This is a genomic window from Dietzia lutea (assembly GCF_003096075.1).
Lineage (GTDB): Bacteria > Actinomycetota > Actinomycetes > Mycobacteriales > Mycobacteriaceae > Dietzia > Dietzia lutea.
Genome location: NZ_CP015449.1, coordinates 799,932 through 1,261,304, shown reverse-complemented (window position 1 = coordinate 1,261,304; position 461,373 = coordinate 799,932). Strand labels below are relative to the sequence as shown.

The 461,373-nt window shown below is 71.2% G+C and carries 402 protein-coding genes, 15 tRNA genes, 6 rRNA genes, 1 other RNA gene, 2 pseudogenes and 2 riboswitches (2 of these 428 running past the window's edge); of the genes and pseudogenes, 165 read left to right on the top strand and 261 right to left on the bottom strand.

Annotation, left to right across the window (positions count from 1 at the left end; translation table 11 throughout):
* The 6 genes and pseudogenes from benB to A6035_RS05670 all read left to right on the top strand — a co-directional run.
* Positions 1-380: the 3' portion of a benzoate 1,2-dioxygenase small subunit gene (gene benB, locus A6035_RS05695; RefSeq protein WP_108846971.1), read on the top strand. Its footprint begins 130 nt before the window's first position; only the last 380 of its 510 coding nucleotides appear in the window; its start codon lies off the left edge, out of view; the stop codon is at positions 378-380.
* 92 nt (positions 381-472) lie between these two features.
* Positions 473-2,596: a benzoate 1,2-dioxygenase electron transfer component BenC gene (gene benC / locus A6035_RS19150; RefSeq protein WP_108846970.1), complete on the top strand. Its 2,124-nt coding sequence runs from the start codon at positions 473-475 to the stop codon at positions 2,594-2,596.
* On the top strand, positions 2,593-3,426 hold the full coding sequence (locus A6035_RS05685; protein WP_167400711.1) for a 1,6-dihydroxycyclohexa-2,4-diene-1-carboxylate dehydrogenase: 834 nt from the start codon (positions 2,593-2,595) through the stop codon (positions 3,424-3,426). Before benC ends, A6035_RS05685 begins: the two co-directional genes overlap by 4 nt.
* Positions 3,427-3,582: 156 nt before the next feature.
* A complete protein-coding gene (locus A6035_RS05680) occupies positions 3,583-5,079 on the top strand; it encodes an MFS transporter (protein ID WP_244192586.1) in 1,497 nt (498 codons plus the stop codon).
* A 4-nt stretch (positions 5,080-5,083) separates the two neighbouring features.
* Positions 5,084-7,888 (top strand): helix-turn-helix transcriptional regulator, encoded by a 2,805-nt coding sequence (locus A6035_RS05675; protein WP_108846969.1) that lies wholly within the window; start codon positions 5,084-5,086, stop codon positions 7,886-7,888.
* Positions 7,885-9,119 (top strand): annotated as a pseudogene (locus A6035_RS05670) (benzoate/H(+) symporter BenE family transporter). The gene A6035_RS05675 and the pseudogene A6035_RS05670 overlap by 4 nt, the downstream one beginning before the upstream one ends.
* Positions 9,120-9,245: 126 nt before the next feature.
* Here the strand turns inward: A6035_RS05670 and clpX are convergent.
* The 5 genes from clpX to A6035_RS05645 all read right to left on the bottom strand — a co-directional run bounded on the left by clpX (position 9,246) and on the right by A6035_RS05645 (position 13,770).
* Complete coding sequence (clpX, locus tag A6035_RS05665) at positions 9,246-10,514, bottom strand: ATP-dependent Clp protease ATP-binding subunit ClpX (protein WP_007626667.1); 1,269 nt, start codon at positions 10,512-10,514, stop codon at positions 9,246-9,248.
* A gap of 146 nt (positions 10,515-10,660) precedes the next feature.
* Entirely contained in the window at positions 10,661-11,284 is a 624-nt protein-coding gene (locus A6035_RS05660; protein ID WP_108846968.1) for an ATP-dependent Clp protease proteolytic subunit, read from the bottom strand.
* Between the two features lie 68 nt (positions 11,285-11,352).
* The gene (locus tag A6035_RS05655; protein ID WP_108846967.1) at positions 11,353-11,994 is read right to left on the bottom strand and encodes an ATP-dependent Clp protease proteolytic subunit; all 642 of its coding nucleotides are present in this window, start codon (positions 11,992-11,994) and stop codon (positions 11,353-11,355) included.
* Between the two features lie 251 nt (positions 11,995-12,245).
* Positions 12,246-13,643: a trigger factor gene (tig, locus tag A6035_RS05650; protein WP_108846966.1), complete on the bottom strand. Its 1,398-nt coding sequence runs from the start codon at positions 13,641-13,643 to the stop codon at positions 12,246-12,248.
* A gap of 50 nt (positions 13,644-13,693) precedes the next feature.
* Positions 13,694-13,770, bottom strand: a tRNA-Pro gene (locus tag A6035_RS05645).
* A 202-nt stretch (positions 13,771-13,972) separates the two neighbouring features.
* Between A6035_RS05645 and A6035_RS05640 the strand changes: the two genes are divergently transcribed.
* Positions 13,973-14,046 (top strand) — tRNA-Gly (locus tag A6035_RS05640).
* Between the two features lie 199 nt (positions 14,047-14,245).
* On the opposite strand, the gene A6035_RS05635 is transcribed toward A6035_RS05640, so the two are convergent.
* The 3 genes from A6035_RS05635 to A6035_RS05625 all read right to left on the bottom strand — a co-directional run bounded on the left by A6035_RS05635 (position 14,246) and on the right by A6035_RS05625 (position 16,316).
* Positions 14,246-15,082, bottom strand: coding sequence for an Fpg/Nei family DNA glycosylase (locus A6035_RS05635; RefSeq protein WP_108846965.1), 837 nt, complete (start codon positions 15,080-15,082; stop codon positions 14,246-14,248).
* Between the two features lie 70 nt (positions 15,083-15,152).
* Entirely contained in the window at positions 15,153-15,626 is a 474-nt protein-coding gene (locus A6035_RS05630; RefSeq protein ID WP_108846964.1) for a ribose-5-phosphate isomerase, read from the bottom strand.
* A 63-nt stretch (positions 15,627-15,689) separates the two neighbouring features.
* Positions 15,690-16,316: a mycothiol-dependent nitroreductase Rv2466c family protein gene (locus tag A6035_RS05625; protein WP_108846963.1), complete on the bottom strand. Its 627-nt coding sequence runs from the start codon at positions 16,314-16,316 to the stop codon at positions 15,690-15,692.
* A 109-nt stretch (positions 16,317-16,425) separates the two neighbouring features.
* Here A6035_RS05625 and pepN point away from each other — a divergent pair, with 109 nt between their 5' ends.
* On the top strand, positions 16,426-19,035 hold the full coding sequence (gene pepN / locus A6035_RS05620; protein WP_108846962.1) for an aminopeptidase N: 2,610 nt from the start codon (positions 16,426-16,428) through the stop codon (positions 19,033-19,035).
* 59 nt (positions 19,036-19,094) lie between these two features.
* Here pepN and A6035_RS05615 read toward each other — a convergent pair whose 3' ends face one another.
* Complete coding sequence (locus A6035_RS05615; RefSeq protein WP_108846961.1) at positions 19,095-19,706, bottom strand: HNH endonuclease; 612 nt, start codon at positions 19,704-19,706, stop codon at positions 19,095-19,097.
* Between the two features lie 471 nt (positions 19,707-20,177).
* Between A6035_RS05615 and A6035_RS05610 the strand changes: the two genes are divergently transcribed.
* The 3 genes from A6035_RS05610 to A6035_RS05600 are packed head-to-tail and all read left to right on the top strand — an operon-like array spanning position 20,178 to position 22,924.
* The gene (locus A6035_RS05610; protein WP_108849104.1) at positions 20,178-20,573 is read left to right on the top strand and encodes a globin; all 396 of its coding nucleotides are present in this window, start codon (positions 20,178-20,180) and stop codon (positions 20,571-20,573) included.
* Positions 20,570-22,162, top strand: a complete 1,593-nt coding sequence (locus tag A6035_RS05605; protein WP_108846960.1) for a glycoside hydrolase family 13 protein — start codon at positions 20,570-20,572, stop codon at positions 22,160-22,162. The genes A6035_RS05610 and A6035_RS05605 overlap by 4 nt, the downstream gene beginning before the upstream one ends.
* Before the next feature lie 18 nt (positions 22,163-22,180).
* Positions 22,181-22,924: an SDR family NAD(P)-dependent oxidoreductase gene (locus tag A6035_RS05600; protein ID WP_108846959.1), complete on the top strand. Its 744-nt coding sequence runs from the start codon at positions 22,181-22,183 to the stop codon at positions 22,922-22,924.
* A gap of 49 nt (positions 22,925-22,973) precedes the next feature.
* Here the strand turns inward: A6035_RS05600 and A6035_RS05595 are convergent, their stop codons facing one another.
* The 8 genes from A6035_RS05595 to A6035_RS05560 form a co-directional block, all read right to left on the bottom strand.
* Positions 22,974-24,158, bottom strand: coding sequence for a site-specific DNA-methyltransferase (locus A6035_RS05595; RefSeq protein WP_108846958.1), 1,185 nt, complete (start codon positions 24,156-24,158; stop codon positions 22,974-22,976).
* On the bottom strand, positions 24,155-24,808 hold the full coding sequence (locus tag A6035_RS05590) for a DUF8185 domain-containing protein (RefSeq protein ID WP_235026563.1): 654 nt from the start codon (positions 24,806-24,808) through the stop codon (positions 24,155-24,157). The genes A6035_RS05595 and A6035_RS05590 overlap by 4 nt, the downstream gene beginning before the upstream one ends.
* 35 nt (positions 24,809-24,843) lie before the next feature.
* Positions 24,844-25,329 carry an acyl-CoA thioesterase gene (locus tag A6035_RS05585; RefSeq protein WP_108846956.1) on the bottom strand — a complete coding sequence of 162 codons (486 nt, stop codon included), beginning with the start codon at positions 25,327-25,329 and terminating at the stop codon, positions 24,844-24,846.
* A complete protein-coding gene (locus A6035_RS05580; protein WP_007626689.1) occupies positions 25,326-25,784 on the bottom strand; it encodes an acyl-CoA thioesterase in 459 nt (152 codons plus the stop codon). Before A6035_RS05580 ends, A6035_RS05585 begins: the two co-directional genes overlap by 4 nt.
* Entirely contained in the window at positions 25,781-26,257 is a 477-nt protein-coding gene (locus A6035_RS05575; protein ID WP_108846955.1) for an acyl-CoA thioesterase, read from the bottom strand. The genes A6035_RS05580 and A6035_RS05575 overlap by 4 nt, the downstream gene beginning before the upstream one ends.
* 5 nt (positions 26,258-26,262) lie before the next feature.
* Positions 26,263-27,936, bottom strand: coding sequence for an energy-dependent translational throttle protein EttA (gene ettA / locus A6035_RS05570; RefSeq protein ID WP_108846954.1), 1,674 nt, complete (start codon positions 27,934-27,936; stop codon positions 26,263-26,265).
* 126 nt (positions 27,937-28,062) lie between these two features.
* Complete coding sequence (locus tag A6035_RS05565) at positions 28,063-28,581, bottom strand: single-stranded DNA-binding protein (protein WP_108846953.1); 519 nt, start codon at positions 28,579-28,581, stop codon at positions 28,063-28,065.
* A gap of 165 nt (positions 28,582-28,746) precedes the next feature.
* The gene (locus tag A6035_RS05560; protein ID WP_108846952.1) at positions 28,747-30,777 is read right to left on the bottom strand and encodes a bifunctional copper resistance protein CopD/cytochrome c oxidase assembly protein; all 2,031 of its coding nucleotides are present in this window, start codon (positions 30,775-30,777) and stop codon (positions 28,747-28,749) included.
* Between the two features lie 108 nt (positions 30,778-30,885).
* On the opposite strand from A6035_RS05560, the gene A6035_RS05555 reads away from it, so the two are divergent.
* Positions 30,886-30,958: transfer RNA gene (locus A6035_RS05555), tRNA-Arg, on the top strand.
* Between the two features lie 161 nt (positions 30,959-31,119).
* Here the strand turns inward: A6035_RS05555 and A6035_RS05550 are convergent.
* Positions 31,120-32,109, bottom strand: a complete 990-nt coding sequence (locus tag A6035_RS05550) for a TIGR03557 family F420-dependent LLM class oxidoreductase (RefSeq protein ID WP_108849103.1) — start codon at positions 32,107-32,109, stop codon at positions 31,120-31,122.
* A gap of 139 nt (positions 32,110-32,248) precedes the next feature.
* On the opposite strand from A6035_RS05550, the gene A6035_RS05545 reads away from it, so the two are divergent.
* Positions 32,249-32,917 (top strand): HAD family hydrolase, encoded by a 669-nt coding sequence (locus A6035_RS05545; RefSeq protein ID WP_167400710.1) that lies wholly within the window; start codon positions 32,249-32,251, stop codon positions 32,915-32,917.
* A gap of 91 nt (positions 32,918-33,008) precedes the next feature.
* On the opposite strand, the gene A6035_RS05540 is transcribed toward A6035_RS05545, so the two are convergent.
* A complete protein-coding gene (locus A6035_RS05540) occupies positions 33,009-34,424 on the bottom strand; it encodes an MFS transporter (RefSeq protein ID WP_327511606.1) in 1,416 nt (471 codons plus the stop codon).
* A 97-nt stretch (positions 34,425-34,521) separates the two neighbouring features.
* Here A6035_RS05540 and cmrA point away from each other — a divergent pair, with 97 nt between their 5' ends.
* The 3 genes from cmrA to A6035_RS05525 all read left to right on the top strand — a co-directional run bounded on the left by cmrA (position 34,522) and on the right by A6035_RS05525 (position 36,204).
* Positions 34,522-35,343, top strand: coding sequence for a mycolate reductase (cmrA, locus tag A6035_RS05535; protein ID WP_108846949.1), 822 nt, complete (start codon positions 34,522-34,524; stop codon positions 35,341-35,343).
* A 45-nt stretch (positions 35,344-35,388) separates the two neighbouring features.
* Entirely contained in the window at positions 35,389-36,057 is a 669-nt protein-coding gene (gene orn / locus A6035_RS05530) for an oligoribonuclease (protein ID WP_108846948.1), read from the top strand.
* A gap of 74 nt (positions 36,058-36,131) precedes the next feature.
* Positions 36,132-36,204, top strand: a tRNA-His gene (locus A6035_RS05525).
* A gap of 98 nt (positions 36,205-36,302) precedes the next feature.
* Here A6035_RS05525 and A6035_RS05520 read toward each other — a convergent pair.
* Complete coding sequence (locus A6035_RS05520) at positions 36,303-37,292, bottom strand: DUF2804 domain-containing protein (protein WP_108846947.1); 990 nt, start codon at positions 37,290-37,292, stop codon at positions 36,303-36,305.
* A 143-nt stretch (positions 37,293-37,435) separates the two neighbouring features.
* Here A6035_RS05520 and A6035_RS05515 point away from each other — a divergent pair, with 143 nt between their 5' ends.
* Positions 37,436-38,719 carry a cation:proton antiporter domain-containing protein gene (locus A6035_RS05515; RefSeq protein ID WP_108846946.1) on the top strand — a complete coding sequence of 428 codons (1,284 nt, stop codon included), beginning with the start codon at positions 37,436-37,438 and terminating at the stop codon, positions 38,717-38,719.
* Here A6035_RS05515 and A6035_RS05510 read toward each other — a convergent pair.
* Both A6035_RS05510 and A6035_RS05505 read right to left on the bottom strand, forming a co-directional pair.
* Positions 38,716-38,997, bottom strand: coding sequence for a hypothetical protein (locus A6035_RS05510; protein ID WP_108846945.1), 282 nt, complete (start codon positions 38,995-38,997; stop codon positions 38,716-38,718). The two genes, A6035_RS05515 and A6035_RS05510, sit on opposite strands and share 4 nt — an antisense overlap.
* A 3-nt stretch (positions 38,998-39,000) precedes the next feature.
* Positions 39,001-40,251, bottom strand: coding sequence for a L,D-transpeptidase (locus A6035_RS05505; RefSeq protein ID WP_108846944.1), 1,251 nt, complete (start codon positions 40,249-40,251; stop codon positions 39,001-39,003).
* 235 nt (positions 40,252-40,486) lie between these two features.
* Here A6035_RS05505 and A6035_RS05500 point away from each other — a divergent pair.
* Positions 40,487-40,559, top strand: a tRNA-Lys gene (locus tag A6035_RS05500).
* Positions 40,560-40,770: 211 nt separating this feature from the next.
* On the opposite strand, the gene A6035_RS05495 is transcribed toward A6035_RS05500, so the two are convergent.
* Entirely contained in the window at positions 40,771-41,046 is a 276-nt protein-coding gene (locus tag A6035_RS05495; protein ID WP_108846943.1) for a DUF3618 domain-containing protein, read from the bottom strand.
* A 148-nt stretch (positions 41,047-41,194) separates the two neighbouring features.
* Here A6035_RS05495 and A6035_RS05490 point away from each other — a divergent pair, with 148 nt between their 5' ends.
* On the top strand, positions 41,195-41,701 hold the full coding sequence (locus A6035_RS05490; protein ID WP_108846942.1) for a peroxiredoxin: 507 nt from the start codon (positions 41,195-41,197) through the stop codon (positions 41,699-41,701).
* Positions 41,702-41,708: 7 nt separating this feature from the next.
* Positions 41,709-42,455, top strand: coding sequence for a TetR/AcrR family transcriptional regulator (locus A6035_RS05485; protein ID WP_108846941.1), 747 nt, complete (start codon positions 41,709-41,711; stop codon positions 42,453-42,455).
* 61 nt (positions 42,456-42,516) lie between these two features.
* Here the strand turns inward: A6035_RS05485 and A6035_RS05480 are convergent, their stop codons facing one another.
* From A6035_RS05480 to A6035_RS05470, 3 genes are all read right to left on the bottom strand, one after another.
* Entirely contained in the window at positions 42,517-43,062 is a 546-nt protein-coding gene (locus tag A6035_RS05480; protein WP_108846940.1) for a holo-ACP synthase, read from the bottom strand.
* On the bottom strand, positions 43,059-52,493 hold the full coding sequence (locus tag A6035_RS05475) for a type I polyketide synthase (RefSeq protein WP_244192547.1): 9,435 nt from the start codon (positions 52,491-52,493) through the stop codon (positions 43,059-43,061). The genes A6035_RS05480 and A6035_RS05475 overlap by 4 nt, the downstream gene beginning before the upstream one ends.
* A gap of 327 nt (positions 52,494-52,820) precedes the next feature.
* Positions 52,821-53,384: a hypothetical protein gene (locus tag A6035_RS05470; RefSeq protein ID WP_108846938.1), complete on the bottom strand. Its 564-nt coding sequence runs from the start codon at positions 53,382-53,384 to the stop codon at positions 52,821-52,823.
* Positions 53,385-53,533: 149 nt separating this feature from the next.
* On the opposite strand from A6035_RS05470, the gene A6035_RS05465 reads away from it, so the two are divergent.
* Together A6035_RS05465 and A6035_RS05460 are read left to right on the top strand one after the other, a co-directional pair.
* Positions 53,534-55,180, top strand: coding sequence for a sodium-dependent transporter (locus A6035_RS05465; RefSeq protein WP_108846937.1), 1,647 nt, complete (start codon positions 53,534-53,536; stop codon positions 55,178-55,180).
* A gap of 3 nt (positions 55,181-55,183) precedes the next feature.
* Positions 55,184-55,324: a methionine/alanine import family NSS transporter small subunit gene (locus A6035_RS05460; protein WP_108846936.1), complete on the top strand. Its 141-nt coding sequence runs from the start codon at positions 55,184-55,186 to the stop codon at positions 55,322-55,324.
* Positions 55,325-55,399: 75 nt separating this feature from the next.
* On the opposite strand, the gene A6035_RS05455 is transcribed toward A6035_RS05460, so the two are convergent.
* Complete coding sequence (locus A6035_RS05455; RefSeq protein WP_108846935.1) at positions 55,400-56,806, bottom strand: glucose-6-phosphate dehydrogenase; 1,407 nt, start codon at positions 56,804-56,806, stop codon at positions 55,400-55,402.
* 122 nt (positions 56,807-56,928) lie between these two features.
* On the opposite strand from A6035_RS05455, the gene A6035_RS05450 reads away from it, so the two are divergent.
* Both A6035_RS05450 and A6035_RS05445 read left to right on the top strand, forming a co-directional pair.
* Positions 56,929-57,768 (top strand): maleylpyruvate isomerase family mycothiol-dependent enzyme, encoded by an 840-nt coding sequence (locus A6035_RS05450; RefSeq protein ID WP_108846934.1) that lies wholly within the window; start codon positions 56,929-56,931, stop codon positions 57,766-57,768.
* A gap of 11 nt (positions 57,769-57,779) precedes the next feature.
* Positions 57,780-58,352 carry a gluconokinase gene (locus A6035_RS05445; RefSeq protein ID WP_167400709.1) on the top strand — a complete coding sequence of 191 codons (573 nt, stop codon included), beginning with the start codon at positions 57,780-57,782 and terminating at the stop codon, positions 58,350-58,352.
* Positions 58,353-58,380: 28 nt separating this feature from the next.
* On the opposite strand, the gene A6035_RS05440 is transcribed toward A6035_RS05445, so the two are convergent.
* The 3 genes from A6035_RS05440 to A6035_RS05430 form a co-directional block, all read right to left on the bottom strand.
* A complete protein-coding gene (locus A6035_RS05440) occupies positions 58,381-58,905 on the bottom strand; it encodes a DUF421 domain-containing protein (protein ID WP_108846933.1) in 525 nt (174 codons plus the stop codon).
* Between the two features lie 54 nt (positions 58,906-58,959).
* Positions 58,960-59,514 (bottom strand): CAP domain-containing protein, encoded by a 555-nt coding sequence (locus A6035_RS05435; protein ID WP_159149570.1) that lies wholly within the window; start codon positions 59,512-59,514, stop codon positions 58,960-58,962.
* A 47-nt stretch (positions 59,515-59,561) separates the two neighbouring features.
* Positions 59,562-59,643: transfer RNA gene (locus tag A6035_RS05430), tRNA-Leu, on the bottom strand.
* Positions 59,644-59,702: 59 nt separating this feature from the next.
* On the opposite strand from A6035_RS05430, the gene A6035_RS05425 reads away from it, so the two are divergent.
* Together A6035_RS05425 and A6035_RS05420 are read left to right on the top strand one after the other, a co-directional pair.
* A complete protein-coding gene (locus tag A6035_RS05425; protein ID WP_108846931.1) occupies positions 59,703-60,287 on the top strand; it encodes a hypothetical protein in 585 nt (194 codons plus the stop codon).
* On the top strand, positions 60,284-60,658 hold the full coding sequence (locus tag A6035_RS05420; RefSeq protein ID WP_108846930.1) for a DUF3817 domain-containing protein: 375 nt from the start codon (positions 60,284-60,286) through the stop codon (positions 60,656-60,658). Before A6035_RS05425 ends, A6035_RS05420 begins: the two co-directional genes overlap by 4 nt.
* A 31-nt stretch (positions 60,659-60,689) precedes the next feature.
* Here the strand turns inward: A6035_RS05420 and A6035_RS05415 are convergent, their stop codons facing one another.
* The 7 genes from A6035_RS05415 to clpS all read right to left on the bottom strand — a co-directional run bounded on the left by A6035_RS05415 (position 60,690) and on the right by clpS (position 65,483).
* Positions 60,690-61,370, bottom strand: coding sequence for a non-canonical purine NTP pyrophosphatase (locus A6035_RS05415; RefSeq protein WP_108846929.1), 681 nt, complete (start codon positions 61,368-61,370; stop codon positions 60,690-60,692).
* A gap of 2 nt (positions 61,371-61,372) precedes the next feature.
* Positions 61,373-62,158: a ribonuclease PH gene (rph, locus tag A6035_RS05410; RefSeq protein ID WP_108846928.1), complete on the bottom strand. Its 786-nt coding sequence runs from the start codon at positions 62,156-62,158 to the stop codon at positions 61,373-61,375.
* 26 nt (positions 62,159-62,184) lie between these two features.
* Complete coding sequence (locus A6035_RS05405; RefSeq protein ID WP_108849101.1) at positions 62,185-62,964, bottom strand: MBL fold metallo-hydrolase; 780 nt, start codon at positions 62,962-62,964, stop codon at positions 62,185-62,187.
* Positions 62,965-63,037: 73 nt separating this feature from the next.
* The gene (gene murI / locus A6035_RS05400) at positions 63,038-63,853 is read right to left on the bottom strand and encodes a glutamate racemase (protein ID WP_108846927.1); all 816 of its coding nucleotides are present in this window, start codon (positions 63,851-63,853) and stop codon (positions 63,038-63,040) included.
* Complete coding sequence (locus tag A6035_RS05395; RefSeq protein WP_108846926.1) at positions 63,850-64,539, bottom strand: rhomboid family intramembrane serine protease; 690 nt, start codon at positions 64,537-64,539, stop codon at positions 63,850-63,852. Before A6035_RS05395 ends, murI begins: the two co-directional genes overlap by 4 nt.
* Positions 64,540-64,564: 25 nt before the next feature.
* The gene (locus A6035_RS05390) at positions 64,565-65,185 is read right to left on the bottom strand and encodes a DUF2017 domain-containing protein (RefSeq protein ID WP_108846925.1); all 621 of its coding nucleotides are present in this window, start codon (positions 65,183-65,185) and stop codon (positions 64,565-64,567) included.
* A gap of 4 nt (positions 65,186-65,189) precedes the next feature.
* Entirely contained in the window at positions 65,190-65,483 is a 294-nt protein-coding gene (gene clpS / locus A6035_RS05385; protein WP_007627772.1) for an ATP-dependent Clp protease adapter ClpS, read from the bottom strand.
* 104 nt (positions 65,484-65,587) lie between these two features.
* On the opposite strand from clpS, the gene A6035_RS05380 reads away from it, so the two are divergent.
* Together A6035_RS05380 and A6035_RS05375 are read left to right on the top strand one after the other, a co-directional pair.
* Entirely contained in the window at positions 65,588-66,946 is a 1,359-nt protein-coding gene (locus tag A6035_RS05380) for a nicotinate phosphoribosyltransferase (RefSeq protein WP_108846924.1), read from the top strand.
* Between the two features lie 33 nt (positions 66,947-66,979).
* Entirely contained in the window at positions 66,980-69,088 is a 2,109-nt protein-coding gene (locus tag A6035_RS05375) for an ATP-dependent DNA helicase (RefSeq protein ID WP_108846923.1), read from the top strand.
* A 52-nt stretch (positions 69,089-69,140) separates the two neighbouring features.
* Here A6035_RS05375 and A6035_RS05370 read toward each other — a convergent pair whose 3' ends face one another.
* From A6035_RS05370 to ctaD, 3 genes are all read right to left on the bottom strand, one after another.
* Positions 69,141-69,950 carry an aminoacyl-tRNA hydrolase gene (locus A6035_RS05370; RefSeq protein WP_167400708.1) on the bottom strand — a complete coding sequence of 270 codons (810 nt, stop codon included), beginning with the start codon at positions 69,948-69,950 and terminating at the stop codon, positions 69,141-69,143.
* Complete coding sequence (serB, locus tag A6035_RS05365) at positions 69,947-71,176, bottom strand: phosphoserine phosphatase SerB (RefSeq protein ID WP_108846922.1); 1,230 nt, start codon at positions 71,174-71,176, stop codon at positions 69,947-69,949. The genes A6035_RS05370 and serB overlap by 4 nt, the downstream gene beginning before the upstream one ends.
* Positions 71,177-71,312: 136 nt before the next feature.
* A complete protein-coding gene (gene ctaD, locus A6035_RS05360) occupies positions 71,313-73,076 on the bottom strand; it encodes an aa3-type cytochrome oxidase subunit I (protein WP_108846921.1) in 1,764 nt (587 codons plus the stop codon).
* A 264-nt stretch (positions 73,077-73,340) separates the two neighbouring features.
* Here ctaD and A6035_RS05355 point away from each other — a divergent pair, with 264 nt between their 5' ends.
* Entirely contained in the window at positions 73,341-74,477 is a 1,137-nt protein-coding gene (locus tag A6035_RS05355) for an ABC transporter substrate-binding protein (RefSeq protein ID WP_235026756.1), read from the top strand.
* A 174-nt stretch (positions 74,478-74,651) separates the two neighbouring features.
* Here A6035_RS05355 and nrdF read toward each other — a convergent pair whose 3' ends face one another.
* From nrdF to ykgO, 5 genes are all read right to left on the bottom strand, one after another.
* Positions 74,652-75,668 (bottom strand): class 1b ribonucleoside-diphosphate reductase subunit beta, encoded by a 1,017-nt coding sequence (gene nrdF, locus A6035_RS05350; protein WP_108846919.1) that lies wholly within the window; start codon positions 75,666-75,668, stop codon positions 74,652-74,654.
* A 55-nt stretch (positions 75,669-75,723) separates the two neighbouring features.
* Positions 75,724-77,805, bottom strand: coding sequence for a class 1b ribonucleoside-diphosphate reductase subunit alpha (nrdE, locus tag A6035_RS05345; RefSeq protein ID WP_235026757.1), 2,082 nt, complete (start codon positions 77,803-77,805; stop codon positions 75,724-75,726).
* A gap of 68 nt (positions 77,806-77,873) precedes the next feature.
* Positions 77,874-78,320 (bottom strand): class Ib ribonucleoside-diphosphate reductase assembly flavoprotein NrdI, encoded by a 447-nt coding sequence (gene nrdI / locus A6035_RS05340; protein WP_108846917.1) that lies wholly within the window; start codon positions 78,318-78,320, stop codon positions 77,874-77,876.
* 50 nt (positions 78,321-78,370) lie between these two features.
* Complete coding sequence (gene nrdH / locus A6035_RS05335; protein ID WP_007627786.1) at positions 78,371-78,601, bottom strand: glutaredoxin-like protein NrdH; 231 nt, start codon at positions 78,599-78,601, stop codon at positions 78,371-78,373.
* A gap of 776 nt (positions 78,602-79,377) precedes the next feature.
* Complete coding sequence (gene ykgO / locus A6035_RS05330) at positions 79,378-79,500, bottom strand: type B 50S ribosomal protein L36 (RefSeq protein WP_007626209.1); 123 nt, start codon at positions 79,498-79,500, stop codon at positions 79,378-79,380.
* Between the two features lie 214 nt (positions 79,501-79,714).
* On the opposite strand from ykgO, the gene nadE reads away from it, so the two are divergent.
* Complete coding sequence (gene nadE, locus A6035_RS05325) at positions 79,715-80,581, top strand: ammonia-dependent NAD(+) synthetase (protein ID WP_108846916.1); 867 nt, start codon at positions 79,715-79,717, stop codon at positions 80,579-80,581.
* Between the two features lie 22 nt (positions 80,582-80,603).
* Here nadE and A6035_RS05320 read toward each other — a convergent pair whose 3' ends face one another.
* The 3 genes from A6035_RS05320 to A6035_RS05310 form a co-directional block, all read right to left on the bottom strand.
* Positions 80,604-81,698 (bottom strand): serine hydrolase domain-containing protein, encoded by a 1,095-nt coding sequence (locus tag A6035_RS05320; protein ID WP_108846915.1) that lies wholly within the window; start codon positions 81,696-81,698, stop codon positions 80,604-80,606.
* Positions 81,699-81,793: 95 nt separating this feature from the next.
* Positions 81,794-81,866: transfer RNA gene (locus A6035_RS05315), tRNA-Ala, on the bottom strand.
* Positions 81,867-82,019: 153 nt separating this feature from the next.
* The gene (locus A6035_RS05310; RefSeq protein WP_108846914.1) at positions 82,020-82,757 is read right to left on the bottom strand and encodes a DsbA family protein; all 738 of its coding nucleotides are present in this window, start codon (positions 82,755-82,757) and stop codon (positions 82,020-82,022) included.
* A 225-nt stretch (positions 82,758-82,982) separates the two neighbouring features.
* On the opposite strand from A6035_RS05310, the gene A6035_RS05305 reads away from it, so the two are divergent.
* Positions 82,983-84,818, top strand: a complete 1,836-nt coding sequence (locus A6035_RS05305; protein ID WP_244192546.1) for an HNH endonuclease — start codon at positions 82,983-82,985, stop codon at positions 84,816-84,818.
* Positions 84,819-84,927: 109 nt separating this feature from the next.
* On the opposite strand, the gene ssrA is transcribed toward A6035_RS05305, so the two are convergent.
* The 8 genes from ssrA to prfB all read right to left on the bottom strand — a co-directional run bounded on the left by ssrA (position 84,928) and on the right by prfB (position 91,292).
* Positions 84,928-85,301, bottom strand: a transfer-messenger RNA (tmRNA) gene (gene ssrA, locus A6035_RS05300).
* An 82-nt stretch (positions 85,302-85,383) separates the two neighbouring features.
* Positions 85,384-86,232 (bottom strand): DMT family transporter, encoded by an 849-nt coding sequence (locus tag A6035_RS05295; RefSeq protein ID WP_108846912.1) that lies wholly within the window; start codon positions 86,230-86,232, stop codon positions 85,384-85,386.
* On the bottom strand, positions 86,232-86,741 hold the full coding sequence (gene smpB / locus A6035_RS05290) for an SsrA-binding protein SmpB (RefSeq protein WP_007633865.1): 510 nt from the start codon (positions 86,739-86,741) through the stop codon (positions 86,232-86,234). The genes A6035_RS05295 and smpB overlap by 1 nt, the downstream gene beginning before the upstream one ends.
* Positions 86,742-86,810: 69 nt before the next feature.
* Entirely contained in the window at positions 86,811-87,713 is a 903-nt protein-coding gene (gene ftsX / locus A6035_RS05285; protein ID WP_108846911.1) for a permease-like cell division protein FtsX, read from the bottom strand.
* Entirely contained in the window at positions 87,713-88,402 is a 690-nt protein-coding gene (gene ftsE / locus A6035_RS05280; protein ID WP_108846910.1) for a cell division ATP-binding protein FtsE, read from the bottom strand. The genes ftsX and ftsE overlap by 1 nt, the downstream gene beginning before the upstream one ends.
* Positions 88,403-88,507: 105 nt before the next feature.
* Positions 88,508-89,290 carry a hypothetical protein gene (locus tag A6035_RS05275; RefSeq protein WP_108846909.1) on the bottom strand — a complete coding sequence of 261 codons (783 nt, stop codon included), beginning with the start codon at positions 89,288-89,290 and terminating at the stop codon, positions 88,508-88,510.
* A complete protein-coding gene (locus A6035_RS05270) occupies positions 89,290-90,186 on the bottom strand; it encodes a mechanosensitive ion channel family protein (protein WP_108846908.1) in 897 nt (298 codons plus the stop codon). Before A6035_RS05270 ends, A6035_RS05275 begins: the two co-directional genes overlap by 1 nt.
* On the bottom strand, positions 90,186-91,292 hold the full coding sequence (gene prfB, locus A6035_RS05265; protein WP_108846907.1) for a peptide chain release factor 2: 1,107 nt from the start codon (positions 91,290-91,292) through the stop codon (positions 90,186-90,188). Before prfB ends, A6035_RS05270 begins: the two co-directional genes overlap by 1 nt.
* Before the next feature lie 164 nt (positions 91,293-91,456).
* Between prfB and A6035_RS05260 the strand changes: the two genes are divergently transcribed.
* The 3 genes from A6035_RS05260 (at position 91,457) to A6035_RS05250 (ending at position 95,049) form a co-directional block, all read left to right on the top strand.
* Positions 91,457-92,266 (top strand): inositol monophosphatase family protein, encoded by an 810-nt coding sequence (locus tag A6035_RS05260; RefSeq protein WP_108846906.1) that lies wholly within the window; start codon positions 91,457-91,459, stop codon positions 92,264-92,266.
* A 121-nt stretch (positions 92,267-92,387) separates the two neighbouring features.
* Positions 92,388-93,794, top strand: a complete 1,407-nt coding sequence (locus tag A6035_RS05255; protein ID WP_108849098.1) for an acyl-CoA dehydrogenase family protein — start codon at positions 92,388-92,390, stop codon at positions 93,792-93,794.
* Positions 93,795-93,843: 49 nt separating this feature from the next.
* Complete coding sequence (locus A6035_RS05250; RefSeq protein WP_108846905.1) at positions 93,844-95,049, top strand: acyl-CoA dehydrogenase family protein; 1,206 nt, start codon at positions 93,844-93,846, stop codon at positions 95,047-95,049.
* 166 nt (positions 95,050-95,215) lie between these two features.
* Here A6035_RS05250 and A6035_RS05245 read toward each other — a convergent pair whose 3' ends face one another.
* Positions 95,216-95,926 (bottom strand): chymotrypsin family serine protease, encoded by a 711-nt coding sequence (locus tag A6035_RS05245; RefSeq protein WP_108846904.1) that lies wholly within the window; start codon positions 95,924-95,926, stop codon positions 95,216-95,218.
* 151 nt (positions 95,927-96,077) lie between these two features.
* Positions 96,078-96,722 carry a TetR/AcrR family transcriptional regulator gene (locus A6035_RS05240; RefSeq protein ID WP_108846903.1) on the bottom strand — a complete coding sequence of 215 codons (645 nt, stop codon included), beginning with the start codon at positions 96,720-96,722 and terminating at the stop codon, positions 96,078-96,080.
* Positions 96,723-96,858: 136 nt separating this feature from the next.
* Here A6035_RS05240 and A6035_RS05235 point away from each other — a divergent pair, with 136 nt between their 5' ends.
* On the top strand, positions 96,859-98,019 hold the full coding sequence (locus tag A6035_RS05235; protein ID WP_108849097.1) for an acyl-CoA dehydrogenase family protein: 1,161 nt from the start codon (positions 96,859-96,861) through the stop codon (positions 98,017-98,019).
* Here A6035_RS05235 and A6035_RS05230 read toward each other — a convergent pair.
* From A6035_RS05230 to A6035_RS05195, 8 genes are all read right to left on the bottom strand, one after another.
* Complete coding sequence (locus A6035_RS05230) at positions 98,016-99,158, bottom strand: FAD-dependent oxidoreductase (RefSeq protein WP_235026525.1); 1,143 nt, start codon at positions 99,156-99,158, stop codon at positions 98,016-98,018. The two genes, A6035_RS05235 and A6035_RS05230, sit on opposite strands and share 4 nt — an antisense overlap.
* A 102-nt stretch (positions 99,159-99,260) precedes the next feature.
* Positions 99,261-100,043, bottom strand: a complete 783-nt coding sequence (locus A6035_RS05225) for an enoyl-CoA hydratase/isomerase family protein (protein WP_108849096.1) — start codon at positions 100,041-100,043, stop codon at positions 99,261-99,263.
* Between the two features lie 87 nt (positions 100,044-100,130).
* The gene (locus A6035_RS05220) at positions 100,131-101,600 is read right to left on the bottom strand and encodes an aldehyde dehydrogenase (protein ID WP_108846901.1); all 1,470 of its coding nucleotides are present in this window, start codon (positions 101,598-101,600) and stop codon (positions 100,131-100,133) included.
* Between the two features lie 168 nt (positions 101,601-101,768).
* A complete protein-coding gene (locus A6035_RS05215; protein WP_108849095.1) occupies positions 101,769-102,866 on the bottom strand; it encodes an NAD(P)-dependent alcohol dehydrogenase in 1,098 nt (365 codons plus the stop codon).
* A gap of 165 nt (positions 102,867-103,031) precedes the next feature.
* A tRNA-Met gene (locus A6035_RS05210) sits at positions 103,032-103,108 on the bottom strand.
* A 222-nt stretch (positions 103,109-103,330) separates the two neighbouring features.
* Positions 103,331-103,407, bottom strand: a tRNA-Met gene (locus A6035_RS05205).
* Positions 103,408-103,613: 206 nt separating this feature from the next.
* Positions 103,614-106,688 (bottom strand): UPF0182 family protein, encoded by a 3,075-nt coding sequence (locus tag A6035_RS05200; RefSeq protein ID WP_208635563.1) that lies wholly within the window; start codon positions 106,686-106,688, stop codon positions 103,614-103,616.
* 66 nt (positions 106,689-106,754) lie between these two features.
* Entirely contained in the window at positions 106,755-107,816 is a 1,062-nt protein-coding gene (locus tag A6035_RS05195; protein WP_108846900.1) for a YlbL family protein, read from the bottom strand.
* A 79-nt stretch (positions 107,817-107,895) separates the two neighbouring features.
* Here A6035_RS05195 and A6035_RS05190 point away from each other — a divergent pair, with 79 nt between their 5' ends.
* Positions 107,896-109,293: a zinc-dependent metalloprotease gene (locus tag A6035_RS05190; protein WP_108846899.1), complete on the top strand. Its 1,398-nt coding sequence runs from the start codon at positions 107,896-107,898 to the stop codon at positions 109,291-109,293.
* A 29-nt stretch (positions 109,294-109,322) separates the two neighbouring features.
* Here the strand turns inward: A6035_RS05190 and A6035_RS05185 are convergent, their stop codons facing one another.
* Positions 109,323-110,030 (bottom strand): M48 metallopeptidase family protein, encoded by a 708-nt coding sequence (locus A6035_RS05185; protein WP_244192545.1) that lies wholly within the window; start codon positions 110,028-110,030, stop codon positions 109,323-109,325.
* Positions 110,031-110,164: 134 nt separating this feature from the next.
* Here A6035_RS05185 and A6035_RS05180 point away from each other — a divergent pair, with 134 nt between their 5' ends.
* Both A6035_RS05180 and A6035_RS05175 read left to right on the top strand, forming a co-directional pair.
* Positions 110,165-111,259, top strand: a complete 1,095-nt coding sequence (locus A6035_RS05180) for a hypothetical protein (RefSeq protein ID WP_244192544.1) — start codon at positions 110,165-110,167, stop codon at positions 111,257-111,259.
* Positions 111,260-111,266: 7 nt separating this feature from the next.
* Positions 111,267-112,583, top strand: a complete 1,317-nt coding sequence (locus tag A6035_RS05175; protein WP_108846897.1) for an ABC1 kinase family protein — start codon at positions 111,267-111,269, stop codon at positions 112,581-112,583.
* 17 nt (positions 112,584-112,600) lie between these two features.
* On the opposite strand, the gene A6035_RS05170 is transcribed toward A6035_RS05175, so the two are convergent.
* Positions 112,601-114,688, bottom strand: a complete 2,088-nt coding sequence (locus A6035_RS05170; protein ID WP_108849092.1) for an ATP-dependent DNA helicase UvrD2 — start codon at positions 114,686-114,688, stop codon at positions 112,601-112,603.
* 170 nt (positions 114,689-114,858) lie between these two features.
* Here A6035_RS05170 and A6035_RS05165 point away from each other — a divergent pair, with 170 nt between their 5' ends.
* Positions 114,859-115,128 carry a mycoredoxin gene (locus A6035_RS05165; protein WP_043567235.1) on the top strand — a complete coding sequence of 90 codons (270 nt, stop codon included), beginning with the start codon at positions 114,859-114,861 and terminating at the stop codon, positions 115,126-115,128.
* A gap of 65 nt (positions 115,129-115,193) precedes the next feature.
* Here the strand turns inward: A6035_RS05165 and nudC are convergent, their stop codons facing one another.
* The 8 genes from nudC to A6035_RS05125 all read right to left on the bottom strand — a co-directional run bounded on the left by nudC (position 115,194) and on the right by A6035_RS05125 (position 128,452).
* Positions 115,194-116,120 (bottom strand): NAD(+) diphosphatase, encoded by a 927-nt coding sequence (gene nudC / locus A6035_RS05160; RefSeq protein ID WP_108846896.1) that lies wholly within the window; start codon positions 116,118-116,120, stop codon positions 115,194-115,196.
* Between the two features lie 82 nt (positions 116,121-116,202).
* The gene (locus tag A6035_RS05155) at positions 116,203-117,282 is read right to left on the bottom strand and encodes a potassium channel family protein (RefSeq protein WP_108846895.1); all 1,080 of its coding nucleotides are present in this window, start codon (positions 117,280-117,282) and stop codon (positions 116,203-116,205) included.
* Between the two features lie 61 nt (positions 117,283-117,343).
* Positions 117,344-120,670: an ATP-dependent helicase gene (locus A6035_RS05150; protein WP_108846894.1), complete on the bottom strand. Its 3,327-nt coding sequence runs from the start codon at positions 120,668-120,670 to the stop codon at positions 117,344-117,346.
* A complete protein-coding gene (locus tag A6035_RS05145) occupies positions 120,667-123,945 on the bottom strand; it encodes a UrvD/REP family ATP-dependent DNA helicase (RefSeq protein ID WP_244192543.1) in 3,279 nt (1,092 codons plus the stop codon). Before A6035_RS05145 ends, A6035_RS05150 begins: the two co-directional genes overlap by 4 nt.
* A 73-nt stretch (positions 123,946-124,018) precedes the next feature.
* A complete protein-coding gene (locus A6035_RS05140) occupies positions 124,019-125,287 on the bottom strand; it encodes an MFS transporter (protein WP_108846893.1) in 1,269 nt (422 codons plus the stop codon).
* Positions 125,284-126,174: a TIGR02569 family protein gene (locus tag A6035_RS05135; RefSeq protein ID WP_244192542.1), complete on the bottom strand. Its 891-nt coding sequence runs from the start codon at positions 126,172-126,174 to the stop codon at positions 125,284-125,286. The genes A6035_RS05140 and A6035_RS05135 overlap by 4 nt, the downstream gene beginning before the upstream one ends.
* 26 nt (positions 126,175-126,200) lie before the next feature.
* Positions 126,201-127,445 carry a ThiF family adenylyltransferase gene (locus A6035_RS05130; RefSeq protein ID WP_108849089.1) on the bottom strand — a complete coding sequence of 415 codons (1,245 nt, stop codon included), beginning with the start codon at positions 127,443-127,445 and terminating at the stop codon, positions 126,201-126,203.
* A complete protein-coding gene (locus tag A6035_RS05125; protein ID WP_108846892.1) occupies positions 127,442-128,452 on the bottom strand; it encodes a DUF3152 domain-containing protein in 1,011 nt (336 codons plus the stop codon). The genes A6035_RS05130 and A6035_RS05125 overlap by 4 nt, the downstream gene beginning before the upstream one ends.
* A gap of 161 nt (positions 128,453-128,613) precedes the next feature.
* Between A6035_RS05125 and A6035_RS05120 the strand changes: the two genes are divergently transcribed.
* On the top strand, positions 128,614-129,273 hold the full coding sequence (locus A6035_RS05120) for a TetR/AcrR family transcriptional regulator (protein ID WP_108846891.1): 660 nt from the start codon (positions 128,614-128,616) through the stop codon (positions 129,271-129,273).
* A 66-nt stretch (positions 129,274-129,339) separates the two neighbouring features.
* On the opposite strand, the gene A6035_RS05115 is transcribed toward A6035_RS05120, so the two are convergent.
* Entirely contained in the window at positions 129,340-129,567 is a 228-nt protein-coding gene (locus A6035_RS05115; protein WP_108846890.1) for a DUF3107 domain-containing protein, read from the bottom strand.
* A 286-nt stretch (positions 129,568-129,853) separates the two neighbouring features.
* Here A6035_RS05115 and A6035_RS05110 point away from each other — a divergent pair, with 286 nt between their 5' ends.
* Both A6035_RS05110 and A6035_RS05105 read left to right on the top strand, forming a co-directional pair.
* Positions 129,854-131,398 carry a DEAD/DEAH box helicase gene (locus A6035_RS05110; RefSeq protein WP_108846889.1) on the top strand — a complete coding sequence of 515 codons (1,545 nt, stop codon included), beginning with the start codon at positions 129,854-129,856 and terminating at the stop codon, positions 131,396-131,398.
* A 28-nt stretch (positions 131,399-131,426) separates the two neighbouring features.
* The gene (locus A6035_RS05105; RefSeq protein ID WP_244192541.1) at positions 131,427-132,770 is read left to right on the top strand and encodes an Rv3212 family protein; all 1,344 of its coding nucleotides are present in this window, start codon (positions 131,427-131,429) and stop codon (positions 132,768-132,770) included.
* A gap of 25 nt (positions 132,771-132,795) precedes the next feature.
* Here the strand turns inward: A6035_RS05105 and A6035_RS05100 are convergent, their stop codons facing one another.
* Positions 132,796-133,224, bottom strand: coding sequence for a hypothetical protein (locus tag A6035_RS05100; RefSeq protein ID WP_108846888.1), 429 nt, complete (start codon positions 133,222-133,224; stop codon positions 132,796-132,798).
* A 388-nt stretch (positions 133,225-133,612) separates the two neighbouring features.
* Here A6035_RS05100 and A6035_RS05095 point away from each other — a divergent pair, with 388 nt between their 5' ends.
* Positions 133,613-133,861 carry a WhiB family transcriptional regulator gene (locus A6035_RS05095; protein WP_007630625.1) on the top strand — a complete coding sequence of 83 codons (249 nt, stop codon included), beginning with the start codon at positions 133,613-133,615 and terminating at the stop codon, positions 133,859-133,861.
* Positions 133,862-133,938: 77 nt separating this feature from the next.
* Here the strand turns inward: A6035_RS05095 and A6035_RS05090 are convergent, their stop codons facing one another.
* Positions 133,939-134,154, bottom strand: a complete 216-nt coding sequence (locus A6035_RS05090; RefSeq protein ID WP_108846887.1) for a biotin/lipoyl-binding carrier protein — start codon at positions 134,152-134,154, stop codon at positions 133,939-133,941.
* Positions 134,155-134,259: 105 nt separating this feature from the next.
* Between A6035_RS05090 and A6035_RS19425 the strand changes: the two genes are divergently transcribed.
* On the top strand, positions 134,260-134,334 hold the full coding sequence (locus A6035_RS19425; protein ID WP_370650909.1) for a 50S ribosomal protein bL37: 75 nt from the start codon (positions 134,260-134,262) through the stop codon (positions 134,332-134,334).
* A 96-nt stretch (positions 134,335-134,430) separates the two neighbouring features.
* Here the strand turns inward: A6035_RS19425 and A6035_RS05085 are convergent, their stop codons facing one another.
* Both A6035_RS05085 and A6035_RS05080 read right to left on the bottom strand, forming a co-directional pair.
* Positions 134,431-134,757 carry a zf-HC2 domain-containing protein gene (locus A6035_RS05085; RefSeq protein ID WP_108846886.1) on the bottom strand — a complete coding sequence of 109 codons (327 nt, stop codon included), beginning with the start codon at positions 134,755-134,757 and terminating at the stop codon, positions 134,431-134,433.
* The gene (locus A6035_RS05080; RefSeq protein WP_108846885.1) at positions 134,757-135,434 is read right to left on the bottom strand and encodes a sigma-70 family RNA polymerase sigma factor; all 678 of its coding nucleotides are present in this window, start codon (positions 135,432-135,434) and stop codon (positions 134,757-134,759) included. The genes A6035_RS05085 and A6035_RS05080 overlap by 1 nt, the downstream gene beginning before the upstream one ends.
* Before the next feature lie 105 nt (positions 135,435-135,539).
* Between A6035_RS05080 and A6035_RS05075 the strand changes: the two genes are divergently transcribed.
* The gene (locus tag A6035_RS05075) at positions 135,540-136,097 is read left to right on the top strand and encodes an aminoacyl-tRNA deacylase (protein WP_108846884.1); all 558 of its coding nucleotides are present in this window, start codon (positions 135,540-135,542) and stop codon (positions 136,095-136,097) included.
* Here A6035_RS05075 and A6035_RS05070 read toward each other — a convergent pair.
* Positions 136,094-136,897, bottom strand: a complete 804-nt coding sequence (locus A6035_RS05070; protein ID WP_108846883.1) for an SOS response-associated peptidase — start codon at positions 136,895-136,897, stop codon at positions 136,094-136,096. The two genes, A6035_RS05075 and A6035_RS05070, sit on opposite strands and share 4 nt — an antisense overlap.
* A 40-nt stretch (positions 136,898-136,937) precedes the next feature.
* Here A6035_RS05070 and aroA point away from each other — a divergent pair, with 40 nt between their 5' ends.
* Both aroA and rsgA read left to right on the top strand, forming a co-directional pair.
* Positions 136,938-138,257 (top strand): 3-phosphoshikimate 1-carboxyvinyltransferase, encoded by a 1,320-nt coding sequence (aroA, locus tag A6035_RS05065; protein WP_108846882.1) that lies wholly within the window; start codon positions 136,938-136,940, stop codon positions 138,255-138,257.
* A gap of 9 nt (positions 138,258-138,266) precedes the next feature.
* Entirely contained in the window at positions 138,267-139,316 is a 1,050-nt protein-coding gene (gene rsgA, locus A6035_RS05060) for a ribosome small subunit-dependent GTPase A (RefSeq protein ID WP_108846881.1), read from the top strand.
* Between the two features lie 46 nt (positions 139,317-139,362).
* Here rsgA and A6035_RS05055 read toward each other — a convergent pair whose 3' ends face one another.
* The 4 genes from A6035_RS05055 to A6035_RS05040 all read right to left on the bottom strand — a co-directional run bounded on the left by A6035_RS05055 (position 139,363) and on the right by A6035_RS05040 (position 142,985).
* Positions 139,363-140,481, bottom strand: a complete 1,119-nt coding sequence (locus A6035_RS05055; protein WP_007630253.1) for a ferredoxin reductase — start codon at positions 140,479-140,481, stop codon at positions 139,363-139,365.
* Positions 140,482-140,589: 108 nt separating this feature from the next.
* Positions 140,590-141,111: a DUF6912 family protein gene (locus tag A6035_RS05050; RefSeq protein ID WP_108846880.1), complete on the bottom strand. Its 522-nt coding sequence runs from the start codon at positions 141,109-141,111 to the stop codon at positions 140,590-140,592.
* Positions 141,112-141,172: 61 nt separating this feature from the next.
* Positions 141,173-142,570, bottom strand: a complete 1,398-nt coding sequence (locus A6035_RS05045; protein ID WP_108846879.1) for a wax ester/triacylglycerol synthase family O-acyltransferase — start codon at positions 142,568-142,570, stop codon at positions 141,173-141,175.
* A gap of 4 nt (positions 142,571-142,574) precedes the next feature.
* Positions 142,575-142,985 carry an HAD family hydrolase gene (locus A6035_RS05040; protein WP_108846878.1) on the bottom strand — a complete coding sequence of 137 codons (411 nt, stop codon included), beginning with the start codon at positions 142,983-142,985 and terminating at the stop codon, positions 142,575-142,577.
* A 129-nt stretch (positions 142,986-143,114) separates the two neighbouring features.
* Here A6035_RS05040 and A6035_RS05035 point away from each other — a divergent pair, with 129 nt between their 5' ends.
* Positions 143,115-143,675, top strand: coding sequence for a hypothetical protein (locus tag A6035_RS05035; RefSeq protein ID WP_244192540.1), 561 nt, complete (start codon positions 143,115-143,117; stop codon positions 143,673-143,675).
* A gap of 31 nt (positions 143,676-143,706) precedes the next feature.
* Here A6035_RS05035 and secA read toward each other — a convergent pair whose 3' ends face one another.
* From secA to A6035_RS04975, 12 genes are all read right to left on the bottom strand, one after another.
* A complete protein-coding gene (secA, locus tag A6035_RS05030) occupies positions 143,707-146,484 on the bottom strand; it encodes a preprotein translocase subunit SecA (RefSeq protein WP_108846877.1) in 2,778 nt (925 codons plus the stop codon).
* 165 nt (positions 146,485-146,649) lie between these two features.
* A complete protein-coding gene (gene hpf / locus A6035_RS05025) occupies positions 146,650-147,351 on the bottom strand; it encodes a ribosome hibernation-promoting factor, HPF/YfiA family (protein ID WP_108846876.1) in 702 nt (233 codons plus the stop codon).
* 239 nt (positions 147,352-147,590) lie between these two features.
* Positions 147,591-148,379 carry a ComF family protein gene (locus A6035_RS05020; RefSeq protein ID WP_208635561.1) on the bottom strand — a complete coding sequence of 263 codons (789 nt, stop codon included), beginning with the start codon at positions 148,377-148,379 and terminating at the stop codon, positions 147,591-147,593.
* 4 nt (positions 148,380-148,383) lie between these two features.
* A complete protein-coding gene (locus A6035_RS05015) occupies positions 148,384-150,120 on the bottom strand; it encodes an LpqB family beta-propeller domain-containing protein (protein ID WP_108846875.1) in 1,737 nt (578 codons plus the stop codon).
* Complete coding sequence (mtrB, locus tag A6035_RS05010) at positions 150,117-151,844, bottom strand: MtrAB system histidine kinase MtrB (protein WP_108846874.1); 1,728 nt, start codon at positions 151,842-151,844, stop codon at positions 150,117-150,119. Before mtrB ends, A6035_RS05015 begins: the two co-directional genes overlap by 4 nt.
* Positions 151,841-152,521 carry an MtrAB system response regulator MtrA gene (gene mtrA, locus A6035_RS05005; protein ID WP_061228099.1) on the bottom strand — a complete coding sequence of 227 codons (681 nt, stop codon included), beginning with the start codon at positions 152,519-152,521 and terminating at the stop codon, positions 151,841-151,843. The genes mtrB and mtrA overlap by 4 nt, the downstream gene beginning before the upstream one ends.
* A gap of 91 nt (positions 152,522-152,612) precedes the next feature.
* Positions 152,613-153,311 carry a dTMP kinase gene (locus A6035_RS05000; RefSeq protein WP_108846873.1) on the bottom strand — a complete coding sequence of 233 codons (699 nt, stop codon included), beginning with the start codon at positions 153,309-153,311 and terminating at the stop codon, positions 152,613-152,615.
* An 11-nt stretch (positions 153,312-153,322) separates the two neighbouring features.
* A complete protein-coding gene (ahcY, locus tag A6035_RS04995) occupies positions 153,323-154,789 on the bottom strand; it encodes an adenosylhomocysteinase (RefSeq protein WP_108846872.1) in 1,467 nt (488 codons plus the stop codon).
* A gap of 81 nt (positions 154,790-154,870) precedes the next feature.
* Positions 154,871-156,088, bottom strand: a complete 1,218-nt coding sequence (manA, locus tag A6035_RS04990) for a mannose-6-phosphate isomerase, class I (protein ID WP_108846871.1) — start codon at positions 156,086-156,088, stop codon at positions 154,871-154,873.
* Positions 156,089-156,092: 4 nt separating this feature from the next.
* The gene (locus A6035_RS04985; RefSeq protein WP_108846870.1) at positions 156,093-157,187 is read right to left on the bottom strand and encodes a hypothetical protein; all 1,095 of its coding nucleotides are present in this window, start codon (positions 157,185-157,187) and stop codon (positions 156,093-156,095) included.
* Positions 157,180-158,556: a phosphomannomutase/phosphoglucomutase gene (locus tag A6035_RS04980; protein ID WP_108849085.1), complete on the bottom strand. Its 1,377-nt coding sequence runs from the start codon at positions 158,554-158,556 to the stop codon at positions 157,180-157,182. The genes A6035_RS04985 and A6035_RS04980 overlap by 8 nt, the downstream gene beginning before the upstream one ends.
* Before the next feature lie 93 nt (positions 158,557-158,649).
* A complete protein-coding gene (locus A6035_RS04975) occupies positions 158,650-159,156 on the bottom strand; it encodes a DUF3499 domain-containing protein (RefSeq protein ID WP_108846869.1) in 507 nt (168 codons plus the stop codon).
* Positions 159,157-159,341: 185 nt separating this feature from the next.
* Here A6035_RS04975 and A6035_RS04970 point away from each other — a divergent pair, with 185 nt between their 5' ends.
* A complete protein-coding gene (locus tag A6035_RS04970; protein ID WP_108849084.1) occupies positions 159,342-159,845 on the top strand; it encodes a metallopeptidase family protein in 504 nt (167 codons plus the stop codon).
* Positions 159,846-160,200: 355 nt separating this feature from the next.
* Here the strand turns inward: A6035_RS04970 and A6035_RS04965 are convergent, their stop codons facing one another.
* Entirely contained in the window at positions 160,201-160,512 is a 312-nt protein-coding gene (locus A6035_RS04965) for a WhiB family transcriptional regulator (protein WP_108846868.1), read from the bottom strand.
* Between the two features lie 364 nt (positions 160,513-160,876).
* Here A6035_RS04965 and cofD point away from each other — a divergent pair, with 364 nt between their 5' ends.
* Together cofD and A6035_RS04955 are read left to right on the top strand one after the other, a co-directional pair.
* Positions 160,877-161,938, top strand: a complete 1,062-nt coding sequence (gene cofD, locus A6035_RS04960; RefSeq protein ID WP_108846867.1) for a 2-phospho-L-lactate transferase — start codon at positions 160,877-160,879, stop codon at positions 161,936-161,938.
* Positions 161,935-163,359, top strand: a complete 1,425-nt coding sequence (locus A6035_RS04955) for a coenzyme F420-0:L-glutamate ligase (protein WP_108846866.1) — start codon at positions 161,935-161,937, stop codon at positions 163,357-163,359. Before cofD ends, A6035_RS04955 begins: the two co-directional genes overlap by 4 nt.
* Here A6035_RS04955 and manB read toward each other — a convergent pair.
* Both manB and A6035_RS04945 read right to left on the bottom strand, forming a co-directional pair.
* Complete coding sequence (manB, locus tag A6035_RS04950; protein WP_244192539.1) at positions 163,341-164,456, bottom strand: mannose-1-phosphate guanylyltransferase; 1,116 nt, start codon at positions 164,454-164,456, stop codon at positions 163,341-163,343. The two genes, A6035_RS04955 and manB, sit on opposite strands and share 19 nt — an antisense overlap.
* Before the next feature lie 99 nt (positions 164,457-164,555).
* Positions 164,556-165,455: a glycosyltransferase family 2 protein gene (locus tag A6035_RS04945; protein WP_108846865.1), complete on the bottom strand. Its 900-nt coding sequence runs from the start codon at positions 165,453-165,455 to the stop codon at positions 164,556-164,558.
* A 113-nt stretch (positions 165,456-165,568) separates the two neighbouring features.
* Between A6035_RS04945 and A6035_RS04940 the strand changes: the two genes are divergently transcribed.
* Both A6035_RS04940 and A6035_RS04935 read left to right on the top strand, forming a co-directional pair.
* Positions 165,569-167,140, top strand: coding sequence for an LCP family protein (locus tag A6035_RS04940; protein ID WP_108846864.1), 1,572 nt, complete (start codon positions 165,569-165,571; stop codon positions 167,138-167,140).
* A gap of 68 nt (positions 167,141-167,208) precedes the next feature.
* Entirely contained in the window at positions 167,209-167,895 is a 687-nt protein-coding gene (locus A6035_RS04935) for a TIGR03089 family protein (protein ID WP_108846863.1), read from the top strand.
* Between the two features lie 173 nt (positions 167,896-168,068).
* Here A6035_RS04935 and A6035_RS04930 read toward each other — a convergent pair whose 3' ends face one another.
* From A6035_RS04930 to A6035_RS04910, 5 genes are all read right to left on the bottom strand, one after another.
* The gene (locus A6035_RS04930; protein WP_108846862.1) at positions 168,069-169,238 is read right to left on the bottom strand and encodes an acyl-CoA dehydrogenase family protein; all 1,170 of its coding nucleotides are present in this window, start codon (positions 169,236-169,238) and stop codon (positions 168,069-168,071) included.
* A 217-nt stretch (positions 169,239-169,455) separates the two neighbouring features.
* Complete coding sequence (gene purE / locus A6035_RS04925) at positions 169,456-169,968, bottom strand: 5-(carboxyamino)imidazole ribonucleotide mutase (protein WP_108846861.1); 513 nt, start codon at positions 169,966-169,968, stop codon at positions 169,456-169,458.
* Between the two features lie 99 nt (positions 169,969-170,067).
* Complete coding sequence (locus A6035_RS04920) at positions 170,068-171,354, bottom strand: 5-(carboxyamino)imidazole ribonucleotide synthase (protein WP_108846860.1); 1,287 nt, start codon at positions 171,352-171,354, stop codon at positions 170,068-170,070.
* A gap of 20 nt (positions 171,355-171,374) precedes the next feature.
* The gene (locus A6035_RS04915) at positions 171,375-171,938 is read right to left on the bottom strand and encodes a PH domain-containing protein (protein ID WP_108846859.1); all 564 of its coding nucleotides are present in this window, start codon (positions 171,936-171,938) and stop codon (positions 171,375-171,377) included.
* Positions 171,939-171,941: 3 nt separating this feature from the next.
* Positions 171,942-172,820 carry a biotin--[acetyl-CoA-carboxylase] ligase gene (locus A6035_RS04910; protein WP_108846858.1) on the bottom strand — a complete coding sequence of 293 codons (879 nt, stop codon included), beginning with the start codon at positions 172,818-172,820 and terminating at the stop codon, positions 171,942-171,944.
* 108 nt (positions 172,821-172,928) lie between these two features.
* Between A6035_RS04910 and A6035_RS04905 the strand changes: the two genes are divergently transcribed.
* The 5 genes from A6035_RS04905 to A6035_RS04885 all read left to right on the top strand — a co-directional run bounded on the left by A6035_RS04905 (position 172,929) and on the right by A6035_RS04885 (position 178,026).
* Positions 172,929-174,578 carry an acyl-CoA carboxylase subunit beta gene (locus A6035_RS04905; RefSeq protein ID WP_108846857.1) on the top strand — a complete coding sequence of 550 codons (1,650 nt, stop codon included), beginning with the start codon at positions 172,929-172,931 and terminating at the stop codon, positions 174,576-174,578.
* Positions 174,575-174,820, top strand: a complete 246-nt coding sequence (locus tag A6035_RS04900) for an acyl-CoA carboxylase subunit epsilon (protein WP_108846856.1) — start codon at positions 174,575-174,577, stop codon at positions 174,818-174,820. The genes A6035_RS04905 and A6035_RS04900 overlap by 4 nt, the downstream gene beginning before the upstream one ends.
* A gap of 165 nt (positions 174,821-174,985) precedes the next feature.
* Positions 174,986-175,321: a cupin domain-containing protein gene (locus A6035_RS04895; protein ID WP_235026694.1), complete on the top strand. Its 336-nt coding sequence runs from the start codon at positions 174,986-174,988 to the stop codon at positions 175,319-175,321.
* A 51-nt stretch (positions 175,322-175,372) separates the two neighbouring features.
* Positions 175,373-176,053, top strand: a complete 681-nt coding sequence (locus tag A6035_RS04890; RefSeq protein ID WP_108846855.1) for a Maf family protein — start codon at positions 175,373-175,375, stop codon at positions 176,051-176,053.
* Between the two features lie 185 nt (positions 176,054-176,238).
* Positions 176,239-178,026, top strand: a complete 1,788-nt coding sequence (locus A6035_RS04885) for an acetyl/propionyl/methylcrotonyl-CoA carboxylase subunit alpha (RefSeq protein ID WP_108846854.1) — start codon at positions 176,239-176,241, stop codon at positions 178,024-178,026.
* Positions 178,027-178,113: 87 nt separating this feature from the next.
* Here the strand turns inward: A6035_RS04885 and A6035_RS04880 are convergent, their stop codons facing one another.
* Complete coding sequence (locus A6035_RS04880; RefSeq protein WP_108846853.1) at positions 178,114-179,898, bottom strand: glycerol-3-phosphate dehydrogenase/oxidase; 1,785 nt, start codon at positions 179,896-179,898, stop codon at positions 178,114-178,116.
* An 81-nt stretch (positions 179,899-179,979) separates the two neighbouring features.
* On the opposite strand from A6035_RS04880, the gene glpK reads away from it, so the two are divergent.
* The gene (glpK, locus tag A6035_RS04875; RefSeq protein ID WP_108846852.1) at positions 179,980-181,539 is read left to right on the top strand and encodes a glycerol kinase GlpK; all 1,560 of its coding nucleotides are present in this window, start codon (positions 179,980-179,982) and stop codon (positions 181,537-181,539) included.
* A 332-nt stretch (positions 181,540-181,871) separates the two neighbouring features.
* On the opposite strand, the gene A6035_RS04870 is transcribed toward glpK, so the two are convergent.
* The gene (locus tag A6035_RS04870; protein WP_108846851.1) at positions 181,872-183,278 is read right to left on the bottom strand and encodes an NAD(P)H-quinone dehydrogenase; all 1,407 of its coding nucleotides are present in this window, start codon (positions 183,276-183,278) and stop codon (positions 181,872-181,874) included.
* A gap of 150 nt (positions 183,279-183,428) precedes the next feature.
* Here A6035_RS04870 and A6035_RS04865 point away from each other — a divergent pair, with 150 nt between their 5' ends.
* From A6035_RS04865 to A6035_RS04855, 3 genes are read left to right on the top strand one after another with little or no spacing between them, the layout of a single operon-like run.
* The gene (locus A6035_RS04865) at positions 183,429-183,962 is read left to right on the top strand and encodes a gamma-glutamylcyclotransferase family protein (protein WP_108849082.1); all 534 of its coding nucleotides are present in this window, start codon (positions 183,429-183,431) and stop codon (positions 183,960-183,962) included.
* Positions 183,963-183,969: 7 nt separating this feature from the next.
* Positions 183,970-184,851, top strand: coding sequence for a purine-nucleoside phosphorylase (locus tag A6035_RS04860; protein WP_108846850.1), 882 nt, complete (start codon positions 183,970-183,972; stop codon positions 184,849-184,851).
* A 39-nt stretch (positions 184,852-184,890) separates the two neighbouring features.
* Positions 184,891-186,444 (top strand): phosphohexomutase domain-containing protein, encoded by a 1,554-nt coding sequence (locus A6035_RS04855; RefSeq protein WP_108846849.1) that lies wholly within the window; start codon positions 184,891-184,893, stop codon positions 186,442-186,444.
* Between the two features lie 57 nt (positions 186,445-186,501).
* On the opposite strand, the gene upp is transcribed toward A6035_RS04855, so the two are convergent.
* Positions 186,502-187,125, bottom strand: coding sequence for a uracil phosphoribosyltransferase (upp, locus tag A6035_RS04850; RefSeq protein ID WP_108846848.1), 624 nt, complete (start codon positions 187,123-187,125; stop codon positions 186,502-186,504).
* Between the two features lie 112 nt (positions 187,126-187,237).
* On the opposite strand from upp, the gene A6035_RS04845 reads away from it, so the two are divergent.
* From A6035_RS04845 to A6035_RS04825, 5 genes are read left to right on the top strand one after another with little or no spacing between them, the layout of a single operon-like run.
* Positions 187,238-187,591, top strand: a complete 354-nt coding sequence (locus A6035_RS04845; RefSeq protein ID WP_108846847.1) for a type VII secretion target — start codon at positions 187,238-187,240, stop codon at positions 187,589-187,591.
* A 4-nt stretch (positions 187,592-187,595) separates the two neighbouring features.
* On the top strand, positions 187,596-188,843 hold the full coding sequence (locus A6035_RS04840; RefSeq protein ID WP_108846846.1) for a C40 family peptidase: 1,248 nt from the start codon (positions 187,596-187,598) through the stop codon (positions 188,841-188,843).
* Between the two features lie 29 nt (positions 188,844-188,872).
* The gene (locus tag A6035_RS04835) at positions 188,873-189,109 is read left to right on the top strand and encodes a hypothetical protein (protein WP_244192538.1); all 237 of its coding nucleotides are present in this window, start codon (positions 188,873-188,875) and stop codon (positions 189,107-189,109) included.
* Entirely contained in the window at positions 189,106-189,486 is a 381-nt protein-coding gene (locus A6035_RS04830) for a YbaB/EbfC family nucleoid-associated protein (protein ID WP_108846844.1), read from the top strand. The genes A6035_RS04835 and A6035_RS04830 overlap by 4 nt, the downstream gene beginning before the upstream one ends.
* A 24-nt stretch (positions 189,487-189,510) precedes the next feature.
* Positions 189,511-190,731: a primosomal protein gene (locus A6035_RS04825; RefSeq protein WP_208635560.1), complete on the top strand. Its 1,221-nt coding sequence runs from the start codon at positions 189,511-189,513 to the stop codon at positions 190,729-190,731.
* A gap of 4 nt (positions 190,732-190,735) precedes the next feature.
* Here A6035_RS04825 and A6035_RS04820 read toward each other — a convergent pair whose 3' ends face one another.
* Both A6035_RS04820 and A6035_RS04815 read right to left on the bottom strand, forming a co-directional pair.
* Positions 190,736-192,052: a thymidine phosphorylase gene (locus tag A6035_RS04820; RefSeq protein ID WP_108846842.1), complete on the bottom strand. Its 1,317-nt coding sequence runs from the start codon at positions 192,050-192,052 to the stop codon at positions 190,736-190,738.
* Entirely contained in the window at positions 192,049-192,531 is a 483-nt protein-coding gene (locus A6035_RS04815; protein ID WP_108846841.1) for a cytidine deaminase, read from the bottom strand. Before A6035_RS04815 ends, A6035_RS04820 begins: the two co-directional genes overlap by 4 nt.
* A gap of 190 nt (positions 192,532-192,721) precedes the next feature.
* Here A6035_RS04815 and sdhC point away from each other — a divergent pair, with 190 nt between their 5' ends.
* The 5 genes from sdhC (at position 192,722) to A6035_RS04790 (ending at position 198,073) form a co-directional block, all read left to right on the top strand.
* Positions 192,722-193,129, top strand: a complete 408-nt coding sequence (sdhC, locus tag A6035_RS04810) for a succinate dehydrogenase, cytochrome b556 subunit (protein ID WP_108846840.1) — start codon at positions 192,722-192,724, stop codon at positions 193,127-193,129.
* Positions 193,130-193,143: 14 nt separating this feature from the next.
* A complete protein-coding gene (locus tag A6035_RS04805; RefSeq protein ID WP_108846839.1) occupies positions 193,144-193,575 on the top strand; it encodes a succinate dehydrogenase hydrophobic membrane anchor subunit in 432 nt (143 codons plus the stop codon).
* Between the two features lie 59 nt (positions 193,576-193,634).
* Positions 193,635-195,404 carry a succinate dehydrogenase flavoprotein subunit gene (gene sdhA, locus A6035_RS04800; protein WP_108846838.1) on the top strand — a complete coding sequence of 590 codons (1,770 nt, stop codon included), beginning with the start codon at positions 193,635-193,637 and terminating at the stop codon, positions 195,402-195,404.
* Positions 195,404-196,195: a succinate dehydrogenase iron-sulfur subunit gene (locus A6035_RS04795; RefSeq protein ID WP_108846837.1), complete on the top strand. Its 792-nt coding sequence runs from the start codon at positions 195,404-195,406 to the stop codon at positions 196,193-196,195. The genes sdhA and A6035_RS04795 overlap by 1 nt, the downstream gene beginning before the upstream one ends.
* A gap of 474 nt (positions 196,196-196,669) precedes the next feature.
* Complete coding sequence (locus A6035_RS04790; protein WP_108846836.1) at positions 196,670-198,073, top strand: D-alanyl-D-alanine carboxypeptidase family protein; 1,404 nt, start codon at positions 196,670-196,672, stop codon at positions 198,071-198,073.
* A gap of 46 nt (positions 198,074-198,119) precedes the next feature.
* On the opposite strand, the gene A6035_RS04785 is transcribed toward A6035_RS04790, so the two are convergent.
* Complete coding sequence (locus A6035_RS04785) at positions 198,120-198,716, bottom strand: TetR/AcrR family transcriptional regulator (RefSeq protein WP_108846835.1); 597 nt, start codon at positions 198,714-198,716, stop codon at positions 198,120-198,122.
* Positions 198,717-198,975: 259 nt separating this feature from the next.
* Here A6035_RS04785 and A6035_RS04780 point away from each other — a divergent pair, with 259 nt between their 5' ends.
* The 4 genes from A6035_RS04780 to A6035_RS04765 all read left to right on the top strand — a co-directional run bounded on the left by A6035_RS04780 (position 198,976) and on the right by A6035_RS04765 (position 203,065).
* The gene (locus A6035_RS04780; RefSeq protein WP_108846834.1) at positions 198,976-200,112 is read left to right on the top strand and encodes a flavin reductase family protein; all 1,137 of its coding nucleotides are present in this window, start codon (positions 198,976-198,978) and stop codon (positions 200,110-200,112) included.
* Between the two features lie 40 nt (positions 200,113-200,152).
* Positions 200,153-201,427: a fatty acid desaturase family protein gene (locus tag A6035_RS04775; RefSeq protein WP_108846833.1), complete on the top strand. Its 1,275-nt coding sequence runs from the start codon at positions 200,153-200,155 to the stop codon at positions 201,425-201,427.
* Positions 201,428-201,471: 44 nt separating this feature from the next.
* A complete protein-coding gene (locus A6035_RS04770; RefSeq protein ID WP_108846832.1) occupies positions 201,472-201,735 on the top strand; it encodes a hypothetical protein in 264 nt (87 codons plus the stop codon).
* 322 nt (positions 201,736-202,057) lie between these two features.
* Positions 202,058-203,065, top strand: coding sequence for an RNase H family protein (locus tag A6035_RS04765; RefSeq protein ID WP_108846831.1), 1,008 nt, complete (start codon positions 202,058-202,060; stop codon positions 203,063-203,065).
* 303 nt (positions 203,066-203,368) lie between these two features.
* Here the strand turns inward: A6035_RS04765 and trpS are convergent, their stop codons facing one another.
* From trpS to A6035_RS04735, 6 genes are read right to left on the bottom strand one after another with little or no spacing between them, the layout of a single operon-like run.
* Entirely contained in the window at positions 203,369-204,421 is a 1,053-nt protein-coding gene (trpS, locus tag A6035_RS04760; RefSeq protein WP_108849081.1) for a tryptophan--tRNA ligase, read from the bottom strand.
* A 23-nt stretch (positions 204,422-204,444) separates the two neighbouring features.
* Positions 204,445-205,386 (bottom strand): D-isomer specific 2-hydroxyacid dehydrogenase family protein, encoded by a 942-nt coding sequence (locus tag A6035_RS04755; protein WP_108846830.1) that lies wholly within the window; start codon positions 205,384-205,386, stop codon positions 204,445-204,447.
* Positions 205,387-205,437: 51 nt separating this feature from the next.
* Positions 205,438-206,784, bottom strand: a complete 1,347-nt coding sequence (locus A6035_RS04750; RefSeq protein WP_108846829.1) for an MFS transporter — start codon at positions 206,782-206,784, stop codon at positions 205,438-205,440.
* Positions 206,785-206,837: 53 nt separating this feature from the next.
* Positions 206,838-207,365 carry a 3-isopropylmalate dehydratase small subunit gene (locus tag A6035_RS04745; RefSeq protein WP_108846828.1) on the bottom strand — a complete coding sequence of 176 codons (528 nt, stop codon included), beginning with the start codon at positions 207,363-207,365 and terminating at the stop codon, positions 206,838-206,840.
* Positions 207,362-208,618 (bottom strand): 3-isopropylmalate dehydratase large subunit, encoded by a 1,257-nt coding sequence (locus A6035_RS04740; protein WP_108846827.1) that lies wholly within the window; start codon positions 208,616-208,618, stop codon positions 207,362-207,364. The genes A6035_RS04745 and A6035_RS04740 overlap by 4 nt, the downstream gene beginning before the upstream one ends.
* Before the next feature lie 3 nt (positions 208,619-208,621).
* A complete protein-coding gene (locus A6035_RS04735) occupies positions 208,622-209,488 on the bottom strand; it encodes an isocitrate lyase/PEP mutase family protein (RefSeq protein ID WP_108846826.1) in 867 nt (288 codons plus the stop codon).
* Positions 209,489-209,637: 149 nt separating this feature from the next.
* On the opposite strand from A6035_RS04735, the gene A6035_RS04730 reads away from it, so the two are divergent.
* Positions 209,638-210,429: an IclR family transcriptional regulator gene (locus A6035_RS04730; protein WP_108846825.1), complete on the top strand. Its 792-nt coding sequence runs from the start codon at positions 209,638-209,640 to the stop codon at positions 210,427-210,429.
* Positions 210,430-210,481: 52 nt separating this feature from the next.
* Here A6035_RS04730 and A6035_RS04725 read toward each other — a convergent pair whose 3' ends face one another.
* From A6035_RS04725 to A6035_RS04705, 5 genes are all read right to left on the bottom strand, one after another.
* Complete coding sequence (locus A6035_RS04725; RefSeq protein WP_108849080.1) at positions 210,482-210,934, bottom strand: PPOX class F420-dependent oxidoreductase; 453 nt, start codon at positions 210,932-210,934, stop codon at positions 210,482-210,484.
* Positions 210,935-211,121: 187 nt separating this feature from the next.
* The gene (locus tag A6035_RS04720; protein WP_108849079.1) at positions 211,122-211,976 is read right to left on the bottom strand and encodes an exodeoxyribonuclease III; all 855 of its coding nucleotides are present in this window, start codon (positions 211,974-211,976) and stop codon (positions 211,122-211,124) included.
* 35 nt (positions 211,977-212,011) lie between these two features.
* A complete protein-coding gene (locus A6035_RS04715) occupies positions 212,012-213,274 on the bottom strand; it encodes an MFS transporter (RefSeq protein WP_108846824.1) in 1,263 nt (420 codons plus the stop codon).
* A gap of 48 nt (positions 213,275-213,322) precedes the next feature.
* Positions 213,323-214,195, bottom strand: a complete 873-nt coding sequence (locus A6035_RS04710; protein ID WP_108846823.1) for a bile acid:sodium symporter family protein — start codon at positions 214,193-214,195, stop codon at positions 213,323-213,325.
* A 140-nt stretch (positions 214,196-214,335) separates the two neighbouring features.
* On the bottom strand, positions 214,336-215,559 hold the full coding sequence (locus A6035_RS04705; protein WP_108846822.1) for an NADP-dependent isocitrate dehydrogenase: 1,224 nt from the start codon (positions 215,557-215,559) through the stop codon (positions 214,336-214,338).
* Between the two features lie 157 nt (positions 215,560-215,716).
* A riboswitch (SAM riboswitch) is annotated at positions 215,717-215,832 on the top strand.
* A gap of 54 nt (positions 215,833-215,886) precedes the next feature.
* Between A6035_RS04705 and A6035_RS04700 the strand changes: the two genes are divergently transcribed.
* The 4 genes from A6035_RS04700 to A6035_RS18620 all read left to right on the top strand — a co-directional run bounded on the left by A6035_RS04700 (position 215,887) and on the right by A6035_RS18620 (position 220,124).
* Positions 215,887-217,221: an O-acetylhomoserine aminocarboxypropyltransferase/cysteine synthase family protein gene (locus A6035_RS04700; protein WP_108846821.1), complete on the top strand. Its 1,335-nt coding sequence runs from the start codon at positions 215,887-215,889 to the stop codon at positions 217,219-217,221.
* A gap of 9 nt (positions 217,222-217,230) precedes the next feature.
* Positions 217,231-218,400, top strand: coding sequence for a homoserine O-acetyltransferase MetX (gene metX / locus A6035_RS04695; RefSeq protein WP_108846820.1), 1,170 nt, complete (start codon positions 217,231-217,233; stop codon positions 218,398-218,400).
* The gene (locus A6035_RS04690) at positions 218,397-218,870 is read left to right on the top strand and encodes a hypothetical protein (protein WP_108846819.1); all 474 of its coding nucleotides are present in this window, start codon (positions 218,397-218,399) and stop codon (positions 218,868-218,870) included. The genes metX and A6035_RS04690 overlap by 4 nt, the downstream gene beginning before the upstream one ends.
* Positions 218,871-219,818: 948 nt before the next feature.
* Positions 219,819-220,124 carry a hypothetical protein gene (locus A6035_RS18620; RefSeq protein WP_235026566.1) on the top strand — a complete coding sequence of 102 codons (306 nt, stop codon included), beginning with the start codon at positions 219,819-219,821 and terminating at the stop codon, positions 220,122-220,124.
* A gap of 293 nt (positions 220,125-220,417) precedes the next feature.
* On the opposite strand, the gene A6035_RS04680 is transcribed toward A6035_RS18620, so the two are convergent.
* Together A6035_RS04680 and A6035_RS04675 are read right to left on the bottom strand one after the other, a co-directional pair.
* A complete protein-coding gene (locus A6035_RS04680; RefSeq protein WP_200836311.1) occupies positions 220,418-220,771 on the bottom strand; it encodes a DUF3017 domain-containing protein in 354 nt (117 codons plus the stop codon).
* A gap of 8 nt (positions 220,772-220,779) precedes the next feature.
* Positions 220,780-221,637 (bottom strand): bifunctional methylenetetrahydrofolate dehydrogenase/methenyltetrahydrofolate cyclohydrolase, encoded by an 858-nt coding sequence (locus tag A6035_RS04675; protein ID WP_108849078.1) that lies wholly within the window; start codon positions 221,635-221,637, stop codon positions 220,780-220,782.
* A 59-nt stretch (positions 221,638-221,696) separates the two neighbouring features.
* Here A6035_RS04675 and A6035_RS04670 point away from each other — a divergent pair, with 59 nt between their 5' ends.
* Genes A6035_RS04670 through A6035_RS04650 form a run of 5 tightly spaced genes read left to right on the top strand, consistent with a single transcriptional unit; the run spans position 221,697 to position 225,538 of the window.
* Entirely contained in the window at positions 221,697-222,188 is a 492-nt protein-coding gene (locus tag A6035_RS04670; RefSeq protein ID WP_108846817.1) for a tRNA (cytidine(34)-2'-O)-methyltransferase, read from the top strand.
* A gap of 14 nt (positions 222,189-222,202) precedes the next feature.
* Positions 222,203-223,174, top strand: a complete 972-nt coding sequence (locus A6035_RS04665) for a metal ABC transporter substrate-binding protein (protein ID WP_167400706.1) — start codon at positions 222,203-222,205, stop codon at positions 223,172-223,174.
* Positions 223,171-223,989 carry a metal ABC transporter ATP-binding protein gene (locus A6035_RS04660; protein ID WP_108846816.1) on the top strand — a complete coding sequence of 273 codons (819 nt, stop codon included), beginning with the start codon at positions 223,171-223,173 and terminating at the stop codon, positions 223,987-223,989. The genes A6035_RS04665 and A6035_RS04660 overlap by 4 nt, the downstream gene beginning before the upstream one ends.
* Positions 223,986-224,855: a metal ABC transporter permease gene (locus A6035_RS04655; RefSeq protein ID WP_108846815.1), complete on the top strand. Its 870-nt coding sequence runs from the start codon at positions 223,986-223,988 to the stop codon at positions 224,853-224,855. The genes A6035_RS04660 and A6035_RS04655 overlap by 4 nt, the downstream gene beginning before the upstream one ends.
* The gene (locus A6035_RS04650; RefSeq protein WP_108846814.1) at positions 224,852-225,538 is read left to right on the top strand and encodes a metal-dependent transcriptional regulator; all 687 of its coding nucleotides are present in this window, start codon (positions 224,852-224,854) and stop codon (positions 225,536-225,538) included. Before A6035_RS04655 ends, A6035_RS04650 begins: the two co-directional genes overlap by 4 nt.
* 177 nt (positions 225,539-225,715) lie before the next feature.
* Here the strand turns inward: A6035_RS04650 and A6035_RS04645 are convergent, their stop codons facing one another.
* Together A6035_RS04645 and A6035_RS04640 are read right to left on the bottom strand one after the other, a co-directional pair.
* The gene (locus A6035_RS04645; protein ID WP_108846813.1) at positions 225,716-226,162 is read right to left on the bottom strand and encodes a hypothetical protein; all 447 of its coding nucleotides are present in this window, start codon (positions 226,160-226,162) and stop codon (positions 225,716-225,718) included.
* Positions 226,163-226,246: 84 nt separating this feature from the next.
* On the bottom strand, positions 226,247-227,638 hold the full coding sequence (locus A6035_RS04640; protein ID WP_108846812.1) for an FAD-binding oxidoreductase: 1,392 nt from the start codon (positions 227,636-227,638) through the stop codon (positions 226,247-226,249).
* Between the two features lie 107 nt (positions 227,639-227,745).
* On the opposite strand from A6035_RS04640, the gene A6035_RS04635 reads away from it, so the two are divergent.
* On the top strand, positions 227,746-228,777 hold the full coding sequence (locus A6035_RS04635; protein ID WP_200836471.1) for an SLAC1 family transporter: 1,032 nt from the start codon (positions 227,746-227,748) through the stop codon (positions 228,775-228,777).
* Between the two features lie 110 nt (positions 228,778-228,887).
* On the opposite strand, the gene A6035_RS04630 is transcribed toward A6035_RS04635, so the two are convergent.
* On the bottom strand, positions 228,888-232,211 hold the full coding sequence (locus tag A6035_RS04630; RefSeq protein ID WP_208635559.1) for an error-prone DNA polymerase: 3,324 nt from the start codon (positions 232,209-232,211) through the stop codon (positions 228,888-228,890).
* A gap of 33 nt (positions 232,212-232,244) precedes the next feature.
* Entirely contained in the window at positions 232,245-233,168 is a 924-nt protein-coding gene (locus A6035_RS04625; protein WP_108846810.1) for a sucrase ferredoxin, read from the bottom strand.
* A gap of 86 nt (positions 233,169-233,254) precedes the next feature.
* Between A6035_RS04625 and A6035_RS04620 the strand changes: the two genes are divergently transcribed.
* Positions 233,255-233,896, top strand: coding sequence for an AMIN-like domain-containing (lipo)protein (locus A6035_RS04620; protein ID WP_108846809.1), 642 nt, complete (start codon positions 233,255-233,257; stop codon positions 233,894-233,896).
* Positions 233,897-233,946: 50 nt separating this feature from the next.
* Here A6035_RS04620 and A6035_RS04615 read toward each other — a convergent pair whose 3' ends face one another.
* Entirely contained in the window at positions 233,947-235,599 is a 1,653-nt protein-coding gene (locus tag A6035_RS04615) for a DNA polymerase Y family protein (RefSeq protein ID WP_108849074.1), read from the bottom strand.
* The gene (locus A6035_RS04610; RefSeq protein ID WP_244192537.1) at positions 235,596-236,456 is read right to left on the bottom strand and encodes a hypothetical protein; all 861 of its coding nucleotides are present in this window, start codon (positions 236,454-236,456) and stop codon (positions 235,596-235,598) included. The genes A6035_RS04615 and A6035_RS04610 overlap by 4 nt, the downstream gene beginning before the upstream one ends.
* A 195-nt stretch (positions 236,457-236,651) precedes the next feature.
* Between A6035_RS04610 and A6035_RS04605 the strand changes: the two genes are divergently transcribed.
* A complete protein-coding gene (locus A6035_RS04605) occupies positions 236,652-237,605 on the top strand; it encodes an L-lactate dehydrogenase (protein WP_108846808.1) in 954 nt (317 codons plus the stop codon).
* Between the two features lie 2 nt (positions 237,606-237,607).
* Here the strand turns inward: A6035_RS04605 and A6035_RS18425 are convergent, their stop codons facing one another.
* Entirely contained in the window at positions 237,608-237,754 is a 147-nt protein-coding gene (locus A6035_RS18425; protein ID WP_167400704.1) for a hypothetical protein, read from the bottom strand.
* A gap of 124 nt (positions 237,755-237,878) precedes the next feature.
* Between A6035_RS18425 and A6035_RS04600 the strand changes: the two genes are divergently transcribed.
* Complete coding sequence (locus tag A6035_RS04600) at positions 237,879-238,280, top strand: DUF6157 family protein (RefSeq protein WP_108849073.1); 402 nt, start codon at positions 237,879-237,881, stop codon at positions 238,278-238,280.
* Between the two features lie 55 nt (positions 238,281-238,335).
* Here A6035_RS04600 and A6035_RS04595 read toward each other — a convergent pair whose 3' ends face one another.
* Genes A6035_RS04595 through A6035_RS04585 form a run of 3 tightly spaced genes read right to left on the bottom strand, consistent with a single transcriptional unit; the run spans position 238,336 to position 241,054 of the window.
* On the bottom strand, positions 238,336-238,956 hold the full coding sequence (locus A6035_RS04595; RefSeq protein WP_108846807.1) for a GDSL-type esterase/lipase family protein: 621 nt from the start codon (positions 238,954-238,956) through the stop codon (positions 238,336-238,338).
* A gap of 53 nt (positions 238,957-239,009) precedes the next feature.
* Positions 239,010-239,711: a LuxR C-terminal-related transcriptional regulator gene (locus A6035_RS04590; protein WP_061229082.1), complete on the bottom strand. Its 702-nt coding sequence runs from the start codon at positions 239,709-239,711 to the stop codon at positions 239,010-239,012.
* Positions 239,708-241,054 carry an ATP-binding protein gene (locus A6035_RS04585; RefSeq protein WP_108846806.1) on the bottom strand — a complete coding sequence of 449 codons (1,347 nt, stop codon included), beginning with the start codon at positions 241,052-241,054 and terminating at the stop codon, positions 239,708-239,710. Before A6035_RS04585 ends, A6035_RS04590 begins: the two co-directional genes overlap by 4 nt.
* A gap of 122 nt (positions 241,055-241,176) precedes the next feature.
* Between A6035_RS04585 and A6035_RS04580 the strand changes: the two genes are divergently transcribed.
* The 3 genes from A6035_RS04580 to A6035_RS04570 all read left to right on the top strand — a co-directional run bounded on the left by A6035_RS04580 (position 241,177) and on the right by A6035_RS04570 (position 243,885).
* Positions 241,177-242,469, top strand: coding sequence for a PspC domain-containing protein (locus A6035_RS04580; protein WP_108846805.1), 1,293 nt, complete (start codon positions 241,177-241,179; stop codon positions 242,467-242,469).
* Positions 242,466-242,894 carry a hypothetical protein gene (locus tag A6035_RS04575; RefSeq protein ID WP_108846804.1) on the top strand — a complete coding sequence of 143 codons (429 nt, stop codon included), beginning with the start codon at positions 242,466-242,468 and terminating at the stop codon, positions 242,892-242,894. Before A6035_RS04580 ends, A6035_RS04575 begins: the two co-directional genes overlap by 4 nt.
* Before the next feature lie 130 nt (positions 242,895-243,024).
* Positions 243,025-243,885 carry a hypothetical protein gene (locus A6035_RS04570; RefSeq protein WP_235026634.1) on the top strand — a complete coding sequence of 287 codons (861 nt, stop codon included), beginning with the start codon at positions 243,025-243,027 and terminating at the stop codon, positions 243,883-243,885.
* Positions 243,886-244,220: 335 nt separating this feature from the next.
* Here the strand turns inward: A6035_RS04570 and guaA are convergent, their stop codons facing one another.
* Positions 244,221-245,825: a glutamine-hydrolyzing GMP synthase gene (guaA, locus tag A6035_RS04565; RefSeq protein WP_279629904.1), complete on the bottom strand. Its 1,605-nt coding sequence runs from the start codon at positions 245,823-245,825 to the stop codon at positions 244,221-244,223.
* A gap of 126 nt (positions 245,826-245,951) precedes the next feature.
* Between guaA and A6035_RS04560 the strand changes: the two genes are divergently transcribed.
* On the top strand, positions 245,952-247,427 hold the full coding sequence (locus A6035_RS04560; RefSeq protein ID WP_108846803.1) for a WS/DGAT/MGAT family O-acyltransferase: 1,476 nt from the start codon (positions 245,952-245,954) through the stop codon (positions 247,425-247,427).
* On the opposite strand, the gene A6035_RS04555 is transcribed toward A6035_RS04560, so the two are convergent.
* The 3 genes from A6035_RS04555 to guaB form a co-directional block, all read right to left on the bottom strand.
* Positions 247,399-249,186 carry a GMC family oxidoreductase gene (locus tag A6035_RS04555; protein WP_108846802.1) on the bottom strand — a complete coding sequence of 596 codons (1,788 nt, stop codon included), beginning with the start codon at positions 249,184-249,186 and terminating at the stop codon, positions 247,399-247,401. The two genes, A6035_RS04560 and A6035_RS04555, sit on opposite strands and share 29 nt — an antisense overlap.
* Positions 249,187-249,377: 191 nt before the next feature.
* Entirely contained in the window at positions 249,378-250,517 is a 1,140-nt protein-coding gene (locus A6035_RS04550; RefSeq protein WP_108846801.1) for a GuaB3 family IMP dehydrogenase-related protein, read from the bottom strand.
* Between the two features lie 4 nt (positions 250,518-250,521).
* On the bottom strand, positions 250,522-252,057 hold the full coding sequence (gene guaB / locus A6035_RS04545; RefSeq protein WP_108846800.1) for an IMP dehydrogenase: 1,536 nt from the start codon (positions 252,055-252,057) through the stop codon (positions 250,522-250,524).
* Between the two features lie 113 nt (positions 252,058-252,170).
* Here guaB and A6035_RS04540 point away from each other — a divergent pair, with 113 nt between their 5' ends.
* Positions 252,171-252,593 carry a DUF5319 domain-containing protein gene (locus tag A6035_RS04540; RefSeq protein WP_412523616.1) on the top strand — a complete coding sequence of 141 codons (423 nt, stop codon included), beginning with the start codon at positions 252,171-252,173 and terminating at the stop codon, positions 252,591-252,593.
* Between the two features lie 115 nt (positions 252,594-252,708).
* Here A6035_RS04540 and A6035_RS04535 read toward each other — a convergent pair whose 3' ends face one another.
* The 4 genes from A6035_RS04535 to groES form a co-directional block, all read right to left on the bottom strand.
* Positions 252,709-253,734 carry a hypothetical protein gene (locus A6035_RS04535; protein WP_235026633.1) on the bottom strand — a complete coding sequence of 342 codons (1,026 nt, stop codon included), beginning with the start codon at positions 253,732-253,734 and terminating at the stop codon, positions 252,709-252,711.
* Positions 253,731-254,312 (bottom strand): sigma-70 family RNA polymerase sigma factor, encoded by a 582-nt coding sequence (locus tag A6035_RS04530; RefSeq protein WP_043568407.1) that lies wholly within the window; start codon positions 254,310-254,312, stop codon positions 253,731-253,733. Before A6035_RS04530 ends, A6035_RS04535 begins: the two co-directional genes overlap by 4 nt.
* Before the next feature lie 274 nt (positions 254,313-254,586).
* Positions 254,587-256,209 (bottom strand): chaperonin GroEL, encoded by a 1,623-nt coding sequence (gene groL / locus A6035_RS04525; RefSeq protein WP_108846797.1) that lies wholly within the window; start codon positions 256,207-256,209, stop codon positions 254,587-254,589.
* A 123-nt stretch (positions 256,210-256,332) separates the two neighbouring features.
* On the bottom strand, positions 256,333-256,626 hold the full coding sequence (gene groES, locus A6035_RS04520; RefSeq protein ID WP_188065060.1) for a co-chaperone GroES: 294 nt from the start codon (positions 256,624-256,626) through the stop codon (positions 256,333-256,335).
* Positions 256,627-256,938: 312 nt separating this feature from the next.
* Here groES and A6035_RS04515 point away from each other — a divergent pair, with 312 nt between their 5' ends.
* Both A6035_RS04515 and A6035_RS04510 read left to right on the top strand, forming a co-directional pair.
* Positions 256,939-257,754: a formate/nitrite transporter family protein gene (locus tag A6035_RS04515; RefSeq protein WP_108846795.1), complete on the top strand. Its 816-nt coding sequence runs from the start codon at positions 256,939-256,941 to the stop codon at positions 257,752-257,754.
* Between the two features lie 8 nt (positions 257,755-257,762).
* Positions 257,763-258,080 carry a DUF4190 domain-containing protein gene (locus A6035_RS04510; protein WP_159149412.1) on the top strand — a complete coding sequence of 106 codons (318 nt, stop codon included), beginning with the start codon at positions 257,763-257,765 and terminating at the stop codon, positions 258,078-258,080.
* A gap of 71 nt (positions 258,081-258,151) precedes the next feature.
* Here A6035_RS04510 and tsaD read toward each other — a convergent pair whose 3' ends face one another.
* From tsaD to glmS, 8 genes are read right to left on the bottom strand one after another with little or no spacing between them, the layout of a single operon-like run.
* Positions 258,152-259,177, bottom strand: a complete 1,026-nt coding sequence (gene tsaD, locus A6035_RS04505; RefSeq protein ID WP_244192536.1) for a tRNA (adenosine(37)-N6)-threonylcarbamoyltransferase complex transferase subunit TsaD — start codon at positions 259,175-259,177, stop codon at positions 258,152-258,154.
* Positions 259,178-259,185: 8 nt separating this feature from the next.
* On the bottom strand, positions 259,186-259,710 hold the full coding sequence (gene rimI / locus A6035_RS04500; RefSeq protein ID WP_108846792.1) for a ribosomal protein S18-alanine N-acetyltransferase: 525 nt from the start codon (positions 259,708-259,710) through the stop codon (positions 259,186-259,188).
* Positions 259,707-260,519, bottom strand: a complete 813-nt coding sequence (tsaB, locus tag A6035_RS04495) for a tRNA (adenosine(37)-N6)-threonylcarbamoyltransferase complex dimerization subunit type 1 TsaB (RefSeq protein WP_108846791.1) — start codon at positions 260,517-260,519, stop codon at positions 259,707-259,709. The genes rimI and tsaB overlap by 4 nt, the downstream gene beginning before the upstream one ends.
* A gap of 4 nt (positions 260,520-260,523) precedes the next feature.
* The gene (locus tag A6035_RS04490) at positions 260,524-261,045 is read right to left on the bottom strand and encodes a tRNA (adenosine(37)-N6)-threonylcarbamoyltransferase complex ATPase subunit type 1 TsaE (protein WP_167400703.1); all 522 of its coding nucleotides are present in this window, start codon (positions 261,043-261,045) and stop codon (positions 260,524-260,526) included.
* Positions 261,042-262,283 carry an alpha/beta fold hydrolase gene (locus A6035_RS04485; protein WP_167400702.1) on the bottom strand — a complete coding sequence of 414 codons (1,242 nt, stop codon included), beginning with the start codon at positions 262,281-262,283 and terminating at the stop codon, positions 261,042-261,044. Before A6035_RS04485 ends, A6035_RS04490 begins: the two co-directional genes overlap by 4 nt.
* Positions 262,280-263,497, bottom strand: a complete 1,218-nt coding sequence (gene alr / locus A6035_RS04480) for an alanine racemase (RefSeq protein WP_108846789.1) — start codon at positions 263,495-263,497, stop codon at positions 262,280-262,282. Before alr ends, A6035_RS04485 begins: the two co-directional genes overlap by 4 nt.
* Before the next feature lie 4 nt (positions 263,498-263,501).
* On the bottom strand, positions 263,502-265,055 hold the full coding sequence (locus A6035_RS04475) for a bifunctional ADP-dependent NAD(P)H-hydrate dehydratase/NAD(P)H-hydrate epimerase (protein WP_108846788.1): 1,554 nt from the start codon (positions 265,053-265,055) through the stop codon (positions 263,502-263,504).
* A gap of 22 nt (positions 265,056-265,077) precedes the next feature.
* Complete coding sequence (gene glmS / locus A6035_RS04470; RefSeq protein ID WP_108846787.1) at positions 265,078-266,934, bottom strand: glutamine--fructose-6-phosphate transaminase (isomerizing); 1,857 nt, start codon at positions 266,932-266,934, stop codon at positions 265,078-265,080.
* A 73-nt stretch (positions 266,935-267,007) separates the two neighbouring features.
* Between glmS and A6035_RS04465 the strand changes: the two genes are divergently transcribed.
* Positions 267,008-267,880 carry a dienelactone hydrolase family protein gene (locus tag A6035_RS04465; protein WP_235026657.1) on the top strand — a complete coding sequence of 291 codons (873 nt, stop codon included), beginning with the start codon at positions 267,008-267,010 and terminating at the stop codon, positions 267,878-267,880.
* Between the two features lie 75 nt (positions 267,881-267,955).
* Here the strand turns inward: A6035_RS04465 and glmM are convergent, their stop codons facing one another.
* The 3 genes from glmM to rplM form a co-directional block, all read right to left on the bottom strand.
* On the bottom strand, positions 267,956-269,314 hold the full coding sequence (glmM, locus tag A6035_RS04460; RefSeq protein ID WP_108846785.1) for a phosphoglucosamine mutase: 1,359 nt from the start codon (positions 269,312-269,314) through the stop codon (positions 267,956-267,958).
* 154 nt (positions 269,315-269,468) lie between these two features.
* A complete protein-coding gene (rpsI, locus tag A6035_RS04455; RefSeq protein WP_108846784.1) occupies positions 269,469-270,011 on the bottom strand; it encodes a 30S ribosomal protein S9 in 543 nt (180 codons plus the stop codon).
* On the bottom strand, positions 270,008-270,451 hold the full coding sequence (gene rplM, locus A6035_RS04450; protein ID WP_007627425.1) for a 50S ribosomal protein L13: 444 nt from the start codon (positions 270,449-270,451) through the stop codon (positions 270,008-270,010). Before rplM ends, rpsI begins: the two co-directional genes overlap by 4 nt.
* 213 nt (positions 270,452-270,664) lie before the next feature.
* Between rplM and A6035_RS04445 the strand changes: the two genes are divergently transcribed.
* A tRNA-Arg gene (locus A6035_RS04445) sits at positions 270,665-270,740 on the top strand.
* A gap of 37 nt (positions 270,741-270,777) precedes the next feature.
* Here A6035_RS04445 and A6035_RS04440 read toward each other — a convergent pair.
* From A6035_RS04440 to A6035_RS04420, 5 genes are all read right to left on the bottom strand, one after another.
* Positions 270,778-271,347 (bottom strand): hypothetical protein, encoded by a 570-nt coding sequence (locus tag A6035_RS04440; protein WP_108846783.1) that lies wholly within the window; start codon positions 271,345-271,347, stop codon positions 270,778-270,780.
* Between the two features lie 111 nt (positions 271,348-271,458).
* The gene (locus A6035_RS04435; RefSeq protein ID WP_108846782.1) at positions 271,459-273,078 is read right to left on the bottom strand and encodes a solute symporter family protein; all 1,620 of its coding nucleotides are present in this window, start codon (positions 273,076-273,078) and stop codon (positions 271,459-271,461) included.
* Positions 273,078-273,368, bottom strand: a complete 291-nt coding sequence (locus A6035_RS04430) for a DUF485 domain-containing protein (protein WP_200836458.1) — start codon at positions 273,366-273,368, stop codon at positions 273,078-273,080. Before A6035_RS04430 ends, A6035_RS04435 begins: the two co-directional genes overlap by 1 nt.
* A gap of 258 nt (positions 273,369-273,626) precedes the next feature.
* A complete protein-coding gene (locus tag A6035_RS04425) occupies positions 273,627-275,270 on the bottom strand; it encodes a substrate-binding domain-containing protein (protein ID WP_108846780.1) in 1,644 nt (547 codons plus the stop codon).
* Between the two features lie 160 nt (positions 275,271-275,430).
* Entirely contained in the window at positions 275,431-276,177 is a 747-nt protein-coding gene (locus tag A6035_RS04420) for an enoyl-CoA hydratase (protein ID WP_108846779.1), read from the bottom strand.
* Positions 276,178-276,271: 94 nt separating this feature from the next.
* On the opposite strand from A6035_RS04420, the gene A6035_RS04415 reads away from it, so the two are divergent.
* The gene (locus A6035_RS04415; RefSeq protein ID WP_108846778.1) at positions 276,272-277,798 is read left to right on the top strand and encodes a carboxyl transferase domain-containing protein; all 1,527 of its coding nucleotides are present in this window, start codon (positions 276,272-276,274) and stop codon (positions 277,796-277,798) included.
* Positions 277,799-277,861: 63 nt separating this feature from the next.
* On the top strand, positions 277,862-279,778 hold the full coding sequence (locus A6035_RS04410) for an AMP-binding protein (RefSeq protein ID WP_108846777.1): 1,917 nt from the start codon (positions 277,862-277,864) through the stop codon (positions 279,776-279,778).
* A gap of 576 nt (positions 279,779-280,354) precedes the next feature.
* Here A6035_RS04410 and A6035_RS04405 read toward each other — a convergent pair.
* From A6035_RS04405 to pdxH, 3 genes are all read right to left on the bottom strand, one after another.
* On the bottom strand, positions 280,355-280,711 hold the full coding sequence (locus A6035_RS04405; protein WP_063974144.1) for an FKBP-type peptidyl-prolyl cis-trans isomerase: 357 nt from the start codon (positions 280,709-280,711) through the stop codon (positions 280,355-280,357).
* A 29-nt stretch (positions 280,712-280,740) separates the two neighbouring features.
* Positions 280,741-282,030 (bottom strand): citrate synthase, encoded by a 1,290-nt coding sequence (locus A6035_RS04400; protein WP_108846776.1) that lies wholly within the window; start codon positions 282,028-282,030, stop codon positions 280,741-280,743.
* Between the two features lie 178 nt (positions 282,031-282,208).
* The gene (gene pdxH, locus A6035_RS04395; protein ID WP_108846775.1) at positions 282,209-282,874 is read right to left on the bottom strand and encodes a pyridoxamine 5'-phosphate oxidase; all 666 of its coding nucleotides are present in this window, start codon (positions 282,872-282,874) and stop codon (positions 282,209-282,211) included.
* 89 nt (positions 282,875-282,963) lie between these two features.
* Here pdxH and serC point away from each other — a divergent pair, with 89 nt between their 5' ends.
* The 3 genes from serC to A6035_RS04380 all read left to right on the top strand — a co-directional run bounded on the left by serC (position 282,964) and on the right by A6035_RS04380 (position 286,123).
* Entirely contained in the window at positions 282,964-284,088 is a 1,125-nt protein-coding gene (serC, locus tag A6035_RS04390) for a phosphoserine transaminase (protein ID WP_108846774.1), read from the top strand.
* Between the two features lie 175 nt (positions 284,089-284,263).
* Positions 284,264-285,184, top strand: coding sequence for a septation protein SepH (sepH, locus tag A6035_RS04385; protein WP_108846773.1), 921 nt, complete (start codon positions 284,264-284,266; stop codon positions 285,182-285,184).
* 9 nt (positions 285,185-285,193) lie between these two features.
* Positions 285,194-286,123: a DUF6928 family protein gene (locus A6035_RS04380; protein ID WP_108846772.1), complete on the top strand. Its 930-nt coding sequence runs from the start codon at positions 285,194-285,196 to the stop codon at positions 286,121-286,123.
* Between the two features lie 30 nt (positions 286,124-286,153).
* Here the strand turns inward: A6035_RS04380 and A6035_RS04375 are convergent, their stop codons facing one another.
* Together A6035_RS04375 and A6035_RS04370 are read right to left on the bottom strand one after the other, a co-directional pair.
* Positions 286,154-286,990, bottom strand: coding sequence for a TrmH family RNA methyltransferase (locus tag A6035_RS04375; RefSeq protein WP_108846771.1), 837 nt, complete (start codon positions 286,988-286,990; stop codon positions 286,154-286,156).
* Between the two features lie 27 nt (positions 286,991-287,017).
* Positions 287,018-288,487, bottom strand: a complete 1,470-nt coding sequence (locus A6035_RS04370) for an NCS2 family permease (RefSeq protein WP_108846770.1) — start codon at positions 288,485-288,487, stop codon at positions 287,018-287,020.
* 75 nt (positions 288,488-288,562) lie between these two features.
* On the opposite strand from A6035_RS04370, the gene A6035_RS04365 reads away from it, so the two are divergent.
* On the top strand, positions 288,563-288,832 hold the full coding sequence (locus A6035_RS04365; RefSeq protein ID WP_108846769.1) for a DUF2530 domain-containing protein: 270 nt from the start codon (positions 288,563-288,565) through the stop codon (positions 288,830-288,832).
* A 7-nt stretch (positions 288,833-288,839) separates the two neighbouring features.
* On the opposite strand, the gene A6035_RS04360 is transcribed toward A6035_RS04365, so the two are convergent.
* On the bottom strand, positions 288,840-289,736 hold the full coding sequence (locus tag A6035_RS04360; protein ID WP_108846768.1) for a DUF3027 domain-containing protein: 897 nt from the start codon (positions 289,734-289,736) through the stop codon (positions 288,840-288,842).
* A 58-nt stretch (positions 289,737-289,794) separates the two neighbouring features.
* Between A6035_RS04360 and A6035_RS04355 the strand changes: the two genes are divergently transcribed.
* Genes A6035_RS04355 through A6035_RS04345 form a run of 3 tightly spaced genes read left to right on the top strand, consistent with a single transcriptional unit; the run spans position 289,795 to position 292,578 of the window.
* Positions 289,795-290,688, top strand: coding sequence for a glutaminyl-peptide cyclotransferase (locus A6035_RS04355; protein ID WP_108849069.1), 894 nt, complete (start codon positions 289,795-289,797; stop codon positions 290,686-290,688).
* The gene (locus A6035_RS04350) at positions 290,681-292,072 is read left to right on the top strand and encodes an MFS transporter (protein WP_108846767.1); all 1,392 of its coding nucleotides are present in this window, start codon (positions 290,681-290,683) and stop codon (positions 292,070-292,072) included. The genes A6035_RS04355 and A6035_RS04350 overlap by 8 nt, the downstream gene beginning before the upstream one ends.
* Positions 292,069-292,578 carry a DUF2771 family protein gene (locus A6035_RS04345; RefSeq protein WP_108846766.1) on the top strand — a complete coding sequence of 170 codons (510 nt, stop codon included), beginning with the start codon at positions 292,069-292,071 and terminating at the stop codon, positions 292,576-292,578. Before A6035_RS04350 ends, A6035_RS04345 begins: the two co-directional genes overlap by 4 nt.
* 119 nt (positions 292,579-292,697) lie before the next feature.
* Here the strand turns inward: A6035_RS04345 and A6035_RS19145 are convergent, their stop codons facing one another.
* Positions 292,698-293,099, bottom strand: a complete 402-nt coding sequence (locus A6035_RS19145) for a cold-shock protein (protein WP_108849068.1) — start codon at positions 293,097-293,099, stop codon at positions 292,698-292,700.
* A gap of 117 nt (positions 293,100-293,216) precedes the next feature.
* On the opposite strand from A6035_RS19145, the gene A6035_RS04335 reads away from it, so the two are divergent.
* Together A6035_RS04335 and A6035_RS04330 are read left to right on the top strand one after the other, a co-directional pair.
* Positions 293,217-293,504 carry a hypothetical protein gene (locus A6035_RS04335; protein WP_108846765.1) on the top strand — a complete coding sequence of 96 codons (288 nt, stop codon included), beginning with the start codon at positions 293,217-293,219 and terminating at the stop codon, positions 293,502-293,504.
* A gap of 181 nt (positions 293,505-293,685) precedes the next feature.
* Positions 293,686-293,845, top strand: a riboswitch (cyclic di-AMP (ydaO/yuaA leader).
* An 11-nt stretch (positions 293,846-293,856) separates the two neighbouring features.
* Positions 293,857-294,495, top strand: coding sequence for a transglycosylase family protein (locus A6035_RS04330; protein WP_108846764.1), 639 nt, complete (start codon positions 293,857-293,859; stop codon positions 294,493-294,495).
* Between the two features lie 109 nt (positions 294,496-294,604).
* Here A6035_RS04330 and A6035_RS04325 read toward each other — a convergent pair whose 3' ends face one another.
* Positions 294,605-294,805 (bottom strand): hypothetical protein, encoded by a 201-nt coding sequence (locus A6035_RS04325; RefSeq protein ID WP_108846763.1) that lies wholly within the window; start codon positions 294,803-294,805, stop codon positions 294,605-294,607.
* 103 nt (positions 294,806-294,908) lie between these two features.
* Between A6035_RS04325 and A6035_RS04320 the strand changes: the two genes are divergently transcribed.
* The 5 genes from A6035_RS04320 (at position 294,909) to nirD (ending at position 303,062) form a co-directional block, all read left to right on the top strand.
* Positions 294,909-297,293 carry a helicase-associated domain-containing protein gene (locus A6035_RS04320; RefSeq protein WP_108846762.1) on the top strand — a complete coding sequence of 795 codons (2,385 nt, stop codon included), beginning with the start codon at positions 294,909-294,911 and terminating at the stop codon, positions 297,291-297,293.
* 67 nt (positions 297,294-297,360) lie between these two features.
* Positions 297,361-299,028 (top strand): DNA repair helicase XPB, encoded by a 1,668-nt coding sequence (locus A6035_RS04315; RefSeq protein ID WP_108846761.1) that lies wholly within the window; start codon positions 297,361-297,363, stop codon positions 299,026-299,028.
* Between the two features lie 93 nt (positions 299,029-299,121).
* Positions 299,122-299,808 (top strand): DUF3239 domain-containing protein, encoded by a 687-nt coding sequence (locus A6035_RS04310; protein ID WP_063974134.1) that lies wholly within the window; start codon positions 299,122-299,124, stop codon positions 299,806-299,808.
* Between the two features lie 170 nt (positions 299,809-299,978).
* Positions 299,979-302,582, top strand: coding sequence for a nitrite reductase large subunit NirB (nirB, locus tag A6035_RS04305; RefSeq protein ID WP_108846760.1), 2,604 nt, complete (start codon positions 299,979-299,981; stop codon positions 302,580-302,582).
* A gap of 78 nt (positions 302,583-302,660) precedes the next feature.
* A complete protein-coding gene (gene nirD / locus A6035_RS04300) occupies positions 302,661-303,062 on the top strand; it encodes a nitrite reductase small subunit NirD (protein WP_108846759.1) in 402 nt (133 codons plus the stop codon).
* A gap of 467 nt (positions 303,063-303,529) precedes the next feature.
* Here nirD and A6035_RS04295 read toward each other — a convergent pair whose 3' ends face one another.
* The 4 genes from A6035_RS04295 to A6035_RS04280 all read right to left on the bottom strand — a co-directional run bounded on the left by A6035_RS04295 (position 303,530) and on the right by A6035_RS04280 (position 309,944).
* Positions 303,530-304,669 carry a uroporphyrinogen-III synthase gene (locus A6035_RS04295; protein ID WP_244192535.1) on the bottom strand — a complete coding sequence of 380 codons (1,140 nt, stop codon included), beginning with the start codon at positions 304,667-304,669 and terminating at the stop codon, positions 303,530-303,532.
* A 116-nt stretch (positions 304,670-304,785) separates the two neighbouring features.
* Positions 304,786-306,288 carry an FAD-dependent oxidoreductase gene (locus tag A6035_RS04290; protein WP_108849066.1) on the bottom strand — a complete coding sequence of 501 codons (1,503 nt, stop codon included), beginning with the start codon at positions 306,286-306,288 and terminating at the stop codon, positions 304,786-304,788.
* On the bottom strand, positions 306,285-308,432 hold the full coding sequence (locus A6035_RS04285) for a molybdopterin oxidoreductase family protein (protein WP_108846758.1): 2,148 nt from the start codon (positions 308,430-308,432) through the stop codon (positions 306,285-306,287). The genes A6035_RS04290 and A6035_RS04285 overlap by 4 nt, the downstream gene beginning before the upstream one ends.
* A 69-nt stretch (positions 308,433-308,501) precedes the next feature.
* On the bottom strand, positions 308,502-309,944 hold the full coding sequence (locus A6035_RS04280; protein ID WP_108846757.1) for a nitrate/nitrite transporter: 1,443 nt from the start codon (positions 309,942-309,944) through the stop codon (positions 308,502-308,504).
* A 167-nt stretch (positions 309,945-310,111) separates the two neighbouring features.
* On the opposite strand from A6035_RS04280, the gene A6035_RS04275 reads away from it, so the two are divergent.
* The 3 genes from A6035_RS04275 (at position 310,112) to A6035_RS04265 (ending at position 312,852) form a co-directional block, all read left to right on the top strand.
* Positions 310,112-310,720, top strand: a complete 609-nt coding sequence (locus A6035_RS04275) for a hypothetical protein (protein ID WP_108846756.1) — start codon at positions 310,112-310,114, stop codon at positions 310,718-310,720.
* A gap of 37 nt (positions 310,721-310,757) precedes the next feature.
* Entirely contained in the window at positions 310,758-311,918 is a 1,161-nt protein-coding gene (locus A6035_RS04270) for a MalY/PatB family protein (protein ID WP_235026710.1), read from the top strand.
* A 157-nt stretch (positions 311,919-312,075) separates the two neighbouring features.
* Entirely contained in the window at positions 312,076-312,852 is a 777-nt protein-coding gene (locus A6035_RS04265; RefSeq protein ID WP_108846754.1) for an HtaA domain-containing protein, read from the top strand.
* A gap of 85 nt (positions 312,853-312,937) precedes the next feature.
* Here the strand turns inward: A6035_RS04265 and A6035_RS04260 are convergent, their stop codons facing one another.
* Positions 312,938-313,357: a MaoC/PaaZ C-terminal domain-containing protein gene (locus tag A6035_RS04260; RefSeq protein ID WP_235026709.1), complete on the bottom strand. Its 420-nt coding sequence runs from the start codon at positions 313,355-313,357 to the stop codon at positions 312,938-312,940.
* Positions 313,358-313,566: 209 nt separating this feature from the next.
* Between A6035_RS04260 and A6035_RS04255 the strand changes: the two genes are divergently transcribed.
* Positions 313,567-314,205: a biliverdin-producing heme oxygenase gene (locus A6035_RS04255; protein WP_108846752.1), complete on the top strand. Its 639-nt coding sequence runs from the start codon at positions 313,567-313,569 to the stop codon at positions 314,203-314,205.
* A 188-nt stretch (positions 314,206-314,393) separates the two neighbouring features.
* On the opposite strand, the gene A6035_RS04250 is transcribed toward A6035_RS04255, so the two are convergent.
* The 9 genes from A6035_RS04250 to A6035_RS04210 form a co-directional block, all read right to left on the bottom strand.
* Complete coding sequence (locus tag A6035_RS04250; RefSeq protein WP_159149546.1) at positions 314,394-315,071, bottom strand: hypothetical protein; 678 nt, start codon at positions 315,069-315,071, stop codon at positions 314,394-314,396.
* A 1-nt stretch (position 315,072) separates the two neighbouring features.
* The gene (locus A6035_RS04245; protein WP_108846750.1) at positions 315,073-316,536 is read right to left on the bottom strand and encodes an HtaA domain-containing protein; all 1,464 of its coding nucleotides are present in this window, start codon (positions 316,534-316,536) and stop codon (positions 315,073-315,075) included.
* Positions 316,533-317,921 carry a hypothetical protein gene (locus A6035_RS19140; RefSeq protein ID WP_108846749.1) on the bottom strand — a complete coding sequence of 463 codons (1,389 nt, stop codon included), beginning with the start codon at positions 317,919-317,921 and terminating at the stop codon, positions 316,533-316,535. Before A6035_RS19140 ends, A6035_RS04245 begins: the two co-directional genes overlap by 4 nt.
* Positions 317,921-318,769: a heme ABC transporter ATP-binding protein gene (locus tag A6035_RS04235; RefSeq protein WP_108846748.1), complete on the bottom strand. Its 849-nt coding sequence runs from the start codon at positions 318,767-318,769 to the stop codon at positions 317,921-317,923. Before A6035_RS04235 ends, A6035_RS19140 begins: the two co-directional genes overlap by 1 nt.
* A complete protein-coding gene (locus A6035_RS04230) occupies positions 318,766-319,797 on the bottom strand; it encodes a FecCD family ABC transporter permease (RefSeq protein ID WP_108846747.1) in 1,032 nt (343 codons plus the stop codon). The genes A6035_RS04235 and A6035_RS04230 overlap by 4 nt, the downstream gene beginning before the upstream one ends.
* Positions 319,798-319,916: 119 nt before the next feature.
* Positions 319,917-321,017: a heme/hemin ABC transporter substrate-binding protein gene (locus tag A6035_RS04225; protein WP_108846746.1), complete on the bottom strand. Its 1,101-nt coding sequence runs from the start codon at positions 321,015-321,017 to the stop codon at positions 319,917-319,919.
* Between the two features lie 163 nt (positions 321,018-321,180).
* Positions 321,181-323,058, bottom strand: a complete 1,878-nt coding sequence (locus A6035_RS04220) for a calcineurin-like phosphoesterase C-terminal domain-containing protein (RefSeq protein WP_108846745.1) — start codon at positions 323,056-323,058, stop codon at positions 321,181-321,183.
* 275 nt (positions 323,059-323,333) lie between these two features.
* Entirely contained in the window at positions 323,334-325,523 is a 2,190-nt protein-coding gene (locus tag A6035_RS04215; protein WP_108846744.1) for a 3-hydroxyacyl-CoA dehydrogenase NAD-binding domain-containing protein, read from the bottom strand.
* 37 nt (positions 325,524-325,560) lie between these two features.
* A complete protein-coding gene (locus A6035_RS04210; protein WP_108846743.1) occupies positions 325,561-326,772 on the bottom strand; it encodes an acetyl-CoA C-acetyltransferase in 1,212 nt (403 codons plus the stop codon).
* 136 nt (positions 326,773-326,908) lie between these two features.
* Here A6035_RS04210 and malQ point away from each other — a divergent pair, with 136 nt between their 5' ends.
* A complete protein-coding gene (malQ, locus tag A6035_RS04205; protein ID WP_235026672.1) occupies positions 326,909-329,059 on the top strand; it encodes a 4-alpha-glucanotransferase in 2,151 nt (716 codons plus the stop codon).
* A 54-nt stretch (positions 329,060-329,113) separates the two neighbouring features.
* Here malQ and rrf (A6035_RS04200) read toward each other — a convergent pair.
* From rrf (A6035_RS04200) to murA, 12 genes and pseudogenes are all read right to left on the bottom strand, one after another.
* Positions 329,114-329,230, bottom strand: a 5S ribosomal RNA gene (gene rrf, locus A6035_RS04200).
* 106 nt (positions 329,231-329,336) lie between these two features.
* Positions 329,337-332,433: ribosomal RNA gene (locus A6035_RS04195) — 23S ribosomal RNA — on the bottom strand.
* Between the two features lie 355 nt (positions 332,434-332,788).
* A 16S ribosomal RNA gene (locus A6035_RS04190) occupies positions 332,789-334,308 on the bottom strand.
* Together the 16S, 23S and 5S rRNA genes form the textbook arrangement of a ribosomal RNA operon.
* A 1,010-nt stretch (positions 334,309-335,318) precedes the next feature.
* Positions 335,319-336,092 carry an IS21-like element helper ATPase IstB gene (gene istB, locus A6035_RS04185; protein ID WP_162533965.1) on the bottom strand — a complete coding sequence of 258 codons (774 nt, stop codon included), beginning with the start codon at positions 336,090-336,092 and terminating at the stop codon, positions 335,319-335,321.
* Complete coding sequence (gene istA, locus A6035_RS04180; protein ID WP_108846178.1) at positions 336,089-337,426, bottom strand: IS21 family transposase; 1,338 nt, start codon at positions 337,424-337,426, stop codon at positions 336,089-336,091. The genes istB and istA overlap by 4 nt, the downstream gene beginning before the upstream one ends.
* 2,265 nt (positions 337,427-339,691) lie before the next feature.
* Positions 339,692-341,007: pseudogene (locus A6035_RS04175) on the bottom strand (ISL3 family transposase).
* Positions 341,008-341,204: 197 nt separating this feature from the next.
* Positions 341,205-342,719: an IS1634 family transposase gene (locus A6035_RS04170; protein WP_244192484.1), complete on the bottom strand. Its 1,515-nt coding sequence runs from the start codon at positions 342,717-342,719 to the stop codon at positions 341,205-341,207.
* Positions 342,720-342,932: 213 nt separating this feature from the next.
* On the bottom strand, positions 342,933-344,447 hold the full coding sequence (locus A6035_RS04165) for an IS1634 family transposase (protein ID WP_244192532.1): 1,515 nt from the start codon (positions 344,445-344,447) through the stop codon (positions 342,933-342,935).
* Positions 344,448-344,583: 136 nt separating this feature from the next.
* Positions 344,584-344,700, bottom strand: a 5S ribosomal RNA gene (gene rrf, locus A6035_RS04160).
* 107 nt (positions 344,701-344,807) lie between these two features.
* Positions 344,808-347,904 (bottom strand): 23S ribosomal RNA (locus tag A6035_RS04155).
* Between the two features lie 355 nt (positions 347,905-348,259).
* Positions 348,260-349,779, bottom strand: a 16S ribosomal RNA gene (locus tag A6035_RS04150).
* A gap of 482 nt (positions 349,780-350,261) precedes the next feature.
* A complete protein-coding gene (murA, locus tag A6035_RS04145) occupies positions 350,262-351,545 on the bottom strand; it encodes a UDP-N-acetylglucosamine 1-carboxyvinyltransferase (protein ID WP_108846739.1) in 1,284 nt (427 codons plus the stop codon).
* A gap of 72 nt (positions 351,546-351,617) precedes the next feature.
* Here murA and A6035_RS04140 point away from each other — a divergent pair, with 72 nt between their 5' ends.
* Positions 351,618-352,190, top strand: a complete 573-nt coding sequence (locus A6035_RS04140) for a cob(I)yrinic acid a,c-diamide adenosyltransferase (protein WP_108846738.1) — start codon at positions 351,618-351,620, stop codon at positions 352,188-352,190.
* An 18-nt stretch (positions 352,191-352,208) separates the two neighbouring features.
* Here the strand turns inward: A6035_RS04140 and A6035_RS04135 are convergent, their stop codons facing one another.
* From A6035_RS04135 to A6035_RS04105, 7 genes are all read right to left on the bottom strand, one after another.
* Positions 352,209-353,093, bottom strand: a complete 885-nt coding sequence (locus A6035_RS04135) for a LuxR C-terminal-related transcriptional regulator (RefSeq protein WP_108846737.1) — start codon at positions 353,091-353,093, stop codon at positions 352,209-352,211.
* A gap of 181 nt (positions 353,094-353,274) precedes the next feature.
* Complete coding sequence (locus A6035_RS04130) at positions 353,275-354,507, bottom strand: CobW family GTP-binding protein (protein WP_108846736.1); 1,233 nt, start codon at positions 354,505-354,507, stop codon at positions 353,275-353,277.
* Positions 354,495-355,280, bottom strand: coding sequence for an enoyl-CoA hydratase (locus tag A6035_RS04125; protein WP_108846735.1), 786 nt, complete (start codon positions 355,278-355,280; stop codon positions 354,495-354,497). The genes A6035_RS04130 and A6035_RS04125 overlap by 13 nt, the downstream gene beginning before the upstream one ends.
* Before the next feature lie 74 nt (positions 355,281-355,354).
* The gene (locus A6035_RS04120; protein ID WP_108846734.1) at positions 355,355-358,594 is read right to left on the bottom strand and encodes an arabinosyltransferase domain-containing protein; all 3,240 of its coding nucleotides are present in this window, start codon (positions 358,592-358,594) and stop codon (positions 355,355-355,357) included.
* An 83-nt stretch (positions 358,595-358,677) separates the two neighbouring features.
* Positions 358,678-358,754: transfer RNA gene (locus A6035_RS04115), tRNA-Phe, on the bottom strand.
* Between the two features lie 47 nt (positions 358,755-358,801).
* Positions 358,802-358,878: transfer RNA gene (locus A6035_RS04110), tRNA-Asp, on the bottom strand.
* Positions 358,879-359,092: 214 nt separating this feature from the next.
* Positions 359,093-359,165 (bottom strand) — tRNA-Glu (locus A6035_RS04105).
* 103 nt (positions 359,166-359,268) lie between these two features.
* On the opposite strand from A6035_RS04105, the gene A6035_RS04100 reads away from it, so the two are divergent.
* The 3 genes from A6035_RS04100 (at position 359,269) to phoU (ending at position 361,455) form a co-directional block, all read left to right on the top strand.
* Positions 359,269-359,344, top strand: a tRNA-Lys gene (locus tag A6035_RS04100).
* A 71-nt stretch (positions 359,345-359,415) separates the two neighbouring features.
* The gene (gene dusB / locus A6035_RS04095) at positions 359,416-360,594 is read left to right on the top strand and encodes a tRNA dihydrouridine synthase DusB (protein WP_108846733.1); all 1,179 of its coding nucleotides are present in this window, start codon (positions 359,416-359,418) and stop codon (positions 360,592-360,594) included.
* A 78-nt stretch (positions 360,595-360,672) separates the two neighbouring features.
* Positions 360,673-361,455: a phosphate signaling complex protein PhoU gene (gene phoU, locus A6035_RS04090; protein WP_108846732.1), complete on the top strand. Its 783-nt coding sequence runs from the start codon at positions 360,673-360,675 to the stop codon at positions 361,453-361,455.
* A 151-nt stretch (positions 361,456-361,606) separates the two neighbouring features.
* Here phoU and pstB read toward each other — a convergent pair whose 3' ends face one another.
* The 6 genes from pstB to A6035_RS04060 form a co-directional block, all read right to left on the bottom strand.
* Positions 361,607-362,383: a phosphate ABC transporter ATP-binding protein PstB gene (gene pstB / locus A6035_RS04085; RefSeq protein ID WP_108846731.1), complete on the bottom strand. Its 777-nt coding sequence runs from the start codon at positions 362,381-362,383 to the stop codon at positions 361,607-361,609.
* Between the two features lie 9 nt (positions 362,384-362,392).
* A complete protein-coding gene (gene pstA / locus A6035_RS04080; protein ID WP_108846730.1) occupies positions 362,393-363,307 on the bottom strand; it encodes a phosphate ABC transporter permease PstA in 915 nt (304 codons plus the stop codon).
* Positions 363,307-364,356, bottom strand: a complete 1,050-nt coding sequence (gene pstC / locus A6035_RS04075; protein ID WP_108846729.1) for a phosphate ABC transporter permease subunit PstC — start codon at positions 364,354-364,356, stop codon at positions 363,307-363,309. The genes pstA and pstC overlap by 1 nt, the downstream gene beginning before the upstream one ends.
* 80 nt (positions 364,357-364,436) lie before the next feature.
* Entirely contained in the window at positions 364,437-365,546 is a 1,110-nt protein-coding gene (gene pstS / locus A6035_RS04070) for a phosphate ABC transporter substrate-binding protein PstS (protein ID WP_108846728.1), read from the bottom strand.
* A 254-nt stretch (positions 365,547-365,800) separates the two neighbouring features.
* On the bottom strand, positions 365,801-366,739 hold the full coding sequence (gene mshD / locus A6035_RS04065; RefSeq protein WP_108846727.1) for a mycothiol synthase: 939 nt from the start codon (positions 366,737-366,739) through the stop codon (positions 365,801-365,803).
* A complete protein-coding gene (locus A6035_RS04060) occupies positions 366,736-367,425 on the bottom strand; it encodes a winged helix-turn-helix domain-containing protein (protein ID WP_007632135.1) in 690 nt (229 codons plus the stop codon). The genes mshD and A6035_RS04060 overlap by 4 nt, the downstream gene beginning before the upstream one ends.
* A gap of 84 nt (positions 367,426-367,509) precedes the next feature.
* Between A6035_RS04060 and A6035_RS04055 the strand changes: the two genes are divergently transcribed.
* The 4 genes from A6035_RS04055 (at position 367,510) to A6035_RS04040 (ending at position 370,438) form a co-directional block, all read left to right on the top strand.
* Positions 367,510-368,241 carry an LmeA family phospholipid-binding protein gene (locus A6035_RS04055; protein WP_108846726.1) on the top strand — a complete coding sequence of 244 codons (732 nt, stop codon included), beginning with the start codon at positions 367,510-367,512 and terminating at the stop codon, positions 368,239-368,241.
* Between the two features lie 10 nt (positions 368,242-368,251).
* Positions 368,252-369,082, top strand: a complete 831-nt coding sequence (locus A6035_RS04050; protein WP_108846725.1) for a sulfurtransferase — start codon at positions 368,252-368,254, stop codon at positions 369,080-369,082.
* A gap of 46 nt (positions 369,083-369,128) precedes the next feature.
* A complete protein-coding gene (locus tag A6035_RS04045; RefSeq protein ID WP_108846724.1) occupies positions 369,129-369,629 on the top strand; it encodes a DUF8021 domain-containing protein in 501 nt (166 codons plus the stop codon).
* A 119-nt stretch (positions 369,630-369,748) separates the two neighbouring features.
* Entirely contained in the window at positions 369,749-370,438 is a 690-nt protein-coding gene (locus tag A6035_RS04040; protein ID WP_108846723.1) for a heme-binding beta-barrel domain-containing protein, read from the top strand.
* Positions 370,439-370,523: 85 nt separating this feature from the next.
* On the opposite strand, the gene A6035_RS04035 is transcribed toward A6035_RS04040, so the two are convergent.
* Positions 370,524-371,432 carry an aminodeoxychorismate lyase gene (locus tag A6035_RS04035; protein ID WP_108849065.1) on the bottom strand — a complete coding sequence of 303 codons (909 nt, stop codon included), beginning with the start codon at positions 371,430-371,432 and terminating at the stop codon, positions 370,524-370,526.
* Between the two features lie 38 nt (positions 371,433-371,470).
* On the opposite strand from A6035_RS04035, the gene ygfZ reads away from it, so the two are divergent.
* Both ygfZ and A6035_RS04025 read left to right on the top strand, forming a co-directional pair.
* Positions 371,471-372,634 (top strand): CAF17-like 4Fe-4S cluster assembly/insertion protein YgfZ, encoded by a 1,164-nt coding sequence (gene ygfZ / locus A6035_RS04030; RefSeq protein ID WP_108846722.1) that lies wholly within the window; start codon positions 371,471-371,473, stop codon positions 372,632-372,634.
* Between the two features lie 183 nt (positions 372,635-372,817).
* On the top strand, positions 372,818-373,003 hold the full coding sequence (locus A6035_RS04025) for a DUF3073 domain-containing protein (RefSeq protein WP_108846721.1): 186 nt from the start codon (positions 372,818-372,820) through the stop codon (positions 373,001-373,003).
* A 157-nt stretch (positions 373,004-373,160) separates the two neighbouring features.
* Here A6035_RS04025 and purM read toward each other — a convergent pair whose 3' ends face one another.
* The 4 genes from purM to A6035_RS04005 form a co-directional block, all read right to left on the bottom strand.
* Positions 373,161-374,243: a phosphoribosylformylglycinamidine cyclo-ligase gene (purM, locus tag A6035_RS04020; RefSeq protein ID WP_108846720.1), complete on the bottom strand. Its 1,083-nt coding sequence runs from the start codon at positions 374,241-374,243 to the stop codon at positions 373,161-373,163.
* Between the two features lie 65 nt (positions 374,244-374,308).
* Positions 374,309-375,958, bottom strand: coding sequence for an amidophosphoribosyltransferase (gene purF, locus A6035_RS04015; RefSeq protein WP_108846719.1), 1,650 nt, complete (start codon positions 375,956-375,958; stop codon positions 374,309-374,311).
* Between the two features lie 136 nt (positions 375,959-376,094).
* Positions 376,095-376,481 (bottom strand): sterol carrier family protein, encoded by a 387-nt coding sequence (locus A6035_RS04010; RefSeq protein WP_108849064.1) that lies wholly within the window; start codon positions 376,479-376,481, stop codon positions 376,095-376,097.
* Complete coding sequence (locus A6035_RS04005) at positions 376,478-378,031, bottom strand: LssY C-terminal domain-containing protein (RefSeq protein WP_244192531.1); 1,554 nt, start codon at positions 378,029-378,031, stop codon at positions 376,478-376,480. The genes A6035_RS04010 and A6035_RS04005 overlap by 4 nt, the downstream gene beginning before the upstream one ends.
* Positions 378,032-378,091: 60 nt before the next feature.
* Between A6035_RS04005 and A6035_RS04000 the strand changes: the two genes are divergently transcribed.
* Complete coding sequence (locus tag A6035_RS04000; RefSeq protein WP_108846718.1) at positions 378,092-379,231, top strand: hypothetical protein; 1,140 nt, start codon at positions 378,092-378,094, stop codon at positions 379,229-379,231.
* A gap of 22 nt (positions 379,232-379,253) precedes the next feature.
* Here A6035_RS04000 and A6035_RS03995 read toward each other — a convergent pair whose 3' ends face one another.
* The 3 genes from A6035_RS03995 to A6035_RS03985 all read right to left on the bottom strand — a co-directional run bounded on the left by A6035_RS03995 (position 379,254) and on the right by A6035_RS03985 (position 383,550).
* Positions 379,254-379,922 (bottom strand): YoaK family protein, encoded by a 669-nt coding sequence (locus tag A6035_RS03995; RefSeq protein WP_108846717.1) that lies wholly within the window; start codon positions 379,920-379,922, stop codon positions 379,254-379,256.
* A gap of 43 nt (positions 379,923-379,965) precedes the next feature.
* Complete coding sequence (gene purL, locus A6035_RS03990; protein ID WP_108846716.1) at positions 379,966-382,266, bottom strand: phosphoribosylformylglycinamidine synthase subunit PurL; 2,301 nt, start codon at positions 382,264-382,266, stop codon at positions 379,966-379,968.
* 72 nt (positions 382,267-382,338) lie between these two features.
* Positions 382,339-383,550 (bottom strand): saccharopine dehydrogenase family protein, encoded by a 1,212-nt coding sequence (locus A6035_RS03985; protein WP_108846715.1) that lies wholly within the window; start codon positions 383,548-383,550, stop codon positions 382,339-382,341.
* 534 nt (positions 383,551-384,084) lie between these two features.
* Between A6035_RS03985 and A6035_RS03980 the strand changes: the two genes are divergently transcribed.
* Positions 384,085-384,288, top strand: coding sequence for a hypothetical protein (locus A6035_RS03980; RefSeq protein WP_108846714.1), 204 nt, complete (start codon positions 384,085-384,087; stop codon positions 384,286-384,288).
* A gap of 97 nt (positions 384,289-384,385) precedes the next feature.
* Here the strand turns inward: A6035_RS03980 and purQ are convergent, their stop codons facing one another.
* The 4 genes from purQ to A6035_RS03960 form a co-directional block, all read right to left on the bottom strand.
* Positions 384,386-385,063, bottom strand: a complete 678-nt coding sequence (gene purQ / locus A6035_RS03975) for a phosphoribosylformylglycinamidine synthase subunit PurQ (protein WP_108846713.1) — start codon at positions 385,061-385,063, stop codon at positions 384,386-384,388.
* A complete protein-coding gene (gene purS / locus A6035_RS03970; protein WP_007631242.1) occupies positions 385,060-385,314 on the bottom strand; it encodes a phosphoribosylformylglycinamidine synthase subunit PurS in 255 nt (84 codons plus the stop codon). The genes purQ and purS overlap by 4 nt, the downstream gene beginning before the upstream one ends.
* 97 nt (positions 385,315-385,411) lie before the next feature.
* Positions 385,412-386,116, bottom strand: coding sequence for a DUF2334 domain-containing protein (locus A6035_RS03965; RefSeq protein WP_108846712.1), 705 nt, complete (start codon positions 386,114-386,116; stop codon positions 385,412-385,414).
* 87 nt (positions 386,117-386,203) lie between these two features.
* On the bottom strand, positions 386,204-386,701 hold the full coding sequence (locus tag A6035_RS03960) for a glutathione peroxidase (RefSeq protein ID WP_108846711.1): 498 nt from the start codon (positions 386,699-386,701) through the stop codon (positions 386,204-386,206).
* Between the two features lie 63 nt (positions 386,702-386,764).
* Here A6035_RS03960 and A6035_RS03955 point away from each other — a divergent pair, with 63 nt between their 5' ends.
* Positions 386,765-387,043, top strand: a complete 279-nt coding sequence (locus tag A6035_RS03955; RefSeq protein WP_108846710.1) for a helix-turn-helix transcriptional regulator — start codon at positions 386,765-386,767, stop codon at positions 387,041-387,043.
* Complete coding sequence (locus A6035_RS03950; protein WP_108846709.1) at positions 387,040-387,564, top strand: hypothetical protein; 525 nt, start codon at positions 387,040-387,042, stop codon at positions 387,562-387,564. The genes A6035_RS03955 and A6035_RS03950 overlap by 4 nt, the downstream gene beginning before the upstream one ends.
* Before the next feature lie 132 nt (positions 387,565-387,696).
* Here the strand turns inward: A6035_RS03950 and A6035_RS03945 are convergent, their stop codons facing one another.
* The 11 genes from A6035_RS03945 to A6035_RS03900 all read right to left on the bottom strand — a co-directional run bounded on the left by A6035_RS03945 (position 387,697) and on the right by A6035_RS03900 (position 399,828).
* Positions 387,697-389,910: a S9 family peptidase gene (locus A6035_RS03945; protein ID WP_108846708.1), complete on the bottom strand. Its 2,214-nt coding sequence runs from the start codon at positions 389,908-389,910 to the stop codon at positions 387,697-387,699.
* Positions 389,907-390,800, bottom strand: coding sequence for a phosphoribosylaminoimidazolesuccinocarboxamide synthase (locus A6035_RS03940; protein ID WP_108846707.1), 894 nt, complete (start codon positions 390,798-390,800; stop codon positions 389,907-389,909). Before A6035_RS03940 ends, A6035_RS03945 begins: the two co-directional genes overlap by 4 nt.
* A gap of 71 nt (positions 390,801-390,871) precedes the next feature.
* On the bottom strand, positions 390,872-391,735 hold the full coding sequence (locus tag A6035_RS03935; protein ID WP_108846706.1) for an alpha/beta hydrolase: 864 nt from the start codon (positions 391,733-391,735) through the stop codon (positions 390,872-390,874).
* Positions 391,736-391,790: 55 nt separating this feature from the next.
* The gene (locus A6035_RS03930) at positions 391,791-391,988 is read right to left on the bottom strand and encodes a hypothetical protein (protein ID WP_108846705.1); all 198 of its coding nucleotides are present in this window, start codon (positions 391,986-391,988) and stop codon (positions 391,791-391,793) included.
* Between the two features lie 435 nt (positions 391,989-392,423).
* Positions 392,424-393,881: an adenylosuccinate lyase gene (purB, locus tag A6035_RS03925; RefSeq protein WP_108846704.1), complete on the bottom strand. Its 1,458-nt coding sequence runs from the start codon at positions 393,879-393,881 to the stop codon at positions 392,424-392,426.
* Positions 393,882-393,903: 22 nt separating this feature from the next.
* On the bottom strand, positions 393,904-394,047 hold the full coding sequence (locus A6035_RS03920) for a hypothetical protein (RefSeq protein WP_162533983.1): 144 nt from the start codon (positions 394,045-394,047) through the stop codon (positions 393,904-393,906).
* Between the two features lie 100 nt (positions 394,048-394,147).
* Positions 394,148-395,323, bottom strand: a complete 1,176-nt coding sequence (locus tag A6035_RS03915) for an aminotransferase class I/II-fold pyridoxal phosphate-dependent enzyme (protein WP_108846702.1) — start codon at positions 395,321-395,323, stop codon at positions 394,148-394,150.
* 64 nt (positions 395,324-395,387) lie between these two features.
* Complete coding sequence (locus tag A6035_RS03910; protein ID WP_425267520.1) at positions 395,388-396,995, bottom strand: SLC13 family permease; 1,608 nt, start codon at positions 396,993-396,995, stop codon at positions 395,388-395,390.
* Between the two features lie 461 nt (positions 396,996-397,456).
* Positions 397,457-398,002 carry a glycoside hydrolase family protein gene (locus A6035_RS18600; RefSeq protein ID WP_244192530.1) on the bottom strand — a complete coding sequence of 182 codons (546 nt, stop codon included), beginning with the start codon at positions 398,000-398,002 and terminating at the stop codon, positions 397,457-397,459.
* A complete protein-coding gene (locus A6035_RS19135) occupies positions 397,999-398,130 on the bottom strand; it encodes a hypothetical protein (RefSeq protein ID WP_279629903.1) in 132 nt (43 codons plus the stop codon). Before A6035_RS19135 ends, A6035_RS18600 begins: the two co-directional genes overlap by 4 nt.
* A gap of 54 nt (positions 398,131-398,184) precedes the next feature.
* Positions 398,185-399,828, bottom strand: a complete 1,644-nt coding sequence (locus A6035_RS03900) for an AMP-binding protein (protein ID WP_108846700.1) — start codon at positions 399,826-399,828, stop codon at positions 398,185-398,187.
* A gap of 146 nt (positions 399,829-399,974) precedes the next feature.
* Here A6035_RS03900 and A6035_RS03895 point away from each other — a divergent pair, with 146 nt between their 5' ends.
* Positions 399,975-401,114, top strand: coding sequence for an acyl-CoA dehydrogenase family protein (locus A6035_RS03895; protein ID WP_108846699.1), 1,140 nt, complete (start codon positions 399,975-399,977; stop codon positions 401,112-401,114).
* A gap of 136 nt (positions 401,115-401,250) precedes the next feature.
* Positions 401,251-401,805 (top strand): isopentenyl-diphosphate Delta-isomerase, encoded by a 555-nt coding sequence (idi, locus tag A6035_RS03890; protein ID WP_108846698.1) that lies wholly within the window; start codon positions 401,251-401,253, stop codon positions 401,803-401,805.
* A 40-nt stretch (positions 401,806-401,845) separates the two neighbouring features.
* Here the strand turns inward: idi and purD are convergent, their stop codons facing one another.
* The gene (purD, locus tag A6035_RS03885; protein ID WP_108846697.1) at positions 401,846-403,102 is read right to left on the bottom strand and encodes a phosphoribosylamine--glycine ligase; all 1,257 of its coding nucleotides are present in this window, start codon (positions 403,100-403,102) and stop codon (positions 401,846-401,848) included.
* A 59-nt stretch (positions 403,103-403,161) separates the two neighbouring features.
* Entirely contained in the window at positions 403,162-403,872 is a 711-nt protein-coding gene (locus A6035_RS03880) for a TetR/AcrR family transcriptional regulator (RefSeq protein ID WP_167400701.1), read from the bottom strand.
* A 123-nt stretch (positions 403,873-403,995) separates the two neighbouring features.
* Between A6035_RS03880 and A6035_RS03875 the strand changes: the two genes are divergently transcribed.
* On the top strand, positions 403,996-404,424 hold the full coding sequence (locus A6035_RS03875) for an HIT family protein (protein ID WP_108846695.1): 429 nt from the start codon (positions 403,996-403,998) through the stop codon (positions 404,422-404,424).
* A 26-nt stretch (positions 404,425-404,450) separates the two neighbouring features.
* On the opposite strand, the gene A6035_RS03870 is transcribed toward A6035_RS03875, so the two are convergent.
* From A6035_RS03870 to A6035_RS03860, 3 genes are all read right to left on the bottom strand, one after another.
* Positions 404,451-404,843 (bottom strand): nuclear transport factor 2 family protein, encoded by a 393-nt coding sequence (locus A6035_RS03870; protein ID WP_108846694.1) that lies wholly within the window; start codon positions 404,841-404,843, stop codon positions 404,451-404,453.
* A gap of 33 nt (positions 404,844-404,876) precedes the next feature.
* The gene (locus tag A6035_RS03865) at positions 404,877-405,215 is read right to left on the bottom strand and encodes a nuclear transport factor 2 family protein (RefSeq protein ID WP_159149706.1); all 339 of its coding nucleotides are present in this window, start codon (positions 405,213-405,215) and stop codon (positions 404,877-404,879) included.
* Between the two features lie 101 nt (positions 405,216-405,316).
* Positions 405,317-405,389, bottom strand: a tRNA-Thr gene (locus A6035_RS03860).
* 77 nt (positions 405,390-405,466) lie between these two features.
* Here A6035_RS03860 and A6035_RS03855 point away from each other — a divergent pair.
* From A6035_RS03855 to A6035_RS03845, 3 genes are all read left to right on the top strand, one after another.
* Positions 405,467-406,849 (top strand): threonine/serine exporter family protein, encoded by a 1,383-nt coding sequence (locus tag A6035_RS03855; RefSeq protein WP_235026807.1) that lies wholly within the window; start codon positions 405,467-405,469, stop codon positions 406,847-406,849.
* 69 nt (positions 406,850-406,918) lie between these two features.
* The gene (locus A6035_RS03850) at positions 406,919-407,101 is read left to right on the top strand and encodes a hypothetical protein (protein ID WP_007633643.1); all 183 of its coding nucleotides are present in this window, start codon (positions 406,919-406,921) and stop codon (positions 407,099-407,101) included.
* A 34-nt stretch (positions 407,102-407,135) separates the two neighbouring features.
* Positions 407,136-408,584 carry an alpha,alpha-trehalose-phosphate synthase (UDP-forming) gene (locus A6035_RS03845; RefSeq protein WP_108846691.1) on the top strand — a complete coding sequence of 483 codons (1,449 nt, stop codon included), beginning with the start codon at positions 407,136-407,138 and terminating at the stop codon, positions 408,582-408,584.
* A gap of 36 nt (positions 408,585-408,620) precedes the next feature.
* Here A6035_RS03845 and A6035_RS03840 read toward each other — a convergent pair whose 3' ends face one another.
* The 12 genes from A6035_RS03840 to A6035_RS03785 all read right to left on the bottom strand — a co-directional run bounded on the left by A6035_RS03840 (position 408,621) and on the right by A6035_RS03785 (position 420,326).
* Entirely contained in the window at positions 408,621-409,403 is a 783-nt protein-coding gene (locus A6035_RS03840; RefSeq protein WP_108846690.1) for a hypothetical protein, read from the bottom strand.
* The gene (locus tag A6035_RS03835) at positions 409,400-409,942 is read right to left on the bottom strand and encodes a hypothetical protein (protein WP_108846689.1); all 543 of its coding nucleotides are present in this window, start codon (positions 409,940-409,942) and stop codon (positions 409,400-409,402) included. The genes A6035_RS03840 and A6035_RS03835 overlap by 4 nt, the downstream gene beginning before the upstream one ends.
* The gene (locus A6035_RS03830; protein ID WP_108846688.1) at positions 409,942-411,360 is read right to left on the bottom strand and encodes an MCE family protein; all 1,419 of its coding nucleotides are present in this window, start codon (positions 411,358-411,360) and stop codon (positions 409,942-409,944) included. Before A6035_RS03830 ends, A6035_RS03835 begins: the two co-directional genes overlap by 1 nt.
* Entirely contained in the window at positions 411,357-412,619 is a 1,263-nt protein-coding gene (locus A6035_RS03825) for an MCE family protein (RefSeq protein ID WP_108849062.1), read from the bottom strand. Before A6035_RS03825 ends, A6035_RS03830 begins: the two co-directional genes overlap by 4 nt.
* Positions 412,619-413,884: an MCE family protein gene (locus A6035_RS03820; protein WP_108846687.1), complete on the bottom strand. Its 1,266-nt coding sequence runs from the start codon at positions 413,882-413,884 to the stop codon at positions 412,619-412,621. The genes A6035_RS03825 and A6035_RS03820 overlap by 1 nt, the downstream gene beginning before the upstream one ends.
* Positions 413,881-415,029 carry an MCE family protein gene (locus tag A6035_RS03815; RefSeq protein WP_108846686.1) on the bottom strand — a complete coding sequence of 383 codons (1,149 nt, stop codon included), beginning with the start codon at positions 415,027-415,029 and terminating at the stop codon, positions 413,881-413,883. The genes A6035_RS03820 and A6035_RS03815 overlap by 4 nt, the downstream gene beginning before the upstream one ends.
* On the bottom strand, positions 415,022-416,077 hold the full coding sequence (locus tag A6035_RS03810; protein ID WP_108846685.1) for an MCE family protein: 1,056 nt from the start codon (positions 416,075-416,077) through the stop codon (positions 415,022-415,024). The genes A6035_RS03815 and A6035_RS03810 overlap by 8 nt, the downstream gene beginning before the upstream one ends.
* On the bottom strand, positions 416,074-417,312 hold the full coding sequence (locus A6035_RS03805; RefSeq protein WP_108846684.1) for an MCE family protein: 1,239 nt from the start codon (positions 417,310-417,312) through the stop codon (positions 416,074-416,076). The genes A6035_RS03810 and A6035_RS03805 overlap by 4 nt, the downstream gene beginning before the upstream one ends.
* Before the next feature lie 9 nt (positions 417,313-417,321).
* Positions 417,322-418,173 (bottom strand): MlaE family ABC transporter permease, encoded by an 852-nt coding sequence (locus A6035_RS03800; RefSeq protein ID WP_063972958.1) that lies wholly within the window; start codon positions 418,171-418,173, stop codon positions 417,322-417,324.
* Position 418,174: 1 nt separating this feature from the next.
* On the bottom strand, positions 418,175-418,939 hold the full coding sequence (locus A6035_RS03795; protein WP_007626831.1) for an MlaE family ABC transporter permease: 765 nt from the start codon (positions 418,937-418,939) through the stop codon (positions 418,175-418,177).
* Between the two features lie 267 nt (positions 418,940-419,206).
* On the bottom strand, positions 419,207-420,124 hold the full coding sequence (locus A6035_RS03790) for a 3-oxoacyl-ACP reductase (RefSeq protein WP_108846683.1): 918 nt from the start codon (positions 420,122-420,124) through the stop codon (positions 419,207-419,209).
* Positions 420,125-420,131: 7 nt separating this feature from the next.
* Positions 420,132-420,326, bottom strand: a complete 195-nt coding sequence (locus tag A6035_RS03785) for a ferredoxin (RefSeq protein WP_007626833.1) — start codon at positions 420,324-420,326, stop codon at positions 420,132-420,134.
* A 207-nt stretch (positions 420,327-420,533) separates the two neighbouring features.
* On the opposite strand from A6035_RS03785, the gene A6035_RS03780 reads away from it, so the two are divergent.
* The 4 genes from A6035_RS03780 to trhA are packed head-to-tail and all read left to right on the top strand — an operon-like array spanning position 420,534 to position 425,289.
* A complete protein-coding gene (locus A6035_RS03780) occupies positions 420,534-421,796 on the top strand; it encodes an acyl-CoA dehydrogenase family protein (RefSeq protein ID WP_108846682.1) in 1,263 nt (420 codons plus the stop codon).
* A gap of 1 nt (position 421,797) precedes the next feature.
* Positions 421,798-422,868, top strand: coding sequence for an acyl-CoA dehydrogenase family protein (locus tag A6035_RS03775; RefSeq protein WP_108846681.1), 1,071 nt, complete (start codon positions 421,798-421,800; stop codon positions 422,866-422,868).
* Positions 422,865-424,529 carry an AMP-binding protein gene (locus A6035_RS03770; RefSeq protein WP_108846680.1) on the top strand — a complete coding sequence of 555 codons (1,665 nt, stop codon included), beginning with the start codon at positions 422,865-422,867 and terminating at the stop codon, positions 424,527-424,529. The genes A6035_RS03775 and A6035_RS03770 overlap by 4 nt, the downstream gene beginning before the upstream one ends.
* Positions 424,530-424,551: 22 nt before the next feature.
* On the top strand, positions 424,552-425,289 hold the full coding sequence (trhA, locus tag A6035_RS03765) for a PAQR family membrane homeostasis protein TrhA (RefSeq protein WP_200836336.1): 738 nt from the start codon (positions 424,552-424,554) through the stop codon (positions 425,287-425,289).
* 119 nt (positions 425,290-425,408) lie between these two features.
* Here the strand turns inward: trhA and A6035_RS03760 are convergent, their stop codons facing one another.
* Complete coding sequence (locus A6035_RS03760; protein WP_200836338.1) at positions 425,409-426,515, bottom strand: NAD(P)H-dependent flavin oxidoreductase; 1,107 nt, start codon at positions 426,513-426,515, stop codon at positions 425,409-425,411.
* A gap of 2 nt (positions 426,516-426,517) precedes the next feature.
* On the bottom strand, positions 426,518-428,155 hold the full coding sequence (locus A6035_RS03755; RefSeq protein ID WP_108846678.1) for an acyl-CoA synthetase: 1,638 nt from the start codon (positions 428,153-428,155) through the stop codon (positions 426,518-426,520).
* A gap of 81 nt (positions 428,156-428,236) precedes the next feature.
* Between A6035_RS03755 and A6035_RS03750 the strand changes: the two genes are divergently transcribed.
* From A6035_RS03750 to A6035_RS03730, 5 genes are all read left to right on the top strand, one after another.
* Entirely contained in the window at positions 428,237-429,043 is an 807-nt protein-coding gene (locus tag A6035_RS03750) for a crotonase/enoyl-CoA hydratase family protein (RefSeq protein WP_108846677.1), read from the top strand.
* Between the two features lie 63 nt (positions 429,044-429,106).
* Positions 429,107-429,484 (top strand): response regulator transcription factor, encoded by a 378-nt coding sequence (locus A6035_RS03745; protein ID WP_108846676.1) that lies wholly within the window; start codon positions 429,107-429,109, stop codon positions 429,482-429,484.
* Positions 429,485-429,502: 18 nt separating this feature from the next.
* On the top strand, positions 429,503-430,759 hold the full coding sequence (locus tag A6035_RS03740; RefSeq protein ID WP_108846675.1) for a HEAT repeat domain-containing protein: 1,257 nt from the start codon (positions 429,503-429,505) through the stop codon (positions 430,757-430,759).
* A complete protein-coding gene (locus A6035_RS03735) occupies positions 430,756-432,198 on the top strand; it encodes a glycosyltransferase family 2 protein (RefSeq protein ID WP_108846674.1) in 1,443 nt (480 codons plus the stop codon). Before A6035_RS03740 ends, A6035_RS03735 begins: the two co-directional genes overlap by 4 nt.
* Positions 432,195-433,739: a sensor histidine kinase gene (locus A6035_RS03730; protein ID WP_108846673.1), complete on the top strand. Its 1,545-nt coding sequence runs from the start codon at positions 432,195-432,197 to the stop codon at positions 433,737-433,739. Before A6035_RS03735 ends, A6035_RS03730 begins: the two co-directional genes overlap by 4 nt.
* 6 nt (positions 433,740-433,745) lie before the next feature.
* On the opposite strand, the gene A6035_RS03725 is transcribed toward A6035_RS03730, so the two are convergent.
* The 3 genes from A6035_RS03725 to A6035_RS03715 all read right to left on the bottom strand — a co-directional run bounded on the left by A6035_RS03725 (position 433,746) and on the right by A6035_RS03715 (position 437,957).
* Positions 433,746-435,206, bottom strand: a complete 1,461-nt coding sequence (locus A6035_RS03725; protein WP_108846672.1) for an aldehyde dehydrogenase family protein — start codon at positions 435,204-435,206, stop codon at positions 433,746-433,748.
* Positions 435,207-435,241: 35 nt separating this feature from the next.
* Positions 435,242-436,846, bottom strand: coding sequence for an acyl-CoA synthetase (locus A6035_RS03720; RefSeq protein WP_200836297.1), 1,605 nt, complete (start codon positions 436,844-436,846; stop codon positions 435,242-435,244).
* 76 nt (positions 436,847-436,922) lie between these two features.
* Complete coding sequence (locus tag A6035_RS03715) at positions 436,923-437,957, bottom strand: LLM class F420-dependent oxidoreductase (RefSeq protein WP_108846671.1); 1,035 nt, start codon at positions 437,955-437,957, stop codon at positions 436,923-436,925.
* Between the two features lie 104 nt (positions 437,958-438,061).
* On the opposite strand from A6035_RS03715, the gene A6035_RS03710 reads away from it, so the two are divergent.
* From A6035_RS03710 to A6035_RS03690, 5 genes are read left to right on the top strand one after another with little or no spacing between them, the layout of a single operon-like run.
* Positions 438,062-439,087, top strand: a complete 1,026-nt coding sequence (locus A6035_RS03710) for a Zn-ribbon domain-containing OB-fold protein (protein WP_235026549.1) — start codon at positions 438,062-438,064, stop codon at positions 439,085-439,087.
* Positions 439,088-439,099: 12 nt separating this feature from the next.
* Positions 439,100-440,161, top strand: a complete 1,062-nt coding sequence (locus A6035_RS03705) for a thiolase domain-containing protein (RefSeq protein ID WP_108846669.1) — start codon at positions 439,100-439,102, stop codon at positions 440,159-440,161.
* Positions 440,158-441,372, top strand: coding sequence for a thiolase domain-containing protein (locus A6035_RS03700; protein WP_108846668.1), 1,215 nt, complete (start codon positions 440,158-440,160; stop codon positions 441,370-441,372). The genes A6035_RS03705 and A6035_RS03700 overlap by 4 nt, the downstream gene beginning before the upstream one ends.
* Entirely contained in the window at positions 441,369-441,887 is a 519-nt protein-coding gene (locus A6035_RS03695; protein ID WP_108846667.1) for a nuclear transport factor 2 family protein, read from the top strand. Before A6035_RS03700 ends, A6035_RS03695 begins: the two co-directional genes overlap by 4 nt.
* A 1-nt stretch (position 441,888) precedes the next feature.
* Positions 441,889-442,794, top strand: coding sequence for a TIGR03619 family F420-dependent LLM class oxidoreductase (locus A6035_RS03690; RefSeq protein ID WP_200836383.1), 906 nt, complete (start codon positions 441,889-441,891; stop codon positions 442,792-442,794).
* 56 nt (positions 442,795-442,850) lie between these two features.
* On the opposite strand, the gene A6035_RS03685 is transcribed toward A6035_RS03690, so the two are convergent.
* Together A6035_RS03685 and A6035_RS03680 are read right to left on the bottom strand one after the other, a co-directional pair.
* Entirely contained in the window at positions 442,851-443,885 is a 1,035-nt protein-coding gene (locus A6035_RS03685) for an alpha/beta fold hydrolase (RefSeq protein WP_108846666.1), read from the bottom strand.
* Positions 443,886-444,107: 222 nt separating this feature from the next.
* Complete coding sequence (locus tag A6035_RS03680) at positions 444,108-445,352, bottom strand: cytochrome P450 (RefSeq protein ID WP_108846665.1); 1,245 nt, start codon at positions 445,350-445,352, stop codon at positions 444,108-444,110.
* A gap of 234 nt (positions 445,353-445,586) precedes the next feature.
* Here A6035_RS03680 and A6035_RS03675 point away from each other — a divergent pair, with 234 nt between their 5' ends.
* From A6035_RS03675 to A6035_RS03660, 4 genes are all read left to right on the top strand, one after another.
* Complete coding sequence (locus tag A6035_RS03675) at positions 445,587-446,753, top strand: steroid 3-ketoacyl-CoA thiolase (RefSeq protein WP_108846664.1); 1,167 nt, start codon at positions 445,587-445,589, stop codon at positions 446,751-446,753.
* Between the two features lies 1 nt (position 446,754).
* The gene (locus A6035_RS03670; protein WP_108846663.1) at positions 446,755-447,339 is read left to right on the top strand and encodes a GNAT family N-acetyltransferase; all 585 of its coding nucleotides are present in this window, start codon (positions 446,755-446,757) and stop codon (positions 447,337-447,339) included.
* 71 nt (positions 447,340-447,410) lie between these two features.
* Entirely contained in the window at positions 447,411-447,863 is a 453-nt protein-coding gene (locus A6035_RS03665; RefSeq protein WP_279629905.1) for a nitroreductase family deazaflavin-dependent oxidoreductase, read from the top strand.
* A 153-nt stretch (positions 447,864-448,016) separates the two neighbouring features.
* Positions 448,017-449,375: a hypothetical protein gene (locus A6035_RS03660; RefSeq protein ID WP_108846662.1), complete on the top strand. Its 1,359-nt coding sequence runs from the start codon at positions 448,017-448,019 to the stop codon at positions 449,373-449,375.
* A gap of 89 nt (positions 449,376-449,464) precedes the next feature.
* Here the strand turns inward: A6035_RS03660 and A6035_RS03655 are convergent, their stop codons facing one another.
* Both A6035_RS03655 and A6035_RS03650 read right to left on the bottom strand, forming a co-directional pair.
* Positions 449,465-450,382, bottom strand: coding sequence for an SDR family oxidoreductase (locus tag A6035_RS03655; RefSeq protein ID WP_108846661.1), 918 nt, complete (start codon positions 450,380-450,382; stop codon positions 449,465-449,467).
* A gap of 24 nt (positions 450,383-450,406) precedes the next feature.
* Positions 450,407-451,180 carry an SDR family oxidoreductase gene (locus tag A6035_RS03650; protein WP_108846660.1) on the bottom strand — a complete coding sequence of 258 codons (774 nt, stop codon included), beginning with the start codon at positions 451,178-451,180 and terminating at the stop codon, positions 450,407-450,409.
* A 77-nt stretch (positions 451,181-451,257) separates the two neighbouring features.
* On the opposite strand from A6035_RS03650, the gene A6035_RS03645 reads away from it, so the two are divergent.
* The 6 genes from A6035_RS03645 (at position 451,258) to A6035_RS03620 (ending at position 456,351) form a co-directional block, all read left to right on the top strand.
* Positions 451,258-452,043: an enoyl-CoA hydratase family protein gene (locus A6035_RS03645; protein ID WP_108846659.1), complete on the top strand. Its 786-nt coding sequence runs from the start codon at positions 451,258-451,260 to the stop codon at positions 452,041-452,043.
* A gap of 68 nt (positions 452,044-452,111) precedes the next feature.
* On the top strand, positions 452,112-452,969 hold the full coding sequence (locus A6035_RS03640) for a CoA transferase subunit A (RefSeq protein WP_412523602.1): 858 nt from the start codon (positions 452,112-452,114) through the stop codon (positions 452,967-452,969).
* Positions 452,969-453,739: a CoA-transferase subunit beta gene (locus A6035_RS03635; RefSeq protein WP_108846657.1), complete on the top strand. Its 771-nt coding sequence runs from the start codon at positions 452,969-452,971 to the stop codon at positions 453,737-453,739. The genes A6035_RS03640 and A6035_RS03635 overlap by 1 nt, the downstream gene beginning before the upstream one ends.
* On the top strand, positions 453,736-454,818 hold the full coding sequence (locus A6035_RS03630; RefSeq protein ID WP_108846656.1) for an NAD(P)H-dependent flavin oxidoreductase: 1,083 nt from the start codon (positions 453,736-453,738) through the stop codon (positions 454,816-454,818). The genes A6035_RS03635 and A6035_RS03630 overlap by 4 nt, the downstream gene beginning before the upstream one ends.
* Before the next feature lie 163 nt (positions 454,819-454,981).
* Complete coding sequence (locus tag A6035_RS03625) at positions 454,982-455,575, top strand: hypothetical protein (RefSeq protein WP_108846655.1); 594 nt, start codon at positions 454,982-454,984, stop codon at positions 455,573-455,575.
* Positions 455,576-455,799: 224 nt separating this feature from the next.
* Complete coding sequence (locus tag A6035_RS03620; protein WP_108846654.1) at positions 455,800-456,351, top strand: hypothetical protein; 552 nt, start codon at positions 455,800-455,802, stop codon at positions 456,349-456,351.
* Between the two features lie 84 nt (positions 456,352-456,435).
* On the opposite strand, the gene A6035_RS03615 is transcribed toward A6035_RS03620, so the two are convergent.
* From A6035_RS03615 to A6035_RS03600, 6 genes are all read right to left on the bottom strand, one after another.
* Positions 456,436-457,605: an acetyl-CoA C-acetyltransferase gene (locus A6035_RS03615; protein ID WP_108846653.1), complete on the bottom strand. Its 1,170-nt coding sequence runs from the start codon at positions 457,603-457,605 to the stop codon at positions 456,436-456,438.
* Positions 457,606-457,632: 27 nt separating this feature from the next.
* Positions 457,633-458,214, bottom strand: coding sequence for a TetR/AcrR family transcriptional regulator (locus A6035_RS03610; RefSeq protein WP_108846652.1), 582 nt, complete (start codon positions 458,212-458,214; stop codon positions 457,633-457,635).
* A gap of 112 nt (positions 458,215-458,326) precedes the next feature.
* Positions 458,327-458,497, bottom strand: coding sequence for a hypothetical protein (locus A6035_RS18195; protein WP_159149730.1), 171 nt, complete (start codon positions 458,495-458,497; stop codon positions 458,327-458,329).
* Positions 458,498-458,515: 18 nt separating this feature from the next.
* Complete coding sequence (locus tag A6035_RS18190) at positions 458,516-458,707, bottom strand: hypothetical protein (protein ID WP_159149729.1); 192 nt, start codon at positions 458,705-458,707, stop codon at positions 458,516-458,518.
* Between the two features lie 88 nt (positions 458,708-458,795).
* The gene (locus A6035_RS03605; RefSeq protein WP_108846651.1) at positions 458,796-459,602 is read right to left on the bottom strand and encodes an SDR family oxidoreductase; all 807 of its coding nucleotides are present in this window, start codon (positions 459,600-459,602) and stop codon (positions 458,796-458,798) included.
* Entirely contained in the window at positions 459,599-460,846 is a 1,248-nt protein-coding gene (locus tag A6035_RS03600) for an acyl-CoA dehydrogenase family protein (protein ID WP_200836459.1), read from the bottom strand. Before A6035_RS03600 ends, A6035_RS03605 begins: the two co-directional genes overlap by 4 nt.
* Before the next feature lie 78 nt (positions 460,847-460,924).
* On the opposite strand from A6035_RS03600, the gene A6035_RS03595 reads away from it, so the two are divergent.
* Positions 460,925-461,373, top strand: partial view of a mycofactocin-coupled SDR family oxidoreductase gene (locus A6035_RS03595; protein ID WP_108846650.1) — the 5' portion only. Its footprint extends 403 nt past the window's final position; the window shows 449 of its 852 coding nt (coding positions 1-449); it begins with the start codon at positions 460,925-460,927; its stop codon lies beyond the right edge, outside the window.

Below are 461,373 nucleotides of genomic sequence, written 5' to 3'. Positions count from 1 at the left end.
GGATGCCCGCCTGGGACGACAACGGCGAACTCACCACCGACCCCTACTCGGAGATCTCGCTGATCTTCTACCCCAACCGCGCCGGGATCGAGGACCGGGTCTTCCGGATCCGCACCGACCGGTCCTCGGCCACGTCCCTGCCGGAGCCGCGGACCAACCACCACATCAGCAACGTCGAGGTGCTCGACCGGCGACCCGGAGAGGTCGACATCCGATTCAACTGGCTGTCGTCCTACTTCCGGTACAAGACGACCGACCAGTACTTCGGCACGTCCTTCTACACCCTCGACGTCACGGGTGAGTCGCCCCTGATCACCTACAAGAAGGTGGTCCTGAAGAACGACTACATCCACCACATCGTGGACGTCTACATGGTGTGACACCACACCGCGCCGGCGCCCCCCGCGGGGCGCCGGCACCCACCCGGTCGCCGCGCGCGGCCGACACTGCCAGCGACCAGGAGTGAGACCCCATGAGCTATCAGGTGGCCCTGAGCTTCGAGGACGGCGTGACGCGTTTCGTCAACTGCGGTCCGATGGAGACCGTCGCCGACGCCTCGTACAAGGCCCGGATCAACATCCCCCTCGACTGCCGTGACGGCGCGTGCGGGACGTGCAAGTCCCTGTGCGAGTCCGGCGACTACGACGGCGGCGACTACATCGACGACGCCCTCACCGAGGCCGAGGCCGCGGCCGGCTACTGCCTGCCGTGCCAGATGGTGCCGCGCTCCGACCTGGTCGTGCAGATCCCCACCACCTCGGACGTCGCCAAGACGACCGCGGCCGCCCACGCCGCCACCGTCACGGCCGTCGAGCGGCTGGCCGAGGGCGCGTTCGCGCTCACGGTCGAGCTCGACGACCGGGACGCCCTGGCGTTCCTTCCCGGCCAGTACGTCAACATCGCGGTGCCGGGGACCGACCAGACCCGGTCGTACTCGTTCTCCACCGGCGCCGACTCCACCCACCTGTCGTTCCTCATCAAGTACGCGGCGGGCGGCGCCATGTCCGAGTACCTCGCCCAGCGCTGCGCGGTGGGCGACCGGCTGGAGCTGACCGGCCCGATGGGCAGCTTCTTCCTCCGCGAGTCCGCGCGACCCCTCCTGCTGCTCGCGGGCGGCACCGGCCTGGCGCCGGTCCTGTCCATCCTCGAGACGCTCGCCGCGGCCGGCACGACCGACCGACCGGTCCACCTCATCTACGGCACCTCGTTCGACACCGACGTCGTCTACACCGACCTGCTCGACGAGTTCACCACCCGCATCCCCGGTATGACCTGGGACCTCGTCGTCGCCGACCCCGAGACCGCGCACCCCAACTCCGGATACGTCACGAGTCTCATCTTCCCGGAGCACCTGCACGACGGCACCACCGACATCTATCTGTGCGGCCCGCCGCCGATGGTCGAGGCCGTGCGCGGGTTCCTGGACGACGAGGGCCTGCAGGTCACGCACTTCTACTACGAGAAGTTCACCCCCGCCGCCGCGGCGCCGGCCCCACCGGCCCCCGCCGCCACGGGCACCGAACCGGCGGAGCCGGTGGAGGAGGCGGCCCTCGTCGTCGAACCCTCCACCTCCGCGCCGGACACGAGCACGGACAGCCGCGAGACCGCCGCGCCCGGCACCGACGGCACCGCCGCCGGTCAGGCCGAGGAGCGCGCTGTCGCCCCCGCGGCGCCCGCGACACCCACGGCGCCCGCCGCGCCGGCCGCGCCCGCACCGGCCGCGCCCGCACCGGCCGCGCCCGCACCGGCTATGCCGCTCGTCGCGCGACGGCCCGGCGAGCCGGTCCCCGCCATCGAGGCCCGGCCCGTGGGCTACGCACCGCCGGCGCCCGGCGGTCACCCGACCCCCGCGCCGGCTGCGGCCGAACCGCCGGCGCCCATCGCCACCCGCCCGGTCGGCTACTCCCCACCCGCGCCCGGACGGTTCCCCACGCCGGTCGCGGCGTCCGAACCCGCGGCCCCGATCGCCGCCCGCCCGGTCGGCTACACGCCGCCGCAGGTCACGCTCGCGCCCTCGACCGGGACGACCGCCACGAACGCGGCCGCCACCATCTCGCTGGCCGGCGGCGGCCGCTCCGAGACCATCACCTCGGGCCCCGGTGTCGTCAGCGGCGAAATCCACCCCGCGATCCGCCACTCCGACGCCCAGTTCGACGCCCGCATGGCCCTCGAACTCGGCGTGGTCGAGCTGACGATGGACCGCCTCGACGAGGCGCGGCTCGCCGAGTTCCGGATGCTCGCCGAGTCGGCCAACCAGTACATCGAGGGCGACCACTTCCTCGACCCCGAGCGGTTCACCGCCGCCAACGCCCAGTTCCACGAGTTCCTGTTCCGCTGCACCGGCAACGACTCCCTGCTGCAGGCCTACCGCATGCTGGAGGTGACCCAGGTGATGAACAGCGTCCTGCCCGAGGCCCGCTGGGTGTCCGAGGAGATCGTCCCCGAGCACCTGGAGATCGTGACCGCGTTCGAGAACAACGACCGCGACGCGGCGCGGTACCTCATCCGGCGCCACACCGAACACGCCAAGACCACCATGCGCACGGCCCTGGACCAGCAGGCCGCCGACCAGGGGACCGTGGAGGCGGCGTCGTGAGCGCGCCCGTCGGTGAGTACGACCCCGTGCCCCCCGTGCTGGCCCCCGGACGCTTCGCCGGACGGTCGGTCCTCATCACCGGCGCCGTCCAGGGCATCGGCCGCGCCGTCGCCGACCGGGTCGTCCGCGAGGGCGGGCTCGTCACCGTCGTCGACCGCGCCGACCTCATCACCGTGGTGGCCGACGAGCTGACCGCGGTCTCCCCGGACGGCCACCGCGTGGCGTCCGTCGAGGCGGACCTGGAGACGTTCGAGGGCGCGCGGTCCGCGGCGGAGGCCGCGCTCGGGGCGCACGGCCGGATCGACACGCTCATCAACAACGTCGGCGGGACCATCTGGGCCCGCCCGTACCACGAGTACTCGGCCGAGCAGATCGAGGCCGAGGTCCGCCGCTCGCTGTTCCCCACGCTGTGGATGTGCCGCGCCGTGCTGCCGTCGATGGTCTCCGCCGGCGCGGGCACGATCGTCAACGTCTCCTCCGTCGCCACCCGGGGGGTCAACCGCGCCCCCTACGCCGCGTCCAAGGGCGGCGTCAACGGCCTGACCTCGGCGCTCGCCTTCGAGGCGGCACCCCACGGCGTGCGGGTGGTCGCCACCGCCCCCGGCGGCACGCTGGCCCCCGAGCGGAAGATCTCCCGCGGGGGCGACGCGCGCACCGAGCAGGAGAAGACCTGGTACTCGCAAATCGTCGAGCAAACGGTCGACGCCACGGTCATGGGCCGCTACGGGACCCTCCACGAGCAGGCCGCCCCGATCTGCTTCCTCGCGTCCGACGAGGCCTCCTACATCACCGGATCGGTCCTGCCGGTCGCCGGCGGCGACCAGGGCTGACCGGCCCGCCTCCTCACCCGCCCTCTCACGACTCTCCCACCCGCCTTCCTCACCCGTCTTCTCACCGACCCACTCACCGGCACCCCTGCCACCACCGAACGGAGCCCTCCCGTGTCCTCGAGCCCTCCCGCGTCCTCCGGGCCGCCCGCACCCACCATCCCGTCGGCCCCGGCCGGCCGCGCCTCCGACGTGTGGGAGTCCCCCGCGCACCGCCGGACCGTCTACGGGGTCCTCGCCGTGGTCGCGCTGGCCATCCTCTTCGACGGCTACGACCTCGTGGTCTACGGCGCGGTCCTGCCCGCGCTCATGGCCGACCCCTCCCAGATCGGCCCCCTGGGCGCGGCGCAGGCCGGCGCGCTCGGGTCGTACGCCCTCATCGGCGTGATGATCGGCGCTCTCAGCGCGGGCGCCGTCGGCGACCGCATCGGTCGGCGGCGCATCATGCTCGGCGCGATCGCCTGGTTCTCGATCGGCATGGCCGCGACCGCGTTCGCCCGCGATATCACCACCTTCGGCGTTCTGCGCCTGCTCACCGGGCTCGGGATCGGCGCGATCGTCGCCACGGCCGGCGCGATCATCGCCGAGTTCGCCCCCGCCGGCCGCCGCAACCTGTTCAACGCCGTGGTCTACAGCGGGATCCCCGCCGGCGGTGTGCTCGCCTCGGCGCTGGCGATGGCGCTGCGCGACCACATCGGCTGGCGCGGCCTGTTCCTCATCGGCGCCCTCCCGCTGGTGCTGGTCCTGCCGTACGCGTGGTTCGCCCTCCCCGAGTCGCCGCGCTGGCTGGCCTCCCGCGGCCACACCGCGCGCGCCGCCCGGATCTGCGCGGCCACCGGCCTGCCGGCGGAGATGGCACGGACGGAGGGCGCGCCCCTCACCGCCACCCCCACGACGGGGGACGGGGACGACGACGAGGTGGGCACCCGCACCGGCTTCGCCGCCCTGCTGTCGCGGAAGTACCGCCTGGGCACCCTGCTGCTGGGCTTCATGAGCTTCGCCGGCCTGCTGCTGACCTACGGGCTGAACACCTGGCTGCCCACGATCATGGAGAACTACGGCATCGACGCCAAGAGCTCGCTGGGATTCCTCCTGGTGCTCAACGGCGGCGCGATCGTCGGTGGCCTCGCCGCGTCCTGGCTGGCCGACCGTCACGGACCGCGCGTGATCGTCGCCTGCTCCTTCGTGCTGGCCACGCTCGCCCTGGTCGCCATCACGGTCTCCCCGCCGCTCGTTCTCGTGGTGGCGCTGGTCGCGGCCGCCGGGATGGGCACCATCGGCACCCAGGTCCTGCTCTACGGCTTCGTGTCGAACTACTACGAGACCGGCGCCCGTGCCGCGGGCGTGGCGTGGTGCGCGGGCTTCGGCCGCCTGGGCGGGATCCTGGGCCCGGTCATCGGCGGATTCCTCGTCGCGGCCGGCCTGGAGGCCGACACGTCCTTCCTGGTGTTCGGCGGCATCGCGCTCGTCGGTGCGGCCCTCACGCTGGCGGTGCCCCGCTCCCCCGCGCTGCACGAGCCCGCCCCGGCGCCGGCGCCCGTCGCCCCGCTGACGTTCGCGCCCGACGCCGACGCGGCCACCACGCCGCAGGCGGTGGGTACCGGGAACGGTGAGAGCGACGGGACCGTCGCCTCCGCGGGGTCGGATCTACGCTGACCGCATGACCTTCGCCCACCCCGTCCCCCGCTACGGTCACCACCGCGCCGCTGATCGCCTCCACGCGATCCACGGCGCGGTGGCGGGCAAGCGGTCGTCGATCGTCCTGGTCACCGCCGCCGACGGCGGCGGCAAGAGCCACCTCGTCGACTCCGTGGTCTCGGAACTGTCCGGGGTGACCTCCGTGCTCGTCCGCGCGCTGCCGTGGGAGAAGGACGCGCGGTGGGTCGTGGCCGCGCGGGTCCTCGAGCGCCTGCCCCGACCCGATGCAGAGCCCTCGCGCCGGCCCGGGCCCGAGGAGGCCGAGCCGGCCGGTGATCGGGTGCTGGTCGACGCACTGGCCGGCGCCCTGGTCTCCGCGGGGCCGGGGGCGGTGGTCGTCGTCGACGACGCCGAGTACGCCGACCCCGCCTCGCTGCGCGTCCTGGCCTCGGCGCTCGAAGCCGCCGGCGGCGCGTCCGTCATGCTCGTGCTGACCCTGGGCAACCCCGCGCAGGGGCAGTCCGCCGAACTCTGCTCCGAACTCGCGCGGGAGACCGTGCGGCTCGGGGCACTGGACCAGTCCGAGATCCGCACCCTCGTGGCCACCCGCACCGGTCGCGAGCCGTCGGCCGCCGCCGCCCGGCGACTCCTCGACTACACCGGCGGAGAGGCCGGGGCCGTCGCGACCGTCGCCGACCAGGCCCCCGACTCCTGGTGGAACGCCCCCTTCTCCGTCCCGCCCCTGCCCGCGTCCGTCGAGCGGGAGATCGCCGCCCTGCTGGACGGGATGGATCCGGACCACCGCGCGGTGATCGAGGCCGCCGCCGTCCTGTCGCCCCCGGTCACCTACGAGGAGCTGTCCGCGCTGCTCGCCGCACGCTCCCGCATCACCGTCTCGCCCGCGCTCATCGGCGCGGCCCTCGACGTCGCCCACGCCGCGGACCTGGCCCGCGTGGACCTGACGCCCGGGGCGGCGAGCGTCCGCTTCCGCTCCCCGCTGCTACGAACCGCGGTGCTGCGCGGGGTCCCGCCCAGCGAGCTGCTGCGGCTGCACACCCTCGCCGCCCACGTCGCCGATGAGGCCGGCGATCTCGACGACGCGCTCGATCACCGCGCCTCGGCGTCGATCGGCCCGGACCCGGAACTGTCCGAGACCCTGCGGGCCCGCGCGCTCATGCACGCCCGCGCCGGCCGCTGGAGCTCGGCCGGGCACGCCTACCTCACCGCCGCCGCGCTCAACCCGGACGAGGAGCGCGCTCGCGACCTCCAGATCGACGGCGTCGACGCCCTGATCAACGCCGGCCGGATCAGCGAGGCACGATCGCTCGCCCAGAGCCTCGAGCGGGCGCGCTCGGACGCGCGCCGGGACGCCGTGCTCGGCTCCCTCGCGCTGCACGTCGGCCACGCCGGTGAGGCCCAGGTCCTGCTCGAACGCGCCCTCGCGGCCCGTGCGGACGGCACCACCGGCGCCCCCACCGCGAACCCGGTCACCCTCGCCCAGAAGTTCGTCGTCCACTCCTTGTGTGAATGGCGACCGGCACGTATCCGCCACTGGGCCGGCGTGGTCACCGGCAGCGGACGCCCCGACCAGCCCGAGGTCGAGGAGGCCAGGGCCATCGAGATGCTCGGTCGCGCGATCGAGGGTGCCCCCGACACCGCGCCGGCCATCGAGGACCGGCTCGCGGGCCTGGCCCCGGCGGTCGCCCAGCGGTTCGAGATGGCCTCCGGCTGGATCGCGCTCGCCCGGGACGACCTCGAGAGCGCGCGCCGACATCTCGGGTCGGCCGTCCCCACCGCCGACGTCTCCGGGTCCGCCCGGATCTCCATCTGGGCGCAGGCCTGGCTGGCCCGGACCCTCCTGCTGCGGGGCGAGTGGGACGACGCGCTCCGCGTCGTGGACACCGCGGCCCGCCGGGTCGACGACCTCGAACTGGACCTCCTCGCGCCGGTGGTCCACTGGCCCGGCGCCGTCATCCGCTCGATGCGCGGCGACCACCTCGGCGCGGCCGCGCACCTGCGCAACCTCACCACCAGCGCCGACGCCTACCCCGTTCAGGTCATCCCGTCGGCGATGGCCCGGATACAGGTGGCGGCCTCCACCGGCGACTACACGTCCGTCCGGCTGGCCGCCGAGCCCCTCGTGGCGCTGGCCGCCGAACTCGACATCGAACAGCCCGGGTACTGGCCGTGGCACGACCTCTACGCCCACGCGCTGGTCCTGGCCGGCCGACTGGACGAGGCCGAGGAGCTCATCAACCCCACGGAGGCGCGCGCCGAGAGGCAGGGCCACCGATCCACACTCGCCCGCCTCGGCGCGGTGCGCGCCCGCATCGCCGCGGTCCGGGGCGACGTCGACGAGTGCAACCGCATCTTCCGCCGCAGCCTCGACCACCTCGACGGGCTGGCGATGCCCTACTACTCGGCGCGCATGCACTTCGGATACGGGCAGACCCTGCGTCGGGCCGGCCGGCGCCGCGAGGCGCATCTCGCGCTCGGCACGGCGCGCGACATCTACGAACAGCTCGGAGCCCGCGCGTACGTCGAACGGTGCGACAGGGAGCGCCGCGCGGGCGGCGTCGACGTCACCCGCACCGGCGGGAACAGCACCCTGACCCCCCAGGAGAGCGCCGTCGCGACCCTCGTCGCCGCCGGCCGCACCAACGCCCAGGCCGCCGAGGAACTCTTCCTGTCCGTCAAGACCGTCCAGTACCACCTGACCCGCATCTACTCGAAGCTCGGGGTCAGCGGCCGCACCGAACTCGCCGCCTACGTCTCCCGCAACGCCGAACCGTTCAGAACCGACCACGACCTCCCGGGAGAACTGTGACCGCCGGACCCCCGACGACCGAGACCCCGGCCACTGCCGGCACCACACGGCCCTCACCGCGCCGCGTGCTCTCCGACATCGGCCCCCGTGAGTTCGCCAACGCCCTCATCGCGCTGATCTTCTCCGCGACCGGCCCCGTCGCCGTCATCCTCACCGCCGGCGGCCAGGGGGACCTCTCCCCCGGCCAACTGTCGTCGTGGATCTTCGGCGTCTTCTTCGCCAACGGCCTGCTCACCATCCTCATGAGCTGGATCCACCGCACGCCGCTGGCCTTCTTCTGGACCATCCCCGGCACCGTCATCGTCGGCAACTCGCTCGCACACCTGCGGTGGTCGGAGGTCCTCGGGGCCTACGTCGTCACCGGGGTGGTGATCCTGCTGGTCGGGCTGTCCGGCCTGGCCCGCCGGCTCATGGACTGGATCCCCATGCCGATCATCATGGCCATGGTCGCCGGGGTCTTCCTCCAGTTCGGGCTCGGTCTGGTGTCCTCCGTTTGGTCGTCCGCTGCGGTGGCCCTCCCGATGGCGCTCGCCTTCGTCGTCGTCGGCTCCGTCCCCCGCCTCGCCCGCGTGGTCCCGCCCATCCTCGCCGCCATGGTCGTGGGGATCGTCGCGGTCGTCCTCACCGGCGGCCTGTCACGGGGGATCCTCGAGGACGGCCTCATCGCCGCGCCCATGCTGCAGACACCCGAGTTCACCCTGCGCGCGATGACCGAACTCGTGGTTCCACTGGCCATCACCGTGTTGGTCGTGCAGAACGGGCAGGGCATCGCCGTGCTGCGCGCCAAGGGACACCACCCGCCCGTCTCCGCGTGCGCGGTCGCGTGCGGCGTCTGGCCCTGCTCGTCTCCGTCATCGGCGCGGTCTCGACCTGCCTCACCGGGCCGACCAACGCCCTCATCGTCTCCTCCGGCGACCGCGACCGCCACTACGCCGCGGCCATCACCAACGGTGCGCTGGCGCTGGTCGTGGGCGTGCTCTCCCCCGCGTTCGTCGGCCTCATCCTGGGCACACCGGCGGCGTTCATCGCCGCTCTCGGCGGGCTCGCGATGCTCGCGCCGCTGCAGTCCGCGTTCGTCACCGCGTTCCGCACCGACCGCGCGCTCGGTCCGCTGGTGTGCCTGCTCGTGACCGTGGCCGACGTCTCCCTGCTGGGCATCTCGGCGCCGTTCTGGGGCATCGTGGTGGGGATGGCGGTCTCCGCGCTGCTCGAGCGCCGGACCCTGTCCTGACACCGGCCCTGTCGTGACACCGGCGGACACGAGACGGCCCCCGCCGAGTGGCGGGGGCCGTCTCTTCTGTGGCCTGCAGGCCGGTGGCTCCGGCGTCTCCGGGGCCCCGGGGGCTCCGGGGTCAGCTCACGCCGAGCGCTCGCGGGGCTCCTCCTCGGAGACCGGGACGATCGTCGGGAGGACGTTGTCGCGCACCGTCTCGCCGGTGACCACCACGCGGGCGACGTCGTCGCGGCCCGGGATGTCATACATGACCGGCAGGAGCACCTCCTCCATGATCGCGCGCAGACCACGGGCGCCGGTACCGCGCAGGATCGCCTGATCGGCTACGGCCTCCAGCGCGTCCTGCGTGAACTCGAGCTCCACGCCGTCCATCTCGAACAGGCGGGCGTACTGCTTGACCAGCGCGTTCTTCGGCTCGGCGAGGATATTCACCAGGGCCTCGCGATCGAGGCTGGTCACGGTCGCCACCACGGGGAGCCGCCCGATGAACTCCGGGATCAGGCCGAACTTGACCAGGTCCTCGGGCATGACCTCCGAGAAGTTGTCCGTGGTGTCCAGCTCGTTCTTGCTGGCCACCTCCGCCCCGAAGCCCAGGCCCTTGCGGCCCACGCGGTCGCCGACGATCTTCTCCAGGCCCTGGAACGCGCCGGCAACGATGAACAGCACGTTGGACGTGTCGATCTGGATGAACTCCTGGTGCGGGTGCTTGCGCCCGCCCTGCGGCGGCACCGACGCCTGGGTCCCCTCGAGGATCTTGAGCAGCGCCTGCTGGACGCCCTCGCCGGACACGTCCCGCGTGATCGACGGGTTCTCCGCCTTGCGGGCGATCTTGTCGACCTCGTCGATGTAGATGATGCCCATCTCCGCGCGCTTGGTGTCGAAGTCCGCCGCCTGGATGAGCTTGAGGAGGATGTTCTCCACGTCCTCGCCCACGTACCCGGCCTCGGTCAGCGCCGTGGCGTCCGCGATCGCGAACGGCACGTTGAGCATCTTGGCGAGGGTCTGCGCGAGGTAGGTCTTGCCGCAGCCGGTCGGGCCCAGCATGAGGATGTTGGACTTGGCCAGCTCGACGCCGTCACCACGCCCGAGGGCCGCCCCCACGCGGATACGCTTGTAGTGGTTGTAGACGGCCACCGCGAGATTGCGCTTGGCCGCGTCCTGACCCACCACGTACTCGTCGAGGAACGCGTGGATCTCGGCCGGCTTGGGCAGCGCGTCGAGACCCGCCTCCTGCGACTCGTCGACCTCGGACTCGATGATCTCGTTGCACAGCTCGATGCACTCGTCGCAGATGTAGACCCCGGGACCGGCGATCAGCTTCTTGACCTGCTTCTGGCTCTTCCCACAGAAGGAACACTTCAACAGGTCGCCGCTCTCACCCACACGCGCCATGAGTTCTACGTCCTCGCATTCCGGGGGCGCCGATGTCACGCCCCGTAGTCGACGGTACGCGGAAGCGGCCACAAAAGCCGCCCCGCGCGATCAGTTCATTGCACCCGACGGCGCACCGCTCCCCTGAGCGGCGCGCCGCCGCCGCGTCAGTTGCCCGCCGACAGCTTGCGGTAGTCGAACACGGTGTCGATGATGCCGTAGTCCTTGGCCTCCTCGGCCGTGAGGATCTTGTCGCGGTCCGTGTCCTTGCGGATCTGGTCGGCCTCACGGCCGGTGTGCCGGGCGAGGGTGGTCTCCATGAGACGACGCATCCGCTCGATCTCCGCGGCCTGGATCTCGAGGTCCGAGACCTGGCCCTGGATGCCGCCGGTGGCGGGCTGGTGGATGAGGATGCGGGCGTTGGGAAGCGCGGCGCGTTTGCCCTTGGTGCCGGCCGCGAGAAGCACGGCCGCGGCCGACGCGGCCTGCCCGAGGCACACCGTCACGACGTCCGGGCGAACGTACTGCATCGTGTCGTAGATCGCCATGAGCGACGTGAACGAGCCGCCCGGCGAGTTGATGTACATGGTGATGTCGCGGTCCGGGTCCTGTCCCTCCAGGACCAGGAGCTGGGCCATGATGTCGTTCGCCGAGGCGTCGTCGACCTGGGTGCCCAGGAAGATGATGCGCTCCTCGAAGAGCTTGTTGTACGGGTTGGACTCCTTGACGCCGTAGCTGGAGTGCTCGACGAAGGACGGGAGGATGTAGCGCGAGGACGGCAGTGAGGTCATCGGGGACTCCGTGGTCGTGTGCGGGGCTGGGTGGTCGGCGGGAGCGCTCCCGCTGGGGAAGGACTCGATCACGACGGCGAGGACCCGCCGGACTGGGACGCACGCGAGATGACGTGGTCGACGAAGCCGTACTCCTTGGCCTGCTCGGCCGTGAACCAGCGGTCGCGGTCGGAGTCCTCGGTGACCTGCTCGAACGACTGACCGGTGTGGAAGGCGATGAGCTCGGCCATCTCACGCTTGGTCGCCGCGAACTGCTCGGCCTGGATGGCGATGTCGGCGGCGGAGCCTCCGACGCCGGCTGACGGCTGGTGCATCATGATCTTGGCGTGCGGGAGGGCGTAGCGCTTGCCCTTCGTCCCGGCCGCCAGCAGGAACTGGCCCATCGAGGCGGCCAGACCCATGCCGTAGGTGGCCACGTCGCACTCGACGAACTGCATGGTGTCGTAGATGGCCATGCCGGCCGTCACCGAGCCGCCGGGCGAGTTGATGTACATCGCGATGTCGCGGGAGGGGTCCTCCGCGGCGAGCAGGAGCATCTGCGCGCAGAGGCGGTTGGCGATGTCGTCGTCGACCTGGGAGCCCAGGAAGATGATCCGCTCCTGCAGGAGACGTTCGTACACCGAGTCGCCGAGAGTGAGTCCGTGGGACCCCGGCGAGTTGAGGGCGGGCTGTGTCGAACTGGGCTGAGCCGCTGAACCGTTCTGGGCCACGGGGAACCTACCTTCGCTCATCGTCTTCACCGCTCTCGCGGCGCCCGGCCGACCGGTGGCCGGGGAACCGTTACGTCAAACACTAACCAACGCCGGGGACGGAACCGTCCCGCCGGGGCGGGTGTTCGCTCTCAGCGTCGGCCGACCCCGCACTCCGTCGCGGCCGCCCCGGCGACGCGGGGACCGACGACGCGGGGGCCGGGGACCACGCGTGGTGGTCCCCGGCCCCCGGGTGCGACTGGGCGTACCGATCAGGCGTCGGTGTCCTCGCGCGACTCGTCGGCGGAGTCGGTCGCCTCATCGGCGGCGTCCTCGTCCGAGGCGTCCTCACGGGTGCCGAAGAACTCGGAGGTGTCCACGACGTTGCCCTCGGCGTCCTTGACGGTGACCTGCTGGATCACATCGGCGAGGGCCTTGGAGCGGCGGACGTCGGAGAACAGCGAGCCCAGCTGGCCGGCCTGCTGGATCTGCTGCACGAACTGGTTGGGGTCCATGCCGTAGCGCTGGGCCTGGAAGAGGATGTGCTGCGTGAGCTCCTCCTGCGAGACGTCGGTGGAGGCCTCCTCGGCGACCGCGTCCAGCAGGAGCTGGCTACGGATGGCACGGGCGGTGGCCTCGAGCGTCTCCGCGTCGAAGGTCTCGCGGTCGGTGCCCTCCGCGGCGAGCATGGAGTTGATCATGTCGTCGTCGTGCGCGGCATCGCCGAAGATCGAGTGCAGCTGCTGGTGCGCCTCGGACTCGACGAGGGCGTCGGGGGTCGGGACGTCGGTGGCCTCGAGCAGGGCCTCGAGCACCTTGTCGCGGATCTCCCCGGCGAGACCGGCCTTGGCCTGCTGGGCGACCTTCTCGGTGAGATCGGCGCGCAGCTCCTCGAGGGTGTCGAACTCGCTGGCCATCTGGGCGAACTCGTCGTCGGCCTCGGGCAGCTCGCGCTCCTTGACCGACTGGACGGTCACCGTGATGACGGCCTCCTTGCCGGCGTGCTCACCCGCGACGAGCGAGGAGGTGAACTCCTTCGACTCGCCGGCCTTCAGACCCTCGGCGGCCTCGTCGAGACCCTCGATGAGCGTGCCCGAGCCGAGCTCGTACGACAGGCCCTCGGTGGAGGCGTCCTCGACCGGCTCGCCGTCGACGGTCGCGGCCAGGTCCACGGACAGGAAGTCACCCTTGGTGGCGCCACGCTCGACGCCCTTGAGGGTGCCGAAGCGGGCACGGAGGTTGTCGAGCTCGGCGTCGACGGCGGCGTCGTCGGTCTCGGGCGCCTCGACGGTGATCTCGAGGTCCTCGAACTTCGGCAGGGTGATCTCCGGGCGGACGTCGACCTCGGCCGTGAACTCCACGACGTCGTTGTCCTCAAGCTTCGTGACCTCGATCTCGGGCTGGGCCAGGACCACGAGCTCGTGCTCGTCGACGGCCTGACTGTAGCGCGCGGGGATCATGTCGTTGATGACCTGCTCGAGGACGGCCGGGCGACCGATCCGCGACTCGAGGAGCTTGGCCGGGGCCTTACCGGGACGGAAGCCCGGGATGTTGACCTGGCCGGCGAGCGACTTGTAGGCCTTGGCGAAGTCCGGCTCGAGCTCCGCGAACGGCACCTCCACGGTGATCTTGACCCGGGTCGGGTTGAGCTGCTCGACAGTGCTCTTCACGGTGATGTTCTCCTAGGAAGTCTTCTGGGGTTCGTGTCTTTCGGCTCCGCTGGTCGGGATGACAGGATTCGAACCTGCGACCCTCCGCTCCCAAAGCGGATGCGCTACCAAGCTGCGCCACATCCCGGTGGGTCGCGCGGCCGACCGCCCCGCTGTCACGCACGGGAAATCCGCCGGGCCGCCAAACCAACTCGCCCAGTGTACGACAGGCCCACCTCGGCGCCGATTCCGACTTATCGGCCCGGAAGTTGGGAGCGCCGCGTGGCGTCCGGTAGTGTTGTCACAGCGTGAGCGGGACCCGGGAGGAAACCCCAGGTCAAGCCACCGACGCGGGTGTAGCTTAATGGTAAAGCCCCTGCCTTCCAAGCAGGATACGCGGGTTCGATTCCCGTCACCCGCTCCACAGAGAGCCCCGCCCGTCTCCACCGACGGTTCGGGGCTTTTTCCGTCATCGCGCCTCTATCGATGCGCAGGCGCTCCCGCGGATGGCGTCTCGCGCGCCTGCCTGACCAGCCAGCCCACAGCCGCCCCCTCGCCATGGCGTCTCGCCCCGACTTCGGTGCGCGCCAGACGCCATGGTCACGCGCGGCTGCACTTCCCGGTCAGCGGCCGCGCAGTCCCGGCTGGCAGGTGGGACACCAGTACAGGGTCCGCGCCTCCATCGCCTGCTGACGCACCTCGTCCCCGCACACCCGGCATTCCCAGCCATCGCGTTGATAGACGTAGTTGCGCGGCCGGTCGGCGCCCCGCCTGGGCACGTCGCCGTGGTCGTGCTCGGGACGGATGGTGTGGATGGCCCCGGCCTGGACCCCGATCTCCATCAGCGCGACGAGGTCGTCCCACACGGCGTCGAGCTGCGCGCGATCGAGCTCGCTGCCGGGACGGAACGGGTCGATCCCGTGTCGGAAGAGCACCTCGGCGCGGTAGACGTTCCCGACGCCGGCCAGGATCTTCTGGTCCATGAGCAGGGCGCCGACGGGCCGCGCGCTGCGCGAGATCCGGGCCCAGGCCCGCTCCGGCTCGGCGTCCGGGTCGAGCGGGTCGGGCCCCAATCGGTCGCGTACGTCGCCGACCTCCGCCTCGGCGATCACCTCGCAGCGGGTCGGTCCTCGGAGGTCGACCCAGTGCGCGGGCCCTCCGTCGGCGATCGCGCCCACCCGCATGCGGACCTGCCCGACCGGAGCCGGCGGGTCCTGCCCCTCGGGAACCAGGTGGGTGTCGAAGAAGCCGTACAGGCCCAGGTGGACGTGGACGGCGAGGCCGCCCTCGTAGTGGTGGAAGAGGTGTTTCCCGACCGCCGTGGCGTGGTCGAAGTACCGTCCGTCGACGACGACGTGGTCCGCGAATCGACCCTGGGGGCTGGACACACGGACGGGCCCGCCTGCGAAGTACTCGGTGTGCAGGCGGGCCAGCCGGTGAAGGGTGTGCCCCTCAGGCACGGTGAGGATCTGGCACGGCGGATTCAGGCACGGTCGGAATCAGGAATGGTGGCACTCAAGGCGGTGGAGCTCAGGCCCCGGGGACCGCGGGGGCCTCGCCGGTGCGCTCGTACTCGGCGAGGATGTCGATGCGCCGCTGGTGCCGCTCGGCTCCGGACCACTCCTGGTCGAGGAACGCGTCGACGATCGCCAGCGCCTCCTCGCGGGAGTGCATACGCCCGCCGATGCCGATCAGCTGCGCGTTGTTGTGCTCACGCGCGAGCCGGGCGGTCTCGACGCTCCACGCGAGGGCGCAGCGGGCGCCGGGCACCTTGTTCGCGGCGATCTGCTCTCCGTTGCCGGATCCGCCCAGGACGATCCCGAGGCTGCCCGGGTCGGCGACGACCTTGCGTGCGGCGTCGATGCAGAACGCCGGGTAGTCGTCCTCGGCGTCGTAGGTGTGGGCGCCGCAGTCGACGACCTCGTGTCCGGAGGCCTTCAGGTGCTCGGCGATGACGTTCTTGGTCTCGAAGCCGGCGTGGTCCGCTCCCAGGTAGATGCGCATGACGGCGATTCTGCCACGCTCCGGGTGCGCCCACCCCCGGGGCACCGGGGCCGACAATGCCGCTCAGTCGAACCGCGGATCCTCCGTGCGGCTGCGCTTGAGCTCGAAGAAGTACGGGAACCCTGCGAGCAGCGCGGCGCCGTCGAACACCTTGCCGGCCTCCTCGCCGCGCGGGATGCGCGTCAGGACGGGCCCGAAGAAGGCCACCCCGTCGACGTGGACCACCGGGGTCCCGACCTCGTCGCCCACCGGGTCCATGCCCCGGTGATGGGAGGCTCGGAGCTCGTCGTCGTACTCATCGGTCCCCGCTGCTGCGGCGAGGTCGGCGTCCAGGCCGGCCGCCTGGAGCGCCTCGGTGATGACGGTGGGGTCCTCGACTCCACGGCCCTGGTCGTGGATGCGGGTGCCCATCTCTGTGTACAGCTGCCCGAGGACCTCCTGGCCGTGGCGCCTGGCGGCGGCGATCGCCACCCGCACCGGGCCCCAGGCGCGCTTCATCTTCTCCATGTAGTCCTCGGGCAGGTCCCGACCGTCGTTGAGCACGGCCAGGCTCATGACGTTCCACGTCAGGGAGATGTCGCGGACCTTCTCGACCTCGAGGATCCAGCGGCTGGTGACCCACGCGAAGGGGCACAGCGGATCGAACCAGAAGTCGACGGAACGGGTGGTGGACTGCGTACTGGAGGTCATGTGCCCATCCTCCCCGTCCGGTCCGCGTGCCGCCACTGCCGCTTACGTGTCGGGTCCGGGTGGTAGGACTGGTGCGGTAGACGAACCCCCAGGAACCGAGGTCCCACAGATGCGCTCGCTCAACCTCACCCGCGCCGACGCCGCCGCGCGGTCGGAACTGCTCAGCGTCGAGTCGTACGACGTGGAGATCGACCTCACCGACGGCAGCGGTGGGCCCGGGACCGGCACGTTCCGCTCGCGCACCGTGGTGCGGTTCTCCTGCGCGCGCCCGGGCGCGGAGACCTTCATCGACCTGCGATCCGCTGTGATCAGGTCGGCGGTCCTCAACGGCCGGGAGCTGTTCCCGACCGGGGAGGAGAACCGGTACGACGACGAGGTGGGCCTCACCCTTCCCGACCTGCAGGAGTCCAACGAGCTCGTGGTGGACGCCGATCTTGCGTACACCACGACCGGCGAGGGCCTGCACCGGATGGTCGATCCGGCGGACGGGGAGGTCTATCTCTACTCCCAGTTCGAGACGGCGGACGCCAAGCGGGTCTTCGCCTGCTTCGACCAGACCGACCTCAAGGCGAGCTACACGCTCACGGTGACGGCACCCGAGAGGTGGGTCGTGGTGGCCAACACCCTGGCCGAGGAGTCACCGGCCGAGGGCGGCGGCGTGGTCCACCACTTCGCGCCGACCGAGATCATGTCCACGTACCTGGTCGCGCTCATCGCGGGCCCGTACCACGTGGTGGAGGACGTCTACACCGACGAGCACGGCACCATCCCGCTGCGGCTGCTGTGCCGCGCCTCACTCGCCGAGTACCTCGACGCCGATCGCCTCTTCGCGGAGACCAAGGAGGGGTTCGGTTTCTACCACCGCGAGTTCGGGCTGCCGTACGCGTTCGGCAAGTACGACCAGATCTTCGTGCCCGAGTTCAACGCGGGAGCCATGGAGAACGCCGGCGCGGTGACGTTCCTCGAGGACTACGTGTTCCGCTCCCGGGTGACCGGTTACCGCTACGAGCGGCGCAACGAGACGATCCTCCACGAGATGGCCCACATGTGGTTCGGTGACCTCGTGACCATGCGGTGGTGGGACGACCTGTGGCTCAACGAGTCGTTCGCCACCTTCGCCTCCGTGCTCGCCCAGGTCGACGCGACGCAGTACACCGAGGCGTGGACGACGTTCGCCAACGTGGAGAAGTCGTGGGCGTACCGCCAGGACCAGCTGCCGTCCACGCACCCCGTGGCGGCGGACATGACCGATCTGGAGACGGTCGAGGCCAACTTCGACGGCATCACCTACGCCAAGGGCGCCTCGGTGCTCAAGCAGCTCGTCGCCTACGTCGGCCGCGAACCGTTCCTCGCGGGTCTGCGCTCGTACTTCGCCGAGCACGCGTTCGGCAACGCCGAGTTCGACGATCTGCTGTCGGCGCTGGAGGAGTCCTCCGGTCGGGACCTGTCGGGCTGGGCCGACCAGTGGCTGCGTACCACCGGCATCAACCCGATCTCCGTCGACGTGTCCGCCTCCGGCAGCGGTGCGGGTGCCCGCATCTCGGAGCTGACGGTGGTCCAGGGTCCCGCCGCGCCGGGGGCTGGCGAGCTGCGAACCCACCGCCTGGGGGTGGGCCTGTACAACCGCGACGACTCCGGCGCGCTCGTGCGGACCGCCCGCGCCGAACTCGACATCACCGGCGAGCGGACCGTCGTCGCCGACCTGGCCGGTCAGCCGGTGCCCGACCTCGTCCTGCCCAACGACGAGGACCTCACGTACTGCTCGGTCCGCCTGGACGAGCGGTCGCTGGCCACCGTCCTGGACTCCCTCGAGAACATCGTCGACCCGCTCGCGCGGACGCTGTGCTGGTCGGCGCTGTGGGAGATGACGCGGGAGGCGCGACTGCCGGCCCGCCGCTTCGTCGAGGTGGTCTCCCGTGCCGTCCCGCGCGAGTCCCAGATCGGCGTCGTCCAGCGGGTGCTCACGCAGGCGCAGACCGCGTTGGCGCGTTACGCCGACCCGGATTGGGCGGCCGCGACCGGGTGGGCGACGTTCTCCGGGGCGATGCTCGCCGCGGCCCGGAGCGCCGAGCCCGGGTCGGATCACCAGCTGGCGTTCCTCACCGCGCTGTGTGTGTGCCCGATCGGGATCGACCAGCAGCGTGTGCTCGGGACGCTGCTCGACGCGGGTGCCGAGGAGGCGGGGCTGCCCGGCCTCGTCGTCGACACCGATCTGCGCTGGACCGTGCTCACGGCGCTCGTCGCCGCGGGTGTCGAAGGCACCGACCGCATCGACGCCGAACTCGCCGCCGACGACACGGCCGGCGGGGCGCGCCGGGCCGCCACCGCCCGGGCGGCGCGCCCCTCTGTGGCCGCGAAGGAGGAGGCGGAGGAGCTGCTCCTCACCACAGGCGCTGACGCCCCGACCAACGCGATCGTGCGTGCCACGCTCCTCGGGCTGGATCTGCCCGGCCACGAGCACCTGCTCACCGGGCTGTGCGAGCGCTATCTCGACGACGTCACCGCGTTGTGGAAGGCGCGCCCCGGCGACCTCGCGCAGACCGTCGCCGAGGGGATCTTCCCCTCCTGGGCGGTCGACAGCGACACGGTGAAGCGGTTCGAGCAGGTGATCGCCGACGAGTCGCGGCCTTCGTCGCTGCGTCGGATCATCGCCGAGCAGACCGCGGACATGACCCGCGCGTTGGCGGCCCGCGCCGTCGACGCCGCCGAGGCCGACTGACCGGCGTTCAACCCGCCGGGCCACAGCCGGATTGAGGCCCCGGGGCACGGAGCCGTGAATCAGGCGGCGTCTAGGTAGAGGTAGTCCTCCCAGTACGGGCCGATCTCCCGCAACTGCGAGACGAGCCGCCACGTCCGACCGCGCGGGGCGACGAGCGGAACCTTGAGCTCCCAGCCCAGCTCGGAGAGGAGCTTGTCCGCCTTGCGATGGTTGCACGGGGCACACGAGGCGACGCAGTTCTCCCAGTTGTGCGCTCCCCCGCGGCTGCGCGGGACGACGTGGTCGACGGTCGTGGCCTTGGCGTTGCAGTAACCGCAGCGGTGCCCGTCCCGGTGCATGAGCGCGGCGCGGGTCATCGGCACCTGCGAGCGGTACGGGATCCGGACGTACTCGCGGAGCCGGATCACGGAGGGCACGCGCACCGATGTGTCCACCGACCTCACGACGACCTCCACCGGATGCTCGTGCACCACGTCGGCCTTCCCGCCCAGCAGCATCACCACGGCTCGGCGGGCCGGGAGGGCGGTGAGCGCCTCGTAACTGGCGTTGAGCAGCAGCACGCGCGGCGCCGACGCGAGCGGGACCGGCCGGTCCGGGACCGGCTCCAGCCGCTTGGGGGTCCGCGACCCCCGTTGTCGGTACTCCGAGTTCTCGCGCACTGCTGTGCCCATGGTCGGTCTCCGCTCGTCTGCTCCGAGCCCAGTGCATCATCGGTAACCGGGCCCGTAGTGAACCTCGCCTGCAACGATGATGCACCTTTGGTGAACTCTTCGCGCGGTTTACCGGCGGCCGGGCTGGTGGAGTGCGCCCCGCAGGGCGCGGCGGGGTGGGGCCCAGCGTGTCGAGGTGCAGCCCAGCGGGGCGCGGCGCGGCGGAAGTGGCACCGAACGCGCCACGTGACGCCGCGCTCTCAAGGCCGCGCCGGTCTGATCGCCGCCTCACCGAATTTGGGACGTAACCATGTCGCTCCGGAGCCCGGATCACCACCCTGGTTACGTCCAAAACTGCCATGCGTACGTCCATATCGCCGCAAGCGTCGCGGTGGGCGGGTGCGGGTTCGGCGCGGCGCGACCACCTGCGCGGGGGCCCGCGGGTGTCCGCCCCGGCGGCCCGCAGGTGACCACGCAGGCATCATGGAGGGCATGAGCAGCAGCACGTTCTATGACGAGGTCGGTGGGGCGGAGACGTTCCGAAAGATCGTCCACGAGTTCTACCGCCGCGTGGCGGACGACCCCGTGCTGCGCCCGATGTACCCCGAGGAGGACCTGGGCCCCGCCGAGGACCGCCTGCGGATGTTCCTCGAGCAGTACTGGGGAGGCCCCACCACCTACTCCGAGCAACGCGGGCACCCGCGACTGCGGATGCGACACAACCCGTACGTCGTCGACCGCGCCGCCCACGACGCATGGCTCACCCACATGCTCGCGGCGGTCGAGACGATCGACCGCGACACCCTGGGTGACCAGCACCGCGCCGCGTTGGTGGACTACCTCACCCGCGCCGCCGCGATGATGGTCAATACCGCCGACGTGCCGTGACCCCCTCCCCCGCGCACGCCCGGCGAGCATGGGACGACATGGTCCTGTACCAGATCTACCCACGCTCGTTCGCCGACTCCGACGGTGACGGGACGGGGGATCTGCAGGGCGTCCTCGACCGCGTGGGACACCTCGAGGCGCTCGGGGTGGACGGGATCTGGCTCTCGCCGATTATGCGCTCACCGGGCGTCGACCACGGCTACGACGTCTCGGACCCACGGGACGTGGACCCGCTGTTCGGTGACGTCGCCACCCTCGAACGGCTGCTGGAGCGACTGCACGCCGCGGGCATGGTGCTGATCATGGACCTCGTGCCCAACCACACCAGCGCGGAGCACCCGTGGTTCGCCGACGCGGTCGCCGCCGGGCCGGGCAGCCCCGAGCGGGCGCGCTACTTCTTCCGCGACGGGCGGGGTGAGGACGGATCAGAACCGCCCAACAACTGGCCGTCCGTGTTCGGCGGGCCCGCCTGGAGCCGCGTCACCGAGCCTGACGGCACGCCCGGTCAGTGGTACCTCCACCTCTTCGCCCCCGAACAGCCGGACCTCGACTGGTCGCAGCCGGACGTCGCCGACGATCTCGAGGACACCCTGCGGTTCTGGCTCGACCTGGGAGTGGACGGGTTCCGGATCGACGTCGCGCACGGACTCGCCAAACCCGCCGACCTCGCGGACCTGCCCGACGACGTGGAGATCGCGCAGCTCGTCGTCGACACCCGTGACACACGCTGGGACCAGCCCGGCGTCCACGATGTCCACCGACGCATCCGGCGCGTCCTCGACGACTATCCCGGCACCGCTGCCTTCGGCGAGGTCTGGGTGGGCTCGGTCGAGCGGTTCGCGCGCTACCTCCGGCCCGACGAGCTGCACTTCGCGTTCCACTTCGCCCTCACCGGCGCCCCGTTCGAGGCTGCGGCGATCCGCGAGGCGATCGACTCCACCCTCGAGGCCGCCCGCGTCTCCGGCGCCGCCCCCACGTGGGCGCTGTCGAACCACGACGTCGTGCGCGAGGTGACCCGCTACGGCAACGGCGCCACCGGCACCGCGCGCGCCCGCGCCATGCTCCTCGTCGCGCTCGCCCTGCCGGGCATCACGTTCGTCTACAACGGCGCCGAGCTCGGCCTGCCCAGCGACTACTCCATCCCCCACGGCCGGCTCACCGATCCCACCTGGGAGCGCACCGGCCACGCCGAGACCGGGCGTGACCACTGCCGCGTCCCGATCCCGTGGGACGGCGACCGGCCGCCGTACGGGTTCTCGGACTCGCCGCGGACCTGGCTGCCGATGCCCGACGGGTGGGCGCCGCTGACGGTGGCGGCGCAGGAGGCCGACCCCGTTTCCACGCTGGCGCTGTACCGGCGGGCGATCGAGATCCGGCGGTCGTGGCCTCCCGCGGGCTCCTCGGCGATCGTGTGGGACGACGAACTTGACGGGTGTCTACTGTTTTGGCGCGAGGACGGGCCGGTCCTGTGCATGATCAATACATCGCGTCACGCGGTGCAGCTGCCCGACGGTGACGTGGTGCTCGCGTCGGGCCCCCTCGACGGGAGGAGACTGCCACCGGACACCGCCGTGTGGCTCCAGCGCTGACCATGAAGGGTTCGGGAAATGCGACTTTCCGGTAAGACGGCCATCGTGACCGGAGGGGCCGGCGGCATCGGCCGCGGCATCACGCGGGCGTTCGTCGCCGAGGGCGCGCGCGTCCTGGTGGTGGACATCAATGACGAGGCCGGGGAGGCGCTCGCCGCCGAACTCGGAGACGCGGTGCGGTATCTGAACTCCGACATCTCGGTGGAGGCCAACGCGGAGAAGATCGTGGCCGGCGCCGTCGACCCCTTCGGCCACCTGGACGTGCTGGTCAACAACGCGCACGCCTCCCGTCAGGCCCCGCTGTTGCAAACCACCGACGACATGATGGACCTGTCGTTCGGCACCGGCTTCTACCCCACGTTCTGGCTCATGAAGGCCGCGCATCCGCACCTGGCGGAGCGGGACGGCTCGGTGATCAACTTCGCCTCCGGCGCCGGGATCGACGGCAGCCCCACCCAGGCGTCCTACGCGGCGGCCAAGGAGGCGATCCGCGCGATCAGCCGGGTGGCCGCCAACGAGTGGGCTCGCGACGGGATCAACGTCAACGTCATCTCCCCGCTCGCGCTCACCGAGGGCGTCGAGGCGTACATCGAGGCGAACCCGGGGATCGAGAAGAAGCTGCTCGCGGGCACCCCCATGCGGCGGTTCGGCGATCCGCAGGCCGATATCGGCCGGGTCGCCGTGTTCCTGGCCAGCGACGACGCGTCCTACATGACCGGCCAGACGATGATGGTCGACGGCGGCAGCCTCATGCTCCGCTAGTCACCGGCCCGATCCGCCGGCCGTCCTCACGGCTGCAGACCGGCCGTCCTCACGGCTGGAGGCCGGCCCGCAACCTCGGCACCAGGACGTCGCGGACGGTGTCGGGGTTGCGTTCGACCACCACCCACCGTCGTCCCAGCTCGCGGGCGGCCACCGCCGTCGTCCCCGATCCGGCGAACAGATCCACGACCAGTTCGCCGGGTTCGGTGGCCAGTTCGACGATCCGCCGCAGCAGCGCCTCCGGTTTCGGCGTTCGGAACCCGTCGACCCCGGCCGCCCGCAGCTCGGCGCGGGCGGTGTCGGTGGATCCGACCTCCTGGGCCAGCCAGATCGTCTTGAGCTTCTTGATGCGGCCCAGCTCGAACCTGTCGCGCTGGTAGACGTCGACCCGGGGGCCGCTGCGCCCCCGGACGGTGCGGCACACCAGGTCCCCGACGCGCTCGCGGGCCCGGTCGCGCGACCAGCGCCACACCGCCGGCGTGAGGTCGCCGAACACCGGGAGGATCTCGACCAGGCCCGGGCCGGGCTCCACGGAGACGACGCCGGTCGCGGGGTCGCCGTAGAGCGGGTACGTCATGGTGGGCGTGGTGCGCGGGTTGAAGCGCTTGTTGGTGTTGCGCAGCGGCAGGAGCCTGAAGCTGACGCCGTCGCCATCCGTGAGCGGGAAGTCGGCGGGGTCGACCGCCGAGGCGACGCCGCCGGCGAGCCGCACGAGTTCGGGGTCCCGGGCGTACACCATGAGTCGGTCGTGGGACCCGGCGAAGAACCGGTCCAACTGACGGCCCTTGGGGTTGCTCTCCACCGTGAGGTCGGCGATGAAGGCGTCGGTGCCGAAGACGTCGTCGAGCAGGCAGCGGACGCGGTGGGCCTCGGCGTCGTCGAGGTGGACCCACACGGTCCCGGTGTCGGCGAGCAGATCGCGCGCCACGACGAGGCGGCTCTCGATGTAGTCGAGCCACTCGAGGCGCGGCATGTTGTCGTGGTACGAGTCGAACCGGCCGCCGCGGTTGTACGGCGGGTCGAGGTAGACGAGCTGCGCGGCGCCCGCGGGGGCGAGGTCGTGCCCGGCCAGGGCGTCCGCGGCCTCGGCGATCCGCGCTCCGTCGCCGACGAGGACGGCGCCGGCGTGCTCGCCGGGGAAGACCGCCTCGATCCGTGGGGATGGCCCCTGCTCCGCGGGAGCCGGGACGCGTCCGCGACCCGGCCACGAGACCGAGAAGCCCGGCGAGATCACCGCAGCGGTTCGAGGGTGAGGGCGTCCGTGCGGCGGAACGCCGTGCCGAAGCGGGCGTCCAGACGCAACCAGGCGCCGCGCTCGCTCACCCGGACCGGCTCGCCCTCGGGGGCGCGGCCCGCCTTCTCCGGGACGAAGCCGCACATCACCATCGAGAACACCGTGCGCATGTCCACGCCGACGGGGTGGTCGGTGTCCGCGCGAACGGTCAGCGCCTCCTGGTCGAGCAGTGAGGGAGGGAGTCCGGCCGGGCCGGCGTTCTCGCGCGCGGCTTCCCGCCCCGATTCGGTGAGATCGAGCAGGACCTGCGCGGGCACGTCCTCGACGCGCGTGAACCCGTCCGTGGGCGGCAGCAGCCCCTGCCAGGCGGAGACCAGCGGCATGCCGGGGTCGACGCGCCCCTCGAGGTCGCCGCGCGGCAGGACGTCGAGCTCGGTGAGCAGGTGGTCGGCGCCGCAGACGACGTCGCCACCGGGGCATGAACCGCCGAGGACACGGACGACGAGCGCGCCGAACGGGGTGCGGCCCCACACCCGCATCCGGTCCCCGCTCGAGGTGAGCCGGACGACGGCCGCCTCGTCGAGCCGCAGGAGCCGACGCAGGAGGGTCCGCAGGTCATCGCGGTCGGCCGCACCCGGGATGCGGATCACGCTCTCCCCCGGCGACGGGAGCGGCCCCGGCGCCGTCACGCCGGGTCCCAGTGCCGGAACTCCAGCAGATAGCCGCGCTCGTCGCGCGTGAACCGGCGGGGCCGCTGGGTGGCGAGGTCGAAGGCGGCGATGGTGGCGGTGCAGTCCACCTCGGGTGGCGCCGAGTCCGGAGTGGTGCGGGCGCGGACCTCGTGGCGCGCGACGAACATCGCCCCGCCGACCTTCTCGCACCACATCCGGACGCGGATCGGCCCGTCGGCGTGACGGATCTGGCCGCGGTACTTCACCGCCAGGTCGGTCATCACCGCACCGGCGGTGAGCGTGGCCGTGGGCAGGCCCTCGGAGAAGAGCCACGGGATCCGCGCCTCCTCGATGAGGGTGATCATCCGCGCGTGGTTGACGTGGTGGTAGAGGTCCTGGTCGGACCACCGGACGGGCATCGCCGAGGTATACACCCGACGTCCCGGCTCCCCCGACACGCCCAGCGGGCCGCCGGCCTCGTAGACGAGCTGGTCCGTCACCCGGCCGTCCCCTGGTCGGTGATCGCGGCCGGCTGCCGGGCGGCCTCCAGCACGTTGCGGACCCCGGACGGGATCTCCACGGCCGACGAGGTGGACGTGTCGTAGGCGACCATGACCACCCGCAGCGTGCAGCAGACCTCGCCCGCGGCGTCGTAGATCGTCTGTCGGATCTGGTACGAGGTGGTCCCGACGTGCTCGACCTCGATCTCCACGTCCACGGTCGTGGAGTCCCGCAGGACGGGCCGCAGGTGGTCGATCTCGGTCCGGCGGACGACCTGCGGGAGGTTGCCGAGGCCGAACGGCCCGAAGCGGCTGCGGATGAACAGGATCCGCGCCTCCTGGGCGTACTCGATGTACTTGATGTTGTTGACGTGCCCGTACTGGTCGAAGTCCGCCCACCGCACCTGCAGGGTGCAGCGGAACGTCCCGGCATCCGTCGCGTCGCGTGATGTCATCCCGCCTCCTCCCGGTGGCCGAGCAGCGCGGCGCGCTCCTCGGGGGTGATCTCCAGTGTGGTGGCTTCGTCCGCGGCCGTCACCACCATGACGGTGTCGACGACCGCGCACGGTTCGGGACCCGTCGACTCCGAGCCGATCGAGGTCCGCATGGTGTACGAGGTGCGGCCGACGCGCAGGGTCTGCACGTCGACCCACACCTCGGGCACGCCCATGGCGATGGTGCGACGGAAATCGATCTCCATCCACCGCGCCAGCGCGATCGGCACCCGCGACCCCGGCACGTCGAACTTCTCGCGGAAGAACATCATCCGCGCGTCCTGGGAGAACTCCTGGAACCGCACGTTGTTGACGTGCGAGCCCACGAAGTCGGAGATGCGCAACGGGATGCGGACCCGGTGCACGGCGCCCGGCGCACCGCTCTCGGCCGGAGCCGGAGCGGTGCCCGTGTCGTGGGTGGTCGGGGTCGCCATGGAGGTCAGCCCCGGGTGAGCTTGCGGTGGGTGACCCGGCTGGGGCGGGCCGCCTCGGGGCCGAGGCGCTCGACCTTGTTCTTCTCGTAGCCCTCGAAGTTGCCCTCATACCAGTACCACTGGCCCTCGGCGACGTTGCCCTCCCAGGCGAGGATGTGGGTACAGGTGCGGTCGAGGAACCAGCGGTCGTGCGAGATGACCACGGCGCAACCGGGGAACTCCTCGAGGGCGTTCTCGAGGCTGCCGAGGGTCTCGGTGTCCAGGTCGTTGGTGGGCTCGTCCAGCAGGATCAGGTTGCCGCCGACCTTGAGGGTCAGCGCCAGGTTGAGGCGGTTGCGCTCACCACCGGAGAGAACGCCGGCCTTCTTCTGCTGGTCCGGGCCCTTGAACCCGAACGCGCTGAGGTAGGCGCGCGAGGGCATCTCGTTCTGGCCGACCTCGATGAAGTCCAGGCCGTCGGACACCACTTCCCACACCGACTTCTCGGGGTCGATGTTGGCGCGGTTCTGGTCGACGTAGCTGAGCTTGACGGTGTCGCCGATCCGCACGGTGCCGGCGTCCGGCTCCTCCAGTCCGACGATCGTCTTGAACAGCGTGGTCTTACCGACACCGTTGGGGCCGATCACGCCGACGATGCCGTTGCGGGGCAGCGTGAAGGACAGGTCCTTGATGAGGATCCGGTCGTCGAAGCCCTTCTGGAGGTCGTTGACGTCCACCACCACGTTGCCGAGGCGCGGCGGGGTGGGGATCTGGATCTCCTCGAAGTCCAGCTTCCTGTGCTTCTCTGCCTCGGCCGCCATCTCCTCGTACTTGGCCAGACGGGCCTTGGACTTGGACTGGCGGGCCTTGGCGCCGGAGCGCACCCACTCGAGCTCCGCCTTGAGGCGCTTCTGCAGCTTCTGGTCCTTCTTGCCCTGGACCTCGAGCCGCTCGGCCTTCTTCTCCAGGTAGGTGGAGTAGTTGCCCTCGTAGGGATGCAGCTTGCCGCGGTCGACCTCACAGATCCACTGCGCGACGTGGTCGAGGAAGTACCGGTCGTGTGTGACGGCCATGACGGCGCCGGGGTAGGTGGCCAGGTGCTGCTCGAGCCACAGCACGCTCTCGGCGTCGAGGTGGTTGGTGGGCTCGTCGAGCAGCAGCAGGTCGGGCTTGCTCAGCAGCAGCTTGCACAGCGCGACGCGGCGCATCTCGCCTCCGGACAGGTTGGTGACCGGCGCGTCACCCGGCGGGCAGCGCAGCGCGTCCATGGCCTGCTCGATCTGCGAGTCGACCTCCCAGGCGTCGACGGCGTCCAGGTACTCCTGGAGCCGGCCCATCTCCTCCATCAGCTCGTCGGTGTAGTCGGTCGCCATCTCCTCGGCGACCTCGTTGTACCGGCGCAGCTTGACCATCGTCTCGCCGAGGCCGTCCTCGACGTTCTCCTTGACGGTCTTGTCGGGGTCGAGCTCGGGCTCCTGCAGGAGGATGCCGACCGTGGCCTCGGGGTCGAGGAAGGCCTCGCCGTTGGAGGGCTGGTCGAGCCCGGCCATGATCTTGAGGATCGAGGACTTACCGGCGCCGTTGGGGCCGACCACGCCGATCTTCGCACCGGGGTAGAAGGCCATCGTGACGTCGTCGAGGATCACCTTGTCCCCGTGCGCCTTACGAACCTTCTTCATGGTGTATATGAACTCGGCCATTCTACCCTCTCACCTGCACAAATAGGTCACATCACCGCGGGCGGGCCGCGGGCACGACCCCCATGTTACGTGTCCGCCCGCGGCCCCGGCGTCCTCGGCGGACGCCGCCCCCGCGCCGCGCCGCCCCTACAGGCCGGACGCCCCCACGAACTCGCCGTCCTCGGCCGGATCCGTGTCCAGCTCGTCGAGGTCCTGCGACCCGATCTCCATGGCGTCCTCGTCCGCCTCGGGCAGACCGCGCAGCCCCGCCTCGGCCCCGCCCTCGCCCGAACCCTCGCCGGGCCCGTCCGGCTTAGCGCGGCGCACCGTGACGTCCATCCGCGACAGGTCCGGACCCAGGGCGCTGACGCGCATCTCCAGGTCGCGCATGAGGTGGCCCTCGCGCTCGTACTCGTTGGTGAGCAACCGGCCGTGGACGATCACCCCGTCGCCCTTGCAGATCGACCCGGACGCCCGCTGCGCGAGCCGGCCCCAGCAGTTGGCCGAGAAGTACAGCGTGCCGCCGGTCTTCCACTCCCCCGACGTCCGGTCCTGGTAGCGGGTGTTACTGGCCACCCGGAAGGAGAACACCTGGTCGTCGCCGACGCGCCGGGTGGTGGGGTTGGTGATCACGGTTCCGCGGACCGTGGTCTGGGCTTCGTTCATGGGCTCACTCCTGTCACGCTCGGCCGACCGTGCGTCGGCCTCGTGACTGCAGGGTGCCCCACCTCGTCGTCGTCACCCCCCGGTCCCACCGCGCGCGGTGGTCACCCTGTGGAGAGGGGACGGGGTGTGGAGAAAAGTGGGTCGACGACGACGAGGACCGCGACCTCAGCGCCGGCGGTCGGCGCGGGCCATCTCCGAGAGCATCTCGTTATAGGCCCTGAGCTCGGCGTCGTCGTCCCGGTCCGCCTGCCGCTCCCCGCGCCGCGCCTCACGCATATCGCTCTGGTACCACTGCCAGGCCAGGGCCAGCATGACGATCACCAGCGGGATCTCGCCCGCCGCCCAGGCCACGCCGCCACCGACCCGCTGACTCTGCAACAGGTCCGGGATCCACGGCAGGCCGATGCCCGAGTACCAGCCCTCCGCCAGCACCGTGGGGTAGTTCATGAGCAGGATGCCGAAGAACGCGTGAAACGGCAGCGAGCTGAGCAGCACCATGAGCTTGTACATCGGCGAGAAGTGCCGCGGCGCCGCGTCCACGCCGATGATCACCCAGTAGAACAGGTAGCCACTGATGAGGAAGTGGACGTTCATGAACATGTGGCCCAGGTGCTCGGAGGCCAGCGTCTCGTAGAACCCGCCGAAGTAGATGATGTAGAAGCCGGCCACGAACTGCACCGACGCGACGATCGGGTGGGTGAGGAACCGCGAGATCGGGCTGTTGATGAACTCGACCAGCCACTCGCGCGGCCCCGGCGGGTTGCCCCGACCGGCCGCCGGCAGCGCCCGCAGCGCCAGCGTGAACGGGCCGCCCAGCGCGAGCAGGACCGGCACGAGCATCGAGATGATCATGTGGCCCACCATGTGGCTGGCGAAATCGGCCATCATGAACATCCCCATGCCCGAGCTGGTCGTGAGGAAGAGGATCACGCAGCCCGACACCCAGAAGGCGGTGCGGCCGGCCGGCCACGAGTCACCTCGCCGGCGCAGGCTGAACAGCCCCCACAGGTACAGGCCCAGCAGGATCACCGCGGCGAGTCCTAGGACGAGGTCGAAGCGCCACGTGCCGAACACGGTGCCGAACCCGAACGGGCCGGGCAGCTCGAAGCCCAGCAGCGCCTCCTGGCGGGTGGGCACGTACAGCGGCGCCGGCGGCGGGGTGCGGCCCAGCGACACGGACAGTCCGATGGTGCCCGCCATGATGACGGACTCGGTGAGGATGATTCGCAGCATCGTCGCGCGGTCCACCGGGGCGTTGGCGCCCGCGGACTCGATCCGGTTGATGACCCGGCGGCGCACCGCCAGGCCGAAGAGGGCGAGCAGGCACAGCACGAGCGCCTTGCACACAACCAGCAGCCCGTAGGTGGAGGTGAACAGGTCTGCGGGGTGCAGGCGCACGAGCGCGTTGATCACGCCCGACAGGCCCAGCGCGATGATCGCCACCGTCGCCACGACCGAGTAGCGACGCAGGGCCAGGGCCACCCGCGTGCCGCCGACCCACGTGTGGGCGATCACCGCGACGAGCCCGCCGATGTAGAAGGCGGCGCCGAAGAGGTGGATGATCAGCGAGTTGGTGGCGATGTCGTGCGCGGTGCTACCCGAGGCGTGGCCCGTGGCCGCGACCGGAAGCAGCGAGAGGGCGGTGACGCCGAGCCAGATGACCGACCAGCGCCAGCTCAGCGTGAGTCGCTGCCCGATCCCGGCGACGAGCGCGATGATCGCGGCCCACCGCCACGAGGACGCCACGTCGATCTGGTTGATCGCCACCAGCCACTGGTCCGGCGGCAGCGACTGGAAGAACGTGCGCCCGGAGACGTCGGAGAGGGTCAGCGGGATGAGCAGCGCCGCCGCGACCGCCCAGGCGATGTTGGCCCAGGACGAGATCTGCTGCATGCGGTAGCCGTCCACATCGAGCGTCTTGTCCTTCTGCGGCGGGGTGAAGAACGCCGCGAAGAGGGCGGCACCCACCGCCACCGACGCGAGCAGTTCGCCGATGGACCGCAGCGCCGGCAGTCCGGCCGTGGTCAGCACGCCCGGGTCGGGCACGCCCACCAGGTCCAGCGCGACGTCCCGCGACAGCGCGGAGAGCGGGATGACCACCGCGGCCGCCACCGCCGCGAGTAGCAGGACGAGCAGCACGATACTGCGGGCTCCGAGCCGCCCGGCGGTGGCTGGGGCGGTCTTCGACGACGTCATGACCACCATCGTAAGAACCCGGGCGCCCCCGGGCCGATTCGCCGGTGCCGGGACCACCCCCCGGATCGGCTACCATTCACCCGGCGACGCCCTCGCGGTGTGTCGTTGGCCTCCGTAGCTCAGTGGATAGAGCATCCGGTTTCTACCCGGCTGGTCAGGGGTTCGAATCCTCTCGGGGGCGCCCAGCGCATCGGGATCCGGGGACTCCGCCCATCGAGAAGAGCGTTTCGCACATTCCTACTCGGGCGATACGGGCGAAAAGCTCCTCTCGACGCGGCAGCCGGACGGACGCGGCAGCCGGACGGACGCGGCAGCCGAGCGAACGCGGCAGCCGATAGCCGATCAGCCCGCCGCCTCCCGCAGCCGGGCGAGCAGCGGCTCCGCCGCCTCCTCGAGGAACTGGTCGAGTTTTTCGTCGCCGATCTGGATCAGCGCGATGTCCGTGTACCCGGCCTCCCAGTAGGGCCGGACCTTCTCCACGATCGCGTCGAGGTCGGGCCCGCAGGCGAGCTGCTCCCCCACGTCCTCGGGCCGCACGAACTGGGTCGCGGCGGCGAACCCGGCGGTGGTGGGCAGGTCGGAGTTCATGGCCCAGCCGCCGGCGAACCAGCGGAACTGGTCGTGGGCGCGCTCGACGGCGGCCTTCTCCGACTCGGGGTCCCAGCTGATGGGGATCTGCGCGATCGCGCGGGCACCGTCACCGATCCGAGTCTGCCCCTCCAGGGCGTTCCACTTCTCGATGTAGCTGCTCTCGGGCTCGGTCGCGATGAGGTGGTCACCGAGCGGGCCGAGGTGCGCTAGCGCCTTCTCACCACCGGCGGCCACGCCGATCGGCACCCGCTTCTCCGGCAGGTCCCACAGGCGGGCGGAGTCCACGCGGAAGTGCTCCCCGGAGTAGGTGACGAGACCGCCGTCGAACAGTTCGCGGATGATCTCCAGCGCCTCGACCGTCATCTCGTGCCGCTCGTCGACGGACGGCCAGCGCTGACCCACGACGTGCTCGTTGAGGTTCTCGCCGGCGCCGATGCCCAGCATGAACCGGCCGTCGGACATGATCTGTACGGTCGCGGCCTTCTGCGCGACCACGGCCGGGTGGTATCGCAGGATCGGGCAGGTGACGTAGGTGCACAGGTCGACCCGTTCGGTGACGTGGGCGACGGCGCCGAGCACGCTCCACACGTACGGCGCGTGTCCCTGCGAGCTCAGCCATGGGAAGTAGTGGTCGGAGGCCACCTCGAAGTCGAATCCCGCCTGCTCGGCCTTGGCGGCGTAGCGCACGAGTTCCTTGGGGCCGGACTGTTCGGTCATGAGTGTGTATCCGAAGCGCGTCATGCCTGCCGATCGTGCGCGCGTGCGGCCGCGGGCGCCACCGGTCGCCGCGGCCGAGCGGCGGTGCAGGGTGCCCCCGGCGTGCCCGAGGACACACCGTGTGCGGTTGCCGCAGCGCGGTGAGACGGGCACCTTCGGGGGCATGAGTTCCGAGCGCGCACTTCTTCTCGACGTCGACGGCACGCTGATCGACTCGACCTATGTCCACGTCGCGACCTGGTACCGGGCGCTGGCAGAGGTCGGGGCGCCGGCGCCTTATGTAGAGGTCCATAAGCGGATCGGCAAGGACGGATCCACGCTGGTGTCCGAACTCCTGGAACTCGCCGGTGTCGACGACGACGAGCGCGATGACATGGCGAGCCGGGCCAAGGACCTGCACACCGAGTACTACGCCGAGGCGCCCCTGAGACTGCTTCCCGGTGGCCGTGAACTCGTCCGCGGAGCCAAGGAGCGCGGCTGGATCACCGTGCTCGCGACCTCGGCGGCGCCGTCGGAGTTCGCCCAGGCTCGCGAGCTGCTCGACGTGGACGATCACCTGGATGCGGTGACTTCCGGCGAGGACGTCGACCAGGCCAAGCCGGACCCGACCATCGTCGCGATCGCTCTCGAGCGCTCCGGCGTCGACGCCGAGAACGCGATCATGGTGGGTGACGCGACCTGGGACGCGATCGCCGCCGCCAAGCTGGGCATCCGCTCGGTGGCGGTCCGCACGGGAGGGATCGGTGACGCCGAGCTCACCGAGGCGGGCTTTTCCAGGGTCGTCGATGACGCCGCGGCCGTGCTCGAGCTGCTCGAGGCCGACGAGCTCTGACCGGAGCGCCCGGCGAGGCCCTCCCGGGACGCCGAGGTAGCGGGCGGTCGCAGACGCGGGACGCCGGGCCCTTATTCAGCGGGTTCGGGTATCAGTCGCGAGCGTCCGCCCAGCTGCTGGCCGCCTCGGCGCGGGTCGGCGTGCGCACCGGCAGCAGCAGGAGCAGGCCCACCAGCAGCACCAGGCCGATGCCCGCGATTCCCGCGCGGTCGGTCGCGAACGCCCACGTGAACAGTCCGAACAAGGCGGGGGCGAGGAACGAGACCGCGCGCCCGGTGGTGGCGTAGAGGCCGAACATCTGACCGTCGCTGCCCGCCGGCGCCAGCCTGGCCAGGAACGACCGGGACGCCGACTGCGCCGGCCCCACGAACAGACACATGAGCAGCCCGAAGACCCAGAACTTCGCGGGACCGTCGACGAAGAGCAAGACGGTCATGGTCGCGATCATCGCCACCAGCGAGCCGATGATCACCACCTTGGGGCCGACCTTGTCATCGACCAGGCCTGCGGCCGCCGCTCCCAGCGCCGCCACCACGTTGGCGGCCACGCCGAAGATGAGGACGTCCCCGGGCGCGAGTCCGTAGACCGTCACGGCCAGGATTGCCCCGAAGGTGAACACTCCGGCCAGGCCGTCCCGGAAGATCGCGCTCGCGATGAGGAACTTCACGGTGCGCGGATCACGCTGCCACAGGCGCTTCAGATCAGCCCAGAGGATGCGGTACGACGCGAGGAAGCCGGGATCGTCGTCGTCGACCTCACCGACGGCCCCGCGGGCGGCGGCCGGGCGGTGCTCCGGCACCGCCCGCAGCACCGGCAGTGCGAAGATCGCGAACCACACGGCGGCCAGCAAGCACACCAACCGGACGTTCATGCCGCCGTCGGTGGTGATGCCGAGCAGCCCGCGGTCGGGGCCGTCGCCGGCGATGAAGCCGAGGAACGCCCCGAGCAGCAGGAAGATCCCGCCGAAGTAGCCCATCGCCCACCCGAAGCCGGACACCCGGCCGACCGTGGCGGGGGTCGAGACCTGGCGCAGCATCGCGAAGTAGGACACTTCAGCGAACTCGAAGGTGATCGATCCGATCGCCAGCAGGGCCAGCCCGATGAAGAACCACGGATAGGGAGCGTCCGCGTCGACGAGGAACATCAGCGCGGTGAGCAACACCGTCGCGTACGTCCAGATCGCGAGCGACCGTCGGCGACGTCCGCCACGGTCGGCGCGTTGCCCCATCACCGGCGCCGTGAGCGCGATGACGAGCCCGGCGACCGCGACGGAGATCGACAGCCACGTCGCGGCCGACAGCGGTCCGTCGAGGTCCGCGCCCACCGAATCGGTGAGATAGACGGAGAAGACGAAGGTCACGATCACCGCGTTGAACGCCGCCGACCCCCAGTCCCACATCCCCCAGGCCAGGACCCGGCCGCGCGGGGTGCGCGTTGCCGCCGCCGAGGGCGTCACCGGGACCGGGGACGCTGGTGAGGACGGTTCGGGGTGGTTCGACTGGTTCACACCCGTCACGCTATCCGGCCGGCGGCGGGAGTCCCTGTGGCGACCCCGGCCGGTACGCTCAGGCTCGGTCCGCCAGCCCGCAGCCCCGAGGAGCCCCATGTCCCTGCCCGCACCCACCACGTCGAACCGAGCAGTCGTCACCGGCGCCTCCTCCGGGATCGGCATGGCGCTGGCCACCGAGCTGGCCCGGCGTGGACATTCGCTGATCGTGGTGGCCCGCAGCAAGGGCCTCCTGCACAACCTCAAGACGCGGCTCGAAGGCGAGTACGGCGTGAGCGTCGACGTCCGCCCCTGCGACCTCGGCAGCCCCGCCGAGCGCCAGCCACTGCTCGACGAGCTGGCCACGCGGGAAATCTCGGTCCTCTGCAACAACGCCGGCATCGCCACCTTCGGACCCGTGGCGTCGCTGGACCCCGCATACGAGAAACAGCAGATGCAGGTCAACGCGGTGGCCTGCCACGACCTCGTGCTGGCGGTCCTGCCCGGCATGGTCGCGCGGCGTTCGGGAGCGATCCTCAACGTGGGCTCGGCCGCCGGGAACATGCCCGTGCCCAACAACGCCACCTACTCCGCCACCAAGGCGTTCCTCAACACGTTCTCCGAGTCGCTGCGCGGCGAACTCATCGGCTCCGGCGTCAACGTCACCCTACTGGCCCCCGGGCCCGTGCGCACGGAGGAGATCGCCGAGGAGGACAAGACCTTCGTCGACCGCCTGGTCCCCGACCGCCTGTGGGTGGACACGGAGTATACCGCCCGCGTCTCGCTCGACGCCCTGGCCCGCAACAAGATGCGTGTCGTGCCCGGCCCACTGAGCCAGGTGATGTCCGTCGCCGGCAACTACATCCCGCGCGGGATCGTGGCGCCCGTCGTGGGCAGGTTCTACGCCAAGCTCGGCGAGGGCCAGCAGGGCGGCGCCTGATCGACCGGCGACAGTCGGGTGTGCCTGCGGCGATATAGTCGAACGATGCCCGAGTCGACCCCCGCCGAGACCGCCGCCCCGACGTCGTCACCGACGCCCCACCAGGAATCCAAGAACGATCGCATCGTCTGGATCGACTGCGAGATGACCGGCCTCGACACCTCCTCCGACAAGCTGGTGGAGATCGCCGCCCTGGTCACCGACTCCGATCTCAACGTGCTGGGAGAGGGCGTCGACATCGTCATCCACGCCTCCGACGCCGCCCTTGACGCCATGGTCCCCGTCGTGCGGGACATGCACGCCTCCTCCGGCCTGACCGAGGAGATCCGCAGGTCGACGGTGACTGTGGCCGAAGCCGAAAAGGCCGTTCTGGACTACGTACGGGCGTGGGTGCCGGTGGCCGGGTCCGCTCCCCTGGCGGGCAACTCGATCGGCACCGACCGCGGCTTCCTCGCCCGCGACATGCCCGAGCTCAACTCCTATCTGCACTACCGGATGATCGACGTCAGCTCCATCAAGGAACTGTGCCGTCGGTGGTACCCCCGCATCTACTTCGGACAGCCCGAGAAGGGCATGTCCCACCGCGCCCTGGCGGACATCAAGGAGTCGATCCGCGAGCTGCAGTACTACCGGGCCACCGCGTTCGTCCAGCAGCCCGGGCCGACCAGCGACGAGGTCAAGAAGGCCGCCGCCGAGCTGCCCGCGGTCGAGTAGTCGCCACCTGGCGATTTCCCGGCGAGGCCACTGAGAGGGTAAAGTCGTCAGCGCTGTCCGCGAGGGCAGCGGTGGTGGCTGTAGTTCAGCTGGTAGAGCACCAGATTGTGATTCTGGTTGTCGCGGGTTCGAGTCCCGTCAGCCACCCCGACCGCGATGGCGGGTGACACGCACCTCGGTGCAGGTCACCCGCCATTCGCATCTGCGGGGCATCCGCGGCTGGCCTCCGCCGTTCTGCGCGCCGACTACCAGCGGTTACGGGCCTGCTCCGCCCAGCCCACCAGCCCGTCGAGCGAGACCTCCGTGCCGTCGTCCAGGACTCCGGTTCCGCGCCACGTGCCGAACGCCTGATGGGTCTTCACCGCCAGCACCCCGAGTTCGGTGATGTCGCGGCGCATATGGAACGGCGTGAGCGTGGCATCCAACCGCTCACCCCGCACCCGCCACGGCCCGGCCGGGTCCGACAGGTCATAAGTCCACTGCAGGTCGTCGCCGATCTTGTGCATCCGGCCGTCGACGAGGATCCCGTTCTCGGTAGATCCGGTGCCGTCGGTCCACTTGCCGCCCACCTGGACAGCCCGCGTCGAGCCGTCCACCACGCCGCTACCCGCGCCCCAGTTCCAGGTGGTCGCGTACCGCCAACGGCCCCGCCCGCGGTCGAGGACCGCCCATCCGGCGCCGAGGTCATGCGTCGTGCCGTCGACGGTCACCGACCCGGTGACGGGATTGGCCAGATCCTTGAGGGTGTACTGGAACCGCCGCTCACTCCACGGGACCAGCACCGCGAGGCTGTCGTGCACCGGGCGGCCGACCCGCGCTCTGACCTGCAGATCCCCTGCCTGCACACGGATAAAGGTGGCGTCCTCGTCGTCGTCGACCTCGATGGACACCCGACCCCCACCCACGCCGGCCGTTGCGCGCAGGGAGCCGTCCCCCGGCTCGTCGCCGAAGCGCGGCCTGTGGAGCGGCCTGATACCGCTGCGGCTCACCTCCCGCCCCGTGTGCCGATCCAGCACGTAGACCGCGCAGTTGGCCAGATAGTCAAGCCCGGCGACCGTCAGACCGACCACGAACCGGTCGGTGACGATCCCCCAGTACTCCCAGCGCTTGGTCCGCCCCCAGCCGGCGATGTGAGTGCGATGCAGGGGGCGCCGGGACCAGCCCACGGCGTCCGGGTTGAGCCTGCGGCCGTGGGCCAGGTCGACGGGTCGGGTGATCTCGCGTTCGGCGGTCATGGGGTCACTGTCGCACGCGCGCCGCAGACCGCTGACGAGGGTCGGGCGAGGGACGCGGACGTCGGCGCGTGCGAGGAGGCGTGCGAGGGCGCGGTGGAGCGTCCGGACGCGGACCGCGGATGCGCGCCCCGGCGGCGTTTCCTATGGTTCGGATGACCGACCGACGCAAGGAGAGACTATTGCCCACACTCGATCTGTTGCTCGCGGCCGTGGGCGCTCTCGGGGTGGTGATCGTCGCCCTCTCCGCGCGGATGACCCGGTGGCCGGTGTCCGAGCCGCTGATCGCACTCGCCGGCGGTGTCGTCCTGGGACCCGCTGTCCTCGGTGTATTGGACGTTCCCGACATCCTCGCCGAGCCGTCGACCCTCCACAGCGGAGCGGAGATCCTCCTCGCCGTCTCCGTGATGGGCGTGGCCCTGCGCTACCCGTTCTCCGCCATCCGCGAGCACTGGCGGCGCCTGGCGCTCCTGCTGGTGGTGGTCCTTCCCGCGATGGCGCTGGTGTCGACGGGCCTGGCCATGTGGGCACTGGGCATCCCGTTCGCCCTCGCTCTGCTGTTCGGCACCGCCATCTGCCCCACCGACCCCGTCCTCGCGTCGGCGGCGGTGACCGGCGACGCCGCCGAGGAGGATCTGCCCGAGCACGACCGCCAACTGCTGTCACTGGAATCCGGGGCGAACGACGGCCTCGCGCTGCCGCTCGTCCTGGTCGCGCTCGCCGTGGCCACTCCACTCACCGCCGGGCAGGCCGCGACGGAAGCCCTCTGGCAGATCGGAGCCGCCCTCGTGGTGGGCGCCGTCGGAGGAGTCGCCGCCGCCAAGGCTCTCCACGTCTCGGAACGGCACCACGACACCGAGAAAGGGGCCATGCTCATGTACACCCTGCTGCTGGCGATCCTCGTCCTCGGCGTGTCGGGGCTGATCGAGGCCAACGGGGTGTTCGCGTCCTTCGTCGCCGGACTGGCGTTCAATCTCGCAAGCTCCGGTGGCGAACGCAAGACGGAGGTGGAGATCGACGAGGCCGTCAACCAGTTCGCCGTCCTGCCGTTCTTCCTCGCACTGGGCGCGATGATCCCGTGGGAGCAGTGGGGACAGCTCAGCTGGGGCGCCGTGTGGCTCACGGCCGGCGTCCTGCTGCTGCGTCGCCCACCACTGCTGTTCGCTGTGATGAAGCCGCTCGGGCTGAAGGTGCGTGGCGCCGCCTACCTCGGCTGGTTCGGCCCCGTCGGCGTCGCCGCGGTGTTCTACCTGACCGAGGAAGCCTCGCGGGCCGGTGCGGATCCGGTCCTCCTCGGCGCGGGCACCCTGGTCGTGGTGGCGAGCACCGTGGCGCACGGCATCACCGCCGCACCCGGCCGCGCGCTGTTCCGGGCCGCCGCCGAGCGCGAGCAGAAGACGACCTCGTCGTCGTTCCCGTCGTCGTCCTAGGCACCTCCGCGGCGCGGCGGCTCGCCGTCGGGTCCATCGCCCTCGACGCCGTCCTCGCCGCTCCCAGCGGCGCGGTCGTCGGCGTCGCGGTCATCGGCGGTGTGGTCGCAGCCTTCGGGGCTCGCGGCCCCGCGGCTGGCGGACTCCACCGCCCAGATCGCGATACCGATGGCCGGCCCCAGGGCCACGCCGAGACCGATGTTGCCGAGCGCGGCGCCGAACGCCACGCCCAGACTCAACCCGATGGCGATCCACACGCCCAGCCGGGATGAGTCCACGGGTCAGGCGCCCCGGTCGGCGTTGCCGGCCTTCCAGGTCTCCCACGGCACGTTCCAGTCGCCGAGACCGTCCCAGCCGGGCAACGTGTCGCCGACGGTTCCGGTGACCTCGAAGATGTCACCGCGCTTGGCGTTGTCGTAGAACCACTTGGCGTCCGCCGTGGTGACGTTGAGGCAGCCGTGGCTCGTGTTCTGGCTGCCCTGAGCCCACACCGACCACGGCGCGGCGTGGACGAAGATCCCGCTGTACGACATCCGCGTGGCGTACTGCACCGGCGTGCGGTAGCCCTCCGCCGAGTCCACTGCCACGCCGTAGGTCGAGGAATCCATGATCATCGAGGCGTGCTTCTCTCCGATGACGTAAGTGCCGTTGGGCGTCGGGGTGGCGTCCTTACCCATCGAGGTGGGCATCGTCTTGATGACCTCGCCGTTGCGCTCGACGGTGATCATCTTGGTCGAGTCGTCCACGCGGGAGATCACGGCGTCGCCGATCTCGAAGTTGCTGTGGGCATCCTGCTGTCCGTACATCCCGCCGCCGAGGTCCTCGCCGTAGATGTCCACGTGGACATCGATCTTGGTACCGGGTGCCCAGTACTCGGCGGGCCGCCAGCGGACCTCCTGGTCGGAGACCCAGTAGAAGGCGCCCTCCACCGCGGGCTCGGTGGTGATGTGAATGTTCTCCTGCGCCGCGCGACGGTCCGCGATGGGCTCGTCGAACATCACCGCGACGGGCTGGCCGATCCCCACCACGGAGCCCTCACCCGTGGTCAGGTAGGCGGCCGTCATGATGTTGGGCGTCAGCGTGGTGAACGTGGCGTTCTTGCGCGTCACGAGCCCGGCCTCGTCAGTGGCCGTGGACTCGACCGTATACTGCCGGCCGTAACCGAGCTCCTCGGTCGCGCGCCACTCGGTGAACTCCGGGTTGAACTCGCCCCGCACCTGCACGCCCTCCGGGTTGCGCACCACGACGGAGTCGAGCTTGCCGTCCTCGGCGGTGAGCACGATCGGCTCGGCGGTGAGCACGATCGGCTCGGCGGGGTTCGCGTCGGTGGCGCCGTCCGCGACCGACAGGTCGATCACCGCGGCGGGGTCCGCCGGCGCCTCGGCCACCGGGGTGTCCTCCGCCGTGCCATCGCCGATGGTGCAGCCGGTGAGGACCAGTGCGCCGGTGAACAAGGCGGCCAGACCGAGACGGGCCTTCGACCGGGCCCCGGTCGCTCTCCGCGCCGTCCGATCCGTTGTGCGCAGGTTCACTGATGGCCCCTTCCAACTCTCTCTTCCGCCCGGTCGCGGCCACGACCGGGGGATGTCTACACCAGTATGCCTGCCGGGCTGCCTGCACTCCATATCGAAACACCGGAGGGTGTCACATCACGGACCCCGCGAGTTGGACGCCAACCCGAACGCTGACCAGGCGATTTCGTGATCCGGGCGCGCGGCTGTTACTGTTTCTCTCGCACCAAGCAAGGCCGCGAGGCCAGCAGGACAAGCGCCATTAGCTCAATTGGCAGAGCAGCTGACTCTTAATCAGCGGGTTCGGGGTTCGAGTCCCTGATGGCGCACAGAGCGAAAGCCCCGGGTTTCACGACCCGGGGCTTTTTCGTGTGCGCGGGCCGCCGGGCCAAGCGGGTGCCCGCTCAACAACCAAAAGAGCGTTCCGCACACATCGCCCGAGTGGGAGTGTGCGAAACGCTCTTTTCGATGAGCCCGAGTCCGGGTCCGAGGCCGGACCCGACCGGACCAGCTCGGGGCCCGTGACGGGCGGCGGCGGGCTCAGAGGGCCCGGCGGGCCGCCAGGTACGCCTCGATGCGCTGCCGTTCCTTGCGCTTGTTGGCCATGGACACCGTGATCCCGCCGACGACCAGGGCGGCGATCCCGCCGAGCACCGCCAGAACGCGCGGATCCCGGAGGGCCGCGGTGGCGCGCTCCTTGCCCTCGGTCGCGAGGTTCTTGGGATTGACCCGGTCGATGATCTCGTCCAAGGTCGTCGCGAGATCGTCACGCGCCTTGGCGATATCGCCCTCGATGCTGTCGTAACTCCTGGACACGAGACCTCCGTCGATCGCTCGTCCGCGGGCGCCCCGCGGGTCTTGACCACGCCCACGCTACTGCACACCGACTCGATCCGCGCCCGAGCGCCGGTGCATCGGATAGGTTGGGAGGGTCCGACGCCCCGACTCGACCCCAGGAGCACCGGTGACCACACCACGGCTCGAGGTGGGCCAGCCGGCCCCCGCGTTCACCCTCCCCGACGCCGACGGCACGCCCACGTCGCTGCAGGATCTCCTCGCGGAGCACGGGAAGGTGCTCGTCTACGTCTACCCCGCGGCCATGACGCCGGGGTGCACGACCGAGACCGTGGACTTCGAGAACGCCCTCCAGCAGCTGCGGGACGCGGGCATGGGCGTCGTCGGCGTCTCCCCCGACGCGCCCGAGAAGCTGGCCCGGTTCCGGGACAAGCACGACATCACGTTCCCGCTCCTGTCCGATCCCGACAAGACGATGCTCACCGAGTGGGGCGCTTTCGGCGAGAAGAAGAACTACGGCAGGACCGTCATGGGCGTGATCCGTTCGACCTTCGTCGTGGAGTCCGACGGCACCATCTCGATGGCTCGGTACAACGTCCGCGCGAAGGGGCACGTGGCGATGATCGCCAAGCTGCTCGGCGTCGAGCTCCCCGAGCCGCAGCCGGCGGAGGGCTGACCCACCCATGCCGACCGAATCGTCCGAGCGCGCCCACGAGCCGTCACGGGATACCACCGACGAGGCCGTCCAGGACGAACCGAACATCCTCGTCCCGCGCCGCCGGCCGATCCAGGAACGCAGCCGCCGGAAGTTCCAGGCGCTCCTGTCGTCGGCCCGGGAAGTGTTGGTCGAGGTGGGCTTCGACTCGTTCACCTGCGAGGAGGTGGCGTCGCGCGCGGGCGTGCCCATCGGGACGCTGTACCAGTTCTTCGCCAACAAGTACGTCCTGGTGTGCGAGCTCGACCGCCAGGACGCGCACGGCGTGATCGAGGAGGTCGAGCGCTTCGCGCAGAAGATCCCCGCGCTGGACTGGCCGGAGCTGCTCAACGACTTCCTCGACCACCTGGCCGACCTGTGGCTCCGGGATCCGTCGCGGCGCGCGGTCTGGTTGGCCACCCAGGCCACCCCCGCCACGCGGGCCACGGCCGCGGTGAACGAGCGGGAGATCGCCCGGATGATCGCCAGCGTCCTCGCGCCGCTCATGCCCGCCACCGAGCGGGAGCGTCGCGCGTTCATGGCCGAGGTGTTGGTGCACGTGGCCTACTCGATGCTGAACTTCTCGGTCAGCGCCGGCCCGGTGCCCGGCGGCGAGGCGGGCGACACCGGCGGCTCGGCCGGCGGCGAGGACATGCACGACGCGACCGTCACCGAGCTCAAGCGGATGCTCACCGCCTACCTGTGGCTGGCGGAGAAGGAGGCCCAGGCCGACTGAGGCGGCCTCGCCGCTCCCCCGTCGCCACGCCCCGCCGCCAGGCCGCCCCGCCGCGGCGCGCCTACCCGCCCAGCGGCCCCTCGAGCACGACGAACGCGATCGCGGAGCCGCCGTCGTGGCTGAGGGAGACGTTCCAGCGCACGTCCTCGCCGAGGGTCGCGGCCACCTGGCGAGCCACCTCGCCCCCGAGCCGCACCGTCGGCCGGCCCCAGGCGTCGCACACCGTCTCGATCTCTGCCCAGCGCAGTAGGTCCGGCGCGATGGGCGGGGGCGCGCCGTACAGCGCCGCGGACCACGCCTTGACGACGGCCTCCTTCGCGGCCCAGCGGGCGGCGAGGTGGCGGGCCAGCGGGTCCTCGTCGCGGCGAGGTGTCACCGCCCCGGGCGGGGACGACGCCGCGGGCGACGCTGACGTAGGTGACGACGGCGACGACGACGAGAACCCGTCCGCCCGGTCGGCCCCGCGGGCCTCGGCGCGTTCGCGACACTGCCTCCGCTCGGTGGGCGAGAACGCCCGCGTGAGCCGCGTCCCCGGTTCGGCCAGAGACGCGGCGAAGGCGCCGAGGTCGACGATGTCGACCCCGACGCCTCTCACCCCGGTCGTCACCGCCCGGAGCGCTCCGCGGTCTCTGCGACCTCCGCGGCGACACCGGCTGACAGCACGCCGTCGGCGTCGACCCGGGCGGCCGGGTCGAGCAGGACCGCGGCCTCGCGCTCCTTGAGCTCGTCGCCCGAGCCCTCACCGAGGCGACGGGCCTCGGGGCGGGTGTAGAGCGCCTCGCCACCGTAGATCGCGTCGGTCAGGCGGCGGGCGCCCTCGCGCTCGCGGCGCAGGCCGACCTCGCGAATGCGCTCGGCCTCGTCCTCGCCGTACGCCGCGGCCACGGCCCGGTGGTAGGCCTCCGGGTGCACCACGGCGATGAGGCCGGAGACGTGCCCGAAGCCCAGCGAGGTGAGCAGGCCGGCCTTGAGGGGCAGGTCGCCGCCCAGCTGCAGGGTCTCGCGCAGCCACACCAGGTGCCGGTGGTCGTCCAACACGTCGTCGACGCAGTCCAGGGAGCGGTTGGGCGGGATGGTGCCCGACCGCAGCATCTGGGTGAGCCCGATGAGCTGGAACGCCGCGGCACCGCCCTTGGCGTGGCCGGTGAGCGTCTTCTGCGACACCACGAACAGCGGGTTGCCCTCGGACCGGCCGATCGCCTCGGCGAGACGCTCGTGCAGGTCCGACTCGTTGGGGTCGTTGGCCTTGGTCGAGGTGTCGTGCTTGCTCACCACGGCCACGTCGTCGGCGGTCAGCCCCAGCTGGGCGAGGCCGCGGGCGAGCGGCGAGCGCTTCCCGCCGCGACCGGCACCCAGCGCACCCAGCCCGGGGGCCGGGATGGACGTGTGCGCGCCGTCGGCGTACGAGCCGGCCCAGCCGACCACGCCCAGGACGGGCAGGCCCATGCGGGCCGCGACGTCACCACGGGCGAGCAGGATCGTGCCGCCGCCGGCCGACTCGACGAACCCGCCGCGACGACGGTCGTTGGCCCGGCTGTAGTACCGCTCGTCGATCCCCTTGGCCGCCATGGCCGCGGAGTCGGCGGTGGCGGACATGTCGGCGAAGCCCTGGATACCCTCGATGGACAGGTCGTCGAACCCGCCGGAGACCACGAACTCGGCCTTGCCGGCGCGGATCTTGTCGAAGCCCTCCTCGACGCTCACCGCGGTGGTGGCGCAGGCCGCCACCGGGTGGACCATCGAGCCGTAGCCGCCGACGTAGGACTGCATGACGTGCGCGGCCACGACGTTGGGCAGCGCCTCCTGCAGCGTGTCGTTGGCGCGGCTGCGGCCGAGGATGCCGTCGATGTACAGCGAGCGCATGCTCGTCATGCCGCCCATGCCGGTGCCCTGCGTGTTGGCGACATCGGCCGGGTGGACGTGGGCCAGCATCTCGGCCGGGGTGAAGCCCGACGAGATGAAGGCGTCCACGGTGGCCACGAGGTTCCACGCGGCCACCCGGTCGATGCCGGAGACCATGTCCGCGGGGATACCCCACGCCGTGGGGTCGAAGCCGGTCGGGATCTGGCCGCCGACCACGCGGGTGAGCGTGGTGCGGCGCGGCACGCGGATCTCCGTGCCGGCCTTGCGGGTGACCGTCCACTCCCCGTCCTCGCTCTGCGTGACGACGGTGTTCTCCGGGTCGTCCGAGAGGTAGGCACGGGCCTGGGCCTCGTCGTCCACGACGAAGGACAGGTCCTCCGGCAGGAACACCGAGGTGAGCTGCGGTGCGGAGTTGTCGAACATCTCGGCGCGGGCGTCGTCGGCGTACGTGCGCACGCCCACCCGGGCCAGGACCTCGTCGCGGAACCGCTCGGCGATGTCCGCCTCGTCGATCGCCTCGCCGGTGGCCGTGACGGTCCACCCCGCGCGCGGCGAGTCCTCCCACGTGATCAGGCCCGTCGACCAGGCCAGCTCGACCACGCCGGCGGCGGTGAGGTCGCCGGTGGTCTCCACCTCGAAGCGGGTGCGGGCGCTGCCGTAGGGGCCGACCTCGCCGGCGCCCACGATGACGACCATGTCCTCGAGCTCCTGGGTGACCTCGCCCCACTCGGGCCGCTCGTCGGCGGCGACCGTCGGCAGCGACGGCAGCGCGGCGATCGTGCCGGCCGCGTCCTCGGTCGAGGTCGTCGCGGAGGCGGTGGGCCGGTCCGCGGCGAGCGCGGCCATGTCGAGGTCCGCCGTTCCGAGCCCGCCGGTGAGGTCGACGGTGACCGGGGCGTCCCCGGCCGCGGAGCGGAAGTCCGGCGTGCACCAGCGCAGCAGCTCCCCGGCGATCCCCTCGGTGGACCACGTGGACACGCCCGCGGCCTCGACGGCCTCGACGAGCGGGTCGTTGTGGCCCATGAGTCCGGTGCCCCGGACCCAGCCGATGATCGCGTGGACGAAGGTGACCCGCTGCGACCAGGCCTTCTCCGAACCCCACTTGGCGATCATGGCGTCGAGGGCGGCCTTGGCCTCGCCGTAGGCGCCGTCGCCACCGAAGATCCCGCGGTTGGGCGAGCCCGGCAGGACGACGTGCAGGCGGGAGTCGACGTCGGTGTCCGCGCCGATCGCGCCGAGCCCGGCGACGAGCTTCTCCACGCTCCACAGCAGGACGCGCATCTCCGTCTCGGCCCGCGGGCCGGCGTCGGCCATCGAGCCCTGGACGCGCGGTGCGGCGAACGGGAACAGCAGCGTCGGCGTGAGCGCCGGCTTGAGCACGGTGGTCTGGCCACCGGCCGACTCCGCGTGCTCCGAGCCGACCCACTCGACCAGCGCGTCGACGTCCGAGTAGGAGGTCATGTTGGCGGGCAGGACCCACAGCGCCGCGCCACCGCGGGCGTGGGAGCGGTAGAGGTCCTTGAAGAACGCCAGCTTGCCCTGGTCGAGGCTCGAGGTGGTGGCCACCACGGTGGCGCCACCGGCCAGGAGGCGGCCGGTGACCGCCGCGGCGATGGAACCCCTGCCGGCGCCGGTGACGACGGCGACGTCGCCCGCGTACTCGCCGACGAACTCCTCCGCCGCGGCCTCCGAGATCTCCCGGAAGGCCGTGGCCAGGGCGTCGCGCCGGGCATCGGTCGCCCGGGCCGCCCACCAGCGGGCCTGCTCGGCGACGATCTCGCCCGCGCCGCGGAAGGCCTCCGCGGCGTCGGCCGGCAGGTCCGAGGCGGTCCACAGGCGGGCCAGGTCCTCGCGGGCCGAGGCCCAGCGGTCGTCCAGCAGGACGGCGCGGCCGGCGTCGAAAGCCGGGGCCACCACGCGGCGCCAGTCGGCGCCCAGCTCGGCGGCCACGAGGTCCGCGAGCTCGGAGTCCGGATCGGCGTCGGCCAACAGGTCGACGGCCTCCGGCTCGAGGTGCCCGAGCCGGGTGAGTAGGCCGCGCGCGGCCTCGGCCAGGACGCCATCGCGCCCGGTGAGCTCGTCGGCGAACTCGGTCAGCGCGGCGGAGTCGACGACCCCGCCGCCGCCGGCGCCCGAGGAGGGCATGGCGACGGACACGCCGTGCGCGGCGCCGACCGCCTGCACGGCCGCGTCGATGAGCGCGTCCAGGCCGGCGACGTCCTTGACGCCGGAGGCGTCGAGGGTCGCGAGGTCACCACCGCGGATCGAGGCGCCGTCACGGGTGCCCAGCGCGATCTCGGCGGTCACGTGGTGGGCCCAGCCCGCGCCGAGCTCCCACGCGCCGGTCACGCGCTCGGTGATGTACGCCGGGCGCTTGCCGGTGCGGCCGAGGACCGCGCGCAGGGCCTCCCCGACCGCGTCCGACAGGACGGGGCCGAAGGGGGCGTAACCGCGCGCCAGGCGGGAGACCTGGTCGGCCAGGGTCGGGAAGTCCGCCTCGGCGGCACCGTCGATCGCGCCCAGGCTCAGTTCGGTGCCCAGGTCCAGCAGCAGCTGGTTACGGCGCGAGGACACGCCGTCGCACAGCGTCTCGATGGAGTCGCCGGCGGCGATCTGCTCGGGACGGACCTTGGTGCGCAGCGCCACCAGCATTCGGGTGGCGGCGGGTGCGCCGAACTCCAGGTCGTCCGGGCGGGGAGCGCCGGGGGCGGCGGCAGCCGGGGCTGCCGGTTCGGATCGGTCCGCACCGGCCGTGCCGGGGGTGTTGACGGCCGGTGCGGGGTCTGTGGGGGCCGCCTGACCGGCGGCCGGGGTGGAGGCGGAACCGGTGTCGGTGTCCGTCTCGTCGTCGTCGCCCTCCACGCTGGGCGGCAGGGTGCCGTACAGCGTCGCCGAGTCGCGCTCGACGTTGATCACCTGGGCGCGCGGCCCGCGGTGGGTGGGCAGGTCGAGGGTCTTGGAGGCGAGGTTCGCGACGGTCGGGGCGTTCGCCACACCGACCTCGACGAACTGCTCGACGCCGAGGCCGCCACGCTCGATCGGCGTGAACAGCAGCTCCTGCGTCTCGATCCAGCGGACCGGGCTCGCGAACTGCCAGGCCAGCAGCTCCACGAGCAGCAGGCGGCCCAGTCGCGTGGGCGTGGCGGCCCAGGCGTCCCAGTTCGCGAGGACGTCGTCCAGGGCCTCCGCCGGCACGAGGTCGGCGATCTCCTGCACGAAGTCGCGCTCGAGGCTGAACAGGCGCGGCACGAGGTTCGGGATGTAGCGGCCGACGAGCACCGAGATGTCCACGTCCTCGGGGATCAGCGCGTCGAGGGTGGCCCGGAAGTCCGGGACGCCGCCGCGCAGCACCGTGGAGTGGAACGGCACGTCGATGCCGGGCACCAGGATGAAGGCGTTCTTGCCGCCCGAGCGCTCGAGCTCCCGGTTCACCGCCTTCTCCAGCGCGGCGCAGCCGGCGACCGTGCCGGCCAGCGCGTACTGCGAGCCCGCCAGGTTGTAGTTGACGATCTCGATGAACTCGCCGGACTCGCGGGCCACGTCGGCGACCCACTCCGCGATGTCCTCGTCCGAGATGCCCATCTGCGACGGGCGGATGGCGGCCATGCGGTAGTCCGAGCGACCCTGCGCGTCACGCGGGACCAGCTGGTGCATGGTCGAGCCACGCTGGAACACGATCTCCAGCAGCGGCTCGAGCTCCAGCACGCCGGAGATGGCGGCCAGGGCGTCGTACTCACCGATCGAGTGGCCGGCGAAGTAGGCGCCGTCGACGAGCAGGCCGTCGGCCTCGAGCTCGGCCCGCTGGGCGACCGCCAGGCACGCCATGGCGACCTGGGTGAACTGGGTCAGGTAGAGCACGCCGTCGGGATGCCGGTGGACCTCGCCGCGGACGGTGACCTCGGTCGGGTTGTCGCGGACGAGCGCCAGGATCGAGAAGCCCAGGGCCTCACGGGTGTGCGTGTCGGCACGGTCCCAGATCTCGCGGGCGGCGGGGCAGCGGGTGCGCCCCTCCATGCCCATCCCCTTGGCCTGGATGCCCTGGCCGGGGAACGCGTAGACGGTGCGCGGGGCCTCGGTGAGCGCGGTGGCGGCCATGACGGTGGCGCCGTCGACCGTGCACGTGACCTCGAGGACCTGCCCGCCGGCGTGGCGGCCGGTCTGCACGGCGCGGACGGTGATGTGGTCGCCCGGGCGGACCGGGGCGAGCATGCGGGCGGTCCAGCCGGCGATCCGCAGGGCGGGGGTCCTGCCGTCCGAGGCCCGCACGGCGTGCTGCGCGGCGGCCGAGAGCCACATGCCGTGGACGATCACGCCGCCGAGGCCGGCCAGCTCGGCCGCGGTGTCGGAGACGTGGATCGGGTTGTGGTCGCCGGAGACCAGCGCGAACGCGGTCATGTCGTGCGGGGCCGTGAGCGTGGCGGACACGCGCTGCTGGCGCGTGGTCTCCGCGGGCTCCGCGACGCCGCCGGACGGGGTGACCAGCGCGCCACCGGCCGGGCGGGGGTCGCCGACCTCGGCCCCACCGGTGCGCCCGCGGATGGCGAAACGCTCGGACAGGGTGCACAGGGGGGTGCGGGAGCCGTCGCGCGCCTCCGCGGCCACCTCGACCGACACCTCGACGACGCGGCCGAGGTCGGTGTCGCGGACACCGCCGGACCGGGCGACGACGACGAGGTCGGCCGTCTCCTGCGGCAGCGCCGCGTGCATGCGGATGCCGTGGTCCAGGTGGACCAGGTCGAGCAGCCCCTCGACGACCGTGCCGGTGCCGCGCGGGCGACGCGTCTGACCGAGTACGGCGAAGACGGTCGGCCAGGCGGCGCCCACGAGGGCGTCCGGGACTCCGGCGGACGGCATGAGCGAGGTGGGCAGGCTGCCGGCGGTGACGCCCGTGTGGTCCGTGGCCAGGGTCGGCTCGAAGGTGAACCGGGCGGTGGCGACGCCGTCGGTGACCTCGGGCAGCGCGTCGATCCGGGTGCCGCCCGCTCCCCCGCGACCGACACCGGCGGCGGTGGCCAGCAGGGTGCGCATGGCGGACTCGGCGGCGTCATCGGTGACGACGGGCGCGGCACCGGTGGCCACGGCGTCGCCCACGGTGATGGCGATGGTCATCTCGGCCGGGCCGATCGGCAGCGTCAGATCGACCGTCTGCCCGTCCGTGTCCGGGGTGAGGACGGCGCCGGAGACCGGGTGGCGACCGATGCCGTCGGCGTCGATCTCCCACGCGTGCAGGACGCCCAGGCGGTGGACCGGGTTCATGACGAGCCGACCGGCCCAGGTGACGTCGGGGCTGTTGAGCACGTCGGCGACGGGGCCGGTTGCGGTGGTGACGACGCCGCGACGGCGGCTCGACACGGCCTCGGTGGCGGGCATGTAGCCGCGGACCCGGTCGGCGGTGGCGGCCTCGAAGCGGTCGAGGAGCTCGCCGACCGGCTCATCGACGCGGGTGATGCCGGCCACGGCGGTGGTCCCGGGGATCACGCACACGGCGTCGGCGTCGTAGCGCGGGTCGTGGGCCTGCCACAGCGAGTCCGAGCGCCACCAGCGGCGCACGTCGGCGTCGACGACGGGCACGAACGGCACGGGCTTGCCGGGCATGCGGCAGATGTCGAGGAACTCGGCGGCGTCGGCCGGGTGCAGCACGGCGCTCGCGAGCTCGGCGTGGCGGGCGGCGAGGGCGTCGATCACCTCGGCGGGGCGTTCCATCGATTCCACGCGCGGGAACGCGGAGTGGATGCGCCCGCTGTCGGCGGCGTCGAGGCGGGCCTCGGTGCGCTGGACCATGCGGTGGAAGCGCTCGCGGATGGTCGGGTCGAGCCACACGGAGCGGGTGCCGTCGGCGACGGCGTAGGCGAAGTCGCCGCCCACGTCGAACGCGTCGTCATCCCGGGCGACCGACCCGTCGGCGCCGGGAGCGAGCGAGAGTTCGACGAACCGTCGCAGCCACTGCTCGTAGGTCATGGAGTCGAGGTCGCCGAAGTAGGGCTTGGCGGTGCCGTTGATCGCCGCGACGATCTCGTCGCGACGGGCGGCCACGGCCTCGGCGTCGCCGGCCACTTCGTCGAGGAGGCGTCCGGTACGCGCGGCAGTGTTGTCGATCTCGTGGATGTCCGCGCCGAGCTGGCTGCGGCCGGACGCCATGCCTCCCTCGGCCTGGCCCGCGCCCACCCAGGCGTCGACGCCCGTGGTGTCCACCAGCAACTGCTTGACCTGCGGGCTGGTGGTGGCCTCGAGGGTCGCCATGGCGGCGGTACCCACGAGGATGCCGTCGACCGGCATGGCCGGGTAGCCGTGGGCGTTGGCCCACGAGCCGGTGAGGTAGTCGGCGGCCCGCTCGGGGGTGCCGATGCCGCCGCCGACACACAGGACGACGTTGGGGCGCTCACGCAGCTCGCCGTAGGTCGACAGCAGGAGGGCGTCGAGGTCCTCCCACGAGTGGTGGCCGCCGGCGCGGCCGCCCTCGACCTGCACGATGACCGGCATGTGCGGGACCTCGGCGGCGATCCGCACGACCTGGCGGATCTGCGCGACGGTGCCGGGCTTGAAGCTGACGTGCCGCAGGCCCGCCTCGGTCAACTCCTCGATGAGGGCCACCGACTCGTCGAGCTCGGGAATGCCGGCGGTGACGATCACGCCGTCGAAGGGGATGCCCGCGGCGCGGGCGCGCTGGACGAGGCGCTTGCCGCCGACCTGCATCTTCCACAGGTACGGGTCGAGGAACAGGGAGTTGAACTGGGCGCTGCGGCCTGGCTCGAGCAGCTCGGCCAGGCGGCGGGTGTTCTCGGCGAAGATCGCCTCGGAGACCTGCCCGCCGCCGGCGAGCTCGGCCCAGTGGCCGGCGTTCGCGGCGGCCGCGACGATTTGTGGGTCCACGGTCGTCGGGGTCATGCCGGCCAGCAGGATCGGCGAACGCCCGGTGAGGCGGGTGAACGACGTCTCCACGTGGACGCTGCCGTCGGGCAGCGTGATGAGCTGGGGCTGGAACGCCGTCCACGGCCGCTCGATGGGCGGAGTGGCGCCCGGGGTGAACAGGTTGCGCAGGCCTCCGCGGGTGGCCGCGGCGACCACGCCGACGCCCTGACCGCGGACCACGGACCGGTTGAGGCGGGTCAGCGCCTCGCCGGGGCCCATGTCGAGGATCCACTGCGCGCCGGAGTGCAGAGCCTCGGCCATCTCCTCGACCCAGTCGACCGGCTCGATGAAGACCTGGCGCGCCAGGTGGACGGCGCGCTCCACGTCCAGCTCGCAGGCGCGGGCCCAGCGGGAGACGATCTCGACCGCCGGCGCCATCGCCGGGTGGTGGAAGCCGACCTCCACGTCGAGCGGGTCGAAGACGGGGGCGAAGACCTCGCCGCCGGTGAGCTTGGCCTCGCGGCGACGACGCGACTCGGCCTCGAGGTCGGCGCAGTGCCGACGCAGGTCCTCGAGGTCGTCCGGCCGACCGACCACGACGTGGCGGCGCTGCGCGTTGCGGATGGAGACCGCCGGGCGGATCGACGCGTCGACGTCCGAGAACAGCTCGTCGACCAGCGATCGCAGGGCCTCGCCGTCGATCCCGGACACCCCGACCATGGGGCTGGCCTGGCCACGGCGGAACAGACCCACGCGCCGCCCGACCAGGGTGGCGGCGGCACCGATGAGCTCCGCGACGGCCAGCAGCCGGTCGTCGATGGACCCGAAGGTCTCCACCGACTCCACGGCCAACACGCCCTGGGAGTGGCCGACCACGGCCGCCGGGGCGGTGTCGTTGACGTCGAAGCCCTCGGCCGCGAGGGCGCGCAGTGCACCCATCTGGGTGAGCAGGACCGCGGGGAGGGAGACCGCGGCGGCCGACAGGGAGGCGTCGTCGGGCAGATCCGCCGCGTCCTCGTCCTCGCCGGTGGTGGTGTTGGCCCACTCGATGGGCCGGAAACCGTGGGTCCGCACGACCGCGATCTCGTCGTGGACGGGCTCGGTGAGGGCGACGGAGGCGTCGACGAGGTCCTGGAGCTCGGGACCGATCCCCGTGCCGTCGATGAGATCGCTGAGCGCGTCGCGCCAGGCGATCCCCTGGCCGCCGAAGGCGAGCGCATAGGCCGTACCCTCACGGAGTTCGTCCGCGAGGGCGCGGGCGGCGCGGCGGGCCGCGAACCCGGTCTCGAGCGGGCGGGGGGTGAGGTCGCGGTCGTCGATCGTCACGTGGGGAACTCCTTGGCACTGCGTCAGGGACATCGCCGGAATCGGTGACCGGTTTCGGCGCAGCGCACAGATTGCCACACAAAGTTGAGGGACCCCTCAGATTGACCGGGTACGACCGACCGAATCGGCGGTCGGAACCCTCCCCCAGGCGGTGATGCCCGCCACAAAAAGACATGACGCGCGCCTCATATCTACAGGTGAGGGTGCCCTCAGGTTTGGTTGCGCGGCCGTTATCTAATCGTTATATCGAGTTCGGGGGCTCGCGGTGCCCACGCGGGCGTGTCGCCACCGTTCCGTGGCCGGGCGCCGGCGCTTCCGGGGCCGCGCTCAGGCGCCGCAGCGCAGCTCCTCCATCGCCCGGGCGTCGAGCCCTTCGGCCGCGCAGAGATCGGCGGCCAGCCTGCGCGGTCCCGACGACCACTCGACGTGAGCGGTCCGCGCCGCCTGACCGAACGACACGGTGACCAGGCCCCCGATGCCGGGCACCTCGTCGGGCGCCAGCGCCCCGGCCCCCACGCGGTCGACCGCCACCACCTCGGCGACGGTCGCCTCCCCGGGCGCGGGGATGAGCCGGAGCTGCACGCGGTGGCCGTCGAACGCCCCCGTCCAGACGGCGAACGTCCCCGTGCCGTCCGGCCGGAGCTCGAGGGTGCGGCCGTGCGAGAACCACCGGCCGGTCTCGCGCACGACGTCCGCGGGCGACAGGACCGCCGGGGCCGGGACGGACGCGCCCACCGGCTCGACGTGGGCCACCGCGGTGGGGGCCGCCGGGCCGGCCGGGGCGAGAGTCCGCGGGGAGGCCGCGACGGACGCCGCGCCGGCGGTGAGCGTCACGAGCGCTGCGGCGACCAGCAGCCGATTCGCGGTCCGCCCTCCTAATTCGTGCCTCATGGGATTACCCTAATCACACCAGCCACGTGATCGAGTACCCGACTTGCGTCGAAATGATCACCAAATGGCAACCGTCCGACTAGAAGTAGGGGACTCGGAGCACGGCTCACACCTGAGCATCCGACCGCTCCCCCGCTGAGGAGGAATCCATGTCCACACCCGCCGCCACGGGCGGTACCAGAAGACGCGAGGCGTTCTCGGGGCGCTCCGTGTTCGTGTTCGCCGCCATCGGCTCGGCCGTCGGCCTGGGCAACATCTGGCGCTTCCCCTTCGTCGCCTATGACAACGGGGGCGGCGCGTTCCTCATCCCCTACCTGGTCGCGCTGCTCACCGCCGGTATCCCGCTGCTGTTCTTCGACTACGCCATCGGCCACCGGTTCCGGGGCTCCGCTCCCCTGAGCTTCCGCCGCATGAACCGTTTCGCCGAGCCGATCGGCTGGATCCAGGTACTCGTGTCGTTCGTCATCGCGGTCTACTACGCGGTGATCCTCGCGTGGGCGGCGAGTTACGCGTGGTTCTCCGTCGACGAACGGTGGGGCGAGACCTACGAGGAGACCGCGACCTTCTTCACGGAGGACTTCCTCCGCGCGGGCTCCGGTTTCGGCCTCGACTTCGTCCCGATGATCACCGTCATCCTGGTGGTCGTCTGGGTGTTCACGCTCGGTGTGCTCATCGCCGGGGTCCAGAAGGGGATCGGCCGCACGGCCATGCTCTTCATCCCGCTGCTGATCGTCCTCTTCCTCGCACTGGTCGTACGCTCCCTGTTCCTCGACGGCGCGTTGGACGGACTCAACAACTTCTTCACGCCGAACTGGGGAGTGCTGACCGACCCGGGCGTGTGGATCGCCGCGTACGGGCAGATCTTCTTCTCCCTGTCGGTGGGCTTCGGCATCATGCTGACCTACTCGTCGTACCTCAAGCGCAGGTCCAACCTCACCAGCTCCGGTCTCGTCGTGGGCTTCTCCAACTCGGCGTTCGAGGTCCTCGCCGGTATCGGTGTGTTCGCGACCCTCGGCTTCCTGGTCTCCTCGGCCGCGGGTGCCGGCTGGGACGACGTCGGCGGCGGCCCGGGGCTCGCGTTCATCGCCTTCCCCGCGCTCATCTCGCAGATGCCCGGCGGCCCCATCTGGGGCGTCGTGTTCTTCGTCTGCCTCATCCTGGCCGGCCTGACGTCGATGATCTCGATCGTCGAGGTGGTCATCTCGTCCTTCCAGGACAAGGTGGGCGTCTCCCGACTCACCGCGGCGCTGGCCGTGGGCGGGCCAATGGCACTGGTCTCGATCCTGCTGATGCCCACCGAGACGGGTCTGCAAAACCTCGACATCATGGACAAGTTCGCCAACAGCATCGGCATCGTCGGCATCTCGCTGATCGCGCTGATCGTCGTGATGTTCGCCCTGCGCCTCGGCCCGACCCTGCGCGACCACCTCAACTCGGTCTCCTCGTTCCGGGTCGGACCGATCTGGATCGTGTGCATGGCGGTCATCACCCCGATCGTGCTGGCCTACGCGTTGTTCGGCGAGGTCCGCAGCCTCATCTCGGAGCCGTACGAGGGATATGACGCCGCCGTCCTCGGCGTGTGGGGCTGGGGCATGATCGCCACCATCCTCGTCCTGTCGGTCATCCTCTCGCTGCTCCCGTGGCGCGGGGCCCGTCACCTCGACGGCCCGCCGCCGACCGACGACGACCCGAGCGACGTCTACTACACGGATCAACTCGACCGGGTGGACAGCGCGAGTTCCACCGACCAGGGTGCCACCACCACGCGCACCGACGACATCCGCAAGGAGGGCTGATCGATGGACGCCGCAGCGATCACCATGATGGTGCTGTTCCTGCTCGTGATCTGGGGCGGCCTGGCCCTGAGCATCGGGCACTTCGTCAGGCACCCCGACGACATGACCGAGGAGCGCGGCCCTCAGCCGGGCACGACCTCCTGAAGTCGTCCGTCCGACCCCCGCGGCTCCGGTCCCCCACGAGGGAGGCCGGAGCCGCGTCGTGTCAGGAGATGGCCGTCACGAGATCCTCCCGGTCTCGACCCCGCCCCAGGCGGTCGGCCCGTCCGATCCGGCCGGGTAGTCGTCCAGCGGGACCACTCCGGACTCCCACGCCTCGATCACCGGGGTGAGGATCCGCCAGCACTCCTCGGCGACGTCGCCGCGGACGGTCAGGAGCCGGTCCCCGTCGAGGATCCGTCTGAGGACCTCCCCGTACGGGAGCAGGTCGCTGTCGCCGAGGTCGGTGTCGAGGCGTGCGTCCTCGAGCGCGAGACTGCCGCCGGAGGCGCTGGTCGCCAGGTCGAGTGCCACCCGGCCGGGCGCGATGCCCATCGTGAGCCGGCTCGGCGGGACCTCGCCCGCTAACGCCTCCGGGACGTGTGGCGGCGGCCGGAACGTCACCGTCACCCGCATCGAGTCCTCACCCAGTGCCTTGCCGGACCGGAGCCGGACGGGCACTCCCGCCCAGCGCTGGTTGCGGACCTCCAGCACCACCTCCGCGAGCGTCTCGGTCCCCCGCGACGGGTCGACGCCGTCCTCGTCGGTGTAGGCGACGACGTCGCGGCCGCCCGCCCTGCCGGCCGTGTAGCGGGCGCGGCGGGAGGACATGGTCGGATCGTCCCGCCACACGTGGGTGGACCGGAGCGTGGTGGCGAGGAGGTCGTGCAGTTCGGTGTCGTCGAGCCGCGCGGGCACCTCCATGGTGGCCAGGGCCATCACCAGCAGCAGGTGCGACTGGAGCATGTCGACCAGCGCCCCGGTCGAGTCGTAGTAGCCGGCGCGGCCCTCGAGGGCGAGCGTCTCGTCGGCGATCACGTCGATGCGCTCGACGTGCTCGGCGCTCCACACCGGCTCGAGGATCCGGTTGGCGAACCGCATCCCGAGGATGTTGAGGACGTTCGCGTCGCCGAGGAAGTGGTCGACGCGGTGGATGCGGTCCTCGGGGACGAGGTCCAGGAGGACCGCATTGAGGTCGCGGGCCGAGTCGAGGTCGGTTCCGAACGGTTTCTCCACGGCGAACCGCACGTCGTCGCGGAGCGGGCGGCCGCGCAGTCCCTCGCAGGCCGTCGCGATGACGGCCGGGGGCAGGGCGAAGTACAGGACCACCGGACCGTCGAGTCCGTCGATGAAATCGGCGAACGCGTCGGCGTCCGTCACGTCCAGGGCGACGAAGCGGGTCGTCGCCGCGATCCGGTCGGCCTGCTCCGGGTCGCGGTTCCGGGCCCGGAGGGCGGACCGGACGCGTTCGCGCCACTCGTCGTCGTCCATCCCGGAACGGCCGGAACCGACGACGGTGACGTCCCGGTCGGCGTCGGTGGCGAGGAGGGTGCCGAGCCCGGGCAGGAGGAGGCGTTCGGTGAGATCACCCCCGGCCCCCAGGATCGCCAGGGTGGGGCGGTCATTCGGTGACGTGGTGGTCGGCATGCGGTCGGGCCTCCCGGCGGGTCGTCGCCCGGCGGCTCGGTCCGGGCACTACTCGGCTGCCCGCCCGACGCTACCCGTGCGATCGTCCACCGGCCGGGCGCGACGGCAGTAGCCTCGGCGGCATGGACAGCGAGTCGAGCGACACGGCACCCGTCGAGGTGCGCCACCTGGTGCAGCAGTGGAAGCGCCTCGACGAGGTGCTGGCGGGCCTGAAGAAGGACGACTGGACGGCGGCGACGGCGCTGCCGGGGTGGACCGTGCGCGACATCGTGGCGCACATCGCCGGCACCGAGCACATGCTCGCCGGCGAGCCGGTCCCGGACATCGAGCTGCCGGAGTCGGCGCGCGAGCACGTCCGCAACCCCATCGGCGAGCTCAACGAGAAGTTCGTCCAGGAGGCCCGGTCGCTGGCGGTTGAGGACGCGTTCTCCGATTTCCGGGAGGTCGTCGCCGAGCGCACGGAGCAGCTCGCGGAGCTGTCCGCCGCAGATCTCGAGGCGGAGACGGACTCCCCCGTCGGCCGCGTGCCGTACCGGCGCTTCATGGGGGTGCGGGTCTTCGACTGCTGGGTCCACGAGGACGACATCCGGCAGGCGCTGGGCATGAAGCACCATCTCGGCGGTGACACCGGGCGGTTCGCCGTCGAGGAGATCGTGAGGGCCCTGCCGCGCATCGTCGGGAAGGGCGCCGGCGCCCCGGACGGGTCCCGTGTCCGGTTCCGCGTCGTCGGTGAGGACGACGCGGATCTGCCGCTGGCCACCGATGTCGTCGTCGACGGGCGCGCGGCGTTGGCCGACGTGGACGACGCCGCGCGGCCCACCGTCGAGCTGGTCTTCGACACGGCGACCTTCGTGCGCGCGACGACCGGTCGCATCACCGCCGAGCCGGGTCACGGCGTGGAGGTCACCGGGAACGAGGATCTGGGTCGGGCGATCCTCGGATCGTTGGCCTTCACCATCTGAGCCCTCGGGAGATGGTGACGACGACGACGAGCTCAGCAGCCGGAGGGCCCGGCCACACGCCCGGTCCGCACATCGTCGTCATGGGGGTCTCCGGCGCCGGGAAGTCGACGGTCGCGCGGGTCATAGCCGATCGGACGGGAGCGGAGCTGGTGGACGCCGACGACCTGCACCCTCCCGGCAACAGACGGAAGCTGGCGGTCGGCGAACCCCTCACCGACGACGATCGCTGGCCGTGGCTGGAGGCGGTCCGCGACCGCATGCGGCGTCACGACCACTCGTGCGGGCCGGGGGTGCCGGCTTCGGACCTCGGCCTCGTCGTCGCGTGCTCGGCGCTGCGCCGCGCCTATCGCGACGTGTTGCGCGAGGTCCGCCGCCCGGTGTTCTTCGTCGAGCTCGGCACGGATCCGGAACTCATCTCCGCCCGGCTCGCCGCCCGTCGCGGGCACTTCGCGTCCGATCGGATCCTGGAGTCGCAGGTGCTCACGCTGGAGCCGCTCGGGGCCGACGAGTACGGGGTGGTCTGCCCGATCTCGCGGCCGGCGGACGAGATCGCCGAGGACGTGTTGGCCGCGCTGGCGGGATGAGGAGGCGGTCGGCCGCGCCCGACGGCGGTCAGCTCCGGTTCTGCCGCGCCCACCCCGGGACGTCTGCGAGGACGGATCCGTCGCCCAGCGACGACCCGGTGATGACGCTCATGCTGCCGTCGCTCTCGAGGATGACGGCCGCGACGTCGCCGAGGTCGCCGACGCCGGAGGAGCGGATGGTCTGGCGGATGTCGGCGTGGGTGAGGCGGTGGCGGGCGATCTGGTCGTCGAGGAAGACGCCGTCGCGGACGAGCAGCGTCGGGTCGGCGGTGAGGACGGCCCGCCCGGCCCGCGACCTCCTCAGTCGCGAGACGACGTACTGCAGGACGACGAGCAACGCCATCGCGATCGCGCCCTCGGTCCAGGACACGTCGGAGCTGAGGATGATGGTCGCGAGGGTGGAGCCGAGCGCGACCGTGACGACGAAGTCGAACGCGTTGAGCTGCGTCAGGGTGCGCTTGCCGAACACCCGCACCACCAGCACGAGGAACGCGTAGGCGGCGGCGCCGACGAGCAGGACGCGGAGGACGTCAGGCCAGTTGTCGAACCACATGCCCGCACCGTACCGACGAGCCCGGTACCGACGAGCCCCGTGCCGGCGGCCCCGCTACCTCTCCGCCATCGGGGTGGCGAAGTGCTGGACGTAGAGGTGCGCCTCCGGGAGGCCCTGGTAGGCAGCCGTCCGCATGCAGACACCCACGCGGGTGAAATCGGGGTCGAGGATGTTCTCCCTGTGGCCCGGGCTCTGCATCCACTGGGCGACCGGGTCGGGGCCGCCCGTGGACGAATAGAAGAGGTTCTCCGCGGCCCTGTGGTAATCGACGCCGGCCTCGCGGATGAACGTGCCCGGGCCGCCGCTGCCGTCAGGCGCGTGATGCGCCCAGTAGTCCCTCGCGATCATGTCGTCCGCCTTCGCACAGGCACTGTCGCGGAGCTTCTCGCTCGCGTCCAGTGCCGGAAGCCCGTTCTCGCTGCGCTGCGCGTTCGTCCGCTCCTCCACCGGGGACGGTGCCGCCGGGGGCTCGACCGGCGCCGCGCCGCCGGGGTCCGCCCACGGGAGTCCCCCGTTCACCGCGAGATCCGACTCCGCGCAGCCACTCATCACCGACGCCACCAGGATCAGCGACGCGGCCGCTGCTCTCCCGACTGTCCGGTTCGTCATCCTGATCACCCGATATCCTGATCACCCGGTCCGAGTGGAAAGACCTGTGCGCCCGGGGAGACTTGAACTCCCACGTCCGTAGACACTGGAACCTAAATCCAGCGCGTCTGCCAATTCCGCCACGGGCGCGTCACCCGGGGGTACCGGGCGAGATGAGCTTACCGCGTGGTCAGCGGTACCGTGGAGGCGTGTCCGACACCCTGAGTTCCCGCGCGACCGGAGGCGGCTCCCGCGCGACCGGAGCCGAGGCCGCGTCCGCGGATCCGGCACCGGTCACGGTCAAGCACCGTCCGGCGTGGATCGCGTTCGTCATCCTCGGCGCGATCGTGTGCGTGGGGATGGGCCTGTGGCAGCTCGCGCGCTACCAGGAGGCCAGCGGCACGGTCCAGAACCTCGGGTACACGTTCATGTGGCCGTTCCTCGGTGGCTTCCTCATCTACGCGTACCTCAAGTACGTGCGGATGGAGGCAGCCGAGGACGACTGGGCCTCCGTCGCGGAAGGTGCCGCGGGCGCACGGGGCGCCGACGATGACGACGACGACGAGCCCGACCACCGCGCGAAGGACCTGCCGACCGGCGGGAAGAACGGGTCGGGCCGGGACCGCTTCGGCGTCCTGACCGAGATCCCCGCCGACCTGCTTCCCACCCGTCGTCCCGCCGCGGACGAGGGGGCCCGTGACGAGGGCCTGGACGCGTACAACGCCTATCTCGCCGAGCTGGCCCGGAAGGATCGGGCGGCCGGCGGCAACCACCAGGAGAGATCCGCTTCATGACCGCCGCAGCCACGCCGCAGACCGACAACCGCAGGCCGGATCCGGGTGGGAAGGTCGCCGGTGCGCTCAAGCGTTACCGCGTGCTCGCCTGGATCACCGGTGTGTGGCTGCTCGTGCTCACCGTGGAGATGATCTACAAGTACCTCATCCTGGCCGACTCCTCGGACGCGCCGGAGTGGTTCACCTACATCGGCCAGGCGCACGGCGTGTTCTACATCCTGTACCTGTTCATGACGCTGGACCTGGCGATCAAGGCCCGCTGGCCCGCGTCGCGCACGCTGCTCACGGCCCTGGCGGGGACGATCCCGTTCCTGTCGTTCTGGTTCGAGCACAAGCGGACCCGCGACGTCCACGCCGAATACGCGATCTGACCCTCCGGCGTCGCCCGGGGCGTGAATGCGGTCAGCCGCGCGCGGCGAGCACCCGCAGCGCCGGAGCCAGCGCACGCAGCGCCCGGCCGCGGTGCGAGGCGGCGTCCTTCTCCCGCGGGCTGAGCTCCGCGGCCGACCGGTCGGAGCCCTCGGGCAGGAACAGCGGGTCGTAGCCGAACCCGCCCTCGCCGCGCGGCTCGCGGAGCACCCGCCCGGGCCAGCGGCCCTCCTGCACGACCTCGCCCTGCAGGCCCTCGTCGGTGCCCTCACCGTGCACTCGTGGGTCCCGGGCGGCCCGAGCCACTCCGGGCACGCCCGGCCCGACCAGCGCGCACGCCGAGACGAACGCCGCGCCCCGCCGCTCGTCCGGCACGTCCGACAGCTGCGCGAGCAGCAGGGCGTTGTTGGCGGCGTCGTCGCCGTGACGGCCGGCCCAGCGCGCGGAGAGCACGCCCGGCATCCCGTTCAGGGCGTCCACGGCCAGGCCCGAGTCGTCCGCCAGGCACGGCAGGCCGGTCGCCAGCGCCCCGGCGCGCGCCTTGATCAGCGCGTTCTCGGCGAACGTGGCGCCGGTCTCGGGCTCCTCCGGGAACTCAGGCACCTCGTCCAGGCCCACCGGCTCGATGCCGACGACGCCCTCGGACTCCAGTACCCGGCGCAGCTCGGCCAGCTTCTTGGCGTTGCGGCTCGCGACCAACAGACGGACGGCCACGGCTACCGCCCCCGGTTCCGGGCGGCCGGCGGGCTGGGCAGCTCGCCCGGGTACGGCGCCGCCAGCGCCTCGCGCTGCAGCTCGAACAGGCGCTCGCAACCGGCCTGCGCCGAGTCGAGCATCGCGTCCAGGACATCGCGGCCGAACGCGGCGCCCTCGGCCGTGCCCTGGACCTCGATGAGCTTGCCGCCGTCCGTGCACACCACGTTCATGTCCACCTCGGCGCGCGAGTCCTCCTCGTACGGCAGGTCGCACAGCACGTGTCCGTCGACCACGCCGACGCTCACCGCGGCGACCGCCCCGGTGAGCGGGTTGCCCGTGACCGCGCCGGAGGACTGCAGCCACGTGATCGCGTCGGCCAGCGCCACGTACGCGCCGGTGATCGCCGCCGTGCGCGTGCCGCCGTCGGCCTGCAGGACGTCGCAGTCCAGGGCGATGGTGTTCTCCCCCAGCGCGGACAGGTCGATGCACGCGCGCAGCGAGCGGCCGACGAGGCGGCTGATCTCGTGGGTGCGGCCGCCGACCTTGCCGCGCACGGACTCGCGGCCCGAGCGCTCGTGGGTCGCCGCCGGCAGCATCGCGTACTCGGCCGTCAGCCAGCCCAGCCCCGATCCCTTGCGCCAGCGCGGCACGCCCTCGGTGACGCTGGCCGTGCACATGACGCGGGTCTGCCCGAAGGTGACGAGCACCGACCCCGCCGGATGCGAGGTGAAGCCCCGCGTGATGGTCACGTCGCGCAGCTCGTCGACGCCGCGTCCGTCTGCCCTGCTGAAGTTCGAAGAGGTCACGACCGCCGATCCTAGCGGGCGCTCCCCTAGACGGCGATCCGCAGATCCGGCTCCGCGAGCAGGATCTCGCCGTCGAACTCCGCGGCCGCCTCGGCCCGGACCGCCTCGTGGTCGGTCCACGGCGGGATGTGGGTCAGCACCAGCCGGCCCACCGCGGCCCGCCGGGCGGTCAGCCCCGCCTCGGAGCCCGACATGTGGATGCCGGGCGGGCGCCCCTCCTCGTGCGTCCACGACGCCTCACAGAGCAGGACGTCCGCGCCGACCGCGAGCTCGACCAGGGCATCGCAGTACGCGGTGTCCCCGCTGTACGCCAACACCCTCCCGTCACCGGACTCCAGGCGAAGCCCGTACGACTCCGGCGGATGCTCCACCCTCTCGGCCCGCACGTGCAGGGCCACCTCGTCGTCGTCGCCCCTCATCGCCACCTCGGGCGTGACGTCCCACGTCGACACGTCGAACGTGTCCGACAGGTCGTCGACCGCTCCCGGCTCCTCCGCCGACGCCACCCCGATCCGGTAGGCCGTCCCCGACGGCCCCACCAGCGGCACCCGACCCGCGCCCCGTGCGCCGGGGCCGAAACGCCGCAACACCAACAGGCTCGGCACGTCCAGGCAGTGATCCGCGTGCAGATGCGACAGCAGGATCGTCGCGTCCTCGGGCGCGACGTGCCGCTGCAGCGCGCCGAGCACCCCGGGCCCCATGTCGATCACCACGGGCGCCAGACCGTCGACCTCCACGAGGTACCCGGACGCCGGCGACGTGGGTCCGCCGATACTTCCCGAGCAGCCGAGGACAGTCAGAAACATGGGCACCATCGTGCCACGCCGCACCGCGTGTCGTGGCGACAGTGGCCGTGCGCGCGCCGCGTGTGACAGCGCATCACCGGGCGTCCGCCCGGCCCACCGCCACCAGCCCCGGCCCCAGGAACCGCGACGCCACCCGCCGGAACGCGTCCGGGTCGCCGGTGACGAGATACTCGCGCCTCGGCGGGTCCGCCGAGTCGTGCGGCCGCAGCAGATCCTCCGCCGTGAGCACCCGCAGCACGTCCTTGGCCGTCTCCTCCGCGCTCGAGACCAACGTGACGTGATCGCCCGCCGCGAGCTGCACCACCCCGGACAGCAACGGGTAGTGCGTGCAGCCCAGCACCAGGGTGTCCACGTCGGCGTCCCGGATCGGGGCGAGATAGGCCTCCGCCAACCCGAGCACCTGACGGCCGCTGGTGATGCCGCGCTCGACGAACTCCACGAACTTGGGGCACGCCACCGACGTCAGCTCGATCCCGGCGGCCGCCGCGACCGCGTCGTCGTACGCCCGCGACGCCACCGTCGCGCGGGTCGCGATGACCCCGATCCGACCCGAGCGTGTGGTGGCCACCGCGCGCCGCGCCGCCGGCTGGATGACCTCGACCACCGGCACCGGGTAGCGCTCACGCGCGTCCCGGAGCATCGCCGCCGACGCGGTGTTGCACGCGATCACGAGCGCCTTGACGCCGCGGTCGACGAGCTGGTCCGCCACCGCGAGGGCGTGCGCGCGGACCTGCGCCAGGGGCAGCGGACCGTACGGCCCGTGGGCGGTGTCCCCGACGTAGACCACCGACTCGTCGGGGAGCTGGTCCACGATCGCGCGGCCGACCGTCAGCCCCCCGGCGCCCGAGTCGAACACGCCGATCGGAGCCCGCCGGTCCGGCCGGCTCACCTCCGCGGTCCGGCGGGACGCCCCGCCCGGCCGGCGGTGAGGTGCCGCGACCCGCGGTCGCGGTCGCGCCTGAGGCCGTACGCCGACGCCACACCCCCGACCGCGCCGCCCAGGTGGCCCTGCCACGACACGCCGTCGAGCATCGGCGACAGGCCCGCCAACGCCTCGAGTCCGTAGTAGAAGCCGATGACCAGGCCGATCACCAGGTGCAGGATCCGCCGCGAGAAGAAGCCGCGGACGATGACGTAGAAGATGTAGCCGAACACGATGCCGGACGCCCCGATGTGGACGGTGCCGGCGCCGCCGAGGAGCCAGGACACCACACCCGAGGCGAGCCACGAGATCAGCGTGACGCTGAGCAGCGGCCGGATGCCCGACAGGGCGATGATCGAGCCCAACACGAGCAGGGCGATCGAGTTGCCGATGAGGTGCGCCCAGTCGCCGTGCAACAGCGGTTGGAACACGATGCCGAGCAGCCCGTCGGTCGACAGGGGCTGCACGCCGTAGTCGTCGAGCGTCTGCCGCGGGCCGACGAGCTCCACGATGACCCTGTCCGCGGCCTCGACCACCCACATCAGGGCGACGAACGACCACAACAGGACCAGGGCCGGCCACCGCCGCGGACCCGGGTCCGCCGGCCGGGCCGCTCCGGTGCCCGGCCAGGGCGATCTCGGGTCACGGTTCACGGTGTTCTCCTCACTGCCCGGTGCACTACTGCCCGTCCAGGGCGGTGCACAGGGAATCCTGCATGAAGGTCAGCCAGTGGTAGACGTCCAGCTGGGCCGACCGGGGGTCGTCGTCCGGCACGTACTCGGGGATGTCGGTGGCGGGTGTCCCGTCCGTCGAGCCGGCCTCGAGCAGGACGGCCCCCAGGCCCAGGCGCACGTCGTTGAGGCAGCGCATCCACGCCCCCGCCTGGTCGAGTGTGAGCGACACGGTGCCGCCGCGCGAGGGCAACGAGCGCAGCACCACACCCGCGCAGTCGAGCTTCGCGTCGATGATGGCCGGCTCGTGGAGCATGCGCATACCCGAGTTGTGGGCGCGCGCGACGGCCGCCCGGTCCGCGTCGGACCCGTCCCGGCGATCGGCCGCCTCCGGCCGGTGGAAATCCGGCAGCAACCGCGCGAGCGGCGCCTCGGCCGGGAGCTGGGAGTGACCGCTACGCATACCCGTGATCTCCGCCAGCTCGTCCCGCGGCGCCGAGTCACGACGCTGTTCGAGCATGTCCACGATGTTCGACACCAGCGCGTGCAGGATCTGCACCTCGTGGCTCTCCATGACGGACTTGATGCGCGCCCCTCCCAGGGACGACTTCCGCTGCCAGGCCTTCACCGGCTCACGCCTCCCGCTGCATCGTGGCCCACAACCCGGCCTCCTGCAGCTTGCGGACGTCGTTCTCCACCTTGTCGCGGCTGCCGGACGAGACCACCGCGCGGCCGTCGTTGTGGACCTTGAGCATCAACTCGTGTGCCTTCTCCCGGCTGTAGCCGAACACCCGCTGGAACACGAACGTCACGTAGCTCATGAGGTTCACCGGGTCGTCCCACACGACGGTCAACCAGGGATTGTCCACCCCGCCGTCGAGGTCCGCGTCCGTGGTCTCCACGGGCGCGGCCGACGGCATCGCCATCACCGGGACGGTGCTCCTGACGGCCGCAAGCGGTGTCGTCACAGGGTGCATGGTTCCCAGGATACGGATTCGCGGCGGGTCGGCCACGCCGTAGAGTCGGCCCCGTGACCTCGACGACCACCTCCCCTGTCACGCCCGGCTCCGGGCGACCGTCCACCGCCCTGCTCACGGACAAATACGAGCTCACCATGATCCAGGCGGCCCTCGCGGACGGCACGGCCGACCGGCCGTGCGTGTTCGAGGTGTTCGCCCGGCGCCTGCCCGCCGGACGCCGCTACGGCGTGGTCGGCGGCACCGGACGCCTCCTCGAACGGCTGGCCGACTTCCGGTTCGACGACGAGGAGATCGATGCCCTGGCCGACTCGCTCGACGAGCGGACCGCGGACTGGCTGCGGGCCTTCCGCTTCACCGGCGACGTCGACGGCTATCCGGAGGGCGAGCTGTTCTTCCCCGGCTCCCCCGTCCTGAGCATCCGGGGCGGCTTCGCCGAGTGCGTCGTACTGGAGACGCTCGTGCTGTCCGTGCTCAATCACGACAGTGCGATCGCCTCCGCCGCGGCGCGGATGAACTGGGCCGCGGACGGTCGGCCCATCATCGAGATGGGCTCGCGGCGCACCCACGAGGAGGCCGCGGTGGCCGCGGCCCGCGTCGCCTACCTCACCGGCTTCGACGCCACCTCCAACGTCGAGGCGACCCGACGCCACGGGGTGCCGTCGGCCGGCACCTCGGCCCACTCGTTCACCCTGCTGCACACCGGTCCCGACGGGCCCGACGAGGCGGCGGCGTTCCGGTCCCAGGTCCGCGCCCTCGGCGTCGGCACCACGCTCCTGGTGGACACCTACGACATCACGGCCGGGGTCGAGACCGCGATCGAGGTGGCCGGGCCCGAGCTCGGCGGCGTGCGGATCGACTCCGGGGACCTGGGCGTCCTCGCCCGTCAGGTCCGCGACCAGCTGGACTCGCTCGGCGCCTACAACACCCGGATCGTCGTCTCCGGCGACCTCGACGAGTACGCGATCGCAGCGCTGCGCGCCGAACCCGTCGACGTCTACGGGGTCGGGACCAAGCTCGTCACCGGCTCGGGCGCCCCCACCGCGGGGATGGTCTACAAACTCGTCGAGGTCGACGGGATCCCCGTGGCCAAGCGTTCCGCGCACAAGGAGTCCCTCCCCGGAGCCAAGCGCGCGATCCGCCTCCACCGGCGCACCGGCACCGCGGTCGAGGAGGTACTCCTGCCGTTCTCCGCGGAGGCCCCCGAGGAGAACGGGCTGGAGAAGCGCGAACTCGTGATCCCGTTGATCCGGGGCGGGGAGATCGTGTCCGGGCTGCCGACCCTGGAGGAGTCTCGCGCCCATCACTCGTCGGTCATGGTCTCGCTGCCGTGGGAGGGGCTCGCCCTGAGCGAGGGCGACCCCGCGATCCCCGTGCGGGTCGTGCCGCCGGAGGCACTGCCCGGCGCGTGACCCGGTGTCCGGGCGGGCCGCTAGGGTAGCCGCGTGACCGACTCGCTCCCCTCCGTCTCCGACCTGCTCGCCACCGCGGTCGAGAGCCTGGGTGGCAGCGAGCGGACGGGCCAGCTCGCGATGGCGGAAGCCGTCGGCAATGCGTTGGCCACCGGCGAACACCTCGCCGTCCAGGCCGGCACCGGCACCGGCAAATCCCTCGCCTACCTGGTGCCCTCCCTCCGCCACGCGGTCGCCACCGGCGGCACCGTGGTGGTCTCCACGGCGACCATCGCGCTGCAGAACCAGCTGGTCGACCGGGACCTGCCCCGCCTGGCCGCAGCGCTACGCCCCGAGCTGGGCGTGAGCCCGCCCCACGCGATCCTCAAGGGCCGCGGCAACTACCTGTGCCTGCACCGGGTGAGCACCGGGCCGGTCGACGAGGCCGACCCGGAGGAGATCGAGACCGAGGAGCTGTTCGACCTGCCCCTCGGCGGCGAGTCGACCGCCGCGCGCACCCCCCGACAGGCCTCCACGCGCGACACCGGACCAAGCTCCTGGCTCGGACGGGAGATCGCGCGGCTGCACGACTGGGCCCAGGAGACCGACACCGGTGACCGCGACGACCTTCCCCGTGGCGTCTCCGACGCGGCGTGGCGGCAGGTGTCGGTGACGAGCCGGGAGTGCCTCGGGCAGGTCTGCCCCGAGTTCACCGAGTGCTTCGCGGAGCTGGCACGCCAGAAGGCCGGCCAGGCCGACGTCGTGGTGACCAACCACGCCCTCCTCGCGATCGACGCGATGACGGACGTGTCGGTCCTGCCCGAGCACGACGCCGTGGTGATCGACGAGGCCCACGAGCTGTCGGACCGGGTCACGGGCGTGACCACCGCGGAGCTCACCGGAACCGCCGTCATCCAGGCCGCGCGCCGGGCGGCCAAGCTTGTGGACCAGCAGACCGCGGACCGCATGGTCGCCGCCGGCGAGGGCCTGGCGACTCTGCTCGAGATCTGCCCCGAGGGGCGCTGGGACCTCCTGCCCGAGGGAGCCGACCTCGCCCTGGCCGCCGTGCGCCACACCGCCGAGAACTGCCGCAGCGCCGTGCCGGGCCCCAAGCCCGGGGAGGTCGCTAACGATCCGCAGGGGGCCTCCGACCGGCAGAAGACCCTCGCCGCGCTCGATGAGATCGCCGACGCGGCCGACCGGATGCTGTCCTCCTACGAGAAGCCGGTCACCGAGCGCGTCGAGATCGTGTGGATGAGCGTCGAGGACCGTCGCGGTCGGATCCTGCGGGTGGCGCCCCTGTCCGTCGCCGGACTGCTGCGCGCCCGGTTGTTCGCCGAGTCGACCGTCATCCTCACCTCCGCGACGCTCACCACCGGGGGGAGATTCGACGGACTCGCGGCCACCTGGGGCCTGCCGCCGGCGTCGTCCGCGCGCCCGGACACCGCGAGCGCCGTCGCGCTCGAGCCGCCGTCCGACGACGACGCGAGCTCCCTGCGCTGGACCGGCCTCGACGCGGGCTCGCCGTTCGACTACCGCCGCAACGGCATCCTCTACGTGGCCGCGCACCTGCCCGCGCCCGGCCGGGACGGAACCTCACCGGCCGCCGAGGACGAGCTGGTGGACCTCATCACCGCCGCCGGTGGCCGCACGCTCGGCCTCTTCTCCTCGATGCGCGCGGCCAAGGCCGCGGCCGAGCTCCTGCGCGAGCGCCTGGACACCCCGGTGCTGTGCCAGGGCGAGGACTCGACGGCAAACCTCGTCGCGCAGTTCGCCGACGACGAGGAGACGACCCTTGTGGGGACCCTCTCGCTGTGGCAGGGCGTCGACGTCCCCGGGCGGACCCTGTCCCTCGTCGTGATCGACCGCATCCCGTTTCCCCGGCCGGACGATCCACTGCTCTCCGCGCGACAGCGTGCGGTGGGGGCCCGCGGGGGGAACGGATTCCTCGCCGTCGCCGGTAACCACGCCGCCCTCCTGCTCGCCCAGGGCGTCGGCCGCCTGCTCCGACGCACCGAGGACCGCGGCGTCGTGGCCGTGCTGGACTCCCGCCTGGTCACCGCCCGGTACGGCGGTTACCTGCGCGCCTCACTGCCCCCGTTCTGGCAGACCACCGACCGTGACGTGGTGATCGGTGCGCTGGAACGCCTCCGGAACGCCTGAGAGGTCGGCGGGCGCCCGACGGGACACCGCCGCGGCGCCGTCAGTGCGCCCGTCATCGGTCGACCGCGATCACCGTGAGCGATCCGGGGGCCACCTCGGTGTAGCCGGCGTCCACCACAGCGGCGACGCCCGGCGTGCCCGCGGCGACCGACTCGGACAACGAGCGCCAACGGGACCGGTCGGCCTCCCGCACCGCCACCGGGCGTCCCTCCGCGATCCACCGGTCGAGGCGAGCCCTGTCCATCTCCGCGATGAGCAGCATGACGCCGTGGCCGACCTGGGCGGCGGCCTTGCCGACGGACATCTCGAGCGCCCCGTCGATCCACACCACCGGCGTGCCCGCGGGCGGCGCCGCCGGCTCGTCGCGGGCCAGGTCGGTCCCGCCGATCTGCAGCTTCGCCAACCGCGGGTCGACCTCGTCCACCGGGCCGGGAACGCAGGCGCGCGCCGCGCACCGTTCGACCTCGTGGGTCACCCCGGGCACCTCGAGCGCGGCCCGCCACGGGGCGCCCCGCGCACGCCGCGCGATCTTGCGCATCCGGGCGTCCAGCCAGTCGGCGTAGGGCCGGTGCCACGGCCCGCCCGGAGCCACGCGCTCGTCCAGGCAGACGGCGGCGACGGCGCCGGCCACCGCCTCCAACAGCGGGGTGCGGGCCGGGGGCTCGTTCTTCGGCAGGTGCAGGACGATGGGCATCGACCGCACCGTCGAGCGATCCTCGGGGTCCTCCGCACCACGCGACCCCGCCCGCAGCCGGGCGTGGCACCAGTCGAGCGCCGCGCCGGACGCCACCCCGCCGACGGCGTCCGGGGCCTGCCCGCCGACCGTGTCAGGCGCGTCAGATGTGTCAGGCGAGTCGGTCACGTGAGCGGAACGCGTCGGTACGTCCCCGCCGCGGTGTCCGCGGCCTCGATCTCGTCGCGGGTGATCCCGAGGACGAACAGCACCGTGTCGAGGAACGGCTTGGACAGCGACGCGTCCGCGACCTCGCGGAGAGCGGGCTTGGCGCAGAACGCGATGCCGAGACCCGCGGTCGTGAGCATGTCGATGTCGTTGGCGCCGTCCCCGACGGCGACGGTCTGGCTCAGAGCGATGCCGAGCTCGTCGGCGAACGCGCGGAGGTACGCCGCTTTCGCCTCGCGGTCGACGACCTCCCCGATCACGCGGCCGGTGAGATGGCCGTCGACGACCTCGAGCGTGTTGGCCTTCGCGAAGTCCAGACCCAGTTCCTCGACGAGGCCCGAGATGACCTGGATGAAGCCTCCGGAGACCACACCGCAGCGGATCCCCAGCCTCTTGAGGGTCCGGATCGTGGTGCGGGCGCCGGGTGTGAGGACGATGCTCGCGGCGACCTCGTCGAGGACGGTGGCCGGCAGCCCGGCCAGCGTGGCGACCCGCTCGTGCAGCGACTGGGCGAAGTCGAGCTCGCCGCGCATGGCGCGTTCGGTGACGGCGCGGACCTCCTCCTCCTTGCCGGCGTGCGCGGCGAGCATCTCGATGACCTCGCCCTGCACCAGCGTGGAGTCGACGTCGAAGACCACGAGCCGCTTGGAACGACGGCTCAGGCCCGCCCCGTCGACGGAGATGTCCACCCCGTGCGCGTCGGAGAGCGGGGCGAGCGTCTCCCGCAGTCGGGCGTCGTCGGCCGCGTCGCGCTGGGCGGTGGACACGTGGAGCTCGATCCCGGTGACGGGGTAGTCGGCGATGCCGCGGATGATGTCGATGTTCGCGCCGATCGAGGCGAGCGAGCCGGAGACCGCGGAGAACGCCGACGCGGTGACCGGGCTCCCCAGGATCACCACCGCGTGGGTGGACGGCGGCGCCGCGGGCGCGATGTCGTCGAACTGCACGTCGAGGTGCATCCCGAGGTCGTGGACCTGCTCGGTGAGTTCTCGAACGACCGCGACGACGTCGGCGTCCCGGTCGACCCGGACCATCAGCCCCAGGGACAGGTGCCCGTTGACGACGACCTGTTCGACATCGACGAGGTCGGCGTCGTGGGCGGCGAGGACGGACATGACCCGCGCGGTGACTCCGGGCCGGTCGGGCCCCGTGACGGTGAGGAGGGCCGGGGTGCCGGAGGTGCTCACGTGTGCTCCTGACGAGTGATCGTGGTGGGCGGCTGCTGGGTGGTGCGGTGGGCCGACAGACGGGAACCCCGCCGGTGGACGAGCCAGCCGACGGGGTTCCCGGGACCTGTGCCCGTGGGTGAGTACGGGCGGGTGGTCAGCCCTTCTGCGGAGAGGTCCCGCGCTCGGCCACGTCCTTGACGGCGTCCGGGTCATGGGCCTTCCTCCGTCCGCCGACGTGGGCCTCGGCACGCATTCGCTCGCTCATGTGCGGGTAGTGCAGCTCGAACGCGGGACGCTCGGAACGGATCCGCGGCAGCGACACGAAGTTGTGTCGCGGCGGCGGGCAGGAGGTCGCCCACTCGAGGGAGTTCCCGGCTCCCCACGGATCATCGACGGTGACGATCTCGCCGTAGCGCCAGCTCTTGACGATGTTCCAGACGAACGGCAGCATCGCGATGCCGAGGATGAACGAGCCGACGGACGAGATCTGGTTGAGCACGGTGAAGTTGTCCGTGTCCAGGTAGTCGGCGTACCGGCGGGGCATGCCCTGGTTACCCAGCCAGTGCTGCACGAGGAACGTGGTGTGGAAGCCGATGAACATCAACCAGAAGTGCCACTGGCCGAGCTTCTCGTCGAGCATACGACCGGTCATCTTGGGGAACCAGAAGTACACGCCGGCAAAGGTGGCGAACACGATGGTGCCGAAGAGCACGTAGTGGAAGTGCGCCACAACGAAGTAGGAGTCGTGCACGTGGAAGTCAATCGGCGGCGCGGCCAGCATGATGCCGGTCAACCCGCCGAAGAGGAAGGTCACCAGAAATCCCAGGGCGAAGACCATCGGCGTCTCGAAGGTGATCTTGCCCCGCCACATCGTGCCGATCCAGTTGAAGAACTTCACGCCCGTGGGCACGGCGATGAGGAATGTCATGAAGGAGAAGAACGGCAGCAGCACCGCGCCGGTGACGTACATGTGGTGCGCCCACACGGCCATGGACAACCCGGCGATCGCCAGGGTCGCGAAGACCAGTCCGGCGTAGCCGAACAGCGGCTTACGGGAGAACACCGGGAGCACCTCGGAGATGATTCCGAAGAACGGCAGCGCCAGAATGTACACCTCGGGGTGTCCGAAGAACCAGAACAGGTGCTGCCACAAGATCGCGCCACCGTTGCCCGGATCGTAGATGCGGCCACCGAACGTGCGGTCGTAGAACAAGGCCAACGCCGCGGCGGTCAGCAGCGGGAAGACCAGTAGGATCAGGACCGACGTCACGAGGATGTTCCACGTGAAGATCGGCATCCGGAACATCGTCATGCCCGGCGCGCGGAGGCAGATGATCGTGGTGACGAAGTTGACGGCACCGAGGATGGTGCCGATACCGCCGATGCCGACGCCGAGGATCCACAGGTCCGCGCCGACGCCCGGCGAGTGGATCTTGTCGGACAGCGGAACGTACATAGTCCAGCCGAACGACGCCGCACCACCGGGGGTCAGGAAGCCGGACAGCAAGATGACGCCGCCGGCGGCGAACAGCCAGTATCCGAGCGCGTTGAGACGCGGGAAGGCCACGTCCGGCGCGCCGATCTGCAGCGGCATGATGTAGTTCGCGAAACCGACGACGATCGGGGTGCCGTAGAGCAGGAGCATCACCGTGCCGTGCATGGTGAACAGCTGGTTGAACTGCTCGTTCGACAGGAACTGCATGCCCGGGAAGAAGAGCTCCGCCCGGATGAGCAGGGCCATGAGGCCGCCGATGAAGAAGAAGATGAAGCAGGTGACGATGTACATGATGCCGAGCATCTTGTGATCGGTCGTCGTCAACATCTTCCACACGAACGAGCCCGGCCGGGCGTTGCCCGTGGGTTCACCCGGTGGGTGGTCGAGTTCGTCGTGGACCGGCTTGGGGGCCACTGCGGTCATAAGGGTCCTCCTGAACGCCTCACCCGACGTCGCGGGTCGAACCACCGACCCCACGTCGAACGCATAGGAATAGTGCGCGAGAGCAATCCTAACCCTCGGCTGAGAGCGACGCCCACCCGCCCCGTCGTTCTCGTCAGCGGTGGTCACCCCCGTTAACCGCGGCGCGGACCGGGGTGCGGACAGGGGTGCTCGGAGCGCTTACGGGACGCTGGACGACCTCGGTGGGAACGGCCCCGGTGGGCCCATCTCCTAGGCTGTTGTCCCATGACCGATTCCGTTCCCGTCCTCCGCCGGCGCCCCGGGCGGGGGTATAAACGGCGTGCCGTCCGGGCCGCGGCGCCGCTGGCGGCCGGTCTCGCCCTCGCGGCGTGTGGCCCCTCCCCCGTCGACATGGTCGAGCACCCCGTGACGACGACGCCGTCACGGATGGCCGGTGAGGAGCTGCAGCGCTCCGCCGAGCCCGAGGACTCGTGCGCACCTGCACCGGTGCCCACGGAGTTCCCCGGCGCGGGCACCCGCAGGGTCGACACCACCGGCCCGGGCGCGGACAGCGTGGCGGTGCCGCGGTCGCCCGAGCGCATCCTCGCTCTCGGGGTGGGCGCGGTGGACACCGCCTGCGCGCTGGGATTGCAGGACCTCGTCGTCGGCACCTCCGGGTTGCCCCGCGACGCCGACGTCTACCTACCCGCTCCCCTCGTGGCTCTCCCGACCATCGAACTCGGCGACGACACGGACGCCGGCGCGGTCGCCGACGCCGCGCGCGACCTCACACCCGACCTCATCGTGCTGGCGGGGTCACAGGACCTCGATCCCGCGGTCGTCGACGCGCTCGCCGACGTGGCGCCGACCGTCGTCTACTCCGGCGACGTCCTCGAGTGGACCGACGCGACCGAGTCCGTGGCCGACGCCTACGGCCGACCGCGGGCGGGCGGCGACCTGTTGCTGGACGTCATCGACCGGGCGCGGTTCACCGCCGGGGCGACGACGCCGTCGGACTCCTGGGTGTCCCTGGTCTCTGTCGCCGACGGCTCGGGTGCCGGGGCGCGGGTGCAGGACGCCGACACACTCGGCTCGCTCATGTTGGAGGCCGTGGGCGCCGGGCGCCCGCCCGCGCAGCGCACCCGGGACGGCGAGCGGGTGCCGCCGCTGCCCGAGTCCCCTCCACTGGGTGATGAGCTCGACGGGGACGTCATCTTCGCCGTGGTGGGCGGTCGGCCCGATTCCGAGGAGGCGGCGCGGGAGGTCTTCGCCTCGGATCGGTGGATGGAGTTGGACGCGGTGGGCGCCAACCGGGTGTTCGTGGTGGACCGTGCCGTGTGGGAGGGCGCCGGTCCGGTCGCCGCCCGTGCGGTCTTGGAGGACATCCGGGGGTCGATTAACGGCATCGCCCCCGACGGCTAGTCGCGGACCCGCCCCCGACGGCTAGTCGCGGACCCGCCCCCGACGGCTAGTCGCGGACCCGCCCCCGACGGCTGGTCGCGGCCCCAGCCCCCGACGGCTGGTCCCCGGACAACGACGGAGCCCCTGCGACCGCGATCGGTCGCAGTGGCTCCGCTGCGTTCACTGATGGCCGGGTCAGAAGTCCCAGTCCTCGTCCTCGGTGGCCTCGGCCTTGCCCATGACGTAGGAGCTGCCAGAGCCGGAGAAGAAGTCGTGGTTCTCGTCGGCGTTGGGGCTCAGCGCGGACAGGATGGCCGGGTCGACGTCGGTCTCGTCCTTGGGGAACATGCCCTCGTAGCCCATGTTCATCAGCGCCTTGTTGGCGTTGTAGCGCAGGAACTTCTTGACGTCCTCGGTCCAGCCCACCGGGTCGTAGAGGTCCTCGGTGTAGTCGGCCTCGTTGTCGTACAGCTCGAACAGCAGCTCGAACGTGTAATCCTTGAGCTCGTCCCGCTCCGTCTGGGTGAGGTGCTCGAGACCGCGCTGGTACTTATAGCCGATGTAGTAGCCGTGCACGGCCTCGTCCCGGATGATGAGCCGGATCACGTCGGCGGTGTTGGTGAGCTTGGCGCGCGAGGACCACCGCATGGGCAGGTAGAAGCCCGAGTAGAACATGAACGACTCGAGCATCACCGAGGCGATCTTGCGCTTGAGCGGATCGTCCCCGGAGTAGTAGCCGAGCACGATCTTGGCCTTCTTCTGGAGGAAGGGGTTCTCCTCGGCCCAGCGGAAGGCGTCGTCCACCTGCGGGGTGGAGCACAGAGTGGAGAAGATCGTCGAGTAGCTCTTGGCGTGGACTGACTCCATGAACGCGATGTTGGTGAGCACCGCCTCCTCGTGGGGGGTCGACGCGTCGGGGATCATGCTCACCGCACCGACGGTGCCCTGGAGGGTGTCCAGCAGGGTCAGGCCGGTGAAGACGCGCGTGGTGAGCTGCTGCTCGTACTCGGTCAGGGTCTGCCATGACGGGATGTCGTTGGAGACCGGCACCTTCTCGGGGAGCCAGAAGTTGGTGGTGAGCCGGCCCCACACCTGGTCGTCGACCTCGTCGGGGACGCGGTTCCAGTTGATCGCCGACACGCGGTCGACGAGTTTGGGCTGGATGCCGGCGGCGGGGCTGTGGGAACCCGGAGCGTGCAGCTCGGCGGTCATCGGTTCTCCTCCTGAAGGCGGGTGGGGGTCGTGGCACGCGGCCGGGCCCGTGGGGTCAGAGCATGCACGAGACGCAGCCCTCGACCTCGGTGCCCTCGAGCGCGAGCTGGCGGACCCGGATGTAGTACAGGGTCTTGATGCCCTTGCGCCACGCGTAGATCTGCGCGCGGTTGACCTCGCGGGTGGTGGCGGTGTCCTTGAAGAACAGCGTCAGCGACAGCCCCTGGTCGACGTGCTGGGTGGCCGCCGCGTAGGTGTCGATGATCTTCTCGTAGCCGATCTCGTACGCGTCCTGGTAGTAGTCCAGGTTGTCGTTGGTCAGGTAGGGCGCCGGGTAGTAGACGCGCCCGATCTTGCCCTCCTTGCGGATCTCGATCTTCGAGGCCACGGGGTGGATCGACGACGTGGAGTTGTTGATGTAGCTGATCGACCCGGTGGGCGGGACGGCCTGCAGGTTCTGGTTGTAGATGCCGTACTTCTGCACGTCCGCCTTGAGCGCGCGCCAGTCCTCCTGGGTGGGGATGGCGACCTCGGCCTCGGCGAAGAGCTGACGCACGCGGTCGGTGGCCGGCTCCCACGTCTGGTCGGTGTACTTGTCGAAGAACTCGCCGGAGGCGTACTTGGACTCCGGGAAGCCGGCGAACCAGGTGCCACGCTCCCGCGCGATCAGGTTGGAGGACCTGAGGGCGTGGTAGAGCACGGTGTAGAAGTAGATGTTCGTGAAGTCGACGCCCTCCTCGGATCCGTAGTGGATCCGCTCGCGCGCGAGGTAGCCGTGCAGGTTCATCTGCCCCAGGCCGATCGCGTGCGACTCGGAGTTGCCGCGCTCGATGGACGGCACCGAGTTGATGTGCGTCTGGTCGGACACCGCGGTCAGACCGCGGATGGCGGTCTCGATGGTCCGGCCGAAGTCGGGAGAGTCCATGGCCTTGGCGATGTTGAGCGAGCCGAGGTTGCAGGAGATGTCCTTACCCACATTGGAGTAGGTGAGGTCCTCGTTGAACTCCGACGCGGTGGAGACCTGGAGGATCTCCGAGCACAGGTTGGAGTGCGTGATCTTGCCGGCGATCGGGTTGGCCCGGTTCACGGTGTCCTCGTACATGATGTACGGGTAGCCGGACTCGAACTGCAGCTCGGCGACGGTCTGGAAGAAGTGCCGGGCGTTGATCTTGGTCTTCTTGATCCGGCTGTCCTCGACCATGTCGTGGTAGTTCGCCGAGATGTCGACGTCCGCGAAGGGCTTGCCGTAGATCCGCTCGACGTCGTACGGCGAGAACAGGTACATGTCGTCGTTGCGCTTGGCGAGCTCGAACGTGATGTCCGGGATGACGACGCCCAGCGAGAGGGTCTTGATGCGGATCTTCTCGTCCGCGTTCTCCCGCTTGGTGTCGAGGAACTTGTAGATGTCCGGGTGGTGGGCGTGCAGGTAGACCGCACCCGCGCCCTGGCGCGCGCCGAGCTGGTTGGCGTAGGAGAAGGAGTCCTCCAGCAGCTTCATCACGGGGATGACGCCCGAGGACTGGTTCTCGATGTGCTTGATCGGCGCGCCGTGCTCACGCAGGTTGGACAGCAGGAGCGCCACGCCGCCGCCGCGCTTGGACAGCTGCAGGGCGGAGTTGATGCTGCGACCGATGGACTCCATGTTGTCCTCGATGCGCAGGAGGAAGCAGGACACTGGCTCGCCGCGCTGCTTCTTGCCCGAATTGAGGAACGTCGGGGTGGCCGGCTGGAAGCGGCCGTCGATGATCTCGTCGACCAGCTGCCGGGCGAGGGTCTCGTCGCCGGCGGCGAGGGTGAGCGCCACCATGCAGACGCGGTCCTCGTAGCGCTCGAGGTAGCGCTTCCCGTCGAAGGTCTTGAGGGTGTACGACGTGTAGTACTTGAACGCGCCCAGGAAGGTCGGGAAGCGAAACTTCTTGGCGTAGGCGTGGTCGAAGAGCTCGCGCACGAAGTTGCGCGTGTACTGGTCCAGGACCTCGCGCTCGTAGTAGTCCTTCTCGACGAGGTAGTCGAGCTTCTCGTCGAGGTTGTGGAAGAAGACCGTGTTCTGGTTGACGTGCTGGAGGAAGTACTCCCTCGCCGCCTGACGGTCCTTGTCGAACTGGATGTTCCCGTCCGCGTCGTAGAGGTTGAGCATGGCGTTGAGCGCGTGGTAGTCCAGACGCTGGCCCTCCCCCGCCTCTCCCGCGGTGGTGCTCTCAGGGTTCACGGTTGGTGCTGCCAAAACTCTTCCAATCCCTCTCGGACGCGGATGACGTCCTCGTGTGTGCCCATCAACTCGAAGCGGTAGAGGTACGGCACCTCCAGCTTGCGCGCGATCACGTCGCCCGAGCGACCGAAGTCCGCTCCGAAGTTGGTGTTGCCGCCGGCGATGACTCCCCGGCAGAGAATTCTGTTGTGCGCGTCGTTGAGGAACGCGACCACCTGACGCGGGACCGCGGCCCCGCTACGACCGGTGACCTCGAGGCTGCCCCCGTAGGTCGGGACGACTAGAACATATGGGTCCGACACCATCGGCATGGGCTCGGTCTTCCGCACCGGTATGCGCAGTGCGGGAAGACCGAGCCGGTCGATGAATCGCTTGGTGTTCTCGGAGATGTTGGAGAAGTAGACGATCCTCACCGGCTCCTCGGCCGGCAGCGGAGCCGCCATCGACGCCCCCTTGTCACAGGAACTCGAAAGGTGTTCGTGCCCTCGGGCCGTCAGGCCGCCACGGAGGCGAGCGCCTTGATGCGGTCCGGGCGGAAGCCGGACCAGTGGTCGGAACCGGCCACCACGACGGGCGCCTGGAGGTGCCCGAGGGCCATCACGTACTCCCGGGCCTCATCGTCCACCGAGATGTCGACGACCTGGTACTCGATGCCCTGCTTGTCGAGCGCCTTGTAAGTGGCGTTGCACTGGACGCACGCGGGCTTGGTGTAGACGGTGACCATGTGTGTCAGGACCTCTTTCGGCACGGCGCCCGGGCGGCGCGAGGGGGCTCTTCTGGTGGCGGCCTTCCTGTCCGGGTTCTTCAGCCCGGACGAGGGGACGGCCGTGTGTCTGTCGGTGGTCGTGCGCCGAATCGCATGGATGGCATTCATCGGTGCTGCAACACCTCCCAACACTACCCCTAGTGGCGAGAAGGTCAACTGACCACAACATTTTGGTCTTACATCCCTGGAATTCCCAGGTCGTGATCCCGCCTTATGGGATGCCCCGGCATCGGCGTGGAACCGGGGACACCGGGGCCCTCATCGGCGGGTGCACCACCCCATCGTGGCATCCCGGAGCGCGTTCCGAAACACGGTTTCGGCAACCCACAACGCGCCCCCAGAGCCCTCACAACGCGCCGCCGGTTGTCCCCATCCCATCCACAGGTTGCCCACCATTTCGCCCGCTCCCGCACCCCTCGACGCCACCCCCGGCGATCGGTTCACCGGGCTGTCACGGGCGCCGGGCGGGGCATCCTGAGGCCGCCCGGGAAGGCCGTGGGCCACCGCGGGCGCGGAGGACGAACCCGGGCCCGGGCGGACGTCCCACCCGACGGCAGGGCTCAAGCGGGAGCGGGGCGGGGCGGGGAGGGGTCGGTGGGCGGCGGCGCGACGTCGGTCCTCCGCCTCGCCGTGTGGGGGCGGGGCACCGCTGTCGACGGGGACGACGACGAGGGCCCGCCTCCGGCGAACCGGAGGCGGGCCCTCGGGGGTGCGTGAGAACTCACGCGGTCGACTCAGCCCTGGCGGGCCTTGAACCGGGGATCCTTCTTGTTGATCACGTAGGTCTTGCCGCGACGACGGACAACCTGGGCGCCCGGCTTGTTCTTCAGCGACCGAAGGGACTTGCGGACCTTCATGTGGCGCTCCTTAGGCTCTCGGGGCGGCCGCGATGGCCGCCGACACGACTGGGAATCACTGTGCGACACGTCCGGCCACGGGGGTCGGATGTACGACACACAACTGGTCCATCGTAACGGACCACCCGGCAAGAACTCCAACCGGCGAGGGACCGCACCCCGGACCGCGCACCGATGTCACGTGGACGTCACACGCGGTTTCTAAGCTGACCGCATGAACCAGACGCCACCCGACGCCAGTGCGCTGCGCGCCTCCATCATCGCCGAACTCGGCGTGCGGCCCGATATCGACCCCGCCGACGAGGTCGAGTCGCGGGTCGCCTTCCTCGTCGACTACCTGCGCTCCACACCCGCCTCCGGCTTCGTCCTGGGGATCAGCGGCGGTCAGGACTCGACGCTCGCGGGACGACTGTGTCAGCTCGCGGCCGAACGCCTCCGCGAGGAAGGGATGGAGCAGGCACGGTTCATCGCGATGCGTCTCCCGTATGGTGTGCAGGCCGACGAGGCCGACGCGCAGATCGCCCTGGAGTTCATCCGCCCGGACGCATACCTGACGGTCGACGTTCGCGCAGCGTCCGACACCGCCGCCGAGGCCGCCTCCACGGCCCTGGCGGCACTCCCCGACCAGGCGGGGCCGATCCGGGACTTCGTCCGAGGCAACATCAAGGCGCGTGAGCGGATGATCGCCCAGTACGCTGCGGCCGGGCAGGTGAACCACCTCGTCGTCGGCACCGATCACGCCGCCGAGGCGGTGACCGGCTTCTTCACCAAGTACGGCGACGGCGGCGTCGACCTGACCCCCCTGACCGGTCTCACCAAGCGCCAGGGCGCCGCGCTCCTGCGCCACCTCGGCGCGCCGGAGTCCACCTGGAGCAAGGTCCCCACAGCCGACCTGGAGGACGACAGGCCCGGCCTGCCCGACGAGGTCGCGCTCGGCGTCACCTACGCGCAGATCGACGACTACCTCGAGGGGCGCGACGGCGTCCCGGCCGACGCCGTCGCCCGCATCGAGTCCCTGTTCCTCGGCTCACGGCACAAGCGCACCGTCCCCGCCACGCCGCTCGACACGTGGTGGCGCTGACCGGCTCGGTGCCGACGATCGCTCAGCCCAGCAGCGACCACACCGTCTCCAGCGCCTCCGCCGTGCCGGGCACGTCGAAGGCCTGTGAGGTGAACACCGCCGCGGACCGGCCGGCGCGGCGGTCGACGTAGCCGATCGTGCCCAGTCCCCCGGCCCAGCCGACCGTCCCGTCCGGGCGGACCTCGACCTGGAACCCGTATCCACATCCGGGCTCCAGGAACCCCTCCGCGGACGCCTGCTGGAGCTCCGTGAGGTGGTCGGAGGTCATCAGCCACACGCTCTCCGCGCCTAGGAGCGGGCCGCCGTCGACCAGCGCGTCCAGGACCGCCAGGTAGTCGCGCACCGTCCCGGCGAGCCCGCAGGCGAGGGAGTCGAACACCGGGCGGCCCGTGAACCTGGACGCGGTGTCGACCGGCGCCACCCGGCCGTCGGGACGGAGTCCGTACGTGACGATCAGGCGGTCCGGATCAGCCGTGAACCCGGTGTCGGCCAGGCCGAGGGGTCCGGTGACGTGCTCGGCGACCAACTCCCCCACCGACACGCCGGTGGCGCGGGCGAGCAGGACTCCGAGGATGTCACTGCACGTGTGGTACCACCACCCGCCACCCGGCTGTCCGGCGAACGGGAGCTCGGCGAGCCTGCGCAGGTACTCCCCCGGCGGGACGGCCGGTGCGTACGGGCCGGGCGCGACCCCCCGGGCGGCCATGGCCTCGCCCAGGTCGGGGTTGCGTACCGGCCACCCGACGCCGGCGGTCATCGTGAGCAGGTCGCGGACCGTCACAGACCTCTCGGCAGGCACCGTCCGGTCCAGCGGCCCGTCGGGTTCGGCCAGCACCCGCGGCCGCGCGAGCTCCGGCAGCTGCGTGTCCACCGGATCGTCGAGGGCGATCACGCCATGCTCCACGAGCCGCATCGCGAGGATGGCCGCGATCGGTTTGGTGTTGGAGGACAGCGGGAACACCGCGTCCTCGGGCATCGCGGGCCCGCCCATGGACCGCGCACCGCCCGCGGCGAGCCATGAGCATCCGTCCTGCCGGACGCCGCAGACGTACCCTTTCAGCCGGCCGGCGTCGACGAACTCGTCGAGCACGGCGGCGATCTCCCGCGGCTCCGCCATGTACCGACACTACGTCCGCACGCCGCGCCGCGGAAGACGGCGAAATGACGAGATCCCGGGCGGTGGTCTCCGACCTCCCGGGATCTCGTCCTCGGTGGAGCTAAGGGGACTCGAACCCCTGACCCCCACACTGCCAGTGTGGTGCGCTACCAGCTGCGCCATAGCCCCGTATCCATTTCTCCGCCGTTCCCCTCTCGGTGACCGGCCCGACTTAAGTTACACCACCACGGTCCGGCCTTCCAAATCGGCCCCGGCCCCGCCGGAAAAGGCGAGGCCGGGGCGCCAAAACGGTGGGCGCATGGCCCGCGGGACCGAGGAGGGTCAGGCGACGATCTCCTGCAGCCACGCGGCGTTCGCGAGGTCCACGACCTCACCCTCGAACGCGACGGTCGGGGTCGACACGCGATCGGTGATCTCCCGGATGGTCTGCTGGGCGTTGTCTGCGCTGTCGGAGGCCTTGTCCATGCCGCCGTTGGTCTCGACGTTGCCGATGCACTCGACCGTGTCCGGGTTCGCGCCGGCCTCCTCGGCGGTCCCGGCGAGCTCCTGCGCCGAGCGGTCGCCACCACCCTCGGCGGGCTGCTCGGCGAAGAAGGCGTTCTTGACGTCGAAGAACACGGGCAGGGAGTCCTTGGCCGCGACGCACTGGACGGCCGCCAGGGCACGCGTGGAGTACTCACCCGACCCCGACTGGCCGTTGAGGAAGTTGAGGGTGTGGAACTCGACCCGCAGATCCCCGGCCTCGACGGCCTCGGAGATGGACTCGCCGTACTGCGCCTCGAACGAGCCGCAGGCGGGGCACATGTAGTCCTCCCAGACCTGAATCGTGGGTGCGTCCTGCTGGCCCACGATCACCACGCCGGTGTCCGTGATCTCGATCTGCTCGTCGGCGGTCTCACCGAACGTGATGGGGTTGGCCTCGCCGCCCCTCTGGGCCATCCAGACCACTCCGCCGAGGACCACCACCGCGACCGCGATGAGCGCGACGACGGTGATGATCATCCCGTTGTTGGACTTGGTCTGCAGCACTTTGGTGCTCTTGTTGGGCTTGGCGTTCACGTGTCCGCGGGCCTTTCTCTACTGGGAGACCGTCGACCTCTTCCGGGTGACCGGCACTAGGGAGAGGGTACCGAAGCCGTGGTCGCCGGCCCCCTGGGTGCGCCCGCCGGTGCCGTCAGTGAGTCAGGGGAAGCCCTTGTGGTGCCGAACACGTGCACGTAGAATAGAACACGTATTCGAGATGAGCGGCGGCATCGCCGCACAGTCGACCACGGGGGGTGGGGCATGGACGGCGACACCGGGCGCACGACCGGCGGCCCCGCGTCCCCTCCCGGCCCTGCTGACTCGTCCGGCTCTGCCGGCTCGTCCGGCCCTGCCGGCTCGACCGGTGGCGGCGCTGCTGCGGCGTTGACGGGCTTGACGGCGGCGGCGCGGGAGGGGTGGGCGGCGGAGAACCGCGCGGCCGCGCAGCGCCTGGTCGCCTGCTACGCGCTGTTGCAGGAATGTTGGCGCGAGTACGGGCACGGTATCGACGGCAGCCACGAGGCCCGCCCCGGCCACGCTGTTGTTGACGGCCTTGTCGCCGCGGCCGGGTATGTGGTGGCGGCGATGTCGATCTCCGCTAGGCGGGCGGAGAAGATGCTGTCCTTCTCGTGGGAGCTGCACACCCGTTACCCGGCGATCCTGGAGGCGATGGCCGCCGGCCTGATGGAACAACGCGTCGCCGAACTGCTCGCCCGGCAGATGTCCACCGTCCGCGGCGATGTTCTTGAGCAGATCCAGCGCCAGGTCGTCGAGGACTACCTGGGCGGTGTCGCCGCCGGTATCCGTCTGGGCGACAAGGCCCTGCGCGATGAGATCGATGCGGTCATCGGCCGCCACGACCCCGACGCCATCCGCCTACGCAAAGAAGACGCCAGCCGCACTCGCGGCGTGCGCATCGGCAAAGGCGTCGACGGCATGTCCACCGTCTCGGCCCTGTTGGCGACCGAGGAGGCCGCCGTGCTGGCCGAGGCCCTGGATCAGCGGGTCGCCGACCCCGACACCGACCCGGACGCCCCGACCGAGCCCGAGCCGCACTACTCGAAGGCCGAACGCCGCGCCGACGCCCTGATGTCCCTGATCTGCGGCGACACCCCCACCCAGCCCAACACCACTCCCGGCAACACCGACACCGACGGTGACGCCGGCCCGGGCGGCCCGAGCGCCCCCACCGGCCGCAGCGGCAATGGCGGCGGTCAGGCTCCGGTGTTGCGGCCGAAGGTCACCGTCATCGCCACCGGCGACAACGGCCGCGACGAACACGGCGCGCGAGTGGAGTTCACCCGCACCGGCGAGGCCGCCCTGCAGACCCTGCTGGAGATGCTCGCCACCTCAGATGGCGCCTCGTTCGAGCAGGTCGACCCCCGCATCGGTGCCGCCGACGACACCAGCGCGGCGCTGAAATACCGGCCCGGCGCCGAGTTGGCGCGCCGGGTCCGGCTCCGCGACGGCACCTGCCGCCACCCCGGATGCGCGGTCCCCGCCGACGACTGCGATTTGGATCATGTGGTGCCGTTCAACCACGCCGACCCCGCAGGCGGCGGCCACACAGTCGAGGCCAACCTGGTGAGCCAGTGCCGGCGCCACCACCGGTTCAAAACCTTCTCCGACTGGACCTACCAACTCCAACCCGACGGCACCCTGATCGTGACCACCCCCGACGGCACCACCATGCTCACCCGACCCGACGGACCCCTGGCCCAATACCGGCGCGAGCACCAACGCGACGAAGCCGATGCCTGGGCGCGTCAACAACGCCGCAACCCCGCCCCCGTCTTCGGGGCCGGGATCCTGGACGAGGCGACCTACTTCGCCCGCCGCGCCCAGCGCCTGGCCCGCGAACGCGCCCGCGCCACGGCCCGCAACACCACCGACGCCGGCACCACACCAACCGAGCCCACCGCCGACACCACCCCAGGCCCGGACTCGATCTCTGCCACGCGCGAGCGGAAGACCCCCGCCGCGGCCAGCCGCTGGTGGCAACGCAACAAACCCACCGACAGCGCCCTGGAAAAAGCCATCCTCCACGCCCTCCACGCCCACCTCGACGAACTCCTCCAACCACCACCACCCTTCTGACCAAGTGGTAGCGGTCGGCGTGCGGACGGGCTCGGCATTGATCGTTGCGAGCAATACCCTGAAATGCACTGAACCCCCGGTCGTCGAGACGACCGGGGGTTCAGCCCGATTGTGGAGCTGCCGGGAATTGAACCCGGGTCCTCCGCAGCATCGGCAGGGCTTCTCCGTGCGCAGTCCGCGTTGGCCTCTACTCGGATCTCGCCCTCATGCGGACGTGTTGGCGATGACGATCCCAGTCACTGTGAGATGTCCCGACCCACCCCGTGACCGGGTGAGCCGGTGATCCCTCTAGATGATGCCGGGTTCCGGGGCGAGAGCGACCCCGGGCCGACAGACTACGGGCTCGCTATCAGGCAGCGAGGGCGTAGTCGCGCTGATTGGTATCGGCGCGTAATTGGTTGCCACGACGCTTACGGTGGTCTCTGGCCTGCACCGGCACGCTTCCCCTGCGTCAGCTCACGTAGTCGAAACCACATCAGCCCCTCAGGAGCCGCCGACTCTGGCCGACGGACCTCTAACCATACCCCGGGCGGCCGTCTGACACCAGGGTGACGTCCGTCTCCCCTCAGCCGAGCGTGAGCAGGACGATCGCGACGCAGGCCAGGCCGAGCCCGGCAAGCTGGACGACGCGCATCCGCTCGCCCCCGTGCGTGACCGCCAGCGCCACGGTGAAGGCGGGGTACAGGGCGGCGATGACGCTGACGAGGGAGAGCATCCCCGCCTGGGAAGCGAAGTAGAACGCACCGTTCGCGATGGCGTCGAACACGGCGATCACTACGCCGATCGCGATAAGGCGGCGCGGGAAGCGGAACGACTCACGCGCGGCCACGGCTGCGGCGAGCAGCATCACCGTGGCACCGACCCGCGAGGCCGCGACCGGCCAGAGCCCCTCGCCCGCGGGCACCCGGGACAACAGGACGAAGAAGGCGGCGAACGCCGAGCCCGACACCACCGACATCGCGAGGAGCGGCGCGGTCAACCGCCCGTGCGGGGCGGACGAGCCGTCGCCCGCACCCTCCAGGGACACTAGGACGGTGGCAACGAGCGCCAACGCCATCCCCGCCATCGCCGCGGGCCCGGGCCGCTCCCCCGCTGCCAACCCGAAGGCCAGTGGTCCGGCGGCGGCCAGGACCGCCGTGATCGGCGAGATGACGCTCATCGGCCCCCGGGACAACGCCACGTAGAACGTCCACACCGCGGCGCCGGATGCGAGCCCGGACGCCAACCCCCACCCCAGGCCCGCCGGCGTAGGCGACCCGCCGGCGACGAGCGCAGCGGCCCCCACGAGCACGATCGAGACGGGGTAGGCCACGCTGACGACGCGCAGGGCCCGCGCGCGGCGGGACGCCACGCCACCGAGGTAGTCACTGATGCCGTACGCCACCGCCGAGGTCGACGCCAGCGCGACCGGCATCACGCCCGCATGCCCTTGATCTTCCTACCCAGTTCGCGGACCGCTTCGCGCTCGGCCGTCCGCCGGGCGATGTCCTGCCGCTTGTCGTGGGCCTGCTTACCCCGCGCGACGGCCAGTTCGACCTTGACGCGACCGTTCACGAAGTAGAGCGACAACGGGACGAGCGTTGCGTTCCCGTCCCGTACCTTGCCGACGAGCGAGTCGATCTCCCGGCGGTGAAGCAGGAGCTTCCGCGCCCGCTTGGGGGCGTGATTCGTCCAGCTCCCGTGCGAATACTCGGGGATGTGGAGCCCGCGGAGCCACACCTCGCCGTCGTCGACCGTCGCGAACGCGTCGACCAGCGAGGCCTTACCCTCCCGCATGCTCTTGATTTCGGTGCCCACAAGGGCGATGCCGGCCTCGTAGGTGTCCAGGATGTGGAAGTCGTGCCTGGCCTTGCGGTTACTCGCGACGATGCTCCCATCGGAGCCGAGGGAGGACGCGCCCTTCTTCTTGTTCTTCTTGGCCACGTCGGTTCACCTCCTCGTTGCTGTTGCGCAGCCCCCAGAGTCTAGACGAGCCGCCGGGGGCGGCGGCCGTCAGTGCCGGACCGTCAGCCTCAGGGTCGCCCACGCCGTCAACGCGGAGGCCGCCGCACCGGCGACGACGAGCCCCGGGGCGAGCAGCAGGATGTCGGAGGTCGTGATCCTCTCGACGAGATTGGCCCGGTACGCCTCGTCCAGCACCCTGTCGAGGAACACATTCTTGGCCACCAGCAAACCCCCGACCGCCAGGACGGCGCCGGTGATCGCCGCGATCACCGCCTCGAGCACGAACGGCAACTCGGTGTACCACCGGCTCGCGCCCACCAGGCGCATGATCCCGACCGCGGTGCGTCGCGTGAACGCCGCGATCTGGGTCATGTTGGCGATGAGCAGGACGGTCGCCACGAGTTGGACCACCGCAATGGCGAACGCCGCGTTGCGGATGCCGCCAAGGACCGAGAAGACGCGCTCGACCAGCTCACCCTGCCCTTGCACGACCTCGATGCCGGAGACGTCCGCCAGCTCCACCGCGACGTCCTCCGCCCGCGTCGGGTCGGACAGAGTGAGGGTGAACCGCGAGCCGAGGGCGTCCGGCGACGTCGACTCCACCAGAACCGGGTCGGTCGAGGCGAACAGCTCGACGAACTCGGAGTAGGTCTCCTGCGGGTTCTTGTACTCCACGGACGCCACCCCCGAGGTCTCCTCGAGCTGCTCCCGGATGCCGGCGCATTCCGCCGCACATTCCGGATCCTCGACGGAGATCGAGCGGTCCACGTAGACGCGGAACTCGTTGAGGTAGTCGTACTTGGCCTGGCTCGCGGACGCGGTCATCGCCACCAGCAGGCCGGCCCCCAGCATCCCCAGCGCGACGGCCGTGGTGATGATCATGGCCAGCGTCATGGACAGGTTCCGGCGCAGTCCCTGCGCGACCTCCGACGCGATGAATCGGACGGCCATCAGCGATCCACCCCGTAGGTCCCGCGTGCGTCATCCCGCACGACCGCACCGTCGACCAGCTCCACGACCCGGCGGCGCGACCGATCGACGATGTGGTGGTCGTGGGTGGCCATGAGCACCGTGGTGCCCGTCCTGTTGATCCGGTCGAGCAGCAGCATGATGTCCTCACTGGTCTCCGGGTCGAGATTGCCCGTCGGCTCGTCCGCGAGCAGCAGGACGGGACGGTTCACGAACGCCCGGGCGATGGCGACCCGCTGCTGCTCTCCCCCGGACAACTCGTGCGGCCGACGGTTCGCCTTGGTGCCCAGCCCGACCATGTCGAGCGTCTCCGGGACCACCTTCTCGATGGTCCGGCGGGACTTGCCGATGACCTGGAGCGCGAACGCCACGTTCTCCGCGACCGTCTTTCCCGGCAGGAGACGGAAATCCTGGAACACGCAGCCGAGCGAACGCCGCAGTCCGGGCACGTCCGAGTTCTTCATGCGTGTGAGATCGTGGCCGGCCACCACCAGCCGACCGGAGTCGAGCCGGTCCTCCCTCAGCAGGAGGCGCAGGAAGGTCGACTTACCGGAGCCGGAGGCGCCGATGAGGAAGGCGAACTCGCCGTCGTCGATCTCCACGCTCACGTCGGACAGAGCCGGACGCGGCACGGACGCGTACGACTTGGTCACACGGGAAGCACTGATCACACCAGTAGCGTAGCGCCACACTTGTCACCTGATGGCGCCGCTGGCCGAACGCCGTGATCGCAGGCGGGACCACCGAGGACCCGCCCGGCGGCCGAGCAGGCGGCGTCACCCCTCGAGAGCGCCACCGCTCGGGACGGAGGTCGGACCGCCCTCGGGTGTCTGCTGACCGGTCTGCTGTTGCGACTGCTGCTGGGGCTGCTCCTGCGGTACCTGTTGCTGCGGCGCCTGTTGCTGCGGTGCTTGTTGCTGCGGTCCCTGCGTCTGCTCCTGCCTGGTGGGGGTCGAGCCCGCCGTTCCGCGCAGACCACCCAGGCCCGGGCTGGTGGTGGCGGTGCCCTCGGGTCCGGTGGTCGCCGTCCCGGTCGTCGGGGTCCCCGTCTGATCCGGCCCTGTCGTGGGGGTGGGATCGGTCGTGCCCGTGATCTCCGACTGCCCGGTCTGTTCGGACGATGACTCGGCCGGTTCGGTAGGCGCACTGGTCGCGGGCGGGGCCGGCGGACCGAAGGCGACGACCGGCTGCTCCCGGACGAGCAGATACAGCACCCCGGCGACGACGAACGCGCCGAGAAGGATCGCTGTCGTCCGTGACATCGACAGGAACTCCCCGAGCAGCGCCACGATCGCCGGCTTCGGTCGCCGGGAAGGAGCGTCGGGCGGTGGCGTGCCGCCCAACCCCAACGGATCGGGCTGCTCGCGGGCGGACGGGTCCTGGCGCAGCACGGGCTCCTGTCGCGTGGCGTCATCCTCCCGGGTCATGTCGGCGTGGCGGGGCATGTCGGCGCCGGGGGTCATGTCGGCGCCGCGGGCCGTGTCGGCGCCGCGGGTCGTGTCGGCGCCGGGGGTCATGTCGGCGCCGCGGGTCACGTCGTCATCTCTGTGCCGTGCCATCAGACGCTCCCCTCTCCGGTCTGCGGACGGAGCATCCCGGCCCGGATCGCCGCCAGCGCCTCCGGCTCCAGGACGATGCCCTCCTGCCTGAACCGGCGCAGGATCACTGCGCGCATGCGCCGGCCGACCTCCCACTGCATCCCCGGCTTGGTGCGGGCGAGCAGCCGGATGACGGTCTGCTCCAGCTTGATGGACTGCACGCCCATCACGGTCGGCTCGTCGAGCACGTACTCGCCCACACGGTCGTCGTCGACGATGTCGCGGCACACCTCGGCGAGCACCTCATGCGCCTTGTCCATGTCGGCGTTGTTGGGTACCGGCACGTCGATGATCGCGCGCGCCCAGTCCTGCGACTGATTGACGGCGGTGACGATCTGACCGTTGGGGACGATCACGGCCTCACCGTCCAGCGTGCGCAACCGGGTGATGCGAAGAGTGACGTCCTCGATCGTGCCGGCGGCCACGCCGGTCGCGGTCGTGAGCTCCACGATGTCGCCGTACCCGTACTGCCTCTCGGCGAGGACGAAGAAGCCCGCGAGGAAGTCCTGGACGATCTTCTGCGCGCCGAAGCCCAGCGCTGCGCCGAGGACTGTCGCCGGCGCGACCAGGGCGACGAGGTTCACGCCGAAGCGCAGGAGGATCTGGATCCCGAAGAGGACGTACAGGACGGCGACGGCGACGTAGGAGAGCACCTGGATCAGCGAGTGGAGGTGCTTGGACTCCTCGGACCACAGCTCCTTGTCCGCGTTCTTGGCGTCGATCCGGCCGGTCCACATCCGGGCGATCTTGCCGATCACGCGGGTCAACAGGGCCGCGCCCAGAACGAGGAGGACGACCTCCAGACCCTCGTTGCTCAGCCAACGGCCGATTCCGCTGAAGTCGGTCTGGACCCTCACTAGGCGTCGGCCCCCTCCCGCATCCGCCACCGGATGCCGGCCTCGATGAATCCGTCGATGTCACCGTCGAGCACCGCCGACGGGTTGTTGACCTCGTGCTCTGTCCGGAGGTCCTTGACCATCTGGTACGGGTGCAGCACGTAGGAGCGCATCTGGTTACCCCACGACGCGTTGCCGCCCGAACCGAGGGCGTCCATCGCGGCCCGCTCCTCCTGGCGCTTGCGCTCGAGCAGCTTGGCCTGCAACACCTTCATGGCCGCGACCTTGTTCTGCAACTGCGACTTCTCGTTCTGACAGGTCACGACGATCCCCGTGGGGACGTGGGTGAGACGCACCGCGGAGTCGGTGGTGTTAACCGACTGCCCACCGGGGCCGGACGAGCGGTACACGTCGACGCGGACCTCGTTCTCCGGGACCTCGATGGAGTCGACCGTCTCCACCACGGGAAGCACCTCGACCTCCGCGAAGGAGGTCTGACGGCGCCCCTGGTTGTCGAACGGCGAGATGCGCACCAGGCGGTGGGTGCCCTGCTCGACCGAGAGGGTGCCGTACATGTACGGGTCCTTGACGATGAAGGTGGCGGACTTGATGCCGGCCTCCTCCGCGTACGAGGTGTCGTAGACCTCGACCTTGTGGCCGTTCTTCTCCGCCCAGCGCACGTACATCCGCATGAGCATCTCGGCGAAGTCCGCGGCGTCGACGCCGCCGGCGCCCGCGCGGATGTTCACGACGGCCTCGCGCTGGTCGTACTCGCCGCTCAGCATCGTCTTGACCTCCATGGCCTCGACGTCCTCACGCAGGCTCGCCCGCTCGGCGTCCGCCTCCTCGACGGCGTCGCCGCCCTCCTCCTCCGCGAGCTCGTACATCAGCGGCAGGTCCTCGATCCGCTGCCGCAGATCGCGGCAGCGACGGAGGTCCGCCTGGATGTAGGACAGCTCGCTGGTGACCTTCTGCGCCCGGTCCTGGTCGTTCCACAGGTCCGGGTCGGCGGCCATCTGCTCGAGCTCGTCGACGCGGCGGGCGAGCTCGTCGATGTCGAGGACCTTCTCGACGGTGGTCATGGTCGCGTCGAGGGCTGCGATGTCGGCGGAGACTTCAGGGTGCACGGGATCCGAGTCTACGCGGCCCGGGCGTCGCCCACCGTTTCCCCGCCCGTCGCCCCGACGTGACCCGCCACACCACCTGTGGTCGCCCGCCCCGGGTAGCGTCGACAGCCGCGGACCCGCTGCCGCCCGTGGTCAGCGCGCCGCGACCCCAGCGGAGGAAGTGCATGTCCATCGACACCGGCCGCCCGCGCCCCGTGCCCGACGAGCCCACCGAGCGACTGTCCGACGTCGACCTGGCCGCCCGCCTCGTCGTCGACGCCGGCACCCTGGCGCGCCGCCTGCGCGAGGACGGACTCGACGTCCGGCGCAAGACGTCCGTCTCGGACGTCGTCACCGAGGCGGACGACGCCGCCGAACGACACATCACCACGCTCCTCGCCACCCACCGGCCGGACGACGGCGTCCTCGGCGAGGAGGGCACCCTCGTCACCGGCGGCCACGACCGCCGGTGGGTCGTGGATCCCGTCGACGGCACCTACAACTTCGTCTCCGGCTCCGACTACTGGTGCTCGGCAGTGGCGCTCAGCGGCCCCGACGACTACCTGCTCGGCGCGGTCCACCGCCCCGTCACCGGCGAGACCTTCGTCGGCGGTTCCGAGATCCCCACCCGCCGCAACGGCGTCCCCGTGACCCCGCTGACCCCCGGCGACCTCGCCGCCGGCAGTCTCGCCACCTACCTCCACCCGCCGTTCCTCGCCGATCCCGCCCTGGCCGAGCCGTTCCACCGCGTGAGCCGGGGCGCGGCGACCATCCGGATGCTCGGATCCGGATCGGTCGACCTCGCGTCGGTCGCCTGCGGCGTCCACGCGGTGTGGTGCCAACACTCCTGCCCCGAGTGGGACTGGCTGCCCGGCCGCGCGCTCGTCGACGGCGCGGGCGGGGTCTGCACGACCGTCGAGGTCAACGGCTACGACTGGTTCGTGGCGGGCCGCCCGGACGCCGTCGACCAGGCGGTCGCCCTGCTCCGCGGCTGACCGGACCCACGCCGACCAGCGGTGACGAGAACTTCGGGGGAAAGTGTGGCGCTCGGAACTTACTCCGAAGTAAGGTGTTGGGGACCACACCGTCCACCGTCCGTCACGAGAACAGCTGGTGATGATGAGTAAGAACCCCACGACCCCGTCCACGACAGGACGCGCGGAGACCTCCACACCGGGCAAGAACCCCACACGCATCGATGCCATCGGCGCCGCGATGCGTGCGTTGACCACGATCACCGGGTCGGAGTTCGCCGAGCGGTTCGGACTGCGCCAGAAGGTCGACCGGGTGACCTACGAGGCCACCAAGACCGGATTCAAGACCCTCGGGGCCGCGACCAAGTCGTTCAAGAAGGTCTCCGGCGGCGGCGCCCCCAAGCGCCTCCCCGACGCCGACACCGAGTCGCGGCCCGACCTGTTCGACCTCACGCTGGACGACGACCAGCAGTTGATCTCCCAGACCGTGCGCGAGTTCGCCACCGAGGTCATCCGCCCGGCCGCCCACGACGCAGACGCCGCCGCCGAGGCACCAGCCTCGCTGCTCGAGCGGTCCGCCGAGATCGGCGCCACCATGCTCAACGTCCCCGAGGAGTTCGAGGGCATCGCCTCCGAGCGCGGCGTGGTGACCAACTCCCTCGTCGCCGAGGCCCTGGCCTACGGCGACATGGGCCTGGCCCTGCCGATCCTCGCGCCGTCCGGCGTGGCCACCACCCTGACCCAGTTCGGATCCGACACCCAGCAGAAGTCCTACCTGCCGGCGTTCGCCTCCGAGAAGGTCCCGGCCGCCGCCGTCGTAGTGGCCGAGCCCCGGCCGCTGTTCGACCCGTTCGACCTGAAGACGACCGCCACCCGCACCCCCGGCGGCTTCACGCTCAGCGGCGTCAAGTCGATGGTGCCCACGGCCGGGAGCGCGGAGCTCTTCGTCGTCGCCGCCACCCTCGACGGCGCGCCGACCTTCTTCGTCGTGGAATCCGACACCGACGGACTCGTGGTCGAGGCCGACCCGTCCATGGGACTGCGCGCCGCCGGCCTGGGGCGCCTCGTCCTCACCGACGTGGCGGTGCCCGCCGACGCGATCCTCGGCGGCCCGGACGTCTCCCCCGGGGACCGCGCCGCCGCCTACGCCGACGTGATCCGGCTGTCGCGCCTCGGCTGGGCGTCGCTGGCCGTGGGCACCTCCCACGCCGTCCTCGACTACGTCACCCCGTACGTCAAGGAGCGCCACGCGTTCGGCGAGCCCATCGCGCACCGCCAGGCGGTCGCGTTCGCCGTGGCCGACATGGCCACCGAGCTCGACGGCATGCGCTTGGTCACCTGGCGCGGCGCCTCCCGCGCCGAGCAGGGGCTGTCGTTCGCCCGCGAGGCCGCACTGGCCCGCAAGATCGCCGCCGACAAGGGCATGAAGATCGGCCTCGACGGTGTCCAGCTGCTGGGCGGACACGGCTTCACCAAGGAGCACCCCGTCGAGCGCTGGTACCGCGACCTGCGCGCGGTGGGCGTGGCCGAGGGCGCGGTGGTCCTGTGACCCTCGCCTTCCCCGCCACCCTCCCGAACCGGACCAAGGACAACCAGCGATGATCAACCTCGAACTACCCAAGAAGCTCCAGGCGGGTGCGAACCAGGCCCGCCAGGTGGCCACCCAGATCTTCCGGCCCATCTCGCGCAAGTACGACCTCGCCGAGCACGAGTACCCCGTCGAACTCGACACCCTCAAGGCCATGATGGAGGCCATGGAGGACGCCGGCCAGGCCGCCTCCGGCGCCACGATGGGATCCGGCGGCGCGCCCAAGCGTGAGGGTGTGTCCAACGGCGGCAACATGAAGTCGCTGCTCAACATCATCGAGACCTGCTGGGGCGACGTCGGCCTGACCCTGTCCATCCCCCGCCAGGGCCTGGGCAACTCCGCGATCGCCGCCGTGGCCAATGACGAGCAGATGGAGAAGTTCGGCCGCGTGTGGGCCTCGATGGCCATCACCGAGCCCGACTTCGGCTCCGACTCCGCCGCCGTGTCGGCCACCGCCCGCCTCGACGGCGACGAATACGTCCTCAACGGCACCAAGATCTTCGTGACCTCCGGTGCCCGTGCCGACCACATCGTGGTGTGGGCGACCCTGGACAAGAGCAAGGGCCGCGCCGCCATCAAGTCCTTCGTCGTGCCGCGCGACCACCCCGGCGTCTCCGTGGACCGGCTCGAGCACAAGCTCGGCATCCGCGCCTCGGACACCGCGCAGATCACGTTCACCGACTGCCGCATCCCCGCGGAGAACCTCCTGGGCGACCCGGAGATCCGCGTGGACAAGGGCTTCGCCGGCGCCATGCAGACGTTCGACAACACCCGCCCGCTGGTCGCCGGCATGGCGGTGGGCGTCGCGCGCGCCGCGCTCGAGGAGATCCGCACGCTCCTCGAGGAGGCCGGCATGGAGATCGACTACGACCGGCCCGCCACCAGTCAGCCGGCCGCCGTGGCCAAGTACCTCGAGCTCGAGGCCGACTGGGAGGCCGCGTACCTGCTCACGCTGCGCGCGGCGTGGATGGCCGACAACAAGATGCCCAACACCAAGGAGGCGTCGATGTGCAAGGCCAAGGCCGGCCGCACGGGCTCCGCGGTGACCCTGGGCGCCGTCGAGCTCGCGGGCAGCTACGGCTACTCCGAACGCAGCTTCCTGGAGAAGTGGTCGCGCGACTCCAAGATCCTCGACATCTTCGAGGGCACCCAGCAGATCCAGCAGCTGGTGATCGCCCGGCGCATCCTCGACCTGTCGAGCGCCGAGCTCAAGTGAGCTGAGCCGCCCGCCGGGCCGACAAGACCCGCCGGTTCAACGAGAAGAGCGTTCCGCACACCCCCACTCGGGAAACGTGTGCGGAACGTTCTTTTCGATGGAGACGGGGGCCGCGCCGGGCGTCGCAGGGAGGCCGCGCCGGGCGTCGCCGACCGTCTCCGGGCCGTCAGGCCATCTGGAAGCCGCTGCCGGGCCAGTTGCGCGCGGTGGCGTCGGCGACGATCGCGTCGAACGAGTACCCCAGCGCGGGGAGGAAGAACGGCGACTGCGCCGGGTGCAGGCACGAGGGCAGGACCGGGCCGAGGCTGCCGGCCGCTCCGGCCGCCGGCGGCATGTGGCCGCCCGAGACCAGGCCCACGAGCCGGCCGTCGCGGGTGATGGGCCCGCCGGAATCCCCGTAACCGGCGCAGGCGTGGCTCCAGAACCTGTCGCCCTCGCGCTGCCAGGTGATGCCGCACGTGTGGCCGGTCGACAGGCCGTCCTTGCAGACGACGTCGCCGAACTGCGGCGCCGGGGCGCGGCCGACCACGCCGGCCTGCCGGACGGGGAACGCGACGCCCGGGTCCAGGCGGATGACCGAGTAGTCGAGGATCTCGTTGCGGGTGGCGACGGTGCCGATCACGCCCGCGCCCTGGTTGTCGCGGAGGATGACCGGGACGTTGATCCGATCGCTGCAGTGGGCGGCGGTGAACGCGACCGGGATGCCCGCGGCGTCGTAGCCGGCGGCCGTGATGGTGCATCCGGCCACTCCCCCGACGAGCACGGGGGTCGCGCCACCGACGGGCACCGCCGCCTGGGCGGCTGCGGGCGCCATCAGCGTGGCGGCGCCGGCCATCACGGCCGTCGCGGCGAGTTTCGCCAGACGGGTGAACCTCATGAGCGTGTCCTTCCCACCCCTGGCGGAATGCCCGGGTCTACGCCCCGTCAGACTAGCGGCCGGGGCCCCGCCGTGCACGACGCACGCGCCCGTCACCGGCGCGCCTCCCGAATCCGGGTGCGACGCCACCGGCCCAGCGGCACACAGGCGGTCAGTGCTCCCCGACAGTGATCCGGATGGTGGGACGTCGGTCGTCGGCACCGCCGACCTGAGACCAGATAGCGGCCACGATCGGTTCGAGGAACAGTTCGCCGACCTGCCCCATGAGGGTGCGCACCACCTGGACCTTGTCCGAGGAGCGCGTGGAGGCGTGGCCGCCGCGGCGGAGGCTCTCGACCTCCCTGGTGGTGAGGTCGACGATCGCCGCGAGCAGGGGAGCACCCCGGCCGTCGGGCTCGATGAGGGCGCGGTTGATGTACTTCACGAGCATCGGGTTGCGCTCGAGCATGTCGCGCACGGCGGCGTCGCGGGCCGCGACCACCTCCGCGGGGGACCCGGTGTGCGCGACGGTCGCCAGCGCGTCGACGACGTGCTCGACCACGAGGTCGTCCACCGCGCGGCGCAAGCCCTCTTTGGTGCCGAAGTGGTGCTGGATCAGCCCGATGGTCACGCCGACCTCCGCGGCGACGCGGCGCATGGAGACCCGGTCCTCGCCGTGGTCCGAGTACAGCTCCAGGGCGGCGTACCGGATCCGCGCGCGGGCGGTGAGGTCGCCGTCGGCGGAGCGCGGCGGGCCGGGGTCGACCGTCCCCGCGCCGTCGCCCGACCCGGGTCCCGCTGAATCCACCTCGCCCATCTCGCACACCTCTCGCCGGGACGTGCGGTGCCCGAGGCGACCGCCGGAATGACGACCATACACGTGCATGCCATGCAGTTGTATGGTGGTGCTCGTCAAGGCCACACCGGCCCCCACCTCACCCTGGAGTCGCCCCATGTTCGAGCCCGCCCCCTTCCGGTCCCCGTGGATGACCGACGATCTGGACGCCCTGCGCTCGCACACGCGGGCGTTCCTGGAGAAGGAGACCGCCCCGCACCTCGAGCGGTGGGCCGAGCAGGGTGCGGTCGACCGCGAGTTCTGGAACAAGGCCGGCGACGCGGGACTGCTGTGCATCTCGATCCCGGAGGAGTACGGGGGCGGCGGCGGGTCGTTCGCCCACGAGGCCGTCATCGCCGAGGAGCAGACCCGGGCGCTGGACGACGGCTGGGGCAACTCGGTCCACAGCACGATCGTCGCCCACTACATCCTCCAGTACGGCACCCAGGAGCAGAAGCAGCGTTGGCTGCCCAGGCTCGCGACCGGCGAGATGGTGGGCGCCATCGCCATGACCGAGCCCGGCGCCGGGTCGGACCTGCAGGCCCTGCGCACCACGGCCACGCGCGACGGCGACGACTTCGTGGTCAACGGCTCCAAGACGTTCATCTCCAACGGCATGCACTGCGACCTGCTCGTCATCGTGGCCCGCACGGGCGGGGAGGGCGCGCAGGGCCTGTCCCTGCTGGTGGCCGAAACGCCCGGACTGGAGGGCTTCAACCGTGGCCGCAAGCTCGACAAGATCGGCCTGAAGTACCAGGACACGATGGAGCTGTTCTTCGACGACATGCGTGTGCCCGCGGGCAACATCCTGGGCGGCGAGGAGCAGGTGGGGCAGGGCTTCATCCAGCTCATGCAGCAGCTCCCGCAGGAACGCCTCATCATCGCGGTGACCGCGGTCGCCGCCGCCGAGACCGCCGTCCGTCTGGCGACCGACTACGCCAAGGAGCGCGAGGCGTTCGGCAAGCCGATCCTCAAGTTCCAGAACCTGCGCTTCGAGCTTGCCGAGTGCAAGACCGAGGCGCTGGCCGCCCGCACCCTGCTGGACCACTGCATCTCGTTGCACCTGGGGGGCGAGCTCGACCCGGCCACGGCGTCCATGGCCAAGTACTTCTGCACGGACAAGCAGTGCGAGATCATCGACCGATGCTTGCAGGTCTTCGGTGGCTACGGCTTCATGACCGAGTACCCGATCGCCCGAATGTACGCCTCGGCGCGCGTGCAGAAGATCTACGGTGGGACCAACGAGATCATGAAGGAGCTCATCTCCCGGACGCTCTAGAGGTCCGCGACAATCTGGCGCACGGCGTCACGGCCCGCCCGGTTGGCCCCCACGGTCGACTGGGACGGGCCGTAGCCGATGAGGAACAGCCTCGGCTCGTCGAGCGCCCGTCCGTCGGCGACGCGGATGCCGCCCTCGGTCGTCCGGAGCCCGAGCGGGGCGAGGTGGGCGATCGCGGGCCGGAAGCCGGTGGCCCAGAGGATGGCGTCCGCCGGTTCGAGCCGCCCGTCGGGCATCCGCACGCCGTCGGGCTCGATGCGGGTGAACATCGGGTGGCGCACGAGGACGCCGCGCGCGTCGGCGCGGTCGATCCACGGCGCGCGGTACATGCCGGTGACGCGGATGACGCTCTCCGGCGGCAGCCCCCTCGCCGTGCGCTCGGCGACGCGGTCGATGGCGGCGGAGAAGTTGTCCGGCGGCGGGCCGGTCTCCCACTCGATCTCCCGCCGCGTCACCCACAGGGTGTCGGCGACGAGGGAGATCTCCTCGAGCAGCTGCGTCGCCGAGATGCCGGCGCCGACGATCACGACGCGCTGTCCGGCGAACTCGTCGGCCGAGACGTAGTCGTGGACGTGGAGCTGTCGCCCGCGGAAGGTCTCCTGTCCGGGGTAGTACGGCCAGAACGGCCGGCTCCAGGTGCCGGTGGCGTTGATGACGTACTGGGCCGCCCAGGTCCGTGGGGCGCCGGGGCGGGGGGCGCCGGTCGGTTCGGTGACGACGACGAGGTGGTCTCCGGCCGGGTCGTCCCGCCCGGGGACCGGTCTGCGTACCGAGCGGACGCGGACCGGCCGCCGGACGTCGAGGTCGTGGCGGGCCTCGTAGTCGGCGAAATAGCGGGGCAGGATCTCGCGGCTGGGCGTGTCCGGGTCGACGTCGGGGACGGGGTGGTCCGGGAGGGCGAAGATCCCGTTGACCGTGCGCATGGTGAGCGATTCCCAGCGGTGCTGCCACGCGCCGCCCGGGGCCTCGTCGGCGTCGAGCATGACGAGGGTACGGTCGCTCCGGTCCTCCCCCGGGCCCCGACCGGCCGGGACGAAGCCACGGCGTCGTAGGTGGTACCCGGCGGACAGGCCGGCCTGCCCGGCTCCGATGACGACCACGTCGACGGGCGCGGCGGGCGTCCCGGGTTCGTGTGTCACGCCCCCCATGGTCGGCCATCCGGGTCGTCCGCGTCGACGAGGGGGCGCCGTGCACAGCCGGTAAGGCCCCGCGGCCCGGCCCCGCCTGTCACGTCCCGTCGGTCAGGCCCCGTCCGGAAGCGCGGTGAAGTCGGATTGCCGGCCCTCGGCGAACGCGGTGAGGGCCTCGGAGTTGGCGGGGCCGCCCATGAGGTCGGCGAAGCACCGGTTCTCCCGCTCGCGCGCCTCGGCGATCTGCCGCGCCAGGGGTTCGGTCATCGTCTTCTTGACCGCCCGCAGGCTCGAGATGGGGAGGCGGGCCAGCCGGGTCGCGTGCGAGTGCGCGGTCTCCTGCAGGTCTCCCGGGGCGCACAGTCGCCACACGAGGCCCATCTCGTGGGCCTCGCGGGCGCTGATCCACTCGGAGGACAGCAGCGCCCACGCGGCGTTCTGCCTGCCCACGAGCCTGGGGATGAGGTAGCTGGACGCGGCCTCGGGAGCGACGCCCAGGCTCGTGAACGGGCACTTGAGCCGGGCGTCGTCGGCCATGAACACCAGGTCGGCGTACCCGATGATGGTCATGCCGATGCCGAGCCCGAGGCCGTTGATCGCGAGGATCAGCGGCTTGTCGAACGCGGCGAGCGCGTCGATGAGCCCCAGGAAGCCGTGTTCGCCGGGGACGAAGTCGGGATTGGTGACCCGCTCCCCCAACTCGAGCAGGTCGGTCCCCGCGCTGAACGCCCTGCCCGCGCCCGTGAGCACCACGACCGCGACCGACGGGTCGGCGGCGGCGTCGTGCAGGGCGACGGTGATGGCGTCGTACAGGGCCTCGTTGAAGGCGTTGAGCGCGTCGGGCCGGGCCAGTGTCAGGGTGCGGACCCGGTCGGCGTCGCGGATCGCGAGGATCTCACCCTGCGCGCCGTCGCCCTGCGAGGCGTGTCCGGTCGCGGAGACGGTCTCATCGGTCACGGTGGGCTGATCGGTCACGGCGGCTCAGGCCCCGGCCACGGCGGGGCCCTCGAGGTACACGCTCTTGAGCTCGGTGTACTGGGCCAGTCCCTCGGGCCCGAACTCTCGTCCCACGCCGGAGGCCTTGAATCCGCCGAAGGGGGCCGCGAAGTCCATCGTGTAGGTGTTCACGCCGTACGTGCCGGTCCGGACTCGCCGCGCGATCGCCAGTCCGGCCTCCCGGTCGGCGGACCACACGGTACCGGCCAGCCCGTACTCGGAGTCGTTGGCGATGCGGACGGCGTCGTCGACGTCGTCGTAGGCGATGACGGACAGGACGGGGCCGAAGATCTCTTCCTGAGCGATGCGCATCGAGTTGTCCACGCCCGCGAAGACGGTGGGCCGCACGTACCAGCCGGTGTCCAGCCCGTCCGGACGCCCGGGGCCGCCGGCGAGCAGGGTCGCGCCCTCCTGCTGACCGATCTCGATGTAGGAGTTCACGCGCTCCTGCTGGCGCCGGGCCACCATCGGGCCGATCTCGGTGGCGGGGTCGAGCGGGTCGCCCACAGTCATCGACCCGATCCCGTCGGCGATCGCCCGGGCCACCTCGTCATGACGCTCGCGGCTCACGAGCACGCGGGTCTGCGCCACGCACGCCTGTCCGGAGTTCATCACGCCCACGAACTTCAGGCCCTCGACCACGGTCGTCACGTCGGCGTCGTCGAGGACGATCGCGGCGGACTTGCCACCCAGCTCGAGCGAGCAGCGCTTGAGCTGTTCGCCGCAGATGGCGCCGATCCTCCGGCCCGCGGCGGTGGATCCGGTGAAAGCCACCTTGTCGATCGCGCGGTGCCGGACCAGGTGCTCGCCCACCTCGCGGCCGCCGGCGACGATGCTCACGACCCCCTCCGGCACCCCGGCCTCGATGAGCAGGTCGGCCAGCAGGTAGGTGTCCAGCGGGGTCTCGGGGGCCGGCTTGATGACGATCGTGCAGCCGGTGAGCAGGGCGGGGATCAGCTTGGACAGCACCGTGAACTGCGGCACGTTCCACGGCGGGATCGCGGCGACCACGCCGACCGGTTCGTGACGCACGAGGACCTCGCCGCCGAGGGCCCCGGGGCGGGTCTCCTCCCAGGGGAACTCGCGGGCGATCTTGAGGAACGCCTCGATCTGCATCCACGGGGCGGGCGCCTGCGCGAGCTTGCTGAACGAGATCGGCGATCCCATCTCGGTGGAGATGACGGTCGCCATGTCGTCGAGGCGGGCGGCGTACAGCTCGGACAGTCGGGCGACGACCTCGATCCTCTCCCCGGGGCTCATGCGCGGCCAGGGACCGTGGTCGAACGCCTCGCGCGCCGCGGCGACGGCGGCGTCCATGTCCGCCACCGAACCCTCGGGCACGCGCGCCACGACCTCCTCGGTGTGCGGACTGACCACCTCGATGACGTCGTCGGTGGCCGGCGAACGCCACTGCGTCCCGATCAGCAGGGCATCGCGGTCGAGTGAGGTGGTCATGGCAGATCTCCTGGGAGTCGGGGCGGACGTGGTGCCCGCACCGGACACCCGAACAGACACGTGTCCACCATACGAGCGTCCGGGGTTCCGCGGGGCGGGAACGGCGCTGTGGGTTGGAACGGCGCTGTGGGTCGGAACGGCGCTGTGGGTTCGAACGGCGCTGTGGGCTCAGAACACCAGCACCGGCTTGACCACCTCGCCAGCGGTGACGTCCGCGACGGCGGTGTTGATCTCGTCGAAACGGTACGTGGTGACGAGCTCGTCGAGAGGGAGGGCGCCGGCGGACTGCATCGCCAACAGATCGGGGATCATCGTCTGCGGGTCCGAGTCGCCCTCGATGCAGCCGCGGACGATCTTGCCGTTCTGCATGAGATCGACGGCGTCGAGCTCGAGCCGGGACTCGCCGAGGCCCACCACCACCAGCGTGCCGCGGGGCGCGAGGGCGCGGACCGCCTGCGCGATGACGCCCGACACCGCGGTGGTGTCGACCCCGGCGGTGGCCCCGCCCGCGGTGAGCTCCCTGATCCTGTCCACGAACGCCCCGTCGGGCAGGTCGGTGGGGTTGACCCCGACCGCACCGTAGCGGACGGCGCGATCGAGCCGGGAGTCCTTGGTGTCGACCGCGACGATCGTCTCGACCCCACGTGCGGAGGCCGCGGCGACCGCCGCCAGACCGACCGCGCCCACGCCGTAGACGACGAGGCTCGACGCCGGGTCGGGGTCGATCGTGTTCAGAACGGCCCCGGCACCGGTCTGGAAGCCACAGCCGAAGGGTGCGGCCACCGCGAGGTCGACGTCGGGGTCGATGACGACGACGTTGTCGGCGTTTCCGATCGCCAGCTCCGAGAAGCTGGACTGCCCGAAGAACGACGCGGAGACGTCCGCGCCGTCACGGTGGAGCGTCGTGCTGCCGTCCGTGCGATAGCCCATGTAGTTCAGCGCCATCGTCTGCTCGCAGTACCCGACCCCGCCGGAGCGGCAACGGTCGCACTCACGGCACGAGCGGAAGCTCATCACCACATGGTCGCCGACCGCGACGCCTTCGACCTCCGCGCCCACCGCCTCCACGACGCCCGCTCCCTCGTGCCCGAACACCCGGGGGAACATCTCCGCGGGGAGCATCTCCTTGATGGTCAGGTCCGTGTGGCACAGCCCGACGGCCTTGACGCGGACCAGGATCTCGTCCGATCGGGGGTCGTCGATGTCGAGCTCGACGAGACGGAACGGCTCCCCCGGCCCCTCGACGATGGCGGCGCGGGTCTTCATACCGGTGTCCTCCAGGGTCCGCATCGCGTCCGGCGGGTTCGACGCCGGGCGGGCGCGCGGCGGTCGCCGACGCGGATCGGACACTAACTCAGTGGCCGCGCCCGACGGGGTTCCTCCCGAAATCGACTCAGGCCCGGCTCCCTGGGGGAACCGGGCCTGAGTGCGTGGTAGCGGGGACAGGATTTGAACCTGCGACCTCTGGGTTATGAGCCCAGCGAGCTACCGAGCTGCTCCACCCCGCGTCGATCATCCGGGTGATACCGGGTGACGTGAGACCGTCCGGCGGCCGAGTGGTTTCCCTCTCGACTCCGCCTCGGTCAGATAAGACCTTAGCAAAAAGCGACCGGGAACCACGAATCGGCGGCGGCGCCAGACGGCAGCGGCGCCAGCGGCACCGCCGCGCGACGGCGGCGGCCCCGGAACGACGAAGGGCCCCTCCGTGAGGAAGGGCCCTTCGTCGTGCGTGGTAGCGGGGACAGGATTTGAACCTGCGACCTCTGGGTTATGAGCCCAGCGAGCTACCGAGCTGCTCCACCCCGCGTCGATTGCGTCTATGACACTACGTGCCACTGAACGGACAACGCAAATCGGTGAACGGGACACGACCGCGACATGACGTGACGTGACAGGTGGGGACACACCACCGCCGAGGCGGGGACCCGCCCGGCGGTACGACGACGCCTTCACCGACAAAGCGCCCGGGCCGGTCCCGCGGGGAGACCGGCCCGGGCGGGCGGAGACGCGTCGTCAGTTGCCGTTGCCGAGCGACTGGTAGGCGTCGACGGCGGCCTGCAGGTCCGCGAGCGCCTGTCCCAGGTCGGAGAGGTCTCCCCCGCTCTGGGCCGAGCGGACGGCGTTGAGCGCCGTGTTGAGCTCGCGGACCGCGGCCTCACGGGAGGCGTCATCGCCGCCCCCGCCACCGCCGCCGGCGGGCGCGGACGGGCGCGGGGCCGTGCCCTCGGCGGGCCGCGACGTCCCGCCCTCCGCCTCGGCTTCGGCCTGGCCTGTCTCGTCGATACGCACCGCATCGGGGTCCGTCTCGATACCGACCTGCTGCAGCGCCTCGTACAGGGTGGGCGCGTAGCCGACGGCGCGGTCGTAGCTCACCATCACGCGGAGCAGACGCGGGAACGCGGAGTCCTGGTCCTTGCGCTGGGTGTAGATCGGCTCGACGTACAGCACGGAGTCGTTGGACAGCGGGAGCGCCAGCAGGTTGCCCTCGGTGATCTCCGCCGTCTCACCCCACAGCCGGCGGTCCTCGGCGATCGCCGGGGAGGCGATCATGATGTCCTGAGCCTGGTTGGGGCCCTGCGAGAGCGGCTCGGTGGGCCGCTGCACGCGCACCGTGATCTGCCCGTAGGTCTCGGGGTCCGAACTCGCCGACATGTGCGCGGCGAGGAATTCGCGCTCGTACCCCCGGAACGCGGAGATGAGCTGGAACGACGGCTCGTCCGACTCCGGGTCCGTCGGGTCGGAGGTCACCACGTAGTACGGCGGCTGGGCCGGCCCGTCCCGGTCCACGGTCTGGGCCCCGGCCGGACCACCGGCCGTCCCGGGTGCGGGAGCGGTCCCGGGGCCGGCCGCCGGCGGGGTCTGCGGGTTCTGGATGGACGACGTCACCGTGGGATCGGACGGCACCGACCAGAAGGCGTCGTTCGTGAAGAACTGGCCGGGGTCGTCGACCTGGTACTTGGCCAGCAGCTCGCGCTGCACCTTGAACAGGTCCTCCGGGTAGCGCAGGTGCTCCTCCAGCTCCTCGGAGATCGCCTCGCGCGGCTGCACGATGCCCGGCAGAGCCTTCATCCAGGTCTGAAGCACCGGGTCCGACTCGTCGAACGCGTACAGGTCGACCGTGCCGTCATAGGCGTCGACGGTGGCCTTGACCGAGTTGCGGATGTAGGAGACCTCCTCGTCCGGCAGGACCCGACCACTCGCGTCGTTGAGAGAGTCCGAAGTCATGGCCTCCAGCGAGCTGAGCTCGGCGTAGGGGTAGGTCTTGAGCGTCGTGAAGCCGTCGACGATCCACTTGATGCGGCCGTCGATCACCGCCGGGTACGTGTTGGTGTCCGTGGTCAGCCACGGGGCCACCTTCTGCACCCGGTCCCTCGGGTCGCGGTCGTAGAGGATCTTCGACTCGTCGCCGATGAGGTTGGACAGCAGGATGTTCCGCTCGGCGAACTTGAGCGAATAGGCGATCCGGTTGACCCAGCCGCCGACGGGCACACCGCCCTCACCCGTGTAGGTGTACTGGGTCGTGTCGGTGTCGTACTCACGGGGGCCGTCGCCGTTGTCGCCGACGATCGCGTAGTCGGGATCCGACTGGGCGATGAGCGGACCGTAGTAGGTCCGCGGCTGGGTGACCGGGATCATCATCTCCTGGCCACTGGAGATGGCCTCCAGGTCCGAGACCTGGAAGTTGGGGAGGCCGCCCCGGTCCGAGCCGGCGTCGTCGGCGATCTCGTTGACCCGGTTGGCCGGAGCCGCGACGAACCCGTTGCCGTGCGTGTACACGGTGTGACGGTTGATCCAGTCGCGCTGGTTGGCCTGCAGGGACTGGGGGTCGAGCTCACGCGCGGCCACGAGGAAATCCTGCATCTCGCCGTCGATCGTGTAGCGGTCGATCCCCAGGGTCTCGGGGAAGCCGTAGAAGTTGCGCAGCTGGTGCAGCTGGGTGAACGTCGGCGACAGGACGTTGGGGTCCAACACGCGGACGTTGGACAGCGTGGTGATGTCCGTGGCCGCCTCCCGGGGATTCGGATCGGCCGCCCCCCAGTTGTCGATGTAGGTGACCCGGTCCTCACCGATGTCATACGCGGCGCGCGTCGCCTCGATGTTCCGGGCGATGTACTCCCGCTCCTTGACGGCGCGGTTGGGATTGACCGAGAACTGCTCCACGGCCAGCGGCCAGGCCGACCCCACCACGAGGGCCGAGAACAGGAGCAGGACCGTGGCCAGCGCGGGGATACGCAGGTCCCGGATGACGATGGCGGAGAAGAACGCGACCGCACACACCAGTGCCACCGAGAACATGAAGATCTTGGCCGGCATGAGGGCGTTGACGTCGGTGTAGCTCGCACCCGTGAACGTGGCGTTCTCGCTGAACAGCAGCTCGTACCGGTCGAGCCAGTACGCCGCCGCCTTGGCGAGGACGAACAGGCCTGCCAGGCTCACCAGCTGGATGCGGGCCGCCCGGGTCAACGCACCCTCGCGGGCGCCGGGCCGGAGGCCGCCGAAGATGTAGTGCGTGAAGAGGTTGGCCAGGAACGCCAGCACGATGGCGACCATCATCCACGTGACGATCGCGCGCCACATCGGCAGCTCGAACGCGTAGAAGGAGATGTCGAGCCCGAACTGGGGGTCCGTCTCACCGAACGGCGTCGAGTTGAAGAAGGCGAGCACCGTCTGCCAACCGGTCTGTGCGACCGAGCCGGCCAGGACGGCGAGCACGGCCGGGATCCAGAACACGGTCTTGCCGGGCGAGGCGCCCATGGCCGCGCGGTAGCGGGCCAGCGCGTCCGGCATCCCCGGCTGCGAGACGAACACGGGGCGGGCGCGGTAGGCCAGCAGGATGCCGGCGGTCACCGCCAGGCCGACCAGGAGGGCGACCACGACGAACACCCCGAGCCGCGTGAGCAGCTCGGTGCGGAACACGCTCGTGGCGTCGACACTGCCGAACCACAGCCAGTCCGTATAGGCCGTGTTCAGCCGCGGAAGGACCTGGATGACGAGGATGAGGACGACGACGGCGACGGCGACGGCCCGACCGCGACGCGAGATCGCGATCGGCCGACCTGGGGGGTTGCCGGGTGGGCGGACGGACACCTGGGATGCTCCTGCACTGCTGGGGCGGACATGCTCGTGGGCCCCACCTTACGGAAAACCCCCGCCTCAGCCGCAGGTCGGTGGCCGCCCCCCGGAAGCGGCCGTCTCCAGCGCCTCCACCGCGCCGCCCAGGGTCGACACCTCGATGAGCCGGATGCCCTCGGGAGGATCCTGCACAGCCTCCGCACAGTTGGCGGCGGGCACCAGGAACTCGCTCACCCCGGCCTCGTGGGCGGCCCGGATCTTGTGCCGGATGCCGCCGATCGACCCGACAGTCCCGTCGGGCAGGATCGTGCCCGAGCCCGCGACCCGCGCCCCCCCGGTCGTCTCCCCCGGTGACAGCTTGTCCACAATCGCCAGCGCCAGCACCAGGCCCGCCGAGGGGCCGCCGACGCCCGGGTCCACCGTGATGTCCACGTCGGTGCCGTCCGCCGGGGAGTCACCGACCAGGATGCCCAGCCGGCCCTGGTCGGGATCGCCGTCCGGCCCGGCCGACTGCAGTCTCGTCGTCGTCGACCCCTCCCGGCCGTCCCGGGTGAACCCGATCGTGATCTCGTCCCCCGCGCGGCGCTCGCCGACGCGCTCGACCACGGACGTGGCGTCCTCGACCGGCTCCCCGTCGATCGACGTCAACACGTCACCCTCCTGCAGACGCCCCGCGACCGCGCCGTCGGGCTCCACACCCTCGACGCGGGGCTGCATCGGGATCCCCAGGTGGCGGTAGGCGGCCGCCTCGGCGGTGTTCTCCGACCCCACCATCTGCGCGGCGTTGGACTCACGCACCTCGTCGCGCGACCGGTCCGGCGGGAACACCTGGTCCCGCGGCACCACGACCTGCGCCGGATCCAGCCAGAACCGCGCCGCGTCGACCAGTGTGAGACGGTCTCGCACCGCCACGGTCGTCATGAGCAGCGACCCCGCGGTCTCGTCGGCCGGCCGGCCGACCACGTCGATCACCGGGACCCGCTCGACCTCACCGCTCTCGGTCTCGACCTCCGCGGCGCCGAACGTGTCATACGTGGGCCCGGGGCCCATCGACACCAGCGGGACGGTGGCCGACGTCGCCAGGACGAGCAGCAGGACCGCCGGTACCAGCGCGGCGAGGACGGTGAAGAGGCGGCGGCTCACGGGGGCAAGGGTAGTCCGCGCCCCGCCGACACCGCGTCGCGGCCGGACCCCGCACCCCTGCACGCTGTACCGTTGTGGCATGAACCAGCCCTTCGGTTTCTCCGCTTCCGACGACGACGGGCGCGACGACGACCGGGACCGTAATCCCGGCGGATCGGGCGGCCCCGGTGGCTTCGGCGGCCCCGGCGGATTCGACCCCTCGCAGTTCGGCAACCTCGGCCAGATGCTCTCCCAGTTCGGGCAGATGCTCGGGTCCATGGGATCGGCCATGTCCGGCCCCGGCAGCTCGGGCCCCGTCAACTACCAGCTGGCTCGGACGGTCGCCCTGCAGGCGCTCGGCCGCACGCCCGTGATCACCGACGCCTCGCGCTCCGCCGCCCAGGAGTCCGTCCGCCTCGCCGAACTGTGGCTCGACGACACCACCCTGTTCCCCTCCGGCGTCCACCGCACCGAGGTGTGGACCCCCCAGCAGTGGGTCGAGCAGTCCCTGCCCACCTGGGAGAAGATCTGCACCCCGGTCGCCGAGCAGATGAACTCGGCCACCAAGGGCGCCATGCCCGAGGAGGCCCGCCAGCTCGCCGGCCCGCTGCTCGGCATGCTCGACCAGATGGGCGGCATGGGCTTCGGCATGCAGCTCGGCCAGGGACTGGGCAAGCTCGCCCCTGCCGTCCTCTTCTCCTCCGAGGTGGGCATACCGTTCGGCGACGACGGGGTGGCGGCCCTCTCGCCGGCCGCGATCGACGCGTTCGCCGACGAGCTGGAGCTGCCCCGCCAGGAGGTCGTCGTGTTCCTCGCCGCGCGCGAGGCCGCCCATCTGCGACTGTTCTCCGGCGCCCCCTGGCTGCGCGCCCGCTTCCTCGCCACCGTCGAGGAATACGCGCGCGGCATCCGCGTCGACACCTCCGGACTCGACGACCTCGCCTCCGGGCTGGACCCGTCGATGCTGCAGGACCCGGCCAAGCTGCAGGAACTTCTCTCGGGCGGCGCCGGCGCGATCGGCCCCAAGGTCACCAACGTCAACGAGGCCGCCCTCGGCCGCCTCGAGACACTCCTCGCACTCGTCGAGGGCTGGGTCGACGCCGTGGTCACCGCCGCCGTCGGCGACCGGCTGCCCAGCGCCGACAAGCTCCGCGAGATGTGGCTGCGCCGCCGCGCGACCGGCGGGGCCGCCGAGCAGGCCTTCGCCAGCCTCGTCGGCCTCGAACTGCGCCCGCGGCTCGCCCGCGAGGCCTCCGAACTGTGGCGACGGGTCGGCGAGGCCGTCGGCATCGAACGCCGCGACGGTCTGTGGAGCCACCCCGACCTCCTGCCCGTCGGCGAGGATCTCGAGAACCCCGCCGCCGTGATCGACCGCCTCCTCGACGAATCGACCGGCGACTCCGGCGGCGTCGACGAGATCGAGCGGTTCCTCCGCGAGTCCGGCGGCGGGATCGGTGGGGACGACACCGGCTCCGAGGGGCCGCGCGACGCGGACTGACCCGCCCGCTAGGCCCCGGGCGGGGCCGGTCAGGGAGAGTCGACCTCGTCGTCGTCGTCACCCTCGATCAGGTCCCCCACGCCCTCACCGGCACCGCCGCCCGCGTCCTCGCGGGCGTCGTCCCCGCTCCCGGGCGTGCCCGCAGCGCCGCGGAGAACCCGCGAGTACGCCTCGAGGTAACCCATCGCGCGCTCGGCGCGCGGGAACCGGTGCACCACCTCCCAGAACTCAGGAGGATGCCCGCCCGGCACCACGAGGTGGGCCAGTTCGTGGACGAGGACGTAGTCCAGCACGTACGCCGGGACGTCCCGCAGCGCTTCGCTGATCCGGATCTCGCCCGACGCCGGAGAGCACGACGCCCAGCGCGTGGTCATCGGCGGCACCCACCGCACCGACGACGGCCGCGGGCGCCCCTCCACCCACCGGTCCGACAGCCCGGAGGCCCGCCGCATCAGGTCCTCGTCCGAGGCCCTCGGACCCCGACGGCGACCCGACCGTGCCAGACGGCCCAGCATGTCCGAGACCACTCGCCGCTCCTCGGCCCGGGGCAGACCCGCCGGCATGAGCACGACCACGGTCTCCCCCTCCACCCGCGCGGACACCGTCCGCTTGCGACGCCGCGACCGCCGGATCTCGATCCGCGGGTCGTCAGGGTCCGTGGGCAGCGCCGACGCCGGGGCCGGACCGCCGGGGGCGGTGTCCTCGGATCGGCCGGCGGGGCGAGGGGCTGGCGGCACGCCGACCACGGTAGACCACCGGACGGCGCGCCCTCTCGGGCCGTCGTCCACACGCCGGATCCACACGCCCGCGCCTGTGGATAACCGTGCCGGCGGGCCCGGCGACACGGTGCCCACGTGCCACGATGACATCCGTGACCCCGCCGACCCCGCTCACCGCGCCCGCCGCCGCGCCCCAGCCCGCCGCGGAGCCGCCGCGTGCCGTCGTCATCGCCGCGCCCGCCGAGGTCGGGGCGACCGACCCCGCCGACGTCCGGGCCACCGCATCCGAGCCCGCCCGCCCCGGCGCCTCGTCGTCGATCCGCGCGGCGCTGCGTCCGGGCACCGTGGTCGTCGCCCGAGACGGCCGCACCGTGCAGGTCGGGCTCGCGCCGGACAGGGCGGTGGTCGTCGACGCGCCGGCCGCCGTCGACGCCCGCCGCCTCGCCACCCTGCTCACCGGGCTCGAGGGCGGGGCCGACCTCGACTCGGCCGCCCGCCGCGCCGGAATCGACGCCGCCGGTCGGGCCGCCGTCGCACGGATCCTCGCCCGCCTGGCCGACCTCGGGCACGTCCACCTCGACGTCCCCGGCCCGGCGGCACCCGCACTCGCGGCCTCCGCGCTCGCGCCCTCCACGACACCCGCGCGACCGCGGCCCGCCCCAGTCCGCCGGGTCCACATCCTGGGCTCCGGCCAGGTCTCCGAGGTCCTGCGCGGACCGCTGTCCGTCAACGGATGCCGGGTGAGCACCGGCCCCACCCCCGGGTTGGCGCTCGATGCCGAACGGCCACCCTGGCACCGCCGCGGACAGGCACCCGACCTCGTGATCCTCACCGGCACCGTCTCCGTGGACCCGGTCATCACGACCGCTCTGAGCCGCGCCGGGCAGGCGCACATGCACGTGTACTGCCGCGACGGGCGGGTCGTGGTGGGACCCACCGTCGTGCCGGGACTCAGCACCTGTCTGCGGTGTACCGACCTGTTCCGCGCCCGCAGGGACCCACGATGGCCGTTCGTCGCCGCTCAGCTGATCGGACACTCCCCCGACGCCGGCGTCCCCGCCCTCACCGCCGCGGCAGCGCTCGTGTTGGCCGAGGTCGCCGCGACCCGCGAACCGACCGGCCGGATGCAGACGATCGGCGCCACCGTCGAGATCAACCCCGGCGAAGGGCTGTGGCGTCGGCTCGAATGGCCGGCCGTCGAGGGCTGCGACTGTGGCGCCGCCCCGGGGGCCCATCCTCTGTCATGATTGGGACGTGTCCGATCTACCCCGTACCTCGTCCCGCCGCGCAGCGCGCCTCGCGGGACTACCACTGGGCATCGCCGGCCGCGCTGCCGGATCCCTCGGCCGCCGCGCCTTCGGACGGGGCGAAGGGGATCTGACGGAGGAACTCGCCGACCAGGCCGCGGAGCAGGTCTTCGCCGTCCTCGGAGAGCTCAAGGGCGGCGCCATGAAGGTCGGGCAGGCCCTGAGCGTGTTCGAGGCCGGCATGCCGGACAAGTACGCCGAGCCGTTCCGCGAGGCGCTCACCAAGCTCCAGTCCGAGGCGCCGCCCCTCCCCGCCGCCGAGGTGAAGCGCGTCCTGGACGCCCAGCTCGGGCTGCGGTGGCGCGAGCGGTTCTCGGAGTTCGACGGCGAGGCCGCCGCGGCCGCCTCGATCGGACAGGTGCATCGCGCCGTCTGGTCCGACGGCCGCGAGGTGGCCGTCAAGGTGCAGTACCCGGGGGCCGACGAGGCCCTGCGCTCGGACCTGCGCCAGCTCCGCAGGCTGGCCCCGCTCCTGCGCCCGCTCAACCCCGGCACCGACATCAGGGGGATCATCGACGAGCTGTACGACAGCACGGTGAGCGAACTCGACTACCGCACCGAGGCCGACACACAGCGGATCTTCTCGGCCGCGTTCCGCGACGACCGTCAGTTCCACGTCCCCGCCGTGCTGGCGTCCGCGCCGAAGGTGCTGGTCACCGAGTGGGCGGACGGCCGCGCGCTGAGCCGGATCTCCGCCGACGGCAGCCCCGAGGACCGCAATCTCGCCGGGGAACTGCTGACCGAGTTCCAGTTCAGCTCCCCCGTGCGGGCGCGGTTGATGCACGGCGACCCGCACCCGGGCAACTTTTTGTTGGCCGACGACGGTCGCCTGGTGGTGCTGGACTTCGGCGCGGCCATTCCGCTCCCCGAGGGCATACCGACCGTGCTGACTTCGATGATGCGGCACGCACTGGCCGATGACGCGGATCAGCTCGTCGAGGTGATGACCCGCGCGGGCTACGTGGGCCGCGGCGGGCTGGATCCCGCCGACGCGATGGCGTTCCTCAACCCGTTCATCGAGCCGATGCGCGAGCCGGTGTTCCACTTCGACCGCGCGTGGATGCAGGGCATCATGGCGGTCTACGGGGACGTCTCGGGCCGGGAGTTCCGGACCTCGCGCTCGTTCGCCCTGCCCCGCGAGTACGTGCTGATCCACCGGGTGCTGTCGGCGTCGGTCGGCATGCTGTGCCAACTCCAGGCGTCCGCGCCCTACCGGGAGATCGTGCGGCGCTGGATGCCCGAGATCTTCCCCGACGAGGACTGAGGACGTCGGCCAGGCCGTCAGTTCCCGCGGACCAGCTTGAGCACGTCGTCGCCGTACTCGCCGAGCTTGTGCGCGCCGATACCGCCGATCCGGCCCAGGGCCCTCGTATCCGCGGGACGATCGCGGGCGATCTGGGCGAGGGTCTCGTTGGTGAACACCGTGTAGGCGGGCTTGCCGATCCGCTCCGAGGTCTCGCGGCGCCACTCGCGTAGCCGCTCGAACAATTCGGTGTCGACCTCGACCGAGCACTCCGGACACAACCCGAGCGCCCGGTGCATGGGCCCGTTGAGCCTCTCCCCGCAGCCGCGGCAGCGTCCCTTGTCGGACGAGTCCGTGGATCGGCGCGGCGATGCGGGGGCCTGCGCCGGGCGGACCGGATCGAGGAAGCGGCTCGGCCGCCGCGTGGCGCGGCCCCCGGCCCGGCGGCTCCTGCTCCACGAGATAGACAGGTGCTCGCGGGCTCGTGTGATCCCCACGTACAGGAGTCGCCGCTCCTCCTCGATCGCGTCCGGACCGGCGTTGATCGCGTGGCTGATCGGCAGGCTGCCCTCGTGGACGCCGATGAGGAACACCGCGTCCCATTCGAGGCCCTTGGCGGCGTGGAACGACGCCAACGTCACCCCCCGCTCGTCCGGCGCGTGTCGGGCGGCAGCGCGTTCCCTCAGGCCGGCCACGACCGGGAGCAGTCCCGGGCGACTCTCGGCGGTGGCGATCTCCTCCGCCAGTCCCGCCAACGCGCTCAGGGAGTTCCACGTCTCGCGGGCCTGGGTACCAGAGGGCTCCGCGGCGGTCAGGCCGAGAGGTTCGAGCGCCTGACGGATGACCGCGACGACGTCCGCCGGGTCCGTCACCCCCGTGTGGGCGCCGGCCATCGCCTCGTCCGAGCCGTCGACGAGGCGATCGATCGCCGACATCGCCCGGCGCACGACGGGGCGTTCGAAAAAGCCCTCGCCGCCCTTGAGCCGGTATCCGATGCCCGCCTCGTCCAGTGCCGCCTCGATCCGTTCCGACTGGGCGTTGACCCGGTACAGCACGGCGATCTCGGCGGGATCGGTCCCGCCGTGCACGAGATCGGCGACGGTCGCCGCCACGGCGTCGGCCTCCGAGTCCTCGTCCGCGTACTCGGCGAGCACCGGATCGGGCCCGGGTGGCCGCATGCCGCGCAGCGTGAGGCCGGCGCTGCGGAACCGACCGGCTCCGGCCCCGATCACCGCGTTCGCCAGGTCCACGACCTGTGGGGTGGAGCGGTAGTCGGATTCCAGGCGCACGACGGTCGCGCCGGGATGGCGGTCGGCGAAACCGAGGAGGAAGTCGGGCTCGGCGCCGGCGAACGAGTAGATCGTCTGGTTGACGTCACCCACCACCGTGAGGTCGTCGCGATTGCCCAACCACGCGGCGAGCAGCCGCTGCTGGGCCGGCGTGACGTCCTGGAACTCGTCCACCACGAAGCAGCGGTACCGGTCCCTGAACTCCTCCGCGATGGCTGGCACCTCCTCAACCAGCTCCGCCATGTGCGACAGGAGGTCGTCGAAGTCGAGCATCCGGACCGGGCCGGAGACCTTGAGGTCCTCGTACGCCCGGAAGGCCCGGGCCACCTCGGGAGCGGGTACCGGCAGGTCTCGTCCCAGTGCGACCGCCTGCTCGGCGTAGGTATCCGGGGTGAGCAGGCTCGACTTGGCCCACCCGATCTCGGTCAGCACGTCGCGGATCGTCTCGGTGGCGGGATCGAGACCGGCACGCCGGACCGCCTGGGCGACCGCCCGGAACTGACCGTCCAGCAGCTGCCACGGTTCCTCGCCGTACACCCGCGGCCAGAAGTAGGACAGGTTACGCAGGGCCGCGGAGTGGAAGGTCCGCGCCTGCACCGGCCCGGTCCCCGCGTCCGCGACGCCGAGCCCCGCGAGTCGCATGCGCAGCTCCCCGGCAGCGCGTGCGGTGAACGTCACCGCCAGGACCTGGTCCCCGCGGACGTGCCCGGTGGTGACCAGGTGCGCGATCCGTCTGGTGATGGTGCGGGTCTTGCCCGTCCCGGCGCCCGCAAGGATGCAGACGGGGCCGCGGGGCGCCAGCACGGCGCGACGCTGCTGGGGGTCCAGGCCCTCCAGCGCCGACTCCGCACCACCAAGCCGCCCGACTCCCCGTCCGCCGCCCTGGCCGGTTTCATGGCCGCCGCGCCCCGTGTCACTCACGCCCCCATCGTGGCATCCGGGTCGGACACCTCGCCGCGGGCCTCCCCCGGGGATGATTCCCACCGGCGAGGGCGTTACACCCCGTCATGAGCGATGTGACGACCAACGACGCCCTGACCCTGTACACCACCTCGTGGTGCCCGTTCTGCACGCGGCTGAAGAAGCTGCTGGACGAGAAGGAGATCGGCTACACGGAGATCGATGTGGACGCCGACGCCGAGGCGGCCGCGTTCGTCGAGAGCGTCAACGGCGGCAACCGGGTCGTGCCCACGGCCCTGTACTCGGACGGCACCACGGCCACCAACCCTCCGGCCTCCCAGGTGCGCGCGAAGCTCGCCGAGCTCGCCGGCGCCTGAGGCGCGGTAGGCCCGGTACACGGGGCGCCGCCGGCCCGGGACACGGCCGACGGCGCCCCCTCGCGTCAGGCCCCGCCGTCGCGGTCGACGGCCGCCACCCAGGACCGCAGCATGACGTGCGCGATGGACACGGGCGGCGCGACCATGAGATCGCCGCGACCGGCCAGCGCATCCCTGACCTGATCGACGTCGAACCAGGCGGCCTCGCTGATCTCCTCGTCCTCGAGCAGGATCGGCGCCTCCGGGTCCGCCACGGCCTGGAACCCGACCATGAGCGAGCGCGGGAACGGCCAGGGCTGGCTGCCCAGGTAGCGGACGCGGTCCACGACCACACCGACCTCCTCGGCGACCTCCCGGCGCACACATCCCTCGAGGGACTCGCCCGCCTCGACGAAGCCGGCCACGTGCGAGTACATCCCCGCCGGCCACACCGGTTGCCGCGCGAGGAGGACCTGCCGGCCGCCGTCGTGGACGAGGCAGATCACGGCGGGATCGGTCCGCGGGTACTCGAGCCCGCCGTGAAAGGGGTCCTCGATGGCCCACCCCGCTTCCTTCCGACGCGGGTGGTGGTCCGGCTGCCGGCCCCTGACGTTGTCGCGGTGCCACCCGAGAAGGGCCATGGCCTGCGCGGCCAGCGATCCGTCGCCCTCGACCAGGTCCGCCCCGCACGCGCGTAGGTTGCTCACGGCGGGGCTGTCGGGCAGTTCGTCGACGGGCACGGCCCAGATGTGCCGGGCGTCGTCGGTGCGTCCGAGAAAGACCGCGTCCTCGGGCAGTCGGTCGGCGTGGTCGAGGGCCGGCTCGAGCCGGATCCGCTTGCGGTCCCCCGCGGTGGGTTCGGTCGCGAACCGGTTTCGCCGGTCGACCCTCATGATCCGCGCCGAGGCCCATCCCGTGGCCAGTCCGTCCGCGTCCTGCCGGAGGGGGGCCGCCCGGTCGGGCGCGGCCACCGACAGCACGGGATCGGAGTCCAGGGTGAAGTCCAGCGGCATCGTGAGGAGTCCTTTTCGCCGGTCGTGAGGGGCGCCGATCAGCGTAGTCCTGCGGACCGGCCGGACGGCGCCGACTCGGGGATCAGCCCGCGACCATCCGGATGTAGAGCAGCCGGTCGCCGGCCTCCAGCGCGTCCGCCTCCGGCTCGTTGACCTTGAGCAGCTGCCCCTTACGCACCACGCCCAGCACGAGTTCGGCCAGGTGCCGCGGCGAGCCGCCGACCTCGGACTCCTCCACACGGCGCTCGGCGATCGAGAAGCCCTCGTCGGGCGTGAGCAGGTCCTCCATCATCCCCACGACGGTCGGGGTGATGGTGGCCAGTCCCAGCAGGCGACCGGTGGTCTCGGCGGAGACGACGACGGAGTCGGCGCCGGACTGCTTGAGCAGGTGCTTGTTGTCGCTCTCGCGGACGGTCGCGACGATCTTGGCGTGGGGCGCCAGTTCGCGGGCGGTGAGCGTGACCAGCACCGCGGTGTCGTCGGAGTTGGTGGCCACCACGACGGCGGAGGCGCGGGTGAGCCCGGCCAGTTTGAGCACGTCCGACCGGGTCGCCGACCCGTGGACGGTGACGAGTCCGTGAGCGGCCGCTGCCTTGAGCGCCTGGGGGTCGGTATCCACGACGACGACGTCGTCGGGGGCGATCTCGTCGGCGAGCATGGCGGCGACGGCCGACCTGCCCTTGGTGCCGTAGCCGACGACGACGGTGTGGTTGCGCACGACGCTCCTCCAACGCTGGATCTTCAGGGCCTGACGGGATTGTTCGGTGAGAACGGCGAGGGTGGTGCCGACGAGCAGGATGAGGAACACCAGGCGCAGGGGCGTGACGACGAGCGTGTTGATCAGTCGTGCCTGCTGCGTGATAGGGGTGATGTCTCCGTAGCCGGTCGTCGAGAGCGAGACGGTGGCGTAGTAGAAGCAGTCGATCAGCGTCATCTCACCGTTCGGCCCGCCACCTCCGGTGTAGCCGCCGCGGTCGGTCCACACGACGAGCACTCCCAGACAGAGCGCGACGAGGGCCATCAGGACCCGCTTGCCGATCAGCCGCCACGGGCTTCCGACGTTCTCGGGGATGCTGACGACGCCCACCAGGGTGTGGTCGGGACTCTCGTCGAGTGGATCGTTGCCGCGGAACCGCGACGCCAACGCGCGTTTCTCGACCATGGGACTCCGTTCCCGCGGGCGGGCCCCCGCTGGGCCCGTCGTCACCGAGGAGAATCGTCGCCTATCGACCGCTTTCGGACAACAACCGGCCCCGGCCGGGGCCCTCGGAGAGGATACGCAGCAGTTCCTCGGCGTCGGGCAGGTCCGCCGGTTCGAGGGTCCGCCCGGAGCGCACGTAGTGGAACGCGGCGCGGACGGACCCCAGCTCAACGGTCCGCCCCAGGCGGGCCCCGACGACCTTCGCCCACGCGTACCGGTAGACCGCCAACTGGAGGGCGACGGCGGGCATGTCCCGTTCCGCGGGCATACGCCCGGTCTTCCAGTCCACGACGATCCATCCGTCGCCGTCGGCGAACACGGCGTCCATCCGTCCGCGCAGGAGGTGTCCGCCCAGGCCGACCTCGAAGGGCACCTCGACGGCGTCGGGCGTCATCCTCGCCCACCGCGACGCCTCGAACGCCTGCTGGAGGGCGGTGAGGTCGGCCTCGGACAATCCGTCGACGGCACCCTGGTCGCCGGCGCCGGGTAGGTCGTCGATGTCGAGCAGGTGGGTGGCGCCGTAGCGGTGCTCGAGCCAGGCGTGGAACCTGGTGCCGCGCCGCGCGAACCGGTCCGGGCGGAAGGGCACGGGCCGGCGGAGGCGGTCGGCGAACTCGGCGGGGTCGGTCGCCATGGCGACGATCTCCCCGGCGGTGAGACGGCGCGGGAGGTGCACCTCGTCGCGGCGCTGCGCGGCCCGCCGCGCGTCGGCGAGCAGGGACGCCGCGGCCAGGTGCCAGCGCCGGGCGGGGCCCGACTCCGGTGGCGCCTGGGCCTCGGGGTCCACGGGGTCGGCCGTCCCCACCGCCCGCGCGGCGGCGAGGCGGTCGGGCGCGGCCTCGCGGGGCCAGGTCGCCTCGACGGTGCCCGCGGTGGCGGGGTTCGTGGGAGAGGGTGTGACGACGAGGTGGTCGATCACCCCGAGCGGTGGTTCTCCCCCGCACGCGTCGAGCACGTCCCCGAGGAACTCCGACGGCCCCTTGGGTGTGGTGGCGGATCCCAGCCAGTGCGACCCGGACAGCAGCAGCGTCTGCTCGGCCCGGGTGACCGCGACGTAGAACAGCCGGCGGTCCTCGTCGAGGGAGCGCCGCTCGACCCGCTTGATGTGTGTCCCCAACGCCTCTTCCAGCAACTTGCGGTCGGTCACGCCGTCGAGTCGCGGGACCGGCACCCCTCCAGGGTTGTCCTCGGTCTCGCGGTCGCCCCGCAGCTGCTCGGGCAGCTGGGTCGCGGTGCGGACGGAGGTCTGCGGTGGCTGGCCGGAGGGGAAGACGCCGTCCGCCAGGTGCGGCACGGCGACGATCTCCCATTCGAGGCCCTTGGCCGAGTGGACGGTGAGGATCTGCACCCGTCCGGGCCTGGAGGCGACCTCACCGCGGGCGAGCCCGCCGTCGACGGAGCGGGCGAGGTCGAGGTAGGCCAGGAACGCGTCCAGCCCGGTTCCGCGCTCGGGCCGGAAGCCGGCGGCCACCTCCTGGAGCGCGTCGAGTTGTTCGCGGGCCTCGCCACGGCCGGCGCGCTGGCGCAGGCGGACCTCGGCGTCGAGCCCGAGGGCCTGTTCGGCGGCCGCGACGAGCCGCGCGGGTGGCGCGGACGAGCGGGCGCGGAGCCCGGAGATGATGGCCGCGAGTTCGCTGATGCGCTGCGCGCCGGCGGGGCTGTACTGGTCCTCCGGGCCCGGGTCGGCGAGCGCATCGGCCAGTCCGGCCGAGTCCGTCTCCTCGCCGCGGGCGAGGGCGTCGAGGAGGTCATCGAGTTCGCGGGGGTCGGAGACGGCCCCCGTCGCGGACGCGGGTCTGCGCAGGGACAGCCGGGACGCGCGCCGGGCGAGGGCGGCGAGATCGGCCGCGCCGAGCGCGAACCGGGAGCCGCTGAGCAGTCGCAGCAGCGCGGGGCCGGCGCCCGGGCGGGCGACCACGGTGAGCAGGGCGACGACGTCGGCGACCTCGGGCACGTCGAGCAGCCCGCCGACGCCGACGATCTCGACCGGTAGGCCGCGGGCCTCGAGGGCCTCGGCGATCGCGGCGGAGTCGCCGTTACGACGCACGAGGACCGCCGCGGTCGGTACGCGGCCGGCCCCCTCCGCCGCTCGGTACCTGTCGGCGAGGGTGTCGGCGAGCCACTCGCGTTCGTCCTCCGCCGTGTCGAGCAGCGCGACCCTGAGGTCCGCGGGCTCGGCCCCGGGCCGGGCCCGGAGTTCGGGAACCGGGATGGATCCGGGCCGGTCGCGCAGCGGCGCGGTGATCCGGTTGGCCAGGGTGAGGACCTCGGGCGGGTTGCGCCACGAGGTCGTGAGTTCCCTCAGGTGCGAGGGGCGGCCCCCGGGCAGCGGGAAGTCCTCGCGGAAGCGGTCGAGGTTGGAGGCCGACGCCCCCCGCCACCCGTAGATGGACTGCATGGGGTCACCGACGGCGGTCACGGCCGGGGCCGGGTCGGCCCCGGCACCGAACAGCGAGGACAGGAGGACACGCTGGGAGTGCCCGGTGTCCTGGTATTCGTCGAGCAGCACCACGCGGAACGCGCGGCGCTCGGCGAGCCCGACCGAGGGGTGGTCGCGGGCGACGGTGGCGGCCAGGGCCATCTGGGAGGCGTGGTCGAGCGCCGACTCCGCCCGCATGTGGGCCGTGACCGCGTCCACCAGGTCCGCGAGTTCCTCCCGGTGGCCCTGGATCTCGGCGGTCCTCCCGAGCCACGCGGTGGGGGTCGCCTTCTGCCGCGGCCCGGGCGGGAGGGTCGCGATGAGGGTCGTGATCAGGTCGGGGTGCGAGCGCAGGTCGTCGGTGGTGACCAGGTGGTCGGACAACTGCCCGGCCAGGGCCAGCACGTCGCGGGTCACCGTGCCGGGATTCGACCCCGTGGTCAGCGGACTCTCCCACCTCGACACCACGTCGTGGGCGAGCTGGAAGGCGGCGGTGGGCGTGAGCAGCCGCGAGTCCGGTTCGACGGGTACGAGCAGGCCGTAGGTGCCGAGCAGGGTGCCGGCGAAGGCGTGGTAGGTGGAGATCTGCGGGTCCTCGGTGCGGATCGCCTCGGCGATCGCGGGGTCCGCGCCGGGCCCGGAGCACAGCGCGCTACGGGCGAGCGCGTCCAGGCGGCGGCGTATCCGTCTGGACAACTGCTGGGCGGCCTCACGGGTGAAGGTCAGGCCGAGGATCTCCCCCGGTCGCGCGTACCCGTTGGCCACCAGCCACACGACCCTGGCCGCCATGGTCTCCGTCTTACCGGCGCCCGCCCCGGCCAACACGAGCGTGGGTTCGGTCGGCCCGGCGATCACCTCGGCCTGCTCGGGGGTGGGTCGATGGATGCCGAGCGCGTCGGCGATGGCGGCGGGGTCGATCGACGCGGTCACCCGATCACCTGCTTCCCCTCGGGCTGCGCGGGGCAGCTTGATCTGACGCTGCAGTGCTCGCACCACCGGCCCACGCGCGCGGTGTAGCCGGGGCCGACGGTCGCGCGGCCGGCCTCCTGCACACGGACGACCAGGGCCTCGGCGCCGTCGGCCCCGAGGGGGTCCTGCGCCCGCTCGGTCGGCATCCGCCCCTCACGGCCGGCCAGATAGAGCAGGAGGCCCCCTCCGGGTTCGCGACCGGCCGCGGCGGCGACCGCCCCCCGGGCTACCGCGAGCTGGTACAGGGCCAGCTGCGGGTTGACCGCGGCGTCCTTCTTGCTGGCCGCCGCGGCCGAGGTCTTCACGTCGACGGGGACGACCTGCCCCGCGGAGGTTGCTTCGAGCCTGTCGATCCGCCCGCGGACCCGCACCCCGCCGCCAGCGTCGAACTCGAACGGCTCCTCGACCGCGGCGGTCGTGAACCCATCGCGGGTGGACGAGCGCCATCTGCGGAACGTCTCGGCCATCTCGACCATCGTCTCCGCCCCGCGCTCGGCGAACCACCCGCGGGACAGGGTCAGCGCCTCGGCGCGCCGGCGGACGGTCGAGCGGATCGTGTCCTCGTCGATGCCGCCCTCGACGGCCTGGGTCAGGGCGTGCACGGCCGACCCCCGCACGAGCGGGGCAGCCGATCCGGAGTCGGACGAGTCTCCTCCGACCGACTGCAGGAACCACCGCAGCGGGCACTCCTCGAGGGCACCGAATCCGGAGGGCGAGAGCACCGCGATCGGTCGGTCGGGCGAGTCGGGCGTGAGCGGCGCGTCCGTGGAGGGCTCGGTGGCGCCGAACCACGTGCGCGGGTCCGCCTCCCCCACCCCGGCGTCGCGGAGACCGGCGAGCAGGCCGGCCGCGTGACGCGCGTCGGCGGGGTCGGTCGACGGGTCGTGGAGCGCGGCCCGGAGATCCACCGCCAGGTGCGGCAGGGAGAACACGGCGGGCGCGTGGCGGAACGGGCCCACCGGGGCGCCGGGGGACGCGACCGCCGTGGCGGTGGTCGCAAGGTCGGCGATCTCGTCGACGAAGCGGGAGGGGGCGACGTCGCCCTCCTCGGGTGACTCCACGGCGGTGACGAGCAGGTGCTCGCTGGCGCGGGAGCACGCGACGTAGAACAGGCGGCGCTCCTCGGCCGACCGGGCGGCCGCGGAGGACACGGCCCGCTCCGCCTCGGACGGCACCGGTCCGTCCCCGGCGATCTCCGTCAGGTCGACCAGCTCGTCGACGCCCAGCAGACCGGACCGGCGGCGGGGCGCCGGCCAGACACCGTCCTGGACGCCGCACACCGCGACCGCCCGCCACTGCCGGCCCACCGCGGCGTGCGCGGACAACACGCTCACCGCGCCGCCCCGCGCGCGAGTGTCGGCGCGCCGGGGCGCGGGCAGGTCCTCGCCCGAGACGACGTCGCAGAACAGGCCCACCGAGCCGCCGGGGACCCGGTCCACGAAGTCGGCGGCGTGATCGAACAGGGACACCACCGCGTCGAGCGACCGGTCCGCGGACCGCGACCAGGGGTCGGCGGCCACCGCCTGCCGGACGAGGCGGCGCTCCAGCCTGGAGGCCGTCCACGCGGCCCAGAGGACCTCCTCGGCGGTCCCTCCCGCGCGCAGCTCGGCCTCCACGGCCCGGCGCGCGCGGCGGACCCGGGTGACGGGGGCGAGCTCGACCGCGGTGAGCCCGGGCGGGAGGGCGTCCTCGTCCGCCAGGACGAGACGTCGCAGGGTCTCGGCGCTGGGTTCGGTCCCGCCGATCCCCGACCGGCGCAGGCCGCGACGGAGGCGACGCATGGCCACGGCGTCCGCGCGGCCGATCGGCCCCGACAGGAGCGCCAGGATCCGCTCGGCGTCGCTGCCCGCGGCACCCTCGAGCGCCGAGCGCACCAGTAGGAGCAGTGCCGAGGCGACGGGGTCGTGGGCCGGCGGGATCTCGGCGCCGGCGTCGACGACCGGGACGCCGGCCGCGTCCAGCGCGGCCAGCAGGGCGTCGGCCACACGCGGAAGCGAGCGGGTCACCACGGCCATCTCGCCGTAGTCGATGCCGTCCAGGACGTGCCGGCGGCGCAGGAAGTCGGCGACGACGGCGGCCTCCGAGGCGGCCGACCCGGCGACCCCGATGCCCACCTTCCCCTCCGGTCCACCGGCCGATTCCCGGGGCCGGTGGCGGGCGGCCCCGGGCAGGCGGGAGGCGATCCGCGCGGCGACCGCCGTGACGGCCGGGGACATGCGGTGGCCGACCGGCAGGTCGACCGCGCGACCGCCCTGGTCGACCACGGCGCGCGCGAGGCCGCCGTCGGCACCGCGGAACCGGAAGACCGACTGGTCGCCGTCCTCCACGACGAGCAGGACGTCCGCGCCGCCGCCCACCGTCGCGACGAACTCCGCGGCCAGCGGATCGAGGTGATGGGCGTCGTCCACGGCCACGAGGCGCCGGGAGCGGAAAATCTCGCGCAGTTCCGGGTCGGCAGTCAGCGCGTCCAGCGCGGCGCCCACCAGCTCGGCGGCGTTGAGGGCCTCCGGCACGTCCGACTGGGCGCTCCGCACCCCCGACCGCAGCGCCATCTGCTCCTCGTGTCGGCGGAAGAAGCCGGCGGCGGCCACCCAGGCAGGCCGGCCCGCCGTGCTGCCGAGCCGCGCGAGCTCGCGGGGCCCGATCCCCCGCTCGAGCGACCTCAGCAGCAGGTCACGCAGCTCGCGCGCGAACCCGACCGTGGACAGCGCGGGTCGCATCTGTTCGGGCCAGTGCGGCGCCCCGTCCGACAGTTCTCCGAGCAGGGTCTCGCGCACCAGCGCGTCGTGTTCCGCGCCGGTGCGCAGCCTCGGCGGCGGGGCGTCGGCCCGGGCGGCGGCGAGCCGCACCACGGCGTGAGCGAGCGAGTGGACCGTCCGTACCGGCGCGTCGGTGCCCACCACGAACTCCGGGGGCATCCCGCGGGTGGCCTCCTCGAGCAGCGCGGCGGACGCGGTGGCCGAACCCGTGAGCACGAGCACGCCGTCCATTCCCACACCGCCGGCCACCGCGGCGCGGACCACGTCGACAATCAGCGAGGTCTTGCCGCTGCCCGGTCCGCCGCGGACGACCCACCGGTCCTGCCGGCCGGCGCGGGTGGCGGTCCAGTCACGGCCGACGAGGTCGTCCAGACCGGCCGGCCAGGTCCGGCCTGTGTCGGTCGAGCCGGTGTCGGTCGAGCCGGTGTCGGTCCGGCCGGTGTCGGTCGGGAGCGGGGTGGGGGCGGGCGCTGTCACGGCTCGATGAGACCACACCACTCCGACACCGCACCCCCGCCCGGAGTGACCGGCCGGGTGGGACGGCCGACCGTCAGCGGAGGGTGTCCTCGAGCATGTTCGGCCGGCACGCGGTCCGTGACACGATCAGCATGAGGAGCAGCACCACGGTGAGGAACGCCAGGCCGGACGCCAGCCCGGGGCCGTCGAGCAGCATCCCGAACACGATGGGACCGAGGCACGCGGCCGTGTACCCGACGCCCTGCGAGAAGCCGGACAGCGCGGCCGAGCCGGCCTGCGTGCGGGTGCGGAGGTTGATCAGGGTCAGGCAGAGCGGGAACGTGCTGGGCCCCACGCCGAGCAGGCAGATCCACAGCCACGGGGCGAGGTCGGGCGCCCAGAGCAGGCCGGCGAAGGCCCCCAGGTAGGACACGACGGAGACGACGACGACGGCGTACGGGTCCTCGAACCGGCCCGCGATGTAGGGGACGGCCAGGGCGGCGACGAGTCCGATCGCCGAGTACACCGCCAGGGCGAGGCCGCCCTCCGCGCGCGTCATGCCGATCGATTCCGCCACGGCCGGGAGCCACGTGAAGAACGCGTAGGTGCACAGGGAGTTCGTGCCGAAGAACAGGGCGAGCGCCACGCCGACGGGCGAGCGCCACGGGCGGATGCGGCGGGCCGGCGCGGCCGCGGTCGGCGTGCCGGCTGCGGGCCGCGGGGCGTCGGTCGGGGTGCCGGCGGCGGGCCGCGGGGCGTCGGTCGGCGTGCCCGGGCGCAGGATCTCGACGACCCACGGCACGGTCGCGACGACCGCCAGCACCGCCCACCAGCCGATGGAGACCCGCCACCCGGCGGCCTCCTCGACGGGCACGGCCACGAGCGCCGGCACCACGGTGCCCAGCTGCAGGCCGGTGATGTAGGCCATGCTCACGGCGGCCACGTGCCTCGGGAAGTACTTCTTGACCAGGGGCGGGGCCACGACGTTGCCGATGCCCATCCCGGCCAGGGCCACGAGAGACCCCGCGCCCATCAGCCACGGGTCGTGCGCGAGGGCCCGGATCACCTGCCCCACCGCGGCGGCGATCATCGCCAGCACGGTGAGCAGTTCGAGGCCCACCCGCCTGAGGACCATCGGCGTGAGCACTCCCCAGACGGCGAACATCAGGGTGGGGATCATGCCGAGCAGGCCCATGCCGGCGGCGCCGAGGCCGATCTCGGCGTCGATCACCCCGAGCAGGGGGCTGAGCGAGGTGACGGCGGTGCGCAGGTTCAGTGAGACGAGGACGACGCCGACGAACGCGACGAGAGGGAACGTGACGGCGTCACGGCGGGATCCCGCCCGCGGTGAGCGGGTGTTCACGCGGCGGTGTCCGCGACGAGCTCGCCGACCTGCCGGGCCATGGCCTGGAGCCCGTCCATCGCCGCGGGCTTGGATCCCGGGTGCAACGCGTGCACCGCGAGGCGGAAGACCGCCGCGCGCAGCACCATCTGGGGCCAGTGCTCGAGGTGCCGCCAGCGGGTGAGGACGCCGGCGTCGACCGTGCCCCAGGACAGGTGGTCCACGGCGACGACCGCCGCCGACCACGAGGCCGGCCGCGCGTAGGGCACGACGTCGGACAGCGCCGGCTCGGCGGAGGCGTCGAAGAGCAGGCCCCGGGCGAGGTCACCGTGCACGACGCCCGCACCGGTGCCCGCGACCGGGCGGCGGTGCCGGATGAGCCCGGTGGCGCCGAGCAGGGCGGCCGCGCGGTGGGTGGCGAACGGGGTGCCCCGGTCCTCCATCCCGGGGGCCAGATCGTGTTCGGGATCGCCGTCCCAGGCGGCGGCCTCGGCGAACGAGAACAGGTCGGTCTCGGACCACGGTCGCGTGGCTGGCCGACGGACCAGTCGGGGTCGCTCGACCTGGGTGAGGGCGGCGTTGATCCTGGCCGACCACGCGATGGTCTCGTCCGCACGCGCCTCGGGTCGACCGGACACGGCCCGGTCGGCGCGCCACCCGCTGACGACGTGCCGACCGTCGCGGGACCGCACCGGCAACGAGACACGCAGTCCGGTGAGGTCGAGCTCCTCCCGCACCCGGGCGGACCAGTTGGCCAGTGCCGTGTCCGCGACGGGGCGCAACACCACGGCGCCGCCCGGCGCGGGGACCAGCCAGCCCGTGCCGGAACCGGCGACCACGGGGGAGGCCGTGCCCTCCGCCACGCCGAAGGCGCCGCGGACGTGCTCGGGGACGGTCACGTCGTTCACGTCGACCACGGTACCCACCCCGAAAGTCAATACCCGGGCAGGGACGGGTCCACGTCGCGTGTCCACGCGTCGATGCCGCCCGCGAGCGACCGGACGCCGGGGAAACCGGCGGCGGACAGCGTCGCCGCGGCGCGCGCTGACCGGACCCCGGACTTGCAGTACACGACCAGCGGACCGCGCTCGGCCGCCCGGCCGAGGACGCCCGTCGGGTCACCGGCGACCTCGGCGACCGAGTCCAGTGGCACCCACACCGACGGGTCGATCCTCGCGATCGACCTCTCGCCGGCACCGCGGACGTCCACCAGCACCGGTGCCGCCGCGTCGGGCCCGGGCGACCCGGTCGGTCCCGACCCGGCCAGCTCCGCCGCGAGGTCGGTCGCGGACACGGTCGGCACCCCCGACAGCCCGGGATCCGGGACCTCGCAGGAGACGTCCCCGGCGCCGTCCGGCAGCTCGGTGACCGGCTCGCGCGACGGGTCCGGGCGCACCGTCACCGTCCGGTTGGTGGACTCGAGCAGGTCCATGAGGACGAGGCGGCCGAGCAGGGGCCGCCCGGCACCGGTGACGAGCTTGACGGCCTCCATCGCCATCATCGACCCGACCGTGCCGCACAGGGCGCCCACGACCCCGGCCTCGGCGCAGCTGGGCACCGAGCCCGCGGGCGGCGGCGCGGGATACAGGTCCCGCAGGGTCACCGCCTCGGCCGGTGCGGGCGGGCGGGACCAGAACACGGCCAGCTGTGCCCGGAACCGGTCGATCGTCCCCCAGATGAGCGGGATCCCGGCGATCTCGCACGCGTCGGAGACCAGGTACCGAGTCGCGAAGTTGTCGCTGCCGTCGATCACCAGGTGGTGTCCCTCGAGCAGGGACCCGATGTTCAGCGCGTCCAGCCTGGCGTGCACCGCGTCGACCCGGACGCCGGGCGCCAGCTCGGCCAGCCGGTCCCGGGCCGAGTCCACCTTCGGCCGGCCGACCGCCCCCACGGAGTGGATCACCTGCCGGTGCAGGTTGCCGAGGTCCACCTCGTCGTCGTCGACGACCGTGATCCGCCCGACGCCGGCTGCGGCGAGGTACATGAGCACCGGCGCGCCCAGGCCACCCGCGCCCACGACGAACACCGACGCGGCGCGCAGGCGCCGCTGCCCCTCGTCGCCGATAGCCCCGAGCAACAGGTGCCGCGAGTACCGCGCCCGCTCCTCCGCGCTCAGCTCGGGCACCGGGTCCACCAGCGGCGGCAGCGACCGGTCCGCCGACCCTCCCACGGCGCTCATCGCGCCACCGGCGCGCCGTCGGGGAACGGCCACGCGTTGTACCGGCACGTGTCGTCGTTGTCCGGGACCACGCCCTCGGGATCCAACCGGTGGATCTCCCTGTTGTTCACCCCGAACGTCTGCTGCATCATGATCGGCGCCAGCGCGCCGTCCGCGGGGCACGGCTCGTGCGCCGGGAAGCCGATCGCGTGGCCGACCTCGTGATTGACGAGGTACTGCCGGTAGGAGCCGATGTCGCCCTCGAAGGACCGCGCGCCCCGCACCCAGCGCGCGAGGTTGAGGTACACACGCCCCGTGGCCGAGTTGTAACAACTCGCCTCGAGCTCGATGTCGTACCCGCAGTTCTCGCGGACGGTCATAGGGCTGGTCAGCGAGACGCGGAACGCGGGCTCGCCACGGGTGATGCGCTGGAAGGCGACGGCCCCGTCGGCCGTCCAGCTCTTGGGGTTGGCCAGGGTGGCGTCGATCATGCGGGCGACCGAGTCGTCCCCGCCGAAATCGACCGTGTCGATCCCGTTCTCGACCTCCACCGTGTAGGTGAACTGCTCCGCCGTCGGCCGCCCCACCGGGTCGGTCCCGCCGGGCACCAGCCGGAAGTCCCCACCGGCGGCCTCGACGAACGGGCCGCCCTCGGGCAGCTCGCCGCTGGGCGGCACCTCGCCGGCCGCGGGCGCCCCGACGACCGCCGGCGTCTCCTGCGCCCGCACGGCCCCGTCGTCCGGCCGTGCGTCCGGCGAGACGACGGCGTCGGCGATCACGAGCGCGGTGAGCACCACGAGCACCGGGATCGCGTACGCGCGCCAGCCCCACGTGGCGAAGAACCGCCCGACCGGCGTCTGCTTGCGCAGATGGTCCCGGGAACCGGGCACCGACCGGCGACGGCCCGGGGTCGACTCCTCCGGGTCCCACGGCGCGCGCAGTGGCTCACAATGCGGCGGATAGTACGGTGCCCGCTGACGCGCACCGGGTTCCGCACCGGCCGGCGTCCGACGACGGCCGTCGCTCATCCGTACACCTCCACGTCCGCTGACGATCGGCCGCTGCCGATCACGGTCTCCACGATCCCACATACCGGGTGAGGCGCGTCCCGCCGCACTCCACAGGGGCAGGTATTGTCCGTCTGGCCCGGCCGCTGTCGACTCTCGCCCGGGCGGACAGGAGCCACCAGATGACGAGCCCGGACGGACCGGTCCCGGCCGCCCCGGGCCGCGCCCGAGCGGCCCGGCTCCCCCGCGGCGCGCGGCGCAGCCAACTGATCGACGCGGCCGGCACGGTGTTCGTCGAGCAGGGCTTCCACGCCTCCGGGATGGACGACATCGCCGTCCTCGCCGGGGTGTCCAAGCCGGTGCTGTACCAACACTTCGACTCCAAGCGCGACCTGTACATCGAGGTCCTCCGCCACCACGTGGACGCCCTGCTCGGCCGAATCCGGGCCGCGCTCGACTCGACCTCCGACAACCGCCGCCGCGTCGAGGCGGCCGTCGACACGTTCTTCGCCTACGCCGACAACGACACCCGGGGCTTCCGACTGGTCTTCTACTCGGAGTCCGGGGACGAGGACGTCCGCCGCGAACTCGACCGGGCGACCGAGGGGTGCATCGACGCGGTGCACGACCTGGTGCGGGGGGACTCCGGCCTCGACGTGCACCGGTCGCGCCTGCTCGCCGTCGGACTGGTCGGGGCCAGCCGGGTCAGCGCCGGCCACTGGCTCGACGCCGGTCGACCGATCCCCCGCGAGGACGCGGTCTCGACAACGGTCACCCTGTGCTGGGGCGGCCTGTCGAAGATCCCGCGTCACGCCGGTGACCGGCCCACGCCCGGGGCCTGACCCCGGGCCGCGCGCGGTCCGCCCGCCCGGGAGCGCGGACGCTCGGCGGACGGGCGGCGGCCGGCGTCAGGACAGGAAGCCCACCGGTCGCCGGGCGGACTCGCCGATCTCCACATACGCCACCCGGTCGGTCGACACGAGGTAGCGACGGCCCTTCTCGTCCTCGAGCTCGAGGATTCCCTTGGCGTCCGCGGTCAGGGCCGCCTCGACGCGCGTGTGCACGTCGTCGGGCTCCATCCCGGTCTTGAACACGAGCTCACGGTTGCTGTCGGCGATGCCGATCTTGACCTCCACGGTGCCTGCCCTTCTCGTCGTAGGCGCATGTCACGCCGTCATCGATGATGCGTGCGACCCAGGCTAGCCCGAGCCCCGCCCGGGGCGGCGGTACGGGATAGGATGGGCGCACGTGGACCACTCTCCGCGCCCGGCCACACCGGCGTCGGGTACGGCGGGTCCCGTGGAAATGTGCGCGCGCCCCGCTCGCGAGGCCGAACTCCGACGGCCCGACACCATCCGCGCGCGAGACGAGAAAGGCACCGCCCTGTCCACCACAGATGTCACCACAGAAGACGTAGACGGCATGGCCACGACGACCGCGGTCGTCGACGCCCCGTCCTCCGACTCCTCCCCCAGCTTCGCCGAGCTCGGCGTCCGACCCGAGATCGTCACCGCCCTCGCCGAGCGCGGGATCACCCACACGTTCGCGATCCAGGAACTCACCCTGCCGCTCGCCCTGGCCGGCTCGGACCTCATCGGTCAGGCCCGCACCGGAATGGGCAAGACCTACGGGTTCGGCGTCCCGCTCCTGCACCGCATCTCCACCGGCGAGGCGACCCGTGAGCTCGACGGCACCCCCCGCGCACTGGTGATCGTCCCCACCCGCGAGCTGTGCCTCCAGGTCACCCAGGACCTCAAGATCGCCGCCACCGGGCTCACCGCGCCCACCGACTCGGGCACCCGACCGCTCAAGGTCCTCGCGATCTACGGCGGCACCCCGTACGAGCAGCAGACGGAGGCGCTCGAGAAGGGCGTCGACGTGGTCGTGGGCACCCCCGGGCGCCTGCTCGACCTGGCCAACCAGTCCAAGCTCGTGCTCGGCAAGGTCGAGGCCCTGGTCCTCGACGAGGCCGACGAGATGCTCGATCTGGGCTTCCTGCCGGACATCGAGAAGCTGCTGCGCATGGTGCCCGAGAAGCGGCAGACCATGCTCTTCTCCGCCACCATGCCGGGGCCGATCATCACCCTGGCCCGCACGTTCCTCACCAAGCCCACGCACATCCGCGCCGAGGCCGCCGACTCCGGGGCGACCCACGAGAACACCTCCCAGCACGTCTACCGGGCCCATTCGCTGGACAAGCCCGAGGTCGTGGCGCGCATCCTGCAGGCCGACGGCCGCGGGGCCACCATGATCTTCTGCCGCACCAAGCGCACCGCCCAGAAGCTCGCCGACGACCTCGCCGAGCGGGGCTTCCGCGTGGGCGCGATCCACGGCGACCTCGGCCAGGGCGCGCGCGAGAAGTCGCTCAAGGCGTTCCGCTCCGGTGACGTCGACGTTCTCGTCGCCACCGATGTCGCGGCCCGCGGCATCGACGTCGACGACGTCACCCACGTCATCAACTACCAGTGCCCCGAGGACGAGAAGACCTACGTCCACCGCATCGGCCGCACCGGACGCGCCGGACGCACGGGCGTCGCGGTCACGCTCGTCGACTGGGACGACCTGCCCCGCTGGGGCCTGATCGACAAGGCCCTCGGGCTCGACTTCGGCGAGCCCGCCGAGACCTACTCCACCTCCCCCCACCTGCGGAGCGACCTCGGGATCCCCGAGAGCGCCGGAGGGCGGATCGGCGCCCCCACCGGCACCGGGTCAGACCGCCGCACCGACGACCGTGGCACGCGGGGGTCCGGCCGCGACTCGGGCTCCGGATCGCGACCGGCGCGCCGGCGCACCCGCGGCGGCAGGGCCGGAGAGAACGGGCCCTCGACGTCCGCCCCCGCCACCGACTCCCCCACCGCATCCGGTGACGCGGACTCCCCCGCCCCCTCGGGGGACGCCCCCGCGCGGCGCCGCCGTCGCCGTCGCCGGCCCTCGTCGTCGTCGCCCGATCAGGCCGGCCGGGACTGACCCGCCGTCCGCACCACGTAGGCCACACGTGCGCGCATCCGACGACGCCCCCGCCGGCCGCCGCCGGCAACGCCGGGGCGTGCCCCCCGAACGCCGGACCCGGCGCGACCTGGTCACCGCGGCCGCCATCACCGTCGTCATGGCGGTGGCGGCCGGGGTCGTCCTCCTCACCGGGAGCGCCGCCCGCTCGGACTTCTCCGCCGCCGACGCCGGACAGCCCGTCTACGGACCCGCCACCGCGCCACCCACCTCGCTCCAGGCCCTGTGGTCGCACCCGTCGGCGGATTCGGGCGCGCCCCTGACCACCAAGGGCAACCTCGTCACCGTCACCGACGACGGCACGCTCGTCGGCCGGGACGCCGGTTCGGGCGAGCAGACGTGGTCCTACTCCCACGCCGGGCCCCTCTGCGCGGCGACGTTCTACGCCGACATCCTCGCCGCCGCCTTCGACGGCGCGGCCGGGTGCAGCGACGTCACCGCACTCGACCCGACCACCCAGCAGTACAGCAGCACCCGCCAGAGCGCCTTCCCCGACACCATGCAGCTCACCTCGACCTGGCGGCACGCGCTCGCGTCCAGCCCCGAACGGCTCGAGATCTGGCGCGACGACCTCGTCCGCACGGTCGAGTACGGGGCCGTCGAGGCGCCACAGGAGGCGGGCATGCAGCCGCGCACCGGCTGCGCCCTCGGGACCGCCGACCTCACCGACGAGCGCTTCGCCGTCGCCGAACGCTGCCCCGGCGACGACTCCGCCCGGCTGACCCTGTCCGAGACGGTGCCCGAGGACAGTCGCAAGCCCGAGGAGATCGCCTCCGACACCACGGGCGCCGACGGGCTGTGGATCATCGACGTCAGCGACGACGGCGTCCTCGCCCTGACGGATCGGGGCGGCGACTGGGCGGTCGAGTGGTTCACCGCCCCCCGCGACTACGCCCCGGTCCTGCCGCTGCCCGCCGAGCCCGCCGTCAAGCCCGACCCGCGGACCGTGGCCGGCGACGACGCGCAGGCGCGCTGGTTCGACGGCACCGCCACGCACGCCTTCTCCGCCGTCACCGGCGCGCACTCCTGGACGGCCCCGGCGACCACCGGGCCCGGCCTGACCGGAGGCTGGTCCCCCGACCCCGATGTGGCCACCGCCCGCGACTGGGTCCTGGTGCCCGTCGCCGGTGGCTTCCGCCTCCTCGAGCACGGCACAGGAGCCGGGACCCGGCAGGTGCCCGTCGCGCCCGGCGAGGGCGCCGGCGAGGAACTCTCTACCGGGGGCGGCGCCTCTACCGGCGGCGGGGAGGACGTGACCGGCCTGTCCCAGATCGGCGACATCCTCTACGAACGCCGGGGCGGCGCGATCCACGCCTACAAGATGCTGGCCTGACGCCGGCCGGGTCGCTCCGGGAGGGTCACACGGCGTACCACTCGACCGCGTCGCGCCGGAAGAGCGACACCAGCGCCGTCGCGCACACCACCGCCAGGACGACGCCGGCGAGGTACTGACCCGACCCCACCCCGACGTACCAGGCGACGAACAGCAGCAGGAGCTCGGCGATCACGACGAGCCCACGGCCCCATCGCCGACCGCGGAGCAACCCGATCCCGGCGGCCAACAACCCGCCGCCGAGAATCGCGAACCACACCGCGGTCCCATAGCCGCTGATGACGACGGTCTCCTCGCGGTGCCCGCCCAACGCCCTGACGAACAGCATCACGGCCACTCCCACACCGATCAGTCCCTGGGCCGAGGAGATCCAACCGGCGAGGCGGACCGGCGTGGGGATCGCCGTGCGGGGATCGGCCGGAACACCACGGTCATCTGGTCGTCTCACGTTCACCTCTCCAGACTAAGCGGGTCCCGCCACGCCACCGAAACCTTCGGTCGGACTGTGGTCCAGTTACGTCATAACAGCCTCTGGTGTGCGGTTTTCCGCCGATTTGACAAGCCGCGTGACCTTTACCACATAGGCACTCAAACGTATTGACTTGTCATGAATTCGTGGGACGATCATTTGTAACAGCGCAGACACGCCGTGTTTGCCTCACCTTAACCGGGAGCCTCTCCGACAGGAGCGAGCCCGCGGAGCGGGTACAGATCCCCCAGCACCCAGCCGGGTGTCATCGATCACGCACGTACGCCAGTGGATTCTACATGTCCACGAGCGGACGGCGGTTGTTCGTGCTGCCCGGCGCACCCGATCACGGTCTCACATCAAAGGAGTTCCCATGGACTGGCGCCACAAGGCCATCTGCCGCGACGAGGATCCCGAGCTGTTCTTCCCCGTCGGCAATTCCGGGCCCGCCCTCGCGCAGATCGCCGAGGCGAAGATCGTCTGCAACCGCTGCCCCGTCACCGCCGAGTGCCTGTCCTGGGCCCTCGAGTCCGGCCAGGACGCCGGCGTCTGGGGTGGCATGAGCGAGGACGAGCGTCGCGCCCTCAAGCGTCGCCGCGCCCGCACCCGCACCGCCGTCTGACACGGACCACATACGCCGAAGGCCGGCCCCTCCCCCACGGGAACGGGCCGGCCTTCGGAGTGAGGGCATCAGACCCGTCAGTCGATGACCGCGATGAGGTCACCCGCCTGGATGACGTCCCCCGGGTTCACCGCCACCTCGGTCACGGTGCCGGAGGTCTCACACAGCACCGGGATCTCCATCTTCATCGACTCGAGGAGCACGATCGTGTCGCCCTCGGCGACCTCGGTGCCGACCGCCGCGACGACCTCCATGACGTTCGCGACCATCTCGGCACGGACCTGTTCAGCCATACGGATTGTTCCTCTACTTCCTCGACAACGGCCCCCCGGACACCTCCAATGCAACCACACGGGCCCGCGCATGGAAGACTTGTACACCGACGAAAGGAGGCGACCATGGGCAAGCGTGGCCGCAAGAGGCGGGATCGCCGCAAGAAGAACGCCAACCACGGCAAGCGTCCGAACAGCTGAGTTCAGGAACGCGCGAACGACGAAGGGGCGGGCACCGAACAGGTGCCCGCCCCTTCGTCTGTGTCCGCGCGGCCGTGACGTCGACCGCCCGGCCTGTCAGGTGAGGTCGCGCCGCTCCACCGTCGTGCGCCGGTGCACGACGGTCGTACCGTCGACGTCCGTCGTGGTCACCGTCGTGCGCCGGATCTCCACCATGAGACGCTCCCGCAGGCCCGACGGCGCCTTCTCGCAACACGAGCTCGAGAGCTTTGCCTTGAGACGACGCTCCGACAGGAACATCTCCCGGCAGTCCGGGCAGCCGGCGAGATGATGCTCGAGGCGCGAACGGCAGGCGTCATCGCACTCGAGGTCCACGAGCAGTGAGAGGTCGCGCATCGCGGCGCGACAGTCGATCTCGTCGAGGCGCGGATCGTGCTCCTTCATCACTTCGCCCCCTCCTCACGGTCACGCCCGAAGCCGCGATCGGCGGCCACATCGCGCAGGAGCTCCCGCAGCTGCTTGCGGCCGCGGTGCAGACGTGACATCACGGTCCCCAGGGGGGTGTCCATGATCTCGGCGATCTCCTTGTACGGCAGGTCCTGGACGTCGGCGTAGTAGACCGCCATACGGAACTCCTCGGGGAGCTCGGCCAGCGCCGCGCGGATCTCGTCGTCCGGCAGCAGCTCCATGGCCTCGACCTCCGCAGAACGCAGCCCCGTCGAGGTGTGCTCGGCCGCCGCGGCGAGCTGCCAGTCGGTGATCTCGTCGGTCGGGTACTGCGCGGGCTGCCGCTGCCGCTTGCGGTAGTGGTTGATGTAGGCGTTGGTGAGGATGCGGTGCATCCAGGCCCGGAAGTTCGTCCCCGGCTTGAACGAGTGGAACCCCGCGAACGCCTTGGCGTAGGCCTCCTGCACCAGGTCCTCGGCATCGGCGGGATTCCTGGTCATCCGCAAGGCGGCGCCGTACAGCTGGTCGAGCAGTGGCATGGCCAGCTCCTCGAACTGCTCGGCGCGCTGGTCGGCCTCGTCGGGCTGCAACTCGGTCGGCAACCGGAACTCCTCACCTGTCGATGTCCCGGAGTCTAACCGCACATCCGGGGCGTCGAGGACCGCGGTCCGCATCGCACCCTCCTTCCCGTCCCCGGACCATCCCGGGGCACTCGCCCAGGAACAACGCGGACCGCCGCACGCGTATTCCGGAGCGCCCGGGCACTACGCTGGCCCATCGTGGGCAGGAAGAGCGGACGCGGTGCTGCCGCGGCGGGTGGACGCGGCGGCGCCGCGGCGACCCCCGCGGTCGCCGCGCTGCGGGCCGCCGGCGTCGCCCACGAGATCCACACCTACGACACGAGCGGCGAGACCGCATACGGTGACGAGGCCGCCCGCGTGATGGGCGAGCGCCTGGGGGTGGACGCCGACCGGGTGCTCAAGACCCTCGTCCTGGCGACCGGGCGGCCGCCGGCGGGTTCCCGCGTCGCCCTGGCGGTGGCGGTGCTGCCGGTGACGTCCTCGCTCGACCTCAAGGCCGCGGCCGCCGCGCTCGGGTGCGGCAGGGCCACGCTCGCGCCGGTCGACGTCGCCGAGAAGACCACGGGCTACGTGGTGGGTGGCGTCTCCCCCGTCGGTCAGAGGCGGCCCCTGGCCACGGTGATCGACGCCTCCGCGCTCGGTCACCGCACGGTCCTGTGCAGCGCCGGGCGGCGCGGCTGGGAGATCGAACTCGACCCCGCGGAGCTGGTCCGGCTGACCGGCGCGGTGACTGCGCCGGTCACGACGTCCCGCTAGAACAACATCCCCTCGGTGGGGTCGACGGGCCGGACGAGCTCCGGCCCCTCGTTACGGACGTTCGACACCGCCCGGGAGACCGGGCGGATCTCCACCGACTCCGCCCACTCCCCGAGATCCCCGCCCGCGCCGTCGACCAGCGCGCGCGGGTCGCCGATCACCGCGGGGTCGAGCCAGTCCGCCACCAGGTCCGGGTGGACGGCCAGCGGCATCCGGTCGTGGATCCGCCGCAGCGGGCCCAGCGCCTCGGTGGTGAGGATCGTGCACGACAACCGGGTGACGGACGGGTCGACCGGGTCGCGCCGTGCCTCCCACAGCCCGGCCATCAGCAGGCCGCGGTCGCCCGGCAGGCTCATGAAGTACGGCTGCTTGGGTCCCGCCTTGGCGCCCGGGGAGGCGGGTTCACCGGGCACCCACTCGTACCAGCCGTCCATCGGCACCACGCAGTGCCGGCGGGCGACGGCGGCGCGGAACGCCGGCTTGGAGGCCGCGGTCTCCACGCGGGCGTTGAACAGGGTGGGCAGGCGCTGGGACTCCTTGGTCCACGACGGGACCAGCCCCCACCGCATGGCCCGCAGCACCCGCCGCGGGGCGGCGGGGCCCGCGGCCTCGTCGAGGCTCTCGCGCGGCACGTCCAGCGTCAGGACCGGGACGGTCGTGGTGGGGGCGATGTTGAACCGCGGCGTGGTCGGCGCGGTGTCCGGGTGGAGGCCGACGGGTGGAGCGGACGCCTCGTCGACCGCGTCCAGTTCCAGCGCGAGCTGCGCCGGGTCCGAAGAGAGCGAGAACCGTCCACACATGCCGACATCCTCGCACCCGGATCCGCCGGAAGCGCCCGCGATGGGCGACAATGGCCGGGTGAGTCATTGGAGCGCCCCCGTCGCCGCAGCCCCCGTGGACGCCGACGTCGTAGTCCCCGGATCCAAGTCGTTGACCAACCGCGCCCTCCCCCTCGCCGCCCTGGCCGACGGCCCCTCCCGGCTGACCGGCACCCTGCGCAGCCGGGACACCGACCTCATGATCGGCGCCCTGCGGTCCGTGGGCGCCCGGGTCGAGGGCCCCGCCGGCGACCTCCACCCCGACGACACCGACCTGACCATCACGCCCGGCCCGCTGCGCGGGGGCGACGTCGAGTGCGGGCTGGCCGGGACGGTCATGCGCTTCGTCCCCCCGATCGCCGCCCTCGCCTCCGGCCCCTCGACCTTCGACGGCGACCTCGCCGCCCGGATCCGCCCGCAGTCCACGGTGCTCGACGCGCTGCGGGCCCTCGGCGCCGAGATCGACGGCGAGCGCCTGCCCTTCACCGTCTCCGGCACGGGCTCGCTGCGCGGGGGCCGCGTCGAGATGGACGCCTCCGCCTCGTCCCAGTTCGTCTCCGGCCTCCTGCTCTCGGCCGCCCGCTTCGACGAGGGCGTCGACCTCGTCCACGTGGGTGCCTCGCCCGTTCCGTCCGGACCGCACATCGAGATGACGCTGGCGATGCTCCGCGAGTCCGGCGTCACCGTCGAGCAGCCGACCCCGTCGTCATGGCGGGTCGCCCCCGGCCCGATCGCGGCCGTCGACCGGGTCCTCGAGCCCGACCTGTCCAACGCCACCCCGTTTCTGGCCGCCGCGGCGGTCACAGGCGGAACCGTCCGCGTCCCGCACTGGCCCGCCACCACGACCCAGCCCGGCGACGCCATCCGCGACATCCTGCGGGCCATGGGCGCGTCCGTGACCCTCGAGATCGCCGACGGTGCGGACCACGGCACCCTCGTCGTCGTCGGCCCCTCCCGCCTCTCTGCCGTCCACCTGGACCTGTCCGCCGTCGGCGAGCTCACACCCACCGTCGCCGCGCTGTGCGCGCTGGCCGACGGCCCGTCGCGCCTCACGGGGATCGCGCACCTTCGCGGCCACGAGACCGACCGCCTCGCCGCGCTGGCCGCCGAGCTGGGCGCCGTGGGTTGCGGCGTCACCGAGCTCGACGACGGCCTCGAGATCACCCCCGCTCCCCTGCGCGGCGCCCCGTGGCGCGCCTACGCCGACCACCGCATGGCCACCGCCGGCGCCATCGTCGGGCTGGTCGTGCCGGGCGTCGAGGTCGACGACATCGGGTGCACCTCCAAGACCCTGCCCGGCTTCACCACCATGTGGGCCGACATGCTCACCGGACGAGGCTGACGGACCACCATGCCGAGCGGACGGGGTGCGGGCGGCGCACGCGGGTGGGACGAATCCGACGTCCGGATCAGGCCCGGCAAGGGGTCACGGCCGCGCACCAAGCGCCGGCCCAGCCACGACGATGCGGCCGCCGCGATGGTCGTCGCCGTCGACCGCGGCCGGTGGGGGTGCGTGCTGCTCGACGACGGGCCCGGGCACAGCGCCGGGACCCGCGTCGTCGCCATGCGGGCGCGCGAATTGGGACGCACGCCCGTGGTGGTGGGTGACCGTGTGGGCGTGGTCGGTGACCTGTCCGGCGCGCGCGACACCCTCACCCGCATCGTGCGCGTCGAGGAACGCTCCACCGTGCTGCGTCGCACCGCCGACGACTCCGACCCCTACGAGCGGGTCGTGGTGGCCAACGCCGAACTCCTGCTCATCGTGGTCGCCGTGGCCGACCCACCGCCGCGCGCCGGCTTCGTCGCCCGTGCGCTCGTGGCCGCCTACACCGGCGGCCTGGACCCGGTCCTGTGCCTGACCAAGGGCGACCTGGACGACCCGTCCGTGTTCGCGGCCGAGTTCGCCGCCCTCGACGTGCCGGTGCTCCGGGTGGGGGTCGACGACGAGCTGGACGATCTCCACGCCGTGATCGACGGCCGGATCTCCGCGATGATCGGCCACTCCGGGGTCGGCAAATCGACGTTGGTCAACCGCCTGGTCCCGCGGGCGGACAGGGCGACCGGCGTGGTCTCCGGCGTCGGCAAGGGCCGACACACCTCCACCCAGTCGGTCGCGCTCGAACTGGCCTCCGGCGGCTGGGTGGTGGACACGCCCGGCATCCGCAGCTTCGGACTGGCGCACGTCTCGCCCGACGACGTGGTGGCCGCGTTCTCCGACCTCGACGAGATCGCGGCGGCCTGCCCGCGCGGCTGCACCCACCAGGGACCGCCGGCCGACCCCGAGTGTGCGTTCGACGCCATCGACGATCCGGCCGTGCACCGACGGGCGATGGCCGTACGCGAGCTTCTGGGAGCGCTGCAGTCCAACGACCCGTGGGCGCTGGGGCTGGACCAGGACTGAGGCGCCCGCCGCGGGCCCGCGGGCCAGCGCCGGGCGCCGCGCGGTGTCAGAGCTTGAGCTCGACGTCCCCCAGCGCCACCGACACGCACGTCTGGATCCGCTCGCCCGGGCCGTGATCGGTGCCGTTGCGCAGGTCCCGCACGTGCCCCTCGTCCAGGCCCACGACGCAGGTCTGGCAGATGCCCATGCGACACCCGAACGGCATCTGCACGCCGACGCTCTCCCCGCCCTCGAGGATCGTCGTGGCCCCGTCGAGTTCGACGGTCTTGCCGGTGGAGCCGTACTTGACCGTCCCGCCCGACGCACCGGCGTTGCGGTCCACGGTGAACCGCTCGACGTGCAGGTCGTCGCGGCCCGAGGCCTCGAAGTGCTCGGTCAGCTCGTCGAGCATCGCCGACGGACCGCACGCCCACGTGGGCCGCTCGGACCAGTCCGGCACCAGCGCGGCCATCTGCTCGGCGTTGATGCGACCCTCCTCGCTGGTCACCCGCAGGTGCAGGGTGTACCCCGGCTGGGTGCGCTCCAACGCGAGCAGCTCGTCGTGGAACAGCGCGTCCTCACGGTCGCGGATGGAATGGACGTGGACCACGTCGGGGAACCGCTCGTCGGCCGAGCGCCGGTCCAGCGACCGCAGCATGCCCATCACGGGGGTGATCCCCGACCCGGCGGTGACGAACATCAGCTTGTCCGGCGTCGGGGAGGGCAGGTGGAAGTCACCGGCCGGGGCCTGCAGCCGGACGATGGTGCCCGGCTCGACGGTGCCGACGATGTGGTTGCTCAGCAGGCCCTCCGGCATGGCCTTGACGGTCACCGAGTACTCGCCACGACCGCTCGTGGGCGCCGAGGTCAGCGAGTACGACCGCCACGTCCAGCGGCCGTTGAGCAGCACGCCGATCCCCAGGTACTGACCCGGGCGGTACTCCGGGGTGGCGCCCCAGCCCGGCTTGATGACGAGCGTCACCGCGTCGTCGGCCTCGCGGCGCACGGAGACGATCTCGCCGCGCAGCTCCCGCGCGGACCACAGCGGGTAGATGAGCGACGAATAGTCGTCCATGCGCAGCGGGTGGGTCAGGCGGTTGAGGAACCGACGCGCGCCCCGGGGTTCGGGGACCCGCGCGGCCGCCGCCCGCATGATGCGACTGAGCCCGCTCTTCGACTCGGACATTGGTGCCTCCTCGCGTCCGGCCACCCGCGGCCCGGGGATCGGACCGACGCTGCCGAAAGATGAACCTACGGTAGCGTAGGTAAGCCGCCGACGCCCATACCGTCGCCCTCAGAGAAGGGTGAGCAGGAACGGTAGTTCCACGGCGTCGTACCACGCCAGATCCACGTCGAGGGCGTCGCCCACGGTGAGCTCCGCGTCCTCGTCCCCGAGATCGGCCCGATCGACCGCCTCGACGGCGTCACGCACCAGGTCGACCGCTCCCGCGAGGTCCACGTGCACGGCCGCGATGTCGGCCATCGCGACCGTCCCGCCGGCCAGGCGCACGACGGCGGTGTCGAGATCCGGGCGCGGGGTGAGTTGCTCGTCCGGCACGTCCGCGCTCACCACGACACGGCGGTACGGGTGGGCCTCGTGTGCGGCGCCCGAATCGAGCTCGCCTCCGAGCAGGCGGAGCGAGGCGCGGGCGGCCTCGAGGAACGCCACGTGCTCGATCTCCTCCATGTCGCCCTCCGCGTACGACTCGATCAGGGCGGGGGTCGCCGCGAACGCGGTCCCGCTCCGCACGGGCATCTCGCCCGCGTCCAGCAGGGTCTCGAGCATCGTCAGCGTGGCGGGGATGAACAGTCGCATCGGTGGGCCTTCCTGGGGCGGGTGACGGTTACGGGGGCACCGGTGGATCGGCCGGCAGGGGTCAGCCGGCGGAACCGGCGAGCTCGTCCAGGGCCGACGCGATCAGCTCGCCGATCTCCTCGACGTCCGGGACGGCCTGGCGGTCGGAGGTGAAGCCGCAGTACACGGTGCCGGAGTAACTGCTCATGGACACGGCCAGCGCCTGGCCCTCGAGCAGCGCCGGGACGGGGTAGACCTCGACCAGCTCGCCGTCGCCCCAGAACACCTTGCGCTGCGGACCGGGGGCGTTGGTCACGACCAGGTCGTAGCTCTCCGACGGCAACATGATCGCCGCCCGGGAGGCCAGCGCGTGCAGGGTGGGCGGGGCGAACCCGGAGAGCCGGGCCAGGGACTTGGCGCCGACCGCCTCCCGCGGGTACCGCTGGGTCGCGGCCTCGCGGGCGATCTGCGCCAACCGCATCCGGGGGTTGGGCTCCCCCACCGGCATGCCGATGAGCGCCGAGGCGATCTCCGCGGACGTCACATCGCCGGGCGCCTCCGCGCCGTCGGCCTCGGCGGTCACGGCCATCGGCACGATCGCGCGCAGGCTGTCCGACGTGGCCAGCGGATGACCGCAGGACAGGATCCAGGACCGCAGGGCCCCGCACAGGACGGCGAGCACCACGTCGTTGACCTTGCAGGAGTGCGCCCGGGCGATGTCCCTCGCCTCGGACAACGGGAACGACGCGAGCCCGACCCTGCTGCCCCGGGGGCGCTCGGTGCGGAACATCTCCGACAGACCCCCGCCGGGACGCAGCACGGAGAGGGTGGCCGCCCCCACGAGGCCGCGTGTGGCCCGCTCCAGCGCGTTCGCCAGGCGCCCCGAACGCCGGACCAGCTCCAGCGGGTCGGTCGCGATGGTCATGAGCGCGTCCAGCACCAGCACCCCGTCGCCGGGCGACGGCACGGGCGTCCAGGTGGCGACCTCGTCGACGTCCGCCGAGACGCGCTCGTCGGTCATGAGCACCTGCGCCAGGTCGACGGCGTTGGGCCCGCCCAGCAGGACGTGGTGGGTCTTGGTGAGGATCGCCAACCGGCCGTCGGGCAGGCCCTCGATGAGGTACAGCTCCCACAGCGGACGGTCAGCCTCGAGGGGCCTGTCGACAAGCCTGGCCACCAGGTCGGCCAACTGCCGCGTCCCGCCCGGCGCGGGCAGCGCCGACCGACGGACGTGGAAGCTCAGGTCGAAGTCGGGGTCGTCGACCCAGACCGCCCTGGCCAGGCCGAACGGGACCTGCCGGATCCGCTGCCGGTAGCGGGGCGCGTCGGCCAGCCGCGTGTCGACGAACTCCATGACGCGGTCGATGTCCCACGGTTCGTCGCGGGCGACCAGTGCCAACGAACACGAGTGCCGGCTCCGGGAACGCGCGGCGTCCCCGAGGAGCAGGTCCGCGTCCGCGGTGGCCAGCCTGGTCGCCACGGCGTCAGACCGCCTCGTCCAACCCGAGCAGACCGCGGATCTCCACGGCCGCCCGATCGAACACCTGGTAGAACACGCCGATCATGCCGGTCTGCACCGCGCCGAGGATGTTCTCGATCGCGTCGTCGACCATCACGCACTCCCTCGGCTCGAGCTCGAGGCGGCGGGCGGCCTCGAGGAAGGCCTCCGGCTCCGGCTTCTCGACGCCGATCGCGCCGCTGAGCACCACGTGGTCGATCCCGTACTCACGGGCGTCCTCGCGGACGCGGTCGGCGCCCGGCCCCTCGGGTTCGTTGCTCAGCACGGCGAGGCGCACGTCGTTGGCCCTCGCACCGGTCAAGATCGACCGCCAGTTCTCACGGTCCTCGTCCGTGCCGTCCAGCACGCCGAAGTAGTCGACTATCAGTCCACGCATGGGGACAGCCTAGGCAACACCCGTCGGGCGTGCAGTAGGCGAGGTGGAACCACGGCCGCGATCCGCGGCGTCAAGAGGGTAGAGGACGCGAGACCACCTAAGGGTCGAGCGCGGGAGGAGCCCAGCCAGATGACACCGACACCCGTATCCGCACCGACGTCCGGTCGGCCGCCGCCCGCGGCCGTGATCGCCGCCGGGGGCGCCGCGGAGACGCGCACGGAGGACGGCCGGATCCGGCCCCTGCCGCCGACGGAACCCGAACCGGGCTCGCGGGAGCGCGAGCGCGTCGTCGACCGCTCCCCCAGGCCCGTACCCGCCTCGGACGACGAGGTACCCGTGCCGGCACGCCGGGCCGCCCACGCGCTCATCGTCATGGCGCTGGAGGTCGTGGATCGCCGGCGCGCGCCGCAGAACACCCGCGGGGCGTTCCCACCGCACCTCATGGAGATGCTGCGCTCACTCGCGCGCGTCGGCGTGCCCGGGCAGCACCTGGGTCCGGCGAGACTCCACCGCCTCCACATCCATGCCGCCGGCGCGGTGGCCACGGACGCGGGGCCGGACGAGGACTCCGGGCCGCGGGACTACGAGGTCTGCGCCACATACGCGCGCGGGCCGCGACTGTTCGCCGTCGCGGCCCGCATCCGGGTGACCTCCACGGGGGCCGGCTGTACGGCCCTGCGGTTGGTGTGAGCGCCCCGGCGCGGTGGCCGGGTGGGACCGATCAGTCCCGGCGACCGCGCGAGGCGGTCCGGGCGGCCCGCTCCCGGCGCTCGGCCCGCTGCTGACGCTCCTGCGAGCGGCGCTCGGCCCGGTTGGCGGTGGCGCCCTCGTCGACCAGCTGGGCGTCGCCGCTCTCCGACGGGCCCGAGAACTGCATCTGTTGCCCGCTCACGTCGCGGCCGGTGCCGGCCGCCTGGAGGATGGGGTTGGCACCCGCCAGCGACGCGGCCTGCGCGGCCGACGGGCCGGCCATCGCCGCCTGCTGCTGGTTGGCCTGCACCTTGACGTTGAACAGGAACGCCACGGTCTCCTCGCGCACGCCGTCCATCATCGCCGAGAACATGTCGTAGCCCTCGCGCTGGTACTCGACCAACGGGTCGCGCTGGGCCATGGCCCGCAGGCCGATGCCCTCCTTGAGGTAGTCCATCTCGTAGAGGTGCTCACGCCACTTGCGGTCGAGTACCTGCAGCATGACAGACCGCTCGAGCTGGCGCATCGCGCCCTCGCCGCCGATGTCCTCGATCTCGGACTCGCGCTCGTCGTACCGGGCGAAGACGTCGTCGAGGACGGCGTCCTTGAGGTTCTTGGCGGACAGGTCGCCGGGAGAGCCGTACTCGTCCCCGTCGATGATCTCCTGCGCGGTGATCGACACGGGGTAGAGCTGCCGCAGCGCGTCCCACAGCTTCTCCAGGTCCCAGTCCTCGACGTATCCCTCGGCGGTGGCGCCGTCGACGTAGGCGCTGACCACCTGGTAGATCATCGACTCGACCTGGTCGGTGATGTCCTCGCCCTCGAGGATGCGCTTGCGCTCGCGGTAGATGACCGTGCGCTGCTGGTTCATCACCTCGTCGTACTTGAGCACGTCCTTGCGGATCTCGAAGTTCTGCGATTCGACCTGCGTCTGGGCGTTCTTCACCGCCCGCGAGACCATGCCGGCCTCGATGGGCACGTCGTCGGGCAGGCTCAGCCTGTTCATGATCGCCTCGACGGCGGCGCCGTTGAAGCGCCTCATGAGCTCGTCACCCAGCGACAGGTAGAAGCGGGACTCCCCCGGATCGCCCTGGCGCCCCGAGCGGCCACGCAGCTGGTTGTCGATGCGGCGCGAGTCGTGCCGCTCGGTACCCAGCACGTAGAGGCCTCCGGCCTCGCGGACCCGCTCGGCCTCCTCCTTCGTTAGCGTGCGCATCCGCTCGATCTCGGCGTCCCACGCGGCCTCGTACTCCTCCGGGGTGGTGACCGGGTCGAGGCCGCGCTCGCGGAGGTTGAGGTCGGCGATGATGTCGGGGTTGCCGCCCAGCACGATGTCGGTACCGCGGCCGGCCATGTTGGTGGCGACCGTGACCGCGCCGGGCCGGCCGGCCTGGGCGATGATCTGCGCCTCCTGGGCGTGGAACTTGGCGTTGAGGACGTGGTGCTTGATGCCCTTGCGCGTGAGCAGCCGGGACAGGTGCTCACTGCGCTCGACGGAGGCGGTGCCCACGAGCACCGGCTGCTTCTTCTCGACCCGCTCGGCGATGTCCTCCACCACGGCGGCGAACTTGGCCTCCTCGGTCTTGTAGATGAGGTCGGGCTGGTCCGCGCGGGCCATGGGGCGGTTGGTCGGGATGGGCATGACCTCGAGCTTGTAGATCTGGTACAGCTCGGCCGCCTCGGTCTCGGCGGTGCCGGTCATGCCGGCCAGCTTCTCGTAGAGCCGGAAGTAGTTCTGGAGCGTGATGGTGGCCAGCGTCTGGTTCTCGGCCTTGATCTCCACGCGCTCCTTGGCCTCGATGGCCTGGTGCATGCCCTCGTTGTAGCGGCGACCGTCGAGGACGCGCCCGGTGAACTCGTCGACGATGATGACGTCGCCGTCGCGGACGATGTAGTCCTTGTCCTTGGTGAACAGCTCCTTGGCCTTGATGGAGTTGTTCAGGTAGCTCACCAGCGGCGAGTTGGCGGCCTCGTAGAGGTTGTCGATCCCCAGCTGGTCCTCGACGAACTCCACGCCCTGCTCGGTGACGCCGATGGTCCGCTTCTTGCGGTCCACCTCGTAGTGGGTGCCCTCCTCCAGCAGCGGAGCGATGCGCGCGAACTCGGCGTACCACTTGCTGGAACCGTCGGCGGGCCCGGAGATGATGAGCGGCGTCCGCGCCTCGTCGATGAGGATGGAGTCGACCTCGTCGACGATCGCGTAGTTGTGTCCGCGCTGGACGAGCTGGGCGGTGTCGTGCGCCATGTTGTCGCGCAGGTAGTCGAACCCGAACTCGTTGTTCGTGCCGTAGGTGATGTCGGCGTGGTAGGCCTCGCGCCGCTGGTCGGGCGTCATGCCGCTGAGGATGGCGCCCACGGACAGGCCCAGGAAGCGGTGGACGCGGCCCATCCACTCGGCGTCACGCTTGGCGAGGTAGTCGTTGACCGTCACGACGTGCACACCCTTGTCGGACAGGGCGTTGAGGTAGGCGGGCAGCACACAGGTCAGGGTCTTGCCCTCGCCGGTCTTCATCTCGGCGACGGACCCGGTGTGGAGCACGATGGCGCCGATGATCTGCACCTTGTACGGCTTCTGCCCGAGGACGCGGTACGCGGCCTCGCGCGCCACGGCGAACGCCTCGGGCAGCAGGTCGTCCAGCGTCTCCCCCTCGGCCACCCGACGCCTGAACTCCCCGGTCTTCGCCCGGAGCTCGTCGTCGGTCAGCTTCTCCGTGTCGGCGGAGAGCGAGTCCACGTAGTCGGCGAGAGCGGTGTACTTCTTGAGCTTTCGCCCCTCGCCGGCCCGGAGCAGCTTGGAAAGAATGGACACAGTCTCGAACGTCCTCGTGGTCGGGGAAGTGGTCGTGGTATCTGCGACCTGCGTGGTGGCACGCGGGCCCGGGTTCATCCTAGGTGCTGCGGGCCGTCCTGACACGCCGAGGGCGGTCCGGTCGAGTGGGACCGGACCGCCCTCGGCGGGTGCGGGAGGAGGCCGTCAGCCCTCGTCGCTCAGGGTGATGAGCCCGTAGTCGTACGCGTGCCGGCGGTAGACGACGGTGGCGCGTCCGGTCTCCGCGTCGCGGAAGAGATAGAAGTCGTGACCCACGAGTTCCATCTTCTCGAGCGCCTCGTCGACCGACATCGGGGTGCCGTCGTGCTCCTTGCGCCGCACGATCTGCCCGGGCATCGAGGCGTCGAGCCCGTCGTCGTACTCCGCGCCGTCGAGCTGCTGGTCGAGCGCGTCGACCGGGGCGGCGTCGGCGGCCAGCTCGGCCGTCGCCTCGGCGACCGACTGCGGGCGGCGGTGCCCCGAGTGGCTGATCTTGCGACGGGTGCGGGCCTTGCGCATCTGCCGCTCGAGCTTGGCCACGGCCGACTCGAGGGCCGCGTAGAAGGTGTCGTCGGCCGCCTCGGCCCGGGCCACTCCCGGCTTGCCCTTGACCGTGATCTCCACGCGCTGGCTCACCTTGGCCAGCCTCGGGTTGTTCTCGTGCAGCAGGATCACGTCGAACCGCTGGATCAACGGCGCCATCTTCTCGACCTTCGCGAGCTTGGTGTTGATGCGGCTCGCGAAGTGGTCGGGGACCTCGACGTTCCGGCCGCGGATGGTGACCTGGGCCTCGGGAGTGCCGGGATCGTCGGTATCGGGACCGTCGAAGGTGGCGGGGTCGAGCAGGACTGCGGGGGTCTTCGCCATCGAAGCTCCTCCTCATCGGGCCTGCGGCGGACCGCTGCGACCGACCCGGTAACCGCCCGGAATCCCGGCCGAAGGGCCCACCCACATGGCTGAGTGGACACTCTGCGGACACGGCCCACCGGAGCCGACAGGCGGCGAACGTGCTGGTGAACCCGTCCAAGGCCCACCCTACCCGCTCCCGCTGACGCCGCACCCGAGACCGCGAACCCCACCCCGGCCCGGCCCGCGTCGGGTCCCGTTCAGGCGGCGGTGACGGCCAGAACACCGGTCACCGGCAGGCCTCCCGCCACGAGGACCGCCGCGCACTCGGCGGCCGTGGCTCCGGTGGTCACCACGTCGTCGACGAGCAGGACCGTGGCGGGGGTCGCCAGCAGTGCGGCCACCGTGTCCGGCGCCCCGGGGGAGGCGCGCAGCACCGTCCCGGCGGGGCGCCGGCGGATGCGCCCGGAGAGGTTGTCGGCGCGGGCCCGCGCACCGAGGCCGGAGGCGTCACGGACCCGCCCGCGGACCTCGAGCAGCGGCGCCACGACCACCGGGCCGGTCGGCACCGATCCGGCGAGGTCGGCGGCCAGGACGTCCACGATGTCGCGGACGTGGTCGAACCCGCGCCGGCGGCGGGCCCGCGCCGACGCCGGGGCCGGCACGAGAACCGTGGGCCGCTCCCCCGCCTCGGCGATCTCCCCCTCCGCGCGCAGGCGGTCGACCGCCGCGGCGAGGGCGGTGCCGAACGGGCGGGCGAGGTCGGATCTGCCACGGTCCTTGTAGGCGGACACGGCGCGGGCGGGCGGGCCGGTGTGCCGGGCCACCGCCCAGGCGGGGACGCGGAGGTCGGCGCGGGTCCGCACGACGAGCGGCGGGCCGGCCAGGGTCGCGGCGCACGCCGGGCACCACCGGTGGCGGGCCAGTCCGCAGCCGGCGCACTCGAGCGGCACGACGAGGTCGGCGAGGGCGGCGGCCCAGGTGTCGGAGCCGCGCCGCCGACGCGCGACGCGTCCGGGGGGCGACGCGCCCTCGTCCCCGGCGGTCACCGGGTCAGCCCGCGACCACCGGGTCGGCGCGGATCGCGGCCAGTCCGGGGATCTCGCGCCAGTACCGGTCGCCGGTCTGGGCGCCGGTGTCGAGGCGCAGCAGGGAGCGCCGGTCCACCACGTAGATGTCGCGTCCGGCCGCCGCGACGGCGGTCACCGGCCCGGAGATGTTGCGCTGGGACAGCGGCTCCGCGATGGCCCCGTCGACGGAGACGGTCGCGACGGGCGCCTCGGTGGTGTCGCGACCCACGACGATCGTCGAGCGGTCCCGCCACGCCACGGCCGTGGCGGTCTCCCCGAGTGCGCGCCCGACCTGCCGGAACGTGCCGGCGAGCGGCTGCCCGGTCTCGGCGGACAGCGCGCCGATGAACACCTTGCCGTCGGCGACCACGGCCATCTGGGCACCGGACTGGTCGATGCGCAGGGCGGTGACCTCGCCGCCGAGGGACCGGATGGGGCCGGCCTCCATCTCCTGGACGTCGGGGCCGCCGCGCCCCATCCCGATGCGGACGAGGCGCGTGTCGTCGACCATCACCCACGCCCGGCCGTCGACCGGGTTGAACGTGGGGCCGGCGACGCTCCGCGCGGTGAGGATCTCGGTGGGCTCGCCGTCGATCGCGCCCACGAGGAGTCGGTTGGTCCCCGCGTCCTCGTCGCCGACGACCATCGCGAGGACGCGTCCGTCGTAGGAGACGGAGGCGCTGCTGCCCCCGCGCACCTCGGACCACGGCCCGCCGGCCGGGCGGGCGCCGCCCGGTTCGAGTCGGACGAGCCCGTCCGCCGCGGTGAGGGCGTAGCGCATGGGCTCGGCGGGCGGGTAGGGGTCGAAGTCGCGGACGTCCTCGGTGGTCCAGCCGTTCGCGTACCGCTCGTCGAGGGGCGCGCCGTCGCGTTCGAGGCGGTAGGGCCCGGGGACGTCGGCGCGCGCGAGGGTCCACACGACCTGCGCGGCGAACTGGGTGGTGGCCTGGCTGCTCAGCACCGGCAGCCCCGCGAAGTCGATGGTGGTGCCGGGGACGTCGGCTCCGTCGTCCTCGCCGGGGCGGACGGAGACGGAGGCGGGGACCCGGGACAGGACGGAGTCGGTGAGGCCGGGGCGCGGGCCGGTGGCGAGGAGATTGACGAGGGAGTACTCGAGGTCGGTGCGATCGGCGGCCGTCCACCGGGGGTCCGGGACGAGGGTGTCGCCGGAGCCGGAGAGGAAGAACAGGTCGCGCTGGGCGTAGGTGGAGAAGAACTCGGCCTTCTCGATCACCACACCCGGGGGCAGTTCGTCGATCCGCCACTGTCCGTCGGTGCGGGTGAGCCCGATGGTGACCTCGAGCTGGCCGACGTCCTCGCGGAAGATGCCGCCGGGGTCCAGGGTGCCGACCTTCTCCGCGCGCAGCGTGTACTCGGCTCGGTCGGCCGAGCGGCCGCCCTCGGCGCTGAGGTCGGCGCGCAGGACGATGATGGTCTCGGCCAGGTCGTCCCAGGTCTCCGCGGCCTCGTGGGTGAGGAACTGGCGCGCGGCGGCGTGCCGCTGGTCGGCGATGGCCGCCGCCTTGAGGAAGTCCCGGACCAGGAGGTCCGGTTCCTGGTCGGGCACGGGGGTGGGGACCGCCAGGTCGTTGCCCTCCGGCGCGAACGTGTCGATGACCTGGGGCGACGACGACGAGGGCAGCGTGGCGCAGCCGGTGGTGGTCAGCCCGGTGGCGCAGGCCAGTGTCACGGCGACCGTCAGGAGCCGGGGCCGGGTCATGGTGTGTCCTCCCCGGTTCCGGGGACCCGCTCGAGCGGTGTCGGCGAGCCGGTGGTCACGAGGCGCGCCTCGTCCTCGGGCGTCAGGGGCAGCGGGCTCGAGGTGAGCGTGCCGCCGCGGCGGCGTGGGATGGTGAGCCGGAAGCACGATCCCTCGCCGGGGCTGCCCCAGCAGTCCAGGCGGCCGCCGTGCAGTTTGGCGTCCTCGAGGGCGATCGCCAGCCCGAGGCCGGTGCCGCCGGAGCGGCGTACCCGGGAGGGGTCGGCGCGCCAGAACCGGTTGAACACGCGTGTCTCCTCGCCGGGTTTGAGCCCGACGCCGTAGTCGCGGACGGAGACGGCGAGGGCGGCGTCGGAGCCGCGGAGGGTGACGCGCACGGGCTTGGACTCGCAGTGGTCCAGCGCGTTGGCCACCAGGTTGCGGAGAATCCGCTCGACGCGCCTGGAGTCGACCTCGGCCATGACCGGTTCGTCGGGCATGTCGACCTCGACCTCGACGCCGGCGGCCTCGGCGATGTGGGCGACGGTGCCGACCGCGTCCCGGACGGCGTTGCGCACGTCCAGCTCGGCCGTCGACAGCTCGGCCATACCGGCGTCGTGGCGCGAGACCTCGAGCAGGTCGGTGAGCAGGCTCTCGAAGCGGTCGAGTTCGGACTCGAGCAGCTCCACGGCGCGCTTGGTGGGGGCGTCCAGGTCCTCGGCCGAGTCCGAGATGATGTCGGCGGCCATCCGCACGGTGGTCAGGGGCGTGCGCAGCTCGTGGGAGACGTCGGAGGTGAACCGCTTCTGCAGGTCGCCGAACTCCTCGAGCTGGGTGATCTGGTCGGACAGGCTCTGGGCCATGTCGTTGAACGCCATGGCCAGGCGCGCGACGTCGTCCTCGCCGCGGATGACCATCCGCTCCTTGAGGTGGCCGTTGGCGAAGCGCTGGGCGATCGAGGCCGCCTGCCGGACGGGCAGCACCACCTGCCGGGCGACGATCCACGCGATCGCCGCGGACAGCACGATGATCGCCAGGCCGGCGGTGGCGACGATCCCCCGCATGATGCCGAGAGTCTGTTCCTCGGCGATGAGCGGGTACACGAGGTAGAGCTCGAGCCCGGGGATGGACGAGTCGGTCGGCGTGCCCAGCATGAGCGCCTTGGCCTGCTCGCCGCGGAAGTCGACGGTGACGTACTGGTAGGCGATGCGTCCCCGTTGGACGAGGGACTGCAGTTCGGGCGGTACCTCCGCCTCGGCGGGACTGACCACCTGGCCGCGGCCGGTTTGGTCGGGGACGACGAGGATGGGGTCGAACGTGCCGGCGTGGACGGAGTCGCCGCCGGAGGCGACGCCGCGGTCGCTGATGGCGCTGCGCGCCTGGTCGAGCCGCGACTGTTCGCTAGTGCCCTCGTCGGTCGCGGCGATCTGCGCCTCGACCGTGAGGCGGAGTCGGCCGGCCTGCTCCATGGCCGCGTCGAGTTTGGTCGACAGCAGCTGGGCGGCCATCTGGCTCTGCAGCATGAACGCGATCGTGAGGATCACGCCCATCGACAGCGCGAGGGTCGAGGTGACGACCCGCAGCTGCAGGGAGCGCCGCCACATGCGCGCGATCCGCATGCCCAGCGCGGCGGGGTCCAGGGAGGACAGTCGTTCGCGCAGGCTCGGGTGCGCGTCGCCGGCGTCCCGGGTGTCGCGCTCGTCCCCGGTGGACGCCGCCGCGTCGTCGGGACGAGCGGTCGTCACGAGACCGGGCCCGCCTTGTAGCCGACGCCACGGACGGTGAGGACGACCTCGGGGTTCTCCGGGTCCTTCTCGATCTTCGCGCGCAGGCGCTGGACATGGACGTTGACCAGCCGGGTGTCGGCCGAGTGGCGGTAGCCCCACACGTGCTCGAGCAGGACCTCACGGGTGAACACCTGACGGGGCTTGCGGGCCAGTTCCACGAGGAGGTCGAACTCGAGCGGGGTCAGGGGGATCGGCGTGCCGTCGCGGGTGACCGTGTGCGCGGGCACGTCGATGGTGACGTCCCCGATGTGCAGGACCTCGCTCGGCTCGTCCTCGCCCCGGCGCAGGCGGGCGCGGATGCGGGCGACGAGCTCCTTGGGCTTGAACGGCTTCATGATGTAGTCGTCCGCACCGGACTCCAGACCCAGGACCACGTCGACGGTGTCGGTCTTGGCGGTGAGCATGACGATCGGCACCCGCGACTCGGCGCGGATCTCCCGGCAGACGTCGATCCCGCTCTTGCCGGGCAGCATGAGATCCAGCAGGACCAGGTCGGGCTGGACGGCCCGGAAGGTCTCGATGGCCTGTACACCGTCGCCGACGATCTCGGTCTCGAACCCCTCGCCCCGCAGGACGATGGTGAGCATCTCTGCCAGCGCGGCGTCGTCGTCGACGACGAGGATCTTGGGGGTCATGGTCACCACTTGTGTCGGCGTGTCGGGTCGGCATCGTCAGTCGCACGACCGTCGGCACGCACCGCGGGTCGTGTTCCTGCCGCTTCAGACATTACCCGGCCACCCCGCGCGACCGCGGGTGCGGCGCGGGGTCCGGGGTGGGGTCGACGACGAGGTCGGCCAGCTCCGGGACCGCGGGGTCCGTCCCGAGGACGCGCCAGGGCGACCGCCACGCGGCCGCGGCGAGTCGGCGGTAGACCTCACCGGTCGCCGCCTGGAGGTCCGCGTCGCGTTCGTAGCGGTCCCGGGCGCGGCCCGGGTCGGCGGCCTCGCGGAAGCCGGCCCGCTCGGCGGCCACCTCGACGGGGGTGTCGAGCAGCAGCTGCAGATGCGGGACCGGCAGCCCGAGCCGGTCGAACTCGAGCGCGCCGATCCACTCGATGACCTCGGCCTCCCGGTCCGGCCCGAGCCGGGCGGCGGTGTACGCGGCGTTGGAGGCCACGTACCGGTCGAGTAGCACGACGTCGTGGGCGGCGGCGAGACCGGTGAGGGCGTCGAGCGCGGCGTGTCGGTCCAGCGCGAACAGCAACGCCATTGCGTGGGGTGAGTCCGCCGCCCCGGCCTGGCCGCCGTGCAGGGCGTCGGCGGCCAGGTCGGCGTGCAGGGTGCCGTAGCGCGGAAAGGCCAGCCGGCCGACCGAGAGTCCCCGGGCGTCGAGCTCGGCGACGAGGCGGGTCGTCAGGGTGTTCTTCCCCGCGCCGTCGAGTCCCTCGACGACCACCAGCCGTGCACCCGTCGGCCCCGCACTCATCGGCTGTGCGCTCAGTAGCGGTAGTGGTCGGGCTTGAAGGGGCCCTCGACGTCCACGCCTATGTACTCGGCCTGATCCTTGGCGAGCCGGGTAAGGGTGCCGCCGAGCGCCTCGACGTGCAGGCGTGCGACCTTCTCGTCGAGGACCTTGGGCAGCAGGTGCACCCCGATCGGGTACTGGTCGGCCTTGGTGAACAGCTCGATCTGCGCGATCACCTGGTCGGAGAAGCTGTTGGACATCACGAACGACGGGTGCCCGGTGGCGTTGCCCAGGTTGAGCAGGCGCCCTTCCGAGAGCACGATGATCGAGCGACCGTCGTCGTCGAAGACGAACTCGTCGACCTGCGGCTTGATGTTGATGCGGGTGACGCCCTCGGCGGACTCGAGCCCGGCCATGTCGATCTCGTTGTCGAAGTGGCCGATGTTGCCCAGGATGGCCTTGTTCTTCATCTTCGTCATGTGCTCGAAGGTGATGATGTCCTTGTTGCCCGTGGCGGTGATGACGATGTCGGCATCGGCGATCGCCTGGTCCACGGTGACCACGTCGAACCCGTCCATCATCGCCTGCAGCGCGTTGATCGGGTCGATCTCGGTGACCTGCACGCGCGCGCCCTGACCGGCCAGCGCCTCCGCACAGCCCTTACCGACGTCGCCGTAGCCGCACACCAGGGCCTTCTTGCCGCCGATCAGGGCGTCGGTGCCGCGGTTGATGCCATCCAGCAGCGAGTGACGGGTGCCGTACTTGTTGTCGAACTTGCTCTTGGTGACCGCGTCGTTGACGTTCATCGCCGGGAACGGCAGCACGCCCTCGGCGTGGAAGTGGTACAGCCGGTGCACGCCGGTGGTGGTCTCCTCGGTCACGCCCTTCACCGACTCGGCGATGGCCGTGTACTTACCCGGGTTCGCGGGAACCGACTCGCGCAGCAGTGCGTGGAAGACCTTCTCTTCGGCCGACCACGCCGCGTCATCGGACGGCACGGCGCCGGCCTGCTCGAACTCCTTGCCCTTGATCACGAGCATCGTGGCGTCGCCGCCGTCGTCGAGGATCATGTTCGGCTCGGCGCCCTGCCACGTCATGATCTGCTCGGTGCACCACCAGTACTCGCTCAGGGTCTCGCCCTTCCACGCGAACACCGGCACACCCTGCGGGGCCTCCGGGGTGCCCTCGGGCCCCACCACCACGGCGGCGGCGGCCTCGTCCTGGGTGGAGAAGATGTTGCACGAGGCCCACCGGACCTCCGCACCCAGCGCCGTCAGCGTCTCGATCAGCACCGCGGTCTGCACCGTCATGTGGATCGATCCGGCGATCCGGGCACCGGCCAGGGGCTGCTCGTCCGCGTACTCCTCACGCAACGCCATCAGGCCGGGCATCTCGTGCTCGGCCAGACGGATCTGCTTGCGCCCCGCCTCCGCCAGCGACAGATCCGCCACCTTGAACTCGACACCGTTGACGGACTGAACCTGCAGATCAGGGGACATGTTCTTCGACCAGCTCCTCGTTGACTCTCGAAAGATCTCCGCCCCACACTAGCGGCAGGGCCTCTGTGCGCGTCGGTCCCGTCACCGGTCGCCGACGCGGGTGCGGAACACGGTCGCCCCGTCGAGACTGTGCAGGCACACCCGCGGCGCCGAGGCCGGCACCCACACCGCGCGCCCCGGCCGGAGCACCTCCCCCGCGCCGTCCTCGTCGACCCGCGCCTCACCAGAGGTGCACAGCAGGACCTCCGGCCCGTCGGGTCGCCAGGTCACGGGCCGGTCGGCGGGCAGGTCGATGCGCGACAGCGCGAAGTCCGGTTCGGGCGTGGGGTAGTCGAGCTCGCCGGGGATGCCGCGGTCGGCGGGGACCGCGTCGACGGTGGGGTCGGCGAGCGGGCCGAACTCCAGCACCCGCATCAGCTCGGGCACGTCGACGTGCTTGGGGGTCAGTCCGCCTCGCAGTACGTTGTCGGAGTTGGCCATGACCTCCACCCCGACACCGCGCAGATAGGCGTGCAGCTGCCCGGGTCCCAGGTACACGGCCTGGCCCGGCTGGAGGATCACCCGGTTGAGCAGCAGGACGCCCAGGACGCCGGGGTCCGTCGGATAGCGTTCGGCGAGCTCCGCGACCGTGGTGGCGACCGCGGACCACGGCCCGTCGACCCCGTTGACGGTCAGGTAGGACACGGCCCGGGTCACGAGGTCGGACACGACGTCGGCGAGCACGATGTGAGGCAGCGTGACGAACGTGGTGAACACCGCACGCAGGCCCTCGGCGTCGGGCTGCCCGGCGAGCATGTCCCGATAGGGCCGCAGCGAGTCCACGTCGAACGCGTCGAGCAGGGCGATCGTGCGCTCGACAGGGCGGAATCCCACCAGCGCGTGGAACTCGGTCAGGGCGACAAGGATCTCGGGTTTGTGGTTGGCGTCGCGATAGTTCCGGTCGGCCGCGTCGACGGCGATCCCCCGGGCGTCCTCCGCGGCGTAGCCCTCGCGCGCCTTCTCCGGCGACGGGTGCGCCTGCAGGGACAGCGCCTGCTCGGCCGAGAGCAGCTTCACGAGGAACGGCAGCCCCCCGCCGTGCTCGGCCAGGACGCGGGCGCCCAGTTCCCTCTCGGGGTCGTCGGCGATGCGTGCGTCGAGCGCCCGCCCGTCAGCGCACAGGGAGGAACCCGAGTCGTGGGCACCGAACCAGTGCTCGGCCACGGGGTGGGGTGACGGCGAGGTCGTCCCGCACAGCTCGGGGAGGGCGGTCCGGGAGCCCCAGGCGTAGGCCTGGACCACCGGTTCTAGTGCGACCACGGACCTACAGACCTCCGACGAGGAGGTAGGCGGCGGACAGCTCCGTGCGTGCCATGTGCGCGGCCACCTTTCCGCTCAACGGGGCCGGGGCGTCGCCGACCGTGTCCCGACCGCGGTCGGTGACCCACTCGACGTCCGCTAGCGGGCCCGCGGCCAGCCGGACGATGTCCTCGTCCGCGTCCAACACCATACCGAGGTATCGGACGCGCACGTCCTCACGCGGCCCGTCGAGTTCCTCATCGTGGAACAGGTCCGCCAGCGGATCCACCGGCGGGCGCCCCTGCGCGCGTTCCGCGCCGGCACGCACGGCGTCCCCGACCGACGAGGCCGCGGTGATCCGCCCCGCGTCGCAGAACGCCGCGACCGCGCGATCGCAGCAGGCCGCGGAGACCGCGTCCGCGTGGATCCACACGAGCGGGTCGCGGCCGGCGACCGAGGTCGCGAGCAGCTTGGCGGGATTGACCGGGGTCGCCAGTTCGGGCCCTATCCCCTCGAGTTCGACGTCGACCGCGTCGGCGGCGGCGCCCACGTCCAGTCCCCGCGCCCCGAGGACCGTGAGGACCGCCATCCCGGCCGCGAGGTGCCTCAGCACGCCGCGGTGCGGGGGCAGGTACGGCAGCGGCTCGATCCAGGCGGCGCGCCCCCGGCCCGCCTCGGAGACCGGCCCCTCGCGGGGTACGTCCACGATCACGGCGGCTCCGCGGCCGGCGGCGGCGTCGATCGCCGCGGCCAGGTCGGGATCGCCGGCGTCGTCTCCGGAGACCAGGACGACGTCGAGGGCACCCACCCAGGCGGGCAGGGCGCGGGCGAGCACCAGCGGCGGGACCGCGGGCCCGCCGGCCGCATCGGCGAGGGCGGCCACGACGCCGGCCGCCTGTCGCGCGCGGTCCGACCGGCCGGACACCCACACCACGGCACGGGGACGGAAACCGGCGAGACCGTCGAGCGCCCCGCCGTCGACGGCGGTGGCCACGGCGCGGAGCTGCGCGCCGGCCATCGACGCGTGCAGCAGGGCCCCCGTCGCGTCGGCGGCGCGCAGCGCGTCGGGGTCGTCGAGGTCGACCCGCCCGGCCCCGGTGTCGCTCGACAGGTCAGGCACGGACGATCGCGAGGACCTCGTCGACCACCGCGTCGACGTCCCCCCTGGTCGGCGCCTCCGCGTTGAGGCGCAGCAACGGCTCGGTGTTGGAGGCGCGCAGGTTGAACCACGCGCCGTCGCCGAGGTCGACCGTGACGCCGTCCAGGCGGTCGACCGACACCGCACGGTCGGAGAACGCGGTGACGACGGCCTCCATGCGCTCGGTCTGCGCCTCCGCCGAGTCGAGCGTGGAGTTGATCTCCCCGGAGGCGGCGTAGCGGGTGTACTCACCCATGAGCTCGGACAGCGTGCCGTCCTGAGCGCCGAGCGCGGCCAACACGTGCATGGCGGCCAGCATGCCCGAGTCGGCACCCCAGAAGTCGCGGAAGTAGTAGTGCGCGGAGTGCTCGCCGCCGAAGACGGCACCCGTGTCGGCCATCTGCGCCTTGATGAAGCTGTGGCCCACCCGCGTGCGGACGGCGACGCCGCCCTTCTCCTCGACGAGCTCGGGGACGGCCCTGGAGGTGATGAGGTTGTAGATGATCGACGCGCCGGGCTCCTTCGCGAGCTCCCGCTCGGCGACGAGGGCGGTGATGGCCGACGGGGCCACCGGCTCGCCGCGCTCGTCGACCACGAAGCAGCGGTCCGCGTCGCCGTCGAAGGCCAGGCCGATGTCGGCTCCGCTCTCCCGGACCAGGGCCTGCAGGTCGACGAGGTTGGCGGGCTCGAGCGGGTTGGCCTCGTGGTTGGGGAAGTTCCCGTCGAGTTCGAAGTACAGGGGCACGATCTCGAGCGGCAGTCCGCCCAGGACGGCGGGCACGGTGTGGCCACCCATGCCGTTGCCCGCGTCCACCGCGACCTTGAGGCGGCGGATCCCCGAGAGGTCGACCAGCCCTCGCAGGTACTCGCCGTAGCCCTCGAGCACGTCGCGCTCGGAGACGGTGCCGGCCTCCCCGTCGTACGCGGGGACCCCCTCGATGACCTCGTCGGCGATCGTCCGGAGCCCGGATTCCTGACCCACCGGCTTGGCGCCCGCCCGGCACAGCTTGATGCCGTTGTACTTCGCCGGGTTGTGGCTGGCGGTGAACATGGCGCCGGGGCACTCCAGCAGGCCGGAGGCGAAGTAGAGCTGGTCGGTGGAGGCCAGGCCGATCATCACCACGTCGAGACCCTGCGCGGTCACCCCGTCGGCGAACGCCGCCGACAGTCCCGGGGACGAGTCGCGCATGTCGTGCCCGATCACCACGGTGCCCGCGCCCTCGGAGCGCATGAGCCGGGCGAAGGACGCTCCGACCTCCCGGACGAAGTCCGCGTCGATCTGCTCCCCGACGACGCCACGGACGTCGTAGGCCTTGATGACTGCTCGGACGGACTCGGCGCTGCGTGCCACGTGCTGCTCCAGGGGTGTGAGACGGGGTCGGTCGATGTCTTCCGAGACACTACCCGCGCCGATCACGCGGCGGACCACCCTGCGGGCGGCGGGTCAGCGGGCGGTGGGGCCGGACCCGCCCGCGCCGCCGGCGTGCCGGTCGGCCTCGTCCTCCCGGGCAGCGGACATGTCGGGGACCACCCGCAGGCGGGGGCGCCCTGAGCCAGTCGGCGGCCCGGGGGCCGGGAGCGGGTCGCTGCCGGCAAGCGCGCGGTCCAGCGCGGGCTCGGGATCGGAGACCCCGAGTCGGCGCAGGCGATCGGCGTCGACCAGTGCCGCTCCGGCCCGCCGCCCGCCGACGGGGCCGCCGGTGACGGCGTCCAGGAGGGCGGTGAGATCGGAGTCCTCGGCCGAGGTGTCGAGGTCCGGATGACGGACGAGGTCCCAGCCGCGGGGGGCGGTGATGCGCAGCGCGTGCACGGCGCAGAGGTCCCAGGCGTGCGGCTCCTGGACCGCGGGCAGCGGCCCGATGACTGCCGTGGAGTCCGCGTACACGTAGGTGAGCGTGGCGACCGCACGGTTGGGACATCCCGGGCGGCAGCAACGACGGTTCTCACTCACGAGGCCCCAGCGTAGCCCCGCGCACTGTCCGGGTGGGCCGCGACCCGCCCACACCGGTGCGACCCGGCCGCCACCGACGGGGTTATCCTCGCGCCATGACCCCGACCGCCCCGGTTCCCGGACGGCCGCCCACAGGGACCGCGATCCCGGGCGCCGGCCAGTCCGACGTCGCCGCGGGCAGCCGTATCTCCGTCCGCGATTTCCCCGGCGACCCCGGGCGCCGCGGACCGCGCGTGGTGACGTCCCGCCGCGCGGACCGCCGCGGTCACGGGCCCCGCGGGCCGATCCTGCCGCCCGAGGTGCCCCGCTGGCGCAGCCGGTCGGCGGAGTTCGACGCCGCCGCCCTCGAGGCGTTCGCCGAGATCGACCAGCACTGGCACGCGCGCCTCGAGCACCTGGACCTCGCCGTGGACATGGTGCCGCGTATGCGCCTGCGACCCGGGGAGACGTGGCCCGAGGAGGTCGTGGCCGACGGCGACGTCCCGCTCGCCCGGCTCGTGCCCGCGGGCGTGGACCGGTCGGGGCAGCCGACCCGCGCGCGGCTGGTGCTGTTCCGGAAGCCGCTCACCCGGCGTGCGCCGGAGGGCGACGACCTGCGGGATCTCATCTACTCCGTGCTCGTGGAGCTGGTGTCGCAGCACCTGGAGATCTCACCCGACGAGGTCGAGGCGGGCCCTGACGAGGACTGACTCCGGCCCGGGTGAGGACTGAGTCGGACCCGGATGAGGACTGAGTCGAGCCCGGATGAGGGTTGAGTGGCCCCCGGTATGCAATCCCCCAGCGCACCGCCGTCCGGATGCGCTGCCTCTCCGGCCTACGCGCCCGGTATGGACCACTTCGCCAGCACAACTCTGCCTTGAGCGCGCATTCCGGCAGCGCGGGACGAAGGGGCAGCGCACGTGCGGGCACTCGCGCTGCGTGTTCGCACAACCCCGCGCGCCGGCGGCTGCGGAAGACGGCGCGGGGCGGTCAGTGTGCGACAGGACCCGAGTCAGGGGCCGGGCGTGGTCGGTGGGCGGGGAGAAGTGAGCCGGAGCCCGCGGATCAGATGACGGCGTCGCGCTTGATGCGTCGCCGCTCGCGCTCGGACAGCCCGCCCCAGATGCCGAACCGCTCGTCGTTGGCCAGCGCGTACTCGAGGCACTCCGCCTTGACCTCGCACCCGGTGCAGATCTTCTTGGCCTCGCGGGTCGAGCCGCCCTTCTCGGGGAAGAACGCCTCGGGATCGGTCTGCGCGCACAGAGCCCGGTCCTGCCAGCTCTCCTGCTCGTCCTCGTCGAACAGGCCGGGGACACCGAGGTCGACCAGGGCCAGCTCGGGTCCCGCGACGGTGCGTGACTGTCGATCCACGGTCATCCCTTCGTGTTGCGTTGTTCGTCTGCGAAAGATCCGCGATGGAGTGCCCGGCACCGGCGCGACCGCGAGAGGCCTCGATCGTGAGGACACCGTCGGCCCGGCACCCGTCCGGTGTCCGTAATGAGGTTTACCGTCACCCACCAGGGAATGACACACCTGTGATTACACACATGCAAGCCGCGCAGGTCAAGCGAAATCCACGCGACCTACCATTTTCCTCTCCGGCTATGACCGGTGACACGCCGCCCCGGTTGTGGCGTGGAACACGTCGGCGCGCCGCCCCCGCAGCCCGTCGGCGCGCCGGTCTCCGCAGCCCATCGGGGTCGCGCCCCCGCCCCCCGGGCCCGTCACTACTCTCGTCCCCGTGAAGATCTGTGTTCTGGCCGGAGGCGTCGGTGGCGCCCGTTTCCTCCTCGGCGCCCGCCGACTGCTCGGGCTGGACTCAGAGTCCGCCCGCGCCTCCTCCCCCCACCGCATCGACGCGGTGGTCAACGTCGGCGACGACGCCTGGATGCACGGCGTCCGTATCTGCCCCGACCTCGACACGTGCATGTACACCCTCGGCGGGGGCATCGACCCCGAGCGCGGCTGGGGTCACGCCGGAGAGACCTGGAACTGCCGCGACGAACTCGCCTCGTACGGCGTCCAGCCCGACTGGTTCGGCCTCGGCGACAAGGACCTCGCCACCCATCTCGTGCGTACCCAGATGCTCAACGCCGGCTACCGCCTCACCGACGTCACCGAGGCGCTCTGCACCCGCTGGTCCCCCGGCGTGCGCCTGCTGCCCGTCACCGACGACCGCTGCGAGACGCACGTCGTGGTGACCGACCCGCCGGCCGCGGACGGCGGGGTCGGGGCGGGCGAGGCGGGCGGGTCCGCCACCGGCTCGCGGGCGATCCATTTCCAGGAGTGGTGGGTCCGGCACAGGGCGCAGCTGCCCGCCTCCGGCTTCGTCCAGATCGGCGCGGAGTCCGCCTCCCCGACACCCGAGGCACTGGAGGCCATCGAGACGGCCGACCTCGTCGTCGTCGCCCCCTCCAACCCCGTGGTCTCCGTCGGCGCGATCCTCGCGGTCCCCGGGATGCGCGCCGCGCTGCGCTCCACCCCCGCCCCCGTGGTGGGCGTCAGCCCGGTGATCGGCGGCTCGGTGCTGCGCGGCATGGCCGACGCGTGCCTCACCGCGATCGGCGTCGAGACCTCGGCCACCGCGGTGGCGCGCCACTACGGCGCCCGCTCGGGCACGGGCCTCATCGACGGCTGGCTCGTCGCCCCCGGCGACGGCCCCACTGACGGCTCCGGCACGGTCGACGGCGTCGCCGTGCGCGAGGCGCCCCTGCTCATGACCGACCCCGACGCCACGGCGGACATGCTCGTCGCCGCGATCGAGCTGGCCGGGCTCGACGTCCCCGCGCGGGGCGACCGATGACCGACGGCGCCGTCCCCGAGATCCGCCGCTGGAGCGTCGAACACGCCGCGCCCTCCGACGTGACGATGTGGGCGCCCGACGGCCTGCCCGAGTTCCGCCCCGGCGACGACCTCGCCGGTGTCCTCGCCGACGCGCTCACCGCCGACCCGCACGGCCTGGCTGACGGCGACATCGTGGTCCTCACCTCCAAGGTCCTGTCCAAGACCGAGGGCCGGATCGTGCCCGCGCCCACCGACCCCGAGGAGCGCGACGCCCTGCGGCGGCGGCTCGTCGACGCCGAGTCCGTGCGCGTCGTGGCGCGGGTCAACCGCACGCTCATCACCGAGAACCGGCTGGGGATCGTGCAGGCCGCCGCGGGCGTCGACGGCTCCAACGTCGACGCCCGCGAGCTCGCGCTGCTGCCCGAGGACCCCGACGCCTCCGCGGCCGCCCTCGCCCGCGAACTGCGCGAGCGGACCGGCGCGCGCGTGGCCGTGGTCGTCACCGACACGATGGGCCGCGCCTGGCGGACCGGGCAGATCGACATGGCCATCGGCGCCGCCGGCCTGCGTGTGTCGGTGGGCTACGACGGCGCGGTCGACCGCCAGGGCAACGAACTGCTCGTCACCGACGTCGCGGTGGCCGACGAGATCGCCTCCGCCGCCGACCTGGTCAAGGGCAAGCTCGGGGCCCGGCCCGTCGCCGTGGTGCGCGGGGTGCGCCACCTCCTGGTGGACGACGAGGGGGACGACGACGAGGTGGACGTCCCCCGCCGGGCCCGTGACCTGGTCCGCGGCGGGGAGTTCGATCTCTTCCGCCTGGGCACCGCCGAGGCGCTGGCTCAGGGGCGGCGTGAGGCCGTCCCGACCCGCCGCTCGGTGCGCAGGTTCTCGGACGACCCGGTCCCCGCCGATGACCTGGCCGACGCCGTCACCGACGCCCTCACCGCGCCCGCGCCGCACCACAGCACGCCGATCCGGTTCGTGCGCGTCACCGGCGACGCGCGGACGCGGCTGCTCGACGCCCTGCGCGCGGACTGGGAGCGCGACCTGCGCGGCGACGGACACACCGGCGATGTCCTGGCCCGGCGCCTCGCTCGTGGCGACCTGCTGCGCACGTCCCCGGAACTGATCCTGCCGTTCGTCGACGACGCCGCCGGCGCCCACGACTACCCGGACGCCCGGCGCGCGGACTGCGAGGAGACCATGTTCACCGTCGCCGGCGGCGCGGCCGTGCAGTCGCTGCTCGTGGCGCTGGCCGCGCGCGGTCTCGGCTCCTGCTGGGTGGGCTCGACGATCTTCGCCGCCGAGACCACACGCCGCGAGCTGGGCCTGCCGTCCACGTGGCGGCCGCTGGGCGCGGTGGCGGTGGGCTACCCGGCCGAGCCGGTCCCGCCGCGGGAGCCGCGCCCGGCCGGGGAGGCCTACATGTCCGTGGAGTAGCGGATCCCGCCGTCGGGGATCTCGACGCCCGGCCACACGCGGGCGCCGCGCAGGAGCTCGCAGCGGGCGCCGATCACGGCGCCGTCACCGATCACGCCGTCACGGACGAGCGCCCGATGGCCGATCCTCGCGCCGAAACCGACGATCGACCGCTCGACCGCCGCGCCCGCCTCGATCCGGGCGCCGTCGAAGACGACGGCACCGTCCAGCCTGGCGCCCGCGCCGATCTCCGCACCCCGGCCCACGACCGTGCCGCCGACGAGCACGGCGCCCGCGCCGACCCCGGCACCCTCGTGCACGAGGGCCTCCCCCGCGAGGCCGTCGAGCGCCGGCGAGGGGGCGATACCGCGGACGAGGTCCGAGGAGCCGCGCACGAAATCCTCCGGGGTGCCCATGTCGCGCCAGTAGGCCGAGTCGACGAATCCGTAGACCCGCCTGCCCTCACCGAGCAGCTGCGGGAAGGTCTCCCGCTCGACCGAGACGGGCTGTCCTTCCGGGATCTGCTCGATGAGCTCGCGACGGAAGACGTAGCAGCCCGCGTTGATCTGGTCGGTCGGCGGATCCTGCGTCTTCTCCAGGAACTCCTGCACGCGGCCGTCGTCGTCGGTGGTGACGCACCCGAACGCGCGCGGGTCGGACACACGCACCAGGTGCATGGTCAGGTCGGCGTGCTTCGCCCGGTGCAGGGCCAGGATCTCCCGCAGGTCCGTCCCGCCGAGCACGTCGCCGTTGAATACCATGACGGTCGACGCGGTGAGCTCGGGCAACACGTTGCGGATGCCGCCACCCGTGCCCAGCGGCTCGGTCTCCACCACGTACGAGATGTCGAGGTCCAGGTCCGAACCGTCGCCGAAGTGCTCCTCGAACACCTCGGCCTTGAACGACGTGCCCAGCACGACCCGCCGGATCCCCGCCGCGCGGATGCGCGACAGCAGATGGGTGAGGAACGGCAGGCCAGCGGTCGGCAGCATGGGCTTGGGCGCGGAGATCGTCAAGGGCCTCAGCCGCGTCCCCTTACCGCCGACCAGCACCACCGCCTCGGTGTCGGCGATCAGGTCGTCGCCGGTCGCGGCGCTCCCGGTGGTCGTCGAGGTCACGATGAAGCTCCTGGGGGTCGTCGGGCCCCGCGGTCGCGCTCGCGCCCGCCGGGGCAGTGGGTGGATGTCGGTCTGGGGGCGGACCCGGCCGGCGCGGGCTCAGCCGTGGCGGCTGCGGGACGAGCGCGCGGCGCGCCGCGCGGACCGGATCGCAAGGCGGCACCGCAGTTCCAGTCCCGCTCTGAGCGCCCAGCGTATCGGGGCCTGCCACCTCCGTGGGTGCCTGTCCGCCTGGAACAGATACGCGCTGCGGTGGTGGGCCCGGAGAGTGAATTCGGGCACCGCTTTCGCCGCGTGGCCCTGGTCGTGGCGGATGACGGCGTCCGGGACGTAGACGTTCTGCCACCCGGCGCGCCCGAGCCGGTCGCCCAGGTCCACGTCCTCCAGGTACATGAAGTAGCGCTCGTCGAACCCGCCGAGCGCGTCGAAGGCCTCGCGGCGCAGCAGCAGGCACGAGCCGGACAGCCAGCCCGCGGTCCGCTCGGTCTCCATGTCCGCGCCGTCGAGGTAGCGGGCGGTCCACGGGTTTCCCCGCCACACCTGCCCGAGCAGGGCGTGACCAATCCCGGCCCCGAGCCGCGGCACCGAGCGCGCCGACGGGTACACCGACCCGTCCGTCTCGGAGATCCGCGGGCCGAACGCGGCCGCGCGCGGCCACCGCCGCGACGCCGCGAGAAGGGCGTCGACCGAACCCGGTTCGAACGTCACGTCCGGGTTGACCACCAGGACGAACTCCTGGTCGAACTCGTCCGGACGCGCGGCGATCTCGGTCACGGCCCGGTTGATCGCGGTGCCGTACCCGAGGTTGCCGCCGGTCGGGAAGAACTCGGCGAAGTCGTACTCGGCGGCGACGGCCTCGGGCGCCCCGTCGATCGACCCGTTGTCCGCCATTACCAGCGCCACCGGCCGGGACGTGGCCGCCGGGAGGGTCTCGACGAAACTGCGGAGGTGGTCGCCCGGCGAATACGTCACCGTCACGACGGGTAGTCGGGTCGTCACGCGCAACACCCTACGACGCGGCCCGTCGATTCCGACGCCCGGCGCGCGGCGCGGTACCGTGGGATGATCGTCGGCGGCCTCGAGCGGCCCCTAATCGAGGACAAGGACGGTGGATGAGCGCCGAGCTGCCAGTGACTCCCCGTCGGGCCCACAGCCGGGCGCGGGGCAGGCGCCACGCCACCCCGGCCCGCCCGATGGCCTCACGCATCGGCCGCGTGCTCGCCGCCCTCGTCTCCGCGGTCTGCCTCCTGGTCACCGGCGTCGGCTGGACGCTCGTCAGCGGACTCAGCTCGGACCTGTCCTCCGCCGGCGGCCTGGACGTGGGCGACGGCGGCCTCGACGGCGCGGTGGACATCCTTCTGGTCGGCACCGACAACCGGACCGACGCCCAGGGCAATCCCCTCAGCCAGGAGGAGCTCGCCACCATCCGCACCGGTGAGGAGGACGGCGAGAACACCGACACGATCCTGCTCATCCGCATCCCGGAGGACGGCAGCTCCGCCACCGCGATCTCCATCCCGCGTGACGTGTACGTGGAGACCAACACCGTCGGCGGCAGCAAGATCAACGGTGTGTACGCGGCTAACAAGGAGGCCCACCTCGAGCGGGTCGTGGCCTCGGACCCCGAGGGCGTCATCACCGAGGAGGATCAGCGCGCGGCCGTCAACGCGGGCCGGAACGGGCTCATCGGCGCCGTCGCGGACCTCACCGGCGTCCAGGCCGACCACTACGCGGAGATCGGGCTGCTGGGCTTCGTACTGCTCACCGACGCGGTCGGCGGTGTCCCCGTCTGCCTCAACGAGCCCGTCGACGAGCCGCTGTCGGGCGCGAACTTCGACGCGGGTGTCCAGACGGTCTCCGGCTCGGACGCCCTGAGCTTCGTCCGCCAGCGCCACCACCTGCCCGCCGGCGATCTCGACCGCATCGTCCGCCAGCAGGTGTTCATGTCGCAGCTGGTCAAGAAGACCCTCTCGGCCGGCACCCTCACCGATCCCACCAAGCTCGGTGCGCTGGTCAACGCCGCCAAGCGCTCGTTCGTGATCGACGAGAACTGGGACTTCGTGGACTTCGCCATGAAGCTCAAGGACATCAGCGGCGGCAGCGTCCGTTTCGAGACCATCCCGGTCACCAGCATCGACTCGTACACCGAGTGGGGCGAGTCCATCGTCACCGCCGACCCCGTCCAGGTGTCGGAGTTCGTCGCGGGCTTCGCCAGCACCGGAGAAGACAACGACGTCGCCGAGGGCGGGGAGGGCGAGCCCGCCCCCGGTGAGCCCGGCGTCAACCCCGCGACGATCGCCGTGTCGGTGGTCAACACCACCGCGATCGACGGGCTGGCCGCCCGGGTCTCCGGTGCGCTCACCGAACTGGGCTACACCACCGGCGACCTGCTCACCGACCCCGCCGCCGCCTACACCTCGCACGTGGCGGCGGGCTCCGGCGACGACGCCGCCGCGTTCGCCGTCTCCGACGCGCTCGGTGGCCTGCCGGTCCAGGTCGACCCCGCGGTCCCGCCCGGCACCGTCCGCGTGGTCCTCGCGGACGACTACAGCGGCCCCACCGGTGAGGCCGCCACGACCGAGTCCTACTCCCCCGCCACCACCACGTACGCGCCGCTCCCGCCGTCGATCGCGCAGCGTCCGACCTTCGACGCCGGCGGGCCCGACGTACCCTGCGTGAACTGACCCCCGGAGGCGGACGCACCGCCCGCCGCAGCGGGGGAACCACCCCACGACGCCAGGAGGCCACCCGAGTGAACACCGCCGCAGACACCGTCCTCCAACCGCTGCTCGCGCTCGACCCCGGGGCGCCGATGGTCACCCACTACGACCAGGCCGTCCCGTCCCGCGTCGAGTTGTCGGTCACCTCGACCGCCAACTGGGCGGCGAAGATCGCGGGACTGCTCCGCGACGAACTCGGCGTGACGCCCGGTGACGTGATCGTGTGCGACCTGCCCGCCCACTGGCTCACCGCCGGTGTCCTGCTGGGCGCCTGGTGGGCGGGCGCCGAGGTTCGCACAGGGTCCGCGGACGACGTCGTCGTCGTCGTCACCGTCCCCGACCGCCTCGACCGCCACCCCACCGACGTCGAGACCCTCCTCATGACCACCGACCCGATGGGCCGCCCCCTGGCCGCCGCGGGCGTCGAGGTGCCGCCGGGCGTCACCGATCTCGCCGAGGCGTGCCGCATCCACCCCGACGCGTTCGCACCCTCCGGCGGCGGTGACCGCGCCCTCGACGGCCTGCCGCTCGACCAGCTGGCCGAACCCGCCCTCGCCGGTCGTGCGCTGGTCGCGGGCCGAGAGCGCGACGACGTGGTGGCCACCCTGGCGCGGGTGTTCGCCTCCGGCGGGACGGCCGTGCTGGTCACGGGCGCCGACGCCGACGACCCCGCCGTGGCGGGGATCGCGGACACCGAGCGCACCACGCTCACCGCCTAAGGGGGTCCAGCGCCGGGCGGGCGTTCTCTTCCCGCCCCGGCTCCCCCGCCCGAGACGAGAAAATCCGCTACCCCGGTACCGGATCCGCGCCCTTTGTAGGGGTGGCGGATCCGTACGCGGGGTAGCGGATTTCCGGGCCGGGCACGCGGGCCGGAGCCCGCGCGCCGGTCGATTCAGGCCAGGAGCTGGCGCGCCATGACCATGCGGTTGATCTGGTTGGTGCCCTCGTAGATCTGGGTGATCTTGGCGTCGCGCATCATGCGCTCGACCGGGAAGTCACGCGTGTAGCCGGCACCGCCGAACAGCTGCACCGCGTTGGTGGTGACCTCCATCGCCACGTCCGAGGCGAAAGTCTTGGACGCGGCGGCCATGAAGCCCAGCTTCTCACCACCGGGCGCGCTGCCGCGCTCGGCGTTGGCGGCGGCGGTGTAGACCATCAGACGTGCGGCCTGCACCTTCATGGCCATCTCGGCCAGCATGAACTGGGTGTTCTGGAAATCCGAGATCGCGCGACCGAACTGGCGACGCTCCTTGGTGTAGGCGATCGCCGCGTCCAGCGCACCCTGAGCGATACCCACCGCCTGCGCTCCGATCGTCGGCCGGGTGTGGTCCAGCGTCTGCAGCGCGGTCTTGAACCCGGTTCCCGGCTCGCCGATGATCCGGTCACCCGGGATCCGGACGTTCTCGAAGTACAGCTCAGCGGTGGGCGAGCCCTTGATGCCGAGCTTCTTCTCGGTCTTGGACACCCCGAAGCCCTCGTCATCGGCGTGGACCATGAACGCCGAGATCCCGCCGGCGCCCTTCTCGGGGTCGGTCACGGCCATGACGGTGTACCAGGTGGACTTGCCGCCGTTGGTGATCCACGCCTTGGAGCCGTTGAGGATCCAGTCATCGCCGTCGGCCTTCGCGCGGGTGCGCATCGACCCGGCGTCCGAGCCGGCCTCACGCTCGGACAGCGCGTAGGAGGCCATCTTGCCCGCGGCGATCTCGGGCAGGACCTTCTGTTTGAGCTCCTCGCCGCCGGCCAGGATCAGGCCCATCGTGCCGAGCTTGTTCACCGCCGGGATCAGCGAGGACGAGGCGTCGACCCGGGCGACCTCCTCGATCACGATGCACGCCGCGACCGAATCCGCGCCCTGGCCCTCGTACTCCTCGGGCACGTGCACGGCGTTGAAGCCCGAGGCGTTGAGCGCATCGAGGGCCTCCTGCGGGAACCTCTCGTTCTCGTCGACGTCCGCGGCGTGGGGGGCGATCTCCTTCTCCGACAGCGCGCGGATCGCGGCGCGGAGCTCCTCGTGCTCCTCCGCCGGACGGTACAGATCGAAGTCGGGGTTACCGGACATGTGCGGGCCTCCAAAAGGGGGAATCGTCAGTGCTGGTCACGCGGCGGGCGCCGGTGTCCGGACATCGGTGTGGGCCGGTCGCGCGACGGCGTCGGCTCGCGAGTGGATCCGGGGTGCACCCGGCCACTCAGGTTACCAGCGGCTAACTGGATTCCTCCCCCGTCGGCGACCCCGCTTTCCGCATCGCGGAACGCGCGTGCCGGGTGCCTCCCGCCCGTCAGCCGAGCAGACGCTGCCGGAGCGCGTCGTCCTTGCGCTCGACCATCACCTCGAGTTCCGCCTGGAAGCCCTCCATCCGTTCGCGCACGGCGGGATCGGAGGCGGCGAGGATCCGGACCGCCAGCAACCCGGCGTTGCGAGCTCCCCCGATCGAGACGGTCGCCACCGGGACCCCCGCGGGCATCTGCACGATCGACAGCAGCGAGTCCATGCCGTCGAGGTGCGCCAGCGGCACGGGCACGCCGATCACCGGCAGCGCGGTGGCGGACGCGACCATGCCCGGCAGGTGCGCGGCACCGCCCGCGCCGGCGATCACCACGCGGATGCCGCGACCGGCGGCCGAGCGGGCGTAGTCGAGCATCTTCTGCGGGGTGCGGTGCGCGGAGACGACGCCCACCTCGAACGGGATCCCGAACTCGGCGAGCGCCTCGGCCGCCGCCTCCATGGTGGGCCAGTCGGAGTCACTGCCCATGATGAGGCCGACCTGCGGCCCGTCCTGTCGCGCGGTCATCTGGTCGCCTTTCGTGGAGGTGTGTCAGCGATGGGCGGCCGGGGCGCCGGCCGCCCGGGGGATCGTCCGGTGAGTGGGGCGTCCGGACGGGGCGGGAGCTCAGCGTTCGAAGTCGCCGACGGGCGCGCCCGTGTGGGGGTCCCAGCCATCGGCCCACTGCGCGTGGGACAGCCAGTGGGCGGCCAACTCTGCCACCGCGCGCACGGCGGCCACCTGGTCCGCGTCGTTCGGGTCCAGGCCCGGGTCGGCGAGCACGTTGACATGCCCGATCTTGCGGCCGCGTCGCTCGGACTTGCCGTAGAGGTGCACCTTGGCGTGCGGGAAGCGCGCCGCGAGGTGGTGGACGCGCTCGTCCATGCTCATCTCGGGGGTCTCGGGCGCGCCGAGAACGTTGGCCATCACGGTGAGCGGGGCGGTGGGCACGGTCGAGCCGAGCGGGTAGTCGAGCACGGCGCGCAGATGCTGCTCGAACTGGCTGGTGGTGGCCCCGTCCATGGTCCAGTGCCCGGAGTTGTGGGGCCGCATCGCCAGCTCGTTGACCAGCACGCCGGGGCGACCGTCCGAGCCGACGACCTCGAACAGCTCGACGGCCATGACGCCGGTGACATCCAGGTGCTCGGCGAGCCGCAGGGCGGTCGCCTGGACGGCGGAGCGCAGGTCGTCGGGCAGCCCGGGGGCGGGAGCGATCGCCACGGCGCAGATCCCGTCGCGCTGCACGGTCTCGACGACCGGCCACACGGCGCCCTGACCGAACGGGGACCGCGCGACCATGGCGGACAGCTCCCGGGTCCACGGTACCCGGGCCTCGGCCATCATGGGCACGCCGGCGGCGAGCTGCTCGGAGGCGATCCGCTCGGCCTCCTCGAGCGAGTCCGGCATCCAGACGCCGCGCCCGTCGTAGCCGCCGCGGGCGGACTTGAGGACGATCCGCCCGTCCTGCTCGTCGTGGAAGCGCCGGACGTCCTCGACGGAGTCCACCCCGGCGAACGGCGGGATCGGCGCGCCGATCTCGGCGAGGGCGCGCCGCATGACGAGCTTGTCCTGGGCGTGAATGAGCGCGGAGGCACGCGGGCGAACGGCGACGCCCGAGGCCTCGAGGTCGAGCAGGATCTGCGGGGGCACGTGCTCGTGGTCGAAGGTCATCACGTCGGCGCCCTCGGCGGCGGCGCGGACGGCGTCGGGGTCGTCGTGTGCGCCGATCACGACGTCGGGGGTGACCTGGGCCGCGGGGTCGAGCGGGTCGGCGGCGAGGACCCGGAGGGTCTGGCCCAGGGCGACGGCGGACTGGTGGGTCATGCGGGCGAGCTGCCCGCCGCCGATCATCGCCACGACGGGCGCTGCGAGTGGATTGCGGCGGATGCGCGAGTCGTCGTTCACGCCGCCCATCGTCTCACGTCGCCCGGGTGTCAGCGTCGCCCCGGCAGGCCCCAGCGGGAGCGCGGCGCCGCGGGCAGCGGGGCGGGCGGCGGTGGCGGGGGCAGCCGGAGGAGCTCGTCGTAGACGGCGGCGTGGACGCGGGCCACCTCGGGGACGTGGTCGATCTCGATGGGCGGGAGGTGCCCCAGCTCGAGGATGAGGCAGCCCGTGCCGAGCGCGCGGTCGGCGAGGGTGTGCCGGAAACGGACGGCGCTGATGCGTCGCAGCGGCACGTCCACGCACCGCCGGTTGGAGCCGGCCGGGCGATAGAGCACTCGCTCGTCGGTGACGACGAGGTCCGTGCGCGCCCAGCGGATCAGCGGCCAGAGGGCGAACCGGAGGACGACGAGGGAGAACAGCACCGCGACCATGGCCCAGGTGGCGGTCCGGTCCCCGGCGTGGACGACCTGGACCTCGATGAAGCCGCCGGCGATGCCGGCGAGTCCGGCGCCGACGAGCGTGACGAGCGCGGGCCTGACGAGCGCGCGCCAGTGCGGGTGGGTGTGGACGATGAGCGTCTCCCCCGGCGCGAGGACCGATCGGACGAAACCCACGGCTCAGCCGCCCCACCGACCGCCGACGCCGCGGACGTGGGTGACGTCGCCCGCGGCCACGGGGAACTCGCCGTCGGTGTCGACGACGACGAGGCGGCCGTCGCGGTCCACCCGGTCGGCTCGCCCGGTCCGCACGACGTCCCCGGGCAGCTCGACCCTCACGTCGGCGCCGATGGTGGAGCAGGCCTCGGAGTAGGTCGTCATGAGCAGGTCCGAGATGGTCGATCCGCTCCCGCGTTCACACTCGCGCCACTGTCCGTGGCGCAGGGCGAGCGCCTCCAGCACGGCTCTCGCGAGGCGGTCCCGGTCGACCGATCCTCCGGCCAGCGCGAGCGAGGTGGCGTGCGGTACGGGCAGCTGCGCCTGGGTCAGGGACACGTTGATCCCGACGCCCACCACGATGGCGGGCAGGCGCACCGCGTAGTCACCCCCGGCGGGGACCGTGGTCATCTCGGCGAGGATCCCGGCGATCTTCCGGCCGTCGACCAGGACGTCGTTGGGCCACTTCAGGGTGGCGTCCACACCGCCGGCCTCGCGGAGCCCGTCGCGGATCGCCAGGCCGGTGACCAGGGGCAGCCACCCGAAGAGCGTCGGCGAGACCGCACCGGGACGCAGCAGGACGCTGACGGCGACCTGGGTGCGGGGCGGGGCGGTCCACACGCGACCGAGCCGGCCACGCCCCGACGCCTGGTGCTCGGCGAGCAGGACGCTGCGGTCCGGCGCGCCCGCGGCCGCGCGGGCGAGGAGCTCGGCGTTGGTAGACCCGATGTCCTCGACCACCTCGAGCGAGGAGTAGGGGGCGTCCGGTCCCTCCACCAGCAGGCGACGGAGCGCGTCGGCGTCCAGCGCGGGCGGGGTCTCGGTACCGGTGTCTGCGTGCACGACACCCAGGGTATGTGCCCGCTCCGACAGGGGGCGCGGGCCGTCTCCGGGCGCCGTTGGCCGGGTCACGTCGCCACGGAGCGCGGTGACTAGTTAGAGTCTTGCAACATGACGACTGCCTCAGAACCGGACGTGAGCGCCGACGTCCAGACGGACGCTGCGACCCCCGACATCCACACCACCGCCGGGAAGCTGTCCGAGCTGCGTCGGCGCCTCGACGAGGCCCGGGCCCCCATGGGGCAGGCCGCGGTGGACAAGACCCACGAGAAGGGCCTGATGACGGCCCGCGAGCGGATCGAGAACCTCCTCGATCCGGGCTCGTTCGTGGAGATCGACGCCCTGGCCCGCCACCGCGCCACCACCTTCGGCCTCGCGGAGCGTCGCCCGCTGGGTGACGGTGTCATCACGGGCTACGGCACGATCGACGGCCGCAGCGTCTGCGTGTTCTCCCAGGACGCCACCGTCTTCGGCGGGTCGCTCGGTGAGGTCTACGGCGAGAAGATCGTCAAGGTCATGGACCTGGCCCTGAAGACCGGCCGCCCGATGATCGGCATCAACCACGGTGCCGGTGCCCGTATCCAGGAGGGCGTCGTCTCGCTCGGCCTGTACGGCGAGATCTTCCACCGCAACGTCCTGTCCTCCGGCGTCATCCCGCAGGTGTCCCTCGTCATGGGGCCGTCCGCCGGCGGCCACGTGTACTCCCCCGCCCTGACCGACTTCACCGTGATGGTCGACAAGACCTCGCAGATGTTCGTCACCGGCCCCGACGTCATCAAGACCGTCACCGGCGAGGAGGTGTCGCAGGAAGAGCTCGGCGGCGCCACCACTCACATGACCAAGTCCGGCGTCTCCCACTACACGGCCAGCGACGAGCAGGACGCCCTCGACTTCGTCAAGGACCTGCTGTCCTATCTGCCGAGCAACAACCGGGCCGAGGCCCCGCGGTTCCCCTACCCCGTGGCCGAAGGCGCGATCGAGGACAACCTCACCCTCGAGGACCACGAGCTCGACACGATCATCCCCGACTCCTCGAACAGCCCGTACGACATGCACGAGGTCATCTCGCACATCGTCGACGACGGCGAGTTCCTGGAGATCCAGGCCCAGTACGCGATGAACATCGTCATCGGCTACGGCCGCATCGAGGGCCGCAGCGTCGGCGTGGTGGCCAACCAGCCGACCCAGTTCGCCGGCTGCCTGGACATCAAGGCCTCCGAGAAGGCCGCGCGCTTCGTCCGCACCTGCGACGCGTTCAACATCCCGATCCTCACCCTGGTCGACGTCCCGGGCTTCCTGCCCGGCACCGGCCAGGAGTTCGACGGCATCATCCGCCGCGGGGCCAAGCTCCTCTACGCCTACGGTGAGGCCACCGTCGGCAAGGTCACCGTCATCACCCGCAAGGCCTACGGCGGCGCGTACGACGTCATGGGGTCCAAGCACATGGGCGCGGACATCAACCTTGCGTGGCCGACCGCCGAGATCGCCGTCATGGGCGCCTCGGGCGCGGTCGGGTTCGTCTACCGCAACGAGCTCAAGCAGGCCGCGGCCAACGGCGAGGACGTCGACGCCCTGCGCCTGAAGCTGCAGGCGGAGTACGAGGACACCCTCGTCAACCCGTACGTCGCCGCCGAGCGCGGGTACGTCGACGCGGTGATCCCGCCGTCGCACACTCGCCTGCAGGTCTCCCAGGCGCTGCGCCTGCTCGACCGCAAGGTCGTCGAGGTGCCGGCCAAGAAGCACGGGAACATCCCGCTGTGACCGGCGAACAGCAGCAGGACCGGGCCGCCGAGGCCGAGAAGCCGTTCTTCGAGGTCGTCGGGGGCAACCCGTCGGCCACCGAGGTGGGAATCCTGGCCGCGGTCTTCGCGACCGCCCAGGGCAACGCCGCCCACGGCGGGCACGACACCGGGATCAAGAACGACTGGGGTGCCTTCGAGGACCGGCTCCGGCCGCCGTTCGGCTACAGCCCCAACTCGTTCCTCAACCGCCGCCAGTACTGACCGGCCCGCACGCGACGCGCACCGCCGCCCCTGCTCCTGCACTCCCGCCCGCACCGATGGGCGCGCGAGAGTGCAGCGGCGGGGGCGGCCGTCGTCGGCGACCCCGCCGGTAGGCTGGAGAGGCGCCGCCCGGCCGGTCGGCGCGCCGGTCCGCGAGGAGGCCGCATGTCCGAGGACCGCGAGCACGGCAGGCGCGCGGGCACCGACGAGGGCACCGCCACCCATCACACGGGGATCATCGGGCGCGCCGAACCGTCCGCGGACCGTCCCGGCACCAACGTCATCCACCAGGATGAGACGACGAAGGTCGTCGCGTTCGAGTTCGACGAGGGCCAGAAACTTGCCGATCACGCCGCCTTCCACCCGATCCTCGTGCAGCTCCTGCGCGGACGCGTCGAGTTCGGGCTGCCGGACCGCACCCTTGACCTGCACACCGGCGAGATCGTGCACCTCACCGCCAAGCTCCGGCACCGGGTGCGGGCTCTCGACCCACCACGTTGACCGCCACCATGCTGCTGCCGCGCTCGTGAGCACGTGGCTACGCTCTAGCCCATGATCGCGTTCGTCCTCGCCTCCGCCTCCCCGTCCCGTCTCCGCATCCTCGAGCAGGCCGGGGTCGACCCGCTCATCCGCCACCCGCAGGTCGACGAGGAGGCCCTCCAGGCCGCTCTGCCGGAGGGGACGCCGCACGTGCGGGTCGTCGAGGAGCTCGCCCGCGCCAAGGCGGAGGACGTCCTCCACCGCGAGGGCGCGGAGCTCGCGGAGGAGGCGCGTGCGGCGGGGGCGGACACCCTGATCGTGGTGGGATGCGACTCCATGCTGCTGGTCGACGGGCACCTCGAGGGGAAGCCGCACACGTACGAGCGCGCGATGGAGCGGTGGCGCCGGATGCGCGGCCGGCACGGGGTCCTGCTCACCGGCCACTCGCTGATCGTCGCCGACCTCACCGGCGAGGACCCCTACACCGTCACCTTCTCCGACACCGACACCTCCGACACCACGGTCCACTTCGGCGCTCCGTCCGACGCCGACCTCGACGTGTACCTGCGCACCGGCGAGCCGCTGGAGTGCGCGGGCGCGTTCACCATCGAGTCGCTCGGCGGCTGGTTCATCGACCGGATCGACGGCGACCCGTCGAGCGTGATCGGGCTCAGCCTGCCGCTCCTGCGTCGCCTTCTGCATGGCGCCGGGATCCACGCGCATAGCGTCTGGCGTCCCGAACTCCGCGGCTGAGCGCGCGGGCGTCGGCCCAGAAACCGCAGGTCACCCGTCCCCCGGGTCCGCCGGCGCCGCCCCCGGCGATGGACCCGCCGACCCCAACACCACACATGAGGGGGGCCTCTCATTAGACTGCGGAAGAACTCGGTGGGCCTCCCGGCCGACCGCCAGTAAAGACGTCCATCACCAGGAGGCCCTGAGTGCCCAGTCATGCCAGCTCTCACATCACCAAGGTCCTCGTCGCCAACCGCGGCGAGATCGCCGTCCGTGTGATCCGCGCGGCGAAGGACGCCGGCCTGGCCAGCGTGGCCGTGTACGCCGAGCCCGACGCCGACGCACTGTTCGTCAAGCTGGCCGACGAGGCCTTCGCCCTGGGTGGCACCACCTCCGCGGAGTCCTACCTGGTCTTCGACAAGATCCTCGACGCCGCCGCCAAGTCCGGCGCCGACGCGATCCACCCCGGCTACGGCTTCCTGTCCGAGAACGCCGACTTCGCCCAGGCGGTCATCGACGCCGGCCTCATCTGGATCGGGCCCCCGCCGCAGGCCATCCGCGACCTGGGCGACAAGGTCACCGCCCGCCATATCGCCGAGCGGGCCAACGCCCCCATGGCCGCCGGCACCAAGGACCCGGTCGCCGACGCCGACGAGGTCGTCAAGTTCGCCGAGCAGTACGGCCTGCCCATCGCCATCAAGGCCGCCTTCGGTGGCGGCGGGCGCGGCATGAAGGTCGCCCACAAGATGGAGGAGGTCGCCGAGCTCTTCGAGTCGGCCACCCGTGAGGCCACCGCCGCCTTCGGCCGCGGCGAGTGCTTCGTCGAGCAGTACCTCGACAAGGCCCGCCACGTAGAGGCGCAGGTCATCGCCGACCAGCACGGCAACGTCATCGTCGCCGGTACCCGCGACTGCACCCTGCAGCGTCGCTTCCAGAAGCTCGTCGAGGAGGCCCCCGCGCCGTTCCTCACGGACGAGCAGCGCAAGCGCATCCACGACTCCGCCAAGGCCATCTGCAAGGAGGCCGGCTACTACGGTGCCGGCACCGTCGAGTACATGGTCCAGGGCGACACGATCTCGTTCCTCGAGGTCAACACCCGCCTGCAGGTCGAGCACCCGGTCACCGAGGAGACCGCGAACATCGACCTGGTCCTGCAGCAGTTCAAGATCGCCGAGGGCGAGGTGCTCGAGTTCACCGAGGACCCGACCCCTCGGGGCCACGCGTTCGAGTTCCGCATCAACGGTGAGGACGCCGGCCGCAACTTCCTGCCCGCCCCCGGCACCATCACCGGCTACCACGAGCCCACCGGCCCGGGCGTGCGCATGGACTCCGGCGTCGAGCAGGGAGACACCATCGGCGGCCAGTTCGACTCGATGCTCGCCAAGCTGATCGTCTGGGGCGCGGACCGCGACCAGGCGCTCGCCCGCTCGGCCCGCGCCCTGGCCGAGTACAAGGTCGAGGGCATGGCCACCGTCCTGCCGTTCCACCAGCACATCGTCACCCACCCCGCGTTCGTCGGCGACGGCGACAGCTTCGACGTCTACACCAAGTGGATCGAGGAGGAGTGGGACAACCCGATCGAGCCGTGGACGCCCACCGGTACCCCGGCCGACGATGACGAGCCCGTCGAGCGCAAGAAGGTCGTCGTCGAGGTGGACGGCCGTCGCGTCGAGGTCTCGCTGCCCGGCGACCTCGCGTTCGGTGGCTCCCACGCCGGCGGCACCGTCCGCCGCAAGGCCAAGTCCCGCACCCGCGGCGGCGCCGCCGGTGCGGCGGCGTCCGGTGACGCCGTGTCGGCGCCCATGCAGGGCACCGTCGTCAAGGTCGCCGTCTCCGAGGGCCAGGAGGTCAAGGCCGGCGAGCTCGTGGCCGTGCTCGAGGCCATGAAGATGGAGAACCCCGTCACCGCCCACAAGGACGGCGTCATCACCGACCTGTCCGTGGACGCCGGCGCAGCCGTCACCCAGGGCACGGTGCTCTGCGAGATCAAGTGATCCGCTCCTGAACCGGTAACGACGAGGCCCCGGCGACCACATGGTCGCCGGGGCCTCGTCGGTGTCGCGTCGGCGCTGCCGCGGGTCTCAGGACCCCGGGCCGGCCGAGTGCTCGACCACGGGCTCCGCGCTGGCGGGATCGAACGCCGCGTCCGCCAGGAACTCGCGGACCTCGGGCACGCCCCTGAGGAATTCGTCCGCCTCGTCGTCGGACTCCACCACCTGGCTCGCCTGCTCGGCGACGACCCGCCGCTCGAAGAGTTCCACCTCGCGCGCGACGCGGTCGGAGTCCCATCCGAGCACCCCGGCCATGAGGTCGGCGACCTCACGCGCGCAGTCGACGCCACCGTGCTGGTACTCCATCGAGATCCGCGTGCGGCGGACCAGGACGTCCTCGAGGTGCAGGGCCGCCTCCGCCTGAGCGGCGTGCACGATCTCCACGCGCAGGTAGCGCTCGGCTCCGCCGACGGGATCGAGCAGGTCGGGTCGGTCCGCCGCCAGGTCGAGGACGTCCTCGGCCAGGGTGCCGTACCGGCCGAGGAGGTGCTGCAGCTGCGCCTCGCGGATCTCGTAATGGTCGGCGATCCGGTCGGCGCGGTTGACCATCGCCGGATACCCGTCGGCGCCCAGGAGCGGGATCCGCTCGGTGGTCGACGGCGGCACCGACGCGGCCCGCTCCCCCAGCTCGGCCACCGCCGCGTCGACCGCGTCAGCGGCCATCACGCGGTAGGTCGTGTACTTGCCGCCCGCCACGACCACGGCCCCGGGCGCCACGGTCATCACCGCGTGCTCGCGCGAGAGCTTGGCGGTGGAGTCCGCGCCGCCCGACAGCAGCGGGCGCAGCCCCGCGTACACGCCGCGCACGTGCTCGCGGCGGATGGGCGTGGTGAGCACGGAGTTGACGTGGCCGAGGATGTACTCGATGTCCGCGCCGGTGGCCGCCGGGTGCGCCAGGTCGAGCTGCCAGTCGGTGTCGGTGGTGCCGATGATCCAGTACTCGCCCCACGGGATGACGAACAGCACGGACTTCTCGGTGCGCAGGATCAGCGCCGCCTCCGAGTCGACCCTGTCGCGGTCCACGACGATGTGGACGCCCTTGGAGGCCCGGACGGTGAAGCCGCCCTCCTCCCCGAGCATCCGCTGCAGCTGATCGGTCCACACGCCGGCCGCGTTGAGCACGACCCCGGCGCGCACGTCGGTCTCGCGCCCGGTCTCGGCGTCACGGACGCGCACGCCGGTGACCCGCTCGCCGTCGCGGACGTACCCGATCACCTGTGTCGAGTTGGCCACGACCGCCCCGTGGCGGGCGGCGGTGCGGGCCAGGGTGAGGGTGTGTCGCGCGTCGTCGACGAGGGTGTCCCAGTACCGGATCCCGCCGACCACGGCGTCCTCGCGCAGTCCGGGGGCCACGCGGCGGGCGCCGGCCCGGCTGTAGTGCTTCTGCGGCGGGACGCTCTTCGCTCCGCCCATCACGTCGTAGAGCACGAACCCGGCGGCCATGTACGGGCGCTCCCAGAAGCGGCGGGTCAGGGGGAAGAGGAACTTCAGCGGGGTGACGAGGTGCGGCGCCAGGCGGGTCATGCTGAGCTCCCGCTCGTGCAGCGCCTCGGCCACCAGGCCGAAGTCGAGTTGCTCGAGGTAGCGCAGCCCGCCGTGGAACATCTTGGAGCTGCGGGAGGAGGTGCCCGCCGCGAAGTCGCGGGCCTCCACGAGCGCCACGTTCAGCCCGCGGGTGGCGGCGTCCAGCGCACTGCCCGTGCCGACAACGCCCCCGCCGACGACCACGATGTCGAAGGTGTCCTCCTCCAGCCTGCGCCACGCCTCCGCGCGGCGGTCGGGCCCGAGGACGGATCGGGACCTGGTCGTGGGCATGGACGCTCCCTCCGCGGCCGGGCGTGGGGTTCCGGCCGGTCGGCCCCGACTCTACGCGCGGGCGGACGTAGTCTTGGGCATGTGACTCGCAGCACCTACATTCTGGCGATCGACCAGGGCACCACGTCGACGCGGGCAATCCTCTTCGACAACCTGGGCATGCCGGTCCCCGCGGCCACGGTCCAGGTGGAGCACCGGCAGATCCTGCCGCGGGCCGGATGGGTGGAGCACGACCCGGAGGAGATCTGGGCGAATGTGCGCACCGCGATGGGTCAGGTGGCGGGCCGGGCGGACCTCGAGCCTGCGGCGGTCACCGCGATCGGCATCACCAACCAGCGCGAGACCACCGTCGTGTGGGACCGGGCGACCGGCGAACCCGTCCACAACGCGATCGTGTGGCAGGACACCCGCACGTCGGGGATCTGCGCGCGCCTGGCCGAGGGGCACCCCGACGGCGACGACCGGTTCCGCGACGTCACGGGCCTGCCCCTGTCGACCTACTTCGCCGGGCCCAAGATCCGGTGGATCCTCGATCACCTCGACTCGCGCGGCGAGCGCGGCACCGAGCGCGCGGAGGCCGGGGAACTGCTGGCGGGGACCATCGACTCGTGGCTGGTGTGGAACCTCACGGGTGGGAGCCGTGGGGGTGACGACGGCGAGGAGGCCCTCCACGTCACGGATGTCACCAACGCGTCGCGCACCCTGCTGATGGACCTGCGGACGCTGGAGTGGAGTGAGGACCTCTGTCGCGAGATCGGCGTCCCCCGGGCGATGCTCCCGGAGATCGTCCCCTCCTCCGGGGTGCTGGGCCACGTGACCGAACGGAGGATGTTCGGCGGTACGCCCATCGCGGGGATCCTCGGGGATCAGCAGGCCGCGATGTTCGGCCAGACCTGCTTCGACCCGGGCGAGGCCAAGAACACCTACGGCACGGGCGCGTTCCTCCTGCTCAACACGGGCACGACTCCGCAGTTCAGCGAGAACGGTCTGCTCACCACCGTCGCCTACCGGCTCGGGGACGACGACCCGGTCTACGCGCTGGAGGGGTCGGTGGCGGTGGCCGGGTCGTTGGTGCAGTGGCTGCGCGACAACCTCGGGATCATCTCCACCGCGGACGAGACGGAGGGGCTGGCCAAGTCGCTCGAGGACAACGGGGACTGCTATCTGGTGCCCGCGTTCTCGGGGCTGCTGGCCCCGCGCTGGCGGCCGGACGCCCGCGGCGCGATGGTCGGGCTGACGCGCTTCCACACCCGCGCACACCTGGCCCGCGCGGCACTGGAGGCGACCGCGTTCCAGACCCGCGAGATGACCGACGCGATGGTCGCCGACGCCGGTGAGTCCGCGGACTCGCTGCGCGTCGACGGCGGGATGGTGGTCAACGACTACCTCATGCAGTTCCAGGCCGACATCCTCGGTGTGGACGTGATCCGACCCGAGGTCACCGAGACCACCGCGCTGGGGGCCGCGTTCGCCGCCGGATTGGCGGTGGGTCAGTGGGACTCCCCCGACCGGCTACGCGAGTTGTGGCGGGAGGACTGCCGCTGGTCCCCGCAGATGCCGGAGCAAGAGCGGGAGCGACTGCTTGCGCGGTGGAACGACGCGGTCGAGCGGACGCTGGACTGGGCGGACGCCGAGGGCTGAAGCCCGGTCGGACACCGATGTGCGCCGCCGGTGCCGCGGGCGCTGCGGGCTCCGAGCGGCAGGCGGGGGCGCCGGGCGGCGGGCAGCGGACGAAGAGCCATCGCAACCCGCCCGACACACGCTGCCGCTCCGACTTCCGCTGCCTCCCCGGTCCATTCCGGCAGCGCAGGCCCGCCGAAACCGTGCATTCTCCCAGCGTGAGCCGGGGAGCCAGCGCAAGTCGGGGGACTCACGCTGGCTCTCTGTTCGACCGGGCCGCGATGGCGGCGGGGCGTCCGCGGTGCCGCGGGTTCCGCGGGCGCCGCCGGTTCGACGGGCCCCGCGGGCGCCGCTCAGTCCAGGTCGTCGTGACGCATGAGCTGGCGGGCCGACTCGGTGATCGTGCCCGTCATGGACGGGTAGACCGAGAACGACCCCGCGAGGTCCCCCACCGTGAGCTGGTTCCGCACTGCCACCGAGATCGGCAGGATCAGCTCGGACGCCGTGGGGGCCACCACGACGCCGCCGATCACCACGCCGGAGGCCGGGCGGCAGAAGAGCTTGACGAAGCCGCGGCGCAGGCTGCGCATCTTGGCCCGCGGGTTACCGGCCAGCGGCATGACCTCGACGCGGGCGGGGACCTCGCCGCTCTCGATCTGCGCGTGCGAGATGCCGACCGTGGCGATCTCGGGCCGTGTGAACACCGCGGAGGCGACGGTCCGCAGCTTGATGGGGTTCACACCCTCACCGAGCGCGTGGTACATCGCGATGCGGCCCTGCATGGCGGCCACCGAGGCCAGCGGGAACAGGTCCGTGCAGTCACCACCGGCGTAGATGCCCGGGGCGGTGGTACGGGAGACGCGGTCGACCTTGATGTGGCCGCTGGGCTGCAGCTCGACGCCCGCGTTCTCCAGCCCGAGGCCCTGCGTGTTGGGCACCGAACCGACGCAGATGAGGGCGTGCGAGCCCTTGACCGTGCGCCCGTCGCCGAGTCGGACGATGATGCCGTCCTCGAAGTGCTCGACCGCGTCGGCGCGCGCGTGCTTGACCAGCGACACGCCACGCTCGCTCAGCGCCTCCTCCAGCACCAGGGCGGCGTCGGCGTCCTCGTGCGGCAGCACCCGGTCGCGGCTGGAGACCATGGTGACCTTGACGCCCATCTCGGTGAACGCCGAGACGAACTCGGCGCCGGTGACGCCCGAGCCGATGACGACCAGGTGGGTGGGCAGCTCCGTGAGGTCGTAGAGCTGACGCCAGTTGAGGATCCGCTCACCGTCGGGCTCGGCCCCCCGCAGCACACGCGGGCTGGAACCGGTGGCCATGAGGACCACGTCGGCGTCGAGGATCTTCTCCTGCCCGCTGTCGAAGGTCACGGCCACCCGGTGCGAGGCCATGCCCGGCTGCGAGTCGTGCAGACGTGCCCGGCCGGACAGCAGCCGCACACCCTCCCGCTGCAGCTGCGCGCGGATGTCCGCCGACTGCGCCCGGGCGAGGGACTTGACCCGCCCGTTGACCTGCCCCAGCTTGTAGGCGGTGGGGTCGAAGTGCGCCTGGACGCCCATCTCCTCGGCGCGGCGCATATCCGTCCGCACGCCCGTGGTGGCGATGAACGTCTTGGACGGCACGCAATCGCTGAGCACACAGTTGCCGCCGATGCCGTCCGAGTCGACGACCGTGACGTCCGCACCGTACTGGGCGGCGACCAGCGCCGCTTCGTAGCCGGCGGGTCCGCCGCCGATGATGATGATGCGTTGCGTCACATGTCCTCCACGGCTCACAGGGGTAAGGGCCGAGCGCCGCGGCCCGCTGTGGCGGACCGCGTCACGTCCGCCGTACACGGTAGTCGAACGACCCGATCGGGGCCGAGGACGTCGGGCCCGGTGCCGCCCCCAGGGGCTAGGGTTGTGACCGTGCCTCTCTACGCCGCGTACGGGACGAACATGCATCCCGATCAGATGAACACCCGCGCGCCGCACTCCCCCTTCGCCGGGACCGGGTGGGTGGACGGCTGGCGCCTCACCTTCGCCGGGGACGATCCCACCTGGGAGGGCGCCGTCGCCACGGTCGTGCCGGACCAGGGGTCGAGGGTCTTCGTGGTGCTCTACGACGTCCCCGAGGAGGACGTCCGGGCCCTCGACCGCTGGGAGGGCACCGACGAGATGCCCGCGCGCAAGATCCGGGTCCGCGTCACCCGACGACCCACGGTCCCCGACGGCCCCCCGGTCGACGCGCAGGAATCCGAGTTCGCCGTGGACACCACCCCCAGCGGCGCCGACGACACCGTGCTGGCGTGGCTGTACGTCATGGACGCCTTCGAGGGCGGACTGCCGTCGGCGAGGTACCTCGGTCTGCTCGCCGACGCCGCCGAGTGCGCGGGTGCCCCCGACCAGTACGTGCACGAGCTGCGCACGCGGGAATCGCGCAACGTCGGCCCGGGCGCCTGAGCAGCCGATGGCGCCCCTGCTCTCCCCCACCGACGACGCCCGCGACGCCGCCGCACAGCTCGCGCGGCTGAGCGGCCGCGACCGCCACGACATCGCGCTCGTGCTGGGCTCGGGATGGTCCGAGGTCGTCACCGGGCTCGCCGACCCGGGCACGGCCGTGACCGTCGCGGCCGCCGACCTGCCCGGGTTCGTCACCCCCATGGCCGCCGGTCACCGCGGCACCGTGACCAGTTGCCTCCTCGACGGCGTGCCGCTGCTGTCGGTGGCCGGCCGCACCCACCTCTACGAGGGCGCGGGCACCGGGCCCGTCGTCCACCCCGCGCACGTCGCGGCCGCCGTCGGCGCCCGCACGCTGGTGCTCACCAACGCCGCCGGTGGCCTGCGCGACGACATGGCCGTCGGAGACCTCGTGCTCATCCGCGACCACCTCAACCTCACCGGGCGCTCGCCGCTGACCGGGCCACTGTTCGTCGACATGGTGGACGCCTACTCCCCGCGTCTGCGCGCCGCGGCCACCGACGCCATCGCGGCCGCCGGGGTGCGGGAGGTCGCCGGCGCCGATCCGGGGGCCCGCCCCGCCCACGTGGACGTCCGTCCCGCCGAGGGCGTCTACGCCGCCATGCCCGGTCCGCAATACGAGACCCCGGCCGAGATCTCGATGCTGCGGACCCTCGGCGCGGACCTCGTGGGCATGTCGACCGTGCCCGAGACCATCACCGCCCGCGCGCTGGGGCTGGACGTGGTCGCCGTGTCGCTGGTGACCAATTTCGCCGCCGGCGTCACCGGCCAGCCCCTCGACCACGCGGAGGTCCTGGCCGCCGGCGCCGCCGGATCCGCCCGCCTCACCGGGGCACTGCGGGCGCTCGTCCCGGTCGTCGCCCGGGCCTGACCGCCGCACGCCCACCGCGAGGAACCGACGGAGCAGCACGTGACCCTGACCTTCGGCACCGCCGGCGTCCGCGCTGCCCTCGGGCCCGGGCCGGACGAGATGAACGACCGGACCGTCGCCCTGGTCGCCACAGCCGTCGCCCGGCACCTGCGCGAACATGAACCCTCCGGCTCGACGGTCATCGTGGGCGGAGACGCCCGGCACGGGTCTGCCCGATTCGTCGACGTCGCGGCTGCGGTGTTGGCGGCGCACGACCTCGTCGTCGTCGTCCCCGGATCCCCCGTGGCCACCCCGGTGGTCTCCGCGGCGGTCCGCGCGCGCGGCGCCGTCGCCGGGCTCATGGTGACCGCGTCGCACAACCCGGCCGGCGACAACGGCGTCAAGGTCTACGGGCGTGGGGGCGCGCAGATCGTCCCGCCCACCGACGCCCGCATCGAGCGGCACCTGCGCGCCGCGGCGCGCGAGGGGGTCACGGTCCCCACGGCCTCGCCCGGACCGGTGCGGACCGACCCCACGCCCGGATCGGTGCGGGTGGACCCCACGCTGGTCGACGACTACGTGGACTCCGTCGTCGCGGCCCTGCCCCGGCCGGGCCGGCCGCCCCGCGTGGCCCTGACCCCCGTCCACGGGGTCGGCGGCGATCTCTGCGTCCGCGTCCTGGCCGGCATCGGCGTGGACGATGTGACGATGGTGCGCGAGCAGGCCGAGCCGGACCCGGACTTCCCCACCGTCGCCTCGCCGAACCCCGAGAGGCCCGACACGACGGCGCGGCTGCTGGAGCTCGCGGCGCGGATCGACGCCGACGTGGCGATCGCGCTCGACCCCGACGCCGATCGCTGCGCCGTCGGCCTGGCCGGCCCGGACGGGCGGTGGCGGATGCTCGACGGCGACGAGACCGGTGCGGTACTGGCCGATCATCTGCTGCGCGAGCCGCTCCCCGGCGCGGGCGGCGGCCCGGGGGCGCACGCGGATGCCGATGAGAGGGTGCCGGTCGTGGCGTCGACGATCGTGTCCTCGCGGCTGCCGTCCCTGCTGGTCCCGGCGCGCGGCGGGCGGCACGTGGAGACGCTGACCGGGTTCAAGTGGCTCGTGCGCGCCGGCGAGCCGCTCCGCTACGCCTACGAGGAGGCCATCGGGCACTGCGTGCTGCCGGACGTCGTGATCGACAAGGACGGCATCGCGGCGGCCGCGGCGTGGTGCGCGATGGCCGGCTCCGGTGGCCCGTCGGTCGCCGCGCGGCTCGATGCACTCTCCGGGGAGTTCGGGGCGCACGTGCGGCGCAACGTCCCGCTGCCGCTGGCCGCAGGGACGGACCCGGGGGCCGTGCTGGACCGGCTGGGCGCGCTGCTCGCCACCGTCGGCACGGTGCGCGCGCTCGACGGCACGGCGGGCCTACGCGTGGACGTCGACGGTGCGCGCGCGGTGGTGCGCCCCTCCGGCACGGAGCCGCTGCTCAAGACATACGTGGAGGCGTGGAGCCCGCCCGCGCCGTCGCCGGCGGACCGGGACGATGCCGAGCGGCGGCTGGCGATGCTGGGCGAGGCGGTGGCCGACGCCGTCGCCGAGGCCGTGGCCCGCCGCGACGTGGACTGACCGGCGGGCGTCAGACGGGGCAGCGTCAGACCTCGGCGCGAGCCGCGTCGGTCGGCGTCAGCGGGGCCCGAAGAGGCGGTCGCCCGCATCGCCCAGGCCGGGGACGATGAAGGCGTTCTCGTCGAGGCGCTCGTCGATCGTCGCGGTGACCAGGGTCGCCGCCAGTCCCGACTCGCGCACGGCCTCGATCCCCTCCGGCGCGCACAGTACGCACACCACCGTCAGGCCGGTCGCGCCCCGCGCCGCGAGCGTCTCCAACGTCGTCACCAGCGAGCCGCCGGTCGCGAGCATCGGGTCGAGCACCACCACGTGGCGTCCGGTGAGGTCCTCGGGCAGCGAGCACAGATACGACACCGGCTCGTGGCTCTCCTCGTCGCGGGCAAGGCCGATGAACCCGACCTGCGCCCCGGGCAGCAACCGGGTGGCCGGGTCGAGCAGGCCTAGGCCCGCGCGCAGGACCGGGACGACCAGCGGTACGCCGTCCACGGCCACCCCCGTCGTCTCGACGATGGGGGTGGTCACCGGGACCCGCTTCGTCGGGATCGAGCGGAACGCCTCGTAACAGAGCATGGTCCCGAGCGCGTCCATCGCGGCCCGGAACCCGGCGGTGTCGGTGGCGGAATCGCGCAGGGTACGGAGCCGGTCCCCGACCAGCGGGTGGTCCACGACGATGATGTCCATGCCCGTCAGGATTCCACACCGGACAAATCGTGGATCGGGTGGAACCGGATCGCCTCCCCTGCGCGTCGAACCCTGTGACGGGACGAAAAGACGGCGTTGGGGGGACGAGGTCATGACGGACGGGGCGATCGACGTCGATGTCGACGGTTTACGGGAACTGGGCACAGGACTGACCACGCTGGCCGACACGCTGGGGAGCGCTCTCGAGGCGGTCGACGCGGTGCCGATCGACGCGGTCGCACCGGTCGTCGGGCCGGTCGGGGCCGACTTCATGTCCGCCTTGCTGGCCGCCACCGCACGGCACCGCGAGGTGCTGGCCGGCCTCGCACGCGTTACGGACGCCGCGGGCGACCTGGTGCTGCAGATCGGCCGCCTGTTCGAGGAGTCGGACGCCGCCGGCGCGGCCGCGATCGGCGCGGCGGGTGCGGGCTCGGCGGGGCCCGACATGACCGAGAGGTGGGTGTGATCCGGTGATCGCCGACGCGTTGGCCTACGCGGGCCCCATCAGGCAGATCCTCGACCTGCTGTCCGCAGAGGAGTTCGTGCCCGACGAGGCCCGCGACATCATGCGGCCGGTCAGCGAGGGCCTGGAGGTGGCCCAGCAGATGGGGCCGTCCCTCGAGCGGCTGCTGTCCGAGTCGTGGAACTCCCTCGCCTCCCTCGGCGCGGCCCACTCGATCGCCGAGGTCGGACGGACCATGGGCGCGCTCGGCGAGTCCGCGGCGGAGATCGCGCGCGTCACGGCGGTCGCGGCGGAGATCGTGGTCCGCGGCACCGTCGAGGTGATCGGCATCGTCCAGCAGTTCCTCGCCCGCGCCGCCGCCCTAGGGCCGGCGCTCGTGACCCCGGCCGGACAGGGGGCGCTGCTCGGGCTGGCCGCCGAGCATCTCGCGCGTGGGATACAGGTGGCCGAGCGCGTGCAGAACGAGCTCCGGATCCCCACCGCGGAGATGCGGGCGATCGCCGCGGGCATACCGCCGGCGCCTCGCATGCCGGGCGCGCTCGCCGCGGACAGCAGCACCGGCGGCGCGATCAACGCCACGACGGTCGCCTACTCGGGGTCGGGACCGGGCGCGATCACCGCCGACGGCGCGGCGGGCGGGACGTACGGCGGCGGAGGTGGCGCCTATACCGCTGGTGGCGGTGCTGCGCTCGCCGCCGGTGGTGGCGGCGGCGGGGGCTACGCAACCGGCGGAGCCGCGTCGGGCACCTCGGGCGCGACGGCGACGATGGCCGGGTACGCGGGATCATCCGAGTGGGCGGCGTCCGCGGGGCCCGGTTCGGTGGGTTTCGGGGACGCGGGCTCGGGCCTGATCGGCGGCGGTACCGAGGTCGCGCTGCCCGACGGCTCGGTCGTCACCGCCCCCAACGAACAGGCCGCCGGGGCGGTGCGCAACGCGCTCAGCCAGCAGGGCGTGCCCTACGTGTGGGGCGGGACGACCCCGGGCCAGGGGCTGGACTGTAGCGGGCTCACGCAGTGGGCGTACCGGGACGCCGGGGTCGAGATCCCTCGGCTGGCCCAGGAACAGGGCGTCGGCGTCCAGGTGTCGGCGCAGGACCTCATGCCGGGTGACCTGCTGGTGTGGGACGGTCACGTCGCCATGTACATCGGCAACGGGCAGATCGTGGAAGCCGGGGACCCTGTAGCGGTATCCGGCCTGCGCACCGACAATATGGGCATGTCCTTCTACGGTTTCTACCGCCCGACAGGCGGATGACCCGCGACACGTGCCGTCACACCGACCCCATGACCGGAGTGGTCGCCGAGGTCGGCACCGACGGCGTACCGGTGGGCCTGGCCCTGCCGGCCGACCTGCTCGACCGCCCGTCCACCGAGGTGGCGCGGGCGGTCCTGCGCACGCTCACCGCCGCGGCGGGCGACGCCCGCGAGCTTCTCGAGCGTCTCGCCGCCGAGGACGATGACGGACACGGCCGTGACCAGCGGGAATGGGACGACGACGAGGTGCGGGAGACCGTTCCGTGAGCGGCGGCGGACTGGACGTGGAGGCCTTCCTCGACCGTCTGCGCGGGATCGCGGCCGAGTGGGAGTCCGCTCACGATCAGCTGGAGACGCTGCGCGTCGTGTCCAGCAGCCGCGACCAGCTCGCCACCGCCACCGCGGACTCCGGCGGTGCCGTGGTGGACCTCGTCCTGGCGCCCGGCCTGCGCCGCCACGGTTCAAAGACGGTCGCCGCGTCGATCCTCGAGGCCACCGCGGACGCCGTCGAACGGGCCAACGCGCGTCGCGCCGAGCTGGTGTCGGGCTCGGTGGCGCTGGCGGTGGTCGGCCGCGGACGCGCCGTCCAGGACGCCGCCCGCCGGTACCTGGACGCTACCCGGGCGGGCCGTGGCACCGGCTGACCGGGCGTGGATATGCTGGCCAGCATGGCCAAGGACATCGTCCCGATCGAGCTCGGTCTCCCGGAGGGAGACGTCACGACCCTCTGGGCACCCAGCTGGCGCGAGGACAACGACGACTGGGAGGCGTTCCTCGGCCTCGGCGACGACCTCTACGCGTTCGACTCGACAGCCGAACTCCTGGCCCTGGTGCGCAGCGGCGCCGAGCACGACCTGCAGGACCACCCCTCGTGGGAGCAGTTCGCACAGTCCGACGTCCTCGACTTCCGCGCCGCCGACGAGAACTGCTACGACCTGGTCGGCGTCCTCGAGCTGCTCGGTGAGAACCCCACCGAGTCATCGGTCGACGAGATCGACCAGTCCTTCGCGATCGCCCGCTCGATCGGCGAGGTGTGCGAACTCGACACCGTGACCAAGTTCTTCAACGGCAATCCCGTCCTGGCGTCCGTCACGCACGGCATGGACGAGTTCTACGGCCGCGACGGGCTCAAGCTCTGGAAGTCCATCCGCAAGACCGTCGCCAAGGGCTGGGACGACGTCCTCGACGCCATCCAGGACGTCATGACCACCCCCGAACTCGACCGCGCCGAGGTCGAGCGGGCCCGCCACGACCTCGAGACCGCCGAGGCGGCACTCCCCGAGCCGGAGCCCGAGTCCGAGCCCGCAGCCACCGGCTACCCCGAGGGCTCCCTGTGGGAGAGCGTCGGGATCGACCCCATCAAGATCGTGTTCTCCGACCAGGAGTACCTCAGCCTGCGCTGCTACCTCGGGGACCGCCCGGTGTTCCTCGGCGACGGCGACCAGGCCTACGTCTTCACCAGCCCCCGCGGCCTGGCTCGCTTCCTGGCGGACAACGACGACGCGACACTCACCCGGGTGGCCACCTACGAGCGCGTCAAGCTCGCCGCGGTCGACGGCAGCCTCGACGTCCACGTCACCGACGACAACGCCTACGTCCTGGCGGGGATCGACCGCGACATCGAGGTCGGCCCCGACATGGTCGACCCCGATCAGCTCGGTCTGGCCGTGGAACTCGTCACCGACCTCGCCAACTACGTCGGCGACGCCGACCTCGAGGCGGCGGTCACCGGCCGCGGCTCGTCGCTGCGCCGGTTCCTGCACTACGTGCTCAACCCCGACGACGCCAAGCTGCTCGAGCCGACCGCTCCGTTCGACGACGAGGCCACCGAGTGGCGCGACCTCGTCGACGACGTCGAGAAGCTCGTCACCACGCCCGACATCGCCTGACAGGTCACCACCCGCGCAGGCGGTCGGCGACCTCCCCCGCAGGACCGCGCCCGGGGCCCGTCCCCAGGGCGGCCCGGAGCTCGTCGACGGCGGCGGGCAGGCGTCGCTCATCACCCGCGTGGACGGTGGCCACCACGTCGCCGGCCCTGACCGCCTCGCCCTCGACGCGGTGCAGCAGGACGCCGGCGGCGTGGTCGACCGCCTCGCCCGGACGGGAGCGTCCCGCCCCGGACAGCCACGACGCGCGGCCGACGCCGAGAGCGTCCCACCGGACCCGGCCCGCCGCCGACGCCCGCACCTGTTCGACGTGCGCGGCCCGCGGCAGCGGAGCGTCCGGGTCGCCGCCCTGGGCGGTGATCATCGCGCGGTAGGAGTCCATCGCCCGCCCGTCGCCCAGCCGCGCCCGCGGGTCGGCGTCGTCGATCCCCACCGCGGCCAACGCCTCCCGGGCCAGCTCGCAGGTGAGGTCGATCATGTCCTCGGGTCCACCGCCACCGAGGATCTCGAGACACTCCGCCACCTCGAGGGAGTTGCCCACGGCGCGGCCGAGCGGGGTGTGGTTGGCGGTGACGAGGGCGCTGGTCCGGACGCCGGCGGCGGTGCCGATCGCCACCATCACGCGGGCCAGCTCGCGGGCGTCGGCGGGATCCGGCCGGAACGCGCCCGAGCCGTATTTGACGTCGAGCACCAGCGTGCCGGTGCCCTCGGCGATCTTCTTGCTCATGATCGACGCCGCGAGCATGGGGATCGACGGCACGGTCCCGGTGACATCGCGCAGGGCGTAGAGGGCGCGGTCGGCGGGCGCGAGGTCGGACCCGGCAGCGCAGATCACCGCCCCGGTTCGACCCAGGACCTCCCGCATCGCGGCGGCGTCGAGGCCGGCCCGCCACCCGGGGATCGACTCGAGCTTGTCGAGGGTGCCGCCGGTGTGGCCGAGTCCGCGGCCGGACAGCTGGGGCACGGCGACGTCCCAGGTCGCGAGCAGCGGCGTGAGCACGAGCGTGATCGCGTCGCCCACCCCGCCGGTGGAGTGCTTGTCGACGGTCGGGACCAGGGCGTCGCCGCGGGTCACGGTGGACAGGTCCAGTCGGGTCCCCGAGCGGACCATCGCGGAGGTCCAGCGGGCGATCTCGCGGTCGGTCATGCCGCGGAAGTAGATCGCCATCGCCAACGCCGACATCTGTTCCGGCGCGACGACCCCGCGGGTGAACCCGTCGACGATCCAGTCGACCTCGTCGTCGTCGAGTTCCCGCCCGTCCCTCTTCGCCTCGATGATCCGCACGGCGTCGTGGCGCCGCGCCGGGCCGACCCGCGCACTCACGCCAGGTCCCCCGGCCCGAACGCGTCCGGGAGGAGCTCGCCGAGGCGCACCGCGCCGCGCGCCGTGTGGACGACCAGGTCGGGGCCGCCGTGCTCGTGGAGGAGCTGTCGGCAGCGCCCGCACGGCGAGAGCGGCTCGCCGGTGTGGGTGACGACGACAAGCTCGAGCAGCCTCCCGCCGCCGGTGCGGTGGAGGTCCGACACGAGCGAGCACTCGGCGCACAGTGTCAGCCCGTAGGAGGCGTTCTCCACGTTGCACCCGACGACGACCCGGCCCCGCCCGTCTCCACGGCCGGCGGGCGGCGTGACCACCGGTTCCCCTCCCGCGGCGACCCGGCCGACCGGGGGCCCGGTCAGCGCGGCGGCACCGACCCCCAGTCCGGAGTAGGGACGGTACGCGTTCCGCGCGGCCGCCAGTGCCGCCTCTCTCAGAGTGTCGACAATGGCGCTTCGTTGTGCTGCGGTTTCGTCATGCGTCACGGCGACCTACCCTTCGGTAACTTCATTTAGGGTCGCCTAACAGGCATAACCCGCCCGGACCACGGTACCCACCCTGGTTTTCGTCAGGCAGATCTCAGGTCTAAAGTCCTAGTAGGCGCCCGCTGTGCTCTCGGGCCGGAACGCGCGCCGATGGCATCAGGCCCAGACGATTCGGAGGCACGACAAGCCCATGAGTACTGCGCAGGCGCCGGCGCGTCCGGCCCCCAGAAAAAAGCTCAATATCTACAAGGGTGACCCGGGGATGTGGTCGTGGGTCGCCCACCGGATCTCCGGCGTCGCGATCTTCTTCTTCCTCTTCGTGCACGTCCTCGACACCGCGCTCGTCACGGTCAGCCCGGAGAGCTACAACGCGGTCATCGACACGTACAAGACGCCGATCGTCGGGCTGATGGAGATCGGCCTGGTCGCCCTGGTGCTCTTCCACGCCCTCAACGGCCTGCGCATCGTCCTGGTGGACTTCTGGTCCAAGGGCGCGAGGTACCAGCGCCAGATGCTGTGGGCAGTCCTGGCGATCTGGGTCGTGGTGTTCGCCGCCGCGACCGCCCGCCTCCTCTTCCTCCTCTTCGAGCACCTCTAAGGAGAACGATCACCATGGCAGACGCACCTGTTCTCCAGACGTCCTACGACCGCCCCGCCTCGCTCGCGCAGCCCCGCTCGCCGCGCATACGCTCGGGATTCAACTTCGAGCGGACCGCATGGGTCTTCATGCGCTACTCCGGCGTCGCGCTCGTCATCCTCACGCTCGGCCACCTCACCGTGGGCCTGATGATCGATGAGGGTGTCCACCGCATCGACTGGGCCTACGTCGCCGATCGCTGGCAGAGCCCCTTCTGGGCCACGTGGGACATCCTCATGCTCTGGCTGGCGATGCTCCACGGCGCCAACGGCGTCCGCACCATCATCGCCGACTACTCGCGCAAGGACTCGACCCGGTTCTGGCTCAACTCGATCCTCCTCGCCGCCACCGTCCTGACCCTGGCCCTGGGCACGTACGCCATCTTCGGCCTCGCCTACGACCTCTGATCGACGGCTGAATCCGTCCGGCGGACTTCACCTTTCCGAAAGCGAGCACTGAGAAACCCATGACCGATCGTCAGGTCCACCAGCACCAGTACGACGTAGTGATCGTCGGCGCGGGCGGCGCAGGCATGCGCGCGGCCATCGAGGCGGGCCCGCGTACCCGTACCGCGGTCCTCACCAAGCTCTACCCCACCCGCTCCCACACCGGCGCCGCCCAGGGCGGCATGTGCGCGGCCCTCGCCAACGTCGAGGAGGACAACTGGGAGTGGCACACGTTCGACACGGTTAAGGGCGGCGACTACCTCGTCGACCAGGACGCCGCGGAGATCATGGCCAAGGAGGCCATCACCGCGGTCATCGACCTGGAGAACATGGGCCTGCCGTTCAACCGCACGCCCGAGGGCAAGATCGACCAGCGTCGCTTCGGTGGCCACACCCGTGACCACGGCAAGGCGCCCGTCCGCCGGGCCTGCTACGCGGCCGACCGCACGGGTCACATGATCCTGCAGACCCTCTACCAGAACTGCGTCAAGCACAAGGTCGAGTTCTTCAACGAGTTCTACGTCCTGGACCTGTGCCTCACGGAAACCCCGGAGGGCCCCGTCGCCACCGGCTGCGTCGCCTACGAGCTCGCCTCCGGCGATCTTCACGTCTTCCACTCCAAGGCCACCGTCTTCGCGACCGGCGGCTCGGGCCGGATGTACAAGACCACCTCCAACGCCCACACCCTCACCGGTGACGGCATGGCCGTGGTCTTCCGCAAGGGCCTGCCGCTGGAGGACATGGAGTTCCACCAGTTCCACCCGACCGGCCTCGCCGGCCTGGGCATCCTCATCTCCGAGGCCGTCCGCGGCGAGGGCGGCATCCTGCGCAACGCCGACGGCGAGCGTTTCATGGAGCGCTACGCCCCCACCATCAAGGACCTCGCGCCGCGTGACATCGTCGCCCGCTCGATGGTCCTCGAGGTGCGCGAGGGCCGCGGCGCCGGACCCGAGAAGGACTACGTCTACATCGACGTGACCCACCTCGGCGCCGACGTGCTCGAGGAGAAGCTCCCCGACATCACCGAGTTCTCCCGAACCTACCTCGGTGTGGACCCGGTGACCGAGCTGGTGCCGGTGTTCCCGACCTGCCACTACGTCATGGGCGGCATCCCGACCAACATCCAGGGCGAGGTGCTGCGCAACAACGACGACGTCGTCCCCGGCCTGTACGCCGCCGGTGAGTGCGCCTGCGTGTCGGTCCACGGCTCCAACCGCCTGGGCACCAACTCGCTGCTGGACATCAACGTCTTCGGCCGCCGTGCCGGCATCGCCGCGGCGGAGTACGCTGCGAACCACGAGTTCGTCGAGCTCCCCGAGGAGCCGGAGCAGATGGTGCGCGAGTGGATGGAGCGGATGCTGTCCGACCGCGGCAACGAGAGCGCGGCCGACATCCGCAGCGAGATGCAGGCCATGATGGACGACAAGGCGTCGGTGTTCCGCACCGAGCAGTCGCTCACCGAGGCCCGCGAAGAGCTCCGCGCGCTCAAGGAGCGCTACGAGCACGTCACGGTCAGCGACAAGGGCCGGCGGTTCAACACCGAGCTCCTGGAGGCCGTCGAGCTGGGCTTCCTCCTGGAGCTGGCGGAGGTCACCGTCGTGGGTGCCCTCAACCGTAAGGAGTCGCGTGGCGGTCACTCCCGCGAGGACTTCCCGGACCGCAACGACGACGAGTACATGAAGCACACGATGGCGTTCAAGGAGAACGGCCTCGACCTGCTCTCCGACATCCGGTTGGACTGGAAGCCGGTTGTGCAGACCCGCTACGAGCCGATGGAGCGTAAGTACTGATGACCACCGCAGTCGACACCACCAAGGCCACCGACGGCAGGGACCCGAACTCCAACCGCCCGGTCCCGCCCGGCTCGACCATGGTCACGCTGAAGATCGCCCGGTTCAACCCGGAGGATCCTGATTCGGCGGGCTGGAAGGAGTACGAGGTCCCGGCCCTGCCGTCGGACCGTCTGCTCAACCTGCTGATGTACGTCAAGAACTACATCGACGGGTCGCTCGCGTTCCGCCGCTCGTGTGCACACGGCATCTGTGGTTCGGACGCCATGCTCATCAACGGCGTGAACCGCCTGGCGTGCAAGGTCCTCATGAAGGACATGCTCCCCAAGGACGGCAAGTCCATCACCATCACGGTGGCCCCGCTGCGCGGGCTGCCGGTGGAGAAGGACCTGTACGTCGACATGGAGCCGTTCTTCAAGTCGTACCGCGACGTCATGCCGTACCTCATCACGTCCGGCAACCAGCCGACCGCCGAGCGCATCCAGTCGCAGACCGACCGCGCCCGCTTCGACGACACCACCAAGTGCATCCTCTGCGCCTGCTGCACGAGCTCCTGCCCGGTGTTCTGGGCCGACGGGTCGTACTTCGGGCCGGCGGCGATCGTCAACGCGCACCGGTTCATCTTCGACTCCCGTGACGAGGGCGCCGCCGAGCGTCTCGAGATCCTCAACGACGCCGAGGGCGTGTGGCGCTGCCGCACCACCTTCAACTGCACCGACGCGTGCCCCCGTGGCATCCAGGTCACGCAGGCGATCCAGGAGGTCAAGCGCGCGCTGCTGTTCGCCCGCTGATCGTCTCCGCACGGGGCGTCCCAGACGCCGCCGCGTGCCGGGGCCGCATCCTCCACTGACGGAGGGTGCGGCCCCGCCCGCATTTCCGGCCCGCCCGCATCGCTGCGCACGCGCACCTGCCCGCCCCGCCCGCGAATGCGGCCCGCCCGCGACCTGCTCACTGTCCGCGTCGCTGCGCACCTGCCCACCCCTCCCACAGCCGCCTCTCGCCATGGCGTCTGGCGCGTACCGATGCGCGCGCGAGACGACATGCCCGCAGGCGGCTGTCGAACGGTCGCGAGCGAGACGCCATCCCCGGGAGCGGCTGCGGGCGGGCCGGGGAGCGAGACGCCATCGCAAGGGGCGGCTGCGGGGACGTGCGTGCGTCACGCGGGGCCTCGCCGGCGTGACCCGCGGCGAGCCCGACCCACAGCGGGCGCGTCCCACGGCGGGTCCGGCCCGCGAACGCCCCGGCCGGTCATAGAATCTGGACCCGTGACCAGCAACCGACGACGGCCCGCACACCGCGCCGCCGGCCTCGCGATCGCAGCCCTCGTCGCGCTGACGCCCCTCGCTGCCGCGGGCCCCGCTACGGCCGTCGAGCCCGCGCCGGATCTCCCGCTCACGGAGGCGCCGCCGGCGGCCGTGTTGCCGTCGACCACCTCGTCGTCGTACTTCGACACCCCACGCGACATCACCGGTTGTCCCCACCGCACGACCCCGCCCGCACCGGTCGACGAGTCCGAGGTCCCTCTGCCCGGGCAGACCGTGCCCGCCCCTCCCCCGGTCCCCGAGATCCCGCCGGGGGGTGACGCGCTGGTCGGCTGCGACGTCGTGGCCCCTGACGGTTTCGAGACGCCCCGCGACGTCACGGCGAGCGCGTGGATGATCTCCGACCTCGACACCGGCGAGATCGTGGCCGCCCGCGATCCGCACGGTCGCTACCGTCCCGCCAGTCTCATCAAGACGCTGCTCGCCACGGTGGTCCTGGACACGCTCGACCCGGCGCGGATCGTCCACGTCATCGACGCGGATCTCGAGGGCGCCGAGGGCAGCCTCGTCGGCGTCGGCCCGGGCGGCGCGTACTCCGTCAAGCGGTTGCTCAGCGGGCTGCTCATGTCGTCGGGCAACGACGCGGCCGTGGTGCTGGCCCACCAGATGGGCGGGATCGAGCAGACCCTCGAGGCGATGAACACCCACGCCGCCGCGATCGGGGCGCGCAGTACGAACGCGGCCACGGTCAACGGGCTCGACGGCCCCGGCATGATGTCCAGCGCCTACGACATGTCGCTGATCTTCCGCGACGCGATGACCCGGCCGGCGTTCGCGGAGATCGTCGCCACGCAGTCCACCGGCTTCCCCGGGTATCCCGCCGGCGAGGGCGCGGGCCCGCCCAACCCCGCCGACGCGCCGCCGAACACCGGGCCGACCCTCCGCCCGGACGGCGTCACCGTCAACCCCGGTTTCGTCATGGGCAACGACAACCAGCTGCTCTACAACTACCCGGGCGCGATCGGCGGCAAGACCGGCTTCACGGACGACGCCCGCCACACGTACATCGGCGCGGCCGAACGCGACGGGCGACGGCTGGCGGTGGTGCTCCTCGACGGCACCCGCGTGCCCGCGGCCCCGTGGCAGCAGGCGGCGGCCCTGCTCGACGCCGCGTTCGCCACCGACGGCTCGGTGGGGTCGCTCGGCACCGGTGAGCAGGACCCGACCGACGACGCGACCGCCCATCTCGCCTCCGGGCCGCTCGGCACGGCGGGGCGCCCGGGCGCGGCGGACACGGCGGACGTCGGCGGCTCGGTGCTCGGGCGCTATGGGCCGTGGCTGGCGCTCGGTGCGGCCGGGCTCGTGGTGCTGGCCGGCGCGGTGTTGGCGCTCCGCTCGCGACGCTGATCGCGTGGCGCGGGCCGGGGCGCCTGCCGGGTGACGCCGGCCGTGGTCAGGAGACGGCGGCGCCGGCGAGAATGAGCCGCAACCGCGCCGCGCACTCATCGCGCGCCGTCCGCGCCGCGTAGCCGACGGAGACCTCCACGAGGAGTCGGAGGAGGACGACGACGACGAGGTCGGCGGCGATGTCCACGGCGGTGCCGTCCGCTCCGGAGAGCGTCTCGAGCCGGCCGAGGGTGATCCCCAGCCGACGGCGGGCGGAATCGACGGCCGCCGTGAGGACGCGGTGATCGGGGTGTGCGGTGTCGGCCAGTCCGCGGGCGAACATCGCCCAGGTCTGCGGATCCCGGGTCGCGGCGTCGGCGGCGCGGCCCGGCCAGTCGGTCGCCGGGTCGTCGGTCGGGGTGGCGACCAGCTCGTCGATGAACGCGCCGAGCACCTCCGCTGCGCCGGCCGCGAGCTCGGAGGCCAGGTCGTCGACGGACTCGAAGTGCCGGTAGAACGCGGTGGGCACGATGCCCGCCTCGCGGGCGAGCTCGCGGACGACGAGGCCGGTGAACCCGCGGGTCGCCACCGCGTGCCGGCCCGCCCCGACGATGAGTGCACGGGTGTGCCGCTTCTGCTCCGCTCGTGTCCTGGGGGTCGCCACGGGCCCGATTCTATCGGCTAACTGCTGTGACCGTGCAGCCCGGCCACGTCGGCAGCCCGTGGCGCAGGCCACAGTCGCGGGGGTCTTTTCATTTCAGAGAACGTCTGTACACTCAAATCTGTCCGGTGGTCGAACCGGGCGGACGCGCCCCCTGGACGCGACCACGCCCCACGAAGGCGTGAGGCGCGAGAACCGCACAGGGGCGGGCGCGCCTGACGGTGCACGACCACACCGACCCACACTTTTCACGGAGGTCCCCATGACCGCCCCACCCATCCGCCGACTCTTCTCCCGCCGCATCACCCGCACCCTGCTGACGCCGCATCCGGTCGAGCACTACGTCCGCTCGCTGGGCGTGGCCTGGTCGGACGACCCCACAGGCGCGACGGTCGTGGCCGTCGACCGGCCCGTTGCCGACGTCACCGTCCTCACCCTGCGGCTCCCCGCCGGCGTCCCGAGGCCCGCCCCCGGCGGCGCGCTCGAGATCGGTGTGGTGATCGACGGCGTCGTCCACCGCCGCCACTACTCCCCTGTCGACCCGGCGTCCCGCGCCGACGGGCTCGCGACCATCGCCGTCCGCCGCCACCCCGGCGGCGCGGTCTCCGAGTACCTGTGGGCCGACGCGGCGGCCGGGATGCGGCTGCTGCTCGGTAACCCGGCCGGGGAGATGGCCCTCCCCGAGGCCCGCCCGGCCGACGTGCTCCTGGTCAGCGGCGGCAGCGGCATCACGCCGATGCTGGCGATCGCCTCCACCCTCGCCGCGGAGCGGCACTGCGCGGGCGGGGAGCCCGGCGCGGTCCGCGAGCGCGGCGCGAGTGACGGACCCGGCCGCGTGGCGTGGTTGCACTACGCCCGCCGCGTGCAGGACGTGCCCTTCCGCGACCAGCTCCGCGAGCTGTCGCGCGCGGGCATCGACGTCCGCGTGGTGCCCACCGCCGAAGGGTCGACGCCCGACGGCCTGGCCGGTCACCTCAGCGCCGAGCACCTCGAGGCGATCGCCCCGTGGCACCGTGACGCGACCGTGTTCCTCTGCGGCCCCGAGCCCCTGGCCGGCGGGCTCGAGGAGACGCTCGGCGCGGAACGCTTCTCCGGCGTCCTCCGCGAACGCTTCACCGCCTCGACCGGGCCGGTCCCCGACGGCGACGGCGGCACGGTGACCCACCTTCGCAGCGGCGTCACCGCCCGCAACAAGGGCACCACTCTCCTCGAGGGCGCCGAGGCCGCGGGGTTGAGCCCGCAGCACGGGTGCCGTATGGGCATCTGTCACACCTGCACGGCCGTGCGGCGCTCCGGCACCACCCGCGACCTGCGCACCGGCGAGGTCGACGCCACGCCCGACTGCCACGTCCAGATCTGCGTCAACGCGCCCGTCGGCGACGTCGAGATCGAACTGTAGACACCACCACCCGGACTCCAACCCGGAAAGGAACCGCATCATGGCTCTCCTGCAACTCCCCACCCTGCGCCCCAAGAAGCCCGCGGCGCCCAGGAAGTCCGCGAGCCCGAAGAAGGCCACTGACAAGGCCGGGAACAAGGCCGGCACCACGACCGCCGACAACAACGCCAGTAAGGCCGCGAAGAAGGCCGCGTCCACACCCGAGCCGATCGTCCTGTCCGCCGAGTCGGTCGAGGTCATCGGCCGCGAGCTCGACGCGATCCGCGACCGGATCGTCGCCGACCTCGGCACCGCCGACCGCGACTACATCCTGCGTGTGGTCCGCACCCAGCGCCGCCTCGAACTCGCCGGCCGCGGCCTGATGTTCCTCGGCTTCCTGCCGCCCGCGTGGCTGGCCGGGGTCGCGGCGCTGAGCGCGTCCAAGATCCTCGACAACATGGAGATCGGCCACAACGTCATGCACGGCCAGTACGACTGGATGCGCGACGACATGCTCCACTCGGCCAGCTTCGAGTGGGACAACGTGTGCCCCTCCGACCAGTGGCGCCACTCGCACAACTACATGCACCACACGTACACCAACATCCTCGACCTGGACCGCGACATCGGTTACGGCATCCTGCGGATGGAGTACGAGCAGAAGTGGACCCCGCTGCGCCTGGGCAACCCGCTGTACGCGTTCGCGCTGATGATGCTCTTCGAGTGGGGCGTGATGCTCCACGACCTGGAGTACGACAACGTGCTCAAGGGCAAGCGCAAGTGGTCCGACGTCAAGGGGCTCGTCGCCGGCTGGTGGCGCAAGGTGCGCGGCCAGGTCGCCAAGGACTACCTCGCCCACCCGGCGCTGACCGGTCCCCTGTTCCCGCTGACGTTCGCCGGCAACCTCACCGCCAACCTCGTGCGTAACGTGTGGGCGTTCTCGGTGATCTTCTGCGGCCACTTCCCCTCCGGCGCGCAGGTCTTCACGCAGGAGGAGACGGCCGAGGAGACCCGCGGCGAGTGGTACGTCCGCCAGATGCTGGGCTCGGCCAACATCTCCGGCAGCCCCTTCATGCACCTGGCGACCGGAAACCTGTCGCACCAGATCGAGCACCACCTGTTCCCCGACCTGCCCGCGCACCGCTACCCGGAGATCGCGGACGAGGTGCGCCGCATCTGCACCGAGCACGGCCTGCCGTACACGACCGGGCCGCTGTGGAAGCAGGTCGCCTCGGTCTGGGGGAAGATGTTCCGCCTCGCCCTGCCGCTGCCGCCGAAGGCGGAGGACGCGCCCGCGGTGATCATCGAGCGCAGGAAGGCTCCCGCCGCGGCCTGAGCCGCGGGTACCGTCGTGGGCACCATCGTCGAAGGGAGTGGTCCGTGAGCGACTTCGAACGCAACAAGGACCAAGTCCAGGCGGGTGTCCAGGCCGGGGCGTCGCTGGTGGGTCGGATCGCCGTCATCATCACCGACGCGGTCGGGTCGATCGCCAAGGAGATCGGCGACTTCGTCACCGAGGGCATCGAGATGCGCGAGGCGGCCCGCATCTCCCGCCGTGAGGAGCGGCAGCGAACCGCCGACGACCCGCGGACCGATCGGGACGGCATCGACGCCCGGACCGAAGACGACGACCTGCAGGGCTGACCGGCGACCGGCCGCCTCATCGGCCGTTTCTCAGCCGCCTTCTCGGTCTGCTTCTCGGTCGCCTCATCAGCCGACCCTCGGCCGCCCGACGACACCCACGCGGAAGAACGCCACCTATCAGATCGCGCGCCACCTATGGGATCCGTAGGTGGCGCGCGATCTGATAGGTGAACCTTGGGCGGAGACCCATCAGCGACGCCTGGCCCCACTCCGGCGGCCTGCCGGTCGCCCCGCGGCGCTTGCGCAATCGCCCCGCGGCGCTCGAGCCGTGCGCAGTGGCCGGTGCGCAGTGGCGCCGACCACGGTGGCAGGATCGCATGTCGTGACGATCATCGCCGCCGCGGACGGCTCCGCTCTCGGGAACCCCGGCCCCGCCGGCTGGGCCTGGTACATCGACGACTCGACCTGGCGCTGCGGCGGCTGGAAGCGCGGCACCAACAACCAGGGCGAACTCACCGCCGTCCTGGACCTGCTGCGTCAGACCGCCCACTCGGACGAGCCGCTGCACATCCTCTGCGACTCCCAATACGTCATCAATTCGGTCACCAAGTGGATGAAGGGCTGGAAGCGCAAGGGCTGGAAGAAGGCCGACGGCAAGCCCGTGCTCAACGTCGAGGTGATGAAGGCCCTCGACGAGGCCATGCAGGGCCGCGAGGTGACGTTCGAGTGGGTCAAGGGCCACGCCGGCCACGAGCTCAACGAGAAGGCCGACGCGCTTGCCAACGGCGCCGCCAAGGCGCACTCGACGCGCAAGGAGCCCGAGCCAGGACCGGGCTTCCCGGGTGCGCAGGACGTCGGCGCGGGCGAGGACCCGGCAGTTCCCCCCGCCGCGGGTGGTGCCGCCCGGCGGTCGCCGTCCGCGGGAGCGTCGGGGACGAGCGGGGCGACGACGACGAGGTCCGCGGCCGAGTCCGAGCCCGACCTGTTCTCCCTGGACGCGAACACCTCGGCCGGTCCCGCGGGCGAGGAAGGGAGTTCCTCCTCCGCCGGCCCCGCGATCGAGGACCTCGTCGTCGACCTCGAACGCTCCCTCCTGACCGACGCCGTCCGCCGGAACCGCCGGACCCTCACGCGGCTGCTCGACGTGCGGTGGCGGCAGGTGGACGCTGCGGGCCGCACGCGGACGCGGCGCGAGCTCGGCGACGCGGACGAGTCCGTCGAGGACGTCGATCTCGAGGTGGTCGAGACCCGACGGCTCGGCGACGACGTGGTCCTGGTGCTGTGGCGCGCGACCGCCGCCGGCGGCGAAATCTCGCTGGGCAGCTCGCTCTGGCAGCGGTTCGGCGACGACTGGAAGCAGGTCTACAGGCAGGCCACCCGCGAGGCCTGATCGCCGGGTTGACCCCGTACGCAGGAGGGCGCCCCTCACCGCGTCCGGTGAGGGGCGCCGTCGCGAGACGGTCGTGCGGTGGTCAGAGGCCACCCAGAAGCAGATGGAGGAGATCGCCGACGATTCCGATGAGACCGGAAACTAGACCCATGATGTGACTCCTTCTCAGGTGGTGTTCTCGAACCGACCCGTCAGGTATCTCATCCCTGACGAGCTGGAGCCGACTCTAGGGACGTAGTGTGACGTCGGCGTTTCGACCGCGCTACGGGTGTTGTATGGTCGGCAGCCGCGCCGATGCCCGGGTCAGCCCCGACGGGGCGCGGTGAACCCGACCGCCGAATAGACCTGCGACAGGACGGGGCCGGCGACAGCGCGGGCCTTCTCCGCGCCGTCCGCGAGGATCCGCTCGAGCTCCGCGCGGTCGGACATGTATTCGTCGAACCGCCCGCGCAGCGGCGTCACGAACGCCTCGAGGGCGTCGGCCGTGTCAGTCTTCAGCGCGCCGTAGCCGGCCCCGGCGGTCTGGTAGTCGGCGACGATGTCGGCGATCGCGCGCCCGGTGAACGCGGACTGGATGGCCAGCAGGTTGGACACGCCGGGCTTCATCTCGCGGTCATAGCGGACGTTCCCGTCGGAGTCGGTGACCGCGCTGCGGATACGCTTGGCGGAGACCTTGGGGTCGTCGAGCAGGTTGACGATGCCCTTGGGATTCTCGCCGGACTTGCTCATCTTGGCGGTGGGGTCCTGCAGGTCGTAGATCTTGGCCGAGCCCTCGAGGATCTTGCCCTCCGGCACCACGAACGTCTTCTTGTAGCGGGAGTTGAACCGCATCGCGAGGTCGCGGGTCAGCTCGAGGTGCTGGCGCTGGTCCTCCCCCACGGGCACGAGGTGCGGACGGTAGAGCAGGATGTCGGCGGCCATGAGCACCGGGTAGGTGAACAGGCCCACGGTGGTGCCGTCGGTGCCCTGCTTGGCGGCCTTGTCCTTGAACTGCGTCATCCGGGCGGCCTCGCCGTAGCCGGTGATGCAGCCCAGGACCCAGGCGAGCTCGGCGTGCTCGGGCACGTGCGACTGCACGAACAGCACCGAGCGGGCGGGGTCCACGCCCAGCGCGAGCAGCTGCGCGCAGCCGCGGAAGACACGCTCGCGTAGCTCCTTGGGGTCCTGCTTGACGGTGATCGCGTGCAGGTCCGGGATGAAGTAGTAGGCGTCGTAGTCGTCCTGCAGCTCGACCCACTGTCGCACGGCGCCCAGGTAGTTGCCGAGGTGGTACGAGTCGGCGGTGGGCTGGATTCCGGACAGGACACGCTGACGCTTCGCAGGCGCGGGGGCCGCAGTGGTGGACGTTTCAGACATGGCGACCATCATCCCACGTCCGGTCAGTAACCCCGCCCGGCGTGGACGACCGACAGCATCTCCCGCTCGGCCATGAACCGGCGCAGGTTCTCGGTGAGGTAGGGTGCCATCTCCTCGGTGAGCCGTCCGGCCGGGTTGGCCACGTGCGGCGTGATCACGACGTTCTTCAGGTCGAACAGCGGGTGGTCGCGAGGCAGTGGCTCCGGGTCGGTCACGTCGAGGGCAGCCCCGCCGATCGTCCCCGCCACCAGCGCACGGTGCAGCGCGTCGTGGTCCACGAGCGGCCCGCGGGCGACGTTGACGATCCATGAGTGGGGCTGCAGCAGGCCAAGGGTGTGGTCGTTGATCAGGTGCCGCGTCTCCGGGGTGTCGGGGGCCGCGAGCACCACATGGTCCGACCGCGAGAACGCCTCGCGGGTCCGCTCGGCGGCCATCGTGACGTCCGCGCCCCCGACCGGCCGACCCGAGCGGTTGACGGCGAGCACCGATGCCCCGCACGCGATGAGCATCGGCGTGAGCTCCCTGCCGATGCCGCCCGCGCCGATGATCGCGACCGTGGAGCCGCGCAGCGATCGGACGGCCGGGTCGACGGCGTCCTTGGCCCAGCGGGTCCGGGCGGACCGCACCACCTGGCGGGTCCCCGCGAGCAGCAGCGCGAGCGCGTGTTCGGCGACCCCGCGCGCGTAGAAGCCGGACGCGTTGGTCCACAGCCTCGAGTCGTCGACCGTCCCCGCGGCCACGAAGTTCTCGATGCCCGCGGTGCTGAGCGCCACCCACTCGACGCCGTCCGGCAGCGCGGGGAAGCCGTCCGGGCCGCCGACCCACACCAGCACCTGCGCCTGCGCGAGCGGCACCACGGACCCGCCGACCCGCTGCACGGCGGCGACGAGGTGCCGGTCGGGGTGCGGTTCGACGGCCACGCGGAGCGGCAACGCGGTGGACGGGGCGTGAGCGTCGGTCGTCATGGGCTCATCCTCTCTCGCGCTGATGCCAGTGAGGTCGACGGGGGGAGTCGATCAGGCCGGCAGCGCCCTCTTTCCGGTCTCCCGGATGGTCGACACTGTGACTAGTCCGATGAGGCACACGCCGATCACCCAGTAGGCCGGCGCCATGCCACTGCCGGTCCAGGCGACCAGCTGGGCGGCGAAGTACGGCGCGGTACCACCGGCGATGATGGTGCCGATGTTGAAGCCGAGCGCCACGCCCGTGTAGCGGACCCGGCGGCCGAACAGCTCGGTGAACAACGGGAACGCCGGGACCTGGACCACGCCGTTGAGCACCATGTAGACGAAGTACACCAGACCCACCACGACGATGCTGCCCGTCGCTCCGAGGACCATGAAGGCGGGAACGGCGAGGATGATGTACGAGAGGTAGCCGGCGATCAGCACCGGCTTGCGCCCGAATCGGTCGGTGAGCGCGCCGCTGATGGGGAACGTCAGGCACGCGAGCGCGATGGCGATCGCTGAGGTCCAGGACACCGCATTCCGGTCGAAGCCCAGATCGTTGGTCAGGTAGACGCTGAAGTAGGTCAGGGCGATGTATCCCGAGCCGTTCATCGCGATGGCCACCCCGACGACCTTGGCGACCGACCACGGGTTGTTGCGGACCACGTCGAGCAGCGGGCTCTTGGCGAGCTCGCCCTTCTCCGCCATCGCCTCGAATTCCGGGGTGTCCTCGAGCTTCATGCGGATCACCAGGCACACCACGGCGAGTGGCAGCGCGATCAGGAAGGGGATGCGCCAGCCCCACTCGGCCATGTTCTCCTGGCCCACCCCGAGGGTGACCGCGCCGACCACGGCCGCCGCCACGGCGAAGCCCAGGGTCGAGCCGATGGGGGTGAACGAGCCGAACAGTCCGCGTTTGTGCGCGGGAACGGTCTCGGCGATGTACGTCGCCGCGCCGCCGATTTCACCGCCGGCGGAGAAGCCCTGGGTGAGACGGACCAGCACGAGCAGGATCGGGGCGAAGACGCCGATCGCCGCGTGCGTGGGGAGCAGGCCGAGGATGGTGCTGGCCACGCCCATCGCCACGACGCTCGCGATGAGGGCGGTCCGTCGTCCGACCCGGTCACCGAGTCGACCGAAGAAGATCCCGCCGATCGGCCGGGCGACGTAGGCGACGCCGAACACCGCCAGCGTCGACAGGATCGACGCGGCCGGGCTCGCGGACGGGAAGAACAGCGGCGCGATGAACACCGCGAGGAATCCATAGACGCCGAAGTCGTAGTACTCGATGAGGGTGCCCACGCCCCCGGCCAGTGCCGCGCGTCGCGCCAGTCGCGGGTTGGGGGTGGGCGTGGTCGACTCCGGCGACGCCGGGGGGACCGTGGACGCTGGGGACGTCTGCTGCACGTCGGTCACGGGCGGGGGTCCTTACTGGGAGGAGGGAAAAGGGGGTGGTCAGCGTGAGTCGGTCACTGTGAGGCCGGGGCGTGCTCGGCCAGGAGCAACTGGTACGAGCCGCCGGCCTCGATGATCGCGACGGTCCGCGGATTCGGCGGGGTCCCGACGATCCGGGCCCCGTCGGCGGTGTCCAGCGTGGCGGTGCGCCAGTCGAGAGTGATCTCGTCGTGGAGGGCGACGGCCTCGGAGACGCCCTCGATCGTGATGAGCGGCATCCCGTTGAACGTCTCACCGCGCCAGAAGCCCGGCGAGAACGACTCGGCCACGATCGCCGCGATGCCCGCGTTACGCAGCGCGACCATCGGCGGGTAGTGCGGGTGGCCGTAGCCGAAGTTGCGACCTCCCACGATGATGTCGCCCGGCCGCACGCGGTCGACGAAACCGGGGTCGAAGGCGGTCATGCACACCGATCGCAGATGGTCCGCATCGTACGACTTGATGTTCGCGACTCCCACGACGAGGTCGATGTCGAAGTCGTCCCCGAACACCCAGGCGACGCGGCTCTCGATGAGGTCGGGCGGCGGCGGGTACGTGCTCATCGGGCGGCCTCCCCGATGGTCCCGGTGATGGCGCTGGCCGCCACCGTGTACGGCGAGCCCATGTAGATGTTGGCGTCGGGGCTGCCCATCCGGCCCGAGATGTTCAGCACGCCGGTGGAGATGCAGTTCTCGTCCGGCTGCAACGGCTGCTGGTAGCCGAAGCAGAAGTCGCAGCTCGAGACGGCGATCGTCGCGCCGGCGGCCCGCAGGACGTCGAGGATGCCCTCCTGCTCGGCCTGTTCGTAGACCTTCTTGGAGGTGGGGACCACGTTGAGCTCGACCGTCGGCGCCACCTTCCGACCGTCCAGGACGAGTGCGGCCGCGCGGAGGTCCTCGATGCGTCCGCTCGCGCAGGAGCCGATGAACGCCCGGGTCACGGGCGTCCCGGCGAGCTCCTCGACCGTCGAGGTGTTGGCGACCCGGGCCGACCCGGGACGGACCACGCGCGGGACGAGCGTCGACAGGTCGATGGTGTGGCGGGCGGCGTAGACCGCGTCGTCGTCGGGGTACACGGGCTCGAAGTCCCGGCGGGCGACCTCGCGGGCGTAGGCCATGGAGACCTCGTCGGGCTCGAAGACCGCGGAGACCGCGCCGGTGAACATCGCCATCCCGCACAGTCCCTGGCGGTGGTCGATCGCCATCGACCGGGCGCCGGGGCCGCCGAACTCCATGACCTGGTGGGCGCAGCCGTCGGCGCCCACCATCTCGATGATCGTGTGGACCAGGTCCCGGCTGTCGACCCCCTCCGGGAAGTCGCCCACCAGGTCGAACCGGGTGGTGGCGGGGATGTCGACGTGGATCTGCCCAGACACCCACGCCTCGATGAGATCGCGGCGAATCCCCCACCCCAGAGCGTTGAAGGCGCCCACGCCGCTGATGTGTCCGTCGAAGTGGACGAGGAAGTCGCCCGGGATCGCCAGCCCGAGCTCGGCGGTCAGCTGGTGACCGATCCCCTGTGCCTCGTGGAGTTCGATTCCGTAGAACTCGCACCAGTCGCGGGTCACCTGGTGGACCTCGGCCTCACGCTGATCGTTGCGGGTGAGCATGTGGTCGATGAACACGACGTACCGGCTCGGATCAGCGAGCTCGGTGATGCCGAAGTCCTCGCGCATCTGCCGGAACATCACGTCCGTGTAGCCGGGGAAATCGTAGGCGATCATGCGCGCCGGGCGGACCGCGTGGTTCTCGCCGGCTCGGGCCGCTCCTTGGTCGGTGGTCCGTCCGAGAATCTTCTCGGCGATCGTGAGTCCCATCGGTCAGTCCTCTCGCTCCGGCAGGTACTCGCTGCGCATGGCGTCGACCTCGGCGAAGCCGATCACGTCGACGAACTCATGGTGCGGCAGGGCGTCGGCGCTAACCTGCGCCGCGGGCTCTCCAGCAGCCAGGCGGCGCAACGCGGTCTGGGCGGCACCGGTGGCCGCCATGAGGACCTGGGTGGGCAGTAGCGCCAGGCGCACGCCGATCTGTTCAAGCACCTCCGGGGTGAACTCCCGCTCGGTCCAGGTCGAGGCGGTCAGCGTGGCCATCAGGGGCACCCCGACCTCGGAGTGGCACCGTTGCCATTCCTCAACCGTCGAGAACGTCTTGGTGACCGGCATGATCATGTCGGCACCAGCCCCCACGTACGCCTGGGCGCGCCGGATGGCCTCGTCACCGGCGGCGTCGGTCCGGGCGATGAGCAGGACGTCGTCCGGGATGGCGTCTCGGACGGCGCGGATCTTGCCCGTCGCCTCGGGGACCGGGATCAGCTCGACGGGGTCGCCCACGCAGACCGGGCACGTCTTCGGCGAGACCTGGTCCTCCATGAACATGCCCTGGACACCGGCCCGGACGAAGGCGGTTGCCGTACGCGCGGCGTTGACCGCGTTGCCGTAACCGGTGTCGATGTCGGCGACCACCGGGAGCGAGGAGGCCGCGGTGATGGTGCGGACCGCGGCGAGGTTCTCACTCATCGTGTACAGCTCGGCGTCCGGCAGTCCTAATGCCGCGGAGACCGCGAAGCCGGATGCGCACAGGGCGCTGAAGCCGGCCTGGTCGGCCAGTCGGGCGGTGAGACCGTCCCAGACCCCGGGCGCGTAGACGAGCTGCTGCGAGGTGAGGTCCTTGAGGGTGGGGGTACTCATTGAAGCGATACTCCGTTCCGCAGCACGGAAGACGTTTCGTACTGCGTGACGAAGGTAAGCGTGTCGCAGGTCACAAGTCAAGCCGGCGATACGGCGCCGCATACCATGGCGACATAGTCCGATCGCCCGAGACAGAACAGAGACCGCCAGTGAGCACGTCGTCCGAAAGCCAGGCCCCGCCGAACAAGGAGCTGGTCGGCGCACTACTCAAGGCGTGTAGTCTGCTCGACCACTTCGGCGCCGATCGACCGGAGTGGACCCTCAACGAGCTGACCGCGGTCAGCGGGATGAATAAGACGACCATCCACCGGCTCATGGCCACGCTCATCCACGCCGGGTGGGTCGACCGCACCGGGGACGGCGCCTACCGGGTGACGGTGCGCCTGTTCGAAATCGGGTCGTCGGCCCTGGCCGAGCTGGACCTCCGCTCGGCCGCCCGACCGCACCTGCTCGCTCTGGCGGCCGGGTTCGGTGACACCGCCTATCTCATGGTCCCCGCCGACGAGGGCGCCGTCTGCATCGACAAGGTGGACGGGACGGGAAGTCTCGTCGTCGCCGGCATCAATATCGGCACCGTCCTGCCGTATCACGCGGCCGCCGGCCCGGTGGTCATGCTGGCCAACTCCCCGGCGCTCCGTGACCGCTGGGTCCAAGAGGGACTCACCCGGTTCACTAGCCGCACCATGCACGACCCTGGCGCGCTCGCGGCGCATCTGGACCGGGTCCGCGACGCCGGGTACTCGCTGAGCGAGTCGGACTACTTGGACGGGGTGTCCGCGGTCGCGGCCCCCGTCCGAGACCAGACGGGGGCCGTCGTGGGCTCGATCAGCGTCGGCGGGCGCGCGGAGAACTTCACCGGCCCCACGCTCGACGCCAAGATCGAGCAGGTCACGCGGGCCGCGCTGCGAGTGTCCTCCGTGGTGCAGGCGGCCGCCGGGTAGCGCGCGTCGTATGAGGCTATACAGGAGACACCGCAGGCCACCGGTTCCCCGTTCAGGCCGGCGGGAAGCCACCCGTGGCGATCGGGCCCCAGTCGTCGATCGTCACGCGGATGAGGCACTTGCCCTGCCGCACCATCGCGGCACGGTATTCGTCCCAGTCGTCGTGTTCGCCGGCGACGCTGCGGAAGTAGTCAACCAGTGGCTCGACCGCGTCGGGCAGGTCGATGATCTCGCCGGTGCCGTCGAGGTGCACGTAAGGGCCGTTGAACTCGTCGGAGAGCACGCACACGCTCACCGCCGGGTCGCGGCGGATGTTGAGCACCTTCGCCCGCTGCGGGTAGGTCGCCACTGTGAGCCTGCCCTCGGCGTCCACGCCGCACGTGACCGGCGAGGACTGCAGGCCCCCCGATGACTTGCGGGTGATGAGGACGGCGCGGTGCCGCGGGCGCAGGAACTCCTGGAGTCCCGCTCGATCAGGGTGCTCAGCGGTCGCGTACTTCGGCATGGGACCGAGGCTACGGGCCCGCCCGCCGCGCGGCATCCGGGAACGCGGGCCGGCCCGGTGCGGACGCCCTCGTCGTCGTCATCATCCTCGTCGCCCCGGCGCCACCACCGACGGGACTGTCACCGGCGGCGCCGACAGCAGCCGCGCCGGGCACCCACTGAGGGCGACCGTCACCCGTGCGCGACCGTCACTCGTAGACGACGGTCACCGGGGCGTGGTCGGACCACCGCATGTCGTACGCCTCGGCGCGATCGACCCAGTCCTTGACGGCGCGGTCCACCAGGCCGTCGGAGACCACCTGGTAGTCGATGCGCCAGCCCGCGTCGTTGTCGAACGCCTTACCGCGCTGGCTCCACCACGAGTACGGGCCCACCTCGTCGGGGCGGCGGTGCCGCACGATGTCGGTCCACCCGCTGCCGTCGGCGAACACGTCGGTCATCCACTCCCGCTCGTGTGGCAGGAAACCGGAGCTCTTGTGGTTGCCCTTGTGGTTCTTCAGGTCTTCCTCGCGGTGGGCGATGTTCCAGTCGCCGCAGATGATCATCTCGTGCCCGTCGCGGGCCCGCAGATGCTCGGCGCGCTCGGCGAGGAACTCCCGGAACGTCGTGAGGAACCGGTCCTTCTCGTCCTGCTTGGGAGTGTTGGCCGAGCCCGAGGGCAGGTACAGGCTGGCCACGGTGACGGTCTCCCCGTCGACCGCGCCGGGATAGACGGCCTCGATGTAGCGGCCGGACTCGGCGAACTCGGGGTCGCCGTAACCGACGCACACGTCGGAGGGCTCCTGACGGGACAGCAACGCCACCCCGGCGCGGCCCTTCATCGAGGACGCCGAGCCGATGAGGTGCCACCCCGCGTCGAGTGCGGGCGCGAGCGCCTTGCGGGTCTGATCCTCGTCCGCGCGCACCTCCTGGAGGGCGACGACGTCCGCCCCGCTGCTCTCCAACCAGGGTAGGAACCCGAGGTTGGTCTCCGAGCGCTGCTTGACGGCGGCGCGGATCCCGTTGACGTTGACAGTGCTGACGGTGAGACTCACGGCCGCCATCGTAGCCAGCCCCTCGGACACTGGACGCCGCCCCGTCAGTCGGCCTCCCCCGCCCCTCCGCCACGCGCCGCCCGCACGGCCACGACGAGGATCGCCAGGCCGAGGGCGGCCAGGGCCGCACCCGCGAGAGCGGGCGAGGTGTAGCCCCACCCGAACGCGATCACGACGCCGCCGAGCCAGGCGCCGAGCGCGTTGGCGGCGTTGAGCGCCGAGTGGTTGAGCGCGGCGGCCAGGGTCTGCCCGCGACCGGCGTGCCGCATGAGCCGCGACTGCAGCCCGGGCACGAGCGCCGAGCCCGTGGTGCCCACGAGGAACAGACCGATCACCGCGGTCACCGGGTGGTGCGCGGCGAGTGAGAACCCGGCCAACACCACGGTCATCACGGCGGCGATGCCGACCAGGCCGCGGTCGAGGTCACGGTCGGCGACGATCCCGCCGACGATGTTCCCGGCCACCATGCCGAGCCCGTACACGGCCAGGACGGCGGGCATCCACGCACGGTCGATCCCGGCGACGTCGACCATCGTCCACTGGATGTAGGTGTAGATCGCGAACATCCCGCCGAAGCCCACGCAGCCCACGGCGAGCGTGGCGAGGATCTGTGGCCGCGCCAGGGCGGCCAGCTCCTCGCGGGCGCGCACGACCACCGTGCCGGTGGGTTCGGGGACGACGACGAGGATGGCCGCCACGGTCAGTGCGCCGATCACCCCGACCGCGAAGAAGGCCGACTGCCACCCGATCGACTCCCCGAGCCAGGTCGCGGCCGGGACACCGATCACGTTCGCGACCGACAGGCCCAGCAGCACCTGGGACACGGCCCGCGCCTGTCTACCCGGGCCCGCGAGGGACGCCGCGACCAGCGAGGCGACCCCGAAGTACGCGCCGTGCGGGATGCCTGCGACGAAGCGGGCGACCACCAGCAGTTGGGCGGTCGGCGCGAAGGCCGCCGCCACGTTGCCGACGGTGAACAGGGCCATGAGCACCAACAACAGGGTGCGACGGTGCCACCGCGACGTCCACACGGTGAGCAGCGGCGCACCCACCACCACGCCGAGCGCGTAGGCGGTGATGACGTTGCCGGCCTGTGGCTCGGTGAGCCCGAACCCGTCCGCGATCGAGCGCAGCAGACCCATCGCGGCGAACTCGGTGACGCCGATGCCGAACCCGCCCAGCGCGAGCGCGAGGATCGCCAGCGCCACCCGCCGGGCGGTGGGCGCGGGCGCCGCGGTGGCAGACGCGGGAACTGCGGCGCCGGGCTGGGCGGCGGTGTCGGCGGCGGGGTCGGGGCGCGTGGTCACCGGAGCAGGCTACGCCGACCGACCAGGGGGTCCCGTCGCGCAACCCTCTCAGGGGGCGGTACGCATGAGGCGCCGCCCGCCGTAGACCACGAGGAACGAGGTGACGTACATGACGATGCTGTAGACGGCGGCGGCGAGACCGACCTCCTCATCACCGATCACCGTGAAGGCGATGAGCATCGTCAGGGTCGTGTTCTTGATGCCGAACTCCACCGCGACGGCGATCTGCTCGGCGCGGCCCAGTCGACACACCCAGGCGAGGAGCCCGCCGAGGACGATGAACGCGATGTTGAGGACGATCACCGCCGGGCCCACTGTGGCGACCAGGTCGACGATCCGGTCCCGTTCCCCCAGCACGATGCCCACGATCAGCGCCACCAGTACGACGAGCCCCACCACCCCGACGAACCGCTCGATGCGCGCGGCCAGCGACGGTGCCTTCGCCCGCAGCGCCATGCCGATCGCCACCGGGATGAGGATGACGCCCAGCAGCAACCCGAAGGTCTGACCCAGCGGGACGCTCACCTCCGAGTCCGCGGCGCCCGGGATGAACCGGACGCCGAGGTCGAACCACAGCGGCAGGGTGAGGATGACCGCCACGGACGTGATCGCGGTGAGGATGACCGACAGCGCGACGTTCCCGCGGGCCAGGTAGGTGATGAGGTTGGACGTCGCCCCGCCGGGTGTCGCCGCCACCAGCACCACCCCGAGCGCGAGCATCGGCGTGAGGTCGAAGAGGAGTGCGACCCCGACGCCCATCAGCGGCACCAGAACGAGTTGGCCGACCAGTCCGACGATCGTGGCCCACGGCGACCGGGCCTGGACCGCGAAGTCCTCCCGCGTCAGGCTCAGTCCGATGCCGACCATGATGATGGCCAGGGCGATCGGCAGACCGATGTCGATCAGGGGGCTCTGGTCCACGGGTACTCCTGGGGCCACGGGGCGAGGGGCGTCCACACTATGATGTGGACCACTGTCCGGTTGACCGTAACCCATCCGGCCACGGGCGGTGGCCCGTGCGTCAATTCAGACTGCGGCCCCCTCCGCTCAGAGGTTCCGGGTCAGGACCCGGCGCGGGTGCGCTTGAGGTTCTCGTCCAGCGCGGCGAGGAAGTCCTCGGTGTTGAGGTATTCCTGGTCGTCGCCGACGAGCAGGGCGAGGTCCTTGGTCATCTGACCGCCCTCGACCGTGTTGATGACGACGTCTTCGAGCTGGTGGGCGAACTCGATCACCTCGGGGGTGTTGTCGAGCTTGCCGCGGTGCTCGAGGCCGCGGGTCCACGCGAAGATCGAGGCGATCGGATTGGTGGAGGTCGGCTCGCCCTGCTGATGCCGGCGGAAGTGGCGGGTCACGGTGCCGTGGGCGGCCTCGGCCTCGCAGGTCTTCCCGTCCGGGGTGAGCAGGACCGAGGTCATCAGGCCGAGTGAGCCGAAGCCCTGTGCCACGGTGTCGGACTGCACGTCGCCGTCGTAGTTCTTACACGCCCACACGTATCCGCCCTCCCACTTCAGCGAGGACGCCACCATGTCGTCGATGAGCCGGTGCTCGTAGGCCAGGCCCGCCTCCTCGAACTTGTCCTTGAACTCGCGGTCGAAGACGTCCTGGAAGATGTCCTTGAAGGCGCCGTCGTAGGCCTTGAGGATGGTGTTCTTGGTGGACAGGTACACCGGATAGTCGCGGTCGAGACCGTAGTTGAACGAGGCGCGCGCGAAGTCCTCGATGGACTTGTTGAAGTTGTACATACCCATCACCACGCCGCCCTCCTCGGGCAGGTCCACCACCTCGTGCTCGATCGGCTCGGACCCGTCGGCCGGCGTGAAGGTGATGGTGACCTTGCCCGCCCCCGGGGCCTTGAAGTCGGTGGCGCGGTACTGGTCACCGAAGGCGTGACGGCCGACGACGATCGGTTTGGTCCAGCCCGGCACGAGACGGGGGACGTTGGAGATGATGATCGGGGCCCGGAAGATGGTCCCGCCGAGGATGTTGCGGATCGTGCCGTTCGGCGAGCGGTACATGCGCTTGAGCCCGAACTCCTCCATGCGGGCCTCGTCAGGCGTGATGGTCGCGCACTTGACGCCGACGCCGTGCTTCTTGATCGCGTTTGCCGCGTCGACGGTGATCTGGTCGTCGGTGGCGTCACGACTCTCGATTCCGAGGTCGTAGTACTCGAGGTCCACGTCCAGGTAGGGATGGATCAGTTCGTCTTTGATGAACTTCCAGATGATGCGCGTCATCTCGTCGCCGTCGAGTTCGACGACCGTCCCCTCGACCTTGATCTTCGACATCGGTCCCTCTTCCCCGCCCGGACCTCGTGAGACCGGCGCTGTCGGTGAACATCGTGACGTGCATCTCATGTTACTGATCCGGGGCATCCGCAGGGCCTGCTGAAGCGAGGCCGCCCCTCGTTGCAGCCGCGGAGCGGCTTAGGCTAGCCTGACCCCAGGTCATGAGTTCCAGCGCGAAGCCCCGGCTCGCTGGACGGCAACCCTCCACCGCGGTGGGGTGCCCCGGGAGACGACCTGGCCACCACCCGACCGGGTGACAGGCAAGCGCGGGTCCGCTGTCTCGAGAAGCGGCCGGACCCTTCTGAGGAAAGGAGGGGCTCCGCCCCTATGACCTACGACAACAGCAACCCCGACTGGGCGTTCGAGACCCGTCAGATCCACGCCGGGCAGCCCGTCGACTCCGACACCGGCGCCCGGAACCTGCCGATCTACCAGACGACCTCGTACGTCTTCGCGGATGCCAAGCAGGCGGCCGATCGGTTCGCCCTCGCGGAGATGGGCCCCATCTACACCCGTATCACCAACCCGACGGTGGCGGCGGTCGAGGACCGCATCGCCTCGCTCGAGGGCGGCGTCGCGGGTCTGCTGTTCGCGTCCGGTCAGGCGGCCGAGACGGCCGTCATCCAGGCCATCGCCCAGTCCGGTGGACACGTGGTGTCCTCGCCGCGCCTCTACGGCGGCACGGACACCCTGCTGCGGCACACCCTGCCCAAGTACGGCATCGAGACCACGTTCGTCGAGAACCCCGATGACCCCGCCTCGTGGCAGGCGGCGGTGCGCCCCAACACCAAGCTGTTCTTCGCGGAGTCCATATCCAACCCGCTCAACGACATCCTCGACATCCCGTCGATCGCCGAGGTCGCGCACGACAACCAGGTGCCGCTGGTCATCGACAACACGGTGGCGACCCCCTACCTGATCCGTCCCCTCGAGCTGGGCGCCGACGTCGTGGTGGCCTCGGCGACCAAGTACCTCGGTGGCCATGGCTCGTCCCTGGGCGGAGTTCTGGTGGACGGCGGCAAGTTCGACTGGCGCGTACAGCGCAACGGTGAGGACGTCTTCCCGTCCTTCACGACCCCCGACCCGGCCTACCACGGCCTGGTCTACGCCGACCTCGGCGCGCCCGCTCTCGCGCTCAAGGCCCGCGTCACCCTTCTGCGGGACACCGGTGCGGCCGCGTCCCCGTTCAACGCGTGGACCCTGGCGCAGGGCATCGACACCCTGAGCCTGCGCATCGAGCGCCACGTGTCCAACGCTCAGCGCATCGCCGAGTGGCTCGAGGCCCGCGAGGACGTCGCCAAGGTGCAGTACGCGGGTCTGGCGTCGTCGCCGTACAACGGGCTGCAGAAGAAGATCTCCCCCAGGGGTGCCGGCGCGATCGTGACGTTCGACATCGCCGTCCCCGACGACGCGTCGGACGAGGACGTCAAGCAGCGGGCGTGGAAGTTCATCGACGCCCTCCAGCTGCACTCGTGCCTGGTGAACATCGGTGACGTGCGGTCGCTGGTGTCCCACCCCGCCACGACCACCCACTCGCAGGGCACACCCGAGGCCAACGCGATCGCGGGCGTCACGTGGGCGACCATCCGCCTCTCGGTGGGCATCGAGTCCGTCGAGGACCTCATCGCCGACCTCGAGCTCGGTTTCGCCGCGATCTCCTGACCCGGTCTCATGGTCAGCTCCTCCGATCCGCTCGCGCTGTTGCCCCCGGGCGACGGCACCCTCGGCCACGTCGCCATCGGCGACATCACCCTGGTCACGGGTGTCGTCCTCCCGGGGGTGACGCTCGCCGTCCAGCGGTGGGGGCGGGTCGCGGAGGACCGGTCGAACGTCGTGCTGGTCGAGCACGCGCTCACCGGTGACTCGCACGTCGTGGGGCCGGTCGACTCCCTGCATCCCACCCCGGGCTGGTGGAACGGGCTCGTGGGGCCCGGTCTGCCACTGGACACCGATCGCTACTGCGTGCTGTCGGTCAACGTCCTGGGTGGCTGCCGGGGCTCGACCGGTCCCAGTTCGCTGCATCCCGACGGCCACTACTGGGGAGCCCGGTTCCCCGCCGTCTCGGTGCGGGACATGGTCGAGTCCGAGCGTGTTCTGGCCGACCTCCTGGGCATCGAGCGCTGGGCCGCCGTGATCGGCGGGTCCATGGGCGGGGCCCGCACCCTGGAGTGGATGGTCTCCCACCCCGACCGCGTCCGCGCGGCGTGCGTCCTGGCGGTCGGAGCCCGGGCGTCGGCGGACCAGATCGGTATCCAGACCGCGCAGATCATGGCCGTCACCTCGGACCCGCACTGGCAGCAGGGCGGATACCACGGCACCGGCCGCACCCCCGTGACAGGGCTGGGCATCGCCCGCCGCATCGCCCACCTGTCCTACCGGGGTGAGGTCGAACTGGACGAGCGCTTCGCCAACCGTCCGCAACCGGGCGAGGATCCCCGCGGCGAGGACCTGTCCATGTCGGGGCGGTTCGCGGTGCAGTCGTACCTCGATCATCAGGCCGGCAAACTCGTCTCCCGCTTCGACGCCTGCACCTATGTCCTCCTCACCGACGCGCTGAACCGCCACGACGTGGGCCTCGACCGCGGTGGCGTCGAGGAGGCCCTGCGGTCGTGCCCGGTACCGTGCGTCATCGGCGGCGTCACCACCGACCGGCTCTATCCGCTGCGTCAGCAGGAGGAGCTCGCCGCGCTCCTTCCCGGGGCGGACCCGCTCGTCGTGATCGACAGTCCCGCCGGGCACGACGGGTTCCTCACCGAGGCGGACGTGGTCGGCCCGATGCTCGAACGCACCCTGGAACTCGCCGAGCAGGGGACCTCCGAGAAGACGCGGGGGCACGCGTGACGGGCGCGGACCACGACGATCACCCGCATCACGCGACCGAGCGGGACCACACCCCCCGCCCAGCCGTCATGGGCCTCGCCGGCCTGGCGGCGGGCGTCGGCATCATCGGCGTCGCGATCGGCTTCGCGACCTTCCTCGGGCTCACCGCCACGGCCGGCGGTGGCGGCGACACGACGGGTTTCGGCCCACTGCTGGCCAGCGCGGCGGGATCGTTCATCGTGGGCATCCTGCTCGTCGTGGGCGCGGTCATGCTGTGGCGCGCCCACCGGGCCGCCCGCGTGGTGATCGGGGTGGGCGTGGCCCTGCTCGCCCTGAGCTCGCTGTCCCGGATGGTCGTGGACAGCATCACGTTCATCTCGGTGGTCGGGACGGTGCTGTCGCTGCTCGCACTCTGCGCCATAGGATACCTGCTCGTCTCGGACGACGTCCGCGATCACCTGCGCGAGGGCGTCCCCCTCCGGCTTCGCTGACGGACTCCCCCGGCGGGGCGCGTTCCCCCGGCGAAGCGCACACCCCGCCGAGGCCCGCACCCCGCCGACGCGCTCAATGCCGTCGAGTCGCACACCCCGCCCACGCGCTCTATGCCGTCGAGCCGCAACGCCACCCATTGCGACGCCGCCCATTGGATTGCCCGCTGCCTAAGGGCCCCATAGGTGGCGCACATCCCAATAGGTGACCTGCGCTGCAACGACGAGCCGACGTGCGAGATCGTCCGCTCATGGCTCGGGCGCGGCACGATGTGTGCTGCTCAGCCCGGGAAATCCAGTACGCGCACTCGTCCATCCGCAGGCCCTGCGCTCTCCACAGACGGGCGTACTCAGACGAGAATGCGCCGATCTCGCGGCATGGCGGCGCCGATCATCGGGCATGTGAACACACCAGACGACCTGATCTCCCTGCTCCTCACGAACGACCAGCTGATCGCCCGGGACTCACGAGTCAGAGCATCAGCCGCGCGGTGAAGTCCGGCGATCTGACCCGACTCAGACCCGGCTTCTTCGTTGAAGGACGAACGCGTGACCTCGACAGGCGTGACCGTCACCTGCTGTCGGTTCTGGCGGCGGACGCCGCACTCGACGCGCCGGTGTTCTCCCACTCATCTGCCGCCCTGATCCACGGACTCCCGGACTGGGGGCTTCCACTGCGCAGGGTGACGGTGAGCGAAGATGGGCCGGCGCCGCGATCTCGAACCACTGGCCTGACGACCTTCCGCACCGCGCCCGGCCTGTCTGATGAGGTGATGACGGTCAACGGATTGCGGGTCACCACTCCGGCGCGGACAGTCACGGACATCGCGATCTCGACGCCCAGAGACGCTGCCGTGGCGGTCGCTGACGCGGCGTTGCACGGGGAGATCGCCACAAAAGAGGCGCTCGACGAGTCTCTGCGCACATCGGCGGGTCGTCGCGGGATCAGACGTGCACTTCGGCCTGCCAGAGCCCGAGCCCCGGGTCGACATCTTCACCCCCAGCGGCGCTCGAGTCGCTCGCGCGGACTTCCTGTGGCGGGAGTACGGCGTGATCGGTGAATGCGACGGCTTCGGCAAGTACTTCGACGGGCTGAGCCCCGCCCAGACACGGCACCGCTTGGGAATGGAGAAAGACCGCGACGCCGAGCTCCTGGCCCTCGGCTACCGGGTTCTCCACTGGCGGTGGCGCGATCTGCAGGAGCCGCATGTGCTGGGTGCGCGGATCAAGAGAGTGCTTCTCGCCGCTACTGCGTGACCGCAGTCGCTCCAGCGGGCCCGGCCGCCGGGCAGAAGCCCACCGCGTGATCGCAGCCGCTGTCGCGGGCCCAGCCAACCGGGCAATAGCCGCCGGGCGCCCCTGCAGAGCGAGCGCCACCTATCCGACTACGCGCCGCCTACGTGACCCCATAGGTGGCTCGTAGTCGGATAGGTGGCGCGCAATCCGATGGGTGGCGCGCGATCCGATAGGTGGCGTCGACGTCAGTGGGGCGGCACCCCGCTCTCCGCAGGCGCGGGAGGCAGAGGTTGCAGCTTGCACGACAACGCGCCTCAGCCGGTCCCGAGCGAGTCGACGGACGTGGCCAGCCACACGATGACGGCCCCGATCCCGACGTAGAACGCCACGTCGAACCCCTTGCCGCGCACCCCGAGCAGCCGCGCCCGCTCGTCCGGGACCACCGCCCGCAGGGTCGCCGCCGCCAGCGCGACCAACCCCAGCAGAAACGCGCCCCTCCGCCAACGTTCGAGGACGACGAAGCCCAACGCCACCACAACCCCGGCCAATACGAGCGCGAGCGGCCACTGCGCACGCACCTGCGCCCACGTCAAGCGGGCGGGGCGCGTCCGGCGGGGCCGGGCGTCGGTGGCCCGGTGCCGGGAACGGTCGGGAGCGGGATGGGTCACGGGAGCCGTCAGGTGTCGGCGTCGAGCCGCTCGCAGCGGTCGACCACGTTGCTCAGCAGGAACGCGCGGGTGAGCGGGCCGACGCCGCCCGGGTTGGGCGAGATCGCCCCCGCGACCTCCCACACGTCCGGATGCACGTCACCGGCGAGTGCGCCGTCGAGCCGGGAGACCCCCACGTCCAGCACGGCGGCTCCGGGCTTGACCATGTCCGGGGTGAGCATGTGGGCCACACCCGCGGCGGCGACGATGACGTCAGCGCGCCGGGTCTCCGCCGCCAGGTCACGCGTGCCGGTGTGGCACAGGGTCACGGTGGAGTTCTCGCTGCGGCGTGTGAGCATGAGGCCGATCGGGCGGCCGACGGTCACGCCGCGGCCGACCACCACGACGTGTGCGCCGTCGAGCTCCACCCCGAACCGGCGCAGCAGGTGGATGCACCCGTTGGGGGTGCACGGCAGCGGGGCGGGCTCGTTGAGCACGAGTTTGCCGAGGTTGACGGGGTGGAGTCCGTCGGCGTCCTTGGCCGGATCGATGCGCTCGAGGATCGCGTTCTCGTCGAGGTGTCGGGGCAGCGGCAGCTGCACGATGTACCCGGTGCACGCGGGATCGTCGTTGAGCTCGTCGATCACGGCCTCGAGTTCGGCCTGGGTGGTGTCGGCGGGCAGATCGCGTCGGATGGAGGCGATGCCGACCTGCTTGCAGTCGCGGTGCTTCATCTTGACGTAGGAGTGGCTGCCGGGGTCGTCCCCCACCAGTACCGTGCCGAGCCCCGGGGTGATCCCCTTCTCCCGCAGCGCGGACACGCGCCGGGTGAGGTCGGCGACGATCTCGTCGCGGGTGAGCTTGCCGTCCAGCTTGATCGCGGTCACGCACACCAGTATCCCACTCCGGGGCGCGCCCGTCGCCGGGGCGCTGCGAGAATGGCCCCATGACCGGTGTGGGTGTGCGCGTGTTGTTCGACCGTCCGTGTATCCCACCCAACACCGGCAACGCGATCCGCATGGCCGCCGGTGCCGGGTGCGAACTGCATCTGGCGGGCCCGCTGGGTTTCGACCTGTCGGAGCCGCACCTGCGGCGGGCCGGGCTGGACTATCACGACCTGGCGCACGTCGAGGTCCACGAGGACCTCGAGGCGGCGTACTCCCGGCTCCTGCCGGCGCGGGTGTGGGCGTTCTCCGCTCGGGCCGACCTCGCGCTGCCGCAGGTGCGGTTCGCCCCCGGTGACGTCCTGCTCTTCGGCCCCGAGCCCACCGGCCTGGCCGAGGACGTCCTCGCCGATCCGCGTGTGACGGCGCGGGTGCGGATCCCGATGCTGCCCGGGCGGCGGTCGATGAACCTGTCCAACGCCGCCGCGGTGGCGGTCTACGAGGCGTGGCGCCAGCAGGACTACCACGGCGGTATGGATTTTCCCGCCGGTTGATTTAAAGTTTCGGTATGCCGAAACCCGGAGGCGCTGCCGCCCGTAGCGTTGCCACCCGCCGCGCAGCCGCCGCAACGCTCGCCACTGCGCTCGCGCTGCTGTCCGGGTGTGCGGTCGGCGCCACCGGCCCGGCGGACGTCGACGACCGCCAGCGGTCCGACGCGTCCGGGGGCCGGGTGGTGGTGGCCACGACGTTCACGATCCTGGCCGACATGGTCGGGCGCGTCGGCGGCGACCGCGTGGTGGTCGAGTCCGTCACCACGCCGGGGGCCGACGTGCATCACTACGAGCCGACCGTCGAGGACCTCAAGCGGGTCGAGGGCGCGGACCTCGTGGTGAGCAACGGGCTGGGGATGGACGACTGGCTCCTGCGGTTCATCGACGGGACCGACGCCGCCCACCTCGTCACCACGGACGGGGTCGAACCCCTGCCCATCCGTGCGGGCAACTACACCGGCCGACCCAATCCCCACGCGTGGATGTCGCCGGTCGAGGGTGCACGCTACGTCCGCGCGATCGCCGACGCCCTCGCCGACCTCGATCCGGACGGCGCCGCGGAGTACCGCGCCCGCGCCGAGGACTACGTCACCGACCTGGAGGAGATGGCGGTCCGCGCCCGCGAGGCGGTGGCGTCGGTGCCGGAGGACCGCCGCGTACTCGTCACCTGCGAGGGCGCGTTCTCCTACCTGGCCCGCGACCTCGGGCTGGAGGAGCTGTACCTGTGGCCGGTCAACAGCGAGAACCAGGGTTTGCCCCGGCAGGTCACCGCGTTGATCGACCGGATCCGCGAGCGGCAGATCCCCGCCGTGTTCTGCGAGTCGACGGTCTCGGACGCCGCCATGGAGCAGGTCGCCGCCGAGACCGGCAGCCGCCTGGCGGGCCTGCTGTACGTCGACTCGCTCTCCGGCCCCACCGGGCCCGTGCCCACTTATCTCGACCTCCTCGACCACGACCTCGAGACCATCACCCGGGAGCTGACCTCATGACCGATCGGCCACTGCCCTTCTCCCCGGACGCCGGCCCGCTCGCCGTCGTCGTCTCCGACCTCACCGTCGACCGCGGGCAGGTCCGGGCCCTCGACGCGGTCTCGCTGTCCGCGCCGCGGGGGGAGATCACCGTCCTGCTCGGCCCCAACGGCTCCGGCAAGTCGACCCTGCTGCAGGCACTGCTCGGCCTGGTCACCCCCACGACGGGCTCCGTCCGCCTCCTCGGGACGTCCGTCCACGGCGCGCTGCGCAGCGGCCGGGTCGCGGCGGTGCCGCAGGCCGACGGCATCGACGAGCACTTCCCCGTCACGGCCGCCGAGGTCGTCATGCAGGGCCGCCGTCACTTCACCGGGCCGTGGCGTCGGCCGTCGGGACGCGACCGGGACGCCGTGGCGGACGCCCTCGAGAGGGTGGGCCTGTCGGGGCTCGCGTCGCGGCGCATCGGCGAGCTCTCGGGCGGCCAGCGCCGCCGGGTCATGTTGGCGCGGTGCCTGGCCCAGGAGGCCGACCTGCTCCTGCTCGACGAGCCGTTCAACGGGATGGACGCCGGCAGCGAAGAGGTCTACATCGACGTCCTGCGCGAGCTCACCGCCGGCGGCCGCACCGTGCTGGTCTCCACCCACCACCTGGGCACCGTCGAGCGGCTCGCCGATTCGGTGGCCCTGCTCAACGGCAGCCTGGTCGCCCACGGCCCGGTCGCCGAGACCACGACGCCGCATGTCCTGTCGACCCTGCTCGGGGCCCGCCTCCCCGGGGCCGCCGACTCCACCCCGGACGCCGCCGCGTCCCCTGTCACCGATCGGGCCGTCTCGTGATCGAACTCCTCACCGAACCGATGTCGTACGAGTTCATGCGCCGCGCCCTGCTCGTGGTGACGGCCTCCGGGGTCGCCGGCGCGCTGCTGAGCTGCTGGCTGGTCCATATGGGGTGGTCGCTCATGGGCGACGCCGTGTCGCACGCGGTGCTGCCCGGAGTGGTGATCGCGGCGCTGACCGGCATCCCGTTCGCGGTCGGCGCCCTCGTCGCGGCGCTCATCGCGGTGTGGTTGATCGGCGCGGTGCGCGAGAGCGGGACCGTGCGACCGGACGCGGCGATGGGCATCGTCTTCACCGCCCTGTTCTCACTCGGCCTCGTCCTCATCGCCCGCTTCCCCAGCCAGCAGGACCTGCATTCGATCCTGTTCGGCTCCGTGCTCGGCGTCCGCGACTCCGACCTCGTGCAGGTGCTCGTGGTCTCCGCGTTCACGGTGATCGTGCTCCTCGCGTTCCGGCGCGACCTGATCCTGTTGGCGTTCGACCGTCTCCACGCCCACACCCTGGGGCTGCGCACCCGGGCGCTCACGGCCCTGCTGTTGGCGACGCTGGCCACCGCGACGGTCGCCGGGGTGCAGTCCGTGGGTGTGATCCTGGTGGTGGCGACGCTCATCATGCCGGGCGCGACCGCTCAGTTGGTGGCGGACACGATGCGGGGGACGATGGCCCTTGCCGTCGTCGTCGCCCTGATCGGCGGGGTCACCGGCCTGTACCTCGGCTACTACGCCGACCTCCCGCCTGGCCCGGTCGTGGTCCTCACCCAGGCGGTCATCTTCGCGGCGGCGCAGTTGCTCGCGCCCCGGCGCGGGGTGATCCCGCGGGCGGTGGCGAGCGCCCGCGGGCGACGATCGGGGATGATGGCCATATGACCGTCGACCCGCCGCGAGCCCTCGCCGACCTCACCCCGACGATCCAGGCCTACCTCATGGCCGTGCACGCGCTCGGCGCCGGCGGCGACCCGGTGACCTCGAGCGCGCTGGCCGAGCGTCTCGGCGCGTCGCCCTCCTCCGTGAGCGAGGGCGTCCGCAAGCTGGTCGCGATGGGCCTGGCCGAGCACCGCCCGTACGCGCCGGTGGTGCTCACGGAGGCGGGTCGGTCGTTCGCGGTGGCGATGGTGCGGCGGCACCGGATCATCGAGACGTTCCTCGCCCGCTGCCTGGACTACCCGTGGGACGAGGTGCACGCCGAGGCCGATGCGCTCGAGCACGTGGTCTCGGACCGGTTCGTCGACGCCCTCGACGTGTTCCTCGACCACCCGCACCGCGATCCCCACGGCGATCCGATCCCCACCCGCGACGGCCACCTCGACCCGCTCGGCGACACCCCGCTGGATCGCGTCGAGGAGGGCTCTACGGGTGTGGTGACCCGGGTCTCCGACCGCGACAACGCCGTCCTGCGCCACCTCGCCGAGATCGGCCTGCGCCCCGATTCCCCCGTGGAGGTGGTCTCCCGGCAGGTCGAGTTGGGGATCATCTCGGTGTCGTTGTCGGGCCGGGTCGTGCAGGTGGGCACGCCGGTGGCCGCGGCGGTGCGGGTGCGCGTCGACGACTGACGTCGGGCGCACCGGGCGGTGCCGGGCGGCGCCGGCCCAGGCGCGCCCGCCTACCGGGCGGTGCCGGGCCCATGCGCGCTCGCCTACCGGGCGGGGAGGGGGGGGCGGCGCTTGCCTACCGGCAGCGAGGGGGCGACGACGACGAGGGCCGCGTCCGCCCCGCTCCCCCGCGGTCGCTCAGGCGGCGTGGGGGACGGTAATCGGCGGTCGGGTGTTGGTGGGAGCGGCGGTGTCCGGGCGATCAGATCGGGCCGCCCGCGCGGCCGGCCGTCGCAGGCCCAGCGCGAGGAGCGTGGCCAGGGCAATCGCCCCGTCGATGGCGGCCGCGGCGGGTGCGCCGGTCACGTCGTGACGGAGCAGGAGCACGGCGGTCATGGTCATGGACGCCTTGTGGAAGATCACGACCAGCCACAGCACGGCCGCTCCCGGCGGGGTCGCGCCGAGGTAGGCGGACAGGGCCGCGAAGACCAGCAGCCCGTAGGCGCGCCAGTAGCCGGTGAGTTGGTATTCGGGTGTGATGGTGGGCGCCTCGAGGCCTGCGGCGACGCCCAGGCCGAGCGCCACCGCCGCGGTCGTCAGCAGCAGGGACCGGTAGAGCAGCAGGCAGAGTCGGTCGGTGGCCATGAGTTGGATGCTCGTCGACCGGGCGCGACCGCGCATCGGGGAGATCCCCGGGATCGGGCCTGATTCCGGGCCGGGGAACGGCCGCTACAGCATCGTGCCGGGGTTGAGGATCCCCTGCGGGTCGAGCGCGTTCTTGATGCGCCGGGTCAGTTCCATGACGTCGTCGCCCAGCTGCGCGGGCAGCCACGGCGCCTTGAGGCGTCCGACGCCGTGCTCGCCCGTGATCGTCCCGCCCATCCCGATCGCGAGGTCCATCACCTCGCCGAACGCCAGGCGGGCCCGCTCGGCGCGGTCCGGGTCGTCGTCGGTGAGGACGATGATGGGGTGGGTGTTGCCGTCACCGGCGTGGGCGACGAGGGCGATCGGGACGTCCCGACGCGCGGAGATCTCCTCGATCCCCGCGACGAGCCGGGGCAGGGAGGGCAGCGGCACGCCGACGTCCTCGAGGAGCAGTGTCCCGACCTTGCCCAGGCTCGTGAACGCGGCCCGGCGCGCCATGGTGAACTGTTCGCCCTCGTCGGGGTCGTCGGTGGCGAAGACCTCGGTGGCGCCGTGGGTACGGAAGGCCTCGGCCATGAACTCGGTCTCGGCCGCGCGGTCGGGTCCGGTCAGGTCGGACTGGGCGAGCAGCATCGCGCCGGCGTCGGTGTCGAGTCCCATCCTCAGGTCCGCCTCGACGGCCCGGATGCTGACGGTTTCCATGAACTCGAGCATCGCGGGGCGGATCCGGCTGGTGATGGCCAGGACCGCCTCGCTGCAGGCGACGACGTCGGGGAAGATCCCCACCACCGTCGACCGCGGTGGTTGGGCGGGGATCAGTCGCAGGATGATCTCGGTGACGACGCCCAGCGTCCCCTCGCTGCCGACGAACAGTTTCGTCAGGCTCAGTCCGGCGGTGTCCTTGAGCCGCGGTCCGCCGAGTCGGACGGCGGTGCCGTCGGCCAGGACGACCGTCATCCCGAGGACGTAGTCGGTGGTGACGCCGTACTTCACGCAGCACAGTCCGCCGGCGTTGGTCGCGATGTTGCCGCCGATCGAGCAGATCTCGTAGGAGGACGGGTCCGGCGGGTACCAGAGGCCGTGTTCGGCGACGGCCTGCTTGACCTCGGCGTTGTACAACCCCGGTTGGACGGTGGCGGTGCGGGTGACGGGGTCGACGTGGAGGTCGCGCATGAGTTCCGTGGACAGGACTATCCCGCCGTCCACGGCGGTGGCGCCGCCGGACAGCCCGGATCCCGCGCCACGCGGGACGATCGGCACGGAGTGGGTGCTCGCCCAGCGCATGACCTCCTGGACGTCCTCGGTGGTGCGTGCGCGCACCACGGCGAGGGGCGTACCGGGGTCGGGGGCCTTGGCCCAGTCCTGCCGGTAGCTCTGCAGGACGTCGGGGTCGGTGATGAGGTGTGAGTGGTCGAGACGGGTGCGGAGGTCGTCGAGTGCCGCGGCGGGGTGACGGTCGGCGGAGGGGACGCTCATGCCCCGAAGGTACGGCGTCGTCCCGCCCGCCGCCGCGGTATCCGTGCACGGTCCGCGCTCTTCCCCCCGGTTCTTCGCGCGGGGTCGGCCGGGGGCATAGTGTCCTGGTGACCGAGACCCCCGGAGCAGGACGAGGACCTGCGGCGCCCGGTGTTCCCGGCCCGGGGCCGGCGTGGTTCGGCGCGGTGATGGGCACCGGTGGCCTGGCCACGCTTCTGCAGATCCACTCTGGGCGGGTGCCCGGTTTCTCGTCGGCCGCGGTGGTCATGCTCGTCGCGGGATGGGTCCTTTTGGTCGGGCTGGGCACGGGGTTCGCCAGGTCGGTGGCGCGCGATCCGGACATGTGGACGTCGTCTGTGCGGGACGCGGCGATGCTCCCGCTGTGGGGCATGGTCTCGATGGGACTGCTCGCGGTGGGGTCGGCGACGTTCATCGTTGTGGAGGCCCATGCGCCGATGCTGTCGTGGATCGCCTTCGGCGTGGATGTGGCGTTGTGGGCCGCGGGCACGGTGCTCGGCCTAGCCACGGCGGTGGGGTTCGCGGTGTGGCTGCTCGCCACGCGACCCGACCATCCGCTCCCCACGTGGGCGTTGCCGATGGTGCCGCCGATGGTCTCGGCGACGGCGGGTGGCGTGATCGCCCGGCAGTTCGAGTCGGATGTCGCCAGGGTCCTGTTGTCGGCGGCGTGCGTGTTCTGCTTCGTGCTGGCACTGGCACTGGGGGGCGCGGTGATCGTGACGGCGTACCACCATGCGTGGTTCCGCACGCCGGTGCCGGTGGTGTTGTCGACCTCGACATGGATTCCGCTGGGGATCGTGGGGCAGTCCACGGCGGCGGCGCAGGTGCTCTCGGGTCCGGCGCTGGCGGGTGTGGCGCGGGCGTACGGGGCCACCGTGCTGGTCGCCGGTGCGGGACTGGGCGCGTTCGCGGTGCTGACGACGGTGCGGGGGTTCCTGGCCCGGATGCCGTTCACTCCGGGGTGGTGGGCCATGACCTATCCGTTGTCGACCTGCGGCCTGGGCGCTCACTACCTCGGATGGCATGCGGCGAGCCTGCTGACGGTGGCGGTCCTCATCGCCATCTGGGTGTTGTGCGCGGTCGCCAGCGTCCGCGCGATCGCCTCGGTGCGGGCCGCCTGACGCCGTCCGTCGGTGTGGTCCCTCGGTGTGGCCCCTCTGGCCGCCGCCCCTCGGTGCCGGCCGCCTGACACCGCCGCTCGGTGTGGCCCCTCTGGTGCCGCCCCGGGTGGTCACCGGAAGTCCCTGCTGTGACCGATGGCCATGCCGAGGTGGAGACGTTCGATCTTGTCCGCCACCACGCTGACCGCGCCCGAGCGGTTCTCCACCGTGCCGCGGACGATGAGCGCCGGGGCCGAGGAGACGATCGGCCGGTAGCGCGCCCACAGCCCGACCGAGCAGACGATGTTGGTCATGCCGGTCTCGTCCTCGAGGCTGAGGAAGGTCACGCCCTCCGCGGTGGCGGGCCGCTGTCGGTGGGTGACCGCCCCGGCGACCCGGATGCGGCTGCCGTCGGGGACGTGCGCGAGCCCGGCGGTGGTGCACACCCCCTGGGAGTCGAGCCACGGCCGGGCGTGGACGGTCGGGTACTCCTCCGGGCTGATGCCGGTGGCGGCGAGGTCCGCGGAGGTCAGTTCGAGAACGCTCATCCCGGGGAGCGCGGGAGCGTCGACCTGGCTGAGCCCGGGCAGCATGCCGGGCTTCTCACGGGCCGCGGTGGCCGCCGACCACAGGGCCGCGCGGCGTCCTCCCGTGCCGAGCGAGTCGAGCGCCCCGGCGGTGGCCAGTGCCTCCATCTGCCGGACGGACAGCCCGGTGCGCCCGGCGAGGTCGGCCGCGGAGGTGTAGGGGCCATGACTGTCGCGCTCGTCGGCGATCGCGGTGGCCAGATCCTCCCCGATCGCCCGCACGGACTCCAGGCCGAGGCGCACCTCTGTGCCGTCGTTCTCACAGGTGGCGCCGCCGAGCGAGCGGTTGACGCACGGCCGGTGCACGGTGACACCGTGCCTGCGGGCGTCGGCCACCAGCGACTGGGGTGAGTAGAAGCCCATGGGCTGGCTGCGCAGCAGGGCGGCGCAGAAGATCGCCGGGTGGTGACACTTGAACCACGCGGAGTAGTAGACGATCGCGGCGAAGGACTGGGAGTGGCTCTCGGGGAAGCCGTAGTTGGCGAAGGCGCACATCTTCTCCCAGATCCGCTCCCCCACCTCCGGGCCGGTGTACGGGGTCCCCGGCGGACTGGTGCCGATGCCGTGCAGTTCGCGCATGCCCGCGAAGAACCGCTCCTTCAGCCGCGCCATCCGTTCCGGGGACCGCTTGGCCCCCATCGCCCGGCGCAGCTGGTCGGCCTCCGCGCCGGTGAAGCCGGCGATCACCGTGGCGATCTGCATGAGCTGCTCCTGGAACAGGGGGATCCCCAGCGTCCGCCCCAGCACCGACTCGAGCGCCGGGTGGTCGAACACCACCTTCTCCCGGCCGTTGCGCCGACGGATGTAGGGGTGGACGGAACCACCCTGGATGGGACCCGGACGGATGAGGGCGACCTCCACCACGAGGTCGTAGAACGTCCGGGGTCGCAGCCGCGGCAGGGTGGCCATCTGGGCGCGTGACTCCACCTGGAACACGCCCACGGAGTCGCCGCGGCAGAGCATCTCGTAGACCTGTGGGTCCGCGAGGTCCAGTCGGGCCAGGTCCACGTCGAGGTCCTTGTGCTCGGCCGCCAGGTCGATGGCGTGGTGGAGTGCGGTGAGCATGCCCAGACCCAGCATGTCGAACTTGACCAGTCCGACCGCCGCGCAGTCGTCCTTGTCCCACTGCAGCACCGTCCGCCCCGGCATCCGCGCCCATTCGACGGGCACCACGTCGGCCACCGGGCGGTCACAGATCACCATGCCGCCGGAGTGGATGCCCAGGTGTCGGGGCAGGCCGACGAGCTGCCGTGCCAGCGCGAGCACGTCGGGCGGGACGGTGTGCTCGGTGGCCTCCCGCTCGTGGTTCTTCAGTCCCGACCACCGGTCGACGCTCTTGGACCAGGCGTCCTGCTGCCCCGGGGAGTATCCGAGCGCCCGGGCCACGTCCCGCACCGCCGAGCGCCCTCGGTAGGTGATGACGTTGGCCACCTGGGCGGCGTAGTCCCGCCCGTACCGGGAGTAGACGTACTGGATGGCCTCCTCCCGACGACCGGACTCGATGTCCACGTCGATGTCGGGCGGGCCGTCGCGCTCAGGCGCCAGGAACCGCTCGAAGAGGAGTTGGGCGCGCACCGGGTCGACGTTGGTGATGCCCAGTGAGTAGCAGACCGCCGAGTTGGCGGCCGAGCCCCGGCCCTGGCAGAGGATGCCCTCGCGGCGGCAGAACTCGACGATGTCGTGGACCACGAGGAAGTACCCGGGGAAACCCAGCTCGGCGATCACCTTCAGCTCGCGGTCGATCTGCGCGTACGCCTCCGGTGCCTCCTCGCGGGTGCCGTAGCGGCGGGCGGCGCCGGCGTAGGCGAGCTCGGCGAGCATGGTGTCCTCGGTGTGGCCCTCGGGGACGTCGAACGGCGGCAGCTGCGGGGCGATGAGCCGCAGGTCGAACGCGCACTCCCGGCCCAGCCTGTCGGCCCCGGCGACGGCGTCGGGCCACCGGTCGAACAGGTCGGCCATCTCCTCTCCCGAGCGCAGGTGGGCGCCGCCCGCCGCGGGCAGGTGTGCGGCGTGGGTCTCGAGCGCGTCACGCGCGCCGAGGGCCGCCATGACCGAGGCCAACCGCGCGTCCTCGGGCCCCGCGCAGTGGGCGGCGGTCGTGGCCACGACGGGGAGCCCCGCCCGGGCTGCGAGTCCGGCCAGCGCGTCGCACCGCTCGGTGTCCTCGGGCACCCCGTGACAGGTGAGTTCCACGACCACCCTGTCCCGCCCGAACAGCTCGACCAGCTGGTCCAGGGCCGTGCGGGCTGCCGCGATGTCGAAATCGGGGGCTCCGGTGCCGCCGCGTTCCAGCGCACGACGGACGCGGCCGCGTCGGCAACCGGTGAGCACGTACCAGTGGCCCCCGGCCGCCTCCGCGAGCTCCGTGATCTCGTACCGCGGCTCGCCCTTGGCCCCGCCCCGCAGGTGGGCGCGGGCGATCGCGCGGGACAGCCGGCGGTACCCCTCCTGCCCCCTGGCGAGAACGAGCAGGTGCTCGCCGCCCGGCAGGGACAGCTCCGCCCCGAACACCGTGGCCAGGCCCAGCTCGGAGGCGGCTTCGGCGAAACGCACGACCCCGTACAGACCGTCGTGGTCGGTGATCGCGAGGGCCGTGAGCCCCAGTTCGGCCGCCGCCTCCGCCATCGCCTCGGGCGAGGAGGCGCCGTCGAGGAAGCTGAACGCCGTGTGGGCGTGCAGCTCCGCGTACGGCACGCGTCCCTGGACGCGCGGCCGCTGCGGGGGCGTGTAGTCACCCCGTGTGCGCGACCATGCGGGGGCGTCGCTGCCGTCGCCGGGATGGGGGTTCTCGGGCCCTCGCGGGTTCGGCCGCCCGGACAGCACCCGTTCGAGCTCTCCCCAGCTCCTGGGTCCGTGGTACCAGTTCACCGGGGCTCACCCGCCCGGTGCCGGTGGGTGCGGTCAGAGCCGGGTGAAGGACTCCACGACCCATGCGGAGGCCTTTCCCGGTGGCTTACGGCAGCTCTGCGCGCGGGGCGGGAGCGGGCGTGTGCCGGTCTCGACGCGCCAGGCGCGGCCGTCGGCGTGCTGGACGACGGCCACGTGCGGGGCGTCCGGGTCGATGTCGACGACGAGGTCGTCGATCCCCGCCTCCACGCCGGAGTCGCGGACGGCCACCTCCGCCACCTGCCCGGCCGGCGGCCACGTGCTGCGCCCCCGCAGGTGCTCGGTGACGACCCGGCCGTCCAGTTCGGCCTCGACGATGCGGACCGCGAGGTCGGTCTCCGCGGGCCCGTAGGTGTACCCGGTCCCGGGTAGCAGCAGGACCGGGGCGAAGCGGTGTCCGCCGGTGTGGGAGCACTCCCACACCGCGGAGTCCGGGTCGAGCGAGGACAGACGGTTCCCGAGACGGGACTCGAGTCCGGCCACGACCGGGCGGCCCCGGACGGCACAGCACTGATCGCGCTTGGCGTGGGTACAGACGAGGACCACGGGCCCCTCGACCTCACGGGTGCCGTCCACGTGTCCACCGGGTGAGAGATCGAGGTCGAGCATGTCCGCGGGTCGGTCGACGCGGCCGACCCTGATGCTCCGCCGACCGGGGCGCGTGTCACAGAGGTAGAAGCGGTGCCGGTCGATGCGCTGACCCTCGCGGCCGGGCCGCCTGATGAACAGCATGCGGGACCCGCAGTCGGATACGTGCTTCTTGAGGCGCTCGGAGAGCTCGTCGCCCAGCGCCTCTCCGTCGAAGATGTCGCGCCCCCATCGCGCGGGGACCTCCAACAACACCCACGATTCCTCGTGGGCAGCGGTGCCGGCCGGTGGTTCGTCGGCCGACTGGAGCGAACACCAGGCGGGGACTGGGGCGGGATCGATGACTGACACGCCCCCATGGTGCCCCACCGTGCGAAATGGTGTAACTGTAGCCACCTTGTGGGACAAAAGTGATTAGAGGGCTTTAGGGTGAGGCCATGCGTACCCGACACCGCCGCTTCGCCGCGGCCGCCGCCCTGACCGCCGCCGCGTCCCTGGCACTGGTGGGATGCGGGACCGACACCTCGACCGACGCCCCCGCCACGAACCCGACGACCACCGCCGGCTCCTCGCCCGCCGCCCAGGCGCAGAACCTGTCCCCGGAGGAGACCGAGGCCGCCGACCCCACGGCCGGTCCGGCGGACTCCGCACCCAAGAGCGAGACCCCGGATGCCGCCGCAGGGCGCGCCGAGCTGGTCGTGTCCGAGATCCGGATGGGTGACTACCAGGGTGAGGACCGCGTGGTCTTCGAACTCGACGGTCGCGGCGTCCCGAGCTACTCCGTGGACTACGTGGACGCCCCCGCCCAGCAGGGCAGCGGTTTCCCCGTGGAGGTGCAGGGCGACTCGTTCCTCCAGGTGATGATCGGCGGCCAGATCCTGCCGACCGAGACCGGCATGGAGGAGGTCCCCGTGGGCACCGTGACGGGTGACGAGGCCACCGGGGTGGCCGGCGTGGCGTTCGCGGGGCAGTTCGAGGGACAGGCGCAGGCGGTGATCGGTCTCGAGGGCACCGACCGGGCCTTCTCCGCCTTCCTCCTGCAGAACCCGACCCGTCTGGTGGTGGACATCGAGCGCTGATCGCGACCCGGGGCCGGGCACGGCCGACCGGGGCGTGAGCGACCGGATCATCATTCGTAGACCCCCTCGACCGTCCAGTTCTCCGACCCGTCCCCGAGCACGCCGCAGAGCAGCAACGCGGCCGCACGCTCGGGGACGACCTGCATGCGGGCCCGGGGCCGGCGGGGTTCACCGTCGGGCGTGGGCTCCCACCAGGCCTCGTCGATCGGCCACGGCCGCGACCACCCGAGCAGCGCGCAGCGGCGACCGCCCACCTCGATGGCGGCGGGTCGCGCGCTGAGCAGACCGCGGGGGGTCACCGCGACGGCCGCCCCCTCCGCGCTGCGCAGCACGACTCCCCCGGCGAGCGGGACCCGCGCCGCGACGGCGGCCCCCGGGTCACCGTTCTCGCGGATCTCGAGCCGGTAGCCCGGTCCGGGCCACACCACCGACGGCGAGGGCGCGGGCAGCGCACCCGGCCACGGACCGCGGGCGGCGGGCTCGGCCGGGGCGTCCCCGTACGACAGGCAGCGCACCCGGTCGGCCGGACCGCGGCCACCCACCTCCACCGGCACCCGGACGGCCTCGGGCCCGAGCAGTCCCTGGACGCGCACGAGCGCGCGGTGGACGCGGGCCTCCGCGAGCCCGGCCTCGCCCCACAGCCCCTCCTGGACGCGACCGGCGGGGACGACCTCCACCGGTTCCAGGACGAGGGCGGCGACCGCGCCCCCGGCCCCGCCGGCGATCGCGGTGCCGGTGAGCCAGCCCTCGAGTTGCCAGCGCAGCCGGTCGGCGGTGCCCTCCGGGGTGAGCGGCGACGAGCACCGCCACACCCGGTTGACCTCCGTGCCCCCCTCGACCCGGGCCGTGATGGACAGCCGCAGACACGAGACCCCGGCCGCGGCGAGCACGGCGTGTAGTTCCCCCGCCAGCCGCCGGCCGAGGAACGCCGCCTCGTCGACCCGCTCCAGGGGCGGATCGCACCGGTGCTCGACCGCCGAGCCCGTGGGCACCGCGGTCACCGACGGCGGGCGCCACGGGACCGCGCGGGCGATCCGGTGCGCCACCGACCCGGCCTCGCCGAAACGGGTGGCCACGTCCCGCGGCGGGAGGGCGGCGAAATCGCCCAGCGTCCGCACGCCGAGGCGGTGCAGGAGGCCGACCAGCTCCGACAGCACCTCGGGCTCCCCCAGCGCGGGTTCCACCACGAGCGCCTCCACGGGCAGACCCGCCAAATAGTCGGCGTCCCCACCCGGCTCCAACAGCGCCGAGCCACGGGCGCCGAGCACGGCCGTGGGCAGTTCGTCGGCGAGTCCCACCTGGCACTCCACCCCCGCCGCGGCCACCGCGTCGACCACACGGGTGACGACCTGCTCGACCCCGCCGTGGAAACGCAGCGCCCCGGCCGCGGAGAACACGAACAGGCCGGGCCTCAGCACCTCGATCCCCGGGACGACGGCGTCGAGCGCCTGCACCACGGGCTCGAACCACGCGGCGTCCCGCGCCGGGTCCGCGGCGACCACCACGAGCTCCGGGCAGCGGAACTGGGCCTCGCGCCGACGCAACCCACGACGCACCCCCACCGCACGGGCGACGGCGTTGCACGCCAGCACCCCGCGGGGCCCGATCACCGCCAACGGCAGGTGGAGACCGTGCCCCTCGGCCCGGGCCGCCGCGACCGCCGGCCAGTCCGGGCACCACACCGCCATGACCCGGGCGCTCATCCCGCCGCCACCCATTCCGCGGTCCGGGCGGGCGCGGCCCGTCCGGAGCAGCGCACCACGGTGGAGACCGAGGCCAGCCGGCCCGTGCCCGCGCCCAGACCGCCGTAGCGGCAGTGCCGCCCCGCCAGCGTCAGCTCCGCGCCGGGCCAACCCGGGCCCACCAGGAGCACCGCGCCCGCGGCCCGCACCCGGCCGGCGAGCACCCGCGCCCGGGACGGGGCGACGGCCGCGACCGCCGGACCGAGCAGGACCAGGTCCAGCCCATCGAGCAGGACAGACACGACCGCCGCCGGGTCCGGGCCGGGATCGGGCACGAGCGCCAGACAGTCCAACCGACCGCCCTGTTCCGCCACGGCCGCCACCCCGAGCTCGGGCCATCCCACGACCGCGCACCGGGCACCGGACGCCGTGGCCGCGGCCAACAGGCCGACCCGTAGGGTGGCGCTGCCGGAGACCGCCGTGACACGGCCTGCGGGCAACACCCCGCCCGGCACCAGATGCGCCACGGACTCCGGCACGGCCACGCCGGGCACGGCCGCGGCGGGTGCCGCGGTCGGGCCGGCGACGGGAGCGGAGGCGGCGACGCCGGTGGGTGCGGACGCCACGGGGGCGGGACCCGCGACGACGGGCGCGACGTCTCCGGGGCCCTCCGGATGCGCGGCGGCCGCGGGCGGGGTCGTCGAGCGCGGCGGCACGGCGGGAGCCGACGGGCGCGGGGCCGAGGGCGCGGTCGACCGCGCGGCCGCGGGCGGACCCCCGCCCGGCATCGCGGCCAGGCGGCGCCGCAGTTCCGCGACCCGGTCCGCCGTGTCGAGGTCGGCCAGATCGGCAACAGCAGCAGCGTCCATTACCATCATCAGAACCTCCCGTCACGCGCGACACGCCGTCGAGCACGTAATCGAACTATTTTTCGACCACGGGAACAGTGAACACCACGGGTACGACACCGCGCAAGAACACCTGTTCGAGACGGGTTCTCCTCGTCGTCGTCACCCGGTTGTTCACCACGACTACGCCCGCCGTGTCGTACCGGGGGCCTACCCTCGGTGACCATGAAGGCCTCCATCGGGAACCGCATCGTGCTCATCGGCGCCGGCGACGTCGGCATCGCCTACGCCTACGCGCTGGTCAACCAGGGTCTGGCCGACCATCTGGCCATCATCGACATCGACCGCGACAAACTCGTGGGCGAGGTCATGGACCTCAACCACGGCGTCGTGTGGGCGCCCTCCCCCACCCTCGTCACCGAGGGCACCTACGACGACTGCACCGACGCCACGATGGTGGTGATCTGCGCCGGGGCCGCCCAGAAGCCCGGCGAGACCCGCCTCGACCTGGTCGACAAGAACATGGCGCTGTTCGAGAAGATCGTCGGCGACGTCATGGCGACAGGCTTCGACGGCATCCTGCTGGTGGCCACCAACCCCGTCGACATCCTCGCCCAGGCCACCTGGCGCTACTCCGGGCTGCCGTCGGCGCAGGTGATCGGGTCCGGGACGATCCTCGACTCCGCACGGTTCCGGTTCATGCTGGGCGAGTACTACGGCGTCGCCCCGATGAGCGTGCACGCCTCGATCATCGGTGAACACGGCGACACCGAACTGCCGGTGCTCTCCTCCGCCAACGTCTCCGGGGTGCCGCTGCGCCGCGACCTGGACGGCGACCCCGCCAAGCGGGAACGGCTCGCACAGATCTTCACCGAGACGCGGGACGCCGCCTACCGGATCATCGACTCGAAGGGCTCCACCAGCTACGGCATCGGCATGGGCCTGGCCCGCATCACCCGCGCCGTGCTGCGCAACGAACAGGTCTCCCTACCCGTGTCCACCCTGCTGCGGGGCGAGTACGGCGAGGACGGGATCTTCATCGGGGTGCCCGCCGTGATCGGACGGACCGGCGTGCACCGGGTGGTGGAGCTGGAGCTCGACACCACCGAGCGCGAACAGTTCGCCCGCAGCGCGAGCGCGCTGCGGGCGGTGTCCGAACAGTTCGAGATCCTGAGATGAGCTCAGGGAGCCCCGGGGGGGTCGCTGGCCGGGAAGGACTCGTCGCCCCACTCGTCGGCGAGGTCGTCCTTCGAATCCGGACGGTTGTCCCTCTCGTCCTTCTCGTCGGACTTGTCGTCGTCGTGGTCAGAGTTCTGCGGGTTGGACATGCAACAATCTCCTCCCGCCGTACCGGGCGTACGGCGAGACTCACGTTACCGGACACCCCGTCCGGCACGACCGCACAGCACCGCACGGCGCCGGATGCCGGGCGACGAGGGCCGGAGGCTCACCATGCACACCACCAATTACACCGACACGCTCATCCTCCCCGCCCCCGACACCCGGGCCGAGACGGCGACCGTCCCGCCCTCCGGGAAGGGCACGGTCGCCGAACTGCAGTACGAGCGGCTCGCCGACACGGACTATGCGTGGACGAGCGACGACCTGCTGTTCGACGTGCACTGCGCGCGCAAGGGGATCCCGGAGAGCGACCGCGCCGCCGAACGCGAGCGGTTCTTCGGCAAGGGCCAGCCCTGCCTGCGCACCTCTCCCCTGGCCAAGACCTACGGATGGGCCCTGCACTTCGACGCCGACGGACGGATCGCGCTGCTGCCCATGGATTCGCCCCGCGTGGTCGAGCTCGAGGCCGACCCGACCGTCACGGTCAGGCGCGCCATGAAGAGTTCCCGCTAGCGACCCGGCTCGAGGTCTAGTAGGTCGGTGCGACGGCTAGTAGCCCGGTCGACGCCTAGTAGCCCGGTTCGGCGTCGGGTAGCGAACCCAGCCACGCGAGCGCCGGGCCGACGATGACGTCCGCGAACTGCTCGTACCCGCCGGGGCCGGGGTGGGCCCCGTCACCGGCGGCGACCTCGCGCATCCACGCCCCACCCGTCAGCAACACGTCGAACGTCGGCACGAACGGCACGCGGGTCTCGTCGCACACCGCGGCCATCGCCTCGGCGCGGGCGGCGATCCGCTCGTTGACCTCGTCCCACACGACCGGCGGCGGACCCACCACGAGGAACCGCCCGCGGGGAGCCCGATCGATCATCCCGCGCAGCGCCGCGACCGTGCCCGCCTCGTCGACGCGCACCTCGCCCCCGACCTCCATGACGTCGTTGACGCCGAACTCCGCGATCACCGCGGTGGTCGGGAACGCCGCCCGCCGACGGTCCACCTCGTCCCAACGGGCCAGGATCATCTCGGACGTGTCCCCGCCGATCCCCGCGACGGTGGCGTGCAGGTTCAGCCCCTCGCGGGCACCCGCCTCGACCAGGTGCGAGGTCCAGCCGCGGCCCGTCTCGTCGCCGTATCCGGCCACGAACGAATCACCGATGAAGCAGACGGCCAGGTCACGCGGTTCGCTCATGCCGTCACCGTATCGGGCCGTCCGGATCGCCGGGGGCGGTCCCGGGCGGCCGCTCAGTCCAGGTGCCGCGACTGCGCCCAGCGGGTCAGGGCGTGCCGGTTGGACTGCTGTGTCTTGCGCAGGACGTTGGAGGCGTGGGTCTCCACGGTCTTGACCGAGATGAACAGCTCCTCGGCGATCTCCCGGTAGGTGTAGCCGCGGGCCAGCAGCCGCAGGACCTCCTTCTCGCGCGGGGTGAGCGAGTCGACCTCGGGATCGTGGACGGGTTCGCCGCGCTCCTCGGGGCCGGGCGCGGCGCGGGCGAAGGCGTCCAGCACGAATCCGGCCAGACGCGGGGAGAACACGGCGTCCCCGTCGGCCACGCGGCGGACGGCGTCGGCGAGGTCGTCGCCGGTGATGGTCTTGGTGACGTAACCGCGGGCGCCGGCCCGGATCACGGCGATCACGTCCTCGGCGGCGTCGGAGACGCTCAGCGCGAGGAAGGTCGGCTCCGGGGCGCGGGCGGGATCGGCGACGCCGCCCGGGTCCGCGCCCAGCACCGACCGCAGCACGGCCACGCCGCCACCGTCGGGCATGTGCACGTCGAGAAGCACCACGTCGGGGCGTACCCGACCGATACCGGCGACGGCCTCGCCCACCGACCCGGCCTCGCCGACCACCTCGATCGCCGACTGCCCGGCGAGTTCGGCGCGGACGCCGCTGCGGAACACCGCATGGTCGTCCACGAGGAACACACGACACGGCCCGTCCGTCATTCGCCCTCCAGCGGCATCTCGATCCCGATCTCGGTCCCCCGCCCGAGCGTACTGCGCACCCGCACGGTTCCCCCGCGGCTCTCCACACGATGTCGGATGGATTGCGCCAGACCGTGCCGGTCACCGTCCACGGCGTCGGGGTCGAAACCCCGGCCGCGGTCGCGGACGAACGCGCTGAGGACGCGCCCGTCGTTCTCCACGAACACGTCGGCGGTGTCGACCCCCGCGTGCTTGGCGACGTTGACCAGCGCCTCGCGGACGGCGCCCAGCACGGCGTCCTCGGCATCGCCGACCGGGCCGTCGCCGCCCACCACGACCTGGTCGACCCGCAGGCCGTAGACATCCTCGACGTCGCCGATCATCACCTCGACCGCCCCGGCCACCGTCGCGGCGCCGGAGGACATCCGGGAGCCGGCGCCGAACAGCCACTGCCTCAGTTCGCGTTCCTGCCGGCGGGCGAGGCGCGCCACCTGCGCGGGGTCGTCGGAGCGCTTCTGGATGAGGGCCAGGGTCTGCAGGACGGAGTCGTGCAGGTGGGAGGCGATGTCGCTGCGTTCGGCCTCGCGGATCCGCGCCGCGCGTTCCTCCTCCAGCGACCGCCACAGGCGCAGGCCCACGGGGACGCTGAGGAGCCCCACGCCGACGAGCGTCGCCACGACCGCCAGGAGGGACGACCGCAGGGCGGCGAGCTCGACCTGGCCGAGCACGACGACCGCGAGGCCGACGACGACGAGGGTGGCCCCCGCCGTGACCCTGGCCCAGTCGAAGACCGAGCGGGGAGACCCTCTTCCGCCGCCGTCGTACTGCTGCCAGACCAGCCCGGCACCCAGGGCCACGATCACGACGGGCACGATGACGTGCAGTCCCGTCGCGGTGGTCACCATGAACGACAGCACCGAACCCACGACTCCCAGGACGGCCAGCGCCACGCCGCGCCTGCGCTCGCGGTGGTCCGTAGCCGCCGACCCCGAGGACGCGGAGGTCGACGAGGTGGCGGGAGCCGACGGGCCGGGAGACGACTGCGCGGGGGTCGACGAGGTGAACGCCCACAAGGCCGCGTAGAGCGCCACCCCGGCGCCGGACAGCGTGGCCAGCAGGACCATCACCACCCGGACTTGCGTGACCCGCACGCCCAGGTGCTCGGCCAGCCCCGTGCACACCCCGGAGACCACGGACCCGTCAGGGACGCGGGTCAGCCGCGGGTACCAGCGGAAGCCGACCGGCTGCGCGACGGGCGGACGCGACGGCGACCCTGGGTCGGGGGACGCCGGCCGGTCCGCGGTGGCCGACGCCGGCCGGTCCACGCTGGTCGACGCCGGGCCGGTCGTCGCGTTCTCACTCATATCCGCCATCGTCACAGATCCACCCCGGGGTCGCATCGGGGTGTGACCCCGAGATTCCGGGGGTTCAGATCTCAGGGTTGGTCCCCGATGTGCCGGGCCCGCCGCCCGAGCACGATAAGGGCATGTCCAGCACCAGCACCCACGACGTCCCGTCAGAGCTCCGCTCCCTGTGGCGGACACGGCCCGTCCGGACCCCGGACGAGTCACGGATCGCCGGCGTCTGCGGAGGCTTCGGCCGACGCTACGGCGTCGACCCCGTCCTGATCCGCATCGCCTTCGTGATCGCCGCGCTCTGGGGCGGGGCCGGAGTGTTCCTCTACGCCCTGCTCTGGCTCCTCCTGCGGGCCGCCGGCGACGAGGTGTCCAAGGGGGAGGCGCTCCTCGGGAAGGGCCGGGCGTCCGGATCCAGGACGACATCGGTGCTCCTCGTCGTCGTCGCCCTCATCAGCGCCCCCACCTTCGGCGGTTCCGGAGGCACCTTCCTCGTGGGCGCCGGGTTCCTCATGGCGGCCGCGATGCTCGCCGGGTGGTACGGCCTACACCGCCGCACCCCGGCCCCGCCCGCGGGGTGGGCGGAAGTCTCCTCCGTGCGGCCCGCCCCCGCGCACGACCGCGGCGGCGCGTCGACCCGCCCCGGCCCCTGGCGCGCGCCGGGGACGGTCCCGGACCCCGGCGTCGGCGCGGCCGCCCCCTACGGCCCGGCCTCGCACGGCCCGGTCTCCCCCGGCCAGCCCGTCTACGGTCCGCCCGTCCCGCCCGCATGGGACCCGCTCGGCGCGGCACCCTTCGCGTGGGACCTGCCCGATCCCGCAGATGGGCCCCGCCCCGACCCCGAGCCGGCCACGCCCCGCTCGCGCCTGACCAAGGTCACCCTCGGGCTCGCGCTCATCACCACGGCCGTCGCGATCGGGCTGTCCACCCTGGGCGGGATCACCTGGCTCGACTCCACCCGGATCGCGGCGATCGCCCTCGCCGTGGTGGCGGGCGGCCTGGTGGTGGGGGCGTTCACCCGACGCGGCCACGGACTGCTCGTGGTGGCCGGCCCGCTAGTCGGGTTCGTCCTACTGGCTTCGCTCGTCCAGCCCCACGTGCCGGAGGGCGGCTGGGAGGGCACCGGCGACCTGCGGGTCGACATCACCGAGCCCGCGCAGCTCGACACCCCGGTCGTCCACGGGCTGGGATCCGTGACCGTCGACCTGCGGGAGCTGGACCTCGACCGGGACCGCGACTTCAGCGTCCGCAACGACCTCGGCGGGGTGCGCGTCCTGCTGCCCGAGGACCTCGCCGTGGACCTGAGCTGCCACGCCGACCTCGGCTCCGTCGACTGCCCGGCCCCCGAGCCCGGCGAGGTGCCCGGCCCCGTCCTCACGTTGGACGTCGCCACCGAGGCCGGGTCGATCACGGTGACGCGGTGACCACCCCGGCCGACGGCGACCGCGACTCCGGCGCAAAGCCCGGCGTCGACGCCGGCATCGACTCCCGGACCCGGCCGAACCCCGACAGGAGCACCGACATGACCAGCCCAGGCCCCACCTCCGACACCGGCTTCCGCCCCGACCAGCCGCTGCACGACCCCCTCCCCTACGGCGCCGGGTTCTCGACCCCCGAGCCGCTCGGGTTCGGCGTCGCCCCCGAGCCCACCCCGTCTCCGACCCGCACTGTCGAGGTGACCGAGCGTCGACGGGGCGGCTCCCCGGTCCTCGCCGTGGCCGGCCTGGCATCGCTGGGCGTCGCGGTGTGGGCGATCCTCGGGGCACCGGTGATCACCCCGACACTGCTGCTGGCCGCCGGGCTCGTCCTGGCCGTGCTCGTGGGACTGATGATGGTCCTGCGGCGCTGAGCTCGTCGACGGCGTATCCCGCGTACGCCGCGTACGCCGTGCATCGGCCGCCCTCGCCACCCGGGGGCGGCCGATCGCCGTGGTCGGGTTGCTGCCGTGGTCGGGTTGTTGCCGTGGTCGGGTTGTTGCCGTGGTCGGGTTGTTGCGGTCGGCGCATGTCCGCAAGCTCAGACCCGCCCCGGCCGCAGACGCAGGGCCGACCGCGCCCGCCACTCCTGCCGGTGCCGGCGCAACCGAGTCCGCCACACCTGCCGGTGCCGGCGAGCCGATCGTCGACCGGGACTGGGAGCTGTGGCGGCGGGCCGAGAGGCAGGGCACGTGGCAGCGGCCGGCGCTGGGAGTGTTCTGTGCGCTCGCGTTCGTGATGATCGCCAATCCCGACCTGCTGCCGGGCGGATCAGCGACGTCCCTCGCGGCGTTCGTCGGCGTAGCGGCGGTCGCGGTGGTCGGGATCGTCCTCTGGGCCCGTCGGGCGAGCTTCCGCGGGCACAGTGGGAGCGCCGAAGTCCCGGCGGCCCCCGGGCACCGCTGGTGGCGAAGTCCCGCCCTCGCCGGACCCGCCATGTTCACCCTGATCTTCCTCGGCAACCTCATCGGTATGTTTGACCACTGGCCGGTCATCCTCGCCACCGCGGTGGTGGTGGTGGGGTGTCTGGCCGCGCTCTCGCTGCCCCGCTACGAGACCGCCGACCACATCCACGGCACCCGGCTCGAGAACCCGCCCGCGCTGACGGCCGATGCCGCGGCCGCTGTCACGGACGGGCGGCTGTCGCCGGACGTGCTCGAGCTGCTGGTTCTCCAGCATCACACCGCCGAGCGACGCATCTCCTGGTGCGCAGGCGTCCTCGGCGCCGACGTGGACGACATCCGCACCCGCATCAGCCGGGGACGGCGCTGGCTCGAACTGCCGGCAACCGAGGTCCACGACCCCGCCACCGCGAATTGGGTCCGCCTCACCTCGGCCGGCCGCGAGGCGCTCGGCTACATCTGAGGCTGACTTTGCGGCGGGACGGGCCGACCGTCGCCTGCTGGCTCGGTGGTCTCGCGCCCACATGAGTGCTCGCGCCCTGACAGCAGCCGCTCCTCGGCCTGGCGTCTCGCTCCCGCTCCTGCGCACCCGGAAGACAGCCGCACGTGAACATGGCGTCTCGCGCGCTCTTCGGTGTGGGCGAGACGCCATCGCGGGGAGCGGCTGCGAAACGAGGCGGGCACGCGCGGAAGCGAGGCGCCATCGCGGGGAGCGGCTGCGCGGCGCGACGAGGCGGCTGCGTGGCTCGGCGCTGTGTGAGAAAGAGCGGCTGTGCGGCTCGGCTCAGGGGGTGGTGCTCACTCCCACTCGATGGTGCCCGGCGGCTTGCTGGTCACGTCCAGCACGACACGGTTGACGTCCGGGACCTCGTTGGTGATGCGGTTGGAGATCAGCGCGAGCGTCTCGTACGGCACCCGCGTCCAGTCGGCCGTCATGGCGTCCTCAGAACTCACCGGACGCAGCACGATCGGATGACCGTAGGTGCGGCCGTCGCCCTGCACGCCCACCGAGCGCACGTCGGCGAGCAGCACGACCGGGCACTGCCACACCGAGGCGTCCAGGCCCGCGGCCGTCATCTCCTCGCGCACGATCGCGTCCGCGGCCCGCAGCGTGGCCAGCCGGTCGCGGTCCACGGCCCCGACGATGCGGATCGCCAGGCCGGGCCCCGGGAACGGGTGCCGACTGACGATCGTCTCGGGCAGTCCGAGCGCGCGACCCACCGCGCGGACCTCGTCCTTGAACAGCAGGCGCAGCGGCTCGACGAGTGTGAACTCCACGTCGTCCGGCAGGCCGCCCACGTTGTGGTGGCTCTTGATGTTGGCGGTACCCGACCCGCCGCCGGACTCCACGACGTCCGGGTACAGCGTGCCCTGGACGAGGAAGTCCACCGACCCGCCGTCCTCGCCCTGGAGCTCGAGCGCCTGGGTGACCGCCCGCTCGAAGGAACGGATGAACTCGCGGCCGATGATCTTGCGCTTGGACTCCGGATCGGTCACCCCGTCGAGGTGCCCCAGGAACACGTCGGACTCGTCCAGCGTGATGAGGCGGGCACCCGTGGCGGCCACGAAGTCGTTCTCCACCTGCTCGCGCTCGCCCGCGCGCAACAGACCGTGGTCGACGAACACGCACGTGAGGCGATCACCGATCGCCCGCTGCACCAACGCCGCCGCGACCGCCGAGTCGACGCCGCCCGACAGGCCGCAGATCGCACGCCCGTCCCCGATCTGCTCGCGGACCGCCTCGACCAACTGGTCGGCGATGTTCGCCGCGGTCCACGTCGGCTCGAGCCCCGCGACCTCGGTGAGGAAGCGGCTCAGCACCTGCTGACCGTGCGGCGAGTGCAGCACCTCCGGGTGGTACTGCACGCCGGCCATCCGGCGCTCCGGGCTCTCGAACGCCGCCACCGGGGCGCCCGGCGAGGACGCGGTGACCTCGAAGCCGTCCGGGGCGGCGGTGACCGCGTCCCCGTGGCTCATCCACACCGGGTGGTGCTCCGGCAGGCCCGCGTGCAGCACGCCACCCGAGACGGAGACGTCGGTGCGCCCGTACTCGCGGTTCCCGGTGTGCGCGACCTCGCCGCCCAGCGCGCCGGCCATCGCCTGGAAGCCGTAGCAGATGCCGAACACCGGAAGTCCCAGCTCGAACACCGCCGGGTCGATCGACGGCGCGTCCTCGGAGTAGACACTGGCCGGCCCGCCCGACAGCACCAGCGCGACCGGGTCCTTCTCGCGGATCTCCTCCACGGACGCGGTGTGCGGGATCACCTCGGAGTAGATACGCGCCTCGCGCACCCGACGCGCGATGAGCTGCGCGTACTGGGCGCCGAAGTCCACGACGAGGACGGGACGGGGCGCCACCGCCTCGGCGGTGATCTGGGAGTCGGTCTGTGCGTTCTCGGCCACGGCGTCGAGTCTAGGCCCCACGGCCCGTCCGCCGAACTCCACCACATCCCCCGCCCAGGGGTTCACAATGAACTCCCACCACGACCCCGGGCCCGGCGACGGGCTCACACTTGCGGGAGGGCACCCATGGAACGGATGACCGGGTTCGACGCGAGCCTGCTGTACCTCGAGACCGCCCAGCAGCCCCTCGACGTGGGCGCGGTCCTGTTCATCGACGTGTCCGACCTCGAAGTCGCGTACTCCTTCGACCGACTCCGCACCGAACTCGGCCGCCGGATCAAGGAACTCCCCGAACTGCGGCGCAAGATCTACGACTCCCCGCTCAACCTGGGCCACCCCGCCTGGGTCGAGGAATACGACCTCGACGTCTCCGCCCACGTCCGCCGCGTCGACGTCGAGGAACCGGGTGACGAACGCGCCGTGTTCGAGATGTGCGGCACCCTCGGCAGCCGCCCGCTCGACCGCACCCGCCCCCTGTGGGAGATGTGGATCCTCGAGGGGCTCGCCGAACCCGACACCGTCGCCGTCTACTTCCGCGCCCACCACGCCGTCCTCGACGGGGTTAACGGCGCCGACATCCTGCTCAGACTCAGCAACGCCGGACGACCCGACCCGCCCCGCGGCCTCGACATGGTGCGCGTCGAAGCCGGCAGCGCCAACCCCCTCCGGCTCCTCGCCGGCGGTCTGTGGGACTTCACCGTACGACGCCCGCTGACCCTGGCACGGCTCATCCCCGAGGTCCTGACCCTGCCCCTCGCACTGCACACGCCCCCGTCGACGGCGACACCCGACGAGCCCGCCCCCGACGACGACAGCCCGGCGGACGGGAACGAGCACCTCGTCGTCGTCCCCAGAGCCGCGCCGTTCACCGCACCGCGCACCCGGTTCAACGCCACCATCACCCCCCACCGCGCCGTCTGGGGCACCTCCCTCGACCTCGACGAGATCGCCGAGGTCAAGGACGCCTTCGGCGTCACCGTCAACGACGTCTACCTCACCGCGGTGGGCGGCGGACTACGCCGCTACCTCCGCGCCCACGACGACCTGCCCGACCCGCCGCTCATCGCGGTGGTGCCCGTCTCCACCCGCGACGCCGACGGCGCCCGCGGCCACAACCGCGTCACCGTCCTGTTCGCGTCCCTCGGCACCGACATCGCCGACCCCCTCGACCGACTGCGCGCCATCTCCGCCCGCACCAGCCGGGGCAAGAAACAGACCAGGAACGGGATGCGACCCGACCTCATCCAGGACGTCGCCGAACTCGCCCCCGCCACCACACTGCACATGCTCATGCGGATCTACGGCGACTTCCACCTCGCAGACCTGCACCCCGTCGTGCACAACCTGGTGGTCTCCAACATCCCCGGCCCCGCCGAGGAACTCGACTTCCTCGGCGGGCGGGTCACCCGCATGTACCCGCTCGGCCCGCTCATCCACGGCTCCGGACTGTCGATCACCGCCATGTCCGTCGACGGTCAGCTCGACGTGGGCATCAACGCCTGCGAGCACCTCGTCCCCGACCCGGACCTGGTGGCCTCCGCGATCCGCGAGGCGATGGACCGCCTACTCGCCCTCACCCGCGAGCAGGCGACCCGCCGCTAGAGACCTCCACGATCGGCAGCCGCAGCGCGCCAGGCGCGTCCTCGGGCACCACCGGGCGCACCGGCTTCACCGGGGACAGGCGACGGTAGGCCTCCCCCTGCGCCGGCCGGGGGTCAGCCTCTCCCTTGTTGGGCCACAGCGACATCGCCCGCTCCGCCTGGGCGGTGATGCTCAGCGCCGGGTTGACGCCGAGGTTCGCCGAGATCGCCGAGCCGTCCACGATGTGCATCGTCGGGTAGTTCCACACCCGGTGGTACGGGTCCACGACGCCCGTCTCCGGCGAGTCGGAGATCACGCAGCCACCGAGGAAGTGCGCGGTGAGCGGGATGTTGGCGATCTCGCCCCACGTGCCCCCGGCCAGCCCGCCGATCTCCTCGGCGACCTTGCGCGTCGCCTCGTTGCCGGCCGGGATCCACGTCGGGTTGGGCTCGCCGTGGCCCTGCTTGCTGGTGACGTAGCGGAACGGTCCGAAGCGCTTGACGTAGGTCTGCAGCGAGTTGTCCAGGTTCTGCATGACCAGGGCGATCACCGAACGCTGGCTCCAGCGACGCAGGTTGAACAGCTGGATAAAGACCTTCGGGTCGCGCCGGACCTCGTTGATGAGGACACGCCACCGCGGGAGCGGACCGTCACCGTCCGTGAGGAGGGTCTGGAGAACGGCGATGGCGTTGGAACCCTTGCCGTAGCGGACCGGTTCGATGTGGGTGTCGGGCCGGGGATGGAACGACGACGTGATGGCCACGCCCTCGGAGAAGTCCTGCTCCGGCTTGTAGTTCGGACGCATCGCCCCGAGGATGGCCTCCGAGTTCGTGCGGGTCAGCCTGCCGAGGGCGCCCGAGAGCCGGGGCAGCGAGCCCGAGTCCTTGGCGTAGTGGAGCAGGTGCTGCGTCCCCCAGGTGCCGGCGGCCACGACGACCTGCTGGGCGGTCGTGGTCGTGGTGCGCTTGCCGAGCCTGGTCCACGCGCCGGTCCGCTCGAGCGTGACCTCCCACGTCCCGTCGGCGCGCTCGCGCAGGTCGCTGACCGTCGTGCGGTCCAGGATCCGGGCACCCGCGCGCTCCGCCAGGGCGAGGTAGTTCTTCATGAGGGTGTTCTTGGCGTTGTGGCGGCAACCGGTCATGCACTCACCGCACTCGATGCACGCGTTGCGGTCCGGGCCGACGCCGCCGAAGTACGGATCCAACACCTTCTCGCCGGGCTTGCCCTCGCCGCCGGTCTTCTCGCCGAAGAACACGCCGACCGGGGTGTAGACGAAGGTGTCCTCCGCGCCCATGTCGCGGGCGACCTTCTTCATGACCTCGTCCGAGTGGGTGTGCGTGGGATTGGTGACCACGCCGAGCATGCGGCGGCCCTGGTCGTAGAACGGTGTGAGCTCCTCCTCCCAGTCCGTGATGTGGCCCCACTGGCGGTCCTTGAAGAACTGGCCGGTCGGCTTGTAGAGCGTGTTGGCGTAGTTGAGCGAGCCGCCTCCCACGCCCGCGCCGGCGAGGATCATCACGTCGCGCATCATGTGGACCCGCTGGATACCGAACAGCTTGAGTTTGGGCGCCCACACGTACTTGTGCAGACGCCACGACGTCTTGGGCAGGTCGGCGTCCTCGAAGCGACGACCGGCCTCGACCACCGTGACGCGGTAGCCCTTCTCCGTCAGCCGCAGGGCCGTCACGCTGCCGCCGAAGCCTGATCCGATGACGAGGACATCGGTGTCCGTCGCCGCGGAGGGGGCGTGGGACGGGGTCGACTGCCTGTGTGACGTCATGATGCAACTCCCGGGGTGGTCGATGTTGTGGGTCACAGTACCTGAGCACGGCTAACTTACCCGACAGTAGCCAGTGGTTTGTCCAGAGGTCGGCCGCTGTCGGTAGCGCGGCCGACAGGGGCGCCCGCCGGAACGGCCGCGCACCCGGGCCCTTGCGGGGCATCCGGGTGCGCGGACTGGAAGCGGAGGGATCAGGGACGGACCGACAGGTCCACCTTCTGGAAACCCTTGACGTCGGAGTACCCGCACTTGGCCATGGCCCGCCGCAGGGCACCCATGAGGTTGCGGGTGCCGTCGGGGACGCTGGTCGGCCCCTCGAGGACCTCGGCGAGCGGCGCCAGGGCGGTCTCGTCCTCCACCTCGGCGACGTGCCCCCGCGGGACCTTGGGGTGCGCGGAGACCGAGTTCCAGTACACCCCGCGGCCCGGGGCCTCGAGCGCCCCGGCCAGCAGCGGGCCCAGCACGACCGCGTCCGCACCGCACGCGACCGCGCGGGCGATGTCACCCGAGGTGTAGATGTCACCGTCGGCCAGCACGTGCACGTAGCGACCACCGGTCTCGTCCAGGTAGTCGCGGCGCGCGGCGGCCGCATCCGCGATCGCGGTGGCCATGTGGACCTCCATGCCGAGCACCGGCCCGGTGGTGGTGACGCCGTCGGCGCCGCCGTAGCCCACGATCACGCCGGCGGCACCGGTGCGCATGAGATGCAGGGCGGTCTTGTAGTCCACGACCCCGCCGGCGATCACCGGCACGTCGAGACCGCCGATGAAGTCCTTGAGGTTGAGCGGGGCGTCCTCACCACTGACGTGCTCGGCCGAGATGATGGTGCCCTGCACGACCAGCAGATCGATCCCGGCCGCGACCAGACCCGGCGTGAGTTCGCGCGCGTGCTGCGGCGAGACCCGCACGGCCACGGTCGCGCCCTCGTCGCGGATTCGCTGCACCGCCGCGGCGAGCAGCTCCCGGTCGATCGGCGCGCGGTGCAACTCCTGCAGGCGGGCGACCGCGCGGTGCCCGGTCAGGTCCTCCAGGGCGAGCTCACGCAGTTCGTCGATCACCGCCTCGGGGTCGGCGTGACGGGCCCACAGTCCTTCACCGTTGAGCACGGCGAGACCGCCGAGCTTCGAGATCTCGACGGCCGAGGACGGGGAGACCACCGCGTCCGTCGGATGCGTCATCACGGGGATGTCCATCTGGTAGGCGTCGATCTGCCAGGCGGTCGACACCTCCTTGGAACTCCTGGTCCGGCGGGACGGGACTATGTCCACCTCGCCGAGCCCGTACATCCGGCGGGCCTCGCGACCCAGGCCGATCTCCACGACGTTGCGCACGAAGTCAGTCCTTGACGTTGTAGTTGGGGGCCTCGACGGTCATCTGGATCGCGTGCGGGTGGCTCTCACGCAGCCCCGCCGCCGTGATCTGGACGAACTGCGCGTCGTTCATCTCCGGGATGGTCGCCGACCCCGTGTAGCCCATACCCGCGCGGAGACCGCCGGCCAGCTGGTGGAGGACCTGGGCGACATCACCCCGGTACGGGACCCGCCCCTCGATGCCCTCGGGGACCAGCTTCTCCTCGGAGAGCACGTCGTCCTGGAAGTAGCGGTCCTTGGAGAACGACTTCTCCTGGCCGGGCTTACCGCGCCCGCGCATCGCTCCCAGCGAGCCCATGCCGCGGTACACCTTGTACTGCTTGCCGTCCACGAAGATCAGCTCGCCCGGCGACTCGGTGCAGCCCGCCAGCAGAGAGCCGAACATGCAGGACGACGCGCCCGCGGCGATCGCCTTGGCCACGTCCCCGGAGTACTGCATCCCGCCGTCGGCGATCACGGGGACACCGGCCGCCTTCGCGGCCGCCGAGGCCTCGAGGATCGCCGTGATCTGGGGCGCGCCCACGCCCGCGACGACGCGCGTGGTGCAGATGGATCCCGGGCCGATGCCCACCTTGATGGCGTCCGCGCCCGCGTCGATCATCGCCTGGGCGGCACCGCGGGTGGCGAGGTTGCCGCCGATGACCTGGACGCGGTCGCCGAGCTCACGCTTGACGCGGGCCACCATGTCGAGGGCGTTCCGGTTGTGGGCGTGCGCGGTGTCGACGACCAGCGCGTCGACACCGGCGTCGGTGAGGGCGCCGGCACGCTGCCACGCGTCCTCGCCGGTGCCGATCGCGGCGGCCACCCGGAGCCGTCCGTCGGCGTCCTTGGTGGCGTCCGGGTGCTGCTCGGTCTTGACGAAGTCCTTGACCGTGATGAGGCCTGTCAGACGTCCGTCCCCGTCCACGATCGGCAGCTTCTCGATCTTGTGCCGGCGCAGCAACCCCAGTGCGGCCTCGGCGGTCACGCCCTCGCGCGCGACCACGAGGGGCGCGCGGGTCATGACCTCGTCGACCCGCCGCGACTTGTCCATCTCGAATCGCATGTCGCGGTTGGTGATGATGCCCACCAGCTCGCCGCGCTCGTCGGTCACCGGCAGGCCGGAGATCCGGTAGCGGGCGCACATCTGGTCGACCTCGGCCAGCGTGTCGCTCGGCGCGCACGTGACCGGGTCGGTGACCATCCCGGCCTCGGATCGCTTGACCGTCTCGACCTGGGCGGCCTGGTTCCCCACCGACAGGTTGCGGTGCAGGACACCGATGCCGCCCTGGCGGGCCATGGCGATGGCCATGCGCGCCTCGGTGACGGTGTCCATCGCCGAGGAGATCAGAGGCACCCGGAGGGTGATCTCCCGGGTCAGTCGCGTGCTGGTGTCGACCTCGCTCGGGACCACCTCGGACGCGGCCGGGAGGAGGAGAACGTCGTCGAACGTCAGGCCCACCATCGCGACCTTGGTCGGGTCGTCGCCGCCGGTGCGCACGGGGCCTTGCGACTCGCTCATCTGCCGTCCTCCTGGGGGGTCGTCTCGGTGCTGGGTTCGAGGATAGTGGTTACCGGGCCCGCGGCTCGAACCGTCGGCCCCGTGAGACCGTGGTCACGGGTACGGTGGACGGCGTGAACGATCCCCTACGGCACGGAATGCCGCCCGACCCGTTCGCCGGCGATCCGGATGACCCGGCCGCCGAGCTGGCCGGGCTCGACCCGATCGACGACGAGGTGCCCTCGGGCCCCCTCGACGCCGATGAGCGACGCGCGATCGAGGAGGACCTGGCAGACCTCGCAGAATTTCGCCGGCTGCTGGCCCCGATCGGGGTCAAGGGTGTCGCGGTGCAGTGCGAGGACTGCGCGGAGGAGCACTACCACGAGTGGGACATGCTGCGCGCCAACCTCATGCAGTTGCTCGACGACGGTTCGCTGCTGCCCCATGAGCCCGCCTTCGACCCCATCCCCGACGACTACGTCACCTGGGAGTACTGCCGCGGTTACGCGGACGCGGTGCGCGCGATGCGTCCCCGCCGGCTGAACTGGCGTCGCTGAACCCGGATCCCGGACAGAGAAACCGATCCCCGCCTCCCGGTCACGGGAGGCGGGGATCGGTTCGTTCGGGGTGTGACAAAGGCGACCACCCGGCCAGGGGGCCGGCCGCCCCCGATCAGTTGGTCGGCGGGGTGGACTCAGGCGTCTGCTGGGACGACGTCGGCGGCTGCTGGGTCGGGGTGGGCACCTGGGTCACCGTGGTGCGGGACGGTGACGGTTGCACGCCCAACTGGTCCTCCCCCACGCCCCCGCTCGGTCGGCCCGTGGTGGGCGCCAGGAAGTCCTGGATCCGCTGGGTGTCGATCGGGATCTGGAGCGTCGTGGAGATGCGGAGACCGTCGAGTGGCAGCGGGATGACCGGCATGCCGGGGGGCGGCGGCGGGATCAGATTCGACGGCAGCGGCACCGGGACGCCCGGAACCAGCGTCGCCGCCCCCGGTGCGGGGGCGGGCGCCGACGTCGGGGCGGGCGCCGGTGCGGGCGACGGCACCGTGCTCGGGGTCACCCGGCTGAGATCGCGCTTGATGGCGTCCCTGCGCTTCATCAGTTCCACGCGCTCCGAGGCGTCGGAGACCTCGTCGAGCCGCTCGCTCACCTCGTCGAGGAGGCGTTCGGCCTCGCCCCGGTCACCCTCGCGGGCGGCGAGGTCGGCGGCGGAGAGGAACTCGGTGAGGTCGTTGACCAGCTCGACGTCACCGGCGCGGTCGGAGAAGATCGTCTTGGACACGCCCCAGAGCGGATCGCCGGGCATCGCACTGTGCGCGGCGACGGACAGTCCACCGACGATCACGGCGGCCACGGCCGCGGCGCCGGTCACCGCCTGCCAGAGCGCGGGACGCCTGCCGTGGTGGTGGTCGCCGGAGGAGACCCACCCGCGTCGAGGCCGCAGCCGCGACACGTTCGGGGCGAGAGCGACCTCGATCGCCTCGTCGCTCGGGAGCGCGGGCAGGTCGGCGGATCCGGCTTCGGCACGCCAATCGGCGAACAGGGCCAGGAGCGGATCGTCCCCATCGGGGCGCTCTCCGCGTCCGAGGGCGTCGAGGAGCTCGTCGTCACGGTCGACCTCGATTGGGTCCACCTCGTGCTCGTCGAGCGAGGCGTCGTCGTCCCGGGCGCCGGGGTCGACATCGTCGTCGTTCATCGCCATCGCTCCTCTCCGTCCTGTTCGATTCTCGCGCGGAGCTGCTTCATCGCCCGGTGCTGGGCGACGCGCACGGCTCCGGCCGTGCTGTCGACGATCTCCGCCGTCTCCTCCGCGGAGAGTCCGACCACGACTCGCAGTCGGATGATCTCCCGCTGCTTCTCTGGCAGAGTGTCGAGCAGGCGGCTCACCGCTCGCGACACCTCGCCGTCGAGGACGTGGTCCTCCGGTCCCGTGTCGGTCGAGAGCACCTCGGGTAGGTACTCCACGGGATCGGACTTGTTCCGCGCGGCGCCACGATGGGCGTCCGCGACCTTGTGAGCCGCGATCCCGTACACGAAGGCCATGAAGGGACGTCCCTGATCCCGGTATCCCGGCAGAGCCGAGAGCACCGCGATCAGCACCTCCTGGGCGACATCGTCAGCAGACAGGTTGGCCCTCTCCGAGCCTCCGACGCGGGAGCGGCAGTACCGCACCACACCGGGTCGCACGAGCTCCAGCACCCGCGCGGCAGCGGCACGGTCACCCTTGACCGCGTCGGCGACGGCGAGTTCCAACTCGTCTGCTGTACCTGTCATCGGATTCGGGGGGCCACGCGTTACACGGATGTGTTACGGGGCACGGCCTTTCTCTCGGGGCGCGACACGGGTCGCGACGGGTCCCACGCCCGGGCCCGGGGGCGGCCGGCGCGGCTCGCGCTCAGAATAGGCGCGTGACCGGAGTGTCGGGGGTGTACTGCTGAGCGCCCAGCGTAACCCTTGCCGCCGGCGCGGGACCACACGACCGGCGTGGAATGGAGACGGGCCCCGCCCCCCGACGTCGCGGGGAGCGGGGCCCGTGAGCCGATCGCGATCAGTGGGAGTGACCGGCGTGCGAGTGCGCGTCGGCACTCTTCTCCTCCGGCTTCTCGACGATCGCGGTCTCGGTGGTGAGGACCATGCGGGCCACCGAGCACGCGTTGACGACGGCGGAGGACGTGACCTTCACCGGGTCGATGATCCCGGCGGAGACCAGGTCGCCGTACTCGCCCGTCGCGGCGTTGAAGCCGTCCCGCGGGCCGAGGTCCGAGACCTTGCTGACGACGACGGAGCCGTCCTCGCCGGCGTTGGCGGCGATCCAGAACAGCGGGGCGGACAGCGCCTTGCGGACCACGGCCACGCCGACCCTCTCGTCAGCGTCGGCGGTGTCCTCGGCGAGCCGCTCGAGCGCGGCGGCCGCCTGCACGAGCACAGAGCCGCCACCGGCGATGATGCCCTCCTCCACGGCCGCCTTGGCCGAGTTGACGGCGTCCTCGACACGGAGCTTGCGCTCGGTCAGCTCGGTCTCGGTGGCCGCGCCGACACGGATCACGGCGACGCCGCCGGCGAGCTTGGCGATCCGCTCCTCGAGCTTCTCGCGGTCCCAGTCGGAGTCGGTGGCCTCGGCCTCGCGGCGCAGCTGCGCCACCCGGGCGTCGACGTCGGCCTGGTCGCCGGCACCGTCGACGATGATCGTCTCATCCTTGGACACGGTCACACGGCGGGCCTGCCCGAGCACCTCCAGTCCGCACTCGGACAGCTTCATGCCCAGGTCCGGGCTCACGACCTGCCCCTTGGTAACGATCGCGAGGTCCTCCTGGAAGGCCTTGCGGCGATCACCGAAGTACGGGGCCTTGATGGCGACGACCTTGAGCGTCTTGCGGATCGAGTTGACCACGAGAGTCGACAGCGCCTCGCCGTCGACGTCCTCGGCGACGATCAGCAGCGGCTTGCCGGTCTCGGCGACCTTCTCCAGCAGCGGGAGCAGGTCCGGCAGGGAGCTGATCTTCTCGCGGTGGAGCAGGACCAGGACGTCCTCGTAGATGGCCTTCTGCTCGTCCGGGTCCGTGACGAAGTACGGGGAGAGGAAGCCCTTGTCGAAGGCGATCCCCTCGGTCACGGAGACCTCGGTGTGCAGCCCCTGCGACTCCTCGACGGAGACCACGCCGTTGACGCCGACGGCGTCCATGGCCTCGGCGACCATGCGGCCGATCTCGGGGTCACGCGAGGACACGGTCGCGACCTGCGCGACGGCCTCGGAGCCGGAGACGGGCGTCGCGGCCGAGCGGAGGAACTCGACGACGGCGGAGGCGGCCTTCTCGATACCCTTGCCCATCGCCATCGGGTTGGAGCCGGCCGCGACGTTGCGCAGCCCCTCACGGATGAGCGCCTGGGCGAGCACGGTGGCGGTGGTGGTGCCGTCGCCTGCGACGTCGTTGGTCTTGGTGGCGACGCTCTTGACGAGCTGCGCCCCGAGATTCGCGAACGGCTCGGCGAGCTCGATCTCACGGGCGATGGAGACGCCGTCGTTGGTGACGGTGGGACCGCCGAACGCCTTGGCGAGCACGACGTGGCGCCCCTTGGGGCCGAGAGTGACCTTGACGGTGTCGGCGAGCTCGTCGACACCGGCGAGCATGCCCTTGCGGGCCTCCTCGTCGAACGCGATCAACTTGGACATTGATGGAACTCCTGGAGGGAAGTGGGTGGTCGGGTCGATCCGGTGTTGCGGCGTGAGACACCACCGCCCCGGTGGTGCCTGGCAGTCGCCGGCGCCGCCGGGGCGGGGTTGACGCGGCTCACGTCAGTCGATGACCGCGAGGACGTCACGCGAGGAGAGGATCAGGTACTCCTTGCCCTCGTACTTGATCTCGGTGCCGCCGTACTTCGAGTAGATGACCTTGTCCCCCTCCTTGATGTCCATGGGGATACGGTCGCCGTCCTCGTCGAAGCGGCCCTTGCCGACCGCGACGACGGTGCCCTCCTGGGGCTTCTCCTTGGCGGTGTCCGGGATGACGAGGCCGGACGCCGTGGTGGTCTCGGCCTCGAGGGCCTCGACGAGAATCTTGTCCTCAAGCGGCTTGATCGCCACGATGATCCTCCCGTATGGGGTGTGGCCGCCCGGGTCCCGGGCGGCTCGGAGTGTGGTTCGAAGATCCGGGACACCGTGGGCGTCCCGTGGTTTCCGTACGACCCGGCCCGCCGCGTGCGCCGTCGCGGGTGACGCCCTCGGAGCACCGTGTCTATTGGCACTCTACACAGGCGAGTGCCAGCACTCAAGGAAACCGCGTGCAGGCTCGTCCCGTTGCGGATCCCCCCGTCGCCGGTAGGCTCGCCGGCACGCACGGACATCAGCCACCGAACCACCTCTGCCCGATCCGATCACCCATCGAGGACAGCGAGGCCCACAATGACCGCAGTAGCCCCTCCCGACATCGTCACCGCCACCGTCGACGCCGGGGAGAAGAAGGCCCATGTCCCCGGATGGCAGTTGGCCCTGCGGGGCTTCCTCGCCGTCTACCTGCTCGGCGCGGCCACGACGCTGGCCGTCATGGTCAGCGACGCCACCGGGGTGGAGATCGTCGGCGCCGTCCTCTTCCCCATCGGCCTCACCCTGGTCGTCCTGCTCGGGTGGGAACTCGTCACCGGCGCGTACGGGTTGGTGCCGCTCGCGGTCATGGAGAAGCGGGTCCGGGTACGGGACTGCCTGCGGGTCTTCGGCTGGATGATCCTCGGTCACACGATCGGCGGACTCGCCGCCGCCTGGATGATCACCTCCGTGCTCACGGGGATGGGGACGGAGCCGGACGCGACCGGCGCCCAGGCCCTCGCCGATCTCGCGGTGGAGAAGACGATCGCCTACAAGGAGGCGGGTCTGGTCACCGGGCTGGGCTGGGTGACGCTGAGCGCGGTGCTGTGTAACTGGCTGGTGGTGCTGGGCGTGATCATGTCGTTCTCCTCGTCGAGCACCTCGGGCAAGATCCTGGCGATCTGGCTGCCGATCCTCACGTTCTTCGCCCTCGGCTACGAGCACGCGGTGGTCAACCACTTCACGATCCCGGCGGGGATGATGCTCGGGGCGGACGTGAGCGTCGCCGATTGGCTGCTGTGGAACCAGATCCCGGTCCATATCGGGAACCTGATCGGCGGGCTCACGCTCGCCGGGCTCGGCCTGTACTTCGCGCAACGGGGCCGCGTCGACCGTGTCGATCCGACGCAGGACTGACCGCGCCGGTGTCCGACCCGTACGAGCCGGCGCACCCGGCAGGCGGCAACGAGTTGGCTCTCGTCGCCCTCGTCGTCGCCGTGGGCAACGTCGTCTTCGGCTCGTTCCTCGGCCTGTTCGTGCCGCTGGTGCCCGCGGTCATCACCGTGATCGTGGTGGTCCTGGGGCACGTGTCGCTGGCGCAGATCAGGCGGCGCGGCCAGGAGGGCCGCGCCATGGCGGTCTCGGCCCTGGTCATCGGCTACCTCGGCATCGCGTGGGTGCTCGTGCTGCTCGTCCTCGCGCTCACGTCCGCCGCGATGGGGATGGCCATTCTCGGGTTCTAGCCGCGCGGGCGCCGATGCCGCCCGCGGCGCCGGCCCCAGCCGCACGGGCGCCGATGCCGTCCCGCGGGCGGTCAGGCGACCTGCGTGACCTCGACCGGCAGGCCCGGGTCGGCGGCGACGGTCAGCGGACTGGGTGAGGCGCCCGAGGCGAGCAGGGCGGAGGCGACCCCCACGACCATCGCGCCGTTGTCCGTGCACAGGCGCGGCCGCGGCACACGCAGTGTGAGGCCGGCCTCGGCGCACCGGTGGGCGGCGAGGTCGCGCAGTCGCGAGTTGGCCGCCACGCCGCCGCCGATGAGCAGGGTGTCCACACCCAGGTCGGTGCAGGCCCGCACGGCCTTCATGGTGAGCACGTCGGCGACGGCCTCCTGGAACGACGCCGCGACGTCGGCCACGTCGAGCTGCTCGCCGTCCCGCTCGGCGGCCTCGATCCGCCGGGCCACGGCGGTCTTGAGCCCGGAGAAGGAGAAGTCGTGGCGGGCGTCGCGCGGTCCGGTCATCCCGCGGGGGAACGCGATGGCGCGGGGATCGCCGGTGGCGGCCAGGCGGTCGATCACCGGCCCGCCCGGGTAGCCGAGGCCGAGCAGACGGGCGACCTTGTCGTACGCCTCGCCGGCGGCGTCGTCGACGGTCGACCCGAGCTCCGCGACCGGTTCGGTCAGCGAGCGCACGTGCAGCAGTTGCGTGTGGCCGCCGGAGACCAGCAGAGCCACGCACTCCCCCAGCGGCCCGCCGTCGAAGCCCGCGACGGCGACGTGGCCGACCAGGTGGTTCACGGCGTAGAACGACACGCCCCAGGCGGCGGCGTAGGCCTTGGCCGCCGACGAGCCCACGAGCAGCGCCCCGGACAGCCCGGGTCCGATGGTGGTGGCGACGGCGTCAGGCCGCTCCACCCCGGCCTCGGAGAGCGCGGCGCGGACCGTGGGGACGAGCGCCTCGAGGTGGGCGCGGGAGGCGATCTCCGGGACGACGCCGCCGAAACGGGCGTGCTCGGACATCGACGAGGCCACCACGTCGGACAGCAGCTCGGCCCGCCCGTCGTCGTGCACCCGCGCCACGGCCACGCCCGTCTCGTCGCACGAACTCTCGATCCCCATGACGGTCCTCATCGACCGCTCCCCTCTCCCGTGTCGCCGCCTATAGTGTCCGCGCCGCCGCCCCGGGCCGGCCGCACCATGAGATGCGCGTCGGCCATGCTGGGCCGGTAGTACCGGGGACGCAGGCCGACGACCTCGAACCCGTGGGTCTCGTACAGCCTGCGCGCGGGGACGTTGTCGGTCCGCACGTCCAGGACGACCGGTGCGTCCTCGGCGTCGGCCACCTCGAGCATCCGCCGCAGCAGCGCGCGTCCGATGCCGCGCCCCTGGTACTCGGGGTCGACACCGATGGTGTGCACCTCGAACTCGCGGTCGCCCGCGGGGCCGAGCCCGGCCAGGACGGCGTAGCCGACCAGCCGCCCGTCGGCGCGGGCGGCCAGGCAGGTGGTGTGACGCGAGCCGATCTCGGACAGGAATGCCGCCGCCGACCACGGGCCGTCGCCGCGGAACAGGAGCGTCTCCAGGTCGGCGCAACGCATGGCGTCGTCGGGGCCCAGCGCGTCGTGGACGACGTCGGCCGGCGTCGCGGTCATCGCCCCACCCCGCGCAGGGCCCCGGAGGGTTCGACGCGCCGGGGCGGGACCGCATCGGGGCGTCGCAGGTAGAGAGGCTCGAGCGGGGCCGGTGTCGCGCCGGCGAGCAGGGCGTCGGCCGCCGCGGTGACGAGTCCGGCGGGGTCGGGCGCGTACACGCCGTCGAGGACGCGCGGCAGCGGGTCGCCCGCGCCGCGCGCGACGGCGCCGTGGTCACCGCGAGCGGCGGTGGAGCGGTGATCACCGGGAGCGGCGGTGGGACCGTGGGAGGCGGCGGAGCCGTGGGCGTCGCTGACCTCCCGCAGACGGGCGGGGTCCCCGGCGAGGTGGTCGGCGCCCTCGACGTCGATGTCGGCGGCGGGCCCCACCGCGGGACCCGACGTCCGCACGCCCTGTGGTGAGTAGCGGGCGTGATACGCCTCGCGGCGACGGGCATCGGTGACGACGACGAGGTCCCCGCCGGCCCCGGCAGCGCGCGCGGTGGCCGCGAGCCCGTCGAGCGAGCACACCCCGTGGACCGGTCTGCCGAGGGCGTCGGCGAACGCGGCGGCGGTGGCCATCCCGACCCGCAGCCCGGTGAACGGCCCCGGGCCGGTGCCCACCACCACGGCGTCGAGGCCGTCCGCGGCCAGGCCGGCCTCGGCGAGGCAGTCGAGGATGTGCGGGGTCAACAGTTCCGCGTGGGCGCGGGCGTCCTCGGTGACGCGGGTGCCAAGCGTCTCGACCACAGGGCCGTCGTCACCGGGCACGAGGCGGCACACCCCCGCGGTGACGAAGGGGGTCGAGGTGTCGACGGCGAGGACCAGCACGAGGTCAGGGTACCGCCGGGCCGGCCGCGCGACCGGTCGAGGCGCCCCGGCTCCAGCCGGCGGTGCGCACGTCGGTGCCGTCGGGCCGGCGCAGGGCCACCACGAGCGGGGCCTCGACGAGCGAGTCGACGAACCCGGCGCCCCATTCGACCACCACGACGTCGGTGTCGAGGGCCGAGTCCAGGTCGAGGGACTCGAGTTGGTCGGCCAGGTCGCCCGTCGTGGGCCGCGTCCCGTCCGGGTCCTGACCGCCGAGAAGACGGTAGGCGTCGACGTGGACGAGCCCCGGGCCACCGGGCGTCGTGGGCGGGTGGCGGCGCGCGATGACGAAGGTCGGCGAGGTCACCCGGCCCCGCACGCCGAGGCCGGCGGCGATCCCGGTCGTCAGGGCGGTCTTGCCCGCGCCGAGCGGGCCGTCGAGCACCACCACGTCGCCGGCGCGGAGCAGTCCGGCCAGCTCGACGCCCAGCGCGCGCGTGTCCTCGACCGTCGGCAGGTCGCGCTCCCCCGGCACCTCGATCGTCACGACGTCCGGCTCCCGTCGGCGCGACCCGCCCGCTCGAGGCGGCGCCACTCGATGATCGCGTCGGCCACGAGGTCACCCAACACCTCGGACACGTGCGCGGGCTCCTCGAGCATCACCATGTGCCCGGCGCCCGGGACCACGACGAACTCGGCGTCGGGGAGCTCCTCGACGATGTCGACCGACCGGTCCAGCGGGGTGAGCAGGTCCCGGTCGCCGCTGAGGACCGTCGTGCGGACCTCGCGCAGGACTGGCATGGCGGCCGACTCGTCGTGCCGCGTGAGGGTCTCGAAGAAGTTGGCGATGGTCAGCACGTCGGTCGAGGCGATGAGCTTGTCCACGAACCGGGCGACGGTGGGACTGACCGTGGCGGGGTCTCCGAACGACCCGCCGTAGATGAACGGTGAGATGATCGCCCCGAGCGCACGTCGGCTGCTGGTGAACACGCCGGGGCTGCGGCCCGCCAGCCCGGCGAGGCGGGCCACGCTTCTGTTGTCGAGCACCGCCCCGAGCCCGGCCTCCGAGAGCTCCGCCATCGCGGTGGAGACCAGCCCGACCCCCAGGACGCGCTCCCGGACCGTCTCGGGGTGCCGGGCGGCGAACCCCATCACGGTCATCCCGCCCATCGAGTGGCCGATCACGACGACGGGCCCTGCGGGCGCGGTCGCCGAGATGACGGTGTCGAGGTCCCGGGACAGCTGGTCGATGGTCGCGTTCTTCCGCGAGCCGGCCCCGCTCAGGCCGTGCCCGCGCTGGTCGTAGAAGACCATCCGGATCTCGGAGCCGAACCGGTCGGCCAGGTGCCTGCGCTGGAAGTGCCAGGTGTCCATCGACAGGGTGTAGCCGTGGACGAACACGACCGTCATCGGCGCGTCGGTCGGCCCCGCCTCGCGCACCGCGAGCGGGACACCATCGGTCGCGGCGACCATCGAGCCCCGGTCCACCCCGAGTTCCCACATGTCCTCGCCGGCCCACGGGTCGTTGGCGCGTCGGCCGGGCAGCAGTGTGACCACCGAACCCAGGGTGGCGGCGCCGAGCGCGCTCAGGCCCGCGCGCAGACCACCGGGCGTCCGGATCCTTTCGGCGACCGCCTCCGCGTCGCGCGGCGTGCCCCCGGCCACCTCGGGCGGTCGGACCTCGACCGGTATCTCGGCGGCCGACCGCTCGGGCCGTTTCGGGAGACGCAGCCGGGGCCCACCGCGCTGGTCGTCGCCGACCTCGTCGTCGTGGTCCTCGCTCATCCCCCGGCCCCCGGCGCGGCGTCGCCGCTCCGCGCGACGGCGTGGGTCCCACGCGCGGACGGCGCGGCGTGGGTGCCGTGCACCACGTGGTGGCGCTCGGCGCGGCCGCGCACGGCGGTGACCACCTCGTAGTGGATGGTGCCCAGGGTCTCGGCCCACTCGGCGGCGGTGGGCCCTCCGTCGGCGCCCGTGCCGAACAACACGGCCGTGTCCCCCACCCGCACCGCCTGGCCGGGGTCGGGTCCGAGGTCGACGACGAACTGGTCCATGCACACGCGGCCGACGTTCGGATAGCGCCGCCCGCCGATCGAGACGTCCAGCCGGCCCGAGAGCAGCCGCCACACGCCGTCGGCGTAACCCGCCGCGATGAGGGCGACGGTCGTGTCGAGGGGGGCGTGCCACGTGTGCCCGTAGCTCACGCCCTGCCCCGCGGCCAGCCGCTTCACCATGAGCACCTCGGCCGAGAACGTCATGGCGGGCACCAGGTCCACCTCGAGTCCCTCGACCGGGTTGAGGCCGTACAACGCGATGCCCGGGCGGACCATCTCGAAGCCGTCCTCGGGCCGGGTGAGCGTCGCCGCCGAGTTCGCGTGATGGTTGACCGGGCACTCCAGGCCACGACCGCGTGCCTGGGCCACGCACTCGTGGAGCCGAGCCACCTGCAGGTCGATGACCGGGTTACCCGGGTCGTCCGCGTGCGCGAAGTGGGCCATCAGCCCCGTGACCTCGACCAGCCCGCCGGCCGTGGCCGTGACGAGCCGCTCGAGCACGGCCGGCCACTCCTCGAGGGAGATGCCGGACCGCGCGAGGCCGGTGTCGATCTTGGGGGTGACGCGGGCACGACGGCCCGTGCGGCGCGCGGCCTCCAGGACGGTGTCCAGGTGGGCCGGGCTGGGGATCGCGAGGTCGACGTCCGCCTCGACCGCCGCGCGGACGTCGTCCCAGGCGGAGTAGAGCCACGCGAGGATCTCCGCGTCGATGCCCGCCGACCGCAGCTGCAGGGCCTCGGCGATGGTGGTCACCCCCAGCGCGTGGGCGCCCCCGCGCAGCGCGGCCAGGGAGACGGGGACGGCGCCGTGCCCGTAGGCGTCGGCCTTGACCACGGCCATGACCCGCGCCCCGCGGGCAGACCGGACGAGGACGCGACTGTTGTGCTCGATCGCGTCCAGATCGATCTCGGCGCGGCACGGTGCCGGGGGGACAACTGGAGCCATTCTGTCAATTCTGCCAAAAAGCGCCGTGGGGCAGCGATTCCCGCCCCCGCAGCGCCGAGATCGTCCCCGGGATCGCGGCCAGCAGGTCGGAGGCACCGATCGGCGCGCCCGGGCCCCTGTGAGCACCGCCCGCGCCCACGGTGTGTCGGTGCGCCGCCCGGCGTGCGGCCTCACCGTGCACCGTGGCCGCCTCGACCGCCGGCCACGCCGGAGATCCGGACACCGCCCTGCCGCTCGCCAGCAACGCGCCCACGATCCCGGACAGCACATCGCCCGAACCGGCCGTGGCGGCCCACGAGGAACCGGAGTCCACCGCGAACGTCGTCTCGCCGTCGTCGACCAGGGTGACGCGCCCCTTGAGCAGCACCGTCGCCTCGATCCCACGGTCCCGCAGGCCCGCGACGTACCGGCGCAGCGCGCCGGGGCGGTCGCCGCGATCCCACCCGCCGGTGAGCCGGTCGAACTCGCCGGCGTGCGGGGTGAGCAGCACCGGCGCGGTGGCGCTCCGCAGCAGGACCGGGTGGGTGGCGACGCAGGTGAGGGCGTCCGCGTCGAGCACCGTCGGCCGCCCCTCCGCGAGGACCGCGTCGATGTCCGCCACCGCGTCCGGCCCCGTCCCGCCGCCGGGCCCCACGATCCACGCCTGGGCGCGACCGGCGTCGGCGACCGTCGGGTGGCACACCACCTCGGGGCGGGCGGCCAGCACCGCGTCCGCCCCCGATCCCACGTACCGCACCATCCCGGACGTGGCCGCCACCGCCGCCGACACGCACAGCACCGCCGCGCCCGGGTACCGCTCGGACCCGGCGCGCACCGCGACCACGCCCTGCGTGTACTTGTCGTCGTCCAGCCCCGGCACCGGCCAGTGGCGCCCCACCTCGGCGGGGTCCGGGCACTGCACGGCGTCCGGACCGGCCGACGGTTCGGTCAGGCCGATATCCACCAGCTCGACGCGGCCACACTCCGGCGAGGCGAGCAGGTGCGCACGGCGCAGCAGGCCGAAGGTGACGGTGAGCGTCGCCCGCACGTGCGGCTCGTGGACGGTGCCCGTATCGGCGTCGACTCCGCTGGGCAGGTCCACCGCCACCCACGGCACACCGGCCGCGGCCAGGCTCCCGACGATCCGCGCCGCCGGGTCGCGCAGCGGTCCCCTCCCGTTCAGACCGACCACGCCGTCGACGGCCACGTCGGGGACGGGTACGTGGGAGCCCACGGACTCCACGCCCCGGACCCGCCCGCCGGCGCGGCGCAGGGCGGCGAGACCGCGTTCGTGCGCCCGGTCCGGGCTCGACAGAACGGCCTCCACGCGGCATCCGCGGCCCCGCAGGATCGCGCCCGCGTACAGGGCGTCCCCGCCGTTGTCCCCGCTGCCCACCAGCAGCAGCACGGAGCGGCCGTAGACTCCGCCGGTGCGCTCGCGCAGCAGCGCCGCTGTGTGGTGGGCGACGCCCGCGGCGGCGCGCCGCATCACCGCGTCGGGGTCCCCGGCCGCGGCGGCCGCCTCGATGAGCGGACGTTCCGCGGCGCGGATGACCTCGACGGGATGGGCGCGCCTCATGATCTGCCTACCGCGGGGCGGGTCACTCCACCGTGACGGACTTGGCGAGATTGCGGGGCTTGTCCACGTCGTACCCGCGCGCGGCGGCGACCTCGGCGGCGAACGCCTGGTACGGGATGGTGGCCAGCAGCGGCTGGAGAAGAGTGGTCGAGGCCGGGATCGGGATGAAGTAGTCCGACAGGGGCCGGGCCACCTCGTCGCCTTCCTCGGCGATCACGATGGTCCGCGCGCCGCGGGCCCGGATCTCCTGGATGTTACTCACCAGCTTGGAGTGGAGCACCCCGCGACCCTCGACCGGCGGCATCACGATGAAGACCGGCATGCCCTCCTCGATGAGGGCGATCGGGCCGTGCTTGAGCTCGCCTGCCGGGAAGCCCTCGGCGTGCATGTACGCCAGCTCCTTGAGCTTGAGCGCGCCCTCCAGTGCCGTGGGGTACCCCACGTGGCGGCCGAGGAACAGCACCGACTTGGAGCCGGCGAGCTCGCGGGCGATCCCCCGCACCGGGTCCAGGGAGTCGACGACCTTCTGGATGTCCTCGGGCATGCGCTCGAGCTGGCGGAACTCGGCCGCCACCTCGTCCGGGTACTTGGTGCCGCGTGCCTGCGCGAGCGCGAGACCGACCAGGTAGTTGGCCGTGATCTGCGCGAGGTACGCCTTGGTGGAGGCGACACCGATCTCCGGACCGGCGTGCGTGTACAGGACGGCGTCCGCCTCGCGCGGGATCTGCGAACCGTTGGTGTTGCACACCGCCAGAACGCGCGCCTTCTGGGTCTTGGCGTGGCGGACCGCCTCGAGGGTGTCCGCGGTCTCGCCGGACTGGGAGATGGCCACCACGAGCGTGGAGCGGTCCAGGACCGGGTCGCGGTAGCGGAACTCCGAGGCGATCTCGACCTCGCATGGGAGCCGGGTCCAGTGCTCGATCGCGTACTTGGCGACCATGCCCGAGTGGTAGGCACTGCCGCAGGCCACGATGAACACCTTGTCGATGTCACGAAGGTCCTGGTCGCTCATCCGCTGCTCGTCCAGCACGATGCGACCGTCCTGGAAGTGACCGAGCAGGGTGTCGGCGACCGCCCCGGGCTGCTCGGCGATCTCCTTGAGCATGAAGTAGTCGTAGCCGCCCTTCTCGGCGGCGGCCAGGTCCCAGTCGATGTAGAAGGGACGGCCCTCGGAGGGCTCGCCGGCGAAATCGGTGATCTCGTACGAGTCCGCGCGCAGGACCACGACGTTGTCCTGTCCCAGCTCGATGGCGTCGCGGGTGTGCTCGATGAACGCCGCGACGTCGGAGCCCAGGAACATCTCACCCTCGCCGACGCCAAGCACGAGCGGGGTCGAGCGCCGCGCGGCCACCAGGACGTCCGGGTGGGCGGCGTGGCTGAACACCAGTGTGAAGGCGCCTTCGAGGCGACGGAGCACCGTGCGGCACGCGGCGACGAAGTCCCCGCCGCTGCCACCCGACTCCATCTCGCGGCGCAGGAGGTGGGCCGCGACCTCCGAGTCGGTGTCCGACTCGAGCTCGACGCCCGCGGCCTCGAGCTCGGCGCGGAGCGGCGCGAAGTTCTCGATGATCCCGTTGTGCACGATCGCGACATCGCCGGAGACGTGAGGGTGCGCGTTGCGGTCACTCGGGCGCCCGTGCGTCGCCCACCGGGTGTGACCGATGCCGGTCGACCCCGGGAAGCCGCCCTCACCCGCGGCCGCGAGCGCGGCCTCGAGGTTGGCGAGCTTGCCCTCCTTCTTCTCCACCCGGGAGGCCCCCGAGCCGTCGAGGACGGCGACGCCCGCCGAGTCGTAGCCGCGGTACTCCATCCGCCGCAGGGCCTCGACGACGACAGGGAGGGCGGGGCGATGCCCGACATAACCGACGATTCCGCACATGGGCGCTAAGTGTAGCCAGGAGGTCCGACAGCCCAGGCACCCTTCGCGCCCCCGAGGCGATACTGTGGCCATCGTGGCCAAGAAGACCAAGGAACTGCACGCCAGGGTGGGTCGACGCGGACCCCACGCCGTCGACAGGGGTGACCTCGGATTCACCGGTACCCCCGGCGTCGTCTACGTCCCGCGCGACGCCCCGTCGCCCGCGCCCGTCGTGGGATGGGCCCACGACTGGACCCGCGGGCCACATCACTACGTCGACACCCTCAAGCACCTCGCGTCGTGGGGCTTCGTCGTGGTGGCACCCGCCACCGATCTCGGCTTACGCCCGAACCACCAGCACTACGCGGACCACCTGTCCGCGGCGATCGAGGACACCCTCCAGGCGACCCTCGGTCGCGGGTCGGTCCGCGCGGATCCGCGTCGCATCGGCCTGGCCGGTCACGGCCTCGGCGCGGGCGTGTCCACGCTGCTGGCCTCCCAGCGCACCGACATCGACGCTGTCGCGATGGTCTTCCCCACCGAGACGGTCCCCTCGGCCGCGGAGCGGGCCATGACCATCGACTCCCCCGCGCTGCTTCTGTCCGCCGCCGGCGGCGTCCACGCCGAGGACGCGCGGGCACTACACCTCGCGTGGCGGGCCGACCTCGTGCACCGGCGACTGGACAAGGCGATCGAGGGCGGGTTGGTCGAGCGCAACGCGCTGATCGAGCGGATCGGCCTGGCCGACCCGGACCGCCGCACGCATCGGACCGTCCGGCCGCAGCTCGCCGGCTACCTGCTGGCCACCCTCGCCGGTGACGACACCTATGCCGCGTTCGCTGATCCCGAGGCCGGGTTCAAGGACGCGGTCCCCGTGACGGACGAGATGCTCGAGGAGCCGGGAGACGACCCGCTGGCCACGACACCGCCGTTGCTCAAGCTGTTCAAGTCCTTCACCGGCGGCTGAGCGGACCGCCCGGCGGCCGGTCCGCAGAACCGGCGGCCGGGCGACACGAGCCCGACCGCCGGGAGGAGGCACGAGTCAGACGGCGACGACGACGCCCGCGAGCCGCTCGGCGACCTCGCGGGCCAACTCCGCGTCCTCTGCCTCGACCATCACGCGGACCAGGTGCTCGGTCCCCGAGGGGCGGAGCAGGACGCGGCCGGTGGCGCCGAGCCGCAGTTCCTCGGCGGCGACCGCGTCGCCGACCGCCGGGGACGCCACGACCGCGGCCTTGTCCTCCACCGGCACATTGATGAGGATCTGGGGCAGCACCGTCATCACGGAGGCCAGCTCGGCCAGCGACCTGCCCGTCTCGGCCATCCGCGCCATGATGCGCAGCCCGGTGAGGACACCGTCCCCGGTGGTCGCGTGCGCGGGAAGGACGAGGTGACCGGACTGCTCGCCGCCGAGGCTGTATCCACCCTCGCGGAGGCGCTCGAGGACGTACCGGTCGCCGACCTTGGTCTCCGTGACCTCGATGCCGGCCTCCCGCATCGCCACCTTGAGACCGAGGTTGCTCATGAAGGTGGCGACGAGGGCGTCGCCCGCGAGCTCGCCGGCGTCCCGCATGGCCAGGGCCAGGATCGCCATGATCTGGTCACCGTCGACGACCTCGCCGGTGGAGTCCACCGCGAGGCAGCGGTCGGCGTCCCCGTCGTGGGCGAGCCCGAGGTCCGCGCCGTGCTCGCGGACCGCGGCACGTACGTCGTCGAGGTGGGTGGAACCGCAGTTGTCGTTGATGTTGTAGCCGTCGGGACTGGAGTGGATCTCGATCACCGTCGCGCCCGCCTCGCGGTAGGCGCGCGGTGCGGCGACGCTGGCGGCGCCGTTTGCGCAGTCGACGACGACGCGGAGTCCGTCCAACCGGGCCGGCGTGGCGCTGAGCAGATGGCCGACATAGCTGTCCAGGGCGTCCTCGGGGGTCGCACGGGAGATCCGGCCGATCGCCGACCCGGTCGGCCCGGTGATGGCGCCTTCGGTGAGGGCGGCCTCGATCCGGTCCTCGACCTCGTCACCGAGTTTGTGACCGCCCGCGGCGAAGAACTTGATGCCGTTGTCCGGCATGGCGTTGTGCGAGGCGGAGATGACGGCGCCGAGCGCGGCGTCGTGCCGGCCCGTCAGATGGGCCACGGCCGGGGTCGGCACCTCACCCACCAGCAGGACGTCGACGCCCTGACTGGCCAGCCCCGCCGCGAGGGCGGCCTCCAGCATCTCCCCCGAGACGCGCGGGTCGCGACCCACGACCGCGAGTGGGCGCGCGCCCGCGTCGTCGGGCGCGAGACCGGTCTCGGTGGCGAGGACCGCGGCGGCCGCCGCACCGAGCCGGACCGCCAGGTCGACGGTGAGGGTCCGGTTGGCGAGCCCACGGACCCCATCGGTGCCGAACAGTCGCGTCATGTCGTGTAGTCCTCCGGGGTCGTGTGGTCGCCGCCGCGGGGCGGATCGGGAATGACCGGGTCAGGATAACCCCGCGCGGTCGCGCACCCGACAAACGGACCAGAGCAGGCCCCCGCGTCGCGGGAACCTGCTCTGGTGTCGTGATCCGGGTGGATCAGCGCTTCGAGTACTGCGGGGCCTTACGGGCCTTCTTGAGGCCGGCCTTCTTGCGCTCGACCGCGCGGGCGTCACGCGTGAGGAAGCCCGCCTTCTTGAGCGCCGGGCGATCGTCCGGCGAGTACTGGGTCAGCGCGCGGGCGATGGCCAGACGCAGCGCGCCGGCCTGACCCGAGGGGCCGCCACCGTGGAGCAGCGCCACGATGTCGAACTGCTCCTCGCGCTCGACCAGCACCAGAGGCGACTTGACGAGCTGCTGGTGCACCTTGTTCGGAAAGTAGTCCTCGAGCGACCGGCCGTTGAGGGTGAACTGGCCGGAGCCCGGCAGCAGGCGGACGCGGGCGACGGCCTCCTTGCGGCGGCCGACGGCCTGTGCCGAGCCGGAGGAGACGACGGGCGCGAACTGGGCGTCGGCGTCGGCGACGTAGTCGGTGCCACCGGCGTAGTCGGCCTCGCTGTAGTCCTCGGCGACCTCGGCGGCGAGATCCGCCACCACGTCGTCGGCGACCTCGGCCTCGGGGGTGATGTTCTCGTCGGTCACTGGGCCACCTGCTTGATCTCGAAGGGCACGGGCTGCTGGGCGGCGTGCGGGTGATCGGGACCCGCGTACACCTTGAGCTTGGAGGCGACGGCACGACCGAGCTTGTTGCTCGGCAGCATGCCCTTGACGGCCTTCTCGACGACGCGGTCGGGGCGCGTGTCCATGGCCTTGCCCAGGGTCTGCGACTTCAGCCCACCGGGGAAACCGGAGTGGCGGTGCTGCACCACGCGGTCACGCTTGTTGGACGAGATCGCGACCTTGTCGGCGTTGATGATGATGACGAAGTCGCCGGTGTCGGCGTTCGGGGCGAACTGCGGCTTGTGCTTGCCACGGAGGATGTTGGCGACCTGGACGGCGAGTCGGCCGAGCACCACGTCGGTGGCGTCGATGACATACCAGGCGCGCGTCACGTCCCCGGGCTTGGGGGTGTACGTGGACACAGGCAATACCTCTGTCTGTCTAGTGGGCTGCCGGCCGGCGGGCGCCCTCCCCCTCGTACGGCGGCCGGTGGTGACCCGTTCGAGGCGGTCCACCGTCTCCGTCGAAGGAGACGACATGGACGCCGACGGTCAACAGTACCGTCCGATGGGCACCCACTCCAAGTCGCCGCTCACGACGGAGCGAGCCATCGGTTAGACTCTCCCCCGGTTCCCGCCCTCGTAGCTCAGTGGATAGAGCACGGCTCTCCTAAAGCCGGTGTCGGAGGTTCGATTCCTCTCGGGGGCACCACTGGTGGCCCGGGCGGCGTCGCGTCCCGGGCGGGGCGTCAGCGCCTGAGCGTGGCCGAGAAGGCGCTCGTCAGCGCGAGGATCGGCAGCCCGATGAACAGATGCACGATCGCTGCCGCGAGTCCGTCGAGGAACGGCACGGTCACCAGCAGCGGCAACGCCACGGCCGCCACGATGAGCAGCCCAACCGTCCAGGAGTAGAACTGCTGGGGGTTGGCGGTGCCGATCAGCAGCAGGTACCAGAGCAACCCGGCGAGGACCGCCGCGACGGCGCCGTAGACGGCGTACATCGTCGGGGTGTTCCCGCCGTTGGCCCACTGGTGGCCGAAGCGGGAGAACACCGCGTCCACCACCCACGCGATCAGCCACCCCGCGATGGCCGCGACCAGGGCGGTGGCGGCCACGCTGCCAAGGAATTTCCCCACGTCGATCGCGGGCCCGCGGCGGGGCTGGCGGGGTTCCACGTAGCCGTCGTCGTAACCGCCCTCGGCACCGTAGCCGTCGTCGTAGGCGGGGTCGTACGCCCGATCGCCGCTCATCCGCGAGTAGGCACGCGAGTCGGGCTGCTGACCCATGCGTCGGGTGTGGTCGTCCTGTCCGGGATACATCTCTACCGCCTCCGAATCGGTGTGGTGCCCACCGAGGGTAGTCCCTCGGCGGGCACGACGAGGCCCGCCCGACCGTCCGGCGACGGTCGGGCGGGCCGATGAGCGTTCGGGTCAGTGCGAGATGGTCTTCTCCACACCGACACCGGTGAGCGAGCGGACCTCCATCTCCACGCGCTTCTCCGGGAACTCGTCCTTCTTGCCGATGAACGTCCCGATGATGCCCAGCAGGAACGCCAGGGGGATCGACACGATGCCGGGGTTGGAGAGCGGGAACAGGGAGAAATCGACGCTGGAGATCATCGACTTCTCGCTGCCGGAGACCGCCGGCGAGAGCGCGATGAGCACCAGAGTGCTGATCAGGCCGCCGTACATGGAGAACAGCGCACCGGTGGTGTTGAACCGCTTCCAGAACAGCGAGTAGAGGATCGTCGGAAGGTTCGCCGAGGCCGCGATCGCGAAGGCGAGCGCCACGAGGAAGGCGATGTTCTGCCCCATGGCGCCGATGCCCATGACGATCGACACGATGCCGATCACCACGACCGTGATCCGGGAGACCCGCAGCTGCGACTGTTCGGTGGCCTGCCCGTGCTTGATCACGCCGTTGTAGATGTCGTGCGCGAACGACGCCGAGGCGGTGATGGCGAGTCCGGCCACCACGGCGAGGATGGTCGCGAACGCGACCGCCGAGATGATGCCGAGGAAGATCTCACCGCCCAGGGCGAACGCGAGCAGCGGCGCCGCCGAGTTCACGCCGCCGGGCGCGTTCTCGATGACCTCGGGTCCGACCATCGCCGCGGCACCGAAGCCGAGGACGAGGGTGAACAGGTAGAAGCCGCCGATGAGCACGATGGCCCAGGTCACCGACCGACGGGCCTCCTTCGCCGTGGGCACGGTGTAGAAGCGCATGAGCACGTGCGGCAGGCCCGCGGTGCCGAAGACCAGGGCGATCGACAGCGAGACGAAGTCGAGCTTGCTGGTCTCGGTGGCGCCGTACTGCAGACCCGGCTGCAGAAGATCCTTGCCCGAGTTGGCCACTGCCTCACCGAGGAGCGCCGAGAAGTTGCCCCGCGCGGCGACCAGGACGAGGAGGCACATGATCAGCACGCCGCCGACGAGCAGGACGGCCTTGACCATCTGGACGTAGGTGGTGCCCTTCATGCCTCCGACGAGGACGTAGACGATCATCAGGATGCCGACGACGGCCACGACGATCGACTGCCCTGTGGAGTCGTCGATATTCAGGAGGAGGGCGACGAGACCGCCGGCGCCGGCCATCTGGGCGATCAGATAGAACAGACACACCGCGAGGGTGGCCAGCGCGGCCGCCATACGGACGGGCCGCTGGTTGAGCCGGAAGCTGAGCACGTCGGCCATCGTGAACCGGCCCGTGTTGCGCATCAGCTCGGCCACGAGCATCAACGCCACGAGCCAGGCGACGAGGAAGCCGATCGAGTACAGGAAGCCGTCGTAGCCGTTGATCGCGATGGCGCCCGCGATGCCGAGGAAGGACGCCGCCGAGAGGTAGTCGCCGGCGATCGCGAAACCGTTCTGCGGGCCGGTGAAGCTCGAGCCGCCCGTGTAGAAGTCCTTGGTCGATTTGGTCGACTTCGACGCCCTCAGCACGAGGGTCATCGTGACGACGATGAAGACGGCGAACACCGCCATGTTGAGGAGGGTGCTGCCGACCTGCTCACCCGGCGCGAGTTCGTTGATGTTGATCAGCCAGTCCATCAGGCCACCCCACCTTCCAGTTCGAGGCGGATGGACTCCGCGCGCGGATCGATCTCACGGTTGGCGAAGCGGATGTAGAGGAAGGTGATGAGGAAGGTCGTCACGAACTGCCCCAGCCCGATGACCAGACCCCAGGTGATGTTCCCGAACACCTTGGTCGCCATGAAGTCCGTCGCGTAGACGGCCAGGATCACGTAGAGGAAGTACCAGACGAGGAAGGCGATCGTCATGGGGAACACGAACGCCCTGAACTTGCTGCGCAACTCCTGGAAGGCGGGGCTGGCCTGCATCGCCGTGAATTCCGCCGCTTCCGGGGTTCGTCGCGATGCTCCCCCCGCCGGCGGATCGGTTGGTTGGGACACGGAGGTCCTCCGTTTCGGGTTCTCGTCAGCACACCCCTGTAGTGATGCGCTTCACAGATACTGACGGGGGAAGTGTGACACGTGACACAGTCGATTGCGGACAGACTCTCGGCAAGCTCTTATGACAAGCCGAAACCGGAGGTGACGCCACCCCCGTCGGAGGGTGCCCTCTACCTCAGTGCGGGGCTACGGCCGGGCGGAGGCGCCGCGGCGCCCCACCGCCTCCGCGAACACCCGGACGACTTCCTCCGGGGTGCGGGCGACGTGACTGCTGCCGCCGGTGGCATGCGCGATCTGTGCGAGGGTGCCCGAACCGGTCTCGTCCAGAAGGCTCACCGTCACCACGATCACGGGGCGGGACGGATCCACCATCTCGTCGAGCCGGGCGAAGAACTCGTCCGCTCCGATGTCCGAGGTGGCGTCGTCCGCGCCATCGGAGATGACGATGATCGAGTTGACCATGTTCGGGTCGTACCCCGAGCGCACCATGGCGTAGGCGTCGAGCACGGAACGATAGAGGTCGGTGCCGCCGCCCACCATCCCGGGCAGAGAGGCCAGCGCGCCACCCAGTGCGGCGCGGTGCGTGCCTCCGGGAGCCGCCGCGTCGAGGCGCTGCAGAGCGGCGACCTCCGCGTACGGGAGCCCGTCGCTCCCGGCGGCACCGCCGAACGCCCACAGCCCGAGCTCCGCGTCGTCGGGGAACTGGCCGAGCCCGGCGCCCGCCGTCTCTACGAGCGCCTGGATGCGGGTGCGGTCCGTGCCGGGCACCCCGAATCCCATCGAACCCGAGGTGTCCACCAGGACCAGGGACCGGCCCGGCATCGCCAGGAGCCGCCAGTGCCGCAGAGCGCTGTGGGCCCGGTTCGCGTCGCGGACGACGAGCGCCTCGGTCTCGCCCGCCCCCTGACCCCCGGTGAGAGGCGCCCGGAAGGCGGTCCGGAAACCGTCCCGGGAGCGCCCGTCCACGACGGCGATCGCCGCGGTGGCGTCGCGGAGCGCCTCCGCCGCTCCGGCCACCTCGGCCCGGCGCGTCGGGTCCTGGGTGGTCACGGCCACCGGATAGGTCAGGAAGACCGCCCCGGTGGCGGGCGCGTACACCTCCAGCCCCGAGTCCGGCGCCGCCCGCTGCGCGAGCACCGCGTCCCGCTCGGTGACGATCGCCGCGCCGCCGCCGGCGATCACCCTGTCGAGCATCTCCCGGGAGGTTGGCGGGACCTCCATGCGACTCATCTGCCCCTGGGCCAGCATCGCCATCGAGGCCCCCAGCGCCTCCGGAGCCGACCGCAGCATCTCGACCTCCGAGGTCGCGGCGAGAATCGGCGCGTCCACGACCCCGGACCGGACAGGATCGCCCATCATCAGCCCCGGCGTGCCGAGCGCCGTGATCCACGTCGACATGTCCACCCCGGCGTCACGGGAAGCGATGACCACAGGGGTCGACGCGAGGGAGTTGAGGACCGTCTCGAACGGGATCTGCACGTCCTGGGACATCTGGGCGAGACGCACGGCGGAGTCCGGCACCCAGATGTCCGGCAACGCCTCCCGCGACACGGTGCGTGCGGACATGTCCGCGGAGGAAACCGGTTCCACGTCGAAGGCATGACAGCCGTCTGCGTGCTCCGCCAGAACCCGGACGTGCTCGACGATGTCGGGCTCGACTGCCACGCTGATCCGCGGATCCGCCCCGCAGAAGCCGGCGACACCGGCCCTCGACAGCCCGGAGACCACCAGGCCCACCAGGAGCACGGCGGCGACGATCGCCGCACCCACGAGGACGACCCGCCGGGCCGCCGGATTACCGTCCCGCGGCGATGCACTGTGCCTGGCCATCGGTGACGCTCCCCCTGGTCATGCGATACCCGGGGCCGTGCCAGACTCCCACGTCACGCGGATCCGGGTCGGGCGCGGAGAATCGTACCCGGGCCGGGCGGCCCGCGGTGCCCGCACGTGGGGCGCCACGGCGACCGTGCGTCACCTGCGGTAGGGCGGTTCAGCGCCCGCGGAAAACGGGGGGCCGCTTCTCGGCGCGGGCCGCCCGCGCCTCGGCCATGTCCTCGCTGCTCCACGCGCGCAACTGGAGTTCGGTGTGCTCCTCCCGCGGGAGCAGCCGGGCGTCGTCGTCGTTGATCACGGTCTTGATGTGCCGGAGACTCAGCGGCGCGAACCGGGCGAGCTCGGCAGCCAGCTCCATGGCCGCCTCGACGTCGCCGATCTCGTTGGCCAAGCCGATCCGGGCCGCCTCCTCCGCACCGACGGGGCGGGCGGTCATGAGCACCGACCGGGCGTGGCCGCCGCCCACCACGTTGGCCAACCGCTTGATGGTCCAGTTGTCCAGGGCCAGCCCCACCTTCACGACGGGCACGGTGAAGACGGCACCGGGCGCCACCACACGCAGATCCGCCGCCAGTGCGAGCTGTACGCCCGCACCGACCGCGGGGCCGTTGACGGCGGCGATGACGGGGACCGGCACCGACTCGACGGCGCGGAGCATCCCGGCGTGTGCGTCGTAGAAATCCGAGTTGTACACCCCGCCGGACAGATCGGCGCCCGCGCAGAAGGCGGTTCCCGCTCCGGTGATGACGATCGCGCGGACGGGCTCCTCGGCGTCGGCCTCCGCGCCGGCGGCCTCGACGGCCTCGCGCAGGGCGGTGCACACCTCGGCGTCGAGCGCGTTGCGGGTCTCGTGACGGTCGATGGTGACGACGACGACTGCGCCGTCCCTGCGGCTGACGATCATGGCGGCGGAGGGCTCCTCTGCGTGACGGGGGTACGACAGTGCACCCTCGCCCTCACGATACCCGCTGGTAGGTGCCCCACCGTACGATGCGGTCATGGCGCGCACCGGAGCTCTGCAGATCCTCGACATGGTCCTCGACGACGGCTCCTTCCGGTCCTGGGACGACGCCCCGGTCCGCCCGCCGCAGGTGGACACGGCGCCCGGGTACGAGGCGGCGCTCCAGCGGGCGACCGAGAAGTCGGGGGTGGACGAGTCCGTCATCACCGGCGAGGGCACCCTGCTGGGCCGCCGGGTCGTGATCATCGCGTGCGAGTTCGACTTCCTCGCCGGGTCGATCGGGATCGCCGCCGCCGAGCGGATCGTCTCGGCGATCGAGCGGGCGACCGCCGAAGGGCTCCCGATCCTCGCCTCCCCCACCTCGGGCGGTACGCGAATGCAGGAGGGGACGATCGCGTTCCTCCAGATGGTCAAGATCTCCGCCGCCGTGGCCGGGCACAAGAGCGCGGGGCTGCCCTACCTCGTCTACCTGCGGCACCCGACGACCGGCGGCGTGTTCGCGTCGTGGGGGTCGCTCGGTCACGTGTCGGTGGCCGAACCCGGCGCGCTCATCGGCTTCCTCGGGCCCCGCGTCTACGAGGCGCTCTACGACGCACCCTTCCCGGACGGTGTCCAGGTCTCCGAAAACCTCGCGCGACGCGGGATGATCGACGGTGTGCTCCCGCCCGAGGGGCTTCGTGACCTCACCGCCCGCGCCCTGCGGGTGCTGTGCCAGGACCCGCCGTCGGACGACGAGCCGGCGCCGCCCCACGGGCCGGTCCCGGAGCCGGAGTCCGACGACGGCCTTCGCCCGGATGCCTGGGACGCCATCACCCGGTCGCGGCGCCCGGACCGCCCCGGCGCGCGTGCCTTCCTCGACCGCGTGTCGCCCGACCGGGTGCCACTGTCCGGCACCGGTCAGGGTGAGGACAGCGGATCGCTCCTGTTGTCGCTGGTCCGGTTCCGGGGCCAGTCCGCCGTCGTGCTCGCACAGGACCGGGACGCGGAGAACGAGAAGAGCCCGCTCGGCCCGTCCGCGTTGCGGTCGGCACGCCGCGGTATGCGCATCGCCGCGGAGATGGGGGTGCCCCTGGTGCTGCTCATCGACACCCGCGGCGCCGCTCTGTCGCGGGAGGCGGAGGAGGGCGGACTGGCGGGTGAGATCGCCAGGAGTCTGGCTGATCTCGTCACGCTGCCGACCCCGACCGTCTCCGTGATCCTGGGGCAGGGCACCGGCGGCGCCGCCCTCGCCCTGCTCCCCGCCGACAGGGTCCTGTGCGCGCGTCACGGATGGCTCGCCCCCCTGCCGCCGGAGGGCGCCAGCGCGATTCTCCACCACGAGACCACCCGGGCCCCGGAGGTCGCGCGGTCGCAGGGCATCACCTCTGCCGACCTGCTGGACGCCGGGATCGTGGACGTCGTCGTCCCCGAGCGTCCCGACGCCGCGGACGAGCCGGAGGAGTTCTGCGACCGGATGGCCGGCGCGGTCGCGTCCGCACTGCTGGAGGTCCGCCGGCGTCCCCCTGAGCGGAGGTACGCCGAGCGGATGATGCGGTATCGCGAACTGGGCCTCGCGTTAGAGTGAAACCTGTCACAACCCGTCGGCACGGTCGGCGGGCCCGATCCCGTACGTGAGGGGAAATACCCGATGTCGGACTCGACGACCTCGACCTACGACGCCACCCACCGGCTCTCGATCAGCGATCCCGATGCCTTCTGGTTGGACGTCGCCGGGGACATCGACTGGACCACGGCCCCCACGACGGCGGTCGACGGATCCCGTCCACCCTTCTACCGGTGGTTCCCCGACGGGGAGCTGAACACGTCGTACAACTGCGTCGACCGGCACGTCGCCGCCGGGCGGGGCGAGCAGGCCGCGTTCATCTACGACTCGGCGGTCACCGGGATCAAGGAAACCATCACCTACGCCCAGTTGCTGAAGCAGGTCGAGGAGTTCGCGGGCGCGCTCGCCGTGGAGGGCGTGGGTCGCGGCGACCGGGTCGTCATCTACATGCCGATGGTACCCCGTGCCGCCGTGGCGATGCTCGCGTGCGCCCGGCTCGGTGCCGTCCACTCCGTCGTCTTCGGCGGTTTCGCCGCACCCGAGCTGGCGATCCGGATCGACGACGCCCGCCCCAAGGTGATCGTCACGTCCCAGGGCGGCATCGAGCCGACGCGCAAGGTGCCCTACTTCCCCATGGTCGCCAAAGCGCTCGAGCTCACCCGTCACACCCCCGGGGCCGTGATCGTGGCCCCGCGTCACGACCAGTTCCCCGACATGGCGTTCCCTGACACCCCGGGGACCACCTGGAGCTACTGGGATGAGGCCGTCGCCGACTCCGAGCCGGCGGCGCCGGTCCCGGTGAAGGCCACCGATCCGCTGTACATCCTCTACACCTCCGGAACGACCGGCCTGCCCAAGGGCGTAGTCCGCGACAACGGCGGGCACGCCGTCGCGCTCGCGTGGTCGATGTGGAACGTCTACGGCATCCGTCCGGGCGACGTGTGGTGGACCGCCTCGGACGTCGGCTGGGTGGTCGGCCACTCATACATCGTCTACGCGCCTCTACTGGTCGGCGCGACTTCGGTGATCTATGAGGGCAAGCCCGTCGGCACCCCGGACGCCGGCGCGTTCTGGCGCGTGGCCTCCGAGCACCGCGCGGTCGCACTGTTCACGGCTCCGACCGCCGTCCGGGCGATCCGCAAGGAAGATCCCGAGGGCCTCGAGATCGGTAAGTACGATCTGTCGGCCATGCGCACCCTGTACTGCGCTGGCGAACGTCTCGATCCGGACACCTACCAGTGGGCGACCGACAATCTCGGCAAGCCCGTGGTGGACAACTGGTGGCAGACCGAGACGGGCTGGCCGATCGCCTCCAACCTCCGTGGTCTGGAGCCGATGCCGATCAAGCCAGGCTCCCCCACCGTTGCGGTCCCCGGTTACGACCTGCACGTGCTCGACGCGGACGGTACGCCCCTGCCGCCGGGCGAGGAGGGGAACCTGGCCATCAAGTTGCCCATGGCCCCGGGGACGCTGGCGGGTCTGTGGGAGGACGACGAGAGGTTCGTCTCCTCGTACATGTCGGTCTTCGAGGGCTACTACTCTACCGGTGACGGCGGGTACATCGACGAGGACGGCTACGTCTTCGTGATGGGTCGGACCGACGACGTCATCAACGTCGCCGGCCACCGGCTGTCCACAGGGTCGATGGAAGCCGTCATCGCCCGGCACCCCGCCGTGGCGGAGGTCGCGGTGATCGGCGTGAAGGACCATCTCAAGGGCCAGCGCCCCGTCGGCTACGTGGTGCTCAAGTCGGGCCAGGTCCGCGACCCCGACGAGCTGCGGTCGGAGCTGGTGGCGATGGTGCGTGACGAGATCGGGGCGGTGGCCACCTTCCGCGACTGCACGGTCGTGCAGGGTCTGCCCAAGACCCGCTCGGGCAAGATCCTCCGCAAGACGATGCGGCAGATCGCCGACGGGCAGCAGGATGTGGCGGTGCCGTCGACGATCGAGGACCCAGCCGTCCTCGAGGCCCTCGCGCCTTTCCTGCGGCAGCAGGGGTAGGGCTCGAGCCTGCGGCAGCAGGGGTAGGGCTCGAGCCTGCGGCAGCAGGGGTAGGGCTCGAGCCTGCGGCAGCAGGGGTAGGGCTCGAGCCTGCAACGCCGGGGGCGGGCCACTCGCGGCCGTGCCCGGGGTCCGTGCGGCCCGGCCGGGGAACCCACGCGGTTCGCACAACACTCGCATCCGCTCCCGCGCCTGGCGTCCCGCTCCCGCCCATGGCGTCTCGCTCGCGCGCCTGGCGTCTCGCTTCCGGCTACCCGCTCCCGCCGATGGCGTCTCGCTCCCGCGGATGGCGCCGGGCACCGCAGCCGCCCCTCGCCATGGCGTCTCGCCTGCCCCGCGGTGCGCGCCAGACGCCATGCCGAGGGGCGGCTGTGGTCGTCGGGCACGCGCGGGACTGCGGCAGGGCCGCCAGGCGCTGGCCGGGCGTGTGTGGGCGCGCGGGGCTGCGGCAGGACCGGGCCAGCGGGCGCTGGCCGGGCGGTGGGCGCGTCGCGGGTTCCGGCCCGACAGTCGACGGCGCCCCGCCCTCCCGCGGAAGGAGGACGGGGCGCCGCTGTCGGTTTCGGGACCGCCCGATCAGGCGTCGAGCAGGTCGATGACGAAGACCAGGGTCTTACCGCCGAGCGGGTGCAGGGCCGCGGAGGTGCCGTAGGCCTTGTCCGGCGGGATCACCAGCTGGCGGCGTCCGCCCACCTTCATCCCCGGGATACCCTCCTGCCAGCCCTGGATGAGGCCGTTCAGGGGGAAGGTGATGGACTCGCCGCGATCCCAGGAGGAGTCGAACTGCTCACCGGTCTCGTAGTCCACCCCCACGTAGTGCACGGTGACGTTACCGCCGGCGACCGCCTCGGCGCCGTCGCCCACCGTGATGTCCTCGGTGACGAGGTCGGTGGGCGCGGGGCCCGTCGGCATGTCGATCTCGGGCTTGTCCATGATGTTCTCCTGGGGGTGGGTTCCCGGGTTCAGCGCTGGCTGATCGGGGTGAAACTCCGCTCGGCCGGGCCGGTGTAGACCTGGCGCGGGCGGTTGATCTTGGTGGAGGGATCCTCGCGCATCTCGCGCCAGTGGGCGATCCACCCGGGCATGCGACCGAGCGCGAACAGCACGGTGAACATGTCCGTCGGGAAGCCCATCGCGCGGTAGATGAGGCCGGTGTAGAAGTCGACGTTCGGGTAGAGCTTGCGCTCGACGAAGTAGTCGTCGGCCAGCGCCGTCTCCTCGAGCTTGAGCGCGATCTCCAGCAGCGGGTCGTTGCTCTGCGACAGCAGCGCGTGCGCGTGCTGCTTGGCGATCTGGGCGCGCGGGTCGTAGCTCTTGTAGACGCGGTGGCCGAAGCCCATCAGCTTGACGCCGTCGACCTTGTTCTTGACCCGGTCCATGTAATCGGTGGCGTCGCCGCCCTCCGACTCGATCCGCTCGAGCATCTCGAGCACGGCCTGGTTGGCGCCACCGTGCAGCGGGCCGTACAGGGCGTTGATGCCGCCCGTGATCGAGGCGTAGAGCGGGGCCTCGGACGAGCCGACCATGCGGACGGTGGAGGTGGAGCAGTTCTGCTCGTGATCGGCGTGCAGGACCAGGAGCATGTCGAGGGCCTTGGCGACCTCGTCGGTGATCTCGTACTCCGGGCCGAACGTCATCCGCAGGAGGTTGCGGACGTAGCCGAGCGACGGATCCGGATCGATGGCGTTCTCGCCGTTGCGGATGCGCTGGATGGCCGCCGCGAGGGTCGGGCCGCGGCCGAGCAGACGCGCGGTGGCCAGGTCGACGGCCTTGGGGTCGTCGATGTCCAGGTCGTCACCGTGCGTGCCGAACAGGCTCACGCCGGCCGAGAGGACGGGCATGGGGTGCGTGTCACGGGGGAAGGCCTGCAGCAGCGGCATCATCTGGCCGGGCAGCGCCGTCTCGGCGAGGACCTTCTCGGTGAACTCGGCGAGCTGCGCCTCGGTGGGGTCCTCGCCGTAGATGAGGAGGTAGGAGACCTCGAGGAACGAGGCGTTCTCGGCGAGCTGGTCGATCGGGTAGCCGCGGTGACGCAGGATCCCCTCGGCGCCGTCGATGTAGGTGATCGAGGAGGTGCACGCGGACGTGTTGACGAAGCCGACGTCCAGGGTGGTCATCCCCGTCTCGGCCAACAGCGATCCGAGCTGTACGGCGTCACTACCGCAGCTCGCCTCCACCACGTCGAGTTCGAGCTCACCGCCGGGGTAGGACAGTGTTGCTTTGCGGTCCGAACCGTTCGAGCCTGCGGTCACGCGATTCCCTCTCCGACGACTGGTCCCGGCGGTCGAGTCCCGCCACGAATGTGCTGTGCCACACCCTACCGTGGCCGCCGTTCGTCGTTCGAAGGGAGTTCTCCCGTTCTCCCCCCGGCGACCCGGCGCGCCCCCGCCAGCCCCCGCGCGGCACCGGCACCCGGCACCCGGCCGGGCGTCAGGGCTGCAGCCGACGGGCCGTCCACCCGTCGCCGTCCCGGAGGCACTCGACGCGGTCGTGGAACCGGTCCGGCCCGCCCTGCCAGAACTCCACCCGGTCCGGGACCACCCGGTACCCGCCCCACCGGTCGGGCATGGGGATCTCGTCGACGCCGGCCAGGCGCTGCGCCGCGGTCGCGTACAGGGACTCGAGCTCGGCCACCGACTCCGCGGGCCGCGACTGCTCGGACGCCCAGGCGGCGACCTGCGACCCCCGCGGACGGGTGCGCCAGTACGCGAGGCTGTCCGCCCGGTCGATCGGATGGCAGGCGCCCTCGATGTGCACCTGACGCTCGGCGATCAACCAGGGGAAGGTCACCGACGCGTACCCGGACTGCGCCAACTGGACGCCCTTGCGCGACGTCGTCGTCGTGAAGAACGTCACCCCGCCCTCGTCGACGCCCTTACACAGGACGGTCCTGGTCGACGGCCGTCCCTCGGCACCGACGGTGCCGAGCACCATGGCGTTGGGCTCGCGGACGCCGCGCCGCCCCGCCTCGTCCAACCACTCGGTGAACAGGGGCAACCACCCGTCCTCCAGGTCGGCCACGTCCAGCCGGGCGTGCAGGCCGTACCCGACCCGCATGGTGTCGAAGTCGGTGGGTTCCAGGACCGGTTCCTCCATGACCCCAGACGGTACTCCGGGGCCGGGGCCCGGCCGGACTACCATGGAGCGCGACCCACCCGACGACACCGAAACGGCATCCCAAGCCCATGAGCGATCAGCTGCCCACCATCCCCGCCGACCTCAAGCCCGCCGACGGCCGCTTCGGCTGCGGTCCGTCCAAGGTCCGCCCCGAGCAGATCTCGGCCGTCGCCGACGTCGCCACCACGGTGATGGGCACCAGCCACCGCCAGGCCCCGGTCAAGGACGTCGTGGGTCGGGTGCGTGACGGCCTGGCCTCGCTGTTCTCCCTCCCGGAGGGCTACGAGGTCGTGCTGGGCAACGGCGGCACCACCGCGTTCTGGGACGCCGCCGCGTTCGGCCTGGTGCGGGAGAAGTCGCTGCACCTGACCTACGGCGAGTTCTCCTCCAAGTTCGCCAAGGTCACCGGCGGCGCGCCGTTCCTCGCCGACCCGATCGTCATCTCGGCCGACCCCGGCTCGGCGCCGGAGCCGACCTCCGACCCGTCCGTCGACCTCATCGGCTGGGCCCACAACGAGACCTCCACCGGCGTGATGGTGCCGGTGTCCCGCCCGGCGGGCTCGGAGAACGCGCTCGTCGCGATCGACGCCACCTCCGGCGCCGGCGGCCTGCCCGTCGACATCGCGGACGCCGACGTCTACTACTTCGCGCCGCAGAAGTCCTTCGCCTCCGACGGCGGCCTGTGGGTGTCGCTCATGAGCCCGGACGCCCTCGCGCGGGTCGACGAGATCGCGGCCACCGACCGCTGGTGCCCGGACTTCCTGTCGCTGCCCACCGCGGTGGACAACTCGCGCAAGAACCAGACGTACAACACCCCGGCCGTGGCGACGCTGCTGATGTTCGCCTCGCAGATCGAGTGGATGAACGACCAGGGCGGACTGGACTGGGCCGTGGCGCGGACCAAGGACTCGTCCTCGCGCCTGTACGACTGGGCCGAGGCCAGCGACTACGCCACCCCGTTCGTCGCCGAGCCCGCGCACCGCTCGCAGGTCGTGGGCACCATCGACCTGGCCGAGGAGATCGACGCCGCGAAGGTCGCCAAGACCCTGCGCGCCAACGGCATCGTCGACACCGAGCCGTACCGCAAGCTGGGCCGCAACCAGCTGCGCATCGGCATGTTCCCGGCGATCGAGCCGGAGGACGTCACGCAGCTGACCCGCTGCATCGACCACGTGGTCGGCCAGCTCTCCTGAGCCGCCCCCGGGCACTCCGGCCCCGTCCGGCCGGGCCCGCACTTTTCCGCAGCCCACCCGGCCCGTCCGCGCGCCGGGTGGGCTGCGCTGCCCTACCATGTGGGGACGCGCCCAGGCCCCGGGCAGCGGAGCAGCTCAGGCCGCCGACGGGGCCGCGAGGAGTCGAGGAGGCGGCATGCGGAAGCTGAGGATCATCGGTGTGGACACCGAGTCGTCGGTCGTCGAATGCGAGGTCCCGGACTCCGGTGAGAAGTTCACCCTGCCCCTCGACGACCGTTTCCGTGCCGCCGCGCGCGGTGAGTTCGTGGCCGGCGGATCGGACCGGGCGCCGGTGACCGGCACGCTGCGTCCCCGCGAGATCCAGGACCGGATCCGGCACGGGGCCTCCCCGGAGGAGGTCGCCGCCGACGCCGGGGTGCCGCTGTCCCGCATCGAGGGTTTCGCCGTGCCCGTGCTGCTCGAGCGGGCCAACGCCGCCGACCTGGCGCGGTCCGCGCACCCGGTGCTGCCGGACGGGCCGGCGCTCAACACGCTCGCCGACCGGGTGGGGGCCGCCCTGGACCGCCGCGGCGTGGATCCGGACCTGGTGACGTGGGACGCCTGGCGCGACCGGTCGGGCGGGTGGGTGGTCCGCACGTCGTGGCCGGCCGGGTTGTCCGACGACGCCGCCGCGACATGGTCGTTCGTCCCCGATTCGCACGGGGGTTCCGCGCGCGCCCTCGACGAGGAGGCCGAGCGCATCCTCGACCCGTCGCGCGCCACGGCGCTGCGGTCCGTGTCGAGCCCTCCCCCGCTGCCTCCGGGGCCGCCGCCGATCCGAGCGGTGCCGCCGCCCACGTCGGTGACGCCGCCCGCCGGCCCGACGCGCCCCGCCGCCGAGCCGCCGTCGGGCCCTGCCGAGCCCCCGACCGCCGCGCCGGTCGGCCGGGGTGACGGTGCCGCGGCCGGTGACGGTGGTGGCGCAGGGGGTGGCGACGACGACGAGGACTTCCTCCAGCCCACGCCGACCGAACCCGAGCGACGCCCCTCACGCCGTCATCCCACGATGCCGTCGTGGGAGGACGTCCTCCTCGGGGTCCGCGGTAAGGACGACTGAGTCAGGGACATGGGCCATCACGTCGCGACCTTCTGGTATCTGGCGACCGACGATCCCGCCGCCCCCATCAGGGCGGGGCATCCGTCGGATCCCGGCTTCGCCCGCCGCCTGCTGTCCCGGCTTTTCCCCACCGTGACCGTGGCGTCGCTGGGCGCGTTCCCGCTCAACCGGTCGGCGTCGGCCGGCCAGGGCGAGATCTACGTGGGCTCCTTCCCCGGCCTGACGGTGGTGCAGACCCCCGTCGGGGGCCCGGTCGTGCCGTCGGCCGCGGCGGACACGTGGCTCCGCCTGGTCGAGGCGCCCACCGTCCTGTTGTTCGCGCAGGATCCCGAGGACGGGGTCAGCGGGTTCGCCCGCTGGGAGTCGGGGCGGCTGATCCGGGCGTTCGCCGGCGCGGACGACCGGATCGTCGAGGACGAGGGGATGCCGCTGCCGTTCGAGCGGGCGTACTGGGCCGGCGAGTTCCCGCCCGAGGGGGCGGACGACAACCCTCTGGCGTTGCCGTTCTCGCCGTCGTCACTCCTCCACGCCGCGCACCGGGACTGGCTCGGTTTCGACCTCGAGCCGGGTGGCCTGGACGTGCCGGTCCACGGTTTCGCCACCGACGGCCGCCGCGAGGTCCGGCAGCACACCCCACCTGCGGGTCCCGCGCTGCACGTGGTGGGGATGCCGGGGCGCGCGGAGCTCCACGCCGCCTCGCGTCGCGCCTCGTCGCGCGCAGCGGAGGGCGGCGCCGACGGGACGGGCACCGACGGCGGTCGCGCGGCGGGCGCCTCGTCCCCGTACGAGGACGACGACTATGAACGCCTGCCCTCCGGCGCCGGCCCGCGTCGGACCGCGGGCGTCGACCGGATCCGTGGGCTCGCCGGGCTGGTCGGGGACGCGGTCCGCCGGGGCGCCGACGAGGTGTCCCGCCGCGCGCGCCGCCGCTCGCGGTAGGTGCCGAGCCGGGGATCGGTCGCGGCAGGGTCAGTCGCGCCGGGCCCGCTCGTAGAACGCGACCGCGGCGGCGGTGGCCACGTTGAGCGAGTCCGTGCCGTCGGTCATGGGGATGGCGGCGCGCACGTCGCAGGCGCGCATGGCGTGCTCGGTGAGGCCGGGGCCCTCGGCGCCCAGCACGAACGCGACCTTCTCGGCGGCGACGGCGCGGGACAGGGGTGTCTCGGCGGCCGGGGTCAGCGCGATGGTTCGGAAACCGCGCTCGCCGAGGTCGTCGAGGCTCCGCTGCCACGTGGTGGGCGTGCCGGGCAGGTGCGCGAACGGCAGCCGCAGCACGTGCCCCATCGACACGCGTACGACCCGCCGGTACAGGGGGTCCCCGGTGGCAGCGCCGAACAGGACCCCGTCCACGCCGAGCGCCGCGCAGTTGCGGAAGATCGCGCCGAGGTTCTCCGGGTCGTTGACGCCCTCGAGCACGACGAGGGTGCGGGCGCCGTCGACGACCTCGTCGACCGCCAGTGGCTCGGGCCGGTCGGCGGCGGCGAGGATGTCACGGCTCGAGCGGAAGCCGATCACCTCGCTGAGGACGTCCTTGGTGGTGCACAGGTAGACCGCGTCGCCGGCCCGCTCGTCGGCGTCCCACCCCTCGGCGGTGGCCTCGCGTCGCAGCTGCTGCAGGCGGGAGTCCGTGCCGAGCAGGACGTGGGGCCGGAAGCGGGACAGCAGCATGCGCCCCACCACGTAGGTGCCCTCGGCGATCACCAGTCCCCGACCGCCGGGCAGGTCGGGCCGGCGGTCGGAGTTGTTGAGGTCGCGGAGATCGTCCAGCCGGGGGTCGGCGGGATCGGAGACGTCGACGACGTGCACGGTTCGGTCGCTCCTCCCGCCGGCCGGTCAGGCCAGCGCGTCGGTGATGGGGCCGATCGCGAAGTAGAGGACGAACGCGGCCGCGACGATCCACAGGATCGGGTGCACGGTGCGGGCCTTGCCGGTCGCCGTCGCCATGACGACCCACGCGATGAAGCCGATGCCGATGCCGTTGGCGATCGAGTAGGTGAACGGCATCGCCACGATCGTGAGGAACGCGGGCAGGGCGATGGAGAAGTCGCTGAGGTCGATCTGCTTGATCTGGGCGATCATCAGCGCGCCCACGATCACGAGGGCGGGGGCGGCGGCCTCGACCGGGACCACCTCGTAGAGCGGGGTGAAGAACATCGCGAGCAGGAAGAGCGCGCCCGTGACGATGTTCGCCAGGCCGGTGCGCGCGCCCTCGGCGATGCCGGACGCCGACTCGAGGAAGACCGTGTTCGACGACGACGAGGTCAGGCCACCGGCGACGGCGCCGAATCCCTCGACCACGAGGGCGCTCTTCATGCCGGGCAGGTTGCCCTTGTCGTCCATCAGCTCGGCCTCCTTGCCGAGGCCGGTGAACGTGCCCATCGCGTCGAAGAAGTTGGCGAGCAGCAGCGTGAAGATGAACAGTCCCGCGGCCAGCGGGCCGATGCGGGTGAACGCGCCGATGAGGTCGACGTTGCCGATCAGCGAGAGGTTGGGGATGCCGCCGAGGGAGTCGGGGATGACCGGTACCGCGAGACTCCACCCGGTCGGGTTGGGCTCGCCGTCGACAACGGACGGACCGGCGTTCGCGAAGCCCTCGACGATGACCGCGAACACCGCGGTGATGACGATGCCGATGAACAGCCCGCCGCGGATCTTCCGGGCGACGAGCACGCCGCACAAAAGGAGGCCGACGACGAAGACGAAGGTCGGCCAGGACGCGATCGAGCCGCCGATTCCGAGGCCGACCGGGACGGTGGTGTTGGCGGCGTCCGGCAGGCGGCGCACGAACCCGGAGTCGACCACGCCGACCATGGCGATGAACAGGCCGATACCGACCGCGATCGCGGCCTTGAGGTCGGCGGGGACCGCGTTGAACACGGCGGTGCGGAACCCGGTGATCGCGAGGACCACGATGATGACGCCCTCGATGACGATGAGGCCCATGGCCTCGGCCCAGGTCACCTGCTGGGCGATCGTGACGGCGACGAGCGAGTTGATGCCGAGGCCGGTCGCGAACGCGAACGGGTACCGCGCGATGGCGCCGAACGCGATGGTCATCACGCCGGCCGTGAAGGCGGTGACGGCGGCGATCTCGACGATCGACAGCTGGTTGCCCTCGACGTCCACACCCGAGCCGAGGATCAGGGGGTTGAGGATGATGATGTAGGCCATCGCGAAGAAGCTGACGAGCCCGCCGCGGACCTCACGCGCGACGGTGGAGCCCCGCTCGCTGATCTTGAAGTAGCGGTCGACCGCCCCGATCCCGGCGGGGGACTGCGACGCGGCCCCGGTGCTCTGCGACATCTGGCGACCTTCCTGGCTATGGGTGGGGAACCGTCATAGAGTAACCGGCCAGGTACCTGCGGTAGCGTCGCGGGCATGACGGATGAGGCGACGGACACGCAGGTACCGCCGATCCCGACCTACTTGTTGGACCCGCGTCCCGTGGTGATCCTCGGGACGCTGGCGTGGACGCTGGCCCTGCTGGCACACATGCTCATGACGGACATCGACATGCGCACCGTGGTGCTGTGCGCGGTGGGGATCGGTGTCGGAGCGGTCGGCTCGATCGTCTACGCGCTGCAGCGCCGCGCGGTCCTGCGGGGCAGCGCGGGCGCCCAGCAGGGGCTGGACTTCGACCGCGGCTGAGCGGCGCTCAGGCCTCGTCCGCGGGCGCCGACCCCTCGGCCCCGGTCTCGGCCTCCCCGGCCGGGGTGTCCCCCGCTGAGCGGGCGCGGGCCGAGGCGGCGAGCTGCTGCGGCAGCACCACCACGTCGACGGCGGCGTCGTCGTACGCCTCGGGCACCGGCGGGGTCGTGTCCCTGGTCAGCTCGATCTCGCTGTGCGCACCACAGCCGTACTCGAGGTGCACGGTCTGACCGTCCGCGGAGTACTCGTTGGTGCAGATCCCGAACATCGTGCCGAGAGAGCCGGCGACGGGGACCAGGAACCCGCAGGTGCCGCAGTTGTGCTTCGCGCTGCGGGCGATCTCGGTGTCGGGCCCCCGCTCGGCGGCCCAGCGTTCGGCGGCGGCCGAGCGGCCCTGTCGGCTGAGGTGGCGCGGGCGTCCGAGCCCGATGGGACCGGCGGCCTCGTCGAGTGCCTCGTCGCCGCTGGAGGCGTACCCGGGGACGAGACGTTTGTCGTCCTCCGCGGGCGGCAGCAGATCGCCCGCGCCGAGGTCGCCGGGCCGGATCCGCTTCTCCCAGGGCACCCACTCGGGGGCGACCAGCGCCTCGTCCCCCGGTAGCAGCGCGATCTCGTCGACCGTCACCTCGCCGCCCGGGACGAGGGCGAGCACGCAGGCCCAGTACCACCCGCGGTACCCGGGAAGCTCCGAGGCGAAACGGTGCGTGGTGGTGTACGCGGCCTCGACGGTGGTGCCGAGATGCTCGCCCACACCGGTGGTGGCGAACTCCTCGGTCGCCGCCCGCGCCACGTCCACGGCGGAGGTCAGCCGCTCACGCAGCTCGGCGTCGAAGCCCGATTCCTCATCGGTGCCCGCGACGGTCGCCCCCTGATCCGTGCCTACCTCGGTGTTCACGTCCCCCATTATGCGCATCATCGCGGGGAGGGCGCGGTCCGGCCCGTCGTGCGGCATCCTTGGGGGCATGAGCAGCGTCCGCCGCCCGGTCGGCCCCCTCGTCGTGTCCCTGAGCCTGATCGCCGCGTTGACGGCGTGTTCGACGGGGGACGGGAGCGAAGCGGCCTCCACCACCGCGGCCGGTACCTCGCTGGCCTCCTCGAGCGCGCCCGCCGGTTCGTCGTCCACCGGGTCCACCGCCCCGCGCGTCCCGGTCGGCCCGTCGGAGCCGCAGCCGGTCCGCGGTTCGGTCGAGGTGGTGCGCACGCTGGAGCACGATCCCGCCCTGTTCACCCAGGGCCTGCAGGTGGTCGGCGACGAGATCTACGAGTCGACGGGCCGGTACGGCGGCTCGGTGGTGCAGCGTCGGCCGCTCGAGGGCGGGGACGCGGTGACCGTGCCGATGGCGGACGACGAGTTCGGCGAGGGTCTGGCCGTCACCCCCGACACCCTGTGGACGCTGACGTGGAGGAAGGGGGTCGCCCACAACCGTGACCCGCAGACCCTCGAGGTCCGCTCCGAGGCCACGTACCGGGGCGAGGGCTGGGGCCTGTGCTTCGACGGCTCCGGGCTGGTGATGAGCGACGGCTCCGACACCCTGACCTTCCGGGACCCGGCCACGTTCGAACCGACCGGCACCGTCACCGTCACCTCGGGCGGCACCCCGGTGCCACAGCTCAACGAGTTGGAGTGCGTGGACGGCGACGTCCTGGCGAACGTGTGGATGACCGACGAGATCATCCGGATCGATCCCGCCACAGGCGAGGTCACGGCGATCCACGACGCCGCACAGCTCGGCCGGCCCCGACCCGCGAACCCGGACGCCGTGCTCAACGGGATCGCATCGCTGCCGGGCTCGGAGAACCTCCTGGTCACCGGCAAGCTGTGGCCGCAGATGTACGAGGTGCGACTCGTTGGGTGAGCGCCCCCGGGGAGCAGCACGACGGGCCGCCGCCTCCGCCGGGCGGGGGGTGCGCCGGATCTTCCACGCCGACGGCGCGGACCGTTCGGGCCTGGCGCCGCTGAGTTACGTCACCGTCGCGAACTTCGCGTGTGACGCCATCCTCGCGGTCGCCCTCGCCAACACTCTGTTCTTCTCGGCGGCGACCGCGGAGTCGCGCGGCAACGTCGCGCTGTACCTGCTGGTGACGGTCGCCCCGTTCGCGCTGATCGCGCCGGTCATCGGCCCGGCCCTCGACCGCCTTCGCAGTGGCCGTCGGCTCACCGTCTCGCTGACGTTCACGCTGCGTGCGGTGCTCGCGGTGATCCTCGGCCTGAACTTCGACACCTGGCTGCTGTACCCGCTCGCGCTGGGCATGTTGGTGCTGTCCAAGACGTTCGGCGTGGTCAAGGCCTCCATCACCCCGCACGTGCTGCCCCCGGCGCTGGACCTGGTCCGGACCAACTCCCGCCTGACGGTACTGGGGCACGTCGGCGGCAGCGTCGTCGCCGGTGCCGCCGCGGGCGCCGTGGCGTGGCTCTGGGACTCCCCCACCGCACTGTGGCTGCTCGCCGCGGTCGCCCTGGTGGCCGCGTACGTCTCCATGACGATCCCCGCGCACGCCGAGGCGTCGGAGGACGATGAATCCGCCACCCTGTGGTCAGGACACGGTGGGTCGGTGGGAAGTGGCCTGCGCGCCGTGCTCACCCGACCGCTCGGCAGGAACGTCCTGGCGAATCTCTGGGCGGTCGCGCTGGTGCGGTTCATGACGGGGTTCCTCACCCTGTATCTGGCGTTCGTCGCCAAGGCGCAGGAGGACACGTCCGCCCTCGAGCAGGCGGGGCTGCTCGCGATCGCCGGCGCGGCCGGCGGACTGGGCACCTTCGCCGGCAACGCGGTCGGCGCCCGGCTGCCGCTGGGGCGCCCGGGCCGGATCGCGAGCACGGCGGCGGGGGCGGCGCTGGCCACGGCCGTCGTCGCGGCGTTCCTCGGCACCCTCTGGGTCGCGGCCGTCCTGGCGCTGGTGGCCGCGGTGTGCAGCGCACTGGGCAAGGTGGCGCTGGACGCGTCCATCCAGACCGACATCCCCGACGCCGCCCGGTCGTCGGCGTTCGGCCGGTCCGAGACCGCGTTGCAGCTGGCGTGGGTCGCGGGCGGGGCGCTGGGGGTGCTGTTGCCGCCGGACTTCACGATCGGGTTCTCGGTGATCGCCTCGGTAGGCGCCCTCCTGCTCACCCAGTCGCTGCTCACCGCCCGCGGCTCCACCCTCGTCCCCGGTCTGGGTGGCAACCGGCCGCGGTTCCCGGGCGGGCCGCGCGACCCGGGTGCGCTCGGTGGCCACCTGCTCGGCAGAATGAAGGGGTGAGTCCCCACAGCGATGCCCCGTCGACCGGCCCCCGCGTCCGCCCCGTCACCTGGGCGATCCTGGCATGGATGATCATCATGATCGCGGCGATCGTCGGCGCGTGGCAGGGGTCGGAGTCCCGCTACGGGGCGCTGCCCGAGATCACCGTCGCCACCGACCGCGGGCAGGAGAAGGTCTTACCGTTCACCGCGACCGACCTGGACGGCAACACGTACACCAACCCGGTCGGCGAGTTCCACGTGCAGGACGAGCACACGTTGACGGTCCGGCTGCCCGGCGAGCTGCGGTCCGCGACGATGGACGTCTACGAGGTCCGCGCCGACGGGGTGCGCGACTACACGGTCGAGGCCGACGGCCCGGGCCAGCTCCTCGTGCCCGTGACCACCCAGGAGGAGGGCCGCATCGAGGGTCTGGCCATCCGGGCGGTGGCGATCGTCTACGCCGCGGACGGCTCGGAGTCGATCCTCAACGGTGAGTGGTCGGTCGGCTTCACCTACGAGGACTGACCCACCGAACGCACGGGGTCCCGACCGACCGGAGCCACCGGCTCGACCGGCCCGGCAGCCCGCTCACCGTGGCCCGCCCCGCGCACCGGCTCGTGGCCCGCCCCGTCGCTCTACCGGGATCAGGCGTCCAGCTCGCGCGCGACCGCGCGCAGAACCGAGGCCACGCGGCTCGAGATCTTGTGGTCCGGCCGGTGACCGCGGCGCAACTCCGGCTGAACGGTCGACTCGAGCACCTTGATCATGTCCTCGACCATCCCGTGCAGCTCGTCGGGCGAGCGCCTGGGTCCGCCGCGCGGGGTGCGCTCCTCGGCGACGGTCGGCTCGTCGTGCACCACCACGCGCAGCGCCTGGGGACCGCGGCGTCCGGAGACCATGTCGAACTCCACACGCTGACGGGGACGCAGGGTCTCCACGCCGGCGGGGAGCGCGTCCGCGCGTACGTAGACGTCCTCGCCGCCCTCCTGGGACAGGAAGCCGAACCCCTTCTCCGCGTCGTACCACTTGACCTTGCCGCTGGGCACCGCGAACCACCTTCCGTCCCGGGCGCGCACGGGCGCGACCGACAACTCCACTGACGACCAGAGACTACCCTCGTGCGCGTTGGTGACGACTGCGAGGCGAGCGGTACCCTCCCCTGTGTGACCTCCGACGATCGACGCCCGGCCGACGACCCCTGGACACCCGACGCGCCCGCCCCCGGTGACGCGCACGCGCCCGCGAGACCGCGTCGCCGCGGGCTGTTCGTGGCCGCGCTGATCATCTTCGCGATCGGAGTCGTCTTCACGATCGCCGCCGCACTGACGCCGTTCGTGCTCGATCGTGACGCTCCGACGATCCTCTACCTCGGCGCGATGTTCTTCACGCCGGTGGGCTTCCTGCTGGGTCTCGCGTACGCCATCCTGGGGTCGCGGCCGCCCAGGGTGTGACCAATCCCACCCATTCGGTAACAACCCAGGTAACGAGCAGATAACAGCGAGTGATCCCCGCTCGGGCGACCTCCTTTTATTTCGAAATGGTGACGATCCGGCATCGAACCGCTACTGTTCCGTAGCAGACTCGTCAGCGAGTCGGCATCGGCCGCACCCACCGAACCCCGCCCTGCGGCCGACGCCACTGTGACCATTACCCGGGCGGGGACGGGGGACCCGACAGGGCCCACGACGGGCCCGGCGACCGCAGGTCGCCTTGGGGTGAAGCCGCCGACGGCGGCCGGACGCACTCGTTTCCGAACCCGACAGCTCACCTCGTAGGCACAGAGTGAAAAGGACTGACGCGTACATGACCTCGTACACCGGACGCCACCGCGCCGCCACCCCCTCCTCCGCGCCCAAGAACGCCGTCAAGGTCGTGCTCGCCGGCACCGCCTTCTCCGCCGCGGGCCTGGCCCTCGCGCCGGCCGCCAACGCCGCGCCCGACTCCGACTGGGACCGCCTGGCCCAGTGTGAGTCCGGCGGCAACTGGGCCATCAACACCGGCAACGGCTACCAGGGCGGCCTGCAGTTCTCGCCGAGCACCTGGGCCGCCTACGGCGGCACGCAGTACGCGCCGACGGCCAACCAGGCCACGCGCGAGCAGCAGATCGCGATCGCCGAGAAGACCCTCGCCGGCCAGGGCTGGGGCGCCTGGCCCGCCTGCTCGGCCAAGCTGGGCCTGAACTCCGCCCCCACCCCGCGTGACCTGTCGACCCCGACGCCGGCCCCCGCCCCGCGCCCGCACGCCGATACGGCCGCCCAGGCCGCGCCGGCCGAGGTCAGCGCCGCCGATCACGTGGCCACCCTCAAGACGTTCGCCGAGAGCCGCGGTGTCTTCCTCCCGATCACCGAGGGCTACGAGGCCAACAAGGCCGCCGTCGACGCCGCCTATGCGGGCAACCAGGACCTGGTGGACGGCTTCGTCGCCACCTACCTGGCCAACTGACACCGGCGACACCCGCCGAGCGGTCCCCGGACCACGAGAAGGGCCGCCACCCCCTACAGGGAGTGGCGGCCCTTCTCGCGTTCCCCGGCGCGCCGCCGGAGGTCGGATCTCAGGCGACCCAGGGCGCGCCGTTGATCTCGGTGTACGGGTGGATGTACCCGAGCCGCTCCTGCGGGAGCGGGAAGGTCTCCTGCCCGAACGGCGACAGGCCTCCCGCGACCAGCGCGGCGAGCTCGGTGACCGGGTGCTCGCCGTACGAGGCGTCGGGCCAACCCGGGTTGTCATAGGTCAGATTCTTCTTGGCAGCCACGCCTGTATTCTCTCACCTCCGACCCGATTCGGCAGCAGGTGGGTCGATTCCCACGCGGACCGGTTCTCACGGCCGCCGCGGTCTCACTAGGCTGGGACGGATCATGCCGAGCTCCCGAGCCACCTCCCGCGGCGCCGCCTCCCGCGCCGCCGCCGACGCACCGGACTTCCCCGCCTGGCTTGCCGGGTTGTCCGACGATGCCCTCGTGCGCGTGTGCGAGCTGCGCCCGGACGTGGCCACTCCCCCGCCCGCGTCGCTGGACGTGTTGGCGTCGCGCCTGCGGTTGCCGGCGTCCACCGCGCGGGCGGTGGGGACGCTGTCCTGGCCGGAGCTGCTCGTGTCGGCCGCGGCCGCCGCGGCCGGCGCCGATTCCGGGGCCGTACCGCTGGGCGCGGTGTCGGGGCGACTGGGTGTCGACGACGACGAGCCCGTCTTCCACGCCGCCGTGGCCCGTCTCCGCGAACTCGCGTTGATCTGGGGCGAGGAGGGCTCGGCGCGGATGGTGCCCGTCACGGCGGTGGCGGTCCGGTCGGCTCCCGTGGTGGCCCCTCATCCGGGCGAACCCGCCGGGGCCGATCTCGAGGCGGCGTGGGGCGGACTGTCCTCCGCGGCGGCGGGGGTCCTCGAGGCCATCGCCCGCGGGCGCGTCCCGGCCGGAGCGCTGGGGCCCGGCGCGTCGGGGTCCGTGCGCGCGGCCGCGGTCGAACTCGCCGAGGCGGGTCTGGCGGAGCTCACCGGTGACGATGACGCCGAGCGGGTCGTGCCCCGCGCCCACGCCCTCGACCGCGCGCGCCACGGGGCCCGCGCGGACGGCTCGACGCTGCTCCACCCCCCGGCCTGGGCGACGCCCCGCGCCGGGGCGGGCGCCGGGCGGGCCCGCGAGGTGGACGCCTCCGGCGGGGTGGCGGCCCTCGACCTGCTCCACCGCTGCGACTCGGTGCTGGCGGCGCTCTCGATCGCCCCGGCGGCCACCCTCAAAGCCGGCGGCGTGGGGGTCCGCGAGTTGCGCCGGGTGGCGCGCGCGGCCGGGCTCGAGGAGGCCGAGCTGCCCCTGCTGCTCGAGGTCCTCGCGGCCGCCGGGCTCATCGCGGTCGGCGACGCCGAGGTCGGAGACGTCGACTACGACTCGGTGTGGGCGCCCACCGAGGCCGCGGACGTGTGGTCGGCGCGCGAGCCCGCTCGCCGCTGGGCGGAGCTGGTCGTGGCGTGGTGGTCGATGCCGCGCACGCCGTGGCGCGTCGGCTCCGAACTCGAGGGCGGCGGGACCCTGCCCGCGCTGGGCGAGCCCGTCGGCCCGCCCGGACCGACCGAACGCGGCCGTGTCCTGAAGGCGCTGGCCGCCCTGGACCCCGCGGCCGAACCCGCCGACGCCCTGCTGCCCGAGGTGGTGCGCTGGTCGGCGCCGGTGTGGTTCTCGCGCGCGGGTGCGCGGCCCGTCTCGGAGACCGTCGCCGAGGCGCGACGGATGGGACTCGTCGTCGGGACCGTGGCCACCTCGGCCGCCCGCCACCTGGTCGACGCCACCCACGGCGCGGGGGGCTCTGGCGCGGGTGTCTCCGGCGACTCCGGCGGCGCGGTCGTCGAGGACCTCGAACCGATCCTCACCGCCGCGTTGCCCGACCCGGTGTCGGAGGTCATCGTCCAGGCGGACCTGACGATCCTCGCCCCCGGCCCCCTCACCCCGGAGCTGGCGGCGGAGTTCGCCCTCCTCGCCGACGTCGAGTCCGCCGGCGCCGCCACCACCTACCGCGTCACCGAGACGTCCCTGCGCCGCGCGCTCGACGCCGGACGCACGGCCGCGGGCATCCGCGAGATGCTCGCCCGCACGTCCGTCACCCCGGTCCCGCAGTCACTGGACTACCTCATCGAGGACGTCGCCCGCCGCCACGGGCGCCTGCGGGTAGGCACCGCCCTGTCGTTCATCCGCTGCGACGATCCGTCCCTCGTCGCGCAGGTCCTCGGCTCGCCGGTGGCGGAGAGCGCCGCACTGCGCTCGGTCGCGCCCACCGTCCTGGTCTCCCAGGCCCGGCCGCTCGACCTGGTCGAGGCGCTGCGCGCGCACGGGTTCGCCCCCGTCGTGGAGGACACGTCCGGCGCGGTCGTCGCGCTGTCCCGGCCGGCCGCCCGCGTCCGCGAGTCCCGCACCACCCGGGCGCCCCGCGTCCCGACCCGCGCGCCCACCACCTCCGAGCTGCGGGCGGCGGTCGCGGCGATGCGCTCCGCGGACCGCGTGCGCTCGGCGCGCGGCGCCTCCGCGGGCGCATACACGGGCGAAGCCGCGATCGCCCGCCTGCACGAGGCCGCGGGCACCGGCACCGCCGTCACCGTCTCCGTGGTCGACGCCGCGGGCCGCTCCTCCGCCCGGCTGGTCGTCCCCGCCTCCGTCGGCGGCGGCCGGATCGAGGGCATCGAACCGGACTCGGCAGAGCCCGTCGTCCTGCCGCTGCACCGGGTGATCTCCGTCTCCGACGTCGAACCCACGCGCTGACGCGGATTTCTGGACAATGGAGGGTCGGGCCCACGCGGGCCCGTCGAGAGACCCGAGGAGGCCCGAAGTGAGCGGTGGACCGCTGATCGTCCAGTCGGACAAGACAGTGCTGCTGGAGATCGACCACGAGCAGGCCGCCGACGCCCGACAGGCGCTGGCCCCCTTCGCCGAGCTCGAGCGCGCGCCCGAGCACGTCCACACGTACCGGATCACCCCGCTGGCTTTGTGGAACGCCCGGGCCGCCGGGCACGACGCCGAGCAGGTGGTCGACGTGCTGGTCTCCTACTCGCGCTTCCCCGTGCCGCAGCCGCTGCTCGTGGACATCGCCGAGACCATGGCGCGCTACGGCCGGCTGCAGCTGGTCAAGAGCCCGGTCCACGGCCTGACGCTCGTCTCTCTCGACTCCGCCGTGCTCGCCGAGGTCAAGCGGCACAAGAAGATCGCCCCCATGCTCGGCGCCGACATCGACGCGGACACGGTGATCGTGCACCCCTCCGAGCGCGGCCGGCTCAAGCAGGAGCTACTCAAGGTGGGCTGGCCCGCCGAGGACCTCGCCGGCTACGTCGACGGCGAGGCCCACGAGATCGCGCTGTCCACCGAGGAGGAGCAGTGGGAGCTGCGCGACTACCAGCAGATGGCCGCCGACTCGTTCTGGGCGGGCGGCTCCGGCGTGGTCGTGCTGCCCTGCGGCGCCGGCAAGACGATGGTCGGCGCGGCCGCGATGGCCAAGGCCAAGGCCACCACGCTCATCCTGGTGACCAACACCGTCGCCGGGCGCCAGTGGAAACGCGAACTGCTGGCCCGCACCACCCTCACCGAGGACGAGATCGGCGAGTACTCCGGTGAGCGCAAGGAGATCCGGCCCGTCACCATCGCCACGTACCAGGTCGTCACCCGCAAGACCAAGGGCGTGCACCGGGCGCTGGAGCTGTTCGACTCCCGCGACTGGGGCCTGATGATCTACGACGAGGTGCACCTGCTGCCCGCGCCCGTGTTCCGCATGACCGCCGACCTGCAGTCGCGCCGCCGCCTCGGCCTGACCGCGACGCTCGTGCGCGAGGACGGCCGCGAGGGCGACGTGTTCTCCCTCATCGGCCCCAAGCGCTACGACGCCCCGTGGAAGGACATCGAGGCGCAGGGGTGGATCGCGCCCGCCGACTGCATCGAGGTGCGCGTGACGCTCACCGAGAACGAGCGGATGCTGTACGCGACCGCCGAGGCCGAGGACAAGTACAAGCTGTGCTCGACCGCCCGCACCAAGATCCCCGTGGTAAGAAAGATCCTCGACAGGCACGCTGGCGCCCCGACCCTGGTGATCGGCGCCTACCTCGACCAGCTCGAGGAACTCGGCGCGGAGTTGGACGCGCCCGTCATCCAGGGCTCGACCTCCAACAAGGAGCGCGAGAAGCTGTTCGACGCTTTCCGCGCCGGCGAGATCTCCACGCTCGTGGTGTCCAAGGTCGCCAACTTCTCGATCGACCTGCCCGAGGCCAGCGTCGCGGTGCAGGTGTCGGGCACGTTCGGCTCGCGTCAGGAAGAGGCGCAGCGGCTCGGTCGACTGCTACGGCCCAAGCACGACGGCGGGCAGGCGCACTTCTACTCGGTCGTCGCCCGCGACACCCTCGACGCCGAGTACGCCGCGCACCGCCAGCGGTTCCTCGCCGAGCAGGGTTACGCCTACCGGATCGTCGACGCCGACGACCTGCTCGGCCCGCCCCTCCCCGAGGTGGGCTGAGGCCCGAGGTCGGCCCGGCCCCGGGGGGGCGACCGGGCTCCGCCGCGATCACCCGCGGGCCCGGCAGTCGCGGGTGCTGGGATACTGGGCGCCATGGCCGCCGATCGCTCCCCCCGCAACCCGCACGAGCAGTACCGCCTCGCCGACATCCCCGTCGACGACGCCTGGGTCCGCAAGAACAACGAGAGCCTCGCCGAGGTACGCCGCCTGCAGTGGTCGGCGGGCATCCTCGGCGTCATCGTGCTCGCCGCCGGCATCGGCATGCTCGTCTATGCGGAGTTCGCGGCGTGGGGTTGGATCATCGCGGTGGTGGCCGGCGCGTTCGCGATCGGCTGCCTCGCGATGGTCGGCTACATCCCCCGCAAGATGGGGTCGATGCAGCACACCTACTCCACCTCCGAGCTCGTCCCGGCCGTCATCGCCGAGGTCCGCCCGCGCGGCGTGACCCTGCTGGCGCTGGTCGACCGGGCCGTCGACCGGTCCGCCGGGAAGCTGCCCGCCCTCGTGGCCCGCAACTGCGGCCCGATCCCGGGCCACGAGTCCAGGGTCGGCGAGCGCGTGCCCTGCGTCGCTGTGGTGGGCAACCGGAGCGCCCGCGGCCGCGACAACCTCTACCAGTTCATCTCCCCCATGCCCGTCGCGTGGGCCACCTCCGACAAGGCGGCGCTGCGCCGGCTGGAGAAGGAGATCCCCTCGGGTGAGTGGGAGCGGCTGCGGCAGAACATCGATCGCGTCACCGAGGTCCAGGCCGTGCCGACGAGCCTGCTCCCCCTCGACTGAGCCGCCCGCCCGGCGCGCCGCACTCCGCCGCCGCGCGCCCGCGGACCGGCCCCTCACCCGGCGGCGGGACCGGTGTGAAATAAGCGTCACGGGACCGTGATCCGACGCCACAGCATCGCAACACCTCCTTCCTAACCTGTTCCGCACAGGCTCGCCAAGGAGGTCCAGGAATGACTGAGCACATCGTCGTCGTCGGGCACGGGATGGTCTCCCACCGCTTCGTCTCCACCCTCGGCTCGCGGTACGCCGACGCCGACGTGGCCGTCACGGTGATCGGCGAGGAACCCGATCCCGCCTACGACCGTGTGGGACTGTCCGCCTACGTCGGCGCGTGGGAGCGCGACGCCCTGCACCTCGACGACGCGCGGCACTCCGGTGACCCCCGCGTCACCGTGCGTTCCGGCCGGCTCGTCACCGCGATCGACACCGCCGCCCGGCGCGTGGAACTCGACTCCGGCGAGTACGTCGACTACGACACGCTGGTCCTGGCGACCGGCTCGCGCGCGTTCGTCCCGCCCGTCCCGGGCCACGACCTGCCCGGGTGCCACGTCTACCGCACGCTCGACGACCTCGACGCGATCCGCGCGGCCGCCGAGCGGGCCGGTGCTGGCGCGCACGGAGTGGTGGTCGGCGGCGGCCTGCTGGGCATCGAGGCCGCCAACGCGCTGAGCCTGCTCGGCCTCGTCCCGCACGTCGTCGAGCGCAACGACCGGCTCATGCCCGTTCAGGTCGACGGCCGCGGCGGCGCCCTGCTGTGCGACCTCATCCGCGACCGCGGCATCGACGTGCACCTCAGCGTGACCGACACGGTCATCGAGGAGAGCGCCGCCGGCGAGGCGGACGCCGCGGGGGGTGACGGCGCGGCCGCCGCGGGGGGTGGCGACGCGTCGGCGTCCGGTGACGCCGGGCTCCGGGTCGCCCTGACTTCCGACGACGGCGAGACGGATGTCGTCGACGCGGCCCTCGTCGTGTTCTCCGTCGGAGTCCGGCCCCGTGACGAGCTCGCCCGCGCGGCGGGGATCGCCGTGGCCGAGCGGGGCGGCGTGCTGACCGACCGGGCCTGCCGCACCTCGGACCCGCACGTCTACGCGATCGGCGAGTGCGCGGCCATCGAGGGCACCTGCTACGGCCTGGTCGGGCCCGGATACACCTCCGCCGAGGTCGCGGCCGGCCAGATCACCGGCGACGCCGGCACCGAGTTCACCGGGGCCGACCTCGCCACCAAGCTCAAGCTCATGGGGGTCGACGTGGCCAGCTTCGGCGACGCCCACGGGCGTACGCCCGACTGCCTCGAGGTGGTGGTGGACGACCCGGTCGCCCGCACCTACAACAAGCTCGTCCTCAGCGACGACGCCCTGACCCTGCTCGGCGGCGTGTTCGTCGGCGACGCGGGCCCCTACCAGCTGCTCAAGCCCCTGCTGGGCCGCACCTTGCCGTCGTCCAACCCCCTGTCCCTCATCACCCCGGGCGCGGCGGCCGACTCCGGCGTCGGCGTGGACGCGCTGCCCGACGACGCGCAGATCTGCTCGTGCAACGCCGTCTCCAAGGGCGACCTGCGCGAGGCCATCTGCGGCGGCGCGTGCGACGTGCCCGCCCTCAAGGCGTGCACCCGGGCCGGCACCTCGTGCGGCTCCTGCCTTCCGCTCATGCGTCAGGTCCTCGAGGCCGAGGGCGTCGAGCAGTCCACCGCGCTGTGCGAGCACTTCGACCAGTCCCGCTCGGAGCTGTACGAAATCGTCACCGTCACCGGCATCCGCACGTTCTCCGGCCTGATCGGGCGCTTCGGGCGCGGGATCGGCTGCGACATCTGCAAGCCGACGGTCGCGTCGATTCTCGCCTCGACCAGCTCGGACCACGTCCTCGACGGTGAGCAGGCGGCGCTGCAGGACACCAACGACCACTTCCTGGCCAACATCCAGAAGAACGGCACCTACTCGGTGGTGCCGCGGATGCCCGGCGGCGAGGTGACGGCCGAGCAGCTCATCGTGATCGGCGAGATCGCCCGCGCCCACGACCTGTACGTCAAGGTCACCGGCGGCCAGCGCATCGACATGTTCGGCGCCCGCGTCGAGGAGCTCCCCGCCATCTGGCGGCGTCTGGTGGACGCGGGCATGGAGTCCGGGCACGCGTACGGCAAGTCGCTGCGCACGGTCAAGAGCTGCGTGGGCACCTCCTGGTGCCGGTACGGGCAGCAGGATTCGGTCGCGATGGCTGTGCTGCTGGAGACCCGCTACCGCGGACTGCGGGCGCCGCACAAGATCAAGATGGCCGTGTCCGGGTGTGCGCGCGAGTGCGCGGAGGCCCGGGGCAAGGACGTCGGCGTGATCGCCACCGAAAATGGCTGGAACCTGTACGTGGGCGGCAACGGCGGCGCGACCCCGCGGCACGCCCAGCTGCTGGCCGGCGACCTCACCGACGACCAGCTCATCCGCTACATCGACCGCACCGTGATGTTCTACGTCCGGACGGCCGAGCGGTTGCAGCGCATGGCGCCGTGGCTCGAGGCGCTCGAGGGCGGGCTCGACCACCTACGGGAGGTCGTGTGCGACGACTCGCTCGGCCTGGCCGCCGAGCTCGAGGAACGCATGGAGGCGCACGTCGCCGGCTACGTGGACGAGTGGGCGGCCGTGCTCGACGATCCCGACAAGCTCGCCCGGTTCGTCTCGTTCGTCAACGCCCCCGAGGCACCGGACCCCACCGTGCAGTTCGAGCAGCGCGACGGCCGCAAGGTGCCGGTGCTGCTCGGCTCCCCCGCCATGCCCGTCCGCAGCTGAGCACACGCGCCCGACGCGCCGGGCCCCCGTCCCCGCCTTCGACCCGACATCCACCCGCCCACACCCGAGGAGTTCGCCATGACCGCAACCCTGTCCCGCCCCGCCCGCGCCGGCGCCGCCCCCGAGATCGCCGTCTGCGCTGTCGACCGCCTCATCGCCGGGCGCGGGGTCGCCGCCCTGCTGCCCGACGGGCGCCAGGTGGCGGTGTACAAGCTCGACGACGGCGAGGTGCACGCCGTCTGCAACATCGATCCCGTCGCCCGGGCGGCCGTGATGAGCCGCGGGCTCGTGGGCGACCGTGCTGGCGTCCCCGCCGTGATCTCGCCCATCGGCAAGCAGGCGTACGCGCTCGAGGACGGTCGCGGCCTCGACGACCCGTCCCGCGGGATCTCGGTGTTCCCCACCCGGGTCGCCGAGGACGGCACGGTCTACGTGGCGACCGAGCCCGCGGTCCGCCACGCCCGCGCCACCGCTGCGTAGGGCGAACTCCCGGTCGCGCTGCCTCTTCGACCTACGCTGCCGGACTGCTCGAACATAGCCCGGGTGCGCTGGCCGAATGGACCCTTCAGCCAGCGCGAGCCGAAGAGCCAGCGCACCTCGCGGGACTCGCGCTGCGAGCTCGCCGGAGGCCACACCGGCCCGCAGGAGGCCCGCAGCCGAGCGGATGCGCTGCGGGAACGCCCGGCCGCTGACAAAGAGGCAGCGCGACCCCGCCCGATCGCGCTGCCTCTTCGACCTACGCTGCCGGACTGCTCGAACACAGCCCGGGTGCGCTGGCCGAATGGACCCTTCAGCCAGCGCGAGCCGAAGAGCCAGCGCACCTCGCGGCAGTCGCGCTGCGAGATCGCCCGCCGAAGGTCGCCGCCCCGCCGCGAGCCGCCCGCACCCGCCGAAGGCCGCCGCCCCGCCGCGAGCCGCCCGCGCCCGTCGCAGGCCGCCGCGACCGCTCAGATGGTGAGCCGATAGCCGCGCTTGACGACGGTCGTCACGAGGTCCGGCACGCCGAGCGCCCGGCGGAGGCGGCCCATCGCGGTCTCCACCGCGTGCGGGTCGGTGCCGTCGCCGGGCAGCGCCGCGAGCAGCTCGTCCCTGCTCACGCACGCCCCCGGGCGCCGCGCGAGCACCCGCAACAGCGCGAGCTGGGCCGGCGTGACCTCGACCGGTCGGCCGTCGACCAGCACCGCCGCCGCGCACACGGTCAGCTGGTGCCCGGCCACGTCGATCGGCGCCGTCCGGGCGGCGAGCTCGTCGGTGGTGTGCCGCATGAGCGAACCCAGGCGCATCCGGTCGGGGCAGGTGAACGGCACGTCCAGGTCTGCCAGCGGGGCCGCGGTCACCGGGCCCACGCACAGGGCGGCGACGGGGCCGCGCAGCGCGTCGAGCAGGTCGTCGAGCAGCCCGAGCGCGTCCGCACGCGAGAGCACGGCCACGACCGCCGGCGCGGCGGTGAACGTCACGCCGTCAACGCCGTGACGGGCGATCGTGGTCACGAGCTCGTCGAGCGCGGCGAGATCCTCCGGGAGCTCCCACCGGTAGACGGGCACCTCGATCACGTCGGCGCCCGCGTCCCGCAGGCCGTCGAGCAGGGGGGCCATGGGGTTCCAGCCGGAACCCGCGCCCTGCACCTGCACGCCGATCGTCAGCCCCGCGACGCCCCGCTCGAGCAGCATCTCCAGGAGCTCCGGGCTGGCCTCGCTGACCGCGGAGGCGTGCTCCCGCAGGCCGGCGGCCCGGATCGCCCCGGTCGTCTTGGGACCGCGCGAGTACAGCGGGATCCGACCCATCAGCTCGAGCAGCTGCCCGGCCAGGCCCCACTCCTCGCACACCTGCATCCACCATCGCACGCCCGCGGCGGTGGTGAGCACCATGAGGTCGGCGGGCGTGGCGAGCAGTCGCTCGGTGGCCTCGCGGACCACGGAGTCCTCGGCGATGGGGATCATGTGCATCGCGGGCGCGTGCAGGACGGTCGCGCCGCGGCGCTCGAGCAGGGTGCGCTGCTCAGAGGCCCGCCGGGCGGCGGTGACGGCGACCGTGCGCCCCAGGAGCGGGAGATCGGTGCCGGCGGTGGTCACGTCGGAATCGGTCACTCCCCCATCATGGCCGATCTCTGTTGCCGGGGTGTTTCGCCGCCCGCCGGTCGCGCCGCTCATCTCCGTCTCCTCCACTGGTCCGATTCCTCCACCCGGCCCTAACCCGCTGCGCTCTACCCCGCCGCCGCGAGCCACCCGCAGATCCCCTCGACCGCCGCCGAACACCCGCCGCAACCCGTTCCGGCGCGGGTGCTCTCGGCCAGCGCGTCGCGGTCGCGGGCGCCGTCGGCCCACGCCGCGACGAGGTCGCCCTTGCTGACCCCGTTGCAGCGGCACACCACCGCGGCGGCGGGCATGGTCGACGGCGTCTGAGCGGCCACCGCCTCGGCGCGCCCCAGGATCACCGACACCACGTCGTCCGGCACGGGCAGGGCGTTCTCGTACAGCTGGGTGAGCACGCCGACCGGCTCGGGGTGGCCGATCAACGCGGCGCCCACCACGCGGCCGGCCACCACGTCGACGCGCGCGTAGCGACCGCGCGCGGGCTCGCAGAGTGTGGTGACCTCGGTGGCCTCGTCGTCGCCGCCCGCCGAGCCGTAGACGTCCTCCGCGAACTCGCCCAGCGCGACCACGTCGAGCCCGTGCGCCTTGAGCCTGGTGACCGGGGTGCCGCCGGAGTATCGGGCGTCGGGGTCGGCGCCGCTCAGTCGCGCGGCCAGTACGACGGCCTGGTCCCACGCCGGGGCCACCAGGCCGCTGACGACGCCCCGGTGCTGAGCGCAGTCGCCGATCGCGCTGATGGCGGGATCGCTGGTGGTGAGCTCGTCGTCGACGACCACGCCGTGGCCCACCTCCAGGCCGGCGTCGCGCGCGAGGTCCGCCCGGGGCGCGGACCCGGCGGTGAGGACGACCGTGCGGCAGCGCACCTCGCCGTCGTCGAGTCTCAACGTCGCCCCGTCCCAGCTCGTGGCGCGCGCGCCGGTCACCGTCCGCACGCCGAGCGCGGCGAGGGAGCGGACCAGGACGGCGCCGGCGCCGGCGTCGAGGCAGCCGTTCATGGGCCAGGCGCGGGGATGGACGACGACGACGTCGTGCCCGGCCGCGGCCAGTGCGCAGGCGACCTCGAGGCCGATGAAGCCCGCACCGACGATCGCGACGGGCCCCGGGTGGGCCGCGAGATGAGCGGTCAGCTCTCTCTGACCCGCGGCGTCCCGGAGGGTGAACACGCCGGGCGCGAGGCCGCCGCCGGGTGAGCGGATGCCGTCGACGGGCGGGATGCGGGGCGCGGCGCCGGTGGCCAGGACGAGGTGGTCGTAGCCGACCCGCTCGCCGCCCGCGAGCTCGACCTCGCACGTGACGCGGTCGAGCGCCGCGACGGGCGCCGAGGTGCGCAGGGTGATGTCGTGACGGTCCCACCACCCGGCGGGCTTGAGCCGCGCCACCGGGGTCGCGCCACCGGCAGCACCGGGGGCCCCGGCAGCACCGGACGCCGCGGCGGCGTGGGAGAGCATGATGCGGTTGTACGGCTCCTCCGCCTCGGCGCCGAGCACGGTGACCGACAGCCGCGCCGGGTCGGGCTCGCCCGCGCGCAGTTCCTCGGCGAGGCGCGCGGCCGCCATCCCCGCGCCGACGATCACCACGCGGCGGGGTGCCTGCCGGACCACGGCCGCGCTCACGCCGCCGCCTCCAGCCGCACCGCGCACACCTTGAACTCGGGCATCCGGCTGTGCGGGTCGAGCTCGGGCAGGGTGAGCAGGTTGGCCCGCCCGGTGCCGGCGAAGTGGAACGGCAGGAAGAGGGTGTCGGTGCGCATGTCCTCGTCGCAGCGGACCTCGGCCTCGACCGAGCCGCGCCGGGACACCACACGCGCGGCGGCGCCGTCGGTCAGCCCGGCCGCGCGGGCGACGACGGGGTGGACCTGCACCCACATCCGCGGTTCGGCCGCGGCGAGTTCGCCCACACGGCGGGTCTGGGCGCCGGACTGATAGTGCGCGAGCAGCCGCCCGGTGGTGGCGAGCAGCGGAAACGCGGCGTCGGTCGGTTCGGCCGGGGTCCGCGGGGCGTCGATCATGAAGCGGGCGCGGCCGTCGGGCGTGGCGAACCGGTCGAGAAACAGTCGCGGGGTGCCGGCCGGGGAGTCGGCGCCGCACGGCCAGTGCAGCACCTCCCCCGCGTCGAGGCGGTCCCAGTCGACGGCCGAGTAGTCGGCCTTGCCGCCGGCCGAGGCGCGGGCGAGTTCGTCGAACACCGCGCGCGGGTCGGTCGGGAAGCGCTCGGGCCCGCGGTCCAGGCGGCGGGCGAGCTCGTGCCAGATCCACAGTTCGTCGCGCGCGCCGGCCGGCGGGGTGATCGACCGGCGGCGGCGCAGGACGCGGCCCTCGAGGTTGGTGAGCGTGCCCTCCTCCTCGGCCCACTGCGGCACGGGCAGCACGACATCGGCGAGCGCCGCGGTCTCCGACAGGACGAAGTCGGCTACCACCAGCGTGTCCAGCGCGCGCAGCCGCTCGGCGACGCGGTCGGCGTCCGGCGCGGAGACCACCGGGTTGGAGGCGTGCAGGAGCATCGCGGTGGGTCCGCCGGGCTGTCCGAGCGAGTCGAGCAGTTCGAACGCCGACAGGCCCGGGCCCGGGATCTGCTCCGGTTCCACGTCCCACACGGCGGCGACGTGAGTGCGGGCGTCGGGGTCGGTGATCATCCTGTACCCGGGGAGCTGGTCGGCCTTCTGGCCGTGCTCCCGGCCGCCCTGCCCGTTGCCCTGCCCGGTGAGCGTGCCGTAGCCGGTGCGCGGCCGGCCGGGCAGGCCCAACGCGAGGGCCAGCGCGATCACCGCTCCCACCACGGAGGTGCCGTCGGCGTGCTGTTCGGCGCCGCGGGCGGTGAGGATGTAGCTGCCGGCGCCGGCGTCGCGGGCGTCGGCGAGGAGCCGCACCGCCCGCTCGAGGAGGGCGACGGAGACCCCCGTGACGCGCTCGGTGCGCTCCGGCAGCCATGCGGCGGCGTGCGCCCACGCGTCCTCGAATCCGGTGGTGCGGGCGGCGAGGTACCGCGTGTCGACGGCCCCGGTGACGACGACGAGGTGCAGCAGCCCCAGCGCGAGGGCCGCGTCCGTGCCGGGGCGCAGGCGCAGGTGCACACCGCCCCCGTCGAGGGCGCGCCGCGCGGTCGCACTGAGCCGCGGGTCGGCCACGATGAGCCCGCCCGCCGCGGCCGCGGTGCCGAGGTGCTGGAGGAACGGGGGCATGGTGTCGGCGGGGTTGGCGCCGATGAGCAGGACGGCCCGGGCGCCCGAGAGGTCGGTGACGGGGAACGGCAGGCCGCGGTCGAGGCCGAAGCTGCGGTTGGCGGCCGCGGCGGCCGAGGACATGCACCAGCGGCCGTTGTAGTCGATGAGCCGGCTGCCCAGCGCGAGCCTGGTGAACTTGCCCAGCTGGTAGGCCTTCTCGTTGGTGAGTCCGCCGCCGCCGAAGACCGCCACACCGTCCGGCCCGCCGGCCGCCTGCGCGCGCCGGATCCCGTCGACGACCCGGTCCAGGGCGGTGTCCCAGTCACAGGGCTGCAGTCGCCCGTCGCGCCGGATGAGCGGGGTCGTGAGCCGGTCCGGGTGTCCGAGCAGGTCGCCGGCGGTCCAGCCCTTGCGGCATAGTCCGCCGCGGTTGGTGGGGAACCACTCGGGCGTCACCTCGGCGACGCCGCCCGTGGTGGGCGTGACGCTCATCGCGCACTGCAGCGCGCAGTACGGGCAGTGCGTGTGGCCGGGTCGCTCGGCATCCTGTGCCCCGGGCCGGTCCGGCGTCACCCGGGCGGTGTCGACGCTCGTCATGGTGATCTCCTCGTCGTCGTCCTCGTCGGTCTCGTCGCACCGCCCCCGCGGCCGGTCAGCGCGTGGCGGTCAGCGCGTGGCGGGGACCGGCTCCGCCGCGCTCGGCGCGGCGCCGGCCGCCCCCACCGGCGACGTCCCGGTGGCCACCGGCGCGGGCGCGGCGGTCGGGCGCCGCAGGTACACGGCCCGGGTGACAACGGCTGCCACCACGTAGAAGGCGGTGAACACCACGAACGCCGCCGTCGCCGATCCCGACGACTGGTACGAGCTGCGCAGGGTCATGTTGATGAGGAAGCCGCCGAAGGCCCCGACCGCGCCGGCCACGCCGATCAACGCCCCCGAGTGGGCGCGCGACCACGCCGCCCGCGCCGCCTCCGGCAGGTCCAGGCCCCGACTGCGGGCCTCGTAGACGGTGGGGATCATCTTGTAGACCGACGCGTTGCCCATCCCGGTGAGCGCGAACAACGTGAGGAAGGCCGCGAAGAACAGCACCAGCGCGCCGCCGGAGAGCCGGCCACCGTCGGCCGACTGCATGCTCGAGGTGACGATCAGCGCGACCGTCGTGACGGCCATGCCCAGGAACGTCGCCAGCGTCACCCGCGCGCCACCGAACCGGTCGGCCAGGCGCCCACCGAGCATGCGGGTCAGCGAACCGAGCAGCGGGCCGAGGAACGTGATCTGCGCGGCGTGCAGGGCGGCGTCCGACGAGGACTCGCCGTTGCCGGTGAACGTCATGGTGAGCATCTGCCCGAACGCGAAGCTGAAGCCGATGAACGAGCCGAAGGTACCGATATAGAGCAGTGACAGGACCCAGCCGTCGCGGTCGGTGGCCACGTCGCGCATGCTCGCCACGTCGACCGTCTGGTGGCCGAGGTTGTCCATCTTGAGCGCAGCGCCGATCCCGGCCACGACCAGCAGGACCAGGTACACCGCGATCACCCAGTGCGGCGACCGGTTACCCGCGGCGGCGATCACCAGCAGCCCCACCACCTGGATGGTGGCCACGCCGAGGTTGCCGCCGCCCGCGTTGAGGCCCAGGGCCCAGCCCTTCATCCGCTGCGGGAAGAAGGCGTTGATGTTGGTCATGGACGAGGCGAAGTTGGCCCCGCCCAGGCCGGCGAGCGCGCCGACCACCAGGTACAGCCACAGCGGCTGGCCCGGGTTGGCCATGATCCACAGCATCGCGCCCGCCGGGATGAGCAGGACGAACGCGGAGAACATGGTCCAGTTGCGACCGCCGAACGTGGCCGTGGCCAGCGTGTAGGGGATGCGCAGGAACGCGCCGGTGAGGGTGACGACCGCGGAGACGAGGAACTTGTCCGGGGCGTCGAGCCCGTAGACGTCCTCCGGCATGAACAGCACCATGACCGCGAAGAGGGTCCACACCGAGAACCCGACGTGCTCGGCGAACACCGACCAGTAGAGGTTGCGTACGGCGATGCGTCGACCGCCCGAATCCCACTGTCGCCGGTCCTCCGGATCCCAGTTCTCGATCGTGCGTGAGCGCGTCATGCGCGTGGCCCCTCCCCGCCGGTGGGCTCCCCTGTCCGGTGCCCCGTGCGGGCAACCGTAGGAACGGGCTGTTTCCCCTGCGCTACTCGTGGTGACGGTCCCGTCACGGTGTACTCACGTGCGGCCGTTCCGCCTGTGAGGGGGCCCCGGCCGTGGTGGACTGAGGCATGTCCTCCCGCGTCACATCCCGCGCCACCGCCCGCGTCATAGCCGCCGGCGCCGCCGCACTCGCCCTCGCGGCGGGCGTCGCGCCCGCCGCTTCCGCCCAGTCCCTGGACGATCCCGCCTGGCCGGCGGACCGCCCGTTCCCGCCCGCCACCGAGGGCCCGAACAAGTGGGCCGAGCTCTCGTACTGGCCGTACGCCATCACGCCGTCGGACCCGCATTTCTGGGCCCCGAACAGCGCGCCCATGCGCGTGCTCTCCCCGTTCGGCACGGACACGGAGATCTGGTGCTCCAACTACGTGCTCGAGGGATCGGACTGCTGGCAGCGCGACCCGTCGGGGGTGCCGCACAGGCTCGACCGCGTCACCGTTCTCGGGGACGTGATCACCGGATCGACCGGGTCCGCGGCCGACGGGAGCGTCCGGGGCGCTTACGCTCTGGCCACCGAGAGAGGGTGGCCCACCACGTCGGGCGGCGTCTTCATCCCCGGCGGCACCGTCCCCGGCTTCGCCACCGGCACGTGGGTCTCACTCATGCCGTTCGCCCCGTTCCGAACCGATTCCCGATACCTGGACGTGTGGGTGTACCCGGGGTTCGTGCCCGGGAGCTGAGTAGCCTGAGGGTTCCGCTCGCCCCCGGATGAGAAGGATGCCCCACGTGCCGTTCCCCCTGGATGTCCCCGAGTCCGTCCTGCGCAGGCGCCGCAGCCAGAAGTGGCAGGCGTACCCGGAGGACGTGCTGCCGCTGTTCGTCGCCGAGACCGACGTCCTGCTGGCTCCCGCGATCCGGGATCGTCTCGCCGCCGCCGTCGCCGACGGGGACACCGGGTACTTCACGGAGATCGAGCGGTTGGCCGGGGTGTGCGCGCGGTACTACTCGCGGTTCGGGTACGAGGTGCCGGAGGACACCGTGGTCCCGGTCAACGACGTGGGGGTCGGCGTTCGCGAGTCGCTGGCGCGCATCCTGCCGGCCGGGAGCGGTGTCGTGTACACGCCGCCGGTGTACATGCCGTTCGGACCGTGGATCCGGCGCGTGGGGATGTCACCGGTCGCGGCGCCGTTGATCGGTCACGACGGCGAGGACCCGCGCCTCGATCTGGCGGGCATCGAGCAGGCGTTGGCGGGCGGGGCCCGGGCGGTCCTGTTGAGTCATCCGCACAACCCCACGGGCGTCCTCCACTCGCAGGCGGAGTTGGGCGAGCTCGCCCAGATCGCCGCCCGGCACGACGCCGTGGTGGTGTCGGACGAGATCTGGGCGCCCCTGGCCATGCCGGACGTGGACTTCGTCTCGTTCCTGGCGGTCTCGGAGACCGCCCGCGAAGTTGGATTGGCGATTTCGTCGGCGTCCAAGGCGTTCAACCTCGCCGGGTTGAAGTGCGCGTTCGTCGTCAACGGCAATCCCGAGAAGTTCGCCATCCCGCGTTCGGCTCTGTCCGGAGCAGTGGGGCACTTCGGCGCCCTCGCCGCCGAGGCCGCGCTCACCGAGTCCCTCGACTGGCTCGTCGACATGCGAGCCGCTCTCTCCTCCAATCTCGACCTGATGGAGCGGCTACTCGCCGAGCACCTGCCCCGGGCGCGGTGGCGTCGGCCCGATGCGGGGTTCGTCGCGTGGATCGATCTGCGCGCCTACCCGGGTCTGGGCGACGACCCCGCCGCCGCGTTCCTCGACGAAGGCCGGGTCGCCCTGAGCCCCGGGCCGGCCTTCGGTTCCCAGGGCAAGGGCTTCGCCCGCGTGAACTTCGCCTGCTCCGAAGAGCTTCTCTCCGAGGCGTTTACACGTATGGGGCGGGTCGCGGCTGCGCGAGACTGAGGTCAGCGCCCTGCGGGCCCCTAATGTGACATGCAACACACCCTTAACTAAGGCAAGCCTTTCCTTAATCGATGGATCTAAGGTAAGGCTTGCCTCAATTCCGGGGCAGTCTCTCCGGCGCATCAGGCGCCGGATCGAACCTCCTAAGGATGTCCGCATGTCTCATGTTCTCTCGCGGTCCGCCGCCGTTGCGCTCACTTCTGCCGCCCTGATGGGTCTGTCCGCCCTCGCCGTGCCCGCCACGGCCGGCGCAGCCGACCTCGATTGCGCGCCGTCCGAGGCCACTTACGAGGTGACCGGCGGATCGATCAAGTGGGGCTTCAAGCAGTCGTTCCGCAACTACTTCTACGGCTTCGCCCACGGCACTCACACGTTCGATGGTGTCTCGTTCGAGGGCACGGACAACGCCACGGACGGGAAGTACGTCTGGCCGGTCACCGCCGGCACGGTAGACGGGCCGGGCTCCGCCACCGCGTCCGGCGAGGGCTCCGTGAACTTCAACGCCCACGGCGGAGTCCTCAACACGACCATCTCCAATCCCACGGTCGAGATCGACGGCACGGCGGGCGTGCTCAAGCTCGACTGGGAGGGCAACGAATTCACCACGGATGAGGACGCGGAGCCGGTCAAGATCGGCGGTGAGCAGGTCGTCGCCGCTACGTTCGCCCTGCCCGCCGCCAGCGACTTCCACGCCCCCGGACAGATCACCGTCACGTCCCCCGCCTCGGTCATCGGCGAAAATTTCGTTCCCGCCTTCAACAACTACCCCTCGGGCTCCGCGCTCGACCCCGTCACTCTGGTCCTCGACATCACGGCTACGTGCGAGGCCGCGCCCGGCGGCGACGACGGCGGGGATGACGACGACGATCAGGGCACGAGCCCCGAGGGCATCTTCGGCTCGCTGGGCACCCTCTTCGGTTCCCTCGGCGCCTGAGTTCCGGCTCCGCACAGCTTCTGGCCGCGGGATGGGTCGAGCCCTCGGAGAGGGCCGGCCCGCCCCGGGGCAGCGGCGCACCGGCCTAGCCGAGTGGAGGCGTGGCGACCGGATCATCCCGCATCGCCGCCTGCAGACCGCGTCGCCAGACGAAGACGACCAACTCGGCAGTGAGAACCGTCGTCGCGTCCGTGCGATGCATCTCCATCTCCAATCGCACGCGACCGCGGGAGTCGTCGAGGCTCACGTCGCCGATGATGACCGAGCCGGTCAGCGTGTCGCCCGGCCGCACCGGGGCGGTGAAACGCACCTTGTCGAACCCCCGCCCCGCGATGACCGACCAGCGCGAGTAGAACGACTCGACGCAGAGTCGTTGGAGGACCGCGAGTGTGTGGATGCCGCTGGCGAAGAGCCCACCGTGGTGCCCCCGGCCTGCCGCCTCGGGGTCGGTGTGGAACCGCTGCGGGTCCCACCTGCGAGCGAAATCGATGACCTCGTCCTCCACGAGAGTATGCGCCCCGAGCGCGATTCGATCCCCGACTCTCAATTCCTCGGCGGTAATAGCGTGCGCCTTTTCTTCCGACACCCGAGAGACTCCCATTCCAGGAAGACCGAAAGCCCGTAGTTGACGCTTTCGACATATGAATTCGATATAGCCATTCGCCGCCCAGTGAAGTAATCTCATGGGGCGAAACTAACCAGCCCGGAGGACCCATGGAGACGACCATTTCCGCTCCCCTGTCGAGAGCGTTACACGACTCGACAATGGTGGCACACGACCAGGCGGAGAATGCCTCGTTCATCACCCGCCTGATGTCTGGCGCGGGCACCGCGGACGGACTCGTGGCATTGCTGCGGCAGTCACTACCCGTCTACGAGGCGCTGGAGGACGCGTGCCGCAGCGTCGGAGCGGACCCCCGCCTCTCCGCGATTCTGGATCCGCGGCTGGACCGGACCGAGGCCCTTCGGGCTGACCTGGCGACCCACGCGGCGCAGGGTCGCGCCTGCTCGACCGTCGTGCCGACCGTCGAGGCGTACGTCAGCGAGTTGCGGGCGTGCGTCGCCGACCCCGCCGCACTCATCGGCCACCACTACGTCCGCTATCTCGGCGACTTGTCAGGCGGCCAGATCATCAAGACGATGGTCCGCCGACACTACGGGATCGAGGACGGACTGAGCTTCTACGAGTTCGACATCGACAAGCCCAAGGTCTACAAGGACGCCTATCGCTCAGCGTTGGACGCCCTCCCCCTGAGTGAGTCGGACCGCGAGTCCGCGCTCGCGGCCGCGTCCCGCGCCTTCGAGCTCAACCACCGGGTCTTCCTCGACCTGGAGGCCGCGGGCATCCGCTGACCACCCCTCACACGAGCAGTGACGCCCCGGCCCCTCAGCGGGTCCGGGGCTCCTGTCTACTCTGACTCGTCGCGACCACAACCGGGTGTCCGTACAGCGGCGCTGAGCGCGCTGCCGGGAACGACGCGGCCCCGACACCTCGAGGAGGTGCCGGGCCGCAGCGCGACTAACCCGAGATGTCCTCCACGTCAGAACGGGAGCAGACCCGTCAGGCTTCCGAGCGAGCCGCTCGCCTCAGCAGCGGGTTCCCCGAACGTGATCGGCTGGTAGAGCTCCCACGGCGCGTGCTTGGCTCCGCCACCCGGGTAGGTGTAGATGCCGAGGTTTCCGGCCGCCGTGCCCGCCACCTCGTCGACCAGCGCCTTCGACACCGTGATGGTCGCGGTGAAGGTGCCGTTCGGGAGCAGCTCGATCGCCCCCTTCTCCGGGCCGCCGATGGTCTCCATGGACTCGGCCGGCACCGCCCACTTGGTGGAGATGATCGTGCGCGCGGACGACGGGACGCCGGCGGACGGCTTCCACTCCTCAGCGAACTTGCCGAGGACCACGTAGACGCCGACGTTCTCCCCCGCCAGCGGCGGCCTGGTGCCGACGACCGAGTCATCGGTGAATCCGCTGCCGGTCACCGTCACCTCGTGCTCGCCCTCTTCGTCGAGGACGATCTGAGAGACCTCGATTCGTGGACCGGGCTCCTGGGCTGCCGAGGCCGACTCGGTGGCCTGCGAGAACTGGGCGAACAGGGCAGAGCTGAGGTCCTGAGCGCCGGCCGCGGGGGCCGCGACGGTGCCGCCGAGCAGCGCGAACGCCGCGCCGGCCACCGCACTACGGCGACCCGCGAGCCCGAGCCGCGAACGAGAAAGTGTCATTTCAGTCCTTCCGACGAACTGTCTGAGAGAAGAGCACCGCCGCGAGCGCGAGCAGTGCTGCACCAACCCACCACTGCCACTGGGCAAGGGGGTTCCCCGCCTTCAGCGAGGCGGAAGTCTGCGCGTAGACGACGTCGGTGAGCGGGAGATTCGCCGCGACCGGCATCGTCGTCTGCTCCGATAATGGAGAGGCCGCGTCGGAGCCGGAAGCGGGGGCGGCGGCCACACTCCCCGGGGATCCGGCCGGCGTAGAGGCGGGAATCGCTGCGACGGTTCCACCCACGGTTCCGGCGGTCATCGCCGACGTCGAGGTGTAGTACTCCTCGTGGTACTGCCCGAACGTCTCGTCGACAACGACCTCCTCGGCGGCAACAGCCGTCTGCGGGGGAACGTCTGCGCTCGGAGCCGCCTTCACCGCCTCGGGCTGCAGCGGCTTCCACGCCTCGTCCATCCACGCGGCCGCCGTGTCCGCGACATCGGTCCCCGCGGCGCGGAGGATGTCCTCGACGGTGTCGTCGAGGACCCGACCGAGAAGGCCCTTTGAACCGCCCGGTTCCGTGACATCGGCAGGGTCGTCCGAATCCCAACTCACGGTAATCGGAAGAGGCCTCTTCTTGGGATCAGCTACCCCGCCGGTCGAATAGAAGAAAGCGCCGATCCCGACATCGTCAAGGTAATCGACAAATGGTTCCGGGAACGAACCCGGAATATCGGATTTACTATAGGTCACATCGTCGTATTCAGGAGAGATACTGAATCCGGTCTCATCGTCGAGTTCGACAGCTTCTCGATCGATAGTCGCGATCACGACACCGGACCTCGCGTCCGTCTTCTCCCACAGCGATGAGTCGGTCCGTGAGCTCCGATACCCCCCGACCGTCGCGGTGACTTCTGCCGAACTCTCCGTGACCGTCAGCTCGGGATCGCGGAGTGTGAACACCGAGTCGCCCTGGTAGTAGAGCACCGTGACCGACCCCTCCCACGAGATCTCCGCGGTACCGGCAGCCACGTTCACCTCGCCCTCGCCGCCGCGGAACACCATCTCGACACCGTTGTAGGAGTCGACACCACTGCTCAATTCGCCGCCCGAGCGATCACTGCGCAACCCGTCCCAGTCGGCTTCGGTCAGTTCTCCGTCGCTCCACCGCTTCTCGAGGGTGACGTTCCCGTCCCGACCGGACCAATCCGCCTCGGTGATCCGCTTCGGTTCCGACATCGTCAGGAGGCCAGCGGACATCATGTTGAAGGCTGTCGGATCATGTGACCGGCTGCCTGTCTCAGGGTTGACGCCCCACCGGAACTCGGCGTCGTCCAGCGTGCGGGCTCCGTTGCCCGCCGCCTGGTCGGTAGCGCCCTGCGCATGCGCCGCAGGGGCGATGAGGACGCCGCCGCCGCTCAACGCGACGGTGAGCGCCGCGGCTAGCGCCGAGCTCCGGCGGACGGCAGAGAACGAAACCCGGTTCATCGGTGATCCTCTTCTCGGAGAAGCGTCGCGGTCTGTCCGGACGGCTCATGACTGTCGCGGGCCGGATGGGGCTCCTGCGACCCCGCATCGTGGACATCGTGGGTGTCGTCGCCCGGACCGTGGTCCGCGTCAACGCCGGCGCCATCCTGGCGGCGCTTGAGGAACAACGCGCCGGCCGCGAGGAGAACCAGAGCGGTGATCGCCAGGAAGACCCAGCTCAGCGACCCGCTCAGCCCGGCCGAGGACGCGGCGGTCTGGGCGATGTCGACCCGCACGGGGAACCGTTCGACCGCTTCGAGGCCCGAACCGGCCCCCGCGGCGCGGATCTCGTGCGTCCCCGCCTCGATGTCCGCGGGTACGACGATCACGCCGGCGACCTCCCCGTCCACACCCGCGATCACCGGGCCCACGGCCGCGTCACCCTCACCGAGCACCACGTACACCTGCTCGCCGGGCCAGAACCCGGCGGCGGCGAACCCCATCGCTCCACCGGGACGTGCGGACTTGCGGTCGACCTCGATGACCGCGGCCCCGCTCACCGTCGTCCCGCCGGTGGCGCCGACCGGCCCGTCTGCGGTCGGCGCGTCGCCACCGCCCTCGGCCGGTGCCTGGCCGTCCGCCGCCGGCGCGGCGGGATCGACCGCCGAGGCCTGCGCGCCCGGTGCCTGAGCGGGCGCGGCGACGCGAGTGCGGGATGCGGTCCGCCCTGCCTGCGCCGGTCGCCCGCTCGTCGCGCGGCCCGCGGCCGCCGGGACCTCGGACTCCGCGGACGTCTCTGCTGCCTGATCGGCTGCCGGGGCAGCGCCCCCCTGGAACGTCACCGGGGTGAAGGTCTCGTTGGCACCGTTGCGGACGCCGTGCGCGCCCCAGGTGAAGAAGCCGCAGGTCATGGTGAGGCAGTCGATCCGCCTACCGCCGGCCCCCGTGAAGGTGGGCCCGGGAACCGACATCTGGATGCGGAACGATCCGTCCTTGCTCATCGTCCCCTGCGCCTCACCCGCGGTCGACGACCCCGGGAACGCGACGAACGACTGGTACCCCTTGTTGTTCTTGGACTGGTCGTCCGGGACGTAGTCATAGGACCGGCCGGTGACTCCGCCGTTCGACGGCCCCCAGCTGGACCCGCTGACCCAACCGAACCCCACGTACACGCCGCCGAATCCGCCGTCGATCGCCTGGAAACCCGAACCCGAGACGGTGAAGGTCGTCGTGCCGGACGTGGAGGCCACCGCTCCCCCCAGCGAACTGCTGACGCTCAGCCGGGCGGCGGCGTGCGCCGGGGCGGCCGAGGCCACGGTGAGCGTCGCGGCCGCGAGCAGCACCGCGACGAACGCCGCACGCATCCGCCGGGCGGCTCCGGGCGTCGATCGGGATCTGGTGTCCATCACGAGAACTCCTTGACGAGAGGCGGTTCGGGGGCGGACGCGCCGGCGCGTCGCAGGCCCCGCCGATCCGGGGTGACCAACAGGTCCCCCGTGACGGGATGACGGTGGATGAGGACGGGCTGCTGATAGACCTCTTCGACCAGCTCGGGGACGAGCACCTCCGCCGGGGCGCCCTGCGCCCGGATCCGGCCGTCGGAGAGCATCACCATGCGATCGGACCAGGCGGCGGCCAGTTCGAGGTCGTGCAGTACCACCACCACGGCGCCGCCCGCGTCCGCGACGGACCGCGCCAGCTCGAGGACGATCTCCTGGTGCCGCAGGTCCACCGCGGCGGTGGGCTCGTCGAGAAGGAGCACGCCGGCCCGCTGGGCCAGGGCCCTGGAGAGCGACGCGCGCGCCTTCTCGCCACCCGACAGCGTCGGAAAGGTCCGGAGGCGCAGATGCGAGGTGTCGGTGGCGGCAATCGACTCGTCGATGATGACCTCGTCGTCGTCGTCCTCTGGCCGGCCCGCCCACGGCGCGCGCCCCATCGCGACGACCTCACGCACGGTGAAGGGGAAGGCGACGGCGTTGGCCTGGGTCAACAGGGCGCGGCGACGCGCCAGGTCCGTCAGCCGCCAGCGTCGCAGGTCGGTGCCGTCGAGCGTGGTGCGGCCGGAATCGGGCTCGGTGTCTCCCGCGATGACACCGAGCAGCGTGGACTTACCGGCCCCGTTCGGGCCGACCAGCGCCAGCACCTCGCCGGCGTGGACGTCCAGGTCGACGGCGTCGAGCAGCACGCGCCCGCCGATGCGGACGGTGACGGACTCCGCCGACAACACCGGCGTGCGGTCCCCCCGGGCGCTCATCCCCACCCTCCCGCGGTGCGGCGGGTGCGGTGCAGCAGCCAGAAGAAGAACGGCCCGCCGACGGCGGCGGTGACCATCCCGAGCGGCAGTTCCGCGTAGTTCACGGCCGTGCGCGCCAGCAGGTCGGCGGCGAGCAGGCACACCGCCCCGCCGAGCGCGGAGGCCGGCAACAGGAGACGGTGACCGGGCCCGGCGATCATGCGGATGAGATGCGGCACCACGAGCCCCACGAACGAGACGATGCCGCAGAAACTCACCGCGGCGGCTGTGAGCAGGCCCACCAGGAGGATCGACACGATTCGCAGGCGCTCGACATCGACGCCGAGATGGCGGGCAGGCCGCTCCCCCAGTGACAACAGGTCGAGCGGGCGCGCCAACCGGGCGGCCGCCACCACGCCGACCAGTGCGAGCGGCGCCACCACCAGCACGTGCTCCCACCGGCTGCCGTTGAGGCTTCCCAGCTGCCAGAACACGATCTCCTCGCGCGCCTGCGTGTCGCCGAGGAACATCAGCAGCGCCAGCGCGGCGCCCGCGACCGCGTTGACCGCGATCCCCGTGAGGACCAGTGTGACGACCTCGGTGCGGCCGTTACTACGGCTGAAGAGGTAGACCGCCGTGGTGGTGATGATGCCCGCGACGAACGCGCAGACGACGCTCGTCCACGCCCCGAAGGTCGTCAGTCCGAACACGATCGCCGAGGCGGCGCCCACCGCCGCGCCCGCGGACACGCCCACCACGCTGGGCTCGGCGAGCGGGTTACCGAACGCGCCCTGCATGAGCGCACCCGCCACGGACAGGGCCGCCCCCACCACCAGCGCCATGGCCACCCGCGGGAAGCGGACGCTCCACAGCGTCGCGTCGGCGCGGGGATGGCTCGCCGGCGGCCCGGCATCGACACCGAGGCCCCGGAGGAACCCCGACGCCACCTCGGCGGCCGGGATGGACAGCTGACCCGACGCCGCTGCGACCACGGACAACACCACCAGGGAGACGAGCAGCCCGCCCACCAGCAGCCCACCGGCGAGCATCCGGGTGGAGACCCCGCTCTCCCGGGCCGGGGTCCGGTTCGGGCGGACGGCCGGCGCACCCGGCGTACCAGACGCGCTCGCTGCGCCAGGCGCGCTCGGCGCGCCGCGGTCGGTGACGGTCACAGCGCGTCGGGGGCGTAGAGCGCCACGGCGAGCGCGTTGAGGACGGCCGGCGTGCGGGTGCCGAACGACAGGACCAGGTCGTCGTTCATCGCGATCACGCGCCGGTTGGCACCCGCCGGCGTCTGGGCCATGGCGGGGAACTTCTCCAGCAGGCCGTCGACGCCACCGACCGAGTCGAGGCCCTTGTTCATCATGAAGATGACGTCGGGCTGGGCCGCGATGAGCCCTTCGTCGTTGGCGGGCTTGGCGCCCTTCCAGCCGACCTCCGAGGACACGTCGTACCCGCCCGCCGCGGTGATGAGCTCATCGGCACCGCTGTCCTGGCCGAACATGTAGTACACGCCGGCGGATCCACGGGCGTAGAGGAACACGGTGCGCAGCTGCCGGCTCTGCGACTCCGGCGTGATGGTGGCGATCGACTCCTGCGCCTGGTCGATCCGCGCGCGGGTCCGCTCGCCGAGCTCGCGGCCCAGGTCCGGCACGCCCAACGCCGCGCCGACCGCGCCGGTGAGCTCCCCGACGTTGCCCGGGGACCGGTGGGAGTCGACGACGACGACGGGAACGCCTGCATCGCGCAGCTGCAGGATCACGTCCCACGGGCCGAGCGAGGTGTCCGTGAGGATCACGCTGGGGTCCAGCGCGAGGATCGCCTCGGCGCTGAGCTGGTGTCCGTCCTGCGTGACCAGGGGCCGGTCGGCGATCTCGGGGAAGGACGACGAGAGGTCGCGCCCGATGACGTTCTCCCCCAGCCCCAGCTCGTAGACGATGCGGGACAGGGTGCCGTAGATGTCCAGCGGCAGGATGCGGGAGACGTCGGTGACCTCGACGACGGTCCCCTGGTTGTCGGTCACCACCGCCGGCAGCTCCGGGGCGGGGTCCGTGGCGACGGGCTCGACCGGGTCGTCGACGAGCTGCAGCTGGAGCTCGCCCTGGAACGAGCGGGGATCCTCGATCGCCGAGACCTCCGAGGCGAGCGGGATCCCCGAGATCCGTTCGGCGTCCCCGTTCAGCCCGGTGGCGACGCCGCACGCGGTCAGCGAGAAGGCCAGAACGGCGGTCACCGCCACCCGGGCGGAGCCTGTGCGCTTTCTGAACATGCGGTCACAGTAGCACTACATCTGAGGCAAGCCTAACCTCTCTTTGCCTAGCCTTCCCTAAATTAGGCTCGAGCAGGTGAGCGTCCTACCCGACGCGCGACGGTGCCCTCACTGTGATGTGGGACGCCGCCGCGTGCCGGATAAGGGTGACTCCACTGAAGGGCTAGCCCGTCACCGTGAAGGCGAACGACGTCGTGTGCTCACGTCCGTACCGATCCGTCGCCGAGACCTCGGCGGTGTGCTCGCCCGGCTCGAGATCCCCGGGCAGCGCGATCCGCCACAGGTGGGAGCTGGACCGGCCCAGTGCGGCGTCGGTGATGAGGTTGTGGGTCCCCGAGACGGTCTCGGTGTACTCCCAGCCCACGTTGAGGGCCTCGCCGGTCGCCGGCTGGGTGTGCTCGGCGGCGACGGGCTGCCCGCCGTCGATCGACACCCGGACGCTGGCGTCCGTGGATCCGCCGAAGAAGCTGGCCGCCAGCCACGCCTCGCCGGTGCTCACGTCCGCGGTGCTCACGGAGTCGGTCGCCACGGGAGCCGGCGCCTCACCCTGCCCTCCGTCGTCCTTCCACTGCTGGTAGGCCTCGGCCCACTCCCGCCACGCGGGGCTGTTGATCCCCGTCAGGAACTGACGGTCGATCGACTCGTTGCGCACCGTGTAGTACTCGGAGCGCTCGCGTCCGTCGAACTCGATGGTCAGGGCGCCGGGCTCGGCGGCATCGGACGTGTACGAGTAGGGGACGCCGTTGTCGTTGAGCTCGCCGGAGTACCACGAGCCGGAGACCGCGCCGGCCACGAGCTGGTCGTGGGTCAGCTCGGGGATCCCCGCGTCGATCCACTCCTGCCTGGAGTCACCCGCCAGCAGGTGCTCGAGGGTGTGGGTGTGGCCGCCGACGGTCACCGCGTTGGGGTAGTCGGCGAGGATCTCGTACAGCTCGGTGGCGTTGTCCGTCGTGACATCGCGGTAGTCCACGATCGGCGCGTGCGCGGCCACCACGATGTTCTTGTCGCGGTCGACGTGCTCCAGGTCGTTGCGGAGCCACTCGAGCTGCTCCTGGGAGATCGCCTCGGAGTATCCCCCGTTGGAGCCGTCGGCCTTCCGACCGTTGTAGACGATGTTGAACAGGCCCACGAAGTGGGTGTCGCCCACCTCGTACGAGTAGTACGGCGCGCCGAAGTCGCGGCGATAAGTGTCGACGGCGTGGGTGGCGTCGGCCGCGTCGAAGTCCATGTCGTGGTTGCCGGGAATGGCACGCACGGGACCGTTCGAGTCGGCGTAGAGGTCTTTGACGGGCTGGTTCAGGCTCAGGTCGTCGCCGACGTTGTCGCCCAGGAGCAGGATGCCGCAGCCCGCGTAGTCGTCACGGGCCGCGAGATCGGCCGGCACGCCGCGGCTCGCGTACCCGACCTCCTCCATGTCGTACGTCTGGGTGTCGGAGGCGATCGGGCAGGACTGCCTCGGATCGGCGGTCGCGGCCGACTTCGCCAGCGGGAAGTTCACCGCCGCCGGCAGATCGCCGGTCGGCTCCAGACCGCCGAAGCGCAGCTCCGGCGAGCCCTCGGGCAGGTGGTTGTAGCTGAACTGGGCGAACATCTGCTCGTCGACCGGCACCTGCCACCCGGCGGGCTGCGTCACGAACGCGGTGAAGTTGTCGGTGGCCGGCAGCTCGTAGCGTCCCTGCTCGTCGGTGGTCACCACGTCGCGACCGTTGGACACCCGGACATCAGGCACGCCGACTTCCCCATCGTCGTGCACCGAATTGCGGTTGGCGTCGTCGAACACGCGCCCGGTCAGGACGGACGGGTCCGAGGCGGGACCATCCACGACCTCGACCGATCCCGTGTAGAGCCCGTCGTTGGTGCCGGGGGCGGAGCTCCCCGGCGCGGCGCCGAGCGAGCCGCCCGGGTCCGCCGAGCCGGTGCCCAGCGAACCGGTGGGAAGTGCGTGTGCGGGGGCTGCGCCCACGATGATCGTGGCGGCGAGCGCCAGGCCGGTGGCGCGGCGTCGGTGTCGGTGCGGATGCGGTGTCTTCGCTGACGGCATCGTCTCTCCTCGTTCCGGTGGTGTACGACCTGCTCGTACGCTTGGCGAACGCTAGGGTCGCTGGTCGACATCCAGGTGACAGGCCGCGGGCGGGATGCTGAACCCCGCGTCGCCCGCAGGCGACGTCCCGTCCCGTCGCAGGGACTATTCGAAGGAACTTATCGGAGTATTTTCTCTTCACGATCGCGCGCACGAGCCCGGCTGAAACCCCAACGCCCCCACCTGTTGCCCGGGGCGGGACAACAGATGGGGGCGCGAGGTGCCTTCGTTGGGTGTCAGCCCTGCTCGGACGCCAGTGTCCTCAGCGACTCGGTGGGGGCGAAGCGCTCGCCGTACTTCGCGGCCAGTTCCTCGGCGCGGGCGACGAAGCCCTTGTAGCCGGTGGCCACCTTCGCGCCCGGCTCGGAGTAGTTCTTCGCGTACTGGCGGGTGCCGCCGGTCCACGCGGGGAAACCGATACCGATGATCGAGCCGATGTTGGCGTCGGCGTCGTCGACGATCAAACCCTCGTCCACGCACTTCTGCGTCTCGAGGACCTCGGCGAAGATCATGCGGTCGACCAGATCCTGTAGCGGCGGGGAATTGTCGGGAGAGGTGTTGAACGCCCCCCGCAGGCCCGGCCAGAGTCCGCCGCGCTTGCCGTCGGTGTACTCGTAGAACCCGGCACCGGACAGGCGGCTGCTGCGGCCCAGCTCGTTGACCATCTTGGCGGTGACGCGGTCGGAGGCCACCTCGACGAACTCCTCGCCCGCGGCCGCGGCGGCCTCGCGCGCGGTCTCCCGGATCTTGAGCATGAGGTTGAGGTTCAGCTCGTCCGAGAGCTGCAGGGGCGCCGCCGGGTAGCCGGCGATACGGCCGGCCTGCTCGATGGTGGACGGTTCGATGCCCTCGTCGAGCATGCCGATCGCCTCGTTGACGAAGGTGCCGATGACCCGGGAGGTGTAGAAGCCGCGCGAATCGTTGACGACGATCGGGATCTTGCGGATCTGCAACGTCAGGTCGATGGCCTTGGCCAGCGTCTCCGGCGTGGTTTTCTCGCCTCGGATGATCTCGACGAGCTGCATCTTGTCGACGGGCGAGAAGAAGTGCAGGCCGATGAAGTCCTCCGGCCGCTTGACGCCGGTGGCGAGGTCGGAGATCGGCAGCGTCGAGGTGTTGGAGCCGAGCAGCGCCTCAGGCGCGACGATGTCCTCGATCTCCTGGAAGACCTTCTTCTTGAGATCGGGCGACTCGAACACCGCCTCGATCACCAGGTCGCAGCCGGCGAGCGCCTGCGGGTCTGTGGTCGGAGTGATGCGGGCCAGCAGCGCGTCGGACTTCTCCTGCGTGGTGCGGCCCCGCTCGAGGGCCTTGGCCTCGAGCTTCTCGGAGTACGCCTTCCCCTTGTCGGCGGAGGCCTGCTCGACGTCCTTGAGGACGACCTCGATGCCGGCCTTGGCGCAGACGTAGGCGATGCCGGCGCCCATCATGCCCGCGCCGAGGACGCCGACCTTGGTGAACTCGGTGCGCGGGATCTCCGAGCCGTCGGCCGCCTTCGGGCGGGCGCCGCCGGAGGAGCAGTGCTGCATGTCGAAGAAGAACGCCTGGATCATGTTCTTCGCGATGGGGCCGGTGACGAGGGAGACGAAGTAGCGCGCCTCGATCTTCTCGGCGGTGGCGAAGTCGACCTGGGAGCCCTCGACGGCGGCAGCCATGATGGCGCGCGGGGCCGGGGCGGGCGCGCCCTTGGTCTGCTTGCGCATGTTGGCGGGGAAGGACGGCAGGACGCCCGCCAGCGCGGGGTCGTCGATCGTGCCGCCGGGCAGCGTCCAGCCCGTGCGGTCCCACGGCTGGGTGGGCTCGGGTTCGGTGGCGAGCCAGGCCTTGGCGGCGTCGATGAGCTTCTCGGGCTCGACGACCTCGTCGACCAGGCCGGCCTTGAGGGCCTTGTCGGGCGCGAAGGAACGGCCGGACATGAGGATGTTGGGCACGGCCTGGGCGAGGCCGAACATCCGGACGGTGCGGACGATGCCGCCGCCGCCGGGCAGCAGGCCGAGGGTGACCTCGGGCAGTCCGACCTTGGCGCCGCGGGCGTCGGCCATGACGCGATGGTGGCACGCGAGCGCGAGTTCGAGGCCGCCGCCGAGGGCGGCGCCGTTGATCGCGGCCACGACGGGCACGCCGCAGGTCTCGAGGGCACGCATGCGGCCCTTGATGCCCATCGACCGCTCGTACAGTTCGTCGGCCTGCTCGGGGCCGGCCTTGATCATGGACTTGAGGTCACCGCCGCCGAAGAAGCTCTTCTTGGCGGAGGTGAGGACGACTCCCTTGATGGAGTCCTTCTCGGCCACGATGCGGTCGACCGTGGCGGAGAAGTCGTTGATGAAGCGGGAGTTCATCGTGTTGGCGCCGTGGTCGGGGTCGTCCATGGTGAGGGTGACGATGCCGTCGCCGTCCTGATCCCACCGGAACATGTTGTCGCTCACTGGTCTTGTACTCCTGTATCGCTGTGGTGTCGGTGGGTCAGACGCGTTCGATGATGGTGGCCACGCCCATGCCGCCCCCCACGCAGAGGGTAATGAGGGCGCGCTTGCCGCCGGTGCGCTCGAGTTCGTCGAGGACGGTGCCGGTGATCATGGCGCCGGTCGCACCGAGGGGGTGGCCCATGGCGATGGCCCCGCCGTTGACGTTGAGCTTCTCGTCGGGGATGTCCATGTCCTTCTGGAAGCGCAGGACGACGGAGGCGAAGGCCTCGTTGAGCTCCCAGAGGTCGATGTCGTCGGCGGTCAGGCCGGCGGTGGCGAGGGCCTTCTTGGCGGCCGGGGTCGGGCCGGTGAGCATGATGGTGGTGTCGGCCCCGGAGGTCGCGGCGGCGACGACCCGGGCGCGCGGGGTCATCCCCATCTCCCGCCCGGCCTTCTCCGAGCCCACCACGACCAGCGCGGCGCCGTCGACGATGCCGGACGAGTTGCCGCCGTGGTGGACGTGGTTGATCTCCTCGACCCAGTGGTACTTCTGCAACGCGACGGCGTCGAAGCCACCCATGTCGCCGACCATGGCGAAGGAGGGCTTGAGTCCGGCGAGCGCCTCGACGGTGGTGCCGGGGCGCATGTGCTCGTCGTGGTCGAGGATGGTGATGCCGTTGATGTCCTTGACGGGCACGACCGACTTGGCGAACCGGCCCTCCTCCCAGGCGCGGGCGGCGAGTCGCTGTGAGCGCTCGGCGTAGCGGTCCACGTCCTCGCGGGTGAAGCCCTCGAGGGTGGCGATGAGGTCGGCGCCGATGCCCTGGGGGGAGAAGTAGGTGTCGTAGTTGGTGGCGGGGTCCATCGCCCAGGCGCCACCGTCGGTGCCCATGGGGACACGGGACATGGACTCGACCCCGCCGGCGAAGACGACCTCGTCCCATCCGGAGCGGATCTTCTGGGCGGCCATATTGATGGAGGTCAGCCCGGAGGCACAGAAGCGGTTGATCTGCACGCCGGCGACCGTGTCGGGCATGCCGGCGGCCAGGGCCGCGATGCGGGGCAGATCCATCCCCTGGTCCCCGAGGGGGGTGACGATGCCGAGGATGATGTCCGAGATGCGGTTCTCGTCGAGATCGGGGAACCGACGACGCGTCTCCTCGATGAGGCCGACCACCAGGTCGATCGGCTTGACCCCGTGTAGGGCACCGCCGGGCTTGCCCTTACCTCGCGGTGTCCGGATGGCGTCGTAGATGAATGCCTCGGTCATGGGTGGGCCACGCTCTTTCTCTGGGCGAACAGGTTCGTGTCCCGTCAGGCTACGTGGTGCGGCCCGGTTTCGCGGAGTGTGGTCCGTTTCCGTCGACCGGCGCGTCGACGACGCGGCCGATGGCACAGTGGAGCGCGTGACTGCGAATGACATCGTCTCCCCTGTCCTGGCCGAACTCGCCGAGGTGTGCGGGGTCGCCACGAGTTACGACGACGCGCAGGGCGTGCGCCGGGAGATCTCCGCCCGGACGGTGCGTGCGGTGCTCGCCGCGATGGGCGTACCGGTCGCTGTCGACGACGACGACGAGCTCGGCGTCTCGGAGCACGAGGCCCTGGAGGCCGTTCGCGTGCGCCCCTGGCGGCGTGTGCTGCCGCCGTCCCTGGTGGCACGTCAGGGCACCGCCATAGGGTGCCCGGTCCATGTCCCGCACGGCGCGAAGGTGACCGTCTCGGTCCTGCTCGAGGACACCGATGTCCCGGTGACCCTGCTCCCCCTCGATGAGCCGCGGGCGGCCCGTGAGGTCGACGGCGTCACAGTCGAACGGGTGACGCTCCAGGTGCCGGCCGCGCTGCCCGCCGGGTGGCATCGCGTCTCGGCCGTGGTGGAGGTACCGGACCGCGAGCCGGAGTCGTGTGAGTGCACACTGCTGGTCTATCCGCCGACGATCCCGGTCCCCCGCGGTCTGGGAGAACGCAGGGCAGTCGGCCTGGCCGCGCAGATCTATCAGGTGCGTTCGGAGAAGTCGTGGGGCGTGGGGGATCTCGCCGACCTCGGCGTCCTCTGCGGCTGGGCCGGCCGGGAGACGGGCGCGGATTTCGTCTTGGTCAATCCGATGCACGCCGGCGAGCCGTTCCCGCCGGTCGGGCCGTCGCCGTACCTGCCGACGACCCGCCGCTTCGCCTCTCCCCTGTACCTGCGCCCGGAGCTGGTACCGGAGTATGCGGAGCTACCCGCCGCCGCTCGCGCGCGGGTCGATGCGCTGGCGCGGGAGGCAGCGGAATCCAACGAGAAGGACACCATCGACCGGGACGCGTCGTGGTCCGCGAAGCTCGAGGCGTTGCGCCTCCTTTTCGCCGTTCCGCTCTCGCCGAGACGTTCTGAGTCGTTCGACCGGTTCGTGGGCGGACAGCCGGGGCTGAGGGGGTTCGCCACATGGAGCGCATTGGCCGGTGAGCACGGGCCGGACTGGTCCGGATGGCCGGAGGAGCTGAGGGATCCGGACTCGGAGTCCGTCGAGCGCTACGCCACCGAGCACGCGGATGAGGTGCGTTTCCATGAGTGGTTGCAGTGGCAGGTCTCGCAGCAACGGGGGCATGCGCAGAAGGAGGCGGTCGGAGCCGGTATGCGGCTGGGCGTCCTTCATGATCTGGCGGTCGGTGTGCATCCGACCGGGGCGGATGCGTGGTCCTTGAACCGGTCGCTCGCCCGCGGGGTCTCGGTGGGCGCGCCGCCGGATGCATACAACCAGCTGGGGCAGGACTGGTCGCAGCCGCCGTTGCGACCGGATGCTCTCGCGGAGGAGGGTTACGCGCCGTTCCGCGACATCGTTCGCGCCGCGCTCCGCGATTCCGGCGGGGTGCGTATCGACCACATTCTCGGGCTCTTCCGGCTGTGGTGGATTCCCGAGGGCGCATCGCCCACCGAGGGGACGTACGTCCGGTACGACCATGAGGCCATGCTCGGTGTGCTCGCGTTGGAGGCCACCCGTGCCGGCGCCGTGGTGGTCGGTGAGGACCTGGGCACGGTGGCCCCGGGGGTCCGGGAGACCTTGTCCGAGCTCGGGGTGCTGGGTACCTCGGTGATGTGGTTCGAGAAGCGTGACGACGAGCCCGTTCCGCCCGAGCAGTACCGCCGCCTGTGTATGGCGTCGGTGACGACGCATGACCTCCCCCCGACGGCCGGCTACGTCGATCTCGTCCACGTGGATGTTCGCGAGGAGCTCGGGCAGCTCACCGGTGACGTCGAGGAGGAGCGTCGGTCCGCGGCGGCCGAGATCGAGGCGTTCCGGAAGGAGGTCCGCGACCGGGGTCTCCTCGAGGGCAATTCCCCTGAGGATCTAGTGGTGGCGTTGCACCGATTCGTGGCGCCTGCGCCGTCGTTGCTCGTGGCGGTGTCGGTGTCGGATCTGGTGGGTGATCGCCGCCCGGTGAACATGCCGGGTACGTCGGACGAGTATCCGAATTGGCGTGTGCCTCTGACGGACGCCGATGGCGGCTTGGTGAGCCTCGAGCAGCTCGTGGATTCGGCGTTGGCGCGTCGCGTGATGTCTGTGGTGGTGGGTGGGTGAAATGGCGGGAACCCCCGGCCTGTGGGGGTCGGGGGTTCCGGCTTGTGAAGTTGTGTTCGGCGGTGTCCTACTCTCCCACACCCTCGCGAGTGCAGTACCATCGGCGCTGGCAGGCTTAGCTTCCGGGTTCGGAATGGGACCGGGCGTTTCCCTGCCGCTATGGCCGCCGTAACTCTGCGAAACAAGGCCCACATCGTTTCCGACTGTTGTCGGTGTGATGCGGGTGTGTTGTTTCAGATACTGCACAGTGGACGCGTTCATTCTTGAAAAGCTGTTTGTGTGTAAGTCCTCGGCCGATTAGTACCGGTCACCTGCACGCATTGCTGCGCTTCCAGTTCCGGCCTATCAACCCCATGGTCTGTGGGGGGCCTTAACCACGCGAAGGTGGTGAGAAACCTCATCTTGGAACAGGCTTCCCGCTTAGATGCTTTCAGCGGTTATCCCTTCCGAACGTAGCTAACCAGCGATGCTCCTGGTGGAACAACTGGCACACCAGAGGTTCGTCCGTCCCGGTCCTCTCGTACTAGGGACAGCCTTCCGCAAGTTTCTTACGCGCGCGGCGGATAGAGACCGAACTGTCTCACGACGTTCTAAACCCAGCTCGCGTGCCGCTTTAATGGGCGAACAGCCCAACCCTTGGGACCTACTCCAGCCCCAGGATGCGACGAGCCGACATCGAGGTGCCAAACCATCCCGTCGATATGGACTCTTGGGGAAGATCAGCCTGTTATCCCCGGGGTACCTTTTATCCGTTGAGCGACACCGCTTCCACATGCCGGTGCCGGATCACTAGTCCCGACTTTCGTCCCTGCTCGACGTGTCAGTCTCACAGTCAAGCTCCCTTGTGCACTTGCACTCAACACCTGATTGCCATCCAGGCTGAGGGAACCTTTGGGCGCCTCCGTTACTCTTTGGGAGGCAACCGCCCCAGTTAAACTACCCACCAGGCACTGTCCCTAACCCAGATCATGGGCCGAGGTTAGACGTCCAATACGATCAGAGTGGTATTTCAACAACGACTCCACACACACTGGCGTGCATGCTTCACAGTCTCCCACCTATCCTACACAAACCGAATCGAACGCCAATACCAAGCTATAGTAAAGGTCCCGGGGTCTTTTCGTCCTGCCGCGCGTAACGAGCATCTTTACTCGTAATGCAATTTCGCCGAGTCTGTGGTCGAGACAGCAGAGAAGTCGTTACGCCATTCGTGCAGGTCGGAACTTACCCGACAAGGAATTTCGCTACCTTAGGATGGTTATAGTTACCACCGCCGTTTACTGGGGCTTAAATTCTCAGCTTCGCCTTGCGGCTAACCGGTCCTCTTAACCTTCCAGCACCGGGCAGGCGTCAGTCCGTATACATCGACTTACGTCTTCGCACGGACCTGTGTTTTTAGTAAACAGTCGCTTCTCTCTGGTCTCTGCGACCACCCCCAGCTCCCACCGCGAAGGTGTTCACCGAGCGTGGTCCCCCTTCTCCCGAAGTTACGGGGGCATTTTGCCGAGTTCCTTAACCACAGTTCTCTCGATCGCCTTGGTATTCTCTACCTGACCACCTGTGTTGGTTTGGGGTACGGGCCGTGTATGAACTCACTAGAGGCTTTTCTCGGCAGCATAGGATCACTGAATTCCCCACAACGGGTACGCATCAAGTCTCAGCCTTGTATGTGACACGGATTTGCCTATGTCACGGCCTACACTCTTACACCAGTACAACCACTGACTGGCCCAGCTACCTTCCTGCGTCACCCCATCGCTTGGCTACTACCAGATCAGGTCCCGCGCATCCCCACCACGCGGTCCGAAGACCGTCTAGGTGGCTTTGGGCGGTTAGTCTCACTGATTCACCATGGGCGCGCATACACGGGTACGGGAATATCAACCCGTTGTCCATCGACTACGCCTGTCGGCCTCGCCTTAGGTCCCGACTCACCCTGGGCAGATTAGCTTGACCCAGGAACCCTTGGTCATCCGGCGGACGAGTTTCTCACTCGTCATTCGCTACTCATGCCTGCATTCTCACTCGTGTGGCCTCCACACCTGGATCACTCCGGCGCTTCTATGGCCACACGACGCTCCCCTACCCACCCACACACCTGCCCGGAGGAGGTTCAACGTGTGAGTGCCGCGGCTTCGGCGGTGTACTTGAGCCCCGCTACATTGTCGGCGCAGGACCACTTGACCAGTGAGCTATTACGCACTCTTTCAAGGGTGGCTGCTTCTAAGCCAACCTCCTGGCTGTCTCAGCGATCCCACATCCTTTTCCACTTAGTACACGCTTAGGGGCCTTAGCCGGCGATCTGGGCTGTTTCCCTCTCGACTATGAAGCTTATCCCCCACAGTCTCACTGCCGCACTCTCACACCTCGGCATTCGGAGTTTGGCTGACGTCAGTAACCTTGTAGGGCCCATCGGCCATCCAGTAGCTCTACCTCCGAGGTGAAACATGCGACGCTGCACCTAAATGCATTTCGGGGAGAACCAGCTATCACGGAGTTTGATTGGCCTTTCACCCCTACCCACAACTCATCCCCTCAGTTTTCAACCTAAGTGGGTTCGCGCCTCCACGACGTCTTACCGTCGCTTCACACTGGCCATGGGTAGATCACTCCGCTTCGGGTCTAGAGCATGCCACTCAAGCGCCCTATTCGGACTCGCTTTCGCTACGGCTTCCCCTCGACGGGTTAACCTCGCGACATACCACTAACTCGCAGGCTCATTCTTCAAAAGGCACGCCATCAGCCCGAAAGCCTCTGACGGATTGTAAGCACACGGTTTCAGGTACTATTTCACTCCCCTCCCGGGGTACTTTTCACCATTCCCTCACGGTACTAATCCGCTATCGGTCACCAAGGAGTATTCAGGCTTACCGGGTGGTCCCGGCAGATTCACAGCAGATTTCACGGGCCCGCTGCTACTTGGGTACACAAATCGCCCCGCCGCAAGGTTTTCAGGTACGGGACTCTCACCCTCTCCGGCCGACCCTTCCAAGTCGTTCCCCTAACCCACGGTCATCGGCGCCCGGTCCGGCAGAGCCAAGGACATCGCGCCCCACAACACCACACACGCAACCCCTGCCGGGTATCACACGCATGCGGTTTAGCCTCCTCCGCGTTCGCTCGCCGCTACTGACGGAATCACTGTTGTTTTCTCTTCCTGCGGGTACTGAGATGTTTCACTTCCCCGCGTTCCCTCCACACACCCTATGTATTCAGATGCGGGTAACACGCCATCACGCGTGCTGGGTTCCCCCATTCGGACACCCTCGGATCACAGCTCGTTTGGCAGCTCCCCGAGGCTTATCGCAGCCTACTACGTCCTTCATCGGCTCTTGGTGCCAAGGCATCCACCGTGTGCTCTTACACACTTACATTCACAAACAATTAAAGATGCTCGCGTCCACTGTGCAGTTCTCAAACAACACACACCAACCCCACCCACACCCACGGTCCATAGACCACATCAGGTGCATCGGGAATCAGTGCCACCAGAAACAACCACACCCCTCTCAGGGCATGACGGTGTTGTTTCAGACACCCAACAGTGTGTTTCGTCCCGGACACCCACTCCCCGACACCGAGTGAGCCCTGAGCTCACCGGATCGGATCCAGGCGGGTCCTTAAGCGATAGTGTTCCACCCAATTGAGCGGCCGACCCGATCCACATTCGGGACCGCAGGCCGGCACCAGACTCTGACCACCACAACCGTGGTGGTGAGTGCTCCTTAGAAAGGAGGTGATCCAGCCGCACCTTCCGGTACGGCTACCTTGTTACGACTTCGTCCCAATCGCCGATCCCACCTTCGACGGCTCCCTCCCCACAAGGGGGTTAGGCCACCGGCTTCGGGTGTTACCGACTTTCATGACGTGACGGGCGGTGTGTACAAGGCCCGGGAACGTATTCACCGCAGCGTTGCTGATCTGCGATTACTAGCGACTCCGACTTCATGGGGTCGAGTTGCAGACCCCAATCCGAACTGAGACCAGCTTTAAGGGATTCGCTCCACCTCACGGTATCGCAGCCCTCTGTACTAGCCATTGTAGCATGTGTGAAGCCCTAGACATAAGGGGCATGATGATTTGACGTCATCCCCACCTTCCTCCGAGTTGACCCCGGCAGTCTCTCACGAGTCCCCACCATAACGTGCTGGCAACATGAGACAGGGGTTGCGCTCGTTGCGGGACTTAACCCAACATCTCACGACACGAGCTGACGACAACCATGCACCACCTGTATACAAGCCACAAGGGAAACGACATCTCTGCCGTCGTCCTGTATATGTCAAGCCTAGGTAAGGTTCTTCGCGTTGCATCGAATTAATCCACATGCTCCGCCGCTTGTGCGGGCCCCCGTCAATTCCTTTGAGTTTTAGCCTTGCGGCCGTACTCCCCAGGCGGGGCGCTTAATGCGTTAGCTACGGCACGGAATCCGTGGAAGGACCCCACACCTAGCGCCCACCGTTTACGGCATGGACTACCAGGGTATCTAATCCTGTTCGCTACCCATGCTTTCGCTCCTCAGCGTCAGTTACTACCCAGAGACCCGCCTTCGCCACCGGTGTTCCTCCTGATATCTGCGCATTTCACCGCTACACCAGGAATTCCAGTCTCCCCTGTAGTACTCAAGTCTGCCCGTATCGCCTGCACGCCCCCAGTTAAGCTGGAGGATTTCACAGACGACGTGACAAACCGCCTACGAGCTCTTTACGCCCAGTAATTCCGGACAACGCTCGCACCCTACGTATTACCGCGGCTGCTGGCACGTAGTTGGCCGGTGCTTCTTCTGCAGGTACCGTCACTTGCGCTTCGTCCCTACTGAAAGGGGTTTACAATCCGAAGACCGTCATCCCCCACGCGGCGTCGCTGCATCAGGCTTTCGCCCATTGTGCAATATTCCCCACTGCTGCCTCCCGTAGGAGTCTGGGCCGTGTCTCAGTCCCAGTGTGGCCGATCACCCTCTCAGGCCGGCTACCCGTCGTCGCCTTGGTAGGCCATTACCCCACCAACAAGCTGATAGGCCGCGGGCTCATCCTGCACCGAAAAACTTTCCAACACCCACCATGCGGCAAGAGTTGAATATCCGGTATTAGACCCGGTTTCCCAGGCTTATCCCGAAGTGCAGGGCAGATTACCCACGTGTTACTCACCCGTTCGCCACTCGTGTACCCCGAAGGGCCTTACCGTTCGACTTGCATGTGTTAAGCACGCCGCCAGCGTTCGTCCTGAGCCAGGATCAAACTCTCCATAAAAGCTTCTCAGCACTACGAAAAGCACAATCCAAGCAACAAAACAACCCAAAACTGGCTGTTTCAAAAAAACGCGACCCCCACGACAGGGATGTGAAAGGGTCGCAACCAAACAAAAAATTTGGCACTATCACAAACAAAACACACTGTTGAGTTCTCAAACAACACCCACACACCGCTCCCCAGCAGCCTCAGCCACCATCTCGCGGGGTAGTCTCGCCCTTTCGGGGCAACTCCTCCAGAGTAAGTCACCAACCCACCCCAGTCAAACCGGGTGGACCACTTCCCACTCTGGCCCGCCACCTGCTCGCCGGGCCGGTTCTTGTCGTTCCGGCCCCGCTCCCTGGCGGCTCCGATAAAGTTACACGGGCCTGTCCCTAAAACCAAATCCCGCGTCTTTTGCCTGGTCAGGCGCTGATCGCTGTCAACCGGTACGCGGCTAATTTTATCGAGTCGACGTAGAGGTGTCGGCGGGGACTTTCGGCGGAGCTACTCTTTCCACCCTTCCTCCCGGTGGCGACTCCACCTCGAGCCTTCTCAACGGCCCTCATTCGTTCGGCCTCGTGACTCACCAGGTCGGCTCGGCATGGGAAACGCACCGGTGAGTCCACGGTGAGCTCCTCTCGTGGCGTCGCGCCTCCGTCGTACGTCGGGCTGCGCGCGAATGCCAGCGTCTCCCGCCCACTTGCGTCTTCGCCCTCGCGTCGACCGGGACTTTCCGACGTAGGGTCACCAGTTGGCGATGGAGCGAAGTACTGGCCGCGCTCGGAAGCTCGATGGCTCCCGCCATCCCAGATCCGTTGGTCGGCTGCTGGGCTGGAGAACCGCGACAAGTCCGCGAGGAGGGCCCTGTCACGGACGGAGGTGCCGTGACGTCTTCCACGTGCGGTCCGATCACGAGGTCCACGACTGGGCCGGGACGTCCACAACTCGGCCGATACAAGGTCGTTGTCCGCGTACAGGGTGACGTGTCGTGCGGCGTACAAGCTCACGTGTCGGTGTCCGGCTGGGGTTTATGGTGCCGGTTCTTCGGCGGTGCTGACAAGGTCTGCCCGGTCTTTGAGCCGGTAGGACGGACCGTTGATGGCGATGACCTCGCAGTGGTGCAGGAACCGGTCCAGGATGGCGGTGGCCAGGACCTCGTCTCCCAGGACAGTGCCCCATTCGGCGAAGGTTTTGTTGCTGGTGATGATCGTCGAGCCCTTCTCGTAGCGGCGTGAGACCAGCTGGAAGAACATGTTGGCCTCTGCGCGGTTGAGTGGGAGATAGCCGACTTCGTCAATGACCAGCAGTGACGGTCGGGCCAGGCTGGAGAGTTGCTTGGGCAGGGTGCCGAGGCTGTCGGCCTTGCGCAGCTTGCGGACCAGGTCGTCGAGGGTGGTGTAGTAGATCGAGTGACCGGCCCGGCATGCAGTCACTGCCAGTGCCACGGCGATGTGGGTCTTGCCCACGCCGGGCGGGCCGAGCAGAGCGATGTTGGCTTTGCGTTCGACGAACTCCATCGCCGCGAGATCCTTCAAGCGCCTGGCATCGACGCCAGGTTGGAACGCGAAGTCGAAGTCTTCCAAGGTCTTGTGGTGAGGCAGCCCGGAGAGCTTGAGCGCGTTGCGGAACCGGCCCGACTCCCGGTGGGTGACCTCCTCCTCGAGCAGCTGGTCGAGAAAGTCCAGGTAGCCCAGTTGCGACTGCTCGGCTCGGGTCGCGGCGTCAGCGGCGCTGGCGGCCATGTGCGGCAGCTTGAGCCGCTGCGCGGCGGCAGTGATCCGACTGATGACGAACTCGCTCACGACGCCTCACTCGCCATCAGCTCGTAGGACGCCAACGGCCGCCGGATATCGGGAACCGGGTCCATCGAGGCCAGATAGTGCGCCAGCACCGAGGACGATTCCTCCGGCCTGGCAGATGCCCCGGCCCGGTCGGGCTCGGTGTGACAGACGGCGCGGCCGGCCCCGTCGGGCAGGCCGTCCCAGTGGGTGGGGTCGATGATCCACTCGTGGGACCGGCCGCCACGCCGATGGACCGCCAGCTCCTGGGCGGGGTCCTCCAGGCGGCAGACTGTGATGCGGTTGGCTGTGGCGCGGACCAGGACCTTCTGCCTCGCCGTCACCTGGGAGGCAGGAACCGAGTAGTGGTCGGACTCGAACGAGATCAGACAGTCCTTGCCCACCGTGCGCACGTGCTCATCGAAGATCTCGTACTCCGTAGCCGGAAGCGGGCCCAGTGCGGCGTGATCGGTTGCGGCGGCCTCGGCGATGACTTGCCCGTGCGTGCGATGGACTTGGCCGCGGCGGATCTTCACCCACCGGGCGAACGCGGCATCGGCATCGCCGACCGAGCGGAACCGGCGACCGGCCACGACGTGGTCACGCACGATATCGACCTGCCGCTCCACCCGGCCCTTGCCGGTGGGCCGGTAGGCGGCCAACACATCGATGTCGTACCCGTAGTGGCCGGCGAACGCGGTGGCTGCGGCGGTGACCGGGACTGCCTTGCCCGGGGCCACGTGGCGGCGCACCACGGTCTTGAGGCGGTCGTAGACGATCGCTGCCGGGACTCCGCTGAAGTGGTCGAAGGCCCGCCGGTGGCAGTCGAAGAACGTCGCGGCATCCATCGAGGTCACGAAGCAGCAGAACGGATCTCGCGAGTACGACAGCGTCATGTGGAACGAGTAGACGCGCACGCCGGTGCCCAGCAGGTCCCCCTCATCGCCCCAGTCGACCTGGGCCTGAGCCCCGGGCAGGGTGGCAATGCGCCGGTGCAGACTCCCCGCTCCGGGTTCGTCGAGGCCGAGCTCGGCGCGGATCTGAGGGCGGCGGGAGCGGCAGTAGGTTTTGACCCGCTGATAGTGCACATGCACGTCGTGCTCGTCGGCGAGACGCTCGCAGATCACGGTGGCCTTGAGGTCGATGCAGGCTCGCAGCATCGCATCGATCAGCGCTGCGATTACCTCGGTGATGGCCACCTTCTGCGTGCCCTTGCGCGAGGGCGCCGACGGGGGCGCCGTCGGGGAATCCTCGGCCAGGTACTTGCGTACCGTGCGCCAGTCACAGCCGCACTCGCGACCGATCTCGGCGTACGTCATGCCGGTGGCATGCAGCTGTTTGAAACGTCGGATATTCATCCAGGACTCCTGATCCAGGATCATGGGGGTGGGCCACCCTTCGGAAATCGTCAACTTGCCGGAAGACGACTCCAAGGGTGGCCCACCCACCTCGGCGAACAACTACGGAACACCGAACATCGACCTACATATGAACCTGTCCCCAAACCGACGTATCAAGGTGTACGCGGACAGTCGTATCAATCTCGACGGTTCGGCTTCTCGGGAAGTGACGCCCAGTCGGCGGATATCTGGCCAGCTGCGCCTGCGGCCCACTTCGCTGAGGCCGGTTGCTCAACGAGCCGAGCGCGTCTTGTCCGGGACCTCGGGCAAGCTTTACGCGTGGCCCTCTGATCGCTTCGGAATCCAGGTAGCCGCAACGCAGCAGCCCGGCGGGGCTGAGGGCTCGCGCGTTCTCAGACCGCGATGACCGTGAGGTCGCGTCGACTCACGGCATGCATCTCCCCGGGTACTCACAGCCTCGACGCTCGTCGGCCCCGCACCGGCGAGATCCCCCAGACCCGTTCGTTTACATCAGCAGCCGGACGACGACAGCGGGGCCTTCGACACCGCCCCGAAGCCACTGGGCCAACTGACGCCACGCGCCGCGCCGGAGCCAGCGACCGCCCGCGGGGTTTAGGGATAACTCGCCAGAGGTAGCGAAGTGAGCGCCCTCCGCTGGGTACTCAGCAGGGGGCGACTCAATTCCGGGACCATAGCTCTCGTACCAGCGGGTCGCTGCTGCAGCACAGGATCGCGAGGATAGCCCGGCGGGGCACCCTCCACCCCTGACTACGACGGTTCGCCCTCTTACCGTTCACGCTCGGCGCGGCACCGCCGGTCGCAGTGCCTCGTGGCCCGACGGTGTCAGCTATGGAGGGACGCTCGCTGAGGACGCGGATTACACCTGATCAGCCAACGCTTTCGAGTACTTCTCTGTCCGCTCACTGACGCCGGACTGCGCGGGTCCTCGCACCGAAGCACGACGCGATCATCGGGTCTCGCCGATATGGGCAGCGCCTGTGGAGCGATCGAGGCCAGACACGAACCGCGCTGCCGATAAGGCGCGCGCACGAAACCCGTCGCACCGAACCCAAGCGGCCTCCTGATGTCCGAACTGTCGCCGAGGCCGGTGGAGGAACTGAGGCGATTCCACACCCGTACGAGTGACTTCGACGGGTTGCGAATACCGATAAGCGCTGCGGCGCCGTGACAACGACGCTCTCGTCGGAGCGGGCCCCGCACTTGCGGGTAAGTACGGGAACGACTCTCCCGGCCCGGCACTGCCGTTTCGACCCTGCGTGCCAACAGGTTCGCGCACAGCAGGAAGCCGTTTGCCGATTTCCGGTTGCCGCTTGCCCGTTGCCGGCTGCCGGCTGCCGGCCGACCCATGGAGTGAGCGAGTTCAGGAGCCTGCTCGCTGCCTACGTGCCCCGCGCCAGTCCCCCTGACCCGATACACCTAGGGCGGCCGAGAGGACGGCCCGCCGCGTGAGCACGACTTCGGCGCCTGAGCACCAGTGCGCCCGCCCCGAGGTCGTCGCCAGTCGACGAGCTTCGCGTCTCCTGCCCCGGCATCTCACCGGTTCCTGCTGGAGGATGGGGCCCGTCCCGCCCAATAGGTTCAACCCGAAGAGCAGTGTTGGCGCACCACTCCGCCGGCGCTTTGGTCCAGGGCACCACAGATCAGTATCCGCGTGCCCGCTTGGAACCGCCCGGGCAGCCGCCGACTGCACGCCGCTGTTGCTGACCGTGGCCGAGCGACACTGTGAACCGGCGACGCCGACCCAACGGTTCTAAGCGGCCGCCCGCCACCGGGGCATGCGAGCCGATACACCGGCGGCAGCGTGCAGCCCGACTGACCGTCACCGACCCTGCGGGCGGGTGAATGCCGCCGCCCCTCTTCGAACGGAGTACCCGGGGCCAGCACCTGAGGTGTGCCGGCTTGGCTTCGGGACGCCACTTGCCGCGGTGCAGAGGGAGCTCGAGGACCCCGGGCCAGCTCGTCGCGTCTCGGCCCAGCCCTACTTGCCGAGCTCCTAACCGATGAGACAGCCACCGCCCACGTTCACGCGTCCGCTCCGGAGGAGCACCTCACTGAGCGCCGCAGCATCGTCCACTGGAAATGCACCAAGAATCAGGCAGTTGCCGCGCGACGCCGGCCATACGATCCGACAATGAGCACCCTTACCGCGCGCTCCGTATAGACGCGACAGACCGAGGTAGTCGAGCGATGAGGCACTTTTCGCGCTAGCAGTGACTGTGGGGAAAGCCGGCGCTTCCGGATTTAGAGTGCGTTGATCCGGTTCTGGAGCTGTCCGGAGTGAATGAGCGACCGCAAGATGTAGTGCTTGAGGTTGCGGAAGCCCAGGGCGATTCCGCGGAGGTGCTCGAGGCGTCCGTTGATGGTCTCGACGGGCCCGGTAGAAGCACCTACGTCGAAGTAGGCCAGGATCTCGCGGTGCCGCTTCCACAATGACCAGCCCAGCTGGGCGAGCTCCGGGAGTTCTTTCGGTACACCGGCCCGGATCGATTTCAGGAGCTTGTACATCGCGATCTTGCCCTCCCGCTTGCCCGAGCCCTCGTAGGCGGCGATGAGCCGCTGGTAGACGCCGTAGGTGCCCTCCACCGCCGCGTGCGAAGCGTTGGCGGTGAACGCTTTGAACAGGCGGACCTTCTGCTTGTCGGTCAGCAGCTCGGCCCGAGTATTCAACGTTCGGCGGATCCCGTACAGCGGATCGCCCGTGCGGCCCCGGTGCCCGGTGGTGGACTGCTGGATGCGCTGGCGGCACGCGGTGAGCTTGTCGGCGGCCAGGTGCACCACGTGGAACGGACCCATCACGGTGCGTGCTTCGGGGACCGCGTTGGCAGCGGCAGTGTGGTAGCCGGCGAACCCGTCCATGGTCGGAGACTTTGATCCGGTCTCGAAACTCCTGGTCACAAGCATCGAGCCAGTCAGTGAGCACCTTGGCCGAGCGGCCCGGGACCATGTCCAGCAGGCGAGACGGACCGGTGCCGTCGACGACCGGGGTGAGGTCCACCAGCACGGTCACGAAAGACGACGAACCGTCCCCGCGGAAGTGCTTGGAATTTGTGCTCATCGACCCCGAGAATGCGGACGCCGTCGAAGTGGCCGGGCTGGTCGTAGACCATGGAGCGGATCTTCGAGACCGCCAGGTCGTTGACGAGATCCCAGCCCAGCCCGAGGGCCTTGGCCATCGCGGAGACGCTGGTGCGGTCGATAGCCAGACGCTGCAGGATCCAGCGGGTACAGCGGCGGGTAATCCTGGCCCGAGGCCCGGCCAACGCGGGCAGGCGTTGCTGGAAAATCCTGGCCTGGTGCTGCAGCCGTTGTTGTCGCAGGTGAAGCGCGGTACCCGCACGTGCAGCCTCGTGGGGTGGCCGACGATCGGAAGATCGGTCACCTTCCGCTCGACGTGGTCCCGCAGCCGACCGACCGCCCCCGCACTCGCCGCAGGCCGGGTCGAGCGTCACCGGCGAGCAGAACAGGTGCGTGAACTCGCCGGCGGCGTCGGTGATCGTCACCCCAAGCTCGACGGTGCGGCAGATGGTGTCGGCAAGCAGGCTGGCGGTAGCGTTCAAGGCGGGTCCTGGGGGTGGATCTGACAGGTGTAGGAACCGTCATCATCACACGCCCAGGACCCCCTACATCTTGTGCCTCACCTCATCACCGGCGAGCCCCTCCTACGCACTCCGGATCCGGAAGGGCCGGGAAACCCGTCGGAAAGACCCGCACCATTCGCTCGGCGCGGCCCGGCACAGACCTGAGTTGGACCTCCTTAGTGCCCCGCTGAAATGGCGCTGGTGATGGCTTGGGCCTCGTCGTCCAGCGGAGTTCGGGCGGTGAGTTCGTGGCCGTCGACGTCGATGATGACGGTGTGGATCCGACGCAGGATCCGCACGATTTTCTTGATCGACATGCCGGTGCGGTTCTGCAGGTGGCGGGCGATCGCGAGGGCCGCGAAGACGATGGTCAGGTGTGCTTCTATCGAGTCGCGGGTGCGGTGAAAGATCGGCCGTGCTTTCAGATCCGATTTGGCCATTCGGAACGACTGCTCGACCTTCCACAAGTCGTGATAGGCGGCTACGACGGCGTGGCCATCCATGGTCTTCGGGTCGATGTTGGTGACGTAGCCCTTGTAGCCAGCGGACTGTCGGGCTCGTTCGATGAGCGCCTCGTCCAGGGCGACGGTTTGGCCGGTGACCTTCACGAATCGCTGCTTCTTCAGCGGTTCCGCCCGGTCAGCGACCCTTTGGGCGCGGTCGATCTGCGCGTTGAGCGTGCGGCGATCCCGCTGAGCGCGTTGCCACTTGTAGTGCCACACCGCCCTGCGGTCGCGCCGATCCCGACCTTGGCCCATCGGGCGGGTCAGCTCCACGACCTCGCCGTCATCGATGGCGTTGCCACGGCGGCCGAAGTGGTCCTCGAGCTCTTTCGGGGCCTTCGAGGTGCGGGAGGCGACGATGAACGACAGACCGGCATCCTCTAGGGCGTTGAGGTTCGCCGCCGACAGCATGCCCGCATCGGCGACGACAACCATGTCGGCTATGTCATGGCGCTGCTGAAAGGCCGTGATGACCGGGATCAACGTCTTCGTCTCGGCCTTGTTGCCCTCGAAGACGTGAATATCCAGCGGAAACCCGTCCCGGGCCACCAGCAGACCGACGGTGATCTGCGGGTCGACGCGGCGTTCCTTGCTCATGCCGACCTTGCGCAGGCCGTCTTCCTTCTCGGCCTCGAAGTACAGCGTGGTCAGGTCGTACAGCACCAGGGCGACGCCCGGGCCGCCGGCGGCGGTGACATGCTCCCAGCACGCGGTTGCCAGCACAGTACGGTAATCGCGTTCGACGCAACGAGCCAGTGCCCTCTTGATGCTCGACAGATGCGGAGCATCAACGCCGATGTCGTCCAGGACGCGAGGTGTATCGAGCTTGCTGGTCGGCTCGACCAGCCGGACGCACACCAGCGTCTTGAACGTCTCGTCGGCAACGGCATCGAACCCGAGTGCGTCGAAGGTGCTGGTCAACGTCTGCCACAGCAGTTCGCTGGAGTGTCGGCGCACTACCGCATCCCCGCCGGAACGAACTTGCGCCTCCGGTCCCAAGCCCAGGTCCAGGGACTGTTGACCGGCGTGGATTTTGCCCCTGGCCACCGCGATCAACGCCGCCAGCTCGCCCTCGGTGTGCGCGGATCCGATGTGCTCCAAGATCCTGCGCTGACCGCGGACCTTCTCCACGATCTGCACAGCCGTCGCTCCCGACGACGTCTTCACCTTCCGCACGAACGGGCTCACACCCCCAAACTACAGCCCGGCTAGTGCCCCGAACCTCCGACCTGAATTCCGCTGACCAGCAACGATGAACACCGGTGGCCCCGAAACCCCATCAAGAGGTCCAACTCAGGACAGAGCTGCGGCGGAAGCACTTGGCGGGCGGCCCGGTGGTGGTGGGTGGGTGAAATGGCGGGAACCCCCGGCCTGTGGGGGTCGGGCCTGAGTTGGACCTCCTTAGTGCCCCGCTGAAATGGCGCTGGTGATGGCTTGGGCCTCGTCGTCCAGCGGAGTTCGGGCGGTGAGTTCGTGGCCGTCGACGTCGATGATGACGGTGTGGATCCGACGCAGGATCCGCACGATTTTCTTGATCGACATGCCGGTGCGGTTCTGCAGGTGGCGGGCGATCGCGAGGGCCGCGAAGACGATGGTCAGGTGTGCTTCTATCGAGTCGCGGGTGCGGTGAAAGATCGGCCGTGCTTTCAGATCCGATTTGGCCATTCGGAACGACTGCTCGACCTTCCACAAGTCGTGATAGGCGGCTACGACGGCGTGGCCATCCATGGTCTTCGGGTCGATGTTGGTGACGTAGCCCTTGTAGCCAGCGGACTGTCGGGCTCGTTCGATGAGCGCCTCGTCCAGGGCGACGGTTTGGCCGGTGACCTTCACGAATCGCTGCTTCTTCAGCGGTTCCGCCCGGTCAGCGACCCTTTGGGCGCGGTCGATCTGCGCGTTGAGCGTGCGGCGATCCCGCTGAGCGCGTTGCCACTTGTAGTGCCACACCGCCCTGCGGTCGCGCCGATCCCGACCTTGGCCCATCGGGCGGGTCAGCTCCACGACCTCGCCGTCATCGATGGCGTTGCCACGGCGGCCGAAGTGGTCCTCGAGCTCTTTCGGGGCCTTCGAGGTGCGGGAGGCGACGATGAACGACAGACCGGCATCCTCTAGGGCGTTGAGGTTCGCCGCCGACAGCATGCCCGCATCGGCGACGACAACCATGTCGGCTATGTCATGGCGCTGCTGAAAGGCCGTGATGACCGGGATCAACGTCTTCGTCTCGGCCTTGTTGCCCTCGAAGACGTGAATATCCAGCGGAAACCCGTCCCGGGCCACCAGCAGACCGACGGTGATCTGCGGGTCGACGCGGCGTTCCTTGCTCATGCCGACCTTGCGCAGGCCGTCTTCCTTCTCGGCCTCGAAGTACAGCGTGGTCAGGTCGTACAGCACCAGGGCGACGCCCGGGCCGCCGGCGGCGGTGACATGCTCCCAGCACGCGGTTGCCAGCACAGTACGGTAATCGCGTTCGACGCAACGAGCCAGTGCCCTCTTGATGCTCGACAGATGCGGAGCATCAACGCCGATGTCGTCCAGGACGCGAGGTGTATCGAGCTTGCTGGTCGGCTCGACCAGCCGGACGCACACCAGCGTCTTGAACGTCTCGTCGGCAACGGCATCGAACCCGAGTGCGTCGAAGGTGCTGGTCAACGTCTGCCACAGCAGTTCGCTGGAGTGTCGGCGCACTACCGCATCCCCGCCGGAACGAACTTGCGCCTCCGGTCCCAAGCCCAGGTCCAGGGACTGTTGACCGGCGTGGATTTCGCCCCTGGCCACCGCGATCAACGCCGCCAGCTCGCCCTCGGTGTGCGCGGATCCGATGTGCTCCAAGATCCTGCGCTGACCGCGGACCTTCTCCACGATCTGCACAGCCGTCGCTCCCGACGACGTCTTCACCTTCCGCACGAACGGGCTCACACCCCCAAACTACAGCCCGGCTAGTGCCCCGAACCTCCGACCTGAATTCCGCTGACCAGCAACGATGAACACCGGTGGCCCCGAAACCCCATCAAGAGGTCCAACTCAGGTCGGGGGTTCCGGCTTGTGAAGTTGTGTTCGGCGGTGTCCTACTCTCCCACACCCTCGCGAGTGCAGTACCATCGGCGCTGGCAGGCTTAGCTTCCGGGTTCGGAATGGGACCGGGCGTTTCCCTGCCGCTATGGCCGCCGTAACTCTGCGAAACAAGGCCCACATCGTTTCCGACCTGTTGTCGGTGTGATGCGGGTGTGTTGTTTCAGATACTGCACAGTGGACGCGTTCATTCTTGAAAAGCTGTTTGTGTGTAAGTCCTCGGCCGATTAGTACCGGTCACCTGCACGCATTGCTGCGCTTCCAGTTCCGGCCTATCAACCCCATGGTCTGTGGGGGGCCTTAACCACGCGAAGGTGGTGAGAAACCTCATCTTGGAACAGGCTTCCCGCTTAGATGCTTTCAGCGGTTATCCCTTCCGAACGTAGCTAACCAGCGATGCTCCTGGTGGAACAACTGGCACACCAGAGGTTCGTCCGTCCCGGTCCTCTCGTACTAGGGACAGCCTTCCGCAAGTTTCTTACGCGCGCGGCGGATAGAGACCGAACTGTCTCACGACGTTCTAAACCCAGCTCGCGTGCCGCTTTAATGGGCGAACAGCCCAACCCTTGGGACCTACTCCAGCCCCAGGATGCGACGAGCCGACATCGAGGTGCCAAACCATCCCGTCGATATGGACTCTTGGGGAAGATCAGCCTGTTATCCCCGGGGTACCTTTTATCCGTTGAGCGACACCGCTTCCACATGCCGGTGCCGGATCACTAGTCCCGACTTTCGTCCCTGCTCGACGTGTCAGTCTCACAGTCAAGCTCCCTTGTGCACTTGCACTCAACACCTGATTGCCATCCAGGCTGAGGGAACCTTTGGGCGCCTCCGTTACTCTTTGGGAGGCAACCGCCCCAGTTAAACTACCCACCAGGCACTGTCCCTAACCCAGATCATGGGCCGAGGTTAGACGTCCAATACGATCAGAGTGGTATTTCAACAACGACTCCACACACACTGGCGTGCATGCTTCACAGTCTCCCACCTATCCTACACAAACCGAATCGAACGCCAATACCAAGCTATAGTAAAGGTCCCGGGGTCTTTTCGTCCTGCCGCGCGTAACGAGCATCTTTACTCGTAATGCAATTTCGCCGAGTCTGTGGTCGAGACAGCAGAGAAGTCGTTACGCCATTCGTGCAGGTCGGAACTTACCCGACAAGGAATTTCGCTACCTTAGGATGGTTATAGTTACCACCGCCGTTTACTGGGGCTTAAATTCTCAGCTTCGCCTTGCGGCTAACCGGTCCTCTTAACCTTCCAGCACCGGGCAGGCGTCAGTCCGTATACATCGACTTACGTCTTCGCACGGACCTGTGTTTTTAGTAAACAGTCGCTTCTCTCTGGTCTCTGCGACCACCCCCAGCTCCCACCGCGAAGGTGTTCACCGGGCGTGGTCCCCCTTCTCCCGAAGTTACGGGGGCATTTTGCCGAGTTCCTTAACCACAGTTCTCTCGATCGCCTTGGTATTCTCTACCTGACCACCTGTGTTGGTTTGGGGTACGGGCCGTGTATGAACTCACTAGAGGCTTTTCTCGGCAGCATAGGATCACTGAATTCCCCACAACGGGTACGCATCAAGTCTCAGCCTTGTATGTGACACGGATTTGCCTATGTCACGGCCTACACTCTTACACCAGTACAACCACTGACTGGCCCAGCTACCTTCCTGCGTCACCCCATCGCTTGGCTACTACCAGATCAGGTCCCGCGCATCCCCACCACGCGGTCCGAAGACCGTCTAGGTGGCTTTGGGCGGTTAGTCTCACTGATTCACCATGGGCGCGCATACACGGGTACGGGAATATCAACCCGTTGTCCATCGACTACGCCTGTCGGCCTCGCCTTAGGTCCCGACTCACCCTGGGCAGATTAGCTTGACCCAGGAACCCTTGGTCATCCGGCGGACGAGTTTCTCACTCGTCATTCGCTACTCATGCCTGCATTCTCACTCGTGTGGCCTCCACACCTGGATCACTCCGGCGCTTCTATGGCCACACGACGCTCCCCTACCCACCCACACACCTGCCCGGAGGAGGTTCAACGTGTGAGTGCCGCGGCTTCGGCGGTGTACTTGAGCCCCGCTACATTGTCGGCGCAGGACCACTTGACCAGTGAGCTATTACGCACTCTTTCAAGGGTGGCTGCTTCTAAGCCAACCTCCTGGCTGTCTCAGCGATCCCACATCCTTTTCCACTTAGTACACGCTTAGGGGCCTTAGCCGGCGATCTGGGCTGTTTCCCTCTCGACTATGAAGCTTATCCCCCACAGTCTCACTGCCGCACTCTCACACCTCGGCATTCGGAGTTTGGCTGACGTCAGTAACCTTGTAGGGCCCATCGGCCATCCAGTAGCTCTACCTCCGAGGTGAAACATGCGACGCTGCACCTAAATGCATTTCGGGGAGAACCAGCTATCACGGAGTTTGATTGGCCTTTCACCCCTACCCACAACTCATCCCCTCAGTTTTCAACCTAAGTGGGTTCGCGCCTCCACGACGTCTTACCGTCGCTTCACACTGGCCATGGGTAGATCACTCCGCTTCGGGTCTAGAGCATGCCACTCAAGCGCCCTATTCGGACTCGCTTTCGCTACGGCTTCCCCTCGACGGGTTAACCTCGCGACATACCACTAACTCGCAGGCTCATTCTTCAAAAGGCACGCCATCAGCCCGAAAGCCTCTGACGGATTGTAAGCACACGGTTTCAGGTACTATTTCACTCCCCTCCCGGGGTACTTTTCACCATTCCCTCACGGTACTAATCCGCTATCGGTCACCAAGGAGTATTCAGGCTTACCGGGTGGTCCCGGCAGATTCACAGCAGATTTCACGGGCCCGCTGCTACTTGGGTACACAAATCGCCCCGCCGCAAGGTTTTCAGGTACGGGACTCTCACCCTCTCCGGCCGACCCTTCCAAGTCGTTCCCCTAACCCACGGTCATCGGCGCCCGGTCCGGCAGAACCAAGGACATCGCGCCCCACAACACCACACACGCAACCCCTGCCGGGTATCACACGCATGCGGTTTAGCCTCCTCCGCGTTCGCTCGCCGCTACTGACGGAATCACTGTTGTTTTCTCTTCCTGCGGGTACTGAGATGTTTCACTTCCCCGCGTTCCCTCCACACACCCTATGTATTCAGATGCGGGTAACACGCCATCACGCGTGCTGGGTTCCCCCATTCGGACACCCTCGGATCACAGCTCGTTTGGCAGCTCCCCGAGGCTTATCGCAGCCTACTACGTCCTTCATCGGCTCTTGGTGCCAAGGCATCCACCGTGTGCTCTTACACACTTACATTCACAAACAATTAAAGATGCTCGCGTCCACTGTGCAGTTCTCAAACAACACACACCAACCCCACCCACACCCACGGTCCATAGACCACATCAGGTGCATCGGGAATCAGTGCCACCAGAAACAACCACACCCCTCTCAGGGCATGACGGTGTTGTTTCAGACACCCAACAGTGTGTTTCGTCCCGGACACCCACTCCCCGACACCGAGTGAGCCCTGAGCTCACCGGATCGGATCCAGGCGGGTCCTTAAGCGATAGTGTTCCACCCAATTGAGCGGCCGACCCGATCCACATTCGGGACCGCAGGCCGGCACCAGACTCTGACCACCACAACCGTGGTGGTGAGTGCTCCTTAGAAAGGAGGTGATCCAGCCGCACCTTCCGGTACGGCTACCTTGTTACGACTTCGTCCCAATCGCCGATCCCACCTTCGACGGCTCCCTCCCCACAAGGGGGTTAGGCCACCGGCTTCGGGTGTTACCGACTTTCATGACGTGACGGGCGGTGTGTACAAGGCCCGGGAACGTATTCACCGCAGCGTTGCTGATCTGCGATTACTAGCGACTCCGACTTCATGGGGTCGAGTTGCAGACCCCAATCCGAACTGAGACCAGCTTTAAGGGATTCGCTCCACCTCACGGTATCGCAGCCCTCTGTACTAGCCATTGTAGCATGTGTGAAGCCCTAGACATAAGGGGCATGATGATTTGACGTCATCCCCACCTTCCTCCGAGTTGACCCCGGCAGTCTCTCACGAGTCCCCACCATAACGTGCTGGCAACATGAGACAGGGGTTGCGCTCGTTGCGGGACTTAACCCAACATCTCACGACACGAGCTGACGACAACCATGCACCACCTGTATACAAGCCACAAGGGAAACGACATCTCTGCCGTCGTCCTGTATATGTCAAGCCTAGGTAAGGTTCTTCGCGTTGCATCGAATTAATCCACATGCTCCGCCGCTTGTGCGGGCCCCCGTCAATTCCTTTGAGTTTTAGCCTTGCGGCCGTACTCCCCAGGCGGGGCGCTTAATGCGTTAGCTACGGCACGGAATCCGTGGAAGGACCCCACACCTAGCGCCCACCGTTTACGGCATGGACTACCAGGGTATCTAATCCTGTTCGCTACCCATGCTTTCGCTCCTCAGCGTCAGTTACTACCCAGAGACCCGCCTTCGCCACCGGTGTTCCTCCTGATATCTGCGCATTTCACCGCTACACCAGGAATTCCAGTCTCCCCTGTAGTACTCAAGTCTGCCCGTATCGCCTGCACGCCCCCAGTTAAGCTGGAGGATTTCACAGACGACGTGACAAACCGCCTACGAGCTCTTTACGCCCAGTAATTCCGGACAACGCTCGCACCCTACGTATTACCGCGGCTGCTGGCACGTAGTTGGCCGGTGCTTCTTCTGCAGGTACCGTCACTTGCGCTTCGTCCCTACTGAAAGGGGTTTACAATCCGAAGACCGTCATCCCCCACGCGGCGTCGCTGCATCAGGCTTTCGCCCATTGTGCAATATTCCCCACTGCTGCCTCCCGTAGGAGTCTGGGCCGTGTCTCAGTCCCAGTGTGGCCGATCACCCTCTCAGGCCGGCTACCCGTCGTCGCCTTGGTAGGCCATTACCCCACCAACAAGCTGATAGGCCGCGGGCTCATCCTGCACCGAAAAACTTTCCAACACCCACCATGCGGCAAGAGTTGAATATCCGGTATTAGACCCGGTTTCCCAGGCTTATCCCGAAGTGCAGGGCAGATTACCCACGTGTTACTCACCCGTTCGCCACTCGTGTACCCCGAAGGGCCTTACCGTTCGACTTGCATGTGTTAAGCACGCCGCCAGCGTTCGTCCTGAGCCAGGATCAAACTCTCCATAAAAGCTTCTCAGCACTACGAAAAGCACAATCCAAGCAACAAAACAACCCAAAACTGGCTGTTTCAAAAAAACGCGACCCCCACGACAGGGATGTGAAAGGGTCGCAACCAAACAAAAAATTTGGCACTATCACAAACAAAACACACTGTTGAGTTCTCAAACAACACCCACACACCGCTCCCCAGCAGCCTCAGCCACCATCTCGCGGGGTAGTCTCGCCCTTTCGGGGCAACTCCTCCAGAGTAAGTCACCAACCCACCCCAGTCAAACCGGGTGGACCACTTCCCACTCTGGCCCGCCACCTGCTCGCCGGGCCGGTTCTTGTCGTTCCGGCCCCGCTCCCTGGCGGCTCCGATAAAGTTACACGGGCCGCGGCGAAACTACTAATCGGCTGGTCAGCGAGCTTTTCGAAGCGTCGACACCGAGGGCGTGCCCGCCCGGGACCCGAACCCCGAGCCGGGAGCCGCCCCGCCCGCGACCACTGTCACCGGTGGATGGGAACCCGTTCGATGTCGCCTCCGAGCGAGCGGACGTTGCCCACGAAGTCGGAATACCCCCGGTCGATGTGGAACACCTCGCAGACCTCGGTCACGTCGTCCGCACACATCCCGGCGAGCACGAGCCCGGCGCCGGCGCGGATATCGCTCGCCCACACCGTCGCCGAGTCCAGGCGCTCGCGACCGACGATCTTCGCGTGGTGACCGTCGGTCTCGGCGTCGACACCCATCCGCACCATCTCCTCGACAAAGCGGAAGCGGGCTTCGAAGAGATTCTCGGTGACCACCGAGACCCCCTCGGAGACCGAGGCGAGAGCGATTGCCATCGGCTGGAGATCGGTCGGAAACCCGGGGAACGGCAGGGTCCGGATGTCCCGGGCGCGGGGCCGCCCCTCCTGGCGGACGCGGATGTGGTCGGGTCCGGTCTCGACGTCGGCGCCCACGGCGCGGAGGTTCTCGAGCACTACGTGGATGAACATCGGGTCGATTCCGGTGACGGTGACGTCCCCCCGGGTCATCACCGCGCCCATGGCCCAGGTGGCGGCGACGATCCGGTCGCCGACCACCCGGTGGCTGACGGGAGTGAGCTCGTCGACGCCGCGGATCGTGATGGTGCTCGTCCCCGCGCCGCTGATCTGCGCACCCATCTCGTTGAGCAGGTCGCAGATGTCCACGATCTCGGGCTCGCGGGCCGCGTTCTTCAACACGGAGGTCCCCTTCGCCAGCACCGCCGCGGTCACGAAGGTCTCGGTCGCGCCGACGGAGGGGAAGCTCAGTTCGTAGCTCGCACCCCGGAGCTCGGTGGCCTCGGCGACCAGGCGACCGTGGTCCATCCTGGTGCGGGCGCCGAGACGATTGAGCCCGTTCTGGTGCCAGTTGAGGGGTCGGCTCCCGATCGCGTCGCCGCCCGGCATCGCGATCACCGCCCGGTGGTGGCGACCGACGAGCGGGCCCAGGATGCAGACCGAGGCGCGGAGTCGTTGGGCCGCCTTGTCGTCGGCGATGTGCCCCGGTTCGGCGGGCGTGTCGATCACCACGGTGTCGCCGGAGATCTCGACCGTACACCCGAGGTGCCTCAGCACATCGGCCATCGCCGGCACATCGGAGATCGAGGGACAGTTGGTCAGAGTCGTCCGGCCCTCGGCCATCAGGGCGACCGCCATCAACTTGAGGACACTGTTCTTGGCCCCCGCGACGGAGATCTCTCCGGACAGTCGGGTGCCGCCTCTGACGAGGAAACTCTCCTCGCGGGACGTGGGATTACCGCTCACGCGTCCACCCTAGGCGAGACCCCCGGTCCGTCCGCCGACCGCGGGGCCCCGCGGCCACGTAGGTTGACTCCCATGGCTGTTCATCTGACCAAAATCTATACCCGCACCGGCGACGACGGATCGACCGGATTGTCCGACTTCTCCCGGGTGAGCAAGAACGACCCGCGACTCGTGGCGTACGCGGACTGCGACGAGGCCAACGCCGCCATCGGTGTGGCGCTGACCGTCGGCGGACTGGACGAGCGGGTCGCGACTGTGCTCAGGACGGTGCAGAACGATCTCTTCGACGCCGGCGCGGACCTGTCGACCCCCGAGGTGGAGAACCCCAAGTACCCGCCGCTGCGGATCGAGCAGTCCTACATCGACCGGCTCGAGGGCTGGATCGACGAGTTCAACGCGGATCTGCCGGGCCTCACGTCGTTCATCCTCCCGGGCGGTACCCCGGGGGGCGCGTACCTCCACGTCGCGCGCACCGTCGCCCGCCGTGCGGAGCGGGCGGCGTGGGCTGCCGTCGAGGCGTTCCCCGAGACCACCTCGGTCCTGCCGGCCAAGTACCTCAACCGGCTCTCGGACCTGCTGTTCGTGCTGGGCCGGGTCGCGAACCCCGAGGGCGACGTCCTGTGGGTGCCGGGCGGCGAGCGCTGACGCTCTACGCCGAGCGGCTCAGGGCAGGGCGCCCATGCGCCGCGCGGCATTGACCGCCTCGAAGCGGGTGTGGGCGTCGAGCTTGCGCATCACCGATCGCAGGTAGCTCTTGACGGTCTCGGCACCGATGCCCATGTCGGCGGCGGTCTCGATGTTCGTCTTGCCCTGGGCGACACACGCCAGCACGTCGAGCTCCCGGCGAGAGAGGCGCGCGGTGGGCATCTCGGGCGGCGGCGAGACCATCTCCGCGCAGATCCGTTCGAGCTCGGCGCGGACGTCGGGGTCCTCGGTGCGCGAGGCGAGCATCCGCAGGCGGGCGTGGGTCTCGCGCATCCGCTCGTTGGACAGCACGTCGTCCCAGCGGCCCTCACCGGAACCGGGACCCACCGGGGCCGCACCGCGCGCCGCCAGCGCATCGTTGACGGCGATCTCCTGCTCGAGGGCGCGGGCGGTGGCGGCCATCTGGTTGAGGACCTTCTCGCCGAACCGCACCGACGAGTGCACGCCCGCGTAGATGACGGCGCGGACGTCCTTGCCCACCACCACCGGGATCGCGGCCATGGACCGCAGGCCCTCGGAGAGCACCGGGAGGTCGTACTCGTGGGTGATGACGCCGGCGCGCGGGTAGTCGGCCACTCCGACCGGCTTGCCGGTGGCCATGACGCGGCCGCCCACACCGGCGCCGTAGTGGACCTTGAGGTCCTTCATCGCGGAGGTCCGCATGCCGAGCGACTCGGACAGCACGAGCGTGTGCCCCTCGCCGACCACTCCCCCGATCGTCACGGGGATGCCCGTCGCCTCGCGCAGGGCCGCGATGGCGCTGCGCACAGAGGCGAGGTCACGCTTGCGCCGCTGGGCGTCGCCGGCGCCGATCGCGCCGCGACCGGTGTTGTCCTCGTCCACGAGGTCTCCTCCCTCGTCCGTGCAGCACCCCCGCCGCGGGCGGTGGGGCCCCCGTCGGTGCGACACTTCGCCGTCGTCAGCGCCACTATACGCACGTGGGCGGGGGGACGCCCAACGCCAACATGAGACGACCGTCAGGTTGACGGGGGTAGCGGCACAGGCTTTCCCGCCCGCGCACCGCTCAGGGGGTGAATGCTGGATCGAATGCCTCGGGATCCTCTGGATCGGCCAACATCGCTGCGGCCCCGGTGACCGGCGCCGCGCGCTGTTCGTCGTAGATCCACTCCTCCACGTCGCTGGAGTCCGGGTCGCCGATCAGGTACGGGTGCAGGCCCAGTCCGGCGGCGGGGTCGACCCGCTCACCGGGGGTCAGCACGGCCTCATCGAGGAAGCGGGCCACCTCGTCGTCGTCCATACCCACGCCGATCACCACCAGTCCGTCGGGCCCGGATCCCCCGGCCCGCAACTCCAACCTGCGGCCCACCAGTGCCACCTCGTAGCGGCGCGGGCCGTCCGCGCCCGCCAGGGTCAGCGTGCCCTTGGCGCGGTAGGCGCCGGTCGGCGGCGCGGAGACCGCGGCGAGGAACCGGCGCGGGTGGAGGTGGCCGGCGGGCGCGACGGTGACGGCCGTGTAGCCGTCGTGGAGGTGGGAGTGGTCGTGATCGTGTGCGTCGCCGCCCGGCGCGTGTCCCGCGTCCGGCGCGGCGGTGGACGCGGTGAGGGGCGCGGCGTCGGGTGCGGTGGGTTCCAGCCCCAGGAGCAGCCCGGCCGGAACGGCGGCGCGCACGGCGGGTAGCACGGCCACGCGCGGGGCGTTGGCGCGGATCGTCGCGCGGAGCTCGCCGAACCGTTCGCGGGTGACGAGGTCGCATTTGTTGACGACGACGAGGTCGGCCTCCGCCAGGTGCGCCGCCAGTCTCGGGTGGCGCTCCATGGCGTCGTCGAGGCCCTCGGCGTCGACCACCTGGATCATGCCGGCGTGCCGGACAACGTCGCGCGGCACGTCGTGCACCATCCGGGACAGCACGGACGGCTCCGCGAGCCCACTGGCCTCGATGACCGCGAGGTCCAGGCCCATCCCGGGGTCGGCCAGCCGGCCCAGCGTCCCGGCCAGCTCACTGGCGTCGACCTCGCAGCACACGCAGCCGTTGGCGAGCGAGACCATGGAGTCCACGCGGCCGGCCACTGCGGTGGCGTCGACGTCGATCTCGCCGAAGTCGTTGACGATCGCCGCGATCCGCAGTCCGGGCGCGCCGGAGAGCAGGTGATTGAGAAGCGTGGTCTTGCCCGCGCCCAGGTAGCCGGTCAGGACCAGCACCGGCAGCGGCTCGCCGGGGGCGCGGCGGGCGTCCGTGCGCCCGTCACCGCCCCCGGCGAGGTGACCGTGCGCGAGACGGTTGCTCAGCGCTTCCACTCGGGCTTCCGCTTCTCCGCGAACGCGGACATGCCCTCGGACTGGTCCTCGGTGGCGAACAGCGCGTAGAAGGCGTTCTGCTCGGCGAGCAGGCCCTCCTCGAGCGTGGTCTCGAACGAGCGGTTGACCGCCTGCTTCGCGGCGATCGCGGTGGTCTTGCTCATGGACGCGATCTTCTCCGCGACCTTGCGGACCTCGTCCAGCAGCTCGGCTGCGGGGACCACGCGCGCGACCAGGCCGGCGCGCTCGGCCTCGTCGGCGTCCATCTGCCGGCCGGTCAGGCACAGGTCCATGGCCTTGGCCTTGCCCACCGCACGGGTCAGGCGCTGGGAGCCGCCCATGCCGGGGATGACACCGAGGGTGATCTCCGGCTGGCCGAACTTGGCGTTGTCGCCCGCGATGATCATGTCGCACATCATGGCCAGCTCGCAGCCGCCGCCGAGCGCGAAGCCGGAGACGGCGGCGATGATCGGCGTGCGCGCGGCGGTGAGCCGCTTCCAGTCTCCGAAGAAGCGCTCGAGGTAGATGCCCGGGTAGCTCTTGTCCTTCATCTCCTTGATGTCGGCGCCGGCCGCGAAGGCCTTCTCCGAGCCGGTGATGATGATGCAGCCGACGCCCGGGTCGGAGTCCAGGCCCTCGACGGCCTCGACGACCTCCTTCTCCATGGCACTGGACAGCGCGTTGAGCGCCGTGGGGCGGTTGAGGGTGATGGTCGCGACCCGGTCGGTCTGCTCGACCAGGATGTTCTCGAACTGCTTCTCGGTCACGGACATGCGCGTCTCCACTCTGAGTCTGCCTACGTTTACTTGGAAGTCCTTGTAAAAACTCCGGGTCCGATGCTAGCCGGTCAGCGCGCGAGCGGCCCGCCGTTCCACAGCCCCGACCGTACGGCCTCGCCGTGGGTGACCGTCGCCTCGCTCGCCTCGGGAACGAGCGGCGAGTACCGCACGAGCGATCCCCAGTCGCGGTCCCAGTCGTGCTCGAGGTAGGTGGGCACGGTCTCGCCCTCGAGGAGGAGCTCGATGAAGCCGAGCGGCCCGCCGCCGTCCCACGCCTGCCACGTGTTGGTGGAGCTCACCGCCAGCCCGCGGTCCGGCAGCACGCGGTACTCGGGCAGCTCGTGGATGCCGGCGTACTCGTCGAACGGCCGCAGGCACGGCACGTGGAACGCCACCGCCCAGTCGGGCAGCACCGGTCGGGTGTCGCCCACCAGCTCCTGCAGCGTCATCAGCTCGGGCATGCGCGGCGGGGTGAAGGCGATCCAGCGCGACGGGTCCGGGTCCAGGTCGCGCACGACCAGCCGGATCGCGGTGGCGTCGTCGGGCAGCGTGTCCACGGGCACGCGCAGGTTGCGCCACGCGGGGGCCGGCCCGATGTCCAGGGGAAGGACGGAGCCGGCGGCCTCGGTGCCACCGCCGGTCGCGTACTCGACGCGCAGGGCATCGGGGGCGAAGGAACCGGCCACGGCGATGGTGACGAGCGGGTTCTCGTCCGACCGTGGGGGCAGCGGGTACCAGTCGGTGGTCGTCTCGGCGTTGAACTGGGCACCGGTCTGGTGGCTGCCCAGGACGGGCACGCGGGCGGGGTCGAGGCCGAACGGCAGGACGGCGTGGCTGCCGTTGATGCCCTCCCCGGCGCGGACACCGCCCTCGGTGCCGGCGGTGGTCGACGTGGTGTCGGAGCTCTCGCCGGTGCCCGGGGTGTCGGTGTCGACGTCCTGCGTCGCCGTGAGGTCGGTGGGGATACCGTCGGGCTCGAACCGGACCGCCTCGGCCCCGGCCTCGAGCTGGTCACGCGGCTCGCCCACGGGCGAGAGGAGACCGGCGTTGGCGTCCGGCTCGGCGAGGACCGCGTCGGCGATGCCGCACGGCTTGCCGGACAGTGCGCGCAGGTTCTGGAGACCCACCGAGTAGGCGGGGTACTGGTTGCGGACGGCCGCGGCCATGGAGGCGACGATGATGACGACGACGAGGGCTGCCGCGAGCCCGAGCGGGGCCCGCGAGATCTCGCGCGCGAAGCGACGGAGGGGCCCGCGGTCGCCGTCGGGCCGCTGCGGCCCGGTCCGCGTGAGGAACGGCTCGCGGTAGTGCAGCACCAGCGCGGCGAGGAGTGCCAGCAGCATGAGGCCGACGAACACCGAGGACAGGGTGACCCCGGCGACGGACGGCTGGGCCCCGCCCCACGGGATGCCGTAGATGGAGATGTACCACCAGCCGTTGGTGGACGTGAAGCTCAGTGCCAGGACGAAGAACACGGCGGCCAGGAACAGCATGCGGTTGCGCAGCGACCGGGTCGCGGTGGGCAGGACCGCCATGGTGACCAGGGCGGCGAGCGCCGCGCCGATGGTCGCGAACGCGCCGAAGTGGTGGGTCCACTTGGTGGGGTTGAGGGCCATGAACGCGATGGAGATCGCCGCCAGGCCCACGATGCGCCGGGCCGGCCCGATCGCGACGCCGGGGACGCGGCCCTTGCGGAACAGGATCGCCGCGCAGGTGATGAGCGAGAGGAACATGGTGAGCACCGCGAACCGTCGCGCGAGCGAGCCGTCCGGGGTGGGGTTCATGAGCCACTCGTAGCGCCACACCTCCTCGAACCAGCGGCCGGTCGGCCCGACGTCGCCGAGCAGCGCCGAGGACTGCAGCGTGGTGACCAGGGGCTGGTCCAGGAAGATGAGGTGCAGCACCCCGAGCCCGGCGGCCAGCAGGGGCGCCACGGTCGGGATCCACCCGTCGCGCCGCGCCCGCCGGATGACGAGCAGCAGCAGCGGGCGCGAGGCGGCGATGATGACAGCGATGCAGAACGTGCCCGTCGGCGCCGCGGACAGGGTGAGCCCGCCGATGATGAAGCCCGTCGCCGCCGGCAGCAGCCGGCCGGTCGCGAGAGCGCGTTCGAGCGAGACCCAGGTGGCCAGCACGCCGAAGGCGATGATCGGCTCGGGGCGCAGGCCGTTGTTGTAGGTGAGCCAGAACGCGAGGAAGACGGCGGCGGTGCTCCACCGGACGGCGGGCGCGCGGCGTGCGGCGATGCCCAGGCGCGGGATGACCTCCCGGGAGAGCAGGATCCACGATCCGATGCCCAGGAGCAGGGCGGGCAGTCGGAGCCAGACGCTGCCGAGCGAGACCGCGCTCATCGCGGTGTAGAGGTAGTACGGCATCCCGAAGGGGGCGTAGGGGGCACCGTAGTAGCGGAACACCTCGGGCATGTAGCCGCTGGAGACCGCTGCGCGCGCCTCGGTGAGGATGTAGCCGTCGTCGGCCGTGTTGGCGCCGATGACGTGCCACACCAGCAGGGTGCCCACGACGAGCAGGTCCAGCGGTCGCGGCTTCCACCAGCCCGGTGGGAGGATCCGGCGCGCCACCCGCCGATCTCGCAGGTCGAGCCGGTGCAGGGCGATGAGCGCGACGATGATGGCCAGGATGCCCACGACGATCGCGATCTGCTTGATCGCCGTCGCCTGCGTGGTGTAGCGGGAGTCAACCGTGATGTCGACGGACATGCCCTCCGGGGCCGCTCCCTCGAGGTCGGTGAAGACGCCCACCACCTGGGGCCGCAGGTCGCGGTCGAGACGGCCTCCGACGCCCTCCCCGTCGACGGAGAGGCCGACGAACTCGGCCCCGATCGAACCGGAGTCGGCGGCGACGCGGATGCTCGAGCAACCGCCGGGTGCGGCGACCGTCTCGGTCGGCGCGGAGGCGACGAGCACGTTGCGACTGCGCACCTCGACGTTCGGGCCGGCCACGGACACCATGAGGCCGCGCGCGCCGGCGTCCTCCCCAGCCTCGCGCGGCGCGGTGGAGACGAGGACGCCGTCCTCCCGACCCTGCTCGCGCAGCTCGGCCACCGCCGAACACGGGAGTTCCACCTCGATGTCGAGCGGGTAGTACGCCACCAGGGGCGCGGTGACCGGGTCGAGGGTGCCGCCCTCGGGCCAGCTGACGCTCGACGTGGTCTGCGTGACGGGGAGCAACGGCACGACGATCGCGAGCAGGACGCCGATCAGGCCACTGACAGCGGCGACGATCCCCCACCGAGGTCCCGTCTGGGATCTCTCCGGCACGACAGGGACCTCGGTGGCAGTCGATGGCATGGCGTCCACGCTATAACGAGGGGTCGACGATCCCCGAAACGACGAACGCGCCGGAGGGATAACCCTCCGGCGCGTCATGTCCGTGGTGGCCAGAGTCGGGATCGAACCGACGACCTTCCGCTTTTCAGGCGGACGCTCGTACCAACTGAGCTACCTGGCCATAAGACCACCGGCGCACCCGGTGAAACCGAATGCGCCGGTTGCCTCTGGCGACCCTGACGGGACTCGAACCCGCGACCTCCGCCGTGACAGGGCGGCGCGCTAACCAACTGCGCCACAGGGCCGTGCTCTTCGCACGAGAAAGAACATTAGTGGACGCCGCCGTCAATGCGCAAATCGGGGCCCGATCCCCCGGCCCCTCGCTGGTCAGCGCCACGTTCGGGACCGGGGTTCGCCCCACCCCGGTCCTGAGGTGGCGCGGCGCCGCGCCACCGTCGTGAGGGCCTGAACGCACGAGGCCCCGGCCACCTGCTCGGTGACCGGGACCTCGGCTGTGTGTACCCCCTACGGGATTCGAACCCGCGCTGCCGGCGTGAAAGGCCGGTGTCCTAGGCCGCTAAACGAAGGGGGCCTACGCCACGTCCGGGATCGCCGGTCCGCAGCGCGCTCCAGTGTAGGGCACCGCCCGCCGGGCGGATAAACCAACCGGGAGGCGGGGCGGTATCGTGACCGTCGCCCCTATAGCTCAGTTGGTAGAGCTACGGACTTTTAATCCGCAGGTCGTCGGTTCGAGCCCGACTGGGGGCACCACCGTGGTCGCCGGGTCGGCCGCTCGTCCCCCGATTTTGGACGCGCGCGCCGACCGCTGGGACACTTGGCCCATGTCCGTTCCCTCCGCCACCGCCTCCCCCGCGCTGCGCATCGGCCCGCTCGAGCTCGCGTCGCCCGTCGTCCTCGCGCCGATGGCCGGGGTCACCAACGTCGCGTTCCGCACCCTGTGCCGCGAGATCGAGCGGGAGCAGCAGGGTTCGGTGTCGGGCCTGTACGTGTGCGAGATGGTCACGGCCCGTGCGCTGGTCGAGCGTCAGCCGGCGACGCTGCACATGGCGACGTTCGCGCCCGACGAGTCGCCCCGCAGTCTGCAGCTGTACACGGTCGACGCCGAGTACACGTACGCGGCGGCCAGGATGATCGTCGACGAGAACCTCGCCGATCACATCGACATCAACTTCGGGTGCCCAGTCCCCAAGGTCACCCGGCGCGGCGGCGGATCGGCCATCCCCTATAAGCGTCGTCTGTTCCGATCGATCGTGGCGGCGGCGGTGAGGGCCACCGAGGGCACCGACATCCCGGTGACGGTGAAGATGCGCGTGGGGATCGACGACCAGCACCACACCCACCTCGACGCCGGCCAGATCGCAGTGGACGAAGGCGCCAAGGCGGTGGCGCTCCATGCGCGGACCGCCGCCCAGCGGTACTCGGGCGAGGCGGACTGGTCGCAGATCTCGCGGCTCGTCGAGCACGTCGGCGCGGTGTCGGACGTACCGGTCCTGGGCAACGGCGATATCTTCTCCGCCGAGGACGCCGTGCGGATGCGCGAACAGACCGGCTGCGCGGGCGTGGTGATCGGCCGCGGCTGCCTCGGCCGGCCGTGGCTGTTCTCCGAGCTGGCCGCCCGTCTCGCGGGCCGCGAGGCGCCGACCCCGCCCACTCTCGGCGAGGTCGCCCGGATCATGTACCGCCACGGCGAGCTCCTCGCCGAGCACCACGGCGAGGACAAGGGCATGCGGGACATCCGTAAGCACGTCGCCTGGTACCTGCGCGGCTTCCCCGCCGGGTCGGAGAAGCGGGTGGCCCTGTCCGCCGTCCGCACGCTGGGCGATCTGGCCGCGATGCTGGCCGACCTGCCGACCGACGAGCCGTTCCCCGCCGACGGCTACGGACCGCGGGGGCGGCAGGGCTCGCCCTCGAAGGTCCTGCTGCCCGAGGGCTGGCTGGACGACCCCGAGGACGACGCGGTGGCGCTCGCCGGCGCGGACGCCGAGAACTCCGGGGGCTGACCCCCGACACCCGGGGAGTTCACCGGGCGTTCATCGCGAGCGGCGATCACCGCGCTGACATGGGCGTATGCTGGCGGTATGCGTCTTGTCTACTCCGAAGAACTCGCGGATCTGGCCACCTCGATGGCCCGGATGTGCTCCCTCGCGACCGATGACATGGAGTTGGCCACCCACGCGCTGCTCCAGGTCGACCTCGTCGCCGCAGAGAAGGTCCTGCAGTCGACGTCGGAGATGTCGCGACTGGCGACCGAGAACGAGGAGCGCGGTTTCGCACTGCTCGCCCTCCAGGCCCCGGTGGCGCGTGACCTCCGCCAGGTGGTCACGTCGATCCAACTGGTACAGGACCTGGTCCGCATGGGCACCCTGGCGGGCCACGTCGCCAAGATCGTGCGCCGGCGCCATCCCGAGCCGGTTCTGCCCGAGCCGGTCAACGGCTACCTGGCGGAGATGGGCCGCGTGGCCGTCTCCCTCGGCCGCTCCGCCACCGAGGTGCTCCTCAACCGGGACCCCGCGCAGGCCGCGACCCTGGCACAGCAGGACGATGCGGTCGACGACCTGCGTCGCCACCTGTTCACCCTGCTCACCGTTCGCGAGTGGAAGTGGGGTGTGGCCTGCGCGGTCGACGTGACCCTGCTCGGCCGGTACTACGAGCGGTTCGCCGACCACGCGGTCGAGGTCGCGCAGCGCGTGATCTTCCTGGCGACCGGGGAGTACGCCACCACCCCGGAGAGCGATCCCGAGGAGCCGTCGCCGTCGAGCGAGGAGCTGGTACGCCGCTTCAACGAGACGGACCGTGCCTTCAAGCAGCGCATGGCGCAGCGCGAACCGGGTGAGGGCGACGGGTCTCCGCAGGGGGCCTGAACGGCGGGTGTCGTACTCGAGCGTGTGACGCATGACGGCGACTGCCCCGGTCGCGGCGCGGAGCCGTGACCGGGGCAGTCGTCTGTGCGTCGGGAGCCGACTCTCGCTGGTAGTGGGATCCTGCCGGGAGTCGGCTCGTGTCGGAGTCGGCTCAGCCGAAGCGGCCGGAGACGTAGTCCTCGGTCTGCTTGTTCTCGGGATTCGAGAAGATGCGCTCGGTGGAGTTCACCTCCACGAGCTGACCGGGCATACCGGTGGCCTCGAGGGAGAAGAACGCCGTCTGGTCGGACACGCGGGCGGCCTGCTGCATGTTGTGCGTGACGATCACGATGGTGAAGTCGTTCTTGAGCTCGGCGATGAGATCCTCGACCGCCAGAGTGGAGATCGGGTCGAGCGCCGAGCAGGGCTCGTCCATGAGCAGCACCTGGGGCTCGATGGCGATCGCGCGGGCGATGCACAGACGCTGCTGCTGACCGCCGGACAGGCCACCGCCCGGCTTGTCGAGACGGTCCTTGACCTCGTTCCACAGGTTGGCACCGCGTAGCGACTTCTCCGCGACCTCGTCGAGGGTCTTCTTGTTCTTCACGCCCTGCAGACGCAGACCCGCGACCACGTTCTCCTTGATCGACATCGTGGGGAACGGGTTCGGGCGCTGGAAGACCATCCCGATGGTGCGGCGGACGGCGACCGGGTCGATCTTCTTGTCGTAGATGTCGACGCCGTCGAGCTTGATGGAGCCCTTCACCGAGGCGCCGGGGATCTCCTCGTGCATCCGGTTGAGCGAACGCAGCACCGTGGACTTCCCGCAGCCGGAGGGGCCGATGAACGCCGTGACGGAGCGCGGTGGAACATGGAGGTTGACCTCCTTCACGGCGTGGAAGTCGCCGTAGAAGATGTCGACGCTCTCGAGGTCGAGTCGCTTGGCCATGTCGGGTCCTTACTTGGTCTTGGGCGCGAGCGCCTTGGCGGCGAACGTGGCTAGCACGTTCGCCAGCCCGATGATGATGATGAGCGTCAGGGCAGCACCCCAGATGCGATACTGGCCGGCCTCGTTGGGGTTCGAGAGTTGGTTGTAGATCAGCAGCGGCAGCGAGGCCATGTTGCCCTCGAAGACGTCGTAGTTGTAACGGGCCGTGTAGCCCACGAGGATCAGCACCGGGGCCGTCTCCCCCATCACGCGCGCGAGCGCGAGGAAGATGCCGGAGACCATGCCCGACAGCGCGGTCGGGACCACGACGCTCACGACGGTCTTCCACTTGGGCACCCCGAGCGCGTAGGAGGCCTCGCGCAGCTCGTCGGGAACCAGCTTGAGCATCTCCTCGGTCGATCGCACGATGAGCGGCAGCATGAGAAGAACCAACGCCAGCGCCACAGCGAACGCACTGAGGTTGAACTGCAGGACCGAGATCCAGATGCCGAAGATGAAGATGGCGGCCACCACGGACGGGACGCCGGCGAGGACGTCGACCATGAAGGTGGTGGGCTTGGCGATCTTCGAATCGGGGTACTCGACGAGCATGATGCCGGCCGCCACGCCGAGGGGGATCGAGATGACGGCCGCGATGAGCGCCTGCACGAGGCTGCCGTAGATGGCGTGGCCGACACCGCCGGCCATCGACGACGGCGAGACGAGGTTGAACGAATTGGCCCACCAGTCGAGGTTCAGGACCGCGGGCACTCCCGAGACGACGACCTTGAACAGCAGGGCGACCAGGGGGACGACGGCGAGGACGAAGCACACCGTGAACACCACGGTCGCGGCCTTGTCCTTGACCTTGCGGCTGCCCGAGATCGGCAGGAACGTGTCGGCCGGCTTGGCCGGCTTGGCGAGGTCGGGGGTTGCCTGGGACATCAGCCGTTGACCTTTCCACCGGACACCGAGCGCGCGATGAGATTGACGATGAAGGTGAGGATGAAGAGCACGAGCCCGGCGGCGATGTACGCACCGGTCGGCAGCGGGTGGTTGAACTCGGCGCTACCGGACGCGATCTTGGAGGCGAACGTGAAGCCGCCGTCGAACAGAGACAGCGTGCTGGGCGCGCTCGCCGCGCGGAGGATGATGAGGACGGCCACGGTCTCACCGAGGGCGCGGCCGAGGGCGAGCATGGAGCCGGCGATCATCCCCGACTTGGCGTAGGGGAAGCAGGTCATCCGGATCTTCTCCCACTTGGTGGCTCCCAGGGCGAGCGCCGCCTCCTGGTGCAAGGACGGGGTCTGGCGGATGGTCTCGCGGGACATCGAGGTGATGATCGGCAGGATCATGATCGCCAGGACGACGCCGGCGGTGAAGATGGTGCCGCCGCCGGCGATCGTGACGTTGCCGTCGCCGAACAGGAAGAACCAATTGAGGTTCTCGTTGAGCCACGTGGCGAACGGGACCATCCACGGCCCCAGCACGAGCAGGCCCCACATGCCGTAGATGATCGACGGGACGGCGGCCAGCAGGTCGATGAGGGCCGACAGCGTCCGTGAGAGCCGGGGCGGCGCGTACTGCACCAGGAACGTGGCGATCCCGATGGAGACGGGCACCGCCAGCACCAGGGCGAAGATCGAGCTCAGCACCGTGACCTTGAGCAGGTCGAGGATGCCGAACGACATGTTCTCCGGGTCCGTGGTGTTCCACACGGACGACGTGAAGAAGTTGACGTTGTTCTGCATGAGCGACGGCGTCGCCTGCATGACCAGAACGATCCCGATGAGGGCGATGAGCGCGACGATGACCGCGCCCGCGAAGACGGTGAGCCCGCGGAAGATCGCGTCGATCCTCTGGGACGCCCCGGCGTCGCGCAGGCCACCCCCGCCGCCCGCGTCCGCGTCCGACGCCGGGGCGGTGCCGTCGGCGGGCCCGCCGGACGAGGAGTTCTTGCCGGCGTCACGGTCGACGGATTCGTGAATTGTCATGAGACCTTCAGTCGCTCAGGTGGGAAAGGGGTCGGTCACCGCGCCCGACCGTACAGGGGTGGACGCGGTGACCGGAATTATCAGGAGATCTCGGAGATCGCCGTCACCAGCTTCTCGCGGAACTCGTCGGGCACGGGGATGTAGCCCTCGGGCTCGAGCTGGCCCTGGACGTCCTCGGACACCGCGATGTTGAGGAAGGCCTTGACGGCCTCGGCGGTCTCGGGGTCGCCGTAGCTCGAGCAGACGATCTCGTAGGTGGGCATGATGATCGGGTAGGCGCCCGCAGTATCGGGGACGTAGAACGACGAGGTGTCGATCACCAGGTCATTGGAGCCCTCGTTCTGCAGGGTGGCCGAGTCGATCGTGGTGCCGGCGGTCTCGGCGTTGAGCTCCACGCCCTCGGAGTCGGCCGGGGTGATGACCTTGACCATGCCGAGGTCCTGGCTCTTGGCGTAGGACCACTCGGTGTAGGTGATCGTGCCGGGCGTCTGCGCGACGGCCGCGGACACGCCCTCGTTGCCGCGCGAGCCCTCGCCCGTGCCGCCGTTGAAGGTCTTGCCGGCCCCCTCGGTCCACACCTCCGGCGCGGCCGCCTCGAGGTACTTCTGGAAGTTGTCGGTGGTGCCCGACTCGTCCGAGCGGAAGATCACGGTGATGGGCTGGTCAGGCAGCTCGACGCCCTGATTCTCCTCGGCGATGGCCGGGTCGTTCCAGTTGGTGATCTCGCCCTTGAAGACCTGGGCGAGAGTGTCGGCCGACAGCGCGACCTCGACGCCGTCCAGGTTGTAGGCGATCGCGATCGGCCCGAAGACGGCCGGCAGGTTCCACGCCGGGCCCTCGCACCGCTCCTCGGCCTGGGCGTACTCGTCCTCCTTCAGGGGCGAGTCGGAGCCACCGAAGTCGGTCTGGCCGCCGATGAACTCCTTGACGCCGGAACCGGACCCGTTGGAGTTGTAGTCCAGGGTCTGCCCCTCGCAGCTCATGGAGTACGAGTTGGCGAAAATCGTCATGGCGTTGTTCTGCGACGACGCACCCGAGGCGTTGAGGTTGGCCTTGCCGCCACACTCCGCGTCGGAGACCGCCTGAGCGGAGGTGTTGTCCCCGCCCGTGTTGTCGTCCGAGCACGCGGCCAGGCCGACGGTCGTGAGGGCGGCGAGCCCGAACAGGGCACCGGTGCGCTTGAGGTCCACAAAATCTCCTAGGTCCATCCGGCGGGATGCCCCACCGGGTCACGTTCTTGGCGATCTGATCGCAGGGTCGGACCGCACACACCGGCCCGACGGGGAGAGAACCTAAAGCTCGGACGTGAACAGCCCCGCGGAGGTAGGTGAACCCGAGATGAACTCCCTGCTCGCTCGTAGTTCACCCGGCCTGCGAACCTCGCCCGGCGAGGCCCCCACCTGGGGTGTCCCTGAGAACCGGCGTGCCGCGTCACCGCTGACGGTCACCGGGAGGCATACGTCACATCGCGGTGCTCGACGGCGAAACCGAGCCTCTCGTAGGTGCGGACCGCCGGGGTGTTGTCGCCCTCGACGTAGAGCACCACCGACTCCGCGCCGACGGTGTCCTCCAGGTGGGCGACGCCGATAGCGGTGAGGAGACCGCCGAGGCCACGCCCCTGCTCGGCCGGATCGACCGCGACGACGTAGACCTCGCCCTCGACCGGCTCCCCCGGCTCCGCGACGGTCTTGGTCCAGTGGAATCCGGCCAGCGTCGGCTGCGCGCCCGTGACGTCCACGGCGAGGAACACCGCGCCGGGGTCGACCCAGTCCACGGCGAGCCGCTCGTCGAGTTGCTCACGACTCCACCCGCCCTGCTCCGGGTGCCACGAGAACGCGGCGTTGTTCACGCGCAGGAACTCCGCCCGCGCGTCCAGGCCCCGCCAGCGCTGCCCACCCTCGGACGCGGCGTCGGCGAGCGTGCCGGTCTCGATCCCCTCCGCGGGGCGCGGATCCGGCAGCGTCGGGCCGTCGGCGGCGCGCCGGCGCATCATCAGCAGGTCGCGCGTACGCGCGAGGCCCATGCCGTCCGCGAGCGCCCGCGCGGCCGGCAGGTCCCCGTGGGCCCACACGGCCACGCCAGGTTCCGCCTCCAGCACCGCGCGCACGAGGGCTGTGCCCAGTCCCTGCCGGCGGTGCCCGGGGTGGACCACCAGTTCTGCGGACGCCCCGGGCCCGCTGCCCGTCAGCTGCGCGTAACCGGCCGGCTCGTCCGCGCCGCGGGCGCTCGCGAGAAAGTGACGGACGCGGGCGGACGGCGACCGCAGCGCCCGGAGGGGCTGCTCGCCCAGCGGGGCCACCCCGTCCAGCGTCTCGGCCTCCCCGGCCATCGCCTCCACCAGGTCGGCGGTGGCGGCGTCCATCGATCGTTCGTCGACCGTCATGCGTCCCCTCCCTCCTCGCGGCGGTCCGTCGGCCTGACCGCCTTGTACCCGACGTTACGGACGGTGCCGATGAGGGACTCGTGATCCGGGCCGAGCTTGGCGCGCAGGCGCCGCACGTGGACGTCGACGGTCCGCGTCCCGCCGAAGAAGTCGTACCCCCACACCTCCTGGAGGAGCTGAGCGCGCGAGAACACCCGACCGGGGTGCTGGCAGAGGTGCTTGAGGAGCTCGAACTCCTTGTAGGTCAGGTCCAGCGGCCGGCCTTTGACGCGCGCGACGTAGGTCTCCTCGTCGATCACCAGCTCCCCGACGGTGAGCAGGCCACCGTCGGCCTCGCCCTGCGTGGTGCGGCGTGCGGCCGCCAGTCGGAACCGGGCGTCCACCTCCGCCGGCCCCGTGGTCGGCAGGAGGATGTCGTCCAGGCCCCAGTCGCCGCTGACCGCGATCAACCCGCCCTCGGAGACCACCGCGATGACGGCGAGGTCGGCGCCGCCCGCGAGAAGCCGGCACAACGCCCGCGACGCCGCCAGATCACTCCGCGCGTCGACCAGCGCGAGGGCCGCGCCGGAGAGCTCGCCCAACGAGGAGGCGAGCGGCGGGAGCACACGCACCGAGTGCGGGAGCAGAGGCAGCGCCGGGATGACCGCCTCCGGGTCTGCTTCAGCGGCGAGGAGCACTACGTCCATGTCGCTTCCTCTCCATCCGGGGGGCCGAGAGGAATACTAGCGACCTCCACCCCCGAAACAGGGAGTGGAGTACACCTGGAGCCCATGAGGATCCCCCGCCCCGCCGTCGTCGCAGTAGCCGCTGTGGCCCTCGGCGCCTTCGTCACGGAGACGGTGTACGCCTCACGGATCGAGGCGGATCTGTCGACCCGGATCGCTCCCGCCACGCCCGGCTCGGGGCCACCGTCGGTCACGATCGGCGGCGGTCCGGGCTCGCGATGGATCGCCCCCGACACCCTCGCGTCGGCTGCGATCCGGATCGAGGGGGTCGAACGACCGGGGCTCGGCCCGGTCGCCGTCGAGGCGACGGCCACCGACGTCCTCGTGCCCGACGATCCGGCGGCCCCGCCGATCGCCGGGGAGTCGACGGTCTCGGTCCAGATCACCGGCGACTCACTCGGCCCCGCCCTGGGGATGCGGGACGTGCTGGTCGGCGCCGCCGACGACCCGAGCCTCGCGGGCGGGACCGAACACCGGGCCCGCGTCACGGGGACCCTCGAGGGGTCCGACATCCGCGTCTCGGCGTTCGTCGACCTCGTCGTCGACACCCGCGGCGCGCGCCTCGTCCCCGTCGCCCCGGCGACCGGCCCCGCGGGGTTCCCCGCCGGCGACGGTGAGCTCACGCTCCGCCGCAGCGCACTGACCCTCGAGCCCGACGTCCTGCCCCTGGGCGCCGCGGTCGAGGAGCTCACGGTCACCGGCGGCACCATCACCGCCGCCGGCGCCGCCGCACGCGGCGGAGCGCCGCTCGACGGTCTCGCGCGCCCCGGCCACTAGACTCGGCCGCATGAGTCGCGACGACGTACTGGTCAGCACCAGCTGGGCCTCCTCGCGCCTGGCCGACGACTCGGTGGTCTTCCTCGAGGTCGACGAGGACGTGACGGCGTATCACACCGACGGACACATCCCGGGGGCCGTCGCCCTCGACTGGCGGACCGAGCTGCAGCAGGAGTACACGCGCGATCTGGTCGACCGCGAACGGTTCGGCGCACTCCTGTCGCAGCGGGGGGTCACCCGCGACCACACCGTGGTGGTCTACGGCGGCAACCACAACTGGTTCGCGGCCTACGCGTATTGGTACCTACGCCTGTACGGGCACCGCGACGTCCGACTCCTCGACGGCGGTCGCATGCTGTGGGAGCGCGAGGGGCGCCCCCTGGAGACCGAGACGCCCCGGCGCCCGGTCACCGACTACGTGGCCGACCCGCAGGACCTGACGATCCGCGCGTTCCGCGACGACGTCCTCGCCGGGCTGGGCCGCGACGGCTTCGTGGACGTGCGCTCCGTGGACGAGTACACCGGTCGTCTCGCCGCCCCCGCCGGGCTGCCGCAGGAGGGCGGTCGCCAGCGCGGCCACATCCCGGGCGCGGTCAGCATCCCCTGGAACCGCGCGGTCACCCGCGACGGCACCTTCCGCTCCGACGCGGAACTGCGCGAGATCTACTCGGACGTGCTCACCGATACCGATCGGCGCATCGTGGCGTATTGCCGGATCGGTGAGCGGTCCAGCCACACCTGGTTCGTCCTCCACGAGCTCCTCGACCAGCCCAACGTCGTCAACTACGACGGCAGTTGGGTCGAGTACGGCTCCCTCATCGGGGTACCGGTCGAGCGGTGAGACACCCGCGCCACGCGCGGGCGTGAGGCTGGCTAGTCTCGATCTCATGTCTCTGCTGTCCCGTGCGCTCGGCATGGCCGGGCGGGCCTCGGTGGTCGCCGTCGGCGCCTCCGTCGCCTCCGCAGTCCTCGTGGGTATCGATCAGCGTCAGGGGGCGACCCCGGAAGTACCCGATCACCCCGGCCCCTACTCCCCCGAGGAGCGCGAGGCGGCCGTGCGGATGTACCTCACCGCCCTCACCGCGCCCGCCGCGGCGTTCCGCGTCCCGTTCGCTCCAGACTGCGTGCGGCGCGAGAACGGGCTCAAGACCGGCTTCAACGCGGCCCAGCTCCGGTGGGACCTCCACCTGCACCTGCAGTACTCGGTGATCCGTGAGGTGCGGGACATCGTCATCACCGTGGACCCCCCGGGCCGGGAGGGCGTCGTGCACGCGGAGTTCACGCTCGCCACCGTCCTGGGCGTGAGAGCCAGGGTCTCCGAGGACTTCGTCGTGCCGCCCGAGGACTGCCTCATCCACTCGATCGACGCCCGCATCGCAGTGGGCTGAACGCCTCGGGGTTAGGATTAAGCCATGGTGCTCTTCTTCGAGATCCTCCTGGTCCTCTGCACGCTGGCCATCCTGTGGGCCACCTGCTACATCGTCTACCGCACGGTCACCGACGAGTCGTGACGGAAAGCGGCCAGCCGAACGCCGGTGACCCCACGACGCCCACCCCTGAAGGGGTAGGCGGCGAGTCGGTGGTGCGCGGGTCCGGGAACGCTGCCGTCAACGCCGCCGCGCAGCGCTCCGAGGAGACCGCCCGCCGCAACATCCCCGCGTTCTCCGAACTCCCTGTCCCCGAGGACACCGCCAACCTGCGCTTCGGGCCCGACCTCCACCCCGGCCTGCTCGCCCTGCTGCCCCTCGTGGGTGTCTGGGAGGGTGAGGGAGAGGCGGACACCGAGGACCGCGGTCAGCACCGGTTCGGCCAGCAGGTGGTGGTCTCGCACGACGGCGAGAACTACCTGAGCTGGACCTCCCGCTCGTGGACCTACGACTCCGGAGGCGCCGTGGACGACGCGGCCTACCGCGAGACCGGGTTCTGGCGGATCTCGGCGGACGACCAGCTCGAGTTCCTCGTGGCCCACGCCTCGGGGATCATCGAGATGTACTACGGCGCCCCCATCACCCAGTCGGCATGGGAGATGGCCACCGACGTGGTCCTCGCCTCCCCCACCGGCCCCAAGCGGGGCGGCGCCAAGAGGATCTACGGGATCGTCGAGGGCGGCGACCTCGGCTGGGTCGAGGAGCGGGTCCACCCGGAGAAGGGTCTGGTCCCGCACATGTCCGCGCGGCTGCGCCGCGTCGCGGGCTGAACCGCCCGACCCCGCCCCGCGCAGCCGACCCCGCCCCGCGCAGCCGACTCCACCGCCCACCCGACGCCGGTCGGGTGGGCGGTTCTCATGCGCGTCCGACCGCGCGATCGACCATCCCGGCGACGTCGATCCCTGGGTCCCCACCCGGCAACGTCGTGTCGTCGATCCGGCGGACCCGGGCGTACAGCGTCACCGAGGACAGCAACCACATCGCGTCGGCCGACACGAGGTCGGTGAGCAGGAGACGCTCACGCCGCACGGGCACACCGTCGCGAGCGGCGACCTCCGCCATCGCGGCCAGGGTCGTGCCCTCCAGGATCCCGACTTCCGCCGGCGGGCTCAGCAGTTCTCCGTCGCGGGCGATCACCACCGTCGAGCGCGGCCCCTCGAGGACCTCACCGTCCGAGGAGAGATAGATCACGTCGTCGAACCCGCCCGCCGCGGCGTGCCGGAGGGCCGCCATGTTCGTGGCGTACGACAGGGTCTTGGAGCCGAGCAGCAGCCACGGCGCGGACTCGGCGGCGTCGGAGGCGTACCCCCGACCGAGGGCCGTCACGGCGATCCCCTCCGCCCGCGCCCGGAGCGCGAACCCGCTGACGGGCGCGACGGTGATGTACGCGGTCTCCTGCCCGCCCCGCTCGGGCCCACGGGACAACACCAGGCGCAACATCGCCTCGGTGCGGGGCCCCCACTCGCGCGCGGCCAGGTCGATCCCGGCCCGCCACGCCTCCTCCGACGGACCGGTGAGCCCCGACGCGGCTGCCGACCTCGCGAGACGCGCGAGATGCCGTTCGGGCTTCGCCGGGCGGCCGCCCACCACCAGGAGGGTCTCGAAACACCCGTCCCCCCGGACGGCGGCGAGGTCGTCCGCCAGGAGCAGGGGCTCGGCCGCCGGGTGGACCCGTGGCCGCGGCCCCTCCGGCCCGCCGGAGACCAGGACGACGACCCGGGTGTCGTCAGGTCGGTCGATCGCCGTTCCCGCTGGAGTGCCCATGAGGCCCACACTACGACCTGGTACGTACACTCGCGATCGTGACCGATCCAGCTGTGCCCGACCGGACCGACAGCCGCTACCGCAGCCCGATCCTGACCCGCCCCGGAGCGGTGGACGCGGCCGATGACTCCGCCGACGCCGGGATCCCCCACCACTACGGCGACCCCTTCGGCGAGCAGCGGGCCGCCGACTCCGGGTTCGTGATCGTCGACCGCTCCCATCGCGACGTCCTGACCATCGGCGGCGGCGAGCGGCTGACGTGGCTCGAGGGGTTCGTCTCCCAGCACGTCGCCGAGATCGGCGACGGTGGCGGCGGTGAGACGCTGGTGCTCGACGCCAACGGGCGGATCGAGCACCACGCCGTGCTCGCCGACGTGGACGCCACGTTGGTCGTGGACACCGAACCCGGCCGGGGCGAGTCGCTGCTGCAGTTCCTCACCAAGATGGTCTTCTGGGCCGACGCGGCCCCCGCGGACGCCGACCTCGCGGTCCTCACCCTCGCCGGGGCGGCCCTGCCCGCCACCCTCACCTCGCCCGACGGCACCGAAGTGGACCTCCCGACCGGCGACTACGCGAGCATGGCGCTGCCGGGTGGCGGGATCGCCCGCCGGATGCCGTGGCCCCAGGCGGGCTCGGTCGACCTGGTGGTCCCGCGCCCGGCGCTGACGGCATGGTTCACCGCCGCGGTCGACGCGGGCGCCCGGCCCGCGGGTTCCTGGGCGTTCGAGGCGCTGCGTGCGGCCGGGACGACCCCGCCGAGGGGTCGCCTGGGCGTGGACACCGACGAGAAGACGATCCCCCACGAGATCCCCACCTGGATCGGCGACGTGGCCCAGCAGGGCGCGGTGCACCTGGACAAGGGTTGCTACCGGGGCCAGGAGACGGTGTCCCGGGTCCACAACCTCGGACGCTCCCCCCGCGTCCTCGTGCGGCTGCAGCTGGACGGGTCGAGCGGCGACGAGCTGCCCGCGGTCGGCGCCGAGGTCCGCGCCGGTGGCCGCCCGGTCGGCCGCGTCGGCACGGTGGTCCAGCACCACGAGGACGGCCCGGTCGCCCTGGCCCTGCTCAAGCGGGCGGTCCCCATGGACTCGGCCCTCGAGATCGACGGGGTGGACGCCGCCGTCGACCCCGACACCGCCCCGCAGGACGGCGGCCCCCAGGCCGGCCGTGAGGCGATCCGCCGGCTCCGCGGCCAGGCCTGACGGCTCCGCGGCCCCGGCCTGACGGCCCCGCCCACCCCCGTGTGTGGCCGACCCACGTGCCGCTCCGCGACACCCGGGCGGACATTCCGCGCCGGGCACGCTATCCTGTGGGCAGGCAGATACTCACACTTGCAATGGGCACCCCCGAGGTGGCCCAGCACCGTTTCCGAGGGGGTCAGGTCAATGGGCCGAGGCCGCGCGAAGGCGAAGCAGACCAAGGTCGCTCGCGAACTCAAGTACAACACTCCGCAGACGGACCTAGAACGTCTCCAGCAGGAGTTGTCGGGTGGGGGGTCGTCCATGCGGCTCAACACCGACGAGGACGACGATCCCTACGGGTCGTGGTCCGACGGCTCCACCAGGTACTGACCACTCCCGCTCCCGCCAGACCTCTCGTGGGCCGGGCATCCCACCACGGATGCCCGGCCCCGTACGTGGCGCGGGCGGGGATCCACGTACGACGACAGCGACCCGGCCGGAACTGCCCCGGCCGGGTCGCTGTCGTCGTACGGTCCGCGTGATGCGGTCAGAACCGGGCGTGTGAGCCCTCGAGCACGACGCGGGGCGCGTCGGCGTCCTCGCCGGCCTTCTCCACGCGGCCGATCACCCAGTTCTCCACGTGGCGGGCGGTGAGGACGGCCTGGGCCCGGTCCACGTCCTCCTCGGGCAGGACGGCGACCATGCCCACACCCATGTTGAACGTGCGCTCCATCTCCGCCTGCTCGACGCGGCCGTGGTGCGCGATCGTGCCGAACACCGCGGGCACGGGCCACCGACCGCGGTCGAGCCGCGCGACCAGACCGCGCGGCATGACGCGGGCCAGGTTCTCGGCCAGGCCACCGCCGGTGACGTGGCTGAACACCCGGACGTCGGTCTCGGCGATGAGGCTCAGGCAGTCGAGCGCGTAGATCCGCGTCGGCTCGAGCAGCTCCTCGCCCAGCGTGCGGCCGAACTCCTCGACGTGTCCCTCGAGGGGCAGCCGCGCGAGGTCGAGCAGCACGTGGCGGGCCAGGGAGTACCCGTTGGAGTGCAGCCCCGAGGACGCCATCCCGACGATGACGTCGCCCGGCCGGACGTTCTCGGCCTGAAGGATCTCGTCGGCCTCCACGATCCCCACGCCGGTGGCGGAGATGTCGTACTCGCCCGGAGCCATGAGGCCCGGGTGCTCGGCGGTCTCGCCGCCCAGCAGCGCGCAACCGGCACGGACGCACCCCTCGGCGATGCCCTCGACGATGTCGGCGACGTGCTCGGGGACGACCCTGCCGATCGCGATGTAGTCCTGCAGGAAGAGCGGCTCGGCGCCGCACACCACGAGGTCGTCGACGACCATGGCGACCAGGTCGATCCCGACCGTGTTGTGCACGTCCATCGCCTGGGCGACCGCGATCTTGGTGCCGACGCCGTCCGTGGACGAGGCCAGCAGCGGCTGGCGGTAGGTGTTCTTCAGCGAGAACAGCCCGGCGAAGCCACCGAGGCCTCCCATCACCTCCGGCCGGGTCGCCCGCCTGGCGTGCGGCGCGAACAGCTCCACCGCGCGCTCACCCGCGTCGATGTCGACGCCGGCGGCGGCGTACGAGGCGCCGGTCGGGGGGTGTGGGTTCTCGGTCATGTGGTGTCTCTCCTCGTCGGCGCCGCTCTCGGGCGCCCGGTGGGGGTCGGCGGTCGACGCCGGTGTCAGAGCCTGTGGACGGCGTCCGCGCTCTCGCTGCGGTCCGGGGCCTCGGCGATCTCCAGCTCGTCGACCTCAGCGGCGAGCGCACGCACGGCCGCGCTCATGGCAGAGTCGTCGGGGAGTTCGATGGGATAGTGCCCGTCGAAACACGCCGCGCACAGCTCGTCGCTGCGCTGGCCGCTCGCCTCGATCATCCCGTCGACGGAGACGTACCCGAGACTGTCCGCGCCGATCGCGCGGCGGACACCCTCGAGCATCCCGTCCGACGCGTCGACGCCGTTGGCGATGAGTTCCGCCGGGCTGGCGAAGTCGATGCCGTAGAAACACGGCCAGCGCACCGGCGGCGAGGCGATCCGGACGTGCACCTCGAGGGCGCCCGCCTCGCGCAGCATCCGCACCAGGGCGCGCTGCGTGTTGCCACGGACGATCGAGTCGTCCACCACCACCAGGCGCTGCCCTCGGATCACCTCGCGCAGGGGGTTGAGCTTGAGGCGGATGCCCAGCTGCCGGATGGTCTGGCTGGGCTGGATGAACGTGCGGCCCACGTAGGCGTTCTTCGTGAGCCCCTGCGCGAACGGGATGCCCGAGCCCTGGGCGTACCCGACGGCCGCCGGCGTGCCGGACTCGGGCACCGGGATGACCAGGTCGCCGTCGGCGGGGTGCTCGCGGGCCAGCCGGCGACCGATCTCGACGCGGGCGGAGTTGACCAGACGCTGGTTGATCACCGAGTCCGGCCGGGCCAGGTAGACGTACTCGAAGACACACGTCTTGGGGGTCGGGGGCGAGAGCTTGCGGGACCGTACGCCGTCGGCGTCGATCGCGATGAGCTCGCCGGGCTCGATGTCGCGGACGAACGAGGCGCCCACGATGTCCAGGGCGGAGGTCTCCGAGGAGACCACCCACCCGCGCTCCAGGCGACCGAGCGCCAGCGGGCGGACCCCGTGCGGGTCACGCGCCGCGTACAGAGTGTTCTCGTCGGAGAAGGTGAGGCAGTAGGCGCCCCGCAGGTGCGGGAGCAGGCGGGCGGCGGCCTCCTCCAGCCCGCCCTCCCGGGCCTCGTGCGCGAGCAGGGTGGAGATGATGTCCGAGTCCGAGTGCGCGCTGTCCTCGGTGTACCCGCGGATGCCCAGCTCGGTGGCGTCTCGCTTGAGCTCGCGGGTGTTGACGAGGTTGCCGTTGTGCCCGAGGACCACGGAACCGCCCTCGGTGGTGGGGCGGAACATCGGCTGGGCGTTGTCCCAGCTCGCCGCGCCCGTGGTCGAGTACCGGCAGTGGCCGATCGCGACATGGCCGTGCATCGACTCGAGCGTCTTCTCGTCGAAGACCTGGCTGACGAGGCCGAGGTCCTTGTAGACGAGGACCTGCTCGCCGTCGGCGACGGCGATGCCGGCCGCCTCCTGGCCGCGGTGCTGCAGCGCGTACAGGCCGTAGTAGGTGAGTTTGGCGACGTCCTCGCCGGGGGCCCACACCCCGAAGACGCCGCACTCCTCGACGGGGCCGATGCGTTCGGTGTCGATCGGCAGACCCGCCGGTCCGGGCGCGGACGGGTCCGGCAGCCCGAGCCCCACGGCTGCGGGGCCGCCGGTACGGCGCAGTGCCCCGGACGGTGCCGGACGTGACGACGTGCTCTCCACCAGCTGGTGCTCCCTCACGGCTTTCGGGACTCCCCGCCCGGACGGACCCCGACGGTGTGTGCTGCAAGTCTACGTTCCCGGACCCCCGTGACCCCAAAGCCAGCCGCGACACCCCCTCCACACGGCGGGCGACCGGACCATACGACGGCGGCGGTCACGCCCGGCGGACGACGGGCAGGCCCGCCGCGACCGCGGCCGCCCGCGTCCCCGAGGCGCGCACCCGCCCCTCGGCGACGGCGGTCTCCCACGTCACCCGGCCCGTGGCCAGTTCCAGCCACGTCCGCGGGTCCGTCTCGACGACGTTGGGCGGACTCCCCCGCGTGTGCCTCGGCCCCTCGACGCACTGCGCGGCGGCGTACGGGGGCACACGGACCTCCACCGACCGCCCCGGCAGTTCGGCCGCGAGGCTCTCCACGGTGCCGCGGACCGCCGCCGCGAGGGCCGACCGACCCGGTCTGGCGTTCGTCTCGTCGTCGTCGAGCCAGGGGGCCACCGCCTCGACGGCCGCCCGCACCGCCGCGGCGTCGGGGACGCGGCTCACGCCGGGGCCCCCGCGCCGACCGGCAGGGCCCGCCGGCGCGCACGCCGCTCCTGCGCGGTGCGCCGGCTCCACGTGCGCGCGGGACGGCTGGTGAGCAACAACAGGATGAGGACGTTCACGGCGAGGACAGGATATCCGCCGAGGAAGGTGTCCTGTTCGGCGTCGGTGGTCAGGCGCCCGTACTCGGTGGAGATCGTGCTCACCACCGTCATCGCCAGCAGCCACACTCGCGGCCGCGCGTATCCCAGCCACGTGAGCAGCGCGAGGACGGCCATCGCCCCGTACACGGCGCCGATGAACACCGCGAGCGCCATGACGGCCGGCACGACCTCGGACTCGTCCAGGCCGGCGAACTCCTCGAGGTCGGCCCCACCCAGCACGTCGCGCAGCGCCAGCACGGTCAGGACGAGCACGGTCACCGCGACCAGCGCGCATCCCGCCGTCAGCGCGGCGGGGCGCGGCAGGTGCCCGGGGTCGGGGGCCGCGTCGTCGGCCGGGCGGTCCGGGTCGCCCGACGCGATCCCGCCCTCCGCCCGGGGGTCGTCGTACCCGCGCGCCGCCCGGACCACCCCGGGCGGCAGCTCCGCCGCCGACACCTCGGACACGGGCACGGCGCGCAGATCCACGACCGGCAGATCGCCGTCGGTACGGATCGCGTCACCGCCGCCGTTGCGGGAGTGGTAGCCGGCCGAGAAGTTCTCCAGCACCCGCACCCCCGCCTCGGGCACGTGGTAGCGGATCGAGTCGACGATGTAGTCCCGCTCGACGTCGATGTCCGCGTCGATCTTGTGGGTGACCTGCAGCGTGAACAGCGACAGGCCCACCGCGCGGTCGTACGTGCCGGCGCCCAGCCACTGCACCCGGTGGCCGCCCGGCAGGAGCCAGCCGTCGGGGCAGCGCCAGAACCGGACGTGGTGCCGTCGGGAGGCGTTGCCCTCGATCTCCTGCTGGTAGGCCAGGCACTGTCGCCGGCCGAAGAGCGTGAGGGGGCTCACCGGCGCGGACGGGTACGACCGTCGCAGCACCGACGACAGGACAATGCCCCACGACGAGCGAACCGTGACGTCGTCGGCCAGCACCCAGCCGCACGCGGTCATCGCCTCGTGGATCTGCCGCGCCGTGCCGTCCACCGCGAGGTTCACCGGATCCCCCAGCAGGCCGTCGGAGGTGCGGGTGCGCGCGATGAAGTAGCCGGGCACGTACACCGACGTGATGAGCGTCTGCAGCCGCGGCAGGACGAGATAGGCCACCAGCGCCCAGAACGGGACGAGCAGGAACAGGTGCCACCACGCGTGGTGCCACACGTCGTCCAGGAGCCGCCAGCCCAGCCACGCCGCCGCGACCGTGGCCAGGGCGAAGAACACGGTGTCGATCACGGTCCCGGGCAGCGGCGGTCGCACCGTGTCGTCGCGGACCTTCGACGGCGGGCTGACGTAGACGGGCGGCCCGGCGGGAACCGGCGCGGCCGGGGACGCGGGCGGGGCGGCGGGCGATGCCGCGGGGGCGGCGTCGCCGTCGGCAGCCGACGCCGTGCGCTCGCTGGTGGACATGGCTCGACGATAGCGTCCGGTACGCCCCGCCGGACCGCGGATCGCTGCGAGAATATCGCCGTGCCCACGCCCGATCCGACCCCCGCGAGCAGCCTGCCCGCACACGAGGACCACCTGCGCGCCCTGGGCCTGCCGCTCATGATCGCCCCCTCGACCCGACGCCGCGAGCTCCTGTCCCGGTCCGCCGGCGTCAGCGCCGCGCTCGCCGTCGCCGGGACCGGCCTCGCGGCCGCCGACCGGTCGAACGACTACACGACCGCCCTACTCGAGCGGGTCGGCCCGGACTCGGATCCCGATCTGCTCGCCGCCCCCGAGCCGATCGTCCAGCTGCTCCTGCTCGCGATCGCGCTCGCGGCGATCGCCCCGCTCGTGGGGTGGCTGGTATCGAAGACGGCCCGACGCGCCCGCCCGGCGATCGGCTCCGCCCTCGGTCTGGTGTCGCTGATCGCCCTCGTCGTCGTCCCCCACGTCGCGTTCGACCCGCACGACGGCCCCACCCACCGCACCACCCTCCTCGCCGCGGCCGCGGTGCTCGTCGGGACCTACACCGGACTCGGGTCGCTCGTGCGGTGGTCGGCGCGCCGCGTGCGCCGCGAACTGACGACGATGGGGCCGATGGTCGCGCGCGTGCTGCCGATCCTCATGCTGGCGGTGCTGTTCCTGTTCTTCAGCGTGGAGATCTGGCAGGTGATGGTGGAACTGTCCTGGCCGCGCACCTTCGCCGTGCTGGGCGTCGTCGTGGCCCTCACCGTCCTGCTGGTCGGCATCTCGACGCGCGACGACATCCTCCACGAGCTCCGGGACCGCGGACCCGAGCACCCGCTGCGCCGCGGCGAGCGGGTCAACCTCGTGATGGTGCCGGTCGTGGCGACCCTCATCCAGGCGGCGCTGTTCGCCACGCTCGTGTTCTTCTTCTTCCTCACGCTCGGCTGGATCGCGGTGCCCGACGTCACGGAGACGCGGTGGACGTTGCGCCCTCTCAACGACACGGGCGGGCTGCTGTTCGGGCTCCCGGTGAGCGTCACCCTGCTGCGGGTGTCGCTGATGCTGGCGGTGTTCTCCGCGCTCAACCTGGCCGCCGCGGCGGCCTCCGACGCCGCCCACAAGGCGCGGTTCGTGCGTCCGATGCTCGACGAGGTGGTCCGTGGCCTCGCCGCGCGGGAGGCCTACCTGAGGGCACGACGACGAGGAGGGCGCTGAGCCCGGACGCCCTGACGGGCCGTCAGGGCGTTCGGAGGTCCCGGGCCCGCAGCCGGACCGTCACTATCACGGCGCCGATCACGACCGCCGCGGCCAGGGCCAACGCATCGGCCCCCATGACCACGTGCAGCAGGGCCCCCGCCACGCCGCCCAGCACGAGCGCCGACCACAGCGCCACCTGCTGGCGGTACGGCGCCCACGAGCCGCCGGCCAGCGCGTCGACCAGGCGGTGGGCGGACTTGACCACCGCGCCCGTCATGTAGGTCACGCCCAGCGAGACCTCGCCGCCGGAGTGGAACACCGAGTTCATGGCACCCATCGCCGTGGCCGCGACCGCCACCGACAGCGGCACCGCGAGGACCTCGACGGTGGTGAGCCGCTGCGCCGCGAGCGCGGCCACCAGCAGCACCGCGACGAGGGTGAGGACTGCCGGCCGGTCGTCGAGGTTGCGGCGGCGCGTGACGACCGCGCCGACCACCGCTCCGGTGAAGAACGACACCAGCACGACGGCCGCGATGCCGGCGGCGCCGAGGTCACCGTCCGCGAGGGAGACGACCATGCGGGTGGAGTTGCCGCTCATGAACGACACGAAGTAGCCGCCCACGACGAGGAACCCGACCGCGTCGACGAACCCGGCCGTGCCGGCGAGCACCACGGCCAGCACCCGTTCGCGTCTCCGCAGATCACGCATGCGCTTTTTCGGCTGCCCCCGGCACGGCCGTCGACGGTGACCGTCAGACGGGGTCGACGCCGAACAGCGCCGGCAGCGTCCCCTCGTGTGCGTCGCGCAGCTCGTCGATCGTGAGCGTGAACTGTCCCTGCACCTCGAACGTGCTCGGATCCGGGTCCGTCACGCCGATGCGGGCGTGCGGGATGCTCTGGGCGGTGAGCATCTGCTGGAAGCGGATCTCCTCGCCGCGCGGCACCGAGACGATGACGCGGCCAGAGGACTCGGAGAACAGCCACACGAACGGGTCCGCGTCCTCCGGCAGCACGATGCGCATGCCGCACTCCCCCGCCAGCGCCGACTCGACCACCGCTTGGGCGAGGCCTCCCTCGGACAGGTCGTGGGCGCCGGTGATCAGGCCGTCCTTGGAGCAGGTCGCCATGATGCGGGCGAGCGTGGCCTCCCACGTCAGGTCCACGGTCGGGGGCGTCCCGCCGAGGTGGTCGTGGGCGACCTGGGCCCAGACGGAGCCGTCGAACTCGTCGCGGGTCTCGCCCAGCAGGTAGATGCTCTCTCCGGGGGTGTCGCCGAACGCGGTGGGCGTGCGGCGCGCGACGTCGTCGATCACGCCGAGCACACCGACGACGGGCGTCGGCAGGATCGGCGTGGTGCCGGTCTGGTTGTAGAAGGACACGTTGCCGCCGGTGACGGGGATCCCCAGCTCCGCGCAGCCGTCGGCGAGCCCGTGGACGGCCTCGCGGAACTGCCACATCACGCCCGGGTCCTCGGGCGAGCCGAAGTTGAGGCAGTTGGTCACCGCGACCGGGGTGGCGCCGGTGACGGCGACGTTGCGGTAGGCCTCCGCCAGGGCGAGCCGGGCGCCCGTGTACGGGTCGAGCCGGGTGTAGCGGCCCGACGCGTCGGTCGACAGGGCGATGCCGCGGCCGGACTCCTCGTCGATGCGCAGGACGCCGCCGTCGGCATACTCCGCGAGGATCGTGTTGCCGCGCACGTAGCGGTCGTACTGCTCGGTGATGAACTTGCGCGAGCACAGGGCGGGGCTGGAGATCATGTCCAGCAGCGTCTGCCGCAGTTCGTCACCGGTGGCCGGGCGGGTCAGGCCGGCGGTGGTGTCGGCCTGCAGGGCGCCCTGGTCGGCCGGGCGCTCGACGGGGCGCTCGTAGACCGGCCCCTCGTCGGCCAGCGACTCCGGCGGGGCGTCCACCACGATCTCGCCGCGGAACTCGATGGTGAGCCGGTCACCGTCGGTGACCTCGCCGATGTCGGCGGCCAGCACGTCCCAGCGGCGGCACACCTCCATGAACGCGTCGACGTTCTCCGGGGCCACCACGGCGCACATGCGCTCCTGCGACTCGGAGGACAGGATCTCCGCGGCGCTCATGCCCTCCGCGCGCAGCGGGACGTTGTCCAGCACGATGTGCATGCCGCCGTCACCGGCCGCGGCCAGCTCGGAGGTCGCGCACGCCAGGCCGGCGCCACCGAGGTCCTGGATACCCACCACCAGCTCCTCGCGGTACAGCTCGAGGCAGCACTCGATGAGCACCTTCTCCGTGAACGGGTCACCCACCTGCACGCTGGGCAGCTTGCGCGGCTTCACGGGCGCGCCGTCCTCGCCCACGTCGAAGGTCTCCGACGCCAGGACCGACACGCCGCCGATCCCGTCGAGGCCCGTGCGGGCGCCGAACAGGATGATGCGGTTGCCCGTGCCCGACGCGAACGCCAGGTGGAGGTCCTCCACCCGCATGACGCCAGCGCACAGGGCGTTGACCAGCGGGTTGCCGGCGTAGGACTCGTCGAACACCGTCTCGCCACCGATGTTGGGCAGGCCCAGGCAGTTGCCGTAGCCGCCCACGCCGGCCACGACGCCGGGCAGCACCCGGTGCGTGTCGTCGGCGTCCGCGGGGCCGAAGCGCAGCTGGTCCATCACGGCCACGGGCCGCGCGCCCATCGCCATGATGTCGCGGACGATCCCGCCGACGCCGGTCGCGGCACCCTGGTAGGGCTCGATGTACGAGGGGTGGTTGTGCGACTCCACCTTGAAGGTCACGGCCCAGCCGTCGCCGATGTCGACGACGCCGGCGTTCTCGCCGATGCCGGCGAGCATGGTAGACCGCATCTCGTCGGTGGTGGTCTCACCGAAGTACTTCAGGTGCACCTTGGACGACTTGTAGGAGCAGTGCTCCGACCACATGACGGAGTACATGGCCAGCTCGGCGTCCGTGGGGCGGCGCCCCAGGATCTCGCGGATGCGGGCGTACTCGTCCTCCTTGAGTCCGAGTTCGGCCCACGGCTGGGCGAGCTCGGGGGTGGAGGAGGCGTGCGAGATGGAGTCCACGTGAGAGGTCACGGGGCCGAGTCTAGTCGGAGCCCATCGGCGGGCGAATCCGCTCCCGTGCCCCGTGACCGGCGCGACATCCGACTAGGTGAACAGGACCTCGAACGTCAGGCCGCCACGCTGCACCCGCTCGAGGAGCGCGTCGCCCATCGCCTGGGCGGTGGTGAGCTGACCGGAGAGCGCGGGCAGGTCGTCGAACGCCAGGCACAGCGCCGACTCGGCCAGCATCATGGACGTCTCGGTGTAACCCGGGTCCCCGCCCGCGACGCGGGTGACGACCCGCCGACCGCCGGCCAGGGCGACGAAGGTGACGTCGAACGACGAGCGGGCCCGGCGGGATTCGCTGGGTCCGGCCCCGCGGTCGATCCGCTTGAGGATCTGCGACCGGATCGGGCCGACCTGGGACCCCACCGCGAGCGCGCCCACGCCGACCATCCCGGCGACGGCGGTGACGGGCGAGCCGACCGAGGCGTAGTGCGAGTAGGTGAAGTCGGGGCCGTAGTTGTCCAGTGCGGCGGCCGAGCGCAGGATGACCTGCGGGTCGATGGTCGGCAGCGGTACGAGCCAGCGGCCCAGCACGCTGTCGTGGTGCGGCTTACCCGTGACCGACTTGATCCGCCGGCCGGCCACGCGCCCCTCCTTCTGCCGCCGCCGCGCGGCAGTCTTCGCCGCCTCGCGCAGTCGGGCGAACTGGCCGATCGCCGAGTGGAACGTCCCGCCCGAGAACCGGGCGTCCGCGTGGACCGCCCCGTAGACGACCGCGGGCACGCCTTCGGGCACGTGCTTCATGGTGTAGAACACGCCCAGGTCGTGCGGGATCGAGTCGAAGCCGCAGGCGTGGACGATCCGGGCCCCGGAGGCGACGGCCGCGTCGTGGTGCTCGAGGTACATGCGGTCGACGAACTCGGGCTCGCCGGTCAGGTCCACGTAGTCGGTGCCGACCTCGGCGCACGCGGCCACCAGCGGCTCGCCGTGTTCGAGGTAGGGACCGACGGTGGTGATGACAACGCGGGCCGACAACGCCATCTCGACCAGCGACCGCGCATCCTCCGTGTCCGCGACCACCACGCCCGGGGCGGGGACGTCCGGCATCTCGGACGCCAGGCGGGTGACGAGGGCGTCCAGCTTGGTCCGGTTGCGACCGGCCACGGCCCACGAGCCGCCCTCGGGCAGGTTCCGCATCAGGTACTCGGCCACCAATCCCCCCGTGAACCCGGTAGCACCGTAGAGGACGATGTCGAACGGGCGATCGGCCTTGTCGGACGAAGACGCGGGCTGCATGCTGGATTCGCTCATTCCACGGTTCTACCGCATCCCGAGCCCTGCGGGGCCGGACCTCGAGGTAGGTGCCGGTGCCGTGACAGCCACCGAGTGCGGCGGCCGCGCAGGTAGTCGGCCGCTCGCTGCGATGCTCGCGCTGTCATCCCTTCGCGGCGACACCTTCGAATGGTCGTAACCACGCAGGCGATGGTCGTAACCATGTCGGCGACACCCCCGGATTCGCACGATGACTACGACCACAATCGGGATCCCGCTCGCCACGAGTGTGCCCCGCCGGCGCCAACGCACCCGCGCGCAGGTCGACGTCACTCGGCGTGGGAGAGAAGACTTTTCCAGAGTTTCTCCGATTCGCCGCCCGCGCACCGGGCGGACTAAACCCTAACACTGCGCTCACCAGCACGTTTAGGTTCGAAGTGATGTGCACCACTGGCTTATCGAAACCTGAGCGCGATTCCGGTCGCCCGTGCACAATCATCACGCACGCGCGATCACCCGGGTCGCCGGCACTCGCCCCACTCCCCCCGGGGCGCCTACATCAAGGAGTCCCCCATGGACCTCACCGGTTCGATCGCCCGCGAAACCGCCCCCCTGAGCATCGAGGTGTTCGGTGGCAGCCTCGCCAACGGTGGGCTTACCGGCTCGTCTGCCATCGATACGGTTGCCGGCCTGGTTGCCACCCTGCCCCGCCTTCTGCTGGGCCTGGTCGCCGGCCTCGGCGGCGACCTCGGCAGCACCCTCGGTCTGGCCGACTGATCCACACCGCAACACCGAAGGGCCCGCCGGGAGCGATCCCAGCGGGCCCTTCGTTCTGCCCTCGGCGCGGCGTCAACAGCGGTTCGGCGGCCCCCGACTAGACCTTGACGACCGCGTCGAGCGCGGACAGGAACAGGCCGAGGCCGTCGTCGGACGGGCCGGTGAGCGGGTCGATGGCGTGCTCGGGGTGCGGCATGAGACCCACGACGCGGCCGTTCTCCGAGGTGATGCCGGCGATGTGGTTGGTGGAGCCGTTGGGGGCGTCGCTGGCGAAGCGGAACACGACGCGCCCCTCGCCCTCGAGCTCCTCGATCGTCTCGGCGGTGGCCATGTAGCGGCCCTCGCCGGACTTGAGCGGGATGAGGATCTCCGCCCCCTTCTCGAAACGCGAGGTCCAGGCGGTGTCGGCGTTCTCGACGCGCAGCCACTCGTCGCGGCAGATGAAGTGCATGTCGCGGTTGCGGCCCATGGCGCCGGGCAGCAGGCCCGCCTCGCAGAGGATCTGGAAGCCGTTGCAGATGCCCAGCACGGGCATCCCACCGCGGGCGGCGGTGATGACCTCACCCATGACGGGGGCCATGGAGGCGATGGCGCCGCAGCGCAGGTAGTCCCCGTACGAGAAGCCGCCGGGTACGACCACCGCGTCGACGCCCTTGAGGTCGGCGTCGTCGTGCCACAGCGAGACGGCCTCGCCGCCGGCGCGGGTGACGGCGCGGGAGGCGTCGATGTCGTCGAGCGTGCCGGGGAAGGTGATGACGCCGATCCGCGCGCTCACGAGGCGACCCCCGCGGTGTCGACGCGGACGACCTTCCAGTCCTCGATCACCGTGTTGGCGAGCAGCGACGAGGCGATCTCCTCGAGCTCGGCGTCGGTGACCGAGTCGGAGACCTCGAGCTCGAACCTCTTGCCCTGCCGGACGTCGGTGACGCCGTCGTGGCCGAGACGGCCGAGGGCGCGGTGGATGGCCTGACCCTGCGGATCGAGGATCTCGGCCTTGGGCATGACTTCGACGACGACTCGGGCCACGTGGGAACTCCTCGTTCGGGGCGGTTTCGCGGGGCGGGCCCGGACCTGCCGGGACTCACCCGTCGATCCTACCCGCAGCCGGCGCCGCGGCCGAAGCTCAGGCGGCGCCCACCAGCGCGGTGGGTGACCACTCGTAGCGCGCGACCCGCGCTCCGTACTCGCCCGTGACGAGGTCCACGGCGTCGAGCAGCGCCGCCCGCGGTGCCGTGCGGGAGAGCTGCTTGGCGGAGACGTTGAGCCTGACGAGCCCGTCCGCTGCGGCGGTGCGTCCGGCGGCGGCGACGAGCGCCCGGCACCACCAGGCGTCGGCGACGAACCCCTCTCCGATCGACAGGGCGCGGCCGCGCTCGGTCGTGCCGCGGACGACGTCGTGGATCCCCGTGAGGGCGGCGCACAGCCGGAACCCGACGTCGGGCAGGGCCTTGAGGCAGCCCGGCGAGGCGTTCCAGCGCGGCGGCGCGAAGATCCGGGTGCGCAGGCCCATGTCGGCCATGAGCCGGTCGGCGGCGGTGAGACGCACGGTGGCCTCGGCGGGGCCGATGGACGCGAACTCGGGTCGGCGTGGCCTGGTCGCCGCGTCGTCGTAGCCGCCCAGCACGATCGCGTCGCCCTGCCTGCGGCGGTGCCGTAGCCAGTCCTGGGTGCCGTGGTCGGCAGCGAGTGCGTACTCGCGACCCCGTCGCGGGGCGACGAGGAGGGAGACGGGAACGGACCTGCGCTCGAGGTCGCCGACGAGGTCGACTGCGTGGTCGAGGCTGGTGTCGCGCAGACCCGAGAGGGAGACGATGAGGCGCGGGGTCATGGCCGCATGGTGGCAGACCGGGGTGACATGACGACGACGACGAGGTGGACGTCTGATGGCCGGGCCCCGTCGGGCCTGCTCAGCCCGTCAGATCGGGAGTGTCTCCTCGAGCGCCTCCACCAGTTCGGGGGCCCCGGGCTCGACCTTGGGGCGGAACCGGCCGACGACCTCGCCCTCGGGGGAGATCAGGAACTTCTCGAAGTTCCACTGCACGTCGCCGGCCTCGCCGTCCGCGTCGGCGACCTTGGTCAGTTCGGCGTAGAGCGGGTGACGGTCGGGGCCGTTGACGTCGACCTTGGCCGCGAGCGGGAAGGTGATCCCGTACTTGCCGGACGTGAACTCCTTGATGGCGTCCTCGTCCCCCGGCTCCTGTCCCATGAACTGGTTGCACGGGAAGCCGATCACGAACAGCCCGCGGTCGCGGAAGTCGTCCGCGAGCTCCTGCAGGCCCTCGTACTGCGGGGTCAGACCGCACTCGCTGGCGACGTTGACCACGAGGACGGCGTGGCCCGCGTAGTCGGCCATGCTGGCCTGCTTGCCGTCGATGGTGGTGAACGAGATGTCGTGGACGCTGCCATTGCTCATGTGACCCAGCCTACTCGGAACTCTCTATTGACAATTTGTTGGGTTTTCCCAACACTTAGGTGCATGAGCCCAGTGCGTCGAGGAGAAAAGCTCCCGATCTTCAACCGGATCGCCGTCCTGCGCGCCGAGCACCGCCTGAGCAGGGCGGCGCTGGCGGAGCGGATCGAGGTCAACCCCCAGACGGTGGGCGCGCTCGAACGCGGCGACCACTACCCCAGCCTGGATCTGGCCTTCCGGATCTGCGCGGTGTTCGACCTGCCGGTCGAGGCCGTGTTCTCCCGCGAGGAGTTCCAACCGATGTCCGCCGAGATCTACCGCCCCACCCGAGAGGACCGCTCATGACCACGCACCGCGTCGACACCCTCAGCCGTTCCGAGTACCGGTTCGAGAAGATGCAGGCCCGGACGGAGGGCAGCCTCCCGTCGTGGCGGACCCCCGCCCGCAGGCGACTGCTCGTCCGCCTGAACTGGGCGAGCCTGGCGATCATGGCCGCGATCGCGGTGGCGGGCTACTTCTGGTTCCCGATCATCCTGGCCTGGCTCCCCATGACCGTGGTGATCTGCGTGGTCTGGACGATGCTGCGCGTCAGCATCGACTCTAAGGACACCGCCCCCGCCCGCTACCTGGACGAGTTCGAGATGGCGACTCTCCTGCAGGCGCGCTCGCGGGCGCTCTCCCTGGTCACCGGCGGACTGTTCGTGATCTCGATGGTGCTGATCTTCGGCTCGAGCTTCGAGATCGGCGACGGCCACCGTCTCGCCTACCTGATGGGCGGTCTCGGCATCATCACCTTCCTCGCCGGGGCGGTGATTCCCGCGGCCGCGATGAGCCGCGCGATGGACTCCGCCGACGACCCGGCCTGAGCCCGGGCGCGCCCCCGCCACCCCGCCGGCGAGCGCCCTACCACCCCGAAATCCGCTACTCCCGCTCGGAATCCGCTACTCATGCGGGAGTAGCGGATCCGGAGCGGGAGTAGCGGATTCTGGCGGGTGGGCTTAGCCGGCGCCGGCGGTGCGGACGGTCCACGCGTACTCGAACGCCGTCTGCCGCCACCTCTCGTAGCGGCCCGACACGCCGCCGTGCCCGGCGCTCATCTCGCAGCGCAGCAGCACGGGCCTGTCGGCGGAATTGGCCGACGGCGCCACCGCGCGCAGCCTGGCCACCCACTTGGCCGGCTCGACGTACAGCACCCGGGTGTCGTTGAGCGAAGTCACCGCGAGGATGGCCGGATAGTCCTTGGCCTCGATGTTCTCGTACGGGGCGTAGGAGGCCATGTAGTCGTAGACCTCCTCCGAGTGCAACGGATCGCCCCACTCGTCCCACTCGATCACCGTGAGCGGCAGCTCCGGCATGAGGATCGAGGTGAGCGGATCGACGAACGGCACCACGGCCTGGATCCCCGCGAACAACTCGGGGGCGAGGTTGGCGACCGCCCCCATGAGCAATCCGCCGGCGCTGCCGCCCTCGGCGACCAGCCGGTCCGGCGCGGTGAGCCCCGAGTCGATCAGGTGGCGCGCGCAGTCCACGAAGTCGGTGAAGGTGTTGCGCTTGGTCAGAGTCTTGCCGTTCTCGTACCAGAGCCGGCCCAACTCGCCGCCGCCGCGCACGTGCGCCACGGCGTAGGCCATCCCCCGGTCGAGCAACGACAGCCTGGCCACCGAGAACGCGGGATCGATGCTGGACTCGTACGAGCCGTAGCCGTACAGCAGGGTCGGCACCTGCTCGCCGGAGTCGACGCGGGCGGCCGTGTCGTTCGACATCACGAGCGAGATCGGCACGCGCGTGCCGTCTCCGGCGGTGGCCCAGTCCCGACGCTGCACGTAGCCGCTCGGGTCGTAGCCGCCGAGGACCTCCTGCTCGCGCAGCAGCGTGCGCTCACCGGTGGCCAGGTCGAGCGAGTAGACCCGCCCCGGCGTGACGAACGAGCCGTAACCGAACCGCAGGACCGGCGAGTTCCACTCCGGGTTCGATCCGGGACCGGAGGTGAACAGCTCCTCGTCGAACTCGACGGGCTCGAAGCGCGTGTACTCACCGGTCCCCGCCGTGGAGTCCGGGTCGATCGGCATGAGCGCGAAGCGCGGCAGCGCCCCCTCGCGGTAGCCCAGCACCAGCACCCGGGCGAAGGCGTCCACACCCTCGACGCGGACGTCGTCGCGGTGCTCGACGAGCGTGCGCAGGTCCCGCAGCGGACCCTCGATCGGGCCGGCGGGCGCCTCGGCCACCACGTAGTTCGGGGCGCCGTCGTTGTGCGTGATGATGAAGCGGTCCTCGCCGCCGATCACCGCGTGCTCGACGTCGTACTCGACGCCCTCCTCGCGCGGCCGGACACACCAGAACTCACCCGCGGGATCGCTCGAGTCCAGGCACCACACCTCGGTCGTGATCTTGGAACCCGCCGCTATCTGCAGGTACTTTTCGCTGCGTGTCTCGCCCACCCCGATCCAGTAGGACTCGTCGGGCTCGTGGAACACCTTGTCGTCGTCGTCCCTCGTCGTCCCGAGACGGTGACGCCAGACGGTGTCCGGTCGCCACGCGTCGTCGACGGTCACGTAGAACACGTACCGGCCGTCGCGGGACCAGGTCACGCCCGCCGCGATGCCGGAGACCTCCTCGTCCGGCGCGGTGACCTCGGGGTCCAGCGAGCGGAAACGCAGCGTGTAGCGCTCGTCGCCCTCGGTGTCGGTGGCCCACGCCAGCATCGTGCCGTCCTGACTGACCGAGAAGGCGCCGAGCGCGAAGTACTCGTGCCCCTCGGCCTCGGCGTTGCCGTCCATGAGCAGTTGCTCGCCGGGCAGCTCCACGTCCGGGGAGACCTCCGGCGGCGCCCACCCGGCGGGATCCGCGGGGTCGTCGACGTACTGCTGCGGGACCGGGACGCGGCAGTGCTTCGCGTACGACCGGCCCTCCTCCGTACGCGAGAAGTACCACCAGCCGCCGGAGCGCACGGGGACCGACATGTCGGTCTCCTTCACGCGCGAGCGGATCTCCTCGTAGACCTCGTCCTCCAGCGGCTTGAGGTCGGCGGTCATGGCGTCGGTGTAGGCGTTCTCCGCCTCCAGGTACTCGCGCGTCTCCGGGGCGTCCTTGTCGCGCAGCCACTCGTAGTCATCGACGAAGACGCGGCCGTGGTGCTCGCGCCGGTGCGGGCGACGCTCGGCCACCGGCGGCGTGGGCGCGGAGGTCCGCGAGGTGGCGTCGAAGGCGCTCACGCGTCGTCACCGCCGATCCAGTCCGCGAACGACAGGCCGGAGATCCGCTCATAGGCCTCGATGTACCGATCGCGCGTGGCGGCCACCACCTCGTCGGGGAGCACCGGCGGCGGAGTGTCGGCGCCGGGGTTCCAACCCGCCTCGGGCCCGGTCAGCCAGTTGCGTACGAACTGCTTGTCGAAGCTCGGCTGCACGCGGCCCGGCGAGTAGTCGTCGGCCGGCCAGTACCGGGACGAGTCCGGGGTGAGCACCTCGTCGGCGAGGATCAGCTCGCCGTCGGCCAGCCCGAACTCGAACTTCGTGTCCGCCAGCAGCACGCCACGGTCGGCGGCGATCTCCGCGGCCCGCGAGTAGATGTCGAGAGTGGTGGACCGCAACCGCTCGGCGAGCTCCGCGCCGACGATGCGGGCGAGCTGGTCGAACGAGATGTTCTCGTCATGGTCGCCCACCGCCGCCTTGGTGGCCGGGGTGAAGATCGGCTCGGGCAGCTTGCTCGCCTCGACCAGGCCGCCGGGCAGCTCGATGCCACACACCGTGCCCGACTCGCGGTACTCGGTCATCCCCGACCCGGTCAGATAACCGCGGGCCACGCACTCCGCCTGGACCATCTCGAGCCGACGCACCACCATCGCTCGCCCCAACACCTCGGTCGGGATGCGCTCGTCGTCCAGTGGTCCCGCCAGGTGATTGGGCACGTCGACCGCGTCGAAGAAGAACGCGCTCATCGCGGTGAGCACCCGGCCCTTGTCGGGGATGGGCGTCCCGAGCACGTGGTCGTACGCCGAGATCCTGTCGGTGGCCACCATGAGCAGCGTCTCGTCGTCGATCTCGTACAGCTCGCGGACCTTCCCGGAGACGAGGTGGCGGTAGGAGGAGAGATCGGGTCGCATGTCGGCCAGCGTAGCCGGACGCCGATCACCGGCGAGGCGGTGCGTCGTGCCGGCCGGCCCCGCGCGGAGACTCAGCCCAGCCGCGCGTCGAGCCACTCCCCCAGCGCCTCGTACGCCTCGTCCGCGCAGAGGTCGTTGAACAACTCGTGCAGCCCGCCCTCGATCTCCCGGTAGGTGATCTCCGGGCGCGGGTCGTGGTCCGTGCCGGCGACCTGCGCGAACCGGCGCGACCCCGTAGGGGAAGTGATGGTATCGGCGGAACCGTTGAGCACGAGGGTCGGCAGACGCAGCGCGCGGGACCGCTCGATGAGCTTCAGGCCGCCAGCGAGCATCGTGCCCGCCGACACCGCGGGCACGCCCTTGTGGTGGACAAGCGGGTCGGAGGAGTAGTCCTCCACGTACTCGGGCACGCGGGAGATCTCGCGCGGATCGAGTTTCTCCACCGGCAGGAAGGGTAGGAGCCGCGCGATGACCGGCGCGAGCGCCCGCAGTGGCGCGGGGGTGCCCTCGCCCACGACGAGACCCGGCGATGACAGGACGAGGCCCTTGAGATCCCACGGCCGCCGGAGCGCCGACTCGCCGGCTATCAACCCGCCCATCGAGTGCCCCATCAGAAGCCTGGGCAGGGCCTCGGCGCCGCCGCCCTCGTCCGACCGGGCCCATTCGAGCACCGCGTCCCGGACCGCCAGGTTGTCGCGGATATGCGTCTCCATGTCGACCCGGGCCCGCGGACCGGGAGCCGTGCCGTGACCGCGCAGGTCGTACGCCGCGACCGTGATCCCGCGATCGGCGAGGAACCGGATGGTCCGCCCGTAACGGCCGGAGTGTTCGCCGAAGCCGTGGACCAGCACCAACAGAGCCCTCGGCTCGTCGGCGTGGTGCAGCCTCGCCTGAAGGCCGGAGGTGCCGGGGACAGGGATCACGGTCTCGCGCATGCTGACCAGACTAATGCGCGCCCCCACCGACCCGAGGGCGATCGTCGGGCGCTGCTCAGATGCCGAGCTGACCCAGGATGAGGCTGCCCACGCCCAGCGGCATCAGCGAGAAGGCGATGGGCACGTGGAACTGCTCCATGAACGCCGCCGGGTCGATCCCGATCGCCGAGCTCGCGGTGGCGAGTCCGGACTGGACAGCACCGAACGCGTCGTAGAGCGCTCCGCCGAGGGAACCACTGGGCCTGGTGTTCATTCGTTCACATCCGCTTCTGAAGTCGGCCACTGTCGCCGGCCGCGGAAGGGCCCGCCGCCGTTCGTGTACAAGCCTCTATCCCGCCGTGGTCCCGAGCGTTACTGCGCGGTGGCGAACACGGCCGGGCCCGGTCCGCGCCGGTGGCCTCGGGTGACCGGGCCACGAGCGAGACGCCATCCCAAGGAGCGGCTGCCCTGCGGCCAATACTCCCGCCCGCCACGATGGCGTCTGGCCCGCGCGCCGGGGCAGGCGAGACGCCATGCCGAGGAGCGGCTGTGAACGACGCGGACAGGGGCGAGAGTGAGACGCCATGCCGAGGAGCGGCTGCGCGGTCCACGTGCCCAGCGCGGCTGCACGGTCCGCGTGCGCAGCGCGGCAGCCCCCGATCCACGGGAGCAGGGACGACAGCAGCCGCGCGACGGGCCCGCCCGGGGTCTACAGAATTGAGCCCGGCGCGTAGCCGGCGGCCTCCGGGTGGCGGGCGACGAGCGCCTCGACGCGTGCGGCCACGGCATCGACCTGGTCGCCGGCCGCGCCGACGAACGCCGCGCGATCCTCCAGCGCCGACTCCAGCGCCGGGCGGTCAAGGGGCAGTCGGTCGTCCGCGGCGAGCCGGTCGATGAGGTCGGGCTCGCGGCCCTCCTCGCGCATGGCCAGGGCCACGGCGACGGCGTTCTCCTTGATCGCCTCGTGGGCGAGCTCGCGACCGACCCCGGCGCGCACCGCGGCCATGAGCACCTTGGTGGTGGCGAGGAACGGCAGGTAGCGCTGCAGCTCCTTGTCGATCACCGCGGGGTAGGCGCCGAACTCGTCGAGGACGGTCAGGAAGGTCTCGAACATGCCGTCCAGCGCGAAGAACGCGTCCGGCAGCGCGACGCGACGGACCACCGAGCAGAACACGTCGCCCTCGTTCCACTGCGCGCCCGCGAGCTCGGCGGCCATGGAGCCGTAGCCGCGCAGGACCACCTGCAGGCCGTTGACCCGCTCGCACGAGCGGGTGTTCATCTTGTGCGGCATCGCCGACGAGCCGACCTGCCCGGGCTGGAAGCCCTCGGTGACGAGCTCGTGACCGGCCATGAGGCGGATGGTCTGCGCCAGCGAGGACGGGCCCGCCCCGAGCTGCACGAGCGCGGAGACGACCTCGTGGTCCAGCGACCGCGGGTAGACCTGCCCGACCGAGTCGAAGGTGCGGGCGAAGCCCAGGTGCTCGGCGATCCGCCCCTCGAGCTCGGCCATCTTGGCGGCGTCCCCGCCGAGGAGGTCGAGCATGTCCTGAGCGGTGCCCATCGGGCCCTTGATGCCGCGCAGCGGATACCGCTCGAGGAGCGACTCGACCCGCTCGAGTGCGACCAGCAGCTCGTCGGCGGCGGAGGCGAAGCGCTTACCGAGGGTGGTGGCCTGCGCGGCGACGTTGTGGCTGCGTCCCGCCATGACCGTGTCGCGGTGGGCCACGGCGTGCTCGGCCAGGCGACGGGCCGCGGCGACGCCCCGGTCGCGCACCAGCTCGAGCGAGCGCACCACCTGCAGCTGCTCGACGTTCTCGGTGAGGTCCCGGCTCGTCATGCCCTTGTGGATGTGCTCGTGCCCGGCGAGATCGTTGAACTCCTCGATGCGGGCCTTGACGTCGTGCCGGGTGACCCGCTCACGTTCGGCGATCGACGCGAGGTCGACGCGGTCGATCACCGCCTCGTAGGCCTCGATCACGCCGTCTGGGACGTCGATCCCCAGGTCGCGCTGGGCGCGGAGTACCGCGATCCACAGCTGGCGCTCCAGCACGATCTTGTGCTCGGCGGACCACAGCGTGGCCAGGTCGACGCTCGCGTAGCGCGAGGCGAGGACGTTGGAGATCCGGGGCTTGGCGGCCCGGGCGGGCGAGGCGTTCTGGGCGGTCACGTCCTCCAGTATCGCAGCCCGATCAGGAGATCACCGAGCCGCCGGTGGACCCGGCGAGGATCTCGCGGGCGTTGAGGTAGACCTGCTCGACCGTCAGCGGCGCCTGCAGCAGCAGCCACGGCCGGGTGGTGTAGACGCTGGCGGTGATGATCTCGGCGGAACCCATGCGCTGACGGTAGCGGCCCGGCGCCACCGGCGGGGACGCCACGTCGGGCACCGGCGGGGACGCCACGTCCTCGAAGCCCGTGGCGCCCGCGGGCCGGCGCCTACCGGGCCAGTTCCGCCTCGAGCCGGTCCATGGCCTCGGCGATCTCGTCGGTCGCCCCCGCGAAGCTCAGCCGGACGGTGTGGCGGCCGTCGACGGTGTCGAAGTCCACGCCCGGCGTGAGAGCGACCCCGGTGCGGTGGAGGATCCGCGCGCACCACGCCACCGAGTCGTCGGTCCAGCGGGAGACGTCGAAGTAGGCGTAGAAGGCGCCGTCGGGCGGGGCGATCTCCCCCACCCCGAGCTCGCCCAGCCGTCGCAGCACGAGGTCGCGGTTGCGGGCGTAGCGCTGGACGTGGAGGTCGAGCTCGGCGGTCGAGTCGTCGGTGAAGGCGGCGACGGCCGCGAACTGCGCGTCGGCGGGTGGACAGATCGTCAGGTTCCCCACGAGCCGGTCGACGGGCTCGCGGAGGTACTCGGGCAACAGCATCCAGCCGATGCGCCAGCCGGTCATGGAGAAGTACTTGGACACCGAGCCCATGACCACCGCCTCGCGGCTGGTCCGCCACGCGCTCGCGCACTCCCGGCCGTAGGTGACGCCGTGGTAGATCTCGTCGCTGATCAGCAGCGTGCCGCTGGACTCGCACCACCGGGCCAGTGCGGCGAGCTCGTCCGCGTCGATGATCGTGCCGGTGGGGTTGGCGGGGCTGGCGACGACGAGCCCGGCGGGCGCGTGGCCGAGCTCGGCGGTGACCGCCTCGAGCCGTGCGACGGAGGGCTGGTACCGCGTGTCCGCACCGCAGGCGATCTCGTGGACGCGGCACCCCAGCGCTTGGAGGGTGTTGCGGTAGGCGGGGTAGCCGGGGCGCGCCATGACCACGGTGTCGCCGGGGTCGAACGCGGCGAGGAAGAGCGCGGTGAAGCCGCCGGAGGAACCGGTGGTGACGACGACGTCGTCGGCGCTCACGTCCACCCCGTCCCGTCGCCGGTGATACGCGGCGATCACCTCACGCAGGGGCCGGATGCCCACGGCCTCGGTGTAGCCGAGGATCTCGGTGTCCAGAGCCCGGCGTGCCGCGGCCAGTACCGGCGCCGGGGCCGGGGTCGAGGGCTGCCCGGCGCACAGGGAGATCACGTCCCCGTGGGTCTCCTGGCGCCTGGCCGCGGCCGCGAGGACGCTCATCACGTGGAACGGTTCGACGGCCGAGCGGCGGGAGGGTTCGCGTGCGACGGGCATGCCCCGACGCTAGCGCCCGGCTGATCGCCCGCCCAATTCTCCGCGCCGAGGCGGACGGGCCGGGTCAGACGGTCAGCCCGAACACCCACACCAGCAGCGTCATGGTGACCAGCGTGATGAGCACGATCCCGATGAGGTTGAGCCACAGGCCGCCCCGGATCATCTGCCCGATCGTCACGTACCCGGAGCCGTAGGCGATCGCGTTGGGCGGGGTCGCCACCGGGAGCATGAACGCGCACGTGGCGGCCAGCGCGACCGGCACCGCGAGCAGCATCGGGTCCAGGCCCAGCCCCAGGGCGACGCCGCCGGCCACCGGCAGGAACGTCGCGGCGGTGGCGGTGTTGCTCGTCAGCTCGGTGAGGAAGAGGATCCCCGTCGCGGCGACCACCACCAGCAGGACGACCGGCAATGCCCCGAGCGCCCCGGCCTGAGCGCCGATCCAGTCGGTGAGCCCCGAGCCGGAGAACTGCGAGGACAGCGCCAGGCCGCCGCCGAACAGCAGCAGGACACCCCAGGGCAGAGCCAGCGCGGCGTCCCAGGTGAGCAACCGCACGCCCCGCTCGGTACCGGCGGGCAGCAGGAACAGCAGCAGGCCGGCCGCGAGCGCGATGCCCGCGTCCGAGATGGGCGGCTCCTCGAACACCAGCGGGACGGCCACCCACGACACGGCGGCCGCCACGAAGACGGCCAGGACGCGCTTCTCGCCCCGCGACGTGGGGCCGAGTCTGCGCAGCTCGTCGTCGAACAGCTTGCGTCCACCGGGGATCCGCTCGATCTCCGGCTTGAACAACACCTTGGTGAGCAGGAGCCAGGTGATCACCAGCATGACCAGCGCCAGCGGCAGCCCGACCAGCATCCACTGGCCGAAGCCCAACTGGATGTCGTGCTCCGCGCTGAGGTAGCCCGCGAGCAGCGTGTTGGGCGGGGTCCCGATGATGGTGGCCAGCGACCCGACCGACGCCGCGTACGCGATGCCGAGCATGAGGGCGGTGCCGAAGTTCGACCGGATCACCGCCTCCTTGACCGCATCGGAGTTCGGATCCTCCTGCGGGTCCATCTCCGGCATCGCGGTCTTCCCGTCGCCGTCGCCGCCGCCGAGCTCCGAGGCCAGCATCAGCACCGACACGCCGATCGGCAGCATCATCACGGCGGTCGCGGTGTTCGACACCCACATGCTCAGGAACCCGGTCGCGATCATGAACCCGGCGATCACGCGCGTGGACCGGGTGCCCATCGCGCGGACCGTCAGCAGGGCGATCCGCCGGTGCAGGTTCCACCGCTGCATGGCGATCGCGATGAGGAAGCCGCCCATGAACAGGAAGATGATGTTGTTGCCGTACTGGGCGCCCACGTCGTCGACCGAAATGTCGTCGCCGAGCACCGGGAACGCGATGAGCGGCACCAGCGCGGTCGCCGGGATGGGGATGCACTCGGTCATCCACCAGATGCCGAGCAGCACCGCCACCGCCGCGGTGAGGCGGGCGTTATGGGCGAGGTCGCCCGGCATGACCAGATAGACCAGGGCGGCCACGGCCAGCCCCGCGATCGTGCCCACGACACTCCGGATAAACTCCCCGCGCGGTACGGCCTCGTCGAGTTCGCCCGGCGACTTCTGGTCGACCTCGACCCCGCGGTGGGGGTCCGGCTCCAGGCCGCGCAGGTGCGGCGCCATGACGAGCCTGCGGTCGTCCGCCACCCCGCCGGGCGCGTCCGCCACCCCGTCGGGTGCGTCACCCGCCCCGCCGGGCACGTCGCCCGTCCCGCCGCCCGCCGCGGCGTTACCGTCGTCCCCGCCTGTGACCATGTCGCCTCCTCGTGTCGAAATCGCGTCCGGCCCTTCAGGATCCCAGCGGAACCGATCCGAGCCCACCGGACCCCAGAGAGAGCGAGCCGTCCGGGGCCACCTCGAGTCCCGAACACCGCCAGTTCCTGCGCCGCGCCGCCGGCGGGTCCGATCGCCACCACCAGCTCGTGGCGGCCCGCGGCCAGCGGGCGGGGCGGGCGCAGGGAGAGCGTGCGGTCGAGCACTCCCCCGGCGGCGACCGCCGCCGGCGCGGCGGGCAGGTCCCCGCCCCCGACCACGACCGGCAGCGCCGTCCGTCGCTTGTCGGGGCCGGTGACCGTGGCCTGAGCTCACCCGTGTACGCGGTGCCGGTGGACGCGATCCGGATCGGGAGATCGAGCACCTCGTCGTCGTCGACCCGTCGGAGCGCCGCGTCCGCGACCGCGGTGAGGCGCGCGGGCAGGTCCACCACCGGATCGGCCGGGCGCGCCCCGGACGGGGTGCCGTCGCCGGTCCATCGGGTCCAGGTCCTGGTAGGGCTCGTCGGCGCCGTAGCAGACGATCGGCGCGGCGTCGTGCGCCCACCGGCCGTACGGTACGGGAGCGGTGGCGCGGCCGATGCACAGGGCCGCGCCGCCGGTCGTGTAAAACATGACCGGCCCGGCGTCGGTGAGGTGCACGTCGGGGGCCCTCAGCAACGATCCGGCCGGCGCCCAGGCGGGCGGCGCGGCGAACTCGTCGCCCACGTACTCCCACTCCACCAGGTCGAAGGACCGGAAGTGCGGCACGAGGCGCCGCCCGGCGCCGTCACCCCAGTAGTCGGAGGTGGCGTGGACGTGGAACCCGCCGTCGGCACAGCACTGCACCGAGGGGTCGGGGGCGACCGAGGAGATCACGGGTTGGCCGCGGCCGTCGCGGTGGTAGCCGTGGCGACGGCGGTGGCGGCCACCGCGACCGCCGTGATGAGGGCGACGACGACGAGGGCCGCCGACCCGGAGGAACGGACGGAGGCCGCGGGAGTCATGGGCTGAGGGTAGTTCCCCGCGCGCCGGCCCGCCGCACCCCGGTCCGCGCCCCGTCAGGCCTGCCCGGAGCGCTCCTTGCGCAGCAGGAAGCGCTGGATCTTGCCCGACGGGGTCTTGGGCAGCTCGCGCACGAAGTGGACCTTCCTCGGGAAGGCGTGGGCCGCGAACTCGGTCTTCACCCACTTCTGCAGCGCGGACTCGGCCTCCGGGCCGCCGTCGACGCCCTCACGCAGGACGACGTAGGCCTCGAGCACCTCACCGGCCAGCTCGTCGGGCACGCCGATCACCGCCGACTCGAGGACGTCCGGGTGCTTGGCCAGGACGGACTCCACGTCGAACGGCCCGATGCGGTAGCCGGACATGATGATGACGTCGTCGTCGCGGCTGGAGAAGTAGAAGTGGCCGTCGGCGTCGAGCTTGGCCGCGTCACCGGTGTAGTACCAGCGGCCGTCCGCGCTGAACCGCTCGGCGGTCTTCTCCGGCGCCTCGTGGTAGCCGGTGAACCACATGAGCGGGCTGGCGGGCACGTCGATCGCCACGCGGCCCAGCTCCCCGACGGGCGCCGGCTCGTCGGAGTCCGCGGCCAGCACGGTGCACGACCAGCCCGGTAGGGGCACGCCCATCGAGCCGGGGCGGACGTCCTCGCGCAGGGAGTCGTGCCACGGGTTGATGATGAACATGCCGTGCTCGGTCTGGCCGTACTGGTCGCGCACCTCGACCCCGAACTGCTCGGTCGACCACTCGATCACCTCGGGGGTGAGCGGCTCGCCGGCGGCCGAGGCGCGGCGGAGCTTCACGTCGGCCGGCGCGATGTCGCGCTTGGCGCGCATCGTCCGGTACACGGTCGGGGCGGCGGCGAAGTTGGTGACGCGGTAGTACTGCAGCACGGCGAAGGCCAGCTCCGGCGTGTAGCGCGCGTGCAGCAGCAGGCTGCGGCGACCCACCGCCAGCGGGCCGAGGATGCCGTAGTACAGGCCGTACGCCCAGCCGGGATCGGCGCCGTTCCAGAACACGTCGTCCGCGCGCACGTCCAGGCCGGTCTCGATGTACTGGTGGAACGCGGCCAGCGCGCGCACCGGCACGACGACCCCCTTCGGGGTGCCCGTCGTACCGGAGGTGAAGAGCATGACCATGCCGGCGTCCGGCCCGGTGACCGCGGCGGGGCGACCGGGCTCCTGCGCCGCGACGATGGTGGCCAGGTCGAGGTCCCCCTCGCGGGCGCCGGGGCAGTCGGCCAGGCCCGCGACGACGACCGGCACGGACGTGGACTCGAGCTTGCCGCGCTGGTCGGCGTCGGAGACGATCACCCTCGCGTCGCCGCCGGTGATGCGCATCTCGATGGCCGGCCAGGCGAACGCGGTGAACAGCGGCATGTGGACGGCGCCGAGCCGCCAGATCCCCATGAGCGTGAACACCAGGTCGGCGGACTTGGACATGAGCGTGGCCACGCGGTCGCCCTCGGACACCCCCAGCGCGGCCAGGGCGGCGGCGACCTTCTCGCTCTCCGTGCGCAGCTCGCCGTAGGTGATGTCGCGACCGGACAGGTCCGGGTCGATGACGGTGAACGCGACCGCGTCCGGGTCGTGCCGGTCGCACAGGAACTCCGCGGCGCTCGCGCCGGGGACGTCGTAGATCGCCAGCAGTTCCTCCGGCGACAGGGGCGTGGACGCGGTGTTCGACGCGGTGTTCTCGGTCATAGACGGCGATTCTGGTCCAGTCGGCGGGGTGAGCACCACCACCACCCACCGACGGGCACCCCCGCTTTCGGGGCTACAAAGCCCGCGATCCGGGTGTGCACTCTAATGGGACCCAGTATCTTTCCCGCACTACCCGGAGGACCCCCATGGCCGTGGACCGACTGCTCCCCAGCGACGAGGCGTACGAACTCCTCGAGATGACGCGCTCGGTCGCGGACAAGCTCCTCGAGCCGATCGCCGCGGAGCACGAGCGGAACCACACCTACCCCGAAGGGCTGTTCGCCCAGCTCGGCGAGGTCGGCCTGCTCGGCCTGCCCTACCCGGAGGAGTTCGGCGGCGGCGACCAGCCGTACGAGGTGTACCTGCAGGTCCTCGAGGAGCTCGGCGCCCGGTGGGCGGCCGTCGCGGTGGCCACGAGCGTGCACGGGCTGTCCTGCTTCCCGCTGGCCACCGCCGGCACCGACGAGCAGAAGGCCGAGTGGCTGCCCGGCCTGCTCGCCGGCGAGCAGATCGGTGCGTACTCGCTGTCCGAACCGCAGGCCGGGTCGGACGCCGCCGCCCTGCGGTGCCGCGCCGAGCGGGACGGTGACGCGTACGTGGTGACCGGCACCAAGTCGTGGATCACCCACGGCGGGATCGCCGACGTCTACAACACCTTCGTCCGCACCGGCGAGGGCTCGCGCGGCATCTCCTGTCTGCTCGTGCCGCGCGAGACGGAGAACCTGCACTTCGGCAAGCCAGAGGACAAGATGGGCCTCAACGGCGTGCCCACCACCACGGCCTCCTACGAGGGCGCCCGCATCGACGCGGGCCGGCTCATCGGCGCCGAGGGCGAGGGCCTGCGCATCGCGTTCTCCGCCCTGGACTCGGGCCGCCTCGGGATCGCGGCAGTGGCCACGGGTATCGCGCAGCGCGCGCTCGACGACGCGGTGGCCTACGCGAACGAGCGCGAGGCGTTCGGCAAGACCATCATCGGCCACCAGGGCCTGGGGTTCCTGCTCGCCGACATGGCCGCGGCCGTGGCCTCGGCCCGGGCGGCGTACCTCGACGCGGCGCGCCGCAAGGACGCCGGCCGGCCGTACTCGCGGGAGGCCTCGATCGCCAAGCTCACCGCCACCGACGCCGCGATGAAGGTGACCACCGACGCCGTGCAGGTCCTGGGCGGCGTGGGCTACACCCGTGAGTTCCCGGTCGAGCGGTACATGCGCGAGGCCAAGATCACCCAGATCTTCGAGGGCACCAACCAGATCCAGCGCCTGGTGATCGCCCGCAGCCTCGCGGGCTGAGACGCGCGGCCGGCGGCGGGCCGAGGCGCGGGGCCGACGGCGGGCTGCGGTCCGGGGCCGGCGGCCCTCCCCCGAGCGGGCCGTCCGCCCGTCGGTGGCGGTACCGCCGCGCGCGGAACTGCCTAGGCTGGCAGCCATGTCACCCCAGTCCGAGCCGCACCCCGGCGCCGCCCCCGAGATGGTCGTCCTCCTCGACGAGGACGGGACGCCGACCGGCACCGCGGACAAGGCCACCGTCCACACCACCGACTCGCCGCTCCACCTGGCATTCTCGTGTCACGTCGTCGACGACGAGGGCCGCGTCCTTCTCACGAGGCGGGCACTGAGCAAGCGGACCTGGCCCGGCATCTGGACCAACTCATTCTGCGGTCACCCCGGGCCGGGCGAGGATCCGGTGGAGGCGATCGTGCGGCGGGCCGAGCAGGAACTCGGCACCCGGGTCGATTCGATCGAGCCGGCGGTGCCGGGTTTCCGGTACCGGGCCGTCGACGACTCGGGGATCGTCGAGAACGAGATCTGCCCGGTGTTCACCGCCCGCATCCGCGCAGAGCTGGACCCGCGCGCCGACGAGGTGTGCGCCCACCACTGGGCCCGTCCCGAGGACGTGCGGACGGCGGTCGACGCCACGCCGTTCGCGTTCAGCCCCTGGCTGGTGGCGCAGGTCCCGCACATGGAGCTCTACGCACGCTGATCCGTGCGGGGAGCGACCCGTGCGGGGAGCTCGACGGCGGCTAGCCCGGGACGCTGATGCGTCCCTCTTCGGCGGCCTGTCCGATATCGCGCCGGAAGTGACCACCGGGCAACTCGACGCCGTCAAGGATCCGGTAGGCCTCGGCGCGCGCCGCGGCCAGATCCGGGCCCGTGCCGACGACCGACAGGACGCGACCGCCGGCGGAGACCAGACGCCCGTCCGCATCGCGCGCGGTGCCCGCGTGCAGCACACCCGGCTGCTCCGCGCCCTCGATGAGGTCACCGCGGCGCGGCGTCGCCGGGTAGTGCTCGGCGGCCAGCACCACGGTCACGGCGGCACCGTCCCGCCACACCAGGGGCGGCACCTCGGCGAGCCGACCGGTGGCCACGGCGTGGAGCGTCTCGCCCAGCGGTGACTCGAGCAGCGCCAGCACGGCCTGCGTCTCCGGATCGCCGAAGCGGCAGTTGAACTCCACGACCTCGGGGCCCTCGGCGGTGATCGCGAGGCCGGCGTACAGCAGGCCCGAGAAGCCGCAGCCGCGGGCCACCATCTCACGGGCGACCGGCTCGCAGACCTCGGCGACGATCCGGTCGACCATCCCCGCCGGCAGCCACGGCAGGGGCGTGTACGCACCCATGCCGCCGGTGTTGGGTCCGCGGTCGCCCTCCCCGACGCGTTTGTGGTCCTGCGCGGGGAGCAGCGGGACGACCGTCTCACCGTCGACGAGGCAGAACAGGGAGACCTCGGGCCCGTCGAGGAAGGACTCGAGCAGGACGGGGTGGCCGTCGTCGAGGCAGGCCAGCGCGTGGGCGTGGGCGGCCGCGCGATCGGGGGTCACCACGACCCCCTTGCCGGCGGCCAGACCGTCGTCCTTGACGACCCACGTCGGGCCGAACCGGTCGAGCGCCTCGTCGAGGTCGGCGGGCGAGTCCACGATCTCGGCCCGCGCCGTCCGGACACCCGCGGCCGCCATCACGTCCTTCGCGAACGCCTTCGAGCCCTCGATACGGGCGGCCGCGGCAGACGGGCCGAAGACCGGGATGTCGGCCTCCCGCAGGACGTCGGCGACGCCGGCCACCAACGGCACCTCGGGCCCGATCACGACGAGGTCGGCACCGATCCTCCGGGCCAGGGCGGTCACCGCGGCGGGATCGGTCACCGGGACCGCATGACACGTCGCCTGCACCATCCCCGGGTTCCCGGGCGCGGCGTGCAGCTCGGACACCGCGGGGTCCGCCGCGAGGGCGACGAGGAGGGCGTGCTCACGGGCACCGGAACCGATCACGAGAATGCGCACAGCGCCTACAGTAGCGTCGCGCCCGCGCCGCCTCGATCGGGCCCGGAACGAACGGGCTTCTACGCCTCCGTGCCAGCGGCGATATCGCCGGGCGCCGACATCTCGTCGCGGACCCGAAGCCCCTCTTCGGTGAGGAGGTCCGTCAGACACAGGTCGATCGTGCGCGAGGCCGCACGCGCGGCCGCCGGCGTACGCATGGGCCTGATGCCGTACATCGCCTGCGCGCTCAGCCCGTCGATCGCCGCCCACAGGGGCAGTTCGTCGGTCATGACGGTGCCGGCCCGGAACGCACCTGCGTCGATCCCTCGGTCGATGACGACCTGGAGCGCCGCGTTGATCGCGTTACCGTGCGCCGCGACGATCTCCGAGGAACCGAGGTTCTCCATCATCGTCCGCGCCCACGCCGGTTCCTCGATCGAGAACTCGACCACCGCGAGGGCGGCGCGGCGCAGCTCGAGGTAGGACGCGCGGACGGTCCCGCTCTCGTCGCCCGCGACAGGCGCGGCCGCCGCCTCGACACGCTCGATCATCTCGGCGAATCCGCGGGAGGCGACCTCCTCGACGAGCTGCTGCCGGTTGGCGAAGTGCCGGTACGCGGCGGTCGCGGACACACCGATGTGCGGCGCGATCTCGCGGAGGACGATCGCCCTCTCGCCGGAGACCCGGGCCCGCGCGATGGCTTCCTGGATGATGGCGTTGCGGAGGTCACCGTGGTGATAGGCCTTCTTCTTCACCGCGCCCTCTGCAGTCGCAACACTTGCCTCGACCATGCCGATGCTCCTTCGCGTGAGTAGAGGGCCCGATGCCGTCCGACGAACGGCGGACACTCTATTAGATCACTTGTTACCACTCATCCACCGGAAAGCACTGACACGAATCCGTAGTCTGGTGACATGTCGACGGTTTTCAGCAAGATCATCGCCGGTGAACTACCGGGTCGTTTCGTGTGGCAGGACCCCGAGGTGGTGGCGTTCCTCACCATCGCACCGGTCGCGCCGGGTCACACCCTCGTCGTCCCGCGGGCGGAGGTCGATCGATGGACGGATCTCGAGCCCGGACTCCTCACACGTCTCAACGAGGTCGCGCAGGCCGTCGGCAAGGCGGTGCTCTCCGGCTTCGGGGCGAAGCGGGCCGGCTATCTCATCGCCGGCTTCGAGGTACCCCACACCCACATCCACGTCTTCCCCGCCAACGACATGTCGGGTTTCGACCTGTCGCTGGCGAACCCCGACGCCCCGGCGGAGGAATCCGACGCGGCGGCCGAGACCCTGCGCCGGGAACTGCGCGAGCTGGGCTACGGAGAGTTCGTCCCCGAGGCGTGATGCGAACGGTGCGCTGCTCCGGCCGATCAGTGCCCCATCGCCCGGAGCAGCGCCTGCGCGTCCTGGTAGTCGGTCCATTCGCAGACGAGCCCGTCACGCACCGTGAAGAACGCGCCGACCTCCACCGTGAGCCGCTTCCCGTTGATCGTCACGCGGGTCGTCCGATTGATGGCCGCCGTCTCGTCGGCACCCAGGACGTGATGGATCCGCATCTCGATGTCCGTGCACACCTCGGCGGACAGGTCCATGATCTCGCGCAGGCCCGCATGCCCCTCGACGGTGTCCTGCCCCTCGATGCGGAGGAGGAGTTCGGGACTGCTGCGCGCGCACGCCGTCGTGAAATCCCCTGCGAAGACGGCCTCGAGGAACGCCCTGGCCACCCGACCGGCGTCGACTTCCGTCGCCTGTTCGTCGCTCATTCCTCTCCTCCCCGGCCGTCCGTCGGGTCCACGTCACCCGAAGACGTCGTCGATCGACTCCATGCTCTTGTAATCCGCCCACCGGGTGACGAGCCCGTCCTCGACCTCGACGAACGAGCAACCCCGGATCTCTATTCCCCCGCTGGGCACCGTGTACCGCTCGATCCGGCGTAGTGCGACGACTCCCCCGTCCTCGAGGATCTCGCCCTCGACGGAGACGGTGAGGAAACCCGCGAGCCGGTTGAAGTCCGACGCGATGTCGCGGATCCCCTCGTGGCCCTCGTACCGGCGTACCTGGCCCGTGGTGTAGACGATCGACGGCGCCGAGAGCGCGATCGCGGTCTCGACATCACCTTCGACGACGGCCGCCATCCACGAGGTGGCTACGCGACGGGGGCACTGGTCGGTCACAGCAGACGCCTCCTGGTGGGGGAAGGAAGGTGAGGGCATCCTACAGGGGCGATACGACACAGAGCTGGAGACGAGACTTGAACTCGCAACCGCCCGATTACAAGTCGGGTGCGCTACCAATTGCGCCACTCCAGCACGGGCCCGAGGTGACCACCGGCCCAGGGGACATCCTAACCCGCCCACCCCGGGAGCCCTTGACTACGGTGTGCACCGTGGAGACCCGCGACGCACCCGCACCGTTCACCCGCCCGCTGGCGTGGCTGAATCTGCGCAAATCCACCATGGATCTGGCGGTCGAGCCGCCCCTGTCCCCCATGGCGCCGGTCGACCTCGACGACGACGGCGCGGTCACCGACGTGCTCAACCTCGCCCTCGAGATCGGCGGGATCCTGCTCTCGTCCGGTGAGGGCGCTGCGGACACCGTCGCCCAGGCCGAGTCGGTGGCGGCCGCCTTCGGCCTCCCCGGGGCCACGGTCGAGGTCACCTTCACGTCGCTGACCATCGGCGTCAACCGTCGCCGCGGTAGGCCACCGATCTCGGTGATCCGCGTGGTCAACTACCGGACCGTCGACATGACGCGGGTGACCCGCGTGTCGCGGCTGATCGACCTCATCGTGCGCCGCCAGCTCACCGTCGACCAGGCCACGGCGGAGGTCGACAAGATCGTCGCCTCGCCGCACCCGCACTCGTTCCGGGTCGCCGTGCTGGGATGGGCGATGCTCGGCTGCGCGGTCGTCATCCAGCTCGGCGGCAGCCCGCTGGCGGGGCTCATCTCGATGGTCTCGACGTTCGCCCTCATGTACGCCAACCGGTTCCTGGACCGTCACCGGCTCCCGTCCTTCTTCCAACAGGTCGTGGGCGGGTTCATCGCCGCGGGGTGGGCGCTGGCCGGATACGCGGCCCTGAGCGACAACTTCATCGAGATCCAGCCGTCACAGCTCGTGGCGGCGGGGATCATCGTGCTCCTCGCCGGGCTGACCCTCGTCGGCGCCATCGAAGACGCCATCACCGGCTTCCCCGTGACCTCCGCCGGCCGCGGGGTCGAGACGCTGATCATGACCGGTGGTGTCATGGGCGGCATCACCATCGCCCTGGCCGCCTTCGCCCGCCTCGGGTTCGCCCCTCCCCCGATCGACCCGTCGATCGCCGGGAACGCCGCCGTCCACGTGGCCGTGCTCGCGGCCGGGGTCGGCGCGGCCGGGTTCGCGGTGGCCAGCTACGCGACCGTCCGGGCGACGTGGCTCGCGGCAGGGGTCGGATCGATGGGCATGCTCATCTACCAGGGCGTCATCGCCACCGGCCTGGGCGTGGTCGTCGGGTCGGCGCTCGCCGCGTGCTTCATGGGCCTGATCGGCGGCATCCTCGCCCGTATCGCGACCGTCCCGCCGCTGGTCGTCACCATCGCCGGCATCACCCCGTTCCTGCCGGGCCTGTCGGTGTACCGCGGCCTGTCCGCGCTGACGAGCGATCAGACGGGCATCGGCCTGGGGCTGATGTTCCAGGCGTTGGCGATCGCGGTGGCGTTGGCCGCCGGGATCGTGTTCGGTGAGTGGGTCACCCGCAATCTGCGTCGGTCGGCCGCCGCCGACCAGTGACGTAGAATCGGCCGCGGACGACGCCGCCACCCGGCGCCCTCGTCCCCCACCGACCCCAGGAGGACACCGATGGCATCCGCCGCCGCCAGCAAGGAACCCGAACTCGACGATCTGGAGCCTGTCGCCGACGAGACCGCCGATCAGGCTCGCCGGGTCGTGGCCTCGTACTCGGCCGACGCGGACGAGTGCCGGATGCTCCTCGACATGCTGGGGATCGGCCCGGAACCGCAGGTGACGGCGGACGCGGAGTAGGCAGAGCACGACGACTCGAAACGAGGGCACGCGGATGACGAGCGGTACCGGGCAGACGTCGACCGGAGCGGGAGCCGACTTCGTCGTCGTCGCCAACCGCCTCCCCGTGGACCTCGTCATCGATCGGGACGGCACCGAGCACTGGAAAGCCAGCCCCGGTGGCCTCGTCACGGCGCTCGAGTCGATCCTCAAGGCCAACGACGGCGCCTGGGTCGGGTGGCCCGGCGTCCCGGACGCCTCTCCCGAGCCGTTCGACGCGGACGGCATCCGTCTCCACTCGGTGACACTGTCCGCGCAGGACGTCGAGCTCTACTACGAGGGCTTCTCCAACGGCACGCTGTGGCCCCTCTTCCACGACGTCGTGGTGCCGCCCGAGTACCACCGCGAGTGGTGGAACGCCTACCGCGAGGTCAACACGCGCTTCGCCGAGGCCACGGCCGAGGCCGCCGCGGAGGGCGCGACGGTCTGGGTGCAGGACTACCAGCTGCTGCTGGTGCCCGCGCTGCTGCGCGAGCTGCGCCCCGACCTGACCATCGGGTTCTTCCTCCACATCCCGTTCCCGCCCGTCGAGCTGTTCATGCAGCTGCCGTGGCGGACCGAACTCGTCGAGGGCATGCTCGGCGCCGACCTGGTCGGTTTCCACCTGTCCGGCGGGGCGGACAACTTCCGGATCCTCGCCAGCCGGCTGCGCGGCCACCCCTCCGTGCGGCTGCGCTCCGCCCGGGGCCGTGCCTCCGAGATCCGCGTCGGGGACCGCATGGTGCGGGTCGGCGCCTTCCCGATCTCCATCGACTCCGCGTCCGTCGACGCCACCGCGCGCAGCCGCGAGACCCGCGCCCGTGCCACCCGCCTGCGCGAGGAGCTGGGGTCACCGCGGGTGCTGATGCTGGGCGTCGACCGGCTGGACTACACCAAGGGCATCGACGTCCGCCTGCGGGCGCTGGAGGAGCTGTTCGAGGAGGGCCGTCTGGAGCCCTCGGACGTCACCCTGCTCCAGTTGGCCACGCCGAGCCGCGAGCGCGTCGAGCAGTACCAGATCATGCGGTCGCGGATCGAGGAGTCGGTCGGCCGCATCAACGGGTCGTTCGGCGAGATCGGGCACCCGGTGGTGACGTACATCCACCGGCCGGTTCCGAAGTCGGAACTGACGGCGTTCTACGCTGCCGCCGACGTCATGCTGGTCACGCCGGTGCGCGACGGCATGAACCTGGTCGCCAAGGAGTACGTGGCCTCGTGCACGGACGGCGACGGTGCGCTGGTGCTGAGCGAGTTCGCCGGCGCGGCCGCGGAGTTGCGCCAGGCGTACCTGTGCAATCCCCATGACCTCGACGGCGTCAAGGACGCCATCATGACCGCGGTCAACGACTCTGCGGAGGAGCGTCGCCGCCGCATGCGCACCCTGCGTCGCCAGGTGCTGGGCAACGACGTCCACGCGTGGGCCCGCCGCTTCTTCCAGACGCTCGACGCGACGTCCGGCGACTAGCCTCCCGCCGCGGCCGTGGAGCCGAGCGCGGGGCTCCTACAGCGCCTCCAGTTCGGCCAGCTTCCACGTCCCGTCCTGACGCTCCATGGCCACGCTCAGCCGCGACGCCGAGCTCGCGGCCTCGGGGTTCTCCTTGGTGGAGACCATGCGGTTGAGCATGACCAGCACGGTGACGTGATCGGCGTCCACGACCTCCTGCGGGGCGGCGGCGGCGACGGTCGCGTAGACGGTGGCCTCCTGCTGCTTGGCGGCCGAGGCGACGGTCGGCATGGACTGTTCGACGAACTCCGTCAGGGCCGGATCCGCGAGCCGGTCGCGCACGGCGGCGAGGTCGGCGTCGACCGTCCGGTGGTCGTAGGTGAACATCTGGGTGGTGATCTCGCGCGCCGCGTCGGTGGCCGCGCGGGGCGCGTCCGCGATCCGCTGTTCGGTGGCCGTGGCCCCACGCGCCTCGACGTACTGCCAGGTCGCGAGACCGGCGACGACGACGAGGAGGACCGACAGCACCGACAGGGCCGTGATCAGGGTGCGCCGGCGGGCCGGGTCGAGCGGGGCCCGGGCGGCGGCCGGTGCAGCGGCGGTCCCGGTGGCTCCCGTGTCCCCGGTGGACCCGGCGGTCCCGGCGACCTCAGAAGTGTCGACTGCCTCAGCGGTCTCGGTCCGGGGCATGGCCGACATCCCCTCGAAGAGACCGCCGGCGCGGGCGGCCGCGAGGGCGCGCTCCCGCGCGGCGTCGGCCTTACGCTGGGCGCGCGCGGCGCGTTCGGCTTCGCGCTGGGCGCGGCGGGCGGCGCGCATGTCGGAGTTCGGATTGCTCATGGGATGAAGTTCACTCCCGACACCTTCATCTGGCCGTCGTCGTGCCGGTTGACGGTCACGCGGACGCGGTACTGGCGGTCCTGGTCCTCGTCGGACTTCGGATTGCCGATGGTCTGGTCGATGGCCATGATCACCTCGGCCCGGTCGGGGTAGGAGTGCTCGACCGCGGCCGCCGTCACCACGCCGTCGGCGACGACGTTGGTGGTCTTGACGACCTCCTCGTAGGAGTCGCGGCGGGGCGCGAACTGCTCGGAGAAGTCGCCTTCGATCAGTCCGACGATCTCGTCCACGTCCTCCGACAGGGTCTCCTGCCTGATGGTCATGAGCTTGGTCATGACGGTGGTGGCGAAGTCGCGGTACGAGGTGTCCAGCTCGGCGGCGGACGCCCGGTCGGCGCGGACCGAGGCGGCGGCGTTGCGTTCGCTCACCCACAGTCCGGTGGCGACGAGCGCCGCGACGAGGCAGACGGCCGCGATCACCGCGACCACGGTCAGTCCGGTCCGCCCACCTCCGGCGGGGGTCTGGTCCGGCTGCGGCACTAGGTCACTCCGTTCGTCAGGATGTCGGCGAGGGCGGCGTCCGCGGACAGCCGGTCGGTGGTGCCCACGTTCAGCTGACGATACGTCTTGCCGTCAGCGCCCAGGTACTCGCCGGTGGCGGGGTCGTACACCGCGGCGGACGTACGGACCTCACGCTCGCCGGTGTCCGAGGACGGCACCACGTTGTAGGCGTTCGGGTTGTTCCCCGGCGGTCCCACCTCGCTGGTGTCCGGCGGGTTGATGCCCTCCGGGACGTAGTCGTCGGCCGCGCACTCGGCCGGAGACGCGGCGCGGCGGCCGGGATACTCCATACACGGCAGGTTGCGGGCACCGCGGACGGCGGTCTGGGAGTCCTTGGGGACCTTGCAGTAGATGCCGTTGAGCAGCGGCGGCACCGACAGGTCCGCCGGGGACCGGCGTTGCTCGGCGGGCAGGAAGCCGGTGGTGCACGGCGGTGTCTCGTTGATCTGGAGGTTGAAGTCCACCTTGATCTCGCCGGTGTCCTTGGCGCCGTTGATCGCAGTGATGAGCGAGGACACGAGCGCCGGGTAGATCACCAGCAGCTGCTCGAGCGAGCGGTTGTAGACCACGCCGACCTCGCCGACGCTGACCAGGTTGGCCACGAGCACCGGCATCGTCGGCTGCAGATCGTTGAGGGCCTTCGTGGCCCGTCCCAGGGCATCGGGCCCGCGCTCCATGATCGAGGTCAGCTGCGGCTCGTTGGTGCGCAGCTGATCGGTGATGTCGGCGAGGTTCCGCGTCCACGCCCGGATCGAGTCCGACGAGCGCAGCTGGGAGTCCAACACGGGCTCCGCGTCGGCGATGAGCTGCCGGGTCACGTCCGTGTTGTTCCGCGCCTCCTCGAGCAGCAGCTGCGCGGAGTCGAGGAACCGCTGGAGGTCGCGCGCGGAGCCGTTGAACGCGTCGAAGGACTCGGAGATGACGCGCCGCATCTTGGCGTCGGCGATCGAGGCCATGAGGACGGTCGCCTGGTCCAATACGGGTCCGATCCCCTGGGGCATGACGACCCGGTCCGGCCCGAGCACGGTGCCGTCGGCGAGTTCGCCCCCCGGCTGCCCGTCGGGGACGAACTCCACGAACTGCTCGCCGACCGCGGAGACGCTACGGATCTCGGCGCGGACGTTCTCGGGAACGTCAGCTCCCGAGTCGAAGTGCAGCTCGGCCACGACGCCGGCGGGTGTGAGGGTCACGGAGTCCACCCGCCCGATGGTGCTGCCCAGGTAGGACACGTTGGCGTTCCTGTACAGGCCGCCGGTGTCCGGCATCTGGAGCGCGACGTCGGTCCGCTGCCATCCGAGCGCGCGCGGCAGCTGTAGGTAGACGATCGACATGATCGCCAGCGAGACGACGGTGACCACGGCGAAGACGGTCAGCTGGATGCGCACGAGCCGGGTCATCGGGGAGCCTCCTCGGTCGCTGCGTCCGGACCGCCCCCGCCGGGCCCGGGCGCCGCGGGGTCATCGGGACCGGGTGCCGCCGGATCGCCGCCGGCGGCGAGGTCGGGCGCAGCGTACGGATCCGCCTGCGGGTCCGGGCGCGGGATGTCCAGTGAGAACGGGTCCGCGCTGGCCAGCGGGTTGGGCGCGAGGCCCAGGTACCCCTCGACCCCGGCCATCCTGTTGCCGAACTCGGTGCCCAGCAGGAGCGATTCGGCCAGTCGCGGCATCGTCGCGTCGGCGTGGATGTAGAGGTTGGCGTAGTCGCCGCGCAGGAAGTTGTCGATGCCCGCCTGCGGGAACGGGAAGGTGATCAGGGAGCTCATCACCCGGGTCATGTCGCGGCCAGCGTTGGCGAGGCCCTCGAGGACCGGGGTGATGTCGCGGAGGTTGTCCACGAGATCCTGCCCGCCGCCCGCGTCGATGATCTGGTTGGCCTTGTTACCGAAGTCGCCGAGCGAGACGAGCGCTGTGGTGAGCTGCTGTTTCTGGCCGTTGACCAGCGACACCGCCTCCGGCATCTGCGCCAGCGCCCTGGCCAGGGTGTCGTTCTGTTCGTCGATCTGACGAGCCAGCCGGTCCAGCCCTTCCATGGCCGCGATGATGTCGGCCCGCTGGTCGTCCAGACCGCTGACGGTGGTCTCCAGCTGGTTGATGACCTCCCTGGTGTCCAGCTCGCGACCGTCGAGGGCCGTGTTGAACTCCTTCGCGATGGTCTCGAACTGGGCCAGGCCGCCATCGGTGAGCACGACCGACAGCGCCGAGAGCGTCTGCTCGGTGGTCGGGTACACGCCCGCCCGCTCCAGGGGGATGACGTCCCCGGCCGACAACGTGCCCTGCTCGTCGCCGTCCGGGGGCGGGAAGAGCTCGAGGTGCTGCGACCCGAGGAGGCTGGTCTGGCCGATCTTGGCGTGCGCGTTGGCGGGGAGCCGGACGTCCTCGTTGAGCGAGACCGTGACGATCGCCGTGTAGTCCTCGACACGCATCGCGGTGATGGACCCGACGTTGACATCGTTGACCCGGACCGGCGAGTTGCGGGTGATGGTGGTGACGTTCGGCATCTCGATCGTGATCTCGTAGGCCCCGTCACCGTTGCCCTGCGCACCGGGTAGCGGCAGCGAGTTGAGACCGTCCCACGCGCAGCCGGCGCCGGTGAGCAGGACGATCCCGCCGAGGGCCCCCGCGGCGAGGGCGCGGGAGCGGTGCGTCCTGTCGCTCATCACGCGCCCCCCGTCACGAGGAGGGTGCCGGTGAGGTCGTCGCCGCGGTTGACCACGTTGACGAGCGGGTCGGGCCGGTCCGACACGGGCTGCACCCCAGGCGGCGTCTGGGTCCCCGGCTTCTGCCCCTGGACGATCTGGTGCGGCTCCGCGGTCGGGGTGATGGGCGGGGTGACGGCACCGTAGGGGTAGTTGGAGGTCAACGAGTTGAACAGCGGACCCATGTACTGCGCGCACAGCTGGGCGTCGGACTCGGCCCGGTTGTTGGCCAGGCCGGCGATGGCGCCGCAGATGAAGTTGGTCGGGTTCGCCATCTGGTTCATGGCCAGCACGCCGTTCAGCACTCCCTGGTACGGGCGGTAGATGTTGTAGAAGTTGGCCATCGCGGTCGGTCCCACGTGGAGCACGCCCTCGAGCTCGGCCCGGCGGTCGCGGACGACCTCGGTGGCCCGGCCGAGTTTGTCGACGGCGGTCGTGACGCGGTCCCCGTGGTTCTCCAGGAAGCGGTTGATGTCCATCACCGCGAGGTCGAGGTCGCGCAGGGCGGCGTCGATGTCGCCGGTCTGGTCGCCCAGGACCTGTGACACGCTGGCGAGACGACCGCCGAATGAGACGATCTGCTCCTCGCTCTGGGACAGCGCCGTGACGAACAGCTGCAGGTTCTTGAGAGTGGTGAAGAGGTTCTCGCGACCGTCGGACAGGATCGACATGGTCTGCGACACCTCGCTGAGCGCGTCGCGGATCTCGGCCCCGTTGCCGTCGAACATCGCGTCCGCCGACTCGACGAACTCCCCGAGCGGGCCGGTCTGCTCGCCCGCGGCCGGGCTGAGCGCGGTGGACAGCTTCATGAGCTGTTCCTTGACCCCGTCCCACTCGACGGGCACCGCCGTGCGCTCGACGGGGATCGTCCCGCCGTCGGCCATCTCCTCCCCGCCGGTGAAGGCGGGGGTGAGCTGCACGAAGCGCTCCGCGACGAGCGACTGCGCCACGAGCAGGGCGTTGGCGTCCGCGGGGATCTCGACGTCGCGGTCGACCTTCATCGTCACCTTGGACAGGCCGTCCTCGGTGGTGATGTCGGTGATCCGGCCGACCCGCACGCCCAGCACGCGGACCGTGTCGTCCTCGTAGACGCCCCGGGTGGACTCGAAGAAGGCGGTGATCGTCTTGGTGCGGCCGGTGAGCAGCCACACCGCGCCGACGACGAGCGCCACCACGGCGAGCAGCGCCACCACCTTGCCGGCTGTGGAGGACAGGAATCGGCTCATCGGGGCAACCTCTTCTCGCCCCAACCGGGGTGCTGGTCCATGAAGGTCAAGCCCGGGTATCCCGGAAGGGTCGGTTCGGTGACGAGCCCGGGCTCGGGCTGGACACGATCGTCGATGAGCGGCATGAGATCACGGAGGATGGTCTGCTGGTACTGGCCAATCGACAGGTTGGAGACGTAGGCGTTGAACCACGGTCCGGAGGCGACGGCCTCGCTGAGGGCCGTGGAGAACGGGATGATCCGGCGCAGTCCCAGATCGATGTCGTCCTTGTTGCGGATGAGCAGGTCGGTGACCCGCTCGAGCTTGTCGAGCGCGGGCCCGAGCTGCGCCTCGTTGTCCTGTACGACGCCCGAGAGCTGGCGCGAGAGCTCGTCGATGTTGACGATCAACTCGCTCAGCGCGCGCCGGCGCAGGTCGAGCTGGACGAACAGCGTGTTTCCGTCGACCATCAGCTGGTTGATCTGGTCACTGCGCCTGCCCAGCACATCCGTCGTCCCGGCCGCCTTGTCGAGCAACTCCCGGACGGCCTCGTCACGCTCGTTGAGGGACCGCGACAGCCGGGTGATGCCGTCGATGGCGCCGCGGACCTCGGGGGACGATCCCTCCATGGTCTCCGCGAGCACGGTCAGCGCCTCGTCGACCTTGTCGGTGTCCATGGCCTCCACCGTGTCGCTGAGATCGCCGAGGGCGGAGGTCAGCGAGTACGGGACCGAGGTCTTCTCGAGCGGGATCGTGTTGTCCTCGAGCTCGCCGCGGCCGTCGGAGTAGACGCCGAGGGCGCGGCGCCCGAGGATCGAATCGGTCTTGATCTGGGCCGTGGTGTCCGCTCCGAGGGCGACGTCGGTGTCGATGTCGAATCGGACCCGGACACGGTCCCCGTCGAGATCGATCCCGCGGACCGACCCCACCGCCATACCCGCGACCTGGACCTCGTCGCCGGTGTCGAGCCCGGCGGCGTCGGCCACGTACGCCGTCGCCCCGCGCATGCCGTTGACGTACGGGATGCGGTCGTAGTTCAGGGAGACACCCATGAGGACGACCACCCCGACCGCGCCCCAGATGCCGGTCCTGACCGGGTCGCGGTCGCGGAACCGGAGCTGGCCCCGGGGCGCCTTGGGCGGCGTCATGTCCGTGTTGTCACTCATCGGGGAACGAACACCGTCCCGTCGTCTGCTCGTACTGCGGCAGGTAGACACCCTTGCCCGTGGCCGGGTTCGTGATCTGCACGATCACGCCGCAGAGGTAGAACTGGAAGAAGCTGCCGTAGATGCCGAGCCGGCCCATCTTCTCGAAGTCGCTCGGCAGCCGGTTGATGACGTTCTCCACGAACGGCTCGTCCTCGTTGATCAACTGGGCCACGCGGTCGATCTGGGCGACGTCCTCCCGCAGGGCGGGCCGGACGTCGGACAGGAGGGTCGTCATGTTGGCGCTCGCGTCGTTGAGTCGGGTGACGGACTCGCCGATCTGGTTCGAGTTGGCGGACAGGCCGGAGACGAGCTGCTGGAGGTCGTCGACGATCGTGTCGACGTTCTCCTGGTTGTCCGCGACCGTCGTGAGCACCGCGTTGAGGTTGGTGATGACGTCCCCGATCAGCTGGTCGCGGTCGGCGATGGTCTGCGTGAGGGACGACGTCGAGGCCAGCAGGTCCTGGACGGTTCCGGCCTCCCCCTGGAACACCTTGACAATGGACTCCGACAGCTGGTTGACCTGACCGGGGTCGAGGGCCCGGAAAAGCGGCCGGAACCCGCCGAGCAGCGCGTCGAGGTCGAGAGCGGGCGAGGTCTGGGAGATCGGCAGCGAGCCACCCGGCTCGAGCGGCGACTGGTCCCCCTCGCCCCGCCGGAGCTCGAGGTAGCGGTCTCCGGTGAGATTCTCGTAGCGCACGACGGCTTCGGTGCTGACGTGGACGATCTGGTCCCCGGCGACGGTGAAACGCACGTCGGCGGTGTTGCCCTCCGCGAGGTCGATACGGTCGACCTTGCCGACCTCGACGCCCGCGATGCGCACCTTGTCCCCGGTCTCCAACCCGGAGACGTCGGTGAACGCGGCGTTGTACCGCTCGTAGTCCCCCGACCGGTACTCACTGAACACCACGACGAGCGCGGCCAGCACGAGCGCCATGACGGTGGTGAAGATGGCGAGCTTGACCAGTGTCGCCCTGCCTCCGCGCGTCGATGCGCGCGCGGCGCTCACGGGGTCTCCCCGTCCATGCCGAGCATGACCTGGAGCAGGGTCGGCGGCGCGGGCTGGCCCGGCTCCGTGGGCCGCAGCGGGCCGAACAGCGGGGCGGGTCGAGAGGTGAACACGTCGGGCATGCCCTCCACGGGGTTGGATCCGGTGTCGGTGACGATGAAGGGAGTGTGGGCCTCGGGGTCCGGGAACGGCAGTCCGTAGCAGTTGGGACCGGTGCTCGCGTTGACCTTCGGCAGGTCCTTGGGGTACTCGTACGCGCGGGCGCCCTGCTGGAAGCCGGCCTTGAACACGAGGCCGGGCTGGTCCTTACCACCGAACGCCGACATCGCGCCCTCGACGCCCTGGTTCAGACCGACGATCAGACAGGTGACCATCGGCGAGTACTCGTAGAGCAGACTCGTCGACGCGCGGAGATCGGACAGCGTCTTGACGAGCTCGTCGCCGTTCTCGGCCAACAGCCGCTTCCCGGTCTCCCCCGTCCCGATGGACGCGGCGAGGAGCTGCTCGAACCGGGCCTGGTTGTTGACCACGTTGGCGCCGACGTCCGTACCCGAGTCGAGCAGCCGCATGATGTCCGGCGTGACGTCGGCGTAGAGGTTGGCCACGCGCGACCCCTTGGCCAGATCCCGCTGGAGCGCCTCGATCTGCGGGTTGATCTCCTCGAGGTAGGAGCGCAGGTCGGTGATCGTCCGGCCGACCTGCTCGCCGCGTCCGTCCACCGCCCCGGAGACCGCGCCGAGCGTGGCGTTGAGCTTCTCCGGCTCGATCGCCAGGAGCAGGTCGGACAGGTCCTCGAACAGGGTGTTGACCTCCGTGGTGACCCGCGAGGTCTCCACGACCGCGCCCGCTGCCAGCGGCGTCGGTGCCGGGACGGCCGGCGGTTCGAAGTCCACGGACTTGGCGCCGAAGACGGTGTTGGAGCCGATGGACACCACCGCGTTGGACGGGACGGCCTCGAGCGCGGCCGGGTCGACCTCGATCTCTATCGTCGCGCCGTCGAACTCCTGCCGGATGTCGGTGACGTTGCCGATCTCCACACCGCGGGACCGGACCTTCGCGTCCGCCTCCATGACCAGTCCCGCGCGGTCGCTGCGCACCGTCAACGGCACGCGGTCGTCGAACGCCCGGCCGAACAGCAGGAGGGACAGCGCGATCACCGCGACGAGGAACACCGCGAGGCACGCGCCCGCGATGCGCCTGGGCCCGGTGTCGCTCTGACTCACCGTCCTCGCCATGTCCGTCTCCTATCCCGACAGGTTGAAGTTGCCGTCTCCGCCGTAGATCGCGAGCGAGACGAGAAGGGTCACGGTCACCACGGCGATGAGCGAGGTGCGCACCGCGTTGCCGACGGCCGAGCCGACACCGGCGGGGCCACCGGCCGCGTTGTAGCCGTAGTAGGTGTGGATGAGCATGATCGTGATAGCCATGGCGATGGCCTGTACGAAGGACCACAGGATGTCCGTCGGGATGAGGAACGTCGAGAAGTAGTGGTCGTAGACGCCGCCCGACTGGCCGTAGATCTCCACCGTCGCGAACCGGCTGGCGAGGAACGACGCGATCACGGCCAGCGAGTACAGCGGCACCACCGCGATCATCCCCGCGACGATGCGGGTGGAGACCAGGTAGGTGATCGAGTCGATCGCCATGACCTCGAGGGCGTCGATCTCCTCGGAGACCCGCATCGCGCCCAGTTGTGCCGTCGCGCCGGCCCCGATCGTCGCCGCGAGCCCGATGCCCGCGATCACGGGCGCCGCGATCCGGACGTTGATGAAGGCGGCGAAGAACCCGGTGAGCGCCTCCACGCCCACGTCCGTGAGAGACGAGAAGCCCTGGACGGCGATCACGCCGCCGGTGGCGAGGGTGAGGAAGGCGACGATCACGACGGTGCCGCCGATCATCGCCAGCGCGCCCGTCCCCATCGCGATCTCGGCGATCAGCCGGAGGGTCTCCTTGGGGTACTGGGTCAGCGCGCGCGGCGTCGCCACCAGCGCGCGCCAGAAGAACAGCGCGTGGTCGCCGAAGTCGTCGAAGCTCTTGACCGCGGAGTTCCGGGCCCGTGACAGTCGCGGGAACCGGGCGGTCTCGATCACCGCCATGTCACGCCCCCAGGACCTTGACGCCGACGGCGGTGATGACGGTGTTGACCACGAACAGGCACATGAAGGCGAAGACGACGGTCTCGTTGACCGCGCTGCCGACCTCCTTCGGCCCGCCGCGGACGTAGAGCCCCTTGTAGCAGGCGACGAGCCCCGCCAGCATCCCGAACACGCCGGCCTTGATCTGCGCGAGGATCAGCTCGCCGAGCCCGGTCAGGAGGGTGATGCCGTTGACGAAGGCGCCCGGGTTGACGCCCTGCAGCAGCACGGAGAACAGGAAGCCGCCGAGGATGCCGATCGTGCACACCAGCCCGTTGAGCAACAGCGCGACGAACGTCGAGGCCGCCACGCGCGGCACGACGAGCCGCTTCACCGGGTCGATCCCCAGCACCTCCATCGCGTCGATCTCCTCGCGGATGGTGCGCGCGCCGAGGTCGGCACAGATGGCGGTCGCCCCCGCGCCCGCGACGATGAGGACGGTGACCATCGGCCCGACCTGGGTGACGGCACCCAGCGCGGCGCCGGCTCCCGACAGGTCGGCCGCGCCGATCTCACGCAGCAGGATGTTGAGGGTGAAGCTCACCAGGACCGTGAACGGGATGGCCACGAGCACGGTGGCCATGGTCGACACGCGGGCGATGAACCAGGACTGCTCGATGAACTCGCGGCCCTGGCGGACGATCGAAGGGAAGGAGACGAACGTGTCGAGGGTCATGGCGAAGAACTCGCCGATGCCCTTGAGCGGTGCATCGAGGACTCTCGCCATTGGTGCCCCCTTCTGTCTGTCATCCCCCCGGACCACGCGACACCGGGCCACGCGAGCCGAACCGCTGAACAAGTGACCATTTCGGTGTGATAGCGGTTACACAGTATCTAGAACGCGTTCTATGTGGCAAGGGCTTCCCCTCACCCCCGTCCGGAGGCCCCGCCTGCAGTGTCCGGGGAATCTAACACGGCAGGTGGGGATACAAGTCGTCCCCGGTGTGATCGACTCGCGATCACACCGGGGACGTCCCACGGGTCGGGGCCCGGGTCAGAGCTTCATGATCTCCGCGGCGGAGAAGGACTTGCCCTCCGGGCGGCCTGACCAGTGCCCGGAGACCGCATCGGCGATCTCGCGGCGATCCCACACACCGCCGGCGGCGTCGAACCGCTTCTCGACCACGGGCGCCTCGACGAGGGCCACCATCCCGCCGTATACCACGAACAGCTGGCCGTTGACCTGTGCCGCCGCCGGCGAGGCCAGGTACGACACGAGGTCGGCGACACGATCCGGGGAGAGCGGGTCCGGTCCCTCTGACTCGTCCCACGCCTCGAAGACACCCTCGGTCATACCGGTGCGGCCGCGCGGCGCGATCGCGTTGGCCGTGCACCCGATGCGCTCGAGCACCCGGGCCGCGGACAGGGTCAGGGCCGTGATACCCGCCTTGGCCGCACCGTAGTTCGCCTGCCCGGGAGGGCCGAAGAGCCCGGCCTCGGACGAGGTGTTGATCAGTCGCCCGAAGACGGGCCCCTCCGCCTTCTTGCTCTCGGCCCGCCAGTGGGCGGCCGCGTTACGGGTCAGCAGGAAGTGCCCGCGCAGGTGCACCTTGACCACCGCGTCGAAATCCTCGTCCGACATGTTGAACAGCATCTTGTCGCGGGTGATGCCCGCGTTGTTCACCACGACGTGCAGCCCGCCCAGCCCGAGCGCGGCCGATACCATGGCGTCCGCGGTCTCCCGCTCGGAGACGTCGCCCACGACGAGCTCCGCCCTGGCGCCGGCGGCCTCGATGTCCGCGATCACCGAGTCCGTGGCCTCGGAGGACCGGATGTCGTTGATGACGACCGCCGCCGCGCCGGAACGGGCCAGCTCGACCGCCTCCGCGGCACCGAGACCGGAGCCCGACCCGGTCACGACGGCGACCCGCCCGTCCAGCGACAGATCGGCGTCCAGGGACTGCTGCGTCATAGTGATGTCACTCCTTGATCTCGAGCGCCGCCATCGGGCACTTCTCCACTGCCTTGCGGGCCCGCTTCTCGAGCTCGGCGGGCACCTCGTCCACGACCACGCGGACGACCTCGTCGTCGTCGCCCAACTCGAACACCTTGGGCGCCAGGCCGACACACACGGCCTGCCCTTCACAGCGGTCGGGATCGACTTCGATCCTCATGTCCGTCCTCCTCAGCCGGTCCGGCAGCCTCGGTACCGCCGGTCTGACCCGATAGTATGTGGCCCAGGACACTAGAACGTGTTCTTACTCCGCGTTGGTTCCCGACCGGTCGACCGGCCGAGGAGATCTCCACGAACGCGTTCGGCGGTGTTAGCGTGGTCGGCATAATTGGAACACGTTCCACTGTCGATGACGAATACAGGGCCCATGGACATCACCTACACCCCCGACCAGGAGCGTCTGCGCGGAGAGCTGCGCGAGTACTTCGCCGCGCTCATGACCCCTGAGCGGCGCGAGGCGTTCACCTCCACCACCGGCGAGTACGGACACGGCGACGCGTACCGCGAGATCGTGGCGGAGATGGGCCGCGACGGCTGGCTCACGCTCGGGTGGCCGGAGGAGTTCGGTGGGAAGAACCGGCCGATGATCGACCAGCTCATCTTCACCGACGAGGCCGCGATCGCCGGCGTGCCGGTCCCGTTCCTGACCATCAACTCGGTGGCGCCGACCATCATGGCGTTCGGCTCCGACGAGCAGAAGAACTACTTCCTGCCCCGGATCAGCCGCGGCGAACTGCACTTCGGTATCGGTTACTCCGAGCCCGACTCCGGAACCGACCTGGCCTCCCTGCGCACGCGCGCGGTGCGCGAGCCCGGCACCGGCGGGTTCGAGGGGCAGGACGTCTACCGGATCAACGGCCAGAAGATGTGGACGTCCCTGGTGGCCTACGCCGACTGGATCTGGCTGGCCGCGCGCACGGATCCGGACGCTCCGCGCCACAAGGGCATCTCGATGATCGTCGTACCCACCGATGCCGAGGGTTTCTCCTGGACCCCCGTGCACACGATGGCCGGCCCGGACACCAGCGCCACCTACTACCAGGACGTGGTCGTCCCCGCGAGCAACCTCGTGGGCCCTGAGCACGGCGGCTGGCCGCTCATGACCAACCAGCTCAACCACGAGCGGGTGGCTCTGACCTCGGCCGGCCCGCTCCAGGCCTCGCTCCGGCAGGTGGTGGACTGGGCGCGCACGACGCCCGCCGCGCACGTGGGTCTGCCCGGCGACGGTCCGGTGATCGAGATCGAATGGGTCCGCGCTCACCTGGCCCGCGTCCACGCGATGGCCGAGTATCTGGCGCTGCGCAACTGGGAGATCGTCTCCGCCGACACCGCCGCGCCCACGCGCATCGCCGCGTCGGCGACCAAGGTGTACGGGACGGAGACGGCCTGCGAGGCCTACCGCCTGCTCATGGAGGTGCTCGGATCGAGCGGCTACCAGCGCGCGCACTCCCCCACCGCCGCCCTGCACGGGCGCATCGAGCGGCTGCACCGTTCGGCCCTCATCCTCACCTTCGGCGGCGGCACCAACGAGGTGCAGCGCGACATCATCGCCACCGCCGGCCTGGGGCTGCCGCCGGCGCCCCGGGTCTCCCCCGCGGCCACAGGCGCCGGATCCCGGAAGGAGCGCTGACATGGATTTCTCCGTCGACGACACCACCTCGGAACTGACCGCCCTCGTCCGCGACATGGGTGAGCGTCTGGTCACGGACGAGTCGCTGCGCGAGCTCGACGCCCGGTTCGGCCCCGGCACCGAGTCCGGCGGAACGGATAAGGACTCAGCCCGCTTCCACGCCCGGTTCTGGGACGAGCTCGTCCGGGCCGGTGTGCCCGCGGCCCTGGCCCCCGAGCGACTCGGCGGCGCCGGGCTCGGCGTGGTGGGCGAAGCGCTAGTCCTGCGCGAACTGGGCCGAGTGCTCGCGCCCGTCCCCCTCTCCCCAGCGGTCCGTGCGGCCCACCTGCTGGACGCGGCCGGTGCCGGGGAGCGCGCCTCCGCGGTCGCCGAGGGCCGTCAGATAGCCGCGGTCGCGGACGGCGGGCCCGGCGCCTCGCCGGAGGTCGACTGGGCGCCGATCGCGGACGTCATCGTCCGCCCCTCCGCCGACGGGCTGCACGTGTCCGACCGCACCGCGGTGACCGTGGAGCGGACCGTCCCCGTCGACTTCTCCTGCGCGGGCCTCGTCACCGGCGAGCCGGAGCCCGCCTCCGCCCTCGCGGGCCCGGCCGCGGAGTTCGACGCCCTGCGCCGCCGCGTGCACCTGGCCGCGCACCAGTGGGGTGTCATCGAGGCCGCGCTCCAACGCACCGCCGCGTTCGCCACCACGCGCCACCAGTTCGGGCGCCCCATCGGCACCTTCCAGGCGGTTGCCGCGCGCCTGGCCGACGGGTCGATCGACGTCGACGCGGTCCGGCTGTCCACCCTGCGCGCGGCCTACGAGCTCGACGCCTGCGCGGGCGCCCCGGGCGCCACCGCCCACGCGGCCGTGGCCTCCGCCCACTTCTGGGCCTGCGAGGCCGGTCACCGACTCGCGCACACCGCCGTCCACGTTCACGGCGGCGTCGGTCTGGACCGCTCCGAACCCGCGCACCGCTACTTCCTCGCCGCCAAGGCGAACGAGTTCCGGCTCGGAGGCGCGACCCGACAACTTCTCGACCTCGGCGACGTGCTCGCCGTCCACGGCGACCCCTGGGAGTTCTCCGCATGAGCAGCAGCACGGTCCAGACCATCGCCGACGTCGCGGCCCGTCCGTTCACCTCCGTCGCCGACGCCGTCCACGCCTTGGCCGCCGTCGGCGACCGCGGCATCTGGTCCGACGACCGGCTCACGCCCTGGTCGGACGCCGTCCGCGCGTCGGCCGTGCGGATCGCGGCGCTGCGGGAACTGATGGCCTCGTCGTCGTCCTCACCGGCGCGCGCACCCCACATCGGTCTCCTCATGGCTGGCACGCCCGAGTACCTCCACCTGCTCGGTGCGGCGGCGTGTTCGGAGATCGTCGTGGCGGGCCTCAACCCCACGCGCCGCGGCGAGGCGCTCCTGCGCGACGCGGCGCTCGCGGACTGCGCGCTCATCCTCACCGACGCCGACAACGAGGCGCTCCTCGACGGCCTCGACCCCGGTATCCCGGTGGTCAACGTGGACTCCCCCGAGTGGGCCGCGCTGCTCGACCGTCACGTCGACGCCGCGCTCCCCGCGGTCACGGACGTGCCCACCGGTCCCGACGACCTCGTCGCACTGGTCTTCACCTCCGGCACCAGCGGCGACCCCAAGGCCGTGCGGATCACGCAGAACAAGATCTCCGTGCCCGGCCGCATGCTCGCCGAACGGTTCGGTATCGGCACCAACGACTGCGTCTACAGCGCGATGCCGCTGTTCCACTCCAACGCCGTCATGGTCGCCTGGCCGATCGCCCTGTTCTCCGGCTGCTCCATCGCGCTCCGCCGCCGGTTCTCCGCGTCCAACTGGCTCGACGACGTCCGGCGCCACGGGTGCACGTTCGCCAACTACGTCGGCGCGCCCCTGTCCTACATCCTCGCCACCCCCGAGCGGCCCGACGACGCCGACAACCCCATGCGTGTCGTCTACGGCAACGAGGCCCCCGCCGACGTGCGCCGCGAGTTCGCCCGCCGCTTCGGCGTGACCGTGGTCGACGGGTTCGGCTCGAGTGAGGGCGGCATCTCCGTCACCCGCACGCCCGAGACCCCTGACGCCGCGCTCGGACCGCTTCCGGCCGGGGTGCTCGTCGTGAACCCCGAGACCGGCGAGGAGTGCCCGCGCGCCCGCTTCGACGATGCCGGCGTCCTGCTCAACGCCGAGGAGGCCGTGGGCGAGATGGTCGCCGACGGACCCGGACTGTTCGCCGGCTACTGGGGCGATCCGGCCGCCGACGCCGAACGCATGCGCGGGGGCCGCTTCCACTCCGGTGACCTCGCCTATGTCGACGACGGGTGGGTCTACTTCGCGGGCCGGTCCGGTGGATGGATGCGGGTGGACGGGGAGAATCTGGCGGCCGCGCCGATCGAACGCGTCCTGCGGCGTCATCCCGATGTGGCCGAGGTCGGCGTGTACGCCGTGCCTGCGGCGACGGTGCGCGGCCCGGCCGCCATCGGCGACGCCGTGGCCGCGGGGGTGGTGCCCCGCGAGGGCGCCGATGTCAGCGCGCTCGCCGACGGGTTCGCCGGTTTCCTCGCCGCCCAACCCGACCTGGGCCCCAAGCAGCGGCCGTCGCTGCTGCGGGTCACGTCGGCGCTGCCGAGGACCGCCAGCTTCAAGTTCCGGGCCCGGGATCTCACCTCGCTGGGGACGGAGCCCGCCGGGGACCGGGTCTGGGTCCGCCCCGACGGCGCGGAGGCCTTCACCCCCGTGTGACGACCTCGGTAGGTTTCATGACGTGGACCCCGCCCTGAACACCGACCCGCGTACCGCCGCCGGCACCGCCGAGCAGCCCGATCCCGTCGCCGTCGAACCCGCCGACGACTTCGGCGTCCCCGCCCCGGTCCCGCCCAAGCCGCTGCTGCGCGGCTGGATCCACGCCGGCACCCTGCCGGTCGCGATCGCGCTGGGCGTGGTGCTCACGGTCCTGGCGGAGGGCACCGCCCTGACCTGGGCGTGTGCGGTGTTCCTGGCCACCTCGTCGCTGCTGTTCGGCATCTCCGCGCTGTACCACCGGTGGAACTGGGGACCGAAGGCGTCAGCGGTGCTGCGGCGCCTGGACCACTCCAACATCTTTCTGCTCATCGCCGGGACGTACACACCGATGACGGTGGCGGCGCTCGAGGCTCCGGCGAGCACGATCCTGTTGTCGATCGTGTGGACGGGGGCGCTGCTCGGGATCGCGTTCCGGCTGTTCTGGCTCTCCGCGCCACGGTGGCTCTACGTGGTGCTGTACATCGTCCTGGGCTGGACCGCCGTGTGGTTCGCCGGCGACCTCATCGAGGCAGACCTCGCCGCCGTCATCCTGGTACTCGTGGGCGGCGTCGCCTACACCGGCGGCGCGGTGGTCTACGGGCTCAAGCGCCCGAACCCGTCACCGGGCGTCTTCGGATTCCACGAGATCTTTCATGCGTGCACCGCGGTCGCGTTCGCGTGCCACTGGGCCGCGATGCTGCTGTTCGTGCTGGGGAGCTGACGACGCCGGTTCCCCGGCCACAGGTGCCGCAACGCGAAATCCGCTACCCCGGATCCGGATTCGCTACTCCCAGAGAGGTAGCGGATCCGGATTCGAGGTAGCGGATTCCGGTGGGCGGGTCAGCCGAGCGTGCCGCGCAGGCGCTCGACGGCCGCCTCGTACTCCGAGACGATCTGCGCCATGGTCTCGGCGACCGGGACCACACCGTCGAGCGAGCCGATGATCTGTCCGGCCGGCATGGCCACGACCTCGGGGTCCTGCGCCTCGGAGATCCGCTGGTGGGCCTCGGCGACGAGCAGGTTCTGCAGCGGCATGGGCAGCGGCTCCGGGGCGTCGGCGGCCGCCCACGCCTCGGTCCACTTGCTCTTGAGCAGGCGGGCGGGCTTCCCGGAGTAGATGCGGGTGCGGACGGTGTCCCGGCTGGTCGCCGCGACCAGCGCCTTCTGCATCGCCTTGGACCCGCCGTCCTCGCCGTACTCGGAGGCGGTGAGCCAGCGCGACCCCATCCAGGCGCCCTGCGCCCCCATGCCGACGACCGCCGCGACCTGCGTCCCGTCGCCGATCCCGCCGGCGGCCAGCACGGGGGCGCGACCGTCGAGGGCCCGGACGATCTCGGGCACGAGCACCATCGTCGCGACCTCACCGGTGTGGCCGCCGGCCTCGCCGCCCTGGGCGATGACGATGTCCACCCCGTTCTCGACGTGCGCCAGGGCGTGCTTGGTCGCGCCGGCCAGCGCGGCGACCTTCAGCCCGTTTTCGTGGGCGAGGTCGATGATGTGCTTCGGCGGGGACCCGAGGGCGTTGGCCACGAGCACCGGCCGGTGCTTGAGCGACATCTCCACGTGGGACTGCGCGACCGAGTGAAGCCAGCCGAGGACGCCGGCGTTCTTGGCGGCGTCGTCACCCAGCGGCGGCACCCCGAGGTCGTCGAGGACGCGGTTGACGAAGGACTTGTGCTCCTCGGGGATCATCGCCGCGATGTCCTCGGGGCTGCCCTCGGTGGGCACCTTGTTGGGCATGACGATGTCCACGCCGTACGGCTTACCGTCGGTGTTCTCGTCCATCCAGGTCAGGACCTCGTCGAGCTCCGCCGCGTCGTTGTACCGCACGCAGCCGAGCACCCCCATCCCGCCGGCGCGGGTCACGGCGGCAGCGACCGCCTTGGACGGGGTGAACGCGAAGATCGGGTACTCGATCCCGAACTGCTCGGTGAGAGAGGTACGAATGCTCACTTGCTGATCTCCTGGCTGTCGTCGGCGGGACGGGACGCGGCGATCTCCGCGGCCCAGCGGTAGTCGGGTTTGCCGGCGGGGTTGCGCTTGACCGACGATTCGACCCACAGCGCGCGCGGGCACTTGTACCGGGCGATCTCCTTGCGCGCGTACTCGTTGAGCTCCTCGATCGGCGGGCACTGCCCGTCGCGGGTGTGCAGCACCGCGGCGACCTTGTGGCCCATCCGCTCATCGGGGACGCCGATCACCAGGGCGTCGAAGACGTCGGGATGCGTCTTGAGCGCGGCCTCGACCTCCTCTGGGTGCACCTTCTCGCCGCCGGTGTTGATGGAGACCGAACCCCGGCCGAGCATCGTGACGGTGCCGTCGGCCTCAACGCGGGCGTCATCCCCGGGGATGGCGTAGCGCTTGCCGTTGAACGTCTTGAACGTCTCGGCGGTCTTGGCCTCGTCCTTGTAGTAGCCCAGCGGGATGTGGCCGGTGCGCGCCACCTTGCCGATGACGTCCGAGCCGGGCTCGACCTCGTTGCCGTCGGCGTCGAGGACGGTGGTCTCGCCGTCGATCTTCACCCGCGGCCCGCCGGTGTGGGTCTTGCCCTTCTCCGCCAGCGCGATGCCCGAGAACCCGGTCTCCGAGGAGCCGATCGAATCCGAGATCATCGCGTTGGGGAAGGCGTCCACGAACTGGTCCTTGACCGACGGGGAGAAGAGGGCCGCCGAGGAGCCGAGGTAGAACAGCGACGACGCGTCGTACCTCTCCGGGTCCCACGCCTCGATCATCGGCCGCGCCATCGCGTCTCCCGTGATGAACATGAGGTTGATCTTGTGGTCCGTCACGGCCTGCCAGACCACCTCGGGGTCGAACTCCGGGATGAGCACGTTGGTGTGCCCGGCGAACAGCGCCATGAGGATCGCCCACTGCGCGCCGCCGTGGATGAGCGGCGGCAGCGCGCACCGGACGAGCACGCCGCCCTCGACCGCCTTTTTCGCGAGCTCCCACTCGTCGGCCACGCGTTCGCCGGTGAGGAAGTCGATGCCGCCGCCGAGGACCATGAAGACGTCCTCCTGGCGCCACATCACGCCCTTGGGCGAACCCGTGGTGCCGCCGGTGTAGAGCATGTAGATGTCGTCGTTCGACCGCTCACCGAAGTCGCGCTCGGGCGACTGCGCCGCCAGCGCCTCGTCGTAGTGCGCGACCGTGACGTTCTCGGGAGCGGCCGGGTCGAACCCGTCGGTGCCGTCCTCGACGACCAGACAGTGCCGCACGCCCGGCGTCCGGGGCAGGGTCTGCTCGAGGACGTCCGAGTACCGCCGCTCGTGGATCACCGCCACGGCGTCGGAGTTGTCGAGCAGGTACTCGAGTTCCGCGGACATGTAGCGGAAGTTCACGTTGACCATGACGGCGCGGATCTTGAAGATCGCCACCATGGCCTCCACGGCCTCGATGGTGTTGCGACTGTAGACCGCGACCTTGTCGTCCGGTCCCACGCCCACGGACTGAAGGTGGTGCGCGAGCCGGTTGGCCCGCTCCTCCAGCTCCTTGAACGTGAAGGACCGCTCCCCCTGGACGAGGACGAGCCTGTCCGGTACGCGGTCCACGCTGTGCTCTACGAGATCCCCGATGGTGTACGCCATGGCCCTAAAGTAGAACCTGTTCCGCCCGCGTGGTGTGGGTTACATTCGATCGCGTCCTGAAAACATCCCGCAGGAGGTCCCATGACCACGACCGTCACCCCGGAGGACCAGCACCTGCTCACGGAGCGGCGTGGGCATGTCCTGATCGTCACCATGAACCGTCCCGAGGCGCGTAACGCCCTGTCGGGCCCGATGATGCGTGGCATGGAGGCCGCCTGGGACCTCGTGGACTCCGACCCGGACATCCGGGCGTGCATCCTCACCGGCGCGGGCGGCTACTTCTGCGCGGGCGCGGACCTCAAGGCGATGAACAACGACGCTCCGGGCGACAAGTTCGCGGGCGGCGGCTGGGACCTCACCAGGCTGCCCGCCCTGCTCAAGGGGCGCCGGTTGAGCAAGCCGCTCATCGCCGCGGTCGAGGGCCCCGCCATCGCCGGCGGCACCGAGATCCTCCAGGGCACCGACATCCGCGTGGCCGGCCGGTCGGCGAAGTTCGGTGTCTCCGAGGCGCGCTGGGGCCTGTACCCCCTGGGCGGCTCCGCGGTGCGCCTGGTCCGCCAGATCCCGTACACCGTGGCGATGGAGGTCCTCATGACCGGCCGTCACCTGTCCGCCGAGGAGGCCGAGCGGTTCGGCCTCATCGGCCACGTGGTCGACGACGGCTCCGCCCTGGACAAGGCGCTGGAGATCGCCGAGGCCATCGCCGCCAACGGCCCGCTCGCCGTCCAGGGGATGATCGAAACGATCCGTCGGACCGAGGGAATGCACGAGGAGGAGGCCTTCAAGGTCGACGCCGAGGTGGGCGGGCGGGTGTTCGCCTCCGCCGACGCAAAGGAGGGCCCGCGGGCCTTCGCGGAGAAGCGGAGGCCCGAGTTCCGGGGAGAGTGACTACCCGCGTTCACATCTGCCTATAAGGTCGACTCGACGATCGTCGACGAACAAGGGTGGGAAATGAGTGGCGCAGGACCGCGGGTAGTGATCGCCGACGACGACGAGGACATCCGCGAGCTTGTCGCCTTCAAACTCTCCAACGCCGGGTACGAGGTGCGCGCGGCCCGGGACGGGTTCGAGGCCCTGGAGGCGATCACGAGCTTCGAGCCGGCGCTGGCGATCCTCGACGTCATGATGCCCGGGCTCTCCGGACTCGACGTCCTGCGCCGGCTGCGTGACGGGGAGGGCCCCGCGGACTGCCGCGCCCTGCTGCTCACCGCCCGGGCCCGCGACGCCGAGGTCGACGCGGGGTTCGCCGCCGGCGCCGACGACTACGTGATCAAGCCGTTCAGTCCGCGGGAGCTGCTCCGCCGGGTCGACGCGCTGCTCGGCCGCTAGCCCCGCGGGACCCCCACCGTGCTGGCCTCCTACGACGACCCCTCGCCCTCCCTGCTCGACGACCTCGCGCCCGAGGTCGCCTCGGGCGTCCTCACGGCCTCCCTGTGGATCCTCATCGCCGCGATCGGCGTGCTCGTGGTGGTGATGATCTGGGCGCACGTCGCCCGGGTCAGCCGCGGTCGCCGCATCGAGCGCATCCTCGAACCGCTCCGCCCGCGCCTGCTGGCGCTCGCCGCCGACGAGGAGCCCGACGGCGAGGCGCCCGGGAAACTCGGCAGGCGCCGCGAGCGGGTCGTCGACCGGGCCGTCCTCGACCTGCTCGGGAAGGTCCGCGGCGGGGCCGCCACCGCGCTGGTCGACATCCTCGACCGGCACGGCACCGTCGACGGCGCCCTCCGCGGCGTCCGCTCGTGGTCCGCCACGACCCGTGCCCGCTCCGCCCAGGTCCTCGGCGCGACCCGGCGCACCGAGTACTCCCCCGTGCTGGCCGGCATGCTCTCCGACCGCGACCGGGCCGTGCGCTCGACCGCGGTCCGCGCCCTCGGGGTCCTCGGCGACGCCACCTACGCCGACGCCGTACTCCGAGCGGTCCGCGAGGTCAACGGCCTGTCCGGCGTCCCCGCCTACGTCGCCGCCGACGCGCTGCTCGCCATGGGCGACGACGTCCGCGAGGCGGTCCGGCGCGGGCTCGACGACCCGGACCCCGGCGTGCGGTACGTCGCCGCCACCGTCGCCTCGCGCGGGGGCATGGCCTCGCTGCTGCCCAGGGTCCTCCAACTGTTCCGCACCGACCGGGACGAGCGGGTCCGCGCCGCGGCCGCGCGCACGCTCGGGGTGATCGGAGACGCCCGCGTCATCGACGATCTCGGTCGCGCACTGGCACCCCGCGAACCGGCGGCCGTCCGACTGGCCGCCGCCACGGCCCTCGGAGAACTCGGTGCCCCGGCAGGCGTCCCGCTTCTGCGCTCGGTGCTGACCGACGGCGACCGCCGCCTCGCCGAGGTGGCCGCCGGAGCCCTGGCCTCACTCGGCCGGACCGGCCGCGAGGTCCTCGTCGAGACCCTGCGGCAGGGCGTGATCCCGCCGGAGATCTCCGTCCGCGACACCGCGGCCACGTCACCCGCCGACCTCGCGGCCCTCGCCTCGCTCGGCGCCGTCACCGCCCTCGGCATCCGCGATCGCCGGCCGGACCTCTACGAGATGGCCACAGCCGCGCGGCGGGCCGCCGAGCCCGCCCCGGCACACGCCCCACAGGACGAGGAGCCCACCCCGTGATCGAGACCCTCCGGGTGGTGATCGCGACGCTGCTCGACGTGATCGCCTGGCCGATCCTCCTCTACTTCCTGCTCATCAACTCCTCGTACCTGGTGCTCGTGATCGCCGCGGCCGTCGACTTCCGCGGAACGCGACGTCGTCGTCGTCACTCCGGTCGTGTCGAACGGCTCGGCAGCCACACCGCGCCGGGGGTCTCGGTCGTCGTCCCCGCCTACAACGAGGAGGCCGGCGTCGTCGAGGCCGCCAGGTCCCTGCTCGGCCTCCGGTACCACCGCCACGAGGTCATCGTCGTCAACGACGGCTCCTCCGACGACACCCTCCGCGTCCTCATCGAGGCGTTCGACCTGGTCCGCGCCGACCGCGAGGTGCCCTACGAGATCCCCACCCGGCAGACCCCCCGCGGCATCTACGTCCCCCGCGACGGCTACACCCGCCTCACGGTCATCGACAAAGCCAACTCCGGCCGCTCCGACTCGGTCAACGTCGGCATCAACACCTCCGTCGAGGACCTCATCATCTGCGTCGACGGTGACTCCCTGCTCGACCCCGACGCCCTGCTCATCGTCACCGAGCCCTTCGCCGACGACCCGCTGCGCACCGCCGCGACCGGCGGCGTCGTCCGGGTCGCCAACGGGTGCACCATCCGCTCCGGGCAGGTCATCGACGTCCGGATGTCCCGCAACGTGCTCGCCCAGATCCAGGCGCTCGAGTACCTGCGCTCGTTCTTCCTCGGCCGCTCCGGATGGTCCAAGCTCCGCGCCCTCATCCTCATCTCCGGAGCCTTCGGCTGCTTCCGCCGCGACCTGCTGGTGGAGGTCGGCGGCCTCGATCCCGACTCCATCGGCGAGGACTTCGAGCTCGTCATGCGCATCCACCGACTGCTGCGCGAGCGCGGCCAGGAGTACAGCGTCACCTTCGTGCCCGAGCCGGTGTGCTGGACCGAGGTGCCCGAGACGCTGCCGGTGCTGCGCAAGCAGCGGGCCCGGTGGCACCGGGGACTGTGGGAGACCCTCGTCAAACACCGCGTCATGTTCGGCAACCCCCGGTACGGACGGGCCGGGGTCCTGGCCGTGCCCTACTACTGGGCCTTCGAACTGTTCGCCCCGCTCATCGAGGCCGTCGGCCTCGTCCTCATGGTCCTCGGATTCGCCCTCGGCCTGGTCAACCCCACCACGTTCTGGCTGTTCCTGGCGGTCGCCTACGGGTACGCGATCGTCGTGGCGCTGGCGGCCGCCGCCGTCGACGAGGTGTACTTCTCGCGCTACTACCGTTTCGGCAGCCTCCTCTCCCTGATCAGCTCGGCGGTCCTCGAGAACATCGGCTACCGCCAGCTCCACGTGGTGTGGCGACTGCGCGGCTGGTGGCAGGCGCTCCGCGGCACCGAGCAGCACTGGGGCGTCATGACGCGCCGCGGTTTCACCACTGAGAAGGTGTCATGAGCCCGCGCGAGAAGCAGGCGCCCGAGGTCTCGCGGATCCTGCGCGACAAGAGCCGCCAGATGCTGATCCTCGTCGTGGTGGTGGCGCTGCTGGGGCCGCTGATGCTGCTCCTCCAGTACCAGCTCTCGCAGCGCACCAGCACCGTCTACACGCCGGTCGTCGACACCACGAGCCGACTGGTGATCGCGATGCGGTGGGCCCAGTCCGACCTGCGGATGGATCGCGTCTACGACGTGCCGGGAGCGGAAGACCGACTGCGGGCGCTCAAAGCCGATTCCGACGAGGCGCTCGCCGAGTTGGACCGGCTGGTCGGCGACGACACCGAGTTCACGCCCGCCCTGGCCAGGCTGACCGCCTCGTCCGCGAGCTGGTGGTCGTACGCCGACTCGATCGTGGGGATGGCGGAGGGGTACCCGGCCGCCGACGATCCGACCGGCCGCGCGCGATTCGTCAGCGCGCTGGCCGACTTCTCCGAGATGATCGCGTCTGCTGACTCCCTCCACACCCTCGCCAGCGACAAGCGCGTCGAGGTACGCAGGCTGCGGACCTGGGTGTTGGTCGGCGGGTCGGCGGCGGCCTTCGCGGTGACCCTCGCCGCCGCCCTCGCCATCGTCCGCGGGACCCGTCGTACAGCCGAGGAGATCGTCGACCCCATCGAGGAACTGGCCGCCGTGGCCCGGCTCGACACGGTGGGCGGCCGGGGCACCCGGGCGCGCACCGACGACGGGCCGGCCGAGGTACGCGCGCTGGCCGAGGCCTTCAACACCCTGCTCGACACGCGGGACGACTATGAGGCCGGGCGCGAGGAGCAGCTCAGCAGGCTCGAGGAGTTGGACCGGCAGAAAGACGCCTTCGTCTCCACGGTGAGTCACGAGCTGCGCACTCCGCTGGCGTCGATCGTGGGCTACACGGAGATGCTCTGCGACGGTGACGGCGGCGAGCTGACGAGCGCGCAGCACCGCCTGGTCGGTGTGGTCCAACGCAACGCCGACCGCCTGCGGGGCCTCATCGAGGACCTGTTGATCCTCAGCCGCATCGAGGCGCAGAGCTTCGACATCGCCCACGAGCGGCTGAGCCTGGGCGAGGTGGTGGGGAACGTGACCGAGTCACTGCAGCCCGCGGCCGACCGCGCGGGCCTCGCGCTGGTCGAGCAGGTCGAGCCGGCCGAGGTCATCGGTGACGCCCTCCAGCTGGAGCGGGCCGTGACCAACCTCGTCAGCAACGCGATCAAGTTCACGCCCGAGGGTGGATCGGTCACGGTGGGCCTGGCCGTCGACGAGCACGTCGCCACTGTCACGGTCGCGGACACGGGCATCGGCATCCCCGAGGCCGAACAGGAACACCTCGGCACCCGGTTCTTCCGGTCGAGCACCGCCCAGCAGCGCTCGATCCCCGGGACCGGCCTGGGGGTGAGCATCGTGCAGGCGATCGCCGACGCGCACGGCGGCGGCCTCGACTTCGACTCGGTGGAGGGCGAGGGCACCACGTTCCGGCTCACGGTCCCCCTGTGGAGCGCCGGCGCCGCGTCGCCCACCCCCTGAGCCGGGCTACAACCGCAGACGCGTCCGCGCCCGCATCGCGCCGAGGTACGCCGAGGCGAGCCGCTTCTTGCCCCGTGTGAACGGCGGCACCATGAGCTGCGAGACGTCGGCGTCGAACGAGTGCAGCGCCACCGCCCGCTCGTGTGTGAACGTTCGGAACCCGTAGTGGCCGTGGTAGCCACCCATGCCCGAGTTGCCGACGCCGCCGAAGGGGATGGCTGAGGAGGCCATCCCGATCCCGAAGTCGTTGCCGTAGATGGTGCCGGAGCGGGTCCGGTCGGCGACCACCTCGAAGCGCTCGTTCTTCTCCCCGTACCAGTACAACACCAGTGGGCTGGGTCGGTCGGTGACGTACCGGATCGCGTCGTCGAGCGTGTCGTAGGGGAAGACGGTGAGGACCGGGCCGAACACCTCGTCGGAGTCGATCTCCATGTCGGGCGTGACGCCGGTGAGCAGGGTCGGCGCGATCTTGCGGGTCACCGGGTCGGGCAGCCGCTCGGCCGCCGGTGCGGCGTCGCGTCGGCGCGCGCCCTTGGCGACGGCGTCGTCGATGAGCCCGACGATCCGCTCGTAGTTCGAGTCGTTGACGATGGCGGTGTACTCGGGGTTGCCGACGATGGCGGGAAGGGTGGTGCGCCACTGGTCGAGGACGGTGTCGCAGAACGTGTCGAGGCGGTCTCGCGGCACGAACACGTAGTCGGGGCACATGCACACCTGACCGCCGTTGACCATGCGGGCCGAGGCGATGCTGCGGGCGGCGCGGTCGATGTCGGCACCGGAGTCCACCACCACCGGGTTCTTGCCGCCGAGTTCGAGCGTCACCGGGGTGAGGTTCTCGGCGGCGTCCCTGGCGACGGACTTCCCGACGCCTGGCGATCCGGTGAAGAACAGGTGGTCGAAGGCCAGGGTGGAGAAGTCCGAGCCGCGGCCGTGCTCCGGGCCGGCGACGGCGAGCTCGTCCACGGCGAAGTACTCGGGCGCGCGCTGGCACAGCACCTCGGTGGTGCGCGCGGTGACGGAGGACGGCCGCATCATCACCCGGTTGCCGGCGCCGAGGGCGGACCCGGCGGGGACGATCGTCAGGTACAGCGGGAAGTTCCAGGGCCCGATGATGCCGACGACGCCCTTGGGGTCGTGGCGGACCTGCTGCGTGAAGCCGACCGCCTCGAGGGCCCGCGAGACGCGGGTGGGTCTCATCCACTTCCGCACGTGGGCGCGCTGGTGGTCGAGGTCCGGGATGGAGGACGCGATGTCGGTGAGGGTGGAGAACGTCTCCGGCCGGGAGCCGTAGTCCTCGCGCATCGCCTCCGTGAGCTCGGCGGCGTTGTCCAGGACGAGCTGCTTGAGCCGCTGGATCCGGTCGCGGCGGACCGCCGCGCCGGGCTGCGGGTCGGCGAGGAACGCCTGGCGCTGCCGCTCGAGGATCTGGGCGAGGGTGAGATCGCGGGCGGTGGGAGTGCTGGTCATCCGTCCAGCCTAGGGCCCGCCGCCCGCGCGGCCCCCTACTTCGCGTCCGCCCAGTAGGGGTCCTTGAGCGTGCGCTTCATGAGCTTGCCGTTGGCCTGGCGCGGCAGTTCCTCCACCACGTCGATGGACCGCGGCATCTTGTACTTGGCCAGCCGCGCGGCCAGGTCCTCCAGGATCTGCGACTTGAGCTCCTCGGATTCGGTGTAGCCGTCGGCCAGCTCGACGACGGCCTTGACCTCCTCGCCCCAGTCGGGGTGCGGGATGCCGAACACGGCCACGTCGCGCACGGCGTCGTGCCGCGTCATCTCGGACTCGATCTCGGCGGGGTAGATGTTCACGCCGCCGGAGATGATCATGTCGTTCTTGCGGTCGCACAGGAACAGGTAGCCGTCGGAGTCGACGTAGCCGATGTCGCCCATGGTGAACAGCTCGCCGACGTAGGTCTTGGCCGTCTTCTCGGCATCCTGGTGGTACTCGAACTTCGAGCCGTGCATCTGCAGGTACACGTTGCCGGTCTCGCCGGTGGGCACCTCGTTGCCCTCGTCGTCGAGGATCTTCAGGGTGGTGGTCTTCCACGGCCGCCCGACGCTGCCGGGCTTGCGCAGCCACTCCTCGCCGGTGATGGTGCAGCCGCCGCCCTCGGTGCCGGCGTAGTACTCGGTGAGCACCGGGCCCCACCAGTCGAGCATGGCCTGCTTGACGTGCTTGGGGCACGGGGCGGCGCCGTGGACGATGGTGCGCAGGCTGGACACGTCGTACTTCGCGCGGACCTCCTCGGGCAGCTCGAGCAGCCGCGAGAACTGCGTGGGGACCATGTGGGACTGGGTGACGCCGTGCGCGTCGATGAGCCGCAGCATCTCCTCGGGCGTCCACTTGTCCATCAGCACGACTGTCTGGCCGAGGTTGAGCGAGATGGTGACGAAGTTGAGCACGGCCGTGTGGTACAGCGGCGAGCCACAGATGTGGACGTTGTCCGGGGCCTCGATGCCGAACCCGGCGAAGAAGTAGTAGTTGGGAACCGTGACCTGGTCCGGAGAGGCGCCGGTGAGGGGTCGGCGGACGCCCTTGGGGCGACCGGTGGTGCCCGAGGTGTAGAGCATCGGGGCACCGAGGGTGCGTGACGACGGCAAGGGGTCCGACCCCCGCGCCGGGGCGGTGAGCTCGGGGAGCGGGCGGAATCCGGGCACGGCCCCGATCGCGAAGCAGCGGTCCGGGTCGAGCCCGGCCTCGGAGGCGGCGGCGGTCGCGACGTCGGCGAACCGGGTGTCCGCGATGAACACCGTCGATCCCGAGTTCTCGAGGATGTACGCCACCTCGGGGCCGGTGAGGTGCCAGTTCGCCGGGGCCACGTAGAGCCCGATCTCCATGGCCGCGTAGTACACCTGCAGGAACTCGATGCTGTTGGGGGCGAGCAGGACGATGCAGGCCCCGGTCTCCAGCCCTAGCTCGCGCAGCCCGCGCGCGTAGCCGTGGGCGGTGTCGGCGAGTTCCCCGTAGGTCACCGTGCGTCCGGACGCCTCGATCACCGCGGTCCGGCCCGGCTCGGCCTCGGCGATCCGGTAGACGCTGGTCACGTTCTCGCCGGTCCGCGGGTCGAGGACGCCGGCGTCGGACGGAACGGTGGGTGTGGGTGCGCTCATGCGGGTCATGGTAGAACGCGTTCTACGTATCCGACAGGGGTTCCTGGCGACGAGCACGCCCCTGCCGCAGCCCGGCCTAGTCGATGAGCTGCGCGATCTGCTCGACCTGCTCGACCGTGCGCGCGGTGACGACGAGCATCGTGATGCCGGCGGCCTCCCACTCGGCGACCTGCGACCGCACGGAGGCGAGGTCGCCGATGATCGCGGTGGCCTCGATCATCTCGTCGGGCACCGCGGCGGCGGCCTCGCCCTTACGCCCGGAGCGGAACAGCTCGGTGATGCGGTCCACCTCGGCGTCGAAGCCCATGCGCCGCAGGGCCTCGGCGTGGAAGTTCTTGTCCTCGGCGCCCATCCCGCCGGCGTACAGCGCGGTGGTCGGCTTGTACGCGTCGAGGACGCCGCGCCGGTCGTCGGTGATGTGCAGCTGGCAGAGGAAGGCCACCTCGAAGTCCTCGCGGGTGCGGCGGGCGCCGGGCCGGGCGAAGCCCTCGTCGAGCCAGGAGTTGAACTCGGACGCCGTCCGCGGGGAGGCGAGGAAGCCCAGCCACCCGTCGGCGATCTCGGCGGCCAGCGCGACGTTCTTCGGGCCCTCGGCGCCCAGCCAGATGGGCACGTCCTCGCGCAGCGGGTGGACGATGGACTTGAGCGGCTTGCCGAACCCGGACGCGTCGGGCCCGGAGTAGGGCAGCGCGTACGCGGGGCCGTCGGAGGTCACGGGCGCCTCGCGGGCCAGGACCTTGCGGATGATGTCGACGTACTCGCGGGTCCGGGCGAGCGGCTTGGCGAACGGCTGCCCGTACCAGCCCTCGACGACCTGCGGTCCGGAGACTCCCAGGCCGAGCGCGAAGCGTCCGCCGGAGAGGTGGTCGAGGGTCATGGTGCTCATGGCGGTGGCCGTGGGCGTGCGGGCGGACAGCTGCACCACGGCGGTGGAGAGGCGGATGCGCTCGGTGAGCGACCCGTACCAGGCCAGCGGGGTGAACGCGTCCGATCCCCAGGCCTCCGCGGTGAAGACGGTGTCGAAGCCGGCCCTGTCCGCGGCCACCACGAGGTCGGCGTGGTTGGCGGGCGGCTGCGCGCCCCAGTATCCGAGCTGCAAGGCGAATTTCATGGGCATCAGTGTGGCCCACGTCGCCGCGCCGCGGGTGCGCGCACGGGGAAATCGGGCGCGGGGAAACCCACACAGCGAGCGGTGGAACGTGTTCTACTTGGCTCGTGACATCCAGAGAGATCGTTGTCGATATCACCCCGCCCTCGGAGCCCGTGCTCTCGGCCGGCCTCGCCCCGTCGTTCGACTACACCCGGTCCACCGGGCCGGTGCTGGGAGCGTTCTTCACGGGCCTACGCGAGCGACGCCTGGTCGGTAACCGCGATTCGCGCGGGACCGTGCACCTGCCGCCGGTCGAGTACGACCCCCACACGCGGGAGGCCCTCACGGAGACGGTCGAGGTCGGCTCGGGTGACGGGATCGAAGGCCTCGTCGTCGCATGGTCCTGGGTCCCGTCCCCCACCGACGTCAACCCGCTCGACTCCCCGTTCGCCTGGGTACTCGTGCGGTTCGACGGCGCGGACACCGCCATGCTCCTCCCGCTGGCCGCCGACGGCCCCGACGCGGTGAGCACCGGGATGCGCGTGCACCTGCGGTGGTCCGCCGAGCGGACCGGGACCGTCCACGACATCGCGTGCGTGGTCCCGGCCGACGCCGCGGGTGACGCGGCCGGGAACGGCGACGACGACGAGGCCCCGCGGTCGCACGACGAGCCGGTCACCGGCGTGGTGACGCCGATCGGCCTGTCGGTCACCCACACGGCCGGACCCGCGGAGAGCGAGTTCCTCCGCGCGATCGTGCAGGGCCGGATGCTCGGGCGGCGCCGCTCCAACGGTCCCGAGGTCTACGTCCCGCCCCGCGACTACTGCCCGTCGGACGGCGTGGCGATGGGCGAGTACGTCGAGGTCTCCGACGTCGGCACGGTCACCACCTTCGGCATCGTCAACGTGCCGTTCGCGGGGCAGCAGATCACGCCCCCGTACGTCACCGCGTACATCCTCCTCGACGGCTCGGACGTGCCCATCCAGCACCTCGTGCTGGGCTGCGAGGCGTCCGAGGTCCGGATGGGGATGCGCGTGCGCGCGGTCTGGAACCCGGAGGAGGAGCGGCCCGCCTCGATGAAGGCGATCGCCCACTTCGAGCCGACCGGCGATCCCGACGCCGATCCCGCCACGTACTCCAAGCACCTGTAGAGGACACCACCCGTGACCCCCAACGCACCCCGGGACGTGGCCGTCGTCGGTTTCGCCCACGCCCGCCACACCGAGTCCACCTTCGGCACCACCAACGGCGTCGAGATGCTCGCGCCGGTCTTCGCCGAGTGCTACCAGCAGACCGGCCTCGACCGCACCGACATCGACTTCTGGTGCTCCGGCTCGTCGGACTACCTGGCCGGCCGCGCCTTCTCCTTCATCTCCGCGGTCGACTCGATCGGCGCGGTCCCGCCGATCGCCGAGTCGCACGTCGAGATGGACGCCGCCTGGGCGTTCTTCGAGGCCTACCTCAAGATCGCCACCGGCCAGGCCGACACGGCCCTGGTCTACGGCTTCGGCAAGGCCTCGGCCAGCGCCGACCTCGACACCGCGCTGGCGCTGCAGCTCGACCCGTACACGGTCGCCCCGCTGTGGCCGGGCCGCCACCACATCGCGGGTCTGCAGGCCCGCGCCGGCATCGACGCCGGCTGCTGGTCGGAGTCCGACATGGCCGCCGTCGCCGCCCGCGCGACCGGCCGCGAGGTCTCCGACCTGCTCGGCGAGCCGTACGTCGCCGACCCGCTGCGCCGCCACGACTGCCCGCCGGTGACCGACGGCGCCGGCGCGATCATCCTCGCCTCCGGCGGCCGGGCCCGCGAGCTGGTCGACACCCCGGCCTACGTCGCCGGCATCGAGCACATCGCCGACTCCGCCGAATTCGGCGCCCGCGACCTCACGGACTCCCCGTCCGCGCGGGCCGCCGCCGTGCGCGCGACCGGCGCGTCCGGCGACCGCCCCGACCTCGGCGGCGTCACGGTCGCCGAGCTGCACACCCAGTACACGCACCAGGAGCTGCTCCTGCGCGCGGCGCTGGGCATCTCCGACGACGTGGCCGTCACCCCGTCCGGTGGCTCGCTCGTCGCCGACCCGCTGTTCTCCGCCGGTCTCGAGCGCATCGGCTACGCCGCCCACAGCATCTGGGAGGGCCGCTCCGAGCGCGCCCTCGCCCACGCCACCAGTGGTCACCTGCTGCAGCAGAACCTCGTCTGCCTCCTGGAAGGACGCCCCGCATGAGCGCCCCCGCCTCCGGAACCCACGGCTCTGGAACCCACGGCTCCGGTCTGCCCGCCGCCGTCCTCGGCACCGGCCAGACGCACCACGTCGCCCGCCGCACCGACGTCTCCATGGCCGGCCTGTGCCGCGAGGCCATCGACGCCGCCATGGCCGACGCCGGGGTCGGCTGGGACGACATCGACGCGGTGATCGTCGGCAAGGCCCCCGACCTCTTCGAGGGCGTCATGATGCCCGAGCTCATGATGGCCGACTCCCTCGGCGCGGTCGGCAAGCCGCTCCTGCGCGTGCACACCGCCGGCTCCGTCGGCGGCTCCACGGCCGTCGTGGCCGCCTCCCACGTCCAGTCCGGCCGCTACCGCCGGGTCCTGGCCGTGGCGTGGGAGAAGCAGTCCGAGTCCAACGCCATGTGGGCGCTGAGCCTGCCCGTGCCGTTCACCGCGCCCGTCGGCGCCGGTGCCGGCGGCTACTTCGCCCCGCACGTGCGCTCCTACATCCGCACCACCGGCGCCCCCGAGCACGTCGGCGCGATGGTCGCGGTCAAGGACCGGCTCAACGGCTCGGTCAACCCGCACGCGCACCTCAAGCAGCCCGACATCACGGTCGACAAGGTGCTCGCCGGGCAGATGCTGTGGGACCCGATCCGCTACGACGAGACCTGCCCGTCCTCCGACGGCGCGTGCGCGATCGTGATCGGCGACGCCGAGGCCGCCGAGGCCGTGGAGGCCTCCGGCCGGCAGGTCGCCTGGGTCCACGCCACCGCCCTGCGCACCGAGCCGGGCACCTTCTCCGGCCGCAACTACAAGAACCCGCAGGCCGGCCGCGACGCCGCCGCCGCGCTGTGGGCCGAGGCCGGGATCACCGACCCCGCCGAGGAGATCGACGCCGCCGAGATCTACGTGCCGTTCTCGTGGTTCGAGCCCATGTGGCTGGAGAACCTGGGCTTCTGCGCCGAGGGCGAGGGCTGGAAGATGACCGAGTCCGGGGCCACCGCCCGCGACGGCTCGCTGCCCGTCAACCCGTCCGGCGGCGTGCTGTGCTCCAACCCCATCGGCGCCTCCGGCATGCTGCGCTTCGCCGAGGCCGCCCGCCAGGTGATGAACCGCGCCGACGACCACCAGATCCCCGGCGCCCGCAAGGCCCTCGGCCACGCGTACGGCGGCGGATCGCAGTACTTCTCCATGTGGGTCGTGGGAACGGAGCGCAAGGCGTGAGCAACCCCTATCTGGATGAGACGGGCCAGTACCGGCCCCTGGAGATGAGTGATGCCGCGCTGGCGAGTCCCGCCTACGCCGCCGCCCGCCGCTCATGGGCCGCGACCAACGCCGGCGACCGCGACGCCTGGATCGCCGGGTGGTCCCCCGAGGGCACCATCGAGGATCCCGTGGGTCCCTCGATGTTCGACGCCGAGGGCATCGGTCACACCGGCACCGAGCGGCTCCTGGAGTTCTGGGAGAAGGCCGTGGCCACCCCGGACCACATCGAGTTCCGCTTCGACCGCGGGATCGCCGTCGGAGACGAGCTGCTCTGCATCGGTACGATGCGCACCCATATGGGGGACACCATCATGGAGATCGATATCGCCGTGGACTACCGCGTCGACGCCGACGGTCGCCTGATCTCCCTCCGCGCGTTCTGGGAACAGGATGTCGCCATGGCCTCTGGACTGCGGCCACTCACTGATGCCGACAGAGCGGCCATCGCCGGTGCCGCCAAGAAGGGCGAATGACATGAGCCGTGTAGCCGACGTGGAGTTCTCCGTTCCCGTCTCCTTCTCCCCCGTCGATCAGTACATCGACATCGCGCGCGGCGCCGAGGCGGCCGGTTTCGACCGGATCGTCCTGCCGGACTCGCTGTTCCATCCCCGCCGCCAGGACGAGGACTACCCGTACACGCCCGACGGCTCGCGCATGTGGGACGAGAACACCGAGTGGGTCGAACCGCTCATCGCCTCCGCCGCCATGGGCGGAGCCACCTCGACCATCCGGTTCTGCCCGCAGGTGCTCAAGGTCGGCCCGCGCAATCCGCTGCTGCTCACGCGGCAGGTGGCCTCCGTCGCGCTGATGACCGGGAACAGGCTGGACCTGGGCGTGGGCATCGGCTGGGACCCCAACGAGTTCGAGTGGTGCGGCGCGCCGTTCAAGGGCCGCGGCAAGCGTGTCGACGAGTCGCTGGCGATCATGCGCGAGGGCCTGCGCGGTGAGTGGATGGAGTTCCACGGGAACCACTTCGACTTCGACGAGCTGATCTTCACGCCGGCCCCGTCCGAGCAGGTGCCGTTCTACGTCGGCGGCCACACGGAGATCGCGCTCAAGCGGGCCGCGCGCGTGGGCCAGGGCTGGACCAGCGCCATGATGAAGTACGACGAGATCGTGGCCACGGTCACCCGGTTGGGCGAGCTCCTCGAGGCCGACGGGCGCTCGCTCGCCGACCGCGGCGACGGCAAGCCCTTCGCCATCCAGGTGGTCTGCCTGGACCGCTTCGGCTCGAAGGGCTTCGCGGAGCTGGCGGACGCGGGGGTCACCGACATCATCGTGCTGCCGTGGATGATCGAGGGCCTCGGCTACGACGCCACGGCCCAGCAGAAGATCGAGTCCCTCGCCCGCTTCGGCGAGAAGTATGGCCTCACCGGCTGAGCCGCCCGGGCCCGGGCCCCGCGCCGCTCGCGCTGCGCTCCCGCCCGCGCCGCGACTCAGCCGGGCACGTGCGCGGCGATGTCCTCCAGGCTCGCCAGGAGTTCGCGGTGCGTGTCCTCGGTCGCCTCAAGGTGCATGAGGTGTCCCGCGGGCGAGGAGATCGCGCGCACCATGCGCACGTCGTCGTGGTACCGCCCGAGCTTGGACAGCGGGTCCCGCCCGTGGAAGCCCTCGAGGTCGGGGTCGTGCTCGGAGTAGAGGAAGTAGTACGGCACGGGATTGGTCTGCCGCTCGAACTCCTTGCGCGCGCGCCAGCTCACGTCCATCGCGCGGTACCACTGCAGCGGTCCGGCGAATCCGGTGCGCGTGTACTCGGCCTCGTAGGTGTCCATCTCCTCGACCGACAGCCACGGCCACGGCAGCGGCGGCGCCTCGGGCAGCGCCTCGAGGTACGTCGACCCCGGCGGGTGCTGCCACACGTCGAGGTAGTGGTAGTCGGCGGACAGGGCCCAGAAGACCCGCGTGAGGAACTCCCGCTCGTGGCCCGCGAGATCGGCCTCGGCGACGCCGGGCTGGGCGAAGTAGTGCAGGTGCAGGAAGTGCTTCGTGGCGATCATCGCCGAGCCCTCCAGGGGCGGGATCGATCCGGCGGTGCTCATGAACGGGTTCTCCATGCCGATCACCGCGCGGACCCGGCCGGGCTCGAGGTAGCAGGTGTCGTAGGCGACGCCCGCGCCGAAGTCGAAGCCGACCAGCACCACCCGGTCGGCGCTCTCGGCGTCGCAGACGGCCACGACGTCGTCGACGACCTCCCTCGGCGCGTACGCCTCCACGTCCGCGGGAGCGTCGGACCCGCCCATCCCCCGCAGGTCGGGGGCGATCACGCGCCATCCCGCGGCGGCCAGGACGGGGATAAGCCGGTGCCAGGTGAACCAGAAGTGCGGGAACCCGTGCAGCAGCACCACGGTCCCGGGCCCGTCGCCGGCGGGCGCGTCCGCGTCCGCCGGCGCGGGCGCGGGGGCGGGGGCGGGTTCGGCGACGACATAGTGCAGTCGGACGCCGTCGTGGTCGAGGTGGCGGTGGTCGAGCATGGGATCACCTTGCCTGGTCGGGTGGTGGGCGGTCGCGGTTTCGGGTGATCGGTGCGGCCCGGCGCCGTGCGGTCCGGCGCCGCGCGATCCGCGGGCAACGACGGCGACGACGAGGCCCGCCCGGGGAACACGTCAGCCCCGGCCCGGCCTTCGGAACAGGCGGGACCGGGGCTGCTCGGCCACGGCCGTGAGCGCGGCCGCGGGCGCGGGTGCGGCGTCAGCTCAGTGCATGACCGGGCACTTGAAGTCGACCTTCCAGTCCTGGATGGCGTTGAGCCAGCCGGAGCGCAACCGGGTCGAGTCACCCATCGAAGTGATGTCCGGCATGTGGTCGGCGATCGCGTTGAAGATCAGCTCGATCTGCAGCTTCGCGAGATTCGCGCCGATGCAGTAGTGCGGGCCGTTGCCACCGAACGTCAGGTGCGGGTTGGGGTCCCGCTTGATGTTGAAGGTGAACGGGTCCTCGAAGACGTCCTCGTCGAAGTTCGCCGAGCCGTACATGATGGCGGCGCGGTCCCCCTTCTTCATGGTGACGCCGCCGATCTCGACGTCCTCGGTCGCGGTGCGCTGGAAGGAGCTGATCGGCGAGGCCCACCGCAGGATCTCGTCGTAGGTCGTCTCGGGACGCTCGGCCTTGAACAGCTCCCACTGCTCGGGATTGTCCAGGAACGCGATCATGCCGTGGGTGGTGGCGTTGCGGGTGGTCTCGTTGCCGGCCACGGCCAGAAGCACCACGAACCAGCCGAACTCATCCGAGGTGAGCTTCTCGCCGTCGAGATCGGCCTGGATCAGCTTGGTGACCAGGTCATCCCGCGGGTCGGCCTCCCGCTTGGTGGCCAGCTCCTGCGCGTACGACAGGACCATGGCGTTGGCCATCTGCGACTCCTCGACCTTGCCGGGGACGTCGTAGCTGGTCATCTGGTTGGACCACTCGAAGATCTGGTGCCGGTCCTCCAGCGGGATGCCGATGAGCTCGGCAATCGCCTGCAGCGGCAGCTCGGAGGCGACGTCGACGATGAAGTCGCCGGTGCCCTTCGCGGCCGCGGTCTGGACGATGTTCCGCGCCTTCTCCGTGAGGTTCTCGCGCATCTTCTCGATATTGCGCGGCGTGAAGCCCTTGGAGATGATTCGCCGGTACTTCTTGTGCTCCTCACCGTCCTGGTTGATGAACAGCAGGCGGGTGAGCTCGACGATCTCCCGCTCGGTGCCGGGGGCGAAGCGCGGGATCGCGGTGTTCTCCCAGGTCGAGAAGACCTCGTTGGTGCGGCGCGAGATCTCCTTGACGTCCTCGTGCTTGGTGACGACCCAGTAGCCGTCGTCGTCGAATCCGTCGGCCCCGGGTTCCTTCGCGCACCACCAGATCGGCTCGGTGCGGCGGAGATACGCCCACTCGGGATGCGGCAGGCGCTTCTCGTAGAGCTCCGGATCCGTGAAGTCGAACCCCTCGGGAATGGTGACTGGCTGCACTGGCACTCCTTGACCACGTCTGGTTGCGTCGCGCGCTCGTCCACAGCACCGGGGCTGATGTCCCCTCCCCCGGCTGTAATCTAGAACACGTTACAGGCACCATACTGGAACCCGTTCGCTCGTGGGCCACCGTTCTTTCGGTCTTTTCACGGCCCCCGGCGCCCGGACTGGACCCGCCACCACAATCGCGTAAACTAGAACTCGTTCTAACCTTGCTTCAGAAGGAGCGCCCCCATGGGAAACCCCGTCATCGTCGAGGCCGTCCGGACCCCGATCGGCAAAGCTCGCGGCGCCCTGTCGGGCCTGCACCCCGCGCACCTGCTGGGCGCCTCCCAGAAGGAGGTCATCCGCCGGGCCGGCATCGACGCCTCGCTCGTCGAGCAGGTCGTCGGCGGATGCGTGACCCAGGCCGGAGCCCAGGGCAACAACGTCACCCGCGGCGCGTGGCTGGCGTCCGGCCTGCCCTGGCAGACGGCGTGCACGACCATCGACTGCCAGTGCTCGTCAGCCCAGCAGGCCAACCACTTCATCGCCAACCTCATCCACGCCGGTGCGATGGACGTCGGCATCGCCTGTGGCGTGGAGTCGATGAGCTGGCTGTCGCTGCGCGCGGCGGTGGGCAACGGCGAGAACGGCATGCCACGGCCGGACGACTGGGAGATCGACCTGCCGGACCAGTTCACCGCCGCCGACCGCATCGCCAATCGCCGCGGACTGAGCCGCGCCGACCTCGAGGAGCTGGGCGTCCGTTCCCAGGCCAATGCGAAGCGCGCGTGGGAAGAGGGCCGTTTCGATCGTGAGACCTTCGCCGTCGACGCCCCCGAGCGCCTCAAGGACGGCACCTACACCGGCGAGACGGTGACCGTCACCCGCGACCAGGGCCTGCGCGACACCACCGCCGAGGCCCTCGCGGGCCTCAAGCCCGTCATCGAGGGCGGAATGCACACGGCCGGCACCTCCAGCCAGATGTCCGACGGCTCGGCCGCGGTCCTGCTCATGGACGAGGACGTGGCGAAGGCGCACGGGCTCAAGCCCCGCGCCCGGATCGTCCACCAGGCCCTCGTCGGCGGCGAGCCGGAGTACCACCTCGACGGGCCGGTCCAGGCCACGCAGCGCGTGCTCGACCGCTCCGGGATGTCGATCGCGGACTTCGATCTCTTCGAATGCAACGAGGCGTTCGCCTCCGTGCTTCTAAGCTGGGCGCAGGTGCACGGGCCCGACATGGACAAGGTCAACGTCAACGGCGGTGCGATCGCGATCGGCCACCCCGTCGGCAGCACCGGGTCGCGGCTCATCACCACCGCCCTGCACGAGCTCGAGCGCACGGACGGCGAACGCGCCCTCATCACGATGTGCGCGGGCGGCGCCCAGGCGTCGGCGAGCATCATCGAGAGGATCTGACATGAGCGACGTCATCGAGATGGCGGCGAGCCGGCGGCGGGAGATCTTCGCCGCGGTCTCGTCGGCCGCCGGCCCCGACGACGCGGTGGGGGCGATCGCGAGCCTGCTGTCCGTGTCCGCCGACGAGGCGCGACAGGTCCTCAAGGCCCCCCTCGAGGCGTTCACCGGTTCCGCGACCGGCGCGCCCGCCGGGGACGTCGGGCAGGGGTTCGCGCTCCGCCCGTTCACCGAGTCCGAGGACCACACCGCGCTGTATCACTCCCGCTCGTCGGACGAGACGTCCGCCACCGGCGGCACCTGGGACCGCGAGAAGACCGAGCAGGAGCTCCGGGACGGCCTGGACCGCGTCGAGGCGGAGTCCGCGATGTGGTTCGTCGCCGTCGACACCGCGCGCGACGCTCTGGTCGGACTCGTCTTCGGCGAGCAGATCGACGAGGGCGACGTGGACGTGGCGATCTGGATCCGCCCCGAGGAGCGCAAGAAGGGCTATGGAATGGCCGCCCTCAAGGAGAGCCGCCGCGAGCTCGCGGCGTTCTTCCCGGGCAAGCACGTAATCGTGCGCGCCCCCCTGGCCGGTAGCCGGTGAGCGGAGCCGATCCGCGGCCCGAGACGGGCGTCGACGACCCACGGCGTGGTGCGCCGTGGGTCGTCGGCGTCATCAAGGTGATGTCGCGCGTCAACACCTGGGCGTACCGGGTCTCGGGCGGACGCCTCGGCGGATCCTGGCGAGTCGGCTCGGCGCTCCGGACCCCGGTGCCCGTGTGCCTGCTGACGACGACCGGCCGCAGATCCGGTGAGCCGCGGACCGTTCCGTTGCTCCACTTCCCCGACGGCGACCGGGTCCTCCTGGTCGCCTCGCAGGGCGGGCTGCCCAAACACCCGCAGTGGTATCTCAACGTGCTCGCGGACCCGGCAGTCACCGTCCAGGTGGGTCGCCGCCGTCGATCGATGACGGCGAGGGAGGCCACCCCGGCCGAGCGTGCGGAGTTGTGGCCGCGGCTCGTCGAGCGGTACGCCGACTTTGCTGAGTATCAGGCAAACACGAGCAGGGTTATACCTGTGGTGATCTGTGAGCCGACGGGGGATCCGCAGTCCGGCCGTAGTGGCTGACAGGTCGTCCCCTTGCCCGTCAGCGGTGTGACCGTCGTCAACACGTCGTTACGCTGCCGCCGCCGACGCCATTGACAAATCTTCACCCTCAGAGGATTCTTACGTGATGATGGGCACAACAGTGGCTCGATAGCGACGAGAGGATTCACTTACATGAAGAATTTGACCAGGGCCGCCGCGGCCGTCGCTACGGCGGCCCTCGCCATGTCCGGTGCCGCCGGTGTCGCCAACGCTCAGTCTGGAGATTTCGAGATCCCCGTTCTGGCTGGCCTGCAGTCGTCAGACGTGACGATTCCCGGCTCGACGGACCCGTTCCCGAGCTCGGCAGGCCTGATCCCCGGCTCCGCTGGTGTAGTTCCCGAAGGCTCCGCCGGTGGAATCGGCGAAGGCTCTACCGAGCTCGGCGGCTCCGCAGATATCAGTGGCTCCGCAGGCACCATTGCCGACGGCATCGCCGGATCCGTCGAGGGCGGCTCCCTCACTCCCGTAATCGGCAATGTCGCCGGCTCGGTCGAGGCCATCACCGGCTCGGTTTACACCAGCGGCGGCTCGACCGGCGCCTTCACCGAGGCCCTCACCGGCTCCATCGACAACACCGGCTCCGCCACCGCGATCACCGGGGCCATCGCTGACGCCATCGGCAACGGCGGTTCGCTCGCGGGCGTTCTCGCGGGCATAGAGGGCTCTATCGGTGACGGTGGCTCGGCCGGCGACATCACCACCGGCGTCGGCGGCTCCCTGACGGACATCGGCGAGGGCATCACCGGCTCGCTCGGTTCGTCCGGCGACATCACGGATCCCGTTGGCGGCTCGCTCGGCGACATCGGTCTCGCGATCTCCGGCTCGATCGAGGGCGGCGGCTCCCTCGAAGCCATCACCGACGAGACCGCGGGTTCGATCGGCAACGTCTCGGGGTCGCTGACCGACCCGACCACCGGCGTCCTCGGCTCCCTCACCGGCGGCCTGATCACCCAGAACATCTCGGGCTCGATCGGCATGGTCTCCAACTCGGTCGCCGGCCCCGACACCGGGCTGCTCGGCTCGGTCACCGGCAACGGTGGCTCGACCGGCCAGAGCTCGGACGCGATCACCACGATCACCAGCGACAGTGCCAACACGGTTGTCGGTTCGTCGCGGGATCTGACCGAGGTCAACGGTTCACTCACCGCGTTCACCGGCTCCCTTGAGAACGGTTCGCTCCAGGGCACGGCCTCCGCCGACAACGGCTCGCTGCGGGCCACGGCGTCGACCAACGCCGGCTCCGACGTCGCCATCGATGCCTCGATGGAGTCGGTCACCAGCGTCGAGTCGAGTGTCGGCGGCGGCCTGCTGCCGATTCTGTCCCTCGGCGGTGCGGCCGCCCTCGGCGGCGCGGCCGTCGGTGCCGCCGCGGGCGCCAACGTCCAGCTTCCGCCGCTGCCGGGCTTCCCGCTGTGCGACCTGCCGCAGGCGCAGCTCGACCAGCTGGCCGGCGCCGGTTCTGTCGATGCGCAGAACTGCCCGCGTCCCTGACCTGATCCGGTCGGACAACAACCGAAAGAGCCCCGCACCTCGAAAGGTGCGGGGCTCCTTCGCCGCCGGGCGCGTGGCCCGCCGCCGAATCAGCGAGCGCCGTAGACCGGAACCGGTGTCGGGGACTCGGACAGCAGTCGCGGGACGACGGAGCCGAGCTCGGCAGGGTCCCACCTGGCGCCCTTGTCCTCGGAGGCGCCGCGCTGCCAACCGTCGCAGACGGTGACCTTGCCACCCTCGACCTCGAACACACGGCCCGAGACCTCAGCCGACTCCTCCGAGCCGAGCCACACGACCAGCGGCGAGACGTTGGCCGGGTCCATCGCGTCGAACGACCCGTCCTCGGGGGCGGCCATCTGCGCGGCCATCGCCTCCCCGGCCGACGTCGTCATCCGGGTACGGGCGGACGGCGCGATCGCGTTGGCGGTGACGCCGTATCCCTTCATCTCGGCGGCGGTCTGGATGGTCAGCAACGCGATGCCGGCCTTGGCGGTCGCGTAGTTGCCCTGGCCCACCGAGCCGAAGAGGCCGGCGCCGGACGACGTGTTGATGACCCGCGCCTGGCGCGTACGGCCGGCCTTGGACTCCGCGCGCCAGTACTCGGCGGCGTGACGCAGCGGCGCGTAGTGGCCCTTGAGGTGGACGTTGATGACGTTGTCCCAGTCGCTCTCGCTCATACCGACGAGCATCTTGTCGCGCAGGAAGCCGGCATTGTTGACCAGCACATCAAGGCCACCAAAGGTGTCGATAGCCTGATGGACGAGGTCGCGGGCACCCTCCCACGAGGAGATGTCGTTGCCGTTGACGACGGCGTCGCCGCCGGCGGCCTTGATCTCCGCCACGACCTGCTCCGCCGGGGACTCGCCGACGTTCGATCCGTCCAGACCGGCGCCGAGGTCGTTCACGACGACCTTGGCCCCCTCCGCCGCGAAGGCGAGCGCGTGCTCACGGCCGATTCCGCGGCCGGCGCCGGTGACGATGACGACGCGTCCGTCGCAGATTCCCATAACTATCTCCTTGTTCGTGAGTGATCAGTGCCTGTTGTCGGCAGTGGACGCCGAGAGGAACGCCGGCTTCTCGCCGCCGCCGTGGACCAGCAACTCGGCGCCGGTGATGTAGGCGGCGAGCGGCGACGCGAGGAACGCCGCGGCCTGGCCGACATCCCGCGGCTCGGCCATCCGCCCCATCGGGATGGTCGCGTCGACCGCGGCGACGCCGTCAGCGTCCCCGTAGTGCATCTCGGCCAGCTCCGTCTTGACCGGGCCCACCACCACCGAGTTGATGCGGACCGCGGGCGCCCACTCCACGGCGAGGGACTGCGTGAGCGAGTCGATGCCCGCCTTCGCGGCGCCGTACGAGGCCGTGCCCGGGGACGGGCGATGACCCGAGACGGACGAGATGTTGATGATCGCCCCGCCGGTCGGCTGCATCACGCGGTTCGCCTCCTGCGCCACGGTCAGCGCGGACAGGAGGTTCAGCGCCACGATCTTCGAGTGGAAGTTGGCGCTCGCGTCGGCGGCGAGGGCGAACGGGGCTCCGCCGGCGTTGTTGACGACCACGTCGAGGCGGCCGTGGCGGTCGACGATGTCGTCGACCAGAGCGCGGACAGCGTCGGCGTCGCGGAGGTCGACCGAGTGGAACTCGAGGTCGGCGACGTCGGAGTCCTCGTCGGCGGGACGGCGCGCGCACGTGATGACGACGGCCCCGGCCTCTCTGAAGACAGTGCTGATGCCGGCACCCACGCCGCGCACGCCGCCCGTGACGAGGGCGACCTTCCCCGCCAGACCCAGATCGATGTTCGTCATGCGTGCTAGCCTACCAAGCAAGCGTTTGGTCAGTCACCGCGCAGTCGAGGACGGCGGTGGCGTGCGAAGGGAGCTCCATGGGCATCAACGTCGACAAGGGTGCGGACGGGATAGCCACCGTCACGGTCGACTACCCCCCTGTCAACGCCATCCCGTCAGCGGGATGGTTCGAACTCGGCGAGCAGATCCTCGCCGCGGGCCGCGACCCCGAGGTCCACGTCGTGATCCTGCGGGCCGAGGGCCGCGGGTTCAACGCCGGCGTGGACATCAAGGAGATGCAGAACTTCGAGGGCTTCGACCACCTGCTCGCCGCCAACCGCGGCTGCTACGTGGCCTTCAACGCCGTCTACGAGTGCGCGGTCCCCGTGATCGCCGCGGTCAACGGCTTCTGCGTCGGCGGCGGGATCGGTCTGGTCGGCAACGCGGACTGCATCGTCGCCTCCGACGACGCCGTGTTCGGCCTGCCGGAGGTGGACCGCGGAGCGCTCGGCGCCGCCACCCACCTGTCGCGCATGGTCCCTCCGCACATGCTGCGCACTCTGTACTACACCTCCCGCAACGTCACCGCGCAGCAGCTGCACTCGTGGGGCACGGTCTACGACGTCGTGCCGCGCGACCAGCTCGACGCCGCCGCGCGCAACCTGGCGGAGGCCATCGCCGCCAAGGACACCCGGGTGATCCGGGCAGCCAAGGAAGCCATCAACCACATCGATCCGGTCGACGTGAAGTCCTCCTACCGCATGGAGCAGGGCTTCACGTTCGAACTCAATCTCGCCGGCGTGGCCGACGAGCACCGTGACGAGTTCGTCAAGACCGGCAAGAACCTGGACAAGCGATCCGAGAGGACGGGCGAGAACAAGTGACGACGACCCCCACCCCGCGCGACAAGCGCACCAGTCTCGACGAGGCAGTGTCGCGCCTCGAGAGCGGCATGACCATCGGAATCGGTGGATGGGGCTCGCGGCGTAAGCCGATGGCACTCGTCCGCGCGATCCTGCGGCATGAGGATCTCACCGACCTCACCGTGGTCACCTATGGCGGCCCGGACCTCGGTCTGCTGTGCTCGGCCGGCAAGGTCTCCAAGGCCTACTACGGCTTCGTGACCCTGGACTCCGCGCCGTTCTACGACCCGTGGTTCGCGCGTCGTCGCACCGAGGGCTCGATCGTGGCCCGCGAGATGGACGAGGGCATGGTCCGCGCCGGCCTCACCGCCGCCGCCCAGCGCCTGCCGTTCCTGCCCACTCGCGCCGGCCTCGGCTCCGACGTCGTCCGCTTCTGGGGCGACGAGCTCAAGACCGTCGACTCGCCCTACCCGGTGGACGGCAAGACCGAGACGCTGGTCGCGATGCCGGCCCTGCGCATGGACGCGGCCCTGATCCACCTCGACAAGGCCGACAAGCACGGCAACGCCGGGTTCACCGGCGCGGACGGCTACTTCGACGACCTCTACGCCATGGCCGCCGACACCGTCCTGCTCGAGACCGACGAGATCGTGGACTCCACCGACGCGTTGATGAACGAGGTCGGGCCGCAGCGCATGCTGATCAGCCGCATGTTCGTCGACACCGTCTCCGAGGCGCCGAACGGGGCCCACTTCACCTTCGCCGGTGGATACGGACGCGACGAGGCGTTCCAGAAGCACTACGCCGCGTCCGCGAAGGACGAGGGCTCGTGGAAGGCGTTCGTCGACGAGTTCCTGTCCGGGTCCGAGGAGGACTACCAGAAGGCCGTCACCGCGTTCGCGGAGAAGGCCGCTGCCGAGAAGGCCGCCGAGAAGGGAGCCAAGTGATGTCCGACGTCACCACCCAGTCCGCCACCAGGGCCGAGTACTGCGCTGTCGCGTGCGCTGAGATCTTCGCCGGCGCCGGCGAGATCTTCGCCTCCCCCATGACGCCGATGGCCACCATCGGCGCGCGTCTGGCCCGGCTCACCACCGAGCCCGACCTGCTCATCACCGACGGCGAGTACCGATTCCTCGGTCAGACCCCGCCACTGGGCAAGACCATCGACTTCGAGGGTTACATCCCGTTCCCCCGCGTCTTCGATGTCCTGCAGGCCGGCACCCGCCACGTCGTGATGGGCGCCAACCAGATCGACCGCTTCGGCAACCAGAACCTCTCCGCGTTCGGCGACGACGTGCAGAAGCCGACCCGACAGATGTTCGGCCTGCGCGGAGCCCCCGGCAACACGATCAACCACGCCACGAGCTACTGGGTCGGCAAGCACTCCTCGCGAGTGTTCACCGAGAAGGTCGACGTGGTCTGCGGCATCGGCTACGACCGCTACACCGAGGGCGATCCGGCGTTCCGCTACCACCACATCCACCGGGTGGTCTCCAACCTCGGCGTGTTCGACTTCGGCGGTACCGACCACAGCATGCGGGCGCTGAGCCTGCACCCGGGCGTGACCGCCGACGAGGTCGCCGAGAACACCGGCTTCGAGATCGAGGGCCTCGCCGACGCCGCGGTCACCCGCGATCCCTCCGCCGAGGAACTGCGCATCATCCGCGAGGTGCTGGACCCCCGAGGGTTCCGCGACCGTGAGGTGCCGGCCGCGTGAGCGCTCCCACCATCACGACCGCGTTCACCGAGCTCGTCGGCGTCGAATACCCCATCGTCCAGACGGGCATGGGCTGGGTCTCCGGTCCCGAGCTGACCGCCGCCACCGCCAACGCCGGCGGGCTGGGGATCATCGCCTCGGCCACGATGACCTACGCAGAGCTCGAGGACGCCATCGTGCGGACGAAGAAGCTCACGAGCAAGCCGTTCGGTGTCAACCTCCGGGCCGATGCCGAGGACGCCGCCGAGCGGTGTGAGCTGATGATCCGCCACGGGGTGAAGGTCGCATCGTTCGCCCTCGCGCCCAAGCCCGAGCTGATCGCCCGACTGAAGGAGAACGGCCTCGTCGTCGTCCCCTCCATCGGTGCCGCGAAGCACGCCGTCAAGGTCGCCTCCTGGGGCGCCGACGCGGTCATCGTCCAGGGTGGTGAGGGCGGCGGACACACCGGACAGGTCGCCACCACCCTCCTGCTCCCCAGCGTGATCGACGCGCTCGGCGGCGCGGGGAACACCTCGATCCCCGTCGTGGCCGGCGGCGGGTTCTTCGACGGCCGAGGCCTGGTCGCGGCGCTGTCCTACGGCGCCGCGGGCGTCGCGATGGGTACGCGGTTCCTTCTCACCAGCGACTCGCAGGTGCCGGACGCGGTGAAGAAGCAGTACCTCGAGCGGGGCCTTCAGGACACCGTCGTCTCCACCCGCGTCGACGGCATGCCCCACCGCGTCCTGCGGACGGGCCTGGTCAACGCGCTGGAGTCCGGAAGCCCCCTCAAGGGGCTGACCGCGGCGGTGCAGAACGCGAACAAGTTCAAGTCCATGACGGGCATGAAGTGGCAGCAACTCGCCAAGGACGGCCTCAACATGAAGAAGGCCTCCGACCGCACCTGGCAGCAGATCGTCATGGCCGCCAACACGCCGATGCTGCTCAAGGCCGGACTGGTCGAGGGCAACACCGACGCGGGAGTCCTGGCGTCCGGCCAGGTCGTGGGCATGATCGACGATCTTCCCAGCTGCGATGAGCTGATCCAGCGGATCATGACGCAGGCGCACGAGCGCCTCGACGCACTCCGCGAGCTCGGCTGACGACCCGCTCGTCACGTCTCCCCGACGCACCCGCTCGGCCCTCTGGGTCGGCGGGTGCGTTGTCGTATTTCGCCATACACCGAACATGAGGGAATGCTTGACATATCCTGAGAACCGTTCCCGCGCGCGCGGGCCGTATCCCCCACCCCTTCCGGAGGACCCCATGACTTCTGCCCGTACCGCCATCCGCGCGGCCGCCGTGCTCGGCGCCACCGCCGCCCTGACCGTTGCCGGTGCCGGCGCGGCGTCGGCCGCCACCGCATCCGACCCCGTCGTCGAGGGCAACACGATCTCCGTCACCTTCGAGAAGGACGGCCTCGCGGATGCCGCTACCTGCGTTGCCGCCGTCGCACCAACTGCCGAAGCCGCCACGTTCGCCGCCAAACTCGCCGACCTTTCAACCCTGAACCCGGGCGCGATCAACGACCTCATCACCGGGGATACCGTCGCCACGTTCCTTCGCGGCGGCCCGCTGAACTCACCCATCGCCAACGTCGACACTGGTGACGTCACGGTCTCAGCAACGGTCGAGTCCGGCGTCTACTCCGCCGTCACCTACTGCGTTCCCGGAGAGCCGTCCATCACCCCGCTCATCGTCGTCGGCAGCCCGCTCGACGCCATCTCCGGCCTGAGCTCGGGGGGCGGCCTGGACACCCTCTCGTCCGCCCTCGGCGGCGGCGACGCGACCACGGGCGCGCTCGGCCTAAGCACCCTGTCCTCTGCGCTCGACGGCGGCCAGCTCGCGGGTGACGAGTAAGGACGACCCCCGGGCGAACCGGGCTCGCTCCACCTCGTCCGCCTGACCCGGTCACCAGCACGCGGTGCGCCCGTTGTCAGCGGGCGTCGCGCAACCCAGGCGCCCGCTCCGATCTCTCGGGCCGGGCACCGAGCCATACGTTCAGAAGATTTTCGTAACACTGAGCGTCTGCTGAACGACACTGTGATTGAGCACACCACGTTGATCCCTCACAAAGGAGCGTCATGACCATTGCCAAGAAGGTCGCCGCAGGACTCGCCGCGGTCGGTATGGCCGCCGGCCTCACCATCGCCGGATCAGGCGTAGCGTCCGCCGCCGTCCCCCACCCGAACATCGCGGGCAACACGGTGTCGGTGCACATCACCGATCCACTGCCCGGTCAGACGTGCACCGGGATCCTCGTCCCGCCGTCCGCGACCGGCGACCTCGCCGGCGCAGCGATTGCGGGAGGCGGGGACCTCATGTCCATCGTCCGAGCACTCGGCAACCGGTACGACGTCATCTCCCTGGACGGCCCCGGCCTGCCCGGCGTCTTCACGCTGCCCATGACTCTCCCCGGCCAGCCGGGCTGGCTGACGGCCCGCGACGTGCCGTCGAACGTCTACGCACTGGCCGTGCTCTGCCTCGGTCACAACGGCCCCGTCGAGCCGCATCTGTTCCCGGCCGTGGTCGGCAACCCGCTCGACGCCTTCGGCGGCAGCGCTGCCGGGAGCGTCGGCGCTGGCCCCGCCGCAGCGCCCGGTGGCGGCAACACCGGCTCCACGAGCAGTTCCTGACGCACGCCGCACGCGGCCTCGCCGGCGCTATGAGAGGGGCCCCGCACCGTCAGGTGCGGGGCCCCTCTCGTGTCAGCGGATCGCTCAGGCGTCCAGTCGCTCGATGATCGTCACGTTGGCGGTGCCGCCGCCCTCGCACATGGTCTGGAGGCCGTAGCGTCCGCCGGTGCGCTCGAGCTCGTTGAGCAGGGTGGCGAACAGCTTGGCGCCGGTGGCGCCGAGCGGATGGCCCAGGGCGATGCCGCCGCCGTTGGGGTTGACGCGGGCCGGGTCGGCGCCCGTCTCCTCGATCCAGGCGAGCACGACGGGGGCGAACGCCTCGTTGATCTCCACGACGTCAATGTCGTCGATCGACAGGCCGGTCTTCTCCAGCGCCCACTTTGTGGCGGGGATCGGCGCGGAGAGCATCATCACCGGGTCGTCGCCGCGCACGGTGAGGTGGTGGATGCGCGCGCGGGGCTTGAGTCCGTACTTCTCGACGGCCTCGGCGGAGGCCAGCAGGCCGGCCGAGGCACCATCACAGATCTGGGAGGCGACGGCGGCCGTGAGAGAACCGCCCTCGGCCAGCACCGGCAGGGAGGCCATCTTCTCGAGGGTGGTCTCACGGGTGGTCTCGTCGGCCTCGAGGCCGGCCATCGGCACGTACTCGTTCGCGAACCGGCCGGCGGCGATCGCGGCGCGGGCGCGCTCGTGCGACTGGAGGGCCCACTTCTCCATCTCCTCGCGCGAGATGTCCCACTTGTCGGCCATCATCTGCGCGCCGTTGAACTGGGAGATCTCCTGGGAGCCGAACCGTCCGACCCAGCCGGTCGAGCCGGTGAAGGGATCGTCGAAGCCGTACTCGCGGCCGGCGAGCATCGCCGAGGAGATGGGCAGGGCGCTCATGTTCTGCACGCCGCCGAACAGGATGACGTCCTGGGTTCCGGACCAGATGGCCTGGGCGCCGAAGTGGATGGCCTGCTGGCTCGAGCCGCACTGGCGGTCGACGGTGGTGCCCGGCACGCCGAGCGGCATCCCGGCGGCGAGCCACGCGGAGCGGGCGATGTTTCCGGCCTGGGGGCCGATGGTGTCGACGCAGCCGAAGATGACGTCGTCGACGACCTCCGGGTCGATCCCGGTGCGCTCGACGACGGCCTTGATCACATGGGCACCGAGGTCGGCCGGGTGCTGCCCCGACAGGCTTCCGCCGCGCTTGCCGACGGGGGTGCGGACGGCGTCGATCACGTAGGCCTCGCGGCCGGTCACGCTGGTCATGGGTCTCCTCGGGGTGGGTGAGAAAGGTCAGCCGACGGTGAGGCCGTCGAGCACGATGTTGAGGTACTGGTCGGCGATCGCCGCGTGGTCGTTGTCGTCGTCGGGCCGGTACCAGCGGACGGCGACCCACACGGTGTCGCGGAGGAATCGATAGGTCAGGCGCACGTCGAGGTCGCCGCGGAAATCCCCGGACTCCATGCCCCGCCTCAGCACGTCGGTCCACATCTCGCGGAACTCGGTGTTGCGCTCGCGCAGGTAGTCGAATCGCGGGTTGCCGCGGAGGTGCTTGAGCTCGTCCTGGTAGATGGCCACCTCGTCGCGGTCGCGGTGGATGGCCTCGAACGAAGCGCGGACCAGCGCTTCCAGGGTCGCGCGGGGCTCGAGCCCGGAGTCGACGATCGTGCGGTATTCGCCGAAGAGCGCGTCGAGGAAGCCACGCAGGATCTCGTCGACGATCGCCTCCTTGGAGGCGAAGTGGTGGTACAGACTCCCCGAGAGGATGCCCGCCGCGTCGGCGATGTCGCGGACGGTGGTCGCGCGCAGGCCGCGTTCGGCGAAGAGCCCTGCCGCGATGGACAGGAGTTCCTCACGTCTGGTCGTGCTGGTCATGCCCCCACGATACCAACCAAGCACTTGCTAGGTCGACGTTCGCCCCGCATACGGCCGGGCCCCGGGGTGGTCACCCCGGGGCCCGGTACGAGCGCGTGTGGATACGACGCGGTCAGGAGCCGAAGCCGAGGGCGATGAACTCGATGGTCGCAACGATCACGCCGGGGATGTTGAGCACGCCGGCGACGAGGTTGCCGATCGGGTCGGCCGGCAGGCTGACGGTGAGGCCGTCGACCGATCCGTCGATCGTCTCGTGGAGCTGGTGCAGGGGGCCGCTGAGCATGGGGGGATTTCCGTCCGGTCAGATGAGGGGGGCGGCGGGAGCGGTGGAGCCGAAGCCCCAGAACAGGTTGGCGAGCCCGTAGAGCAGGGCGGCGGGCAACTTGAGCACGCCGCCGATCGCATCCCCGAGGGACCCGGCCGGCACGATGCCGTCCACGGATCCCCATACGGTCCGGGCGGCACCTGCGAGTGACCCACTGACGTCAGGCATTCTTCATCTCCTCTGGTAGTCGACGCTGGAGACGCTCAGCTTAACCCGGCCGGTTCCGCTGTCCGGAACAACGTCGACCACCGGGCCGTCACGCGCGCTGCGAGGAGATGGAGACGACCTCACCGGTGAGGTAGGTGGTGTAGTCGCTGGCGAGCATCGCGATGGTGGCGGCGACCTCCCACACGTCTGCCGCGCGGCCGAAGGCCTCCTTGGCGGCGAGTTCGTCGAGCAGCTCGGCCGAGGCGGACTTCTCGAGGAACTTGTGGCGCGCGATGGACGGGGCGATCGCGTTGATACGTACGCCGAAGTCCACTCCCTCGATGGCCGAGCACCGGGTCAGTGCCATGACGCCGGCCTTCGCGGCGGCGTAGTGGGCCTGGGCGCGCTGGGCGCGCCAGCCCAGGACGGAGGCGTTGTTGACGATCACACCGTTGTGCGGGGCGTCGCGGAAGTAGCGCAGCGCGGCACGGGTGGCGCGGAATGTGCCGTTGAGCGTGATGTCGAGGACGCGGTCCCAGTCCTCGTCGGTCATGTCGACCAGCTCGGTCTCGCCGCCGAGCCCGGCGTTGTTGATGAGCACGTCGATGCGGCCGAGCTTCTCGGCGGCGCCGGAGATCAGCGCGTCGACATCGGAGGTGGACTGCACGTTGCAGGTGATCGCCTCGAACTGCTGCTCGGGGAACTCCGCGGCGAGCGCGTCGCGGGCCTCGTTCATGCGCCGCTCGTGGAAGTCGGAGACCAGGACGTCGGCGCCCTCGAGCGCGGCTCGACGGGCCGCGGAGAAGCCGATGCCGGTGCCGGCGGCGGCCGTCACGATGACCTTCTTGCCCTTGAGCAGCCCGTGGCCCGGGGTCTCCTCGGGGACCGCTGCGAGGGGGGACTTGTGCTGGGTCATGACGGCCTGGCCTCTCGGGGTAGTCCGAGCACGCGCTCGGAGATGATGTTGCGCTGGATCTCGTTGGATCCGCCGTAGATGGTGTCGGAGCGGGTGAACAGGAAGAGCCGCTGCCACTGGGCGAGCTCGAGGTTCTCCGGGTCGCGGAGGTCGTTGGGGGCGCCCTCGGAGGTATGGGTGGGCCCGGTGAGCGACTCGGCGCCCTGGACCTTCATCGCGAGTTCTCCGAGGTCGCGGTGCCAGTTGGCCCAGAGCAGCTTGGCCGCGGAGGCGTTGCCGCCGGAGGAGTCGCGCTCGGCGAGCGTGCGCAGCGCGTGCGCGCGGATCACCTTGAGGCCGATCCACGCGCGGGTGATGCGCTCGCGCACGGCGGGCACCTCGGCGCTGCCGTTGGCGCGCGCCATGGCGGTGATCTGCTCGAGTTCGCGGGCGAAGCCGACCTGCTGGCCGAGCGTGGACACGCCACGCTCGAACTCGAGCAGGGTCATGGCCACCTTCCAGCCCTCGCCGCGCTCCCCCACGATCATCTCCGCGTCGGTGACGGCGTCGTCGAAGAAGACCTCGTTGAACTCAGAAGTTCCGGTGAGCTGCTGGATCGGCCGGATCTCCACGCCGGGCTGGTCGAGCGGGACGAGCAGGAAGCTCAGGCCCTTGTGGCGGCTCGTCCCCTCCTCGGAACGGGCCACGACGAACGCCCACTGACTCAGGTGGGCGAGCGAGGTCCACACCTTCTGTCCGTGCAGGTGCCACTTGCCGTCCTCGCCCAGCCGGGCCGTGGTGGCAACGTTGGCCAGGTCGGATCCGGCGCCCGGCTCCGAATAGCCCTGCGCCCACAGTTCGGTGACGTCGATGATCCGCGGCAGGAAGCGGTCCTTCTGCTCCTGCGTGCCGTGGGCGATGAGCGTGGGGCCCAGCAGGGTCTCGCCGAGGTGGGACACGCGCGCGGGGGCGTCGGCCTTGGCGTACTCCTCGTGGAAGCGAACCTGCTGACTCAGCGACGCGCCGCGTCCGCCGTGCTCGACGGGCCAGCCGACGCACGTCCAGCCGGCGGCCGCCATGTGCCGTTCCCACGCCAGGCGCTGGGGGAAGAACTCGTGTTCGCTCCCCGGCCCACCGGCGCCCTTGATCTCGGCGAACTCGCCCACGAGGTTGGCGTCCAGCCAGTCGCGGAACTCCGCGGCGAATTCGTCGTCGGCCATCTCCGCCGCGGGCGTGCCCTTCTCGGATGCCGTGCTCTCGGTCATGCCGCCCACACTACCAAGCACTTGCTTGGTTCGGCGGAACCGCCCTCCTTTCGGGACGACGTGAAGTTGGATATCGCTATGACCTCCTCCACTCCCCTCGCCGGCAGAGTCGCGTTCATCACGGGCGCCGCCCGGGCCCAGGGCAGGGCCCACGCCGTCCGGCTCGCCTCGGAGGGCGCCGACGTCGTCGTCTCCGACGTCTCCGCGCCGGTCTCCGACGCCGCCACGTACCCCGCACCCACGCCGGACGACCTCGCCGAGACGGTCCGCCTGGTCGAGGAGACCGGCCGCCGCGCGATCTCGGCGGTCCTCGACATCCGGGACCTCGCCGCGCTGCAGGACCTGGTCTCCCGCACGATCGACACCTTCGGGCGGCTGGACATCCTGGTCGCCAACGCGGCCGTGCTCAGCTGGGGCCGGCTGTGGGAGATGCCGGAGGACGACTGGGACACGGTCATCGGCGTCAACCTCAGCGGGACGTGGCGGACGATCCGTGCGGCCGTGCCGGCGATGATCGAGGCGGGCAA

What these genes read in the sequence shown, in the direction of transcription:
- benC (WP_108846970.1), top strand. Translation starts at nt 473, where the DNA reads ATGAGCTATCAGGTGGCCCTGAGCTTCGAGGACGGCGTGACGCGTTTC.
- A6035_RS05675 (WP_108846969.1), top strand. Translation starts at nt 5,084, where the DNA reads ATGACCTTCGCCCACCCCGTCCCCCGCTACGGTCACCACCGCGCCGCT.
- clpX (WP_007626667.1), bottom strand. Translation starts at nt 10,514, where the DNA reads ATGGCGCGTGTGGGTGAGAGCGGCGACCTGTTGAAGTGTTCCTTCTGT.
- A6035_RS05660 (WP_108846968.1), bottom strand. Translation starts at nt 11,284, where the DNA reads ATGACCTCACTGCCGTCCTCGCGCTACATCCTCCCGTCCTTCGTCGAG.
- A6035_RS05630 (WP_108846964.1), bottom strand. Translation starts at nt 15,626, where the DNA reads ATGCGCATCTACCTGGGAGCGGACCACGCCGGCTTCGAGACCAAGAAC.
- A6035_RS05625 (WP_108846963.1), bottom strand. Translation starts at nt 16,316, where the DNA reads ATGACCTCCAGTACGCAGTCCACCACCCGTTCCGTCGACTTCTGGTTC.
- pepN (WP_108846962.1), top strand. Translation starts at nt 16,426, where the DNA reads ATGCGCTCGCTCAACCTCACCCGCGCCGACGCCGCCGCGCGGTCGGAA.
- A6035_RS05615 (WP_108846961.1), bottom strand. Translation starts at nt 19,706, where the DNA reads ATGGGCACAGCAGTGCGCGAGAACTCGGAGTACCGACAACGGGGGTCG.
- A6035_RS05610 (WP_108849104.1), top strand. Translation starts at nt 20,178, where the DNA reads ATGAGCAGCAGCACGTTCTATGACGAGGTCGGTGGGGCGGAGACGTTC.
- A6035_RS05600 (WP_108846959.1), top strand. Translation starts at nt 22,181, where the DNA reads ATGCGACTTTCCGGTAAGACGGCCATCGTGACCGGAGGGGCCGGCGGC.
- A6035_RS05580 (WP_007626689.1), bottom strand. Translation starts at nt 25,784, where the DNA reads ATGACATCACGCGACGCGACGGATGCCGGGACGTTCCGCTGCACCCTG.
- A6035_RS05575 (WP_108846955.1), bottom strand. Translation starts at nt 26,257, where the DNA reads ATGGCGACCCCGACCACCCACGACACGGGCACCGCTCCGGCTCCGGCC.
- ettA (WP_108846954.1), bottom strand. Translation starts at nt 27,936, where the DNA reads ATGGCCGAGTTCATATACACCATGAAGAAGGTTCGTAAGGCGCACGGG.
- A6035_RS05565 (WP_108846953.1), bottom strand. Translation starts at nt 28,581, where the DNA reads ATGAACGAAGCCCAGACCACGGTCCGCGGAACCGTGATCACCAACCCC.
- A6035_RS05560 (WP_108846952.1), bottom strand. Translation starts at nt 30,777, where the DNA reads ATGACGTCGTCGAAGACCGCCCCAGCCACCGCCGGGCGGCTCGGAGCC.
- A6035_RS05550 (WP_108849103.1), bottom strand. Translation starts at nt 32,109, where the DNA reads ATGACGCGCTTCGGATACACACTCATGACCGAACAGTCCGGCCCCAAG.
- A6035_RS05545 (WP_167400710.1), top strand. Translation starts at nt 32,249, where the DNA reads ATGAGTTCCGAGCGCGCACTTCTTCTCGACGTCGACGGCACGCTGATC.
- cmrA (WP_108846949.1), top strand. Translation starts at nt 34,522, where the DNA reads ATGTCCCTGCCCGCACCCACCACGTCGAACCGAGCAGTCGTCACCGGC.
- orn (WP_108846948.1), top strand. Translation starts at nt 35,389, where the DNA reads ATGCCCGAGTCGACCCCCGCCGAGACCGCCGCCCCGACGTCGTCACCG.
- A6035_RS05520 (WP_108846947.1), bottom strand. Translation starts at nt 37,292, where the DNA reads ATGACCGCCGAACGCGAGATCACCCGACCCGTCGACCTGGCCCACGGC.
- A6035_RS05515 (WP_108846946.1), top strand. Translation starts at nt 37,436, where the DNA reads ATGGTTCGGATGACCGACCGACGCAAGGAGAGACTATTGCCCACACTC.
- A6035_RS05485 (WP_108846941.1), top strand. Translation starts at nt 41,709, where the DNA reads ATGCCGACCGAATCGTCCGAGCGCGCCCACGAGCCGTCACGGGATACC.
- A6035_RS05470 (WP_108846938.1), bottom strand. Translation starts at nt 53,384, where the DNA reads ATGAGGCACGAATTAGGAGGGCGGACCGCGAATCGGCTGCTGGTCGCC.
- A6035_RS05465 (WP_108846937.1), top strand. Translation starts at nt 53,534, where the DNA reads ATGTCCACACCCGCCGCCACGGGCGGTACCAGAAGACGCGAGGCGTTC.
- A6035_RS05460 (WP_108846936.1), top strand. Translation starts at nt 55,184, where the DNA reads ATGGACGCCGCAGCGATCACCATGATGGTGCTGTTCCTGCTCGTGATC.
- A6035_RS05455 (WP_108846935.1), bottom strand. Translation starts at nt 56,806, where the DNA reads ATGCCGACCACCACGTCACCGAATGACCGCCCCACCCTGGCGATCCTG.
- A6035_RS05450 (WP_108846934.1), top strand. Translation starts at nt 56,929, where the DNA reads ATGGACAGCGAGTCGAGCGACACGGCACCCGTCGAGGTGCGCCACCTG.
- A6035_RS05445 (WP_167400709.1), top strand. Translation starts at nt 57,780, where the DNA reads ATGGTGACGACGACGACGAGCTCAGCAGCCGGAGGGCCCGGCCACACG.
- A6035_RS05440 (WP_108846933.1), bottom strand. Translation starts at nt 58,905, where the DNA reads ATGTGGTTCGACAACTGGCCTGACGTCCTCCGCGTCCTGCTCGTCGGC.
- A6035_RS05435 (WP_159149570.1), bottom strand. Translation starts at nt 59,514, where the DNA reads ATGACGAACCGGACAGTCGGGAGAGCAGCGGCCGCGTCGCTGATCCTG.
- A6035_RS05420 (WP_108846930.1), top strand. Translation starts at nt 60,284, where the DNA reads ATGACCGCCGCAGCCACGCCGCAGACCGACAACCGCAGGCCGGATCCG.
- A6035_RS05405 (WP_108849101.1), bottom strand. Translation starts at nt 62,964, where the DNA reads ATGTTTCTGACTGTCCTCGGCTGCTCGGGAAGTATCGGCGGACCCACG.
- clpS (WP_007627772.1), bottom strand. Translation starts at nt 65,483, where the DNA reads ATGGCGATGCCGTCGGCCGCGCCCGTGGAGACCACGGACGCGGACCTC.
- ctaD (WP_108846921.1), bottom strand. Translation starts at nt 73,076, where the DNA reads ATGACCGCAGTGGCCCCCAAGCCGGTCCACGACGAACTCGACCACCCA.
- A6035_RS05355 (WP_235026756.1), top strand. Translation starts at nt 73,341, where the DNA reads ATGACCGATTCCGTTCCCGTCCTCCGCCGGCGCCCCGGGCGGGGGTAT.
- nrdF (WP_108846919.1), bottom strand. Translation starts at nt 75,668, where the DNA reads ATGACCGCCGAGCTGCACGCTCCGGGTTCCCACAGCCCCGCCGCCGGC.
- nrdE (WP_235026757.1), bottom strand. Translation starts at nt 77,805, where the DNA reads ATGCTCAACCTCTACGACGCGGACGGGAACATCCAGTTCGACAAGGAC.
- nrdI (WP_108846917.1), bottom strand. Translation starts at nt 78,320, where the DNA reads ATGGCGGCTCCGCTGCCGGCCGAGGAGCCGGTGAGGATCGTCTACTTC.
- nrdH (WP_007627786.1), bottom strand. Translation starts at nt 78,601, where the DNA reads ATGGTCACCGTCTACACCAAGCCCGCGTGCGTCCAGTGCAACGCCACT.
- ykgO (WP_007626209.1), bottom strand. Translation starts at nt 79,500, where the DNA reads ATGAAGGTCCGCAAGTCCCTTCGGTCGCTGAAGAACAAGCCGGGCGCC.
- nadE (WP_108846916.1), top strand. Translation starts at nt 79,715, where the DNA reads ATGAACCAGACGCCACCCGACGCCAGTGCGCTGCGCGCCTCCATCATC.
- A6035_RS05320 (WP_108846915.1), bottom strand. Translation starts at nt 81,698, where the DNA reads ATGGCGGAGCCGCGGGAGATCGCCGCCGTGCTCGACGAGTTCGTCGAC.
- A6035_RS05305 (WP_244192546.1), top strand. Translation starts at nt 82,983, where the DNA reads ATGGACGGCGACACCGGGCGCACGACCGGCGGCCCCGCGTCCCCTCCC.
- A6035_RS05295 (WP_108846912.1), bottom strand. Translation starts at nt 86,232, where the DNA reads ATGCCGGTCGCGCTGGCGTCGACCTCGGCGGTGGCGTACGGCATCAGT.
- ftsX (WP_108846911.1), bottom strand. Translation starts at nt 87,713, where the DNA reads ATGGCCGTCCGATTCATCGCGTCGGAGGTCGCGCAGGGACTGCGCCGG.
- A6035_RS05275 (WP_108846909.1), bottom strand. Translation starts at nt 89,290, where the DNA reads ATGGCACGGCACAGAGATGACGACGTGACCCGCGGCGCCGACATGACC.
- A6035_RS05260 (WP_108846906.1), top strand. Translation starts at nt 91,457, where the DNA reads ATGTCCATCGACACCGGCCGCCCGCGCCCCGTGCCCGACGAGCCCACC.
- A6035_RS05255 (WP_108849098.1), top strand. Translation starts at nt 92,388, where the DNA reads ATGATGAGTAAGAACCCCACGACCCCGTCCACGACAGGACGCGCGGAG.
- A6035_RS05250 (WP_108846905.1), top strand. Translation starts at nt 93,844, where the DNA reads ATGATCAACCTCGAACTACCCAAGAAGCTCCAGGCGGGTGCGAACCAG.
- A6035_RS05245 (WP_108846904.1), bottom strand. Translation starts at nt 95,926, where the DNA reads ATGAGGTTCACCCGTCTGGCGAAACTCGCCGCGACGGCCGTGATGGCC.
- A6035_RS05240 (WP_108846903.1), bottom strand. Translation starts at nt 96,722, where the DNA reads ATGGGCGAGGTGGATTCAGCGGGACCCGGGTCGGGCGACGGCGCGGGG.
- A6035_RS05235 (WP_108849097.1), top strand. Translation starts at nt 96,859, where the DNA reads ATGTTCGAGCCCGCCCCCTTCCGGTCCCCGTGGATGACCGACGATCTG.
- A6035_RS05220 (WP_108846901.1), bottom strand. Translation starts at nt 101,600, where the DNA reads ATGACCACCTCACTCGACCGCGATGCCCTGCTGATCGGGACGCAGTGG.
- A6035_RS05215 (WP_108849095.1), bottom strand. Translation starts at nt 102,866, where the DNA reads ATGAAGACCCGCGCCGCCATCGTCGAGGGGCCGGGGGAGCCGTTCCGT.
- A6035_RS05190 (WP_108846899.1), top strand. Translation starts at nt 107,896, where the DNA reads ATGAACCAGCCCTTCGGTTTCTCCGCTTCCGACGACGACGGGCGCGAC.
- A6035_RS05165 (WP_043567235.1), top strand. Translation starts at nt 114,859, where the DNA reads ATGAGCGATGTGACGACCAACGACGCCCTGACCCTGTACACCACCTCG.
- nudC (WP_108846896.1), bottom strand. Translation starts at nt 116,120, where the DNA reads ATGCCGCTGGACTTCACCCTGGACTCCGATCCCGTGCTGTCGGTGGCC.
- A6035_RS05155 (WP_108846895.1), bottom strand. Translation starts at nt 117,282, where the DNA reads ATGGTCGAGAAACGCGCGTTGGCGTCGCGGTTCCGCGGCAACGATCCA.
- A6035_RS05130 (WP_108849089.1), bottom strand. Translation starts at nt 127,445, where the DNA reads ATGAGCGCCGTGGGAGGGTCGGCGGACCGGTCGCTGCCGCCGCTGGTG.
- A6035_RS05125 (WP_108846892.1), bottom strand. Translation starts at nt 128,452, where the DNA reads ATGAGCGACGGCCGTCGTCGGACGCCGGCCGGTGCGGAACCCGGTGCG.
- A6035_RS05120 (WP_108846891.1), top strand. Translation starts at nt 128,614, where the DNA reads ATGACGAGCCCGGACGGACCGGTCCCGGCCGCCCCGGGCCGCGCCCGA.
- A6035_RS05110 (WP_108846889.1), top strand. Translation starts at nt 129,854, where the DNA reads ATGGCCACGACGACCGCGGTCGTCGACGCCCCGTCCTCCGACTCCTCC.
- A6035_RS05095 (WP_007630625.1), top strand. Translation starts at nt 133,613, where the DNA reads ATGGACTGGCGCCACAAGGCCATCTGCCGCGACGAGGATCCCGAGCTG.
- A6035_RS05090 (WP_108846887.1), bottom strand. Translation starts at nt 134,154, where the DNA reads ATGGCTGAACAGGTCCGTGCCGAGATGGTCGCGAACGTCATGGAGGTC.
- A6035_RS05085 (WP_108846886.1), bottom strand. Translation starts at nt 134,757, where the DNA reads ATGAAGGAGCACGATCCGCGCCTCGACGAGATCGACTGTCGCGCCGCG.
- A6035_RS05080 (WP_108846885.1), bottom strand. Translation starts at nt 135,434, where the DNA reads ATGCGGACCGCGGTCCTCGACGCCCCGGATGTGCGGTTAGACTCCGGG.
- A6035_RS05070 (WP_108846883.1), bottom strand. Translation starts at nt 136,897, where the DNA reads ATGTGTGGACGGTTCTCGCTCTCTTCGGACCCGGCGCAGCTCGCGCTG.
- aroA (WP_108846882.1), top strand. Translation starts at nt 136,938, where the DNA reads ATGGGCGACAATGGCCGGGTGAGTCATTGGAGCGCCCCCGTCGCCGCA.
- rsgA (WP_108846881.1), top strand. Translation starts at nt 138,267, where the DNA reads ATGCCGAGCGGACGGGGTGCGGGCGGCGCACGCGGGTGGGACGAATCC.
- A6035_RS05055 (WP_007630253.1), bottom strand. Translation starts at nt 140,481, where the DNA reads ATGTCCGAGTCGAAGAGCGGGCTCAGTCGCATCATGCGGGCGGCGGCC.
- A6035_RS05050 (WP_108846880.1), bottom strand. Translation starts at nt 141,111, where the DNA reads ATGCGACTGTTCATCCCCGCCACGCTGACGATGCTCGAGACCCTGCTG.
- A6035_RS05040 (WP_108846878.1), bottom strand. Translation starts at nt 142,985, where the DNA reads ATGCGTGGACTGATAGTCGACTACTTCGGCGTGCTGGACGGCACGGAC.
- A6035_RS05035 (WP_244192540.1), top strand. Translation starts at nt 143,115, where the DNA reads ATGACACCGACACCCGTATCCGCACCGACGTCCGGTCGGCCGCCGCCC.
- hpf (WP_108846876.1), bottom strand. Translation starts at nt 147,351, where the DNA reads ATGGCGAAGACCCCCGCAGTCCTGCTCGACCCCGCCACCTTCGACGGT.
- A6035_RS05015 (WP_108846875.1), bottom strand. Translation starts at nt 150,120, where the DNA reads ATGACCCGGCCCCGGCTCCTGACGGTCGCCGTGACACTGGCCTGCGCC.
- mtrA (WP_061228099.1), bottom strand. Translation starts at nt 152,521, where the DNA reads ATGACCCCCAAGATCCTCGTCGTCGACGACGACGCCGCGCTGGCAGAG.
- A6035_RS05000 (WP_108846873.1), bottom strand. Translation starts at nt 153,311, where the DNA reads ATGAGTGCGGGGCCGACGGGTGCACGGCTGGTGGTCGTCGAGGGACTC.
- ahcY (WP_108846872.1), bottom strand. Translation starts at nt 154,789, where the DNA reads ATGTCCCCTGATCTGCAGGTTCAGTCCGTCAACGGTGTCGAGTTCAAG.
- A6035_RS04965 (WP_108846868.1), bottom strand. Translation starts at nt 160,512, where the DNA reads ATGACCGTGGATCGACAGTCACGCACCGTCGCGGGACCCGAGCTGGCC.
- A6035_RS04955 (WP_108846866.1), top strand. Translation starts at nt 161,935, where the DNA reads ATGACCGACGGCGCCGTCCCCGAGATCCGCCGCTGGAGCGTCGAACAC.
- A6035_RS04940 (WP_108846864.1), top strand. Translation starts at nt 165,569, where the DNA reads ATGAGCGCCGAGCTGCCAGTGACTCCCCGTCGGGCCCACAGCCGGGCG.
- A6035_RS04930 (WP_108846862.1), bottom strand. Translation starts at nt 169,238, where the DNA reads ATGTCCGGTAACCCCGACTTCGATCTGTACCGTCCGGCGGAGGAGCAC.
- purE (WP_108846861.1), bottom strand. Translation starts at nt 169,968, where the DNA reads ATGACCGCGCGACAGGACGGGCCGCAGGTCGGCCTCATCATGGGCAGT.
- A6035_RS04920 (WP_108846860.1), bottom strand. Translation starts at nt 171,354, where the DNA reads ATGGGCGGCGTGAACGACGACTCGCGCATCCGCCGCAATCCACTCGCA.
- A6035_RS04905 (WP_108846857.1), top strand. Translation starts at nt 172,929, where the DNA reads ATGACGACTGCCTCAGAACCGGACGTGAGCGCCGACGTCCAGACGGAC.
- A6035_RS04895 (WP_235026694.1), top strand. Translation starts at nt 174,986, where the DNA reads ATGTCCGAGGACCGCGAGCACGGCAGGCGCGCGGGCACCGACGAGGGC.
- A6035_RS04890 (WP_108846855.1), top strand. Translation starts at nt 175,373, where the DNA reads ATGATCGCGTTCGTCCTCGCCTCCGCCTCCCCGTCCCGTCTCCGCATC.
- A6035_RS04880 (WP_108846853.1), bottom strand. Translation starts at nt 179,898, where the DNA reads ATGCCCACGACCAGGTCCCGATCCGTCCTCGGGCCCGACCGCCGCGCG.
- A6035_RS04860 (WP_108846850.1), top strand. Translation starts at nt 183,970, where the DNA reads ATGGCGCCCCTGCTCTCCCCCACCGACGACGCCCGCGACGCCGCCGCA.
- upp (WP_108846848.1), bottom strand. Translation starts at nt 187,125, where the DNA reads ATGGACATCATCGTCGTGGACCACCCGCTGGTCGGGGACCGGCTCCGT.
- A6035_RS04845 (WP_108846847.1), top strand. Translation starts at nt 187,238, where the DNA reads ATGACGGACGGGGCGATCGACGTCGATGTCGACGGTTTACGGGAACTG.
- A6035_RS04835 (WP_244192538.1), top strand. Translation starts at nt 188,873, where the DNA reads ATGACCGGAGTGGTCGCCGAGGTCGGCACCGACGGCGTACCGGTGGGC.
- A6035_RS04825 (WP_208635560.1), top strand. Translation starts at nt 189,511, where the DNA reads ATGGCCAAGGACATCGTCCCGATCGAGCTCGGTCTCCCGGAGGGAGAC.
- sdhC (WP_108846840.1), top strand. Translation starts at nt 192,722, where the DNA reads ATGAGTACTGCGCAGGCGCCGGCGCGTCCGGCCCCCAGAAAAAAGCTC.
- A6035_RS04805 (WP_108846839.1), top strand. Translation starts at nt 193,144, where the DNA reads ATGGCAGACGCACCTGTTCTCCAGACGTCCTACGACCGCCCCGCCTCG.
- sdhA (WP_108846838.1), top strand. Translation starts at nt 193,635, where the DNA reads ATGACCGATCGTCAGGTCCACCAGCACCAGTACGACGTAGTGATCGTC.
- A6035_RS04795 (WP_108846837.1), top strand. Translation starts at nt 195,404, where the DNA reads ATGACCACCGCAGTCGACACCACCAAGGCCACCGACGGCAGGGACCCG.
- A6035_RS04780 (WP_108846834.1), top strand. Translation starts at nt 198,976, where the DNA reads ATGACCGCCCCACCCATCCGCCGACTCTTCTCCCGCCGCATCACCCGC.
- A6035_RS04775 (WP_108846833.1), top strand. Translation starts at nt 200,153, where the DNA reads ATGGCTCTCCTGCAACTCCCCACCCTGCGCCCCAAGAAGCCCGCGGCG.
- trpS (WP_108849081.1), bottom strand. Translation starts at nt 204,421, where the DNA reads ATGTCTGAAACGTCCACCACTGCGGCCCCCGCGCCTGCGAAGCGTCAG.
- A6035_RS04755 (WP_108846830.1), bottom strand. Translation starts at nt 205,386, where the DNA reads ATGACGACCGACGCTCACGCCCCGTCCACCGCGTTGCCGCTCCGCGTG.
- A6035_RS04745 (WP_108846828.1), bottom strand. Translation starts at nt 207,365, where the DNA reads ATGAGCACGTACCCGCCGCCGCCCGACCTCATCGAGAGCCGCGTCGCC.
- A6035_RS04740 (WP_108846827.1), bottom strand. Translation starts at nt 208,618, where the DNA reads ATGGGACTCACGATCGCCGAGAAGATTCTCGGACGGACCACCGACCAA.
- A6035_RS04735 (WP_108846826.1), bottom strand. Translation starts at nt 209,488, where the DNA reads ATGAGTACCCCCACCCTCAAGGACCTCACCTCGCAGCAGCTCGTCTAC.
- A6035_RS04725 (WP_108849080.1), bottom strand. Translation starts at nt 210,934, where the DNA reads ATGCCGAAGTACGCGACCGCTGAGCACCCTGATCGAGCGGGACTCCAG.
- A6035_RS04720 (WP_108849079.1), bottom strand. Translation starts at nt 211,976, where the DNA reads ATGGCGGCCGTGAGTCTCACCGTCAGCACTGTCAACGTCAACGGGATC.
- A6035_RS04705 (WP_108846822.1), bottom strand. Translation starts at nt 215,559, where the DNA reads ATGTCGAAGATCAAGGTCGAGGGGACGGTCGTCGAACTCGACGGCGAC.
- A6035_RS04700 (WP_108846821.1), top strand. Translation starts at nt 215,887, where the DNA reads ATGACCTACGACAACAGCAACCCCGACTGGGCGTTCGAGACCCGTCAG.
- metX (WP_108846820.1), top strand. Translation starts at nt 217,231, where the DNA reads ATGGTCAGCTCCTCCGATCCGCTCGCGCTGTTGCCCCCGGGCGACGGC.
- A6035_RS04670 (WP_108846817.1), top strand. Translation starts at nt 221,697, where the DNA reads ATGACCGGTGTGGGTGTGCGCGTGTTGTTCGACCGTCCGTGTATCCCA.
- A6035_RS04665 (WP_167400706.1), top strand. Translation starts at nt 222,203, where the DNA reads ATGCCGAAACCCGGAGGCGCTGCCGCCCGTAGCGTTGCCACCCGCCGC.
- A6035_RS04660 (WP_108846816.1), top strand. Translation starts at nt 223,171, where the DNA reads ATGACCGATCGGCCACTGCCCTTCTCCCCGGACGCCGGCCCGCTCGCC.
- A6035_RS04650 (WP_108846814.1), top strand. Translation starts at nt 224,852, where the DNA reads ATGACCGTCGACCCGCCGCGAGCCCTCGCCGACCTCACCCCGACGATC.
- A6035_RS04645 (WP_108846813.1), bottom strand. Translation starts at nt 226,162, where the DNA reads ATGGCCACCGACCGACTCTGCCTGCTGCTCTACCGGTCCCTGCTGCTG.
- A6035_RS04640 (WP_108846812.1), bottom strand. Translation starts at nt 227,638, where the DNA reads ATGAGCGTCCCCTCCGCCGACCGTCACCCCGCCGCGGCACTCGACGAC.
- A6035_RS04620 (WP_108846809.1), top strand. Translation starts at nt 233,255, where the DNA reads ATGCGTACCCGACACCGCCGCTTCGCCGCGGCCGCCGCCCTGACCGCC.
- A6035_RS04615 (WP_108849074.1), bottom strand. Translation starts at nt 235,599, where the DNA reads ATGAGCGCCCGGGTCATGGCGGTGTGGTGCCCGGACTGGCCGGCGGTC.
- A6035_RS04610 (WP_244192537.1), bottom strand. Translation starts at nt 236,456, where the DNA reads ATGATGGTAATGGACGCTGCTGCTGTTGCCGATCTGGCCGACCTCGAC.
- A6035_RS04605 (WP_108846808.1), top strand. Translation starts at nt 236,652, where the DNA reads ATGAAGGCCTCCATCGGGAACCGCATCGTGCTCATCGGCGCCGGCGAC.
- A6035_RS18425 (WP_167400704.1), bottom strand. Translation starts at nt 237,754, where the DNA reads ATGTCCAACCCGCAGAACTCTGACCACGACGACGACAAGTCCGACGAG.
- A6035_RS04600 (WP_108849073.1), top strand. Translation starts at nt 237,879, where the DNA reads ATGCACACCACCAATTACACCGACACGCTCATCCTCCCCGCCCCCGAC.
- A6035_RS04595 (WP_108846807.1), bottom strand. Translation starts at nt 238,956, where the DNA reads ATGAGCGAACCGCGTGACCTGGCCGTCTGCTTCATCGGTGATTCGTTC.
- A6035_RS04590 (WP_061229082.1), bottom strand. Translation starts at nt 239,711, where the DNA reads ATGACGGACGGGCCGTGTCGTGTGTTCCTCGTGGACGACCATGCGGTG.
- A6035_RS04585 (WP_108846806.1), bottom strand. Translation starts at nt 241,054, where the DNA reads ATGAGTGAGAACGCGACGACCGGCCCGGCGTCGACCAGCGTGGACCGG.
- A6035_RS04580 (WP_108846805.1), top strand. Translation starts at nt 241,177, where the DNA reads ATGTCCAGCACCAGCACCCACGACGTCCCGTCAGAGCTCCGCTCCCTG.
- A6035_RS04560 (WP_108846803.1), top strand. Translation starts at nt 245,952, where the DNA reads ATGGAACGGATGACCGGGTTCGACGCGAGCCTGCTGTACCTCGAGACC.
- A6035_RS04555 (WP_108846802.1), bottom strand. Translation starts at nt 249,186, where the DNA reads ATGACGTCACACAGGCAGTCGACCCCGTCCCACGCCCCCTCCGCGGCG.
- guaB (WP_108846800.1), bottom strand. Translation starts at nt 252,057, where the DNA reads ATGAGCGAGTCGCAAGGCCCCGTGCGCACCGGCGGCGACGACCCGACC.
- A6035_RS04535 (WP_235026633.1), bottom strand. Translation starts at nt 253,734, where the DNA reads ATGAACGACGACGATGTCGACCCCGGCGCCCGGGACGACGACGCCTCG.
- A6035_RS04530 (WP_043568407.1), bottom strand. Translation starts at nt 254,312, where the DNA reads ATGACAGGTACAGCAGACGAGTTGGAACTCGCCGTCGCCGACGCGGTC.
- groL (WP_108846797.1), bottom strand. Translation starts at nt 256,209, where the DNA reads ATGTCCAAGTTGATCGCGTTCGACGAGGAGGCCCGCAAGGGCATGCTC.
- A6035_RS04515 (WP_108846795.1), top strand. Translation starts at nt 256,939, where the DNA reads ATGACCGCAGTAGCCCCTCCCGACATCGTCACCGCCACCGTCGACGCC.
- tsaD (WP_244192536.1), bottom strand. Translation starts at nt 259,177, where the DNA reads ATGGGGATCGAGAGTTCGTGCGACGAGACGGGCGTGGCCGTGGCGCGG.
- rimI (WP_108846792.1), bottom strand. Translation starts at nt 259,710, where the DNA reads ATGACCGCGACGCCGGCCGACGTCGTCCACGACGCGCTGGGCCCCGAC.
- A6035_RS04485 (WP_167400702.1), bottom strand. Translation starts at nt 262,283, where the DNA reads ATGAGCGAGGACCACGACGACGAGGTCGGCGACGACCAGCGCGGTGGG.
- alr (WP_108846789.1), bottom strand. Translation starts at nt 263,497, where the DNA reads ATGGCTCCAGTTGTCCCCCCGGCACCGTGCCGCGCCGAGATCGATCTG.
- A6035_RS04475 (WP_108846788.1), bottom strand. Translation starts at nt 265,055, where the DNA reads ATGAGGCGCGCCCATCCCGTCGAGGTCATCCGCGCCGCGGAACGTCCG.
- glmS (WP_108846787.1), bottom strand. Translation starts at nt 266,934, where the DNA reads ATGTGCGGAATCGTCGGTTATGTCGGGCATCGCCCCGCCCTCCCTGTC.
- glmM (WP_108846785.1), bottom strand. Translation starts at nt 269,314, where the DNA reads ATGACGCGACTGTTCGGCACCGATGGGGTCCGTGGGCTCGCCAACCGG.
- A6035_RS04440 (WP_108846783.1), bottom strand. Translation starts at nt 271,347, where the DNA reads ATGTATCCCGGACAGGACGACCACACCCGACGCATGGGTCAGCAGCCC.
- A6035_RS04435 (WP_108846782.1), bottom strand. Translation starts at nt 273,078, where the DNA reads ATGGACTGGCTGATCAACATCAACGAACTCGCGCCGGGTGAGCAGGTC.
- A6035_RS04430 (WP_200836458.1), bottom strand. Translation starts at nt 273,368, where the DNA reads ATGCAGGCCAGCCCCGCCTTCCAGGAGTTGCGCAGCAAGTTCAGGGCG.
- A6035_RS04425 (WP_108846780.1), bottom strand. Translation starts at nt 275,270, where the DNA reads ATGGCCAGGCACAGTGCATCGCCGCGGGACGGTAATCCGGCGGCCCGG.
- A6035_RS04420 (WP_108846779.1), bottom strand. Translation starts at nt 276,177, where the DNA reads ATGATCGTCAGCCGCAGGGACGGCGCAGTCGTCGTCGTCACCATCGAC.
- A6035_RS04415 (WP_108846778.1), top strand. Translation starts at nt 276,272, where the DNA reads ATGGCGCGCACCGGAGCTCTGCAGATCCTCGACATGGTCCTCGACGAC.
- A6035_RS04410 (WP_108846777.1), top strand. Translation starts at nt 277,862, where the DNA reads ATGTCGGACTCGACGACCTCGACCTACGACGCCACCCACCGGCTCTCG.
- A6035_RS04405 (WP_063974144.1), bottom strand. Translation starts at nt 280,711, where the DNA reads ATGGACAAGCCCGAGATCGACATGCCGACGGGCCCCGCGCCCACCGAC.
- pdxH (WP_108846775.1), bottom strand. Translation starts at nt 282,874, where the DNA reads ATGGAGGAACCGGTCCTGGAACCCACCGACTTCGACACCATGCGGGTC.
- serC (WP_108846774.1), top strand. Translation starts at nt 282,964, where the DNA reads ATGAGCGATCAGCTGCCCACCATCCCCGCCGACCTCAAGCCCGCCGAC.
- sepH (WP_108846773.1), top strand. Translation starts at nt 284,264, where the DNA reads ATGCGGAAGCTGAGGATCATCGGTGTGGACACCGAGTCGTCGGTCGTC.
- A6035_RS04380 (WP_108846772.1), top strand. Translation starts at nt 285,194, where the DNA reads ATGGGCCATCACGTCGCGACCTTCTGGTATCTGGCGACCGACGATCCC.
- A6035_RS04370 (WP_108846770.1), bottom strand. Translation starts at nt 288,487, where the DNA reads ATGTCGCAGAGCACCGGGGCCGCGTCGCAGTCCCCCGCCGGGATCGGG.
- A6035_RS04365 (WP_108846769.1), top strand. Translation starts at nt 288,563, where the DNA reads ATGACGGATGAGGCGACGGACACGCAGGTACCGCCGATCCCGACCTAC.
- A6035_RS04360 (WP_108846768.1), bottom strand. Translation starts at nt 289,736, where the DNA reads ATGGGGGACGTGAACACCGAGGTAGGCACGGATCAGGGGGCGACCGTC.
- A6035_RS04355 (WP_108849069.1), top strand. Translation starts at nt 289,795, where the DNA reads ATGAGCAGCGTCCGCCGCCCGGTCGGCCCCCTCGTCGTGTCCCTGAGC.
- A6035_RS04330 (WP_108846764.1), top strand. Translation starts at nt 293,857, where the DNA reads ATGACCTCGTACACCGGACGCCACCGCGCCGCCACCCCCTCCTCCGCG.
- A6035_RS04320 (WP_108846762.1), top strand. Translation starts at nt 294,909, where the DNA reads ATGCCGAGCTCCCGAGCCACCTCCCGCGGCGCCGCCTCCCGCGCCGCC.
- A6035_RS04310 (WP_063974134.1), top strand. Translation starts at nt 299,122, where the DNA reads ATGGCCGCCGATCGCTCCCCCCGCAACCCGCACGAGCAGTACCGCCTC.
- nirB (WP_108846760.1), top strand. Translation starts at nt 299,979, where the DNA reads ATGACTGAGCACATCGTCGTCGTCGGGCACGGGATGGTCTCCCACCGC.
- nirD (WP_108846759.1), top strand. Translation starts at nt 302,661, where the DNA reads ATGACCGCAACCCTGTCCCGCCCCGCCCGCGCCGGCGCCGCCCCCGAG.
- A6035_RS04285 (WP_108846758.1), bottom strand. Translation starts at nt 308,432, where the DNA reads ATGACGAGCGTCGACACCGCCCGGGTGACGCCGGACCGGCCCGGGGCA.
- A6035_RS04280 (WP_108846757.1), bottom strand. Translation starts at nt 309,944, where the DNA reads ATGACGCGCTCACGCACGATCGAGAACTGGGATCCGGAGGACCGGCGA.
- A6035_RS04275 (WP_108846756.1), top strand. Translation starts at nt 310,112, where the DNA reads ATGTCCTCCCGCGTCACATCCCGCGCCACCGCCCGCGTCATAGCCGCC.
- A6035_RS04270 (WP_235026710.1), top strand. Translation starts at nt 310,758, where the DNA reads ATGCCCCACGTGCCGTTCCCCCTGGATGTCCCCGAGTCCGTCCTGCGC.
- A6035_RS04265 (WP_108846754.1), top strand. Translation starts at nt 312,076, where the DNA reads ATGTCTCATGTTCTCTCGCGGTCCGCCGCCGTTGCGCTCACTTCTGCC.
- A6035_RS04255 (WP_108846752.1), top strand. Translation starts at nt 313,567, where the DNA reads ATGGAGACGACCATTTCCGCTCCCCTGTCGAGAGCGTTACACGACTCG.
- A6035_RS04250 (WP_159149546.1), bottom strand. Translation starts at nt 315,071, where the DNA reads ATGACACTTTCTCGTTCGCGGCTCGGGCTCGCGGGTCGCCGTAGTGCG.
- A6035_RS04245 (WP_108846750.1), bottom strand. Translation starts at nt 316,536, where the DNA reads ATGAACCGGGTTTCGTTCTCTGCCGTCCGCCGGAGCTCGGCGCTAGCC.
- A6035_RS19140 (WP_108846749.1), bottom strand. Translation starts at nt 317,921, where the DNA reads ATGGACACCAGATCCCGATCGACGCCCGGAGCCGCCCGGCGGATGCGT.
- A6035_RS04235 (WP_108846748.1), bottom strand. Translation starts at nt 318,769, where the DNA reads ATGAGCGCCCGGGGGGACCGCACGCCGGTGTTGTCGGCGGAGTCCGTC.
- A6035_RS04230 (WP_108846747.1), bottom strand. Translation starts at nt 319,797, where the DNA reads ATGCTCGCCGGTGGGCTGCTGGTGGGCGGGCTGCTCGTCTCCCTGGTG.
- A6035_RS04225 (WP_108846746.1), bottom strand. Translation starts at nt 321,017, where the DNA reads ATGTTCAGAAAGCGCACAGGCTCCGCCCGGGTGGCGGTGACCGCCGTT.
- A6035_RS04220 (WP_108846745.1), bottom strand. Translation starts at nt 323,058, where the DNA reads ATGCCGTCAGCGAAGACACCGCATCCGCACCGACACCGACGCCGCGCC.
- A6035_RS04210 (WP_108846743.1), bottom strand. Translation starts at nt 326,772, where the DNA reads ATGACCGAGGCATTCATCTACGACGCCATCCGGACACCGCGAGGTAAG.
- istA (WP_108846178.1), bottom strand. Translation starts at nt 337,426, where the DNA reads ATGAATATCCGACGTTTCAAACAGCTGCATGCCACCGGCATGACGTAC.
- A6035_RS04140 (WP_108846738.1), top strand. Translation starts at nt 351,618, where the DNA reads ATGGCTGTTCATCTGACCAAAATCTATACCCGCACCGGCGACGACGGA.
- A6035_RS04125 (WP_108846735.1), bottom strand. Translation starts at nt 355,280, where the DNA reads ATGTCCGTGACCGAGAAGCAGTTCGAGAACATCCTGGTCGAGCAGACC.
- A6035_RS04120 (WP_108846734.1), bottom strand. Translation starts at nt 358,594, where the DNA reads ATGCCATCGACTGCCACCGAGGTCCCTGTCGTGCCGGAGAGATCCCAG.
- dusB (WP_108846733.1), top strand. Translation starts at nt 359,416, where the DNA reads ATGTCCGTTCCCTCCGCCACCGCCTCCCCCGCGCTGCGCATCGGCCCG.
- phoU (WP_108846732.1), top strand. Translation starts at nt 360,673, where the DNA reads ATGCGTCTTGTCTACTCCGAAGAACTCGCGGATCTGGCCACCTCGATG.
- pstB (WP_108846731.1), bottom strand. Translation starts at nt 362,383, where the DNA reads ATGGCCAAGCGACTCGACCTCGAGAGCGTCGACATCTTCTACGGCGAC.
- pstA (WP_108846730.1), bottom strand. Translation starts at nt 363,307, where the DNA reads ATGTCCCAGGCAACCCCCGACCTCGCCAAGCCGGCCAAGCCGGCCGAC.
- pstC (WP_108846729.1), bottom strand. Translation starts at nt 364,356, where the DNA reads ATGACAATTCACGAATCCGTCGACCGTGACGCCGGCAAGAACTCCTCG.
- mshD (WP_108846727.1), bottom strand. Translation starts at nt 366,739, where the DNA reads ATGACGGTCGACGAACGATCGATGGACGCCGCCACCGCCGACCTGGTG.
- A6035_RS04060 (WP_007632135.1), bottom strand. Translation starts at nt 367,425, where the DNA reads ATGGACGTAGTGCTCCTCGCCGCTGAAGCAGACCCGGAGGCGGTCATC.
- A6035_RS04055 (WP_108846726.1), top strand. Translation starts at nt 367,510, where the DNA reads ATGAGGATCCCCCGCCCCGCCGTCGTCGCAGTAGCCGCTGTGGCCCTC.
- A6035_RS04050 (WP_108846725.1), top strand. Translation starts at nt 368,252, where the DNA reads ATGAGTCGCGACGACGTACTGGTCAGCACCAGCTGGGCCTCCTCGCGC.
- A6035_RS04045 (WP_108846724.1), top strand. Translation starts at nt 369,129, where the DNA reads ATGTCTCTGCTGTCCCGTGCGCTCGGCATGGCCGGGCGGGCCTCGGTG.
- A6035_RS04035 (WP_108849065.1), bottom strand. Translation starts at nt 371,432, where the DNA reads ATGGGCACTCCAGCGGGAACGGCGATCGACCGACCTGACGACACCCGG.
- A6035_RS04025 (WP_108846721.1), top strand. Translation starts at nt 372,818, where the DNA reads ATGGGCCGAGGCCGCGCGAAGGCGAAGCAGACCAAGGTCGCTCGCGAA.
- purM (WP_108846720.1), bottom strand. Translation starts at nt 374,243, where the DNA reads ATGACCGAGAACCCACACCCCCCGACCGGCGCCTCGTACGCCGCCGCC.
- A6035_RS04005 (WP_244192531.1), bottom strand. Translation starts at nt 378,031, where the DNA reads ATGTCCACCAGCGAGCGCACGGCGTCGGCTGCCGACGGCGACGCCGCC.
- A6035_RS03995 (WP_108846717.1), bottom strand. Translation starts at nt 379,922, where the DNA reads ATGCGTGATCTGCGGAGACGCGAACGGGTGCTGGCCGTGGTGCTCGCC.
- A6035_RS03985 (WP_108846715.1), bottom strand. Translation starts at nt 383,550, where the DNA reads ATGAGCGAATCCAGCATGCAGCCCGCGTCTTCGTCCGACAAGGCCGAT.
- A6035_RS03980 (WP_108846714.1), top strand. Translation starts at nt 384,085, where the DNA reads ATGGACCTCACCGGTTCGATCGCCCGCGAAACCGCCCCCCTGAGCATC.
- A6035_RS03965 (WP_108846712.1), bottom strand. Translation starts at nt 386,116, where the DNA reads ATGACCCCGCGCCTCATCGTCTCCCTCTCGGGTCTGCGCGACACCAGC.
- A6035_RS03960 (WP_108846711.1), bottom strand. Translation starts at nt 386,701, where the DNA reads ATGAGCAATGGCAGCGTCCACGACATCTCGTTCACCACCATCGACGGC.
- A6035_RS03955 (WP_108846710.1), top strand. Translation starts at nt 386,765, where the DNA reads ATGAGCCCAGTGCGTCGAGGAGAAAAGCTCCCGATCTTCAACCGGATC.
- A6035_RS03950 (WP_108846709.1), top strand. Translation starts at nt 387,040, where the DNA reads ATGACCACGCACCGCGTCGACACCCTCAGCCGTTCCGAGTACCGGTTC.
- A6035_RS03940 (WP_108846707.1), bottom strand. Translation starts at nt 390,800, where the DNA reads ATGCGACCCGATCTCTCCTCCTACCGCCACCTCGTCTCCGGGAAGGTC.
- A6035_RS03935 (WP_108846706.1), bottom strand. Translation starts at nt 391,735, where the DNA reads ATGCGCGAGACCGTGATCCCTGTCCCCGGCACCTCCGGCCTTCAGGCG.
- A6035_RS03930 (WP_108846705.1), bottom strand. Translation starts at nt 391,988, where the DNA reads ATGAACACCAGGCCCAGTGGTTCCCTCGGCGGAGCGCTCTACGACGCG.
- A6035_RS03920 (WP_162533983.1), bottom strand. Translation starts at nt 394,047, where the DNA reads ATGGGTTCCGCCGAGATCATCACCGCCAGCGTCTACACCACCCGGCCG.
- A6035_RS03915 (WP_108846702.1), bottom strand. Translation starts at nt 395,323, where the DNA reads ATGCCCGTCGCACGCGAACCCTCCCGCCGCTCGGCCGTCGAACCGTTC.
- A6035_RS03910 (WP_425267520.1), bottom strand. Translation starts at nt 396,995, where the DNA reads ATGGCGCCGCACCTGCGCGGCCTGGAGCCGGACCCCCACCGCGGGGTC.
- A6035_RS19135 (WP_279629903.1), bottom strand. Translation starts at nt 398,130, where the DNA reads ATGACTCCCGCGGCCTCCGTCCGTTCCTCCGGGTCGGCGGCCCTCGTC.
- A6035_RS03900 (WP_108846700.1), bottom strand. Translation starts at nt 399,828, where the DNA reads ATGACCGAGAACACCGCGTCGAACACCGCGTCCACGCCCCTGTCGCCG.
- A6035_RS03895 (WP_108846699.1), top strand. Translation starts at nt 399,975, where the DNA reads ATGGCCGTGGACCGACTGCTCCCCAGCGACGAGGCGTACGAACTCCTC.
- idi (WP_108846698.1), top strand. Translation starts at nt 401,251, where the DNA reads ATGTCACCCCAGTCCGAGCCGCACCCCGGCGCCGCCCCCGAGATGGTC.
- A6035_RS03880 (WP_167400701.1), bottom strand. Translation starts at nt 403,872, where the DNA reads ATGGTCGAGGCAAGTGTTGCGACTGCAGAGGGCGCGGTGAAGAAGAAG.
- A6035_RS03875 (WP_108846695.1), top strand. Translation starts at nt 403,996, where the DNA reads ATGTCGACGGTTTTCAGCAAGATCATCGCCGGTGAACTACCGGGTCGT.
- A6035_RS03870 (WP_108846694.1), bottom strand. Translation starts at nt 404,843, where the DNA reads ATGAGCGACGAACAGGCGACGGAAGTCGACGCCGGTCGGGTGGCCAGG.
- A6035_RS03865 (WP_159149706.1), bottom strand. Translation starts at nt 405,215, where the DNA reads ATGGCGGCCGTCGTCGAAGGTGATGTCGAGACCGCGATCGCGCTCTCG.
- A6035_RS03850 (WP_007633643.1), top strand. Translation starts at nt 406,919, where the DNA reads ATGGCATCCGCCGCCGCCAGCAAGGAACCCGAACTCGACGATCTGGAG.
- A6035_RS03845 (WP_108846691.1), top strand. Translation starts at nt 407,136, where the DNA reads ATGACGAGCGGTACCGGGCAGACGTCGACCGGAGCGGGAGCCGACTTC.
- A6035_RS03840 (WP_108846690.1), bottom strand. Translation starts at nt 409,403, where the DNA reads ATGAGCAATCCGAACTCCGACATGCGCGCCGCCCGCCGCGCCCAGCGC.
- A6035_RS03830 (WP_108846688.1), bottom strand. Translation starts at nt 411,360, where the DNA reads ATGACCCGGCTCGTGCGCATCCAGCTGACCGTCTTCGCCGTGGTCACC.
- A6035_RS03825 (WP_108849062.1), bottom strand. Translation starts at nt 412,619, where the DNA reads ATGAGCGACAGGACGCACCGCTCCCGCGCCCTCGCCGCGGGGGCCCTC.
- A6035_RS03820 (WP_108846687.1), bottom strand. Translation starts at nt 413,884, where the DNA reads ATGAGCCGATTCCTGTCCTCCACAGCCGGCAAGGTGGTGGCGCTGCTC.
- A6035_RS03815 (WP_108846686.1), bottom strand. Translation starts at nt 415,029, where the DNA reads ATGAGTGACAACACGGACATGACGCCGCCCAAGGCGCCCCGGGGCCAG.
- A6035_RS03805 (WP_108846684.1), bottom strand. Translation starts at nt 417,312, where the DNA reads ATGGCGAGGACGGTGAGTCAGAGCGACACCGGGCCCAGGCGCATCGCG.
- A6035_RS03800 (WP_063972958.1), bottom strand. Translation starts at nt 418,173, where the DNA reads ATGGCGGTGATCGAGACCGCCCGGTTCCCGCGACTGTCACGGGCCCGG.
- A6035_RS03795 (WP_007626831.1), bottom strand. Translation starts at nt 418,939, where the DNA reads ATGGCGAGAGTCCTCGATGCACCGCTCAAGGGCATCGGCGAGTTCTTC.
- A6035_RS03790 (WP_108846683.1), bottom strand. Translation starts at nt 420,124, where the DNA reads ATGACGCAGCAGTCCCTGGACGCCGATCTGTCGCTGGACGGGCGGGTC.
- A6035_RS03785 (WP_007626833.1), bottom strand. Translation starts at nt 420,326, where the DNA reads ATGAGGATCGAAGTCGATCCCGACCGCTGTGAAGGGCAGGCCGTGTGT.
- A6035_RS03780 (WP_108846682.1), top strand. Translation starts at nt 420,534, where the DNA reads ATGGACATCACCTACACCCCCGACCAGGAGCGTCTGCGCGGAGAGCTG.
- A6035_RS03775 (WP_108846681.1), top strand. Translation starts at nt 421,798, where the DNA reads ATGGATTTCTCCGTCGACGACACCACCTCGGAACTGACCGCCCTCGTC.
- A6035_RS03770 (WP_108846680.1), top strand. Translation starts at nt 422,865, where the DNA reads ATGAGCAGCAGCACGGTCCAGACCATCGCCGACGTCGCGGCCCGTCCG.
- A6035_RS03755 (WP_108846678.1), bottom strand. Translation starts at nt 428,155, where the DNA reads ATGGCGTACACCATCGGGGATCTCGTAGAGCACAGCGTGGACCGCGTA.
- A6035_RS03750 (WP_108846677.1), top strand. Translation starts at nt 428,237, where the DNA reads ATGACCACGACCGTCACCCCGGAGGACCAGCACCTGCTCACGGAGCGG.
- A6035_RS03745 (WP_108846676.1), top strand. Translation starts at nt 429,107, where the DNA reads ATGAGTGGCGCAGGACCGCGGGTAGTGATCGCCGACGACGACGAGGAC.
- A6035_RS03730 (WP_108846673.1), top strand. Translation starts at nt 432,195, where the DNA reads ATGAGCCCGCGCGAGAAGCAGGCGCCCGAGGTCTCGCGGATCCTGCGC.
- A6035_RS03725 (WP_108846672.1), bottom strand. Translation starts at nt 435,206, where the DNA reads ATGACCAGCACTCCCACCGCCCGCGATCTCACCCTCGCCCAGATCCTC.
- A6035_RS03720 (WP_200836297.1), bottom strand. Translation starts at nt 436,846, where the DNA reads ATGAGCGCACCCACACCCACCGTTCCGTCCGACGCCGGCGTCCTCGAC.
- A6035_RS03715 (WP_108846671.1), bottom strand. Translation starts at nt 437,957, where the DNA reads ATGAAATTCGCCTTGCAGCTCGGATACTGGGGCGCGCAGCCGCCCGCC.
- A6035_RS03700 (WP_108846668.1), top strand. Translation starts at nt 440,158, where the DNA reads ATGAGCGCCCCCGCCTCCGGAACCCACGGCTCTGGAACCCACGGCTCC.
- A6035_RS03690 (WP_200836383.1), top strand. Translation starts at nt 441,889, where the DNA reads ATGAGCCGTGTAGCCGACGTGGAGTTCTCCGTTCCCGTCTCCTTCTCC.
- A6035_RS03685 (WP_108846666.1), bottom strand. Translation starts at nt 443,885, where the DNA reads ATGCTCGACCACCGCCACCTCGACCACGACGGCGTCCGACTGCACTAT.
- A6035_RS03675 (WP_108846664.1), top strand. Translation starts at nt 445,587, where the DNA reads ATGGGAAACCCCGTCATCGTCGAGGCCGTCCGGACCCCGATCGGCAAA.
- A6035_RS03670 (WP_108846663.1), top strand. Translation starts at nt 446,755, where the DNA reads ATGAGCGACGTCATCGAGATGGCGGCGAGCCGGCGGCGGGAGATCTTC.
- A6035_RS03660 (WP_108846662.1), top strand. Translation starts at nt 448,017, where the DNA reads ATGAAGAATTTGACCAGGGCCGCCGCGGCCGTCGCTACGGCGGCCCTC.
- A6035_RS03655 (WP_108846661.1), bottom strand. Translation starts at nt 450,382, where the DNA reads ATGGGAATCTGCGACGGACGCGTCGTCATCGTCACCGGCGCCGGCCGC.
- A6035_RS03650 (WP_108846660.1), bottom strand. Translation starts at nt 451,180, where the DNA reads ATGACGAACATCGATCTGGGTCTGGCGGGGAAGGTCGCCCTCGTCACG.
- A6035_RS03645 (WP_108846659.1), top strand. Translation starts at nt 451,258, where the DNA reads ATGGGCATCAACGTCGACAAGGGTGCGGACGGGATAGCCACCGTCACG.
- A6035_RS03640 (WP_412523602.1), top strand. Translation starts at nt 452,112, where the DNA reads ATGACCATCGGAATCGGTGGATGGGGCTCGCGGCGTAAGCCGATGGCA.
- A6035_RS03635 (WP_108846657.1), top strand. Translation starts at nt 452,969, where the DNA reads ATGTCCGACGTCACCACCCAGTCCGCCACCAGGGCCGAGTACTGCGCT.
- A6035_RS03625 (WP_108846655.1), top strand. Translation starts at nt 454,982, where the DNA reads ATGACTTCTGCCCGTACCGCCATCCGCGCGGCCGCCGTGCTCGGCGCC.
- A6035_RS03620 (WP_108846654.1), top strand. Translation starts at nt 455,800, where the DNA reads ATGACCATTGCCAAGAAGGTCGCCGCAGGACTCGCCGCGGTCGGTATG.
- A6035_RS03615 (WP_108846653.1), bottom strand. Translation starts at nt 457,605, where the DNA reads ATGACCAGCGTGACCGGCCGCGAGGCCTACGTGATCGACGCCGTCCGC.
- A6035_RS03610 (WP_108846652.1), bottom strand. Translation starts at nt 458,214, where the DNA reads ATGACCAGCACGACCAGACGTGAGGAACTCCTGTCCATCGCGGCAGGG.
- A6035_RS18195 (WP_159149730.1), bottom strand. Translation starts at nt 458,497, where the DNA reads ATGCTCAGCGGCCCCCTGCACCAGCTCCACGAGACGATCGACGGATCG.
- A6035_RS18190 (WP_159149729.1), bottom strand. Translation starts at nt 458,707, where the DNA reads ATGCCTGACGTCAGTGGGTCACTCGCAGGTGCCGCCCGGACCGTATGG.
- A6035_RS03605 (WP_108846651.1), bottom strand. Translation starts at nt 459,602, where the DNA reads ATGACCCAGCACAAGTCCCCCCTCGCAGCGGTCCCCGAGGAGACCCCG.
- A6035_RS03600 (WP_200836459.1), bottom strand. Translation starts at nt 460,846, where the DNA reads ATGACCGAGAGCACGGCATCCGAGAAGGGCACGCCCGCGGCGGAGATG.